Below are 446,060 nucleotides of genomic sequence, written 5' to 3' on the forward strand. Positions count from 1 at the left end.
GCTCCTACCTGCACCAGGGCCAGATCTGCATGACGGTCGGGCGGCACATCGTGCACGAGTCGCTCTACGACGAGTACGTCGACAAGCTCGCCGCGAAGGCGGACTCGATGGCCGTCGGGAACCCGGCGACGGACCACGTGCACCTCGGACCGATCATCGACGAGCAGCAGCGCGACCACATCGCCGAGCTCGTCGAGGGGTCGATCGCGATGGGCGCCGAGCTGCGCGCGGGCGGCACCTTCGAGGGCCTCTTCTACCGCCCGACGGTGCTCGCGAACTCGCCGATCGACGCGCCCGCGTTCACCGAGGAGGTCTTCGGTCCGGTCGCGTCCGTGACGAGCTTCCGCACCGACGAGGAGGCGATCGAGATCGCCACCGCGAGCGAGTACGGCCTGTCGCTCGGCATCGTGACCGCGGACGCCATGCGCGGGCTCGAGCTCGCGCAGCGCATCCCGACCGGCATCGTGCACGTGAACGACCAGACCGTGAACGACGAGGCGAACACCCCGTTCGGCGGCACCGGTTCGTCGGGCACGGGCGGCCGCCTCGGCGGCGCCGAGGCGAACATCGAGGCGTTCACCGAGACCCGGTGGATCACCGTGCGGAGGACCCCCGGCACCTTCCCGTTCTAGGTCCGAGCGCGCCTGGGCCCGGCCAGCGCTCTTCGTCTTGGAGGAACTCCGTTCCTCCAAGACGAAGAGCGCGTCACACCCCGACGACGACCGCGGACGAGGCCGGGCCCAGCCGCGGGCTCAGACGGCGGGGACCCGCCGGACCTCGACGGTCGCGGAGCGGCCGTCCTCCGCGCCGACCTCGTGCACGCCGCCCGTGATCGTGAGCGAGGCGACCGTCTCCTCGTCGGCGCAGGAGGGGCCGACCCAGAGGCGGACCTCGCCGGGCTCCACGATCCGCACCATGCGCCGGTCGCTGAAGGCGAGCAGCGCGGTCGGCACGCGGAAGGTCACGACCGCCTCCTCGCCGGCGTCGAGGTCGAGGCGGTGGAACGCGAGCAGCTGCGCCACCGGCCGCGTGACCGAGGCCACGAGGTCGTTCGCGTAGAGCTGCACGACGTCGGTGCCGGCCCGGTCGCCGGTGTTGCGGACGCGGACGGTCGCTTCGATCGTGCCGCCCGCCGGCACCAGGCCGTCGACTCGGAGGCCGGTGCGCTCGAAGGTCGTGTAGGCGAGCCCGAAGCCGAACGGGCGCACCGGGGTCGGATCCACGCTCGTGACCTCGGACGGCCCGCCGAGCACCGGGTGGAGGTAGGAGTACGGCTGCGCGCCGGCGCTGCGGGGGAGCGAGACCGGCAGCCGGCCCGACGGCGCGGTCGTGCCGGACAGCACGCGCGCGATCGCCGTCCCGCCCTCCTCGCCGGGGAAGAACGCCTGCACGACCGCGGCCGGAGCGGCCGGGCCGTCGAGCGCCCACTCGATCGCGTAGGGGCGGCCGGTCAGCAGGACGAGCACGGTCGGGGTGCCGGTCGCGACGACCGCCTCGACGAGCTCGCGCTGCACGCCGGGCAGCTCGAGCGACTCCGCGTCGTTGCCCTCGCCGACCGTGCCGCGGCCGAAGAGGCCCGCCTGGTCGCCGGCGACGACGATCGCGACCTCGGCCGCCGACGCCGCCTCGACCGCGGCGGCGAAGCCGGACCGGTCGTCGCCCTCCACCTCGCTGCCGAGGGCCGAGGTCAGGGCCGCGTCGGGCAGCTCGGTGCGGAGGGACTCGAGCACGGTCGGGATGGCGAAACCGAGCGGCACCCCCGGGTGGTGCGCGAGCACGTGGTTCGCGAAGGAGTAGCAGCCCATGAGCGCCTCGGAGCGGTCGGCGTTCGGGCCGATCACCGCGATCCGGGAGCGCGCGGCGCCGGCGAGCGGCAGGACGCCGTCGTTCGCGAGGAGCACGAGCGACTCCTCCGCCAGCCGCAGCGCCGCGTCGCGGTGCGCGGGGGAGTCGAGGTCGACCGGCTCCGGCTCGGCGTCGAAGGTCTCGTCGAGCAGCCCGAGGGACTCCTTCTGCGCGAGCACGCGGAGCACGGCGAGGTCGACGACGGACTCGTCCGCCTGGCCGGCCGCGATGCGCTCCGCCAGCGGTGCGAGGAAGGCGTCGCCCGTCGGCAGCTCGACGTCGATGCCGGCGGTGAGGGCGAGCGCCGCCGCCTCGCCGCGGTCCGCGGCGACGCGGTGCATCACGGCGAGGAAGGCCACGGCGAAGTAGTCGGACACGACCACGCCGTCGAAGCCCCAGGCGTCGCGGAGCAGGTCGGTGAAGAGCCGCCGGGCGGCGGCGACGGGCTCGCCGTCGAGCTCCGTGTAGGAGTTCATGACGGAGCGCGCACCGCCGTCCCGCACCGCCATCTCGAACGGCGGGAGGAAGACGTCCTGCAGCTCGCGCTGCCCGATCGAGACGGGCGCGTGGTTGCGCCCGGCGCGGGAGGCGGAGTAGCCGACGAAGTGCTTGAGCGTCGCGTGGATCCCGGCGGACTGCAGCCCGCGCACGTACGCGGTGCCGATCGTGCCGACGACGATCGGGTCCTCCGCGATGCACTCGTCGACGCGGCCCCAGCGCGGGTCGCGGATCACGTCGAGCACCGGGGCGAGCCCCTGGTGCACGCCGAGGGACCGCATCGAGTCGCCGATCAGCGCGGCCATCTCCTCGACGAGCGCCGGGTCGAACGCCGCACCCCAGGCGAGCGGCGTCGGGAACGTGGCGGCCTGCCAGGCGGCGAGCCCGGTCAGGCACTCCTCGTGCACGAGCGCCGGGATGCCGAGCCGCGTCTCCGCCTGCAGGCGCCGCTGCTCGGTGCGGAGCCACCGCGCGCGCTCCAGCGGGTCGACCGGGCGCGTGCCGTACACGCGCGTGAGCTGGCCGAGCCCGTGGCGGGTCGCCTCCTCGTAGGCCGGCGACGGCGCCATCTCGCCCTGCATCGGCGCGACGGCCTCGCCGCCCTGGTCGACCCAGAACCCGACGAGCTGCGCGAGCTTCTCCTCGAGCGTCATCCGCCCGAGGAGCTCGACCACCCGGTCCGAGAAGGCGGACGCGGGGCTGCCGAGCCGGTCCATCACGTCGGTCATCCTTTCACCGCGCCGGTGAGGCCGCCGACGATGCGCCGCTGGAAGATCGAGAAGAACACGAGCGCCGGCAGCATCGACAGCGAGGTGAAGGCGAGCACCCGCGCCGTGTCCACCGAGTACTGGGACGAGAACTGCTGGACGCCGAGCGGCAGCGTGAACGTCGACGGGTTGTTCAGGATGAACAGCGGCAGGAGGTAGCCGTTCCAGCTGCCGATGAAGGCGAGGATCCCGACCGTCACGACGCCGGGCAGCGACAGCGGGATCACCATGCGCCAGAAGAACCCGAGCCGGCTCGCGCCGTCGATCTCCGCGGCCTCCTGGATCTCCGCCGGGATGGCGCGGAGGAACGGCACCAGGATGATGATCGTCGTCGGCAGGCCGAACGCGATCTGCGGCAGGATCACGCCCGCGAGCGTGTTCGTGAGCCCGAGGTTCTTCACGACGATGTAGAGCGGCGTGATCGCGACCGTCACCGGGAACATCAGCCCTGCCGCGAAGAGCGCGTACATCGCGCCGCGCAGCCGGTACTCGTAGCGGGCGATCGCGAAGCTCGCCATCAGGCCGAGCACCACCACCCCGAGGGTGGTGAGCAGCCCGACGATCAGCGAGTTGCCGACGAGCCGCCAGAAGAGCCCGCCGGTCAGCACGTCGAGGTAGTTCGTGGCCACCCACGGCGCCGGGAACCCGGCGGGCGAGTCCGTGATCTGCGAGTTCGTGCGGAAGCCGCCGATCACGATGTAGGCGACGGGCGCCAGCATGAGCACGATCACGACCGCAGCGATGACGGAGACGACCGCGTTCGAGGCGGCGCTGTGCCGCATCGGGCGGCCGCGGCGGGGCCGCCGCAGCGCGGAGGAGGGGAGGGCTTCGACGGCCATCAGCGGCCCTTTCCGGTCAGCGCGCCCTCGGTGTCGCGGCGCAGCACGAAGCGCTGGTAGACGAGGGCGACGATCAGGGAGATGAGGAAGAGGACGACGGCGACCGCGTTCCCGTACCCGTAGCTGCCGGCGTTGCGCCCGTTGACCACGAGGTAGGTGGCCATGGTCGAGGTGCCGGCGGTGGAGGCCACGTACTGGCCCCAGATGATGTAGACGAGGTCGAACAGCTGCAGGGCGCCGATCACGGACAGGAACGCCCAGATGCGGAGCGTCGGCCCGAGCAGCGGCAGCGTGATGCGGCGCTGGATCTGCCAGAAGCTCGCGCCGTCGATCGACGCCGCCTCCGTCAGCTCCTCCGGGATGCCCTGGAGGCCGGCGAGGAAGAGGATCACCGCGAAGCCGACGTACTTCCAGGTGATGATCCCCATCAGCGTCCAGATCGCGACGTCCGGGTTCGCGAGCCAGTCGACCCTGAGGGCGCCGAGCCCCATGTTCTGCAGCGCGCTGTTCAGGGCACCCGTGGTCTGCAGGATCAGCGACCAGCCGGTCCCGACGACGACCTCGGAGATCACGTAGGGGATGAAGATCAGGACCCGGATCAGGGTCTGCCCGCGCATCTTCCGGTTGAGCAGGAGCGCGAGCAGGATCGCGATCGGCCCTTGCAGCACGAGGGACAGCACGACGATGACGGCGTTGTGGCCGAGCGCCGCGATGAACGTGGGGTCCTGGACGATCGTGACGTAGTTCTGGAGGCCGACGAACTGGTTCGGCACGCCGTAGCCGGCCCAGCGGAAGAAGCCGTAGTACGCGGCCGCGACGACCGGGAAGATCACGAAGAGGAGGAAGACGACGAGGGCCGGACCCGTCAGCACCGCGATCTCGAGCCGGCTGCGCCACGAACCCGTGGTGCGGCGGCGCGCCATCGGGGGCGGCGTGGTGACGCCGCCCCCGATGGTCGATCCGGGTCCTGACGAGCGCTGCCCTGCGGGGAGCTGCTCGCGGACGGTCATGATCGGTGCGCTCAGCCCTTCTTCGCCGCGTCGTTCGTCGCGGAGACGATCCCCGCGGCGTCGCTCTTGCCGGCGAGCAGGTTCACGACGGACACGTTGAGCGCGTTGCCGACGTTCTGGCCGTAGACCGTGTCGAGCCACTGCGAGACGAACGGCGCCTTGTTGTAGGCCGCGACGACGTCCTTCAGGTACGGCTCGGTGACCGCGGCCTGCGCCTCGGTGTTGACGGGCGGCGAGTTGTAGGCCTTGTAGTAGGCCGTCTGCTGCGCGGTCGTGGCGATGTAGTTGAGGAACTCCACGCACGAGTCGGGCGCGTTCTGGGAGCACGAGTAGCCGTCGACGCCGCCGAGGATCGAGCCGGGTTTCCCCTGGCCGCCCGAGATCTCCGGGAAGGGGAACCAGCCGAGGTCCGGCAGCGGCTTCTCGTCCTTCGTGAGCGACGCGATCACGCCGGGGTCCCACGCGCCCATGAGCTCCATGGCCGCCTTGTGGTTCGCGACGAGACCGGCGGAGCTGCCGGCGCCCTGCTGCGCGGCGGTGGTCAGGAAGCCCTCGTTGAACGGCTTCGTGTCGCTGAACGCCTGGAGGTCCTGCCCGGCCTTCAGCCAGCAGCCGTCGTCGAAGGTCTTCGTCTTGGCGGCCTTCTCGAGCGCGCTCGGGGCGCACTCGCGGAGCGCGAAGTTGTAGTACCAGTGCGCGGCCGGCCAGGCGTCCTTCGCGCCGAGCGCGACGGGCTGGATGTCCTTCGCCTTCAGCTTCGCGATGTCCGCGTTCAGCTCGTCGAGCGTCGTCGGCGTCCCGTCGATGCCGGCCTGCTGGAACAGGTCCTTCGAGTACCAGATGCCGCTCGGCAGCACGGCCAGCGGCATCGCGTAGACCTTGCCCCCGATCGACTCGGCGCCGAACGACGCGGCCGGGATGACCTTCTTCGTCGCCGCGGAGATGCCGGAGGTGATGTCCTTCACCTGGCCGGCGTCGACCATCGCCTGCATCTTGCCGCCGCCGCGCTGCAGGAAGACGTCCGGCGCGTCCCCGGAGTTCATCGCGGTCTGCAGCTTGCCATCGAAGTCCTCGTTCTGGACGGTCTGGACGTCGATCGTGACGTCCTTGTGCGTCTTCTCGAAGCCCTTGGCCGCGTCCTTCCAGAACTGCAGGCCGGGGCCCGTCGTCGAGTTCTGCCACAGGGTCAGGGTCTGCGGGCCGTCGGAGGATCCTCCGGACGAGCTGCACGCGGTCAGTCCGGCTGCGCCGGCGAGGAGGACCGCCGAGACGGCGATCAATCGGTGTGGTCTCACTGGTGCACCTGTGCTCTCTTCATCGAGGGGGTGCCGACGGAGCTGTGGAGGCGGCGGCCGGCGCGCCGGTCCGGGGGCCGGACGCCGAAAGCATCAAGGCTCCGTTCAGGACTGTCAAACGTTTTCGAAACCGTTTGCTGCTCGTTATCATCGTGCTCGTGCAGCGACGCCCGACCATCACCGACGTGGCCGCGGCGGCCGGCGTCTCGGTCGCCACGGTGTCGAAGGCGATCAACGGGCGGTACGGCGTCGGCGGCGAGACGGCGGCCCGCGTCCTCCAGGTCGCGAGCGAGCTCGGCTACGCGTCGAGCCTCGGCGCGAGCAGCATGCGCTCGAGCCGCACCGGCGTCGTCGGGGTGTTCATCGCGGCGTTCGAGCCCTTCTCGACCGAGGTGATGAAGGGCATCGGCGTGGCCCTCGGCGACAGCGGCAACGACCTGCTGGCCTACAGCAGCCTCACCGGCAACGAGCACGACGGATGGGAGCGGCGGTCCCTGTCGCGGCTCGCCGGCACGATCGACGGCGCGATCCTCGTCGCGCCGACGGTCGTCGACCTCCCCGGCACGATCCCGCTCGTCGCGATCGATCCGCACACCGGGCCGGCCGGGCTCCCGACCGTCGACTCCGACGGCTACGGGGGAGCGCGCCTCGCGATGCAGCACCTGATCGGGCTCGGGCATCGCCGCATCGGCTTCGTCTCCGGGCGGCAGGACCTGCGGTCGGCGCTCCTCCGCGAGGCCGGGTACCGCAGCGCGCTCGACGACGCGGGCATCCCCTTCGACCCCGACCTCGTCCGGGCCGGCAACTACGAGCTGCGCCTCAGCCGAGACGCCGCCGGCGCGCTCCTCGACCTCGCCGACCCGCCCACCGCCGTCTTCGGCGCGAACGACCTGTCGGCGATCGCGACGGTGCAGGTCGCGCAGTCGCGCGGGCTGTCGGTGCCCGGCGACCTCTCCGTCGTCGGCTTCGACGACGTCCCCGAGGCGGCGCGCGCGGATCCGCCGCTGACCACGGTCCGGCAGCCCATGCAGCAGCTCGGCAACGAGGCCGTCGCCATGATGCTCGCGCTCCTGGCGAACCAGGAGCTGCGCCGTCCGCACGTGACCCTTGCCACGCGGCTCGTCGAGCGGAGGACGACGGCCCCGCCCCGCCGCTGACGCCCGGCGAATGTTGCGGATCACAACATGGGGCGTGATTGGATGGACCACGCGCGACCCCGGGTTCGGGCGGCGCGCGAGTGCGAAGGAGCGCCGCATGGCACGAGGTCCCGTTTCCGTCCAGCTCTACTCCGTCCGGGACCGCCTGGCCGACGACCTCGAGGGCACGCTCGAGCGCCTCGCGGCGCTCGGCTTCACGAACGTCGAGCCGTACGGCGTGTTCGTGGCCGGCTCGGACCGCTACGCCGCGGCGCTCGCGGCGACCGGGCTCTCGGCCCCGTCCGCGCACGCGGGCGTGCTCGAGCTGAGCGACCCGGCACCGGCGTTCGAGGCCGCCGCGGCGCTCGGCGTGCGGACGGTCATCGACCCCGCGCACCGCACCGACGACTGGGAGTCGGTCGACGGCATCGCACGCATCGCCGAGCGCATCAACCGGGCCGCGGAGCGGGCCCGCGAGTACGACCTCGTGTTCGGGTACCACAACCACTGGTGGGAGCTGGAGGCGCGGCCGACCGGCGTGCCCGCGCTCGAGCAGCTCGCCGCGCGCCTCACGGACGACGTCGTCCTCGAGGTCGACACCTACTGGGTCGAGGTCGGCGGCGAGAGCGCGCCCGACCTGCTCGGTCGGCTGGGCGAGCGCGTCAAGCTCCTGCACGTGAAGGACGGGGACCGCAGCCGCGACACGAAGCGGCAGCTGCCCGCGGGCGAGGGCGTGCTCGACGTCCCCGCGATCCTCGACGCGGCGCCGTCGGCGATGCGGGTGCTCGAGTTCGACGACTACGACGGCGACACGATCGACGGCCTCGCGGCCTCGCTCGCGTACGTGAACCACCTGGAGGCGGGCAAGTGACGGTAGGAGTGGGCGTCATCGGCGCCGGAGTGATCAGCGCGCAGTACCTGGCGAACCTGACGACGTTCCCGGACCTCGAGGTCCGCTTCGTCGCGGACATCGACCTCGAGCGGGCGAAGGCGCGGGCGGAGGAGTTCGGCATCCCGGCGTCCGGCACGACCGAGGAGCTGCTGGCGGACGACGGCATCGACATCGTCGTCAACCTCACGCTGCCGTCCGTGCACGCGGAGGTCGACCTGGCGATCCTCGCCGCCGGCAAGCACGTCTGGAGCGAGAAGCCGATCGCCACGAACGCGGCGGACGCGCGGCGGGTGCTCGACGCCGCCGAGGCCGCGGGCCTCCGCGTCGCGGTCGCCCCCGACACGGTGCTCGGCGCCGGGCTGCAGAGCGCGTTCCGCGCGATCGCGGACGGGCGGATCGGCGAGCCGCGCACGGCGATCACGCAGGTGCTGAACCCGGGGCCGGAGCGCTGGCACCCGGCGCCGGAGTTCCTGTTCCAGGCCGGCGGCGGTCCGCTGCTCGACCTCGGGCCGTACTACCTGACGACGCTCGTCAGCGTCTTCGGCTCGGTCGCCCGCGTCGCCGCGGTCGGCTCGATCTCACGGCCGAAGCGGGTCGTCGAGTCCGGTCCGCGCGCCGGCACCGAGTTCGACGTGACGGTGCCGAGCTACTCCGCGCTCCTCCTCGAGTTCGAGAACGGCACCTCCGCGCAGGCGACCTTCTCCTTCGAGTCGGCGCTGCCCCGGGCGGGCTTCTTCGAGATCACGGGCACCGACGGCGCGATCGTGCTGCCGGACCCGAACATGTTCGACGGCGACTCGTCGCTCTGGACGCTCGAGTCCTGGAAGGGGCTGACCGGCCCCGAGCAGCCGACGCCGGAGACGGTCGAGGCCACGGGGCCCGCCGACGGCCGCGGGCTCGGCGTCCTCGAGCTCGCGCGGGCGATCGCCGCCGGCGTGCCCGAGCGCGCGTCGGGCGCCCTCGCGGCGCACGTGCTCGACGTCATGCTCGCCGCGGCGGAGTCCGCGGAGCGCGGGGAGACCGTCGCGGTCACGAGCCGCGTCGCCCCGGTCGAGCCGCTGCCCGCGGACTGGAACCCGAAGGAGGCGACCCTCTGATGGCGGAGACCCCCCTGCGCATCGGCATCATCGGCGTCGGCAACATCAGCGCGCAGTACTTCGCGAGCCTGCCGTCGCTGCCGAACCTCCGGCTCGTCGCCGTCGCCGACCTCGACATGGCCCGTGCGGGCGAGGTCGCGGCGGAGCAGGGTGTCGTGGCGCGGACGGTGGACGAGCTGCTGGCGTCCGACGACGTCGACGCGGTGCTCAACCTGACGATCCCGGCCGTGCACGTCGAGGTCGGCACCCGGGTGCTCGAGGCCGGCAAGCACGTGTACGCGGAGAAGCCGCTTGCGCTGCGCCCGGAGGACGCGGCGCCGATGCTCGAGCTCGCGCAGGAGCGGGGGCTGCGGGTCGGCAGCGCGCCCGACACGGTGCTCGGCACGGGCATCCAGACCGCGCGGCGGCTCGTCGACGACGGGGCAATCGGGCAGGTCCTGACCGCGGACGCGCACTGGAGCGCCCCCGGTCACGAGCGCTGGCACCCGAATCCCGCGTTCTACTACCAGCCGGGCGGAGGTCCGCTGCTCGACATGGGGCCGTACTACCTGACGGCGCTCGTCACGATGCTCGGCCCGGTCGTCCGCGTCTCCGGCGTGAGCATCCGCTCGCCGCGGGAGCGCAGCGTGGCCACGGGCCCGAAGGCGGGCGAGGCGATCGAGGTCGCCGTCGACACCGGTGTGAGCGGGATCCTCGAGCACGCGGGCGGCGCGGTCTCCCGCGTCTCGTTCTCGTTCGACACCTGGGCGACGCGCGCGCCGCTGTTCGAGCTGCACGGGACCACCGGGTCCATCGCGGTGCCCGACCCGAACAACTTCGCCGACCCGGTCGAGGTGTGGACCGTCGGGCAGCCGGAGTGGCGCACGGTCGCGCCGAACGCCGGGTACGAGGGCGCCGGCCGCGGCTACGGCCTCGCGGACATGGCGCACGCGATCGCGACGGGTCGGCCGCATCGCGCGAGCGGCGAGCTGGCGCAGCACGTGCTCGAGATCATGGACGCGATCCCGCGCTCGAGCCGCGACCACGCGGTCATCACGCTGACGACGACCGTCGAGCGCCCCGCCGCCGTCCCGGAGGGCGCGAAGCCCGACACCTGGTAGCCCGATCCTGTTCACGGATACGGAGATCCGGCTCGCCGGATCTCCGTATCCGTGAACAGGACTAGCCGAGCGGGACCCAGTCGCCCTTCGAGTCCTCGATCGCGGCGAGGACCTTCTGCACCGCGAGGCCGTCGGCGAACGACGGCTCCGGGTCCCGGCCCTCGACGATCGCGTCGGTGAAGTCCTTCACCTCGTGCGTGAAGGTGTGCTCGTAGCCGAGGCCGTGCCCGGCCGGCCACCACGCGCCGACGTAGGGGTGCTCGGGCTCGGTGACGAGGATGCGGCGGAAGCCGCTCTCGACCGCGTCCTCGGTGAAGTCGAGGAACTCGAGCTCGTTCATCCGCTCGAAGTCGAACGCGAGCGATCCCTTCGAGCCGTTCAGCTCGATCCGCATCGCGTTCTTGCGGCCCGCGGCGAAGCGGGTCGCCTCGAACGTCGCGAGCGCGCCGCCGTCGGTCCGGCCGACCCACACCGCCGCGTCGTCGACCGTGACCTCGCCGCGCTCCTCGGAGCCCTTGGCGGTCAGGCCGCCCGTCTGCTCCGCGAGCTTCGGCCGCGTCTTCACGAAGGTCTCCGTGATGCCGGTCAGGCCGGTCAGACGGTGCCCGGTGAGGAACGTCGCGAGGTCGATGATGTGCGCGCCGATGTCGCCGAGCGCGCCCGATCCCGCGGCGTCCTTGTCGAGCCGCCACACGAGCGGGAACTCCGGATCCGCGATCCAGTCCTGCAGGTAGACGGCGCGGATGTGCCGGATCTCGCCGATCCGCCCCTCGTCCACGAGCCGCTTCGCGTAGGCGAGCGCGGGCGTGCGGCGGTAGGAGAACCCGGCCATCGAGCGGACGCCGCGCTGCTTCGCTGACTCCGCTGCGGCGACCATGCGCTCCGCGCCCTCCACCGAGTTCGCGAGGGGCTTCTCGCAGAGCACGTGCTTGCCGGCCTCGAGCGCCCCGATCGCGATGTCGACGTGGCTGTCGCCCGGCGTGCACACGTCGACGACGTGGATGTCCGGATCGGCGACCGCGTCGCGCCAGTCGGTGAGCACGTTCGGGATGCCGAACGCGTCGGCGAAGGCCTGCGTGTTGTCCCGGTTCCGGCCGATCACGTGCGTGACCCGGGCCGGCGTCCCGAAGAACTTCGCGGCTTGCGCCCACCCCGCGGTGTGGATGCGGCCCATGAAGGCGTAGCCGGCGACGGCGACGTTCAGCGTCTCGGTCATGGTCACGCCTTCGTGGAGGCTGCGCTCGTCGCAAAAGCTGCGTCGAAGGCGGCGGCGGGCGGCTGGATGGTGTTGAGCTTGCGCACGATCTCGAGGGCCTCGGGCGCGCCGACGGTGCGCTCCATGCCGGCGTCCTCCCACTCGACCGAGGTCGGGCCGTCGTAGCCGATCGCGTTCAGCGTGCGGAAGATGCGCTCCCAGGGCACCTCGCCGTGGCCGACCGAGACGAAGTCCCAGCCGCGACGCGGGTCGGCCCAGGGGAGGTGGCTGCCGAGGCGGCCGTTGCGGCCGTCGAGGTGCGTCACCGACTCCTTGCAGTGGACGTGGAAGATCCGGTCCGCGAAGTCCTGCAGGAACATGGACGGGTCGAGCTGCTGCCAGACGAAGTGCGACGGGTCGAAGTTGAAGCCGAACGCCGGGTGGTCGATCGCCTCGAGCGCCCGCTTCGCCGTCCAGTAGTCGTACGCGATCTCGGTCGGGTGGATCTCGAGCGCGAACCGCACCCCGTTCTCCTGGAACGCGTCCAGGATCGGCGTCCAGCGTGTGACGAAGTCGTCGAAGCCTTTCTGCACGAAGGCGTCGGAGGCCGGGGGGAACATCGCGACCGCGTGCCAGATCGACGAGCCGGTGAAGCCGGTGACCGTCTTCACGCCCATCGCCTTGGCGGCCTTCGCGGTGGTGATCATCTCCGCCGCGGCGCGCTGCCGGACGCCCTCGGGGTCGCCGTCGCCCCAGACCCGGTCGGACAGGATGTCGCGGTGCCGCTCGTCGATGGGGGAGTCGCACACCGCCTGACCGAGCAGGTGGTTCGAGATCGTCCAGGTCGAGAGGCCGTTCCGCTCGAGGATCGCCTTCCGGTCGGCGACGTACGCGGGGTCCTCCGCGGCGCGGACGACGTCGAGGTGGTCGCCCCAGCTGGCGATCTCGAGGCCGTCGTAGCCCCACTCGCCCGCCATCCGCGCCACCTCCTCGAACGGCAGATCGGCCCACTGGCCGGTGAACAGGGTGACGGGTCGCGTCATCGCGCTCCTCCTTCTCCTCGTATATAGGGACGTCAGTCGGCCGCCGGGCGCGCGGCCCAGAGCAGGCCCTGCTCGATGATCTTCCGCACCGACGGGTCCTGCACGATCTCGATGCGGTGCCCGGGGGTCGAGACCACGATGCGGCCCTCGCCCCACTGCCGCGTCCAGACGGCGGGGAACGTGACGGGCCGGTCCCAGGCGTCCCAGTCGCGCTTGGCCTGCGTGGTCGTCGCGAGCACCTGGTTGTACTCGTCGGAGAGCACCCAGTACTGCTCGGTCGTGAGCTCGAAGTCGTCGACGCCCGCGGTGACGGGGTGACTGCGACCGAGGTCCGTGATCTCGACCGTGTAGTGCTCGTAGTTGTCGGACTGCTCGCCGGTCGCCTGCTCCGGCGGGTTCACCGAGGCGTGGTGGGCGAACTGACCGCCGATCAGCTGCAGGTAGTCGGCGCTGTTCCGGTACGAGTCGGCGATGCCGCCGTGCCACCCGACCATGCCGGTGCCGGCCCGCACCGCGGCGATCAGGCCCGCGAGCGCCTCCGGGGAGATCTCCGACATCGTCACGACCTGCACGATCAGGTCGACGTCGGCCATGCGCGCGGCGTCGGCGTAGACCTCGTTCGACTCCTCGATCGTCACGGTGAAGCCGTTGTCCTCGAGGAACGGCACGAACGAGTCGGTGGTCTCGACGGGCATGTGACCGTCCCAGCCGCCACGGACGATGAGGGCGTTGCGCGTGGTCATGCGGTCCTTCCTGCGGTCGCGGCCGGCCAGGCCGCCACCAGGTGCTCGGCGACGCGGAGGGCGTTCGCCACGATGGTCAGCGTCGGGTTGACGCTGCCGTTGGTCGGGTGGAGCGACGAGTCGCACACGACGATCCGCCGGGACCCCCAGGGGCGGCCGAACGGGTCGGTCGCGCTGTCCGCGGGATCCGTCCCCATCCTCGCCGTCCCGCATGAGTGCTCGCCCGCCGCCGAGGCGGTCGCGGTGCCGCGCTGCCGGAACACGTCCCGCGCGCCCGCGGCGAGCAGCCATTCCTCGCCGTGCACGGCCATCCCGTCCTCGACCTCGACGGACGCGCGGTGGACCCGCTTCTCGAGCGCCGCGCCGGGGCGTCCCCACCGGTCGCGGACGTCGGCGAGCGTGACGCGGGAGGTCGGCATCGGCACCTCCTGCCCCATGCCGAAGACGCCGAACACGTTCGCGCGCTCCCCGGCCATCCAGGCCTTGTGCCCGGCGCCCCAGCCGGGCACGCCCGGCATCGGGTTTGTCGCCCAGGTCAGGGGGAGCAGGCCCATGAGGTCCACGAGGACGCCGCCGCCCCACGGGATCGTCTCGGCGTGCACGTGATCGAGTGTCGCGACGGAGTGCCCCGGGCCGATGTACGGCTTCACCGGGTGCTCGACCTTCCCGAGCATCGTGACGAACCGGTGGTCGTGCAGGTGGCGGCCCATCGCGTCGTTGCCGATGCCGCTCGCGAGCAGCAGGCGGGCCGTCTCGACCGCGCCGGCCGCCACGACGACCACGTCGGCCTCGACCTCGAGCTCGACCGGCGTGCTCGACGTGGACGCCATCACCGAGACGGCGGCGCGGTCGGCGCCGTCGCGGACCTCCACCACCTCGGCGTCGTAGAGCACGTGGAGGTTCCCCGTCGCGTGGGCGCGGGGGAGGAACGTATTGTGGCTGCCGTTCTTCGCGTTCACCGGGCACGCGTGCCCGACGCACTGCGGGCAGCGGACGCACGCCGGTCGGCCGTCGTGCGGGACGCTGTTCAGCGCGAGCGGGATCGGGCCCCAGCCCCACCCGAGGCGGTCGGCGGCGCCGGCGAGCAGCTCGCGGGCCGGCTCCGTGCCGAACGGCGGCATCGGGTAGCCGGCCGTGCGCGGGGTCCGGGCCGTGAGCGCGCCCTCCTCGCCCGCGACGCCGAGCTCCTGCTCCGCACGCGAGTAGTACGGCTCCATCTCGTCGTAGGAGACCGGCCAGTCCGCGAGGCTCGCGCCGTCCGGGTTCCCGTAGACCGAGCGCATCCGGAAGTCGTCGGGCATGAAGCGCCAGGCCATGCCCTGCCAGAGCCGGGTGCCGCCGCCCATGGCGTCCGCGTTCAGCCCGTAGAGCCAGGCGTCGTCGGTGCCGTCGAGGACGCGGTCGCCCTCCGGCAGGACCGCAACGCGGGGATGCCCGGCGCCGGGGCCGGCCGTCGGGCGGTAGACCGCGTTCCGCTTGCCGCGGAGGTGGTCGCCGCGCAGCGCGGCGTTCGGCAGTCGTGCGGCCCGCTCGATCACGAGGACGCTGCGGCCCGCCTCTGTGAGCAGCTGGGCGGCGACGCCGCCGCCGGGCCCGCTTCCGACGACGATCGCGTCGTAGGAGCGGCGGACGCCGGCCGTGCCGACGTCCGGCACGAGGTCGGGCTCGACCGGGGTGACGCCGACCGGCACCGCGCGGAAGCCGACGAGGTCGAGACCGGCGGGCGCCGCGCCCTCACGGGCCGCGTAGTAGCCCTCGAAGGTCACGCGGCGGAGCGCGGCGAAGTCGTCCTCGTGCTCCAGGCCGCGGAGCAGCTCGTCCTGCCGGGCGGGCGGGAGGTCGGCGAAGGCCCGGTCGCCGGCGAGGACGTCGAGCCGCTCGGCGAGCCGGGCGAGCGCGGGCTCGGCCCAGGCGAGGTCGGGGGAGCCGGCGAGGTGGGCGTCGACGCCGCCGGCCCAGCCGCCCGGCCACCGGTCGGCCGGGATGACCCGGTCGACGGCGGCCCTGATCGCATCCGGCACGCGCACGGTCGTCTCCTTCAGGGGTTCGCGGATCCGCAGAAACGGACCGACACGCCGTCGGATCGGAGCGATCCGGCGGCGTGTCGGTCGAGTTCTGCGGATCCGCGAGGGGAATGCGGATCCGCGAGGGGGCTACCGCCCGGCGAGCGAGCCGCCGATGCCGCCGACGCTGAAGTACTTGTTCAGCACGGCGAAGATGATCACCGGGGGCGCCATCATGACGACGGCGACGGCCATGACCGAGCCCCAGTCCGACGCGTTCTGCTGGAAGAACGTCTGCAGGCCGACCGGCAGGGTCAGGTTCTGCGGTGACTGGAGGAACAGCAGCGCGATCAGGTAGTCGTTCCAGGCGAGCAGGAACGAGAAGATCGCGGTCGACAGGATGCCGGGCAGCGAGTTCCGCAGCACCACGCGGATGAACCCGCCGAACACGCTCGCGCCGTCCATCCACGCCGCCTCCTCGAGGGAGATCGGGATGGAGTCGAAGTACGCCGCCATCATCCAGATCGCCACCGACATGGTCGAGCCGATGTAGACGATCGCGACGCCCGCGAGGCTGTCGACGAGACCGAGGGTCGTGAAGACGATGAACAGCGGGATCGCCGCGGTGACCACCGGCAGGGACTGGACGACGAACAGGATCAGCGAGTAGCCGGACACGAGCCGGTTCCGGAGCCGGGAGAGCACGTAGCCCGCGGGCGCCGCCACGGCCACCGCCACGACGACGGTCACGAGCGCGACGGTCAGGCTGTTGCCGAGCCAGGTGAACACGTCGCCGGCCGAGAAGATCCGCTGGAAGTTCTCGAACGTGAACCCGGTCGCCGTGCTGTTCTGACCCGGCTGGGTCGAGAGGTACAGCACCGTGACGATCGGCGTGATGACGAAGGCCGTGACCACGAGGATCAGGAGGAAGCGCCACCACTGGCCCTTCTGCTCCCGCTCCCGGGCCGAGCGCCGCTTCACCTGCTGCTGCTGGCCGACGGTGGCCGAGGTGGCTCCGCCGGCCGCGATCGCCTGGCTCATTCGATGCTCGCCTTCTTGATGCGCTGGAAGAGGATGACCGACACGATCACGAGGACGGTGGTCATCATGAACGCGATGGCCGTCGCCGGACCGGTCTGCTGGTTCTGGAACGCGTACTGGTACGCGAGAATGATCAGCGAGGTCGTCGCCCCCGTCACGCCCGTCGACGGACCGCCCTGCGTCAGCAGGAAGATCGTCGGGAAGTCGTTGACGCAGAAGATCGTCATCAGGACCCAGCTGATGAACGTCGTGCGGGAGATGATCGGCAGCGTGACGCCCCGGAAGGCCTGCCAGCCCGTGGCGCCGTCCATCTTCGCCGCCTCGTAGACGTTGGTGTCCACCGACGCGAGCGCCGAGGACATCATCATCATCATGAACGGGAAGCTGATCCACACCTTGAAGATGCAGACGACGACCTGCGCGAGGACCGGGTCGCCGAGGAAGTTCACGTTCTCGATCCCGATGGCGTTCAGCAGCATCGGGACCGGCGACTGCGGCGTCGCGACGAGGAAGTTCCACGCGGTCGAGGACACGACGACCGGCACGATCCACGGCAGCAGCAGCAGCACCTTGAAGACCGCGTTGCCGGGGATGCGGGTGCGCAGCAGCAGCGCGAGCGCGAGGCCGACGGCCCACGAGCCGAAGACCCCGACGACCGTGAAGATCACCGTGAAGATCGTCGCCTGGAGGGCGATCGGGGCGAACTGCGGCGACGTGAACGTGTCGATGTAGTTCTGCAGGCCGACGAACGGCGCCTCGGTGGGCAGCGTCGAGGGCGAGCCGTTCTGCAGCGACTGGAGGAACGCGTACCCGACCGGGAAGACGTTCAGCAGGACGAGCAGGATCAGCGACGGCAGCGCGAAGACAGCGAGCGTGAGGCCCGCCCGGCCGAGCGGCGTGCTCGGCCGACCGCGACGGGGGGCGCCCGGCCCTCGGCCGGACACCCCCACACCGCGCTTCGCCTGCTGGAATCGTTCCGTGACGGTGTCGACAGCCATCACGACTCCTTCCTAGGCGTGCCCGCGACGGATCGCGGGCGGGCGGATCAGGCGGACTTCAGTGCGTTCTGCAGCGTCGTCAGCGCCGTCTTCGCGTCGGTCTTGCCCGCGAGGATGGTCTGGGCGAAGTTGATCATCGGCTGCGTGCCGTCGACCTTGGTGACGTTCAGGAAGACGGTGTTCTGCCCGGGGGCGCCCCACGTCTTCGAGATCGGCTGCCAGTTCTCGACGATCGCCGTCGTCTTGGGGTCGTCGGCGTACGCGGCCTTGACGATCGACTGCAGCGGCGCGAGGCCGATGCCCGTCTTCTTCGTCCAGAGCGTCTTCATGTTCTGGTAGTAGTACGTGAGGAACGCCTCCGACGCCGCCTGGCTGGGGGTGTTCTTGTACATCATGATGTTGTTCGGGAAGTAGAGCGCGCCCTTCTTGCCCGAGGGACCCGTCAGCGGCGTGCCGACCTCGAGGTTGCTCGCGACCGAGGCGTTGACGTTCGCCGGGGTGCCCGCGCCGTCCCAGATCATGCCGAACTTGTTGGCGTTCATCTGCGCGTAGGCGTTGGCCGACGTGTAGGTGCCCGACCGCGGGTCGACGTAGCCGTTCTTGACGAGCCCGATGACCCACTCCATCGCCTGGATGTTGGCGTCGGTGACCGCGTCGACCTCCTGGTTCTCGTTGAAGAGGCCGCCGCCGTTGTTGATCATGTGCGCGACGAGGGTGTGACCGCCGGTGAAGGCGCCGGCGCCCGAGTACGTGCCGTAGCCGTAGATGCCCTGCTTCTTGAGCGCCTTGCAGACGTTCTCGAACTCGTCCCACGTCGTCGGCGCCTGGACGCCGGCCTTCTCCAGCAGGTCCTTGCGGTACCAGAAGAGGCGCATGTCGAGGTTGTAGGGGACGGCCGCGTAGCCGTTCTTCGTCTTCAGCGTGTCGACGAGGCCCGGGAGGAAGTCGTCGTAGATGCCGTTCTTCTTCCACGAGTCGAGCAGGTCGTCCGCGTACGCGATCTTGCCCTGCGACTCGAAGAGGAAGGCCTGCGTGCCGCCGCCGGAGCTGACGGCGGGGCCGGTGTTCGCCGCGACCGCGGTGCTGTAGGTCTGCGTGAAGTTCGCCCACTGCACCTGGCGGTACTGGATCTTCCCGAAGCCGGACTTCGGCTTGTAGGCCGCGGCGATCCGCTGGTCCTCGGTGAGGAACGCCGGGGCGCCCCAGGGCTGGTTCCAGAACTTCAGCGGCTGGCTCGCCTTGCCGGCGCCGCCTCCGCCACCACCGCTCGTGCTGCAGGCGGCGAGAGCGCCGACCGCGAGCGCGCTGACGCCTGCGCCCAGCAGCGTGCGCCGCGTGAAGCCGGATCCGGAGGGTAGAGATGCCATCTTCGGTGTCCTCTCCGACGCCCGGCTTCTTCGTCCGCCGCGTCGTCGTTCGTCGTTGAACTGCTGTGATTCTGCTCCGGCCCGCCCCGGATGGGGAGGCCCTCGGCTGGGTCAGTTTTGTTGCGGTTCGCGGCAATGTCAACGAAAACTTCCGCGATTCTCGATCTCGGTTCGGTCACGTTCGGTCGGCCGCGCCGGTCGAGCGGGGCGTCACGCGGTCGGACGCGCCGTGCTGTCGCGGACGACGAGGTGCGTCGCGAGCTCGAGCCGCTGCCGTTCGACGGCCTCGCCCGCGGCGAGCGCGAGCACGATCCGGGTGGCCTCTGCGGCCATCCGGCGGATCGGCTGATGCACCGTCGTGAGCCGGGGCCGGGCCCAGGTGGCGACCTGCGTGTCGTCGTAGCCGACCACCGACAGGTCCTCCGGGACGCGCAGCCCGCGCTCGGTCGCGACCTCGATGATCCCGAGCGCCTGCATGTCGTTGCCCGCGAAGATCGCGGTCGGGCGGTCGTCGCCGGCGAGGAGCAGCTCGGCGGCGCGCCGCCCCCCGCTCGGCAGGAAGTCGCCCATGAGCACCCAGTCCTCGCGCACGGGCAGGCCGGCGGAGCCCATCCCCGAGCGGAAGCCGTCCAGCCGGGCCCAGGAGCACAGCTGGTGCGCGTGCCCGCTGACGGCCGCGATCCGCGTGTGCCCGAGCTCGATCAGGTGCCGCGTCGCGGCCAGGCCGCCCGCCCAGTTGGTGCTGCCGACGGCCGCGATCCCGGGCGCCAGCTCGCCCGCGGGGTCGATCACGGCGAAGGGGATGGAGCGCGAGGCGAGGCGCTCGGTGAGCTGTGCGGTCGGTTCCGTCGAGACGAGCAGGACCCCCGCGGGACGGCGCCGGAGCATGCCGGGCAGCCACTCGGGGCTCGGCTCGTGCCGCGCGCTGCTGGGGGAGAGCACGACGCTCATCCCCTCCTGGTGCGCGACCTCCTGGACGCCCGCCATGACCTCGGTGCCCCACGGGTTCGACAGGTCCGAGAACACGAGCTCGACGAGGGTCGACCCCTTCGCCGCGGTGCCGCGGCGGCGGTACTCGTGCTCGTCGAGCAGCAGCTCCACGCGCTGCCGGGTCGACGGTGCGACGTCCGCGTGCCCGTTCAGCACCTTCGAGATCGTCGACAGCGACACCCCCGCCTCGGCGGCGAGCATCGACAGCGTGGTGCGCTCGCGCCGGCCGGCCTCCGTCGTGGACATCGCTGCTCCTCACGCCCGCCGGGGCGCATGCCGCACGGGTCGTTCCGGGCGAGCAGCGGCCGAGAGGCCTTTCGGCCATTCTGCCGAAAGTTTCGGTTCCGCGGCAAGGGGCAACTTCGCCCGCCTCCGGTTCCGCGGTGCCGATCGTTACATTGGGCGGCACCATGAGCGACGCGGTCGACACCACGCCACCCTCCGGTCGGCTCCGGCTCCTCGAGCGCGTGGCGGACCACGTGCTCGCCCATGGTGCGACGGATCTGAGCCTCAGCGAGCTCGCCCGCGCCGTGGGGTCGAGCAATCGCATGCTCCTGTACCACTTCGGGTCGAAGGAGGCGGCGCTGGGGCAGGCGATCCTCGTCGCCTTCACGCGCTTCCCGCACCTGCACGGCGCGCTCGTCCGGCTCGCGGAGGACGGCGGACCGCTCCGGGACCGGCTGCTGCGCGCGTGGCGGGACATCGCGCACGAGGAGAACCTTCCGTTCCTGGCGCTGTTCTTCCAGTCCTTCGGCGTCGCGCTCTACCACCCCGAGCGCAACACCGAGCTGCTCGACAGCATGGGCGGCGAGTGGGTCGAGGCCGTGCGCACCGTCCTCGAGCGGGAGGGCGCGGACGAACCGCTCGTGACCGCGACCGAGCTCGTCGCCGTGCTGCGCGGGCTGCAGTTCGCGCTGCTGTCCGGGACGGATCGCGCGGTGCTCGACGCGGCGTTCGCCGCGTACGTCGTCCGGATGCCGCTCCCGGCCGGGGCGTAACGCCGGCGAAACACGGGCCGCCTACCGTTGAACCGTTCGGTTCAGCCTGAGGAGGCCGCATGGCTCCGCTCGTCCCGCTCGATCCCGCACCCGGCTCCATGGACGGCGCGCTGCGCCGCGCGTTCGGCCTCTTCCCGTCCGGCGTCGCGGCCGTGGCGGCGGAGGTGGACGGGGCGCCGCGCGTGCTCGTCGTCTCCTCCTTCCAGGTCGGCATCTCGGCCGACCCGCCGCTCGTCCTGTTCGCGGTGCAGCACACGAGCACGACGTGGCCGGTGCTGCGCCGCGCCGACCGGCTCGGGGTCTCTGTGCTCGGGGAGGCGCACGACGGCGTCGCGCGCCGGCTCGCGGCGAAGGGCGACCACGACCGCTTCCGCGACGTGGAGACGACCCGGACGCCGACCGGTGCGGTGCTCGTCGCGGGCGCCCCGCTGCACCTCGAGACCTCGATCGAGGGCGGCGTGCGCGCCGGCGACCACGACGTGGTGCTGCTGCGCGTCCACGCGGTGGGGAGCGAGCCCGCCGTCCCGCCGCTCGTGTTCCACGGCTCGGCGTTCCGGCGCCTCAGCCCGGCGGACGCCGCCGCCTGATCCAGGCGGCGCCAGCCCCGGCGGCGCGCGAGGGCCCTCCTATGCTGGCGCGGTGCTGACCCCCGACCTCGGTGGCCGTGCCGGCGGCGCCGAGCGGCGGCGGAACCTCGCGCTCGTGCTGCAGCGCGTGCACGCCGGACCGGCGACGCGGAGCGAGCTGACCCGGGTCAGCGGCCTGAACCGGTCGACCGTCGGCGCCCTCGTGGCCGACCTCGTCGCCCGCGGGCTGGTCGTCGAGGACGAGCCCGCCGCCGGCGGCCAGGTCGGCCGCCCCAGCCCCGTCGTGCGGGCCGGCGAGCGGCCCGTAGCCATCGCGATCAACCCGGAGGTCGACGCGATCACGGTCGCCTTCGTGCGCCTCGGCGGCGAGGTGATCGCGGTCGACCGCACGCCGCTCGCCGCCCCGCCGACCGTCGACGAGGCCCTCGACGCGACCGCGGCGGCGGTCCGCCGCCTGCACGCCCGGCAGCCCGGCCACGAACCGGTCGGGGCGGGCCTCGCCGTGCCGGGCGTCGTCAGCACGGCCGACGGCGTCGTCCGGCTCGCGCCGCACCTCCGCTGGCGCGACGTGCCGCTCGCGCAGCGGTTCGCCGAGGTGCTGCAGGTGCCCGTCGCCGCCGCGAACGACGCCACGCTCGGGGCGAGGGCGGAGGCGCTGTTCGGCGCGGGCCGCGGCGTCGCCGACCTCGTCTACCTGAACGGCGGCGCGAGCGGCATCGGCGGCGGCATCGTCGCGGGCGGCATGCCGCTCGCCGGCGCGACCGGCCACGCCGGCGAGTTCGGGCACACGATCCTCACCCCGGCGGGCGCCGCCGACACGCTCGGCGTGCGCGGCACCCTCGAGGCGACGGTCTCCCGCGCCGCGCTGCTCCGCGTGCTCCGCCTCGCCGACAGGGACGCCGACCGCCTCGAGGCCGCGCTCGCGGCCTCCACGGATCCGGCCGTCCAGCTGGAGGTGGCGCAGCAGGTCGACGTGCTCGCGACGGCGATCGCGAACGCGGTGACGGTGCTGAATCCCGCGCGGGTGATCCTCGGCGGCTTCCTCTCCGCGCTCGCCGGCGTGGCCGGTCCGCGGCTCGAGGCGCTCGTCGCGGACCGCGCGCTGCCCGGCATCGGCGAGCTGGTGGAGATCCGGCGGAGCGAGCTCGGCCCGAGCATCCTGCTCATCGGCGCCGCGGAGCTCGCATTCGGCCCCGTCCTCGCGGACCCGGCGACCTGGCCCGCCCGCTGACTTTGCACGGATCAGGACGCGCTGCGCGACACGCCGTCGTGATCCCCGCCGGACACGGCGTGTCGGCCGATCCGTCCTGATCCGTGAAAGGTCAGGCGCGGAAGGCGGAGGCGAGCGCCGCGGGCAGCAGCCAGGGCGCCCGGCCGCCGGCGAAGCCGGTGAGGAGCCGGCCCGTCGTCGCCGCGGTCCGCGCGGTCACGAACCAGGGCGGGCGCGGGGAGAGGGCCCGCTCGCCGCGGAGCACGGAGGCGGGGAAGGGGCGGAACGGCCCGTGCAGCACGGTCCGCTCGGCGCCGTCGATCAGCAGCGCGTTGTGCACGACACCGATGCCGCTCCCGGCGTCCGCGAGCGTCCCGCCGGGGAACGCGCCCCACGGCGTCGCGGCGAGGAGGAACCCGAGGCCGGTCCACGCGTTGATGGCGATCGTGCCGTACCGCAGCGCGGCGATCGCCCTGCCGAAGCCGGCGCCGAGCGCCGCGCGGTCCTCCGGCCGGATCAGCACGTTCGCGCCGAGCGTGCCGACGAGGTCGTCGTTCGCGAGCCGCACCGCGGCGTCGAGGAACGCCTGACCGGTGCCGGGCACGTCGACGACGCCGAGGACGGGGGCGAAGCACTCGGTCGTCTCGATCGCGTGCGGGTCGCCCGAGCCGACCTCCACGAGGACGCGCCCGCCGTCCGGCCCGAGCCGCTCGGCCTCCGGGTAGGCGGCGACGGCGGCCGCCGTGCGGTCGGCGCTGCCGGGGTACCAGGCGGGCCGCGGAGGAGCGGCGGCGATCGCCGCCCGCACGGCGTCGAGGAACGCCGCGCGCTGCGGCCAGTCCGCGGAGACGACGAGGACCTGGCCCGCGATGCAGTTGTAGCCGCCGTTGTGGAGCCGCATCGTCGCCACGTGCTCGGCCTGGAAGGCGAGCTCCGCGTCCGTCCACGCGCCCGGCACCACGATGATCGGCGAGGCGCCGCCGAGCTCGCTCGTGATCGGCACCTCGAGCAGCGGTGTCCCGGCGCGCTTGCGCTCGGCCGCCTCCTCGCCGGTGCCCCAGACGATCGCGTCGTGGCTCACGACACTGCCCGTGATGTGCACGTGGGCGACGAGCCGGTGGTGCGCGAGGAAGCCGCCGACGGCCGCGCCGCCCTGCACGATGCGCAGCAGCCCGGCGTCCACGAGCGGCGCGAACGCCCGCGAGAACGGGCCCTCGAGCTCCGCGAGCACCGGGTTCAGCTTGAGGACCGCCGCGCGGTTGTGCGCGACGACCTCGTACAGGACGTCGAGCGGGGGGATGGAGGTGATGTTCCCCGCGCCGAGGACGAGGCCGACCCCGCCGGACTCGCCGACGCGCAGTGCGCCGAGACCGGCGGTCAGCATGGCCCGCTGATCCGTCGTGCCCGGCGGGAACCAGACCTCCGCGCGGAACCCGTTGAGCAGCAGCGACTCGGTGCGGTCGAGCGGCAGGACGTCGACGGCGCGGCGGCCGCCGGGCGCGGCGTGGAACGAGAGGCCGCGGAGCGGGCTGCGGCCCGCGGCGAGCACGTCGAGGGTGCTCGCCAGGCGTGCGAGCGCGGTGAGCGCGGCGTAGGGGCCCGAGAGCCACTCCTCGCCGACGAGCGGCGAGGCCGGGTCGAGGCCCTTGACGCGGGCGGCGGTCAGCGCCCACTCCTCCGCGTGCTCGGCGACGGCGGCGTGCGTGCGGCGGAGCAGCGCGGCCCGCTCCGGCAGCGGTGTGGTCGCCCAGCGCGTCGCGCCCGCTTCGAGGTCCTCCAGCGCCCGGTCGAGCGCCGCCTCGTCGACGACGTCGTCCGAAGCGCGTGCGGTGCCGACGCTCATCGAGCTCCCTCCGTGCCGGCCCAACGGTAACCCCTGCCGCGTCCGGCAGGATGGGGAGGCTTCCGAGACGAAGGGGTTCGCATGCGCAACTGGTCCGGCACGGTCGAGTACCGGGCGACGGCGGTCGAGGCGCCGACGTCGATCGAGGAGGTGCAGCGGCTCGTCGAGCGGACGCCGCGCATCCGCGCGCTCGGGACGCGGCACTCGTTCAACGACGTCGCGGACACCGACGGCGTGCTCGTCACGACGACGGAGATCCCCCCGGACTTCGCGCTCGACGAGGAGCGCCGGGTCGTCGCGGTCGGCGCGGGCACGCGCTACGCCGCGGTCGCGACGTACCTGACCGAGCAGGGCTGGGCCCTCCACAACATGGGCTCGCTGCCGCACATCTCCGTCGCCGGGGCGATCTCGACCGGCACCCACGGCTCGGGCGACCTGAACGGCAACCTCTCGACCGCGGTCCGCGGGCTGCAGCTCGTCGGGCCGGACGGCGCCCTGCGCTGGGTCCGGCACGGCGACGCGGACTTCCCGGGCTCCGTCGTCGCGCTCGGCCTGCTCGGCGTGGTGGTCCGCGTCGAGCTCGCGATCGAGCCGTCCTACCTCGTCCGCCAGGACGTGTACCGCGGCCTGCGCTGGGCGACGCTGCTCGCCGACGTGCCGGCCGTGACGTCCGCCGGCTACAGCGTCAGCGTGTTCACCGACTGGGCGACCGACCCGATCGGGCAGGTCTGGGTGAAGCGGCGGATCGCCGCCCTGGACGAGGCGGTGCCGGAGGAGCTCGCGGGCGCGACCAGGATCGAGGGCCCGTCGCAGATCCTCGAGTCCGAGGACGACAACACCACGCAGCAGGGGTTCGCGGGCGCCTGGTCCGCGCACCTGCCGCACTTCCGGATCGACAGCACGCCCTCGAACGGCGACGAGATCCAGACCGAGTACTTCATCGACCGGTCGGACGCCGCGCCGGCGCTCGAGGCGGTCCGCGCGCTCGCGGCGGACATCGCCCCGCTCCTGCTCATCACCGAGCTGCGGACCATGGCCGCCGACGACCTCTGGCTCAGCCAGGCGTCCGGCCGCGACTCCATGGCGATCCACTTCACCTGGCGGAACGCCCCCGACGCCGTCGTCGCGCTGACGCCCGAGATCGAGGCCGCGCTCGACCCCTTCGGCCCGCGCCCGCACTGGGGCAAGGTGCACACGATCCCGGCGGCCGTCGTCGCGTCGCGCTACCCGCGCTTCGCGGACTTCCGCGTGCTCGCGCACCGCATCGACCCGGAGGGCAAGTTCCGGGGCCCCGCGACCGATCGACTCCTGGAGGCGTCCGCATGAGCGCGCTGCCCATCAGCGGGACCGCGGTCCCGCTCCGCCACGGCGCCTACGCCGCCGAGATCGCGTCGGTCGGCGCGACGCTCCGCTCGCTGACGCACGACGGCCGCGACCTCGTCGCCCCGTTCGCGCAGGACGAGCTGCGCCCCGTCTACCGCGGCGTCGTGCTCGCGCCGTGGCCGAACCGCGTCGTCGACGGACGCTACGCGTTCGACGGGCAGGAGCAGCAGCTGCCCCTCACGGAGCCCGACCGCGGGCACGCCCTGCACGGCCTCGTCTGCTGGAGCGACTTCCGCGTGGTGCACCGCGCGACCGACGCCGTGACCCTCACGACGGACGTCGTCGCGCAGGCCGGGTACCCGCACCCGCTGCGCGTCGAGGTCGAGCACCGCCTCGCCGACGACGGGCTCCGGACCCGGATCACGACGACGAACACGGGGGACGCGAGAGCGCCCTACGGCGCCTCCGGGCACCCGTACCTCGTCGCCGGTCCCGGCCGGGTCGACGACTGGACGCTCGAGCTCGCGGCGGACCGGGTGCTCGAGGTGGACGAGCGGCTCGTCCCGACCGGCCTCGGCGAGGTCGCCGGCGGTCCGTTCGACTTCGCGGCCCCGCGGCGCATCGGCGACCTCTTCATCGACCACGCGTTCACCGGGCTGCGCGCGCACCGGGCGCGGGTGATCGCGGCCGACGGGCGCGGCACCGAGCTGCGCTGGGACGCGGTCGCGCCGTGGGTGCAGGTGCACACGGCCGACCGCCCCGAGCCGGCGCTGAACCGCGCGGGCCTCGCCGTCGAGCCGATGACGTGCCCGCCCGACGCGTTCAACTCCGGCACGGACCTCGTCGTGCTGGAGCCGGGCGCGTCGCACGCGGTGGAGTGGACGATCGAGGCGGTGTAGTCCCGACTCGACCGGCGCTCAGTCGGGGAGGACCGGGCCCGGCACCGGCTCCGCGGTGCGGCGGAGGTGCGCGGCGCCCCCGTCGGCCGCCTGCTGGGCGCCGCCGAGGCGCAGCGACCACCGGCCCTCCGGCCCGGTCGCGTGCACCTCGTCGTCCGACGTCTCGACCGCGAACACGGCGTCGCCGACCCGGACCTCCCGCACGCCGTCCGCGCCCGGGAAGGCGACCAGGGTCAGGCCGTCGAGGTGGTCCGTGTCGGGCCGGTCGTCGCGTGCGCCGATCGGCAGCACGGCGCCCTCCCGCACGTAGAGCGGCAACGAGTCGAAGCCGTGGCGCTCGCGGCGCCACGTCGGCCCCTGCACCCGCTCGCCCGTCAGGAGGTGCGTCCACGTGCCGGCGGGCAGGTAGAGCTCGACGTCGCCCTCGGCGGAGAACACCGGCGCGACGAGCAGGTCCGGGCCGAGCAGGTACTGCCGGTCGAGCGGCCGCGCCGTGGGGTCCTCCGGGAAGGCGAGCACCATCGGTCGCATCACCGGCATGCCGGTCGCGGCCGCCTCGCGGCCCGCCGCGATCAGGTACGGCGCGAGCCGGTTCTTCAGCGTCGCGAAGCGGCGCGTGACGCTCACCGCCGAGTCCGGCGCAGCTTCGTCGCCGTCGTCGAACAGCCACGGCACGCGGTAGGAGTCCGAGCCGTGGAAGCGGCTGTGGCTCGACAGCAGCCCGAAGGCGACCCAGCGCTTGAACACCGCCGCGTCGGGCGTGCCCTCGAAGCCGCCGATGTCGTGGCTCCAGTAGCCGAAGCCGGACAGCGACAGCGACAGGCCGCCGCGGAGGGTCTCCGCCATCGACGCGAACGTCGAGGTGGAGTCGCCGCCCCAGTGCACCGGGTGCCGCTGGCCGCCGGCGGTCGCCGACCGGGCGAAGACCACCGCCTCGCCCGGCCGCTCCTCGTCGAGCACCGCGTGGACCGCCGCGTTGTAGCGCTCGGCGTACAGGTTGTGCATGCGCTTCGGGTCGGACCCGTCCGCGAAGACGACGTCCAGCGGGATGCGCTCGCCGAAGTCGGTCTTGATCGCGTCGACGCCCTGCCGCAGGAGCCGCCGCACGTGCTCCTGGAACCAGGTCGTGGCGGCCTCGCTCGTGAAGTCGACGACCCCCATGCCCGCCTGCCAGAGGTCCCACTGCCACACCGAGCCGTCCGGCCGCCGGAGCAGGTGCCCGGCCGCCGCGGCCTCCTGGAACAGCGGCGACTGCTGCGCGATGTACGGGTTGATCCAGGCGGACACCCGCAGGCCCCGGTCGTGGAGCCGCCGCAGCATGCCCTCCGGATCGGGGAACACCCGCTCGTCCCACACGAAGTCGGTCCACTGCAGCTCGCGCATCCAGGAGCAGTCGAAGTGGAACACCGACAGCGGCAGATCGCGGTCGCGCATGCCGTCGAGGAACGACGTCACGGTCGCCTCGTCGTAGTCGGTCGTGAAGCTCGTCGAGAGCCACGTGCCCCAGCTCCACGCCGGCACCTCGGGCGGGCGGCCCGTCAGCGCCGTGTAGCGCTCGAGGATCTGCGCGGGGGAGTCCCCGGCGATCACGAAGTACTGCAGCGACTCGCCCTCGACCGAGAACTGGACGCGCTGCACGGCCTCGGAGCCGACCTCGAACGAGACGTGGCCGGGCTCGTCGACGAGCACGCCGTAGCCCGCGTCGGTCAGGTAGAACGGCACGTTCTTGTACGCCTGCTCGCTCGACGTGCCGCCGTCCGCGTTCCAGATCTCGACCGTCTGGCCGTTCTTCACGAGCGGCCCGAACCGCTCGCCGAGCCCGAAGACCTGCGTCCCGACGCCGAGGTCGAGCTGCTCGTGCACGTACGCGCCGCCGAGCGGCAGCCCGACCGGGGGCGCGTCGACGGCCGCGTCGGGCGCGAGCCGGATCCACGCCTGGGACCGGTGCCCGCTCGAGGTGAGGACGCGGCCACCCGAGGCGAACTCGAGGCGCCACGGGGCGCCGGGGGACACGCGGGCGACCAGGTCGCCGCTCGTCACGACGCCCGTGCCGTCGTCCTCCACCGCCACCGAACCGCCCGATGCCGGCGCGGTCTCGAACCGCAGCGCCTCACCGCCGCCGGTGTGGTGCTCGATCCGCACCCGGACCACGCCGGGTGCGTGCGGCGCGACCGTCACAGTCAGCACCGGCAGGTTCAGCGTGTCGCCGCGGGTCTCGATCACCTTCGTCGGCGCGGTCACGACGAGGGCGTCGTCCGCGACCGCGAGGGCGTAGGCCTGGCGCGCGTAGTGCGCCTCCACGCCGGGTCGCATGAGCCAGAACCCGTCGGTGAACCGCACGCTGCCGCCTTCCGGGCGCACCCCTGCGCCGCCTCGTCATGCTGACACAGACCTGCATGCCGGTTCGTTGTTACGGCATCGTTATGTGACGGGTCACAAAGGGTTCCCCTCCTCCTGGGTACAGTCTGCGAGTTCCTCGACGCCGAGGATGCGGGTCCCGTCCCGCCCTGACGAAAGGTAAAGACGCCTTGAAGCGCACGATCATGGGCATGGTGGCCGTCGCCGCCATGTCGACCATCGCCCTCGCGGGCTGTTCCTCGAACGGCAGCGGCGGCGGCTCCGGCTCCTCCGGGGGCGCGACCAGCGCGGCCAAGAAGACCGCGTGCGTGATCCTCCCCGACACCGAGTCGTCCCCCCGCTGGGAGAGCGGCGACCGCCCCGCCCTCAACAAGGCGCTGAACGACGCCGGGTTCAACGCGAACATCCAGAACGCGCAGAACAGCACCTCCAAGTACACGCAGATCGCGCAGTCGCAGCTCACGAAGGGCTGCGGCGTGATGCTGCTCGTCGACCTGAACGGCGTGGGCGCCACGGTGCTGCAGAAGGCGCACACCGCCGGCGTGCCGGTCATCGCCTACGACCGCCCGATCAAGGGCGCCGACTACTACGTCTCGTTCGACAACGAGAAGGTCGGCGAGCTCGAGGGCCAGATGATCGTCGACGGCCTGAAGGCGGAGAAGAAGGACCCGAAGACGGCGAAGGTCGTCTGCATGTCCGGCGACCCGACCGACGGCAACGCGGCGTTCTTCAAGAGCGGCGCGCTGAAGGTCATGGGCGCGGCCGGCATCAAGTGCGCGCTGTCCCCGGCCGGCACGTGGGACGCCACGAAGTCGGGCACCGAGTTCCAGCAGGCGTACACGACGCTCAAGGGGAACATCGACGCCGTCTGGACCGCGAACGACGCGAACAACGCGGCCGTCATCACGGTGCTGAACAAGTACAACAAGACGGTCCCGACCTCCGGTCAGGACGCGTCGGTCGCCGGTCTGCAGAACATCCTGCTCGGCAAGCAGTACGGCACGGTCTACAAGCCGTACCAGCTCGAGGCGAAGCAGGCGTCCGAGGTCGCGATCTCGCTGCTCCAGGGCAAGAAGCCGTCGGCCCCGACGACGCAGGACGGCGTGCCGTCCTACCTCCTCACGCCGATCCTCGTGAAGGCCGACAACATGAAGCAGGTCTTCGACGACGGCAACGCCACGACCTCCGCGGTCTGCACGGGCAACGTCGCGGCGAAGTGCTCCGCGGCCGGCATCAGCTGATCACCCCGTGACGCGGCCAGCGGGTCCGGAGCGCGAGCGCGCTCCGGACCCGCTGGTCCGTTCCCCCTCCGCCGGTCCCGGCGGACCTCGTCGCAGCGCTGCAAGAAGGAGAGGGCCTTGGTCGCCCCGTACATCGAACTCAGAGACGTCCGGAAGGGCTTCGGCCCCGTCGAGGTGCTGAAGGGGGTGAACCTCAAGGTCTACCCGGGCCAGGTCAGCGCGCTCGTCGGCGACAACGGCGCGGGCAAGTCGACCCTGATCAAGGGCCTCGCGGGCGTGCAGCCCTACGACTCCGGCGAGGTGCTGGTCGGCGGCGAACCCGTCCACCTGACCAGCCCGAAGGACGCGTCGAAGCTCGGCATCGAGGTCGTCTACCAGGACCTCGCGCTCTGCGAGAACCTCGACATCGTCCAGAACATGTTCCTCGGCCGCGAGGAGGTCCACCAGGGCACCCTCAGCAACGGCGAGATGGAGAAGCAGGCGTCCTCGACGCTCGGCTCGCTGTCCGTCCGCACGATGAAGTCCGTGCGGCAGAAGGTCTCCTCGCTCTCCGGCGGTCAGCGGCAGACGGTCGCGATCGCGCGGGCCGTGCTGCAGCAGGCGAAGGTCGTCATCCTCGACGAGCCGACGGCCGCGCTGGGCGTCGCGCAGACCGAGCAGGTGCTCCTGCTCGTCCGCCGCCTCGCCGAGCAGGGCGTCGGCGTGCTGATCATCAGCCACAACCTCGCCGACGTCTTCGCCGTGGCCGACCACATCAACGTGCTCTACCTCGGCACCATGGTCGCCGAGGTCGAGACCAAGGACTCGAACCGCGACGACGTCGTGGGCTACATCACCGGCGCGAAGACCTTCACGCCGAACCTCGAAGGAGCGGCTCGATGACGACCGAGCAGAAGGACGTCGACACGTCGCTCGCGGCGAAGATCGACACCGCCGGCGGCGCGACGCCGCCCGGCATCGCCACCGGCTACGAGGGCACGGCCGCGGACCAGTTCCGCGCCTACGTGTCGCGGGTCCGCTCCGGGGAGATGGGCATGCTGCCCGCCCTCGGCGGCTTCGTCGTGCTCTGCATCCTGTTCCAGATCCTCAGCCCCGACTTCCTCAGCCTGCCGAACATCGCGAACCTGATGACGCAGACCGCCTTCCTCGGCATGCTCGCGGTCGCGCTGGTCTTCGTGATCCTGATCGCGGAGATCGACCTCTCGGCCGGGGTCACCGCCGGTGTCGGCATGGCCGTGTTCGTGCAGCTGAACAACGGCATGGGCGTCAACTGGATCCTCGCGTTCGCGATCTCGCTCGCCGTGGGCATCGTGATCGGCCTCTTCATCGGCTACTTCGTGGCGAAGGTCGGCATCCCGTCGTTCGTCGTCACCCTGGGCCTGTTCCTCGGCTTCCAGGGCCTCCAACTCGTCATCCTCGGCGACGGCAACACGTACCGGGTGACGGAGCCGGCCGTGACCGCGATCGAGAACAGCAACATCCCGCCGGTCGTCGGCTGGATCCTGTGGGCGATCGCCGTCCTCGTGACGCTCGGCACCGCGTTCTACGACCGCGGGCGCCGGGTGCGGGCGGGCGTCCCGGTGCGCGGCATCGGCCTGCTCTTCGCGCGGGTCGCCGTCATCGCCGTCGTGTCGGGCGCCGTCGTGTTCCTGCTGAACCTCAACCGGGGCAACAACCCGCTGTTCCCGATCGCCGGCGTGCCGATCGTCGTCCCGATCGTCGTCGCGCTGCTCTGGATCGGCACGCAGATCCTCGATCGCACCCGCTGGGGCATCCACCTCTACGCGGTCGGCGGCAACCCGGAGGCGGCCCGCCGCGCCGGCATCAACGTCGCCGCCATCCGGATCTCGGCCTTCGTGCTCTGCTCCGGTCTCGCGATCGTGTCGGGCCTGTTCCAAGCCAGCCAGGTCGGCGTCGTCGGGTCGAGCTTCGGTCAGACCGACGTGCTGAACGGCGTCGCCGCGGCGGTCGTCGGCGGCGTCAGCCTCTTCGGCGGTCGCGGCCGGCTCGTCCAGGGCCTCGTCGGCGCCCTCGTGATCACGGCGATCGCGAACGGCCTCGGCCTGCTCGCCCTCCCGGGCGGCATCAACCTGCTCGTCACCGGCGGCGTGCTGGTGCTCGCGGCCACGGTCGACGCGCTGTCCCGCAAGCGCGCGGGCGCCTCGCTGGCCCGCGTCTGATCGATCTCGTCGCCCGCGGGCGACGAGCGAGGAGGGGCGTCCGGTCAGCCGGGCGCCCCTTCTCGCGCGCGCGAAAGTGAGCGCTCATAACGACCGCGTCACGATGGGCGACGCGCGCCCCCGTGAACTTGACCTGCACTGAGGATGAGAGCACTATCTCCCCTCGGATGTGACCGTTCACACGGTGTCACACGAACGGCGAAGACGGCGTCGGCCGGCCCTGAGGGCCGCCCCGGGTCCGTGGCCGCCCGAGAGTGCCACCGCAGCGGGCGATCGCTCCGCACCATCCGGATCGTGCCCCGCCCCGCGCGGACGTGCGACCCGGTGTTCCTCGCCCACGAGCGACACGATGACGTCCGCCAAGGACAGACAAGGAACCACAGTGAAGTTCAAGAAGCTGGCCGTCGGCGCCGTCGCCGTCGGCATGGCCTTCTCCCTCGCGGCTTGCTCCGGCGGTCGTGGCAGCGACACCGCCGCATCCGGGAGCACGGACAACAAGGGCGCCCTCGTCGGCGTGCTCATGCCGAACAAGACCTCGACCCGCTGGATCCACGACGGCGACGCCGTCAAGGCCGGCCTCGAGAAGCTCGGCTACAAGGTCCAGCTCGACTACGCGAACGACAACATCCCGACCCAGGTCCAGCAGGTGTCGAACGACATCACCAAGGGCGCCAAGGTCCTGATCATCGCGTCGATCGACGGCACCGCGCTGTCCGACCAGCTCGACACCGCCGGCAAGAAGGGCGTCAAGGTCATCGCCTACGACCGCCTGATCAACGGCAACAAGAACGTCGACTACTACACGACCTTCGACAACTACAAGGTCGGCGTCGACCAGGCGACGAGCCTCCTCACGGGCCTCGGTCTGGTGGACGCGGACGGCAAGAAGACCGACAAGAAGGGCCCGTTCAACGTCGAGCTCTTCGCCGGCTCGGCCGACGACAACAACGCGACGTTCTTCTTCAACGGCGCGATGGACACCCTGAAGCCGTACATCGCGGACAAGACGATCGTCATCCGCTCCGGCCAGACCGCGTTCCAGCAGGTCGCGACCCAGCAGTGGGACGCGAACCGCGCCAAGCAGCGCATGCAGAACCTGATCGCGAAGTCCTACTCGTCCGGCCAGAAGGTGGACGGCGTGCTGTCGCCCTACGACGGCATGTCGATCGGCATCATCTCGGCCCTCACGGGTGCCGGCTACGGCGACTCGGGCAAGAAGCTCCCGATCATCACCGGTCAGGACGCGGAGATCCCGAGCGTCAAGTCGATCATCGCCGGCCAGCAGTACTCGACCGTCTACAAGGACACCCGTCAGCTGGCGGACGAGTCCGTGAAGATGGCGAACGACCTGCTCACGGGCAAGACCCCCGAGGTCAACGACACCAAGAGCTACAACAACAAGGTCAAGGTCGTCCCGTCCTACCTGTTCCAGCCGGTCGTCGTGACGAAGGACAACTACCAGAAGGTCCTCGTCGACAGCGGCTACTACTCGGCCTCCGACCTCAAGTAGCAGCCCCCACCGCCGCGGCGCTCCCGCCGGCCGGTCCGCCCTCGGGCGAACGGCCGGCGGGAGCGCCTCCGGTGCGTCAAGCAGGAAGAGAAGAAGAGGAGCGGCATGGCCGACACGATCCTCGAGATGCGCGGCATCACGAAGACCTTCCCCGGCGTCAAGGCGCTGCAGGACGTCACCCTCCAGGTCGAGCGCGGAACCGTCCACGCGATCTGCGGTGAGAACGGGGCCGGCAAGTCGACCCTGATGAAGGTGCTGTCCGGGGTCTACCCCGCGGGCACCTTCGACGGCGACATCCTCCTCGAGGGATCGCCCGTCGAGTTCCGCTCGATCAACGACTCCGAGGCCGCGGGCGTGGTGATCATCCACCAGGAGCTCGCCCTCAGCCCCTACCTGTCGATCGCGGAGAACATCTACCTCGGCAACGAGCAGGCCCGCGGCGGCATCATCGATTGGAACCGGACGAACCTCGAGGCGGGCAAGCTGCTCCGCCGCGTGGGGCTGAAGGACAACCCGATCACGAAGATCGTCGACATCGGCGTGGGCAAGCAGCAGCTCGTCGAGATCGCGAAGGCGCTCTCGAAGGAGGTCAAGCTCCTCATCCTCGACGAGCCGACCGCCGCGCTGAACGACGACGACTCCGCCCACCTGCTCGACCTGATCTCCCAGCTCCGCGAGGAGGGCATCACCTCGATCATCATCAGCCACAAGCTGAACGAGATCGAGGCGATCGCGGACAAGGTCACGATCATCCGCGACGGCCGCACCATCGAGACCCTCGACCTCAAGGCGGGCGAGGTCTCCGAGGAGCGGATCATCAAGGGCATGGTCGGCCGCGACCTCGAGAGCCGCTACCCGGACCACGAGTCGCACATCGGGGAGGAGCTGCTGCGGATCGAGGACTGGAACGTCTTCCACCCGGTCGACCGCAGCCGGCAGATCGTCTTCGACGCGAACCTCGTGGTGCGCGCGGGCGAGATCGTCGGCATCGCCGGTCTGATGGGCGCCGGCCGCACCGAGCTCGCGATGAGCGTCTTCGGCCACTCCTACGGCTCGAACATCTCCGGCCACGTGTACAAGCGGGGTCGCGAGATCAAGGTGAACACCGTCGCGCAGGCCGTGGACAACGGCATCGCGTACGCGACGGAGGACCGGAAGCGCTACGGCCTCAACCTGATCGACGACATCAAGCGGAACATCTCCGGCTCCGCGCTCGGCAAGCTCGCCACCTGGGGCGTCGTCAACGGGAACAAGGAGACGACGGTCGCCAACGAGTACCGGAAGAGCATGAACATCAAGGCGCCCACGGTCGCCGCGATCACCGGCAAGCTCTCCGGCGGCAACCAGCAGAAGGTCGTGCTGTCCAAGTGGATGTACGCCGACCCCGACGTGCTGATCCTCGACGAGCCGACGCGCGGCATCGACGTCGGCGCGAAGTACGAGATCTACACGATCATCAACCGCCTCGCGGACCAGGGGAAGGGCGTCATCGTCATCTCCTCCGAGCTGCCCGAGCTGCTCGGCATCTGCGACCGGATCTACACGCTCAGCGAGGGCCACATCACCGCGGACGTGCCGCGGTCCGAGGCCACGCCCGAGCACCTGATGCAGTACATGACCACCTACCGGGAGACCACGGAAGCATGACCAGCACCCTCACCCCCGAGCAGCGCGGCGCCGCTCCCGTGCCGCCCGCGCCGCAGGGCAACCCCGTGGCCCGCGCGGCGCGCTACCTGCGCAGCCAGCTGAGCCAGACCGGCCTGTTCCTGGCCCTGATCGTCATCGTGCTGTTCTTCCAGATCACCACGGCCGGCGTGACGCTGCAGCCGGACAACGTCTCGAACCTGATCAACCAGAACAGCTACATCCTCATCCTCGCGGTGGGCATGGTGATGGTGATCATCGCGGGCCACATCGACCTGTCGGTCGGCTCGGTCGTGGCGTTCATCGGCGCGGTCGCCGGCGTCATGATCACCCGCTGGGGCCTGCCCTGGCCGCTCGCGATCGTCCTCTGCCTCGTCCTCGGCGCGATCGTCGGTGCGTGGCAGGGCTTCTGGGTCGCGTACTTCGGGATCCCCGCGTTCATCGTGACGCTCGCCGGCATGCTCCTGTTCCGCGGCCTCGCGCAGGTCGTGCTCGGCGGCACGCAGATCTCCCCGTTCCCGGACGGCTTCCGCGCGATCGGTTCCGGTTTCCTGCCGGCGTTCGGCACGACGGGCTACGAACCGCTGACGATGATCCTGGGCACGCTCGCGTCCCTCGCGATCATCGGCACGCAGCTGCGCCAGCGCCGCGTCCGCAAGAAGTACGACCTCGAGGACGAGCCGCTGGTGTGGTTCCTCGTCAAGCTCGTCTTCACCGTCGCGCTCGTGATGCTCGTCACCGTGCTGCTCGCGAGCTACAACGGCACCCCGATCGTGCTGCTGATCCTCGGCGCGCTCGTCGTGATCTACACGCTCGTCATGGGCCGCACCGTCTTCGGCCGCCACATCTACGCCATCGGCGGCAACCTCGCCGCGGCGCAGCTGTCCGGCGTGAAGACGAAGCGGACCACGTTCCTGCTGTTCGTGAACATGGGCGTCATCGCCGCGTTGGGCGGTCTCGTCTTCACGGCGCAGCTGAACCTCGCGAGCCCGGTGAACGGCAACGGCTTCGAGCTCGACGCCATCTCCGCCGTCTTCATCGGCGGTGCGGCGGTGACCGGCGGCATCGGCACGGTGCCGGGCGCCATCATCGGCGGTCTGATCATCGGCATCCTCAACAACGGCATGTCGATCCTGAACGTCGGCATCGACGTGCAGCAGGTCATCAAGGGCCTCGTGCTGCTCGCCGCGGTCGCGTTCGACATCTACAACAAGCGCCGCAGCGGCGGCCGCTGACCCGAGTCGCACGAAGGGCCCCGCCGATCGGCGGGGCCCTTCGTCGTCCGGGCCCGTCAGGAGCGCGGGGCCGCCGTCGAGCCGCGGAGCACGAGCTCGGGCAGCATCGGGGTCGCGGGCGGCTCCTCGCCGAGCAGCGTCGTGATGCACCGACGGCCCATCTCGGCGAAGTCCTGCCGCACGGTCGTCAGCGGCGGCCAGAGGTGGGCGGCCTCCGGCACGTCGTCGTACCCGACGATCGAGAGGTCGCCGGGGACGTCGAGGCCGAGGTCGCGCGCGGCGTGCATGAGACCGATCGCCATCGCGTCGTTGCTGCAGAACCAGGCGGTGACGTCGCGCCACCCGAGCAGCTGCAGGCCGGCCCGGTAGCCGAAGTCGGCGGTCCAGTCGCCGAGTACCGGAACGGTGACCGGCAGGTCCTGGGCGTTCAGCTCCTGCAGGAAGCCCTGCATGCGCGCCTCCGCCTCGATCCAGTCCCGCGGGCCGGCGAGGTGCCCGATCGAGCGGTGACCGAGGTCGACGAGGTGCCGCGTCGCGGTGCGGGCACCCGCGATCTCGTCGACGCGCAGCGCCGACGGATCGCCGGGGCCGAGGGCGCGCAGGGTGATGTACGGCACGCGCGGCGCGAGATCCGCGATCGTGTCGAACACGCGCTGCTGCGGGGCGATGACGACGAGCGCCTCGATGTCCTGGTCGAAGAGGTTCGCGAGCGCGTCCCGCAGCGACGCCTCGTCGGGCTCCGCGACGGACGACGAGGTCACGAACCAGCCGCGCTCGCGCGCCGCCTGCTCGATCGCCTGGATGCTGCGGGCCGGCCCGTACTGGGCGCGGGTGGAGGCGAGGACGCCGATCGTCTTCGAGCGACTCGTGCTGAGCGCGCGGGCCGCCGCGCTCGGCCGGTACTGCAGCTCCGCCATCGCGGCGAGCACGCGGTCCCGGGTCTCGTCCCGGATGCTCACGTGGTTGTTGAGGACGCGGGACACCGTCTGGTGCGACACCCCCGCGATGCGCGCGACGTCGCGGATCGACGCCGCGCGCGGCGACCGCGTGGGGGTCGACATCCAGCGCCTCCATCGGTCGCGCGACTCTCCCGGTCAGGTTACCGCGCTGTCGGCTCGTCGGGCGGCGGCCCCGTGCGGCAATACGCTCGCCGGGGAGGTGCGATGGACCAGGGACTGCTCGGCGCCGCGGACGTGCGGCGGCTCGCGGCGGCGCTCGGCGTCGCGCCGACGAAGACGCTCGGGCAGAACTTCGTGCACGACGCGAACACGGTCCGCCGCATCGTTCGCATCGCCGGCGTCGCGAGCGGGGAGCCGGTGCTCGAGGTCGGCCCCGGGCTCGGTTCGCTGACCCTCGGCCTGCTCGAGACCGGCGCGGACGTCACCGCGGTGGAGATCGACGAGCGGCTCGCCGCGGGCCTCGCGGCCACCGCCGCGGACCGCCTGCCGGACCGCGCCGACCGGCTGACCGTCGTGACCGGCGACGCGGTTCGCGTGGCCGTGCCGGGGGAGCCCCTGCGCCTCGTCGCGAACCTGCCCTACAACGTCGCCGTGCCCATCCTGCTGCGCCTGCTCGCGGACGTGCCCTCGCTCGTCTCGGGCGTGGTGATGGTCCAGGCGGAGGTGGGCGAGCGGCTCGCCGCCCCGCCCGGGTCGAAGGTGTACGGGTCGCCGAGCGTGAAGGCCGCCTGGTACGGCCCGTTCGCGCTCGCGGGCACCGTGCCGCGCGGCGTCTTCTGGCCCGTGCCGAACGTCGACTCGGTGCTCGTGCGCTTCGAGCGCGGCGCGCCGCCCGGCGACGAGTCGCTGCGGCTCGCCGTGTTCCGGCTCGTCGACGCCGCCTTCGTGCAGCGGCGGAAGACGCTGCGTCAGTCGCTGGCGCCGGTGCTCGGCGGGGCGTCCGCCGCGGCGGAGGTCCTCGAGCGCGCCGGCGTCGACCCCGGCCTGCGCGGCGAGGTCCTCGACGTCGGCCGCTTCACGGCGATCGCCCGCGCGGCCGGCTGAGGGGCCGCCGGCTCCACCGTCTCCGCGTCCACGGGCTCCGGCTCGGGGTCCACGACCTCGGGCTCCTCGGGCGGCAGGGCGACGGCCGCGGCGTCGTCCTCGAGCTCGATGCGCTCGAGCCGGACCTCGCCGGTCACCTCCCGCTGCTCGACGACGTCCTCCTTCACGAGGCGCACGCGCTCGACGGGGACGACCTCGGTCGTGAGGACGATCCGCTCCTCGTGGAGCACGACCTCCTGCTCCTCCGGTCCGACGGCGCCGCCCGCGACGGGCTCGCCGTCGATGATCGGCTCCCGGATCAGCCGGTACTCCTCGCGCCGGACGGGCACGGTCAGCGTGCGCTGCTCGGTCACGACCACCTTGCGCAGCCGGACGCGGGTCCGCGGCACCCGCTCCGTCTCGACGTGCAGCCGCTCCTCGGAGGCCGTCATCACGCCGGGCTCCGGCACCGGGTCTGCCGGCGGGGCGGACGGCGCGGCGGGTCCGTCCTGCGCCCGGGAGGCGGGAGCGGGCGCAGGCTCCGCGACCGGCTCCGACCAGAACGCGCGGAGCTCCGCGCGCTCGTCGTCCCGGAGGACCGCGTCCGGCCGTCGTCGCGGCGCCGCCTGGAAGCGCGCGCGGGCGACCGGGACCGCGATGACCTCGTCCTCGAGCTCGGCGCCGTCGAGCGGGACGAGCACCTCCTCGGTGCCGAACAGGTTGCCGCGCACGCCGACCCAGCCGAGGTCGGCGCCGTCGGAGTAGACCTGCCGGACGCGGCCGAGCCGTTCGCCGCGACGGTCGACGACCTCCAGCCCGGCGAGGGACGACGGGGCGGTGTCTGCTGCGAGCACGGGCGGAACTCCTGATCAGCGCGGGGTGGGGCGAGACTAGGCCATCGCGCGGGGCGCCGCTCGGGGAATGGTCGATAGGTTCTTCGCATGAGCGCTGCTCTCCGCTCGGTGCAGGTGCGGGCACCGGGGAAGGTCAACGTCTCGATGCGCGTCGGCGCGCCGATGGCGGACGGCTACCACGACGTCGCGACGGCGTACCAGGCGGTCTCGCTCTACGAGGAGCTGCGGGCCGAGGCGGACGACGAGCTGTCGCTGACGTTCTCCGGCCCGATCGGGACCGGTGCCCTCCCCGTGGACCGGACGAACCTCGTGATCCGGGCGGCGCATCTGCTGCAGGCGCGCTCCGGCCACCGCGGCGGGGCGCGCATCCAGGTCGTGAAGCGGGTGCCGATCGCCGGCGGGATGGGCGGCGGCTCCGCCGACGCCGCGGCGGCGCTCGTCGGTCTCGACGCGCTGTGGGGGCTCGGGCTCGGCCGCGACGAGCTGCTCGAGCTCGGCGCCGAGCTCGGCGCCGACGTGCCGTTCGCCCTCACGGGCGGCACCGCGATCGGCACAGGGCGCGGCGACCGCCTCAGCCCGGCGCTCGCGAAGGGGCCGTTCCACTGGGTGATCGCGCTCAGCGAGCCGGGGCTCAGCACGCCGCTCGTCTACGGCGCGCTCGACGAGCACCGCGAGCGGCACGCGGCCGACCTGCCGGCCCTCTCGGCGCCGCAGGTGGACGCCGACGTGCTGCAGGCGCTCCGGTCCGGCGACCCGGCGGCGCTCGCCGAGGCGCTGCACAACGACCTCCAGGTCGCCGCGCTGCACCTGCGGCCCGAGCTCGCGGACCTGCTGGAGCTGGGGGAGGGCAACGGCGCGCTCGCCGGCGTCGTCTCCGGCTCCGGCCCGACCATCGCCTTCCTCGCCGCCGACCTCGACGCGGCGCTCAGCCTGCAGATCGCGTTGTCGGCCGCGCGGCACACGGTGCTGCGGGCGACCGGGCCGGTGCCCGGCGCCCGCGTCGTCGGCTGAGCACGAGGAGGGCCCCCGCCGTGCGGCGGGGGCCCTCCTCGTGCTGTGGCGCGGGTGCGATCAGCTGCCGGTGACGGTGAGCTTCGCGATGCCGACCTTGAGCTCGCCGGTGACGGCCGTGGTCTTGAACGTGGCGTTCAGGAGCTTGGCGGCCTCGTCCGAGATGTAGACGGTCGTGCCCTCGAGGATGTACGCGTCGCCGTCCTTCGTGACCGGGTTCAGCGTCGAACCGTCGAGGCGGAAGAGGTTCGCGCCCTTGGCGGCCTCCTTGCCGTTCACGTACACGTCGCCGTTCACGTGGCTGTTGTTGCCCGGGTCGATGACGAAGTCCTTCAGCTCGACCTTGGTGCCGCCCGCGGTGAGCGACAGGCCGGAACCGCTGTGGTCGAGCTCGCCCTGGACGTACGGACGCACCTTCGTGGCCGGGTCGTAGTACGTGATGTTGCCGCCCGTGATCGGGAAGGTCAGCACGCCGGCCTTCGACAGGGTCGCCGAGCCGATGGTGCCCGGGGTGAGCTTCAGCGACGTGAGCGCCGAGACGAAACCGGAGTCGAGCGTGATCTGCGTCGTCTTGCCGCTGACCGAGGTGAAGACCGCCGCGGGGGTCGGCGACGCCGACGGGGTGGCGGAGGAGGACGACGATCCGTTGCCGGCGCCCGAGGAGTTCGGGTCGCCCGTGCCGGACTGCGAGCAGCCGGCGAGCGCGGCGACGACGAGGCCGGCGCTGAGCAGCGCGGTGATGGACTTGGTTGCAGTGCGCATGGCGGGGAATTCCTCTCGGGGAGCACCCAGTACGCGGACGGTCCGCGTTCGGTTCACTCCCTGCTCCTGTGGTGCAGGTGTCGAGGGTTCGGAGTGGTCGGCCCACCGGATCGGTGCGGTCAGGCGTCTATCAGCTTTCGAGGGGCCCGGCGGCGGAGCAGCGCTCCCGCGACGGGGAGCAGCGCGGCCGCGAGCAGCACGCCGCGGAAGGCCCAGAGCTGGTGGCTCTGGAACCCGAGCAGGGACAGCACGATCACGACACCGAACCACTCCCACCGGCCGCTCATGACCAGGAACGGCACGAGGAGCAGCGAGTACCAGCCGTAGCCGGGGCTCAGGATCACGAGCGCGGCGCCGACCATGAGCGTCTGCGCGGCCCACGGCTCGCGCGGGTCCGTGCGGATGAGGAGGACCAGCGCGAGGGCGGCGAGCAGCACCGCCGCGACCGGGGTCGTCGCCGCCGGCGGCAGGACCGCGGAGAGCAGCGCCGACCGGGTGCCGCCGTCGTACCCCTCCTCGTTCAGGTACCCCGGGAGGTAGCCGATCACCGAGGGGCCGACGGCGAGCACGTGGGGGAGGTAGACGACCACGACGGCGCCGAGCGCGGCGAGGCCGATCAGCCAGGGCCGGCGACGGCCGAGGGGCGGCGCGATGAGGACGGGGAGGAACTTCGTCGCGATCGCCAGGCCGAGCACGGCGCCGCCCGCGACGAGCCGGCCGCGCGTCACGAGCAGCGTCGCGGCCAGCGCGAGCAGCGCGGCCCAGGCGTCGACGTGCGCGTTCGTGACCGCCTCCATCCCGACGAACGGGCACCAGCCGAAGACGGCGGCGTGCCGCGGGTCGCGGCCGGTGGTGCGGAGCGCGCGGAGGAGCAGCGCGGTCGTCAGCAGCACCGCGGCGAGGCCGAGCAGCTGCATCGGCAGGTAGGCGACGTCGTGCGGCACCGCGATCCGTGCGAGGGCGAACAGCGCCTCGGCGACCGGCGGGTAGATCGTCGGCACCTGCGGCCGGTTGATGACCGTGCAGATCGTGCCCGGCGCCCCCACCTGCTCGGTCGGCCGGGCGCGGAGCCCCGGGCAGTCGACGGTCCCGTCCGCGCGCTCGGTGCCGGCGGGGAACAGCCAGTCGGGCCGGAGCGGGGCGAGGGCGGCGTCGGCGGGGACGTGGGCGTACGGGGAGATCCCCGCGTCCTGCACGATGCCGTCCCAGTTGTAGCGCGCGGAGTCCGTGCTGATCGTGGGCTGCCCGGACGCGCCCGCGGCGCCGAGCAGCAGCGCGCCGAGCAGCACGAGCGCCGGCACCGCCTTGTCCGGCACCCGCCGCAGCAGGAGGACGGCCGCGGCGAAGAGCGTCCAGCAGACGCCCTCGACGGCGAAGTACAGCGGCACCTGCCGCCCGGTGAGGACGCCGACGCCCGCGACGAGCCACGTCGTCAGCGCGGCGATCGCGAGGAGGAGCCCGGCGACCGGCAGGATGCGGACCGGACCGCTGCGCATCCCGTCATCCTCGCGCTCCGCTCCGAACATCGGAGCATGCGCGCGGAGGGTCGGCAGTGATCGGTTCCACCCTGTCCCTCGTCCGCACGGCGCTCGCGTCGCCGGCGCGGCACCCGCGCACCGCCGTGGTCCTCGGCCGCCTGCTCGGGCTCGGCTTCCTGATCTGCTTCGGCACCGGCCTGTTCAGCCACCTCCTGCAGGACCCACTGCCCGGCATGGCGTTCCTCACCCGCCCCGTCTGGCTCTACCGCCTCACGCAGGGCGCGCACGTGATCGTCGGTACCGCGCTCATCCCGCTGCTGCTCGCGAAGCTCTGGACCGTCTACCCGCTGCTGTTCGCCTGGCCGCCGGTCCGCTCCGTCGCGGGCCTGCTCGAGCGGGCGATGATCGCCCTGCTCGTCGCCGCCGCGTTCGTGGAGCTGGCGACGGGGTTGGCGAACACGTTCCAGTGGTACCCGTGGCCGTTCCGCTTCCGCGAGACGCACTTCGCGCTCGCGTGGGCGATCGTCGGCGCGCTCGCGATCCACATCGGCGTGAAGCTGCCCGTCATCGTGCGCTGGTGGCGGCGGTCCGGCAGCACGGACGCCGACGGCGCACTGCTCCCGGTCGCCGACGGCGAGGGCGACCTCCGCCCCGAGCCGCGGGCCAAGGGCGTGACGGGCGCGATCCAGCGGCGACTCGAGCGCGCGCCGGTCCCGCCCGCGGCGGTGAGCCGCCGAACGGTCCTGATCGGCACCGGCCTCGCCTCCGCGGCCGTCGTGGCCACCACGGCGGGGGAGACGCTCCCCGCGCTCGCGCCGCTCAACGTGCTCGCGCCCCGCGCCCTCCGATACGGCCCGCAGGGGCTGCCGGTGAACCGGACCGCGGCGGAGGCGAGGGTGCAGCGCACGGCGCTCGATCCGGCATGGCGCCTCGTGGTCCGCGGCCCGGAGCGGAGCGTGGCGCTCTCGCTCGACGACCTCCGCGCGATGCCCCAGACCGACGCCGGGCTGCCGATCGCCTGCGTGGAGGGCTGGAGCACGCAGGCAGCGTGGCGGGGCGTCGCGGTCCGGGACCTCGCCGACCTCGTCGGCGCGCGGGACCGCGAGTGGCTCGTGCGCAGCTTCGCGGCGGGCGCCTACTCCTCGACGGTGCTGCAGCGCGAGTTCGCCGAGGACCCGCTCACGCTGATCGCGCTCGAGCTGAACGGCGAGGTCCTGCACGTCGACCACGGGTACCCGGCGCGGCTGATCTCGCCCGCGCGGCCCGGGGTGCTGCAGACCAAGTGGCTGCGGTCGTTGGAGGTGCGCTGATGCGCGCGGCCAGGATCGCGCTCGTGGTGCTGGGCGGCCTGCTGCTCGTCGTGGCGGCCGTCGCGCTCGTCGCGGGCGTGCCCGCGCGGCAGTGGGCGGGCATCCTGCTCTGGCTCGCGAGCGCCGTGGTCCTCCACGACGCCGTCTTCGCGCCCCTGGTCCTCGTCGGCACGCGGATCCTGCGCCGGTTCGGCGCGCGCACGTCGTGGGCCGGGCTCGCCGTCGTGCAGGTCGCGCTCGTGGTCGGCGCCGCGCTGACGCTCGTCGCGTTCCCGGGCATCCGGGCGCAGGCGCTCGGCGCGCGCAACCCGTCGGTGCTCGTCTTCCCGTACGCCCTCCACCTCGCTCTGCTGTGGGGCGGGATCGCGGTCGTGACCGCGGCAGCGGTGCTGCTGCTCGGCGCCCGACGCCGGCGCGCCGACGGCGGGCGCGGGGCCTAGAGCGCCCGGAGGCGGACGAACCAGCGGCCGTCCAGCTCCCACACCCGCTCCAGCGCGAAGTCGTGGGCGGCGCGGAGCACCGCGATCAGCCCGACGCGCGCCCAGGGGAAGGCGGCGCTCTCCGAGCCGTCCGAGGACCGGACCCGGCATTCGTCCGTGTCGTCGCGGCGGGGATCGGCGTCCGTCTCGACGACGAGCAGGCCGCCCCGGCGGAGGAGCTCGCCGCACCGCGCGAGCAGTGCCGCGACGTCCCCGCCGATCCCGACGTTGCCGTCGAGGAGGAGCGCGGAGCCCCAGCGGCCCTCCCGGGGCAGCGGGTCGAAGACGCTGCCCGCGATCACGGCGAGGCCGCGCGCCCGGCTGCGGCGGACGGCGGTCGGGTCCGCCTCGACGCCGGACGCGTCGAGGTGCGCGGCGGCGCGGATCATGCGCCCGGGGCCGCTGCCGACGTCGAGGAGCGGCCCGGCGAGGCCGGCGAGGGCGGCGCGGTCCGCGCGATCGGCGGGGCCGGACCAGCGGCGCACGTCGAGCGGCTCGGGCCGGACCAGGGGATCGGCGGGGACCAGGCGCAGCGACACGGGCGCGCCCGCGAGCGCGGCAGCCCAGGGCTCCGCGCCGCCCGCGCCGAACCGCGGGACGACGGCCGCGACCGCGCTCACGCGACGGCGAGTCTGCGCGCCGGGAACGCGGCGAGCTGCGCCGCGAAGCGCGAGAGCGGTGCGGCGTCCGCGACGGCGAGGGCCTCGGCGACGTGGTCGAAGTCGGTCAGCGTCGGGAGCGGCCGCACGCGCAGGCCGGCGTCCGCGAGCCGCAGGTGCGTCGCCGCACCGGTGCGCGACGTCGACATCGGCACGCCCCGGATCAGGTCGCCCCGGCGCGGCATCGGGTCGAGCCCGAGCGCCCACCAGCCGCCGTCCGTCGCCGGCCCGAACCAGGCGTCCGCCGCGTCGTCGTCGAGCACGTCCTGCAGGACGGCGGGGTCGAGCTGCGGCGTGTCCATGCCGACGAGCACCGCGCGGTCGGTCACGGCGTCGAACGCGGCGGCGATGCGCTCGTCGAGGCCGCCGGCGGGCTGCTGCACGACGTCGAACCCGGTGCCGCGGGGCGCGGTCCCGTCGAACCAGAGCAGGTGGCGGTCGGCCGTGACGCGGCCCGCCGCCTCGATCGTGTCGGCGAGGCTCGCGGCCGCGAGCGCGGCCGCCTCCTCGGGCGCGAAGGGGGGCGTCAGCCTGGTCTTGACCCGGCCCGGGACGCATTCCTTGGCCAGCACGATCACGGTCGTCATGTCAGCGGTTCGGAGCGTTCCTGCGGTTCGCCGGGTCTCCTCGCCGTTCTCGAAGGATGCGGCGCATGTCCGCGACCGCGGTGAGCGTGCCGCGGACGGTCCCGGTGACCTTCGAGCGCCCGATCCGAGGGCGGTACGGCACGTCGAGCTCCCGGATCCGGAGGCCCGCCTGCGCGGCGGCGAGCAGCATCTCGAGCGGGTACCCGCTGCGTCGGTCCTGCAGCGCGAGCCCGAGCAGCTGCGTCCGGCGCGCCACGCGCATGGGGCCGAGGTCGTGGACCGGCAGCCCCGTCGCGCGGCGGATCGTGCGGGCCAGGGCCCGATTGGCGATGCGCGCGTGCAGCGGCCAGGCCGAGCGGGGGATCGGCCGCCGCCGGCCGAGCACGAGGTCCGCCTCCCCGGCGAGCACCGGGGCGGCGAGGCGGGGGAGGTCCTTCGGGTCGAGCGAGCCGTCCGCGTCGAGGATCGCGACGAGGTCCGCCTCGGCGGCGAGCACGCCGGCGTGCACGGCCGCGCCGAAGCCGCGCCGCCCCTCGTGTACCACGACCGCGCCGTGCGCCGCCGCGACCTCCGCCGACCCGTCCGTCGAGCCGTTGTCGACGACGATCGCGCGGTACCCGGCCGGGAGCGCCCCGAGCACGCCGGGCAGCGCCGCCGCCTCGTCGAGGCACGGCAGGACGACGTCGACGGTCACGGCGCCTCGCGGAGCGGTGCGAGGGCGAACGCGCGCACGCCCTCGTCGAACGGCACGGGCGCCGGGACGTCCAGCTCCGCACGGAGCCGCTCGGACGAGGCGGTGATGTGCCGCACGTCGCCGAGCCGGTAGCCGCCGGTCACCACCGGACTCGGGCCGCCGCGGGCGGCCGACAGCGCCTCGGCGAGATCGCCGATCGTGTGCACGACGCCGCTGCCCGCGTTGAAGGCCCGGACCGCGCCGGCGGGCTGCCCGGCCGTCCAGGCGAGCGCGGCGACGTTCGCAGCCGCGATGTCGTCGACGTGGACGAAGTCCCGGCGCTGCCGGCCGTCCTCCAGCACGGTCGGCGCCTCGCCGCGCTCCAGCTGCGACCGGAACAGCGCCGCGACGCCGGCGTACGGGGTGTCCCGCGGCATGCCCGGGCCGTAGACGTTGTGGTACCGGAGGGCGGCGACCCGGCCGCCGGTCTCGCGCGCCCACACGGTCGCGAGCGCCTCCTGCTGCGCCTTCGTCGCCGCGTAGACGTTGCGCGGGTCGATCGGAGCGTCCTCCGGCACGAGCCGCGGTTCGAGGTCCTCCCCGGTCTCCGGGTCGATCGGCTCGAAGCGGCCCGCCGCAAGGTCCTCCGGGCGACGCGGCGGCACCGCGACCGGGCCGCGCGACGAGGCGTATGCGCCCTCGCCGTAGACGACCATCGACGACGCGAGCACGAGCCGGTCGATCCGGGCCGCCGCCATCGCGGCGAGCAGCACCGCGGTGCCGAGGTCGTTCGTGCGGACGTAGTCGGGCGCGTCGGCGAAGTCGACGCCGAGCCCGACCTTCGCGGCCTGGTGGCAGACGACGTCGACGCCCTCGAGCGCGGCGGCGACGGTGGCCGGGTCGGTGACGTCGCCCACCACCGTCTCGAGGTCCGAGGGCGGCGTCGCGTCCGCCGCGTGCACGTCCGGCCGCAGCGAGTCGAGCACGCGGACCGTCAGGCCGCGAGCCTGCGCCCGGCGCGCGACGGCGCCGCCGATGAACCCGGCGCCGCCGGTGACGAGGAGCACGCCCACGCCGGGTCAGACCGCCGGGCGGGCGAGGACGCCGGCGACGAGGTCCGTCGGCACCGCGGTCGCGGGCCGGAAGCCGGCGGGGACGCGCCGCGCGATCTCGGTCACGGTGCGGACGAGCACCGGCCGGGCCTGCGCGACGCGGCGCCTCACGAGCTCGGCGCTCACCTGCTCGGCCGGCCCGCCGCTCGTGCCCGCGTCGCTGTCCGTCACGAACGACACGTTGACCACGCCCATGCCGAGCTCGAGCGCGAGCACCGTCTCCGGCATGAGGGTCGTGACGACGAGGTCGGCGCCGGCGGCGGCGTGCCAGCGCGACTCGGCGCGGGTCGAGAAGCGCGGCCCGTTGATCACGACGGCGGTGCCGAAGTCGCGGTGCCGGACCCCCTGATCGACGAGCGCCTCCGCCGCGAGGCCGCGCAGCGTCGGGTCGAAGGGCTCGGTCGGCGCGAGCTCGAACGCCTCGCCGCGGTCGAAGAAGGTGAGCGGCCGGTTCGACGTCCGGTCGATCAGCTGGTCGGTGACGACGAAGACGCCCGGCGGGAAGGAGTCGCGCAGACCGCCGGCCGCGGTCGTCGTGATGAGCGAGGTGACGCCGAGCGACGCCAGCGCCCACACGTTCGCGCAGTACGGGACGAGGTGCGGCTGGATGGTGCTGTCGACGCCGCGGCGGATCACGTAGGCGACGCGCTTGCCCCCGAGCTGCCCGACGGCGACCGGCGTGGACGTGGGGCCGTAGGGGGTGCGGACGTCGATCCGCTCCGCCTCCTGCAGCTCGAGCTGCTGCCCGACGCCGCCGATGATGCCGATCTCGATCGGTGCCGTCGATGCCATGCGCCGATCCTGTCAGCCCGCGGTGCGATTCCTTCGGACGTCGCGCGCACCGTCCGGGTGCCGCCCGCTGCGCGGGACCGGACGCCGCGCTCCGTAGGCTCGACCCCCGTGGCTCATCTCGTCGGTGCGGAGCGGATCCGGCTGGAGACGCCGACCCGCGTGATCCTCGACGACCTGTCGCTCGGCCTCGAAACCGGCGATCGGATCGGCGTCGTCGGCCGCAACGGCGAGGGCAAGTCGACGCTGCTCGGCATCCTCGCCGGGACGCGCGAGCCCGACTCCGGCCGTGTGACGACGAGGAACGGCGTCCGGATCGGCGTCCTCGACCAGGAGGACCGCCTCGGCGCCGGGACGGTGCTCGCCTCCATCGTCGGCGGCCGCGAGGAGCACGAGTGGGCCGGCGACCGACGCGTGCGCGAGGTGCTCTCCGGGCTGCTGCACGGCGTCGACCCGGAGACCGACCTCGACGCGCTCTCCGGCGGCCAGCGCCGCCGCGTCGCGCTCGCCGCGCTGCTGACCGGCGACCACGACGTGCTGCTGCTCGACGAGCCGACGAACCACCTCGACATCGAGGGCGTGCGCTGGCTGGCCGCGCACCTGAACGCGCGGTGGGCCGCCGGGCAGGGCGCGCTCGTCACCGTGAGCCACGACCGCTGGTTCCTCGACGCGGTGTGCACGCGGATGTGGGAGGTGCACGACCGCACCGTCGACGCGTTCGAGGGCGGCTACGCCGCGTACGTCCTCCAGCGGCTCGAGCGCGACCGGCAGGCGCGGGCCATGGAGGAGCGCCGGCAGAACCTCATGCGCAAGGAGCTCGCCTGGCTGCGCCGCGGCGCGCCGGCCCGCACCGCGAAGCCGAAGTTCCGGATCGAGGCCGCGAACGAGCTGATCGCCGACGTGCCGCCGCCGCGCGACTCGGTGGCGCTGCACGGGATGGCCTCCGCGCGCCTCGGCAAGGACGTCGTCGACCTGATCGACGCCTCCGCCGCGTACGACGGCACCCCGATCCTCGAGCACGTGGAGTGGCGGATCGCGCCGGGGGAGCGCACGGGGATCCTCGGACGGAACGGCGCGGGCAAGTCGACGCTGCTCGCGCTCGTCGACGGCACGCTCGCGCCCTCCTCCGGCCGGGTGAAGCACGGCAAGACCGTGCGGGTGCGGCGGCTGACGCAGCAGCTCGACGAGCTGGAGGACGTGCAGGGCGACCGCGTGCTCGACGTGATCGGGCGCCTGAAGACCGGCTACCGCGTCGGCGACACGGAGCTCGCGCCGGGACAGCTGCTCGAGCGGCTCGGCTTCCCGTCCCAGCAGCTCTCGACCCGGATCGCGGAGCTCTCCGGCGGGTGGAAGCGGCGCCTCCAGCTGCTGCTCGTGCTGCTCGACGCGCCCAACGTGCTGATCCTCGACGAGCCGACGAACGACCTCGACACGGACATGCTCACGGCGATGGAGGACGTGCTCGACACCTGGCCGGGCACGCTGATCGTCGTCAGCCACGACCGCTACCTGATCGAGCGGGTGACCGACCAGCAGTACGCCGTCGCGGGCGGCCGCCTCCGCCACCTGCCGGGCGGCGTCGACGAGTACCTCGCGCTCGAGGACGGGGCGTCCGTCGTCGTGCCGAGCGCGGAGGCCGTGCGCTCGCCCGGCCTCTCCGGCGCGGAGCGGCGGGACCTCGAGAAGCAGCTCGCCTCCCTCGACCGCCGCATGCAGCGCCTCACCGCCGAGACCCGCGCGGACCACGACGCGCTCGCGACCCACGACCAGAGCGACTACGTGGGCCTCGAGGCCATCGCGGGCCGCATCCGGGAGCGGGAGGAGGAGCGCGAGTCCCTCGAGCTCGAGTGGATCGAGGCGGCGGAGCGCCTCGAGTCCGCCTGATCGGCCGCCGGTCAGCGGGTCCAGCGCAGCAGGAGGGCGCCGGGCGCCCGGAACCGTCCGGTCTCGGTGAAGCCGAGTGCGCGCATGCCGGCGGCGGGCACCGCGGTCGCGGGCCGGGAGCCGGGGTCGATCAGCACCCACACCGTACGGAGGTGCGCCGTCTTCGGCACTGCGGCGGCCGTGGTCGTGTCCTCGCCGAAGAGGTCGGTGCTCCGCTCGAGCGGCACCCGGGCGATGAGGTCCTCCAGCCCGCGGAAGGGCGCCGGGTCGGCGATCGCCGCCGCCCGCGTCGTGAGGCCCTCGACGCGGTCCTGCTGGCCGTAGACGATCCCGGAGGGTCCGTCGCCCGGGGACCTCGACCGCTCGACGAGCCGCGCCTCGTCCTGCAGCGTGCTGGCGGCCTTCGCGCGCGGCTGCCGGTCGGCGCGCTCCTGCGGCACAGCGACGAGCGCGAGTGCGAGCGCGACCGAGACCGCGGCCGGGAGGGGCAGCGCCGCGACCGCAGCGCCGACGAGCAGCGCCACCGCGGGTGCGGTGAAGGTCACGTAGCGCGGCCAGTACAGCGGATCGCCGACGAGGGCGGGCGCGGCGAGCAGGACCGGCGGGAGCACGACCCACGGGAGCGCGACGGCCGCGAGGCGCGACGCCGGACGGCGACGGAGGACCGCGCTCGCCGCCCCGACCAGGAGCGCGACGCCCCACGCGATCGCGATCGCGTCGGCCCGGAACCACTGCTGCACGACGCCGTCCGGCACGAGCGGCGGCTGCCCGAGCTGCGCGATCCAGTCGACCTGGCCGGTCTGCCCCCTCGCGACGAGCAGCAGGGGCGCGGCCGGGAGGACGCCGGCGACGACCGCGACCGCGCCGGCCGCGCGACGACCGCGGCCGATGAGCAGCACCGTCGCCAGGTGCGCCAGCGCGAGCAGCGCCGCGTCGACGAAGACCGCGATCGTCAGCGCCAGCAGTGCGGACGAAGCGGCCCAGGCGAGCGCCCGTCGCCGGTCCGTCTCGAGCGCGTGCAGCAGGGCGAGGGTCGCCGCCGTCGCGAGCAGCGCCGTGAGCGCGCTCGACCGGCCCTCGCCGCCCGCCCAGATCATCGCCGGGAGCACGGCGGACAGCGCCCCCGCGGCGATGCCGGCGCGCGGACCGGCGAGGCGGCGGCCCAGCACGACGAGGAGCGCCGCGGTGCCGGCGGCCGCGGCGACCGAGGGCAGGCGCAGGGTGGTCGGCGAGTACGGCACGACCGCGAACCACAGGTGCAGACCGGCGTAGTAGAGCGCGTGCACCGCGTCGACGTGCGCGATCGTCGCCCAGAACGGCCCCCAGTCGCGCTGCGCCATGGCGATCGACGCGACCTCGTCCCGCCACGGCGCGGGCCGACCGACCTGCACCCCGGCGATCCCTGCCGCTGCCAGTCCGACGAGCAGGGGAGCCGCCGCCCCGCGCGCCCGGATCCGCGGGCGCCGCAGGGGTGCGGCCGTGGTGCTCATCCGGCCTGGGTAGCAGCGCCCGGTGGCCGGCGGGTGTCCGGCAGAAGCTGCAAACAACCTGCAAATCGGCCCGACGGGGGCGCGTCCTCCGGAACGCTGAGGGGGATCGGACCCCGGAGGAGGCAGCGCATGACCGTCACGACCGAGCCCGACCGCAGCACCGGTGAGCGGCCGCCCGAGCTGAAGCGGGCCATCGGGCCGAAGCTGCTGCTCCTCTTCGTCATCGGCGACATCCTCGGCACGGGCGTCTACGCCCTGACCGGCCAGGTCGCCGGGGAGGTCGGCGGCGCCGCCTGGCTGCCCTTCCTCGTCGCGTTCGTCGTCGCGACGATCACGGCGTTCTCCTACCTCGAGCTCGTGACGAAGTACCCGCAGGCGGCGGGCGCGGCCCTGTACGTCCACAAGGCGTTCGGCATCCACATCGTCACGTTCATCGTGATGTTCGTCGTCATGTGCTCCGGCATCACGTCCGCCTCGGCGGCGTCGGTCGCGTTCGCGTCGAACTTCGCGGTCGCGTTCGGCATCGAGCCGAGCGGCGGATCGGCGCTCGCCGTCGCCCTCGTGTTCATGCTGCTGATCCTGCTCGTGAACCTCCGCGGGGTGGCGGAGGGCGTCGGGCTCAACGTGGTGTTCACGCTCATCGAGCTCTCCGGCCTGCTGCTCGTGCTGCTCCTCGGCTCGTTCGCGATCGTCGCCGGGGACGCGGACTTCTCCCGCGTCGTGCTCTTCGAGGGCGCCGAGGACAAGTCGTTCCTTCTCGCCGTGACGACCGCGACGTCGCTGGCCTTCTTCGCGATGGTCGGGTTCGAGGACAGCGTGAACATGGCGGAGGAGACGAAGGACCCGTCGCGGATCTTCCCCCGCACGCTGCTGACGGGGCTCGGCCTCGCGGCGGTGATCTACGTGCTCGTCTCGATCGTCGCCGTCGCCGTGGTGCCCGTCGGCGAGCTGGCGGCCAGCGAGACGCCGCTCACCACCGTCGTGCAGACCGCGGTGCCGGGGTTCCCGATCGCCGCCCTGCTGCCGTTCATCTCGATGTTCGCCGTCGCGAACAGCGCGCTGATCAACATGCTGATGGCGAGCCGGCTGCTCTACGGCATGAGCCGCCAGGCGGTCCTGCCGCGCTTCCTCGGGCTGGTCCTGCCGCGCCGGCGCACCCCCTACGCAGCCGTGATCTTCACGACGGCGCTCGCATGCGCCCTCATCGTCGTGCTGTCGCTCCGCGCGGACGACCCGATCGTCGGGCTGCTCGGCGGCACGACCTCCCTGCTGCTGCTCTCCGTCTTCGCGGTGGTGAACGTCGCGGTGCTCGTGCTGCGGCGCGACCCCGTCGATCACGACCACTTCCGCACGCCGACCCCGCTGCCCGTCGTCGGGGTGGTCGCGTGCGTCGCGCTCGTGCTGCCGTGGACCTCCGGCCGCGACCTCGAGCAGTACGTCATCGGCGGCGCCCTGCTCGCGCTCGGGCTCGTGCTCTGGGTCGTGACGGTCGTCGCGAACCGGGCGACCGGGGTGCGGGCGGGGGACCTGCAGGACGTCGGGTGATCGTGCTCCGGATCCGTGCCGCTCGACAGGCGTCGACGCGACGCGGATCCGGAGCACGTTCAGGAGCGGGGCGGGTGCGGCAGACTTGGCGCGCCCGATCCGCCTTGGTGTAACGGCAGCACGACAGCCTTTGGAGCTGTGAGGACTAGGTTCGAATCCTGGAGGCGGAGCACCGTACGTCTGCCGCGCGAAGGAGCCCTGTGACCCCCAGCCCGGAACGTCCGCTCGCGGTCGTCGTCCTCGCCGCCGGACAGGGCACGCGGATGCGGTCCAGCCGGCCGAAGGTCCTGCACGAGCTCGCGGGGCTGCCGATGCTCGCGCACGTGCTCGTCGCCGCCCGCGCCCTGCGGCCGACGCGCCTCGCCGTCGTCGTCCGGCACGAGCGGGACGCCGTGGCCGCAGCGGCCGCCGAGCACGCCCCCGACGCCGTGATCGTCGACCAGGACGAGGTGCCCGGCACCGGCCGGGCGCTCGAGGTCGCGGTCGCGGCGCTCGGCGGGTTCGAGGGCGACGTGCTCGTCCTGTCCGGGGACGTGCCGCTCGTGGACGAGGGCGTCCTCGCGCCCCTGCTCGACGTCCACCGGTCCGGTGTCGCCTCCGCGACCATGGTCACCGCCGTCGTACCGGACCCGACCGGGTACGGGCGCGTGCTGCGCGGCGTCGGAGGCGACGTCGAGCGCATCGTCGAGCACAAGGACGCGACCGACGACGAGCGCGCGATCGCGGAGATCAACGCCGGCCTCTACGTCTTCCGGTCCGCCGGCCTCTCCGAGCGGCTCGCGGCGCTCGGCTCCGCGAACGCCCAGGGCGAGCGCTACCTCACGGACCTCGTGGCGGCTGCCCGAGCCGCGGGGGAGCGGGTCGGCGCCCTCGTCGCGCCGGACCTCGAGGCCGTCGCGGGCGTGAACGACCGCGTGCAGCTCGCCGCGGCCGCGCGGCGCATGAACGACGCGATCGTGCGGCGGCACCAGCGCGCGGGCGTCACGGTGATCGACCCGGCGACCACCTGGATCGACGCGACGGTGACGATCGGCGAGGACGCCGAGATCCGCCCGAACACGCAGCTGCAGCGCGCCACCGCGATCGAGCGCGGCGCGGTCGTCGGCCCGGACACGACGCTCGTCGACACGGAGGTCGGCGAGGGCGCCCGGGTGAACCGCACCGACGCGACGCTCGCGGTGATCGGCGCGGGCGCGGACGTCGGCCCCTTCGCCTACCTCCGTCCCGGTACGCGGCTCGGCGCGAAGGGCAAGATCGGCACCTTCGTCGAGACGAAGAACGCGGTCATCGGCGACGGGTCGAAGGTGCCGCACCTCTCCTACATCGGCGACACCGAGGTGGGGGAGCGTTCGAACATCGGCGCGAACACGATCACCGCGAACTACGACGGCGTGCACAAGCACCGCACCGTCGTGGGGTCCGCGGTGCGCACCGGCTCGCACAACGTGTTCGTCGCCCCGGTTACCATCGGGGACGGCGTCTACACGGGCGCCGGCACGGTCGTCCGCAAGGACGTGCCGGCCGGTGCGCTCGCCGTGAACCCGGCGCCGCAACGCAACATCGAGGGATGGGTCGAGGCGAACCGCCCCGGCACCGACGCGGCCCTCACCGCAGCGCGCGTCGCAGCGCCCGAGGAGGACGTGGATTCCCCGTGACCGGCATCAAGACCCAGGGCGAGAAACGACTCGTCGTCATCAGCGGCCGATCGCACCCCGAGCTCGCGAAGAAGGTCGCCGAGGAGCTGGCGACGAGCCTCCTGCCGGTCGACGCGCGCACCTTCGCCTCGGGCGAGATCTACACGCGCATGGAGGAGAGCGTCCGCGGCTGCGACGCGTTCGTCATCCAGTCCTACTCGGGCCCGGTCAACGAGTGGCTCATCGAGCAGCTCATCATGATCGACACCCTGAAGCGGGCGTCGGCGAAGCGCATCACCGCGGTCGTGCCGTACTACCCGTACTCGCGGCAGGACAAGAAGAGCCGCGGGCGAGACCCGATCTCCGCCCGCCTCGTCGCCGACCTGTTCAAGACGGCGGGGGCCGATCGGATCATCTCCGTCGACCTGCACGCCGCGCAGATCCAGGGCTTCTTCGACGGTCCCCTCGACCAGCTGTTCGCGATGCCGGTGCTCGTCGAGCACATCCAGCGCACGGTCGACCCGGCGAACCTCATCGTGGTGTCGCCGGACATGGGCCGCGTCCGCGTCGCCGACATCTGGAGCGACACCCTCGACGTCCCGCTCGCGATCATCCACAAGCGCCGCGACCCGGCCGTGCCGAACCAGGTGACGGTCCACGAGATCGTCGGCGACGTCAAGGGCAAGATGTGCCTGCTCGTCGACGACATGATCGACACGGGCGGCACGATCGTGAAGGGCGCGGAGGCGCTGAAGGCGAACGGCGCGACCGGCGTGATCGTCGCCGCGACGCACGCGATCTTCTCCGACCCGGCGGTCGAGCGGCTCGCATCTCCCGCGATCGACCGCGTGATCGTGACGGACACCCTGCCGCTGCCGCCCGAGAAGCTCTTCGACAAGCTCGAGGTGCTGTCGATGGCGCCGATCATCGCGCAGGCCATCCACGAGGTCTTCGAGGACGGCTCGGTCACGTCGATGTTCAACGGTGCCGCCTGACCCGTGGTCGCCAGGCCCGGCGAGCGCACCGTGCTCGTGATGTGGGAGTACTGGTGCGAGCACTCGCCGATCTGGGCCCGCAGCACCGACCTCGACGTCGGGCAGCTCGACGCGCGCGAGCTGGGGCTCCCGGAGGACCTCCGCGACGACCTCGCCGACTGGAACCGGCGCTGCGAGGCCGCCGCCGATCCCGACGACCTCCTGGACCGGCCCCCGACCGCGGCCGAGTCGCGTGCGACGGGCGTCGAGGCGTTCGCGCTCGCCGCCCGGGTGCAGCGGGCGCTCGGCGCCGCGTGGACGGTGTGGTGCCTCGCCGGCGGCGGTGACGGCGGGATGCGGGAGCCGGGCGCGTTCCGGTACCTGCAGCGGTCGTCCGGTCCGCAGGTGCTGCTCCGCGACGGGGGACCGGTCGACTGGACGCCGACGCACGTCGCGCCGGCGCTCGACGACTTCGCGCCCGCGCTGCGCCGCGAGGCGCTCGTGTGGCGCGCCTCCGCCGACCGGCTCGAACCCGCCGAGTTCCGCGCGCGGGCGCTGGAGCTCGCCGGCCGCCTGCACGGCGCGCTCGAGCACGGGCGCGTGCTCTGGTTCGGCGGCGGGGACGTCTCCGCCTGACGCCTCCGATCGCTCGGGCTCCTCCCGGGCGACGACGCCGAGACTGGCGGCCATGATCACGCCGGTGCAGTCCGAGTCGGCCCGCCTGTTCGACACCGGCGCCGTCACCGAGGTGCGCGGCTCGACCGGGCTGGTCGCCGCGTGGGACGTCGACGCGCTCGCGACCGGCGCCGTCGCCGCGTTCGCGGACGCGGTCGTCGCGCTGCTCGCCGCCGGTGGCGTTCCGGCGTCCGCCACCGTCGACGCACCGCTCGTCGGGGCCTGGTTCAAGCAGGCGCTCCGCCCCGTCGGCTGGGAGGTCCCGTCGCCGTGGGACCCGATCGCCGGCGACTACGCCGCCGCGGACGGCTGGATCCGCCTGCACACGAACGCGCCGCGGCACCGCGAGGCCGCCCTCCGCGTGCTCGGCGTCCCCGCCGACCGGGACGCGGTCGCCGCCGCCGTGGCCCGGTGGCAGGCGGAGGAGCTGGAGACCGCCGTCGTCGACGCCGGCGGTGCCGCGGCCGCCATGCGCGGGCAGGAGGCGTGGCTGCGCCATCCGCAGGGCGTCGCGAGCCGGCGGGAGCCCCTCGTCGACCGCCTCCACACCGTCCCCGCGACGACGGCGTGGCATCCCGATCCCGTGCGGCCGCTCGCGGGTGTCCGCGTCCTCGACCTGACCCGCGTGCTCGCCGGGCCGGTCGCGACCCGGGCCCTCGCCGCGCTCGGCGCCACCGTGCTGCGCGTCGACCCGCCGGAGTGGGACGAGCCCGCGGTGGTGCCGGACATGACGCTCGGCAAGCTGCCGACCCGCATCGACGCCCGAACCGCGGAGGGGCGGGAGCGCCTCGGCGACCTCCTCGCCGGCGCGGACGTCCTCGTCCACGGCTACCGCCGCGGCGCGCTGGACGCGATCGGGCTGGGCGACGCGGAGCGGCAGGACATCCGGCCGGGCCTCGTCGAGGTCGCGCTCACCGCCTACGGCTGGAGCGGCCCGTGGACCGGCCGCCGCGGGTTCGACTCGCTCGTGCAGATGTCCGCCGGCATCGCCGCGCGCGGGATGCGCCTCTCCGCCGACGAGCGCCCCGTGCCGCTGCCGGTGCAGGCCCTCGACCACGCGACCGGGTGGCTCATGGCCGCCGCCGCGGTGACGGGCCTCCGCGACCGCCTCCGCGGCGGCAGCGGCTCGCACGCGTTCCTGTCGCTCGCGCGCACGGCGGCCGAGCTCGTGCCGACCGAGCCGGGTCCGTGGGCGGTGCGCGACGAGCCGGACGGCGCCGACCTCATCACGCCGTGGGGCGCGGCGCGGCTCCTCCCGTTCCCGCTCGCGGTCGACGGGGTCGCCCTGCGGTTCGACGCGGGGCCCGCGCCGCTCGGCAGCGCGGCGCCGTCCTGGCCCGCCTGAGCCGGACCTCGACCCCCGTCCGGGGGACCCGGGTTCCCCCGGCGCCCCCTCTGGGCATCGACCGACGATCCGTGCACGCGAGAGCGTGAGTCCGCGCACCGCCCATCCGTCCGTCCCCGTCCCGAGGAGCCCTCATGGGTGCACCGAAGCTCCGCCCCCTGCTCGCCCTCGCCGCCGTCGTGCTCGGCGTCGCACTCGCCCCGGCCGCCGTCGCGGCGGCGGAACCGATCCGCGCTGCGGCCCTCCAGCAGACCGACGTCGCGTCGCTGACGCAGGCGGAGGCGCGACTGGACGCGGCGTCCCAGCGCACCACGGACGGCGGCAGCCGCGCGATCGGCGACGGGGCGCCGACGCCGCCCGCATGGCTCCTCCTGCTCCTCGTGCCGATCCTCGCCGGTGGCGGGATCGCGGTCGGGTCCACCGTCCGGCGCCTGCAGTAGGCGGCGGTTTCCGCTGACCGGATGGTCCCGCGACGCCCCGTCGCGGCGCTCCCGTCCGGCCGCGGTGCTGCTTACCGTGATCGGGCCACCCGTCCGATCCGGAAGGACCTCCGCATGCCCCTGCTCCGTCGCTCACCTCGGCGCACCGTCGCCATCGCACTCGCCACGGCCGCCCTCGTCGCAGGAGGCGGCGCGGCCGGAGCCGTCGCCGTCACGGTCGCGACGCAGCCCGCGATCCGCACCACCACGCCGAAGCACGCGTCCGACGTCACGAACGTCGACGTGCTGCGGCAGCAGATCGCGAACTACTACGGCGACCCGCTGAAGACCGGGACCATCGGGAAGCACTCGAACTACGTGAAGGAGCTGCACGGGATCGAGCGCAACGCCGCGAGCTACCTCGCGCACGCCCACCACGCGAAGGGGAAGAAGAAGGCGATCCTGCTCGACGTCGACGACACCGCGCTCGCGACCTGGAACTACGAGACCTCCAGCAACTGGGCGTACGACCCGACGACGAACGCCGAGTACGTGACCGACGAGCGGTTCCCGGCCGTGCCGGGCATGGTCCGCCTCGTGAAGGCCGCGAAGGCGCACGGCTACGCCGTGTTCTTCCTCACCGGCCGGCCCGCCGCGCAGGAGGCGGCGACCCTCGGGAACCTGACCGACTCCGACACGATCGGCCTGGACGCGGGGTACCCGACGCCGACCGACCCGGACGGGACGGGCCCGGAGGACGGCCTCTACACGAAGCCCCCGCTCGGCAGCCCGACCCCGTGGCTCGCGTCGACCTGCGGGACGACCGTCGCCTGCACGACCGTCCAGTACAAGTCGCTGACGCGGAAGCACATCGAGTCGCTCGGCTACGACATCGTCGCGAACTTCGGCGACCAGTACAGCGACCTGAAGGGCGGCTCGGCGGACAAGGGCTTCAAGCTCCCGAACCCGAACTACTACCTGCCCTGACCCCTCCGTCGGGTTCTCCGATACGGAGATCCGGGGGCTTCGCCTCGCCGGATCCCCGTATCGGTGAACCCGGCCCCACCTCGCGGGGCACCGGAACCGGGGCTGCCGGAAGGTCCCGCTGACCAGCAGGATCACGATCATGACCAGAGGTCTGTTCGTGACGGGGCGACGACGCCCCACGCTCGGCGCGCTCTACGTCGCCGCGGTCGGCGCGTTCGCCGTCCTCCTGCTCGCGCTCGTCGGCGCCGGCCTCGCGAGCCCCGTCGCCGTGATCATCGTCGCGGTCCCGCTCGGCCCGATCGGGGTCGTCGCCGCAGCGCTGGCGCTGCCCGTCCTCGGCGCGATCCCGTCCCCGCCCGTCGCCGTGCTGATCCTGGCCGCGGTGCTCGCCATCGCCGCGGCGAACGTGATGCTCGCCGCGGCGGCCTCCTTCGTCGCGGCCGCCCGCCTGGACCGCCTCCGGGAGCACGCCCTGGTCCGCTGACCTCCGGTGCGCCCGGCCCAGCGCTTCGGCAGGCCGGGAGCGCTGCAGCAGGCTGCGAGGCGCCGTTCGGACCTGCCGAAGCACTCGCAGCCTGCTGCAGGGGGGCCTACGCGGCGGCGGAGCGCAGCAGCGTGAAGGACGCGTCCCGCACGATCAGCGTGGTCACCGGGCCCTCGACGACCTGCTCGGGATCGCTCGACAGCGCGAGCTCCCACTCGCCGCCCGGCGCCGCGGGCACCTGGAACTCGACGCCGTTCCCGGCCGAGTTCAGCAGCAGCGCGAACGTGTCGCCGCCCTCGTGGCCGAGCACGAACGTGATCGTCCGCGCTTCCGGGTCGTCCCAGTCGCCCTGGGCGAACTCCTGGTCGTCCGAGCGCTTCAGCACGACCCAGTCCGTCACGCCGTCCGCCGGGGCGTAGTGGTACCAGGAGGGCCGCAGCGCCTCGTTCTCCCGACGGATCGCGAGCAGCCGCTTCGTGAACGCGAGCAGGTCCTCGTCGACGGCGTCCCAGTCGTACCAGGAGATCTCGTTGTCCTGGCAGTAGGCGTTGTTGTTGCCGCCCTGCGTCCGACCGAGCTCGTCGCCGCCCAGCAGCATCGGCACGCCCGTCGACAGCAGCAGCGTGGCGAGGAAGTTCTTCCGCTGGCGCAGCCGGTAGGCGTTGACCTCGGCGTCGTCCGTCGGGCCCTCCGCACCGCCGTTGAACGACTTGTTGTCGCTCTCGCCGTCGTTGTTGTCCTCGCCGTTGGCCTCGTTGTGCTTCTCCGCGTAGGCCGTGAGGTCCGCGAGCGTGAAGCCGTCGTGCGCCGTGATGAAGTTCACGCTGCAGAGGGGCGAGCGGCGGTCCGGCTGGTAGACGTCCGGGCTGCCGAGCACGCGCTGGCTGGTCGTGCCGAGGAGGCTCTCCGCACCCGACCAGAAGTCGCGGACGTCGTCGCGGAACTTCCCGTTCCACTCCGACCACTCGGCGGGGAAGCCGCCGACCTGGTAGCCCGCGGTGTCCCACGGCTCGGCGATCAGCTTGATCGGCTGCAGCACCGGGTCCTGCAGCGTCAGGTCGAGGAAGGCGCTGCGGAGGGAGGCCTCCCCGCCCTGGCGGGTGAGCGTGGTGGCGAGGTCGAAGCGGAAGCCGTCGACGTGCATCTCCTGCACCCAGTACCGAAGCGAGTCCATGATCAGGCCGAGCGCCGCCGGGTGGGAGACGTTCAGGCTGTTGCCCGTGCCGGTCGTGTCGAAGTAGGCGTCCCGCTGCTCCTCGACCAGGCGGTAGTAGGCGCCGTTGTCGAGCCCCTTGTAGGCGATCGTCGGGCCCATGTGGTTGCCCTCGGCGGTGTGGTTGAAGACCACGTCGAGGATCACCTCGAGGCCCGCGGCGTGCAGGGCCTTGACCATCGCCTTGAACTCGGCGACCTGCTCGCCCGTGTCGCCGGCGGAGCTGTACGCGCCGTGCGGGGCGAGGAACGCGATCGAGTTGTAGCCCCAGTAGTTCGAGAGCCCCTTGTCCTTCAGCGTCTGGTCATGGACGAACTGGTGCACCGGCAGCAGCTCGACCGAGGTGATGCCGAGGTCGACGAGGTGCTGGATCGCCTTCGGGTGCGCGAGGCCCGCGTAGGTGCCCTGGAGCTCCTCCGGCACGCCCGGCATCCGCTTCGTGAAGCCCTTGACGTGGGTCTCGTAGACGACGGTCTCCTCGAGGGGGACGCGGGTGCGGGTCGGCACCGGGTCGTCGCCCCAGTCGAAGGAGCGGTCGACGACGACGCAGCGCGGCATCGCGGACGCGGAGTCGGACGCGTCCATCTCCTCCGGTTCGTCCATGTCGTGCCCGAAGAGCCGCTGGTCGACGTCGAACTCGCCCGTCACCGCGAGGGCGTGCGGGTCGAGCAGCAGCTTGTTGACGTTGTGCCGGAGGCCGTTCGCCGGGTCCCACGGCCCGTCGACGCGGAGGCCGTAGCGGGTGCCGACCTCGACGCCCTCGACGAAGTCGTGCCAGACGTAGCCCGTGCGGTGCCGGAGCTCGGTGCGGGTCTCCTCGTCGCCGTCGAACGAGCAGAAGAACACCTTCGAGGCGGTCTCGGAGTAGACGGAGACGTTGGCTCCACCGTCCTCGAGGGTGACACCGAGCGGGTACGAGCGGGAGCGACGGTCCGTCATGAGGGCCTTTCCGGGGAAGCGGTCGGCCGAGGGTAACGACCGCGTCGCCCGCGACCCTGGACGGAGGTCGACCGGGAGCAGGGAGCGGACCGTGCGCCTGGCGGATCCGCAGATCCTCCGCCGATCCGCGGATCCCGGCCGACACGCCGGTCCGACCCCTCCGCCGCGCGGCGCGTCCGCCCGGTTCTGCGGATCCGCGAGCGGATCGGGTCGACTCGGCGGAGGATGGAGGGGATGCGCCGACTGCTCCTCGTCCTGACGGCCGCCGCGGCGCTCGTGCTCGCCGGATGCACGGCGGATCCGCAGCCGCAGCCGTCGCGATCGGTCGTCGCGCCGGTCCGACTCGCGACCGCCCGTGCGACGGTCGCCGTGGACGGCTCCTCGGCCGCCGCCCGCGCCGCGGCCGCGAGTCGCGCCCTCTTCACGGCGTCGCCCGGCGTGGTCCTCGCGCCCGCGGGCGATTCGTCGGCGCAGCGCGCCGCCGCTGCGGCGGCCGTGCGCCTCCGCGTGCCGCTGCTGCTCACGGGCGGTGGCGACGCGGCCGTCGAGGCGCGGCGGCTCGGCGCGACCTGGAGCGTCGGGTTCGGCGCCGGGTCCCGCCTCGCCGGCCTGCGGACGCGGTCCGCGAGCGCCTCGCCGCCGCCGCTCGCCTCGCGGCCAGGCGCGGTCGTCGTGGCGACCGACGAGCGCGCGGACGCCGTCGCGCTCGCCACCGCGAAGGCGGCGGGCGCGACCGTCGTGGCGGCGCGCTCGACGGACCTGAACGGCGACCCCGCCGTCGTGAAGGCGATCGCCGCGGAGGAGGACGACCGGGTCGTCCTCGTCGGCGCCGCATTCGCGAGCCGCGCCGACCTCGCCTGGTCGGTCGCCGCCGCACGGACCGGCTGGACCTATGCGGACGGATCGCAGCGCGCCTGGGACGGCCGCAGCCTCCACGTCGCCCTCTACGGCACCCCGAGCGACGGCGTGCTCGGCGTGCTCGGGCAGCAGAGCGGACCCGCGACGATCGCGCGGGTGAAGGCGCTGTCCCGGCAGTACGCGAAGCGCACGAGCCGGACCGTCTCGCCGATGCTCGAGGTCATCGCGACCGTCGCCGCGGGCGGCCCGACGGACGACGGCGACTACTCGAGCGAGATCGACGCCTCGACGCTCGAGCCGTACGTCGACCGCGCGCTGGCGGCCGGCGTCCCGGTGATCCTCGACCTGCAGCCCGGCCGGAGCGACTTCCTGACCCAGGCGAAGGCCTACGCGTCGCTGCTCGAGAAGCCCGGCGTCGGGCTCGCGCTCGACCCGGAGTGGCGCCTCGGACCGAAGCAGAAGCCGCTCGTCCAGATCGGGCGCGTGTCCGCGGCGGAGGTGAACCGCACCTCCGCCTGGCTCGCGGACCTCGTGCGGACGAAGGGGCTGCCGCCGAAGCCGTTCGTCCTCCACGAGTTCCGGCTGACGATGCTGCAGCAGCGGCAGGACGTCGTCGTCGACCGGCCCGAGCTCGACGTGCTCATCCACGTCGACGGGCAGGGGTCGCAGCCCGACAAGCAGGCGACGTGGCGGGCCGTCCGCGCGGGCGCGCCGGACGTCGGCTGGGGCTGGAAGAACTTCCTGAAGAAGGACCGGCCCGTCCTCACGCCGCAGCAGACGCTGCAGCAGGTGCATCCGACGCCGGACCTCATCACCTACCAGTGACGGGGGAGTGCACGCCGGTCAGCCGAGGCTCGCGGCCGCCGCACGCAGCTCGTCGAGCGCGTCGACCGAGTAGCGCGCCATCGCGTCCGGGGTCGCGTCCGGCTCGCCCGCCCAGCGCTCGAAGGCGCGATGGTGCGCGAGGACGCCGAGCTCCGCGGCGAGGCGCGCGACGACCGGCGCCGTGCCGCGGGCGACGAGGGCGTCCTCCATCGCGGCCGCGAGCCCGACGGCCTTCTGCGCGTTCCGGTCGCGCAGCTCCGCGCTCGCGCTGACGACCGCCTCGATGCGCGGGGCGATCTCCCGGCTCATCGGGCCGTAGACCTCCGCGGCGCGGCGGAGGCCCTCCGCGACCGCGTCGAGCGGGCCCGCGTCCACCGGCGCAGCGGCGATGCCCTCGGCGAGGAGCGCGCTGAGCGCCGCCTGGCCGGCGACGAGCACGTCGCGCTTGTCGGGGAAGTGCCGGAAGAACGTGCTCCGCGTCACGCCCGCCCGCTCGGCGATCTGCGCGACGGTCGTCTCGTCGTAGCCCTGCTCGTGGAACAGGTCGACGGCAGCGAGCACGAGCCGCTCGCGTGCTCCCGGCTCCCAGCGACCCATCCGAGCAGGGTATTCGACGGGACGGTCGTCCCGTCGCCCCCAGTGATGGGACCGATGTCGCATCGCGGTGCTACGGTGATGGGACACAAGTCGCATCACCACGGGAGGTCCCCATGCAGCTCTTCATCACCGGCGGCACCGGCAACATCGGCTCGGCGGTGGTCGCCGAGCTCCTCGAGCACGGCCACGGCGCGACCGTGCTCGCCCGGTCCGACGCCTCGGCCGCGCTCGCGCGGGACGCCGGCGCGAGCGTCGTCCGCGGGGGCCTCGCCGACCTCGCTGCGATCCGCGCCGCGACGGAAGCGGCGGACGGCGCGATCCATCTCGCGTTCGGCAACGACTTCTCGGGCCCGGACGCGCTCGCGGCGAACATCGCGGAGGAGACGGCGGCGATCGAGACGATCGCCGAGGCGCTCGTCGGCGGCGACCGGCCCTTCGCGATCGTGTCCGGCACGCCCTGGGAGGAGGGTCGCCCCTCCGTCGAGACCGACCCGCTGCCGACGACCGGCCCCGTCGGCGGCCGGGGCGCCACCGTGACGCGCGTGCTGCGCGACTTCGCCGGCCGCGGCGTGCGGACCTCCGCGATCCGGCTGCCGCGCACGGTGCACAAGGACGGGGGCGGCGGGTTCGCCGGCCTGCTGACCGACCAGGCGCGCCGGACCGGCGTCTCCGGCTACCCGGGCACGGGTGAGCAGCGGTGGCCGGCGGTCCACTCGCTCGACGCCGCGGTGCTCTTCCGGCTCGCGATCGAGCGTGCGCCGGCCGGCTCCTCGTGGCACGCGGTCCAGGACGAGGGCGACGCCGTGCGCGACATCGCGGCCGTGATCGGGCGCCGCCTCGGGCTGCCCGTCCAGCAGCTGCCGGACGAGGCGTTCGGTCCCCTCGGGCCGATCTTCGCTGCCGACCAGCCCTCGTCGAGCGCGATCACACGCGCGGAGCTGGGGTGGACGCCGACGCACCCCACCCTGCTCGAGGACCTCGAGCGCCACCTCCGCCCCTGAGCCCTGCACTTGCGATCGGGGCCACGGGCGTTCGAGGCGCTGCAGTCGGAGCACCCGGACGAGCCGCGGCTCGTCCACGAGGTCGCGGGTGCCTACGACACCGCGGGTGATCAGGAGCGGGCGGCGCCGCTGTACGAACGAGCGCTCGCTGCGGGGCTCGCGGGCGACGTCCTCCGCCGCTGCCTCGAGCAGCGCGGCAGCACGCTGCGGAACCTCGGCCGGTACGCGGCCGCCGCTGCCGGGAACGCGGAGCACCTGCTCGAGCGCGATCGCGCGCCATGGGGCTGATGTGCGTCTTGTGCAGCCGTCCTGACCGTCGTAACGTCTGACGGCTGCGCCGGACCCGGCGCGCGTCCGGTCGAGCAGAGGAAGGAACCGCGATGTCGTATCGGAAGAGCGAACGCCCCGTGAACCTCCAGCCCCTGCTCCCGGCCCGTCCGAGCGCGACCCTCTAGTCGTCGCGTCTCGCCCGGGCCGGGTCATGGTCCGGGCGTCCCCGTCTGCCTTCCGCGCGGGAGGCCGCGTGCCCGAACCGTGGTCACCGGTCTCCACCACAGGAAGGAGCGGTCTCGTGCAGACCCTCGCCAAGCGGCTCGTGAGCTGGGCGAGCGTGCTCGAGGAGTCCACCCTCGAGCAGGCCCGCACCAGTGCGCGGATGCCGTTCATCCACCCGCACATCGCCCTGATGCCGGACGCCCACCTCGGGCTCGGCGCCACGGTCGGTTCGGTGATCCCGACGCTCGGCGCCGTGATGCCCGCCGCCGTCGGCGTCGACATCGGCTGCGGGATGATCGCGGTCCGCACGCAGTTCGACCGGGGCGCCCTCGAGGCGCGCGGCGACCTGCCGGCCCTCCGGGCGCAGATCGAGCGCGCCGTCCCGCTGTCCGCGGGCGCGGCGAACGCGAAGATCGTCGCGACCGCGGCGCCGCGGATCACGGAGCTGGAGGCGCTCGCCGCCGAGGCCGGGTTCACGCCGGACCGGTACGCCGAGGCGTGGCGGCAGCAGCTCGGGTCGCTCGGGAGCGGGAACCACTTCATCGAGGTCTCCGTCGACGAGCAGGACCGGGTGTGGGCGTTCCTCCACTCGGGCAGCCGAGGCGTCGGGAACCGGATCGCGCAGGCGCACATCAAGGTCGCGCAGGCCCTGGTGACGCAGTGGTGGATCGAGCTGCCGGACCGCGACCTCGCCTACCTGGTGGAGGGGACCGCCGAGTTCGATCGGTACATCGCCGAGCTGCGGTGGGCGCAGCGGTTCGCGCTGCTCAACCGCGAGGAGATGATGGACCGCGTCGTGCGGCAGCTCTCGGAGCACCTCGGCGAGACCGTCGTGGAGCAGGAGCGGATCAACTGCCACCACAACTTCACGCAGCGGGAGCAGCACTTCAAGAAGACCGTCTGGGTCTCCCGGAAGGGCGCGATCTCCGCGCGCGAGGGCGAGGCCGGATTGATCCCGGGATCGATGGGCACCGCCTCCTACGTGGTGGAGGGGCTCGGGAACCGGATGGCGCTCGAGTCGTCGCCGCACGGCGCGGGCCGGGCGTACTCCCGGTCGGCCGCGCGGCGGACCTTCACGCACGACCAGCTCCGCGAGGCGATGGCCGGCATCGAGTTCCGCGACACCGACGCGTTCCTCGACGAGATCCCGCAGGCGTACAAGCCGATCGAGCAGGTCATGGCCGACGCCGCCGACCTCGTCCGGATCCGGCACGTGCTGCGGCAGCTCGTCAACGTGAAGGGCGACTGAGCCCGGCCCCGTTCCGTCCTGCAGGACGCCCCGTCCTGCAGGACGGAACGGCCGTCGATCACCCCAGCCCGCCGAAGCCGCCGTTGATGATGCTGCCCGCGGCGCCCCGCTCGAGGAGCGTCTGGACGTCGTCGTCGCGCTCGTGCTCCGCCTCGGCGTCGAAGTCGACCACGCCGTTCGTCTGGTCGAACGGCTTCTCGGATCCGGTGAGGTGGACCCAGGGCTTGGCCGCCGGGTTCGGGTGCTTCTTCGACACCGTGCGCTCCTCTCGAGCAGGCCCGCGCCGTCGCGGGGGACGGAACGGTACTCGCGGTACGCCCAGAAGACCTGAAGCGCGCATGAACGCGGCCGGAGGTGCGTCGTCCGCGTGTCGCGGCGCCGCGGTAGCGTCTGGCCGTGCATGGACGGAGCCTGGTGATCGGCGGTGCCGGCGCCCTCGCGCTGCCCGCCGCGGGCTCGGTGGGCGGCGCGCACGGCGGCCACGGCGTGATCCGCTTCTGACACCTGCTGACGTAGTTCGAGGAGGACCCATGGCAACGGTCGGGCTGTGCGAGGACGACCCGCAGGTGCGGCGCGTCGTCGTCGAGGCGCTCGCGGCGGTCGATCTCGACGTCGCGGTGGCGCATCGCGCGTCGGAGGCGATCCGCGAGTTCACGCCGGACGCCGGGCTGCGTGCCCTGGTGCTCGACATCGGGCTGCCCGACGGCGACGGGCGGGACCTCTGCCAGGCGCTCCGCGCGAGCGGGGTGACCGCGCCGGTCCTCTTCCTCACCGCGCGCGGCGGCGTGCACGAGGTCGTCGCCGGGTTCGGCGCCGGCGGCGACGACTACCTCGTGAAGCCCTTCGCGGTCGCGGAGCTGCAGGCCCGGGTGGCCGCGCTCGTGCGGCGCGCGCCGACCGCCCCGGCGTCGCCGAGGGCGCTGCACCTCGACGCCGAGCGGTTCTCCGTCCGCCGCGGGGACAAGGAGGAGCGGCTGACGCCGACGGAGTTCCGCCTCCTCGCGACCCTCCTCGCCCGGCCGGGCGAGGTCGTCCGGCGCCGCGAGCTCGTCGCCGCGGCGTGGCCCGTCGGCGCGGTCGTGCAGGCGAACACCCTCGACTCCTACATGCGCCGCATCCGCCGCCTGCTCGAGCAGGTGGGGTCGCCCGACGAGCTGCACACCGCCCGCGGCGTCGGCTTCCGGCTGGGATGACGGACGGCGAGCTGCGCTCCAGCGCCTCCGTCCGCCGCCGCCTGACCGCGACCACGGCGGCGATCATCTCGATCGGGATGATCGCGCTCGTCGTCGTGGTGCTGCTCGTGGCCTGGCGCACGACGGACCACGAGATGGACCAGGTCCTCGACACCCGGGTCGCCGCGGTGCGGGACGCCGCGGAGGTCGTCCGCGGGAAGCCGGTCGTCGCGGACGCGGACGACCCGACGTTCGACACCTCGAACTGGGTCGCAGACCCGGACGGGACGCTGATCGCGGGCCCGAACGTGCCGTCGGCGATCCGGGCCGAGGTGAACCGGCTCGCCCGCGGTGAGAACGGCGTGGTGGAGGTCGACTCGTGGCGGCTGCGCGGCGCCGCGCTGCGCCCCGGCGCCGACGTCGGGCGGGTCGTCGTCGCGATCGACACCGGGCCGTACCGCTCCGGCCTCGGCCGGCTCGTCGCCGCGTCGATCGTCACCGGCCTGGTCGTGGTCGCGGGCGTCACGCTGCTCGCGGGTCTCATCGTCCGTCGGGCCCTCGCGCCGGTCGCGACCATGACCGCGACCGCCGTCGCGTGGTCGCACGAGCGCCCCGACCGCCGCTTCGGTCTGGGCGCGCCGAAGGACGAGATCACCGGGCTCGCGGCCGTGCTCGACGGCCTGCTCGACCGGGTCGACCGCGCGATCCGCGCGGAGCAGCGGCTGACCGCCGAGGTCGCCCACGAGCTGCGGACGCCGCTCACCGTGATGCGCGGCGAGGCCGAGCTCGGCGCGGCGACCCCGCGGCTGCGCAAGGCGGAGCGGGAGCGCTTCGAGCGCATCGTCGCCGCGGCGGACGAGATGGGCTCGGCCATGACGACGCTGCTCGACGCCGCCCGCGGCTCCGGCTCCGCCGCCACGGCGGACGTGTCGGCGGTGCTCGCGACCGTCGCCGCCCGCACCGGCCTCGCGCTCCCGATCGTCGTGGACGAGCCGGACGAGGAGCTCGTCGCCGCGGTCCCCGCTGACCTGCTCGGCCGCGCGCTCGCCCCGCTCGTCGACAACGCGGCCCGGTACGGTCGCACGGCCGTGCACCTCGCGGCGGAGCGCGACGGCGACCGGATCGCGGTGTCCGTCACGGACGACGGCGACGGGGTCCGGGAGGGGGTCGGCGACGTGTTCGAGCCCGGCGTGCGCGACCCCGCGAGCGAAGGCGCGGGGCTCGGCCTCGCGCTCGCACGGCGGCTCGCCCGCTCCGTCGGCGGCGACGCGGTGCTCGTCTCCCGGAAGCCCGCGGTCCTCCGCGTCGTCGTGCCCGCGGCGACCGAGCTCACGTGAGCGTCCCGCGGTCCGTCCTCCTCGTCGCGGTGCTCGTCGGGCTCCTCGGCGGCGTCGTGCGGGCCGCCGTGCTGCTCGCGACCGACGGCTGGCTCGGCTCGTCCGCCTACGACGACGGCGTCTACTTCGCCGCCGCGGCGTCCTTCGCGCACGGCCGCTGGCCCTACGCCGACTTCCTCTTCCTCCAGCCGCCCGCAGTCCTCGTCGCGCTCGCGCCGCTCGCCGCCCTGGGCCGCGTCATCGGCGACCCGGCGGCCGTCGTCGTCGCGCGGATCGTCTGGATCGGGATCGGCGCCACGAGCTGCGCCCTGGTGGCCGTGCTCGCGGGGCGCCGGTCGCTGCCCGCCGGGCTCGTCGCCGGCGCGATCGCGGCGACCTTCTTCCCGCTCGCGTACGGCGAGCGGAGCACCCTCCTCGAGCCCCTGGCGACCCTCCTGCTGCTCGTCGCGATCCTCGTGCGCGAGCGGGGCGGCCCGCGCGCGGCGCTCGTCGCCGGCGCGATCGCCGGGGCGTCCGTCGACGTGAAGGTCTGGTACGTCGTGCCGGTGCTCGTCCTGGCCGCGTTCCCCGGGCACCGCCTCCGCTTCCTCCTCGGCGCCGTCGCCGGCGGTGCGGTCGTCGTGGCCCCGTTCCTGATCCGCGCCCCGGAGGCGCTCGTGCGGCAGGTGTTCCTCGACCAGCTCGGGCGGCCGCGGCAGCCGGGGGCCGGGGTCCGTCTGCGGCTGTCGGAGATCACGGGCGCGCGGTGGCTGACGGGGTCGGGCGGGCTCGACGTGCCGGAGGTCGTCCTGCCGACCGCCGTCATCGCGGTCGTGGTCCTGGTCGCGGCGGTGCTCGCCTGCCGGACCCCGCTCGGCCGCCGGGCCGTGGCGCTCCTCGCCGCGACGGGCCTCGTGGTGCTCGCCTCGCCGTCCTTCTTCGTGCACTACGTCTCGCTCACGGCGCCGTGGATGGCGCTCGTCGTCGGCATCGGAGCCGGCGTCGCGCTCGAGCGGGTGCGGCGGCGCGCGCTCCTCGTCGCAGCCACCGGCGTGCTCACCGCCGTCGTCGTCGCGCCGACCGCCGAGAAGGACCTCCAGCCGCCCGCGCCGCCGCGCCCGCTCGCCACGATCGCCGCCGCCGCGGCGCGGGTCGACGGCTGCACGCGCTCCGACGACCCCGGCCTGCTCGCGGCGATCGGGGTGCTCTCGACGCAGCTCGAGCGCGACTGCCCGGTCTGGCCCGACGTGACGGGCTGGACGTTCGACCGCCCGGGCTTCCCGGTCGCGAGCGACGACCGCCCGACCAGTGCGCGGTGGCAGCGCTTCGTCACCGGCTACCTCCTCGGCGGCGACGCCGTGATCGTGGACCGGACCGGCACCGGCCTGTCGGACGCGAGCCGACGGCGCATCGCCGACCTCCCGGTGCTCGCCCGGTCCGGCGACCTGACGCTCCACGCCGTGCCGTAGCGGCGCGGGGTGGCACGATCGGACCGTGCTGTCCCGCCTCCGTCCCCTCGTCCCCGACGACGCGGCGGAGATCGCGCGGCTGCAGGCAGCGAACCGCGCCTTCCTGGCGCCGTGGGACGCGATCCGGCCGGACGTCTTCTACACGGAGCCGGGCCAGGCGGTCGAGGTCGAGCGGATGCTCGCGCGGGAGGCCGAGGGCACCGCGGCCGCGCGCGCGATCCTCGACGACGCGGGGCGGCTCGCGGGGGTGATCCGCCTGAACGGGATCACGCGCGGTGCCTTCGAGTCCTGCTCGGTCGGCTACTGGGTCGACCAGGAGCGGAACGGGCAGGGGCTCGCGTCGTCGGCGGTCGCCGCGGTGCTCGACCTCGCGTTCCGCGACCTCGGCCTGCACCGGGTGCAGGCGGAGACGCTGCGGCACAACGCGCGCTCCCAGCGGGTGCTCGCGAAGAACGGCTTCGAGCGCTTCGGCATGGCGCCAGCCTTCCTCCGCATCGCGGGGGAGTGGCAGGACCACGACCTGTTCCAGCGCCTCGCCGACTGACCCTCGGAGCGCGTCAGCAGGAAGCCCCGAGCACGTCAGCAGGAACCAGGTGCTTCAGCAGGAAGGAGTCGCGCGCTGCTTCCTGCTGAAGGCGCTCGTTCCTGCTGACGTGCTCAGGCGGTGCGGACGACGGCGGCGGCCCGAGCGCGCGTCGGGGCGATGAGCGCGGCGTTCGGGAGGTCGACCGCGTCGACCCACGCCTCCGCGGCCGCCGGGGTCTTGCCGAAGGCGACGTGGCGCGCGACGAGCCGCTCCCGCAGCAGGTCGGCGGGCGCGTCCGCGAACCAGACCTCGTCGAACAGCCCGGCGGCGTCGGACCACGGCGCCGCGTCGACCAGCAGCCAGTTGCCCTCCGAGACGACGAGGTCGACCTCCGGCCCGACCGCGATGCTGCCCGCGATCGGCTGCTCGAGGACGCGCTCGAAGCCGGGCGCGTACACCGGCTCGTCCGCGCGGTCCCGGAGGCGCTGCAGCAGCGCGCGGTAGCCCCAGCCGTCGAACGTGTCGATCGCGCCCTTCCGGCCCCGCCGGCCAAGCCGGTCGAGGGCCGCGTCGGCGAGGTGGAAGCCGTCCATCGGCACGTGCGCGGCGCGGAACCGGCCGTCCGCCTCGACGGCGGCGACGAGCCGCTCGGCGAGCGTCGTCTTGCCGGCGCCGGGCGGTCCGGCGACGCCGAGCAGCACCCGGCGTCGCCGTGAGGCGCTCGAAGGGTCACCGCCCTCGAGCATCTCGAGCACGCGGTCCAGCGCCTGATCGAACTCCACGCCCCCACCCTCCCCGAACTTGCTCCGGATCCGTGCCGCCCGGAGTGGCGTGGAACGGCACGGATCCGGAGCAAGTCCGGCGGGAGAGCCGTGCGGAGGCGACGCGCGGGTGCGCGAGGCGGGCGATCGCGGCGATCCTCCCGGCCGAGCGTCGGGGGATGTCCCTAGCGTGGGGGTCATGACGCCGGCCGAGCCCCGCACATTCGCCGTCCCGCAGGAGCGCAAGGTCGTCACGGCCCTGCCCGGCCCGAACTCCCTCGCGCTGCAGGCGCGTCGGGTCGCGTCGGTGAGCCGCGGCGCGGGCACGCTCGCGAACATCTACATGGAGCGCGGCGCCGGCGCGATCCTGGAGGACGTCGACGGCAACCGCCTGATCGACCTGGGCTGCGGCATCGGCGTCACCACGATCGGCCACGCGCACCCGGCCGTCGCCGCCGCGGTCGCCGAGCAGGCGCACAAGCTCACCCACACGCTCTTCACCGTCACGCCGTACGAGAACTACGTGAAGGTCGCCGAGAAGCTCGCGGAGATCACGCCCGGCGACTTCGAGAAGCACTCGATCCTCGTCAACTCCGGCGCCGAAGCGGTCGAGAACGCCGCGAAGATCGCCCGCCGCTTCACCGGCCGGCGCGCGCTCGTCGTGCTCGACCACGCCTTCCACGGCCGCACGAACATGACCATGGCGATGACCTACCGCCCCTGGCCGGAGCGCGAGGGCATGGGCCCGTTCCCCGGCGAGATCTACTCGGTGCCGATCAGCTACCCGTTCCGCGACGGGCTGACGGGCGAGGAGGCCGCCGAGCGCACCATCGACTACATCGAGACCCACATCGGGCCGCGGGAGGTCGCCGCGTTCTTCGCCGAGCCGATCCAGGGCGACGGCGGCATCGTCATCCCGGCGCCCGGCTACTTCGCGCGCATCGCCGAGTACTGCCGCGACAACGGCATCGTCTTCGTCGCCGACGAGATCCAGGCGGGCATCGCCCGCACGGGCGCCTGGTACTCCATCGAGCACCACGGCGTCGTGCCGGACCTCGTGACCTCCGCCAAGGGCATCGCCGGCGGCATGCCGCTCGCCGCCGTCACCGGGCGGGCGGAGATCATGGACGCCGTCCAGCCGGGCGGCATCGGCGGCACCTTCGGCGGCAACCCGGTCTCGACGGCGGCGGCGCTCGCCGTGTTCGACCTCATCGAGCGCGAGGACCTGATCGGGGAGGCGCAGCGCGTCGAGCGCGCGATCGTCGACCGGTTCGGCGGCTGGACCTCGAAGTACGACGTGGTCGGCGAGGTCCGCGGCAAGGGCGCGATGTTCGGCGTCGAGCTCGTCCTCCCCGGCACGCGCACCCCGAACCCCGCGCTGCTGAAGCACGTGCTGAAGTACGCGACGGAGCACGGCGTCATCCCGCTCGACGCGGGCAGCTGGGACAGCGTGCTGCGCCTGCTGCCCTCCGTCGTGATCTCGGAGGCGCTGCTCGACGACGCCGCCGGCGTGCTCGAGGAGGCGATCGAGTCGTTCCAGGGCGTCGGCGAGGCGGGCATCACCCCGACGAGCTGACCGGTCAGCCGCGGACGAGCGACCCGAGCCCGGTGCCGTCGCGGTCGAACAGGGTCAGGGTGTCGCCGCTGACCCGGAACGACGCGGCGCGGGCGATCGAGGTGATCGCCGACGCGTGACCCACCACGGGCCCGTCGACGATCGGGCAGCCGCGGATCGGCGTCATCGTGCGGACCACGAGCAGCCGGCCGCCGGGGAGGACGCGGTACGCGCCCCGGCCGCCGACCGCCCCGGTGGTGCAGGAGGTCGTCGCGCTCCACGTGCCGCCCGTGAAGGTGATGGCGGTGCGCACGTCCCCGGCGACGGTCCACCGACCCTCGATCGCGCTCGGGGGCGCGTCGACGACCCCCTTCCCGACCGTTGCGGCGGTGAGCAGGGAGGTCGGCGTCGTCCCGTCGGCCGTACCGTCCGGAGCGAGGCGCGCGGTCGTGCTCCCGTTCGCGTCCACGAGGAGCAGCCCGGAACCGTCCCGCCGCACGGAGGCCGTCGAGGTCAGCCACGAGGCGTCGACCGGGCCGCTGAGCCCCGAGGTCCGGGCGCCGATCAGCACCTGGTCGCCCTGTGCGCTCCACGAGAAGCTCGACGACAGGTCGCCGACCGCGACCGTGACGGCGATCCCGTCGAACCGCACGGTGGTTCCCTTCCGGCCCTCCACGGTCCAGCGCGTCCCGACGAGGTCGACGGCCTGGACGGACGGCGCGGGGGAGGCCGACGACGCAGCGGGGGAGGACGCGGCCGGCGGGCTGCCGGACGAGCCCGAGCACGCGGTGAGCGAGCCGACGAGCGCGACGGCGGCCACGAGGGGGAGGACGACCTGCCGGATCCGCATGCCTCAGAGTCTCCGCTCGACCCGCGTCCGTCTCACACCCCTGTTCGCGGATCCGCAGTTCCTCCGCGACGCGCCGTCGCGCAGGCCTCCGGCACCGGCGTGTCGACCCGGAACTGCGGATCCGCGCCGAGGCGCCATACCCCAGGGGGGTACAGTGTCGGGCATGGAGCACGTGGGCTACGTCGCGAACAAGGACGACCTCCTGAAGCGCCTCCGCCGTGCGGAGGGCCAGGTGCGCGGCATCCAGCGCATGGTCGAGGACGACACCTACTGCATCGACGTGCTGACGCAGGTCTCGGCCGCGACGAAGGCGCTCGAGACGGTCGCGCTCGCGCTGCTCGACGACCACCTCGCCCACTGCGTCGCCGAGGCCGCGGCGGCGGGCGGCCCCGTTGCGGAGGAGAAGCTCCGCGAGGCGTCCGCCGCGATCACGCGGCTCGTGCGCTGACGACCCACACCCAGGAAGACCGACGGAGGAGCACCATGCAGGATCTCGGCATCACGGACATCAGCGCGGCGGGCGGCGGCTGCGCCTGCGGCGGCGCGGGCTGCGGCGGCGCTGGGCACCACGCGGCCGGGCACGGCGACCACCACGCCGAGCACGGCCATCACGCCGCCGACCGGGGCGGCCAGTCCTTCGAGGTCGCGGGCATGACCTGCGAGCACTGCGTCATGAGCGTGACCGAGGAGCTCTCCGCCCTCGACGGCGTCGAGGCGGTGTCCGTCGACCTGCGCCCCGGTGCCGCGTCGACGGTCGTCGTCACCGCGACGCGCGCCCTCACCGGCGCCGAGGTCGAGGCGGCCGTGGAGGACGCGGGCTACACGCTCGCCCGCTGATGCCGGCGACCGAGGTCCGCCTCGACATCACCGGCATGACCTGCGCCGCCTGCGCGACGCGGATCGAGCGGCGGCTGAACCGGGTGCCCGGGGCCGCGGCGACGGTGAACTTCGCCACCGAGGTCGCGACCGTCCGCGGCGCGGTGCGCGTGCCGGACCTCGTCGCGGCGGTCGAGGCGGCCGGCTACGGCGCCCGGCCCGCGGGCACGGGCGAGCAGCGGCGCGATGCGCGACGCCTCCGGCCGCGGCTCGTGGTCGCCGCCGTGCTGGCGGTGCCGGTCGTGCTGCTGTCCATGGTCCCCGCCCTGCACTTCGCGGGCTGGGCGGTCGTCGCCGGGGTGCTCGCGCTGCCCGTCGTCACCTGGTGCGCGTGGCCGTTCCATCGGGCCGCGGCGCTCGGACTGCGGCACGGCACGACCACGATGGACACGCTCATCAGCCTCGGGGTCGTCGCCGCGACCGCGTGGTCCGTCGCGGCCCTGCTGCGGGGCGACGGTGACACGTACCTCGAGGTCGCCGTCGTCGTGACCGTGTTCGTGCTCGCGGGCCGCGTCGCCGAGGCGGCGGCCCGCCGTCGGGCGGGTGCGGCGCTGCGGGCGCTCGTCGCGCTCGGCGCCAAGGACGCGCTGCGCCTCGTCGGCGACCGGGAGGAGCGCGTGCCGATCGCGGCCCTCGCCGTCGGCGACCGCGTCGTCGTCCGCCCGGGCGAGACCGTCCCGAGCGACGGCCGGGTGCTCGACGGGCGGTCGGCGGTCGACGCCTCCCTCCTCACCGGCGAGGCCGTGCCGGTCGAGGTCGGACCCGGCGACCGCGTCGTCGGCGGCACGGTCGCCGTCGGCGGCGGCCGCCTGCTCGTCGAGCTGGATCGCGTGGGCGCGGACACGGAGCTGGCCGCCATCGGCCGCCTCGTCGCGCGTGCGCAGGACGGCAAGGCCGCGGTGCAGCGGCTCGCGGACCGCGTCTCCGCCGTCTTCGTGCCCGTCGTGCTCGGCCTCGCGGCCGTGGCGCTCGTCGGCTGGCTCCTCGCCGGTCAGCCGGACCGCGCCGTGACCGCGGCCGTCACCACCCTGATCATCGCCTGCCCCTGCGCGCTCGGCCTCGCGACGCCGACCGCGCTGCTCGTCGGCACGGGCCGCGGGGCGCAGCTCGGCGTGCTCATCCGCGGCCCGGAGGTGCTCGAGCGCACCCGCCGCGTCGACACCGTCGTCCTGGACAAGACCGGCACGCTGACGACCGGTCGGATGGCGCTGCGCGGCACGGTCGCGCTCGCGGACCTCCCCGAGGCGGAGGTGCGGCGCCTCGCCGCCGCCGCGGAGGTCGACTCCGAGCACCCGGTCGCGAGGGCGCTGGCCGGCGGTCCGCGGATCGCCGAGGACTTCACCGCCGTCGCCGGCGGCGGCGTGCGGGCGCGCGTCGACGGGGCGCAGGTGCTCGTGGGCCGATCGGGATGGCTCGCGTCGGAGGGCGTCGACACGGCCCCGGCCGCCACGGCGGTCCGGGCCGCGGAGGAGGACGGCGCCACCGCCGTCGTCGTGGCCCGCGACGGCGTCGCGGTCGGCGTGCTCGCGGTCGGCGACGCGCCGCGGGCCGGCGCCGCCGAGGCGGTCGCGCGCCTGCGGACCCTCGGGCTCGATCCCGTGCTCCTCACCGGCGACGCCGAGGGCCCCGCGGCGGCGGTCGCGGCCGCGACCGGCATCGGCACGGTCTTCGCGGGCGAGTCGCCGGCCGGGAAGCTCGCACGCATCCGCGCGCTGCAGGAGTCCGGCCGCGTCGTCGCGATGGTCGGGGACGGCGTGAACGACGCGGCGGCCCTCGCCGCCGCCGATCTCGGGATCGCGATGGGCGGCGGCACCGACGCGGCCGGCGCCGCGGCGGACCTCGTGCTCGTCCGCGACGACCCGACCCTGGTGGCGACCGCGGTGCGGCTCTCCCGGGCGACGCTCAGCATCATCCGCGGGAACCTGTTCTGGGCGTTCGCGTACAACGCGGCCGCCCTGCCGGTCGCGATGCTCGGCCTGCTGAACCCGATCCTCGCTGGAGGTGCCATGGCCGCGTCGTCCGTGCTCGTCGTCGGCAACAGCCTCCGGCTCGCCCGCTTCCGCGCGTGATCGCGGCGGGGGCCCTCGCCTCCCTCGCGCTGCTGCGGGTCCACGTGCTCGTGGTCGGGCTGCCGGGGTACCCGGTGCTGCGGCTGCGGGCCGAGGCGGCCGTCCGGGCTCGCAGCTGGGTCGTCACGACGGCGCCCGCGGACGCCGACCTCCTGCTCGTGTGCGGGACGCAGGATCCGGAGGTCGCCGCCGCCGTCGACGCGCTCTGGTGGCGGGTGCCCGCCCCGCGCGCCCGCCGGACGATCGGCTCGGCGGAGGAGTTGGAGGACGCGCTCGACAGCGCCGCCCGGGTGCTCGGGGACCGCGAGCTGCAGCGCCGGGCCGCCGAGCACCGCGGGCCGGCGCCGGTGGCGACGCCCGAGGGGGCGTTCGGCCCGCTCGGCGTCGCGTGGCCGCCCGGGCTCGTCGTCGAGTGCGCGACGGGGCCGGGCGGGCGCATCGCGGCGGTCGGCGTCCGGCGCATCGGGCCCGCCGCTGAGGAGGACGCGCCGCCCGGGCTGCTCGCCGCCGCCGACGCCGCCCGCCTGCTGCGGCTCACGCGTTGGGAGGCCCCCGCGCACCGGCTCGACCGCGTCGTCGACCTCCTGCTCGCCGGTGCGCCGCCGGAGCGCGTGCGGTCCCCCCTCCGCCGCGTCGCCGCGCTCGTCGGCCGGTCGGCCTCGTACCGGTGGTCGGCCGGCGCGGACGTGCCCGCGGTCGACCTCCGGCAGCGGGTGCTCGCGCTGCTGACGGCGGCGATCGACGGCACGGACGCACCGACGACGAGGCGTCGGCTGATCGGCGCCAGGGTCGGGGACGTGCCCGCGATCGTGGCGGTCACGGAGGCCGTCGGTGGCTGAGATCGGCCCGGTCGTCGCCGCGCTGCTCGCCGTCGTCACCCTCCTCCTGCTGGGCGCCGCGGTCGTCGCGCTCCGGGCCGCCCTCGACGCCCGCGGGACGGGCATGACGTCGATCGCGGTGCTCGCGCCGCTCGCCGAAGGCGCGCGGCTCGTCCGGACCCGCACCGCCCGAGCCCGGCCGGCGGAGGTCGTCGGCGGCGCGCTGCTCCTCCTCGCGCCCGCGGTCCGGGTGCTCGCGCTGCCGCTCGCGGGGCCCGCCCTGCTCGGTGCAGCTCCCGGACTCGGCTGGTTCGTCGTCGCCGACGCGATCTGGTGGGTCGGCGCCGGGCTGCTCGCCGGTCGCCGCGTCCTCCCCGCCGCGCTCGCGCTCGAGGCGCCGCTGCTCCTCGCGCTCGCGTCGCCCGCCGTCGCCGTCGGGAGCGTGCGGATCACGGACGTGGCGGCCGGCCGGCTCGGCCTCCCGCTGGCCGTCGAGGCGCCGGTGGCGTTCCTCCTGATCCTCGTCGTGGGTGGCGTGCTGCTGCCGTGGGCGGTGCAGCCGGCGACTGCGCGGCTCGGCGGTTCCGCGCGCCTGCTCGCCGGGGCCGGCGCGGCGGCGCAGGTCGTCGCGGCCTCGGCGACGGCGTCCCTGCTGCTGCTCGGCGCCGGACCGGGCGTGCCGCTCCTCGTCGCCGCGACCGCGATCCTCGGCGGCGTGCTCGTCCTCGCCGCGCGGCGCTTCCCGGTCCTCGCGCTCGGGCGCCTCGCCCGGCTGGGCGTCGTGGCCCTCCTCCCGCTGGCCGCCGTGCAGCTCGGCATCGTCGTGGCGCTGAGCCTCCTCGCCCGCTGATCCCGTTCTGCAGGAACTGCTGCGCCGGTCGCGCAGCAGTTCCTTCGAGACGGAATGCTCGGGGCATGACCGTCTCGGAGCACCTGTCCGCCCTGTTCTCGCTCGAGGGGCGCACCGCGGTCGTGACGGGCGGCAGCTCGGGGATCGGGCGGGCGATCGCCGCGGCGCTCGCCGGAGCCGGCGCCCGCACCGTGCTCGTCGCCCGCGACGCCGAGCGGCTCGCCGCCGCGGCGGCGGCCATGGAGGGCGAGGTGCTCGTCGTCCCGGCGGACCTGGGCGCGCGCGACGGCGTCCGCGCTGCAGCGGAGGCGATCGTCGCGGCGGCCGGGGAGCCCGACGTGGTCGTCAGTGCGGCCGGCGTGAACCTCCGGCCGCCGATGCCCGAGGTGGACGAGGCGGTCTGGGACGCGACCATGCGCCTCAACCTCGACGCGCCCTTCCTGCTCGGGCAGCGGTTCGGCCCGGGGATGGCCGAGCGCGGGTTCGGGCGACTCATCGCGATCAGCTCGCAGCAGGCGCACCGGGCGTTCGTGCAGAGCGGTGCGTACGGCGTCTCGAAGGCCGCGCTCGAAGGCCTCGCACGCTCGCAGGCGGAGGCGTGGTCGGCCTCCGGCGTCACGAGCAACGTGCTGGTCCCGGGCTTCGTGCTCACGCCGCTGAACGCGCGGCTGCAGGAGGACCCCGCCCGCGTCGCGGCGCTCGCGCAGCGCACGATGGTCGGCCGCAACGGGCTGCCGGAGGACTTCGCGACGGCCGCCCTGTTCCTCGCGAGCCCGGCCTCCGGGTACGTCACCGGCCAGAGCATCGCGGTGGACGGCGGCTTCTCCGTCCACTGACCCCGCCTGCGAGCCGCACCCCGGAAGTCGCTCCGGAGCACCCCCGGAACTTTGCTCACGCTTCTTGCCGCCTCGAGGTCGTCGCGGCGGCAAGAAGCGTGAGCAAAAAGGGGGAGGGGGCGCGTCAGGCGGAGCGGGCGAGGACGAGGGGCAGCTCGTCGGCGAGCTCGCGGGCGAGGAAGCCCAGCGGTCCGATGCGCTCCGCGAGCCGGTCGCCGGCGCGCGCGTGCAGGTAGGTCGCCCAGCAGGCGCCGTCCGCGGCGCCCGCCCCTCGGCCGACGAGGCCGCCGATCGCGCCGGCGAGCACGTCCCCGCTCCCGGAGGTGCCGAGGCCCGGGCCGCCCGCCTGCACGACCCGCGTCCGTCCGGAGGGCTCGACGACCATGCCGCCACCGGAGACGACGGCGCCGAACCGCTCGGCGACCTCGTGCGCGGCGTCCTCCAGGTCGTCGACGTCCTTCCCGAGCAGGAACCCCGCCTCGGTCGTGTTCGGCGTCAGGATCAGCCGGTCCCGGAGCGGCTCGCCGAGCTCCGGGGCCGTGCCGAGCGCGCCGAGCGCGAACGCGTCGAGCAGCACGGCCGTCCGCTCGGGGATCGCGGGGACGAGCCGCTCGAGCAGCGCCCGCGCCTCGTCCGGGTCGTCGAGGCCGGGGCCCACGACGATGCAGTCGACGTCGAGGTCCTCCGCCACGGCGTCCGCGCCGCGGTGCCCGGCGACCGCGCCACCGGTGGTCTCCGGGAGGGCGATGACCCCCGCCTCCGGGAACGACACCGCGAACGCGCCCGCGACGGACTCGGCGACCGCGACGGTCAGGCGTCCGGCGCCGACCCGCAGCGCTGCGATGCCCGTCAGCGCGGCCGCGCCGGGGGTCTTGCGGGCGCCGCAAACGACGAGCACGTCGCCGCGGTCCCGCTTGCCGGCGCCGGGTGCCGGCAGCGGCGGGAGTCCGCCGCGGTGATCGGCTCAGGTGTGCGTGCCTCGATGCTCGCCTCCGTGCTCCGTGCTCCGTGCTCCGTCGTCGGCGCCTCGCCGACGAGGTGGCTGATGTCGTTGACCGGCTCCGCCACCCAGCGGCCGCTGCTGCGGACCAGTCGGGTGACGGAGGCGTTGCGCACTGGATCGGTGCGGGACGACTCCATCAGCTCCGCCTCCTGGATGCCCTCCAGAACGCTGCGGATCAGCAGGACGACCGCGTCGTGCGTGACCACGAGCACCCGTGCCGCGCCCGCAGCCTCGATGTCGCGCAGCACCGTGCGCAGCCGGAGGCCGACGTCGACCCACGACTCGCCGCCGGGCGGCCGGTGGTAGTACTTGCCGAGGAAGCGGCGGCGCTTGGCCTCCTCCGGGTGCAGCTCCTCCACGCCGCGCCAGGTCAGCGCGTCGAGGATCCCGAGCTCGCGGTCCCGGAGTCGCTCGTCGACCACGGTCGGCAGCTCGAGGCCCGCGACGGACAGCGCGTGGTCGGCCGTCGACCGCGCCCGGCGGTAGGACGAGACCCAGAGGGCCTCCGGCGCCTCGTCCTTCGCCAGCGCCCCGAGCCGCCGCCCGAGCGCCTCCGCCTGCTGCACGCCGGTCGGCGACAGCTCGACGTCGGCGTCCCGCGCCGGCACGGCGATGCGGAGAGCGCCGGCCGCGTCCGCCTCCGCGGCCGCGACGTTCCCCTCGCTCTCGCCGTGCCGGACGAGGAGCAGCTCGTTCAGTGGCCCGAGCCCTCGGTCCGGACCTCGCTGCGGTCACCGCTCCACAGCGTGTGGAAGACGCCCGGCTTGTCGATGCGCCCGTAGGTGTGTGCGCCGAAGAAGTCGCGCTGGCCCTGGATGAGCGCGGCGGGCAGCCGGTCGGAGGAGAGCGAGTCGTAGTACGACAGCGCGGAGGCGAATCCCGGCACCGGGACCCCGGAGAGCGCCGCGGTGGAGACGACGCGGCGCCACGCGGCCTCGCCGTCGGCGACGATCTTCGCGAAGTACTCGTCCGCGAGGAGCGTCGGCAGCTCCTGGTCGCGCTCGTAGGCCTCCACGATCCGGTTGAGGAACCGTGCGCGGATGATGCAGCCGGCGCGCCAGATCTTCGCGACGGCGCCCTTGTCGATCTGCCAGTCGTACTGCTCGGCGCCGGCGATGATGATGTCGAAGCCCTGCGCGTAGGCGACGACCTTCGAGGCGTACAGGGCGGCGCGGACGTCGTCCTCGAACCCGTCCGGCTTCGCGACCGGCTCGGGGCGCCCCTTCTCGAGCGCCTGCACGGCCTGCCGCTGCTTCGGCTTGGAGGAGACCGCGCGGGCGAAGACCGCCTCGCCGATGCCCGAGACCGGGATGCCGAGGCCGACCGCGTTCTGCACGGTCCAGACGCCGGTGCCCTTCGAGCCCGCCTGGTCGGTGATGAGGTCGACGAGGGGCTTGCCGGTCTCGGCGTCCTTCTGGCGGAGCACCTCCGCGGTGATCTCGATCAGGTACGACTCCAGGTCGCCCTGGTTCCACTCGTCGAACACGTCGGCGAGTGCGGCGGTGTCGTGGCCGCCGACGCGGCGCAGGAGGTCGTACGCCTCCGCGATGAGCTGCATGTCGGCGTACTCGATGCCGTTGTGGACCATCTTCACGAAGTGGCCGGCGCCGTCGTGGCCGATGTGGGTGACGCAGGGCTCGCCCTCCGCCTCCGCCGCGATCGACTCGAGGATCGGCTTCAGCCGCTTCCACGCGTCGTCCGAGCCGCCCGGCATGATCGACGGGCCGTTCAGCGCGCCCTCCTCGCCGCCGGAGATGCCCGTGCCGGCGAAGTTGAGGTTCCGCTCGCGGAGGTCCTTCTCCCGCCGGATGGTGTCGAGGAAGTTCGCGTTGCCCCCGTCGACGATGATGTCGCCCGGCTCGAAGCGGTCCGCGAGCTGCTCGATGACGGCGTCCGTGCCCTTGCCCGCCTGGACCATGATGATCGCGACGCGCGGCTTCTTCAGGCTCGCGACGAAGTCGTCGATGTCGTGGCTCGGCACGAATTCGCCCTCGGACCCGTGGTCGCGGATCAGCTCGTCCGTCTTCGCATCCGTGCGGTTGTAGACCGCGGTCACATTGCCGTGGTGGGCGAGGTTCCTCGCCAGGTTCGACCCCATGACCGCCATGCCGACGACCCCGATGTCGGCGACGCCGACCGGCTTCTCGCTCACGTGCATCTCCTTCGTGACTGCCCGTCTTCGAGCGTATCGCCGCACGGAGCGGACGATCCTGGGGCGGCCGCGCTCGCTGGTCAGGCGTGCGGCCCGAGCGCCTTCGAGGCCGACTCCATGTACCACTCGGTGAAGGCGGTGGCCCGCCCGTCCTCGCGCAGGTCGACGATCCAGAGGTTCTCGTAGGTGCGGCCGTCGGTGTACACGGTGCGGCCCTGCACGAAGCGGCGGCCGCCGTCGCTGCCGATGAGGGACCAGGAGAACGCGTGGTCGTCGGGCGCGTCCGCGCCGTCGAGCCAGCGGGCGACGATCGCCGCGCTGCCGACCGCCGGGTCCGCCCAGGGGTAGAAGCGGTACGTCGCGTCCTCGCTGAACAGGGCCGCGATGGCGTCCGGGTCGTTCGACTCCCACGCCGAGACGTAGCCGGCCATCCACCGCTCGATGAGGTCCGCCATCTTCCGAACGCTACGACGCCCGACCCGAGCGCGGAAGCCTCGGCGTCAGCCTCGGCCGCACCCTTGCTCCTACGCTCGAGCGCATGACCGACCGCCGCCTCCGCGTCGTCGCCGCGACCCCGCTGTCCGACGAGCTCGCCGACCGCATCCGCGCCGCGGAGCCGCGCCTCGACCTCGTCGTCGAGCAGGACCTCCTTCCGCCGCAGCGGCACCCCGGCGACCACGGCGGCGACCCCGACTTCACGCGGACGGAGGAGCAGGAGCGGCGCTTCCAGGAGCGCATCGGATCCGCGGAGGTGCTCTACGGCATCCCGGGGGAGCGGCCGTCGCAGCTCGCGAAGGCGATCCGGGCGAACCCGCGGCTCGCGTGGGTGCAGCTGATGCCGGCGGGCGGCGGCGCGCAGGTGAAGGCCGCGGAGCTGACCGAGGAGGAGCTCGGCCGCGTCCGCTTCACGACCACCGCCGGCGTGCACGCGGTGCCGCTCGCGGAGTGGTCGGAGTTCGGCCTCCTCGCGGGGTTCAAGACGCTGCCGCAGCTGCAGGAGGCGCAGCGCGCGCACGAGTGGGCGGAGTCGCGCTGGGTGATGCGCCGGCTCGAGGGCAGCCGGGTGCTGATCGTCGGCCTCGGCTCGATCGGCCGCCTCGTCGCGGAGCGCCTCGCGCGGCAGGGCGTCCGCGTCGCCGGCACGAGCCGCCGGGACGTGGAGGTCGAGGGCGTGGAGGAGGTCGTCCGCCCCGACGACCTCGCGGCGCGGATCGGCGACTTCGACGGCGTCGTGGTGACCCTGCCCGGGACGGACGAGACGCGGCACCTCGTGAGCGCGGAGGTCCTCGCGGCGGTCAAGCCGGGCGCGACGGTCGTGAACGTCGGCCGCGGCACCGTGATCGACCAGGACGCGCTGATCGAGCAGCTCCGCGCCGGTCGCGTCGGCTTCGCCGCGCTCGACGTCACCGACCCGGAGCCGCTGCCCGCGGACTCGCCGCTCTGGGACCTCCCGAACGTGCTGATCAGCCCCCACACGGCGGCGCTCAGCGAGCGGGAGGACGCGCTGATCGCGGACCTGTTCGCCCGCAACGCGACCCGGTACCTCGACGGGGAGCCGCTGATCAACCCGGTGAACACCCGCGAGTTCTACTGAGCGACTTTCACGGATCAGGACGATCCGGGCGACACGCCGCCTCCGCGGGCGCCGGGGGCGGCGTGTCGGTCGATCCGTCCTGATCGGTGAAACGTCCTGGGGGCGCGGGTAGCGTCGGCGGCATGGGGATCCCGCCGCTCGTGATCATGGGCGTCTCCGGCTCGGGGAAGTCGACGGTCTCGGCGCAGCTCGCCGCACGGGTGCCCGGTGGCGTCGCGCTCGACGCGGACGACCTCCACTCCGCGGCGAACCGGGCGAAGATGCACGCCGGGGTGCCGCTCGACGACGTGGACCGCGCCCCGTGGCTCGACGCGGTCGGGCGGGCGATGGGCGACGTGACCCGCGCCGGCGGCGTGCCGGTGATGGCCTGCTCCGCGCTCAAGCGCGCGTACCGGCTGCGCATCCTCGCCGGCGAGCCGGCCGCCCTGTTCGTGCTGCTCGACGTCGAGCGGCTCGAGCTCGAGCGCCGGATGCACGAGCGGAAGGGGCACTTCATGCCCGCGTCGCTGCTGAACTCGCAGCTCGCGACCCTCGAACCGCTCGGCCCCGACGAGCCCGGGATCACGGTGCACGTCACGAACCCCTCGGACGACGTCGTCGAGACCGTGATGGCGAGGATCCTCACCACCCGCTGAGCCCACGTTGCGTTCTGTGTCGCCCGGTCGAGCGGCGGCGCCGAGGGCTCGTTAGCGTCGCGGTCCGGGTCGAGGCCGCACCGCCTCACAGCACGACCCGCGTCGAACGGAGCCTCCATGACCCCGCGCACCCGCCGCCTGCCCACGGCGCTCGCCGTCGCCGCCGCCGCGGCGATCGCCCTGGCCGGCTGCTCGCAGAGCGCCGGCTCGGCCGGCACGTCGTCCTCCGGCGGCACGAAGCAGGTGTCGATCGCGCTCGTGCGCCAGCTCGGCACCGGCGACTACTACGAGCAGTGGCTGAGCGGCGCGAACGCGGAGGCCAAGAAGCTCGGCGTGAACCTGACCACCTTCGACGCCGACGGCGACAACGCGAAGCAGGCGCTGAACCTCCAGCAGGCCACCGCGACGAAGCCCGGGGCGATCATCATCGACCACGGCTTCACCGACTCGCTCAAAGCGCCGACGAAGGCCGCGATCGACGCGAGGATCCCGATCGTCTCCTTCGACGTCGACACCGGCAACAGCGGCGTGACGACGGTCGACCAGTCCGACGCGACGATCGCGAAGGACATCACCGACAAGCTCGTCAGCGAGACCGGCGGGAACGCGCAGGTGATCTACGCCTACGTCGCGGGCTACGCGCCGCTCGACAAGCGCGACGCCGTCTGGAAGGCCGTGAAGGCGAAGAACCCCGGCCTCAAGCAGGTCGCGCAGGTCGGCGTGGTGAACGACTCCACCGCCGCCCAGACCGCCGACCAGGTGAAGGCCGCGCTGCAGGCGCACCCGGGTGTCACCGCGATCCTCGCGCCCTACGACGAGTTCGCGAAGGGCGCCGTGCAGGCCGTCGACGAGCTGAAGCTGAACGGGAAGGTCAAGGTCTACGGCGCGGACATCTCGAACGCGGACATCTCCGCGATCACCGCCGCGGGCAGCCCCTGGGTCGCCACCGCGGCCACCGACCCGGCCAACGTCGGCGCGGTCACCGTCCGCGCCGCCTACCTGAAGGCGACCGGCGGCTCCGTCGACAGCGCGCTCGAGGTGCCGCCCGCCCTCATCACGCAGGACGTGCTCCGCGCGAAGCAGATCACCACTGTGCCCGACCTGGTGAAGGCGTTCCCGGACCTCGCGACGCCCTCCATCGCCGAGGTGAAGTGACGGAGGACCGCACGGTCGTCCTCGCCGCGCGCGGGGTCGGCAAGCGCTTCGGGGAGACGACCGCGCTCGCGGGCGTCTCCCTCGAGGTGCGTGCGGGCGAGGTGCTCGGGCTCGTCGGCGCGAACGGGGCCGGCAAGTCCACGCTGACGAAGATCCTCTCCGGCACGGAGGCGCCGACGAGCGGCCACGTGGAGGTGCGCGGCCGCCGCGTGCGGCTCGCGAGCGCCGAGCAGGCGCGCGAGGCGGGCATCGAGACGGTGCACCAGGACGTCGACGCGGCCCTCGTCCCGGACGCCTCCGTCGCCGAGAACCTCGTCCTCCCGCTGCTCGTCGCCGGCCGGCTCGGCCGGTTCCCGTCCCGCCGTCGCATCCGGGCGGAGGCGGCGCGCATCGCGGCGGACCGCCTGCCCGGCGTCGACCTCGACGCGGCGGTGGAGGACCTCGGCGTCTCCGACCGGCAGCGGGTGCTCATCGCGCGCGGCCTCGCCACCGCGCCGTCGGTGCTCGTGCTCGACGAGCCGACCGCGGCGCTGTCCGTCGACGAGCAGCGGGCGCTGCACGCGACCGTCCGCGAGCTCGCCGCGCAGGGGACCGCGGTCGTCTTCATCACCCACCATCTCGGCGAGACCGTCGCCGTCTGCGACCGGGTCGTCGCCCTGCGCGACGGCGCCGTGGCCGGCGAGTTCGCCGCCCCGCTCGACGCGAAGCGCCTTGCGCACGCGATCCTCGGCGGCCTCGAGGCGACCGCGCAGCGCTCGGAGGTCGCGACCGGCGGCGAGGTCGTGCTCGACGTCGCCGGCGCCCAGGCGCTGCCCGGCGGTCCGGCCATCGAGCTCGTCGTGCGCCGCGGGGAGGTGCTCGGGATCACGGGCCTCCTCGGCTCCGGCAAGACCGAGCTGCTCGAGCAGCTCGCCGGCGTCCGTCCCGTGCTCGCGGGCACGATCTCGATCGACGGCGTCCCGTTCCGGCCGGCCCACCCCGTCGACGCCATCGCCGCCGGCGTCGGCTTCGTGCCGGAGGACCGGGCGCGCGCCGCCGAGCTGCCCGGGTGGAGCGTCGCCGACTCGCTCACCCTGCCCGACCTGGCCCGCTACCGCCGCGGCCCGCTGCTCAGCCGACGCGCGGAGGACCGGGCGACCGCCGACCTCATCCGCGCGCTCGGCGTCGTCTGCTCGGGCCCGCGCGCCGCGATCGAGTCGCTGTCGGGCGGCAACCGCCAGAAGGTCGTCGTCGGCCGCTGGTTCGCCGCCGGCTCGCGCCTGCTGATCCTCGACGAGCCGTTCCGCGGCGTCGACATCGGCGCGCGCGCCGACATCGCCCGCCTCGTCCGCGGCGCCGAGGCGGCCGCGACCGTCGTGGCATCCTCGGATCCGGAGGAGATCCTCGAGGTCGCCGACCGCGTGCTCGTGATGGCGGACGGCGGGATCGTCGGGGAGGTCGACCCCCGGACCGTCGACGCCGAGACCCTCGCCGACCTGATGACGCGGGCCGCGCGCCCGCAGGAGACCGCATGACCCGCACCGCACCGACCGCCCCTGCACCCGGGGAGGTGCTGCCGCCGCCGCGCGAGCCCGGGGCGGCCCGCCGCAGCCCGCTCTCCCGCGTGCGCGACGCGATCTTCCGCTACGGCCTGCTGATCCTGCTCGCCGCCCTCGTCGTGGTCTTCGCGGTGACGCAGCCCGCGTTCTTCACGACGTTCAACCTGCTGAGCATCCTGCTGTCGGTCGCCGTCGTCGCGATCGTCGCGCTCGGCGTCACGGTCTCGATGTCCGTCGACGGGTTCGACCTGTCGGTCGGCTCCACCGTGAGCATCACGGTGATGCTCACGGCGGCGAGCCTCGTCTACTGGGGCCTCGGACCCGTGCTCGCGGTGCTCATCGGCCTCGTCACCGGAACGGTGATCGGCCTGATCAACGGCCTCCTGATCGTGGTCGCGCGCGTGCCCGACATGCTGGCCACGCTCGGCACGATGTTCGTCTTCGCGGGCGGCTCGCTGCTCATCACCGCGGGGCAGTCGATCGCGAGCGGCTCCGGGTACCAGGGCGCCGCGCCGAAGGGGTCCTTCACCGACGCGTTCACCTGGCTCGGGCAGGGCGACGTGCTCGGCGTGCCCGTTCCCGTGATCGTGCTCGTCGTGGTGACGGTCGCGGTCATCCTGTTCCTCGTCCGCACGCGCTCCGGGCGTCTGCTCCGCGCGGTCGGCGGGAACCGGGAGGCCGCGCGACTCGCGGGCGCCCGCGTCGGGCGCCTCCGCGTGCTCGCCTACGTGATCAGCGGCTTCCTCGCCGGCCTCGGCGGCGTGCTGCTCGCCGCCCGGACGGGTCGCGGCGACGTGAACGTCGGTGCCGACTACCTCCTGCAGGCCGTGTCCGCCGCGCTGATCGGCTTCGCCGTGCTCGGCGCGAACCGGCCGAACGCGTTCGGCACCGTCGTCGGCGCGATCTTCGTCGGCGTCGTCCTGAACGGCTTGACCATGCTGAACGCCCCGTACTACGCCCAGGACTTCGTGCAGGGGCTGCTGCTCGTCGGCGCGCTCGTCGTCAGCTTCTCCGCCCTCTTCAACAGGAAGGCGGCACGATGACCGTCGAGCTGCTCACCGTCGACACCGTTCCGGCCTACCTCGCCGCGCACCCGGAGCTCGCCGCCGGGGTCGACCCCGGGACCGCGGCGGTCCGGGAGGTCGGCGACGGCAACCTCAACCTCGTCTTCATCGCGGAGGACGCCGCCGGCGCCTCGGTGGTGCTGAAGCAGTCCCTCCCGTACGTCCGCACGGACCACTCGTGGGCGGTGCCGCAGGACCGGATCTTCGCGGAGGCGCGCGGGTACGAGGACGCGGCGCGGGTCGCGCCCGGCTCGACCGCGGGCTACCACGGCCTCGACCCGGAGCGCCGCCTCATCGCGCTGGAGGACCTCTCCTCCTGGACCGTCTGGCGCACCGCGCTGAACGAGGGGCGCGTCACGCCGGGCGCGGGCGGCGACCTCGGCCGCTACGTCGCCCGCCTCGCGTTCGGCACCTCCGCGTTCGGTCGTCCGGCCGCGGAGGTCCGCGCGGCCGCCGCCGGCGCGCTGAACATCGAGCTGTGCCGGATCACGGAGGACCTCGTGTTCACGGAGCCGTTCCGCGATCACGAGCACAACGGCTGGGACGCGGAGGTCTCGCCGGCGGTGCTCGCGCTGCGCGACGACGCCGTGCTCGCGGAGGTCGCCGAGCTGAAGTGGCGCTTCCTGACGGCGGCCGAGGGGCGCATCCACGGCGACCTCCACACCGGCTCCGTGTTCGTCGCGCCGCCGGGGACCGAGGGGGTGCAGGCGAAGGCGTTCGACCTCGAGTTCGGCGTCTACGGGCCGGTCGCGTTCGACCTCGGCGCCCTCTTCGGCAACGTCCTCCTCGCGCAGTCGCGCGCCGCGGCGCTCGGGCGCCCCGAGGCGTTCCGCACCTGGGTCGCCGGCCTCGTCGGCGAGACCTGGGCGGCGTTCGAGGCCGAGTTCCGGCGCCTCTGGCCGCAACGCGTCGATTCCGCGTTCACCGACCGGTTCCTCGAGGACTGGCTGCGGGAGACGTGGCACCGCGCCGTCGGCTTCGGCGGTGTCAAGGCCGTCCGCCGCGTCGTCGGCTGGGCGAAGGTGTCCGACGTCCAGACGCTCGAGCACGACGAGCGCGTGAAGGCCGCCGGCGCCGCGCTCACGACGGCGCGACGCTGGATCACGGAGCGGCAGGGCATCCCGAGCGCCGCGATGCTCGCGGACGTGACCCGGGAGGCGGTGCTGGCATGGCGGTGACCACCGGATCCTCCGCGGCGGCTGCGCAGGTGGCACCGATGGCGTCGATCGAGTGGACGGGGGAGGGACTCCGGATCCTCGACCAGCGGCGCGTGCCGGACGAGCGGCGGTTCGTCGACCTCGGTTCGGTCGACGCCGTGATCGACGCGATCGCGACGCTCGCGGTGCGCGGCGCGAACGTGCTCGGCACCGCCGGCGCGTTCGGGTACGTCCTCGGCGTCCGCGCCGGGCTCGACCCGGACGAGGTCGCCGCCCGCGTGATCGGCGCCCGGCCGACCGCGGTGAACCTCCGCGTCGCCGTCGGGCTCGCGCACGACGCGCGGCGCCGCGGGGAGGACCCGCTCGACGTCGCCCTCGCCCTCCTCGCGGAGGACCGCGACGCGTGTGCGGCGATCGGCGAGCTCGGCCGCGTCGAGCTCGCGGGCGCCTCCCGCATCCTCACGCACTGCAACACCGGGGTGCTCGCGACGACCGGGCGCGGAACCGCGCTCGGGATCGTCTACGCCAAGGCCGCCGCGGGGGAGCCCGTGGAGGTGCTCGCGACCGAGACGCGGCCGCTGCGGCAGGGCGCTCGGCTCACGGTGTGGGAGCTGCAGGAGGCGGGCGTGCCCGTCACGCTGATCATCGACGCCGCCGCGGCCGCGGCGCTCACCGCCGGCCTCGTCGACGCGGTCGTCGTCGGTGCGGACCGCATCGCCGCGAACGGCGACACCGCGAACAAGATCGGCACGCTCGCGCTCGCGATCGCCGCGCAGCACGCGGGCGTCCCCTTCTACGTCGCCGCGACGTGGAACGCGATCGACGCGGGCACGCCGTCCGGCGCCGCGATCCCGATCGAGCAGCGCGCCGCGGGCGAGGTCATCGGCTCGGGGGAGGGCGCGCCGTCGGCCGACACGAGCGTGTGGAACCCCGCCTTCGACGTCACCCCGGCGTCGCTGATCGCGGGGATCGTGACCGAGCGCGGCGTCCTCCACGCGCCCTTCGGCCCGGCGATCGCGGAGCTCGCGCGATGAGCGTGCGCGCGGTCTACGCGCTCACCGGCGACGTCGGCGACGCGCCCGCGCGGGCGGAGGCGCTCGCGGTCGAGCAGAGCCACGAGTTCCCGCCCGACCTCGCACCCGCGAAGGCGGCGCCCTCCCGCGCGCACGTCGTGTCGGTGGAGGAGGCGGGCCCCGACCTCGCGCTCGCGACCGTCGAGTTCCCCGACGACCTCGTCGGGGACGAGCTGACGCAGCTGATCGTGATGGTGTTCGGCAACTGCGCGCTGCTGCCGGGCGTACGGCTCGTCGACCTCGACGTTCCGAAGGCGCTCGCGGCCGCGGTCGGCGGCGGCCCGGCGCTCGGCGTCGAGGGGGTGCGCCGCGTGCTCGGCGTGCCGACCCGGCCGATCCTCGCGACCGCGCTGAAGCCGGTCGGGCTGCCGGTGGAGGACCTCGCGGCGCTCGGCCGCGCCTTCGCCGAGGGCGGCATCGACCTCATCAAGGACGACCAGGGGCTCGGGGACCAGCGCTGGGCGCCGTACGCGGAGCGCGTGCCGCGGATCGCGGAGGCGATCGCCGAGGGCAACGCCGCGTCCGGCCACGCCGCGCGGTACCTGCCGTGCTTCGACGCGCCGCCGGAGCGGGTCGAGGAGCGGCTCCGCATCGCCGTCGAGTCCGGGGCGGGCGGCCTCCTCGTCGTCCCGGGCGTCGGCGGGCTGCCGCTGCTGCGCTGGCTCGCGCGGAACACCCCGGACGACTTCGTGCTGCTCGCCCACCCGGCCCTGCTCGGCTCGCTCGCGGTCTCGCCGACGGCCGGCATCGCCCCGGACGTGCTGTACGGCCCGCTGCTGCGGCTGTCCGGGGCGGACGCCGCGATCTTCCCCTCCTACGGCGGCCGGTTCAGCTTCACGCCGGAGGAGTGCCGCGCGATCGCCGACGGCTGCGCGCGGCCGTTCGCGGGGCTGGCGCCGTCGCTCCCGACGCCGGGCGGCGGGATGAGCCCGGACCGCGTCCCGGAGCTCGTCGACTTCTACGGCCGGGACGTCGTGCTGCTCATCGGTGGCGAGCTGCACCGCGGCGGCGACCCGAGGGGCGCCGCGGAGCGCTTCCGGTCCCTCGCGGAGCAGCACGCGTAGCGCGGGCTTGCCACTTCGCGGGCCTCGGCCCGGCGTGTCGGTGCCGAGAAGTGGCAAGCCCGCGCCTCCTGCGGGCGGGCGGGCCGCGGCTCTAGCGGCGGACGAACGCCGCGACCTCCGGGGCGGCTGTGAGCGCCGCGTACTCCGCCTCGTCCGGCAGCATCGGGCGGTCGCGGTCGAGCGGCACGATGCACTGGAACCCGAGCGGCTCGTCGCCGGTCGCGCGGAACTGGTGCCACGCCCACGCGGGCACGAACACGAGGTCGTGCTGCTGCAGCGGGACGACGCGATCCTGCACGAGCGCCGCCCCCGAACCGCGGAGCACGACCACCTGATGCGTGTGCTCGTGGTGCTCGAGCGTGGTCCAGCCCCCGGGTGCGACCTCGAAGTACCGCACCTCGACGGCCTGCCCGTCGCCCGCGCCGAACAGCACCCGCCGCGTCACGCCGCGGAACGTGGTGTCGTGCTCCTTGTAGACGAGCTCGTCGACGCCGTCCCAACGGAACGGCTCCGGCTGCGCCCGGAGGGCTTCGGTCGCGGGACGCACGTCGGTCATGCCTCGATGGTCCCTCGCCGCCGCACCGCACGTCCAACCGGGGCGCAACCGCGGGTCATCCGGCCGGTGATCAGGCAGGACGGGGCCTCGCGGTCCGGTATAGTCTCCGGCTGGACTTCGGCGAGGGTCGCAGCACTGCTGCGGCCGTGATCGACGCAGGTCGCCCGGTGACCCGGGCCACTGCGACACCGCCGACCGTATTCGAGCGGGTCGCGCTGCGGCCCCGTGTGGAGGGACCAGCATGGCCGACAAGATCACCGCCGAGGCACGCACCAACTTCGGCAAGGGCGCAGCCCGCAAGCTCCGCGCGGCCGGCCGCATCCCGGCCGTCGTGTACGGGCACGGCACCGACCCGGTGCACATCTCGCTGCCCGCGCACGAGACCGCGCTCATCATCCGTCGCGCGAACGCGGTGCTCGACCTGACGCTCGAGGGCGGCCCGCTGATGGCGCTGGTGAAGGACGTGCAGAAGGACCCGGTGCGCCAGATCATCGAGCACCTCGACCTGATCATCGTCCGCGCGGGCGAGAAGGTCGAGGTCGAGGTGCCCGTCGTGCTCGAGGGCGACGTCTTCCCCGGCACGGTCGCGACGCTCGACTCCCAGACGCTGCTGCTCAAGGTCAGCGCCACCGCGATCCCGGAGCGCCTCGTCGTCGACGTCGAGGGCGCGCAGGACGGCACCCAGATCACCGCCGCGGACGTGACGCTGCCCGAGGGCGCGGAGCTCGCCGGCGACCCGGAGGCGCTCGTCGTGGGCGTCGCGCTCGCGCCGGCCGAGGAGTCGCTCGAGGCCGAGGCGCCCGAGGGCGACGTCGTGCCCGAGGAGGGCACCGACGCCGACGCCGAGTCCTGATCCCGGTCACTCCGATCGACCTGCGGGGAGCCGATGCCTGACGACGCCTGGCTCGTCGTCGGGCTCGGCAACCCGGGCCCGCAGTACGCGGGCAACCGGCACAACGTCGGCCGCATGGTGGTCGACGAGCTCGCCTCCCGCTTCGGCGCCCGCTTCACCCGGCACAAGACCGGGGCGGGCGTCGCGGAGGGGCGGGACCGGCCCGGCGGCACGCGCTTCGTGCTCGCCGCGCCGCAGACCTACATGAACGAGTCGGGCCGCCCGGTCGGCGCGCTCGCGAAGTTCTACTCCCTGCCCGCCGAGCGGGTGATCGTCGTGCACGACGAGCTCGACATCCCGTTCGGCGACCTGCGTTTGAAGACCGGCGGCGGCCACGGCGGCCACAACGGCGTCCGCGACATCGCGGCGGTGCTCGGCACGCCGGAGTTCCCGCGCGTCCGTGTCGGCATCGGGCGCCCGCCCGGGCGCCAGCCCGCGGCGGACTTCGTGCTGAAGGACTTCACGCCGACGGAGCGCACGGAGCTGCCGCTCCTCGTCGGCGATGCCGCGGACGCGGTGATCGACCTCGCGGACCTCGGCCTCGATGCGGCGCAGCAGCGCTGGAACGCGCCCCGCGCCGCGCGCTGACCGGGTGGATCCGAGCCCATGGCGGAGCGCATCGCGATCGTGACCGGCGGCGGTTCGGGCATCGGCGCCGCCTGCGCGAAGGCGCTCGCCGGCGCGGGCTGGACCGTGGCCGTGCTGGGGCGCCGACGTGAGCCGCTCGAGGCGGTGGCGGCGGAGGTCGACGGCGTCCACGCCTTCCCGGTCGACGTCACCGACCCGGACCAGGTCGACGCCGCGTTCGACGCCGTCGCCCGGCGCTTCGGCCGGCTCGACCTCCTCTTCAACAACGCCGGCCGCGGCGGGAGCACCGTGGAGATCGACGAGGTGGACGTCGACGAGTGGCGGCAGGTCGTCGACCTCAACGTGACCGGCACGTTCCTCTGCACCCGTGCCGCCTTCCGGATCATGCGCGGGCAGGACCCGCAGGGCGGGCGGATCGTCAACAACGGCTCCATCTCCGCCCAGGTGCCGCGGCCGCTGTCGATCGCGTACACGGCGACGAAGCACGCGGTCACCGGCATGACGCGGTCGACCTCCCTCGACGGGCGGCGGTTCGGCATCACCTGCGGGCAGATCGACATCGGCAACGCGGCGACCGAGATGACCGCGGGCATGGCCGGCGGCGTCCTGCAGGCCGACTTCGAGCGGCGGCCGGAGCCGACCTTCTCGGCGGAGGACGTCGGCGCCGCCCTCGTCTACATGGCGTCGCTGCCGCCGTCCGCGACGGTGCAGTGGCTCACCGTCGCCGCGACCGGGATGCCGTTCATCGGGCGCGGTTGACACCCTGCCTCTGACGACGCCGGCCGCCCGGCGTCAGCCGAGCGAGATGTGCTTCGCCGCGAAGAACGGCACGGGGTTCACCGCGACGCCGTTCAGATGCACCTCGAGGTGCAGGTGGCAGCCGGTCGCCGCGCCGGTCTGCCCGACGAGCCCGATGACCTGGCCGACCGCGACCCGCTGGCCGGGGTGGACGAGGATCTGCGACTCGTGCGCGTAGCCGACCGCGACGCCGTCGCCGTGGTCGATCAGGATCCAGTTGCCGTACGTGCCCCAGTAGGTCGCCGTCGTGACGGTGCCCGCCGCGGCGGCGCGGATCGGCGCGCCGCACGGGGCGACGACGTCCTGCCCGCGGTGGAAGAGCGCGACACCGGGGACGGGCTGCTCGGGACGCGGACCGAACGGGTCGCCGAGGTGGCCGTTCACGGGCTTCATCCACGCCGGCGCCGCCGCGACGGGGAGCGAGCCGGAGACCGCGTCGGCGGAGGCGCCGCCGCCCTCGACGTCGCCGACCGCGTACTGCTGCACGCCGTCGCTGCTGACGCCGGCGACGGGCGGCGCATCGAGCGCCTCGCTCGCGAACGCGGGCAGGCCCCACAGCACCCCGAGCGCGAACACCGCCGTCGCCGCGAGCAGGCCGCGGATCGGACGGCGGCGCCGACGACGCGGCGCGACGGGCGGCGCGAACTCGACGGGGGCGGGCGGCACCGGCACGGCGACGGGCGTGAGCTGCGAGAAGGGGCGGACCGGGGCGGCCTGCGGCACCGCGCGAGCGGGCGCGGGCCGGAGCTCCTGCGGCGGCGCGGCCGGCGGGGTGCGCAAGCGCGAGCGGACCGGGGGCTGGCCGCCCTGGCGCGGCCCGTCCGGCTGCCGCACGCCCGGGCGCGGTGCGGCGGGGCCGGCGGGCTGCCGGACGACGGGGATGCGGGCCGTGCCGGTCGGGCCGGCGGAGGTCTCCCGGGTGCGGGCGACGGGGAACTGGCCGGTCGCGGCGGTGCCCGTGGGGCGCGGGCGCGGCATCGCCCGACGCGGGTCCTGCTCGGGCGCGGCCGGCCGCGGGGCGCGGTCCGTCGGCTCCTGCGCGGGTCGCGGCGTCCGCGGGTCCTGCGTCGGCCGCGCTGCGCGCGGGTCCTGGGGGAGTCGCGGGCCGCGCAGCTCGCGCGGAGCCTGCCAGGAGGTGCGTCGACCGGGGTCCGGCTGCCCGCCGCCCCCCGTCGTGTCCCCGTCCCCGCGCAGCTCGAGCCCCTTTCCCCGTCCGCCGGGCGCTCGAGGTCCCGACGTGCGAGGACGCTAGGCACCCCCACAACGAGGGGCAGGGACCCGACACGCGTGTCGCACGATTCCCCCGGCGCGCCCGGCGTGTCTTCCGCTCGTCGGATCCGCGAGGCCCTCCGGAGGCCGTCGTCTCCGCCTCCCGGGGCTCCCCGCTGCTGATCGGGTGCTGCGCACCGCCCGATCAGCAGCGGGAGGCCCCGCGCCCGCGCCCGCGCGCACCCGCGCCGCCGCTGTCGGCGCCGCCTCTAGAATTGGATGAGTGAGTCTCGCCGGTCTGCCCCGTCTGCTCAGCCACGCGGACTCGATGAGCGACGCGCTGGTCGCCGCCTCCCGACCCGCCGACTTCTCGGCGACGCCGGGTCTGCACGCGCCGCTGATCGCCGCGCTGCTGCAGCGGCGTCGTGAGCGCGGGGACGCCGACGCGCTGCTCGTCGTCGCGGCGACGGAGCGGGAGGCCGACGCCCTCCGCAGCGCCTTCGAGTGCCTGCTGCCCGACGCCGAGCTGCTCGACCTCCCGGCCTGGGAGACGCTGCCGCACGAGCGGCTGAGCCCCGGCGTCGAGACGGTCGGCCGCCGCCTCCACGCGATCCGTCGGATGCGGCTCTGGAAGCCGGGCGACGCACCGCTCGTCGTCGTCGCTCCCGTCCGCGCGGCGCTGCAGCCGATCGTCGCCGGCCTCGCCGACGTCGAGCCGATCGAGCTGCGGCTCGGGCAGCGCGGCCACGACCTGAACCGCATCGTCGACCGGCTCGTCGCCCTCGCGTACAGCCGGGTCGACCTCGTGACACGCCGCGGGGAGTTCGCGGTCCGCGGCGGCATCCTCGACGTCTTCTCGCCGATCGGCGAGCACCCGGTCCGCGTCGACTTCTTCGGCGACGAGGTCGACGGCCTCCGCGGGTTCTCCGTCGCCGACCAGCGCACGCTCGACCTGCCCGTCGAGCGCGTCGAGCTCGTGCCCGCTCGCGAGCTGCTGCTCACCGAGTCGGTGCAGCAGCGCGCCCGCGAGCTGAGGCACGAGTTCCCGAACCTCGCGCAGATGCTCGCGAAGGTCGCGGAGGGCATCCCGGTCGAGGGCATGGAGTCGCTCGCGCCCGTCCTCGCCGACGGCCTCGTGCCCGTCACCGAGTACCTGCCGGCCGGCGCCGCCGTGTGCGTGCTCTCGCCGGAGCGCGTCGCCAGCCGCGCGGTGAGCCTCGCCGACACGAACAAGGAGTTCCTCCACGCCGCGTGGAGCGCCGCGACGGCCGGGGCGCAGGCGCCGATCGACCTCGAGTCCGGCGACTTCCTCACCGTGAACCGGCTCCGCGAGTCGGTGCCGGACGGCACCTGGTGGACGATCAGCTCCTTCGAGTCGCAGCCGGACGGCGCGGAGTCGGTCGCCGAGCTCGACCCGGCGAAGGCGGCGGCGCTGCTCGCCGACTCGGCCGAGTACCTCCGGGTCAAGGGCGGCGTGACGCCCGTCACCCCGGGTCGGCCCGCCGAGCTGCTCGACCACATCGCCTCCCGGCTCCGCCACGGCTGGTCCGCGGTGATCACCGCCGCCGGCAAGGGGCTCGTGGAGCGCGCGAACGACGTACTCGCCGAGCGCGGCGCCGCGGCGCGCATCGTCGAGCAGCTGCCGGAGGAGCTCGAGCCGGGTCTCGCCTACGTCCTGATCGGCGACCTCGAGACCGGGTTCGAGCAGCCCGAGATCTCGCTCGCCGTGATCAGCGAGCGCGAGTTCTACGGCCGGGCCGCTTCCGTGGACAGCCGCGCCCCGCGGAAGCTCGCCTCCCGCCGCAAGAACGTCGTCGACCCGCTGCAGCTGAAGGCCGGCGACCACGTCGTGCATCAGACGCACGGCATCGGGAAGTTCGTCGAGCTCGTCCGCCGCGAGGTCGCGCCCGTGCAGAAGACCGGCCCGAAGCGGATCGGCGACAAGGCGCCCGAGAAGGTCGTCCGCGAGTTCCTGCTGCTCGAGTACGCGCCTTCGAAGCGCGGCTACCCGGGCGACAAGCTCTACGTGCCGACCGACCAGCTCGACCTCCTCACCCGCTACGTGGGCGGCGAGGCGCCGCAGCTGTCGAAGATGGGCGGGTCCGACTGGGCCGCGGCGAAGGGCCGCGCGCGCAAGGCGGTCCGCGACATCGCCGTCGAGCTCGTGAAGCTCTACTCGGCGCGCATGGCGTCCCGCGGGCACGCCTTCGGCCCGGACAGCCCGTGGCAGCACGAGCTGGAGGAGGCGTTCCCGTTCGCGGAGACGCCGGACCAGCTCGAGACGATCGACGCGGTCAAGGCGGACATGGAGAAGCCGATCCCGATGGACCGGCTGATCTCGGGCGACGTCGGCTTCGGCAAGACGGAGATCGCGGTCCGCGCCGCGTTCAAGGCGATCCAGGACGGCAAGCAGGTCGCGATGCTCGTGCCGACGACCCTGCTCGTCCGCCAGCACCTCGAGACCTTCAACGAGCGGTTCGCCGGGTTCCCGGTGAACGTGCGCCCGCTGTCCCGGTTCCAGACGGACAAGGAGGCGAAGGAGACGCTCAAGGGCCTCGCCGACGGCACGGTCGACATGGTCATCGGCACCCACGCGATCCTCGCGAAGTCGGTCCAGTTCAAGGACGTCGGTCTGGTCATCATCGACGAGGAGCAGCGGTTCGGCGTCGAGCACAAGGACCAGCTGAAGAAGCTGAAGACGAACGTCGACGTGCTCGCGATGAGCGCGACGCCGATCCCGCGCACCCTCGAGATGGCCGTGACCGGCATCCGCGAGATGTCGACCCTGGCCACGCCGCCGGAGGACCGGCACCCGATCCTCACCTACGTCGGCGCGCGCTCGGCCGGGCAGATCACCGCCGCGATCCGGCGCGAGCTCCTCCGCGAGGGCCAGGTCTTCTACGTCCACAACCGCGTCTCCTCGATCCAGCGCGTCGCCGCGGAGATCGCGGAGCTGGTGCCGGAGGCGCGCGTCGCCGTCGCGCACGGGCAGATGGGCGAGCACCAGCTCGAGCAGGTGATGGTCGACTTCTGGGAGCGGAAGTACGACGTGCTCGTGTCGACGACGATCATCGAGACCGGCCTCGACATCGCGAACGCGAACACGCTCATCGTCGACCGGGCCGACAAGTACGGCCTCAGCCAGCTGCACCAGCTGCGCGGCCGCGTCGGACGCGGCCGGGAGCGGGCGTACGCCTACTTCCTCTACGACGCGGAGAAGCCGCTCGGCGAGGTCGCGGTCGACCGCCTGGAGACGATCGCGGCGAACAACGAGCTCGGCTCCGGCATGCAGGTCGCGCTGAAGGATCTCGAGATCCGCGGCGCGGGCAACCTCCTGGGCGGCGAGCAGTCCGGCCACATCGCGGGCGTCGGGTTCGACCTGTACCTGCGGATGATCGGCGAGGCCGTGAGCGACTTCCGCGGCGAGGTCGCGGACGGCCAGACCGAGCTGCGGCTCGAGCTGCCGGTCGACGCCCGGATCCCCGAGCACTACATCGACAGCGAGCGGCTGCGCCTCGAGGCGTACCAGAAGCTGTCCGCCGCGGCCGGCCCGGCCTCCGCGGAGGGTCGCATCGACCTCGTGCTCGAGGAGCTCGTCGACCGCTACGGGAAGGCGCCCGAGGAGGTCGAGAACCTCGTCCGGATCTCGAAGCTCCGCCGCGTCGCGCAGCACGCCGGCCTCTCCGACGTCGTCGCGCTGCCGAAGTTCCTCCGCATCGCGCCGGCGGACCTGCCGGACTCGATGCAGGTGCGGCTGCAGCGGATGTACCCGGGCGCGAGGATCGTCCAGGGCGCGGTGAACGTGCCCTGGCCGCAGACCGCGGGCGAGCCGCTCGCCGACACCGCACTCATCGAGTGGGTGCAGCAGCTCCTCGGCGCGATCTGGGGCAAGGTCCAGCAGCCCGCCGCCTGACCCGCCGCTCAGCGGCTGTCCCGCCCGCCGGTGCGGGCGGGACAGCCGCGCAGGGGCGGGCCTCCTCGCCACCGCCCGGACCCCTGGCGCGCCCTCCGCCGATGCGCGAGGATCGCGGGGATCCGGGCGGCGAGGAGGACGACATGACCGGGATCGACGTCGAGATCCGGAGCGTGCCCGCGCAGCGGGTCGCCACGATCAGCAGGGACGCACCGGGCGTCGGCTCCGAGCACATCGCCCCGGTCGTCGGCCCGATGTTCCCGGAGGTCCTCGAGCGGCTCGTCGCCGCGGGCGTCGCGCCGGGCCCGGCGTCGCGGAGTACGCGTTCGACGGGTCGGTCGTCCACGTCACGGCCGGGTTCGTGGTGCCGGATGCGACGTCGGCCGTCGACGGGCTGCAGGTGCACGTCCTCCCGGCCGTCGACCGCGCGGCGGTCACCGTCCACGCGGGGGCGATGGCGTCGATCGACCGGTCCTGGCAGGCGCTGATGGACGCCGCGGCGGAGCGCGGCGAGACCCTGCGGTCGCCGAGCCGGGAGGTCTACCTCACCGCCGGCGACGTGCCGCAGGAGGCGTGGCGGACGGAGCTCGTGCAGCCGCTCGGCGACGATCCGGGCGTCGGGCCCGCGCGCTAGCGTCGCCGCATGGTCCGGCTGCGCGCGCACGACATCGCGGTGTCCCTCGACGGCTTCGGCACGGGGGAGGGGCAGTCGCTCGAGTCGCCCTTCGGCCACGCCGGCGGGAGGCTCATGACCTGGTTCTTCCCGACCCGCACCTTCGGCGCCGCGATCGGCCGGGACGGCGGGACGACGGGCGTGGACGACGCCTTCGCCGCGCAGTCGTGGAACGGCATCGGTGCCGAGATCATGGGGCGGAACAAGTTCGCGCCGCTCGACCGGCCGTGGCCGGACGAGGCGTGGCGGGGCTGGTGGGGCGACGAGCCGCCGTTCCGGACGCCGGTCATCGTGCTCACCCACCACCCCCGGTCCGACCTGCAGGTCGGGGAGACGACGTTCCTCTTCCGCGACACCTCGCCCGAGGAGGCGCTCGCGGAGGCCACCGAGCTCGCCGGCGGCCTCGACGTGCGGCTCGGCGGCGGCCCGTCGACGGTGCGGGAGTTCCTCGACGCCGACCTCGTCGACCACCTCCACCTCGTCGTCGCGCCGATCGTGCTCGGCCGCGGCGTGCGGATCTGGGACGGTCAGGAGGGGCTCGAGGAGCGCTTCGCGATCGAGACGACCGCGTCCCCCTCCGGCGTCGTGCACCACGTCTTCACCCGCACCCGCTGATCTGCGGGTGCGAGCGCGGGAGGAGCGCCCCCGCACCCGGGAGGATGGGCGGGTGGTGCGCCCGGAGGACGAACGGATCGGCTTCGGAGCGGCCCTCGGGCTGGGCGCCCTGGTGCTGGCGACCTTCGTCGCCGTGACGACGGAGATCGTCCCCGTCGGCCTCCTGCCGCAGCTGAGCCGCGCGTTCTCGGTGCCGGAGGCCGTCACCGGCCTGCTCGTCACCGTCTACGCCGCGCTCGTCGCCGTGCTCGCGGTGCCGCTCACCCGGCTCACGACGCGGCTGCCGCGGAAGCCGCTCCTGCTCGCGACGATCGCCCTCTACAGCGTCGGCAACCTCGTGATCGCGGTGGCGCCGACGTTCGCGGTGCTCTGCGTCGGGCGCGCCGTCGGCGGCGTCGCGCACGCCCTGTTCTTCTCGCTGTCCTCCGCCTATGCGTCCTCCCTCGTCCCGCGGCGGGTGCAGGGGAGGGCGCTCGCGATCGCCGCTTCCGGGGCCTCGATCGGCTACGTGCTCGGCGTCCCGCTGGTGACGTCGATCGGCGCCGCGCTCGACTGGCGGGCGGCGTTCGCGGCGCTCGCGATCGGCGGCGTCCTGGCCGGTCTCGTGACCGCGGGCGCGCTGCCGCCCGCGGGAGCGGAGGACGCCGCGGCCGCCGCGACGCGCGCCCCGCGGAGCCGCTTGGGCGGCGCGGCGGTCGTGAACGCGGTCGCGTTCTTCGGTCACTACGCGCTCTACACGTACGTGTCCGCCGTGCTGCTCCGCGCGGCGGTGCCGGAAGGGGCGATCGGCGCCGCCCTCTTCCTCTTCGGCGCGACCGGTGTCGTCGGCCTGTGGCTGGCCGGCCTGGTGATCGACCGCCGACCGCGGGCCGGCTTCGTCGGCGCGCTCGTGCTCGCCGCGGTCTGCGTCGTCGCGCTGCTCGCGCTGGGCGGCTCGACCGCCGGCACGGTCGCCGCCGTCAGCGCCTGGGTGGTCGGTTTCGGCGCGATCCCCGTCTTCTGCACGGCCGCCTGCCTCCGCGCGCGGTCCGCGAGCCCCGACGTCTCCGCGGCCGTGAACAACGCGGCTTCGAACGTGGGCATCGGGCTGGGCGCCGCGGCCGGCGGGCTCGTGTTCGCGGTCGCGGGCGTGCCCGCGGTCGTCGTGCTGGCGGCCGCCGCCTTCGCGATCGCAGCGGTCCTCGTGCTTGTGCTGCGCCGGTCCTTCCCCGCGCGCCTGCAGGACGCGGGCTGAGCCCCGTCAGTCCGTGAGCACCGAGAAGATGTTGCCGGAGGGGTCCCGGAACCACGCGATGTCCGGGCCGTGCCCGCGCATGGCACCGTCCTCGTCCTGCGGCATGCCCGGATAGCGCTCCGGCTCGAGTCCCGTGGCCCCGAGCTCGCGGATGGCGACCGCGACGTCCGGCACCACGAGGTTCAGGACGGTGAACGACGCCGGCTCGTGGTCCGCCTTCGGGTAGAGGATAACGTGGCCGCCGCCCGGCAGGAGCAGGCGGGCGATGTCGCCGTCCTCCACCTCGAGGCCGACGACGTCGCGCCAGAAGCGCACCGCCTCCGGCACGTCCCGCACCGACATCCCGCCGAACGCACCCGTCGTCGTGAGCATGTGCACACCGTAGACATCCGGGCGGGCGCCCGCCAGGGGCGGCGACGGAGGACGGGTCCGTAGACTTCCTCGGTGGGCGAGACCGAGGTGTTCGCGGTCGTCGTGCTCCTCGCGGCGCTCGCCCTCGTCGCCGCCATCGCGGTGAACGCGCTCGGCAGTCGCATCCGCGTCCCCGCGCCCGCGCTCTTCCTCGTCGTCGCCGCGGTCGTGTCGAACGTCGTCCCGGACCTCGAGCGCATCTCGCTCGTCGTGGACGAGCGCATCGTCACCGTCTGCCTGATCCTCATCCTCTTCGACGGCGGCATGCACATCGGGTGGCGCCGGTTCCGCGCCACGGCCGGCCCGATCACCTTCGTCGGCGCGCTCGGCACCGCGCTCACGGCGGCGGCCGTCGCCCTGATCGCACACCTCCTCCTCGGGCTCGACTGGCAGGCCGCGCTGCTGCTCGGCGCGGCGCTGTCGCCGACCGATCCGGCGGTCGTCTTCGCGGTCCTCGGCCGCAAGGAGGTCGAGGGGCGCAGCGGCACGCTCCTCGAGGGCGAGTCCGGCTTCAACGACCCGGTCGGGATCGCGCTGCTCGGCGTGCTCCTCGCCGCGGGGACGGGAGTCGGCGCCGTCGTCGGCGGCGTCGGCGAGTTCCTGCTGCAGATGGGCGTCGGCATCGCGGTCGGTGCGGTGGGCGGGCTGCTGCTCGGCTGGCTGCAGCGCCGGGTCCGGCTGCCGAACGAGGCGCTGTACCCGCTGCGGACGATCGCGTTCGCCGCGCTGATCTACGGCGCCGCGACCCTGCTGCACGGCTCCGGCTTCCTGGCCGTGTTCCTCGCCGGCATCCTCGTGGGCGACAACCGGGCACCGTACGAGGTGGAGGTGCGCCGGTTCTCGAGCGGTCTCGCGAGCCTGGCGGAGATCATCGCCTTCACCGTGCTGGGCCTCTCGGTGTCGCTCGACGACGTCCTCCGGCCGGACGTCCTCCTGCCCGGCCTGGTGCTCGCTGCGCTGCTCATCGTGGTGATCCGGCCGCTGCTCGTCGGGCCCCTGCTGCTGCCCATCCGCCTCGCCCGGGGCGAGCGCGCGTTCGTGCTCTTCGCCGGGCTGAAGGGCGCCGTCCCGATCCTCCTCGGCATCCTCATCCGCGACGCGGACGTGCCGGGGGCGGAGCGCATCGCGGCGATCATCTTCGTGGTCGTCATCGTCTCGGTGGTCGTGCAGGGCGGTCTCGTGCCCTGGGTGGCCGCGCTGTCGCGGGTGCCGATGCGGGACGTCGAGCAGCAGCCCTACGCCGCCGGCCTCCGCTTCAGCGAGGAGCCGGCGGACCTGCAGCGGTTCGTCGTGCGCCCGGGCTCCGCCGCCGAGGGCGCGACCGTCGCCGACCTCTCGCTCGGGGAGCACGGCTGGGTCAGCCTCATCCGCCGGGGCGGCGCATCGGTGCCGCTCCGAGGCGGCACCCGGCTCGAGGCCGGCGACGAGGTGCTCGCCTTCGCCGAGCCCGGCCTCGACGTCGGCGACCTGTTCCGCGCCGGCGCCTGAGACCGGGCGCGCGTCACAGCAGCAGGGTGGCGGCGAGGAATCCCACGACGGTCATGACCACCGCGTACGGGAGCGCCATCCAGAGCATCCGGACGTAGCCGAGGCGGACGAGCGGCGCGATGCCGGACGTGAGCAGGAACAGGAACGCCGCCTGCCCGTTCGGGGTGGCCACGCTCGGCACGTTCGTGCCCGCGTTGACGGCGATCGCGAGGTGCTCGAACTGCAGGCGGCTGATGGATCCCGCGTCGAACGCCTTCGCCACCTCGCCGATGTAGACGGTGGCGACGAACACGTTGTCGCTGATCGCGGACAGCACCCCGGACGCGGCGAACAGTGCGGCGACCTGCTGGCCGCCGTCGAGCGCGAGCACCGCGCCGATGACGGGCGTGAACAGGTGCTGGTCGTGGATCACCGCGACGATGGCGAAGAACGTGACGAGCAGCGCCGTGAACGGCAGCGCCTCCTTGAACGCGTGGCCGAGCGCGTGCTCACCGGTCACGCCGGTGAACGCGGTCGCGAGCACGATGACGCCGAGACCGATGAGGCCGACCTCCGCGACGTGCAGGGCGAGACCGGCGACCAGCAGCAGCGCCGTGACGATCTGCACGGCGAGCTTCGCCCGGGTCCGCGAGGTGCGGTGCCGGGTGCTCCGCTCGTCCTCCTCCTCGAGCACCCGCCGTACCGACGCCGGGAGCTCCGCGCCGTAGCCGAACCGCCCGGTCCGCTCGAGCAGCGCCGTCATGAGGAGGCCCGCGAGCAGGACCGGGATGGAGACGGGGGCCATGCGCACCAGGAACTCGCCGAACCCCCAGCCGACCGTCTCGCCGATCAGGAGGTTCTGCGGCTCGCCCACGAGCGTCGCGAGGCCGCCCAGCGCCGTCCCGACCATCGCGTGCATCAGCAGGCTGCGGAGGAAGGCGCGGAAGCCGTCGAGGTCGGCGCGGAACGGGTCCTGGACCCCGTCGTCGTCCTCGTGGTCGTGGTCCTCGTCGCGCCGGAGGCCAGACGCGAAGCGGTGGTAGAGCGTGTAGAAGCCCGTCGCGACGGCGATCACGACGGCGGCGACGGTCAGCGCGTCGAGGAACGCGGAGAGCACGGCCGCGGCCCCGGTGAAGGTCAGCGAGAGCAGCAGCTTCGAACGCACCCGCACCACGAGCTTCGTGAACGCCACCATCAGCAGGTCGCGCAGGAAGTAGATGCCCGCGACCATGAAGACGAGCAGCAGGAGCACGGAGAGGTTCGCCCGCGTCTCGTCGTAGACGGAGCCGGGAGTCGTCATCCCGAGTGCGAGCCCCTCGATCGCGAGCAGGCCGCCGGGCTGCAGCGGGTAGCACCGGAGCGCCATCGCGAGCGTGACGATGAACTCGAGCACGAGGAGCCACCCCGCCACGAAGGGGCCGGCGAGGAGCAGCACGAACGGGTTCGCCACGAGGAACGCGACGATCGTGAGCTTGTACCAGCGGGGGGAGTCCCCGAGGAAGTTGCGGCCGAGTGCGGCGGCGGTGGAGCGGAGGCCGGTGGCGGCGGGGAGGGTCTGGACCATGGTCGGGATCCTGTCGTCGGCGGGCACGCTGAACGTGCGCCGACCAGACTTCCCGGCAACCCGCCGTCGAGCCTAGGGCACGGCGACGCGCCCGAAGCGCCTCCGCCGGCCGCGGCGTCGCCGTGCGGCCGGGTCAGCCGAGCTGCAGCGCGAGCGTCTGCAGCTTCGGCTCCCGCACGGGCGTCATCCGGATCTCGCAGCGGATCGCGCCCCGGGCGCCGCGGACGGTCCACGCCAGGTGCGCCGGGGAGTCACTGCGCGCGCCCGCGTCGCTCAGCGGCAGGACGGGCGCGTCGGACGCGAGGGCGACCCGGTCCCGGAGGCGCTCGGCGTGCGCGCGGCGGAGGGCGGAGGTCTCGTCGAGCTCCACGTTGTCGGCGGCGATCGCGGCGACCGCGCCGTCGTCCCAGCTTCGCAGCAGCCCCTCGACGACGTCCCGCGCGGCGGCCGTCTCCGGCCAGAGCACCGGTTCCGCCTCCGGGTCCAGCGCCCCGTCGAGCAGCACCTGCAGCGCCCGCGTCGCGGGCAGCGTCGCGCCGCTGTAGCGGGCGTTCTCCAGCACGACGACGCCGATGCCGCTCGCCGGATGCCAGCGCATGTGCGCGCCGTAGCCGGGGTAGCCGCCGGAGTGGCTGATGACGCGGCCGTGCCGCTCGTGCTCCTCGACGACGAGCCCGAGCCCGTAGTGCGTGGGCGCCGGCCCGGGGACCGGGGTGCGCGGCTCCTGCATCGCGCGCCGCAGGTCGGCCGCGAGCACGGCGTCCCCGTCGTCGCGCCAGGCCGCCGCGAGCCAGCCGGCCCAGGTCGCGAGCGCGGTCGGCGTCGCGATGATCCCGCCGAGGGCGGAGAACGCGCCCGGCTCGGCCCAGGGCTGCTCCACCCACCGGCCCTCCACCCGCGCGTACCCGGGGGCGATCGTCGCGTCGACCCCGCGGTCGTAGCCGAGTCCGGCGAGCCCGAGCGGGTCGATGATCCGCTCGTGCACGAGCCGCGGGTACGGCCGCCCGCCGATCCGCTCGAGCACCCGGCCGAGGATCGCGTAGGCGAAGCTCGAGTACTCGTAGCGGGTGCCCGGTTCGGACACGAGGCGGACGCCGTCCGCGACGAGCGCGTCGAAGTCCGCGGTGGTCATCGACTCCTGGCGGTCCGCCCAGGGGTCGTCGATGGGGATGCCGCCGGCCATCGCCGCGAGCTCCCCGAGCGTCGGTGCGCGGGAGGCGCCGAGCACCGACGCGTCCAGCACGTCCGTGAGCGGCGTCTCGAGGGACAGGGCGCCCTCGGCGACGAAGGTCAGCAGCGTCGCGGCGGTGAAGCTCTTCGTGCAGGAGGCGACGCGGAACGCGGTCCCCGCGTCCGGCACCGGGCCCACGGCCGGGTCGCTCTCCGCGCCGGCGGCGACGACGCCCTCCGGCCCGAAGACCGCCCACGCGGTCGCGGGCGCCTTCCCCTCCCGGACCCGGGTCGCCGCGAGCTCCTCCATCGCGGGGACGGCGAGCGGGAGGCGGTCGACGCGGTACGGCACGCGTCAATCCTTCCATTCCGCGCGCGGCGGACCCGTGCGGCTCAGGGCGTCCCGCGGCGGACGATCGCCCAGCCGGACACGGCGCCGGAGGCCGCCCGCAGGTCGACCCGCACCCGCGCCGGGCGCTCGGTCGCGGTGACGCCGAGCCAGGAGGTCGTCGGCGGTCCCGAGCAGTCCGCGGTGCCGGACAGCCCGAGCGCCGAACCGTCGCCGGCGACGAGGCGCCACGACATCGTGCTGCCGTCGGCGCCCCAGCACGCGACGTCGACCGCGAGCTGGCCGGAGCGCGGCATCGGCGCGGACGGCTCCTCGACCGAGCCGCCGCTCAGGACCGACCGCACGACCTCCCCGGGCAGCTCGGTCGGCGTGACGAGCGGGGTGACCGTCGGCGTGGTCGAGGACGCGGGCGCGGCCGACGTCCGCGGCGCCGCGGGCTGACCGCCGCACCCCGCGAGCAGCACGACCGCCGCCGCGGGCACGACGAGGAGCGCGCGCCGGTTCATGCTCACGATCCTCGCCGAGGAGGCCCGCAATACCCTGGGGCACCGTGACCGTCGTCGTGCGCCCGCTCGAGTCCGCCGATGTCCCCGCCGTGCTGGCGATGGACAACGCCGCCGTGCCGGCGGTGACCCCGCTCGACCGGAAGGAGCTCGGCGAGCTCGTCGCGCTCGCGAGCCTCGCGGTCGTCGCCGAGACCGAGCCGGGGGAGCCCGCGGGCTTCCTGATCGCCATGGACCCCGGTGTCGACTACGGCAGCGAGAACTACCGCTGGTTCCAGGCGCGGAGCGACTCCTTCGTCTACGTCGACCGGATCGTGGTCGCCGACGGGCACCGCGGCACCGGCGTCGGCCGGGCGCTCTACGACGCGGCGTTCGCGCGGGCCCGCGAGTTCGGCCGCTCGGAGGTCGCCTGCGAGGTCAACGTGCGGCCCGCGAACCCGGAGTCGCTCGCGTTCCACGCCCGGCTCGGCTTCGAGCGGCTCGAGGAGCAGGAGACGAAGGGCGGCGCCTACCGCGTCGCCCTGCTCGCCGCGCGGCTGCCGGGCGCCCGCTGACCACGGCCCGGCTGCGGGGGACCTGCACGGTTCCCCAGGCCCGGGAATGTCGGAGCCCGATGCGACCTTGGAGCCCGCGATGACTGCAGAACCAGCGATCTCCCGGCGCGACGTCGGCCTCCGGTCCGAGCGCGGGCCGATCCTCCTCGCCCTGATGCTCTCGACGGGGCTGATCGCGATCGACGCGACGATCCTCGCCACCGCGGTGCCGTCGATCGTGAAGGACCTCGGCGGCTTCGCGAGCTTCCCGTGGCTGTTCTCGGTCTACCTGCTCGCGCAGGCGGTGTCCGTGCCGATCTACGCGAAGCTCGTCGACTCGATCGGCCGCAAGCCGCTCCTGCTCTACGGCATCGGGATGTTCCTGCTCGGCTCGATCCTCTGCGGCTTCGCGCCGTCGATGCTCATGCTCATCCTGTTCCGCGCGGTGCAGGGCCTCGGCGCCGGCGCGATCATGCCGACCGCCATCACCGTCGCGGGCGACATCTACACGCTCGCCGAGCGGGCGAAGGCGCAGGGCTACCTCGCCAGCGTGTGGGCGATCTCGTCCGTCGTCGGCCCGACGCTCGGCGGCGTGTTCTCGCAGTTCGTGTCCTGGCGCTGGATCTTCTTCGTCAACGTCCCGCTCTGCATCGCCGCCGCCGTGCTCGTGCGGCGGTACGAGGAGACGCCGAACCGGTCGCGCCACCGGGTCGACGTGCCGGGCGCGATCCTCCTGACCGCCGGTCTCACCGCGCTGCTGCTCGGCCTGCTGCAGGGCGGCCAGGCGTGGCCCTGGCTCTCGCTGCCGGGCCTCGGGCTCCCGGCGGTCGCGGTCGTGCTCCTCGTCGCGTTCGTGCTCGTCGAGCGCCGCGCCCCCGAGCCGGTGCTGCCGCTCTGGGTGTTCTCACGCCGGCTGCTGCTCACGACCGGGCTGATCAGCGCCGCGGTCGGGGCCTTCCTGCTCGGGCTCACCTCCTACATCCCCAACTTCCTCGAGGCGGTCGGCGGCGCGTCGCCGCTCGAGTCCGGGCTCGCCCTCGCGCTGCTCACGCTCGGCTGGCCGATCGCCGCGTCGAACGCGGGCCGGTTCTACCTCCGGCTCGGCTTCCGTCCGACGGCGCTGATCGGCTCCTCGGTCGCGCTGGTCGGCGCGGTCGGGATCCTGCTCGTCACGCCGCTCGCGTCGATCTGGGCGACCGGCGCCGCGTGCCTCGTCGTCGGGCTCGGCCTCGGCACCGTCGCGACGCCGACCCTGATCGCCGGGCAGTCGAGCGTCGGCTTCGCGGACCGCGGCGTCGTGACGGGGTCGAACACGTTCCTCCGATCGGTCGGGTCCGCGGTCGGCGTCGCCGTGTTCGGCGCGATCGCGAACGCCGTGCTCGCGGGCCGGACGTCGCCGGCGGCGGTGGGCTCGGCGTCCGGCGCGGTCTTCCTGGGCGTCGTGGTCGCCGGCGCGCTCCTGCTGGTCGCCGCCCTCGTCATGCCCGCGTTCCGCGCCGAGCACGCGGCGCAGCCGGAGGCCGAGGGCGCCGCCGCGTGACCGAGCTCGATCGCCTCGTCGCCGTGATGGCGCGGCTCCGCGCCCCGGGCGGCTGCCCGTGGGACGCGGAGCAGACCCACGAGTCCCTCGTCCGATACCTCATCGAGGAGACCGCGGAGCTCGTGGAGGCCATCGAGACGCGCGACGCGACCGCGATGCGCGAGGAGCTCGGCGACGTGCTCTACCAGGTGCTCTTCCACGCCGACCTCGCGGCCGCGACACCGGGGGAGGGCTTCGACATCGAGGACGTCGCCCGCGACACCGCCGCGAAGATGATCGGCCGGCACCCGCACGTGTTCGGCGACGCGGAGGCCGCCGACGCGGACGCCGTCGTCGAGGTGTGGGAGGCGCAGAAGCGCCGCGAGAAGGCCGATCGCACGAGCGTCCTCGACGGCGTCCCGATGCAGATGCCGTCGCTGCTGCTGGCCGAGAAGCTCGTCGGCCGCGCGGCGCGGGCCGGCCTCGAGGTGCGGCCGTCCCGCGAGGTGCCGGAGGACGAGGAGGCGCTCGGCGACGCCCTCCTCGACACCGTCGTCGCCGCGGCGGCGAAGGGCCTCGACGCGGAGCGCGCCCTCCGGAGCGCCCTCCGCCGCTTCACGGCGACCATCCGCGAGGCCGAGGCCTCCGAGCCGGAGTGATCCCGTCGGACGCCCGTCTTGTCGCATCACGCCCGGGTGCGCGGGGAACATCCGGAACGCGGGCGGGATCCGACGAAGCGGGCGTGCAAGTCAGCCCGTCCTGTCGCATCACGCCCGGGTGCGCGGCGACGAGCACCGCGCCGGGGTGGCGCTCATCGAGCCGATCCACGACCGGTGAGCGCGCGGATCAGGCGATGCGCGTGCCCCGGGCGAGGCGGCGGGCCGGGGTGCGGACGGCGCGCACCGCGGCGGCGAGCATCAGCAGCGCGAGGACCAGGTGGATCACGAGCCCCACCGTCCAGGTCGGCACCGTGCTGTCGACCACGGACTGCGGGGTGCTCGTGTCCTGCGTGTTCCTGCCCGGGTTGCAGTCGCTCTGGTAGGTCGAGCGGGCGATCGGGATCTGCACGCCGCGCTCGCTGAGCTTGATCGCCGCGAAGGCGTCCTTCGGGTTCCCGGTCGCGTCGAAGCGGCTCGGCACCGCGTCCGCGAGCACGACGTAGGGGTTCGCCGCGAGCAGGCCCCAGAGCCGGTCGTAGCTCGGCACGCTCGAGTGCACCACGGTCGGCGGGTCGCAGACGGCGCGGACGACCTCGCCGTCGTCGTTCACCGCGTCGGCCGAGTAGTTCTCGTACGTCGCGGTGACCCGGACCGGGAACGCGAGGCCGCCGAGCCCGAACGCGACGAGCGTGCCGAGCGAGAGCGCCGCGACGACGAGGTACGTCGTGACGACCGAGAAGATCGGTCGGGCGATGAGCGCGGACAGCCCGACGCCGACCGCGGCGATCACGCCGAGCTCGAGGACCGTGACCGCGAGGGCGGTGAACAGCACGGCGGGGTCCGCGCCGCCGAATCCAGCGGCGATCAGGAGGAACGGCACGGCGACGGCGAGGAAGGCGAGGGACGCGGTCCACGCGGCGAGGAACTTCCCGAGCACGAGCTGCCAGCCGCGGAGGAGCGTCACCTGCGTCGTCGCGAGCGTCCCGGCGTCGCGGTCGCCGTTGATCGCGCCGCCGGAGAGCGCGGGCGTGACGAGCGTGCCGAGCAGCAGCACGAAGAAGACGACGGCCGCGACGGCCTGCGGACCGCCGTCGCGGCCGAAGACGCCCGCGGTCGCGATGAGGAGGAACGTGACGCCGAGCAGCAGCAGCGCCGCGATCCCGAGCAGCACGTACCAGGCGGTGGAGCGGACGCGCTGCCGCAGCTCCAGGTCGACGACGGTGCCGACGGCGAGGACGGATCTCATGCGCGGGACTCCCGGGTCAGCTCGAGGAACGTGCGCTCCATGTCGCCCGCAGCGGGCGCGAACGCGACCACCCGCACGCCGTCCCGCACCAGCGCGGCGAGCAGGTCCGCGGCGCCGCCCTCGTCGCGGACGGGCACGAGGCGTCCGAGGTGGTCCGCGGTGACGTCGTCGCGGCCCGCGAGCGCGGCGTCGAGCGCGCCCGGGTCCTCGGCCCGCACCCGCCAGAGCCGCGGGGCGTCGCGCAGCGCCTCCACCCGGTCCGGGTCGACGGTCGCGCCCGCCTGCACGTAGACGGCGTCGTCGGCCATCTCCTCGAGCTCGGCGAGCACGTGGCTGGAGACGAGCACGGTGCGCCCCTCGGCGGCGAGCGCGCGGACGAGGACGCGGAGGTCGACGCGCGCCTCCGGGTCGAGCCCGCTCGCCGGCTCGTCGAGGAGCAGCACGGCCGGGTCGTGCACGAGCGCGCGGGCGAGGCTCATCCGCTGCTTCTGGCCGCGGGACAGCACCCGCGTCGGCTGGTCGGCGAGGTCCCCGAGGTGCACGAGCTCGATCAGCTCGGCCGCCCGCGCCGCCGCGCGCGGCTTCGGCAGCCCGTAGAGGCGGCCGGTGAGCTCGAGCGTCGCGCGGGTCGTCAGCGCGGACCACGAGCCGAGCACGTCCGGCATCCAGCCGATGATCGAGCGGACGCCGACGGGGTCCCGCACCGGGTCGAGCCCGCCGATCCGGATCGACCCGGCGTCCGGCGCGAGCAGCGTCGCGAGCATGAGCAGCAGCGTCGTCTTCCCCGAGCCGTTCGGGCCGATCAGCCCGGTGACGCGGCCGGGAGCGGCGGAGAAGGTCATGTCGCGCACGGCGTGCGTCGACCCGAAGGACCGGCGCACCCCCTCGACGACGAGGCCGGCGGGATCCATGGGAGGACCGTAGCGACGGCGCAGGGCCCGCAGCCTCATCCTGCAGGGGGAACCGGGGGTGGCATCGGGAGCGGGTGGACCCGACACGCCGTCGGCTCCCGGCCCTAGGGTGCGGGCGTGGACATCCGGTTCATCGCGGGCTTCGGGCCGATCACGCGCTCCGGCGAGGCGGGTCTCGCGTTCTGGGCGTCCGCGCTCGGGCTGCGGTTCGACGAGATGGCGCCCGACCACCACCACGCCCACGAGCTGCCCGGCGCGAACGTGTTCGGGCTCTGGCCGCTCGCGCAGGCCGCCGCGGCGACGTTCGGGGTCGAGGAGTGGCCCGCCGACCGCCCCGTGCCGCAGGCGTGGGTGGAGTTCGAGATGGTCAGCCCGGAGGCGGTGGAGGCGGGCGCGGTCGAGCTCGTCGAGGGCGGCCACGAGGTCCTCCGCGGCGCGCACCAGGAGCCGTGGGGGCAGTGGGTCGCGCGCCTCCAGAGCCCGGAGGGGCTCCTCGTGGGGCTCTCCTACCTGCGCGACTTCCACCCGGAGGCGGCCATCCGCTGAGGTCCTCCTCTCCGCTCCTGGGAGAATCGCTCCCGTGGCAGCACCGGTGAACCCGCCTCGCGGCATGCGCGACCTCCTCCCCGTCGAGAAGGCGAAGCGCGAGCACGCGCTCGCCGTCATCCGCGCGGTGTACCGCAGCCACGGGTTCGACGAGATCGAGGCGCCGGCGCTCGAGGACTGGGATCGGCTGCACGCCGGCCTCGGCGGCGACAACGAGAAGCTGTCGTTCAGCGTGCTGAGGCGTGGGATCGGCCGCGAGCAGCTGGCGCAGGCGGAGGACGTCGCGGCGGTCGCGGACCTCGGGCTCCGGTACGACCTGACCGTGCCGCTCGCGCGGTTCTACGCGACGAACCAGGCGGCGCTGCCGACGGTCTTCCGGGCGGTGCAGATCGGCCCGGTCTGGCGCGCGGAGCGTCCGCAGAAGGGCCGGTACCGTCAGTTCGTCCAGTGCGACATCGACATCCTGGGGGAGGCGGGCCCGATCGCGGAGCTCGAGCTCATCGGCGCGACCGCCGCGGCGCTCGACGCGCTCGGCATCGAGGGTGCATCGGTGCGGGTCAACGACCGACGGATCCTCAACCGGCTGCTGCTCACGTGGGGCGTCGAGGTCGAGTCGGCCTCCGCAGCGCTCATCACGATCGACAAGCTCGACAAGATCGGCGTCGCCGGCGTCGTCGCCGAGCTGGGCGAGCAGGGTGTCGACACCGCGGGCCTCGACCGCGCCTTCGGGGAGCTCGCGACCGCCGGCTGGGACCTCGCGGTCGACCCGCCCGCCTGGCTCGACGTCGAGGCGTACACGGATCTCCTCGCGCTGAAGGACGCGCTGCCGGAGGTGGAGCTCGTCTTCGACCCGACGCTCGTGCGCGGCATGGGGTACTACACGGGGACGATCTTCGAGATCGCGCACCCCTCGTCGACGTCGTCGCTCGGCGGCGGCGGGCGGTACGACGGCATGATCGGCCGCTTCCTGGGCCGGGAGGTGCCGGCGGTGGGCTTCTCGATCGGCTTCGAGCGCATCATCGACCTCCTGCCCGACCGCGTCGGCGAATCCGTTGCGACCGCCCTGCTCCACGACGCGGACGTGCCCGCGTCGGTGCTCCTCGCCGCGAAGCGGCGGGTGCAGGAGGAGGGCGGTCGGGTCCGCCTCGAGCGCGCCCGGAAGAACCGCCGCGCGCAGCTCGACGCGCTCGCGGCGGACGGCTTCACCCGCTTCGCGACGGTCACCGCGGACGGCGTCGGCGAGCTCCGCGACCTCTCCTGAGCTTTCACGGATCAGGACGGATGGGCCGACACGCCGCGGATCGGTGGGGCCGGAACGGCGTGTCGCCGAATCCGTCCTGATCCGTGCAACGAGGCGTCAGCCCAGGAGGCGCTTCGGCGCGGAGTGCCGCCACGACGCGTCGAGCCAGCCCTTCCCGCCGAGGTAGGCGAGCGCGACCTCGCGGACGCGCGCGAGCCACGGGTCGTCGGCGTCGAACATGATCGGGTGCTCCACGCGCCGATGCTCGCGGATCCGGAGATCCTGCGCGACACCCCGCACGCGACGCGGTCCTGCCGGGGTGTCGCCGAAGATCTCCGGATCCGCGAGCGTTCGACTGCTGTTCGGAATGGGATCCACCGCCCTCAGTAGGCTTGACGGCGGCCGCGGAGCCGTGCGGCCGCCGCAGCAGAGGAGACCCTTCAATGGCCGCCATCGACACCATCGACGCCCGCGAGATCCTGGACTCGCGCGGCAACCCGACCGTCGAGGTCGAGGTCCTGCTGGAGGACGGCGTGGTCGCCCGCGCCGCCGTGCCCTCCGGCGCCTCCACCGGCGCGTTCGAAGCCTACGAGCTCCGGGACGGCGACAAGAAGCGCTACGGCGGCAAGGGCGTCGAGAAGGCGGTCGCCGCCGTCATCGACGAGCTCGGCCCCGCCGTCGAGGGCATCGACGCCGCCGACCAGCGCATCGTCGACGCCGCCCTCATCGCCGCCGACGGCTCGAAGAACAAGTCGGAGCTCGGCGCGAACGCGATCCTCGGCGTCAGCCTCGCCGTCGCGAAGGCGGCCGCCGCCTCGGCCGAGCTGCCGCTCTTCCGCTACATCGGCGGCCCGAACGCCCACGTGCTGCCGGTCCCGATGATGAACGTGATCAACGGCGGCTCCCACGCGGAGTCGAACGTCGACATCCAGGAGTTCATGATCCTGCCGGTCGGCGCGGAGTCGTTCCGCGAGGCCCTCCGCTGGGGCGCCGAGACGTACCACGTGCTCAAGGGCCTCATGACGAAGCAGGGCCTCTCCACCGGTCTCGGCGACGAGGGCGGCTTCGCGCCGAACCTCCCGAGCAACCGCGCGGCGCTCGACCTCCTGATGGAGGCGATCCAGGCCGCGGGCTTCACCCCGGGCAAGGACATCGCGCTCGCGCTCGACGTGGCGTCCACGGAGTTCTTCGAGGGCGGCTCCTACACGTTCGAGGGGCAGAAGAAGTCCGGTGCGGACATGTCGTCCTACTACGAGGACCTCGTCGCGAGCTACCCGCTCGTGTCCATCGAGGACCCGCTGGCCGAGGACGACTGGGAGGGCTGGGCGACGCTCACCGCCGACATCGGCGACAAGGTCCAGATCGTCGGCGACGACCTGTTCGTGACGAACCCCGAGCGCCTCGCCAAGGGCCTCCAGCTGAAGGCCGCGAACTCGATCCTCGTCAAGGTGAACCAGATCGGCACGCTCACGGAGACGCTCGACGCGGTCGCGCTGGCGCAGCGCAGCGGCTACACCGCGATCCTGTCGCACCGCTCCGGCGAGACGGAGGACACGACGATCGCCGACCTCGCGGTCGCGGTCGACGGCGGCCAGATCAAGACCGGTGCGCCCGCCCGCAGCGAGCGCGTCGCGAAGTACAACCAGCTGCTCCGCATCGAGGAGGAGCTCGGCGAGGCCGCGGTCTACGCGGGCCGCAGCGCCTTCCCGCGCTTCCAGGGCTGATCGCGCGGCGACCGGGCCCCGCGGCGCGCCCGCGGGGCCCGGTCCGAGCGCCGAATAGACTCGGCGACTCGGATCGGGAGGTCGCAGGATGAGCGGAGCCGCGGAGAGCGCTCGCGCGCCGCGCGTGCGCGTGCCGGCAGCCGCGATCGCGGCGCTCGTGCTGCTCGTGCTCGGCGTGCTCTCGCTGGCTCCCGCGGTGAGCACCTACCTCGCCCAGCAGCGAGCCGTCGCGGATGCGGAGGCGCGCGTGGCGAGCCAGGAGGCGGACCTGAAGTCCCTCGACGCGCAGCGCGCCCGCTGGGACGACCCGGCCTACGTCCGCGCGCAGGCGGGCAGCCGCCTCTTCTACGTCACACCCGGTACGTCCGCGTACCGGGTGATCCATTCGACGGCGGGCGACGAGCCGACGCCGGCGGCCTCCGCGCGGGCGGACGCGACCCCGTGGACGGACGCGCTGCTGCAGTCCCTCGTCGCCGCGGGCACGACGACCGAGCCGGCCCGGTGACGCCCGCGACCGCAGCCGACCTCGCGACGATGACCGCCCAGCTGGGCCGGCCCGTGCGCGACGTCGTCGGCGTCGCCGCGCGCACGCTCGACGGCACCCCGGCCGTCGTCAGCACCGCGCCGCGGCTCGCGGACGGCACGCCGTTCCCGACCTTCTACTACCTGACGCACCCGGCGCTCGTCGCGGCGGTGTCGCGGCTCGAGGCCGCCGGGGTCATGCGCGAGTGGAGCGACCTCGTCGCGCCGGACGGTCCGTTCGCGGCGCAGCACGCCGCCGCGCACGCCGCCTACCTCGCGGACCGCACCGCGGTCGACGACGTGCCCGAGCTCGCGGGCGTGAGCGCGGGCGGCATGCCGACGCGCGTGAAGTGCCTCCACGCGCTCGCGGGCCACGCCCTCGCCGCAGGGCCGGGCGTGAATCCGATCGGCGACCTCGCGCTCGCGGGGGCGGCGGCCGCCGAGCCCGCCGTGCGGGCGCTGATCGGTCCCTGGCCGGCTCCCGTGCCCCGGTAGCATCGCAGGCTGAAGACCGACCGCATCGAAGGGAACCGCCCACTCGTGACTCGCATCCTCATCGTCGGCGGCGGCTACGCCGGCTTCTACACCGCGTGGAAGCTGGAGAAGTGGCTCTCCGCCAAGGAGGCCGAGATCGTCGTCGTCGATCCGCTCTCGTACCTGACCTACCAGCCGTTCCTCCCGGAGGTCGTCGGCGGCGCCATCGAGCCCCGCCACGCGGTCGTCGACCAGCGCAAGCACCTGAAGCGCACGCGCGTCATCACGGCGAAGGTCACGAGGATCGACCACGCGGCGAAGGCCGTCGAGATCACCCCCGCCGTGGGTGACGCGTGGACGATGTCGTACGACCAGATCGTCGTCACGGCCGGCTCCGTGTCCCGCACCTTCCCGATCCCGGGCGTCGCCGACGAGGCGATCGGCCTGAAGACGATCGAGGAGGCCGTCGCGATCCGCGACCGGATCGTCCGCAACTTCGAGCTCGCGGCGAACCTGCCCGCCGGGCCCGCCCGCGACCGGCTGCTCACCTTCGTGGTGGTCGGCGGCGGCTTCGCCGGCATCGAGGTCTTCGGCGAGATGCGCTCGCTCGCGTCCGCGCTCCTCGCGCGGTACCCGCAGCTGACGTTCGACGACACCCACTTCCACCTGATCGAGGCGATGGGCCGGATCATGCCGGAGGTGTCGCTGCCGACGTCGCACTGGGTGCTGAAGAACTACGCCGAGCGCGGCGCGAACGTCCACCTGGACACGCAGCTGAAGGACGCGACCGGCGGCGTGATCCAGCTGTCGACGGGGGAGACGTTCGAGTCCGACGTCATCGTCTGGACGGCCGGCGTGATGGCCTCCCCGATGCTCCGCAACACCGACCTCCCGACGGAGGAGCGCGGCCGCCTGCGCGTCAAGGCCGACCTCCGCGTCGTGACCGCGGACGGCGACGTCGTGCCGGACGCGTGGGGCGCGGGCGACGTCTCGGCCGTCCCGGACCTCACCGGCAAGGGCGTAGGCGGCTTCTGCGTGCCGAACGCGCAGCACGCCGTCCGCCAGGGCAAGCAGCTCGCGAAGAACATCACCGCCAGCCTCCGCGGCGAGGGCCTGAAGGACTACTACCACGAGAGCCTCGGCGCGGTCGCGGGTCTCGGGCTCTACGTCGGCGCGTTCCAGTCCGGCAAGATCGCGGTGAAGGGCTTCCCGGCCTGGGTGATGCACCGCGGGTACCACGGCCTCGCGATCCCGACGTGGGAGCGCAAGATCCGCGTCATCGGCAACTGGGCGCTGAACTTCGTGCTGGGCCGCGACATGGTGCAGCTGATCGAGCGCGAGCGTCCGCGCGTCGCGTTCGAGACGTTCGCCTCCCGGCCGAAGCCGCCGGTCGCGGCGACGCCGGAGCCCGAGGCGGAGGCGCCGAAGCGTGCGCCGCGCGCCCGCAAGAAGCCGGAGGCGGAGCCGGCCCTGCCGGGCGCCAAGGGCGTGGAGGCCCCCGTCTACGCGAACCCCGCGCCGGAGCCCGCCAAGAAGTAGCCCCCGGGTCCACGGGATGCGGAGATCCGCGGCGCGCTGCGTCGCGGATCCCCGCATCCGTGCACCGTCAGCGGACCAGGGTGTCACCCGGTGCCTCGCCGAAGCGCGACGCGTAGCGCTCCCGGAAGCGGCGGGTGTGCGCGAAGCCCCAGCGGAGCGCGACGGCGTCCACGTCGGCGCCGGCGTCCTCCGGCGCCATGGCGCGCAGCTCGTCCCGGACCGCGTGCAGCCGCACCTCGCGGAGGTGCGCCATGGGCGTCGTCCCGAGGTCGCGCTGGAACGCCGCGTAGAGCCCGCGCGGGCTGAGCCGCGCCGCCTCGGCGATCTCGACGACGGTGACGGGTTCCGCCGCGTGGTCGTCGACGTACTGCAGCGCGCGGCGCAGCGCCGCGCCGCGGGGGCCGGTCACATCGCGCCGGTGCACGGCGTCGAGCGTCGTGTTCGGGAACGTCCGGAGCAGGAGGGCGATCACGAGGTCGACGAGCTCGACCCGCGCGAGCGCCGCGCCCGGACCGTCCGCGAGCGCCTCCGTCATCCGCGCCGCGTAGGCCGTCGTGTCCCGCCACGCCTGGTCCATCGCCGGGTCGAACGGGGCGGTGCCGGTGAAGCGCAGCTCAAACCCGTCGACCCCGGTGATCGCGCTCGCGCGCTGCTCGACGGCGCTCCGAGTGATGCCCAGGTTGGCCATGTCGAGCTGCTCGAGGTCCGCGTGCACCGGTTCCGGGTAGAGGAACGGCCGCGTCGTGTCGACCTCCTCCCACCGACCCCGCATCCGCATCCGGCCACCGAGGACGACGCCGGTGAGGATCAGCGGCTCGGCGTCCGCGGTGCCGCGGCTGCCGCCGTCCGCCCCCGTGATCGACCACCGCGCGGTGATGAGCTCGCCGGTCCGAGCGCAGCGCAGCGCGAACGACGGCTCCTCGTGATCGGCCCGCCGCAGGTCGCTCTCGCCGAACGTCTCGCACAGCGTCTGGATCGCCTCGTCGAGATCGGTCGTGCGAACGGAGCGACGCTCCACGGCACCGGTGCCCATGGACTGACCGTACGGAGCGAGATGCCTCGTTCGCTGAGAGACCCCTCGGGACCGTTCCGGCTCAGGCGGCCATCGGGTAGTCGACGAACGCGAACGCGGAGCCGTCGGGCGCCCAGCTGTTCACGTTGATCGTGCCCTGGCCGCCGAAGAGCTCGGCGACGACCCGGCCTTCTTCCCACCGGTCGTCCTCCACCAGCACGAGCCGGACGTCGCGATCCGCGGGGTGGCCGGCCGTGCCGTCCGGGAAGCTGAGGTACACGGCCAGGCCGCCGGTCGGGGCGAGGTGCGGGAACCAGTCGACGCGGTCCGTGGAGGTCAGCCGCTCGAGCCCGGACCCGTCCGGCCGGATGCGCGCGATCTGCGCCCGGCCCGGCGTCAGCTGCTCGGTGTTCAGGTAGATCCAGGCGCCGTCGGGGCTGTACTCGCAGCCGTCGGCGGGCCCGGGGTGCGTGGTCACGGCGCGGTCGCCGCGGCCGTCGGCGCCGATCTCGTGGATCGTCGCGCTCGCCCACGGGTTCCCGTCCGCCGGTTCGAGCCGCACGTAGGCGAGCGTGCGCCCGTCGGGGGAGACGCCGTGGAGGAAGTGCAGCGGCCCCTCCTCGCTCGTGATGCGTCGGGCGGTACCGCCAGCGAGCGGCGCCTCGTACAGGTGCGCGTCGTCCGCGGAGAGGAAGATCCGGTCGGCCGTCGGGTCGAGCACGTGGTCGTTGTTCAGCGCGGGGACGCCGTCGATCGGGATCCGCTCGGGCGCCGCGGAGCCGTCCGCGGGCAGCGACCAGAGGACGCCCTCGCCGTTCACGACGAGCCGCCCCTCGCGGGTCCAGTTCGGCGCCTCGAAGAGCACCGCGGTCGTCTCGTGCACGGTCCGCACCGTGCCGGACGCGACGTCGAAGACGCGGATCCGGCAGTGCTGCCCGGGTCGGAGCCGGCGCTCCTCGGGCTCGTCGCGCTCGGCGGTCCCGGTGGGCACGGTCTCGCTGTCGGGCACGCGGGCCTCCGTCCTCGGTCGGGCCTCGAATCTACGGCGGCGATACTCGGAGCATGGACGACGACCGCCCGGACCCGGCCCGATGACGGACGCGCTGCTCCACGCCGTCGGCGGCGCCACCTGGGCCGAGGCGTCGCCGACCGCGCCGGTGGTCGTCCTCCTGCTGCACGGGTACGGGTCGCACGAGCGCGACCTGGTGCCGATCGTCACGGAGGTCGGCGTCACCGCGCCCTGGGCGTCGCTGCGCGCACCGCTCGAGCTCGGTGACGGCGGCGCCGCCTGGTTCGCGATCGAGACGCTCGGCGACCCGCCCGCAGCGCCGGTCGAGGCCGCGACCGCCGCGATCTGGGAGTGGGTCGACGCGCACGTGCCGGCGACCGCCCGGGTCCTGCCGATCGGGTTCTCGCAGGGCGGCTTCATGGCCACCCAGCTGCTGCGCACCCGGCCCGACCGCGTCGTGGCCCCGGTCGTGCTCGCGGGGTTCGTGCTCGGTGCGCCGCAGCCCGCGGACGAGCGCCTCGCCGCCGATCGGCCGGCGCTGTTCTGGGGCCGCGGCGACGCCGACCGGGTGATCCCCGTCGAGGCCGTCGAGCGCGCGGGGTCGTTCCTCCGGGCGAGCTCGACGCTCGTGGAGCGGGTCTACCCGGGGCTCGGGCACGGGGTCGGCGCCGCGGAGGTCGCCGACGTGCGCGCCTTCATCGCCGAGCAGCTGGGCGCGGACGCGATCGGGTGAGCGATCAGCGGGTCGCGGTCGCCTCGGCGACCCACCGCCGCCAGCGGTCCCAGGGGTCGACGCCGCCCGCCAGGACGTCGATGTGCGCGAGCAGGCGGTCCGACGCGGCGAACCACTCGCTCGAGCCGCCGCGCTCCTCCGCGAACTCCCGGTGCCGACGCTGCTCGAGCCGACGGTCGCCGCGCTCGAACGCGAGCACCTCCTCGTGCCGGATCGCGGTGAACCGCTGTCGCGGGTTCGCGGTCGTGCCGATCTTCACCTGGTCGGCCCAGCGCAGGTAGTACACGACGTCGACGCGGGGCGGCGGCAGCTCGCCGTCCGGGTGCTCCCCGTACGGCCACTCGCACACGGCGCAGCTGCGGCCCGTCGCGAACCGCACGCCGAGCCGCGATCCGCAGAGCCGGCACGGCTCCGGCAGGGCGTCCGCGACGCCGGCGACGGAGCCGTGCGCCTCCGCCGCGACGGCCAGGTGGTCGGCGCAGAGCGGGATGAGCTCCGGATGCTCCGCCGGCGACGGGCAGGCTGGCACGGCGCAGCGCGCGGGATCGGGGGACGGTTCGAGGATGCGCCATCGTAGGAGCGCCCCTCCGACAGCGCCCGGCCATCGCGTCGGGACGCCGTCTCCGACCCGCGGGTCCGTGCACGCCGACGCCCGGCTCGCGAACGCCTCCCAGGCGGGTGGGCGCACACTCGTGCACCGAGGACTTGAGGGGACCCGAGTGAACATCGCCGACCTCGTGAGCAGCGAACCGCCCGAGCAGCGGAACATCGGCATCCGGTACGAGGACCGACTGCATCTCATCAGCGACGCCAAGCGCATCTACCTCGAGCTCGGGATCGCGTGCGAGCTGCACGACCTGTCGATCAGCTACGCGGTCCCGAAGCACGCCTCCCGCTGGTACGCCGGCGCCTTCGAGCGGCTGACCGGGCACCCCGCGTTCAACGAGTGGGACGACGCGCCAGCGACGCGACGCAGCGCCTGACGCGTCAGCGCGCGGCGACCGCCGCGCCCGCGTGCCGGGGGAGCAGGAGGGTCTCCGCGATCGGCACGAGCAGCAGGACCGCGATCGCGGCGAACGCCCACCGGTAGCCGAGCGAGTCCGCGCCCGGGGCGACCGCCTCCGCGACGGCGACCGTGGACCGCACGGCGAGCGCGGCGACCGCGACGCCGAACCCGATCGCGATCTGCTGCACCGTCGCCGCGACGGTGTTCGCGCCGGACGTGAGCCCGGCGGGCACGTCGGCGAACTGCAGCGAGTTGTACGCGGTGAAGCCGATCGAGCGGAATGCGCCGCCCACCAGCAGCAGGAGCGCGATGACCGGCAGCGGCGTGCTCGCGTCCACCGGGACGAAGGCGACGGCGAGCAGCGCGCCCGCGACGTTCGAGCCGACGATCGTCGTCCGGAAGCCGAACCGGCGGATGATCCGCGTCGTGAACGGCTTGATCCCGATGTTGCCGACGAAGACGGCGACCACGAGCGCGCCGGCGAGGGATGCGGACCAGCCGAACCCGACCTGGAACAGGAGCGTGTACAGGAACGGGAGGGCGGACACGACGAGCCGGTAGATCCCGCCGCCGAGGTTGCTCGCCCGGAAGGTGGGGATGCCGAGGGCTCGGAAGCTCAGGAGCGGGTGCGCCGCGCGGCGCATCCACCCGACCGCGCCCGCGATCGCCGCCATCGCGACGGCGAGCAGCAGGACGGTGGCCGGGCGCAGCGGCGCGTCCCCGCCGAGCGCTTCGAGGCCGGCGAGGAGGCTCACCAGACCGACGCCGAGCAGCGCGAAGCCGACGACGTCGAAGCCGCGGTGGTCGCGGTCCGCGCTCCGCGGCACGAGGCGGAGGCCGGCGAGCAGCAGGACCGCGCCGATCGGCACGTTCATGAGGAACACCCACCGCCAGCCGACGGTGTCGGTGAGGACACCGCCGAGCGCCGGTGCGATCACCGGCGCGAGCAGCCCCGGCCAGGTCAGGTAGGCGATCGCGGCGATGAGGTCCCGCTGCCGGGTCGCGCGGAGCACCGCGAGCCGTCCGACGGGCACCATGAACGCGCCCGCCACGCCCTGCACGACGCGGAGGACGCAGAGCGCCACGAGATCGCCCGTGAGCCCGCAGGCGAGCGATGCGACCGCGAAGAGGACGATCGCAACGAGGAAGACCCGCCGCGTCCCGAGCCGGTCCGCCACCCAGCCGCCGAGCGGCACGCTGACGGCGACCGAGAGCAGGTACGCGGTGATCGCGGTGTTCGCGTCGACGGCCGGGACGCCGAAGTCACGGCCGATCGCGGGGAGCGCCGTCTGGACGATCGTGCCGTCCAGGTTCTCCATGAAGTAGGCCCCGGCCATGAGCACCGCGAGCGGCCGGTCGAGCCCGCCGGCTTCGGTGTCGCGCACCGCTCAACGCTAGGGCCGCGGCCGGTCCGCGCCCGCCGCCGCGCTCAGTCCTCGAGGTCGCCCGGGTCCTCCGGCTCGGCCTCGGTCTCGGGGAGCCGGTCGCGGAGCTCGTCCGCCATCGCCCCGGGGCCCTCGTCGCCGTGGTCGGCCTCGACCTGCTCGATGAGGCCGGACAGCTTCTCCCGGTCGCTCGCGTCGTCGCTGCCGGCCATCACGGGTTCGGACTGCGTGCTGTCGCTCATCCCGGGACCGTACGCGGACGACCTGGGCGCTCCGGCCCTCGTGCGGCTCATCCGTGCTGATGAGGCCCGGCTCCGAGCTGCACCAGTCCGTTCCGGCCGCATCAGTGCATTCGGACCGCACGCCCATCGCGAGCCGAGAGACCGGGACGGGCCTCCCAGAGCGGCACCCGTATGGTCCAGCGGAGACCGGATCGACCGAAGGGGACTCCCGCATGGCCAGCAGCACCACGATCCCGCTTCCCGCACGGTCCGCGCTGCTCGGCGTGCTCGCCGGGGCGCGATCGATGACGCCGCTCGCGGTGCTCGTGCTGAATCACCACCGCCCGTCGCTCGCGGGCGCCTGGCAGACGTGGCCCGTGCTCCGGGAGCCGGCCGGGCGGCTCGCGATCGTGCTGGCCGCCGCGGGGGAGCTGGTCGTGGACAAGCTGCCCGCCACGCCCTCCCGCACGAAGCCGGGCCCGCTCCTCGGCCGCATCGGCTCGGGCGCGCTGGTCGGCGCGGCGCTCGCCACGACCGGCCGCGGCGAGCACGTCAACACCGGCGCCGTGCTCGGCGCGATCGGCGGCCTCGTGGGCACCCTCGCCGGCGCGGCCCTCCGGACCGGTGGCCAGCAGACCGGGCTTCCCGACGCCGTGTTCGCCGTCGTGGAGGACGCCGCCACGATCACCTGCGCGCTCGCGATGGTCTCGGCGGAGTAGGCGCCGCCGTCGACGGCGACGTCGACGGCGGCGCGGCACGCCGCCGCGAGCAGCGGCACGAGACGCTCGATCCCGGCGTCGGCGCGGGAGGTAGCCCGGCGCACGGCGCTGATGCGGCGATGCAGGCCTCCTCGCGGCCGCACCAGGCGGACGCCGGGCGGCGTCGACGCCACCGCGAGATCGGGGACGAGTGCGACACCGGCCCCGGCGGCCACGAGGCGGTGAGCGCGCCGTCGGGGCCCACGCGCGCGACCGGGACGACCGCCGGGCCGGAGGGATCCGACCCGGGCCGGGCTCAGCTCCGGGGGCGGCCGAGGAGGATGCCGGACACGATCATCGTGCCGAGCAGGGCGACGCACGCGAGCACGCGATCCGGGTCGGGGCTGAGCGTCCAGCGCGGCCGGACCGCGTACCCGGCGAACGGCTGCGCCTGCACGCGTTCGAGGGTGGACAGGTCTCGGACGGGCATCGCGCGATGCTACGACCCCGGATCGCGGACGACCACCGCTCCGGCCGGACGCGGATCGGGCTCGGGGCGCACGATCAGCGGATCATGGGCCACCATGGATGCATGACCCGGCTCGATCCCGACGACCTGAGCGGCGAGGCCAGCTACTCGGTCCGGCGGGAGACGCCGGGGCAGGTGCTCTGGAACCGCATCAGCGTGACCGGTGGCCTCTTCGCCACCGCGATGGTCTCCGCATTGCTGCTGGGGCGCAAGCGCTGATCCGCTGACGGAAGCCTGCGGCGGGTCGGCTCGGTCGCCCCGCGGGGCAGTCCCTCGTCGTCCGACGATCGGGGCGCCGGCGCGCGCAGGAGCACGCCGGCGCGGACCGTACTCCTCCACGCGGGCGCTCCCTGGCAGGGCGCTGACGATCGAGGGACGCGCGACGCGGACCGTTGACATCCGTCGATCGTCCGATGAATCTCGTTCATGCCAGGTATACGTCATACCTGTCGACGGCGAAGGAGCAGAGTCGATGAGAGCACGAAGAGGAGCGGCGGTGGTGGCTGCCGCGACCGCCGCGTTCGCAGTCGGTGTGCTGGGATCCCCGGGGGCAGCAGCCTCCGCCGCCCCGGTGCATCGCACGCACACGCGGGTGATCGTGGTGTCGCCGCACGGGAGCGACCGCGGTGCGGGGACGTCCCGTTCGCCGCTGCGGACGCTGCAGGCCGCGCAGGGGTGGGCGAGGACGGCCGCGAAGCACGGCGACGCCGTCACGGTGCAGCTCCGTGGCGGCACCTACCGGCTCGCGAAGCCGCTCGACTTCGGCCCGGGCGACTCCGGCCGGAAGGGTGCGCCGATCACCTGGACCGCGGCGCCCGGCCAGCACCCCGTCATCTCCGGCGGCACCGCCGTCCGCGGCTGGCGACCCGCGGACGCGGGGAGCGGCGTGTGGGTCGCCTCCGTGCCGAAGGGGCGTGACAGCCGCCAGCTCTACAAGGACGGCGCCGCCGTGCCGCGGGCCTCGATCCAGATCCAGCGGAGCGCGATCTCGGTGACCGACACCGGGTTCACGATCACCGATCCCGCCCTGGCCGCCCGGCTCGACGGGCTCCCGGACCAGCGCCGCATCGAGGTGGAGAGCCAGGACTCCTTCACCGACCGGTACGCCCCGGTCGCGAGCATCAGCGGGACGACCGTCACGATGCAGCAGCCCGCGTGGCGGATGAACAACTGGGGCTACGACACGCTCGCGAAGCCGTTCGCGGGCGGGACGCTGCTGCTCGAGAACTCGCGCTCCTTCCTCCAGGAGGGGCAGTGGTACCTCGACCCGCAGCACGGGAAGCTCTACTACCGCGCGAAGGCCGGTGAGCGACCCGCCGATTCCTCGTTCGTGCTGCCGCAGCTGCAGTCGCTCGTCCGCATCAGCGGCACGCTCGCCCGTCCGGTCCACGACCTCGCGTTCTCCGGCATCGCGTTCTCCTACTCGACCTGGCTCTCCCCGAGCACGTCGATCGGGTACGCGGACCAGCAGAACGGCGCCTTCATCCCGAAGGCCTACCCGCAGCCGGCCGACTACCTGACGTCGTGCCAGTCGGGCTGCAAGGAGTTCGAGGGCGCCCGCAACGGCTGGCACCAGATGCCGGCCGCCGTGCAGGTCGCCGCGGCGACGCGCGTCCGCTTCTCGGACGACGCGTTCACGCACCTCGGCCAGGTCGGGCTCGGGATCGGCAACGACGTGAACGCGAACGGTCGCGGCACCGGGCTCGCCGCGAGCAGCGTGACGGTGCACCACAACCTGTTCACGGACCTCGGCGGGGCCGGCGTCGTGGTCGGGGGCATCTCGCCCGACGCGCACCACCCGCGCGACCGCCGCATGACCGTGCGGGACGTGACGCTCGACAACAACCTCGTCACGGACGTGGCGAAGGACTACAAGGAGATGTCCGGGATCCTCTCGACCTACGTGACGCACGCGGTCATCGCCCACAACGAGGTGTCGAACCTGGCGTACGACGGGATCGACGTCGGCTGGGGCTGGGGCGCGAACGACCCGGGCGGCAGCAACGACTACCGGACCCGCGGCCTGTACGCCTACCAGCCGGTGTACACGACGCCGACGACGCTGAAGGACACGGTCGTGGAGGACAACCTCATCCACGGGACGAAGAAGGTCTTCCACGACGGCGGCAGCCTGTACAACCTGTCGGCGAACCCCGGCGCGGTGTACAGCGGCAACTACATCTACGACAACCTGCACACCGTCGGGCTCTACCTCGACGAGGGGTCGCGGTACGTCACGATGCGGAAGAACGTCGTGCAGGACAGCGGGGTGTTCATCTTCACGAACTCCTACGCGGACAACGACACGCTCGACGACGTGATCGAGCAGAACTGGTACAACGACGGCGTCGTGCAGACGCCGAACGCCGACACCCACCGCATCACCGTGCGGGACAACACGAAGGTGACCGGCACCGACTGGCCGGCGGCGGCGAGGAAGGTGATCGCCGCGTCCGGGATCGAGCCGCGGTACGGGCACCTCCCGGGGCAGACCGACCCGCGCTGAGTCGACGGCAGGGGCGCGGGCCGTTCGGCCCCGCCCCTGCCGCTGTGGCACGGGTCCCGCCCGTGATCACAGGCGGAATTCAGCAATCGTGGGTACTACTTGTGGCTGCTGATCAGGGAAACCGATCAGCGGCCCGAACGAGCAGCATCCGGCCGAGCACCCTCTCGCCCGTTCCCGCTCGCGATCAGCACCCAACAGATCGGAGCACCCATGACCATGGGAACCGGCGTCGTCCTGTTCGTGATCGGCGCGATCCTCGCGTTCGCGGTCCACGTCCAGACCTCGTTCATCAGCCTGAACACGGCCGGATACATCCTCATGGTGGCCGGTGTCGTGGTCTTCGTGATCGGCCTCGCGCTCACGATCCGCGGCCGCCGATCGGTCACGACCACGAGCACCGCGGCGCCGAACGGCGTCGCCGGCACGACCCGGGAGACCACCCGCACCAGCGACGCGGACCGGCTCTGAGCATCGGCCGCACCGTCCGGATGTCATCCCTGCCCAGCCGCGTGATCGGCGACCGGTACGAGCTCCTCGAGGAGATCGGCCGCGGCGGCTCCTCCACGGTCCACCGCGCCCGCGACGTGCGCGAGAACCGCTGGGTGGCCGTCAAGGTCGTCCCCGTCAGCGAGACGCCGGAGGCGCAGCGCCGCTGGCGCCGCGAAGCGGAGGTCGTGTCGTCCCTCCGGCATCCCGCGCTCGTCACGGTGCTCGACCAGGACCTCGGCGTCGACGTCGCCGTCCTCGTGATGGAGCTGCTGCCGGACGGGAGCCTGCGCGACCGCCTCCGGCTCGGTCCGCTCGCGCCCGCCGTCGCGGCGACCATCGGTGCGGACGTCGCCGCGGCCCTCGCGCACATCCACGACCGCGGCGTCGTGCACCGCGACGTGAAGCCGGCCAACGTGCTCCTGCAGGTCCGGCCCGACGGCGCGGTGCGCGGCAAGCTGACCGACTTCGGCATCGCGAAGCTGCTGGAGTCGACGGCGACCACCACCTCGACGCTGATCGGGACCGCGCTGTACCTCAGCCCGGAGCAGGCCCAGGGGCAGGCGGTCGGCACGCCCTCCGACGTCTACTCCCTCGGGCTGACGCTGCTCGAGGCCCTCACGGGCCGTCCCGCCTTCCCCGGCACGATCGCCGAGTCGCTGACCGCCCGGCTGCTCCGCGACCCGAGCATCCCTTCCGGGTTCGGCTACGGCTGGCGGTCGCTGATCACCGCCATGACCGCCCGCGACCCGGAGCACCGCCCGTCCGCGGAGGAGGTCGCCGCCCGGCTCCTCGCGATCGCGGAGGACGACCCCGTCGCCGACACCGTCGAGCTCGCTGCGGTCACCGACCGGACGACCCGGCCGCTCGACGTCGCGAGCCGGCGTCCGCGGCGCCGACCGGTGCGCGTCGGGCTCGCTGCGGCCGCCCTGACGGTCGGCCTCATGGCGTCCGGGACGGTGATGGCGGCGACCCCCGCGTTCGCACCCGCCGCGCAGCAGGCCGCCGCGGCGACCACGACCCAGGAGCGCCCGACGGCGTCGCCCTCCCCGAGCGCTGCGCCGTCCACCGCTGCGCCCTCCTCGACGGCGCCGTCGCACCGGACCGTCTCGACGGCCTCGACGCGGTCCGAGCGGAGCACCACGCCGTCCCGCGCCGCCTCCGCAGCGACGCCCGCGCCCCGCCGCGCCCCGGCACCCGCGCCGAAGCGGGCCGCGTCGCCGCGCGTGAAGCAGCACGGGAAGCCCGCGGAGCACCGCGAGCACGGCGCGCAGCGCGGCCCGGGCGCGAAGCACGGCGCGAAGCCGGGGCACGGCCCCGGCGGCCCGAAGCGCTGACCGGATGCGCCTACCGCGTCAAGCGCGGGTAGAGGTGCCGGAGGGCGGACGCGAGCCGCCGGCCCAGGTACTCCTGCCCCGCAATGGTCGGGTGGTGGTTCTCCGGGTCGAGCACGGTCCACGCCCGGCGCACCGGGACCCACTCCCGCTGCAGCATCGAGACGTACGGCACGCGCTCCTGCCCGGCGACGCGCTGGAGCACCCGGTCCACCGCCAGCTGGTCCCGGTCGACGGGCAGCGGGTCGGGCCCGGGCCCGAGCAGGACCGGTCTGGCGGCGGGCAGCCGGTCGCGGACCAGCGCGATCGTCTCCACGGCGGCGCTCGCGATGCCGTCCTCCACCGCGTCGCGGTCGTTGCTGCCGCCCTGCAGCACGGCGATCGCCGGTCGCGCGTCCCGGTCGAGGGCGCGCAGGCGGTCGGGGTACGACACGCCGTCGTCGGACCCCTGCACGTAGCCGGTGCCGGACACGGCGTCGACGGACGCGGCCCAGCCCAGCCGGGCGGCCGCGACCTGCCCGAGGGCTCGGTCCGGGTCGGCGTACAGCCCGGCCGCCCAGGAGTCGCCGAGGACGAAGAGCGTCCGCGGCGGGGCCGTCGCGCCGAGCGTCACGAGCGAGGCGGCGCCCACGAGCACCGCCTTGCGCCGGGTCAGGTGCAGCATCATTCGATGATGGGCGCGCGGCGCACGATCGGCACCTCCGGCCCGTGTCCCGTTCATCCGGTGTGCACGGCTCACCGGACGGCGGAGACCAGCCGGATCGCGGCCTTCGTCGTGAGGTGCGGGAGGTAGGCGCGGGTGAGGGCGACGCCCGTCGCCGGGAGCGCCAGCGAGTCGGGGTGCGCGAGCACGAGGGGCACCGCTGCCGGCTGGAACCTCGCCTTGACCGCGGCCGGGGAGGAGGACCCGCGTCCGGCCTCGAGCGCCTCCGCGACCGTGTCGAGCAGGCGGTCGAGCAGCACGTCCGTCCGGTCGCCGGAGGTCGACGGCGGCGACGTGCCGAGGCTCACGAACTCGAGCCCGTCGTCCCGCGCCCGCTCGACGACCGAGGCGATGAGGAGCTCCAGCACCCCGTTCGTCGCGTCCGCCGACCGGCGCAGGAGGTCGAGCGTCCACCCGACGAGGACCCCCTTCCGCCAGGTCGGCAGCCAACTCGTCGCGGCGAGCACGCGCCCCTCGCCGTCGACGGCGAGCATCAGCGCGACCTCCGGGTCCCGCAGCTCGTCGACGCCGCCGAGGGTGAAGCCGAGCTCCGGCGGGCCGCCCTCGGCGACCCGGTCCTCCGACATCGCCACGATCTGCGCCCGACGGTTCGGGCTGCACCCGCCCCAGGAGGTCCAGACCGCGCTCACGCCCCGCCGGGCGGCGCGGTCCGCGGCGGTGCGCACGTCCCGCGTCCACTCGGCGGACGGCGCGAACCCGCGGGGGTCGACGACCGCGTCCTCGCCCACGTCGACGAGGGACCAGCGGCCGGCCGCGGTCAGCCGTCGCCCGAAGGCGGCGGAGACCGCGTAGAAGGTCGGGGTCAGGCCGCGGTCGACGCACGCGGCGGCGAAGGCGCGGGCGGCGTCGACGCGTCCATCCGGGACGCCGACCGGCTCGCCGAGCGCGATCGCGACGCCGCCGACCTCGCGGAACGCGATCGCGTTCCGCCCGTCCTCCGAGAACCAGGTGCGGCCGCCGGGCCAGGTCGCCATCCAGGAGATCGAGCCCGGGCCGCCCTCCCGCAGCAGCGACCGGAGCCGCCGTCCGCCGTCGACGGACGCGTCCGCCGCGTCGAAGCGCAGGACCAGGGCGCCCGCCAGGACCACGGCCCACAGCAGCGGGCCGATCCAGTCGTCCACGAGGTGCGCCGGCTGGAGGACCGGCGTCGGGCCGAGCGCGGCCAGGTGGAGGAACCCGACGGGCGCGTAGCGCTCGGGCAGCCGGCGCAGCGCGGTGATGAGCGCGATCGGGCCGCCGAACTCCCCGGGCAGCAGCGCGACCGCGATGTCGGCCGCCGAGCCGACGACGACGACGGCCGCGGCCGCCGCGCCCAGCGCCCGCACGGTGCGGCGGCGGGGGAGCACGTCGAAGTGCCGGAGGTGGAGGAGCACGACCGCGGCGACGACGGCGGGGACCAGGATCGCCAGCAGCGTCTGCAGCGGGGGACCGTCGAACGGCCGCCCGGTCAGCGCCGCTCGGACGGCGGGCAGCACGCCGAACGCGACCGCCGTGAGCACCGCGATCAGGGCCTCGAGGGCGACCGCGAGGACGGCCGCGGCCCGGCGGCCGTGCTGCATGCCCCACGCGCAGGCCAGCAGCGCGGCCAGCAGCAGCACGGGCATGAGGGCGGCGCCCGGCCCGCTCGCGTGCAGCAGGGCGACGCCGCGCGCGCACGCGCCCGGGGCGTCGGCGTCGGCGCACCGCGCGGCGACCGTCCGGGCGGCGGGCAGCGGGTCGCGGACCAGCAGACCGAGCGGGCGGAGCGGGCCGGCGCCCGCGCGGGAGGTCAGGGCGACGAACGGGCCGACGGCCGTGACGCCGACGACCGCGGCGAGCAGGTTCCGAACCTCGTGGTGGCTGCTGCGGCGCCAGGTCATCCGGGGGAGGCGCCGGGCGAGCAGGCCGCCGAGCACGAGCCCGACGACGCCCGCGGCCAGGCGGCAGGCGTCGGCCGGCTCGTCCGAGGAGAGCAGCACGGCGACGAGCCCGGTGAAGCCGATCACGCGGATGCGCCGCCGCCACAGGGGGCCGGCGATCGCGCTCGCGGCCATGACCGCGCCGGCGGCCGGGATCAGCGGGTCGAGGAGGACCGTGCCGAGCGGCGCCTGCGACCAGACGCCGCGGACGAGGATGCCGGCGGCCTGCAGCCCGAAGCCCGCGGCGACGCCGAGCACCGTCGACGCGACCGCGACGAGCGCGGTCCGGAGGTGCCCGAGCAGGCGTTCCGCCGCGCCCATCACGACGGCGGCCATGACGAGGTCGACGACGAGGACTGCCGGCCCGGACGCGAACAGCGCGGCCGTCTGGCGGGCGAGGACGTGGGACCCGCTCGCGATCGCGAGCACCAGGAGCAGCGCCGCGAACCCGACGGAGACGGCGGAGCGGCGGAGCACCGCGGTCATGCGGGCAGGCTCCATCGGGTCGCGATCGGGACCGACGACGAGCAGCTGGGCATGACCGACCTCCGCGGTCGATCGTCCTCACCGCCGCGTCAGAAAGCTGCAAGACGCGGCAGCGCGCCGGGTCAGGGGTTCCCGACGCGGTAGCCCTGTCCGCGGACGGTGGTCACGATGTCGCGGTCGGTCTTCTTCCGCAGGTGGTGCACGTAGGTGTCGACGGTGCCGACCGCGTCGCCGGGGGAGAAGACGGAGCGGAGGATGCGCTCCCGCGACAGCGTCTGGTCGGGGTGCCGGGCGAGGAGGTGCAGCAGCTCCGCCTCCGTCCGGCTCAGCACGATCCGGCCCGAGTACGGGGAGTTGATGATCCGGGTCGTGGGCCGGAACTCCCAGTCGCCGATCATGATCGCCGCGTCGCGGTCGGAGTGCTCGCGCGTGATCGCCCGCAGCCGGGCCAGCAGCTCCGGCGCCGCGAACGGCTTGACGAGGTAGTCGTCCGCGCCCGCGTCCAGCCCGCCGACCCGGTCGTCGAGGGAGCCGAGCGCGGTGAGCAGGATGATCGGCACGCCGCGGCCGTCGGCGCGCAGCGTCCGGACCAGGTCGAGCCCGTCGCCGTCGGGCAGTCGCCGGTCGAGGACGATCGCGGCGAAGTCCCGGCCGGTCGCCAGGCGGAACCCGGTCGCGGCGTCGATCGCGAGCTCCACCGCGTAGTCGTTCGCGAGCATCGCGACGGTCATCGGCCCGATCCGCGGGTCGTCCTCGATCAGGAGGAGCGGCGGGAGCGCGGTGGCGCGCTCGCTCACGATCCGCGCCCGGACGGCGGAAGGGGTCGCGTCGGCATTCGCATCAGGTCATCGTGCACCGAACGACCGGGCGCCCGCTCGGATCGCGTTTCCATGAGTTCCCTGAGAGACGCTCGTGCGCCGCGTCGGGCGTCGCTTCCTGACAGATTTCTTGAGCGGTCCGCTCGAGGTTGGGTCCATGCCGTCCGAACCGACCGCTCCGAGCGACGTCCCGAGGCCGATCCCCGTCCTCGACCGCGCGCGCGACGCCCCGGTCGAGGACGGCGTGCGGACGCCGGAGCCGGGCCGCGCCGGCGTCCGCCTCCTCGTCGAGCGGCTCGAGCCCGTCGGCATGCGCATCGGGCTGCTCGGGCGACGGCTCGAGATCGTCGTCCCGGTCGCGATCGGCCTCCTCGCCTTCGGGCTTCGGCTGATGGTGCTGCTCCGCGGGGGCGGCCTCGGCGCCATCGGCGACTACGACGACGGCGTCTACTACACGGCCGCGGCGTCGCTGCTCCACGGCCACCTGCCGTACCGCGACTTCCTCTTCATCCAGCCGCCCGGCATCGTGATCGCCGCCCTGCCGTTCGCGGCGATCGGCACCGCCGCCGGCGACTCGGTCGGCTTCGCGCTCGGCCGCGTCGCCTTCGAGCTCATCGGCGGACTCAACGCCGCCCTCGCGTACTTCGCCGTCCGGCGGTTCGGGCGGACCGCGGCGATCGTCGCCGGCGTCGTCCTCGCGGTCCTGCTGCCCGCCGTCTACTCGGAGCGGTCGATCCTGATCGAGCCCCTCGGCACGCTCGGGATCCTCGGGTGCCTCGTGCTCCTCTCCCGGCGGGACTCCGCCCTGTCGATCGTGCTCGCCGGCGTCGCCGCCGGGTGGGCGGTCGACGTGAAGATCACCTACGTCGTGCCGGTCCTCGTGATCCTCGTGCTCGGGACGCGGCACCGGCTGCAGTTCGCAGGCGGCGTCGCCGCGGCGCTCGCGCTCGGCTACGGGCCGTTCTTCCTCCCCGCGCCGGTCGCGGCGTTCCGGGAGATCGTCCTCGACCAGCTCGGCCGCCCGGTGTCGCACGACCTCATGACCCGGGTGATCGACATCGTCGGCGCCCGTCCGGTCGGGCCGCTCGACCTGCTGCACGTGACGCTGCTGATGCTCGTGCTGATCGCCATCGCCGTCGGCGTCGCGCTGACCGTCCGCGGCGCGAAGGTCTTCCCGGTGATGCTGCTGGCGGACGCCGCGCTGCTCGTCCTCACGCCGTCCTGGTTCGAGCACTACGCGGACCTCACCGCGCCGCCCCTGGCGCTCTGCTGCGGCATCGCCGTCGCACGGCTGGTGCGGCGCGTCCGCCCGACGCCGGTGCGCGGCGCGCTCGCCGCGGTCGTGGCCGTCGTCGTCCTGCTCGGCGGCCTGGCGACCGACCACGTGGAGGAGGGCAGGGCCGTGCCGCCGCAGTTCGCCCGCGCCGTCCGCGCGGTCGGGGGCTGCGTCACCACCGACGACCCGACGCTGCTCGTCGTCACCGACGTGCTGACCCGCGACCTGAGCGAACCGCGCTGCACGGTCTGGCCGGACGTGAGCGGGTGGACGTACGACCGGTACGCCGAGAAGGACGCGCACGGACGCCCGGTCTCGCGGGCCGACAACGCGCGGTGGCAGCGCGCCGTCGTCGCCTACCTCGAGGCCGGGCACGCCACCGTCCTGGTCCGGCCGGTCGCCACCGGCCTCACCGTCGCCAGCCGGCGGCACATCTACCACCAGCCCCTCGTCCTCCGGGTCGGGACCCTCGGGCTGCACCTCACCACGACCACCACCGGAACGGAGGCCCGCCATGAGCGGCACCATCATCTGCATCCCCACGTTCGATGAGATCGACAACCTCGGCCCGCTCGTCGCGGGGATCCGCGAGGCCGCGCCGGACGTGCACCTGCTGGTGATCGACGACGCCAGCCCCGACGGCACGGGCGAGCTCGCGGACGCGATCGCCGCCGAGGACGCGCACGTGCACGTCCTCCACCGGTCCGGGAAGCAGGGGCTCGGCCGCGCCTACCTCGCGGGCTTCGCCTACGCCCTCGAGCACGGCTACGACGTGGTCGTCGAGATGGACGCCGACGGATCGCACCGCGCGGTCGACCTCCCGGCGCTGCTCGACGGCCTCGAGGACGCGGACGTGGTGCTCGGCTCCCGGTGGATCGCCGGCGGCCGCGTCTCGGGCTGGCCGCTCCGCAGGCAGCTGCTGTCCCGCGCGGGCAACCTCTACGCGCGCCTGCTCCTCATGCTGCCGGTCCGGGACGCGACGGGCGGCTTCCGCGCCTACCGCGCCGCGACCCTGCGGCAGCTCGGCCTCGACACCGTCCGGAGCGACGGCTACTGCTTCCAGGTGGAGCTCGTCCACCGCGCGATCGAGTCGGGCGCCGTCGTGCACGAGGTGCCGATCACGTTCCTCGAGCGTCGAGCCGGCACGAGCAAGATGAGCGGCCGCATCGTCGTCGAGGCGCTGCTGCGGATCGCGGTGCTCGCGCTCGCCGGACCGGCCGTGCGCCCCGGAGCCGTCGCCGGCCCGCTGCAGCCGGCCGAGCAGCGCTGAGCGCCGGGGGCGGCGCTCAGTCGCCCTCGGGCTCCAGGAACTCGAGCCGGTTGCCGAACGGGTCGGCGGCGTAGCAGCGGCGGAAGCCGGGGAAGGCGTCGTCCCAGACCACCGCGTGCCCGGCCTGCTCCAGCGCCGCCGCGACCGCGGCCACGTCGTCGACCAGGACGCCCGGGTGAGCCTTCCGGGCCGGCGCGAACGGGTCCTCGACACCGAGGTGCAGCTCCACGCCGCCGCCGCGGAACCAGCAGCCGCCGCGCGCGGCGAGCACGGCCGGCTTCTCCAGCTCGAGCATGCCGAGCGCGTCGGCGTAGAACGCGCGCGCAGCGTCCTCCCCGCCGCGCGGCATCGCCAGCTGGGTGTGGTGCAGCGCGACGAGGGCCGGGCGCCCGGCGTCGGAGGTCTCGGGCATGCGGCTCCTCGGTCGACGGTCGGCTCCGTCGCAGCGTAGGCCGGGCCGGCGCACATCGCACGTGCGGGCGGCGGGGTGCAGACTCCCGGGGCCCCGCGCCGCGCGCATCGGACGCGGCGGGGCGACGGCGGTGCCACTGCCCGGAACGAAGGGGCGGATCCTGCTCGGTCTCGAACTCGTCGTCGTGCTCGGCGCCGTGGTGCTCGCGGTCGGCGCGCTCGCCCGGCGGATCCGGGTCGCTCCACCGATCGTGCTGCTCGTCGCGGGCGTGGTGCTCGGCTTCCTCCCGCTGCTCCGCGACGTCGCGCTCCCGCCCGAGGTCGTGCTCCTGCTGTTCCTGCCGGTGCTCCTCTACTGGGAGAGCCTCACGACGTCGCTCCGGGAGATCCGCTCGAACCTGCGGAGCGTGCTGCTGACGAGCACCGTGCTCGTCGTGGTCACAGCCGCAGCGGTCGCGGTCGCCGCGCACGCGGTCGGACTCGACTGGGGAGCGGCGTGGGTGCTCGGCGCGGCGGTCGCGCCCACCGACGCGACGGCGACCGGGGCGCTCGCCGGTGCGCTGCCGCGGCGCACGCTCACCGCCCTGCGGGCGGAGAGCCTCGTCAACGACGGCACGGCGCTGGTCCTCCTCGCCGTCGCCGTCCAGGCCGCGGTGGGCCGGGAGGAGGTCACCGCGCTGCAGATCAGCGGACTCGTGCTGCTCTCCTACGTCGGCGGCATCGCGCTCGGGCTGCTGGTCGCGGCGCTCGAGACGCTGCTGCGGCGGCGGATCGACGACCCGCTGCAGGAGAACGTCGTCACCGTGCTGGCGCCGTTCACCGCCTACCTGCTGGCCGAGCTGGTCGGCGCGTCCGGCGTGCTCGCGGTCGTGGTGTGCGGGCTCGCCATGAGCCAGATCGGGCCGCGCGTCGGGCGCGCGGACACGCGCGTGCAGACGAACGCGTTCTGGACGCTCACCACGTACCTGCTGAACGGCGCGCTCTTCGTCCTCGTCGGCATCGAGCTGCACGCCGCGGCGCGCGGGCTCGACACGCGGCAGGTCCTCGTCGGCGTCGGCGCCGTCGCGCTGATCACGGCGGTCGTCGTCGCCGTCCGCTTCGCCTTCCTCTTCGGCTCGGCGGGCACCATCCACCTCCTGACCCGGCGCCGGCCGGAACGCGGGCCGCGGCAGACGAACCGGGACCGGCTCGTGCGCGGCACCGCGGGATTCCGCGGGGCGGTGTCGCTCGCCGCCGCGCTCTCGGTGCCGACCGCGATCGCGTCGGGGCGCGCGTTCCCGGACCGCGACCTCGTGATCTTCATCACCGCGGGGGTCGTCGGCGTCACGCTCGTGCTGCAGGGGCTGCTCCTGCCGCTCGTGCTGCGTCGCGCCGCGCTGCCGCCGGACGAGGACGTCGAGCACGAGCTGGAGGACGCGGAGATCGCGGCGACGACCGCCGCGCTCGAGTCCTTGCCGGCCGCCGCCGAGTCGCTCGGCGTCGGCGAGATCGCCGTCGAGCGCAGCCGCCGCGAGCTGGAGGCGCAGCTGCGGACGTTCCGCAGCGAGGAGGACGACGACCTCGACGAGGACCAGCAGGCGGAGCGGGACTACGCCGCCCTCCGGCTCGCGCTCGTCCGCCGGAAGCGCGAGGTGATCCTCGGGCTGCGCGACGAGCGCCGCATCGACGACATCGTGCTGCGGCGCATCCAGGCCCGGCTCGACAACGAGGAGGTCCGCCTCGCCGACTGAGCCGCGGGTCCGGCCGCGGTCCGGCTCCTGGTCACCCTCGCGCGCGACAAGGTTGCGTTCGAGCAATGTCCAGCCCTCGCCCAGAGTTCGCCGTGCTGGTACCGCGATGCTGCACTCATGTTCGACGCGTCGCCCGGTGCACTGGCGCAGGCGAGCGATGCACTTCTCGTCGACCGCGCGGCCGACGGTGACGGCCGTGCGTTCGCCGTGCTGCTGCGCCGCCATGCGCCGGTGCTGCGCGCGTACGTGAACCGGCTGACGCGGCGACCGTCCGAGACGGACGACGTGCTGCAGGAGGTCGCGATCGCGGCGTGGCAGGCGCTGCCCGGTCTCGAGAACCCCGAGCACGTGAAGGCATGGCTATTCCGCATCGCGGAGCGGCAGGCGTTCGCGCTCCTCCGCCGTCAGCCGCAGCACGTCGAGCTCGACGAGGAGATCCCGACGCGCGGCGACGAGGAGGACCGCTCCGACGCCAGACACGCGATTCGCGCCGCACTCACACGGTTACCGGAGCAGCAGGCGCAAGTCTGGGTGCTGCGCGAGGTCGGCGGACTCTCGTACGCGGGGATCGCGGAGCAGCTCGGCGTCCCCGAGAGCACCGTCCGCGGAGCCCTCGCGCAGGCCCGGAAGAAGCTGCTCGACACGATGGGAGGCGCTCGATGACCGACGCACCCGTGTCCGGCGTACCCGCGGCCGACGACTTCGACGGGCACACGCTCGAGGAGCTCGCCGAGTACCTCGACCGGGGTCGGTACCCGGTCGACCCGTCCATCGAGTCCTCGCCGGCCTGCCGGATCGCCCTCGCCGGCCTGCAGCGACTGCGCGAGATCGCCGGTCCGCTCCTGCAGCAGGAGGCGGACGCCGCGGCGCGCGACGACCGCTGGATCGACGAGGTGCTCGGCCGGATCTCGCTGGAGTCGCGCGCCGGTCGTCGGTTCCCGTTCCCGGACGTCCCCGTCGGGACGGAGGCCGTCGTCACGGAGGGCGCCCTGCGCGGCCTCGTCCGCGCGATCGGCGACTCGATCCCCGGCGTGCTGACCGGCCGCGTGCGGTTCGAGCCGGACGAGTCCGGCACTCGCCTCGACCTCGCCGTGGACGTCACCGTCTTCTACGGCACGTCCATCCAGAGCGCCTCGGCGGCGTTCCGCGAGCGGATCGCGCTGCTGCTGCCGCGGCACGCGCCGTTCGCCGTCGGCGCGCTGGACCTCCGGGTGCGGGACGTGCTCGAGCGCGGGCCGGAGCAGCCGTGACGAACGGTCTCGCGAGCCGCCGCGCCGCGATCGAGCTCGACGTCGTCTCGCTGCCGGGCGTCCGTGCGCTCTACCCGTCGTCGCCGCTGCCCGGGGCGCCGAAGGTCGTCATCTCGGAGCACGGCGGCGCCGCGCGATGCGAGCTGCGCATCGCGGTGGACGGCGACGTGGCCGCCGAGGACCTGATCCGCGAGGTGACGGTCGCCGTCCGGCGTGCGGCGGGGGACGACGCGCTCGAGCTGCACATCGAGCTCGCCTCGATCGACTGACCGCGCGGCCTACCCCTCTGCTCGAGTCCGGCCCTCCGCCGGGCACGGTCCTTCGACGCTCCGTGCACTCCGGACGCCTCTATCTGCATGATTACTGAGAGTCGACTGATCGCCGTGACGAATGGGCGTGAGCACGCCTCTCCCTCTGTGTCGAAGCAATCGATCGACCAGCAAGGAGAAACGGAACCCATGTCGAACACGACGCCCACCGCCCAGCCCACGGCTCGGACCAGCAAGACCGTCACGGCCACGACCGACAGCCTGAACGCGGACACGACGCACGGCACGACGACCGTCGAGGACTCCGTGGTGGAGAAGATCGCCGGCATCGCCGCGCGTGAGGTGCCGGGCGTGCACGACCTCGGTGGCGGCGCCGCTCGCGCGATCGGCGCGCTCCGCACCCGCATCAACCAGGCCGACCAGGGCCAGGGCGTCTCGGTCGAGGTCGGCGAGAAGCAGGCCGCCGTCGACATCATCGTCGTCGCCGAGTACCCCGTCGCGCTGCACCGCGTCGCGGACGGCATCCGCTCCGCGGTCACCACCGCGATCGAGACCCTCGTCGGTCTCGAGGTCACCGAGGTCAACGTGACCATCGCCGACGTGAACATCCCGACCGACGACGACAGCGCCGACGAGGCGCCCCGCGTCCAGTGACGACGTCGCAGCAGGGCATGGCCATCGCCGCCGTGCTCGCGATCGTCTGGATCGCGTTCAACTTCGGCGCGATGATCCTGGTCGCCCTCGCCATCGTGCTGGGCTTCCTGATCGGCCGCTACGTCGAGGGCCGGCTGGACGTGTCGGGCATCGTGTCCGCCGTCCGCGGCCGGCGCAGCTCGTCGTGAGCGCCGACCGGCCGACCGCCGGCCGGACGGTCGTGTCGGCGCGGGCGATCGAGAAGATCGTCCGCGCCGTCACCGCCCACGAGTTCGGCGTCGACGTGAAGAGCGTGGCCGCCGACCTGAACGACGAGGCGGGTCGCCTCGACCTGGCCGTCCGCACTCCGATCCGGGTGGTCTCCATCCGGCGGGCGCAGGACGACCCGCGTTCCATCGAGCGGTCCGGCGGCAGCGTCCTCGCCCGTGCGGGACGCAGCGAGCAGGCGATCGTCGACCAGGTCGGGTCCCTCACGGGGTCGACCGTGTCACGGCTCGCCGTCCGCCTCACCGGGGCGGAGATCAAGCAGGAGAGGAGGGTCCGATGACCACCGACGCGCGCCTCAAGCAGCACGTCGTCCGACGCGAGCTGCACTCGCCGAAGTCCGGGCTCGCCATCGTCCTCGCGCTGATCGCGATCGTCGCGCTGGCGTGGGTCGGCACCGAGTCGGTGCTCGCCGCGCTCGGCCGTCCGGCCCTGCTCCTGTCGCCGTCGGCGATGGCGGCGGGGGCCCGAGGGCTGCCGTCCCTGCAGCCGGGCGTGCTCATCGCGGTGGGCGCGGTCATCGCCGTCATCGGCCTGGTCCTCGTCATCGCGGCGCTGACGCCGGGTCGGCGCGGGCGCCACATCATCGGCGCCGGCAGCACGGCGGCGGTGGTGAACGACGAGGTCATCGGCTCGGCGCTCGTCCGCACCGCGTCCTCCGTGGCCGGCATCAGCCCGGATCGCGCGGTCGCGGAGGTCGGTCAGCGCAGCGCCACCATCCGGCTCACGCCGGTGTCGGGCGTCGCGCTCGACCGCGCCGCTGTGGAGCGGGCCGTCGCCGAGGCGGCGGACGGGCTCGGCGTCACGCCGGCCATCCGTACCCGTGTGGTCATCGACAAGAAGGGGAAGGTCGGCGGATGAACAGCACCAATCGCGGTCTGAACCGCTTCTTCATCCTGCTCGTCGGGCTGCTGCTCATCGCAGCGGGCGGGGCCGTCGCCGTGCTCGGCGCCGTTCCCGCGGTCGCCTCGCAGGCGAAGTCGATCGCACGGCAGCTCGCCTCGGGCGCGCAGCCGTGGGTCGCGGACCCGACCGTCGGGAAGGCGAGCCTGCTCGTGCTCGGCATCGCGCTCGTCGCGCTCGTGCTGATCGTCCTGCTGCTCGTCTTCATCGGCCGGCAGGGCCACGGCCGGTCGGCCGCGGCGCTCCGGCAGGGCGACGGCGCGATGAGCACCCGGGTCGACCTCGCGATCCCGAGGGCGCTGCTCGAGGAGCACCTCTCGGAGCGGGACGAGCTCGCAGGCCTCCGGATCTCGGCCTACGAGGTCCGCGGGACGCCGATGCTCAAGATCACGGCCCGGTGCCGACGCGGCGTCTCGCCCGCGGAGGTGTCGACCATGATCGGCCGCGCCGTCGACGACCTCGAGCGGATCATCGGCACGGACGTCCCCACGTTCGTGCAGCTGACCGGCGGCTTCCGCGCCGGCAGCGCCATGCGGAGCCAGGTCGCCTGACCTGGCCGAACCGGCCGGGTCGCCCGACCCGGTCCTGACAACAGTAAGGAGCACGTGCCATGGCACTGGACGACAAGATCAAGAACGCTGCGGAGAACGTGGTCGGCAAGGCCAAGGAGGCCGTCGGCAAGGCGACCGACAACGAGCGCCTCGAGGCGGAGGGCAAGGCCGACCAGACCGAGGCGAAGGTGAAGAAGACCGGCGAGGACGTCAAGGACGTCTTCCGCTGATCCGCTGAGCACCACGAAGGGCCCCGCCCGGGCATCGCCCGGGCGGGGCCCTTCGTCGTCCCCGCTGCGCCGCGCAGGTGTCGCGGCTCCGGCGGGCGTCCGGCGCGCCGCCCCCGGGAGGCGGCGAAGCGGTGCGGTCGAACCGCCTCAGAAGGCGCCGTTGTCGTGGGGGAGGGTCGCGGGCACGGGCACCACGAGGCCCCAGTGCTCGACGATGCGGCCGCCCTCGACGCGCCACAGGTCGTTGACGATCAGCGGTGCCGCGTCGCCGCCCTCCGACCGGGTGAAGACGAGGTCGCCCTCCGCGATCACCTGGTGGACGACGCGGTACCGGATCGGCGTGCCGTCCGCGCCTCGCGGCCGGTCGACGGGGGCGCCGCCGCGTGCGTGGTCGACGGAGGCGTCCCCGACGAACCGCGCGGCCGCGCCAGCGCCGTCGCGGAGCACGACCTCCGCCCACTCGCGGACGAGTGCCCGGTTCGCGTCGCTCTGCTCGAGCTCCGCCGGGGCGGTCGGGCCCTCGACCGGAGCGCGGTCGTCCGGCCCCGCTCCGCCGAGGGGGCCGAGCGCGTCCCAGTGCTCGACGATGCGCCCGTTACGGACCCGCCACACGTCGAAGCCGACCACCGGGGCAGGGCCGTACCCGCGGTAGAGCCCGTGCGTGACGACGAGGTCGCCGTCGGCGACCACGCGGAGGAGCTCGTAGCCGAAGCCGGGCGGGAGGTGGTCGAGCAGCGCGCGCACGCCGGCGAGGCCGTCGACGCCGAGTGCCGAGTGCTGACGGTAGACGGGGCCGAAGAGGTCGTCGATCACGCCCGGGTCGCGGTCGCCGAAGAGTCGGTGGAGCGCGGTGGTGACGGTGGTCGCTGAGGTCATGGTGCTGCCTGCCTGTCGGTGTCGAGGGGATCGGCGTCGTCCGGGACGAGGACGACCTTCCCGGGGCCGTGCGCGGCCGCGTGCGCCGCGGCGGCGTCCCGGAACGGGTGGACGGCGGCGACGACGGGCCGGAGCGCACCCGCCGCGACGAGGTCGACCAGCGCGCTGAGGCCCAGCCGGTCGGACTCCACGAACAGACCCGTCGCGCGCACGCCGCGCTCGCGCGCGCCGTCGGCGAGCTCGGCGAGGCGCTGTGGGAGGGTCGTGACGTACACGCCTCCCTGGCGCAGCACGCGGATCCCGCGGGCGGGGTCGCCGCCGACCGTGTCGAACACGACGTCGAGCCCGGTCAGCGCCTCGCTCCAGTCGATCGAGCGGCGATCGAGCACCTCGGCCGCACCGAGCGCCCGGACGAGCGCCTCGTTCGTCCCCGAAGCGACCGCGATGACGTGGGCGCCGCGGGCGGCGGCGATCTGCACGGCCAGGTGGCCGACCCCGCCCGCGCCGCCGACGACGAGCACGCGGTCCCCGGGGGAGACGTCCGCCGTCTCCACGAGCGCCTGCCACGCCGTCAGGCCCGCGAGCGGCAGGGCGGCGGCCTCCACGTGCGACAGCCCGTCCGGCCGGCGCACGAACGCGCGGGCCGGACCGACGGCGAACTCCGCGTACGCGCCCGCGCCGCGGGGGAACGGCAGCAGGCCGAAGACCTCGTCGCCCGGCCGCACCACGGTGACACCCGGACCGACGGCGGCGACGACGCCCGAGACGTCCCAGCCGAGCACGAACGGCGGCCGGCCGCTGAAGACGCCCGTGCGGCGGTTCATCTCGTCCGCCGGGTTCACCGCGGCGGCGTGGACCCGGACGAGGATCTCGCCGATCGACGGAGCGGGCCGGTCGATCTCCGCGAGGTGGAGGACCTCCGGGCCGCCGAGCTCGTCCTGGGTGATGGCGGTCATCGTGGGCACGACGTCGACGCTAGGGAGCGGGAGGTCGCACGCCCACGTCCGAATCGTCACCTTTCGATACGATCACGCCATGCCGTCGGACCGCCCGCACCGCGTCGTCGTCCTCGCGCAGGACGGCGCGTACCCCTTCGAGCTCGGCATACCGGCACGGGTGTTCGGCGCGACCGACGGCCTCTACGAGGTGCTGCTCTGCACGCCGACCGGCGGGCCGATCGAGACCAACGCCGGATTCGCCGTCACGCCGTCCACGGGAAGCGAGGTCCTCGCGACCGCCGACACCGTGATCGTCGCCCCCGTCGACCCGTGGCGACTGCGTCCCGAGCTGTCGGCGGAGACGGCGGCGGCGCTCGACCTGGTGCGGTCCGACGCCCGTCTCGTGTCGATCTGCACGGGCGGCTTCACCCTCGCGGCCGCGGGCCGGCTGGCCGGTCGCACCGCCGCGACGCACTGGCAGTGCGCTCCGCTGTTCCGCTCCTGGTTCCCGGACATCGAGCTCGACGAGCACGTGCTCTTCACGGGTGACGCGACGGTCATGACCTCCGCGGGGGCCGCGTCGGGCATCGACCTCTGCCTGCACCTGATCCGGGTCGACCACGGCGTCGAGGTCGCCACGACCGCCGCCCGCCGCTGCGTCGTCGCACCGCACCGGGAGGGCGGCCAGGCGCAGTTCATCGAGCGGCCCGTGCCGGACGCGCCCGACCTCTCCACCTCGCCCACGCGCGAGTGGGCGCTCGCGCGGCTCGCGGAGCCGCTCACGATCGAGCGGATGGCGCAGCACGCGCACATGAGCGCCCGGACGTTCGTCCGCCGCTTCCGCGCCGACACCGGTCTCGCGCCCGGGCAGTGGGTGACGCAGCAGCGGCTCGCGGCGGCGCGCAGCCTGCTCGAGACGACGGACCTCCCGATCGACGAGGTCGCGACCGCCGTGGGGTATGCGACGGCGACGTCGCTGCGGCGGCATCTCGCGGCTCGCCTGGGGACGTCGCCGTCGAGCTACCGCACCGCGTACCGCGGCCGGGAGGACGTGCTCGCCGGCGTGTGACGGGTCCGCCTCCGCCGAAGCGCGCTGCCTCCCGCTGCTCGGGCGCGGACTCGCCACGAGACGCCCTTCGCGCAGCCCGGAACGGGCACGACGTCGCAGGTCCGCGCCGGAGCGCACGCTCGACCGGGCGCTCAGGGAGCCGGTGCGAGCCTGACGGGATGCACGTCGTCATCACCGGAGCAACCGGTCTCATCGGATCCGCCGTCGTCCCGCAGCTCGTCGCCCGGGGCGATCGGGTCACCGCCCTCGTCCGCAGCGCGGAGTCCGTCCAGAAGGTCCAGTCCGCAGGAGCAGCGGGCGCGCTCATCGACTTCGGGGACCGCTCCGCCATCGCGGACGCGTTCGCGGAGGGCGACGCCGTCATCCACCTCGCCGCGGCGGGCGACGACGCCGAGGCGTTCGACCGCCGCGTCGCCGAGGCGGCGATCCAGGCCCTCGGCGGGACCGGGAAGCCCTACGCCCACACCGGCGGCGTCTGGGTCTACGGCTCCGGCGACGACCTGACGGAGGAGACCCCGTACGACGCCCCGGCGATCACCCGGTGGCGGCTCGCCGTGATCGGGTCGCTCGAGGCGGCGGATCTGGCCCTCACCGTCCTCCATCCCGGGATCGTCTACGGCGACGGGGGCTCGGGCATCCCGCAGCTGCTCGGCGGGCAGCCGCGCACGGACGACGGCGCCCTGACGACGCTCGGCCGCGGTGAGCAGCACTGGACCACCGTCCACGTCGACGACCTCGCCGCGCTCTACGTCGCGGTGGTCGCCTCCGGCACCGGTCACGGCGCCGTCCTCGGCGTGAGCGGCGTGAACCCGTCGGTCGCGGACCTGTCCAGCGTGATCGCCGGCGATGCGGGCGTGATCGGCGAGGACCCGGTGGCGACGAGGGCGCGCCTCGGCGACGGGTTCGCGGAGGCGCTCCTCCTCGACCAGCAGGCGTCCGGCGCGAAGGCGCGCGGCATCGGCGGCTGGACGCCGACGCGGCCGACCCTCGCGGAGGAGCTCGGCCGGTAGGCGGCACGGCCCACCGGACGCGCGATGCGCACCCGGCGGGCCGCGTCACCTCAGGACTGCAGCCAGGCGAGCAGGTCCGCGTTGATCGTCTCGGCCTGCGTCGTCGGCATGCCGTGCGGGAATCCCGGGTAGGCCTTCAGCGTGCCGTTCTGCACGAGCTTCACGGATAGCGCGCCGGCGTCCTCGAACGGAACGATCTGGTCGTCCTCGCCGTGCATGACGAGCGTCGGAACCGAGATCTTCTTCAGGTCCTCGGTGAAGTCCGTCTGCGAGAACGCGACGATCCCGTCGTAGTGCGCTTTCGCACCGCCCATCATCCCCTGGCGCCACCAGTTCTCGATGATCGCCTCGGACGGCTCCGCGCCCGGCCGGTTGAACCCGTAGAACGGGCCGGAGGGCAGCGCGCGGTAGAAGTTCGAGCGGTTCGCCGCGAGCTGCGCCTGGAGGTCGTCGAAGACCGACTTGGGCAGGCCCCCGGGATTGCTCTCCGTCTGCACCATGATCGGCGGCACCGCGCTGATCAGGACGGCGCGTGCGACGCGGTCCTCGCCGTAGGTCGCGATGTAGTGCGCGACCTCGCCGCCGCCGGTCGAGTGGCCGACATGGACGGCGTCCCGGAGGTCGAGGTGCTCGACGACCGCGCGGAGATCCGCCGCGTAGTGGTCCATGTCGTGCCCGTCGCTCACCTGGGTCGACCGGCCGTGGCCGCGGCGGTCGGCGGCGACGACGCGGTAGCCCTTCGACAGGAAGAACAGCATCTGCGTGTCCCAGTCGTCGGACGACAACGGCCAGCCGTGACTGAACACGATCGGCTGGCCCGAACCCCAGTCCTTATAGAAGATCTCGACGCCATCACTGGTCTGCACGGTGGGCATGCGCGTACTCCTGTCTTCGAGGAAGCCGGGTCGTCGGTCGACGACCCGGTGCGTCCGAGTGTTCCGCGTCCACCTTTCGTGCAGATGACGAGATCGTTCGGCTGCGTGCCCTCCGTCGCCGACCCGTCGAGTTTCGTAGTCGTGTTCGAACCTCTGTCGGTGGGGCGTGGTGGGATGCGAGCATGTCGGAACCCACTGATGGAGGCGGCGACCCACCGCCGGAGAACCCGTTCGCCCAGTTGGACGCGCGCGAGGAGCTGTTCACGAAGTCGTTGCAGCACGCGGACCGGATGGTGAACATGGCTGCCGCGGTGCGGCTGCGGCTGATGCTCGCCGGGTTCGACGGGATGCTCCTCGAGGAGCAGGAACAGACCGGTCAGGTCCCGCGTCCGGATGATCCGGTGGTGTCGGGGTTCCTGCTGCATCAGGCGAACGAGCTCCGGCTCACGCGCTTCGCGATCCAACGCCGGCTGGACGCGGCGCGGGTGCTGCGGGATTCGCTGCCGAAGACGTGGGCGGTGTTCGAGGCCGGCCTGGCGTCGGAGGACGCCGTCGTGACCGCGGGGACCCTGGCGGTCGGGCTCCGAGCCGAGCACTTCCCGGTGTTCGATGCGAAGGCGGCGGGACTGGTGCAGGCGGAGCGGGCGACGGCGGTCGAGCGGCAGCTGGCGGACCTCCGGGACGAACTCGAACCGGAGCTGACGACCGAGCAGCACGTCGAGGCGACCAACCGGCGGACGGTGCGGGCGCGGGCGACCAGGGATGGGCAGGGGGTGCTGGAGATCCACTCGACCGCGGTCGACATCGCTGCCGCGTACGACCGGATCCGCAAGCACGCCGTGACCGCGCACGGGCGGGAGGGCGAGTGCCGCACCCTGGGCGCGTTGATGGCCGACCTCGCCATCGACGCGGTCCTGACCGGGACCATGCGCAGCACGGGTGAGGGTGGCCCGTCGTACCCGTTCGAGCGCCTCGGCGAGACCGGCGAGCCCGGCGACAGCACCCGGAAGCTGATCGACGCGACGATCACCGTCCTGATCCCGGCCGACACCGCCATCGGTGCGGGCGACGCGCCGGCGACGGTCGCCGGGATGGGATCGATCGACGCCGAGACCGCCCGCACCATCGTCACGCACACCCAGACGTGGACTCGCGCGGTGGTGGATCCGGTGGATGACGTGATCCTGCAGTTCGATTCGCACGAGCGGTACATCCCGGCCGGGCTGAAGCGGCTCCTGCACCTCCGGCAACCCACCTGCGGGTGCGGGTGCGGCCTGCCCGCGCACCGAGCGGACATCGATCATGTGCAGCGGTTCGAGCACGACGGCCGGACCCGGCACCAGAACCTCCAGGTCCTCTGCCGGCGAAGTCACCTCGCCAAAGACGCCGGGTTCGCCGACGTGGTGATCGGCGAGGACGGGGTGCCGCAATGGCGGAACAAATGGGGCGGGGTCCAGAAGATGAAGACCGCCTTCCGCATCCGCACCATCGACCAGTCGGACAACACCCCCTTCTGACGCGGGCGTCGCCGACGGGCGTCCAGACGGCGGGCGCATCATCGGCGCATGAGCCAGTACGAGAAGCGTGATCCGCGGACCCTGTACCCCGCACCGCCGTTCCCGAAGCAGGAGCAGTCGCTGCCGGGCGCCGCTTGGAAGATGGATCCTGAGCCCGACCACGGCGAGCAGAGCTACGTGGGCAAGGACCGTCTGACGGGCTTCCGCGGCATCGTCACCGGAGCGGACTCCGGGATCGGGCGCGCCGCGGCGATCGGCCTCGCCCGCGAGGGCGCCGACCTCGTCCTGTCCTACCTCCCGGACGAGCAGGAGGACGCCGAAGCCGTCCGCGATCTGCTGGAGGGCGAAGGGCGCCGAGCGGTGCTCTTCCCGGGCGACATCAGCGACGAGCAGTACTGCAAGGACCTCGTGCAGAAGGCCGTCGACGAGCTGGGCGGTCTCGACACGCTCGTCATGGTCGCCGGCCGGATGGACAGCAACGACGACATCCTCACGCTCGAGACCGCCGCGTTCGACTCGACGTTCAAGACCAACATCTACTCGCTGTTCTGGCTGACGAAGGCCGCGGTGCCGCACCTGGAGCCGGGGTCCACGATCGTCACCACGAGCTCGACGCAGGCGTCCTCGCCGTCGCCGGACAAGATCGACTACGCGGTGTCGAAGGGCGCGATCAAGCTGTTCACGCAGGCGCTCGCGCAGCAGCTCGCGCCGAAGGGCATCCGGGTCAACTCGGTCGCGCCCGGTCCGGTGTGGACGCCCCTGCAGCCGGGCTCGGACGACGCCGAGACCGTGTCCTCCTTCGGGGAGGACTCGCCCCTCGGGCGCCCCGGCCAGCCCGCGGAGCTCGCGGCGGCCTACGTCCATCTGGTGAGCCCCGAATCGAGCTACCAGACCGGATCGGTCATCTCCGTGGCGGGCGGCATGCCCGTCTTCTGAGCCCTCGCAGCGTCAGGGCGCGGCGTCGGATGCACCGGCGCCGCGCTCCGCCTGCAGGCGCAGGCCGTCGAGCAGGAGGTCGAGGCCCGAGCGGAACACGTCGAGGTCGTCGTGCACGGCCATCTCCCCGGCGACGTGGTGGGCGAAGGGGAACCGCTCCGGGCCGAGCTCGCGCCAGCGCTGGCCGAGGACCTCGAGGAACTCGGACCGCGTCAGACCGCTCTCCAGGAACTCCTTGGGCGGCGGCTCCGCCAGGTCCGCGGCGACGCCGACGACGTAGCTGACGATCGACGACACCGCGTGGAACTGCTGCCGCGGCGTCAGGTCCAGCCGCATGAGCTGCTGCCCGAGCCGCTCGAACATCGCCATCGAGTTGGGCTGCATGCCGCTGTTCCGGAGCATGAACTGCCCGAACCACGGCCGGCGGACGAACTCGTCGAACAGCGCCACGGCGATGGCCCGCACGTTCGCGATCGGGTCGGGGCCGTGGACGAGCGGCTCCGTCTCGACCAGGACCCGGCCCATGACCTCCTCGGTCGCCTTCTCGAGGAGCTCGTCCCGGCTGCTCACGTACCAGTAGATGCTCGCGACGCCGCCGCCGAGCCGCGCCGCCAGCGCGCGGAACGTCAGCGCCGGCTCGCCCGACTCGTCGAGGATCGCGATCGCTTCGCCGAGCACCGTGTCGAGCGAGTGCGAAGCGCGCTGGCGCCCACGGGCCGGCGTTCGAGCCGGCGCTGCTCCCGCGGCCGCCATCGGTCCGTCCCCTGCCATGCGCCCATCGTATCGAACACCGTTCTACGAGGGTCGAACCGATGAGTGTCGTGCGAGATCGCCGCGCGGCCCTCCCGCGGCGGTACCGTCGGCCGCAGGGGGCGTCATGCGGGGAGCGCGGTCGGTACTGATCGTCGTCGGCGTCGCGCTGACGGTGGGGCTCACAGCGTGCACGGCGCCGCGGACGACGATCGTCCACGACACGACGACCGTCACGGACTCGCCGACCGCGTCGGCCGTGCCGACCGAGACGTCCGGGCCCACGACCTCCCCAGTGCCGTCGGGCTCCGCGACCGCCGTGGCGGACGGCGGCACCGGGTGGCGGGGGGACACGCGGACCGCGGGCTGCAGCGACGACGCGGGAGCGCTGCCGAGCGGGGCCCGCTCCGTGCGGATCGGCGACGTCGACGGCGACGGGCAGCCCGACACGCTCGTGATCGACGACCGGAGGACGGAGGTCGGCGTCCTCACGCACTCCGGCCACCTCGCTATGTCGCGGACCCTGTGGGGCCCCGGCCCCGGTGCGCACTCCGTCGCGGCGTCCTACCTGTCCGACGGGATCACCGCCCTGCTGTCGGACGACAACCGGACGGTGTTCCTCGGGTACTTCGTCGACTGCCGCATCGTGCAGCCGAAGGGCGTCGACGGGCAGGTGTACCGCTTCGCGCTCTCCGGCTGGGGCGAGTACGGCGCGGTGTCCAACGCGGGGGTGCGGTGCACGGCCCCGCCGGACAGCGGTGGCCAGCACACGCTCTTCGGCGTCGACCTCGTCAAGGACCGCGCGCTGTTTCGCATCCGGACGACGGTCGTCTCCACCGCGGACCGCGGCGTGACGGCGGTCAACGGCCGCGTCTCGACCACGCCCGGCGCGTACGGCGCGGACGACTCGACGACGAAGCGGGCGAAGACCGTCGACTGTGCACCGAGGGTGACCGCGCCGTCCGAGTGAGCGACCGGACGGTCCGACCGCTACCCGGTCGGCTGCTCGAGGAACGCGAGGGCGCGCCCGCGGAACGGCCGCGAGGTCGGGGCGTTGAAGTGGTTGCGGCCGGGGATCTCGAAGAACTCGCCGTTCGGCGTACCGGCCGCGAGGCGCTGCGATCTCGGGAGGATCGCGTCCTCGCTGCCGGTGGCGAAGAGCACCGGCTGCCGGGGCGGCCGGGCCGGGTCCGGCTGGAGCCCGCCCTGCATGCCGGCGACGAGCGCGACGAGGGCTGCGAGGTCGTTCGTCGGGGTCCGCGCGGCCATCTCGATGTACGCGCGGGTGATCCGGTCCTCCACGGGAGCGCCGGAGCGGAGGTGCTCGAGCGCGTCGTCGACCCGGAACCGGGTCAGCGGCTGGCCGTCCGGGATGCCGCCGAGCACGGCGTGCGAGATGCGGCGGCCGAGGTCGAGGGCGGCGTGCCAGCCGACGCGGGCGCCGAGCGAGTAGCCGACGAGGGCGACCTCGTCGAGCAGGTAGGCGTCGAGCACCGCGACCACGTCCGCGACGAGGCGCTGCATCGAGTAGGCGCCCGCGTCGTGCGGCTTGTCGCTCGAGCCGTGGCCGCGCTGGTCGAGGGCGACGATCCGGTAGCCGGCGCGCACGAGCTCGCGGACCCATCCCGTGTCGAACCAGTTGACCTGGGCGGAGGAGGCGAAGCCGTGCACGGCGAGCACGACCGGCGCCCCCTCGTCGCCCACGTCGTACGTCGCGATCCGCACCGCGTCGGGCGCCATCACGAACTGCGGAGCGGGCGCCTCCCGGATCGACGCCGACAGCGGCGGCCGGACCGTCGCGGTCATCGGACGTACGAGCGCAGCTGCTGCTGCACGGTCCGCAGGCGGCGCTGGAGGGGCGCGGGCACGCGGCCCTCGAAGCGCTCGAAGAGGCCCTCGATCTCCCGGCACTCCCGCTGCCATCCCGCTGCGTCGACGGTGAGCAGCGTGCGCACCGCCTCGTCCGGCAGGTCGAGGCCGTCGAGGTCGAGGTCGTGGCGGAAGGGCAGGAGGCCGATGGGCGAGCGCACGGCGTCCGCCTCCCCGTCGAGGCGCCGCAGGATCCAGTCGAGCACGCGGATGTTGTCCCCGAAGCCCGGCCAGACGAAGCGCCCCGCCGCGTCCTTGCGGAACCAGTTCACGCGGAAGACGCGCGGGGCCCGCGGGCCCAGGCGCTCGCCCGTGTCGAGCCAGTGCTGCCAGTGGTCGGCCATGTCGTAGCCGCAGAAGGGCAGCATCGCGAACGGGTCGAACCGCAGCACGCCGACCGGGCCCTCCGCCGTCGCGGTCTGCTCGCTGGCGATCGTGGCGCCGAGGAAGACGCCGTCCGTCCAGTCGACGGCCTCGGACACGAGCGGCACGTTCTGCGCGCGACGGCCGCCGAAGACGATCGCGTCGATCGCGACGCCGTCGGGGGAGTCCCAGTCGTCCGCGATGGTCGGGCACTGGTCGGCCGGGACCGTGAAGCGGGCGTTCGGGTGCGCGGCCGGGGTGCCGGACCCGGGCGTCCAGTCCTCGCCGCGCCAGTCGACGAGGTGCGCGGGCGGCTCCGGCGTCATCCCCTCCCACCAGACGTCGCCGTCGTCGGTGAGCGCGACGTTCGTGAAGATCGTGTTCGCGCGCAGCATCGCCATCGCGGCGGGGTTCGTCGCCTGCCCGGTGCCGGGCGCGACGCCGAAGAACCCGGCCTCCGGGTTGATCGCGCGGAGCCGCCCGTCGGGGCCCGGACGCAGCCAGGCGATGTCGTCGCCGAGCGTCTCGACGGTCCAGCCCGGCCGGCTCGGCGTGAGCATCGCGAAGTTCGTCTTGCCGCACGCGGAGGGGAAGGCGGCCGCGAGATGCGCGCGGCGACCGGAGGGCGCCGTGACGCGCACGAGCAGCATGTGCTCGGCGAGCCAGCCCTCCTCCCGCCCCATCACGGACGCTATCCGGAGCGCGAAGCACTTCTTGGCGAGCAGCGCGTTGCCGCCGTAGCCCGAGCCGAACGACCAGATCTCCCGGGTCTCGGGGAAGTGCGTGATGAGCTTCACGGGGTTCGACGGCCACGGCACGTCCGGCACCGCCTCCCCGTGCTCGTCGACGAGCGGCATCCCGACCGTGTGCGCGGCGGGCACCCACGCGGTGTCCGGGCCGATCGCCGCGAGGGCGGCGGCGCCCATCCGCGTCATGATCCGGGTCGACAGCACGACGTAGGGGGAGTCCGTCACCTGCACGCCGACCTGCGAGATCGGGCCGCCGATGGGTCCCATCGAGAAGGGGACGACGTACATCGTCCGCCCCCGCATCGCCCCGGCGAACCGCGTGACGAGCTCCGCCCGCGTGGCCGCGGGCGCGCGCCAGTTGTTCGTGGGCCCTGCGTCGGCCGGTTCCTCGGAGCAGATGAACGTCCGGTCCTCGATGCGGGCGACGTCGTCCGGGTCGCTGCGCGCGAGGAACGAGTTCGGCCGCTTCGCCGGGTCGAGCGGGATGAGCGCCCCGGCCCGCACCATCTCGGCGGTGATCCGGTCGCGCTCGGCCTCGCTCCCGTCGCACCAGACGACGGCGTCCGGCTCGGTGAGTCCGGCCGTCCACGCCACCCACTCCTCGAGCGCCTGCCGCCCGGTGAAGAGGTCCGCGCTCCGCCGCCCGGCGCGGGCGTGCTCGGTCCTGCTCGTGGTCGTGGCCTGCACCAGCGTCATCGTGACTCCGTTTCGTGGAGGGAGGGCGTCCCCGACCACGATGCGCAGGCGGCCACTTGCCCTCAACCGGGATCGTGTTGAAGGATTCGACGGATTTCACAGAAGGAGAAGACCATGGACGTCCTGCTGGTCGGTCGCCACCTCCGAGCCCGTCGTCGCGCCGTCGGCTGGACGCTCGAGGAGCTGGGCGCGAAGGTCGGGATGGCGCCGAGCCAGCTGTCGATGTTCGAGAACGGGCGCCGCGAGCCGCGCCTCTCCCAGCTCGACGCGCTCGCCGACGCCCTCGGGCTCGCGGTGGCGGACCTGCTCGTGCCGGACGCGCCCGACGCACGGACCGCGATGGAGCTCGAGCTCGACCGCTACCAGCGGCAGCCGCTCTACGCGGAGCTGCACCTGCCGACCGTGCCGCCGACGCGCGCGCTGCCGCAGCCGGTGCTCGAGTCGCTGGTCGGGCTGCACCGCGAGCTGCGGCGCCGGGCGGAGCAGGCGATCGCCACGCCGGAGGAGGCGCGGCGCGCGAACACCGAGCTGCGGCTGTGGCTGCGCTCGCGGGACAACCACCTGCCCGAGTTCGAGCAGGCGGCCGCCGACCTGCTGGCCGTCGTCGACCACCGGACCGGCGCGCTGAAGCACCACGACGTGGGGCGGATGGCGAAGCACCTCGGCTTCTCCCTCATCCACGTGAACGACCTGCCGCACTCGACGCGGTCGGTGATCGACCTCGAGAACGGGCGGATCTACCTGCCGCCCGCCTCGATCCCAGGCGGCCACGGCCTCCGGGCGCTCGCCCTGCAGGCGATGGCGCACCGGGTGCTCGGGCACACCGAGCCGCGCGACTACGCCGAGTTCCTCCGGCAGCGGCTGGAGATCAACTACTTCGCCGCCGCGTGCCTGATGCCGCAGGAGGCGAGCGTCGCCTTCCTGCGGGCGGCGAAGGACCGGCGGGATCTGGCGATCGAGGACTTCCGCGACGCGTTCGGCGTCACGCACGAGGCGGCGGCGCTGCGCCTGATGAACCTGGCGACCGTCCACCTCGGCCTGCCCGTGCACTTCCTGCGCGTCCGCGACGACGGCGCGATCCAGAAGGCCTACGAGAACGACGGCCTGCCGCTGCCGGCGGACGTCTCCGGCTCCGTCGAGGGGCAGCTCGTCCACCCGGCCTGGGCGGCGCGAGCGGCGTTCGAGCGCACCAACCGGACGACGGAGTTCTACCAGTTCACCGACACCCCGGCCGGGACCTACTGGTGCTCGACGCAGACCGGGACGTCGGCGACCGAGGAGTTCTCGATCACCGTCGGCGTGCGGTTCGCGGACTCGAAGTGGTTCCGCGGGGCGGACACGGCGGGCCGCGCCGACGCCCGCGTCTCCGGAGCGCCGCGGAGCGCGGAGGAGGCGGCCCTCGTCGAGCACTGGCGGGGGAAGGCCTGGCCGAGCGCCCGCCTGCACGCCCACGTGCTGGCGCCGCTGCCCGCCGGCACCTTCCCCGGCGTGGACGACGAGGAGGTGTACCGCTTCCTCGAGGTCCACGCCTCCCGCTGACGGCCGACCGACCGCCCGGCCGTCGCGGCGGATGCGCGCTCAGGCGCGCCGCATCGTGACGCCGCAGTAGCGGCAGCTCCAGTAGAGGTGGCGGCCGAGCCCGGCCGGGTGCAGCGCGACCGCGCACTCGGGGCAGGGCGGCTGCGCCTCGGTCGCGGGCGTCGTGATGGTCGTCGTCGACATCGGTCTTCCTCTCCTCGGGGGACGTGGCTCGATGCTGACCCGCCCCGGAGGCGCTCGGAACGAACGGGATGGAAGAAGTTCCTCGCTTCTTCACGAGCGAGCAAGGACCGTCGCCTCTGGCGGCGCCGGCCACCGAGTGCTCGCCGGTGCTCCCGAGGGCGGTCGCAGACCGGACTTCGACGCGCCGATTTGCGCAACGGTTGTCTGTCGAAAACCGCTTGCCGGGTCGTCGGGACGGACGTAGCCTGCGGGCGTTGGTCCCCGGACCGGGGTTCCGCACAGGGGAGTGCGGGAACGCCGGGGCCTCGATGAGGAGGCAGACCCATGCATGATCACCGCGTGTCCGGATCCGGACCGTCGGACTTGCGCAATTCGATGGTCTCGCGCCGGATGTTCGTCGGCGCCGGAGCGGCGGTGGCCGCCGGCGCGGCCTTCGGCGGAGCCGGTCCGGCGTTCGCCGAGGCGAGCGCGAAGCCGAAGCCGAAGCCGACCGCCGTCGCACCGTTCGGACCCGTGCTCGTGACCTCGGCGGACGTGAACGGCTCCTACGCCCGCGCCGTGCGGCTCACGTCGGGGGCGGCGGGCAGGTCGCAGTCGATGCTCGCGACCTACCAGAGCTTCGGCCCCTCCGGCTTCCCGCTGTTCCGGACGGACGACGGCGGCCACACCTGGAAGCCGTGGAGCACGATCCCGATCGCGGGGTTCGCGCTGCAGCCCTACCTGTACGAGCTCCCGTCGGCGATCGGCGGTCTGCGGAAGGGCGCGCTGCTCTTCGCCTGCAACCTCTTCGGCTCGTCGAGCACGACCATCCAGCTGTACGCGAGCACCGACGTCGGCCTCACCTGGAAGCTCCTCAGCACCGTGGCCACCGGGGGCCGCGCGGACACGACGAACGGCGCCACCCCGGTCTGGGAGCCCTTCCTGCTGCTGCATCGGGGGAGGCTCATCTGCTACTACTCCGACCAGCGCGACCCGAAGTACGGGCAGAAGCTCGCCCACCAGACGAGCCGCGACCTCCGCACCTGGGGGCCCGTCGTGAACGACGCGACGGGCACCGCGTACGCCGAGCGCCCGGGCATGACGACGGTCGCGCGGCTCCGCGGCGACCGCTGGATCATGACGTACGAGTTCGGCGAGCCGGACGACCCGGCGAACCCGAACCAGGACGAGTACTCGTACCACGTGCACTACCGGATCGCGAAGGACCCGGAGTCGTTCCGGTTCGCGAAGGACACGCCGCTGCTCGACCAGCAGGGCGGGGCGCCGAACGGAGCGCCGGTCGTCTCCTGGGCCGACGACGGCACGCGCGACGGCGTCATCCTCGTGACGGGCAACGACGACCAGGACTTCTTCGTCAACCGGTCGCTCGGCGACCCGAAGCGGTGGACCCGGCTCTCGACGCCCATCCCGGCCGGCTACAGCCGGCAGAGCATCCCGCTCGACGGGCCGGGGGCGCCGCGGAACCGCGGGCTCGTGTTCGTGATCACGGGTGCCCAGTACGGCGAGTCCGCGCCGATCGAGGCGGGGGTGATCTCGGTCCGCTGACGTGCGCCCGGGCCGGCGACCTCGACCGCCGGCCCGGGCGGCGCGGTCGTCGTCATCGGGCTCGCCCGCCCGGTGGCGGCGCCTCGTGCTCTGGCGCTCCGCGATCGTCTGGACGAAGCCGCGCGGCGTCAGCGGGTCGCCGGGGCGAGCTCCAGGCGCACCGGGAAGGTGAACCCCTCGCTCCCACCGGCGAATCGCGCGTCGACCGAGAACCGGCCGGTGACCGCGTAGTCGCGGTCGAAGGCCGAGGCCACCACGCCACGGCCGGGCAGCTGCACCGGGGCACCGCTGTTGAACTGGCTCAGCACGCCGACCGCCGGTCCCTCGTCGCTGCGGCGCACGCCGTCGTCATGACCGGCCGCCGGCCAGCGCTGCTCGAGCGTCGCGGCGAGGCGGACCGGACGCGTCCGATCGCATCGTCCTGCGGAGACGGCGTAGCCCGCGGCGGTCATGGTCGGATCGATCAGCCGTACGTCGGTCCAGTGCGTGAGCGGGCCGGTGCCGGCCCGGGTACCGACGGCGGTGCCGCGCACCGTCGCGTCCACGCAGACCCCCGCTTCCGCCGAGACGAAGGTCCGCTGACCGGCGTAGGCGTGCCGCACGTGCTCCGCAGGCCCAGCCGACAGCACGCCCGCCGTCACCGCGACGGCGCCCGCCACGAGGACGGCGCCGCCGATCACGAGGACGCGACGTCGGGGCACGGCCTCACCGTAGGGGCGGCGGGCGCCGCACCACCAGGACCGCTCTCGCGACGCGCTTCGGGTGCAGCGAGGCGAGCACGCGGGCCGAGCGGAGCATGATGCACCTCGTGATCACCGGCGATTCGCAGGGCCTCGTGCCGATCGTGCTCGGACCGAACACGCCGGCGGAGCGGCCCTACCGCGGCGGCAGGGGCATCGCCGAGCTGCGGGGCGTGGAGCTGCCCGACGACCGGCGCCCGGAGGACTTCGTCGCATCGACCACCGAGGTCGCGGGCGGCCACGGCGTGGGGCTGACCGTGCTGCCCGACGGTCGGCTGCTCCGCGACGCCGTCGAGGCCGATCCGGTCGGCTGGCTCGGGCCGGACCACGTCGCGCGGTTCGGCGCGGACACGGGGCTGCTCGTCAAGCTCCTCGACACCGCCGAGCGGTTGTTCGTCCACGTCCATCCGGACGACGAGTTCGCCGCGGCGCGGCTCGGCGCGAGGAGCGGCAAGACGGAGGCGTGGATCATCACGGCCGTCGACGGGGAGGGGGCGATCTGGCTCGGCTTCGAGCGGCCCGTCGACCCGGACGAGGTCGAGCGCTGGTACGACGACCAGGACGTCGACGCGATGCTCCGCGCGATGCGCCGCTTCACGGTCGCGCCGGGCGACACCGTTCTCGTGCCGGCCGGCCTCCCGCACGCGATCGGGGCCGGCATCACGCTGGTCGAGCTGCAGCAGCCCGTCGACCTCTCGATCCTCATCGAGCGGCGCGGGCTCGACGAGCGGACCGCGCTCCTCGGGCTGCCGAAGCGGACCGCGCTCGCGGCGCTCCGCACCGCCGCGCTGGCGGACGAGGAGCTCGTCGACCTCCGGTCCCGCCGCGCCGCCGAGGGCGCGACCGTGCCGTTCCCGCCGGCGGCGGACCGGTTCTTCCGGGCGGAGGTCGTGGACGTGCGCGGCGACCGGATGCTCGACGCGGGCTTCGCCGTCCTGGTCGTGCTCGAGGGCGACGGGCGGCTCGTGACCGGCGGAGCGGCGGTGCCCGTGCGGCGCGGCACCACGGTCGTCGTGCCCCACGGGGCGGGAGCGGTGCGCGTGGAGGGCGACCTCCGCCTGGTGCGCGCCCGGCCGCCGGTGGCGGAGGCCGCGCGATGAGGGCGTTCGTCATCACCGGGCCGTTCGAGGCCGGGGTGCAGGAGGTCGAGCCGCCCGTCGCGGCGCCGGGCGAGGTCGTGGTCGACGTGCGCCGGGCCGGCGTGTGCGGCACGGACGTCGAGTTCTGGACGGGGGAGATGCAGTACCTCCACGACGGGCACGCGGTCTTCCCGATGCGGATCGGCCACGAGTGGGCCGGCGCCGTCTCCGCCGTCGGCGAGGGCGTCGACCGGTCGTGGCTCGGCCGGCGGGTCACCGGCGACACGATGCTCGGCTGCGGCCGGTGCCGCCGCTGCCTCGACGGTCGGCAGCACGTCTGCGCGGACCGCACGGAGCTCGGCATCCGCGGCGGCCGGCCCGGTGCGCTCGCCGAGCAGGTCGCCGTGCCCGCGCGGTTCCTCCATCCGCTGCCGGACGAGGTCGACGACGTGCAGGGGGCGCTCGTCGAGCCCGGCGGCAACGCGCTGCGCGCCGTCCGCGGCGCCGACCTGCGCCCCGGCGACCCCGTCCTCGTGCTCGGACCCGGCACGATCGGCCTGCTGGTCGCGATGTTCGCGCGAGCGAGCGGCGCCTCCGTGCACCTGCTGGGCCGCACGGAGCGCTCGCTCGCCTTCGCCCGCACGCTCGGCTTCGACGGCGTGTGGACGGAGGACGACCTCCCGGACCTGCCGTGGCGCGCGGTCGTCGACGCGACGGACGCGCCCGCGATGCCGGCGCGCGCGGTCGACCTCGTGGAGCCGGGCGGCCGCGTCGTGTGCATCGGCCTCGCCGGCAGCCCGAGCGTCGTGGACACGCGGCTGGTCGCGCTGAAGGACGTCACCGTGGTCGGGGTGCTGAGCGCCTCCGGCGGCCTCGAGGGCGCGATCGCCGCCTACGCGTCCGGCGAGGTGGATCCGCGGCCGCTCGTGGGCGCCGTGGTGGGACTCGACCGGATGGCGGACGTGTTCGGGGGCGAGCGGCCCGCCGGGGCCCGGCTCGGCCCGAAGACGCACGTCGAGATCGGCGGCGCCCGCCCGTAGGAGACCCGCCGGCCGCGCCTCAGCGGGCGCGGAGGCGCGGCGCCAGGTCCCGCTCGAACAGCTCGAGGAACCGGCGCTGGTCCTGGCCCGGCGCGTGGAACACGAGGTGGTTCAGCCCGGCGTCGACGTAGGCGCCGATCCGCTCGACGACCTCGTCCGGGTCGGAGCCGATGATCCAGCGGCTCGCGATCTGCTCGATCGGCAGGGCGTCGGCGGCGCGCTCCATCTCGACCGGGTCGGTGATGTCGTGCTTCTGCTCCTTCGACAGGGCGAGGGGCGACCAGAAGCGCGTGTTCTCGAGCGCGACGTCCGGATCGGTGTCGTAGGAGAGCTTGATCTCGATCGTCCGGTCGATGGACTCCGGATCGCGGCCCGCCTTCGTCGCCCCCTCCGCGACCGCCGGCAGCAGCTCGTCGGTGTAGAGCCCCATGCCCTTGCCCGAGGTGCAGATGAAGCCGTCGCCCGCCCGGCCCGCGTAGCGCGCGACGACCGGGCCGCCCGCGGCGACGTAGACGGGGATCGGCTGCTCGGGCACGTCGTAGATCGACGCGTCCTCCGTGCCGTAGTACTCGCCCTCGAAGGTGACGCGGTCGCCCGTCCAGAGCGCGCGGATGAGGTCCACGGACTCGCGGAGCCGCGCGAACCGCTCCTTGAACGCCGGCCATGCGTCGGCGCCGCCCGGCACCGCGCCGGTCGCGACCTCGTTCAGCGCCTCGCCGGTGCCGACGCCGAGGAAGACCCGGCCGGGCGCGAGGCACCCGATCGTCGCGAACGCCTGCGCGATCACGGCCGGGTTGTACCGGAAGCTCGGCGTGAGCACGGAGGTCCCGATCCGGATGGTGGAGGTCCGCTCCGCGACCGCGGCCATCCACGCGATCGAGAACGGCGCGTGACCGCCGGTGTGCCGCCACGGCTGGAAGTGGTCGCTCGTGGCGACGCTCTCCATCCCGTGCGCCTCGGCGGCGACCGCGATCTCGACGAGCTCCCGCGGGCCGAACTGCTCGGCGGAGGCCTTGTACCCGAGGACGAGCGGCTGGCTCATGCGTGCTCCGATCCGTGTCGAGGAGCCTCCAGTCTCGTCCGCCCTCGGCGGGAGCCTGCTGCGCGCGGGCGCGCAGCGAAGCCGGACCAGACTGGACGGATGCGGTCCGTCGCCCCCGAGCCCGAGATCCCGGTCGCCGACGTCCGGGCCGCCCTCCGCGCGGCCGAGCGCGGCGAGCGCCTCGACGCGGCGACGGCGACACCGCTGCTGGCGGCCCGCGGCACGGAGCTCGACGCGCTCCTGGGCCTCGCCTCCGCGACCCGGGACGCCGGTGCGGCGCTCCGCGGCGGGGACACCGGCCGGGTCGTCACCTACTCGCGCAAGGTCTTCATCCCGCTCACCACGCTGTGCCGGGACCGCTGCCACTACTGCACCTTCGTGGACACCCCGCACGGCCTGCTGCGCCGCGGGCAGGCCGCGTACCTGGAGCCGGAGGAGGTCCTCGCGATCGCCCGCGAGGGCGCCGCGGCCGGCTGCCACGAGGCGCTGTTCACCCTCGGCGACCGGCCGGAGGCGCGCTGGAGCGTCGCCGCCGAGTGGCTCGCCGAGCGCGGCTACACCTCGACGCTCGACTACCTGGCCGCGATGGCCCGCCTCGTGCTCGACGAGACGGGCCTCCTGCCGCACCTCAACCCCGGCGTGCTGACCTGGGCCGAGCTGCAGCGCCTCCGCCCCGTCGCGCCGTCCATGGGGATGATGCTCGAGACGACGTCCGTGCCGCTCTGGGCGCAGCGCGGCGGGGCGCACTTCGGTTCGCCGGACAAGGACCCGGCGCTCCGGCTGCAGGTGCTCGAGGACGCGGGTCGCAGCCGGGTGCCGTTCACGACGGGCGTGCTGCTCGGCATCGGCGAGACCCTCCGCGACGCCGCCGACTCCCTGGTCGCGATCCGCGCGAGCCACGAGCGCTGGGGGCACGTGCAGGAGACGATCGTCCAGAACTTCCGCGCGAAGCCGCGCACGGCGATGCAGGGCGCGCCGGACCTCGCGACGGACCGCTACATCGCCGCCGTCGCGACGGCGCGCCTCGTGCTCGGACCCGCCGCTCACCTCCAGGCGCCGCCGAACCTCACCGACCCGGCCGAGCTCGGCCTGCTCGTCCGCGCCGGCATCGACGATTGGGGCGGCGTCAGCCCCGTCACGCCCGACCACGTCAACCCGGAGCGGCCCTGGCCGCACCTCGACGACCTCGCCCGGCTCACCGCGGCGAGCGGGTTCGCGCTGCGGGGACGCCTCACCGCGCACCCGCGCTGGCTCGGCGACGAGTGGATCGACGACGGGCTCCGCGACGCGGTCGACGCGCTCGCGGCGCCGGACGGCCTCGCCGCCGACGAGCCCGTCGTGGTCCGCGCGGCCGCCCCGGCGCCGCGGCGCTTCGAGCACCTCGTGGACGCCGCCGAGGCGGACCCCGCGTCGCTCGTGGACGCGGATTGGGCGGCCCTGCTCGACGCCGACGGCGACGACCTCGCGGCGCTCGCCGCGGCGGCGGACCGCGTCCGCGCCGCGACGACCGGGGACGTGCTCACGTTCGTCGCGAACCGGAACCTCGACGGCGCGCACTGGGATCCGCGGAGCGAGCGCGGCGGGCTCGATCACGACGCGGTCGCGGCGCTCGCCGCCGAGGCGTGGGCAGCGGGCGCCACGGAGGTCTGCGTGCAGGGGCCGCTCCACCCCTCCCTGCCGGGCGACGCGGCGGTCGACCTCGTGCGCGCGCTGCGCGCCGGCGCCCCGCGCATCCACGTCCACGCGTTCCGGCCGGCGGAGGTGCTCGACGCGGCCGCACGGCTCGGCGAGACGCCGACCGTCCTGCTCGAGCGGCTCCGCGACGCCGGACTCGGCAGCGTGCCCGGCACCGCCGCCCGCGTCCTCGACGACCGGGTCCGGGCAGCGCTGTCCGGCGGCACCGACCTGCCCGCGGCCGAGTGGGAGCGCGCGATCCGCACCGCCCACGCGGTCGGCCTCCGCTCGACGGCGACGATCGTGTACGGCCACCTCGAGACGCCCGCGCAGGTGGTCGCGCACCTCCGGCGCCTCGCCGCGATCCAGGACGATACCGGCGGCTTCACCGAGCTGATCGCGATGCCGTTCGTCCCCGCGGACTCGCCGGTCGGCCTGCCGGCGGGCGCCCGGCCGGGGCCGACGCGGCGCGAGACCCGCGCCGTGCACGCCGTCGCGCGACTCCTGCTGCGCGGTCGCATCGACCACGTGCAGGCGGCCTGGCCGAAGCTCGGGCTCGCCGGGGCGCGCGAGGTGCTCGCCGGGGGAGCGGACGACCTCGGCGGCCTCCTGCTGCCCGGTGCCGCGCACCCGGATGCGGGCGCCGAGGCGGGGCGCACGATCACCCCGGACGACGTCGACGCGATCGCCGGCGCGCTCGGCCGCACCGTCGTGCAGCGCACGACCGGCTACGGCGTCGCGGACCCCGAGCGCGCGGCCGCCGTCCGCGCACCGCGGGGCCCCGTCGTGCCGCTCGCCGGCTCGGGCGCCCGCGCCCTGCTGCCGGTGGTCGCGTGACCGAGCACGTCGGTGTCTGCGTCGTCGGCGCCGGGATCGCCGGTCTCGGCCTGGCGCTGCGCCTCGCGGCGGAGGGCCGCGACGACGTGGTCGTGCTCGAGCGGCGAGGCGGCGTCGGCGGCACCTGGCACGACAACGTGTACCCGGGGGCGGCCTGCGACATCCCCGCGCACCTCTACTCGTACTCGTTCGCGGCGAACGCGGACTGGAGCACGCGGTTCCCGGAGGGCGGGGAGATCCGCCGGTACTTGGAGGCGGTCGCCGCGCCGATCATCGACCGCGTCCGACTCGGCACCGCGGTCGTCGGGGCCCGGTGGGACGCGGGCGCGGCGCGCTGGGAGGTCCGCACCGACCGCGGCGACCTCACCGCCGACCTGCTCGTGCTCGCCGTCGGCCGGCTCGCGGAGCCGCGGATCCCGGAGGTGCCGGGCCTGGCCGCGTTCCCCGGACCGGTCCTGCACACCGCCCGCTGGTCACCGGACCTCGTGCTCGCCGGCCGTCGGGTCGCGGTCGTCGGCAGCGGCGCCTCCTCGGTCCAGCTCGTCCCGCGCCTCGTCGAGGCGGGCGCGGACGTGACCGTCCTCCAGCGGAGCGCGCCCTGGGTCCTGCCCCGCGGCGACCGCGCCTACAGCCCCGCCGAGCGGGCGCGGTTCGCCGCCGACGACGCCCATCGCGCCGCGCACCGGGCGGACCTGCTCGCCGCGCAGGAGGACGGGTTCGCCGCGCGACGGCTCGGGTCGCCCGAGCTCGTGGCGCTGCGGTCGGCCGCGCTCGCGCATCTCGCCGAGCAGGTGCCCGACGGGGAGCTGCGCGCCGCCCTCACGCCGTCGGCGGAGATCGGCTGCAAGCGCATCACGCTGAGCGACGACTTCTACCCGGCGCTCGCCGCGGGCCGAGCCCGCCTCGAGCCGTCGGCGCTCGTCGCCGTGGACGGCTCGGCCGCCGTCGCGGCGTCGGGCCGCCGCGTGGCGGACCTCGACGCGATCGTGCTCGCGACCGGCTTCGTGACGGAGCGGCCGCCGATCGCGGCGGCCGTCCACGGCACCGCCGGCACCCTCGCGGACGCGTGGCGGGACGGCATGCGCGCCTACGCGTCGGTCGCGGTGCCCGGGTTCCCGAACCTGTTCGTGCTCGACGGGCCGAACGCGGCGCTCAGCCACAACTCGGCGTTCCTCGTGATCGAGGCGCAGATCGACCACGTGCTCGGCGCCGCAGCCCATGTGCGCCGTGGCCGCGTGGTGGAGGTCGCCGCGGCCGCGGAGGCGGCGTACACGGCGCGCGTGGCCGAGCTGTCGGTCGGGATGGTGTGGTCCGGCTGCGACAGCTGGTACCGCGACGCCGCCTCGGGCCGGCTCACCGTGCTCTGGCCGGGGACCGCCGAGTCGTTTTGCGCCGCGAACGGCGCATTCGACCCGGCGGCCTACGCGGCCTGAGCGGCCGGCTCAGCGGACGAAGCCGCCCTCCGTCAGGAAGGCGTAGGACGCCGCGACGTCCTCGAACACGTCGCCGGGCGCGTGGTCGTACTCGATCACCGCGTACTGCAGCGCGGTCGCCGCGCGGAGCGCGTCGGCGAGCGGGACGTCGCCCTCGCCGGCGCGGCGCTGATCGAGGGAGTCCGAGCCGAAGGCCGGGGCGCCGGGCGCGAACGGGTTGCTGTCGGGCGCGACGCCGTCCTTCACGTGCTGCGCGACGAGCCGGTCGCCGAGCGACGCCGTCAGCGCGACGGGGTCCTGCCCGCCGGTGAGTGCCCAGAAGAGGTCGAGCTCGAGCGCGACGCGGTCGTCGGTCAGCTCGACGAAGCGCTCGTAGGCCGTCCTCCCGTCGAACGATGCGATGAACTCCTGCGCGTGGTTGTGGTACCCGACCGTCAGGCCGAAGCCCGCGGCGACCTCCGCCGCCGCGTTCATGCGGTCCGCGAGGTCCTGGACGCCGTCCTCCGTGAGCCAGCGCTCGACCGGGACGAAGGGGTCGATGACCGTCGTCATGCCGATCGTGGCGGCCGCCTCGAAGACGACCTCCGGCTTCGGCGTCGGGATGGAGCCGTCCGGCGTCCAGAGCGTGTCGGAGAGCAGCGGCGCGTGGCCGGTCGGGGAGGCGAGGCCGGCGGCGTCGAGCGCGGCGCGGATCTCCCTCGGGCGGCGGACGAAGTCGAACGCCTCGACGTTCTTCAGGCCGATCGCGGCGAGTCGCTCGAGCGACCCCTGCATGTCGGCGGCGAACAGGTCGGCCAGGGTGTACAGCTGCACGGAGGCTACGGGGAGTGCCACGTCGTCCTTCTTCGTCACGTCGTCGTGCCGGGGTCCCGGCCCGTGCTGCGACGCTACAGGAAAACCTCCACCCGGAGGTATGTTCCTCCGCATGACCGATCCGACGCCGGAGGGGACGCGCCCGCGCGGCTCCTACGCCAAGGGCGTCGCACGGCGGCAGGAGATCCTCGACGCCGCGATCGACGTGTTCGCGAAGCGCGGCGCGGAGCGCACCAGCCTCCGCGCGATCGCCGAGCAGGTCGGCGTGACGCACGCCGCGCTCATCCACCACTTCGGCTCGCTCGAGCGGCTGCTCGTCGAGGTCTACCGCGAGTCGGCCCGACGGCTGGAGGAGGAGGAGCCGACGCCCGGCGGCGTCTCGCCGGTCGAGTCGATGCGGCTGTCGGCGCAGCGGAACCGGCGGGTGCCGGGCATGGTGCAGCTCTACACGACGCTCGTCGCGGCGGCGCTCGAGAGCGACCGCCCCGCCGCCACCGCCTTCGCGACGGATCGGTTCGCCGCCGTCCGTGCGCGGCTCGCGGCGCAGGTGCGCGCCGGGCAGGCCGCCGGGGACCTCCGGTCCGACCTCGACCCCGAGCAGGTCGCGGCGCTCGTCGTCGCCGCCTCGGACGGGCTGCAGACCCAGTGGCTGCTCGACCCCTCGGTCGACCAGGTCGGCGCCCTCGCGCTGCTCGACCGGCTGCTCGCGCCCCCGGCCTAGAACCGCGCGGAGAACGCCCCGTCGGCCTGCAGCAGCTGGCCGGAGATCCAGCGCCCCTCCGGTGAGACGAGGAACGCGACGACCTCCCCGATGTCGCGCGGCGTCCCGAGGCGCCCCATCGGCGTGCGGTCGACGAGCGCCCGCTCCACCTCCGGGGTGATCCAGCCCGTGTCGATCGGGCCCGGGTTCAGCACGTTCGCGCTGATGCCTCGCGGGCCGAGCTCCCGCGCGGCCGAGATGACGGTGCGGTCCAGCGCGCCCTTCGAGGCGCCGTACGGGAGGTTGCCGGTGGTCGCGTCGCTCGTCAGCGCGACGATCGCGCCGCCCTCCGGCGGCGCCTGCCGTGCGAACGCGGCGATCAGCAGCAGGCTCGCACGGGCGTTCACCGCGACGTGGCGGTCGAAGCTCTCCGCCGTCGTGTCGAGGATCCCCGTCTCGACGTCGTGCGCATGGCTGAGGACCAGCGCCGAGATCGGCCCGCGCTCCGCCTCGACGCGCGGCACCAGCGCGGCGGCCGCCTCCGGGTCCGACAGGTCGCAGAGCACGTCGCCGTCGTGGAGGTCGCTGGTGACGACCTCCCAGCCGCCCGCGACGAGCCGGGGCACGATGCCCGCGGCGATGCTGTTCGCCCGCGCGGCACCGGTGATCAACGCGATCGGCATGCCCGCACGCTACGGGAGGATCGTCGCCGTGCGCCTGCTGTCCGTCCAGTCCGAGGTCGCCTACGGCCACGTCGGCAACTCGGCCGCCGTGTTCCCGCTGCAGCGCCTCGGGGTCGAGGTGGTCGCGGTGCCGACCGTGCTGTTCTCGAACCACACCGGCTACGGCTCCTGGCGGGGCCTGCGGCTCGCGCCCGAGCAGGTCGCGGATGTGCTGCTCGGCGTGGAGGAGCGCGGGGCCTTCGCCGACCTCGACGTCGTGCTGTCGGGGTACCTCGGCGACGCGGGCACGGCGCTGGTCGTCGCGGACGCGGTCCGGCGGGTCAAGGCCGCCAGCCCGGGCGCGGTCTACGCCTGCGATCCGGTCATGGGCAACGCCGCCGCCGGCCTGTTCGTCGCGCCCGCGATCCCCGAGCTGCTGCGGGCGGAGGTCGTCCCGCTCGCGGACCTGATCACCCCGAACGCCTTCGAGCTCGGCCTCCTCACCGGGACCGAGCCGACCACGCTGCCCGAGCTGCTCGACGCCGCCGACCTGGCGCGGGCGCTCGGGCCCTCGACGGTCCTCGTCACGAGCGTCGCCCGCGCGGAGGGCGACCCCGAGACGGTCGAGATGCTCGCGGTGGATGCGGCGGGCGCGTGGCTGGTCGGCACGCCGCGCCTGCCGCGCTCCTTCGGTGGCACGGGCGACGTCACGGCGGCGCTGTTCACGGCGCACCTCCGGACCTCCGGCGACGCGGCCGGCGCCCTGGCCCGCACCGCGTCGAGCGTCTTCGACCTGATCGAGCTGACCGTCCGCGCCGGCGATGGCGAGCTGCGGATCGTCGACGCGCAGGAGCGCTACGGGCGGCCGCGCCTGCAGTTCGCCGTCCGCCGCGTGCGGTGATGCGCGCACGGTCGGTTCCGCTCCGAACCCGAGCCGACTAGCGTGCGACGCACCATGGTCGCCGTCAGCGTCGTCATCGCTTCGCGGGACCCCGGTCCCGCCCTCGTCGGTCTGGTGCGGTCGCTCGACGCGCAGACCCTGCCCGCCGCGGAGTTCGAGGTCGTCGTGGCCGACGACTCGACGGACGGCAGCGCGGGACGTCTGCTGGAGCTGGAGGGACGCCGCTCGAACGTCGTCGTGGTGGCCGCGGCGCCCGACGCCGACCGCCTCGCGCTCGCGCGACGGCACGCGAGCGGCGACCACGTGCTCGAGCTCGACCAGGACCTGCGACTCGCGCCGCGCGCGCTCGAGCTGCTGCTCGACCGGGCCCGCGAGTCCGGCGTCGCCGTCGTCCGCGGGCGCGTCGCCGGCGGCCGGGGACGCAGGATCGCGCTCGTCCGCGCGGGCGCCGAGACGTCGGAGGTCGTCGACCTCGACTCGGGCTACGCGTGCGCCCTGCAGGACGTCGAGCCCGTGCCGGTGCCGGACGGCGTCGCGATCACCGCTGCGACGATCCGCTGGGAGTCCGGGCTGCTCCGCGTCGACGCCGGCGTCACCGGCCACGGCGGGGAGGCCCGGCTCCTCGTCGCGAACGACGTCGTCGAGCTCGAGGTGCCCGCGACGCTCGGCGACGGCACGGCGTCCGCCGCGCTTGACCTGCGCACGGCGGAGGCCGGGCGACCGCTCGGTGACGGCGTCTGGAGCCTCCGCCTGCGGCTCAGCACGCCCGCGGGCCTGGTCGATCTGCCGCTCCCGTCCGGCCGGCGGGTCGCCGCGGTGATCGACGGCCGCCCCTCCGTCGTGCGGGCGGGGGAGTCCGGCGCCGAGGTCGATGCCGGTGCGACCGCAACGCCGGTCGCCGGGGCCGCGCCCCGGGAGACGGCGACCGTGGTGGAGTCGGCACGGGGCATCCTCCTGACCCTCGACCAGCCGGCGCTCCACGTGCACGGCGACGGGGAGCTCGACGCCCGGCTGCTGCTCGACTCCTTCGCGCTCCGCGCCCGGCTCGTGTGCCGGGACGGCTCGGCGCGCGTCGAGGCGCTCGCCAGCTCGCTCGCGGGCGTCAGCCGCATCGCGCTCGGCGTCGGCGGCGGCAAGCCGGTGCAGACCGGCCTCCGCCTGCGCGTCGACGGGGTCGGTGCGATGACCGTCGAGGCCGTGCCGCCGTCGAAGCCGAAGGCGCCGCCCGCGGCGCCCGCCGGACCGCCGCGGCTCGTGCAGCGAATCCGGAGGCGGGCGCCCGAGCCGCTCGAGCCGGTCGTGCGGCGGCTGTCGCGGGTGCCGGTGCTGCGTCGCGCCTACCGGTCGCTGATGGCGCGCTGAGCCGGGCTCACACCTCCGCCGTCTCGAACGCCGGACCGAGCGTGCGGGCGACCGTCTCGCGCACCCGATCGCGGAGGCCGTCGCCGTCCGCGTCCGCCGCCCTGAGCACCTCGAGCAGGTCGCTCTCGAGCAGGCGCTCGGGTGGCAGCACCGTCAGCCGGTCGAGCAGGTGCGTCGGCACCGGCTGCGGATCCGGCCGCCGGAAGCGCGCGAGGAGGTCGTCGAACCGGTCCGCGAGCACGGTGCTCGTCGGGTCGAGCGCCGTCACGAGCAGCAGGCCGGTCGGCCGCGTGCCGACGGGGATCACGACGAGGTCGGGGCGCAGCTCCGCCAGCACCTCGAGCATTCCGTAGACGTCGCCGGTCCAGCCGTTCGTGTGCCGCTCGCGCGCGGCCTCGTCGATCGACCGCGGCAGCACGTCGTCGAAGACGATCAGACCGCGGGAGGACGCGTGCTGCTCCGCGTGGATGAAGTCGCGCAGCGCGAACTCGAACAGGTGCAGGCCGTCGATGAACGCGAGGTCGAACGGCCGGCCGCCCGTCGGCGCGAGCGGCTCGGGGCGGGCGAAGTACTCGTCGCTCGTGGTCCGGAACAGGGCGACGTCCGCGTCGAGCTCCGCGGTGATCGCGAACGCCGGGTCGATGGCGACCGACCGGCAGTGCGACTGCGCGAGGCTCCCGCCGTCGCGCACGCCGATCTCGAGGTACGCCCGCGGCGCGAGGCGTCGGTGCAGCTCGGCGAGGAAGGCGTAGTAGAACACGGGGTCACGATGCCCGCTCCGACCGCGTCAGTCCAGCGCGAGCCCGGGGGGCAGAGGTCGCCCTCGTGCTCCTCGCCGGTGTCGAAGAAGCGGTCGAGGTAGGCCTTCGGCGGCAGGTCGCTGTCCCGCATCAGTGAGAACACCTCCGCGCCCTGGACGCCGGGGTCGTCGTCGAGCAGGTGCGCCTGCGCCAGCCCCGTGTAGGCCGTCGGCGGCAGGCCTGCCGCGTACTCGGCCGCCTCGGCCTCCGCGAGCTCGATCGCGTGCCCGAAGTCGCGGGCCCGCCAGAGCGTGACCCGCTCCTCGTAGAGGCCGCCGGCGTGCTGGAACACGCACCGCACCCCGAACCACCGGGGGAGGGCGTCGGGCCGATCGGTGTCCATGGCGGCAGCGTCGCGGATCCCGCACGCCTCCGTCGGGCGGCCACCTCCGGACCACGGGCGTGATCGTGCAGATCGGGCGTCGATGGACGCCCAATCTGCGAGATCACGCCCTGGGGGTCGGCGCAGCGACCGACTCGCGGGGGACGAGGCGGCAGGGGATCAGGCGTCGCTCGGCGGCCGTGTCGCCGCGGGTCAGCAGGCGGCCCGCCTCGACGCCGATCTCGCGGAACGGGATCGCGACTGTGGTGAGCCGGGGCGTGAGCTCGTCCGCGAAGTCCGCCTGGTCGTCGTAGCCGACGAGGCTCACGTCGTCGGGGACCCGGAGGCCGAGTTCGCCGAGCGCGAGGAGCGCGCCGAGCGCCATCCGGTCGTTGCCGCAGACGATCGCGGTCGGTCGCATGCGCGGCACCCACTCGCGAGCGAGCCGGTAGCCGGACCGGATCGCGTAGTCCCCGAAGGCGATCGGCACGCGCTCGGGGTCGAGCCCGGCCTCCTTCGCGGCATCCTTGAAGCCGGCGACCCGCTCGACCGTCGCCCACTCGCCGTCCGTGCCGGCGAGCACGAGGAGGTCGCGGTGCCCCGCGGCCAGGACGGCCCGTGCCGCATCCCTGCCGCCGGACCGCTCGTCGGGGAGGAGCACCGCGGCGGCGCGGTCGTCCTCCGGCCAGCAGTTCGCGAACACCTGCGCCGGTACCGACACGGCGCCGGCCCGCACGGGGCCGGTGGCGGGTCGCGCGTAGACGACGTCCGTGATCCCGCGGTCGAGGAGCATCTGCGTCGCCCGGGCGTCGTCCTCGTCCTCCGGCGCCGCCTCCACGATCATGCACGCGCGGTCCGCCTCTCGGGCGGCCTCCTGCAGCCCGGCGGGGATCGCGCCGGCGAACGGGGCGGAGGCGATTCCGTCCGCGACGATGCCGATCGCGCTCGACCGGGCGAGCCGGAGGTCCTGGGCCGCGCGATTGAGTCGGAACCCCAGCCGATCCGCCGCGAGCAGGACGCGCTGCCGGGTCGCCGCCGCGACGGGGATGTCCTTGCGGTCGTTGAGCACGAAGGAGACCGTCGACTGCGAGACGCCTGCCGCCTGGGCGACGTCGTGCATCGTCGGGCGGCGCGAGCGGGACGCGCCGCGGTCGTCCGCAGCCATGGTCCACCTTCCCACCGTCAGCCGCTCAATACCTATTGACCAGTTCGGGGACGACCTGGTTCGATCGTCCGCGGACGGCGTCGGACGCCCGCCCAGCCCGCTCAGAGAGGAGCCCGACGCGATGCCGGACGCCGCCCCGATCGACACCGACCACCACCGGCCGCGATTCCACATCCGTCCCGCGACGGGCTTCGTCAACGATCCGAACGGGCCCGTCCTCATCGACGGCGTCGCGCACCTGTACTTCCAGTTCCGCGCCCCGATGCACCACCCGGGCGCGCAGGTGCTGTGGGGCCACGCGACGAGCGAGGACCTCGTGCGCTGGACGCTGCACCGGCCCGCGATCTCGCCGCACCCCGTCCTCGGCGATCGCGAGGGCGCGTGGTCCGGCAACACCGTGGTGCGGGAGGACGGCGCGGTCGTCGCCTTCTACTCCGGGTACCGCCACGAGCACCCGTTCCAGTCCGTGCAGGCCGCGGTCTCGACGGATGGCGGCTTCTCGTTCGGTGAGCCCCGCCAGGTCGTCGCGGACCCGGCGCCGGAGGAGGGCGTGCGGCAGCTGCGCGACCCGTTCGTCTGGCGCGAGGACGGCACCTGGCGGATGGTCGTCGGCGCCGGGGACGAGCGGCGGGTCGGCTCGACGCGCCTCTACCGGTCCGAGGACCTCGAGACGTGGACGTTCGAGGGCCTGCGCGCCTCCGCGGTCCGCGGCGCGATCGCCGAGGTCGACACGGGCGACATGTGGGAGTGCCCGCAGCTCGTCCGCCTCGACGGCGAGGACGTGCTGCTCATCGCCTCCTGGAGCGAGGAGGTCGGGATCGGTCAGGTGCTCTCCGTGCGCGGCCTCGAGCGGCGGGGTGCGAGCGACGAGGAGCTCGTCGTGCGCCGCCTCGACGCGGGCTCGAACTTCTACGCCTCGTCCGCGATGCGCGAGAGCCCGCACGGCGCGCTCGTCTGGGGCTGGGTCACGGAGGGGCGGACGGACGCCGCCGCCGAGACGGCCGGCTGGTCCGGGACGATCTCCCTCCCGCGGGTCGTGCGGCTGGGCCCGGACGGGTCGGTGCTGAGCGCGCCGGTGCCGGCCGTCGACTCGCTGCGGCAGGAGGAGCTGTCGGGCACCTCCGGGACCGAGGTCGGCGCCCAGCTCGAGGTCCTCGTCGCCCTGCCGGACGGCGTCGCGTCCGCCCGCGCGGTGCTCGCCTTCTCGGCGGACGAGCGGCTCGTGATCGAGCTCGACCGCGACGCCGGCGAGGTGCGGATCGACCGCTCCGAGGCGAGTGTGCTCGAGGGCTCGCACGGCGGCGTCACGCGCATCTCCGCAGCGTTCGGCGATACGGCCGAGGTGCGCCTGTTCCTCGACGGATCGGTGGTCGAGACCTTCACGAGCGGTGGCCGCGTGGCGACGACCCGGGTCTACCCGGCCGCGCCGCCGCCGTGGCGGCTCGAGCACGACGGCACGGCGGACGTCCGCCTCTGGCGCCTCGGGGTCTGACCGCGATCCCGGCGCCCAGAGGTCGGGGTTGCCACTTCGGACACCTTCTTCGACCGGAAACGTGTCCGAAGTGGCAACCCCTACTGAGGAGCGGGATCAGGCGGGGCAGCCGCAGCTGCGGCGGACGACCAGGGGCGCGGCGAACGCGTGGTGGTCCGGCTCGCGGGCACCGGCCAGGAGGAGGTCGACCGCGAGCGCGGCCATCGCGTCCCTCGGCTGCTCGATCGTCGTCAGGGGCGACGCGGCGAAGCGGGCCTCGTCGGTGCCGTCGTACGAGACGACCGCGAGGTCGCCCGGCACCGAGAGCCCGAGGTCCAGCGCCGCGCGCAGCACGCCCACCGCGATCAGGTCCGAAGCCGCCAGTACCGCGGTCGGGCGGTCGTCACGCTCGAGCAGACGTCGCGCGGCCTCCGCACCGCCGGCGCGGGTCCAGGATGTGACCTCGACCGGCCCGGTCGGGCGCCCGCGCGCGGCATGGGCGTCACGCCACCCGGTCTCGCGCGGGTCGTCGTCTCCGGGGGAGGCGCCCGTGACCAGGGCGACGCTGCCATGACCGTGCCGCTCGAGGAGGTGGTCGACCGCCGCGACGGCGGCCGGCACCGCGTCGACGCCGATCGTCACGTGCCCGGCCTCCGGACCGCCGCGGTCGAGCAGCACGGTCGGGACCTCGGTGGCCACGTCGGGCGTCGGTCCGCCGGTGACGAGGAGGGCGTCGACGCCGCGAGCGACCATCTCGCGCACCGCTGAGCCGTCCTCCCGCAGCTCGGCGATCAGCAGCGCCTGGCCGAGCGACGCGAGCCGCGACTCGACGGCCCGGGCGAGCGCCATGAAGTGCGGGTTCTCGATGTCGGACAGCACGAGGCCGACGCTGTCGCTCCGCCCGCGGCGCAGCGCCCGGGCGGTCGCGTTCCGCCGGTACCCGAGCTCCTCGATCGCGGCGAGGACGCGGGCGCGCGTCGCCTCGCTGACGGGGTGCGAGCCGCTCAGCACGTAGCTGACGACCGCGTCGCTCACGTCCGCGCGGCGGGCGACGTCGGCGCGCGTGGGGCGCCGTGGGCCTCCGGTCATCGCTCCGCTCCCTCGACACGCCGTTCGGTTGACTCGTGTAACACGATCCTGCCAGCATCGTCGGCGACGCACGATCCCCTCTTCGAAAGGCATCGACCGATGACGTTCAGCCTCGGTGTCGTCGGAGCCGGCCAGTTCTCGGCCCACTTCGCGACCCTCTTCCAGCTCCACCCCGGCGTCGGACCCGTGGTCGCGACCGACGTGCTCCCCGGCCGGGCCGAGAAGCTCGTGGCGGAGGTCGGCCTGGCGGGCACGAGCCCGAGCTTCGAGGCGATGCTGGCGGACCCGACGATCGACGCGGTCGCGCTCTTCACGCAGCGCTGGACCCACGGCCCGCTCGTCGTGCAGGCCCTCCGCGCGGGCAAGCACGTCTACTCGGCTGTGCCGATGGCGGTGTCGCCGGACGAGATCCGGGCGATCGTCGCGGCGGTCGAGGAGACCGGGCTCACCTACATGATGGGCGAGACGAGCCAGTACAACCCGGCGACCGTCTTCGCCCGCGAGAAGGTCGCGGAGGGCGCCTTCGGCCGCGTGTTCTACCTCGAGGGCGACTACCTCCACGACATGGAGCAGGGCTTCTACGACGCCTACCGCTTCAGCGGCGGCGAGGGGTGGAAGGCCACGGCCAGCTACCCGCCCATGTGGTATCCGACGCACTCGATCGGCGGGGTGCTCGGCGCGATCCCGCAGCACGCGGTCGGCGTCAGCTGCGTCGGGATGCACGACGACACCGGCGACGGCGTCTTCGACACCGAGGTCAGCATGTTCGACAACGACTTCTCGAACATGACCGCCCTGTTCGAGCTCGACGGCGGCGGTTCGATGCGGATCAACGAGTTCCGCCGCGTCGGCTATCCGTCGTGGACCCGGGAGTCGCGGTTCCGCTTCTTCGGCACCGAGGGCAGCTTCGAGCAGCTCGCGCGCACGTCGGTCTGGCAGACCGCGGAGGGCGTGGAGGACGTCACCGAGCAGCTCGAGACGCGCGCCACGATGGCGCTCGACGACCCGCGTCTCACGGACGTGTCGCCCGACCTGCGCGGCGCGTTCGTCAGCGGACACGCCCCGATCCACGATCGTGAAGCGGAGCGGCTGCCGGCGGAGTTCGCCGTCGCGCCGAACGGCCACGAGGGCAGCCACCAGCTGCTCGTCGACGACTTCGTCCGCGCCGTGAGCACCCGCACGCTGCCGACGGTGAACGCGTGGGTCGCGGCCCGCTACACGATGCCCGGGCAGATCGCGCTCGAGTCGGCCCGCCGCGGCGGCGAGCGCCTCCCGATCCCCGACCTCGGCGACGCCCCGGTCGCCGTCGGCGAGCGCCTGCCCGCGACCCGTTGACTAGCGCCGCTGCGCCGGCTCCTGCTCGGACGTCTCGACGAGGGCGGGGGCCGGCTCGCGCGTCCAGGGCGACGGCTCCGGCCCGGGGTGCCGCCGCGTCTGTACGACGAGGATCACGATGCCGAGCACGACCGCGCCCATCGCGGTCCAGTCGTTCACGCCGAGGCCGAGGAACCGGTTGCTCGTCGGGTCGATGCGGATCGCCTCGAGCCACGCGCGGACGGCGCCGTACCAGACGAAGTACAGCCCGATCTGCTTGCCCCACTGCAGCGTGAAGCGGCGCCCCAGGTACGCGATCAGGGCAGCGCCCAGCAGGTCGAAGAGCAGCTCGTAGAGGAACAGCGGGTGGAACAGCGTGTCCGCGGGGGTGCCCGGCGGGATCGCGACGTTCGGTCGCGGGATCACGAGACCCCACGGCAGCGTCGTCGGCAGCCCGAACAGCTCGTGGTTGAACCAGTTGCCGATCCGCCCGATCGCCTGCGCGACGAGCAGGGCGGGCGCCAGCGCGTCGACGAAGGCGGTGATCCGCACCCCGGCGCGGCGGCAGGCGATGACGATGCCGATGAAGCCGCCGATCATCGAGCCGAAGATGGCGTCGCCGCCGTCCCAGATCGCGAAGACGTTCCAGAGGTTCGCGCCGGGGAAGAAGTAGTCGCCGGTGTGCGTGAACACGTGGTACAGCCGCGCGACGACGATGCCGATCGGCACGATCCAGAGCGCTGCGTCGACGACGAAGCCGCCCGGCACACCGCGGCGGCTCAGGCGCCGGGCGGTGATCGCGACCGCGGCGACGATGCCGGCCATGATGCAGAGCGCGTACACGTGCACGTCGAGCGGCCCGATGTGGAAGGACGCCCACGAGGCCGGCGGGGAGGGGATCGAGCGCAGCACGGCGTGCCACGCTACGCCCGCCCATCCCGTCGCCGCACGCCGCCGACGAGGCCGCCGACGGTGTTCAGACCCGGTGCAGGCTAGAGCGCGGTGCCGTGCACGGCGAAGCGGTCGATCCGCGCGAGCTCCTCGTCACTGAGCGGCGCGGCGCCGAGCGCCCCGAGGTTCGCCCGCAGCTGCCGGACGCTGCTCGCGCCGATCAGCACGGAGGTCACCTCCGGGCGCCGGAGGATCCAGCTCACGGCGAGCTGCGCGAGGCTCTGGCCCCGCGCCTCCGCGATCGCGTTCAGCCCGCGCGCCCGCTCGAGGTAGACGTCGCTGATCCTCGACGGCGAGAGGTAGGCGCCGAGCGACGCCCGCGACCCCTCCGGCACCGTGCCGTCGAGGTAGCGGTCCGTCAGCAGCCCCTGCGCGAGCGGGGAGAACGCGATCGACCCGACGCCGAGCCGGGCGACGGTCTCGAGGAGGCCGTCCTCCACCGTGCGGTCGAACATCGAGTAGCGCGGCTGGTGGATGAGCAGCGGCGTGCCGAGGTCGGCGAGCACCGCGGCGATCGCCTCGGTCTGCTCGGGGGAGTAGTTGGAGACGCCGACGTAGAGGGCCTTGCCCTGCCGGACGAGCTGCGCGAGCGCGCCCGCGGTCTCCTCGATCGGCGTCTCGGGGTCCGGACGGTGGTGGTAGAAGACGTCGAAGTAGTCGAGCCCGGTCCGCGCGAGGCTCTGGTCGGCCGAGGCGATCAGGTACTTCCGCGATCCGTGGTCGCCGTACGGCCCCGGCCACATGTCGTAGCCCGCCTTCGACGAGATCACGAGCTCGTCCCGGAACGGGCGGAGGTCGCGCTGCAGCGTGATCCCGAAGTTCCGCTCGGCGGCCCCGTACGGCGGGCCGTAGTTGTTCGCCAGGTCGAAGTGCGTGACGCCGTGGTCGAAGGCGTCGAGCAGGATCGCGCGCTGCGTCGAGATCGGATTCGTGTCGCCGAAGTTGTGCCAGAGCCCGAGCGACACCTCGGGCAGCCGCAGCCCGGACCGGCCGGTGCGCCGGTAGCGCATCCCGTCGTACCGGTCGGCGGCGGGCGCCCAGGGCTTCGCGGGCGCGGGGGTGGGCGCGGCCCACTGGTCGTCGGTCATGCGACCATGCTGCCGGGTCGGAGGTGCACACTCGCACGGTGAGCGCCTACGTGTCCGTCCTCGACCTGTTCTCGATCGGCATCGGTCCGTCGAGCTCGCACACGGTCGGGCCGATGCGCGCAGCGAAGGCGTTCGTGACCGCGATCGGTGCCGACCTGGAGCGGGTGGAGCGCGTCCGCGTGCGGCTCTACGGCTCCCTCGGTGCGACCGGGGCCGGGCACGGCACGCCCGGCGCGATCGTCGCCGGGCTCGAGGGGCACGACCCCGAGACCTGCCCACCGGCGCTGCTGCGCGAGGAGTGGGCGCGCGTCGGCGACGGCGGCGTCGTCCTGCTCGCCGGGACGCACCCGGTGGTCCTCGCGCAGGCGGACGTCGAGCTCGCGCCGCTGACCCGGCTCGAGCGGCACACGAACGGGATGCGGTTCACCGCGCTCGACGCGGCGGGGGAGGACGTCCGCGCGCTGACCTTCTACTCGATCGGCGGCGGCTTCATCGAGGGCGAGACCGAGCGCGCCCACCCCGAGCGGCCGGTGCCCTTCCCGTACGCGACGGCGACCGAGCTGCTCGCGACCTGCCGGGATCGGGGGATGACGATCGCGGAGGTGGCGCTCGCGAACGAGGCGGCGCTCGGCGACCGTGGGGCGGCCCTCGCCGGCATCGACGCGATCTGGGCCGCGATGCGGGGATGCATCGAGGGCGGCATGTCCGAGGAGGGCGTGCTCCCGGGATCGCTCGGTGTGCGGCGCCGCGCGGCGGCCCTCCGGCGGCGGCTCGCCGAGCGCGCCGTGCCGCTGGAGTCGGAGGAGTGGCTGCACGCGTACGCGCTCGCGGTGAACGAGCAGAACGCGGCGGGGGAGCGGGTCGTCACCGCGCCGACGAACGGCGCGGCCGGCATCGTGCCCGCGGTGCTGATGCACCTCGGGAGCGACCGGGTCGCGGAGTACCTGCTCACGGCGACGGCGATCGGCTCGGTCATCGCGGCGAACGCGTCGATCTCCGGCGCGGAGGCCGGCTGCCAGGGCGAGGTCGGCTCCGCCTGCGCGATGGCGGCGGCCGGCGCGACCGCGGTGCTCGGCGGCACGCCGGAGCAGATCGAGAACGCGGCGGAGATCGCGCTCGAGCACAACCTCGGCCTCACCTGCGACCCGGTCGGCGGCCTGGTGCAGGTGCCCTGCATCGAGCGGAACGCGGTCGGCGCCTCCCGCGCCGTCACGGCCGCACGCATGGCGCTCTACGGTGACGGCCGCCATGTCGTCTCGCTCGACACCTGCATCGAGACGATGCGGCAGACCGGCGCCGACATGAGCACGAAGTACAAGGAGACCTCGACGGGCGGCCTCGCCGTCAACGTCGTCGAGTGCTGAGCCTCAGTCGACCTCCCACGGCTGCTCGGGCAGCCGCCGGTAGTGGTCGGGCACGACGCGCGGCGGCGTGGTGCGGCGGCGCTCGCGGCGGACGACGGGCTCGACCGGCGTCGCCGCCACCGGCTGCGCGCCCGCGACGACGAGCGCGCCGATCGCCGTCGTGATCGGCATGGCCAGGACGAGCGCGATGCCGCCGACGAGCGTCCGCACGATCTCCTCCGCCACGTTCTCGGCGGTCAGCAGATCGGCGGGTGCGCCGCCGTAGAGCTGCACGGCGACGAGGAGCACCAGGGCCGTGCCGAGATAGGCGAAGACCAGGGTGTAGACCGTCGAGGCGACGTGGTCGCGGCCGATGCGCATCGCCCGGCCGAAGAGGGCGAGCCGGGAGAGGGAGGGCGACGCCTCCCGCAGCTCCCACAGCGCGGAGACCTGCGTGATCGTGACGTCGTTCAACGTGCCGAGGCCCGCGAGGATCACGGAGGCCACGACGAGCTGCTGCACGCTGATCCACGGCACGTTGAACGTGAGCAGCCCCGCCGACTCGTCGCCGAGCCCGGCGAGGCGCGAGCCGATCACCCCGAGCCACGCGAAGGCCGTCGAGACGCCCATCCCGAGCAGCGCGCCGACCACCGCGACCGCCGTGCGCATCGAGATCCCGTGCGTCGCGAAGAGCATCACGATGAGGATCAGGGCGCCCGCGGCCACGGTCACCGCGATCGGCGGGCGCCCGCTCAGCAGGGCGGGCAGCAGGTACGCGACCACCACGGCGACGGCGAAGCCGAGGCTCACGAGCGCCATGAGTCCGCGGCGCCACGCCACCAGGACGACGAGCACGGCGAAGAGGACCGCGAGCCACAGCATCGAGCCGCCGCGATCCGCCCGGTAGAACGAGTAGTCGTCGCCCTGCCCGCCGGAGACCGCGGCGGTGTCGAGCAGGAGGACGTGGTCCCCGGGCCGCAGCCCGGTGCCGATGACGTCGGGCGTCAGGTCGATGGCGACGTGGGCGCCGACGGCCCGGCAGTCGAGCAACGTCGCGATCGACGGACCGCAGGCCAGCGTCGTGTCGACGTCCTTGCCGTCGCAGGCGGTGCGCACGCTCGTCAGCTCCGCGTGGACGACGGTGACGCCCTTCGCCACGACGGGCACCAGGCCCTGCACGTGGTGGGCGCGCTGCTCGTCCGGCCACCAGTGCCAGACGCCGAGCAGCGCGGCGAGTCCGCTCGCCACGATGAGCGCGACCACCGCGATGCGCGGCCCCCTGCCGATGCGGAGGCCGGCGCCGTCGTGCCCGTGCGCATGCGTGTGCCCAGCCCCCACGCGTTCACCGTAGGACGGGGTGCCGCAACCGAGCGTGATCGCCCGGCGCCGCGCTCAGGCGGCGACGAGACCGAGCGCCGCGGCCACGCCCGCATTGGTGACCGAGCCGGCCCGGGTGTTGAGCCCGGCGGCGAGGGCGGGGGAGGCGGCGAGGGCGTCCTCCGCGCCGGCGTCCGCGAGGGCGAGCAGGTAGGGGAGCGTCGCGTTCGTCAGCGCGCGCGTCGACGTCTCGGGCACCGCGCCGGGCATGTTCGCGACGCAGTAGTAGACGGAGTCGTGGACGGCGAAGGTCGGGTCGTCGTGCGTCGTCGGGTGCGAGCCCTCGAAGCAGCCGCCCTGGTCGATCGCGATGTCGACGAGCACGCTGCCCGGCTTCATCCCGGCGACCATCTCGTCGGTCACGAGCTTCGGCGCGGCCGCGCCGGGGATCAGCACCGAACCGATGACGAGGTCGGCGTCGCTGAGCTGCGCCGCGATCTCATACGGAGAGGACGCGCGGGTCTGCACGCGGCCGCCGAACTGGATCTCGAGCGCGCGGAGGCGGGGGATGGAGACGTCGATGACGGTCACGTCCGCGCCCATGCCGAGCGCGTTCGCCGCCGCGTGCTCGCCGGCGACGCCGCCGCCGATGACGACCACGCGCGCCTTCGGCGTCCCCGGCACCCCGCCGAGCAGCACGCCGCGCCCGCCCGCGGCCGCCATCAGGTGGTACCCGCCGACCTGGATCGACAGGCGCCCCGCGACCTCGCTCATCGGCGACAGCAGCGGGAGGCTGCGGTCGGGCAGCTGCACGGTCTCGTAGGCGATCGCGGTGGTGCGGGCTGCGAGCAGCGCCTCCGTCAGCGGCCGGTCCGCGGCGAGGTGGAGGTACGCGAAGAGCGCCTGGTCCTCCCGCAGGTGCCGGTACTCGGCGGCGACCGGCTCCTTCACCTTGACGAGCAGGTCGGCGGCGCCCCAGACGGCGTCCGCGTCGGGGACGATCGTCGCGCCGGCTGCGGCGAAGTCCTCGTCGAGGATGCGGGAGCCGAGCCCCGCGCCGGCCTGCACCAGCACCTCGTGGCCGCGGCCCGCGAGCGAGTGCACGCCCGCCGGGGTGATGGCGACGCGGTTCTCGTTGTTCTTGATCTCCGTGGGGATGCCGACGCGCATGGCTCGATTCTGGAGATCGGTCGGTGGACGCGCCACATCTTCGAAGAGTCTTCGGAGGCGAGTACGATGCGCGAATGGATCGATCGGACGACGGCGCCGTGGTCCGAGCGGTGTCGAAGGACGTTCGCGGTCCCGGGGGACTCGACGACCTCGACCGCCGGATCCTCGAGGTCCTGCGCGACGACGCGCGGATGTCCAACGCCGAGCTCGCGGCCGCGGTGGGCGTTGCGCCCTCGACCGCGCACGTCCGCCTCCGGTCGCTGCGGGAGCGCGGCGTCATCTCCGGATTCGTGACGAGCGTCGACCAGCGCCGGCTGGGCCGGGGCCTGCAGGCGCTCGTGCACGTCGGCCTCCGGCCCGGCGCCAGGCGGGCGAGCATCGAGGATTTCGCACGCGAGATCCGCGGGCTGCCCCAGGTGCTGCAGGTGTTCTTCCTCGGCGGCGTCGACGACTTCATCGTCCACGTGGCCGTGAGCGACTCGTCCGCGCTCCGGGCTTTCGTCGTCGACCACCTGTCGTCGAAGCCGACGGTCGCCTCGACGACCACGAGCATCGTCTTCGACTACTACCGGAACGGCGTCGCGGCGTCGTTCGGCTGACGACGCCGCGACGGCCGGTCAGGACGCGGCGAGCAGCTCGAGCGTGTCGACGACGCGGTTCGAGAAGCCCCACTCGTTGTCGTACCAGGCGACGACCTTCACGTGCTTCCCGTCGGCGCGCGTGAGCGCGGAGTCGAAGATCGACGACGCCGGGTTCCCGACGATGTCGGAGGAGACGAGTGCGTCCTCCGAGTACTCGAGGACCCCGGCGAGCGGGCCCGCTGCGGCCGTGCGGTACGCGTCGAGCACCTGCTCGCGGGTCACGTCGCGCGCGACCGCCGCGTTCAGCTCGACGATGGAACCGACCGGTACGGGCACCCGGATGGAGTCGCCGGCCAGCTTCCCGTCGAGGCGCGGCAGCACGAGCCCGATCGCCTTCGCGGCGCCGGTCGTGGTCGGCACGATGTTCACGCCGGCCGCGCGGGCGCGGCGCGGGTCGCGGTGCGGGCCGTCCTGCAGGTTCTGCTCCTGCGTGTACGCGTGCACGGTCGTCATGAACGCGTGCTCGATGCCGGCCAGGTCGTCGAGCACGGCGGCGAGCGGCGCGAGCGCGTTCGTGGTGCAGGAGGCGTTCGACACGATCCTGTGCGCGGCGGCGTCGTACGCGGCCGTGTTCACGCCGTAGGCGATCGTGACGTCCGCGCCGTCGGCGGGCGCGCTGACGAGCACGCGCTCCGCCCCCGCGTCGAGGTGCGCCTTCGCGGCACCCGCAGCCGTGAAGCGTCCCGTCGACTCGAGCACGATGTCGACGCCGAGCTCCGCCCAGGGCAGGTCCGCCGGGTCGCGCTCGGCGAGCACGCGGATGCGGCGGCCGTCGACGACGAGCGCGTCGCCGTCCACGGAGACGGGGCGGCCGAGCCGGCCGGCGGTCGAGTCGAAGGCGAGCAGGCGCGCGAGGGCGGCGGGCTCGGTCAGGTCGTTCACGGCGACGACCTCGAGGTCGCTGCCGCGCTCGAGCAGGGCGCGGAGCGTGTTGCGGCCGATCCGGCCGAAGCCGTTGATGGCGATGCGGGTCATGGAGGGTCCTTTCGTCCGCCCGCCAGGCTCGTCGCGGCGGCGGGCGCCGACCAGTGGCTGCCGGGACAGGGATCGAAAGGATCGCGCCAGGCTCGTTCCACCGATCAGGACGAAACGGCGGACACGCCGTCCCCAGCGTCGACGCACTCGGCGTGTCGGTCGTTCCGTCCTGATCCGTGCAATCAGTCGGACGGGGTGAACGTCCGCCGGTACTCGGTGGGCGTCGTGCCGAGCACGCGCTGGAAGTGCAGCCGGCGGTTCGTCGCCGTGCCGAGCCCGACGTCGGCGGCGATCTGCTCGACGTTCCGCTCGCTCGCCTCGAGCAGCTCCCGCGCCATGTCGACGCGGGCGCGCATGACCCACTCCATCGGCGTGGTCCCGGTGTCCTCCGCGAAGCGGCGGGAGAACGTCCGCGGCGACACGGCCGCGTGTCGGGCGAGCACCGCGAGGTCGAGCGGCTCCGCGAGGTGCCGGAGCGTCCATTCGCGCGTCGCGGCGAAGCGCTCGCCGAGCGGCTCGGGCACGCTCCGTGGCGCGTACTGCGCCTGCCCGCCGCTTCGGTACGGCGCCGCGACGAGCCGCCGCGCGGCGTGGTTCGAGGCCGCGACGCCGAGGTCCGACCGGAGGATGTGGAGGCAGAGGTCGATGCCGGACGCCGCGCCCGCGGACGTGAGCACCGGGCCCTCGTCGACGAAGAGGACGCGCTCGTCGACGCGGATCGCGGGGTACCGGGCGGCCAGGGCCCGCGTGTAGTGCCAGTGCGTCGTCGCCCGCCGCCCGTCGAGCAGGCCGGTCGCGGCGAGCGCGAACGCGCCCGTGGAGATCGCCGCCAGTCGCGCCCCGCGCTCGGAGGCGGCCAGCAGCGCGTCGAGCACCGCGCGCGGCGGATCCTCCCGGTCCGGGTGCCGGTACCCGGGGACGAAGACGAGGTCCGCCCACTCGAGCGCCTCGAGCCCGGAGGACACCGAGTAGGCCAGTCCGTCCCCGCCCGCCACCAGCCCGGCCGCCGCCCCGCAGACGCGGACCTCGTACGGCATGCTCGGCCGGGTCGTGAAGACCTGCGCCGGGATGCCGACGTCGAGCGGCTTCGCGCCCTCGAGCACGAGTACGGCGACCCGGCGGAGGCGTGGAGCGGCCATGCCGGGAACGCTAGGGCTCAGACCGTGGCCCGCGCATCCGTGAGCTCCTCCGACAGCGTCCACAGGCGGCCGGCGGTCTCCGGGTCGCGGGCGGCCCTCGACCGCCCGATCACCTCCGCGCCGCCCCGCATGTGCAGGAGGTGCTGCGGGCCGATGAAGGTGTCGCCCGGCACGTCCTCCGTCAGCGCGAAGAGCGTCGGCAGGGCGCCGTGTGCCGAGTCCTGGCCGAGGCGCGGCAGGAGCACGTCCCAGACCGACCGGCCGCGATCGGCGTCGGTCGTGTAGATCGGCGTCACCACGAGCCCCGGGTGGACGGCGAGCGCCCGCACCGCCGACCCGGCGGCGCGCAGGCGTCGGTGGAGCTCGGTGGTGAACAGGAGGTTCGCGCGCTTCGAGTCGTTGTACGCGCGGCTGCCGGCGAACGGGCGCCGCTCCCAGTTCAGGTCGTCGAGGTCGAGGCGGGAGGCGCGCTCGGCCTGCGACGCGACCGTCACGACCCGGCCCGTGATGCTCGGCAGGAGCAGCGTCGTGAGCGCGAAGTGGCCGAGGTGGTTCGTGCCGATCGTCGCCTCGAACCCGTCGATGGTGCGGCTGAGGCGGCTCTCCGACACCCCGGCGTTGTTCACGAGGGCGTGGATCGGCCCGGACCAGTCGTCCGCGAATGCGCGAATCGAGGCGAGGTCGCCGAGGTCGAGCCGGCGGACCTCCGTGGAGCCGCCGATGCGGTCGGCGACGGTGCGGACCTTGTCGGGGTTCCTGGCGGCGAGCACGACGTGCGCGCCGGCGGCGGCGAGCGCCGCGGCGGTGGCCTCGCCGATGCCGCTCGTGGCGCCGGTGATCACGACGGTGCGGTCGGCGAGGTCGGACAGGCGGGTGGGGGAGTAGTCGCTCACGGCCCCAAAGTAGGCGCCGACAACATTGTTGTCAACGACTACATCGCGGTACCCTCGAGGCGTGGACCGCAGCTACCACCACGGCGCGCTCCGCGAGGCGCTGCTCGAGGAGGGCCGGCGCGTGCTCGCGGAGGACGGCGTCGACGCGGTCACGCTGCGCGAGCTCGCGCGGCGCACCGGCGTGAGCCACGCGGCGCCGAGCCGCCACTTCGCGGACCGCGACGCGCTGCTCGACGGCCTTCGCGCGACCGGGTTCGACGAGCTCACGGCGACGCTCGCGGACGCCGCGGCGCGCGAGGACCCCCGAGCCCGGCTGCGCGCCTACGCGGGCGGCTTCGTCGCCTTCGTGCTCGCGAACGGCCCGCTCGCCGCGTTGATGCTGTCGCACAAGCCGACCGGCTCCGCCTCCGCGGGGGACGAGGCGGCGATGCGGTTCTTCGCGCTCGGCGCGCGCCTCGTCGAGGACGCGCCCTCGGCGACCCGGGCGACGCTGCCGTACCTGATCGCTGGAACGTTCGAGGGGCTCGCTGCGCTCGTCGCGTCCGGTCGGCTGGCCGCGGACCGGGTCGACGCGGTGCTCGACGACGCGGTCGACATGCTGCTGCCGCGGTTCGCCCCGGGCTGATCCGCGCCGCCCGGATCAGGTGCGCCGCGTAGCGTGGACGCTCCCGCATCGACTTCAGGACCGCGTGAGACCCGTGCCGAGACGACGAGACCAGGACAGCAGGCTCGAGGCCGCCCGCTACGCCGCCGAGCAGGCGCTGCCGCCGGAGCTCCGCGGCGACGACGAGGACGAGCCGGTCGACCGCGGGCAGGTCAGCGCGGACGACCGCGCGATGGCCGTCGAGATCGCCATCCAGCAGGCGATGCGCGCGGGCGAGTTCGAGAACCTGCCCGGCGCTGGCAAACCCCTCACCGGCCTCGACGGCGTCCGCGACCCGAACTGGTGGATCCGCCGCAAGATCGAGCGCGAGAACCTCACCGGCCTCGGGCCGCCCGCGCTGACCCTCCGCACGGAGGACGCCGAACTCGACGACCGGCTCGACGTCCTGCACACGGAGGCGCAGGTGCGGGAGGTGCTCGAGGACTTCAATCGGCGCGTCAAGCAGGCGCGCATGCAGCTCCTCGGCGGTCCGCCCGTCATCACCCGGCCCCGCGACGTGGACGACCAGGTCGCCGCCTGGCGCGAGCGCAAGACCGTGCAGCGCATCGCTCGGGAGCGGATCCTCGCCGAGCAGCGCGAGCGGGAGGCGGCGGAGCTCGCTGCGATGACCTGGCGCGAGCGCCGCCGCGTGCGTCGCGAACGGCGCGCTTGACCTCGAGCGCTTGAGGTCTGCTCTCCTGGAGCCATGAGCACGACGACGATCCAGGGGGCGACGGCCAGGACCGGCCTGAGCGGGCCGACCCTCCGCTACTACGAGGAGGTCGGGCTGGTCGGTCCGATCGACCGCGACCCCGACAGCGGCCACCGCCGCTACGGCGAGCAGGACCTCGACGCCCTCCAGGCCCTCGCCTGCCTGCGCGCCATGGGCGTCGGCATCGAGGACATGCGGACCTACCAGGCGAACCGGCGCCGCGGGAACGTCGCGGCGGCCGAGCAGCGGGACCTCCTGCTCCGGCACGCGGAGCGCGTGACGCAGGAGATCGCGACCCTGCGCGTGCACCTCGACTACCTGCAGGCCAAGGCCGCGCTCTGGGACGCGAGGGACGCGGGCGACCCGGTCGCGGAGGCGGAGGCGCACCTGCGCGTCGACGCGATGCTCCCGGCGCTCGAGGCGGCGACCCGATGACCGTCCTCGTCACCGGCGGCTCCGGCTACCTCGGCACGCGGCTCGTCGCCGACCTGCTCCTGTCGGGGGAGGCGGTGCGCACCACGGTCCGCACCCGCGACGGCGAGGCGGTAGTGCGGGAGGCGGTCCGCCGAGCCGGGGCCGACGACGGGAGCCTCGAGGTGGTGCTCGCGAGCCTCACCGCGGACCAGGGCTGGGTCGAGGCGGTCTGCGGCGTCGAGGGCGTCTTCCACGTCGCCTCGCCGATGATCCAGACGCAGGACCCGGACGAGGTCGTGATCCCGGCTCGGGACGGGAGCCTGCGCGTGCTCCGCGCCGCGATCGGCGCGGGCGTGCCGCGCGTCGTCCTCACCTCCTCCTTCGCCGCCGTCGGCTACTCGCCGAAGCCGGTACGGGACTACACGGAGGAGGATTGGACCGACCCCGCGACGCCGGGCCTGCCCGCGTACCCGCTGTCGAAGGCCGTCGCCGAGCGCGCCGCCTGGGATCTGATCGAGTCCGACGGCGGCGACACCGAGCTCGTGGCGATCAACCCGACCTGGATCGCCGGGCCGACGCTGACCGCTTCGGCGCGCTCGTCGCTCGCCCTGTTCGTCGGGATGCTCGACGGCACGGTCCCCGCGCTGCCGCGGCAGCGCTTCGGCATCGCGGACGTCCGCGACGTGAGCGCGCTGCACGTCGCCGCGATGCGGACACCGGAGGCGGCGGGGAAGCGCTACCTCGCGCTCGCGGACGGCCCCACCATGACGTTCCTCGAGGTCGCGCAGGTGCTGCGCGCGCGCCTCGGGTCCCTCGCGGAACGCGTGCCGACCGCGGAGCTGCCGGGGGAGGAGCCCGCGCCGCTCGTCATCCGCAACGACCGCGCGAAGGCCGAGCTCGGCTTCCGGCCGCGCCCGGCGGAGACGACGATCGTCGAGACGGCGGAGCGCCTCCGCGACCTCGGGCTGCTCCGGCCCGCCTGACGCCTCCCGGGGCCCTCCGCTGCAGATCGGGCCGTGCGCACCGCCCGATCTGCAGCGGAAGGCCCCGCGAGCGCGCCGCTAGCGTCGATCCATGACGAGCATCGCGCCGATCGCGGCGGCCGACCGGGACGAGTGGCTGCCGCTGTGGCGGGCCTACCTCGTGTTCTACGAGTCGACGCTGCCGGACGAGGTGACCGACGACGTGTTCGCCCGCCTCGTCGAGGGGCGTGAGCTGCACGGCGCGATCGCGCGCGACGACGCGGGTGCCGCGGTCGGCCTCGTGCACTGGCTTCTCCACCCGTCGACCTGGACGACGACCTCCTACTGCTATCTGGAGGACCTCTTCGTCGCGCCGGGCGCCCGGGGCGGCGGCACGGGACGGGCGCTGGTCGCGCACGTGCGCGATCAGGCGGAGGCGGCCGGGGCGGCGAAGGTCTACTGGCTGACGCAGCAGGGCAACGCCACGGCGCGCGCGCTCTACGACCGCGTCGCGACCTCCACGGGGTTCGTCCACTACGAGATCGAGCTCTGAGGAGGAGCGGAGGCGTGCCCGCCTAGCATCGGCGCACGTTCGACGAGAGGACCCCGCCATGGCCGTCACCGCGCTGCTCGACCTGCACCTGAAGGCCGACCGGGTCCAGGACGGCCCCGCCGTCCTCGACGCGATCCTGCGGGACACGCGCGCGTTCGAGGGCAGCGAGGGGATCGAGGTCCTCGTCGACGTCGCCGACCCCGCGCACCTCACGGTCGTCGAGCACTGGACGTCGATGGAGCGGGACGAGGCGTACCGTGCCTGGCGCGCGACGCCCGAGGGCGCCTCCGGCCTCGGCGAGGTCCTGGCCGCGCCGCCCGTGCTCACGCGCTACGAGACGGGCTCGACGCTCTAGCCGCACCGCTCGACGGGGCCGGTCGTCCCGCCTAGGCTCGGACCGTGCGTGAACGTTCACGCGCGGAGCGGGAGGACGACGATGTCAACGACGGGCAGCACCACGACCGGATGGGCCGTCCTCGGCCCGGGCGGCATTGCGAGGACCTTCCTGAAGGACCTCCACGCGAGCTCCGGCGCGATCGTCTCGGTCGGCAGCAGCGACCCGGAGCGGGCCGCCGTCTTCGCCCGCGAGGCCGAGGAGCACGGCTACCCGGACGTGAGCTCGGGCACCTACGCGGAGGCGCTCGCCGACCCGCGCGTCGACGCCGTCTACGTCGCGACCGTCCACCCCGGGCACGCCGAGCTCGTGCTCGCCGCCATCGCGGCCGGCAAGGCCGTCCTCTGCGAGAAGCCGCTCTCGGTCAACCACGGCACCGCGATGGTCCTCGTCGACGCCGCGCGCCAGGCGCGCGTGCCGCTCGTCGAGGCGTTCGTGTACCGCTTCCACCCGCAGACCGAGGCGCTCGTGGAGCTCATCCGCGACGGCGCGATCGGCGAGGTCCGCCACATCGACGCGTCGTTCGCGTTCCGCTCCCCGAAGCGCACGGGCCGGCTCTACGAGCCGAGCACCGCCGGCGGCGGCATCCTCGACGTCGGCTGCTACCCGCTCACGCTCGCCGCCCTCGTCGCGGCGACCGCCGCCGGCGTCCCCGTCACGGAGCCGACGACGCTCACCGCGTCCGGCGCCATCGGCCCGACCGGCGTCGACGAGTGGGCGGTCGCGGACCTCGTCTACCCGAGCGGCATCACGGCCACCCTGCGCACCGGCGTGCGGGTGGAGGACGTGAACGCCCTGACCGTGTACGGCTCGAAGGGCCGCGTCCACCTCCCGCTGCCCTACGCGGTCGGCGACGACCCGCGCATCGACGTGTTCGTGCACGACGCGGAGCCGAGCAGCCGCTCCTTCCCGGACCCGGCCCCCTACGCCCTCGAAGCGGAGGCGACCGCCCGCGTCCTCGCGGCGGGCGAGGTGGAGGCGCGCGAGATGACGCTCGACGAGTCCCTCGCGGCCGCCCGCACGCTCGACCGGTGGCGCGCCGCGATCGGCCTCCGCTATCCGTTCGAGGCGGAGGACGCCGACATCCCGACGGTCTCCGGGAAGCCGCTGACCGTCGCCGCGGACGCGCCGATGCGGTACGGCGAGATCCCGGGGCTCGGCAAGCGGATGTCGCGACTCGTGCTCGGCGTCGACAACCAGCCGGACCTCGCCCACGCGTCCGCGATCTTCGACCACTTCATGGAGCGCGGCGGGAACGCCTTCGACACCGCCTACATCTACGGCGACGGCGAGCTCGAGCGGCGCCTCGGCCGCTGGATCGCGAACCGCGGCGTCCGGGAGGACGTCGTCGTCATCACGAAGGGCGCGCACACCCCGTACTGCGACCCCGAGTCGCTCACGCGGCAGCTGCACGAGAGCCTCGAGCGGCAGGGCACCGGCTACGCCGACCTCTACCTGATGCACCGCGACAACCTCGAGGTGCCGGTGGGGGAGTTCGTCGACGTCCTCGACGAGCACGTCCGTGCGGGCCGCGTCCACGTGTACGGGCTGTCGAACTGGGGCACGGACCGCTTCGACGAGGCGGTGGCGTACGCGAGGGCGAACGACCGGATCGCGCCGTCCGTCCTCTCCGACCACTTCGGGCTCGCCGAGGCGTACGACGTGCCGTGGGAGGGCTGCCGTCACGTCACCGATCCGGCCTCGAAGCGGTGGCTCGAGGAGCGGCAGGTGACCCTGCTCCCGTGGTCGTCGCAGGCCCGGGGCTTCTTCGCGCGGGCGCGGCCGGACGACCGGAGCGACGCGGAGCTCGTGCGCTGCTACTACAGCGACGACAACTTCGAGCGCCTCGCCAGGGCGACGCAGCTGGGCGAGGAGCTCGGCGTGCCGGCGACGGCCGTCGCGCTCGCCTACGTGCTCGCGCAGCCGTTCCCGACGTTCCCGCTGTTCGGGCCGCGGACGATCGCGGAGGCCCGCTCGTCGATGCAGGGCCTCGACGTCGAGCTCTCGCCGGAGCAGGTCGCGTGGCTGGACCTCCGGGCCTGAACCGGGCCGGCCGGGCGACGATCCTCGACGTCGCCGCGGCCGCCGGGGTGTCGCGGCAGACGGTCACGCGGGCCATGAACGGGATGGCGGGGATCAGCGCGGCCACGAAGGAGCGGGTGCTCGCCGCGGCCGAGGCGCTCGGGTACCGCCCGTCGCGCTTCGGCCGCGGGCTCGTCCTCGGCGGTGAGCGGCAGCTCGGGCTCGTCGTCGACGACCTCCGCAACCCCTACTCGCCGGAGCTCGCCGCCGCGGTCGTCCGCGCGGCAGGGGCGCACGGCTGGACGGTGATGCTCGCCGACGTCGCGCTCGCGGCGGACGCGGACCGGTCGGTGGTCTCGCTCGGGGAGCAGACCGACGCGGTCGTCGGCTACCTCGGGGAGCGCGCCGCGGAATGGGTCGGGCTCCTCGGCTCCGTCCCCGTCGTCGAGCTCGATCCGGCCGGTCCCGTGCCGTGGGGTGCGGTCCACCTCGACCCGTCCGCGGCCGTCGAGGAGCTCGCGCAGCACCTCGTCGACGTCGGCGTGCGGCGGCCGGTCGTGCTCGACACCGCCGGCGGCCCGAGCCGCCGCGCCGTCCTGCTGCGCGCCGCGCTCGCGGCCCGCGGCGTCGACGCGGCGCTCAGCCACGCCGCGGCGAGCACGGCGGCCGCCGCGGGAGCGGTCGTGGCCGGCCTGCTCGATGCGGGGGAGCAGCCCGACGCCGTGCTCGCGTTCAACGACGTCATGGCGCTCGGCGTGCTCGCCGCCTGCCGCCGCGCCGGGCTGGACGTGCCCGGGGACGTCCGCGTGACCGGCGTCGACGGCCTGCCGCTCGGCGCGCTCCTCGCACCGACGCTCACGACGCTGGCGGTCGACTTCGCGGCCGTCGCGGAGTCGGCGCTCGAGCTCGCCGCGGACGATCCCACGGGGTCGCGCACGGTCGCCCACCACCTCCTCCTCCGCGAGTCCGCATAGCCTGCCGGTCGTGACGACGACGTTCCGGATCGATCTCGGCGGCGACCCGGGCCTCGACGCCCGGGCCCTCGCGGCCCGCGCGGTGACGGCGGAGGCGGAGGGCTACGACGGCGTCGGCGCCTCCGAGACCCGGCACGATCCGTTCCTCTCCCTCGCGCTCGCCGCGCAGGCGACCGAGCGCGTCGAGCTGCTGTCGACGATCGCCGTCGCGTTCGCGCGCAGCCCGATGACGGTCGCGCAGACCGCGCACGACCTGCAGGCGATCTCGGGCGGCCGCTTCCTGCTCGGCCTCGGCTCGCAGGTGCGGGCCCACATCGAGCGCCGCTTCTCGATGCCGTGGTCGAAGCCGGCCGCACGGATGGCGGAGTTCGTCGAGGCGGTCCGCGCGATCTGGGCGACCTGGCAGACCGGGGCGCCGCTGCGCTTCCAGGGCGAGTTCTACTCGCACACCCTGATGACGCCGTTCTTCAGCCCGCAGCCGCTCGAGGTGCCGCTGCCGCCGATCTGGATCGCGGCGGTGGGCGAGCGGATGACGGAGACCGCCGGCCGGGTGGCCGACGGGCTGCACGCGCACAGCTTCACCACGCGCGACTACCTCGTCGACGTGAGCCTGCCGGCGCTGCGCCGCGGGGCGGAGGCGGCGGGTCGCGACGCGGCGTCGGTCGGCGTCGCGCTGCCCGCGCTCGTCGCCGTGGGCGACGACGGGCCGTCGCTCGATGCGGCGATCCGGGCCACCCGGGCGCAGATCGCGTTCTACGGCAGCACCCCCGCCTACCTCCCGGTCCTCGAGGCGCACGGCTGGACCGACCTGCACGAGCGGCTGCACGCGGCCTCCCGCCGCGGCGAGTGGGACGCGATGGCCGAGCTGGTGCCCGACGACGTGCTGGCCGCCTTCGCCGCGGTCGGCTCCGCGGACGAGGTGGCGGCGACCCTCCGGTCGCGGTTCGAGGGGCTCGTGACCCGTCTCTCGTTCAGCGCGAGCTACGCGATCGCGCCGGACACCGCGGCCGCCCTGCTCCGCGGCCTCCGGGCCTAGGGCGCCCGCTCCCTGGCCCGCGGTCCAGGGCGGGCTGACAATCTCCTGATCGCGGTAGACTTCTCGGATGCCCGTTTCTGACTCGATCGAGCAGGACGTGGTCGAACCCGCTCCTGCTGCCGCCGCACCCGCCGAGCCGCAGGGGCCGTCCTTCGCGGACCTCGGCCTCGCGCCCGCCGTCCTCAAGGGGTTGAGGGACCTCGGCTACGAGACGCCCTCGGCCATCCAGGCCGCCACGATCCCCTCCCTGCTCCAAGGCCGCGACGTCGTCGGCCGCGCCCAGACCGGCACCGGCAAGACCGCCGCGTTCGCGCTGCCGATCCTGTCCCGCCTCGACCTCGCGCAGGACACCCCGCAGGCGCTCGTGCTCGCGCCGACCCGCGAGCTCGCGCTCCAGGTCTGCGAGGCGTTCGAGAGCTACGCCTCCCACATGAAGGGCGTGCGCCTCCTCCCCGTCTACGGCGGCCAGGCGTACGGGCAGCAGCTCTCCGCGCTGCGCCGCGGCGTCCACATCGTCGTCGGCACGCCCGGCCGGATCATGGACCACCTCGAGAAGGGCACCCTCGACCTCTCCGAGCTGAAGTACCTCGTGCTCGACGAGGCGGACGAGATGCTGAAGATGGGGTTCGCGGAGGACGTCGCGACGATCCTCGCCGACACCCCGGACACGAAGCAGGTCGCCCTGTTCTCGGCGACGATGCCGGCGCAGATCCGCCGCATCTCGCAGCAGTACCTGCACGATCCGGAGGAGATCACGGTCGCGACGACGACCACGACCTCCGCCACCATCCGGCAGCGCTACCTCGTGGTGTCCTACCCGCAGAAGGTGGACGCGCTCACCCGCATCCTCGAGGTGGAGAACTTCGAGGGCGTCATCGTCTTCGTCCGGACGAAGAACGAGACCGAGACGCTCGCGGAGAAGCTCCGCGCCCGCGGCTACACCGCGGCCGCGATCAGCGGCGACGTGGCGCAGGCGCAGCGCGAGCGGACCGTGAACCAGCTGAAGTCCGGGAAGCTCGACATCCTCGTCGCCACCGACGTCGCGGCCCGCGGTCTCGACGTCGAGCGGATCAGCCACGTCGTCAACTACGACCTGCCGATCGACACCGAGTCGTACGTGCACCGCATCGGCCGCACGGGGCGGGCCGGGCGCTCCGGCGAGGCGATCAGCTTCGTCACGCCGCGCGAGCGGCGCATGCTGACCTCCATCGAGCGCGCCACGCACCAGCCGGTCACGCAGATGCAGCTGCCGACCGCGGAGGACGTCAACGCGACCCGGCTGAGCCGGTTCGACGACCAGATCACGGCGGCGCTCGAGCAGCGCAGCCGCATCGACCGGTTCCGCGACATCATCGCCCACTACGTCGAGCACCACGACGTGCCCGAGGCGGACGTCGCCGCGGCGCTCGCGGTCGTGGCGCAGGGGGAGACGCCCCTGCTGCTCGATCCGAACGACGACCGGGCGCAGCCGCGTTTCGAGAAGTTCGACGTCGACCGGCCGGATCGGCCGAGCACCGCGGAGCGCCGCAGCCGCTCCGCCTCCGGGCCGCGCACGACGTACCGGCTCGAGGTCGGCCGTCGCCAGCGCGTCGAGCCGCGCCAGATCATCGGCGCGCTCGCGAACGAGGGCGGCCTCGGCCGCGAGGACTTCGGCGGCATCGACATCCGCCAGGAGTACTCGCTGATCGAGCTGCCCGTCGGCCTGTCCGACGACGTGCTCGACAAGCTGTCCGGCACCCGGATCAGCGGCAAGCTCATCGCGATGCGCCATGACGGCGGCCCGCTGCGGAAGAGCGGCGGCGAGGGCGGACCGCGCCGGAGCGGCCAGGACGGCCAGCGCCGCCCGCCCCGCCGGTACTGATGGGGCGGCGCAGGAGGGTCACGGGCCGACGATCCGGCCTCCTGCGCTCGGTCGTCACGATCGTCCTCGGCCTGTCCCGGCGGCACGAGGCGCCGCCGGCGGCGGCACCGTGGCGCGACCGCTCCCTGCCGTCGATCGACGCGCCGATGCCGGCGGTGAACCCGCTGCAGTTCGGTCGCGCGTTCCAGCTGCCGCCGTTCGGGCACGGCAACGGACTCGAGGCGGTCTTCTGGACCCCCGGGGAGCGCCTCCCCGCGGACCGGGTCGACGCGACCATGGCCGCGCTGCTCGCCGAGGGCATCGCGGCCTGGGCAGCGCCCGTTCGGCTGCCGGGGCGCGATCGGCGCGCGACGGGGCCGCACGACCTCTGGACCGCCGCGGACCGCGCCGACGACGCCCAGGACGTCGTGATGCGGGTGCTCGCGGAGCACTGACGCCGTCCGGCCGCACCCCGGATCTCCTGGGCACCGCTGTCGCTCGGGCGCAGCCGTTGGCCCCCGCCCGGCGCGACACGCTTGGAGATCGCGCACAACGATCCCCGGGATCCCTCGTCAGTGCTCGACGATGAGGCATGGCTGAAGCCCTCACCGCCGCGGACCGGCAGCGCCTCCTCGCCGGCCGCGACCTCTCGGTCGACCTCGTCCGGGTCTGCTGCGTGCTGCTCGTCGTCGTGCTGCACTCGCTGATGCTCGGGCTCACGGTCGGCCCGGCCGGCGCGATCGGCTGGAGGAACGTCGTCCAGGAGCAGCCCTGGTTCGCGGTCGCGAGCTGGTTCGGGCAGCTGATGCCGCTGTTCTTCGTCGTCGGCGGCTTCGCCTCCTGGCAGGGCTGGCGGTCGACGCAGCGGAAGGGCGGCACGGGGGCGGACTTCTTCCGTGCCCGGCTCCTGCGGCTCGGGACGCCCGCCGCGGTCTGGTTCGTCATCGTCGGCGCGGTCGTGTGGCTCGCGGGTGCCGCGGGCCTGCCGGCGGACCTCCTCGCGAACGGGCTCGGCCTGCCGCTCTGGTTCCTCGCCGCCTACCTCGTCTGCCAGGCCGCGGTGCCGCTGATGATCCGGCTGCACACCACGCATCCGGCGGCGACGTTCGCGACGCTGCTCGCGGGCGTCGTCCTGGTCGACGCCGTCCGCGGGTCGACGGGCGTGCAGACGGTCGGCCTCCTGAACCTCCTGCTCGTCTGGCCGCTCGTGCAGCAGATCGGCTTCCTGCTCGCCGACGGCACCCTGGGCCGCCTGCGCCGCCCCGCGCTGCTCGGCCTCGCGACGGTCGCCTTCGGCACGGTCGGGGTGCTCGCGTCCTCCGGCCTGTACTCGCCGGACATGCTGGACGACCTCAACCCGCCGACGCTGCCGCTCGTGCTGATCGGCGTGGGGCAGACGGCCCTGTTCGTGCTCGTGAAGCCGGCGCTCGACGGTCTCATGCGCACCCGGCCCGCGCAGGCCTTCGTGGGGATCGCGGGCACGCGGCTGATGACGGTCTACCTCTGGCACCTGCTGCTCGTCATCGCGGTCGCTGCGACGGTGCTCGCCTGGCCGTCGGTCGTCCCGGCGGTCGGCACAACCGCGTGGTGGCTGGCCCGTATCCCGGGCGACCTGTCCGTCCTCGTGGTCCTGTTCGTCCTGTCGCTCGGGCTCGCGCGCTTCGAGCGGGGTCCGAAGCGCGTCGGTCCCGTGCCCGCGACGCCGGTGCTCGTGGTCGCCGGGGTGCTCGCCGTCGTCCCGCCGTTCTGGGCGATGGAGGTCGGCCTCGACCGCGCGGCGTTCGTCTGGGGCGCGGCCGCGATGGTCGGCGCCGTCCTCCTCGCGCGGGGTCGCGTGGGACGCGGCGCGTCGGACGTGCCGACCCGATAGGGTTCGGGGCGCGAAGGGGAGTATCCCGACACCGCACCACTCGTCAGCACGATCCGCATCGTCGGCGGATCCGGGGGTGCGGCGCCCGTCAGGGCGAGGGAGAGACGTTCGAGGACACCCCCTGCCCTCGAGGAGAACCACCCCGTGACCATCGTCCCGCTGCCGTTCGAGGTCGTCTCGATCGCCGTGCTCGTCCTGATCCTCGCGGTCGACGTGTTCCTCGGCTACCGACGACCGCACGTCCCCTCCACCCGCGAGTCGACCCTCTGGGTCGTCTTCTACGTGGTGCTCGCGCTGATCTTCGCGGGGCTGCTGCTCGTGATCGACGGGCCCACCCACGCGACCGAGTTCGTGGCCGGCTGGTTGACCGAGTACTCGCTCTCGATCGACAACCTGTTCGTCTTCATCGTGATCATGACGGGCTTCGCCGTGCCGAAGGTGCGGCAGCAGGAGGTCCTGATGGTCGGGATCATCCTCGCGCTCGTCTTCCGCGGGATCTTCATCCTCATCGGCGCGCAGCTGATCGAGAACTTCAGCTGGATCTTCTACCTGTTCGGCGCGTTCCTCGTCTACACCGCGATCACGCAGGCGTTCGGCAGCGAGCACGGCGACGCGACCGACACGCGTCTGATCCGCTTCGCCAAGCGCCACCTGTCGCTGACGGACCGCTACGACGGCGGGAAGATCCGCACGACGATCGACGGCAAGCGCTACTTCACGCCGATCCTCATCGTGCTGATCTCCCTCGGCGCCACCGACCTGCTGTTCGCGCTCGACTCGATCCCCGCGATCTTCGGCATCACCGACAGCCCCTTCATCGTCTTCACCGCGAACGTGTTCGCGCTGATGGGCCTCCGCCAGCTCTTCTTCCTGCTCGGCGACCTCGTCGAGCGGCTGAAGTACCTGAAGTACGGGATCGCGTTCATCCTCGCCTTCATCGGCGTGAAGCTCGTCCTGCACGCCCTCCACGAGAACGAGCTGCCGTTCGTCAACGGCGGCGAGCACGTGCCGGTGCCGGAGATCGGCACCGGGCTCTCGCTCATCGTCATCGTGGTGTCGATGGCCGTGGCGACGGTCGCGAGCCTCGTCAGCATCAAGCGCGACCCCGACCAGAGCCTCTCGGACCTGAAGAAGCACGACGCCTGATCGCGCATTCCTCGTTTCGTAGGACGACGAGTCCTCCGAAACGGAGGATGCGGGTGCGGGGTCGGATCGGGCGCGCCTACGATCGGAGGGTGCTGGGCGGCATGTTCGGGCGGATCCGACGCGCTGCTGCGTCGCGCCGTCGGGCGCCCGAGCACCACGTGCTCGCGGTCCCGCGCGCCGCGCCCCCGCCGCCGGCGGCCCTGGTCCGGCTGCCGCGCCATCCCTCGCAGCTGCTCCGCACCGACGCGTGGCTGCCGATCACGCAGCTCGCCGACCAGCGCATCCGCGCGCACCGGGGCGATCACCTGTCGATCGGCGAGATGGTGGAGACCGTGTCGCACGAGGTGGAGGACGTCGTCGCCGCGCAGCCGCTCGAGGAGGCCTTCGTCGCCTGGCGCACCTGGGCCGCGGTGACCGGCACGCCCTGGCCGGAGGGGTTCCACGAGCACCTCGTCGGCGCGAGCGCGTCGGAGGCGGACGACGTCGAGATCGCGCTGCACGTGCAGGCGGACCTCGCCGCGCTCATGCCGCAGGTCGTCGCCGCGCGGCTCAGCGAGAACCGCGCCTGACTCAGCGCGGGTGGGCGTCGTCGCCCTCCGGCGCGAGGGCCTCGAGCACGGCGTCGGCGACGGCGTGGACGTACCGGTCGAGCTCCGCACCGTTCGGGTCGTACGTCGGATTCACCTCGGTGAGGGTCAGCGCTCGGGCCCCGGGGAGGGCGAGGAGGCCCTCGAGCACCTCCATCGCCGTCGCGAGGGGCACGCCGGTGCCGTAGTGCGGGAAGTTCGCGAGCGGCAGCTCGGCGGAGTCGACCGCGTCGACGTCGAAGTGGACGACCACCGGGGCCGCGCCGAAGGCCTCCCGCACGCGGAGCACGGCGCCGTTCGGGTGCGCGGCGAGCGAGCGGTGGTCGACGTGCAGCAGACCCGGCCGAGCCTGGAGGGCGGCGGCGTCGACCGCGTCGACGTCGTCCGGGTCGTACCCGAGCATCGCGAGGTGGCGGTCGTCGAGCAGCGGGAACCGCGACCCGAGGCGTGCGAGGGCGTCGTCCGCGATCCCGAGCAGATGCGCGATGCCGGACGCGTCGGCGATGCCGCTGCCCGGGTGCCCGGGGGAAGCGAGGTCCGCGTCGCCGTCGAGGTAGGCGAGGCGGAGGTCGCCGAGCGCGCGCTGCGCGCCCGCGACGACCCCGAGCTCGATCGTGCAGTCGCCGCCGAGGACGAGCGCGAAGCGACCGGCCGTCAGCACCCGCTCGACCTCGCCGGCCACGAGCGCCGCCACCCGCACCACCGCATCGAGGTTGCGCGGGACCCCGTTCGACGGGTCGCGACGGAAGCGCTCGCCGGCGACGTCGCCCGCATCGTGGACGACCAGGCCGCCGGCGCGCAGCCGGTCGAGCAGGCCGTGCTCCCGCAGCGCGGCGGGCGCGAGGTCCTGCCCCGCGTGGTGCGCCCCCGCGCTCGTCGGGACGCCGATGACCTCGATCTCCACGGGGCGATCCTCCACCACGTGACCCGGAGGGGACGGGGCGTCCTCCCGGCCGCGCAGGCGGATCAGCCGCCGACGCCCGCCCGGTGGCGCGACACGAGGTCCGCGACGTGCGCCGCGAGGTCGTGCGCGGCCCGACGGGTCGGGCGTGCGAGGCGCGGCATCGCGATCCGACCGCCGACCGCGAGCGCGGGGTCGGTCGGGATCGCGTGCACGCTCCGGCGCTCGAAGTCGCTCCGCAGCGACTCCAGCTCGTCGGCGTCGCGCACCGGGCCGAACGGCGCGTCGAGCGCCAGCACCGTGCGGCGGCGGCCCTGCAGGCCGGTGCTCCCATCGACCTCCGTCAGCAGGGCGCGGGCGTCGGCGAGGCCCAGCGGGGTGCGCGGCGCGACGATGACGAGCAGGTCGTGCGGCCTCGCGAGGACGTCGAGGGCGATCCGCGCCGCGTGCCGGCCGGCGTCCTGCAGTCGCACGAGCGGATCGATCCGCGCCACCTCGTCACCGCTCGGGAGGCGGGTGCCGACGTCGCCGCCCGCGTGATCGAGCAGCTGCGGGGCGCCGAGCGGGCGCGACCGCATGCCCTCGAACAGGAGCGCCGCGACGGTCGTGACGCCGACGCCGCCGCCCGTCCCCGCGACGACGACGCGCACCCCGGAGTCCTGGGCGGCCAGCGGATCCGTCACCGGCCGACCTCGAGCGCGTCCGCGAACGCCGCGATCTGCACGATGACGCCGCTGTCGCCGCGCCGCACCAGCCGACCGCGGCCGGGCACCATCGGCTCCGCGTACACGCGCGGCAGGATCTGGCCCTCCGCGCGGTCGCCCGACATGAGCAGCGTCGTCCCACCGGTCTCGCGCAGGGCTTGCAGCGACCGGTCGAACAGGGCGCGCTGCAGGCCCGCGACGGGCCGCGTGAGCATCACGTGCAGACGCAGGTCGCGCGCGCTCGGCAGGAACGGGAGCAGGGGTTCGAGCGGGCTCGTGCCGCCCGACGACAGGATGTCGAAGTCGTCGACGACCACCACGATCCGCGGCCCGGAGGTGCGATCCGCCTGCCGCTTCCGCAGCTCGATCGCGATCGCCGAGGCCAGCTGCCCGGCCTCCGTGCTGCTCGCCGCGGACCCGCCGAGGTACTCGTCGGGGCACGCGTCGCGCAGGCCGCCGCGCGTGTCCATCACCGCGATCACCAGCTCGTCCGCCGTGTACCGGTCGACGAGCCCCGTGATCGCGCCGCGGAGCACGGTCGTCTTGCCGCAGCCCACGTCGCCGAAGACGAGCAGGTGCTGGTCGGCCCGCTCGAGATCGAGCGCGACCGGCGACATCGTGTCCTGCCGCAGGCCGATCGGAACGCGGTCGGGCTCGTCGAAGGGGTCGGGCAGCGCGCCGGGGTCGAGGGAGGTCGGCAGGAGGCGGATCGGCGCCGCCGCCGGACCGGCCCAACCCGCGACCGTGGATGCGGCGAGCTCCTCGAGCGCGGTCGGCAGGTCCGTGTCGGCCACGTCGTCGAGCACGGGCAGGGCGACCTGGGCGAACAGCCCGCCCTCCGTGAGGACCCGGCCGGGCTGGTCGGGGCGGATCGTGCGCATGAGCCGCCGGTCGATCAGCGAGTCCGCGGCGTCGTTGAGGCGCAGCTCGACCCGCGTGCCGACGAGCGGCTGCAGGCTCATCCGCAGCTCGTTCCAACGGGTGAGACCGAGCACGAGGTGCACGCCGAAGCCGCTGCCGCGCTGCAGGAGGTCGGCGAGCGCCTCGTCGAAGCGCTCGAACTCGCCGCGCACGGCGCCGTAGCCGTCCACGAGCAGCACGACGTCGGCGGTCCGCAGCTCCGGCACCCGGCCCGCGGCGTGCCGGCGCCGCAGCTCGGCGGGGGAGTCGATGCGGTGCTCGCGGAACACGCGCTCGCGCTCCGCGAGCATCAGCTGCACCTCCTCCAGCAGCCGCTGCACCGTCGCCGGGTCGGCCCGCGTCGCGACGCCGCCCACGTGCGGGAACGCCTCGATCGCGGCGAGTCCGCCGCCCGACAGGTCGATTCCGTACACGGCGACCTGGCCCGGCTCGGTGGAGAGGGCCGTCGCGGCCGCGAGCGTGCGGAGCACCGTGCTGCGGCCGGAGCCCGGCGCGCCGATCACGGCGGCGTGCCCGCCCGCCGCCGCGAGGTCGAGGAGCCACGGCTCCTGCCGCTGGCCGCCCGGATCGTCGAGCAGGCCGAGGGGCACCAGCATCGGGGCCCCACCCCGCCGCGCGGGGTCGACGACGCGGGACAGCGCGAGCCGCGCGGGCAGCGGCGGCATCCACACCGGCGCGACGGCGCGCTGACCGTCGGCCAGCCGGTCGACGGCCTCGTCGACGAGCGCACGGCCGACGCGGGGGCGCTGCAGCTCCGGCTCGACGCCCGGCTCCGCGGGAGCGAGCCCGTTGTGCACCGGCAGCAGCATCGCGCGGGGCGCGTCGAGCGGCGCCGGCGCGCTGACCGCCTCGACGGGGCCGGAGACGTAGCCGGCCCGGAAGCGGCGGAACACCGTCGTGTCGACCTTCAGGTAGGCGTAGCCGGGGATGGCCGGGAGGTGGAACGCGTCCGGCCGGTCGATGATCGTCGTGGACTCCGTCTCCGAGAACGTGCGGAGCCCGATCCGGTACGAGAGGTAGGTGTCGAGGCCGCGGAGCTTCCCGGCCTCGATGCGCTGGCTGGACAGCAGCAGGTGCACGCCGATGGACCGGCCGATGCGGCCGATGGTGATGAGCAGCTCGATGAACTCCGGCTCGGCGGTGAGCAGCTCGCCGAACTCGTCGATGACGAGCAGGAGGTGCGGCAGCGGCGGGAGGTCGGGCCGCTCCCGGCGCATCTCGGCGTAGTGCGACACGGACGCGAGGTTCCCGGCGTCGCGGAGCACCTTCTGCCGCCGCACGACCTCGCCGGCGATGGAGGCGCGAGCCCGCTCGGTCAGCTGGGCGTCGTCCTGCAGGTTGTCGATGATGCCCGCGACGTGCGGCAGCCCGGCGAAGGAGGCGAACGCGGCACCGCCCTTGAAGTCGACGAGCACCATCGCCAGGTCGTCGGGGGCGTGCGACAGCGCGAGCCCGAGCACGAGGGTCCGCAGCATCTCGCTCTTGCCCGACCCGGTCGCTCCCACGCAGAGGCCGTGCGGCCCCATGCCGAGCTCCGCGGACTCCTTGAGATCGAGCAGGACCGGGGCGCCGAAGTCGTCGAGCCCGATCGGCACTCGCAGGAAGTCCCGCGGGGTGCGGGGCGTCCAGGCCGTCTCCGGCGACACCCCGGTGACGTCGCCGATCCCGAGCAGCTCGGCGATGCTGACGCCCTCCGCCGACTCCGCCTCGTCGACGGCGCTGAGGCTGAGCCGGAGCGGCGCGAGCGCGGAGGCGAGGGCCCGGAACAGCGGCGGCGGCGTGACGTCGAGCCGCGCGGTCCGTTCCTCCACCTGGCCGTCCGCCACCCGCCGGACGTCGGTGACGACGGCCTCGCCGTCCTCGACCGTGATCCGCACGGTGACGTCGGAGGGCTCGTGCAGGCGGTCGGTCAGCAGGTGCACCGCGGTGGTCTGCAGATCGGGGAGGCCGAGGTCGGCGTCGGGCACCGGGAGCGTCGAGGCGACGTGCCCGCGGTCGTCGAGCAGCACCACGAGCCGCGGGAGCCCGGTCGTACCGGTGTCGCCGGTGCTGCGCTTCGCGGTCGCGGCGACCTGTGCCCGATCCGCGAGGTCGCCCCCGAGCACGGCGGCGAGCGACGCCGCGTCGGGTGCGATCCGCCGGGCGGGGACCGGGCCGTCGAACAGGGTCGCGTCGACGACGTGCGGCAGCGCGTCGAACCCCGTCCAGTCGCTCGCCGCGGACTCGGGGAACGCAGCGGCGAGGTGGAGGTCCTCCGGCGAGTGCAGCGCCGCCAGCTGGGCGATCAAGGACCGCGCGACGCCGAGCACCTCGTCGGCGGTCCCGACGATCGAGACGTGCCCCGCCCGCTCGAGGTCGACGGCGACGGGCATCCCCGCGATCGCGGAGTACTGGTCGACCACGAGCTGCGCCTCGGCGCGCATGATCGGGTCGAACGGCTGCACGGGGTTCTCGTCGCGGGGCAGCGCGAGCCGGAACCACGGGACCTCGCCGGTGCCGATCCGGGCCCGGAGGAAGTCCGCGTCGCCGCGGCGCCGCTCCCAGAGCCGCGCCGGGTCGCGGACGAGGTCGAGCAGCGCGCCCGGCTCGGGATCGAGCATCGCCGCCCGGTCCCGCACCTCGCGGGCGCGTCGACGCAGCTCGGTGCGGGTGCGCTCGAGGAAGTCGAGGTACCGCCCGCGCTGCAGGCGCCGCTGACGGGCCGCCTGGCCGCGGGACGAGAGCGCAGCGCCGACGCCGCCCACGAGCGCGACGACGAGGATGACGGCGCCGACGACCATGAACACCGGGTTCGCGTTGCGCAGGACGACGATCATCACGATCGATGAGAGCGAGCCGACGACGGGCAGCAGCGTCTGGATGGGGATGCCCGAGAGCGGTCCGTCGCCGAGGGCCGGCGGCGGTGCGAGCACGTCGGGGTCGGGCGGGGTCACCGGTCGGGTGATGCGCGCAGGCCGGTGCACGATGCGGAGGCTCATCGCCGGTTCCCGCCCGGTGTCATGACGGCGGCGGCGAGCCGGATCAGCGCGGCGCGGGTCGCGGACGAGCAATCGGCGCCGTGGACCGGCCGGAGGGCGCGGCGCGCCGGCTCGAACGGGACGCGGACGACCGGGACTCCGACGTCCGCGCCGAAGCCGACCGGCAGTCGGCCACCGGTGCGGCCGACGTCGACCGCGGCGACCACGACGTCGGGGCCGTTCGGGAGCGCGCGGACGGCTTCGGCGGCCGCGAGCGCGCGCTCGAGTGCGCTGCGGTCCGATCGCGTCACGACGCACACCGTGCTCGACGCCGCGGCGACGCCGCCGAGGTCGGCTCCCGCGCCTCGCACGCCCCAGTCGGTGCAGACCACGGGGCAGAAGCGTGCGAGCGGGGCGACGTGCTCCGCCCAGGCCGTCTCGGTGATCGCGAGATCGTCCTCGGCGTGACCGTCGAGCACGGCCACCCCGGCGTCGGTGATCGGCAGGCCCGCGAGCGCGTCCGCCTGCGACTGCGGCCGGGTGCGGCGGGCGTCGGCCGGAGGCGGTGCGGTCGTGCCGAGACCCGCGTGCCAGCGCAGCGACCGCGGCCCGGCAGCGGCGTCCACCGCGAGCACGGCGCCCCGGCGCCGCACCGCGATGAGCGCCGCGACGGCCGCGACCGTGGTGGAGGCGCCGACCCCGCCCACGAGCTGCACGAACCCGACGCGGCGGCTGAGCGCGAGCGGCGCGCGGATCGCGCGGTCGGCGGCCTCCAGCTCGGCCTGGCGGTCCGCCGCGCCGCCGAGCAGCGCCGGCAGGAGCGCGGTGGCGCCGCTCACCGGAACGCCCCGAGCAGCTCCGCGTAGACGCCGAAGGCGCCGATCACGAGCGGGACGAGCGCGACGACGGCCACCGCTTCCAGGACCGTGCCGATCCGGCGCAGACCCGCCCGGCGGTGCGGGGCGGGCGACACCTCGGCCAGCACCCCGATCACCACAGCGGCGAGGGCGAACGCGCCGGCGGCGGCGACCGGGACGAGCAGCCCGGCGATCGCCACCGCGGCGGGGATCGCGACGGCCGCCCAGAGCGCGAGCACCTGCCAGCGCAACGGGAATGCGCGGGTCCGCAGCGCGACGACCAGGGCGACCGCGCCCGCGGTGCCGAGCACCCACGAATCCGGGCGCAGCACGGCGGCGGTCAGCGCGGCGGCGAGCGTCGCCGCGAGCGCCGCCGTCGACCACGTCAGGGTCCGGTAGGCCGACGCCAGCGTCGTGAGGACCTCGTCCCGCCGGGTGAGCCGGCCGGCGATCACCCGGTCGTCGAGCGCCGCGAGGCCGGACGCGCTCATGGCCGCGGCGGGCAGGAGCCCGACGGCGACGACGGCGACGACCGCGGTCACCGCGCCGACGCGGCCGAGCGGCAGCCCGAGGCCGAGGAGGACGAGGGGGAGCGCCGCGCCGCCGAGGCCCAGCAGCGAGCCGAGCGTCGCGGCCCGGCTGCGGGACGCGACGCCGTGGCCGAGCAGCAGCGTCGCCCAGAGGACCGCGAGGAGCACGCCGACGGTCGCCGCGCCGGCCGCCGGCCCGCGGGCGCCGACCACGCCGGTCGCGACGAGGCCCGCGGCGGGGACCAGTCCGAGCGCGACGGCGAGCGCGACGCCCTGCGCGCGGCGGAGGCGTCCCAGCCCGAGCCCGAGCGCGACGAGCAGCGCGAGCGCCCAGGCCGCCGCGGGCACGGCGGGCGCGGGGGACGCTGCGGCGAGCGCGGCGATCCCGGCGCCCGCGGCGGCGAGCCCGATCCCGACGGCGCCGGCGACGATGCGCGCGGGTGCGTCCCAGCGGTCGCGCCGGTCGGCGATCGCCTCGCTCACCGCGTCCGTCACATCGCTCACCTCGGGCGGCGGCGGCGCCTCGTCGAGGCGGACGAGGCGCAGCAGCTCGCCGTCCGCGACCGCGAGTTCGGCGGGGGAGCGGTCGGGGTCGAGCTGCTCCCCGGTCAGGCGCGTCAGGGTGAGCGGTCGGGCCACCCGTGCCGCCGGCTCGCCGAGCAGGTCCATGAGCTGGGGCACGAGCGTGCCGATGGTCTCGTCGTTGGGCACGACGACGACCGCCCGCCGCTGCGAGCCGACCACGGTCACCCGGGTGAAGTCGCTCATCGGCCCGCTCCGGTCTGCTGCGTCGCGAGCGCGTGCAGCACGAGGGAGGTGCCGACGCAGCCGGCGCACACCACCGCCGCGAGCACGAGGCTGCCGACGACGCGCTTCACGTTGTCGTGCACGGCCCGGCGCTCCGCCAGCTCGCCGAGCAGGAACGCGCCGCGGAGACGGCTCCGGTGCGTGCGGACCGCTTCGAGCAGGACGGCGTCGGTCTCGTCAGCCACGCGGGGCCCCTTCCTCCACGGCCACGGACCGCACGGTGAGCTCGCGGCCGCCGAGGCGGATCCGCCAGCCCGGCGCGACGGCGGTGCGCACCTCGGGCACGAGCGGCCGGAAGGCGCCGGCTTCCGAGCGGACGCTCGTGCCGCCGGGGGAGCCGAGGTCCGTGACCCAGAGCAGCCCCTCCGCCCAGTCGACGAGCAGGTGCGTGCGGGCGATGCCGCGACTCAGATCGGGCAGCGCGTGCACCCGGCGGACGCCGGGCCGCTGCTCCGGTGCGCGCCCGAGCAGCACCGGACCGTCGACGACGAGCTCGTCACCCGAGTCGACCACGAGCCGGGCAGCCACGGTGTCCACGGGCGAAGGCGCGCGGGCGGCCGCGGCGGCCCGCGCCTCGGGGAGCGTGTCGGCCGCGAGCGCCACGGGGACGATCCGCGGAGCGGCGGGATCGCGTCCCTGCCGGAGGTCGGCCGTGACGAGCGATCTGCTGCGGCCCGTGAGCACCGCCGCGACGGCGACGCCCCACCGCCGCGTGGGGAGGCCGCTCAGCGCGTCGACGGTGCGGAGTCCGAGCCCGGCCCGGCCCGGGGTCCTCCCCGACGCGCGGAGCGCACCCGCGAGTGCGCCGACCGCGATGAGCGCGGCGAGGACGCCGGCCTCGGTCGCGAGCAGGACGTCCCGGGCGAGGGCGCGGGAGGCGAGCTCGACGGCAGCGGCGACGGCCGCGCCGGCGGCCAGTACGACGGCGAGGTCCACGAGCAGCGCCGTCCTCCGACGACCGCCGGACGCCGCGAACACCCCGTCGAGCGGCCCGGCGCCGGCGAGGGCGCTCCCGGGCGCGACGTCATCCAGCCGGACCCCGCAGACCGTGCAGCGCGCCGCGACCGGCGCGACGGGCGCTGCGCATCGGCCGCAGGTCGCGGCGGGCAGCAGCGCGTGGGGCATGGCGGGGTCCGTTCGGGGTGGGTCGGTCCACTCTGCGCCCCCGGCGGGCGACCGAGGACCCCCAATTCTCAGGCCATCAGGCCTTTCGTGTCGAACCGGTGTGCCCGCGAACGGTCCGGGACCCTCGCATTCCGAGCCCGAGGTGGACAGTCGGCCACGATCGGCGCAGCATGGACGTCGAGCCCACCACCCGGCTCGCGCCGCCCAGCACCCGCCCAGGTGCTCCCGGCACGCTCCGATGAGAACCCCTGATCGAAGGATGGTCACGCATGAAGTTCGCGATGGGAGCCGACACGCTCGCCCAGCTCGGCAAGCGCACCTCTTCCGCGTCGGGCGACCTCGGCGCGCAGGTGAAGGCGCTGCTCCATGCCGCCGAGCCGATCGAGAACCGCTTCAACGGCGCCGGCCGCGCCGCGTTCGACCGCTTCAAGGGCGAGTCGGACCAGGTGGCGGCGGAGCTCGACCAGTCGCTCGCCGCCGTGCTCGGTGGCATCCGCGGCATGGACACGACGTTCCACGCGGGCGACGAGCAGATGGCCGACGACGCGACGAGCGCGATGGGGTCGGTGTCGTTCGACGCCGCCCGGTTCTCGAGCCGCTGAGCGACGGACAGGAGGAGATCCCGATGGTGAACCAGATGGACCGCCGCGACTACGACGTCGCCGCGTCGCAGAGCGCGCAGGACAACTTCAACGTGGTCGCCGCGCAGCTCGAGGCGCTCATCGACCAGCGCGACGCGGACGTCCGCGCGGCGATGGCCGACTACCAGGCCGACGGGGTGTCGGACGAGTACCACGGCAAGGAGCTGCGCTGGAAGGCGGCGGCGGCCGAGGTGCGGAACATCATCTCGACGCTGCGCAGCTCGCTCTCCACCACGGACCAGACCGCGCACCAGACGCTCGCCAAGGCGAAGAGCGCGGTCGACGCGATCGGCTGACCCGGACGTGACCGGGTACCGGGTCGACCCCGCGGGGGTCAACGCCGTCATCGGCGCCGTCGTGACGTCGGCGCAGCCGATCGACAAGGCCGTCACGGCGCTGGAGGGCGACGTGGCGTCTGCGGCGACCGGCGCATCGTCGGCCCTCGTGGGCGGCGCCCTGCAGGAGGCGTTCCAGACCCTCGGGGCGCAGCTGCAGGAGGTGCGCACCCGTGTGCCCGCGGTGCTGCACGGCGCCGCGGATGCGGGCAAGGCCGTGCTCGACGGCGACGAGGCGATGGCGCAGCAGATCGTCGGCCTCGCGACGGGCGCCCTGTCGGAGACGCAGGTGCTCCGCTCCATGGCGCACGGCGGGGCGGTGCCGCGATGACGATGGTCGACCCCTCCGGCATCCCCGGCGCCGACCTCGACCTCGAGTCCGTGCGGACGGGCGCGTCCGGCATCGGCCGCAACGGCGGGGTGGTCCGCGACCAGGGCGCATCGATCGTGCGCGACTGGCAGCGCATGCCGGGGGTCTTCGAGGCCAGCGGCACCGAGTCGCTCTACAGCGCGATGACGCCCGTCGGCACGACCACGACGGCGATCGGCGACTCGCTCGACGGCATCGCCCGCGCGCTGACGGCCTACGCGTCGGAGGTCGAGCCGATCAAGGCGCGGCTCGACGCCCTCCGCTCCCAGGCGACGTCGTTCGTGACGAAGGCGAACTCGTTCACGTCGCACACGGAGTGGGTGTCGAGCGGGTACACGCTGGGGATCCCGCACCCGCAGCAGATCGACTCCTGGGATCAGGACCCCGACTTCAACGACGAGAACAACTCGTTGATCCGTCAGGTCGCCCAGGCCGAGGCGGACTGGCTCGACGCGCAGCAGCGCTGCGCGACCGCGATCCGCGCCGCCGTCGGTCTCGCCGCGACGGGCGCGGCCGACGAGCGGGCGCTCGCCGAGCAGCTGCGCGGCGGCGACCAGCTGCAGACCCCGTGGGGAAAGACCGGGGACCGCAAGGAGTCCTGCTCCGAGAAGGCGACCACCTTCCCGACCCACTTCCTCTGGGACGGCGTGGTCGTCGGCTTCGGCTGGGGCACGATCAAATCCATCGAGACGCTCGGCGGGCTGAATCCCGACGCCGTGTGGAAGGCGGGCGACGGCATCCTCCACGGCGACTGGGGCCAGGTCGTCGAGGCCGGCAAGGAGGACCTCGCCTCGACCGGTCAGGCCTGGCTCGGCCTGACGCATCTCGTGAGCTCGCTCGCGATCCCGGTGAACCCCGCGTTGCGGATGCAGCTGCTGCAGTCCGGCGCGTTCGACTGGCTGCCCTCGGACCTCCGCCAGGGAGCCGAGGACTGGACCGCCGCGGACGGCACCGCCCTGTACGGCACCGTCGCCGGCTTCGTCGGCCTGACCCTGCCGCAGAAGTGGTGGGACCCGAAGGCCTACAAGGCCGACCAGGTGTTCCAGAACTGGGCGGAGAACCCCGGCGGCGCCGCGGGCAACTCCGTCGCGAACATCGCCAGCTTCTTCATCCCCGGAGCCGGCGAGGCCAAGGCCGCCGGCATCGCGGGCGACGCCGCGAAGGTCGCCGAGGGCACCCGCGTCGCCGACCTGCTCGCGGACGGTTCGATCGGCACCCTCCGCGGCCTCTCCGCCGATGCGCTGAAGGCGACGATCAAGGGCCTGTCGGACGCCGATGCGGCGAAGCTCGCGACCGAGCTGGCCAAGCCCGAGCTCGACGCCGGCGCGCTGGCGGGACTGAAGCTCGACGACCTCACGATCCACGAGCCGCCCGCGCCGCACGATCTGCCGGCTGCTCCGCCGACCGAGCGGATCCCGGATCGCACACCGCCCGTCGACGAGGCACCGGCGACGGCCGATGCGCCTCCCGTGCGCGACGCCGCGGCGGCGCACGAGGCGCCGGCCGCGCACGAGCCGCCCGCCGCCGAGCAGCGCGCCGAGGGCACGCCCTCCTCCGCGGACGCGCCGTCGTCCGGGAGCGATCCGGCCCAGGACGGGCCGCGCGACGCGTCGACCACCGAGCAGTCGCCCCACCGCGAGGACGAGGACGGGCTGTACAACCGGCTGCAGCCGGACGACAAGGGCACCGGCATGCACTGGGACCTGGTGGACGCGAAGGTGCCCGTCGGCGAAGGCGGTCCGGGGTGGGTCCGACTGCCCGACCTCCCCGCGCCGACCGACGGCGTCCCGCACGGCGAGGTGCTGCCGGAGCACGGTTCGTATGCGGAACGCACCGAGCCGATGAACCAGAAGAGCGCATCCCTCCGGGTGGATGCGGACGCGCCGTGGGGCCGGTTCTCCGACGGGCGCCCGCTGACGCAGGACGACTGGGTGGAGCGCTACCAGAAGCCGGACGGGTTCGCCTACCCGGACAACGGGGGCGCCGTCCCGGGAACTCGGGCGGAGGTCACGGACCTCGGGGTGATCCTGCGGGAGTTCGGGCCGCAGGTGGACCGCATCGGCTACCCGGGTGGCGGATACCTCTCGCCCATCATCGATTCCACTCCGTTCTCCTTCGAGTCCCGCGCGCTCGTGCCCGACACGCTGTACAAGCCCTACTCGAGCTACATCATCGGCGCGGACCGGCTGCCCGAGGGCTGGAGCGCTGTCGTCTCGCGGGTCGCTCCTGCCGAGGGTTTTCCAGGCGGCGCGCTGCAGCTGCAGTTCTTCGACCACGGGCAGGAGCTGAGCGTCACCGACCTCATGAAGGCGCATGTCCTCGAGTGAGCTCAGCCTGAACGGCGTCACGATCGACCGGCTCGGGTTCGCCGGGTACCGCCCCCGAGCGGCGGACGACGGACTGCTCGTGACCGACGGCGAACTGCGGTGGCGGATCTCGAAGGACGAGCACGCCTTCGCCGTCGACTTCGCCGAGCGCGGCGACGCGTGGTCACGTCGCATCGAGGCGCGACGCTTCGAGGACGTCGAGCGGTGGCTCATGCTCACGACGAGTCCCGATGTCCGCATGGCACGGGGCCAGTACGCGCCTGCCGGGCCGTCGGAGGAGGAGATGGCGCCCGGATTCTCGATCCGCCTCGAAGGGCGTGACCGGCTGGTCGTCGATCGGGGCGGGCAGGAGCGCATCCGTCTCGTGAACGTCGGGGACCGGGTCGGAGCCGCGGTCGCATTCACCCATCTCGCGGACCTGCCGTTGGCCGAGGTGCCGGCCCGCCTCGACCGCGAGACCCCGCGATGATCGGCTCGGCACCCGGCGGTGCTGTCGCCGACCTGCGAGACACTCGTCGATGCCCGAACGGGCCCGTGGAGCAGGAGGCGCCGTGAGTGATGAGCAGGGTTCGCACAGACCGCAGATGGCACCGGTCGACCGCATCGGCACGGTCAACGGCACGCTCCTCCACGTGATGGTCGACGGGAAGCCGGCCTCCTTCGAGTCCCGCTCCCTGCCGCCGTCCGCGCTCGCCACCCCGCACGTCGAGTACCTCCTGCAGGCGCTTCCCGCGGCATGGTCGCTCGAGGTCGGCGAGGTAGCCCCGTGGTTCGGACAGCCCGGCGGTGCGACGCAGCTGTTCGTCCTCGACGGCGCCGGTCGCAAGGTCCGTGTCGCGGACCTGCTGCGGATCGGGGTGCTCGCGTGAGCGTGCTCGAGCTGCCGGAGGCCGCACGCCGCGTGCTCGGCGCGGCGCGATGCTCCATCCGCGAGGACGAGGACGGCTACTGGATCTCGGAGGGGGAGGGCGAGATCCGGTATCTGGTGCGGCGCACGCCGGATCACCTCCGCCTCGTCCGCTACGACCGGGGCGACGACCCGCTGTGGCAGATGAGCGCCGACGACGCGGTCGACCTGGTCCGCTTCCTCATGGTCGAGCTCGGCCCCGTCGCGCGCCAGTACCGCGGGCTCATCCCCGTGGTGTTCCCGACCTTCGACCCCGGCGTCTCCGCGGGGTTCGATCGCCGGATCGACGACGAGGGGATCGTCGTACGGCAGGGGGATCGCATCCGCGGCGTGTTCCCTGCGGAGGATCCGTTCGGCGTCAGCCGCTCGACCGACTTCACCTGGTACGCGGACGTCGATCCGGATCGCATCTCCGAGCTGATCCTCACCACGAGCGTCGCTCCGGCCCCACCCGGATGAAGCGACTCGTCCCGGCCGAGGTGCGCGCCGTCCTGCGGGACGGGGTCCGTCACCGCCTTCGCGGTGCGGGACGGCGACGATCCTCGCTCGCGGCTCGACGTCATCCCGCTCGACGCCTGACGGGAGTCGTTCAGGCCTCGGTTCCGTCGCACCGGTCGGCGACCTCGCGGAGGACGGCCGTCAGCCTCGCGTCGACGCGCGGCACGACGACGTCGCTCCACCACGGGCGTCCTGCGGCGTCGACGTCGAGCAGTCGACGCGCCTCCGTGGGCGACGACACCTCGCGGGGGAGCGTCACGGTCGCGAGCACGGAGCCGGCCGGGTCGACCAGCTGCGCGGCGGCACCGGGCAGCACCTGCACGAGCCCGTCGGGGACGACGGCGCGCAGCGCGGCGAGCCAGGTCTCGGGCGTGGGCGGAGTCGCCGTCAGGAGGGTGCGCTCGTGCGGCATCTCAGGCCTCACTCCGGTCCGGTGCTGGCACGCCGCGGAGGACGGCGCGCACGCGCTCGCGACCGACGACGTCGACGAAGCGTTCGAAGGCGGGCCAGCCGCCGTCCGCGCCGCCGAACGGCACGACGACGCCGGGGATCCGCGGGCGGCCGACGACGAGCGCGCCGAAGCGCTCGACGAGCTGCGGCACGTCGAGGCCGAGGTCGCGCACGCCCGGGGCGCCGATCAGGACCGCGACCGGCACGGGCGGCGCCTGCAGGTGCGGCGCCGTCGTCAGGTCGGCGCGGCCGGGGCGCGCGAAGACGGAGGCGAAGAGCGGCAGGGCGTCCTCCGCGAGCATCCGCAGGCGGGTCGGGACCTCGGCGAAGGCGGCGTCGGTCGACGGCGCGCCGACGGGTCCGAGCGCGACGAGCGCCTGCAGCACCTCCTCGACGCCCTTGTCGGTCCGCTGCACGAGGGTGCTGCCGATCAGGGAGGGGCCGGCGACGACCACCCGGGACTCCTCCGGCGCGCGAGCCGCGAGGTGCCGGGTCACGGCGACCGGATCCCACGGGTGCTCGACCGGCTCGTGCGGGCCCCAGCCGGTCGGGCCGTCCGCACCGGCGAGGCCGGCGACGAGCTCGAGCGCGCCGCCGATGCGGGTGGCGGCCTCGGCGCGGTGCCGCAGGGACGCGGTGACGACCAGCTGGAGGGCGTCCGCCTCCACCGGCCGCAGGAACGACGGCGAGACGCCCGTGCCGTCGGCCGCCAGCCCGAGCAGCCCGTCCCACGAGCCTCCCTCGCCGTCCTCCACGACCCAGGACCCGCCCGCGGAGGCGAGCGCGTCGCGGAGCGGGTCGGTCAGCCGCGAGGTCGCAGGCGTGACGAGGCGGACGCGGCGCTGTGCCGCGTGCGCCGCGATCAGCAGGTCGGCGCGGAGCGGGGTGAGCGCGACGACCTCGCGGTCCGAGCGCGTCACGAGCACGTCCCCGTCGACGCCGTCGACGAGCGGATGCGGTCGCGCCTCGCCGGTCGTCACGCCGCCATCCTGCCGCCCGCCGCTGCGGCCGCGCCGAAACACGGTGGTAACGTGCCCTCCATGCTCCGCGGCGCGCTCCTCCTTCCGTGCCGCGACGAGGTCTGAACCCACCGGCTCCCTCGTCGCGGAGGTCTTCACCTGCCGGGAACATCCCTTTTCTGGAGGACTTCCATGAGTGAGACCGCTCCCGCACCGCAGCGCGCACATCGCGACGGCGCGCGCACCCTGGCCGAGAAGGTCTGGGCCGACCACCTCGTCAAGCGAGGTGAGGACGGCGCGCCCGACCTCATCTACATCGACCTGCACCTCGTGCACGAGGTCACCAGCCCGCAGGCCTTCGACGGGCTTCGGGCCGAGGGGCGCCCGGTCCGCCGCACCGACCTGACGATCGCGACGGAGGACCACAACACCCCGACGCTGCACATCGACAAGCCGATCGCGGACATCACGAGCCGCACGCAGATCGAGACGCTGCGCCGCAACGCGCGGGAGTTCGGCGTCCGCCTGCACTCCCTCGGGGACGCCGAGCAGGGGATCGTGCACGTCGTCGGCCCGCAGCTCGGGCTGACGATGCCGGGCGTGACGGTGGTCTGCGGCGACTCGCACACCTCCACGCACGGTGCGTTCGGCGCCATGGCGTTCGGCATCGGCACGAGCGAGGTCGAGCACGTGCTCGCCACGCAGACCCTGCCGCTGAAGCCGTTCAAGACGATGGCGATCACCGTCGAGGGCACGCTGAAGCCGGGCGTGACGGCGAAGGACATCATCCTGGCCGTCATCGCGAGGATCGGCGCCAACGGCGGCCAGGGCTACGTCCTGGAATACCGCGGGTCCGCCATCCGATCGCTCTCCATGGAGGGCCGGATGACGATCTGCAACATGTCGATCGAGGCGGGCGCGCGCGCCGGCATGGTCGCGCCGGACCAGACGACCTTCGACTACCTCGAGGGCCGGCCCCACGCACCGAAGGGCGCCGACTGGGACGCCGCGGTGGAGTACTGGAGGACGCTGCCGTCCGACGACGACGCCGTGTTCGACGCGGAGGTGTTCCTCGACGCCGACGAGCTCGAGCCGTTCGTCACCTGGGGCACCAACCCGGGCCAGGGCACGACCCTCGCGGGCGAGGTGCCGGACCCGGCCGCGATCGCGGACCCGCAGGAGCGCGCCGCAGCCGAGCGCGCGCTGCAGTACATGGACCTCGCTCCGGGCACGCCGCTCAAGGAGATCGCGGTCGACGCGGTCTTCATGGGCTCCTGCACGAACAGCCGCATCGAGGACCTCCGCGCGTTCGCGTCGATCGTCCGGGGGCGCAAGAAGGCCGACGGCGTCCGCGTCATGGTCGTGCCGGGCTCGGCCCGCGTGCGGCTGGAGGCGGAGGCGGAGGGGCTCGACAAGGTCTTCGAGGAGTTCGGCGCCGAGTGGCGCTTCGCGGGCTGCTCGATGTGCCTCGGCATGAACCCGGACCAGCTCGCGCCGGGGGAGCGCTGCGCCTCCACCTCCAACCGGAACTTCGAGGGCCGGCAGGGCAAGGGCGGCCGCACGCACCTCGTGTCGCCGCTCGTCGCCGCGGCGACGGCGATCCGCGGCACCCTGTCCGCCCCGTCCGACGTGCTGGAAGGGAGCCTGGTCTGATGGAACCCTTCACCACCCACACCGGCGTCGCCGTCCCGCTGCAGCGGTCCGCGGTCGACACCGACCAGATCATCCCGGCCGTCTACCTGAAGCGGGTGACGAAGACCGGGTACGACGACGCGCTGTTCGCGAACCTGCGCCAGGAGCCGTCGTTCGTGCTGAACGACCCGGCCTACGCGCAGGGCTCCGTCCTGTTCGCGGGCCCGGACTTCGGCACGGGCTCGAGCCGCGAGCACGCGGTCTGGGCGCTCCGGGACTACGGCTTCCGCGCCGTGTTCGCGCCGCGGTTCGGCGACATCTTCCGCGGCAACGCCGGCAAGCAGGGCCTGCTGACCGGCGTGCTGCCGGAGGACGTGATCGCGACATGCTGGGCCGCGATCGAGGCGGATCCCGGCGTCGCGGCTACCGTCGACCTCCAGGCGGGCACCGTCACCCTTTCGGGGGAGACCCACCCGTTCGAGATCGATGCCTACACTCGCTGGAGGCTCCTGGAGGGCCTCGACGACATCGGACTCACGCTGCGTGACGAAGCGCTGATCACCCAGTTCGAACAGGGCCGCGAAGCGTGGCGACCCCGGACCTTGCCGGTTAGGGAATCTTGAGCACAGCATTCAGTTCCGCGCCCAACACCGCCCAGATCGCGGTCACCTCCGACGCGGCCCGTGCGGGCGCGAGCGTCGGCCTGACCTTCGATCGGCTGACGATCGAGGGCGGGAAGCCGCTGCGCGGCGCCGTCGAGGTGCGCGGGGCGAAGAACCTCGTCACCAAGGCGATGGTCGCGTCGCTGCTGTCCGAGGACATCAGCGTGCTGCGGGACGTGCCGGACCTCAGCGACGTCCGCGTCGTGCGCGGGCTGCTCGAGATCCACGGCGTCTCCGTCACCCCGGGCGTGCAGCCCGGCGAGCTGCTGCTCGACACCCGCAACGTGCGCCGCGCGCACGTCAAGGAGATCGACGCGCACGCCGGCTCGAGCCGCATCCCGATCCTGTTCTGCGGCCCGCTGCTGCACCAGCTCGGCGAGGCGTTTATCCCGGACCTCGGCGGCTGCCGGATCGGCGACCGCCCGATCGACTTCCACCTCGACGCGCTGCGCAAGTTCGGCGCGATCGTCGACAAGCTGCCCGCCGGCATCCGCCTGTCGGCGCCGAACGGGCTGCACGGCGCGCACATCCACCTCCCGTACCCGAGCGTCGGCGCGACCGAGCAGGTGCTGCTCACCGCGGTGCGCGCTCGCGGCACGACGGAGCTGCGGAACGCGGCGATCGAGCCCGAGATCATGGACCTGATCGCGATCCTGCAGAAGATGGGCGCGATCATCTCGGTCGAGCCGAACCGCGTCATCCTCATCGAGGGCGTGACCGAGCTGAAGGGCTACGCGCACCGCGCGATCTTCGACCGCAACGAGGCCGCCTCGTGGGCCTCCGCGGCGCTCGCGACCAAGGGCGACGTGTTCGTCAAGGGCGCGGTGCAGGAGCACATGATGACGTTCCTGAACGTGTTCCGGAAGGTCGGCGGCGCGTTCGACGTGCTCGAGGACGGCATCCGCTTCTACCACCCGGGCGGCGCGCTGAAGCCGGTCGTCATCGAGACCGACGTGCACCCCGGCTTCATGACGGACTGGCAGCAGCCGCTGATCGTCGCGCTGACGCAGGCGGACGGCGTCTCCACGGTCCACGAGACCGTCTACGAGAACCGGTTCGGCTTCACCGACGCGCTGCAGAAGATGGGTGCGGACATCCGCGTCCACCCGCGCGGCTTCGCCGCGCCGAACCGCCGCGTCCCGCGCCGCGAGCTCGAGCAGGCCGCCGTGATCACCGGGCCGACGCCGCTGCACGGCGCCGACATCGAGGTGCCGGACCTGCGCGGCGGCTTCTCGCACCTCATCGCGGCGCTGACCGCCGAGGGCACGAGCACCGTGCGCAACGTGGGGATCATCAGCCGCGGCTACGAGAACTTCGGCGAGAAGCTGAAGGCCCTGGGGGCGCGCTTCAGCGTCGACGGCTGAGGGCTCCGTCGGATGTCTGATCGAGAGCCGGTCGAGCCGGCCCTCGCGGCGGTGCGGACGACGCCGCGGCGGCCGAAGTCGGAGAAGCGTCGGCCGTCGGTGTGGTGGCCGCTCGCCGGGCCGGCCGCGCCGATCGTCCGTGCGCTCGCCGCGACCCGGATCCGGAGCGGTGAGAAGCTGCCCGCGACCGGGCCGTACATCCTCACGCCGAACCACATGTCGAACCTCGACCCGGTGGTCGTCGGAGAGGTCGTGTGGCGGCTCGGGCGCGCGCCCCGCTTCCTCGCGAAGGCCTCGCTCTTCCGTGTGCCGGTGCTCGGCGGGCTGCTGCACGCGCTCGGCCAGATCCCGGTGGACCGCGGCGGCGCTGCGCGGGGCGCCATCCCGCTCTCCGCGGCCGAGCGGCTGATCGGGGAGGGGCAGGGCGTCATCGTCTACCCGGAGGGGTCGCTGACCCGCGATCCGGACCTGTGGCCGATGCGCGGCAAGACCGGCGCGGCGCGCCTGGCGCTGCAGCTCGGGATCCCGGTGATCCCCGTGGCGCACTGGGGCGCGCAGGCGCTCATGCCGGTGAACTCGACGAAGCTGCGCCTCCGACCGCGCGCCCACGTGCAGGTGCTCTTCGGCGACCCGATCGACCTCTCCGACCTCGGCCGCGTGGCCGACAAGGCCGCGCTCGCGGAGGCGACCGATCGGATCATGGCCGCGATCACCGAGCTGCTCGAGGAGCTGCGCGGCGAGACCGCGCCCGCCGAGCGCTGGGACCCGGCGAAGCACGGCCAGACCGAGACGGGCACCTTCTGATGCCGGTTTTCACGGATCAGGACGAATCGACGACACGCCGCGCCCGCCGGGTCGCCGGCCGGCGTGTCGGCCGAATCGTCCTGATCGGTGCAACGCGATGAGGGTCGCGGTCCTCGGGGCCGGCTCGTGGGGCACCGTCTTCGCGAAGGTGCTCGCCGACTCCGGCAACGACGTCGTGCTGTGGGCCCGGCGGCCGAAGGTCGCGCAGGCGATCGAGCACCGCCGGCGCAACGACGACTACCTCCCCGGCGTGCTGCTGCCCGCCGGCATCGAGGCGACCAGCGACCTGCCGCGCGCGCTCCGCGGCGCGGAGGTCGTCTTCCTCTCCGTCCCGAGCCAGTCCCTCCGCGGCCTGCTCCGCGACGTGCGGCCGGCCCTCGAGCCGACCGCGATCGCGGTCAGCCTGATGAAGGGCGTGGAGGACGGCACGGGTGCGCGCATGAGCGAGGTCATCCGGCAGGGCCTCGCGCTGCCGGACGACCGGATCGCCGTGGTATCCGGCCCGAACCTCGCGCTCGAGATCGCGCGCGAGGAGCCGACCGCCGCGGTCGTCGCCTCCACCTCCCTCGACACCGCGATGCGGGTCGCCTCCGCCTGCGCGAACCGCTACTTCGGGACGTTCATGAACGCGGACGTGATCGGCACCGAGTTCGGCGGGGTGCTGAAGAACCTCATCGCGCTCGCGGTCGGCATCGTCGTCGGCGTCGGGTACGGCGACAACACGAAGGCCTCGATCCTCACCCGCGGGCTCGCGGAGATGAGCGCGTTCGCGGCGGCGTTCGGCGCGCAGCCCGACACGCTCGCCGGCCTCGCGGGCATGGGTGACCTGATCGCGACGAGCGAGTCGCCCCGCTCGCGGAACAACCGCGCCGGGCGCCTCCTCGGCCAGGGCTACACGAAGGACGACGTGCTCCGCACGATGGACCAGGTCGCGGAGGGGCTCGCCTCGCTCGAGCCCGTCCTCGCGCTCGCGGCCGCGAAGGGCGTCGAGATGCCGATCTGCACGCAGGTCTCGCAGGTCATCGCCGGCACCCTCGACCCCCGCGACATCGCCCCGCACGCGGCGGCCGACCCGCTCCCGATCGGGGAGTGATCGGCGAGTGATCGGCGCGGGCCCGGCTCGCTCCGGTCCCACTCCCGACCCGCTCCATCCCGTCCCCAGTTCGGGGGCCATTTCGCGCATTTCGGAGGACGGAACACCGGAATCGGCCGTCCAGATCCGATTCATGCTCCATCCTGTGAAGACCCGGTGTACCCGCACCGTGTGTTCTTCCCCCCCTTCTCCGTCTCCTGCGCGTCCCCGCGCGCGCCGACGGTGCACCTGAAAGCACCCTCCCCGATGCTCTCTGCTTCACCCGCCCCTGCCCGCTCGCGCCGCCCGCGCCTGCTCGTCGCCCTCGTCACCGCCGCGGTCGTCGCGTCCGTCGCCGTGCCGATGCAGGCGCTCGCCGCCCCGGACACGACCGCCCCGGGCAAGCCGGGCAGCGTCGCCAGCAGCTACTACGGCGGCGTCGGCACCGTGCTCACGTGGAGCAGGGTGTCCGCGAGCGACCTCGCGACCTACCGCGTGTACCGCTCGTCGCAGAAGGCGATGACCGTCGCGAACTCGACGCGGATCGGCGAGACGACGTCACTGTCGTTCACGGACCGCACGGCCACCGCGGGGGCGACCCTCTTCTACGCGCTCACCGCCGTGGACCGCAGCGGCAACGAGAGCGGCTTCTCCTCGATCAAGCAGGTGACCGCGAAGGACACCGCCAAGCCCGGGACGCCCTCGAGCCTGAAGGCGACCGCCTCCGCGTCGGGCATCGCGCTCGACTGGAAGGACAACGGCGAGCCCGACCTGGCCGGGTACCAGGTGCTGCGCAGCACGTCCTCCGGCGGCCCGTGGACGCAGGTCGCGTCCGGGCTGACGGCATCCGCGTTCACCGACGCGCAGGCGCCCGCGACCGTGAAGAGCTACTACCGCGTCACGGCCAGCGACCTCAGCGGCAACACCTCGTCCTACGCCAGCACGTCCGCCACGCGTCCGTCCGGCGCCGTCGTCGTGCCGCCCGCCGCGCAGCCGCCCGCCGCGCCGACCGGCTTCACCGCGAAGCTGAGCTCCGCGGGCGTCCCGCAGCTGTCCTGGACGGCGGCGACCGGAGCGACCTCCTACCGGCTCAGCCGCGCCGCGGGCGCGGACGCCGACGGCGTCGTGCTCTCCTCGTCGATCACGGCGACGACGTACTCGGACGGGGCGGCCCCCGCGAAGCAGACCGCGTACTACCGGCTCGTCGCGGTGAACGCCGCGGGCGCCTCCGCCGCGGTCACCGCCTCCGTCGCCGTCCCCGGCGACACCACCCCGCCCGCCACGCCCGGCAGCCCGACGACGAAGGTCGTCCCCGGCGGTGGCATGACGGTGTCCTGGCCCGCCAACAAGGAGGCCGACCTCGCCGGCTACACGGTGCAGCGCCGCGACGCCGACGGCGTGTACCGCGACTGGCTGCCCGCCTCGGGCGCCGCGTACGCGCTGACGTCCTTCACGGACGACACCGCGATCGAGGGCACGGTCCACTACTACCGCCTCCGCGCGATCGACGCCTCGGGCAACCTGTCCGGCTACAAGTCGATCACGGCGAACAACCCGAACAAGGCGCCGGGTGCGCCGACGTCGCTCGTCGTGAAGCAGGACCCGACGGCCGGCCTCGCGCTGACCTGGAAGGCGCCCTCCGACGTCGACCTCGCGGGCTACTCCGTCTACCGGAGCACGAGCTCCTCCAGCGGCTTCGCGCTGCTGACGACGCTCACCACGGCCGCGGCGGGTCAGACCCCGGGGTTCCGCGACACGAGCGCGCCCAAGGGCGTCACGGTCTACTACCGCGTCGCCGCGGTCGACGCCGTCGGCAACGCCTCCTCCCTGTCGAGCACCGTCTCCGGCACGTCGCTCACGAACCCCGTGCCCGTCGCGGTGGACACGACCGTGCTCACGGTCGGCAGTGGCGAGCAGTTCGCGACGGTCGCCGCCGCGGTCGCGTCGATCCCGACGAACAACCTCAAGCACTACCGGATCGACATCGACCCGGGCACCTACACCGAGCACTTCACGATCGACTCGCCGTTCGTCGAGCTGCACGGCACGGGCACCGGCCCGAACGCCACGGTGATCAGTGCCGCGCGCGCGTCCGGCAGCCCCGACCCCGCCGCGCCCGGCGACACGCTCGGCACCGCGGGCAGCGCCGTCGTCTTCGTCGACGCGAACGACGTCCGCCTCTCGAACCTCACCGTCGCCAACACCTTCGACGAGGTCGGGAACCCCCAGATCGCCGACCAGCAGGCCGTCGCGCTCCGCGTCGAGGGCGACCGCTTCGTCGCCGACCACGTGCGGCTCCTCGGCAACCAGGACACGCTCCTCGCCGACACCCCGAAGCCGACGACCCGCATCCGGCAGTACTACGTCGACTCCTACATCGAGGGTGACGTCGACTTCGTGTTCGGCGCGGCGAACGCCGTCTTCGACCGCGTGACGTTCCACGCCCTCGACCGCGGCAAGAGCAACAACGGCTACCTCACCGCCGCCAGCACGGACATCGGCAGCAAGTACGGCTTCCTCATCTGGAACAGCAAGGTGGAGTCGGACGCCGCGAAGGGCACCGTGAACCTCGGGCGCCCGTGGCACCCGAGCGCCGACCCGGATGCCCAGGGCTCGGTCGTGTTCATGCACACCTCGCTGCCGGCCGCCATCGACACCGTGCAGCCGTGGGACGACATGGCGTCCACGAACTCCTCCGGGACCAAGGTCAACTTCCCGTGGACCACCGGTCGCTTCGCCGAGTTCGACGACTTCGGGCCGGGCGCGACGGTCTCCGCGAACCGTCCGCAGCTCACCGCCTCGAACGCCGCGAAGATCACGCCGGAGATCCAGCTCGCCGGCAAGGACGGCTGGAACCCGGTCGTCGCCGACCCGGGCACCGCTCCGGACGCGCCGACCGGCGTGGTCGCGTCGACCGACACGCGGCTCGTGAACCTCACCTGGAACGACGACGACTCGGCCCGCGTCGTCGGCTGGAACGTCTACCGCGCCGACGCGACCGGCCCGTTCTCGAAGCTCGGGACGACCGACACCGCCTCCTACCAGGACACGACCGCCGTCACCGGCGCCGCCTACCGCTACGTCGTGACCGCGATCACCCGCCAGGCGCTCGAGTCGGCGCAGAGCCCGATCGTCACCGTCACCGTCACGGCCGCGGCGCACACCGCCGACTACGTCGTCGACCCGGCCGCTACCCCCGGCCCGACGACCTTCACCACGCTCGCCGCCGCGCTCGCCGCAGCGCCCGCCGGCACGCCCACCGACCCGACGGTCATCGAGCTCGCGAAGGGGCGGTACGCCGAGTACACGACCATCGCGAAGCCGTGGACCATCGTCCGCGGCGCCACCGGCGACCCGAAGGACGTCGTCATCACCGGCGATCGCGCCGCGGGGACGCCCACCGGAACCACCACGAACGGGGTGCCGGACACCTACGGCACCTCCGGCAGCGCGACGCTCGTCATCACCGGCAGCAACGTCGGGCTGCGCGACCTCACGGTCGAGAACGCCTACAAGGAGGGCACGTACGCGAACGGCCAGGCCGTCGCCCTCCGTTCGACGGGCGACCGGCTCTCGTACGACGACGTCCGGCTGCTCGGCAACCAGGACACCCTGTACGCGAACAGCCCGTCGACCACGACGACCGCGCGCACCTACATCCACGACTCGTACATCGAGGGGGACGTCGATTTCGTCTTCGGTCGCGGCACGGTCGTCATCGACGACTCGACGCTGCACGTCCTCGACCACGGCACGTCGCCGAACGGCGCCGTGACGGCCGCGAGCACGAACACCGCCAACCCGTACGGCTTCCTCATCACGGACAGCCGGATCATCGGCGACGCGCCGGACGGCTCGCAGAACCTCGGCCGCCCGTGGCAGCCGGGCATCGCGCAGCCCGACGGCAGCTCGGTCGCCGACACGACCGCCGTCGCGCAGGTGACGGTCCGCGACAGCTGGCTCGGTCCCGTCGTCTCGGCCACCGCCCCGTGGACGAACATGGTGAACAGCGGCACGACGACCTCGTGGACCTCCGCCCGGTTCGGCTCGTACGCCAACACCGGCCCCGGCGCCGGCACGGGTGCCGGCTCGCCGCAGCTGACCGACGCCCAGGCCGCGGACGCGACGCCGGAGCGCTACCTCGCCGGCGCCGACGGCTGGAACCCGGTCGCCGACCCAGCCCCGCAGACCGCGCCGTCCGCGCCCGCCGGCCTGACCGCGACCGGCGGCGACCAGCAGGTCTCGCTCACCTGGAACGACAACCCGGAGGCGGACGCCGCGACCTACCGCGTCTACCGCTCCACGGGCTCCGACGCGGTGACGGCCGACGCCGCGCACCTCGTCGCCGAGGTGGCCAAGCACGCCTACACCGACGCGGGCCTCGTGAACGGGACCGAGTACCACTACCTCCTCGTGGCCGTCGACACCGCCGGCCGCAGCTCCGCTCCCTCCGATGCCGTCTCCGCGACCGCTGCGGTGAAGCCGCTCGTCGCCGACGTCACCGTGGCGAAGGACGGCTCCGGCGACTTCACGACCGTGCAGGCGGCGCTGAACGCGGTGCCGGCCGGCACCGCCGCGTCGCCGAAGGTCGTGCTCGTGAAGCCGGGCACCTACCGCGGGGTGGTCGTCTCCTCGAAGCCGAACGTGATCATCGCGGGCACGAGCGGCGACGCCGCGGACGTCGTCATCACCTTCGACAACGCCAACGGGACACCGACGTCCGCCACCACCTGCCCGCAGGTGACGACGGCGACCTGCGGCACGGCCGGCAGCGCCACCGTGACGCTCACCGGCGCCGGCGTGCAGGTCCGCGACCTCACGATCGCGAACACCTTCGACGCGTCCCAGCACCCGGAGATCGGGAACTTCAACACCCAGGCCGTCGCGCTCCGCGCGACCGGCGACCGGCAGGTCTACCGCGACGTGCGGCTGCTGGGTGCGCAGGACACCCTGAACGCCGACGCGTCCGGCGGCATCTCGGCCGACGGCTCCGGCTACCCGCGCCAGTACTACGTCGACAGCCTGATCCAGGGCAATGTCGACTACGTCTTCGGCCGGGCGAGCGCCGTGTTCCAGCGGGTGACGTTCTCCTCCACCAAGCGCAACGGCGGCACCGTGTTCGCGCCGTCGACCGCGAGCAAGGCCCTCGGCTACCTCGTCGTCGACAGCCGCTTCACGAGCAGCAACGACCCGGGATCCTTCTACCTCGGTCGGCCGTGGCGCGCATGGAGCGACGGCGCGTACGCGGACTCCTCCCGCGGGCAGACGGTGATCGTGGACAGCTCGTTCGCCGCGGGCTTCGCGGTCGCCCACCCGTGGACCGACTTCGCGCCGAACCTGTGGACCGACGGGCGCTTCGCCGAGTACCGGAACACGGGCGACGGTGCGACCGTGAACGTGAACCGTCCGCAGCTCACCGACGCGCAGGCCGCCGCGATCACGCCGGCCGGGTGGCTGGCCGGGTCGGACGGCTGGAACCCGCTCGTGGACGCGCCCGCGGACACCGCTCCGGCGGCACCCACCGGGCTCGCCGTGACCGCGGCGAGCAAGCAGGCCTTCGTCACGTGGGACGAGAGCACCGCTGCGGACGTCGTCGCCTATCGCGTGCTGCGCGACGGCGCGGTCGTCGGCACGGTCGACTCGCCGTCCTTCACCGACACCGGGCTCACGAACGACACCGCCTACCGCTACACGGTGGTCGCGGTGGACGCCGCCGGCCGCGTCTCCGCGGAGAGCGCGCCCGTCTCCGTCACGCCGAAGCTCGTCGTGGACGCGGTCGTGGCCGCGGACGGCTCGGGGGACTACACCACCCTCGCCGCCGCCCTCACCGCCGCGAAGGCGGGCTGGGTCATCAAGGTCCAGCCGGGCACCTACACGGGCACGACCACGATCGGGAAGCCGGTCACCGTCATCGGCGGCGGGAACGCCCCCGGCGACGTGGTCCTGACGAACGGCACCGCGGACGCGACCGTCGCGATCACCGCCGACGGCGTGAGCCTCAGCGGCCTGACCCTCGCCAACACGTCGACGTCGGGCAGCGCCCCGGCGCTGTCGATGACGGGCGATCAGGACCTGGTCGCGAACAGCGTGCTGACCAGCGCCGCGAACCGCACCGTCTTCGCGGACACCGTCACGTACACCGCGTCCGCGCGGCAGATGATCACCGGTTCGACGATCGTCGGCGGCAGCGACATCGTGCTCGGCCGCGCGACGCTGGTGATCAACGACAGCACGATCAAGCCCCGGCAGAGCGGCACGGTCCTCACGCCCAGCACGGCGTCGACGTTCAAGGGCTTCCTGCTGATCAACAGCACGGTGGACACCACCGGGGTCACGAACGTGCAGCTCGGCCGCCCGTACCGGGCCTGGGGCGACCAGTACACGCCGAACTCGGTCGGGCAGGCCGTGGTCCGCGACTCCGTGCTCGGTTCCGGCATCCGCTCGGCGCAGCCGTGGGGGACCGGACCGGCGAACGAGCCGTCGACGCTCGGCCGCTTCGCGGAGTACGCGAACACCGGCGCCGGCGCGACGACCAACGCGAACCGTCCGCAGCTGAGCCCGGCGGACTCCGTGTCCTTCACGGTGTCCCAGTGGCTCGGCATCGGCTCCTGGTACCCGGCCGTCGCCGACCCGGCCCCTCCGGCCGACGTCACCGCGCCGGCGGCGCCGACCGGCCTGATCGCGACCCCGGCCGACGGCTCGATCGCCTTGAGCTGGACCGCGCCGTCGGACGCCGACCTCGCCGGCTACCGGGTCTACCGGTCCACCGCGTCGACGGTCGCGCTGACCGCCGCGAACCTCGTCGGGTCCCCGACGTCGGCCTCCTTCGCGGACACCGGGCTCACGAACGGCACCGCGTACCGCTACGCCGTGGTCGCGCTCGACGCCGTCGGGAACGCGTCCGTCGCGGCGACCACGACCGCGTCGCCCGCCGACAGCAACCCGCCTGCCGCCCCGAAGGGTCTCGTCGCCACCGGCGGCGACTCGAAGGTCGTCCTGTCGTGGACGGCGAGCCCGGAGCCGGACCTCGCCGGCTACCGCGTGTACGACGCCGACGGCACCCGGGTGACCGATGCGCTCGTCACGGGCACCACGTACACGGTCACCGGCCTGACGAACGGCACCGCGAGCTCCTTTACGCTCACCGCCGTCGACACCGCCGGGAACGAGTCCGCGAAGTCCGATCCAGTGACGGCGACGCCCGCGCCCGGCGACCACACGGCTCCGCTCGCGCCGACGGGCGTGTCCACGGTGCTCGGGAAGACGTCCGTGACGGTGAAGTGGGCCGCGGTCTCCGCCGACGACCTCGCCGGCTACGACGTGTACCGGAACGGGACCAAGCTGACCTCCGTCGGCGCGGGGACGACCTCGTACACCGACCCGTCCGTGACCGTCGGAACCACCTACGCCTACACGGTGACGGCCTCCGACGCCTCCGGGAACGTCTCGGCCGCGTCGAGCAGCGCCTCGGCGACGCCGATCAAGGTCGACGTCGTGGTAGCCGCGGACGGCTCGGGCGACGCGACGACGCTCCAGGCGGTGCTCGGCACCCCGACCGCGGGCGGCGCGTACGACGCGACCGCCCCGGGCACGCTGGCCAACAACGCGGACTACACGAGCCAGGGCTACCGGACGATCCTCGTGATGCCGGGCACCTACACGGGCCCGTTCGTCTCCGGGAACCGGTACGGCGTGCGCATCATCGGTGCGACCGGCGACCCGAAGGACGTCGTGCTCACGGCGCCGAGCGGTTCGGTGCCGACGTTCTCGGTGAGCGGCAACCAGTGGACGTTCCGCGCGATCACGCTGCGCAGCACCTACTCCGTGCTGGGCGGCGGGGCGACGGCGCTGCTGATCAACTCCGGCGACAAGCAGATCGTCGACAACACGAGGATCCTGGGCGACGGTCGTGCGCTGTACCTGAACTCGGCGAACACATCGACCTTCAGCCGGACGTACGTCACGAACTCCTTCATCGAGGGCGGCTCGGACTCGATCTACGGGCGCGGTGTCGGTGTCATCTCGAAGAGCACGATCCACCTGCTGAACGAGTTCAACGCATCCATCGCCTCCTCCAGCATCAGTGATCAGTCGAAATACGGATTCCTGATCACCGATAGCACTGTGACCGCGGACGGCGGAGCGAACAGCATGTACCTCGCTCGCCCGTACGGAGCTACCGGCTCGACCGGCCACGTGGTCGTCCGCTCGACGTCGCTGCCGGGCGCTCTCAACAGTGCGCAGCCGTGGCGGGACGCCAGCGCTTCGTTCCCCTGGACGTCGGGCCGCTTCTTCGAGTACCAGAACACCGGCGACGGTGCGACGGTGAACGCGAATCGGCCGCAGCTGACCGCGGACGACCAGGCCGGCTACACCGCAGCGGCGTACCTCGCCGGCTCCGACGGCTGGAACCCGATCGCGAACTGACCCCTGATCGCGGGGCGGCGGACCCGACCGCCGCCCCGCGATACTGGCCCGAACCCCCTCCGCGGTCCGCCACCCACGGCTCGCACCCTCTTCCTCACCCAAGGAATCCCCTCGATGGCATCCATCCATCCCGCCCGGCGCGCCTTCGCGGTCGTCGCCGGCATCGCGCTCGTCGCACTCCCGCTCGTCGCCCTCCAGGCCGCGCCCGCCCAGGCGGAGACGCCCGGCGTCGTCGCGAGCTGCGCGGGCCTGACGGTGAAGCCGAACGGCTACGCCGCGAAGGGCGAGCTGCGGATCGTCATCGACGGCGAGGTCCAGACCGACGGGGACGAGAGCGGCTGGACCACGTTCAAGGGCAGCTACCCGGGCGTCTACACGTTCGAGCCGAACCTGCCGCACACCTACGCCGTCGAGATCGACTCGTTCGCGGACGACTCCGCCGGCCGGTCGTTCGAGCCCGGGACCGGGGGAGACGTCCGCATCGCGGGCACGACGACCCCGTGCTCACCCGTCGTCGTCACTGGCGCGGGTTCGAACTGCACGAGCGCGTCCGGCGCGGGCAAGCAGTCGATGTCGCTCGAGTTCTCCGGTCTCCGGCGCAGCGTCACCTACCTCAGCGAGGTCCTCGACGCGGACGGCGAGGTCGTGAAGCACTTCCAGTTCCGCACCGCGCCCGTCGTCGAGCACCGCTTCACCGGGCTCAGCGCCGGGTCCACGTACACGGCGCGGGTGACGGACCAGTCGAACCCGGTGCTGTCCGGCTCGGCGATCGTCCGCATCGGCGACTGCGCCACGACGCCGACCGTGTCGCTGCGCTTCTCGCCCTGCAGCGCGGACCGACGCCACGCGTCGCTCCGGGCCGATCTGAGCGACCTCGTCGCCGGGCGCGACTACGGCGTCGACGCCAGCGCGGGGTCGCCCCGTGAGCGCACCCTGCGCGCGGCGGGTCCCACGGCGACCACCACGTTCGCCGGCCTCGTCCGCGGCACCGACGTCGTGGTGACCGTCGCGGACGAGGACGCTCCGCGCTCGATCCGGATCGCCGCGACCGTTCCCAGCTGCGGGACCGCCGCCGGCGGATCGGGCGCCTCGGCGCCCTCCTCGGGGGCGCCCACCCCGCCGAAGAACGGCAGCGGTCCGTCCCAGCCGGGCGGCTCCCCGAGCAGCGGCACGACGGCGCCGGGCGGCTCATCCACGCCGGGAGGGACGACGCCCGGCGGAACCGCGCCCGGTGGGTCCGCCGCGCCCGGCGGCACCCCGCATGCACCGACCGCGGGGTCTTCCCGGCCGGCCGGACCCTCGGGCGCCGGAGCGCCCGGCTCCTCGGTCGCGGGTGCGGCCGGCGCCGCGAGCACCGCGAGCCCGGCGGCGGTCGCGGCCGCCGCCGACGCCGCCGGACCCGGCGACTCGGGGTCCGGCACCGCCGTCGGCGGATCGTCGGCGGGCGGCGGCGGCCTCGTCGCGGCGACCGACGACCAGCGGATCGACCGGGTGCCCGCAGCGGCCATCGGCGTCGTGCTCGCGCTCGTCCTCGTGCTCGGCGTCGGGGCCCTCGCGCTCGTCCGCCGTCGCCGCGCGCACTGAACGGCGGAACCTCGCCCGGTAGCCTCGGGGCGTGGCGGAGAAGACCCGGATCGCGCTCGTCTTCGGCGGGCGATCGAGCGAGCACAGCATCTCGTGCGCGACCGCCGGAGGCGTCCTCGGCGCCATCGACCGCGACCGGTACGAGGTCGTCCCGGTCGGCATCACGCGCGACGGCGCCTTCGTCCTCGAGCGCGACGACCCGGACGCGTTCGCGCTCGATCCGGCCGCGCTGCCGGAGGTGCGTGACGACGGCTCCCGCGTGCTGTGGCCGGACTCGACGCAGCACCACGAGCTGAAGGTCTCGCGTCCGGACGGGACCGTGGAGTCGCTCGGCCGCATCGACATCGCCTTCCCGATCCTGCACGGACCGTGGGGCGAGGACGGCACCGTCCAGGGCCTCTTCGAGCTCATCGGCCTCCCGTACGTCGGCAACGGCGTGCTCGCGTCCGCGATGGGCATGGACAAGCACTTCACGAAGACGGTGCTGCAGGCCGCCGGTGTGCTCGTCGCCCCCTGGATCACGCTGCACCCCGGCGATCGGGCGGGCGATCCCGCCTACCTCCGCCGCCGCGTCGCCGCGCTCGGCTACCCCGTATTCGTGAAGCCGGCCCGGGCGGGGTCCTCCGTCGGGGTCTCCCGGGTGGAGGACGCCGAGGGGCTCGACCGCGCGCTCGACAAGGCCTTCGCGGAGGACTCCAAGGTCCTCGTCGAGCGGGGCGTCGTCGGCCGCGAGCTCGAGATCGGCATGCTCGGCAGCCGCACCGGCGGCCCGGCGCGCACCTCCGCGGTCGGCGAGATCGTGGTGTCCGGCCGCGACTTCTACGACTTCGAGGCGAAGTACCTCGACGCCCCCGGCGTGGACCTCGTCTGCCCGGCCCCGCTCGGCGACGGGGAGCAGCTCGACCTCGAGCGCACCGCGCAGCGCGCCTTCGAGGCGATCGACGGCCGCGGGCTCGCCCGCGTCGACGTCTTCCTCACCGAGGAGGGCTTCGTCGTCAACGAGATCAACACCATGCCCGGCTTCACGCCGATCTCGATGTTCCCCCGCTGCTGGCAGGAGTCCGGCCTGTCCTACCCGGCCCTGATCGCGGAGCTCATCGAGCTCGCGCGATGAGGCGGGGGCTCCTCCTGCCCGCCGTGGCGGCGACGGCGCTCCTCCTCACCGGCTGCGCGCCGACCATCTCCCTCCGCCCGGCGCCGCAGGCGACGAGCGTCGGCTGCGCGGGCGTGATCGTGCGGCTGCCGGACACGATCGGCGGCGCCGCGCGCCGCGACACGGACGCGCAGGGGACCGCCGCGTGGGGGAACCCGGTCGGGGCGACGCTGACCTGCGGCGTCCTGACGCCGGAGGCCTCCGACATCAACTGCGTCACCTTCGGCTCCGTGGACTGGCTGACGCAGTCGAGGCGGATCGACGGGACGGACTGGAACGTGTACACGACCTTCGGCCGCACGCCGGGGACGCAGGTCCTCGTCGACCCGCAGACCCTCAGCACGGACGCCGTGCTGAACGACCTCGCCGACCCGATCGCGGCGGCGACGAAGGTCACCGCGCAGTGCCTGTCGCTGTCGAGCACCCGATGAGCGACGACCTCGGCGCGGTGGGGGAGCGCGCGGCCCTCGCGCGCATCATCCCGCGGCTGCGGCGCGCGCAGGCGCTGCTCGGTCCCGGCGACGACGCCGCGCTGCTGGCCGCGCCGGACGGCCGCGTCCTCCTCAGCACCGACGCGATGATCGAGGGCCCCGACTTCCGCCGCGCCTGGTCGACGCCGTACGAGCTCGGCTGGAAGGCGATGGCCACGAACCTCGCCGACATCGCCGCGATGGGCGGTCGCCCCACGGGGCTGCTCGTCGCGCTCGCGGCGCCGGAGCGGACCTCGGTCGCGGAGCTCGAGGCGATCGCGGACGGCATGGCCGCCGCCTGCGACGCGCTCGCGCCCGGCGTCGGCGTCGTCGGCGGCGACCTCACCCGGGCGCCGATCCTCTCGCTGTCGGTCACGGTCACCGGCAGCCTCGACGGCAGGTCACCCGTGCTCCGCTCCGGTGCGCGTCCGGGCGACCTGGTCGCGTACTCGGGTCGGCTCGGGCTCGCGGCGGCCGCGCTCCGGCTGCTGTTCGCGGTCGGCGAGGAGGACGCGTCGGGGATCGCGGCGCTGCGGCGCGGCCGCCCCGAGCTCCTCCGGGAGCAGCTCGCGCCGTCGCCGCCGATCCGCGACGGCGTGCGGGCGGCGGAGGCGGGCGCGACCGCCATGCTCGACGTCTCCGACGGACTGCTGCTCGACGCGTCCCGGATCGCCGGCGCGAGCCGCGTCGCGCTCGACCTCGACGGCGCCGCGCTCGAGCGGCTGGCCGCGGAGGTGGTCGCCGCGCTGCCCGCCGACGAGGAGGACGCCCCGCGCCCCGGTCGGCACGAGGCGCTCGCGCTGGTGCTCGGCGGCGGGGAGGACCACGGCCTGCTCGCGACGTTCCCCGACGAGCCGCCCGCGGGCTTCCTCCGACTCGGCGTCGTGCGCGAGGGCCTCCCGGCGGTGCTCATCGACGGCGCCCCGGTCGACCCGACCGGCTGGGACAGCTTCGCCCCCTCCTGACCCGATCGGAGCGCGACCGCGCTCGAGCGCGGACTTGCCACTTCTCGGCCCTGCCCGCGGCGTGTCGCGGCCGAGAAGTGGCAACTCCGCGCCCCCGAGGCGGCCGCTCCGGGGCGGCCGGATGGGTTCAGGCCGTGGTGAGGACGTGGACCGCGGTGTCGCCGTAGGTGCGGGTGCGCTCGAGCACCAGGGTCGGCGGAAGCACGGGCGCCGGGGAGCGGGAGGAGCGCTCGACGAGCACGAGCGCGTCCGGCTCGAGCAGCGGCGCGAGCACGACCAGGTCGGCCGCGACGTCCTCGTCGGCGAGGTCGTAGGGCGGGTCGAGGAACGCGAGTCCGACCCCCGGGGCGGCGGTGGCCAGGAAGGTCCGGACGGCCTGCTGCACCACGGCCGCGTCGAGGGGGCCGTCGGCGGCGCGACGCAACCGGCCGACGTTCTCCCGGATCACGCGGGCGGCCTTCGGCGCCTTCTCCACCAGCACGACCGACGCCGCGCCGCGCGAGAGCGCCTCCAGGCCGAACGCGCCCGACCCGGCGTAGAGGTCGAGGACCGCGGCGCCCGCGATCGCGTCACGCGCCTCGAGCATGGAGAACAGCGCCTCCCGCGTCCGGTCGCTCGTCGGCCGCGTCCCGTCCGGCGGCACCGCGAGCTGCAGCGATCCGGCCCACCCGGCGACGATCCTCGGCACCCGCCAAGCCTCCCGCACCACGGGCGTCCTCCGCGATGTCGGCGGGGGTTCGTAGCATGGAGGCATGGCGGGGCCGCTCGATCAGCGTCTGGCCGCCGTCGTGGGCGACCGCACCGCCAAGCTGCTCGACAAGCAGCTGCAGCTCCGCACGGTCGGCGACCTGCTCCAGCACTACCCGCGCCGCTACGTGAAGCGCGGCGAGCTGAGCCGCCTCGACGCGCTGCCGCTCGAGACGGACGTCACGATCGTCGCGGAGGTCCTCCGCGCCACGAGCCGCGGCCTCCGCGCCCGGCGGGGGTCGATGCAGGAGGTGCTGATCTCCGACGGCACCGGCACGCTCTCGCTCGTCTTCTTCAACCAGCCGTTCATCACGGACGAGAAGAACGCGAACGCCCTCGTGCCCGGCCGGCGCGGGCTCTTCAGCGGCAAGGTGAAGCTCTACAAGGGGATGCGGCAGCTGGCGCATCCCCAGCATCAGATGTTCACGGAGGAGGGGCAGGAGCCGCCCGACCCCGAGGTCGACCCGGAGGGCGCGAAGCGGTGGGAGGAGATCCCGCTGCCGATCTACCCCGCGACGGCCGCGCTGACCACCTGGAAGATCGAGAAGGCGGTCGAGCTCGCCCTCGGCGCCATCACCGGCCTGGACGACCCGATGCCGCTCGAGGTCTGCCGCACCGCGCGCCTGATGGGCTACGAGGCGGCCCTCCGCCGCATCCACCGGCCGGCGCACGACGGCGACTGGATCCAGGCGAAGCGGACGCTCCGCTTCCACGAGGCGTTCCTGCTGCAGACCGCCCTCCTGCAGCGCCGCGCGGTGCGCGCGATGTTCGCGGCGACGCCGCGCACCCCCCGGTCCGGCGGCTATCTCGAGCGCTTCGACGCGGCGCTGCCGTTCACGCTCACGGAGGACCAGCGCGTCGTCGGCGGCGAGATCATGGCCGACCTGGCCGGGGACGCACCGATGCACCGGCTCCTCCAGGGTGAGGTCGCGTCCGGCAAGACCCTCGTCGCGCTGCGGGGGATGCTCGCCGTCGCGGAGTCCGGCGGCCAGTCCGCGCTGCTCGCACCCACCGAGGTGCTCGCGGCGCAGCACCTCCGCTCCATCGCGAAGATCCTCGGTCCGGACCTCTCCGCGGAGCTCATGCCGACGCTCGTCACGGGGCAGATGGGCGTGCAGGCGCGACGGAAGGCGGCGCTGCAGATCATCACCGGGCGGGCGAAGATCGTCGTCGGCACGCACGCGCTGCTCTCCGACTCGACGGAGTTCGAGGACCTCGGGCTCGTCGTGGTCGACGAGCAGCACCGCTTCGGCGTCGAGCAGCGGGAGGTCCTCCGGCGCAAGGGCACTGCTCCGCACACCCTCGTCATGACGGCGACCCCGATCCCGCGCACGGTCGCGATGACCGTCTTCGGCGACCTCGAGACGTCCACGATCCGCGGCCTGCCGGCGGGGCGCGCGCCGATCACCTCCCACGTCGTCCCGCTCGCCGAGAAGCCGCGCTGGCTGCCGAACGTTTGGCGACGGGCCGGGGAGGAGATCGAGCAGGGCCGGCAGGGCTACGTGATCTGCCCCGCGATCGGCGCCGACGAGGACGAGGGCGACCTCCTCGCCCCCGACGACGCCGGGGTGCCCCGCGCCACCGTCACCGGGGTGCTCGCCGACCTGCGCGCGCAGCCGGCGCTCGCCGGCCGCCGCATCGAGGCGCTGACCGGTCGGATGAGCGGCGAGGAGAAGGAGGCCGTGATGACGGCCTTCGCGGAGGGGCGCATCGACCTGCTCGTCGCGACCACCGTCGTGGAGGTCGGCGTCGACGTCGCCAACGCCACGTTCATGGTGGTCCTCGACGCCGACCGGTTCGGCGTCTCGCAGCTGCACCAGCTGCGCGGCCGCGTCGGCCGAGGCGGGCTGCCCGGGCTCTGCCTGCTCGTCACCCACGCCGAGCGGGACACCCCCGCGCTCGAGCGGGTGGAGGCCGTCGCCGCGACCACCGACGGCTTCGCGCTGGCCCAGGCGGACCTCGAGCTGCGCCGTGAGGGCGACGTGCTCGGCGCCAGTCAGTCGGGCGGCCGCTCGCAGCTGAAGCTCCTCCGGGTGACGCGCGACGGCGACATCATCGAGCAGGCCCGTGCCGCGGCGGCCGCGACGTTGGAGGAGGACCCGGCGCTCGACGCCTACCCCGCCCTGCGCGCGGCGATCGAGCGCACGAGCGACGAGGAGTCGCGCGCCTTCCTCGACAAGTCCTGACGCCCCGCACCGCCCGCGCCGGACGAAAGTCCGCCAGGATCGAGCCATGCGGATCGCCGTCGTCCCCGGATCCTTCGACCCGGTCACCCTCGGGCACCTCGACGTCATCGGCCGGACCGCGAAGCTGTTCGACCGCCTCCACGTGCTCGTCACCCACAACCCGGCGAAGTCGGCACTGCTCGACGTCGGCCAGCGGGTGCAGCTGCTGCGCGACTCGCTCGCTGAGTCGGGCATCGACGGCGTGGAGGTCGACTCCTGGTCGGAGGGCCTGCTCGTCGACTACTGCCGCCGCGTCGGCGCGGAGGCGATCGTCAAGGGCCTCCGCTCGGCGACGGACGCCGCCTACGAGACGCCGATGGCGCTCGTGAACCGGGACCTCGCCGGGGTCGAGACGCTGTTCCTCGTCGCGCAGCCGGCCACGAGCCACGTGTCGAGCTCCCTGGTCCGGCAGGTCGCGGCGCTCGGCGGGGACGTCTCCCCGTACGTCCCGCGGGCCGTCGTCGCCGCGCTGCAGCCGGAGGGGCCGGTCCGTGGCTGAGCTCGCCGCGGTCTGCGTCGTCCATCAGCTGCTCCCGGACCGGGGCGGCATCGGCACGACCGCCATCGACAAGCGCCCGACCGGCCGGCCGGTCCGCATCCGGAAGCTCGGGCTGCACGGCGACGTGCAGGCCGACCGGAAGTACCACGGCGGCGAGGACCAGGCCGTCTACGCGTACGCCGAGGAGGACGCCGAGCACTTCGCCGCCGAGCTCGGGCGCGACGTCCCGCCCGGCACCTTCGGCGAGAACCTCCGGACGCGGGGTGCCGACGTCTCCGGCGCCGTGATCGGCGAGCGGTGGCGCATCGGCGGGGTCGTGCTCGAGGTGACGAGCCCGCGCATGCCCTGCGGCGTCTTCGAGCGCCGGATGGGGGTCAAGGGCTGGCAGGCCCGCTTCCGCGAATACGGCGCTCCGGGCGCCTACTTCCGCGTGATCCGCGCGGGCGACGTGCAGGCGGGCGACGCGATCGAGGTCATCGACCGGCCCGACCACGGCGTCACGATCGGCGGCTGGTTCACGCGGCACGACCCGGCGGACGCCCGGGCGCTGCTCGACGCGGAGGCGGCGGGTGCCGTGCGCCTCCAGGACGACGTCCACCGGTACATCGCGAAGGCGCTGCAGCGCGGGTGACCTGCTCGGCCGCCTCCGCGGCTCGAGGTCGTCGGTTCCGGCAGCATCCGTCGGTTCCGGCAGCATCAGGAGCCCGCAGAAGCTGCCGGAACCGACGCGCGCTGCCGGAGCCGACGCCGGCCCCGGTGGCGGCCGCCGTCGGGGTCGCGCCGACGACGGCGCTCGACCGGGTGCGGGCGCTGATCCGGCGCGGCGTGATCCGGGGCGCACGGCTGGAGGTCGACCTGCCGTCGATCGGCCGCGGGGTGCAGGCGCTCGTCGCGGTCCGGATCCGGCCGCCGAGCCGCGCCAACATCGACGCCTTCCGGTCCTGGGCGATCGAGCTGCAGGAGGTGGTCGGTGTGTTCGTCGTCGCCGGCGCGGAGGACTTCCTCCTGCACGTCGCGGTCGCGGACAACGACGCGCTCTACGCGTTCGTCATCGACCGGCTGACGGAGCGCGAGGAGGTCGCGGACGTCCGGACGAGCGTCGTCTACGAGCACGTCCGTCCCGCGGTCGTCGCGCCCGACCCGTCCGTGCTCGACGGACGCTGAACCCGGACGCCGTCGGTGAGCGGACCGAGGGTCGGCTCAGCGGATGATGACAGGATGCACAGGTGCTCCCGCTCCGTCTCCGCTCCGCAGCGCCCGCTCGCCCGACCGCCGCGATCGGACGATGAGCGAGGCCGAGCTGCGGGCGTGGGCTCCTGACGGGGTGCCGGAGATCCACGCGGGCGACGACCTGCCGGCGATCGTCGTCGACGCCGTCGGCGCGCTCGAGTCCGGGGACGTCGTGGTCGTGTCGAGCAAGGTCGTCTCGAAGGCGGAGGGGCGCCAGGTCGTCGCCGAGGACCGCGAGCAGGCGATCACCGCGGAGACCGTGCGCGTCGTCGCGACGCGCGAGCAGCCCGGCGGCGGTGTGACGCGGATCGTGGAGAACCGCCTCGGCATCGTCGGCGCGGCCGCGGGCGTCGACGCGAGCAACGTCGAGCCCGGCACCGTCCTGCTCCTGCCGGAGGACCCGGACGCCTCCGCGGCCCGGCTCCGGACGGCCCTGATCGCCGCCACGGGCGCCGCGGTCGGCGTGATCGTGACGGACACGCTCGGGCGACCGTGGCGCCGCGGTCAGACGGACATCGCCATCGGCGCGGCGGGCATCGCCCTCGTCGACGACCTCCGGGGGCAGCCGGACACCTCGGGCCGGCCGATGAGCGTCGCGGTCGTCGCCGTCGCCGACGAGATCGCCTCCCTGGCGGACCTCGTGAAGGGGAAGGCGGAGAATCGGCCCATCGCCGTGGTGCGGGGCGTCGGCCGGTACGTCATCGATGCGGACGGGCCGGGCGCGCGCTCGGTCGTGCGGACCGGAGACGAGGACATGTTCCGCCTCGGCAGTGCCGAGGCCTACGCCGACGGGTACTCCGACGGCTACGCGGAGGGCTCGAAGGAGAGCGCGGACACCGCGGAGGACGAGATCGACGGAGGTGCATGGTGATCGACTGGGTGGTCCTGGTCCCGATCAAGCGGTTCAGCGAGGGCAAGAAGCGGCTCGGCGATCGGCCCGACCGAGCGGCGCTCGCGGAGGCGTTCGCCCGCGACACCCTCGACGCCGTCGCGGCGGCGCCCCACGTGCGCATGCTGCTCGTCGTGACGGACGACCCGGACCTCGTCGACGACCTCTCGCTCCCCGTCGCCGTGACCGTGGTGCGGCAGGGCGCTCCGGGGCTGAACAACGCCATCTCGTCCGGGCTCCGGGTCGCGAACGACCGCTGGCCCGACTGGGGTCAGGCCGTGCTCGCCGGCGACCTGCCCGCGCTCACGGCGGAGGACCTCGAACGGACCTTCTCCATCGCGGAGGAGGTGCCGCTCGGCGTCGTCGCCGACGCGCAGGGGACCGGCACGGTGATGCTGACCGGCCAGCCGGGCGTCCCGCTGCTGCCCGCCTTCGGCGTCGGGTCCGCGTCGCGCCACCGCGACCTCGGGCACCGGCTCATCCGCGGCACGGAGCGGCTGCGGCGCGACGTCGACACCCCGGAGGACCTGACGACGGCGATCCGTCTCGGCGTCGGCCCGCACACGTCGCGGGTCCTGGACGATGCGAAGGTCTCGCCCTTCCGCCTGTCCGACCGGGACGGCACGCTCAGCGCCTGAGCTGGCCCGCCGCTCCGCGGCAGTTCCGCCCGCCCCGGCGGGCGGAACAGCCGCGCGGGGGCGGATCAGGCGGGGCTCAGCCCCGGCCGTCGAGGCGGTCGAGCAGGAAGATCGGCACGGGCAGCGCGGCGGAGAGCAGCACGATGCCGAGGCCGAAGAACAGGGGCAGGAACACCGGGCCCTGCGCGTCGAGCGCGAAACCGATCGGGAAGCACGCGATGCTCGCGAGCAGCAGCACGACCCCGAGCACGGCACCGGCGATGTTGTCCATGCCTCCATCCTCGCAAACCGTCCTGCGTGCGGCCACCGCTAGCGTCGGTGGGCATGACCCGCCCGCTCGTCGTCGCCGGATCCCGCCTCTTCACCGGACGGGAGCTGCATCCCACCGCGACGGCCGTCGCCGTCCGCGACGGGCTCGTCGTCGCCGTCGGCACGCTCGAGGAGGCGCGGGAGGCCGCCGGGCCGGACGCCGAGGTCGTCGACGTCCCGGGCGGCCTCGTCGGACCCGGATTCATCGACGCGCACGTGCACCCCGGCCAGGGCGGGGGAGAGCGCCTCGGCTGCGACCTCACCGAGGCGGCCGGCGCGGAGGACACCCTCGCCCGCATCCGCGCCTACGCGGACGCGCACCCTCGCGACGAGTGGATCGTCGGCGGCGGCTGGCACATGGCCGACTTCGAGCGCGGGCTGCCGCGCGCGGAGCTGCTCGACCGGGTCGTCCCCGGGCGCAAGGTCTACCTCGTCAACGCCGACCACCACGGCGCCTGGGTCTCGCCCGCGGCGCTCGCCGCGGCGGGCATCGACGCGTCGACCCCGGACCCGGCGGACGGCGTCATCGACCGCGACCCGGACGGGTCGCCCTCCGGCACGCTGCAGGAGGGCGCGATGGACCTCCTCGCGGACCTGCTGCCCGTGCCGACGCTCGAGGGGATGGTCGCCGCGCTCGAGGAGGCGCAGCGGTACCTCACCGGATTCGGCGTGACCGGCTGGCAGGACGCGATCATCGGCGCCTACTCGGGCGCGACGGATCCGACGGACGCGTACCTCACGGCGATCGACACCGGGCGGCTGTCGGTGCTCGTCGGCGGCGCGCTGTGGCTCGAACGCGGCCTTCGGACCGAGGAGGTCGACGAGGTCGTCGCGCGGCACGTCGCCGCCCGGGATCGGATCGGCGACCGCCGCGGACCGGGCGGCGGCCGGTTCCGCGCCACAAGCATCAAGATCATGCTCGACGGGGTGCCGGAGAGCCTCACCGCGGCGATGAAGGCGCCCTACCTCGACGTGCACGGCCGCCCGACCGCGAGCACCGGCCCCACCCACTTCCCGCCGGCGGTGCTCGACGCCGTCGCGCCGGCGCTCGCGGCGGCCGGCTTCCAGCTGCACATCCACGCGATCGGCGACCGTGCGGTCGCGGAGGCGCTCCACGCGATCGAGCTGGCGAATCGGGTCGCGGACGGCGCCTGGCTCCGGCACCACCTCGCGCACCTGCAGCAGGTCGACCTCGCCGACCTCCCGCTCATGGCGCGCGTCGGTGCGACGGCGAACATCCAAGCGTTCTGGGCGTGCCGGAGCGACCAGATGGTCGACCTGAACCTGCCGCTCGTGGGCGCGGAGCGCTTCGAGCAGCAGTACCCGTTCGCGTCCATGGCCGCCGCGGGCGTCCCGCTCGCGATGGGGTCCGACTGGCCGGTGTCGACCCCGGACCCGTGGCAGGCGATCGCCGTCGCGGTCACCCGCCGCGAGGCGGGTTCGGACCGCGAACCGCTCGGGCTGCAGGAGGCGCTGACGCTCGAGCAGGCCCTCGGCGCGTACACGCTCGGATCCGCGCGGGTCACGCACCACGACGAGGCGGGCCTGCTGGAGCCGGGCAGGCGCGCGGACGTCGCGGTGGCCGACCGCGACCCATTCGCCCTCGCGGCGGAGGAGCTGCACACGGTCCGGAACGCGCTGACCGTCAGCGCCGGCCGCGTCGTCGTCCCGTAGGTCCGGGAGTCCGACGGCCGGAGGCCGTCCCCCCGGATCGGCGAAACGCCCTCGGGCCACGGTTTCCGTCGTCCAGGGGTGCCTCGGCGTGCGGATCGCTCCGTCCGAGCCCGTTTCGATCGTGTAAAAGCTCGGTCACGGTCCGGGTCTGCGGTTGTGGCGGACGCGCTGAGCACCCTACGTTCAGGTTCAGCGACGCGGTGCCCGGCCGCGCCCCGACGTCCGCGAGGAGCGCCCGACCCGATGACCGAGACCGCCCTCGCCGCTCCTCCCGCCGACCTCGTCGCGGACGGCGCCGACGGCGGCGGGCGCGTGCTGCTCGAGGGCGTCTCGAAGCTCTACGGCAAGAACTGGGCCGTGAAGTCGCTCGATCTCGAGATCGCGGCGGGCGAGTTCATCTCCCTCCTCGGTCCCTCCGGCTGCGGCAAGACCACGACGCTCCGGATGATCGGCGGCTTCGAGCTGCCAGACGAGGGCGAGGTGACGATCGGCGGCACCGCGATGGGGTCGACGCCGCCGTACCGGCGTCCCGTGAACACGGTGTTCCAGAGCTACGCGCTCTTCCCGCACATGTCGGTCGCGAAGAACGTCGCCTACGGCCTCCGGTACGCGAAGGTGCCGAAGTCGGAGGTGCCGGAGCGCGTCACCGAGGCGCTCGGCATGGTCCGGATGAAGCACCTGGCCAGCCGCATGCCCGCCCAGCTCTCCGGCGGTCAGCAGCAGCGGATCGCGCTCGCCCGCGCGCTCGTCAACCGTCCGGCCGTCCTGCTTCTGGACGAGCCGATGTCGGCCCTCGACCGCAAGCTCCGCGAGGAGATGCAGATCGAGCTGAAGCTGCTCCAGCAGCAGCTCGGCACCACCTTCGTCTTCGTCACGCACGACCAGGAGGAGGCGATGACGATGAGCGACCGGATCGCCGTGATGAACGGCGGCCGGATCGAGCAGATCGGCTCGCCCGCCGACGTCTACGACCGTCCGGCCTCCGCGTACGTCGCCGGGTTCATCGGGCAGCAGAACTTCTTCGAGGGCACCGTGTCGAGCGTCGCCCCGCTGACGGTCGCGGTGCCGGACGGCGCGATCGCCTCGAGCCGGCCGAGCACCGCCGCCGCGGGCGCGGCGGCGACGGTCGCCGTGCGGCCGGAGTCCGTGTCGATCGCCGAGGGCGAAGCGTCCGAGGGCGAGGCGAACGCGGTCACGGCGACGCTGATGAGCGTCAGCCGTCTCGGCTCCTACCTCCAGGTCGTCACGATCACCCCGGGCGGGCAGAAGGTGATGGCCCGCATCCCGTGGGGCGTGACCATCCCGACGGCCATCGGCACCCGGGTCGTCTGCCGCTGGCCGGCGGACGCGCCGATGGTCTACCCCGCCTGATCCGCCCCTGACCGACGCCTCACGAACCAAGGAGCACGCCGTGCCGGACCGCCCGCTCGAGATCCTCGTCCCCGCGATCATGAAGAAGGAGCTGTCCCGGCGCGTCGTCCTGTCCGGCCTCGTCGCCTCCGGCACCGCAGCCGCGCTCGCCGCGTGCGCGCCGTCGACCGGCGGTGGCGGCGGCGCGAGCGGCGGTGGCGCGTTGAACCTCTACACGTGGGGCGAGTACGACGACCCGAAGGTGCTGAAGGACTTCGCGAAGACCAAGGGCGGCGCGACGGTCAAGCTCGGCAGCTACGACTCGAACGAGGAGCTGATCGCGAAGCTCTCCGCCGCCAAGGGCACGAGCGGCTACGACATCGTCGTCCCGACCCTGAGCTTCGTCCCGCAGATGGTCGACCTGAAGCTGCTGCAGGAGCTCGACCACGACAAGCTGCCGAACCTGAAGAACGTGAACCCGACGTACCTGGACACGGCGCAGGACAAGGGCAACAAGTACAGCGTCCCGAAGGCGCTCGGCGTCAGCGGCTACGTCTACGACACCACCGTGATCAAGCGCGAGCTGACGAGCTGGAAGGACTTCTTCGACGCCGCCCAGAAGGAGGCGGCCGGCAAGACCAGCCTGCTCGCGGACCCGAACGAGATCCTCTGGGCCTACTTCTTCTCCATCGGCGAGGACATCAACACGAACGACTCGGCGACCCTCGACAAGGCGAAGGACTACCTGGTCAAGAACATCGCCCCGAACGTGCAGGCGTTCGAGTCGTACGTGAGCAACACGATCGCGCAGAACGGCCGCGCGCTGGCGCACTCCTGGAACGGCGACGCCCGCCAGGGGATCATCGGAAACAGCGACCAGAAGCGGTACAAGTGGGTGAAGCCGACGGAGGGCGCCGGCCAGTTCCTCGACAACTGGTCGATCCCGGTCGGCGCGAAGAACGTGGACGCCGCGCACGCGTTCATCGACTACGTGCTCGACCCCGCGGTGTCGCTGAAGGAGCTCGAGTACATCGGCTACGACACGATGGTGCAGGGCATCCAGGAGAAGGCCACCGACGTGGAGCTGCCGGAGCTGATCTTCTACACGCCCGAGGAGCAGAAGAACCTCGTCATCGACATCGTGCCGAAGTCGCAGGAGCAGCGGGTCGCGATCTTCAACGAGATCCAGGCGGCGGCGGGCTCGTGACCGCGGTCGCCCTCCCGGCGACGCGGACCCGCGGCAGGCGGTTCCGCTGGAACGTCGGCGTGCTCGCCGCGCCCGTCGCGGTGTGGCTGCTGTTCTTCTTCGTCGCGCCGTTCGTCGTCATCCTCTGGTACTCGTTCGGCGACAAGCCGAGCCTCTACATCACCCACGACAACTCGGTGCTGTCGCTGGGGCGGTACGTGGAGGCGTTCAACCCGACCTTCGTCACGGTGTTCCTCCGCACGCTGCAGATCTCCGTGGTCGGCACGATCCTCTGCCTCGTCATCGCGTTCCCGATGGCGTACTGGATGGCCGTGAAGCTGCCGGCGCGGTTCCAGGGGATCGCCGTCGCGCTGGTGCTCGTGCCGTACTGGACGAACTTCCTCGTCCGGACGATCGGGTGGCAGATCGTGCTCAGCCCGACGTCGTTCCTCGCGGACGCGTCCCGGGCGCTCGGGCTCGGGACGCCGCAGCTGCTCTACACGACCGGGGCGGTGCAGCTCGGCGTGGTCTACAACTACCTGCCGCTCATGATCCTGCCGCTCTACGTCACGCTCGAGCGGCTCGACCCCCGGCTGCTCGAGGCCAGCCGCGACCTCGGCGCGAACGCGTTCGAGAGCTTCCGGCGGGTGACGCTCCCGATCGTCCTGCCCGGGGTCGCGGCGGGGCTCCTGCTCGTGTTCGTGCCGCTCATGGGCGACTACATCACGCCGAGCGTGCTCGGCGGCGCGGCGGGCAGCATGGTCGGCCAGCAGGTCGCGTCGCAGTTCAACGTCGCGCAGAACTGGGCGCTCGGCAGCGCGATGGCGATCGTGCTGATGGTCGCGATCATCGCCGTCGTCGTGCTGTTCGCGCTGCTGTTCCGGCTGGTGAAGGCGATCATCGACCGCTTCGAGCACGTGGCGATCGTGGAGGGGGAGGCGTGAGCGCCGCGACCGCACCGACGACGACCGCGTCGCCCGGACCGGCGCCGGTCGCGCGCCGGCGTCGACCCGATGCGGGCACGGTGCTCCTCGGGATCTGGGGCGTGCTCGGGTTCCTGTTCCTCTTCTTCCCGGTGCTCGTCATCGTCGCGTACTCGTTCAACGAGGGGCGCCTGCTGCAGTCGTACCGGGGCTTCGGTCTCGGTGCGTACGAGGACGCGCTCACGAACTCGGCGATCACGAGCGGCGTGCAGGTCTCGATCTACGTCGGGATCTTCTCGGCGCTCGTCGCCGCGGTGCTCGGTTCGCTCGCCGGCGTCGCCGTCGCCCGCCGCGCCGGCGCGCGGTGGATCGGCTGGTTGACCGCGCTGCTCGGGCTCGTGATGGTGACGCCGGAGATCGTGAACGCCGTCTCGCTGCTGCCGTGGTTCGTCACCCTCGGCACCGACTGGGGCTTCACGCCGCTGAACTCGGGCATCGTGCGGCTGATCGTCGCGCACTCCCTGTTCTCCTGCGCGGTCGTCACGTTCATCGTGCGGGCGCGGATGGCCGGGCTGTCGGAGTCGCTGGAGGAGGCCGCCGCGGACCTCGGCGCCCCGCCGCTGCGCCGCTTCCTCGACATCACGTTCCCGCTGATGCGGCCCGCCGTGATCTCGGGCGCGCTGCTCTCCTTCACGCTGAGCCTCGACAACACGGTGCTGTCGAGCTTCGTGTCGACCGCCGACGCGACGCCGTTCCCCGTCTACGTGTTCGCGTCGGTGCGGTCCTCTCTGCGGCCCGCGATCGCCGCGATGTCGACGCTGATGCTGCTGCTGACGCTCGTCGCGCTGGCGCTCGTCGCGGTCGTGCTGATCACCTCGCGCAAGCGCACCGGCGAGGGCATGAGCCTCGCGAGCACCCTCGCCGGCGGCTGACTTCCGACTTCGCTCACGCTGCTTGCCGCCGCGACGTCGTCGCGGCGGCAAGAAGCGTGAGCGAAGTGGTCTCCTAGGGTGCGAGGGTGCATGCGCAACCGGTCCTGCCGCTCCGGATCGAGACCGAGCGGCTGATTCTCCGGCCGTGGTCGGAGGACGACGCTCCCGCCCTGCGCTCGCTGTGGGCGGAGCGCGACCCGCGTGCCCGGCGCCGCATCACCCCCGACGGGCGGCCGACCGTCGACGAGCTGCGCGAGCAGATCCATGATGCCGTGACGGCTCAGGAGCGTACCGGCCTCGCGCTCCTCGTCGTCGAGCAGCGCTCGACCCCTGGATTCGCGGGCTACTGCGGTCTCGTCGTCGGGCAGGCGACCGAGGCGGAGCCGGAGCTCGCGTACGAGCTCCTCCGGCGCATCCACGGGCACGGCATCGCGACCGAGGCGGCCCGGGCGCTCGTCGCGGCGGCCGACGTCGCGGGGTGGACAAGGCTCTGGGCGACGATCCGCGACTGGAACGCGCCGTCTCGCAGTGTCGCGGGGAAGGTCGGGTTCCGAGAGTCGGGCCGGATCGACCGCGACGCCGAGCGCGGCGACTCACTCTGGTACGTCCGCGACGCGGGCCCGCGCTGACGCCCACGGATCCGGAGATCCTTGGCGCCGCGCCGCCTGAGAGGCCGTTCGTCCCGCGTGTCCCGGGGGATCTCCGGATCCGCGAACCCGGCAGGATGACGCGGTGGCGATCCGCGGTGTGCAGCTCTTCTCCGTCCCCGTGACCGACCAGGACCGGGCGCGCGACTTCTACGTCGACGTGCTCGGGATGGAGCTGGTCGAGGACCGGCCGATGGGGCCCGGCCGCCGCTGGGTGCGCGTCCGACCCGTCGGCGGCGAGACCGCGATCACGCTCGTCACCTGGTTCGACTCGATGCCGGCCGGATCGCTGACCGGGCTCGTGCTCGAGACGGACGACGTCGAAGGCGACCTCCGACGACTGCGGGACCTGGGCGCGCCCGTCGAGGGCGGGCTGCCGGAGGCGCCGTGGGGCCGCTACCTCCAGGTCCGGGACCCGGACGGAAACGGCCTGATCCTGCAGCAGACCGCGCCCGGATCGGGTCGCTTCGCCGAGCGCTGATCGGGACTCTGCTCACGCTTCTTGCCGCCGCGACGTCGTCGCGGCGGCAAGAAGCGTGAGCAAGATCCCTCGCAAGGGCGGAGGATGCTCGCGGACCCGGCTACCTCCCGGTCGCCTCGCCGTCGGGCGCGCTCCCTACGATGCCGCCATGGTCACCGCCGCCGATGCGCTCCGGTCCTTCGTCGCCGCCGTCGATCACGAGGGGCTCGGCGTCCACGGCGTCGCGATCCGCGTCGGGGACGAGCGGGCCGCGCACCGCTGGCGCAGCGACGATCGGGAGAACCTGTACTCGGTGTCGAAGGGGGTCTGCGCGCTCGCGGCGGGCATCGCGGTCGACGAGGGGCTGCTGACCCTCGACCTGACCGTCGGGGAGGTGTTCCCGGACCTGCCGCTCGGCGACGGCGTCGCTGCCGTGACGTTGCGGCACCTGCTGACGATGACGAGCGGGATCGACTTCCTGTGGTTCGGCCACGAGCCGGTCCCCGGGCCGGACCTCGCCGCGGCGATGCTCGTCCGGCCGTCGCGGGGCCGCGTCTTCCAGTACTCGGACGCCAGCACCTACGTCGCGATGCGGCTGCTCGCCTCGCGCGTCGGCGACGTGCGCGACTGGCTGCTGCCCCGGCTCTTCGACCCGCTCGGCATCGACGACCCGCAGTGGCATCGCTGCCCGCTCGGCTTCATCGTCGGCGGCACCGGGCTGGAGCTGCGCACGGAGGAGCTCGCGCGCATCGGCGACCTCCTGCTCGACCGCGGCCGGTGGGGCGATCGGCGGCTCGTCAGCGCCGCCTGGGTCGACGCGATGCACGCCGACTGGGTCGAGACCGGGCGGGAGGCGCCGATGGAGCGCTACGGCCTCGCGACCTGGGCCGGCCCCGGCGACGCGTGGCGGCTCGAGGGCCGCTACGGGCAGTTCGTCGTCGTCCACGGCGACGCCGTCGTGACCGTCACCGGCCACGAGGAGGAGGGGGAGGACCGCATCTCGGCGCTCGCCGTAGAGGTCACCGCGACCTGAGACGCGCGGGACGCCCTGCTTCGACGTCCCGGAGGCGCTCAGCCGAGCAGGGTCACGCCGAACCCGGCGACCACGGAGCGCACCTCGGCGAGGTAGGTCTGCGCCAGCTCGGTGAGCGGGATCGCGGCGTGACCGATCCAGCCGATCTCGATGCGCTCGTCGACGTCGAGCGGGACGGCGACGATCTCCGGGTCGAGGTCGTCGCTGATGATGCCGGTCGAGATCGTGTACCCGTCCAGCCCGATCATCAGGTTGAAGATCGTCGCCCGGTCGGAGACGCGGATCTCCCGCCTGCTCGACAGCGTGGAGAGGATCTCCTCCGCGAAGTAGAAGGAGTTGTTCGCGCCCTGGTCGAAGGTGAGCCGCGGCAGGTCGGCGAGGTCGGCGAGCGTCGCGCGGCCCAGGGTCGCGAGCGGGTTCTTCCGGGCGACGAAGATGTGCGGCTCCGCGAGGAAGAGCGGGTGGAACGCGAGCCCCGAGTCGCGCAGCAGCTTGTCCAACACGTCCCGGTTGAAGTCGTTGCGGTAGACGATGCCGAGCTCGCTGCGGAGGGTCCGGACGTCCTCGATGATGTCGAAGGTCCGCGTCTCCCGCAGGGAGAACTCGTACTCGGCCGCGTCCGAGCGCTTCACCATGCGGACGAACGCGTCGACCGCGAACGAGTAGTGCTGCGCCGACACCCCGAGCAGGCGGCGCGAGGGCGGCCGGCCGAGGTAGCGCTGCTCGAGCAGCGCGACCTGCTCCACGACCTGTCGGGCGTAGCCGAGGAACTCCGTACCGTCGGTCGTGAGCGCGACGCCGCGGGCGGAGCGGACGAGCAGGTCCCGGCCGACACGGGCCTCGAGGTCCTTCATCGCCGCGGACATCGTCGGCTGCGCGACGTAGAGCAGCTCGGCGGCCGCGGAGATCGACCCCTCCGCGGCGACCTCGATGAAGTAGTGGAGCTGCTGCAGCGTCACGCCGCTCGTCCGCCTGGCCATAGTGAGTGACTATAGGGATCCATCGCGAGGTCCGATTACCCGATGACCTCCGGCGACCGGGAGCATGACGGCATCGACTTCCACCCGGCCGTTCCGGCCGACCAGGCACTGGATTGGCCGCGCATGGCGAACGACTTCGGGTTCCACGTCACGACCACCCGGTTCGACGAGGACTACACGCCCTCGACGAGCTCCCGCATCACGACGAACTTCGCCAACCTGGCCCGCGGCGAGCAGCGGCAGCAGAACCTCCGCCGGGCGCTCACGATGATCGACCGGCGGTTCAACGACCTCGCCGACTGGGACAACCCGAGTGGTGACCGGTACGCGGTGGAGATCGAGATCGTGTCCGTCGAGCTGGAGTTCGCGGCGGAGGGCGACGACCGCCGGTTCCCGCTGCTCGAGATGCTCGACACCACGATCGTCGACCTGTGGACCGGCGAGCGGCGCCGCGGGATCCTCGGCAACAGCTTCTCCTCCTACGTCCGCGACTACGACTTCAGCGTCCGCCTGCCCGCGGTCAGCGCGGAGGCGGGCGGGTTCACGCTGCCGGAGGACTTCGGCGACCTGCACGGGAAGCTGTTCCAGCACTTCCTCGGCTCCGCCGCGTACCGCGAGCGCTTCGCGCAGTCCCCGGTGATCTGCATCAGCGTCTCCACGAGCAGGACGTACCGCCGCACCGACGACCGGCACCCGATCCTCGGCGTCGAGTACCAGCAGGACGACCAGTCCCTGACCGACGAGTACTTCGCGAAGATGGGCCTCCGGGTGCGCTGCTTCATGCCGCGCGGCTCGGTCGCGCCGTTCGCGTTCTACTTCCGCGGCGACCTGCTGAACGACTACACGGACCTGCAGCTGATCGGCACGATCAGCACGATGGAGGCGTTCCAGAAGATCTACCGGCCGGAGATCTACAACGCGAACGCGGCCGCGCCGAGCGTCTACAAGCCGAGCCTGGAGCAGCAGGACTTCTCGCGGACGCAGATCGACTACGACCGCGAGGAGCGCAGCCGGCTCGCGATCACGCAGGGGCGGTTCACACAGCAGCACCTCATCGAGCCGCACCGCGAGGCCCTCGCGCAGTGGGCCGCCGACCACCCGGCGCTCGTCGGTTGAGCGCCCGCGACCGCGCCGGCGCGCCCGCGCTGCTGCCCACGTCGATCGTCGGCAGCCTGCCGAAGCCGGCCTGGCTGGCCGAGCCGGAGACGCTCTGGTCGCCCTGGAAGCTGCAGGGCGACGCGCTCGCCGAGGGCAAGCAGGACGCGCTCCGGGTCGTCGTGGAGGAGCAGCGCCGCCGCGGCATCGACGTCCTCAGCGACGGCGAGCAGACCCGGCAGCACTTCGTCACGACCTTCATCGAGCACCTGGCCGGCGTCGACTTCGAGCACCGCGAGACGGTCCGGATCCGCGCCCGCTACGACGCGAGCGTGCCGACCGTCGTCGGTCCGGTGCGGCGCGACCGCCCGGTGTTCGTCGAGGACGCGGCGTTCCTCCGGACGCTGACCGACCAGCCGATCAAGTGGGCGCTGCCCGGCCCGATGACGATGGTCGACACCCTCGCGGACCGGTACTACGGCAGCCGGGAGCGGCTGGCCCGCGAGTTCGCGGCGATCCTCAACCAGGAGGCGCGCGAGCTCGAGGCGGCCGGGGTGGACGTCGTCCAGTTCGACGAGCCCGCGTTCAACGTCTTCCACGACGAGGTACGCGACTGGGGCGTCGCGGCGCTCGAGCTGGCCGCCGAGGGGCTGCGCGCGGAGACCGTCGTGCACATCTGCTACGGCTACGGGATCAAGGCGAACACCGACTGGAAGGCGACCCTCGGTGCCGAGTGGCGCCAGTACGAGCGGTCCTTCCCGCTCCTGCAGCAGTCGTCGATCGACACCGTCTCGCTCGAGAGCCACCACTCCCACGTCCCGGTCGACCTGATCGAGCTCATCCGCGGCAAGAAGGTGATGCTCGGGGCGATCGACGTGGCGAGCGAGCAGGTCGAGACGCCGGAGGAGGTCGCCGACACCCTCCGTGCGGCGCTCGCCTTCGTCGACGCGGACCGGCTCGTCGCGAGCACGAACTGCGGGATGGCGCCGCTGCCGAGGACGGTCGCGCAGGAGAAGCTCGGCGCGCTCGCCGCGGGCGCCGCCCTGCTCCGGGAGGAGCTCGCCGCCGCGCGCTGACGGGTGCGCCGTCGGGGCGTACGCAGTCCCCGAAACCTCCTCCGAACTTCCTGGTCCGCGGTCCGCCGTCCGACTGAGATCGAGGCACGACCTCATCGCAGGAAGGCGATCATGAATCCGACCATCGTCCTCGTCCACGGCGCGTTCGCCGACTCCGCGAGCTGGGCGCCGGTGACCCGGCTGCTGCTCGACGCGGGGCACACCGTGCTCGTCCCGCCCGTGTTCAACCGGAGCCTCCCGGGCGACGCCGCGTACATCCGGCGCTTCGTCGAGCAGATCGACGGCCCGGTGCTGCTCGTCGGCCACTCCTACGGCGGCGCGGTGATCACCGTGGCGGGCGTCGCGGAGAACGTCGTCGGCCTCGTCTACGTGTCGGGCTACGCGCTCGACGAGGGGGAGAGCCTCGGCCGGCTCCAGGGCGGGTTCCCCGACTCGGACCTCGCCGCGAACCTCGTGTACACGCCGTACACGCTGCCGGACGGGACGGACGGCACCGACGTGTCCGTCAAGATCGACGCCTTCCCCGCAGTGTTCGCGGGCGGGGTCGACCCGGCAACGGCCGGCGTGCTCGCGGTGTCGCAGCGCCCGCTGTCGGCGATCGCGTTCGGCGAGGGCGCGTCCGCCGTCGCCTGGAAGACGAAGCCGAGCTGGGGCATCGTCTCGGGCGCCGACCACACGATCAACCCCGAGGTCGAGCGCTTCGGCTACGGCCGCGCGAACATGCGCGAGGTCGTCGAGGTCGAGGGGGCTCCGCACCTGATCATGCACGCCTTCCCGGAGCGGGTCGTCGAGGTGATCAGCACGGCCGTCGCCGAGGTCACCGCGTGACGGAGGCGTTCGACCCGGCCGACTTCGCGATCGTGCCGCCGAAGCGGTTCGAGGACCTGCGCATCGGCGACGTGTTCCGGGCGCCGAGTCGGACCCTCACCGACGCGCACGCGAGCGCCTTCCAGGCCGTCTCCGCCGACAACCATCCGGTGCACTACGACGCGGTGTGGGCGACGGCGCACGGCCACCCGGCGCCGGTGGTCCACGGCCTGCAGGTGCTCGCGTTCACCGCGCCGGGCGCGACGTCGTTCCCGCACGTGATCGGCGAGGTGTTCATCGCGTTCACGAGCGTGTCCGCCCGGTTCCTCGCGGAGGTGCACGCAGGCGACACCCTCTACCCGCAGCTCGAGATCACGGCGCTCACCCCGCACGGCGACGGGACGGGGACCGTCACGACACGGGCGACCGTGCACCGCGCGGACGGCGTGCTCGTCCTCGACGGCGAGCACCAGTACCTGCTGCGGACCGCAGCATGACCCGACCGGAGGAAGGAAGCTCCATGCCCGCCAACCCGCATCACGTGTCGCTCGAGCCCGCCGCGCAGGCGTTCGCCGAGGCGACCGCGAACCCGCCGTACCTGTACCAGCTGCCGCCGGCGGAGGGGCGCACGACGGTCGACGGCGTCCAGGACTCGCCGATCGACAAGCCGGAGGTCGACGACCGCTGGATCACCGTCGAGGGCGGCCCGACCGGATCGGTCCGCACCCGGATCGTGAAGCCCGTCGGCAGCGCCGGCCCGCTGCCGGTCGTCGTGTACACGCACGGCGCCGGCTGGGTCTTCGGCGACGCCCACACCCACGACCGGCTCGTCCGCGACCTCGTGATCGGCACCGGCGCGGCCGTCGTGTTCCCGGAGTACGACCGCAGCCCCGACGTGCATTACCCGGTCGCGAACGAGCAGTCGTACGCCGTCGCGAAGTGGGTGGCGGAGCACGGCGCGGAGGATGGCCTGGACACGTCCCGCATCGCGATCTGCGGGGACTCCGTCGGCGGCAACATGGCGATCGCGCTGACGCTGATGGCGAAGGAGCGGGGCGACGTGTCGTTCGCGGCGCAGGTCCTCTTCTACCCGGTGACGGACGCGGGCTTCGACACGCCCTCGTACCTGCGCTGGGCGGACGGGTACTGGCTGACCCGCACCGCGATGCAGTGGTACTGGGACCAGTACACGACGAGCGAGGAGGACCGCGCGCAGATCACGGCGTCGCCGCTGCGCGCGAAGCCCGAGCAGCTCACCGGCCTGCCGCCCGCGCTGATCATCAACGGCGAGGAGGACGTCCTCCACGACGACGGCGCCGGCTACGCCGACCTGCTCCGCACGGCCGGGGTGCCCGTCACCCACGTGACGTACTCCGCGATCATCCACGACTTCGTGATGGTGAACGCGATGCACGACACCTTCGCCTCGAAGGCGGCGATCGCCCAGGCGGTCGCGTTCCTCAGGGCCGCGCTCAGCGCGTGACCCGGTCCGGCTCCGCCCCGACGTGCTCCGCGCGTCGGGGCGGAGCCCTGTCCCCGGCCGGGAGGCCCCGATGACCTCGGTCTCGACGACAGGGCGGGCCCCGGGCGCCTGGGCGCCGCTCGCCCGCCCCGTGTTCCGTGCCCTGTGGCTCGCGCAGCTCGCGTCGAACCTCGGCAGCTGGATGCAGTCGGTCGGCGCGCAGTGGTTCCTCGTCGAGCGGACGCATTCGCCGGCGCTCGTCGCCTGGGTGCAGACGGCCGGCCTGCTGCCGGTGCTGCTGCTGTCCCTCGTCGCCGGGGTGCTCGCCGACGTGCTCGACCGCCGCGTGCTGCTCGTCGTGACGACCGCCGCGTCGACCGCCGTCGCCGCGGTGCTCGCCGTGCTGAGCGGAGCGGGCCTGCTCTCGCCGTGGAGCCTCCTCGCCCTCACCTTCCTCCTCGGCTGCGCGAGCGCGCTGACGAGTCCGGCGTGGCAGACGATCCAGCCGGAGCTCGTGCCGCGGGAGGAGGTGCCCGCCGCGGCGTCGCTCGGCAGCGTGACGGTGAACGGCGCCCGCGCGATCGGCCCGGCGATCGCCGGGGTGCTGGTCGGCCTCGCCGGACCGACGCCGGTGTTCGCGCTGAACACCCTCTCCTTCGTCGGCGTGCTCGTGGTCCTCGTCCGGTGGCGGCGGCCGGAGCAGGCGGCGGCGCTCGGCCGGGAGCCGTTCGTCGCGGCGCTCGCCGCGGGCCTCCGCTACGTCCGCGCCGCGCCGGGGTGCGGCGCATCCTGCTCCGCTCCGTCCTGTTCGCGGCGCCCGCGTGCGCGCTGTGGGCGCTGCTGCCGTCCGTCGCGACGACGCAGCTGCACCTCTCCGCGAAGGGCTACGGACTCGCGCTCGGGGTGCTCGGCGCGGGCGCGGTGCTCGGCGTCGCCGCGATGCCGGTGCTCCGGCGGCGGTGCTCGCCGTCCTGGCTGCTCGCGGGCTCGGCCCTCGCGTACGCGCTCGGCCTCGTCGCGGCGGTGCTCGCCCCGCTCTGGCTCGCGCTCCTCGTGTTCGTGCTCACGGGCGCCGCGTGGATCGTGACGCTCACGACGCTGAACGCCGCGCTGCAGCTGAGCCTGGCCGGCTGGGTGCGGGCCCGCGGCGTCGCCGTGTACCTGCTCGTCTTCCTCGGCGGGCAGGGCGTCGCCTCCTTCGTGTGGGGGCTCGTCGCCGCCGCGATCGGCGTCGGGCCGACGCTGCTCGTCGCAGCCGCCCTGCTCGCGCTCGTGGCCGCGTCCGTGCCGCTCCTGCCGCTGCGCCCCTCCACCGGCACGCTCGACCGGAGCATCGTCGCCCTGTCCGCGGGCTCGCCGACGCTCGTGTTCGAGCCCGGCCCGGCCGACGGGCCGGTCACGATCACGGTGACGTACCGGCTGCGGGACGGGGCGGAGGCCGCGTTCCTCGCGGCGATGGCGCGGCTGGAGCGGTCCCGCAGGCGCACCGGCGCGAGCGCGTGGCGCCTCCTCCGCAGCGGGGATGAGGCGGGCGTGTTCGTGGAGGAGTTCACGGTGCCGTCCTGGCGGGAGTTCGGCCGGGGCAGCGCGGAGCGGTGGACGGGGTACGACCGGCAGCAGCTCGACGCGGTGCGGGCGCTCGTCGCGGTCGATCCTGCTGAGCGGCACGCGTTCCCCGTCCGCGCCGTCGCCCCGCCGCGCTCCGCTCGCCAGGCGCCCTCACCGAGCGCCGCGACGGCCTCCGGACAGGAGGACCCGGGTCACCGCTGACGCGATCGCCGGTCCGATGCCGCACCCGGCGGCCGAGGGGGAGTACGAGCCGGCCGAGGAGCTGCGCCCGGCCGTGGCATCATCGGCGTGATCCGCCCGAACGACGTCCTGGAGTCCCTCGCCCGTGCCCGCTCCGCCGATCGGTGAGCTCCTCCGCCGGCTGCGCCTCGAACGCGACCTGACGCTCGAGGTCCTCGCGCAGCGTTCCGGCGTCAGCGACCGCTCCATCGGCGACATCGAGCGCGGCGTCAGCGCGGCCCCGCGCCGCGGCACTCTCGCAGCGCTCGCCGAGGGCCTCGCGCTGCCGCCGTCCGAGCGGGCGGAGCTGCTCGCGGCGGGGCGCCGCGCCCGCACGGCGGAGGAGGCGCCGACGGCCGAGTCGGTCCGCCCGCACCGGCTGGCGGACTTCACCGGCCGCGAGCAGGAGCTCGAGCTCCTGGTCGGGCTGCTGCGGCACGGCGGCGACGGCTCGCTGCCGTGCGAGCCGATCGTGGTGAGCGGCGCGCCCGGCTCCGGGAAGACCTCCCTCGCGCTCGAAGCGGTGCGGACCGCCCGCCTCGACGACCGCGAGCTGTACTTCGTGAACCTCGGCGGCGCGACCGACCGGCCGCTGACCCCGCTGCAGGTGCTGCAGGCGCTGCTGCGCCAGGTGCCGGGGGACGCCGACGTCCCCGTCGCGTTCGACGCCGCCGCGGCGGCGTGGCAGCGCGCCGTCGCAGCCGGCCCGGCCGTCGTCGTGCTCGACGACGCGGGGATGGAGTCGCAGGTGCGGCCGGTGCTCGCCGTCGACCGCCGGTCGCGCGTCGTCACCACGTCGCGGCGCAGCCTCGCCGGGCTGGAGGGCGTCCGCCACGTCCGCATCGGACCGCTGCCCCGGGACGCGTCGGTGACGTTCCTGCGGCGCGCGATCCCCGCCGCCCAGCTCGCGGGGGTGGACGTCGACGAGCTCGCCGAGCTGTGCGGGGACCTGCCGCTCGCGCTGCGCATCGTGGCCGGCCGGATCGCGTCGCAGCCCGGTCGTCGCGCCGCCGGGCTCGTCGACCGCCTCCGATCCGACTCCCGCCGCCTCCGCACCCTGACCGCCGGCGACCTCGCGATCGAGACCACCTTCGCGGCCGCCTACGCGCTGCTGACCCCGCAGCAGCAGTGGTGCTTCCGCGCGCTGTCGGTGCTGCCCGCGAGCTCGTTCTCCGCGGCGGCCGCCGCCGCGTTCGGCAGCGGCACGGAGGACGACGCCGTCGACGAGCTCGAGGAGCTCGCCCACCTCGGGCTGGTCGAACCGCTCGACCGCGAGCGCTTCCGCCTCCACGACCCGCTGCGGCTGTTCGCCGCCGCGCGGCTGCGCGAGGACCCGGACGACGAGCGCGAGGTCCGCGAGCGCGCCCGCCGCTGGTACGCGGGCACGGCCGCGCGCGCCGGGGTCCTGTTCTCGGCATCGCCGCTGCCCGACCCGCCGATGCGGCCGTGGCCGGAGCTGCGCTTCGACTCCCCGCCCGCCGCCGACGCGTGGCTGCAGGAGGAGCTCGACGGGTGGACCGGCGCGCTCTTCGCGATGTCGGGCGACGGGGCGCACGAGCAGCTGCTCGTGCACGTCCGGTACCTCCGCTCCTACGCCGAGTCGTCCGAGCACTGGCACGGCTGGCCCGACCTGCTCCTCACCGCGGTGACGTCGGCGAGGGCGATCGGCGATCAGCACCTCGTCGCCCGCCACCTCGCGGACGCGGCCTGGATGCTGAACAACGCGACGTTCGACCACGTCCGCGCCAAGGGGGTGGGGGCCGAGTCGATCGCGGCCGCCCGCGCGGTGGCGGCGGTCGACGTGGAGGCGCAGGCGACGCTGCAGGTCGCGATCGCGCAGATGGAGCTCGGCGAGGACGACCGGGCGACGCAGGCGCTGTTCGACCGGGCCGTCGACCTGCACGGGCGCGCGGACGACGCGCAGGGGGCGCTCGACGCGCGGATCGCGAAGGCGGCGCACCGCGAGACCTTCGATCCGACCGGGGCGGCCGACGAGTTGCGGGCGCTGCTCGTCGAGCTCGCCCGGTCCGATGAGCGGGTCTCGGACCGGGAGCGCTACTCGATGCGGCTGACCGCGTGGGTCTCGCTCGGCCGGGTGCTCACCGGGCTCGGCGAGGCCGCTGCCGCGGACGCGGTCGCGACGGAGGCGCTCGACCACATCGCCGACCGACGCGGGGCGCCGTCCGACTTCGCCCGCCTGCTCGCGGTCCGCGGGCACGCGCGCGCCGCCGGCGGCGACGCGGCGGGCGCGATCACGGACCTCGGCGCCGCCCTCGACGCGGCCGGCGCGCACCGGCCGCAGTGGTGGGCGGACGAGATCGAGGCCGTGCTCCGCTCGCTCGGCCGAGCGACGGCCTGACCGGCGCGGGCGGCCGCCCGCGCCGATCCCGGCCGCTCACCGGCGCTCCGCCGCCAGCCAGTCGTCGAACGTCACCGTCCCGCGCGTCGCGCCCGCGTCCCCGCGGAGTACGCCGGACGCGAGTCCGCGCCAGTACCGGCCGGGCAGCGCGAGCTCGACGACCCGCGAGCGGTCGCCCCGGGACGCGAGCAGCCGGCGGACCATGCTCGCGAGCACCTCGTCGCGCGGGCCGACCAGGTCGGGCGCTCGGCCCTGCGGGGCGGCGGTCGCGAGCTCGACCAGTCGGGCGCCGACCTCCGCGGCGGCCACGGGCCGCACCAGCCCGCGCGGCACCGCGGTCCACCGCCCGACGTGGACGAGGCCCGCGACCTGCCCCGCGAACTCGTGGAACTGCGCCGCCCGCAGCACGGTGCCGGACCGGTCGGACGCGGCGATGAGCGCCTCCTGGCGAAGCTTCCCCGCGTAGTAGCCGGCGTCGATGCCGTCGATCCCGACGATGGACAGCGCGACGTGGTGCGGGACGTGCGCGATCCGCTCGGCGCGCAGCAGCGTCTCCGTCACCCGGGTGAAGAACGCGACCGATCCGCGACGGCCGAGCGCGGCCGTGCTCGTCACGTCGACGACGGCGTCCGCGCCCTCGAGCGCGGCGGCGACGCCGACGTCCGCGAGCAGGTCCGTCCCGGTGCGCCGCGACAGCGGGACGACGACGTGGCCCGCCCGCTCCGCCGCCGCGACCACGTGCCGGCCGACGGTGCCCGTCGCGCCCGCGACCGCGAGCCTCATCGGGCCACCGCCTCGGCCGGGCGCCGGGTCGGCACGAGCAGCACGATCCCGAGCGCGAGACTCACCGCGAGCGACACGATCGCGCCGACGGCGTCGACCGTCGGGAAGCCCCCGAGGTGCGTCGCGTGGTAAGCGAGGTGCAGCACCCCGAACACCGTCCACGCGGCGCCGAGCGGCGCCCAGGCGCTGCGCCGGACGAGCACGACGACGCTCGCCGCGGCGAGCGCGAGGTAGAGGCCGCCGACGTCCCGGATGAGGTGCTCGTTGAAGGGGCCGTCGAGGTCGATCCAGTGCCCGAGCACGCCCGGGAACGCGTCGTAGAAGCCGCGCGGCGAGACGGTCGCCCAGCCGCCGACGAAGAGGCCGAGGGCCGCGGACAGCGCGAGCGCGACCCGCTTCACCGCGGTCATGCGCGCACCGGCGGGATGTCGTCGGCGCCCGGGAAGCGGCGGGCTCCGGTCCGGTGCGCGCCGAGCGGGACGAGCGAGCGGGCGTCGTCGGCGCCGAGCGCGTTCCCCTCCCCGGTCCGCACGCCCCGCGGATCGCCGCGCTGTGCGAGCGCCGCGCGGATCAGGTCGTCGAGGTGGAACCGGTCGGGCCCGGCGATGTCGACGACGTCGCCGAGCGCGTCGCCCGTCGCGATCTCGGCGAGGAGGTCGACGACGTCCTCGACGTCCACGGGCTGCAGCAGCGTCCGCGACGCCTGCACGACCCCGAGGACCGTCAGCCGGTCGGCGATCGCCGGCACGAAGTCGTGGAACTGCGTCGCGCGGATGACGGTGAAGGGCACCTCCTGGTCCCGGAGGGCGTCCTCCTGCGCCACCTTGCCGGCGTAGTAGCCGTTCCCGTGCGCGCGATCGGCTCCGACGATCGACAGCAGCACGTGGTGCCGCACCCCCGTGGTCAGCTCCGCGGCGAGCAGGCGCAGGGTGGTGCCGCGGAAGAACTCGACGGAGGCCTCCGCCTCCTGCACCGGCGCGTTCAGCACGTCGACCACCGCGTCGACGCCGGCGAGCGCGGCGCCGAGCCCCTCGCCGGTGACGACGTCGACCCCGGTCGTGCGGGAGCCGACCACCACCTCGTGCCCGTCCCGGCGGAGCCGATCGGCGAGCCGCGCGCCGACGTGCCCGCGCCCTCCCGCGATGAAGATCCTCATGATCCGGTCGTCCTTCCCGGCCGCGGAGCGGCCTCGAGGGAGATGACGACGCGGGAGGCCGTTCCGTGAGGTCAGGCCGGGGCGACGCCCCAGGCGCCGAGCTTCTGCGGGTTCACCTGCAGCCACACGTCCGTGACCCGACCGTTGCGCACGGCGAGGTTGACGAGCGACCGGGCCGTCCCGTCGGGCGCGAGGGCGGTGAAGGCGAGGCCGTCGCCGGTGCGGCTCGCGTGGAGGCGCAGCGTCGGCTGCTTCGCCATGATCCCGAGCATGAAGCGCGCGACGTTGGAGACGCCGAGCACCGGGCGACGCGCAGCGCTGACGATCCCGCCGCCGTCGGAGACGAGGGTGACGGACGGGTCGAGCAGCGCCGTCAGCGCGTCGAGGTCGCCGGTGGCGCAGGCGCGGGCGAAGGCCGCGGCGACGGCGTCGTGCTCGGTCCGGTCCGACGGCCGCAGGTCGTGGTCGCGCACGCGCCGGCGGGCGGAGGTCGCGAGCTGCCGCACCGCCGCCGCGCTGCGCCCCACGATGGTGCCGATCTCCTCGAACGGCAGGGCGAACACGTCGTGCAGGACGAACGCGACCCGCTCGGCCGGGGTCATCGACTCCATCACGATGAGGAGGGCCGTGCTCACCTCGTCGTCGATGGTGACGCGGTCGAGGGGGTCGGCGCCGATCGCGGCGGGCTGCGGCGCGGTCCCGGCGAAGAGGTCGGCGGGCACCGGCTCCGGCAGCCACTCGCCGACGTAGCGCTCACGACGCCGGCGGGCGGAGCCGAGCACGTCGAGGCAGATCCGGCTCATGGTGCGGGTGAGCCAGCCCTGCGGGTTGCGCACGGCCGCCTGCTCCGCGTCGGTCATCCGGTACCAGCGGGCGTAGGCCTCCTGCACGGCGTCCTCCGCCTCGGCCAGGGTGCCGAGCATGCGGTACCCGAGCGCGACGAGGCGCCGTCGCTCGTGCATCAGCTCGTCGACCGTCCCGACGACCGGCTCCTGGTCCATGCGTCCTCCGTCCCTCCCACTCTGGCGTGCCGCCGGACGCGCCGCGACGCGGACCGGCCGCGGCGTCACCGCCGGCCCGCCGCCTCGCCGCTGACGAAGGCGCGGCGGGGCTCCGCGAGGGCGGCGAGCGAGACGATGTCCCGCCCGCCGACCACGGCGCTCGCCCAGACCAGGAGCACGCGCAGCTTCCGCTCCCACGTCGGGACGGCGAGCACGTGGTACCCGCGGTGCATGAGCCACGCGAGCGGCCCGGTGATCACGAGCCGCCCGTACTGGAAGACGCCGTGGCCGAGCCCGAGCGTCGCGACGACCCCGAGGCCGTGGTGCACGTAGGGGCGGGGCGCGCCGCCGCGGAGGACCGCGACGAGGTTCGCGGCCAGCCGCCTGCCCTGCCGGACCGCGTGCTGCGCGTTCGGCACCGTCGTCGCACCGGCCCGCGATGCCGTCAGGTCCGGCACCGCGGCGTCGTCGCCGGCCGCCCACGCGCCCGGCACCACCTCGTCGTCGCCCTCCACCTGCAGCGTCGCCGCCACCCGCACGAACCCGTTCGCGGTGAGCGGCAGGTCCGTGTGCGACGTCACGACCGGGTTCGCGGCGTTGCCGGCGGTCCAGACCAGGAGGCCGGTGTCGAACTCCTCGCCGGAGGACAGGACGAGGTGCCCGTCGACCGCGGAGCGCAGCTGCGTGTCGAGGTGCACGCGGCCGCCGCGCCGCTCGAGGTGCCGCACGACCCAGCGGCCCGGCCCGTCGCTCACCTCCGGCAGGATGCGGCCGCGCGCCTCGACGAGGTGGAACGCGAGCTCGTCCCGCGCGATCTCGGGGTAGGAGCGGAGGAGCGCGGTGGCGAGCGAGAGCGTCTCGCCGAAGCCCTCGACGCCGGAGAACCCGCCGCCGACGAACGTGACGGTGAGCAGCCTCCGCCGCTCGGGTCCCGGCGGCAGCACGGATGCGCGGTCGAAGGCGGTGAGGATCGCGTCGCGGATCGCGACCGCCTCCTCGACGTGCTTCATGCCGATCGCCTGCTCGTCCAGGCCGGGCACGGGGAACTTCCGGGTGACCGCGCCCGCGGTGACCACGACGACGTCGTAGGGGAGCGGGAACGCCGGCCCGTCCTCCGGCGCGACGGTCACCCGTCGCTGCGCGTGGTCGATGCGGGTGACGGCGCCGGTGACGAACCGGGTGCGCCGCAGGTGCCGGCGGTGCGACACGGCGGCGTGCCGCGCCTCGACGGATCCCGCCGCGACCTCGGGGAGGAACGGCTGGTACGTCATGTACGGGCGGGGGTCGACCACCGTGACGTGCGCCTCACCCGGCCGGAGCCGCCGCTCGAGCCCCCAGGCGGCGTAGAACCCGGCGTACCCGCCGCCCACGATCAGGATCTCCTGCATCCGGCACCTCGCTCCTCGTCCCGTCACTCCTGTGACGAGACGCGCGGGTGGGATGTGAGGTCGACCGCGCTCGCGGCGGGTCGCCGACGGCTCGGACGGCTCAGACCTCCCAGACGGACGGCGCGGCGCTGTGCGACCAGCCGTCGCGGAGCCGCGCGACCGCGCGGTCGAAGGCGGCGACGACATCCATGTGCGGACGCACCATCGACTGAAGCTGCAGGCCCTCGTAGATCGCGATGAGCTGCTCGGCGCCCCGCGCCGGCTCCATCGTGCTCGGCTCCCGGCCGACCGCGATGTCCTGGGTCAGCGCGCGCTGGACGATCGCGTGGAAGTGGATCCACGCGCTCTGCAGCACCTCCGCCGCGGGCAGGTCGGACGCGGCGATGGCAGCGGCCGAGGTGAGCAGGCGCATGAGAGCCGGGTCGGCGGCGTTCGCGAGCACGATCGCCCGGAGGAACGCGACCGCGCCGTGGCGCTCCGCGATCGGGATGAGCGGCCCGGTCCGCTGGGCGTTCCACGCCTTCACGACGGCGAGGACGAGGTCGTCGATCGTGGGGAACCGGCTCGTCACGGCCGCCGTCGTCGTGCCCGCCGCGGCGGCGACGAGCTCGAGCGTGACGTGGTGCAGCGGCTTGAGCCGCAGCAGGCCGATGGCCGCCTCGACGAGCTGCTCGTCGGTCCGGTGCGCGTCTCCTGCGGCGCCGTGCGTCTCCTCGACGAGCAGATCGGTCATCTTCGGTCGGCCGTTCGGTTCGGTGCTGCGGGCGGTCGCCCGATCCGCGGCGGTTCCGGCGGATCGCGTCGAGGTTGCCGGAGTGCAACCGCTCGCCGCCAGGCCCACCTCGGGTGCCCCCGCCGCGAGGGACGGCGGCACCGGCTCGGGCGGAGGCCCCGGATCCGCCTGGAAGGATCGGATCCCGTGCTCCGGAACGCCGTCATCGCCCTGATCCTCGGCGTCCCGCTGTCGGTCCTGCTGCTCGTGCCGGTCGCCGCCGTGCTCTACCGCCGGGAGGGCCGCCTCGCGCCGACCGCGATCGCGCAGCTGCTCGCCGGTGCGGTCTACTTCTGCGCGCTGTGGGCCTACACGCTGCTGCCGACGCCGCCCGCGCGGGAGCTGACGCGGTGCGCGGTGCCGCAGCTGCACCCGTTCGCCTTCGTCGGCGACGTGCTCCGCTTCGGCGTCGGGTCGCCGAGCGCGCTGCTGCACAACCCCGCGCTGCTGCAGGTCGTGCTGAACATCGCCCTGTTCGTGCCGTTCGGCGTCGGGGTGCGGCTGCTGCTGCACCGCGGCGTGCTCGTCGCGCTCCTGATCGGGTTCCTCGGGTCGCTCCTCATCGAGGTGACGCAGCTGACCGGCATCTACGGCATCTACTCGTGCGCGTATCGCCTGTTCGACGTCGACGACCTCATCGCCAATACGACCGGCGCCGTGCTCGGCTCCCTGGCCGTCGTCGGTCTCGCCCGGCCGCGCCGGGCGCAGCGGACCGCGCTCGATCCGGTGCCGGTGCGGCTGGGCCGCCGGCTGCTGGGGATGTTCGCGGACGTCGTGGTCATCGGCTTCGTCCAGTTCGTGCTGTCCGCGCTGTGGGCCGTGTGCACGACGTTCGGCGGCGGACCGGCTGCGGCCGACCTGCCGGTCGTGCAGCAGCTGGCGACGTGGGGCGTCCCCGCCGCGCTCGAACTGGTCCTGGTGCTCCGCACGGGCAGGACCGCGGGGGAGGCGCTCGTCCTCATCACCCCGGGTGCGCCGGAGGGCGGCCGCTGGCGCCAGGCCCTGTTCGGCGTGGTCGGGTACTGCCTCCTCGGCCCGGTCGGCGCGCTGCAGGGCATGTTCGTCGTCGTCACCCTCATCGCCGCGATCGCGACGAAGGACCGTCGTGGGCTCAGTCGCGCCGTGTCCGGCGGCCGGATCGTCGCGCTCGCCGGTCGTCGCCGCGGGACGCCCTCGGCCGACCTCGCCGAGGTGGCGGGGCGCTCGCACTGAGCTCTGCGCGCCGCCCGCTTCCTGCGGGGTGGACCGCCGGCGGGTTCGACGGCGTCCGGCGGGTCCGGCAGCGCCTGGAGCGCGGCTAGCCCCCCTGGGCGAGCACGCCGATCGTGAGGCCGTGCTGCGCGCACGCCTGATGCAGGCGGTCCTGTGCGGATTCGACGGTCTTCGACCCCAGGTCGATCCGCGGGTGCTCCAGGTCGCCCGCGGCATCCCGGAGCCGCGTGACGTCCTGCTGCACCGCGTCCGGCAGGGCACGTCCGTCGAACTCGAGGTACTGCACGGCGATCGCCTGCAGCACGGCGGCCGACTGGGCGGAGGAGAGGCGGCCGGCCTTCGTCTGCTGCTCGCGCCAGACGATCAGCGTCTGCGCCTCCGACTCCGCCGCGCAGACGGCGTGCAGGTCCCACGGCGCCGAGTCGCCGGCCTTCACGGGGGCCGCCGTCGGCGTCACGGTGACCGTCACGGTCGGTGCCGGCGTCGCCGCGTGCGCCGTGGCGCAGCCGGTGAGCAGCAGGGGCAGCAGGAGCAGGCCGAGGGCACGGGCGCGCGACGTCACCGCGGCAGTCTCCCCGTCGGGGCGTCCGCCCGGGGCCGCCTGCCCGGGATTCTCGTGGCACGGCCCTGCCGGAACCGACGTGCGCCCCTCCGCGGCTGACGCGCCTGCCCGCGCGGGCGGATCAGCCGCTCCGGGGCGGGCGAGCGAAGACGTCCATCCGGCTCACCGAGACCCGTGGGTAGCGTCCAGCGCATGGCGGAGCGGTTCGAGTACGGCGACGGTCCCATGCAGTACGCGGTCCTCCGCACGGCGAGCGGTGACCCGCGCGGGACGGTCGTGCTGATCCACGGCGGATTCTGGCGCGGGACGCCCGATTACTTCGACGGGCCCACGCCGCTTGCGGAGGCCCTCGTCGATCGGGGTTGGCACGTCTGGCAGGTGGAGTACCGGCAGCTGCCGAACGGAGGAGGCTGGCCGCACACGCTCGACGACCTCGCCGCGGGCGTCGAGCTGCTCGGCCGGACGGCGGAAGAGAAGGGCCTCGAGCTCGGTCGGGTCGTGACCGTCGGGCACAGCGCCGGCGGGCACCTCGCCGTGTGGGCCCTCTCGCGGCCGGCCGCGGTGCTGCCGCTCGCCGGGGCGATCAGCCTCGCGGGCGTGCTGAACCTGCGGCTCGGCGACGAGGAGGGCATCGGTCGCGGCGCCGTCACGGACTTCCTCGGCGGCCACGTCGCCGAGCATCCGGACCGCTACGCGGCCGCCGACCCCATCGCACGGATCGACCCGGCCCTGCCCGTCCGGATCGTGCACGGCGACCAGGACGACGTGGTGCCGATGAACCAGTCCGACACCTACGTCGTCGCGGCGCGCGAAGCGGGGCAGGATGTCGCGCTCTCGGTCGTGGAGGGCGACCACATGATCGTCATCGACCCCGTGCATCCCGCCTTCGCCGCGCTCGTCGCAGCGCTCGAGGAGATCCGCGCGCTCGGCTGAGCCGCTACTCGTCGCGCTCGGCGCGACGCGTGAGCACCAGCAGGCCCGCGATCAGCACGAGGAGCGCGCCGCCGATGGTCGAGGCGGTCGGCAGCACCTGCAGCACACCCTGCGCCGCGAGGACCAGGGCGACGAGCACCTGCGCCACGACCTGCACGAGCCCGGTCGTGAGCGCGGCGGGGCCGAGCGCCGCCAGCTGCAGCCGCGATCGCACCGGCACGGCCCGCGCCAGCAGCACGAGGACCACGAGCAGGTGCAGCGCGAGGACGACGCCCGCGAGCGACGCGTCGAGGCCTGCCGGATCGCGCAGCAGCTGCCCGACCACGAGCAGCGCCACGAGCAGCCACGGCGCCGGGGTGCGGACGCGGACGGCGGTGAACACCGAGAACGCGACGCCGACCGCGATGAGCGCGTCCTGCAGCACGAGCAGCGACGTGAGGATCCCGGCCAGGCCGACGCCGATGGGGAGGACGACGCCCGGCACCCAGGGGCCGATCGGGAAGCCCGCCCGCATCCTCGGGCGGGTCGCGGCGCTCACCGCGGGCCCCGGGAGCGGGCGGCCTGGCGCAGGAGTGCGTCGTGGTCCTCGTCCTGCCACGGCACGACGGTGACGTCGACGCGGCGGAGGCGGTCGAGGCGATCCGCGCGCTCCAGCTGCAGGATGCGGTGCGCGAGCCGGTGCGCCTCGTCGGCGCCCTCGAGGGTCGGCGTCGGCAGCACGTCGATCGCGACGACCCGGTGGCCCGCGTTCCGCCAGAGCACCGCGAGGCCGGCCACGTCCTCGTCGAGGAACGTCGACACCAGGAAGACGACCGCGGCGGTCGGCAGCACCGGCGCCTTGATCGTGCCGCTCGGGCGCGCGACCGTCTGCGTCACGACGGCGCGGATCTGCTCGAGCTTGCGCCTCCCGCCGCCGCTGCGGGCGCTCGCGCCGGTGCGGACGAGGTCGTGGAAGGCGACGCGGTCGCCCGCCTCCAGGTAGCTCGCGGCGATCGCCGCGACGGCCGGCCGGGCGAGGTCGAGCGACGCCGTGCCCTTGCGGGCCGGGCGGTCGCTGCCCCACTCGACGACCGCTGCGCCGACGTCGTCGCGGCTGTCGAGCACGATCACCGCGGCGGCCTCCGCGGTCGCGTCCATCCGCCGCACGATCAGCTCCGACTCCGGGCGCGGGGAGCGGGCGGTCGCGCGCCAGTCGATGCGGCGCAGCCGGTCGCCGGGCGTGAACGGGGCGAGGTCGCGGAAGTCGAGGCCGTCGCCGAGCCGCCTCGCCGCGTGCCCGCCGGGACGGTTCGTCAGGCGGTGCGGCAGGAGGAGGGAGGTCACCCGCTCCCGCTTCGGCGCGATCGTCGCGCGGGCGACCTGCGGGTCGAGGTGCTGCACCAGGTCGGCTCCGGCCGCGAACAGCTGACCGCCGACGCGGAGCACCTCCTGCGGGCCGCTGTGCAGGACGGGGAGGCGCGCCTCGAGGGAGGCGGCGGTCCTCGAGCTGACGACCACGGTGGTGGTCGGCTCCTCGTAGGCGCCGGCGGCGAGCACGGCGAAGTCCGCGCCCGCGGCGCCCTCCACCCGCACCCGCACGACGACGTCGTCGTCCTCCACGGCGACGGCGACGGCGACCGACGCGGTGCCGACGGGGCGGCGGAGGGCGACCGCCGCGGTCGCCGCGAGCGGCAGGCCGAGCAGGGCGACGTCCGCGCGACCGAAGCCCAGCCCGACGCCGAGGACGACGATCGCGAGCATCCCGAGCGCGGCCCCGCCGCCGCGGCGGTACCAGCGCTCCTGCGTCGGCGCGCTCACCGGACGCCGACGCGGCCGACGACCGGCGGCCCGGCGACCTCCGCGACCGCGTGCCGTACGACGTCCGCCGGGTCGAGGCCCGACGCCCACGCCTGCGCGGTGAGGGTCAGCCGGTGCGCGAGCACGGGGACGGCGCAGCGCTTCACGTCCTCCGGGGTCACGAACTCGCGGCCGTCGAGCACAGCGAGCGCCCGCCCGAGCAGCAGCAGCCCCTGCGAGCCGCGCGGGGAGGCGCCGACCTGCACCTGCGCGACGGTCCGCGTCGCCGCGGCGAGGTCGACGCAGTAGGTGATCACGTCGTCGTCGACGAACACGGCCTCGACCGCGGCCTGCATCGCGAGCAGCGTGCGGGCGTCGATGACCGGTGCGATCGGCGCCGCCTCGTGCCGCCGCTGCACGCGGTTCCGCAGCACCTGCGACTCGCCGCCGCGGTCCGGGTAGCCGACGGACAGCCGGACGAGGAACCGGTCGAGCTGCGCCTCCGGGAGCGCGTAGGTGCCCTCGTACTCGATCGGGTTCGAGGTCGCGACGACGTGGAAGGGGCGGGGGAGCGGGAGGCTGCGGCCCTCGATCGTGACCTGCCCCTCCGCCATCGCCTCGAGCAGCGCGGACTGCGTCTTCGGCGAGGTGCGGTTGATCTCGTCCGCGAGGAACAGCCCGGTGAAGACGGGGCCGGGGCGGAACTCGAACTCGCGGGTCGCGGGCGCGTAGACGAACGAGCCGGTGATGTCGGAGGGCAGCAGGTCCGGCGTGCACTGGAGGCGGCGGAAGTCGAGCCCGAGCGCGGTCGCGAGGCTGCGCGCCGCGAGCGTCTTGCCGAGTCCCGGTGCGTCCTCGAACAGCACGTGCCCGCCCGCGAGCACGGTGCCGAGCGCGAGCTCGAGGGGGTCGCGCATCCCGACGACGACGGTGCCGACGCGGTCGAGGACCTCCCGGCCGATCGCGGCGACGTCGGGGATGGAGAGCTGCGGGTCAGTCGGCACGGGACGTCCTGTCTTCGGGGATCGCGCGGGCGGGGCCGAGCGGTTCGGGCGGCGGGAGGCGCTCGACGGCGCGGAGGGCCGCGTCGAAGGCGCGCGGGGTGACGGGCTTCTCACGGTCGGGGCGGAGGACCGCCCACGCGTCGGCGCCGAGGAGGGCGGCGATGGCCCTGTCGTCCTCCGGGCGCTCGACGTCGAGGCCGTGCTCCGCGAGGCGGCGGGCGGCGACCGTGCGGACCCGGGCGATCGCGATGCCACGGATGTGGTCGCGGTGCTCGACCATCGACCAGGCGAGCTGCTCGAGGTCGCGGCGGCCGCCGGTCGGCGGGTCGACGTCGGGCGGCTCGAGGTCGGCGGGCGGCACGACGCTGCGCTGCGTGAGCAGGATGAACGCGACCGCGAAGACGCCGCAGCCGACCGTGATCGCGTGCGGGCCGTCGAGGCCGAGCACCCGCGCGGCGCCCCCGACGAGGCCGGCGACGAACGCCGCGACAACCGCGACGCGGACGATCAGGCCGACGGTCATGCGTCCACCCGCTCCCACGACGTCTCGAGCACCCGGAGGGCCTGCTGCGCGGCGGACGCGTCGGCGGCGGCGACCACCCCGTCGCCGAACCGGGCGCGGAGGTAGAGCCCGAGCAGCGTCCGGGACGCCGCCCGGTCCGCGCCGGTGCGGCTCAGCACGCGGCCGGTGAACTCGGTCGGGGTCTCCGCAGGGGAGCGGGCGAGGCCGGCGTCCTCCGCCGCCTGCTGCAGGCCGAGCCAGGCGCGGATGACGGCGTCGCTCGGCTCCCGGTCCTCGTCGAAGGCGGCCAACGCGGCGGCGATGCCGCGGAGGACCGTCGGGGCGTCGGCGACCTGCGGCTCGGCGTCGAGCGCCGCGGTGCCGCGCAGGCCGATCCGCTTCCGGCGGCCGCGGACGGCGGAGAGGATCAGGCGGATCAGGAGGAACGCGATCGCCAGCCCGACCAGGGCGGCGAGCACCAGGATGATCGTGCCGATCGTGGAGTTCACGTCGATGCGGGGCATCCCCTGGCCCTGCGGCGGCAGCGTCGCGACCGGCTGCACCGGCGTCGGCGGCTCGACCGGCTGACCGCCGCCGTTCGAGCCGAAGAGCGGCACGACCAGCGCGGGGCCCTCGAGGGCCGTGCTCAGGACGACGACCGCGGCGCCCGCGACGACGAGCGGCAGCAGCCAGCGGCCGGTCGCTCCGCGGCGGACCGGGGCCGCGCCGTCGGGCTCCCCGTCCTGTCGGCGCACCAGCCGAGGCTAGTTGCCGATCCGCATCGATCCGGCCCGCGACCCCCGACTGCCGGGGTCAGCCCGCCGACGCGCTCGCGATCGGTCCCTCCGCCGAGCGCCACAGGTCGATCCGGTCGCGGCGCTGCTCCTGCGTCATCCACCCCGGGCCGGGCGCGATCACCCGCGCGTGGAGTCCCGCGCCCTCGACGAGCGCGACCGCGTCCGCCTCCTCGAGGCCGATCAGGTCGGCCTCGTGCTCCTCGAGCCAGGCCTCGGCTCGGATCGGCGGGCATTCCATCCATCGAGTATGCGGTGCCGGCGTGCGGGGGTCAGGACCGCGTGGCCGGTTCAGGACGGATCCGACAGGTCGGTCCTGAACGCGGCGCACGGTCCTGATCGCGGTTCGGGGTGATCTCGAGGCCCGCTTCGCTCGCACCTCGATCAGCGGGGTCGGCGCGCGTGCAGTGCGCGTGCGGCGCGAGTGCCGAGCGGGGGCGGAGGCCCTCAGCCCTCCGCGACGACCTCGCCGCCGACGGCGGTCGCGACGACGCGGGCCGCGCCGATCTCGTTCACCGGGGCTGCCGTGATGTCGCGGTCCAGGACCGCGAGGTCGCCCGCGAGGCCCGGCACGAGGCGGCCTGCGCGCTGCTCGTCGTGGTTCACGTACGCGGTTCCGGCGGTGTACGCCGTCAGGGCGTCGCCGAGGGAGAGCGCCTGCTCGCCGTAGAGCGGGTCCTGCCGCGGAGCGCCGTGGGCCGCGCGGTTCACCGCGACGTGGAGGATCTCGAGCGGGTTCGCCGTCGTCACCGACCAGTCGCTGCCGAACGCGATCCGCGCGCCGGCCCGGGCGAGGGAGCCGAAGGGGTACTGCCAGCGGGCGGCCTCCGGGCCGAGGAACGGGATCGCCAGCTCGTCCATCTGCGGCTCGTGCGCGGCCCAGAGCGGCTGGGCGTTCGCGATCGCACCGAGCGCCGCGAAGCGCGGCACGTCGTCCGGGTGCACGACCTGCAGGTGCGCGAGGTGATGCCGGGCGTCGCGCACGCCGTTCGCGGCGCGGGCCGCCTCGATCGCGTCCAACGCCTCCCGCACCGCCCGGTCGCCGAGCGTGTGGAGGTGGACCTGGAAGCCCTCCGCGTCGAGCGCCGTCACCGCCCGGGTCAGCAGCTCGGGATCGACGAAGCTCTTGCCCGCGTTGCCGGAGTCGTGGCCGTCGTGGTCGAGGTAGTTGCGGAGCATCGCGGCGGTGAAGTTCTCCGCGACGCCGTCCTGCATGATCTTCACGCTCGTCGCGCGGAAGCGCTCCCGACCGGCGGCGAGTGCGCGGCGCTCGACGAGCTCCGGCACCTGCTCGAGCCCGCGGTCCCGCTCCCACCAGAGCGCACCGACCACGTGCGCGACGATCTCGCCGCGGTCCGCGAGGCGGAGCGAGGACGCGAGCAGGTCGGGCAGGCCGTGGACGACGCCGATCATCGCGTCCTGCCAGCCCGTGATGCCCCAGGCGAGCAGGCGGCGCTGCGCGATCCGGAACGCCTCGTCGATCTCGTCCTCGGTCGTCGGCGGGAGGAGGTCGGAGACGAGGTCCATCGCCCCCTCCTGCAGCATGCCGATCGGCGCGCCGGACGCGTCGCGCTCGATGCGGCCGTCCGCCGGATCCGACGTCGACGCGGTGACGCCGGCGCGCTCGAGGGCCGCGGTGCTGACCCACGCGCCGTGGCCGTCGCGGTTCGCGAGGTAGGCGGGACGGCCCCCGGTCACCGCGTCGAGTGCGGCCGCGGTCGGGACGCCGCCCGGGAACAGCTCGAGCGACCAGCCGCCGCCGCGGATCCACTCGAGGTCCGGGTTCGCCGCGCTGTACGCGGCGATGCGGGCGAGCGCGTCCTCCGCGGTGCGCGCCTCGGAGAGGTCGAGCCGGAGGAGGTCGATGCCCGCGTGGTACGGGTGGACGTGGCTGTCCTGGAACCCGGGCACGACGAGCCCGCCGCGGGCGTCGAGCTCCGCGGTGCCGGGCTTCGCGCGCTCGAGGGCGTCCGCGCCGATCGCGGCGATCACCCCCTCCTGCACGAGCAGGGGCGCCTCGACGACGCCGGTCGGGGTGAAGAGGCGGCCGTCGGCCACGAGCAGGTCTCCGGTCACGAGTCGAACCCCAGTCCCACGGCGTCGAGCGTGCGGAGGAACGCGCCGCGACGCCCCTCCCGGTGGTCGGCGCGGTTCAGCGCGAAGCGGGTCGCCTGCACCGCGGGCCAGGTCGCGGGCTCGGGCGGGAAGGGCAGCGGCGTGGAGCGGACCATCTCGTTCGTCGTCCGTCGCGTCTGAATCCCCTCGAGCAGGTCGAGCATCACGTCCGCCGCGTAGTGGGTCGCTCCGACGCCGAGCCCGGTGAAGCCGAGCGCGTAGCTCACGCGGTCGCCCCAAGCGGTGCCGAAGAAGGCGCAGAACCGGCTGCAGGTGTCGATCGCGCCCGCCCAGCGGTGCTCGAAGCGGACGTGCTCGAGCTGCGGGAAGGTCGTGAAGAAGTGCTGCGCGAGCTTGCGGAAGGTCTCCGGCCGCTCCTCGTACTCCCGTCGGATCCGGCCGCCGTAGTGGTAGATCGCGTCGTAGCCGCCCCAGAGGATCCGGTCGTCGTCCGTGAGCCGGTAGTAGTGGAACTGGTTCGCGCTGTCGCCGATGCCCTGCCGGCCGCTCCAGCCGATGGCGGCCCGGTCGGCCGCTGAGAGGGGCTCAGTCATCAGCACGTAGTCGTAGACGGGGACCGTGAAGAGGCGGAGGCGCTTCAGCAGCGTCGGGAACGCGTTCGTGGCGAGCGCGACCCGGTCCGCGACGACCTGCGCCCGCGCGGTCGTGGCGATGACGCCGGTGACGCTGCGCTCGATGCCGCGGACCGGGGAGTCCTCGAACAGCTCGACCCCCTCCGACGCGCAGGCGTGGGCGAGCGCGTCGACGAGGCGTGCCGGGTCGACGAGCGCGGCGTCGCGCGGCATGAGCACGCCGCCGAGGTAGGTGGGGGAGGCGACCTCCTGCCGCATCGCCGGCCCGTCGAAGAACACGGCGCGCTCGCCGTCGACGTCCTCCTGCAGCCACGGGACCTGGTGCGGCTCGGTCGCGACGCCGTACACGCCGCTGCGCTCCCAGTCGGCGTTCCGCTCGAAGCCGAGCACCGCCGACTCCATCGCGTCGAGGTTCTCGAGCCCGTCGGCGTCGAGGGCGTCGTAGTCCGTGGCGAAGCGGGTGCGGCCGTTGCTCTCGCCGTGGGTGAGGCTCGCCTCCACGAATCCGCCGTTGCGGCCCGAGGCCGCCCAGCCGTTCGTGCGCGCCTCGAGCACCACGACGCGGGCGCCCGGGTTCCGGCGCTTCGCCTTCAGGGCCGTCCAGAGGCCGGTGTAGCCGCCGCCGATGACGAGCAGGTCGCAGGCGAGGTCCGCGGTCAGCGCGGGGCGCCGGTCGCCCGGGGTGCGGTCGAGCCAGAAGCTGCCCTGGCGGCTGGCGGCGAGTGCGGTGTCGACGAGCCGGTCGTCGATCGGGCGGTCGAACACCGTCTGCGTCATGCGGATCCCGTCGTGATCGGAGGCGTCCACTGAGCGTATCGACGGTCGTGTTTCGCCCGCGCTACGGATTCCGTGTGTTCGCGGCTGGTTGAGCCGGGCGCCCCGCGCCCGTGTCGAGACCATGTGCGGCAGTGGTCTCGCGGCTCGCTGCGCTCGCACCTCGACCAGCGGGACGGTCGACCTCAGCGGCGGACGGTGAACACCGCGAGGGCGACGGCGCCCGCCAGGAGGCCCCAGAACGCGCTGCCGACCCCGGCGACCGCGATGCCCGAGCCGACGACGAGGAACGTGATCGCCGCGGGCACGCGGGTGTCCGGCCGGGCGATCGCGGAGGAGATCGCGCCGATGAACGCGCCGAGCAGGGCGAGCCCGGCGGCGGCCTCGACGAGGGCCGGCGGCCGGTCGCCGATCAGCCCCGCGACGACGCCGGCGATCGCGGCGAGCACCAGGTAGGTGCAGCCGGAGGCGACGCCGGAGATCCACCGCCGCGAGCGGTCCTCGCCCGCGTCCGGGCCGATCATGATCGCCCCGGTGATCGCGGCGAGGTTCAGCTGCACCCCGCCGAACGGCGCGGCGACCGCGCTGCCGATGCCCGACGCGACGAGCGCGAAGCGGGTGGGCGGCACGTACTCGTTCGCGCGGAGGACGGCGAGCCCGGGCAGCTGCTGGCCCGCCATCGTCACGAGGTAGAGCGGCACCCCGAGCGCGACGATCCCGAGCGGGTCGGGCGCGGGTGCGGTCAGGACCGGCGCCGGCGGCAGCACCTGCCCCGCCGACCCCTGCAGGACGGTGATCACGATCGCGGCCACGATCACCGCGGGCCCGGCGGCCCGCGGCGCGAGCCGGGACAGGACGAGCCAGCCCGCGACGAGCGGCAGCACGGTGACCGGCGACACGACGGCCTCCCGGACCGGCGCCAGGCAGAACGGCAGCAGCACCCCGGCGAGCAGCCCGCCCGTGAGCGCGGACGGGATCCGGTCGATCGCGCGCGTCAGCACCGGGATCGCGCCGGTCGCGATGCCGAGCGCCGCCGCGAGCAGGAACGCGCCGACCGCGGTGCCGAAGGATCCGGGGTGGGCGGCCACGAGCAGTGCGGCGCCGGGCGTCGACCACGCGAGGCAGAGCGGGATCCGGAGGCGCAGCGACGCCGCGATCGACAGCACGCCGATCACGACGCAGAGCGCCGCGAGCCCCGACGCGGCCTGCGCCGCGCTCGCCCCGGCGGCGGTCAGGCCCGCGAGCAGGACGGCGACCGAGCCGAAGAACCCGGTGACGGTGCCGACGACGCCGGCGAGCGCCGGCTGCGCGACGGCGCCGCGCGCCGCGGTCACCGCCGGGCCAGCCTGAGGGCCGCGTCCGCCATCGCCGCGGTCGCGTCGTCGTCCGTCATCCACAGCGGCACCGCCCGAGCGGCGATGCCCGCGGCCCGGAGGGGGTCGACGGCCGCCGCGTCCGTCTCATCGACGAGCCAGCCGTCGAGCAGGCCGCCCGCCGAGCGCGCGCCGTAGTGCCGGGCGATCGCGGCGGCATCCGTCTCGACGCCGATCGCGGTCAGGCACGCGTCCGCCATCCCGCGCACGACGCTGCCGCCGATGACGGGGGAGAGGCCGACGACGGGCGCCGCGGTGTCGCGGAGCGCCTCGCGGATCCCCGGGATGCCGAGAATCGTGCCGATCGAGACGACCGGGTTCGAGGGGGCGAGGAGGACGACGTCCGCCGCCGCGATCGCCTCCCGGACGCCGGGCGCGGCGGTCGCCGACTCGACGCCGCGCTGCACGAACCCGAGCGCGGGGAGGGCGGCGCGCGTGCGCACCCACCACTCCTCGAAGTGCAGCTCGCCCTCGGCGGTCACGACGTGGGTCTCGACCTCCGCGTCCGTCGCGGGCAGGAGCCGCACGCCGAGCGGCCAGCGCGCGCTCAGCCGCTCCACGACCGCGGAGAGGGGCAGGCCCTCCCGCAGCAGCGCGGTGCGAGCGATGTGGGTGCCGATGTCGAGGTCGCCGAGCGTGAACCACGGCCAGCCGACGCCGTACGCGGCGAGCTCCGCGCTCACCCGCTCCGACTCCCCGGCGCGGCCCCAGCCGCGGACGTCGTCGTTCACGCCCGCGAGCGCGTACATGAGCGAGTCCAGGTCGGGCGTCACGCGCAGGCCGGCGAGCCAGAGGTCGTCGCCGGTGTTCGCGACGACGGTGATCGCGGCGGGGGAGGCGGTACGGCGGACGAGGGCGCGCAGGCCGCGGACGAACTTCGCACCGCCCACGCCTCCCGCCAGGACGACGATGCGGGCGGGATCCATCGCGAGCAGCCTAGGAGACCCGGGGAGCCCGACCCGGAGGCGCCGCTGCGGGATACTCGCGGGGTGCGCGTGAGCGTGGTGGTCGCCGTCTTCGACCCGGGCCCCCACCTGTCCGCGCTGCTCGACTCGCTGCGCGCGCAGACCCTCGACCCGGCCGAGTTCGAGGCCGTCCTCGTCGACGACGGCTCGACCGACGGCACCGCCGCGGTCCTCGACGCCGCGGCGGAGGAGGACTCGCGCTTCCGCGTGATCCACACGCCGAACTCGGGCTGGCCCGGGCGGCCCCGCAACATCGGCATCGACGCGGCCCGCGGCGACTTCGTGTTCATCGCGGACCACGACGACCACCTCCACCCGGAGGCGCTGCAGCGGCTGACGGACTTCGCGATCGAGCACGGCTCCGACGTCGTCGCGGGCAGGGTCGTCGGCGTCGGCCGGAACGCGCCGACCCGGATCTTCGAGCGGACGCTCATCGACGCGCAGGAGGACCCCGCGCTGCTCATGACGTCGTTGACGCCGCAGAAGCTGTACCGGCGCGCGTTCCTCGTCGAGGAGCGCATCCGGTTCCCGGAGGGGCCGCGCCGGCTCGAGGACCACCTCTTCGTCACGAAGGCCTACCTGCGGGCCCGCCGCGTCAGCGTCTACGCGGACGCGCCGATCTACTACTTCGTGCTCCGGGACGACGGCCGGAACGCATCGCGGCGGCCCGTCGAGTGGCGCGGCTACTTCGCGAACGCCGCCGAGGCGATCGCCGTCGTCGACGCGGAGGCGCCCGACGAGGCCACCCGGGTCGCGATGCGCGCCCGGTGGCTCCGGGTCGAGGCCATCGGCCGGCTCCGCGGCGCCCGGTTCCTGGGCCAGGCCGACCGCGCGGGCCTGCTCGCAGCGACCGGATGGCTGCTCCGCGAGCACTACCCCGGCGCGGAGGTCGACCGCCTCGGGCCGGTCGACCGCCTCATCGGGCGGCTGCTCCTCGACGGGCGCGCGGAGGACGTCGTCGCGGTCGCGACCTGGGAGACCTCCGTCCGGCTCGCGGCGGCGGTGGAGGCCGTGGAGGCCGCCGGCGGCGCGCTCCGCGTGCGCATCCGACTCGAGCAGGTCGCGGATCCGTTCCCGCTCACGGACCTCCCGGACGGCGGGCCGGACCGCGGCGAGCTCGAGCGGACGCTGCGACTGCCCGAGGACGCGACCGCGGAGGCGGAGCTGCGGCGCTCCGGCGGTGCACCGGTCGCGCTCCGCGTCGAGCAGCGCATCGTCGGCGGCGTGCTCGAGGCCGCCGCCGTGCTCGATCCGGCGCGGGCCGCGGAGGTCGCCGAGGGGCGCTGGCTCCTCCGCGCGCGGGTGCCGGAGGCGGCCGTGCGCGCGCCGGGGACGCTCGGCGCTCCCGCCGAGCTGCCGGGGCCGACGCGCGTCGGCCCGCGTCGCATCACGCCCTCCGTCGATCGCAGCGGGCGCCTCGTGCTCGCGGTGGAGCGCGCCGGGCTCGGACCGGCGCTGCGCCGCGTCGCCCGTCGGGTGCGGTCAGGCCTCCGACGGCACCGGCGCCGCTGACGGCTCGGTGCGGAGGCGGGCCCGCACGCGGTCGCCGATGCGGCCGGCCGTGTACGACATCAGGCGGCGGGTGCCGACCGTGTCGAGGTCGGCGGGCGGGGGAGGCGGCGGCTTCGGCGCAGCGCGGAAGCTGTCGAAGGTCGGCACCCCGCGGCCCTGCGTCAGCATCATCCCGACCAGCAGCGCGGCGGCCGCCTCGGTCGGGAGGGCGGGCGGCGGCTGCAGCGCGGCGACCGGGCGGCGGCTGGGGACGGCGAGCGCGTCGAGGTTCCCGATCGTCCGCACCCCGAGCTCGCGGATGCCGTGGACCATCTCGCGGACGAGCTCCGCGGCGCGGTCGGCGGCCCACTGCGGCACCTCGATCGGGCCGCCGGCGCGCAGCAGCTCCGGTTGCTCGCGCAGCCGCCGGATCGCGCCGAACTCGACGAGCGCTGCCTGCACGTCGGCCGTGGCGCCGTCGAGCTCGGCGAAGCGCGCGTTGAAGTGGCGGATCGTCTCGGCGACGGCGTAGCCGGGGGAGGCGTTCTCGGCCCTCGGGTCCGGCACGAGCACGCCCTCCGGCAGCCCGGTGAAGGCTTCGAAGGTGCGGAGCGGGAAGTCGCGGGCGGCGCCGGCGAGCGACAGCACGACGACGTTGTCGCGCCCGACGAGGCGGCTCCACCGGCGGGCCAGCGCGTCGATGCGGGTCTTCTGCCAGAACTCCGGCTGCGGCGCGGTCAGTGTGTCCTCGGTCCGCAGCATCGCGTCGAGCCAGTCCGGCCACGACGTCCGCGATCCGGTCTGCACCCACTGCTGCCACGACGAGGGGAGCATGTCGGCGAGGGGGCGCATGGTGATGACGACCGTGGTGCGGTCGGCGCCGAGGGCCTCGATCACCGTCGCCGCCCGCTCGTCGTCCGCGCGGGCGAACGTCTCGCTCGAGATGACGATCCGCTTCGCGGTCGACTCGTCGATCTCGCGGACGAGCCGCGGCCACGCCTCCAGCCCGTCGCGGTGCCCCGCGATCCGCCGGCCGAGCGCGACCGCGCCGGCCGCCGCCCGCGGCTGGCTGTTCCGGCCGGCGTAGTGGACGCCGTACGCCGCGATCGCCGCGCGATTGGTGTGGAAGGCGCTCTGCAGCGACGTCGTCCCGGTCTTGGCGGGACCGATGTGGAGCAGGCGGGAGCCCTCCGGCAGCAGCAACGACATCGGTCCTCCTCGGGGTCGGGGCCGAGTATCCCCAGAACGGGGGCCACGGCGGCGTCGCCTCGCGGGGGAACGCCGATTCCCGCTCCGGTGCGCCGACCACCCCGTCGGTTCCGGCACACCTCGTCGGTTCCGGCAGTGCGTCGAGGCGCGGATCGCTGCCGGAGCCGACCGATGCTGCCGGAACCGACGGCTCATGCGGCCAGCGCGGCGAGGACGGCCGCCTCGACGAGCGGCCATTCGAACAGCACGCGCCGCCAGGTGAACCGCAGCGAGCGGTAGCGGGTCGTCGCAGCGACCAGGTCGCGGTGCCGGTCCCGCTCGAACGCCGCGGGATCGTCGTGCCATTCCTTCCCGTCGAGCTCGACGATGAGCCGGCCCTCGACGAGGAGGTCGACCTCCCCGATCCCGGGCAGGTCGGGATGGACTTCGACGCGGAGCCCGAGGAGGCGGAGCAGGTACCGGGTGATCGTCTCGATCCCCGAGTCCGCCCGACCGTCCGCCGCGAGGACCACCGGGCGCAGGCGGGCGGGGAGCCGGGCGGCGAGCGCGGGCAGGTCCGCGTCGCGGACGAAGCGGAGGTGCAGGGCCGAGTCCAGGATGGCGAGCGCGTGCTCGGGCGGCAGTGCGCGGAACGCGTGCTCGAGCATCGTGAGCGGCGGCGCGATGCCCGAGGCGACGGCCCCGGCGACGACGTCCGCGGGCGTGCGATGGAGGACCACGGCCGGGGTCGGTCGCAGCGGTCGGGAGCCGTCGTCCGGGTCGTGGAACCGGGTGGTCGTGCGGCGGAACGCCACGTGGAGGCGGTTCGACTCGGTTCGGTGCGGCCGCACGCGCGGCGCGTCGGGCGGCGGGTCCGGCGGAGTCCAGAGCCCCAGCGCCGCCGCTCCGGTCACCGCGGTGGCGACGCCGCCGACCCGGGCGGCGCGGAGCAGCAGGTCGGGCGTGCCGGGCAGCGCGAGGACGCCGCGCCGCACCACGGTGAGGCGTCCCTGCTCGATCGCCCGGCGGATCTCCCGCTCGGACTTGCCGCGGGCCAGCAGGTCGGCCGTCGTCCAGAAGCTGCGCACCGCGGCATGGTGGTCGGGGTGGGCCCCGCCGCTCCGCCTCCTTAGCTCGTCGCGGCCGGAATCGCGGCTGTGGAGGAGCGGACGGGTGGCTCCGACGCCCGGCCTCCGTCGGTTCCGGCACACCTCGTCGGTTCCGGCAGCTCCTCGAGGCGCGAATCGCTGCCGGAGCCGGCGGATGCTGCCGGAGCCGACGGCTCACGCGGCCGGCGCGGCGATCGGCGGGTCCTCTCAGAACTGGCGGTTCCCCTCCGGGGCCCGCGGGGTTAGAGTCGCGATCGTCCGGGGTTGACTCGGACAACCTCGGACGACGACGACGCGTCAGGAGCGGCCATGGCGGCTGACCCGGTCCCCTCGGGAGCCGCTGACGCGACCCTGCCGCCGCCCGTCCCCGTCTACTTCGTCGCCGAGCAGACGGGCATCAGCGCCGAGGCGATGGGCAACGCCCTCCTCGTCCAGTTCCCGGACGTCCGGTTCGAGCGGCACCGCATCCCGTTCATCACCTCGATCGCGGAGGCGCGGAAGGCCGTCGAGATCCTCGACGCCGCGATGAAGGGCCCGCGGCAGCCGCTCGTGTTCACGACGATCGCGGACGACACGATCAGCGGGGTGCTCCGTTCGAGCCGGGCGCCGATCATCGACTTCGTCTCGTCCCACCTCGGGCAGCTCGAGCGGATCCTGGGCTCCCGCGCGCTGCACCTCGCCGTGCGGGTGCACGGCGTCCAGGACCAGGAGCGCTACGACCGCCGGATGCAGGCCGTCGAGTACGCGATCGAGCACGACGACGGCGAGAGCCTCCGCCACTACGACGACGCCGACGTGATCCTGCTCGCCCCGTCCCGCTGCGGGAAGACGCCCACGACCATGTACCTGGCGCTGCAGCACAGCGTCTTCGTCGCGAACTACCCGCTCGTGCCGGAGGACCTCGAGACCATCGACCTGCCGGACCCCGTGCGGAAGCTGCGCACCCGCTGCTTCGGCATCCTCACGACGCCCGAGCGGCTCAGCGAGGTCCGGAACGAGCGCCGCCCCGACTCCGTCTACGCGTCGATCGAGCAGTGCCGGTGGGAGCTGAAGCGCGCGGAGATCATGTTCCGCGCCCACCGCATCCCGACCGTGAACTCCTCCGCCAAGAGCGTCGAGGAGATGTCGACCGTGATCCTCCAGCACCTCGCGAAGGCCTGATCCGCACCACCACCGACGCAAGGGAGTCTCGACGATGAGCACCACCGTCCCCACCAGCACCGCCACGGGCCACCGGACGCCGAGCGGCGACAACGTCCGCTGGTTCGCGGACCTGGGCCTCGCGGACCTCGAGGAGGTCGGCGGCAAGAACTCGTCGCTGGGGGAGATGATCTCCTCCCTTTCGGACCTCGGCGTCCGCGTCCCCGACGGGTTCGCGACGACCGCCGGCGCGTACCGCCGGTTCGTCCGTGGCGGGCTCGCCGAGCGGATCGACGGGCTGCTCACCGGGCTCGACATCGACGACGTCGAGACGCTGGCCCGGGTCGGGAAGCAGATCCGGGAGGCCGTGCTGCAGCAGCCGTTCCCGGAGGACCTCGAGGCGGACATCCGCCGCGCCTACGCGGAGCTCACCCACGGGGACGACGACGCGTCGTTCGCGGTCCGGTCGAGCGCGACGGCGGAGGACCTCCCGGACGCGTCGTTCGCCGGGCAGCAGGAGACGTTCCTGAACGTGCGGGGGATCGACGCGATCCTGACCGCGATCCACGAGGTGTTCGCGTCCCTCTACAACGACCGGGCGATCGCGTACCGGGTGCACCACGCCTTCGCCCACGACGTCGTCGCGCTGTCCGCCGGGGTGCAGCGGATGGTGCGCTCGGACGTGGGCGCCTCCGGGGTCATGTTCACGATGGACACCGAGTCCGGGTTCACGGACGCGGTGTTCGTGACCGCCTCCTACGGGCTCGGCGAGGCAGTGGTGCAGGGCGCGGTGAACCCGGACGAGTTCTACGTCTACAAGCCGGCGCTGGCCGCGGGTCGCCCGGCGATCCTGAAGCGGCAGGTCGGCGGCAAGGCGATCAAGATGATCTACACCGAGGACCGCACGGTCGGGAGGACGACGGAGTTCGTCGACGTCCCGGAGGCGGACCGCGGGCTGCTGTCGCTCACCGACGACGAGGTCCTCGAGCTGGCCCGGCACGCGGTAACGATCGAGGAGCACTACGGCCGCCCGATGGACGTCGAGTGGGGCAAGGACGGGATCGACGGGCGGCTCTACATCCTCCAGGCCCGCCCCGAGACGGTGCAGTCGCGCCGGTCGACCACGACGAGCAGCCGGTACCGGCTCGCCGGGAAGCCGTCCGAGCGGTCGCTGCTCGTGGACGGGCGGGCGATCGGGCAGCGGATCGGCGCCGGCGCCGTGCGGGTGCTGACGGACGTGTCGCAGATGAGCGCGTTCCGGCAGGGCGAGGTGCTCGTCGCGGACATGACCGACCCGGACTGGGAGCCGATCATGAAGCGCGCCTCCGCGATCGTCACGAACCGCGGCGGCCGCACGTGCCATGCGGCGATCATCGCCCGCGAGCTCGGCATCCCCGCCGTCGTCGGCACCGGGACCGCCACGGCGGACCTCGCGGACGGCCGCGAGGTCACGGTCTCCTGCGCGGAGGGCGACACCGGCTTCGTCTACGACGGGCTCATCGACTTCCGGGTGGAGGAGACGCAGCTCGGCGGGATGCCCGAGATCCCGGTCAAGATCATGATGAACGTCGGCACGCCCGACCAGGCGTTCGCGTTCTCCCGGCTGCCGAACCGGGGCGTCGGGCTCGCCCGGCTCGAGTTCATCATCAACCGGCAGATCGGCATCCACCCGCGGGCGCTGCTCGACCTCCAGGCCGACCCGGAGCGGCTCCCGAAGCAGGTCCGCCGCGACGTCGAGGACCGGATCAGGGCGTACGCCTCGCCGCGGGACTACTTCGTGCAGCGGGTGGCGGAGGGCGTCTCGATGATCGCGGCGGCGTTCGCGCCGGAGCCGGTCATCGTCCGGCTGTCCGACTTCAAGTCCAACGAGTACGCGAACCTGCTCGCCGGCGAGCTGTACGAGCCGCACGAGGAGAACCCGATGATCGGGTACCGGGGCGCGTCGCGGTACCTGTCGCCGGACTTCGCGGAGTGCTTCGCGATGGAGTGCGAGGCCATGCGGTACGTCCGGGACGAGATGGGGCTGACGAACCTGAAGCTGATGATCCCGTTCGTCCGCACGCTGACCGAGGCGGAGGGCGTGATCGCACTGCTGGCGAGGAACGGCCTCACCCGGGGCGAGAACGGGCTGCAGGTGATGATGATGTGCGAGCTGCCGTCGAACGCGGTGCTCGCGGACCGGTTCCTCGACCACTTCGACGGGTTCTCGATCGGGTCGAACGACATGACGCAGCTGACGCTCGGTCTCGACCGCGACTCCGCGCTCGTGGCGGCGGGGTTCGACGAGCGGGACCCGGCGGTGCTGCACATGCTGCAGCTCGCGATCGAGGCGGCGAAGCGGCGCGGGAAGTACGTCGGGATCTGCGGCCAGGGCCCCTCGGACCACCCCGACCTCGCCGCCTGGCTGCTGGAGCAGGGCATCGAGTCGATGTCGCTGAACCCCGACACGGTCGTCGACACCTGGCTCGCCCTCGCCGCCGGCGAGGCGGTCGCCACCTCCTGACCCTGGATCTTGCTCACGCTTCTTGCCGCCTCGCCGCCTCGGCGGCGGCAAGAAGCATGAGCAGAGCTCCGCCTCGATCGCCGGGGTCGGTGGACGTGGCCGCCGCACGGGCGCGGCGTGGGGGGCGCGTAAAATCGTCCGCCGTGACCGCGCGCTCCCCGTACATCCAGAACGTGCGCGACCTCGTGCGCCACCCCGGCGAGATGCGCGAGCGCCGTCTCGACATCACCGTCCCCGAGCACATGGGCGAGGGGCTCGTCGCCGTGCAGGAGGGCTCGCACCTCGACGTCGACCTGAAGCTCGAGTCGCTCCACGAGGGGATCCTGGCCTCCGGCACCGTCGTCGGACGGGCCGACGGGGAGTGCGCCCGCTGCCTCGCGCCGGTGTCGCTGCCGGTCGAGGTCGAGTTCGCGGAGCTCTTCGGGTATCCTGCCGATGAACCGTTCGACCACCAGCTCGATGGCGACCTGCTCGATCTCGAGCCGGTGGTGCGGGACGCGGTGGTGCTGGCACTGCCCTTCCAGCCCGAGTGCGTCGACGGTTGCGAGGACCTTGAACTCGGTCCCGGCATCAGCCTGATCACGGCGGATGCCGAGCGTGAGAAGCCTGCGGACCCCAGATGGGCCGCGCTCCAGGGCTTCAGCGCCCAGGACACGGACAGCAGAGAAGAGAAGTAGTCATGGCGGTTCCGAAGCGGAAGCAGTCGCGCAGCAACACCCGCTCGCGTCGTTCGCAGTGGAAGGCCGAGGTGCCGACCCTCGTCAAGACGATCGAGAACGGCAAGGTCGTCTACTCCCTGCCCCACCGCGCCAAGGTGGTCGAGGGCTCGGACGGTGTCCCCCTGTACCTGGAGTACAAGGGCCGCCGCGTCGCCGACGCGTGATCCGGTGGGCGCGCACGACCGCGCCGACCTGGTCGCGGCGCTCGGCGTCGCGATCGATCCGCAGCTGCTGGAGACGGCGCTGACGCACCGCTCGTACGCCTACGAGCACGGCACCGCCGACAACGAGCGATTCGAGTTCCTCGGCGACAGCGTCCTCGGGCGCGCCGTCACGGCGATGCTGTTCGAGCGCTACCCGGACGACGACGAGGGCGCGCTGGCCAAGCGTCGCGCCGGCCTCGTGTCGACCGTCGCGCTCGCCTCCATCGCGCGCACCCTGCGGCTCGGCGAGCACATCCGCCTCGGCCGCGGCGAGGTCCTCACCCGAGGCGCCGAGAAGCCGTCGATCCTCGCCGACGCCGTCGAGGCGATCATCGGCGCGGCCTTCCTCTCCGTCGGGAGCGAGGAGGCGGAGGCGCTCGTCCTGCGTCTCGTCCAGCCGCTCGTCGACGATCCCGCCAGCACGGGGGCGATCACCGACCCGAAGACCGCGCTGCAGGAGGCCGCCGCGTCGCGGCACGCCCCGGCGCCGGTCTACGACGTGACGGGGGAGGGCCCCGAGCACGCGCGCATCTTCACCGCGACCGTGACGGTCGGCGAGCTCGTCAGCGCCTCCGGCACCGGGACGAGCAAGAAGCAGGCCGAGGTCGCAGCGGCGTGGGAGGCGTTCCGGGCGCTCCATGCCTGAGCTGCCCGAGGTCGAGGTCGTCCGTGGCGGCCTCGAGCCCGCGGTCGCGGGGTCGCTCGTCACCGGGATCGAGGTCGTCGAGCCGCGCTCGCTCCGGCGCCACCTCGGCGGCGTGCTCGACTTCGAGCGTCGGCTGACCGGTCGCCGCCTGACCGGCGCGGTGCGCCGCGGCAAGTTCCTGTGGCTCCCGGTCGAGACCGCGGCCGACGAGGCGCCGTTCGCCGTGCTCGGGCACCTCGGCATGAGCGGGCAGCTGCTCCTCCGGACCGCCGATGCGGCAGCCGACCGGCAGCTGCGGGTGCGCATCGTGCTCGAGCACCCGGTGCACGGCGAGCTCGTCGTCGCGTTCGCGGATCAGCGGATCTTCGGCTCGCTCGCGCTCGACCCGCTCGTCCCGACCGAGGACGGGGCGCCCGGCGGCCTCGGCGCGTCCGCCGCGCTCGTCCCCGAGCACGTCGCGCACATCGCGCGGGATCCGCTCGACCCCGCGTTCGACGACGTGCGGTTCGTCGAGCGGCTCCTCGCCCGCCGCACGGAGCTGAAGCGCGCGCTGCTCGACCAGACCCTCGTCTCCGGCATCGGCAACATCTACGCCGACGAGTCCCTGTGGGCGGCCCGGCTCCACCCCGCGCGCCCGACCGCGGACCTGCCGAAGCGCGCCGCGCGCCGGCTGCTCGCGGAGGTGCGCTCGGTGCTCGAGCGGGCGCTGGCCGACGGCGGCACGAGCTTCGACGCCCAGTACGTCAACGTGAACGGCGCCTCCGGCTACTTCTCGCAGCGGCTGAACGCCTACGGGCAGCAGGGGAGGCCGTGCGCCCGCTGCGGCACGCCGATCGTGCGGGAGGCGTTCATGAACCGCTCGAGCCACCTCTGCCCCCGGTGCCAGCGTCGGCCCCGACCGGCACACTGATCGGGTGTCCTTCCAGGCGTACCTCGACGCGGTCGAGCAGAAGACCGGTCTGACCCCGCGGCAGCTCATCGCGATCGCGCACGAGAAGGGGCTCGACGCCCCTGGCACGAAGGCGGGCGCGATCCTCGCGTGGCTGAAGGAGGACTACGACCTCGGCCGCGGGCACGGCATGGCGATCGTGCACGTCGTCCAGAAGGGGCCGCGGATCAGCACGAAGCACGTCGGCACCGACGGCGTGCACCGCGACGAGACCGACACGCTGTGGCTGGACGGGGCGGCGACGAAGCCGGAGCCCGCCTAGCCTCGATCCCGTGATCCGGCGGTGAGCGGGCTCGAGGAGCGCGTCGACGACGCCGAGCGGTCCGTCCGTCGCGCGAGCGACAACCCGATCGTGCGGGCCGTCGCGCGGTCCGGGTACGTGGCCTCCGCGCTGCTGCGGGGGATGATCGGCGTCCTCGCCCTGCTGCTCGCGGCGCACGTCGACGGTCCGGCGCCGGGCGCGTCCGGGGCGTTCGGCGCGATCGCCGCGGTCCCCGGAGGCGTGCTGCTGCTCGCGCTCGTCGCCGGCGGCAACGGCGCCCTCTTCCTCTGGCTGCTGATCCAGGGGGCGCTCGTCGACGATGGCGAGCTCCTCGAGCGGTGGCGGCAGCGGCTCGTCTTCTGGGGGCGCGGCGCCGTCTACGGCGTCATCGGGCTCGCGGCCGTCCGGTTCGCGCTGGGTGCCCACGCGGTCGACGCCGACGCGCGTCGCGCGGCGAGTCGGGAGCTCCTCGAGGTGCCCGGCGGTCAGGTCGCCGTCGTGCTCGTCGGGGCGGTCGTCCTGATCGTCGGCGCGAGCATGGTGTGGCTCGGCGCGTCGCGCCGGTTCGTGAAGACGATCCGGCTCCCGGACGACGCGAGGCGGCGACGGGCGGTCCTCGTCCTCGGCGCCATCGCCTACGTCGCGCAGGGCGCGACCGTCCTCCTCGTCGGCGGGACGCTGCTCGTCGCCGCCTGGACCGTCGACGCCACCCGGATCGGGGGCCTCGACGAGGCGCTCGCGGACTTCCCGAGCACCCCCTTCGGACAGGCGCTGCTCATCGCGATCGGCGTCGGCTGGATCCTCGCCGGGCTCTACGCCCTGGTCCGCGCGCGCATCGCCCGCACCGCCTGAGCGTCCGAACGCCGTCCTGCTCCCTCCCGGTCGCCGGTCATACGGTCGTCAGGCGGTCATCGGGCCGCGGGAACGGGGCGGTGATGGCGACGACGGTCAGCGAGTTCGTGATCCGACGGATGCGGGAGTGGGGCGTCCGACGGGTCTACGGGTACCCGGGCGACGGCATCGGGGAGTTCGACGGCGCACTCGGCAGCGCGGACCGCACGGACGAGGGGCTCGAGTACATCCGCCCGACGCACGAGGAGATGTGCGCGTTCATGGCGACCGCGCACGCGAAGTTCACCGGGGAGGTCGGCGTCTGCATCGCGACCTCCAGCCCCGGCGCCTTCCACCTCCTGAACGGGTTGTACGACGCGAAGAGCGACAACGTGCCCGTCGTCGCGATCGTCGGGCAGCAGGGCCTCGCGTCCATCGGCACCTTCACCCAGCAGGAGGACAACCTCGAGCGCGTCTTCGCCGACGTCGCCTGCTACGTGCAGACGATCACGACGCCGGAGCAGGCGCAGGCCGTGATCGACACCGCGTTCCGCACCGCGATCGCGCGGCTGCAGCCGGCGGTGATCGTGCTGCCGCACGACGTGCAGGGGATGAAAGCCGCGTCCCTCGCTCCCGAGCACTGGGTGTCGCGGTCGAGCGCGGTCGCCGCCTCCACGCGGATCACGCCGCCGGAGGACGAGCTGCGCCGCGCCGCCGCGGTGATCAACGCGGGGGAGAAGGTCACCTTCCTCGTCGGCGCGGGTGCGCGCGGCGCCACCGACGAGGTGCTCGCCGCCGCGGAGCGCGTCGGCGCCGGCATCATCACGGCGCTCCGCGGGAAGGACGTCATCCCCTCGGACGTGCCGTTCCACACGCAGCAGGTCGGGCTCCTCGGCTCGCTGCCGAGCCTGAAGCAGATGAACGAGTGCGACACGATCGTGCTGCTCGGCACGAACTACCCGTACGGCGAGTTCCTGCCGAAGTCCGGTCAGGCCCGCGGCGTGCAGGTCGACCTGAAGCCCGAGCAGCTCGGCGTGCGGTACCCGACCGAGGTGAACCTGTGGGGCGACGTGAAGTCGACGCTCACCGCCCTGCTGCCGCTCCTCGAGCGCACCGAGGACCGGTCGTGGCAGGAGGGCATCGCCGCCGGCTTCCACGACTGGGAGCAGGAGATGGAGCAGCAGGCGATGCTCACGTTCCCGGACGGCGGCAACCCGCGGCGCATCTTCCACGAGCTGAACCGGCGCCTGCCGGACGGCGCGATCGTCACCTGTGACGCGGGCACGACCGCGGACTGGTACGGCCACCACATCCGCCTCCGCCGCGGCATGCGCGGCGACATGTCCGGGCGGCTCGCGAGCATGAACGGCGCGATGCCGTATGCGATCGCCGCGAAGTTCGCGCACCCCGAGCAGACGGTCGTCTGCACCATCGGCGACGGCGCGTTCCAGATGCTCGGCATGAACGAGCTCATCACCGTGAAGAAGTACCTCGCCTCGTGGGACGACCCGACGTTCGTCGTGATCGTCATGCACAACGACGACCTGGCGCAGGTGTCGTGGGAGATGCGCACGGAGGACGGGAACCCGGTCTGGCGCGGCTCGCAGGACGTCGAGAGCGTCGACTACGCCGGCTGGGCGCGGCTCCTCGGCTTCAACGGGATCACGGTGTCGAAGGACGAGGACGCGGCGACGGCCGTGGAGGCCGCGCTCGCCTTCCGGGGCGTCACGGTGATCGACGACCTCGTGACCCGCAACGCGCCGCCGCTGCCGCCGAAGATCACGGCGGAGTACCGGAACAACACCGCGAAGGCGTTCGCAAAGGGCGACCCGCTCGCCCCGCAGGTGCTCGTCGACTCCGCCGAGGGCCTGGTGTCGGAGGGCCTCGAGCGCGTGAAGGGCGCCCTCCACCTCGGCTCGAAGGAGGACTGACCCCGCGCGGACTGGGGGGCGGCGGGCACCGTCGGCGCCCCTGCCTAGGCTCGTCCGGTGCCAGGAACCACCACCGCGGGGACGCGCGCGTTCCGGGTGACGCTGGCGGGCACGCTCGTGTCGTCGCTCGGCGCGGGCCTGACGATGCCCTACCTCTTCGTCTACCTGCACGACGTGCTCGGGGCGCCGCTCGCGATCGCCGGCGTCGTGGTCGCCGTGGGATCCGTGCTCGTCTCGTCTCGTCCGCGGTCGGCGGTCACCTCGGCGACCGCATCGGCCTCGGCCGGCTCGCCGGGTTCGGGCTGCTCGTGCAGGGCGGCGGGACCGGGCTGCTCGCCCTGGCCGGCTCGCCGGGGCCCGCCGCGGTCGGGGTCGCGCTGAACCTCATCGGGAACTCCGCCGTCTGGCCCTCCCTGAACGGGCTCGTCGCGGAGCAGGTGCCGCCCGAGCGTCGCTCCCGGGCGTACGCGTTGCGGTTCGGGCTGCTGAACGCCGGGATCGGGGTCGGCGGCCTGCTCTCCGGCTGGCTCGTGTCGATCGAGCGGCCGGCGAGCTTCCACCTCGTCTACGGGATCGACGCGACCACCACCGCCGCCTTCGCGCTGCTCGTGCTCATCGGGCTGCGGCGGGCCCCCGGCTACCTGCCCGGCGAGCGCCATCAGGAGGCGGGCCTCCGCGGCGGGTACCGGGAGGTGCTGCGCGACCGGGCGTTCGTCGGCTACCTGCTCGTCGCGCTGGCCCTCGGCGTCTTCGGCTACGCGCAGCTGAACGGCCCGTGGGCGTCGTTCGTGACGAGCGTCGGCGGCAGCACGACGCAGGTCGTCGGCTTCGCGTTCGCCGCGAACACGGCCGCGATCGTGCTCGTGCAGCTGACCGTCGAGCGGGTGACCCGGCGCGTGCGGCGCAGCCGACTGCTCGCGGCGACGGCGCTCGTATGGGCGCTCGGGTGGATGCTCACCGGCCTGGCGGCGCTCCCGGGGCTGCACGGCGTCGTCGCCGGGGTCGGGTTCGTGATCGCGCTCACCGTGTTCGGCGTGGGGGAGACGTTCTACAGCCCGGTCGGCGGCGGCGTGCCGAACGCGCTCGCACCGCCGCACCTCCGGGCCCGGTACAACGCGCTCGCCTCCGCGACGTGGCCGCTCGGCGGCTTCATCGGGCCGCCGCTCGCCGGCGTGCTGCTCGGCGGCGGCGTCCCGACCTCCTGGGTCGTCGTGATCGTGATGGGGATGCTCGGCACGGCGGCGGCCGCCCTCCTCCTCGGCCGCCGGCTCCCGGCGCACGTGGAGCGGCCGCCGGCCTGACCCCTCAGCCGGTCGGCAGCTCGAGCACGAAGCGGGCGCCGGGCGGCGTGCGGGCGTGCTCGGCGCGGACGCGGCCGCCCATCCGGGCCGCGAGCCGCGTCGCGATCGACAGGCCGAGCCCGGTGCCGACGGGCCGCGTCTCGCGGTAGCGCTCCCGGAGGAGCCCGCGCGTGAAGGCGTCGGCGAGGTCCTCGTCCGAGAGCCCGGGACCCGTGTCCTCGACGGCGACGCCGCCGACGTCCGCACCGCGCACGGCCTCGAGCAGCACCGAACCGCCGCCCGGCGTCGCCCGGAGCGCGTTCTCGACGAGTCCGTCGAGCACCTGGCGCACCCGGCGCGGGTCCGCCCGGACGGGCAGCGTCTGCTCGAAGCCCCGCGTGCTGAGCGTGATGTCAGCGGCCTCCGCCCGGGCCCGCCACGCCTCCACGGCGCTCGCCGCGATCGCGCCGAGCTCGACTTCCGCCGCGACGATCGAGAAGTCGTCCGCCTCCAGGCGGGCGAGCTCGAGCAGGTCCGCGGTGAAGCGTTCGACGCGCCCCGTCTCGGCGACGAGCACGCCGCCGACCTCCCGCACCCGGTCGCCGGTGACGAGACCGTCGGCGAGCGCCTCGCCGTAGCCGCGGAGCGCGGTGAGCGGGGTGCGGAGCTCGTGGGACACGGAGAGGAGGAATTCGCGCTGTCGGCCCTCGCTCTGCGCGAGGGCGAGGTCGAGCGCACGGAGGGCGTCGGCGACGTCGCCGACCTCGCCCGGGGCGTCCTCCGGCACCGCGACCCCGCGCTCGCCGCGGGCGAGGCGGCGCGCGGCGAGCGCGGTGGCCGTCAGCGGCCGGGCGATCCGCCGTGACAGCCAGACGGCGGCGGCCGCGGCGACCGCGAGCGCGACCACGAGCACGAGCAGGATGCGCCCGACCAGCGCCGCCGCCTCGCCGCTCAGCGCCCGCAGCGGACGGGTGAGCACGATTGCGCCGCCGTCGTCGGTCGCGCGCGCCTCGACCAGGACCGTCCGCCTCCGCACCTCCACCTCGGTGGAGACGTCGACGCCGGTCGCGGCCCGCGCGGCGGCGGCGCGCGTGGCCGCGAGCAGGCGCGCGCGCCGCGGTGCGGTCGAGAGGACGACGGCGCCGTCCGCGTCCGTCACCGTGAGCACCGAGCCGTCGAGTCCGGGGGTGATGCGCTGCAGCGCCCTCGGCGTGACGAGCCGGGCGGACTGCAGGGTGAGCAGGGACGCCTGCGCGGCGAGCTCCGCGCGCTGCTGGGTCGAGGCGGAGGCGCGCGCGAACTGGACGGTCGCGAGCCCGGCGGCGAGCGTGGTCGCCAGCACGAGCCCGAGCGACAGGGCGAGGATCCGCGCGGACAGCCCGCGCATCACTCGGCGACCGCGGCGTAGCCCACGCCCCGCGAGGTGCGGATCGGGCTCGCGTCCCCGAGCTTCGCGCGCACCTGCGCCACGTGGACGTCGACCGTGCGGCCGCCGCCGTAGTCCGCCTGGCCCCAGACGCTCGACAGGAGCTGCTCGCGGGTGAAGACGCGCCCGGGCGCGCTCATGAGCTTCGCGAGCAGGTCGAACTCCGTGGCCGTCAGCTCCACCGCCCGGCCGGCCGCGACGACGGTCCGCCGCGCCGGGTCGAGCTCGACGGCGCCGAGGACGATCGGCGCGCCGGTCGCGGGCAGGGCGGCGCGACGGAGGAGCCCGCGCACCCGGGCGACGAGCTCCCGCGGGGAGAACGGCTTCGTCAGGTAGTCGTCGCCGCCGAGCTCCAGGCCGAGCAGTCGATCGATCTCGTCGTCGCGGGCGGTGACGAACACGACGGGCGTCCAGTCGCCGCGGGCGCGCAGCGTCCGGCACACGTCGAGGCCGTCCCGGCCGGGCAGCCCGACGTCGAGCACGATCGCGACGGGCCGCAGGCGCTCGACCGCGGCGAGCGCGGCGTCGCCGTCCCGCTCGACGTGCACGCCGAATCCCGCGTCGGTCAGGTAGAGCCGCTCGAGGTCGGCGATCGCGCGCTCGTCCTCCGCGACGAGCACGAGCCCCTTGGCGTCCACGGCGGCCATTCAACCGCCACCTCGGACGGCGCGGGCGGAGGGCGAGAGCGCGCTTTACACGGCTCGAACATTCCCCGCACGTCGTCCGCGCACGGCGACCGCACACTCGATCCCGCTGCCGCACCGCGACGGCCCGAACCATCACCCCTCCACGAGGAGAAGCACCGTGCACAACCCGTTCCGCACCGCCCGTCGTCGGGCCGTTCTCATCGCCTCCGGCACCGCCGTGCTGCTCGCCGTCGGCGGCGGCGCGACCGCCGCGATGGCCGCCACCGCCGACGGTTCGCCGACCCCCTCCGCCACGCCCGCGGCCTGCGGCGTGCACCTGCGCGCCGAGCTGCGGGGCGCGATGCCCGCGCAGCTGAAGGCCGACCTCAAGAAGCTGCGGGCGGAGCCGAAGGGCGCCGCCCGCGCGGCCGAGCGCAAGGAGATCCGCCAGAAGGCTCTCGCCGGCGGCTACGGCGCCCGCGCGGAGCAGGTCGCCCGCGTCGTCGGCGGCGGGAAGGCCGCGCGGCAGGCGCTCGCGGCCGAGCTGCCCGCCTCCCTCCGCGCCGACCTGAAAACCCTGCGGGGCGAGCCGAAGGGCGCGGCCCGGCAGGCCGAGGCGAAGTCGATCGAGCAGAAGGCCCTCGCCGGCGACTACGGCACGACCATCCAGAACAACGTCAAGACCGTACAGGCGCGTTTCCAGGCGAAGTGCGAGGCGAAGCAGGGCTGACCGCGGCTCGCCGCGGCTGACCACGGCTGCCCGAAACCGCCCTGCTCCGACCGGGACCGCCCTGCTCCGCCCGGGACGGCCCTGCTCCGACCGGGACGGCCCGGGTCGCTGTTCACCGATACGGAGATCCGGTCGACGGATCTCCGTATCGGTGAACCTGCGGAGCCGGGGCCGGTGCGGCCGCCCAGCGCCGGATGGAAGCATGGCGGCGTGGTGGAGCGCGTCGTCGAGGTCGCCCGGCGGCTCGCGGAGGAGGTGCTCCTTCCGGACGCCGAGGCCGTCGACGCCGCGGACCGCGTGCCGGGGGCGCACCTCGCGGCCCTCGACGCCGCGGGGATCACCGGGCTCGCCGCCCGCGGGCCGAGCCTCGAGGTGCGCGTCGACGTGACCGCGGCGCTCGCCGGTGGGTGCCTCGCCACGGCCTTCGTCTGGCTGCAGCACCAGGGCGCGCTCGGGCCGGTCGCCGCGGCCCCCGGGCCGGTCTCGGCGTTCGCACCGGACCTCGCCGCCGGTCGGATCCGGGCCGGCGTCGTCATCACCGCCGTCCACGGCCCCGACCCGCTGCGGCTGTCGGGCCCTCCCGCGGCCCGACGGCTGAACGGCAGCGCGCGCTGGGTGTCGGCGTGGGGGCTCGCGGACGTGTTCCGGATCGCCGCCGTCGACGAGGACGGGTCGGTCGTGACCCTGCTCGCCGACGTCGGTCCGGGCATGCGGGCCGAGCCCGCGGGGCTCGTCGCCGCGAACGCGTCCGGGACCGTGACGCTCGCGTTCGACGACGTGCCGGTGGCGGAGGAGCGGATCATCGAGCGCGTGCGCCCGGAGTCGTGGGCCGCTGCGGACGCGGCCGGGCTCGCGGGCAACGGCGCGCTGGCGCTCGGCGTCGCCGGCCGGGCGGCGGTCGCGCTGCGGTCCGACGCGCTCGTCTCGGCCGTCGCGGCGGCGCGCGGGGCGCTGCTCGCTGCCGACGTCGCAGCGCTGCCGGCCGCCCGAGCCGCCTGCTCCGCGCTCGCCGTGCGCGCGGCGTCCGCGCTCGCCGTGCACGACGGCGGGAGCGGCGTGCTCCGCGGCTCGCGCTCGGACCGCCTGCTGCGGGAGGCGCACCTGCTGCTCGGATTCGGGTCGCGGCCCGCGATCCGCGCCGCGCTCCTCGACCGCCTCGGGGCCTGATCCGACGCGTGTCCCACCGGCTCGCTAGCCTCGAGCCGAGGCGCGGGGCCTCACGGCGAGGGGAGTCGCGGGCGTGCACCTGAAGAGCCTCACGCTCAAGGGCTTCAAGTCGTTCGCGCAGCCCACGACGTTCCGGTTCGAGCCGGGCGTCACCTGCATCGTCGGCCCGAACGGGTCCGGCAAGTCGAACGTCGTCGACGCGCTCGCGTGGGTGATGGGGGAGCAGGGCGCGAAGAACCTCCGCGGCGGCTCGATGGCGGACGTGATCTTCGCCGGCACCTCCACCCGCGGCCCGCTCGGCCGCGCCGAGGTCGTGCTGACCATCGACAACGCCGACGGCGCGCTGCCGATCGAGTACAGCGAGGTCGCGATCAGCCGCACCCTCTTCCGCGACGGGCGCAGCGAGTACGCGATCAACGGCGACGCGGTGCGCCTGCTCGACGTGCAGGAGCTGCTGTCCGACTCGGGCCTCGGCCGCGAGATGCACGTCATCGTCGGGCAGGGCCAGCTCGACGCCGTGCTCCGCGCGACGCCGGAGGAGCGCCGCGGCTTCATCGAGGAGGCCGCCGGCATCCTGAAGCACCGGCGGCGACGGGAGCGGACGCTGCGGAAGCTCGAGGCGATGCAGGCGAACCTCACGCGGCTCACCGACCTGAAGGACGAGCTCCAGCGGCAGCTGAAGCCGCTCGGCGCGCAGGCGGAGATCGCGCGGGAGGCGGCCGGCATCCAGGCCGCGGTGCGGGCGTCGCGGACGGCGCTGCTCGCGCTCGACGCGGCGCGGCTCGCGGAGTCCGTCGACCGGCTGGCCGCCGAGCAGGACGAGCTCCGGACGGCGCGGCACATCGCGGAGGACGCGGAGCGCACGCTCGAGGCGCGGACCGGCGTGCTCGAGCGGGAGGCGGCCGGCGACGCGCTCGACGCGCTCCGCCGCACCGCCCTCGAGCTCGAGGGGGCGCAGGCGCGGTTCCGGGCCCTCGCGCAGACCGCGGCGACCCGCGTCGCGCTGCTCGCTCCGGAGGACGTGCCCGCCGCGGCCGCCGGCCCGTCGTCCGCGGAGCGCCACGACGCGGTGGCCGCGATCGCCGCGCTCGAGCAGCGCGTCGTGGCGGTCGAGGCCGAGCGCGTCGAGGCGCAGGCGGCCGTCGCCGATGCGCAGCGGCGCCTCGACGAGGTGGACCGGGGCATCGCCGCCGACGCCGCCCGGGTCGCGGCGTTCGACCGGGGGATCGCGGCGCTCGAGCGGGACGCGGCCGCCGCGGCCTCCCGGGCGACCGCGGCGGAGGCGGAGGCCTCCCGTCGAGCGGCGGCGGTCGAGGCGGCGACGGCCCGCGCCGAGCGCGCCGCCGCCGAGCTGGCGGCGCTGCCCGCGCCGGCGGAGGACGGCGCGGACGACGGCGACGACGGGAGCGCGGCCGAGCTGACCGAGGCGACCGCCGCCGCCGACGCGGCCCGGACGGCGCTGCACGCGCTCGAGCGCGAGCAGAGCGCCGTCGACGCCCGCCTCGCAGCGCTGCGGGCGGCGACCGCGGCGCCGCCGGCGGTCGCGGACGTGCTCGGTGCGCTGCCGGGCGCGGGCCGGCTGCAGGACCTCCTCGACATCGATCCCGCGTGGCGCACCGCGGTGGGCGCCGTGCTCGGGCCCCTGCTCGACGCCGCCGTCGTGGACGATCCGGCCGACGCGGCGGAGGCGGTTCGCGCGCTCGGCGCGGTCGACCTGGTGGCCCGCGGCCACGAGCCTCCCGTCCGCCTCGACACGCGGATCGGCGTCCCGGCCGTCGACGTCGTCCGGGCGCCCGCGGGCGTGCTCGCGCTGCTCCGAGGCGTCGTGCTCGTCCGCGACCGCGACGAGGCGGCCGCCGCGGTGGCCGGGTCCGACCTCGTCGCCGTCACCGTCGCCGGCGAGCTCGTCACCGCCGTCCGGCTCCGCACGGCGGGCTCGGCGACGAGCGGGGTCGAGCTCGCGGCGGAGCGCGACGCCGCGGCCGCCGACGCGGCGCGACTCGCGGTCGAGGTGGCCGCGGCGCGGGACCGGCTCCAGGCCGCGAAGGCGGCGCAGCAGGCCGCTCGCACCGCGCAGGAGGCGGCCGAGCGCCGGGAACGCGAGCGGACGGCTGCGGCCCGCGCCGACGAGCGGCGGCGCGCCGGCGCCCTCGCGGCCGCGGATGCGGCGTCCGCCGAGCTCGCGCGGGCGACCGCCCAGGCCGCGGAGGCCGCGACGCGCAGGGACGAGACCGCCGCTGCGCGGGCCGTGAGCGCGGACGCGGTCGCGGCGGCGCGGGCAGGGGAGCGGCCCGCCGTCGACGGCGCCGCTCGCGTCCCGGTCGCGGAGGCGCTCGACGCGGCGCGCGAGGCCGCCGTCGCGGCGCGGTTCGAGGCGGAGACGCTGACGGAGCGCCTCCGCGCCGAGCGCGCCCGGCTGACGGCCCTCGAGGATCGGGCCCGAGCGGCCGAGCGCGCCGCCGAGCAGGCGGCCCGCCGCGCCGCCGCGCGGACGCTCCAGCGGGAGGCGGCGGAGGCCGTGCTCGGCGAGCTGCCGGCATGGCAGGCCTCCGTCGACGCGGCGGTGACGGAGGCGCGCACCGGCCTCGCGATCGCGGAACGGGAGCGGGCCGAGCAGAGCGCCGAGCTGCGCGCGGCCCGTTCCCGGCTCGCGACCGCCCGGGCGGAGGTCGGCGACCTCGACCGCCGCGCGCGCGACCTCGACATGCGCGCCTACGAGCAGCAGGTCTCGCTGCAGACGGTCCGGGACCGGGCGCTCGGCGACCTCGGGCTCGACGCCGAGGCCCTCGCCGCCGCCGCGGCCCCGGACCTCGACCGGCAGGAGGAGGAGCGGCGCCTCGCCGCCGCGGAGCGCCGCCTCGCCCGGCTCGGCCGCGTGAACCCGCTCGCGCTCGAGGAGTTCGCGGCGCTGGAGCAGCGGCACGCGTTCCTCGGCGAGCAGCTCGCCGACCTCCACCGCACCCGCGCGGACCTGCTGAAGATCGTCGACGACCTCGACCGGCGGATGCACGAGATCTTCTCCGCCGCCTACGCGGACACCGAGGCCGCGTTCGAGCGCATCTTCCCGGTGCTGTTCCCCGGCGGCTCCGGACGGCTGAGCCTCACGGAGGACGGGTCCGGGCAGCGCGGCGAGGAGCCGGGCGTCGAGGTCGCCGTCCGGCCCGCCGGCAAGCGGATCGAGCGGCTGTCGCTGCTGTCGGGCGGCGAGCGGTCGCTCGCGGCCGTCGCGTTCCTGCTCGCGATCTTCACCGCTCGGCCGAGCCCGTTCTACATCCTCGACGAGGTGGAGGCGGCGCTCGACGACGCGAACCTCGGCCGGCTGCTCGAGGTCGTCTCGTCGCTCCGCGACGCGTCGCAGCTGATCCTCATCACCCACCAGAAGCGCACGATGGAGATCGCGGACGCGCTCTACGGCGTCTCGATGCGCCAGGACGGCGTCTCGACGGTCATCGGCCAGCGGCTCGCGGCCCGGTCCTGACGGGCGGGGCGGTGGAGTTCCCACCGCGCCCGCCGTCTGCGCGGGGCCGATGCGGGGTGGCCCAGCGCGCTGACGGCGGCCGCGGCGAGCAGTCGTTCGAGCTGTTGCGGAACCGACCATGCGGTCGCTCCCACTCGGGTAGCGGCTGTACGACAAATGTATTGCGACGCGCGTTAAGCGCCTATCCCCATTCCGGGTTTCATTTCCGCATGAATTCCCCGTGATCGATTCGAGATCGACGGCGGAATCGAATGCGTCAGGTGCCGCGCGCGAACGCGGCCGCCCTGGCGACCTGCGCGCGGGTGAGTCGGACCCCGGTGTAGCGCTCGAACTGCAGGGCCGCCTGGAGCGCGTGGACCTCCGCACCGGTCACGACGTGCAGCTCGGCGGCGCGGGCCGCGTGGACCAGCGGCGTGTCGACGGGGACGGCGACGACGTCGAGCACCGCGCGGGCGCCGCGGATCAGGTCGGGGTCGAAGGCCAGCACGTCCTCGTCGGCACCGGTCATGCCGAGCGGGGTCACGTTCACGAGCAGGTCGGCGGCGTCGGGTTCGACGTCGCTGAAGCGGTGCCCGTCGCGCGCGGCGATGGCGGCGCCCTCCGTGCGGTTCCGCGCCCAGATCGTCGTCCGCCGGAAGCCGGCGCGGGCGAAGGCGGAGGAGACCGCCGACGCCATGCTGCCGCTGCCGCGGATCACCGCCCGCTGGTCGGGGTCCAGGCCGTGCTGGACGAGGAGCGACGCGACCGCTTCGACATCCGTGTTCGCACCCGTCAGCCGGCCGCCGTCGTTCACCACGGTGTTGACCGCCCCGATGTCGCGGGCCGAGTCCTCCAGCCCGTCGAGGAGCGGGATGATCGCGGACTTGAACGGCATCGACACCGAGCAGCCCCGGATGCCGAGGGCGCGCACGCCGCGAACGGCGCCCTCGAGGTCGGTCGTGGTGAACGCCTTGTAGAGGAAATCGAGCCCGAGTTCCGCGTAGAGCGAATTGTGGAATCGCGTCCCGAGATCGCTCGGGCGTCCCGCGAGGGAGATGCAGACGCGGGTGTCCTTGTTCAGGTCGGGCCGCTCCGCCATCGGGCTACTCCTCGTCGTCGGGCCGGAACGCCGCGCCCACCGCGGCGATGTCGTGGCCGCCGAAGCCCTGCTCCGACGCGTCGGCGTAGAGGTCGACGAGGGCGTCGATCAGCGTGGTCGGTACGTTCGCGGCCCGGTCGGCGTCGCGGATCAGGCGGAGGTCCTTCAGCAGGCCGTCGAGCGCGAACTGCGGGTCCTCCGTGCGGTTCTCGACGATCGCGGCGCCCTTGGTCTGCAGGTAGGGGCTGTCCGCGGCGCCGCCCGAGACGGTCTCCAGGAACTGCGACGGCTGCAGCCCGAACGCGGCCGCCTGCGCGATCGCGAAGGCCGTCCCGGCCGTGATCGTCCCGACCCACGAGTTCGCGACGAGCTTCATGGCGCTCGCCGGTCCCGCCTCGTCGCCGAGCCAGACGGTCTTGCCGCCGATCGCGTCGAACACCGGCTGCACCACGTCGCGCGTGACCGCGGGGCCGGAGGCGAGCACGGTGAGCTTCCCGGTCTCCGCGGGCTGCTTCGTGCCGACCACCGGGGCGTCGTAGAACGGGACGCCGTGCGGCTTCGCCAGCGCCGCCAGCCGTGCGATCCCGTCCCGGCCGACGGTGCTCGACTGCACCCAGACCGTCCCGGCGTCGAAGGCCGGCAGAGCACGCTCCATCACCTCGGCGACGGACGCCTCGTCGAAGAGCATCGACACGACGACGTGCGCGCCGCGCACCGCCTCCTCGAGCGACTCGGCGACGGTCGCGCCGTCCCCGGCGAGCGGGGCGGCCTTCTCGGGGTGGCGGTTCCAGACCGTGACGGGCAGACCGGCGCGCAGGAGGGAGTGGGCCATCCCCACGCCCATGGTCCCGGTCCCGAGCAGGGCGACTGAGGGGGTGAACGGCATCGCAGGTCCTTCCGGTTCGGCGCGACGACGCTAGCCCCGGCATCCCGGGTGCGGGCAGGGAGGGCGCGGCCCCGTAGCCTTGGTCCCCGTGGCGGGATTCGGTGCACGGCTGCGGAACCTCTTCGGGACCGTGCGGACCATCGACGAGGACACCTGGGACGACCTCGAGGCGGCGATGATCGGCGCCGACTTCGGTCCGGACATCACCGAGTCGATGCTGACGGACCTCCGTGAGAAGGTCGACCGCTTCCACACCACCGACCCGCGCGACCTGCAGCGGATGCTGCGGGAGGACGTGGAGGAGCGGCTCGCCGGGTTCGACCCGACGCTGAAGCTGTCCGCCCGGCCCGCCGTCGTGCTCATCGTCGGCGTGAACGGCGTCGGCAAGACGACGACGATCGGCAAGTTCGCGAAGTTCGTCGGCAACTACGGCCGCAGCGTCGTCGTCGGTGCGGCGGACACGTTCCGCGCCGCCGCCGTCGAGCAGGTCGCGACCTGGGCGGAGCGGGCCGGTGCCGCGGTCGTGCGGCCGCAGCACCCGGGGCAGGACCCGGCCTCCGTCGCCTACCAGACCATCGAGTACGCGCAGCGGACCGGGACCGAGATCGTCCTCATCGACACCGCCGGCCGGCTGCACACCAAGGGCGGGCTGATGGACGAGCTCGGCAAGGTGAAGCGCGTCGTCGAGAAGCTCACCCCGATCGCGGAGGTGCTGCTCGTGCTCGACGCGACCACCGGGCAGAACGGCGTCATGCAGGCGCAGGCGTTCATCGAGTCCGCGGGGGTGACCGGCCTCGTGATCACGAAGCTCGACGGGTCGGCGAAGGGCGGCTTCGTCCTCCGGGTGCAGGACGAGACCGGCATCCCGATCAAGCTCATCGGTCAGGGCGAGCGCATCCAGGACCTCACCGGCTTCACCCCGCACGTCTTCGCGCAGGGCCTCGTCGGCTGATCCCGTTCACGGATACGGAGATCCGCGGCGCGAAGCGTCCCGGATCTCCGTATCCGTGAACCGTCAGCCCGCGCGGTAGGCGCGGGCGAGGTCGCGGTAGGTCTGCGCGTTCCGCCGGATCCGGTCGACCTCCGCGTCCTCCAGCTCCCGCCGGACCTTCGCCGGCACCCCGGCGACGAGCGAGCGCGGCGGCACCGTCGAGCCCTCGAGCACGACCGCGCCGCCCGCGACGAGCGATCCGGCGCCGATCTCCGCGCCGTTCAGGACGGTCGCATTCATCCCGACCAGGCAGTCGTCGCCGATGACGCAGCCATGCACGACTGCGCCGTGCCCGACGCTCACGCCGGCGCCGAGCAGCGCGGGGGAGCCGGGGTCGGCGTGCACGACCACGTTGTCCTGCAGGTTGCTGCCGCGTCCCAGCACGATGCGGTCGCGGTCGGCGCGGAGGACCGCCCCGAACATCACGACCCCGTCCGCCTCCACGACCACGTCGCCGATCAGGGTCGCGGTCGGGGCGAGGTACGCGGAGGGATGGACGCGGGGGAGCACGCCTCCGAAGGGCAGGATCGTCGCCATGCGCCTCAGCCTCGCGCATCCCCGCCTCTGCGCGGCTGTTCCGCCCGCCGGTGCAGGCGGAACAGCCGCGGAGGGGCGGAGCAGGGTCAGCCGACCGCCTGAGCGAAGCCGAGCGTCGGGTCGGCGAGGTGCTGCAGGCCCTCCGGCAGCGCGCGGCCCTTCGCGGCCATCGACTGCGCGTAGAGCCGGCCGGCGCGGTACGACGAGCGCACGAGCGGCCCGGCGAGCACCCCGAGGAAGCCGATCTCCTCCGCCGCGACCTTGAAGTCCTCGAACTCCGCCGGCGTCACCCAGCGCGCGACCGGCAGGTGCCGGGGCGTCGGGCGCAGGTACTGCGTCAGCGTGATGATGTCGGTGCCGGCCGAGTGGAGGTCCTCCAGCGCCTGCAGCACCTCGTCGGCCGTCTCGCCCATGCCGAGGATCAGGTTCGACTTGGTGACGAGGCCCGCGTCGCGCGCCTGCGTCAGCACGCCGAGCGAGCGCTCGTAGCGGAACGCCGGGCGGATGCGCTTGAAGATGCGCGGCACGGTCTCGACGTTGTGCGCGAAGACCTCGGGGCGGGACGAGAACACCTCCCCGAGCAGGTCCGGGTTGCCGGAGAAGTCGGTCGCGAGGATCTCGACGCCCGTGCCCGGGTTCTGGCGGTGGATCTCCCGCACGGTCTCGGCGTGCAGCCACGCGCCCTCGTCGGGCAGATCGTCGCGAGCGACGCCCGTGACGGTCGCGTAGCGGAGGCGCATCTGCGTCACCGACTCGGCGACGCGGCGCGGCTCGTCGCGGTCGTAGTCCGCGGGCTTCCCGGTGTCGATCTGGCAGAAGTCGCACCGCCGCGTGCACTGGGAGCCGCCGATGAGGAACGTCGCCTCGCGGTCCTCCCAGCACTCGGAGATGTTCGGGCAGCCGGCCTCCTGGCACACCGTGTGCAGGCCCTCGTCCTTGACGAGGTTCCGCAGCGCCTGGAACTCCGGGCCCTGCTTCAGCGTCGTGCGGATCCACTCGGGCTTGCGCTCGATCGGGGTCGCGGCGTTGCGCGCCTCGAGGCGCAGCATCCGGCGGTGCCCGGCCTGCGCGGCCTCCTGCTCGGGGCTGAGCCCGGTGGAGGGGAGGCGGACGACCTTGGGCGTCGCGAGGTCGGTCATGCGGCCACCTTCGTGCTGTCGGTGCGGTGCGCGAGGCCGAGGACGCCGTCGCGGAAGTGCTGGAGGACGATCGGCGCCGCGTCGGCGGGCGTGATCGTGCGGCCGGTGAGGGCCGACAGGGTGGTGACGCCGGCGTCGCGGATGCCGCACGCGACGATCCGGTCGTACGGCGCGAGGTCGTTGCTGCAGTTCAGGGCGAACCCGTGCATGGTGACGCCCTGCTCGACGCGGAGGCCGATGGCGCCGATCTTGTCCCAGTCGTCGCCGCTCTTGACCCAGACTCCGCTGCGGCCCTCGACGCGCTCGCCGTGCACGCCGAAGCGGGCCGCGACGTCGATCATCATCGCCTCGAGGTCGCGGACGAACGCGACGACCTCGTGCCGGTCCGGCAGCGTGAGGATCGGGTAGCCGGTCAGCTGGCCCGGCCCGTGCCACGTGATCTTGCCGCCGCGGTCCACGTCGACCACCGGCGTCCCGTCGACCGGGCGTTCGTCCGGCGCGGTCCGCTTGCCGGCCGTGAAGACTGCCTCGTGCTCGCAGAGGATCAGGGAGTCCGGTCGCGTGCCGGCGACGACCTCCGCGTGGACGCGGCGCTGCAGCGCCCACCCCTCGTGGTAGTCGAGCAGGTCCGGCGCGAGGCTCGTGAGCGCGACGTCGATCACGAGCGCAACCCTACGTCGCGCCGGGGACGCCTCCGGCAGGATGACGGAGATGCGCATCGCCGACCTCCGCCCGCCCGAGACCGCGACGGTCCGCGCGGCGCTCGATCTCGCCGTCCGCTACCTGACCCCGGCGCTCGCGGCCCACAGCATCCGCAGCTGGTACTGGGCCGCCGGCTTCGCGGAGGTACAGGGCCTGCGGCCGGACCGGGAGTTGCTCGCGGTCGCCGCGCTGCTGCACGACCTGGGGCTCGCGGAGGAGTTCGACGCGGTCCGGACGCCGTACGAGATCGGCGGCGGCCACGTCGCCGCGGTGTTCGGCGCGGGGGCGGGGTGGTCGCGCGACCTGCAGCAGCGGCTCGTCGAGGTGATCGAGCGCCACAACTGGCCCGAGGTCGACCCCGGGCTCGACGTCGAGGGGCACCTGCTCGAGATCGCGACCGGCCTCGACATCTCCGGCGCGCGGCCGGACGCGCTGCCCCGCGAGTACCTGCTCGAGGTGCTGGAGGCGTACCCGCGCGGCGCCCTCGCGACCGACTTCGGCGACCGCGTCGCCGAGCGGGCCGAGCGGAAGCCGACCTCCCAGGCCGCACGGCTGGTCGCGGGCGGGCTCCGGCAGAAGCTGGCCGCCAACCCCCTCGAGTCCCTCTAGCTCGTTTCACCGATCAGGACGAGTCGGCCGACACGCCGCACCTCCGAGACCGACCGGCGGCGTGTCGCTCGTTCCGTCCTGATCCGTGCAACGTCAGGGGAGAAGGGACTCGAGCCGCTCGACCGTCTCCGCGTCGAGCGGGCGCTCGAGCGCCTCGTGCACCGGATCCCAGTCCGCCTTCGCGCGCGGCGTCGCGACCGTGGAGGCGACCGCCTCGGTCGCGAGCAGCCAGCCGAGCGCCAGGCCCTCGAGCGACAGCTCCAGGCCGCGGGCGAGGTCGCGGAGCGCGACGAGGGTCTCGAGCGCCGGGTCGACCGGGGTGTCCCGCGGGGCGCCGAAGCGGATCGCCTCGGCCGTGCGCTCCTCGGCGGCGACGTGCCGGTCGGTGAGTCGTCCGGCGCCGAGCGGAGCACCGGCGAGCAGCGCCACGCCCTCGCCGACGGCGAGCGGTGCGAGGTCCCGGAGGGCGTCCCGCTCGAGCAGGTTCAGCCGCACCCGGACGAACGCGGGTCGGGGGAGCGCGGCCCGGTCGGCCTCGGCGAGGAGCGTCTCGAGCGCCCACGCGTCCACGTCGCCCGCGCCCCAGGCGCGCAGCCGACCGTCCTCGACCGCACCGGCGAGCGCCTGGAGGGTGTCCTCGAGCGGCGTCTCCGCGTCCGCGCCGCGCAGCCAGCCGAGGTCCACGCGGCCGAGTCGGCGCACCGCCGCGGCGACGTGCCCGTCGATGCGCGCGGGGGAGAGGTCCGTGCCGCGGCCCTGCCCGACGACGGCGCCGAGCCCGGAGAGCACGACGACGCCCTCCGGCTGCCGCTCCTCGAGCCAGCGACCGGCAGCCGACTCGGCGCCTCCGGTGCCGTCCGCGGCGTCGAGCGCGCGGATGCCGGCCTCCCACCCCTCGTCGAGCAGGTCGACCGCCCGCGCGACCGGGGTCGGCAGCGGCGCGGATCCCATGGTGAGGGCGGTCAGGTCGAGCCCGGCGACGGCGGTGGTGCGCATCGCAGCGACGGTAGCGGCGTCGGCGGCCCGCGCTTCACTGGGGCCGTGGACCTCGCCTCGCTCCCCGACCGGCTCGAACGGATCTCCGCGGGCTACGCCGCCCGCGAGGGCTTCGCCCGCGACGACGACTGGTTCCTGCTGAAGCTCGTCGAGGAGCTGGGCGAGCTGACGCAGGTGCAGCTCGCGCGCACCGGACGCGGCAAGGACCGCGGGTGGGACGCCGAGGAGGTCGAGCGCCGGACGGCCGAGGAGGTCGCCGACGTGCTCGGCCACGTCCTGCTGCTCGCCCGCCGGCACGGCGTCGACGTCGAGGCGGCGATGGAGGCGAAGTGGCTGCAATGGGAGCGGCTCCATCCCTCGACGACGGAGGACCCGGCGCTGCTCTGAGTGGACGATCGAGGCGACGCGGGGCGGACCGCGGCAGGATCGCGGCATGCGGATCCTGGTGCTCGGCGGCACGGCGTGGCTCGGCGGCGCGACCGCGGCGGAGGCCGTCGCCCGCGGGCACGAGGTGGTCTGCCTCGCCCGCGGCGAGGCCGGCGCCGTCCCGGAGGGCGCGCGCCTGATCCGCGCCGACCGCGACCGGCCGGACGCGTACGCCGAGGCCGGCGGGCGCTGGGACGCGGTGCTCGACGTCGCCCGGCACCCCGGCCACGTCCGCGGCGCGATCGAGGCCCTCGACGCCGGGCGGTACCTCTTCGTGTCGACCGGCAACGTCTACGTCGACACGAGCACGCGCCACGGCGACGAGTCCCTCCCGCTCCTCCCGCCGCTCGAGGGCGACCGGATGGCGTCGATGGAGGACTACGGGTCGGCGAAGGTCGCGTGCGAGGCCGCGGTGCTGGCGGCGTTCGGCGACCGGGCGCTCGTCGCGCGGGCGGGGCTGATCGGCGGACCGGGCGACACCTCCGGGCGCTCCGGCTACTGGCCCTGGCGGTTCGCGCACCCGAGCGGCGACGCGGTGCTCGTGCCCGACGCGCCGCAGCGATCGACGGAGCTGATCGACATCCGCGACCTCGCGGCCTGGCTCGTGCGGTGCGCGGAGGACGGGACGGGCGGCGTGTTCGATGCCGTCGGCCGGGAGGTGCCGCTCGCCGAGCACCTCGCGGCCGCCGGCCGGGCCGCCGACTCCGCTGCCGCGGTGGTCGCGGCGCCGGAGGCGTGGCTCGCCGAGCAGGGCGTCGTGGAGTGGGCCGGCCCGCGCAGCCTGCCGCTCTGGCTCGCGGCCCCGGACTGGCAGGGGTTCACGTCGCGCAGCGGCGAGCGGGCGCGCGCCGCCGGCCTCGTCCACCGCCCGCTCGACGAGACCCTGCGCGACGTGCTTGCCTGGGAGGAGACCCGGCCGGAGCATCCCCACGGCGCGGGCCTCGCGGACGAGGAGGAGCGCGAGCTCCTCCGCCTCCTCGCCGGCGCCTGAAACGACCCGCCCGGCGTCGGCGCCGCCGGTAGAATCCCGGACCTATGGCCACCTTCGGATCCCTGTCGGATCGACTCACCGCCGCGCTCGCCAACCTGCGCAGCAAGGGCGTGCTCACGGCGAGCGACGTCGACGGCACGGTCCGCGAGATCCGGCGGGCGCTCCTCGACGCCGACGTGAACCTCGACGTGGTGAAGCAGTTCACCGCGAGCGTCCGCGAGCGGGCGCTCGGCGCCGACGTCAACAAGGCGCTGAACCCGGCCCAGCAGGTCGTGCAGATCGTCAACGAGGAGCTCATCGGCATCCTCGGCGGCCAGCAGCGCCGACTCGAGTTCGCCAAGCAGCCGCCGACCGTGATCATGCTCGCCGGCCTCCAGGGCGCGGGCAAGACGACGCTCGCGGGCAAGCTCGCGAAGTGGCTCGAGAACGACGGCCACACCCCGCTGCTCGTCGCGGCGGACCTCCAGCGGCCGAACGCGGTGCAGCAGCTGCAGATCGTCGGCGAGCAGGCGGGCGCCACCGTCTTCGCGCCGGAGCCCGGCAACGGCGTCGGCGACCCGGTGCGCGTCGCGAAGGACGCCGTCCGCTACGCCCGCGACAAGCAGCACGACGTCGTCATCATCGACACCGCGGGCCGCACCGGCGTGGACGCGGAGCTGATGAAGCAGGCCGCGAACGTCCGGAAGGCGACGGACCCGGACGAGGTCCTGTTCGTCATCGACGCGATGATCGGTCAGGACGCGGTCGCCACCGCGAAGGCGTTCCAGGACGGTGTCGACTTCACCGGCGTCGTGCTCACGAAGCTCGACGGCGACGCCCGCGGCGGCGCGGCGCTCTCGGTGGCCTCCGTGACCGGCCGCCCGATCGTGTTCGCGTCCACGGGTGAGAAGCTCGAGGACTTCGAGCCGTTCCACCCGGACCGCATGGCGAGCCGCATCCTCGACCTCGGCGACATCCTCACGCTCATCGAGCAGGCGCAGGCCACGTTCGACGAGCAGGAGGCGATGGAGCTCGCGGAGAAGATCGCGACCTCCCAGTTCACGCTCGAGGACTTCCTCAAGCAGATGCAGCAGCTGCGCAACCGCGGCGGCCTGATGAAGATGATCGGCATGCTGCCGGGCGCCCGGCAGATGCGGGAGCAGCTCGACCAGTTCGACGAGCGCGAGATCGTCCGGACGGAGGCGATCATCCAGTCGATGACGCCGGCCGAGCGGAAGAACCCGAAGCTGCTGAACGGCTCCCGCCGCCTCCGCATCGCCCGCGGTTCGGGCATGACCGTGACGGACGTGAACCAGCTCGTGCAGCGGTTCGACCAGGCCGCGAAGATGATGAAGACCGTCGCGCGCGGCGGCGTCCCGCAGATCCCCGGCATGGGCCCGGTGGGCTACGGCGGCGGCCGCAAGCAGGTGGCGCAGAAGAAGAAGGGCTCGAAGTCGGGCAACCCGGCGAAGCGCGCCGCGGAGAACGCGGCGCTCGCCGAGGGCCGCTCGGTGAAGCCGCAGACCGCGGGCGGCGCGGGCTTCGGCCTCGGCGGCGGCGCGCAGGGCGGCGCCGGCCAGCCGAGCCCGGAGGACCTCGAGCAGCTCCAGAAGCTCCTCGGCCGCTGACCGAGCACGTCAACAGGAAGTCCCGAGCACGACAGCAGGAACGAGACGCTTCGGCAGGAACCAGGCGGCTCCTCCTTCCTGCTGAAGCGACTGGTTCCTGCTCATGTGCTCGCCCGTAGGGTCGGGCCGATGGAACTCATGCCGGACGTCCTCGACCTCCTCCGTTCCGCGAGCATCTGCTACCTTGCGACGACGATGCCCGACGGGTCGCCGCAGGTGACCCAGGTGTGGGTCGACACCGACGGCGAGGACGTCCTGATCAACACGGTGGAGGGGCACCAGAAGCTCCGCAACGTGCGCCGCGACCCGCGCGTCGCGCTGACCGTCTCGGATCCCGCCCGGCCCACCGACTACGTGCAGATCCGCGGGGAGGTCCGCGAGATCACCACGGAGGGCGCTCGGGAGCACATCGACGACGTGTCCCAGAAGTACCTCGGCAAGCCGTACCCGCACTTCGGCGGCGGCGGCCAGCGTGTGCTGCTCCGCATCGCGCCGCGCCGGGTCTCGAGCCCGCGCGGCTGATCCCATGCCGTCACCGCGGGAGGACCGCTGACCGCGGTCAGCGCACGAGCCGTCGGTCGGGCGCCGGACGCTCGCCGGCCGGGTCGCTGCGCAGGATGTCGACGCTGAGCAGCAGTACCCAGGCGGGGAACAGCAGCTCCAACCACGGCGTCAGCCCGGCGGCGACCAGCAGGGTGGCCGCGACCGCGATGCCGAGCCACCCGACCCATCGGGAGGCGACCCGCGTCCGCAGCGCGATCGTCGCGGTGCTCATGGTGAACACCGCGGCCATGCGCATCGCGTACTCCTGCAGCAGCAGCCCGACGACCTGCCGCCCCAGGGCGAGCAGCGCGGGGCCGGGAGGGGCGCCCGATCGCAGCGACTCGTCCGCGACGAGGCCGCCCGCGACGGCCGCCGCCGTGAAGAGGATCGCGACGAACAGCAGGCCGCTGCCGAGGAACACGGAGGCGAAGAACCGGTCCTCCCGCACGCCGACCCGGTCGCGCACGACGCCGATGAACCAGAGGAACGCGATGCCCGCGAACGGGACGAGGCTCAACGCCACGGTCAGCGTGCCTCGCCGCGGGGAGTCGGTGAGCCAGGCGCCGACCGACGCGGGATCCTCCGGCGACGAGAGCGTGATCAGCGTCAGCGCGGTGGCGAGCAGCAGCGAGAACACGATGCCGGCGACGGAGGCCGCGCGCGGCGTGCGCAGTCGTCGACCGGTGATCGCCACCGTCGATGCCGGCACGGCCGCCTCCGTCCTCCGCTCCCGCGCGGATCAGGGGGTGACGATGGCGAAGTCCGGATCCGGCGTGCTGAGCGCCGCCGTCAGCCGGCGGAGCGCCGACGCGTCCCCCTCGATCGCGACGCCCGCAGCGGCGAGGCCGGCGGGATCGACGGCTCCGGTGGCGAGGACCGGCAGCGCCGAGCGGGGGAGGGAGACGACGGCGTCGGCGTCCGTCGTCTGCACTGCGGACGTGACGGTGAGCGCGCCGTTGCGGAGGGTCAGCCGGTAGCGCGCGGCCGCGTCGACGAGCACGACGTCCAGCGCGAGCCGCTCGTCCCAGCAGCGCGGTCCGTCGATCCGGAACGCCAGGGTGTCGAAGAGCTGCTCCGGGGTCAGCTGCGCCAGCACGTCCGGGGACACCGGGGTGACGGGGGTGCCGAACGCGCCGTGGCGCAGCTCGTGCGCGCCGGAGAGGTACGCGCACCGCCAGGTGCCGTTCTCCGAGCCGTAGCCCAGCTGCTCGTACGTGTCGGCGAGCAGGTCCCGGGCCGCCCGATGATCGGGCTCGGCGAAGACGACGTGGTTCAGCACCTCCGCCGCCCAGCGGAGGTCCCCGGCGTCGAACGATCCGCGAGCCCTGCGGACCACGGCGTCCGCGCCGCCCATGAAGTCGACGTACCGGCGCGCCGCTTCCGTCGGCGGGTGCGGCCACAGGTGCGCCGGATTGCCGTCGTACCAGCCCATGTAGCGCTGGAAGACGGCCTTCACGTTGTGGCTGACGGAGCCGTAGTAGCCGCGCGCGTGCCAGGCACGCTCCAGCGCCGGCGGCAGCACCAGCACCTCGGCGATCTCGTCCCCGGTCAGCCCCTGGTTGAGCAGCCGCACCGTCTGGTCGTGCAGGTAGGCGTAGAGGTCGCGCTGCAGGGTCAGGAACTCGATCGCCCGGTCGCGGCCCCACGTCGGCCAGTGGTGGGACGCGAAGACGACGTCGACGTCCCCGCCGAACAGGTCGATCGCCTCCGTGAGGTAGCCGGCCCAGGCGTGCGCGTCGCGCACCTCCGCGCCGCGGATCGTGAGGATGTTGTGCAGCACGTGCGTGGCGTTCTCCGCCATGCACAGGGCGCGCCGGTCCGGGAAGGCGATGTGCATCTCGGCGGGCGCCTCGCTGCCGGGGGCCAGCTGGAAGACCATCCGGACCCCGTCGACCGTCTCCTCCTGGCCGGTCGCGGTCACCTGCAGCGTGGGCGGGATGATGCCGAACGTGCCGGTCGAGGTGGTCTGGCCGAGCCCGGCGCCGACCTGCCCCCGCGGCCCCCGGGGGAGCGCGGCCCCGTACATGTACCCGGCCCGGCGGGCCATCGCGGTTCCGGCCGAGACGTTCTCGCTGACCGCGTGCTCGATGAACCCCGCCGGCGCCAGGATCGGGACTCGGCCCGCGTCGACGTCCTCCTGCCGGACCACGCCCCGGACGCCGCCGAAGTGGTCCGCGTGGCTGTGCGTGTAGATCACACCGGTGACCGGACGGTCGCCCCGCACCTGCCGGTAGAGGCCGAGCGCCGCCGCCGCGGTCTCGGCGGAGATGAGCGGGTCGAGCACGACGACGCCGCGGTCGCCCTCGATGAACGACACGTTCGACAGGTCGAGACCGCGCACCTGGAGGATGCCCGGCGCCACCTCGAACAGACCCTGGATCGCATTCAGCTCCGACTGGCGCCAGAGGCTCGGATGGACGGTCTCCGGCGCCTCGCCCTCGAGGAAGTCGTAGGCGTCGCCGTCCCACACCACCCGTTCGCCGGCGCGGACGACGCCCGGCCGCAGCGCGGCGAGGAAGCCCCGGCGGGCGTCCTCGAAGTCCTGCTGGTCCGAGAAGGGCAGCGACGCGAGGAGCCGCCGGTGCTCGGCCGCGACGGCGGCCGACGCGGGCTTCTGATCCAGTTCCGTCATGTGCGCGGTGCTCATCGCGCGCTCCCCTCCTCGGCGGCGACCCCCGCTCCGGGGCGCGCTCGCAGTCAAGGCGGGCGGCGGCAGGACGGGATCACCCGGATCGGGTGGCTCCCGCTCGCCCTCCGCATCCGGGGCGGCGGATCACCGATTCCGGGTGAGTCGCGACGACGTGGGCCGGAGGAGTCTCGGGGCCCTCGGCAGCAGGGAGCGGGCGATGAGCGGGGCGACCATCGGCGGCGACGACCACTCGGCGCGGACGGTCGATCCGCGGAAGGCCGCGGCGGTCGTCGACGTCTTCGTCTACATCGTGGTGCTGAACCTGTTCGTCGAGTACGTGCCCGCCGTGATCAGCGAGTCCTTCACGATCACCGTCGTCACCGCGGTGCTGCTGAAGGCCGTCCTCGAGGTCGTGGTGGTCGTCAAGAACCGGGTGCGACGGCTGTTCCGCCGCGCGGCAGGGCCCGTGCGGAAGGCGGCGGCCGGCCTCCTGCTCTGGGGCGTGCTGATCGGCAGCAAGTTCCTGGTCCTCGAGCTGGTCGCTCTGGTGCTCGGCACGCGGGTGAGCCTCGGCGGCTTCCTGCCGGTGACGCTGCTGATCATCACCCTGCTGCTGTGCCGGGCCGGCGTGCGGCGCCTCCTCCGCTGAGCAAACCCGATCGGCGAGGCGGCTCACCCCCGGAGCGTCAGAGCAGACCGACGCGGCTCGCCTGCTCGACCGCTTGCGCCCGCGAGCTCACCCCGAACTTCTGGTACAGCGAACGGATGTGGGTCTTGATCGTGTTCGGACTCAGCTGCAGGCGGTCGGCGATGTCGCCGACGCTCTGGTAGCGCGGGAGCTCGCGGAGGACCTCCCGCTCCTTCTCGGTGATCGGGACGTCGACGCCCGCGGGCCGCCGGCGACGGGGCAGCGCGGCGCGCTCTCGGACGAGCTCCGCCGCGAACCCGTCGAGGGGACCGAGCCGGCCGAGCCGTACCGCCACCAGGTCGGCGCCGAACCCGCCCCGCACGACGAACGGTCGGCGGGCGTGCAGCAGCGCGGCCCGCTCCAGCGCCTGGACCACCCGGACGTCGGCCTGCGTGGAGCGCCCGCACCGGTCGGCGTGGGCCGCCAGCGTCAGGAGGACGAGCACGCCGGTCGACGGGTCCCACGCCGGCGCCCGGGCGCTCAGCGCGGCGAGCAGTCCGTGCTCCGCCTGCGCCGGGCGGCCGGACCCGTCCTGGACCAGGGCGGCCGCGAGCACGGTCTCGGCGGCCTCGCGCCCGAGCGCGCGACGGACGAGGGCCACGGCCTCCTCCGCACGGTCGCGGCCGCGGTGCACCAGCGTGGCGGCGACGAGGTGGTACGCGAAGGAGGCGACCACCCGGGGCGTCGGACGGTCGTAGGTCAGGGCGAGGTGCTCGAGCCGAGCGAAGGCCTCGCGGTCGTCGGTGCCGGCGTCGAGGAGGACCATCTCCCGCAGCGCCGCCGCCTCCACCGCGAGGTGCCGGTCGAACGCGATCGCGCGTGACCGCAGCAGCACGTCGAGGTCCGCCGTGGAGGCGCTCATCGTCTCGCGGTAGGTCTTCGCGACGGCGGCGACCCCCGCGCGGGCGGCCGCGAGGTCCGACTCGACGCCGGCGACGGGTGCCGCCGCCATCCGGTCCGCGAGCGCCACCGCCTGCGCCCACTGCCCCTGCCGCGCCGCGAGCGTCGACGCCTCCTGCAGCACCGTCAGGTGGGCCCACGCGGTGTGCTCCGAGTCGGTGGCGTCCGCGCACTCGAGCAGGAGCCAGAACGCCTCGTCCGGGTCCCCGCACCGATCGGCGGCCCGGGCGCGGGCCCAGTCGACCACCACGTGCGCGCACCGGAGCTCGGCGGGCGGATCGGCCGTCGCGAGGCGCAGCTCGCGGTCGCGGGTCCGGAGCACCGCGAGCGCGGACGGCACGTCGTCGGGCTCGCCCTCCAGGATCTGCAGCGCGCTCAGCAGCAGGCGCAGCGGCGGAGGCAGCTCGCCCGCCGACGCCGCCGCGCACGCGAGATGGTGACGCACGATCGACCGGTTCGAGGAGCCCGGCAGCAGGACCATCGCCGCGACCACGTGGAGCGCCGGGCTGCTCCGTCCGCGCCGTTCGAGGAGCACGAGGGCGTCGTGGACCCGTGGGGCGACGCCCCGGAACACCAGCTCCACCCCGTGCTGCTCGACGAGTCGCGCGACGCCCGGCACGTCCTCCGCCCGCAGCGCGAGCTCGAGCGCCTCGCCCGGCCGGCCCCGCGCCCGGTACCAGGCGCTCGCCCGCGTCAGCGTCCGCGCGGCCGCATCGAGGTCCCGTCGCCGACTCTCCGCTCGCAGGTGGCCGCGGAGCATCGGGTGGTAGCGGTAGACCGGTTCCCCCTCGCGGTCGTCGCAGCTGATGAGGGCGAGGCGTTCGCTCAACCGCTCCACGACGGCCGCGGCGTCCGGCCGGTCCGCGAGGTGGGCGGCGAGCCCCACCGGGAAGCGGTCGACGGCGGCGGTCGCGAGCAAGAAGTCGCGGTCGGACGCCGACAGGTCGGCGACCAGCTCCGCGACGAGCTGATCGCCGGCGCTGCGCTGGTCGGTCAGGAATCCGGGCGGCAGCTGCGACCGGGCGCCCGCGCGGGCGAGGCGGTCGGCGAGCGCGGCGAGTGCGGCGACCCAGCCGCCGGTGTGGTCGAGCAGCGCGGTGAGCGCCTCGTCGTCCAGCCCGATCCCGCGGGAGCGGAGGAGCATCGCGGCCTCGGCCGCGGTGAAGGCGAGGTCCTCGGAGCGGAGCTCGGCCGTCGGCAGGACGGCCCGCATCAGCGCCGCCGGCGGGCGGCGGCCCGCCATCACCACGTGCAGGGACGCCGGCCGCGAGGCCAGCAGACGGCGCAACCACGCGCCGTCGGCTCCGCTGGTCAGACGGTCGAGATCGTCGAGGAACAGGGTGACGGGAGCACGCCGCGCGAGCGCCGGTGCGCCGCCGGACGGGATCGGCCCGTCCGAAGCGGCGCGGTCGACGTCGTCCCAGGCGGCCGCGACCGCGCTGCTGAGCGTCGGCGCGTCCTCGCCCGACGGCGGGACCCCGACCCACGGGCACGGGCGCCCCTCGCGCTGCAGCTGCTCCCGCCACTGCGCGAGCAGGGCGGTCTTGCCGGATCCGGCCGCGGCCCACACGGCGACGTGCGCGTCGCCGTGCCCGGGGAGTGCCAGTCGGGGCCGGGCGATCGCGCCGCGGGGCACGACGGGCGGCGCGGCGCGGCGGTGCGGACCGTCGGCGACGACGAACGGGGACTCGGTGCGCACGGGGCCCCCTTCGGGCTCGACATCGGCTGCTGCGACCGGACCCCGCGGACGCTAGCCGCGGCGCGCGACCGCGTCGAAGGCCTTTCGGCCTCGCCCGAACCGGGCGAGGCGCGCTGCCGGCGGGCGGGATGCGCGGTCACCCCGTCCGCACGAGGCGATCCCCGCGCATCGGCGCCGAGCCTGAAGCGGTCTCGTGCAGCGGGTCGGAGGAGGAGGCGGTCGTGGACTTCTGGGCGGGTTTCTGGAACGTGATCTGGTTCTTCGTCTGGGGGTTCGTCTTCGTCGCGTACCTGTTCGCGCTGTTCTCGGTGATCGTCGACCTCTTCCGCGACCGTGCGATGCGCGGGTGGGCGAAGGCCCTCTGGATCGTCGGTCTGGTGTTCATCCCCTTCCTCACCGTGCTGGCGTACGTCATCGCCCGCGGCGACTCGATGGCGGTGCGCAGCGCGAAGGAGCAGCGTTCCGCCCAGGCCGCCGCGGAGACCTTCATCCGCGACGTCGCGGGAACCAGCCCGGCGGAGGAGATCCGGACCGCGAAGGCGCTCCTCGACGCCGGCACGATCACGCCCGAGGAGTTCGAGACGCTGAAGACGCGGGCGCTGCTCGGGCGGGACGGCGCGGCGGCGCCGCGGCAGCACGACGGCTCACCGGTGCGGACGGCGGGCTGACCGATGCCGGGTCCCGAGTTCGGTCCGGTGGAGCTCTCCCTGGTCGCGTTCGGCGGCGAGCCGTCGCCCGCGCTGCTGGAGGCGCTGCACGACACGCTCGCCTCCGGTGCAGTCCGCCTGCTGGACCTCGTGCTCGTCCGCCGCGAGGCCGACGGCGCCCTGGTCGTGCGGGAGGTCGAGGACGCCGCGGCCGAGGGGTTCCCCGAGGCCGACCTCCCCGGGTCGGGGCTCATGAGCGCGGAGGACGTCGAGGTCCTCGCGGAGGCGCTCCCGGCCGGCACCGCCGCCGCGGTGTTCCTGGTCGAGCACGTGTGGGCCAGGAAGCTCGCCGGCCGACTCGCGGAGATCGGCGGCTTCGTGGCCGCGACGGAACGGATCCCGGCCGCGGTCGTCAACGACCTCCTGGCCGTGGCGAAGGCGGAGTGAGGAGCACCATGCCCCGGATGCGCAGAGCCGGTCGACCCGGCCTCATCGGGCTCACGGCCCGGACCGCCGTCGTCGCCGGCACCGCGGCGACGGTCACCGGCGCGGTCGGCCGGGGGCGGGCCCGCCGCGAGCAGGAGGAGCAGGCGCAGCTGGACGCCGCCGCGCAGGCGGAGCAGGCGCGGATCGACCGGGCCGTCGCGGCGGCCGTGCCGCAGCGGGTTGCCCCGCAGGAGCCGGCGGCCCCGACCGTCGACGCCTCCGGTCTCGTGGCCGAGATCCAGCGGCTCGGCGCGCTCCGGGATCAGGGGCTGCTCAGCGAGGACGAGTTCAGCGCGGCGAAGCGCAAGCTCCTCGGGTGAGGGCCGTCGTGGTCACGCCGCACGACGCCGAGGGGCTGGAGCCGGCGCACGACGCACCGCCGCCGGCCGACGCGGACCGGGGGCGGGGTGGTGCGCGGCGGTGGTCGGCGGTCGTACTCCTCGCCCTGGTCGCCCTGGTGGTGCCGCCGACGATCGCCGCCGCGTGGCTCCACCAGCAGGTATCCGATCCGGACCGGTTCGTCGCCATGCTCGCCCCGCTCGCGGAGGACGCGTCGTTCCGCACCGCCGTCACGGACCGGACGAGCACCGCCGTGCTGGACGCCGCGGGGGTCGACGCGCTCGCCCGCAGGGCGTCCGACGCGCTCGCCGGGATCCCGCTCCCCGCTCCGGCCGTGACTGCCGTCGAGACGCTGAGCACCCTGGCCGCGCGGGAGGCGCGAGCGGCGGTCCACGACGTCGTCCGGGGCTTCGTGGAGTCGGACCGGTTCCCACGGGTGTGGGAGGACGTCGTCCGAACGGCGCAGATCCAGGGGACGGGCCTGCTGACCGGGCGGACCGATCAGGCGCTCGCCGCCGATGCGTCCGGGCACGTGGTCGTGTCGCTCGCGCCCGTGATCGAGCAGCTGCGGCCGCGGCTCGAGCGGGCCGGCTTCACCGGCGCCGCGCTGATCCCGGCCGTCGACGCGACGATCCCGGTCGGCACGATCGACGGGCTGCCGGCGGCGCGGACCGGCTACCGCGCGCTGAGCACGGCGGCGCTCGTGCTGCCCTGGCTCTGCGCGGGGCTGCTCGCGCTGGCGTTCCTCGTCTCGCCGGCGCGTCGGCGGACCGTGCTGCACACGGGCGTCGCCCTGCTGACCGCGGGCGTCCTGCTGGTCGTCGCCGCGATCGTGGGGCGCGGGATGCTCCTCCCGGCGCTCAGCCCCGAGCCGCTGCCCGCCGACGTCGCCGGACCCCTGATCGCCGCGGTGCTCGGGACGCTGACCCCGTCGGTGATCGCCCTCGTGCTGGCCGGGCTGCTGACCGTGCTGCTGGGACTGGCCGTCGCGGGCCCGCGCGGTGCGGGCCCGGCCGCGCTGCAGCGCCCCGCGGTCGGAGCGGCGCGCGCGGTCGGCGCCGCCGTGCGCCGGGCACGGCCCGTGGTCGTCGTGTCGGTCGTCGCCGCGGGCGTGCTGGCGGTCGCGCTGGTCCGGCCGCTCACGGTGGCCGCCGCGCTCTGGATCCTGGTCGCCGCGCTGGCGCTCCTGCTCGCGGACGCATCCCTCGAGCGACTGGCGGACCCGCGCTCGGCGGCCGTCGGTCCGCCCGCCCGACGGGATCCGGCCTGACGCGCCTAACACCCGGGCACCGGTCCGCCCTAGGGTCGGGCCGATGGAACCGACGCCGAGGTGCCTCGACCGGCCCGCCGCGGCCGATCGGCGGGCGGACCGGTGACCGTCGTGATCGCGGGCGCGTCCGGCTTCATGGGGCGGCGGCTCGACGCCGAGCGCCGTCGGGCGGGGGAGCGGGTGCTCACCGTGGGCCGGTCGGGCGCCGACGCGACCTGGGGCGACACGGCGGCCATCACCCGGCTCGTCGACGGCGCGGACCTGCTCGTGAACCTGGCGGGGAAGAGCGTGAACTGCCGGTACACGCCGGCCAATCGGGCCGAGATCCTCCGATCCCGCGTCGAGACCACGGCCGAGCTGGGCCGCGCGGTCGCCGCCGCTGCCGCCCCGCCGCCGCTCTGGATCAACTCGAGCACGGCCACGATCTACCGGCACGCGGACGATCGGCCGCAGACGGAGGCGGACGGCGAGCTCGGCGCGGGCTTCTCGGTCGAGGTGGCGAAGGCGTGGGAGCGCGCGTTCTTCGAGCCCGAGCTGCCCGGCGTGCGCCGCATCGCGATCCGCACCGCGATCGTGCTCGGCCGCGGCAGCGTGATGGTCCCGCTCACCCGGCTCGCGCGCTTCGGCCTCGGCGGCGCGCAGCTGGACGGCCGGTGGCCGGGCACGCCGGCGCGGATCGCCGCTGGGGTGCACCACCGCTATCGCCCGTCGTCGGCGCACGGCCGGCAGCGCTTCTCGTGGGTCCACATCGACGACGTCGTGGCGGCGATCGCGTTCCTGCGGGACCGCGAGGACCTCGACGGGGTGATCAACCTCGTCGCACCCGAGGCGAGCGACGACCGGACGCTGATGGCGGATCTCCGCCGCGTGCTCGGCGTGCCGATCGGGCTTCCGGCGACCCGGTGGATGCTCGAGCTCGGGACGTTCGCGATCCGCACCGAGACGGAGCTCGTCCTCAAGAGCCGATGGGTCGTGCCGGACCGCCTCCTCGCCGCCGGATTCGCGTTCCGACACACGGACCTCGAGGAGACGCTGCGGGCGATCCTCGCCCGGCCGGAGCGAGCAAGCTGATCCCCGTGTTCGAGGACCGCTTCGACGGCGCCGCGCTCGACGAGCGGGTGTGGCTGCCCGCGTATCTGCCCGCCTGGAGCTCACGGAGCGCGGCCGCGGCGAACTTCGCGCTCGACGACCGCGGCCTGCGCCTGTCGATCCCGCCCGGGCAGCCGCTCTGGTGCCCCGACACGCATCCGGATCCTCCGCTCAACGTCTCGGCCGTCCAGTCCGGGAACTGGTCCGGGCCGGTCGGCGGCACCCGCGGGCAGCAGCCCTTCTGCGAGGGACTGCGGGTGCGGGAGGCGCAGGAGCGATTCGAGGGCTTCGTCCCCCACTTCGGCCGCATCGAGGTCGAGTGCGCGGCCGACATCGGTCCCGATGCGATGTGGTCCGCCTGGCTGATCGGGTTCGAGGACGAGCCGGAGCGCAGCGGCGAGCTGTGCCTCGTCGAGGTGTTCGGCGACGCGCCCGCGGCGGTCGGATCCGGCGTGCACGCCTTCCGCAACCCCGCGCTGCGCGAGGAGTTCGGTGTCCTCGACCTCGGGATCGACGTCCGCGAGCAGCACCTCTACGCGGTCGACTGGCGGGAGGACGGCGTCGAGTTCCTCGTCGACGGCGAGGTCGTCCGCCGATCCGCCCAGTCGCCCGGCTACCCCATGCAGCTCGAGATCGCCGTGTTCGAGTTCCCCGGCCGTGCACCGCGCACGCGGCCGCCCGAGCTGCTCGTCCGCCGGGTGTCCGGGCGACCCGGCCTAGCCTGAGCCCATGAGCACCGCCGCCTTCCGCGCCGAGGACCGTCCCGTCCGCATCGCCGTCCAGATCGCCCCGCAGCACCTGCCGCTGAACACGCTCCGCGACGCCGCGGTGCGGGCGGAGGAGCTCGGCGCGGACCTCGTCCTCAACTGGGACCACTTCTACCCGCTGTCCGGCGACCCCGACGGGCTGCACTACGAGGCGTGGACGCAGCTCGCGCAGTGGGCGGAGGCGACCGAGCGCATCGAGCTCGGCCCGCTCGTGAACTGCAACTCGTACCGCAACCCGAACCTGCAGGCCGACATGGCCCGGACCATCGACCACATCTCCGGCGGCCGGTTCGTGTTCGGCACCGGCTCCGGCTGGGCGGAGCGGGACTACGAGGAGTACGGCTACGAGTTCGGCACCGTGGGCTCGCGCCTCGACGACCTCGCGCGGGACCTGCCGATCGTCCGCGACCGCTGGACGAAGCTGAACCCGCCGCCCGTGCGTCGCATCCCGATCCTCATCGGCGGCGCGGGCGAGCAGAAGACCCTCCGCCTCGTCGCCGAGCACGCCGACATCTGGCACAGCTTCGTGGCGCCGGAGGCGCTCCCGCACAAGCTCGAGGTGCTGCAGGGCCACGCGGAGAAGGCCGGGCGCGACGTCGCCGAGATCGAGATCGGCAACGAGCTCCGGGGTGTGGACGACGCGAAGGCGGCCGCGCTCTTCGACGCCGGCGTCCGCCTGTTCACGCTCGGCGTGACGGGCCCGGACATCGACTTCGACGCCGTGTCCCGCTGGATCCGCTGGCGCGACGCCCGCAACGGCTGAGCCGCAGCGCGAACTTGCCACTAAGCGCCCCATTCCCGTTCGGGAAGGGGCGCCGAGTGGCACCCCGCGCCTCGACGCGGCTGGTGCTGCGTGGTCTTGCCGCGATGTGCCCCGTTTTCGTTCCGGGAGGGGGCGTCGAGTGGCAACCCCGCGCCTCGACGCGGCTGGTGCTGCGTGGACTTGCCGCGATGTGCCCCGTTTTCGTTCGGGGAGGGGCGTCGAGTGGCAAGTCCGCGCCTCGAGGTGGCTGGCGCTGCGTGGTCTTGCCGCGATGTGCCCCGTTTTCGTTCCGGGAGGGGCGTCGAGTGGCAAGTCCGCGCCTTCAGCACCCCAACGAGGTCGAGCGGCGCCGTCGGCGGTTCATCCGGCGTGCGGCCGGCCCTCCCGCATCTCCCGGACGAGCGACGACACGACGGCCCGGAGATCGCCGCCCGCCTGCGCGGACGCGAGCGCCTGCCGCTCGTACGAGGCGCCGACGTCGATGATCGTCAGCACGTCGTGCAGCTCCGTCGCGCAGCCGAGCCGCTCCGCGACGGGCTCGAGCCGCGTCACGAGGTCGCGGAGGTCGTCCTCCACGAGCCGCTCGCTCCCGCCTCGGTCGACGACGACCTCCGCGTCCATGCCGTAGCGCGCGGCCCGCCACTTGTTCTCGCGGACGAACCACGGCTGCAGCGTGCGGAGCTCCTCGCCGGCGTCGAGGCGCTCCGAGAAGTCGTCGACGAGGCACTGCGTGAGCGCGGAGACGGCGCCGATCTCGAGGATCGTCGGCAGGCCGTCGGACACCCGCGTCTCGACCGTGCCCCACTTCGCGGAGGGCCGCACGTCCCACCGGATCTCGTCCCAGTGGTCGATCACGCCGATGTGGATCAGGTCCGCCACGATCGACTCGTACTGCTGCCACGACTCGAGCTGCGGCGGCAGGCCGGCGGTCGGCAGCTGCTGGAACAGCATCGCGCGGCTCGACGCGTACCCGGAGGACTCCCCGAACACGAACGGCGAGGAGGCCGACAGGGCCTGCAGGTGCGGGTAGTACACGAGCATCGCCTCGAGCACAGGCAGCGCCTTCGCCGGGTCGTCGACCCCGATGTGGTTGTGCACGCCCCAGATCAGCAGCTGGCGGCCGAACACCCCGGTGCGGTCGACGAGGGTGACGTACCGCTCCTTGTCCGTGACCTGCTGGTCCTGCCAGCGCGCGAACGGGTGGGTCCCGGAGCCGATCAGCTCGAGGCCCATCGGGTCGGTGGTCCGCCGGAGCCGCTCGATGGTGTGCTCGAGGTCCGCGACGCCCTCCGCGACCGTGCGGTTGACGCCGGTGACGACCTCGACGGTGTTCGTGAGCAGCTCGCTCGTGATCCGCTCGTTCCCGTCCTCGTCGGTGAGCACGGTGTTGGCGAGCACCTCGGGCGCGGCGCCGACGAGGTCGCCCGTGTGCCGATCGACGAGGGCGAGCTCCCACTCGATGCCGAGCGTCGACCGGTCGGACCGCGCGAACTCGATCGCCATGCGCGCAATCCTGACAGACCGCCATCCGGAGGCCGTGGGGTGGCGGATGCGGGCGGCGCCGCCCAGCGGGAGCAGGCAGAATGGACGTCGGCCCTCCGCGCCCCGCGGCGCGCCCTCGTCAGACCTGGAGCCCGCGTGAACGGCAATGCCACCTCGACGTACCGGAACGTCGCCCTGCTCTCGGTGTCGAGCGTGCTCGGCCCGCTGGTGACGACCTCGGTCGAGATCGAGCGCAGGCTCGAGCCGATCCTCAAGCGGCTCCGCCTGCCGGTCGGGCTGCTCGAGCGCGTCGCGGGTGTGATCGAGCGCCGCAACTGGGGTCCGGGGCTCTCCTCCCACGAGGCCGCCGTGCAGGCGGGTGAGCGCGCGCTGCGGGAGGCGGGCGTGCCCGCCGGGTCGATCGGCCTCCTCATCAACACGTCGATCACGAAGGAGCACCTGGAGCCGTCGGTCGCCACGCGGCTGCACCACGGCCTGGGGCTGCCGACCTCCGCGATCAACTTCGACGTCTCCAACGCGTGCCTCGGCTTCGTCAACGGGCTGAGCCTCGCCTCCGGCCTCATCGACGCCGGTCAGGTCGACTACGCGATGGTCATCGACGGCGAGGACATCGACCGCATGCAGCGGACGACCATCGACCGGCTCGCGGCGAACGACTCCCTCGACCGCCAGGCGTTCATGAACGAGTTCGCGAGCCTGACGCTCGGCTCCGGCGCGGCCGCCGCCGTGCTCGGCCGCGCCGACCTGCACCCGGAGGGCCACCGCGTCGTCGGCGGCGTGACGCGTGCGGGCACCGAGTGGAACGACCTCTGCATCGGCTCGATGGACGGCATGACGACCGACACGAAGTCGCTGCTGAAGCGCGGCATGGAGCTCGTCACCGCCGCCTGGAACGAGGCGAAGCGCGACTGGAACTGGTCCGACATGGATCGCTACATCATGCATCAGGTGTCCAGCGCACACACCGCCGCTTTCGTCGCCGCGGCCGACATCGACCCGCAGCGCGTCCCGGTGACCTACCCGAGCCTCGGCAACGTCGGCTCGGCGTCGATCCCGATCACGCTCGCGCAGGAGTCGGAGAAGCTGCAGAAGGGCGAGCGCGTGCTGCTCTGCGGCGTCGGCAGCGGCATCAACACCTCGATGCTCGAACTGGCGTGGTGAGCGGGGCACCCCTCCGTCCTGAGGTGCTCGAAGGGCCGCCCGCCGGCCTCCCGGGGCTCGACCCCGCCTGGTCCCGCCTCGTCCCCGTCGACGACGCCGCGACCGGACGCCCCGTCGTGCACCACGTACTCGACACCGGCGCGGAGCTGGAGCGGCTCGGGATCGCGCCGGCCGGCACGATCCTCGCGGTGCACGGCAACCCGACCTGGAGCTATCTGTGGCGCGGCCTCGTCGCCGCCTCGCTCGACCGGGCCCGCGCCGGTGCGCCCGCCTGGCGGGTCGTCGCCGTCGACCAGCTCGAGATGGGCTGGTCCGAGCGCACGGGCACGACCCGGCGCGTCGCGGACCGGGTCCGCGACCTCGGCGCGCTGACGGACCGGCTCCACCTCGGCCCGCGCGTGGTCGCGCTCGGGCACGACTGGGGCGGCGTGATCGTCTCCGGCTGGGCGATCGCGCACCGCGATGTGCTCGCCGGGCTCGTGCTCACGAACACGGCGGTCGACGGCCACGCGGCGCTCCCGGGCGCCCTGAAGGCCGCGCTCGCCGCGTCCGCCGTCGGCACGGAGCACACGACCGCCTTCCTCGACGTGACGATGGCCATCGCGCACCCGCGGCTCGACCGGGACGTCCGCGCGGCCTTCCGCCGCCCCTACCGCTCGGCGCGCCGGCGGGAGGGCATCCGCGACTTCGTCGCCGACATCCCGTCCACCCCGGGCCACCTGAGCCGCGCGGCCGTCGACGCGATCGCGGCCGGCCTCGCGGCGCTCGACGTGCCGGCGCTGCTGCTCTGGGGCCCGCGCGACCCGGTGTTCCAGGAGCGGTACCTGCACGACCTCATGCGCCGTCTGCCGCACGCGCGCGTCCACCGGTTCGAGGGCGCCGGGCACCTGCTGCCCGAGGACGCCGACGTCGCCGGCGCGGTGCTCGACTGGGTCGCGGCGCCCACGCCCGCCCGTGGGGACGGCTCCGCGTCCGCGGCCGAGCCGTACCGGCCGCTCTGGGCCGCGGTCGAGGAGCGGGCGGAGGACGACACCGCCGCGCTCGTCGAGCTGCGCGGCGTCGCCGAGCGCACGATCCCGTGGCGGCTCCTCGCCCGGCGGATCCAGGACCTCGCGGCCGGCCTCGACGCGGTCGGTGTGCGCCCGGGCGACCGCGTGTCCCTGCTCGTCCCGCCCGGTGCGGACCTGCTCGCCGCGGCGTTCGCCTGCCTCCGCATCGGCGCGGTGATCGTCGTCGCCGACGCCGGGCTCGGCGTGCAGGGGCTGACGCGGGCGGTCACCGGCGCGCGGCCGGACTGGATCATCGGGATCCCGCGGGCGCTCGCGGCGGCCCGCGCCCTCCGCTGGCCGGGCATGCGGATCGCGGCGGCCGGGCTGGCCGCTCCGGCCCGGGCGGCGCTCGGGGTCCGGCACACGCTGCCCGAGGTGGCGCGGCTCGGCCGTGGCAGGGCACTGCCCACGGCGCCCGCGGGCGACGACCTCGCCGCCGTCCTCTTCACCTCGGGCTCCACCGGACCCGCGAAGGGCGTCCGGTACACGCAGGCCGGCCTCGCGGCGGTCCGCGACGCGATCACCGCGCGCTTCGCGCTCGGGCCGGGCAGCGCGACCGTCGCCGGCTTCGCCCCGTTCGTCCTGTTCGGCCCGGCGTTCGGCTGCCGGACCGTCGTGCCCGACATGGACGTGACGAAGCCCGCGACGCTGACCGCGGACGCGCTCGCCGCCGCCGTCGCGGCCGTGGACGCCGACACCGTGTTCCTGTCTCCAGCCGCGCTGACGAACGTCCTCGCGACCGCGGACGACCCGGCCGCCTTCGACGGCGTCCGCCTGCTGCTCACCGTCGGCGCGCCCGTGGGGGAGCCGCTGCTCGACCGCGCGCAGGCGGTGCTGCGGCTGGCCTCCCTCCACACGCCGTACGGCATGACGGAGTGCCTGCTCGTCGCCGACGTGGACCGCGAGGCCGTCGCCGCCGCCGGGCCGGGGAACGGCGTCCTCGTCGGCGCCCCCGTGCCGGGCGTCGCCGTGCGCATCGCGCCGCTCACCGAGGACGGCCGGGCGTCGGATGCGACGACGACCGAGCCCGGCGCGACGGGCGAGATCCAGGTGCGCGCACCGCACATGCTCGACGGCTACGACCTGCTCTGGCGCACCGACGCCGCGGCGCGCGCCGGCACGGCCGACGAGCCGTGGCACCGGACGGGCGACGTCGGTCATCTCGACGACGGGGGCCGGCTGTGGGTGGAGGGGCGGCTGCCGCACGTGGTCACGACCCCGGACGGCGTCGTGACACCCGTCCAGGTCGAGCTCGCGGCGCAGCGCGCCGGGGCGCCGCGCGCCGCCGCCGTCGGCGTGGGGCCCCGCGGCACGCAGCAGCTGGTGGTCGTCGTGGAGGGCGGCGAGGGGCCGCTCGCGGAGCCGGCGCTCGCCGAGCGGGTGCGCGCGGAGGCCGACAGGCCGGTCGCCGCGGTGCTCGCCGTCCGGGAGCTGCCGACGGACGTCCGCCACAACGCGAAGATCGACCGGACGCGCGTGGCGCGTTGGGCGACGGCCGTGCTCGCGGGGGAGCGGGTGCGGGAGCCGTGAGCCGCGTGCTCGTCACGGGCGCGAGCGGCTGGCTCGGCGCCGCGGTCGCACGCGACCTCGTCGCCGCGGGCCACGAGGTGCGGACGCTGCAGCGGCGCGCCTCCGGCGTCGACGGCGCCGAGGACGTGCTCGCCTCCGTCACGCAGCCCGACGCGGTCGTCCGTGCGGTCGAGGGCGTCGACGCGGTCGTGCACCTCGCCGCCAAGGTGTCGTTCGCGGGCGAGGAGGCCGACTTCGTCGCGGTGAACATCGAGGGCACGCGCACGCTCGTCCGCGCGGCCAAGCGCGCGGGCGTCCGGCGGTTCGTGTTCGTCTCGTCGCCGTCGGTCGCGCACACCGGCGAGCCGATCACGGGGGAGGACGCCCCGCCCGCGCAGCCCGAGCGGGCGCACGGCGCCTACGCGCGCACCAAGGCGGCGGCCGAGCTCGTCGCCCTCGGCGCGGACGCTCCGGGCTTCGCGGTGGTCGCGGTCCGCCCGCACATCGTCTGGGGGCCCGGCGACCCGCAGCTCGTCGAGCGCATCCAGCAGCGCGCCGCGGCGGGACGCCTCCCGGTCGTCGGCTCCGGTGCGGCGCTCGTCGACTCCACCTACGTCGACGACGCGGTCGCCGGCATCCGCGCGGCGCTCGACGCCGCCGAGCGGGTCCACGGGAACGCGTACGTGCTCACCTCGGGGGAGCCGCGGCCGATCGCCGAGCTCATCGCCGGGTTCTGCGCGGCCGCCGGTGTCGCGGCGCCGACCCGCCGCGTGCCCGCTGCCGCCGCGAAGGCGGCCGGCTCGGTCGTCGAGGCGCTCTGGCGCATCCGGCCGGGGCACGACGAGCCGCCGATGACCCGCTTCCTCGCGGAGCAGCTGTCGACCGCCCACTGGTTCGACATCCGCCGCACCCGCCGCGACCTCGGCTGGACGCCCGAGGTCGGCGTCACGGAGGGCCTCCGCCGCCTCGCCGCGCACCACGCGGTCATGCGCGGTTGAGCCTGCGGCGCGTAGACCGGAGGGCATGACCGCACCGGCGATCACCGTCCACCGCGAGCCCTCCCCGCTCGGCGTCGTCGTCCGGGTCGGATGGTTCGCGCTGCTCGTCGTGGCCGGGCTCGCCGCTGGGATCGAGGGCGAGCGCATCATCCGCGAGGCGGCCGCGTCGCCCGACGCCCTGGCCGTCGCGAACGCGGGCGCGCCGTACGCGGTCGTGCTGGCGGTGCTGGCGATGGTGCGGCGGTCGCCGGCGTGGGCCGCGGCGGACGCGCTCGGCTTCTTCGCGGCCTACGTCGGCGGCTACTACCTCGCCGTCGCGGTGCACCACGGCGGGGCGGCCGTGGACCGGCACTACGCGCTCGTGTGGCTGCTGGTGGCGCTCGTCGCGTGCCCGATCGGCGCCGCGGCGATCACCTGGGCGCGCGCCCGGCCCGGCGTCCTGCGGGCCGTCGTGTTCGCGGTCCCGGCCTCAGCCGCGCTCGCGGAGGCGCTGACGGGCCGCATGTGGGGCATGGGGGACCTCCTCGCCCCGGTCGTCCTGACCGCCGACCTGCTCGTCGCCGCGGGCTACGTGCTCGTGCTGCCGCGCGGGCTCCGGACCCGGATCGTCGCGGCGGTGCTCGTCGTCCCGGGGACCATCGGGTTCGTCGCGCTCACGCAGCACCTCACGGCGACCGGGGCGTTCTGGCGGTACGTCTACTGAGCCGTGCCGGGGCGCCGCGCCGATCCGGTGCCCGACGGCCTCCGACGTCTGGCAGAATGACCAGTCGGGTCCGCGGGCTTCGACCCTCTAATCAGGCCTGCGGATGGTCTTCTTGGTCCGTCGCCGGGTGTGCCCCACGCCCCCGGCAGCGCGGATCGTCAACGCATCGACTCACGTGAGGAACCACGAACTGTGGCTGTCAAGATCCGCCTGAAGCGGCTCGGCAAGATCCGGGCCCCGTACTACCGCATCGTCGTCGCCGACTCGCGCACCAAGCGCGACGGTCGCGTCATCGAGGAGATCGGCAAGTACCACCCGACCGAGGAGCCCTCGGTGATCGAGGTCGACTCGGCCCGCGCGCAGTACTGGCTCGGCGTCGGCGCGCAGCCGACCGAGCAGGTCGCCGCGCTCCTGAAGCTCACGGGCGACTGGGGCACCTTCAAGGGCGAGAAGGACGCGAAGAGCACCGTCCGGGTCAAGGGCGAGAAGGTCGCCTTCGCGCCGGACGCGAAGAAGGGCTCGGTCGTCCGCTCCAAGGAGTCCGTGAAGGACGCCGAGGCCGCGACGAAGGCCGACGCGGCCGCGGACGCGGAGCGCGTCGACGAGGTCGAGAGCAGCTCGACCGTCGAGCACGAGACGCCGGCTCAGGCCGACAACTCCTGAGCGGACCGGACGACCTGATCATGCTCGACTCCGCCCTCCTGCACCTCGTCAAGGGGATCGTCGACAACCCGGACGACGTCCGGGTCGCGTCGCACGGCTCACCCCGCGGCGAGGTGCTGGAGGTGCGGGTCGCGCCGGCCGACCTCGGCCGCGTCATCGGGCGGTCCGGGCGCACCGCGAAGGCGCTGCGCACCGTGATCACCGCCCTCGCCGACGGCCGCAGGGTCCGCGTCGACGTCGTCGACGTCGACCGCTGACGTGGCCTCCGGACGCAACCGCTCCGCGCAGACGCAGCTCCGCGTCGGACGGCTCACGAAGGCCCACGGGCTCAAGGGCGGGCTGAAGCTCGAGCTCTTCACGGACGACCCCGACCGGCGGTTCGTCCCCGGCGCCTCGTTCTCCCTGCAGGTGCCGGAGGAGTCGCCCTGGCACGGCAAGCGCATCGAGCTCGCCGAGCTGCGCTGGTACAACGGCATGCCGGTCGGCTTCTTCGTCGACGTCGCCGACCGCACCGCGGCGGAGAGCCTCGTCAAGGCGATCCTCTGGGTCGACCAGGACCCGGACGAGCCCGCGGAGCCCGACGCCTGGTACGACCACCAGCTGGTCGGCCTCGACGTCGTCCGCGACGGCGCGAGCGTCGGCGTGATCGACCGGCTCGAGCACCTGCCCGCGCAGGACCTGCTCGTCGTGCGCACGCCCGACGGCGCGGAGGTGCTCGTCCCGTTCGTGAAGGCGATCGTGCCAGAGGTGGACGTCGACGCCGGCCGCGTGGTCGTCACCCCGCCGGAGGGGCTGTTCGAGCCGCTGCCGGATGAGCCGGCGGCCGATGCGCCGGACGCTCCGGCCCCGGACGAGCCGACCGAACAGGGCTGAGCGTGCGGCTCGACGTCGTCACGATCTTCCCGGAGCTGTTCGCCGCGCTCGACGTCTCCCTCCTCGGGAAGGCGCGGACGAGCGGGCTGCTCGACGTGCGCGTGCACGACCTCCGGGACGCGGCGCACGACCGGCACCGCACCGTCGACGACACGCCCTACGGCGGCGGCGCGGGCATGGTGATGAAGCCCGAGCCGTGGGGCGAGATGCTCGACGGCCTGCTCGCCGACGGCGACGACCCGCTCGTGGTCTTCCCGACGCCCGCCGGCACGCCGTTCCGCCAGCCGGTCGCCAAAGCGCTGGCGGTGGAGTCGCGGCTGATCTTCTGCTGCGGCCGCTACGAGGGCATCGACCAGCGCGTCGTCGAGGACACCGCCGCGCGCGCCCGCGTCGCCGAGCTCAGCCTCGGCGACTTCGTGCTGAACGGCGGCGAGGTCGCGGTGCTCGCCATCGTCGAGGCGGTCGGCCGCCTCCTGCCCGGCGTGATCGGCAACCCGGAGAGCCTCACCGAGGAGAGCCACGAGGACGGGCTGCTCGAGTACCCGAGCTACACCAAGCCCGCCGTCTGGCGCGGCCGTGAGGTGCCGCCGGTGCTCCGCTCGGGCGACCACGGGGCGGTGGCCCGCTGGCGGCACGAGCAGGCCGTGGCGCGCACGCGCCGCGTCCGCCCGGACCTCCTCCCGCCCGACGGCTCCTGAATCCGGGATCGCCACGATGCCCGGATGCGTGGACGGTCGGGGGCGGGTCAGCCCCGCGCGGTGAGGACGATCGGGTCGCCGTCGGTGACGACGACCGTGTGCTCGCTGTGCGCGCCGCGCGACCCGTCCTGGCTGCGGAGCGTCCAGCCGTCCGGGTCCGTGAAGATGCGGTTCGTCGTCTCGAGCAGCCACGGCTCGATCGCGATGACGAGACCCGGCTTCAGCTTGAGCCCGCGGTGCGGGCGGCCGTCGTTCGGCACGTGCGGGTCGCCGTGCATGGTGCGGCCGACGCCGTGCCCGCCGAACTCGAGGTTCACGGAGTAGCCCGCGGCACGGCACACGTCGCCGATCGCGGCCGAGACGTCGCCGAGCCGCATGCCGGTCCGCGCCTGCTGGACGGCCGCGTCGAGCGCCGCCTGCGTCGTCCTGATGAGCTGCTCGTCCTGCGGCCGCGGGGTGCCGACGATGACCGTGACGGCGCTGTCGGCGACCCAGCCGTCGACGCTCGCCGCGAAGTCGAGGCTCACGACGTCGCCGTCCTGGAGCCGGTAGTCGAACGGGAGGCCGTGGAGGACGGCGTCGTTCACGGACGTGCAGAGCACCTTGCCGAACGGCATCGCGCCGAACGACGGGTGGTAGTCGATGTAGCAGCTCTCGGCGCCCGCCTCGCGGATCATCCGGTGGGCGATCGCGTCGAGCTCGAGCAGGTTCATGCCGACCGCGGCCTCCGCGGCGAGCCGCTCGAGCACCGAGGCGACGAACCGACCGGCCGGCCGCATCGCCTCGATCTCGGCGGGCGTGCGCAACTCGATCACTGTGTCTCCTCCGTGTCCCGTCGACCCTAACCGGGTGCGCGGGCACCGCCGGTCAGACCGTTCCCCGAGGGGTTCCTATGCCTTCGGCGAACAGCCGCTCCACGCCCGCGCCCGGTGCCTACGATCGCCCCATGGCTCTTCGTCGGGTGTTCTTCGCCTGGCAGTTCGCGGCCGCGGCCGTCCTGCCGCTCTGGCTGCTGCTCGGCTACGCCGTCTTCGGCTCGTCGGTCGGCGGCTTCCTCAGCGTCGTGCTGCTGGCGCCGATCGTGCTCGTCGTCGAGCTGGCCCTCGCCGCGCTGTTCACCGCACGAGCCGGCGTCCGCCGCGCCCGCGCGCTCGACCTCCCCGCCGTCGGCGTGCTCGCCGCGTTCCAGCTCGGCGTCATCGGCGTCGGCTTCTTCGGCCCCGCGACCGCGTGGTTCGGGCTGCTCGCGGCGGTCGCCGCGATCGGCGGCTTCTGGCTCGGCGGCACCCTGCTGGCCCGTGACGTGCGCGCCCGGGTGCAGGAGACGATGATCGCGTTCGGGCGCCCGCCCGAGGCGGTCCGCCGCGCGCCGATCGACGCCGGCGAGTACATCGTCGTCAAGCCCTCCACGCGCTGAGCCGCGCGTCGCCGTCGGGCCGCAGGCGTCATGCGGCGCACCGGGGCGCCGGTGTGCCAGAATGATCGATCGTGCCGCGGCCGTTCCTGCCGCTGGGGGACTCCTTCGATCCCGCGGCACCGTCTCGCCCGGCGCTGATCGCAGCGCCCCGAACCGGGCCGACCGGCGGCGCGCCCAAGGAGAACCATGAGCCAGCTGCTCGACGCGGTCGACGCCGCGAGCCTTCGCACCGACGTCCCGGACTTCCGTCCCGGTGACACCGTCCGCGTGCACGTGAACATCGTCGAGGGCACGCGCAGCCGTGTCCAGGTCTTCCAGGGCGCGGTCATCCGCCGCTCCGGGGCCGGCATCCGCGAGACCTTCACGGTCCGCAAGGTCAGCTTCCAGGTGGGCGTGGAGCGCACCTTCCCGGTGCACTCGCCGGTGATCGACCACATCGAGGTCGTCACCCGCGGCGACGTGCGCCGCGCCAAGCTCTACTACCTGCGCGAGCTGCGCGGCAAGAAGGCGAAGATCAAGGAGAAGCGCGAGGCCTGAGCCTCGGCTTCGACCCGACACGTACACTGACCGACCGGCGCAGCATCTGCGCCGGTCGGTTCGTCGTCGGGGGAGCGTGATGGTCCAGAGCCCTCCGCGCGACGCCGTGCAGCGTCCCGGACGGCGGCCGAGCCGCGGGGCGGCCGGGTTCCTGCGCGACCTCGTCGTCATCGTCGTCGTCGCGGTGCTCGCCTCGTTCCTGATCAAGACGTTCCTCATCCGGTCGTTCTTCATCCCCTCGGAGTCGATGCAGAACACGCTCCAGGTGGGCGACCGCATCCTCGTGAACGAGCTCGTCCCCGGTCTCGTCCCGCTCCAGCGCGGCGACGTCGTCGTGTTCAGCGATCCGGGCGGCTGGCTCGAGGGCGACCAGCCGGTCGCGGCCCCGGCGGGCCCCGTCGCCGCCGCCGGCGACTGGCTGCTCTCGCTCGTCGGGCTGTCGAACCAGGACGCGAACAACCACCTCGTCAAGCGGGTCATCGGCCTGCCGGGCGACCACGTCGTCTGCTGCAACGCGCTCGGCCAGATGAGCGTCAACGGCGTGCCCGTCGTCGAGCCCTACGCCGTCCTCCATCCCGGCAGCCGTGCGGTCTCCGGCACCCCCTTCGACGTCACCGTGCCCAAGGGGCGCCTGTGGGTCATGGGCGACAACCGCTACGACTCGAAGGACTCGCGGTACCAGACGGACACGCCGTCGAAGGGCTTCGTGCCGATCTCGGACGTCGTCGGCCGCGCCTTCGTCGTCTCCTGGCCGGTGTCGCACTGGTCGTGGCTCTCCGACTACCCGGGTACGTTCGACGGCGTGAAGTCGGGCGGCGGATGACCGCCTCGCGTCCTCCGGGCCTGCGCGTCGAGCGCGCGCTCCTCGACGCCGGCGCGACCGTCGTGATCGGCTGCGACGAGGTCGGCCGCGGCGCGATCGCCGGCCCGGTCGGGGTCGGCGTCGCCGTGCTCGACCCGGAGCGCCGGCGCATCCCGACCGGCCTCCGCGACTCGAAGCTGCTGCCGGAGCCCGAGCGCGTCGCGATGGAGCCGCGCGTCCGGGCGTGGGCCGCGGCGACCGCCGTCGGGCTCGCCGGCAACGACGAGATCGACGGCCAGGGCATCTCCCGCTCCCTCGGCACCGCCGGCGCCCGGGCGATCGGCGGGCTCGTCGCCCTCGGGGTGGGGCTCGGGGGCGCCGTCGTGCTCCTCGACGGGAACTGGGACTGGCTGACGCCGGGCCTGATCGCGGCCGGCCTCCCCGTCCTGCCGCAGGTCGTGACCCGCATCAAGGCCGACCGCGACTGCGCGGCGGTGTCGGCCGCGTCGGTCGTGGCGAAGGTGCACCGCGACGCGCTGATGATCGACCGGCACGCCGCCCATCCGGTCTACGGCTGGCGGAGCAACAAGGGCTACGCGTCCCGCTCCCACTACGCCGCGATCGACGAGCACGGGCCCTGCGACTGGCATCGGAGGACCTGGTTGCACGCCCTTCCGGAAGCGGCTGCCGAGTCCGCCGACGAAACGTAGAATCCTCGGACGATGGACGACGACGAGATCGAGGACTACGACCGCGAGGTCGAGCTCCAGCTCTACCGCGAGTACCGGGACGTGGTGAGCCAGTTCAAGTACGTCGTCGAGACGGAACGACGGTTCTACCTGGCGAACGAGGTCGAGCTCACCCGCAGGGACACGGAGCACGACTTCTACTTCGAGCTGCAGATGCACGACGTGTGGGTCTGGGACGTCTACCGGGCCGACCGGTTCGTGAAGAGCGTCCGCGTGCTCACGTTCAAGGACGTGAACGTGGAGGAGCTCTCGGCGAAGGAGCTGGAGCTCCCGCAGGAGCTCGCACTCGACGAGTAGGGCCGCGGGGCCTTCCGCGGACGGCCGCGCAGCGGCAGAGTGCCCTGCATGGACATGCGCGCCTTCGACGAGGTCGTCGTCCGCCGGTTCCGCGCCGGCGAGGAGATCGAGGGCCTGCACCGCGACCGTCTCCTGCTGCTGACGACGACCGGACGGCACTCGGGGGAGCGGCGCACCGCGCCGATGATGTTCGTCCGGTTCGACGACGATCCGCTCGTGATCGCGAGCGACGACGGCGCCGCGCGGCACCCGTCGTGGCTGCTGAACCTCAGGGCCGATCCCCACGCGCGGGTCGAGACGCCGGACGGCCGTGCCGCGGAGGTGGTGGCGGAGGAGCTCACCGGCGACGAACGGATCGTGGCGTGGGACGACCTCGTCGCGCGGTTCCCGTTCTTCGCCGAGCAGCAGGAGCGGGCGGGCGACCGGGTGATCCCGCTCGTGCGCCTCCGGAGCTGCGACTGAGGGCCGCGGTCGGCGTTCCGTCCCTCCCCAGGCCCGTTCTTCCGCGCCCGGGCCGCTCCGGCCCGGTTCCGGCTCGGCGGACGCCCGCCGTCCGCGACCCTCCTCGGCATGGCGCAGAAGGACCAGCTCGGCAGACGGGGTGAGGACGAGGCGGCCGCGTACCTGACGGCACTCGGCTGGCGGATCGTGGACCGGAACTGGCGGTGCCCGTCGGGCGAGATCGACATCGTCGCCCTCGACGGCACCGAGCTGGTGATCGTCGAGGTGAAGACGCGGAGCGGGCGCGGGTACGGCGACCCGCTCGAGGCGGTCGACCCGCGCAAGCTGACCCGCCTCTGCATCCTCGCCGGCGCCTGGCGCCGTGCGCACCGGGACGTGCGGGCCCGCACGACCAGGATCGACCTCATCGGGGTGCTCGCCGAGCGGCACCGCGAACCGGTCCTCGACCACCTGCGGGCCGCCGCGTGAGCGCCGTCGCCCCGGCCGTCCCGACCGCGCCGCGCTCGACGTCCCGTGCAGCGGCGGTCGCCCTCGAGGGCCTCGCGGGGCGCATCGTCGAGATCGAGGCCGCGCTCACCAACCAGACCCCGGGGCTGAAGCTGGTCGGCCTGCCCGACACGGCGCTGCGGGAGGCGCAGGCGCGGGTGCGCAGCGCGGTCGAGCACTCGGGCTTCGAGATGCCGTCGCGCCACCTCACCGTGAACCTCTCCCCGGCCGCGGTGCCGAAGCACGGGTCCGGGTTCGACCTCGGCATCGCGGTGGCGGTGCTCGGCACGACCGGCACGATCGACGCGGAGGCCGTCGCCGACACGGTCTTCCTCGGCGAGCTCGGACTCGACGGCCGGCTGCGGCCGGTGCCCGGCGTCCTCCCCGCGGTCCGCGCGGCGGCCCGCGCCGGCCGGCCGCGCATCGTCGTGCCGACCGCGAGCGGAGCGGAGGCGTCGCTCGTCGACGGGATCGAGGTCGTCGCGGTGCCGAGCCTGCGGACCCTCGCGATCCGGCTCGGCGCGGACCTGGAGCCGGTCGACGTCGAGCCCGTCCCCGGCCCGCCGCCGCTGCGGGAGCGGTCGACCGCGGCCGACCTCGCGGAGGTCGTCGGGCATGCGGAAGCCGTCGAGGCCCTGGTCGTCGCGGCGGCCGGCGGCCACCACCTGATGATGGTCGGCCCGCCGGGCGCGGGGAAGACGATGCTCGCGACGCGGCTGCCCGGGCTGCTGCCGGACCTCGCCGGGGAGGCGGCGCTCGACGCGACGAGCATCGCGTCCCTCGCCGGGCACGGCGTCGACCGGGTCCGGACCCGGCCGCCGTGGCAGGCGCCGCACCACACCGCGACCGAGGCGTCGATCATCGGCGGCGGCAGCGGCCGGATCCGGCCGGGCGCGGTCACCCGGGCGTCGGGTGGCGTGCTGTTCCTCGACGAGGCGACGGAGTTCGCGCCGTCCGTGCTGGACGCGCTGCGGCAGCCGCTCGAGTCGGGGCGGATCGCCGTCCACCGCGCCGCGGCCCGTGCGGAGTTCCCGGCCCGGTTCCAGCTCGTGCTCGCCGCGAACCCCTGCGCCTGCGGGCAGTGGCAGTCGGCGGGCGGGACGTGCACGTGCGCGCCCGCAGCGCGTCAGCGCTACCTGGGTCGGCTCTCCGGGCCGCTCCTCGACCGCATCGACATCCGCCTGCACGTCGACCGCCCGAGCGCGGCCGAGGTCCGGCTCGCGAGGGAGGAGGCGCCGCGCGTCACCACCGCGGCCGCCCGGGAGCGGATGCTCGCGGCACGCGACCGCACCGCGTTCCGGCTCCGGGGCACGCCGTGGTCGATCAACGCCGAGGTCCCGGGCAGCTGGCTGCGCCACCCGGACCGCGCGCCCGCGGACGGCGCGGCGGCGTCCCTCGACGTCGCGCTCGAGCGCCGGCTCATCAACCTGCGGGGCCACGACCGCGTGCTGCGCCTGGCGTGGACGCTCGCGGACCTCCGCGGGCTCGACCGGCCGGGCCGCTCCGAGGTCGGTCGCGCCCTCGCGCTGCGGAGCTCGGACGCATGACCGACGTGCGCGCGCTCACCGACCTCGTCGCCGCCGTCCGGCCGGGCCTCGTGGACGCGGACCCGACCGCGGTGCTCGCGGCCGGCGCCTGGACGACGCTCATCGAGCCGGGCGACCGCGTCGCCGGCGCCCTCGTCGACGTGCTCGGACCGGCGGAGGCGCTCGACGCGCTCCGCCTCGACGCGCCGCCGACGCCGAACCCGGAGCTGCGCCGCGCGTTCGACCGCTGGGCGCCGCGGTTCGAGGAGGCGTCGTTCGTCCGCGCGTTCCGCGACGCGGCGCGCATCGGCGCCCGCCTCCTCGTCCCGGGCGACGCGGACTGGCCGGCGGGGCTCGCCGACCTCGCCGAGCACGGCCCGCTCGCGCTCTGGGCGCTGGCGCCGTCGGGTCCGGTCCGTCGGTTCGAGCGATCCGTCGCCCTCGTCGGCTCGCGGTCGGCGACGCCGTACGGGGAGCGCGTGACGGCGGACGCCGCGTGCGGGCTCGCGGACCGGGGCTTCGCCGTCGTCTCCGGCGCCGCGATGGGCATCGACGGCGTCGCGCACCGGGCGGTGCTCGCGAGCAGCGGCCTGACGGTCGCCGTCCTCGCGGGCGGCCTCGACCGCTTCTACCCGGCGCAGCACACGGAGCTGCTGCACCGCGTCGCCGTCGAGGGCGTCGTGCTGTCCGAGATGCCGTGCGGCGCGCGCCCGATGCGCGAGCGCTTCCTGAAGCGGAACCGGCTGATCGCCGCGCTGTCCCGGGCGACGGTCGTCGTGGAGGCCGGGCTGCGGTCGGGAGCGGCGAACACGGCCGCCCACGCCGCGGAGCTCGGGCGGGGCCTCGGCGCGGTGCCGGGGTCGGTCTACTCGGCCGCGTCGGCGGGCACGCACCGGCTGGTGCGGGAGTACGGCGCCGTCCTCGTGCGGGACGCCGCCGACATGGCCGAGCTCGCGCAGGACCCGGACGGCGCCGTGACCCTGGACGGGCTCGAGCGGATCCCGGCGGGCGTTGATCCGGACGAGACGCGGGTGCTCGGCCTCCTCTCCGCACGGCCGAAGCCGGTGCGGGAGGTGGCGGCGAAGGCCGGGCTCAGCATCGCGGACGCGAGCGCGGCGCTCGGGATGCTCTCCCTGACGGGTGCGGCCGTCGAGCGGGCGGGCGGCTGGTCGCGCGCCCGCTCCCGGCTGACGGGGCCCTCCGCTGCAGATCGGGCGGTGCGCACGGCCGGATCTGCAGCGGAAGGCCCCGCTCGGCGACGGGGCGCGCGGGGCGGCGTCAGCGGGGCTCGATAGCGTCGCCGCGTGACCCGGGAGCCGATCGCCACCCACCGCGTGGCCCACGTCAGCGACAGCCACTTCACCGCCTCGGGGCTCATGCACGGCAGCGTGCACGTCGCCGCGACCTACTCGGGCGCGCTCGCGGCGCTCGAGGGCAGCGGCATCGCGATCGACGCGCTCGTGCACACCGGTGACGTCGCCGACGCGGGGGAGGCCGACGCGTACCGGGCGGCGGCGATCCTCACTCGCGAGACGACGCAGCGGACGGGCTGGCCGGTGCTCTGGGCGGCGGGCAACCACGACGTGCGCGCCGCGATGGCGGCGGGCCTGCTCGGCGAGCCCGCCACGGACGGACCGCTCGACCGCGTGCTCGAGGTGCGGGGGCTCCGGCTCGTGTCGCTCGACACGTCGATCCCGGGCCGCGTCGAGGGCGGGGTGGACGAGGCGCAGGCCGAGTGGCTCCGATCGGTCCTCGCCGAGCCCGCCGAGCACGGCACCGTCCTCGCCCTGCACCACCCGCCGGTCCCGGTCGAGGTGACCGCGATGGCCCGACTCCACCTCGAGCACCAGGACCGCCTCGAGGCGGCGCTCGCCGGCGGGGACGTGCGCGCGATCCTCGGCGGCCACCTCCACTACGCCACGAGCTCGGTGTTCGCGGGCGTCCCCGTGCACGTCGCGCCCTCGACGGCCTACACGATTCGGCTCACGCGGCCCGCCGGCGGCATCATCGCGGTCGACGGCGCCCGAGCGGCCGGCGTGCTGTCGCTCTACGACGACGGCCGCGTCGGCTACTCGCCGATCCCCGCGGACCCGCAGCACGTCCTCGACTCGACCCCGGAGGACGTGTTCCTCGCCATGGGCGTCGACGTCGAGCACTGACGCCGGGCGCGGCCGCGCCGGAGGGTCGGGCGCCCGCCGCCCGCACGATGCCGCACCCTGATGCAATGCGGCTGACGGAGGCGGTGGCGGCGCACCGCGCGCACCTCGAGCACGAGCGCGCCTACTCGCCGAACACGATCGCCGCCTACGGCGCGGACCTCGCCGACCTCGTCCGGTTCGCCGCGGCGCAGGAGCTCGACGACGTGGGCGGCCTCGACCTGGAGCTGCTCCGCGACTGGCTCTACGAGGGCACGCAGCGGAACCTCGCCCGCGCCACCATCGCTCGCCGAGCGGCCGCGGCCCGCAGCCTCACCTCCTGGCTGCACCGCGGCGGCCGGCTGCCGACCGATCCCGGCGCGCGGCTCCGCGCCCCGAAGTCGCAGGGCCGGCTCCCGCGCGTCGTCGGCGACGACCAGCTCCGCGGGCTGTTCGCGGGGCTCGAGGCGAGGGCGGCGGAGGACGACCCGTCGGCGCTCCGCGACCTCGCCCTCATCGAGCTCATCTACGGCTCGGCGCTCCGCGTCTCGGAGGCGTGCGGGGTGGACGTGGACGACGTCGACCTCGGGACCCTCACCGTCCGCGTCACGGGCAAGGGGGCGAAGGACCGGGTCGTCCCGTTCGGCGTCCCGGCCTCCCGCGCGATCACGGCGTACCGCGACCGCGGCCGACCCGTGCTCGAGGAGCGGGGCGGGGGAGCGGCCGGACCGGCGCTGTTCCTCGGCGACCGCGGCGGGCGCATCGGGCCGCGCAGCGTCCACCGGCTCACCTCGCGCCTCCTCGAGGCGGTGCCGGGCTCGGGCCCGTCGGGTCCGCACGCGTTCCGGCACTCCGCGGCGACGCACCTGCTCGACGGCGGCGCGGACCTCCGCGCGGTGCAGGCGATGCTCGGCCACGCGAGCCTCGGGACGACGCAGATCTACACGCACGTCTCGATGGAGCGCCTCGCCGAGAGCTACAAGCTGGCCCACCCGCGCAGCTGACGCCGCGTCACCAGGCGCCGAGCGGGAGCAGGACCGCGCGCCGCGCGCCGCCGAGCCACAGCAGCGGGGAGACGTAGGCCCAGCCGTCCGCGGTGCGGACCCGGGCGCCGAGGTGGAGCACGCCGGGCGCGTGCGAGCCGCCGGTCGCGACGTGCCCGATCACCTCCCCGCGCTCGACCGCGTCGCCGACCCGCACGGCGGGGTCGACCGGCTCCACGGAGGAGCGCACGCCGTCGTGGTCGATCGCCACGACCCCGCGGTCGACGACCCGCCCCGCGAACGCGACGACCCCGTCGTCGACGGCCCGCACCGGCTCGCCGACCGGCGCCGCCACGTCGATGCCGCGGTGCCCGGCGGCGTACGGCGTCGCGGGTGCCTCGAACGCGCGGACGAGGTCGTGCGACGCGGTCGGCCACGACCAGAGCGGCGAGGCCGCGGCGAGGGCCGCGGCGACGAGCAGCGCGCGGAGCATGTCGCCATCGTGCCGACGCCGTCCCCGCCCCGCGCCGGGACGGCCTGGGGAGGAGCGGTCGTGCTCCTCCAGGCCGGTCGAGGCGGGGGAGCGGCCCTGGTAGACTCCTCGCCGCATCTCGCGCGAGCGGGATGACTTCGCGCGCCCACCAGCGTGAGACCGACCAGCGGTCCCCGGTTCCCCGGGGCGGTCGGTCCGCAGGGCGCCAGGGCCGGACCGCGAACCCGCGCGTCCGGCGGACAACCGGAACCGCGCCGTCCAGGCGCAGAACAGGAGATGCGGCCGTGGCCGTCGTCACCATCCGCCAGCTGCTCGACAGCGGCGTCCACTTCGGGCACCAGACGAGGCGCTGGAACCCGAAGGTCAAGCGCTTCATCCTCACGGAGCGCTCGGGCATCCACATCATCGACCTGCAGCAGTCGCTGTCGTACATCGACAAGGCCTACGACTTCGTCAAGGAGACGGTCGCCCGCGGCGGCACCGTCCTCTTCGTCGGCACGAAGAAGCAGGCGCAGGAGGCGATCGCCGAGCAGGCGACGCGCGTCGGCCAGCCCTACGTGAACCAGCGCTGGCTCGGCGGCCTCCTCACGAACTTCCAGACGGTGCACAAGCGTCTGAACCGCCTCAAGGAGCTCGACCTCGTCGACTTCGACGACACGACCCGCGGCTACACGAAGAAGGAGCTGCTGATCCAGCGTCGCGAGCGCGACAAGCTCGAGAAGACGCTCGGCGGCATCCGGAACCTGTCGAAGACGCCGAGCGCGATCTGGGTCATCGACTCGAAGCGCGAGCACCTCGCGGTCGACGAGGCGAAGAAGCTCGGCATCCCGGTCATCGGCATCCTCGACACGAACGCCGACCCCGACGAGCTCGCCTACCCGATCCCGGGCAACGACGACGCGATCCGCTCCGTCGCCCTGCTCACGCGGATCATCGCGGACGCCGCGGCCGAGGGGCTCATCCAGCGCCACCAGGGCACCAGCGAGGCCGAGGCCGAGCCGCTCGCGGCGTGGGAGCAGGAGCTCCTCCAGGCGACGGAGAACCCGGAGGCCCTGTCGCTCCAGGTCGAGCAGGTCGACGACCGCGTCTCCGGCCAGACCGCGGACACGCAGGACCGCATCGACACCGTCGTCGCGGACCAGGCCGACGCGAGCGCCGGCGTGACCGCCGCCACGACCGAGGTCGCCCCGAGCGAGCCGGTCGAGGAGAACGACGCGGACGCGCAGGCCGATGCCGACCTGCAGTCCGAGGCCGTCGAGGGCCTCGTGCCGCAGCACGCACCGGAGACCGAGGAGCAGGTCGAGGCCGAGGAGCTCGCGAAGTCGACGCCGGCCCAGCGCCGCCCCAAGAAGGTCACCGACCCGGCCGCGACCGAGGACCCCGAGCCCTCCGCCTGAGCCCGATCCACCCCAGCCGGCGGCCGTCCAGCAGCGAGTCCTCTCGCGCCGGGCGGCCGACGGCCGTTCGAGAACCGAACCCATCGAAAGGAGTCAGCCATGGCCGCATTCACCGCCGCTGACGTGAAGACCCTGCGTGACCGCCTCGGCGCGGGCATGCTCGACAGCAAGAACGCGCTCGTCGAGGCCGAGGGCGACATCGAGAAGGCCATCGAGATCCTCCGGGTCAAGGGCCTGAAGGGCGTCGAGAAGCGCTCCGGCCGCGCGACCACCGCCGGTCTCGTGACCGCGGTCGCTGAGAACGGCGTCGCCACCCTCATCGAGCTCGCGAGCGAGACCGACTTCGTCGCGAAGAACGACCGCTTCACGTCGCTCGCGGCCGAGGTGCTCGGCGCGGTCGCCGCCGCCGGTGCGACGGACGTCGCCTCCGGCAACGCCGCCACCCTGAACTGCAAGACGGTCGAGGCCTACATCAACGACGAGGCCGCTCTCCTCGGCGAGAAGGTCGAGCTCCGTCAGGTGCGCCAGGTGACCGGCGAGGACTTCGCCATCTACCTGCACAGGACGAGCAAGGACCTGCCGCCCCAGGTCGGCGTCGTGCTCGGCTACTCCGGCACCGACGCGGAGACCGCCCGTTCGGTCGCGCAGCACATCGCGGTCTACGACCCGAAGTACGCCACCCGCGAGGACGTCCCCGCGGAGACCGTCGAGCACGAGCGCGCAGTCCTCACGGAGACGACCCGCAACGAGGGCAAGCCGGAGGCGGCCCTGCCGAAGATCGTCGAGGGGAAGCTCACCGGCTTCTTCAAGGAGGTCGTCCTGGTCGACCAGCCCTACGCGCGCGACAGCAAGGTCGCGACCGGCAAGGTCCTGAAGGACGCCGGGCTCGAGGTCTCGGGCTTCGCCCGGATCAAGGTCGGCGCGTAGTCCGGATCCGATCGCACGAGATGCCCCGCGGCGCCGCCGCGGGGCATCTCGCGTCTCCGGGCGCGTGACCGGAGGGACGCGGGACCGGTCGGCTAGCGTCGCTGATCCACGCGGACGGAATCCGGGGGAGCATGGTGGAGCTGACGCGGCGCACCCTGCTCGCCGGTGGAGCGGTCGCCCTCGGGACGACCGCCGCGGCCGCCGCCGTGCTCGTGCCGCGCGCCTTCCCGGCCCGCGCCGAACCCACCGCGGCGCCCGTCGCATCGCCGACCGCGCCTGCGCGGACGCCGGTGCCGCACGCGCCGGTCGCGCGCCTCGGTGAGCCGGTGCTGCTCGCCTCCCTCGCGCCGCGCACGTCCGGCGCGGTGATGCAGCAGGTGGAGCGCGTCGCGACCGGCGAGCTCTTCATGACGCAGTCCCGCGACGGCGGGGGACCCGGGCTGTACACGACCGTGGTCTCGCGCAGCGCGCCGACCCCGGATGCGTCCGGCCTGCACCCGGAGCTCGACGCGATGACCGTCCTCGACGGCGGCCACGGGCTCGGCCTCCACGTGGACCTGCGCCCCGGCGGCTACGACGTCTGGATGAGCCTGCAGGGCCCCGTGTCGCAGGGCGACCCGAACGGCGGCCGGCTGGCGCGGTTCGCCTACACGCCGGGTGTGTACGCAATCGAGCAGATCCCGGGCGGCGTCACGTGGCTGCCGCAGTTCCCGAACCGCTTCGGGCGGCCGCAGGAGTCGATCTGCACCTTCGACGCCGATCGCGGTGTCCTCGTGGAGCGGATGTACGACTTCGCGACGAACACGGACGAGCAGTACACCCTCCGCAGCGTCGACGACCTCGTCCGGGGCGTCGACCGCCCGCTCGGCCGCATGACGGTCCCGGTGAACCCGCCCACGATGCAGGGATTCGCGACGGTGGACGGCAGCCTGTTCCGCTGGGCGGGCGTCTCGAACGGGGCGTCCGGTGCGCCCGTCCCCGGCGACCCGATGGTGCTCGAGCAGTTCGACTGGGCCACGGGCGACCGGATCGGGTACACGCCGTTCCCGACGCTCGGGCAGGACGCGAGCGGCACGTGGCGGGACGGCGCCTACGAGCCGGAGGGCTGCTCGGTGCTCCGGGAGCCGGACGGCAGCGTCTCGCTCCTGGTCGGGGTGGCGGTCGGCGTGTACGGCGACCACGGCTGGCTCGTCTACCGGCTGCCGCTGACCTGAGCGACCCCCCGGTCCGGGCGCCGAGCACGTCCGCTAGCCTCGTCCGGACCGAAGGGGGAGCGGATGCGCCGCGTCGTACTCAAGCTGTCGGGCGAGGCGCTCGGGGGCGGCACCTTCGGTGTCGCACCGGACGTCGTGAAGTCCATCGCCCAGCAGATCGCCGCCGCGGCGGAGGAGGCGCAGGTCGCGGTCGTCGTCGGCGGTGGTAACTTCTTCCGCGGTGCGGAGCTCAGCCAAGCGGGCATGGACCGCACGCGTGCCGACTACATGGGCATGCTCGGCACGGTCATGAACGCGCTCGCGCTGCAGGACTTCCTGGAGCAGACCGGCGTGCAGACCCGGGTGCAGTCGGCCATCTCGATGACGCAGGTCGCGGAGCCGTACATCCCGCGGCGCGCGATCCGGCACCTCGAGAAGGGGCGGATCGTCATCTTCGGCGCCGGCGCGGGCCTTCCGTTCTTCTCGACGGACACGGTCGCCGCGCAGCGCGCGCTCGAGATCCACGCGGACGAGGTGCTCGTGGCGAAGAACGGCGTCGACGGCGTCTACTCCGCCGACCCCCGCACCGACCCGTCCGCGGTGAAGCTCGACCGGGTCACGTACGCCGACGCCCTCCGGCAGGGGCTCAAGGTCGTCGACTCGACGGCCTTCAGCCTCTGCATGGACAACGGCATGGCGATGCGCGTGTTCGGCATCGAGGGCGACGACTCGATCGGCGCCGCGATCCGAGGTGCGGACGTCGGCACGGTCGTCACAGCCTGACCCCGGTAAACTTCCCAGGTTCGACAACGAGAGGGGTCGCCGGTGATCGCCGACGTGCTGCAGGAAGCGGGCGACCGCATGGCCAAGGCGGTCGAGGTGGCGAAAGACGACTTCGGCACCGTCCGGACCGGCCGCGCCAACCCCGCGCTGTTCACCCGCATCCCGGTCGACTACTACGGGACGCCGACGCCGCTCGGCCAGCTCGCGAGCGTGCAGGCGCCCGAGGCGCGCATGATCGTCGTGACGCCGTACGACAAGACGGCGCTGAAGGAGATCGAGAAGGCCATCGCGACGGCCCCGAACCTCGGTGCGACGCCCTCGAACGACGGGTCGATCGTCCGCGTCGTGATCCCCGAGCTCACCCAGGACCGCCGCAAGGAGTTCGTGAAGATCGTCCGCGAGAAGGGCGAGCACGCGAAGGTCGCGGTGCGGAACATCCGCCGCAGCGGCAAGGACGACCTCGACGCGCTGACCGGCGAGGTCGGCGACGACGAGATCGCCCGCGCCGAGAAGGAGCTCGACGCGCTGACGAAGCGCCACGTCGACCAGATCGACGAGGCGCTGAAGCGCAAAGAGGCCGAGCTGCTCGAGGTCTGAGACGTGTCGGAGGGGGGACCGGGCGACGCGCGTCCTCGGCGACCCCGGAACACGGCCGAGCTGCAGGACCAGATCCGCTCGACGCGGGGCGACATCCGGGACCAGGTGCGGCACACCCGCGCCCAGTTCGACGAGGCGAACGCGCGGCTGACCGCGCGCTCCGGCAGGAACCTCGTCGGCGCGGTCGGCCTCGGCGTGGGTCTCGGCGCCCTCCTGATCGTCAGCCTCGTCATCTGGAAGCCGCTGTTCGTCCTCCTCGCGATGGCGCTCGTCGGCTTCGGCACCTCGGAGCTCGCCGTCGCCGTGCGCACGGCGGGCATCCGCGTGCCGAGGGTCGGCGCCGCGATCGGCGGCGTGCTCGCCATCCCGGCGACGTACGTCTCGGTGCTGCCCGCGGCCGATCAGACGGGGCGCCTCCATTCGCTGCCCGTCCCGCTGGTGCCGGGCGGCTGGCTGGCAGCGATCGTGTTCGCCGTCGCCTTCGCCGTGGTGTGGCGGCTCGTGGAGCAGCTCGTGTCGCCGGTGCCCGGCCGGGCGCTCGGGCGGGACGTCCTCGTCACGACCTTCGTCCAGCTGTACGTGGCGGGCCTCGGCAGCACCGCGGTCGTGCTGCTGTCGCAGCAGGACGGCCAGTGGTGGACGCTGTCGTTCGTGGCCGTCGTCGTGGCGAGCGACATCTTCGCCTACGTGGCCGGCCTGCGGTTCGGGCGGCACCCGATGGCCCCGCGCATCAGCCCGAAGAAGACGTGGGAGGGCTTCGCCGGCGCCGCGGTCGCGACCGTCGTCCTGGCGACCGCGCTGACCCCGTGGCTGCTCGACCGACCGCTCTGGTTCGGTCCGGTGTTCGGCGCCCTGATCCTCGTCACGGGGACGCTCGGCGACCTCGGCGAGTCGATGATCAAGCGCGACATCGGCGTGAAGGACATGTCCTCCTGGCTGCCCGGTCACGGCGGCATCCTCGACCGGCTGGATTCGATCCTTCCTTCCGCGGCTGCGGCGCTGCTGCTCTTCTTCGCGACCTCCTGAGTGCATCATGGCGGGCATGCCGTCGACCTTCCCGCGTGAACGCAATCGCCGACTCGGCTACGACCCGCAGGAGGTCGACCACTTCATCGCGGTCGCGCGCGCGGAGTTCGACCGGCGCGACGGGCAGCTGCGCTCCTCGCACATCCGGCAGACCGCGTTCACGATGCGGCGCGGCGGCTACGCGACGGCGGCCGTGGACGCCGCGCTCGAGCGGCTCGAGGACGCGTTCGCGGTGCGGGAGCGGGAGACCGCGGTGCGCACCGGCGGCGAGCGCGCGTACTACGCGAGCACCCGCCAGCTCGCGAAGGAGATCATCGGCCGCCTGGAGCGGCCCGACGGCAAGCGCTTCGACCGTGTCGGCTTCTCGCGCATCGGCTACTCGGTGACCGATGTCGACGGGTTCGCCCGGGAGGCGCGCGCCTACTTCGAGGACGGCTCGCACGTGCCCGTCGAGCGGGTGCGCGGCATCGCGTTCCGGCCGAAGCGGGGCGGCTACAACGAGGCGCAGGTCGACCTCCTCATCGACGGGCTCGTCGAGACGATGCTCGCCGTGCGGTGAGGCGCGCGGCAGCGCTCCGAGCGGGACGACCGCCCTCGGGTAGGGTTACCGGATCGTGACACGGCTCCTCTCTGACGTCGCCCCGACGGCACCGGCCCCGCTGCCCGTGCGACCCCGGTCCCGCGGCCGGTTCGTGCTGGGGCTCTTCGCGATCCTCGCGAGCGCCGGGATCGCCCTCGTCACGGTCACCGACCCGTACGCCGGCGCGACGGCAGCGCCGTTCTACCAGCAGCCCGTGCTCGTCAAGGCGACGGGCGTGCAGCGCTACAAGATCGCCGGCGGCTACGTCGACATCGACATCAGCCGGGACGGCTACAAGGTCGTCGACGCGCCGGCACCGGCGCCCGCGCCGAAGACGGCGGCCGGCGGCGCCGCCGCAGCGTCCGCGTCCGCATCGGCCGCGAGCTACACGACGCCGGTCGGCACGGCGCAGACCTATGCCGCGAAGGCGGTGGCGTCGCGCGGGTGGGCGCCGAGCGAGTTCAGCTGCCTCGTGAACCTCTGGAACCGCGAGTCGGGGTGGAACACGCACGCCGCGAACCCGAGCGGTGCGTACGGCATCCCGCAGGCCCTGCCCGGGAGCAAGATGGCCACGGCCGGTCCCGACTGGCAGAACAGCTACCAGACGCAGATCAACTGGGGGCTCGGCTACATCGCGGGCTCCTACGGCAGCCCCTGCGGCGCCTGGGCGCACTCGAACGCCTACAACTGGTACTGATCCGGCCGTGCCCCGTCGGAACCGTGACCGCGGCGGTGACGAGCCGCCGCCACTCCGCCTCGGCGGCGGCGCGCGTCTGGAGATGCGCGGCGGCCGCGAATGGCACGTCCAGCCCATCTCCGCGGCGCAGGCGCTGAAGCCCTACCGCTGCCCCGGCTGCGGCGGCGTCGTGGACGAGGGCGTGGCCCACGTCGTCGTCTGGCGCGCGGACGGCGTGCTCGGCGACCAGGCCGACCTCGAGGCGCGGCGGCACTGGCACGCCGCCTGCTGGCGGGTCGCATGAGCGCCGGGATCGTGGAGGTCCGGAGCGGCACCGAGCTCGTCGCGGACCGCGAGGACGTGGCCTTCGACACCGCGGACGGGCTCACCCTCGTCGGCGAGCTCGCGTCGCCGCGCGACCGGCCCGCGGTCGCGACGCTGGTCTGCCTGCACCCGCTGCCGACCCACGGCGGCTTCATGGACTCCCACGTGCTGCGGAAGGCGGCCGCCCGGCTGCCGGCGCTCGCCGACGTCGCCGTGCTCCGCTTCAACACCCGCGGCACGTCGAGCCCGCGCGGGAGGAGTGAGGGCGAGTACGACGGCGGGATCGCCGAGCGGTACGACGTCGTCGCCGCGATGGCGTTCGCGGCCGAACGCGGTCTGCCGCGGCCCTGGCTGCTCGGCTGGTCGTTCGGCACGGAGCTCGCGCTGAAGTACGGGCCCGACACGGCCGCCGTCGGGGCGATCCTCCTGTCGCCCCCGCTGCACCGGACGTCGCAGGCCGAGCTCGCGCGCTGGCACGGCGGCGGGAAGCCGCTCGTCGTCCTCGTCCCCGAGCTCGACGACTACCTCCGGCCGCCGGAGGCGCGGGAGCGCTTCGCGGTCGTCCCGGAGGCCGAGCTGATCGCGGTCGACGGCGCGAAGCACCTCTGGGTCGGTGAGCCGCAGGTCCGCCGGGTGCTGGACGAGGTCGTCCGGGCGGTGCACCCGGCCGCCGCGCCGCTGCCGACCGAGGTCCCCGAGGAGCTCGTCGTCCGCTGAGGACGGGCCCTACGCCTCCGCCTGCCGTGGGACGACGACCTGGTCGATGACCAGGAGGACCGCGGCCGCGACCGGGATCGCGATCAGGGCGCCGAGGATGCCGAGCAGCGTCCCGCCGACGAGCGCGGCGATGACGACGATGACGCCCGGCACCTTCACGGCGCGGTTCATGATGTTCGGGCTGAGCACGTACGCCTCGACCTGCATGTACACGAGGTAGTAGATCGCGACCCACAGCCAGACGGGCAGGCCGGACGACGGCCACACCATGTCGCCGTTCGAGAGGATCAGCACGATCTGGCCGAGCACGATCAGCACGGCCGCCGACACGGTGCCGACGAGCGGGATCAGGCTGCCGAGGAAGGCGATGAACGCGAACACCGCGGGCAGCTGCGCACCGATCAGCGACAGGAAGATGAAGCTGAGGACGCCGTTGATGAGCGCCAGCCCGACCTGGCCGAGCACGTAGCGCCCGACGGAGGAGAAGATCTGCTCCGCGATGGAGGCGAACCGCGCGCGCCGGCTCATCGGGACCATCCGGTACAGCGCGCCCTTGAACTCGTTCAGCGACGCCGTGAAGTAGAGGGTCAGGATGATGACGATCACCGCGCCGCCGACCCCGCCGATGATCCCGACGCCGACCGAGAGCACGCCGCCCGTGATCACGCCGGCGTTGTCCTGCAGGTAGGAGACCGCCTGGTCGATCAGGTCCTTCACCTTGATCGAGCTGCCGACCGCCTTCTGGACCTGCGTGATGAAGTCGTTCCAGCCCTGGTACTGGCTCGCGAAGTCGGCGATGCCCTTCACGAGGCTGCCGACCTGCGTCACGATGACGGGGACGACGAGGAACATGATCGCGACGACGACGCCGAGCACGACGATCACCGCGATGAGCATCGCGAGCCAGCGGGGGAGGCGCAGCCGCTCGAGCTGGCTGACGAGCGGGTCGAGGCCGAGGGCGAGGAACGCCGCCGCGACGACGTAGGTGAGGATCGTCGCGAGCTGCAGCGTCGCGGCGCCGATCGCGAGGGCGAGGAGCACGCCGAGCGTGCCGATGAGTCCCGTGCGGAACGGGTTCTGCAGCTTCACGGGCGCCGGCGGTCGCGGATCAGGACTCGACGTCGACGGGCTGGGCCGTCGTCAGCGCGCCGCGGAGCGACTCGAAGTAGTGGGCGATGCCGTCGCGCTCGTCGCGGAGCTCCGCGAGGCGCTCCTCCGCGTCCCGCACCAGCTGGGCCGACCGCTGCTCCGCCTCGGTGACGATCGCATGCGCGGTGTCGCGGGCATTCGTCACGAGCTCGGTCGCCTCGGCCTGCGCGGCCTCGCGCGACCGGCGGCCGTCGACCTCGATCTGCATCTGGAGCGCGTCCGCCTCGAGGCGCTTGTCGGCGGACCGCCGCACCGCGTCGGCGAGCTGCGCGTTCGCGTCGTCGAGGTACCGCTGCGTGGACGCGACCGCGTCCTGGTGGCGGGCGAGGTAGTCCTGCTCCGCCTCGTCGCGCCGGGCCTTCAGCTCGACGTCGAGGTCGAGGCGCGCCTGCTCGATCTCCTGCTCCGTCGCGTCGCGGAGCTCGGCGAGGTCCGCCGCGAGCGCGTTGCGCGTCGCCTCGTACTCGCGCTGCTGCTGCCGCCGGAGGGCGTCGAGCTCCTCCGCCAGCTCGGCGCGGGCCTCCTCGGCTTCGCGCGCGAACGCGAGCCGAGTCGTCTCGGCCTCGCGGGCGACGTCGATCCGGGCGAGCTCGGCCTTCCGGGCGAGGTCCGCATGGGCCCGTTCGATCTCGGCCTGCAGCTCGGCGCGGGCGCGTTCGATCTCCGCGGCCGCGTCGTCGCGCGCCGCGGCGAGCTCGCGGTCGAGCTCCGCCCGTGCGAACGCCGTTTCGCGGGCCATGCGGAGCGCGTCCTCCTTCGCCGCGGCGGTCTCCCGCTCCACGACGACGCGCAACTCCGCGGCCTCCCGCTCGGCGGCGGTGCGGACGGCGGCGGCCTCGCGCTTCGAGGTGCCGCGCAGCTCCGCGGCCTCGGTGGCGACCGCGCCGCGGATCGCGGCGGCCTCCCGCGTCGCGTCCTGCATCGTCGTCTCGGCGTGCGCCTCGGCGCGCTCGACGAGCTGGTCCGCCTCCGCCCGCGCGGACGCGAGCATCGCCTCGGACTGCTCCTTCGCGTCGCCGAGCAGGCGCTCGGCGAGCTCCGCCGCCTCGACGCGGAGACGGTCGACCTCGACCTGGGTCGAGGTGCGGAGGCGCTCCGCGTCGATGTCCGCCTGCGCGATCACCCGGGTCGACTGCTCCTCGGCGAGGCGCAGCAGGCTCTCGAGCCGGTGCCCGAGGCCCGAGTACGTCGGCGCGCCGACCTCCTCGAGCTCGCCGTCGAGCTCGTCGACGCGCTGGCCCAGCCGCTTCACCTCGCGCTGCGCCTCGGCCAGCGCCGTGTTCGCCTTGATCAGCTCGCGCCGCAGCTCCTGCATCGCACGATCGACCTCGTCGCGGTTGTACCCGCGCATCGCCGTGGTGAAGCCGGACTCGTCGGACACGTGTCGCTCCTCGTCAGCCGAAGGTTCCCCACCCGGCATCGGGTGCCGCGCGGTGCGTCCGAGTGTAGGTGCGGCGCTCGCGCCGCGCCCGTCGACATGCGTCCGCCGGGCGGGGGCCGTGGTTATGCTGACCCCCGTTTTCGGGCCACGCCGTGCGGGAGCGGGGCTCGCCCCGCACGTCCGCGCCGGTGTCCGGCCCGCTGGATCGACATCCCGCCTGGGACGAGAGGAGACGGTGTGCGCTTCGCGATCGCGTTGGTGACGCTGCTCATCGCCGGGGCGCTCGTCGCTGCCGGCGTCGCGCAGAGGACCGTCCTCAAGCCGGAGGACCACGTGACGGCGGTCGCCGACGTCCCGTCGGACGTCCACTACGTGGTGGTGCCGGGCTCGGTGCTCCGCTCCCACCAGGGTCAGCAGAACCTCCACCTCGGCGGCAGCGACGCCGTGTTCGCGGGCTACGGCCGTTCCTCCGACGTCACCGCCTGGCTGTCCGGCCAGCGGTACGCCGAGCTGCGCACGGACGCGTCGGGCGCGATGACGAAGCCGGTCGTCCGCACGGCGCCCGTGATCGGGCAGCTCGAGGGCGGCACGCCCGACCCGAGCGGCGCCGACCTCTGGATCGACCAGAAGACGGGGGAGCGGTCCCTCGACTGGTCGGTGGACGTCCCGAAGTCGATGTCGGTGATCATCGCGTCGACCGGTGCGGACGCCGCGCCCTCCGACGTGCGGCTCACCTGGCCCGTCCGCACCGCCACGCCGTTCGCGGTCCCGCTCATCGTCGCCGGCGGCGCGCTCGCCGTGCTCGGCCTGCTCCTCTACCTGTGGGCGCTCGTGCACGTGCGCCGGCAGCGCGGGCCGCGGCGCAAGTCGCCGCCGAAGATGCCGAAGCGGCCGCAGCCCCCGAAGTACCGCCCGCAGCGGCCCGCCTCCGCGGCCCCCGTGCCCGGGCGCGGTCGCCGCAGCGTGCGGCAGCGCGTCGCGGTCGTCGGGTCCGGCGCCGCCGCCGTGCTGCTCGCGGGCCTGCTCGCGCCGACCTCCGGCGCTGCGGTCGCCGCGACGCCGACGCCGACCGCGTCCCTGACCGAGGAGCAGGCGACCCGCATCCTGTTCGCAGCGGCGGACACCGCGGCGGCGGCGGACAAGGCGGGTTCCGCGAAGCAGCTCGGCGACCGCTTCACGGGCGCCGCACTCGACCTCCGCAAGGCGTTCTACACGATCGAGAAGAAGGACTCGAAGGCCGCGGCGCCCGCCACGATCCCGACGAGGGCGAAGGGCGCGGTGGTCAAGCTGCTCGAGCCCGAGGCGACGACCTCCTGGCCCCGCACGCTCTTCGCGACGGTCCAGCAGGGCGAGTCGACGAAGGTCGCGCCCGTGTCGGTGGCGCTCGTGCAGAACGACCCGCGGTCGAACTACAAGGTCCAGTTCGCGATGCGGCTGATCAGCAACGCGAAGACCCCGGACCTGCCATCGGCCGTCGACGGCGCGCACCGGCTCGACCCCTCCGCGCCGGTGCTCACGGTCGAGCCGGGGCAGCTCGCGACCGCCTACGGCGCGGTGCTGAACGACTCCGGCGCGTCGACGGCGAAGCTCTTCCGCACGCAGGGCGACCCCCTGCTCCAGGAGGTCGGCGAGTCCGCGAAGAAGAAGATCGCGAAGAAGCTCGGCAGCACGGCCGGCATCACGTTCAAGGACCTCCCGGTCGACCCGAACTCGGTGATCGCGATGTCGACGGCCGACCCGGGTGCCCTCGTCGCGGTGCAGCTCGACGAGCAGTGGACGGTCAAGCCGAAGCGCAGCGGCGTGACGGTGAAGCCGAGCGGCGGCACGAAGATCCTCTCGAAGACCTCGTCGACGTCGAAGGGCATCGTGTCGGTCTACGGCTACCAGCTGCTGTTCTCGGTGCCGTCCGCCGGCTCCGAGGAGCCCATCGTCCTGCTCGGCTACGATCAGGGGCTGGTTTCCGCGAAGGAGTTGTGACGACCGTGGCCGCTGTTCCCGCCCCGCCGCCAGGTGGACTCCGAGGAGCGATCGACCTCGCTCCGCTCGTCGCCAGGCAGAACCAGCAGGCGCAGCAGGCCGTACGCGGTCCCGCCGAGCCGGCCGGTGACGCTGGCGCCGGCATGCCCGGCGTCGTCGTCGAGGTCGGCGACGCGGAGTTCCCGCGGCTGATCGAGCTCTCCCGCACCGTTCCCGTCGTGGTCGCGCTCGTCGCGACCTGGAGCACCCCGTCGCAGGAGCTGGTCACGTCGCTGCGGCGCGTGATCGAGTCCGCGGCGGGCCGTCTCGTGCTGGCGATCGTCGACTCGGACGCGAGCCCCCAGGTGACGGCGGCGTTCCAGGCGCAGTCGATCCCGACGGTCGTGGCCGTGATCGCGGGCAGCCCTGTGCCGCTCTTCGCGGGCGCGCTGCCGGAGGACCGGATGGTCCCGCTCTTCGAGCAGGTGCTCGAGCTCGCCGCGGAGAACGGCGTCACGGGCACCCTGCCGGGCACCGCGGCGGAGGAGGGCGCTCCGCCCGCCGAGCCGGAGCCCGAACCGCTCCCGCCCCTCCACCAGGAGGCCTACGCGGCCATCGACCGGCAGGACTACGCGGACGCGGCGCGGCTGTTCCGCACCGCGATCGTGCAGGACCCGCGGGACACCGCCGCGGTGGCGGCGCTCGCGCAGGTCGAGCTGCTCGATCGGCTCCGCACCGTGCCGGACGACGCGCGGACCGCTGCGGCCGACGACCCGAAGGACGTCGGGGCGGCGCTCGCCGTCGCGGACCTCGACGTCGCCGGCGGCCACGTCGAGGACGCGTTCGACCGGCTGCTCGACGTCTTCGCGACCGCCTCGGGCGACGACCGCACCGCGATCCGCACGCGGCTGCTCGACTACTTCGCGCTCACCGGCACGGACGACCCGCGCGTCGCCGCGGCCCGCCGCCGCCTGGCGACCCTCCTCTACTGACCTCGGGTCAGTAGGCGCCGGAGGAGCTGACGACGGCCTTCGCGGTGCGCCACAGGATCTGCAGGTCCTGCGTCATCGACCAGTTCTCGACGTAGTAGAGGTCGAGGCGGATGCCGTCGGCCCAGTCGAGGTCGGAGCGGCCGCTGACCTGCCACAGCCCGGAGAGGCCCGGCGTGACGGCGAGGCGCCGCAGCTCGCGCCGGTCGTACTCCGACACCTCGGAGGGCAGCGCGGGCCGCGGGCCGACGAGGCTCATGTCGCCGCGCAGCACGTTCACGAGCTGCGGCAGCTCGTCGAGCGAGTAGCGGCGCAGCACCTTGCCGACGCGCGTGATGCGCGGGTCGTCGGCCATCTTGAAGAGGCCCTTGCCCTGATCGGCGGTCAGCTGCGCGCGGCGGGCGTCCGCGTCCGCGCTCATCGAGCGGAACTTGAGGATGGAGAACGGCTCGCCGTCGCGGCCGATGCGCTCCTGGCGGTAGATGACGCCGCCGGGGCTGTCGCGGTGCACGAGCACGGCGATCACGGCGAGCACCGGCGCGAGCAGGACGAGGGCGAGGGCGGATGCGGCGACATCGAACAGGCGCTTCATCACGCGGCCGATGCCGGCCTGGTGCGGCGTCTCGACGTGGATCAGCGGCAGGCCGGCGACGGGACGGAGGTGGATGCGCGAGCCGCCGACGTCCGTCAGCGACGGCGCGACGACGAGGTGCTGCGCCGGCTCGAGGTGCCAGGCCAGGTCGCGGATCCGCTCGGGGGACAGGTGGTCGCTGCTCGTCGCCATCACGGTGTCCGCCTGCAGCGCGCGGAGGGAGCCGGGCACGTCGTCGACGCCGCCGACGATGCGGAGGTCCGCGATGGTCCCCTCCGTCGGACCGTCGGTGAGCGCGACGCCCACCACGCGGTAGCCGTGGCCCGGCTGCCGGGCGAGGTCGAGCGCGGTCCGCACGACGGTCTCGGTCGAGCCGAGCAGGACCACCCGGTGCGAGTCGAGCCCGGCGGCGCGGCGCGCCATCAGGCGGCGGCGCCACAGCCAGCGACCGGCGAGCAGGAGGGCGGTGCCGGTCGGGACGACCGCACCGGCCCAGATGCGCGAGAGGTCGACGCCGAGGAAGAAGCCGACGACGATCATGATGACGAGCGTCGCGACGCCGGCACGGATGACCCGGCGGTACTCGGTGGTGCCGGTGCCGATCTCGTCCTCGTCGCGCGAGTCGACGACGGCGAGCGCGCCGATCCAGAGGACCGCGAGCGCGAGGGACACGACGCCGTAGGGCAGGTCGGCCGCGTACTGCTCCTGGTGCGAGACCTGCTGGCCCGAGCCGAAGAGGGCGAGGTGCGCGGTCAGCACGGTGCCCGCGACGATCAGGGTGTCGGTGACCGCGAGCTGCAGGGCGAGGCGCTGCGACCAGCGCATCGCGGCGCGGGTCCGGGTGGCTGCGGTCGTCTGGAGGGTGACGGGGGAGGCGGTCATGGTCCTTGTGGGGGTCGGACCTGGACCGGCGACCTTCGGGGGCACGTCGGTCCGGGCGGCGACGCGGGGACGTCGCCGAACTCGGGTGGCGGCACCGCGCCTTGGGGAGGACGGGCCCGCCGTGGGGTGCTCCGACCGTATTACCGAGCCGGTCCGGCGGACAACCCGTGTCCCCATTTGTGCGGACCCCAGTTCGGGGCACCGCAGGCACGGGAGGCGCCGGGACGACGGAGGGGGCCGAGGCGCTCGGCGCCTCGACCCCCTCCGTCGTCCCCTGCGGGCGCTGCTACTTCCGCGCCTTCGGCCGGAGGAACAGCGCGCCGAGCGGCGGCAGCGTGAGCACCACCGAGGCGGGCTGGCCGTGGGAGGGCTCCGCCTCCGCGACGGCCTGGCCGTAGTTGCCGACGCCCGATCCGCCGAACTCGTCGGCGTCGCTGTTCAGCAGCTCCTCCCAGGTGCCCGCGAAGGGCACGCCGATCCGATAGTCGCTCACCGGGCGCCCCGAGAAGTTGAAGACGCACGCGATCGGGTTGCCGTCGCGGTCCCACCGCAGGAACGCGACGACCGAGTTCGCGGCGTCCGCGCCGTCGATCCAGCTGAAGCCGGCGGCGGAGGTGTCCTGCTGCCAGAACGCCGGGTTGTCGCGGTAGACGCGGTTCAGCTGCCCGACGTAGCCGAGCAGGGACCGGTGCGCCGGCTGGTCGAGGATCCACCAGTCGAGCCCGCGCTCCTGGCTCCACTCGCTGCGCTGCCCGAACTCCTGGCCCATGAACAGCAGCTGCTTGCCCGGGTGCGCCCACTGGAACGCGAGGTACGCGCGGACGTTCGCGATCTGCTGCCACGGGTCGCCCGGCATCTTGCCGATGAGCGACCCCTTGCCGTGCACGACCTCGTCGTGGCTGATCGGGAGGATGAAGTTCTCGCTGAAGGCGTAGACGAACGAGAACGTCAGCTCGTTCTGGTGGTGGCTGCGCCACATCGGGTCGTTCGCGATGTAGCGGAGCGAGTCGTTCATCCAGCCCATGTTCCACTTGAGCCCGAAGCCGAGCCCGCCGTGGTCGGTGGGGTGCGTGACGCCGCCCCAGCTGGTCGACTCCTCCGCCATCATCATGACGCCGGGGTGCAGCTTGTAGGCCGTCGCGGTCGTCTCCTGGAGGAACGAGATCGCCTCGAGGTTCTCCCGCCCGCCGTACCTGTTCGGCACCCATTCGCCCTCGTTGCGCGAGTAGTCGAGGTAGAGCATCGAGGCGACCGCGTCGACGCGGAGGCCGTCGACGTGGAACTCGTCGAGCCAGTAGAGGGCGTTCGCGACGAGGAAGTTGCGCACCTGGCTGTCGCCGAAGTTCGGGATCAGCGTGCCCCAGTCCATGTGCTCGCCGAGGCGCGGGTCGCTGTGCTCGTAGAGCGGCTCCCCGTCGAACTTCGCGAGCGCCCAGGCGTCCTTCGGGAAGTGGCCCGGCACCCAGTCCATGTACACGCCGATGCGCGCCTGGTGCAGGCGGTCGATCAGGTACTTCAGGTCGTCGGGGTGGCCGAACCGCGAGGTCGGGGCGTAGTAGCCCGTGACCTGGTAGCCCCACGAGGGCTCGTAGGGGTGCTCCGCGAGGGGGAGGAACTCGACGTGCGTGAAGCCCGTCTCGTGGAGGTAGTCGATGAGCTGGTCGGCCGCCTCGCGGTAGCCGAGGCCCTGCCGCCAGGACCCGAAGTGCATCTCGTAGACGCTGATCGGCTGCTCGACCGGGTTCGTCGCCGCGCGGTCGCTCATCCAGCCGGAGTCGCCCCAGCGGTAGGAGCTCTCCGTGATGACGCTCGCGGTGGCCGGGGCCTGCTCGGCGTGGCGGGCCATCGGGTCGGCCTTCTCGATCCACTCGCCGTGCCGGGTGAGGATCTCGAACTTGTAGGCGTTGTACGGGTCGAGGCCGGGGATGAACAGCTCCCAGACGCCGTTCCCGTCGAGCCGGCGCATCGCGTAGAGACGGCCGTCCCACGCGTTGAAGTCGCCGATGACGCGGACGGCCTGCGCGTGCGGCGCCCAGACGGAGAACGAGGTGCCCCACGCCGCGCGGTGCACACCGTGCAGCTCGCGGTGATGCGCGCCGAGCATCTCCCACAGCCGCTCGTGCCGGCCCTCGCCGAACAGGTGGAGGTCGACCTCGCCGACGCTCGGCAGGTAGCGGTACGGGTCGTCCGCGGTCCAGGTCGAGTCGTCCTCGTAGACGGTCTCGAGCACGTAGTCCTGGAAGCCCGCGACGGAGACGCCCTGCCAGACGCCCCAGCCGACGTGGCCGAGCTCGATGCGGGCGCCGGAGTCGAGCACGGCGACCACCTGCCGGGCGAGCGGCCGCAGCGCGCGGATGACGACGGCCTCGGTGCTGCCGACCGGGTGCTGCCCGAGCACGGCGTGCGGGCCGGAGTGCGACCCGTCCGCGATCCGGGCGAGGACGTCGTCGGACGGCGTGGACGCGATCGGCGCCGCGTCCGCGGTGTCGGTGTTCTTGGGCATGGGGACGATCCTCCTGGGTCGCGTCCGAACGTCTGCGGTCGAGTCGCTCAGCGATCCTCGACGGCGAGGATGTGCACCGGCTCGGCGTACGGGTCCAGCCGGACGAAGTCGTCCGAGCCCCACTCCCAGCGCGCGCCCGTGACGAGGTCGCGGACGGCGAAGGTGCTGCCGGGCAGGCGGCCGATCGCGGTGAGGTCGAGGTGCACGACGGTCTCGCGCGCGCCGTGCGGGTCGAGGTTCGCGACGACGATGATCGTGTCGGGGGAGCCGGTGCCCGTGAACTCCGCGTCGAGGTGCTTCGAGTACGCGAGCACGTCGTCCGACTCGGTCCAGTGGAAGTGGATGTTGCGGAGCTGCCCGAGCGCCGGGTGGTTCCGGCGGATCCCGTTCAGCCGGGCGAGGTACGGGGCGAGCGTCGTACCGAGCATGGCGGCCTTCGCCCAGTCGCGCGGCCGGTACTCGTACTTCTCGTTGTCGATGTTCTCCTCGGAGCCCGGCCTGGCGACGTTCTCCACCAGCTCGAAGCCGGAGTAGACGCCCCAGGTCGGCACCGACGTCGCGGCGATCGCCGCGCGGATCTTGTAGGCCGCCGTCCCGCCGAACTGCAGGTACGGCGTGAGGATGTCGTGCGTGTTGACGAAGAAGTTCGGCCGCATGTAGTCGGCCGTCTCCTGCGACAGCTCGACCAGGTAGTCCGTCAGGTCCTGCTTCGTGTTCCGCCACGTGTAGTACGTGTAGCTCTGCTGGAACCCGACCTTCGCGAGGCCCCGCATCATCGGCGGCCGGGTGAACGCCTCCGCGAGGAAGATCACGTCCGGGTGCGCGGCGTTGACGTCGTGGATGAGCCGCTCCCAGAAGCCGAGCGGCTTCGTGTGCGGGTTGTCGATGCGGAAGATGCGGATGCCGCGGTCGATCCAGACCTGGAACACGCGCCGCATCTCCGTGTACGAGCCCTCGGGGTCGTTGTCGAAGTTGAGCGGGTAGATGTCCTGGTACTTCTTCGGCGGGTTCTCGGCGTACGCGATCGAGCCGTCCGCGAGCGTCGTGAAGAACTCCGGGTGCTGCTGCACCCACGGGTGGTCGGGCGACGCCTGCAGCGCGATGTCGAGCGCGATCTCGAGGTTCAGGCGCTTCGCCGCCTCGATGAACGCCGCGAAGTCCTCCTCGGTGCCGAGGTCGGGGTGGATCGCGTCGTGGCCGCCGGCCTCGGAGCCGATGCCGTAGGGGGAGCCGGGGTCGTTCGGGCCGGCCGTCAGCGTGTTGTTCGGGCCCTTCCGGTTCGTCCTGCCGATCGGGTTGACGGGCGGGATGTAGACGACGTCGAAGCCCATCTCCGCGATGGCGGGCAGCCGCAGCGCCGCCGTCCGGAAGGTGCCGGACGTCCACGAGCCGTCGTCGTGCCGGACCGCGCCCTCGGAGCGCGGGAAGAACTCGTACCAGGCGCCGTACCCGGAGCGCTGCCGCTCGACGCGGAGGGTGCGGGTCGGGCCGGACGTGAGGAGGCTCGCGATGGGCGCGAGAGCGATCGCGTCGGCGACCCGCCCCTCGGTCACGATGCTCCAGCGCGTGGCCGGATCGGTCGCCGCGTCCCGCAGCGCACCCGCCGTGTCGCGGAACAGCGCCGGCGCGTCCGCGCCGCGGGTCTCGTCCTCCGCGGCGCGCTCGAGCAGGCGCGCGCCCTCCTCGAGCATCAGCTCGACGTCGATGCCCGCCGGGATCTTGATGCCGGCGTCGTGCAGCCAGGTGCCCCAGTCGTCGAGCCAGGCGTCGACGTGCCACGTCCACGGGCCGACCTCGTCGACCTGCACGGACGCCGTCCACCGCCCGAGGCCGGGGTTCACCTGCACCATCGGGCGCCGCACGACGCGGCCGGACGGCGCCGTCAGGACCACCGCGGCGTCGATGACGTCGTGGCCCTCCTTGAACACGGTCGCGGAGAACGGCACGACCTCGCCGTCGAAGGCCTTCGCCGGCCACAGGTCGTCGGGCTGCTGCGGGGCGAGGTCGAGGATCGGGATCCTGCCGAGCACGGGCGTCCACGGGGGCGCCTTCCGCGTGCCGCGGCGCGTGCCGGACGCGCGCGCCGTGCTCCTCGCCCGCGTCGTCGCGGGGGCTTCGCCATTCGCTGCCTGGGTGTCAGCCACGCGCACACCATACAAAGGCCGATTGGAAGCCGCATGGGTGGCCCGGCCGGTCCGGCGACCGCCCGCACACGCTTGCAAGCGCGTCGTCCCGAGGTCGTAGGGTCGAGCGAGCCGCCCGACGACGAGGAGCACCGCCCCCGTGAAAGCCATCCGCCGCTTCACCGTCCGCACCGTCCTCCCGACGTCGCTGTCGGCGCTCGATGAGCTCGCCGCGAATCTCCGCTGGTCGTGGCACGAGCCGACCCGGCAGCTGTTCGAGGAGATCGACCCCGAGATCTGGCGGGCGAACGCGTTCGACCCCGTCGCGCTGCTGGGCGCGGTCAGCCCGGCCCGGATCGAGGCGCTCGCCGCGGACGCGGAGTTCGTCGCGCGGGCGAACGCGCTCCGCGACGGCCTCGCCACCTACTGCAGCGAGCCGCGCTGGTACCAGTCGCTGTCGAGCGCGCCCGCCCACATCGCCTACTTCTCGCCCGAGTTCGGCATCGCGGCCGCGCTGCCGCAGTACTCGGGCGGTCTCGGCATCCTCGCCGGCGACCACCTGAAGAGCGCCTCCGACCTCGGCCTGCCGCTCACCGGCATCGGCCTCTTCTACCGCGCCGGATACTTCAAGCAGTCGATCTCCGCCGACGGCTGGCAGCAGGAGGCCTACCCGGTCCTCGACCCCGACGGCCTGCCCCTCACGCTCACGCGGCACGCGGACGGCGCCCCGGCGCTCGTGTCGCTCGCGCTGCCGCACGGCCGGACCCTGCACGCGCGCATCTGGCAGGTCATGGTCGGCCGCGTCACCCTGCTGCTGCTCGACACCGACATCCCCGAGAACGAGGACGCCCTCCGCGACGTCACCGACCGCCTCTACGGCGGCGGCGGCGAGCACCGTCTGCTGCAGGAGCTGCTGCTCGGCATCGGCGGCGTGCGCGCGCTCCGCATCTGGACCGAGCTGACCGGGCGCCCGGAGGCGGAGGTCTTCCACACCAACGAGGGCCACGCCGGCTTCCAGGGGCTCGAGCGCATCTCGACGCTCATCCACGACGGCCTGTCGTTCCAGGAGGCGCTCCAGGTCGTCCGGGCCGGCACCGTCTTCACCACGCACACGCCGGTCCCCGCGGGCATCGACCGCTTCGACCGCGGCCTCGTGCAGCAGTACTTCTCCGGCGACCTCCTGCCGGGCGTCGACGTCTGGGAGGTGCTCGCCCTCGGCACCGAGAACTACCCGGGCGGCTCCGGCGACGTCTTCAACATGGCGGTCATGGGCCTCCGGCTCGGCCAGCACGCGAACGGCGTCTCCCAGCTGCACGGCGAGGTGAGCCGCGGCATGTTCAGCGGGCTCTGGCCGGGCTTCGACGCCTCCGACGTCCCGATCACCTCCGTCACGAACGGCGTCCACGCGCCGACGTGGACGGACCCGCTGCTGCTCGAGCTCTCGGAGCGGAAGCTCGGCACCTCCGACACCACCGCGGCGGACTGGGCCGGCAAGGGCGTCAGCGACGCCGACCTGTGGGCGGTGCGGAACCGGATGCGCGCGAACCTCGTCGCGGACGCGCGGCGTCGCGTCACCGCGGCGTGGCACGAGGAGAACCCCGGCGCCTCCGCGCCCGCGTGGTTCGACGACCTCCTCGACCCCGAGGTGCTCACGATCGGCTTCGCCCGCCGTGTGCCGACGTACAAGCGCCTCACGCTCATGCTCGAGGACGAGGCGCGGCTGACCGCGCTGCTCACGCACAAGAAGCGGCCGATCCAGATCGTCATCGCGGGCAAGTCGCACCCCGCGGACGACGAGGGCAAGCGGCTGATCCAGAAGCTCGTCCGCTTCACGCAGGATCCGGAGCTGCGGCGCCGGATCGTCTTCCTGCCGAACTACGACATCGCGATGGCGCAGACGCTGTACCCGGGCACCGACGTGTGGCTGAACAACCCGCTTCGCCCGCTCGAGGCGTGCGGCACCTCCGGCATGAAGGCCGCGCTGAACGGCGTGCTGAACCTGTCGATCCTCGACGGCTGGTGGAACGAGTACTACGACGGCGAGGACGGCTGGGCGATCCCGTCCGCGGACGCCGCGGGCGACGCCGCCGAGCGCGACAAGCTCGAGGCCGAGAGCCTGTACGACCTGATCGAGAACCAGATCGCGCCGCGGTTCTACCGCCGCGACTCGTCGGGCGTGCCGACGCGGTGGATGCAGAACGTGCGCCACACCCTCGCGACCCTGTCGCCCGAGCTGTCGGCGGACCGCATGGTCCGGGAGTACGTGCAGCGCCTCTACATCCCCGCCGCGCGCGCCGCGGAGGCGATCAGCGCGTCCGACTACGCGGGCGGCCGCGAGCTCGCCGCGTGGAAGGGCGTCGTGTCGTCCGGCTGGGGCGGCGTCTCCGTCGTCCACGTCGAGTCCGGCGGACTCGCGCGCGTGCCGCAGGTCGGCGACCGCCTGCACGTCCGCGCGCAGGTGCAGCTCGGCTCGCTGCAGCCGGAGGACGTCGCGGTGCAGGTCGTCTACGGCACGTCCCGCGAGGGCGACGACCTGGTGAACACGGCGACGGTCGAGCTGGCCCCGCTCGAGGACGACACGGCCGCGACGACGACCGGTGCCCTGGCGCTCGACGGCTCACGCACCTTCGCCGGCACGGTGACGCTCGCCCGCCCGGGCTCATTCGGCTACAACGTCCGCGTCGTGCCGAAGAACGCCTACCTCGCCGACCCCGCCGAGATGGGCCTCGTCGCCGTCGCCCACTGAACAGCGCTGCCTGGGCTTCCCGCTGCTGAACCCGCGGTGCGCACCGCTGGTTCAGCAGCGGAGGGCCCCGTCAGCGGTGCTGACGCGTCGTCAGGAGCCGGCGTAGAGGAGGAGCGTCGGGCCGTCGATCTCGATGTGCTCGCCCGGCGCGGAGTGCAGCCCGAACGCCGTGTCGTCGGCGCTCGTCCAGAGCAGCTCGAAGTCGCGCACGCCCGCGGGCTCGGGCAGCGCCGCGCGCATCCGCGTCTCGTCGCCGTGGACGACGAGCAGCGTCGTGTCGCCACCGGCCTGCGCGAGGTACTGCAGCGTCCGGTTCTCCGGGGTGGTCCAGGCCGCTTCGTCCATCGTCTCGCCGTCCGCGGTGAACCAGTGCATCGCGTTGCTGCTGCCGTCGGCCGCGAAGGTCGTCGGCCGCAGCGCGGGGTGCTCCCGGCGGATCCGGATGAGGCGACGGACGACGTCCTGCAGCTCCTCCTGCCACTCCTGCAGGTTCCAGCCGATCCAGTTGACGGCCGCGTCCTGGCAGTAGGCGTTGTTGTTGCCGCGCTGCGTCCGGCCCAGCTCGTCCCCGGCGAGGAGCATCGGCACGCCCGCCGACAGCAGCAGGGTGCCGAGCAGGTTGCGCATCGCGCGCCGTCGGTCGGCGAGGACGCGCTCGACGCGGGTGGCGCCCTCGACGCCGAAGTTGAAGGAGCGGTTGTTGTCGGTGCCGTCGCGGTTCGACTCGCCGTTCCCGAGGTTGTGCTTCGCGTTGTACGACGTGAGGTCCGCGAGGGTGAAGCCGTCGTGCGCGGTGATGAAGTTCACGCTCGCGAGCGGGCCGCGCTCGGGGGAGAAGTGCCAGGAGGAGCCGGACAGCTCGTTCGCGAGCGCACCGATGCCCGTCCGCGCGAGGCCGCCGTGCCGCGTGACCACCGTGTCGGTCAGCCAGAAGTCGCGGACGGTGTCGCGGTAGCGGTCGTTCCACTCGGACCAGCCCGGCGGGAAGCCGCCGGTCTGCCAGCCCCCGAGCCCGACGTCCCACGGCTCCGCGATGAGCTTCACGTCCTGCAGCGCCGGGTCCGCGCGCAGCTCCTGCAGCAGCGGCGCGTCCGGCGTGAAGGTGATGTGCTCGTCCCGGCCGAGCGTGACCGCGAGGTCGAAGCGGAAGCCGTCGATCTGCACCTCCTCCGCCCAGTACCGGACGGAGTCGTGGACGAGGCGCCGCACCTGCTCCTGCGAGCAGTCGAGGCTGTTGCCGCAGCCGGTCGTGTCGACGTAGCGGCCGTCGATCTGCCGGTAGTAGGTGCTGTTGTCGAGGCCGCGGAAGCTCTGCACGGGGCCGGAGGGGCCCTCCTCCGCCGTGTGGTTGTAGACCACGTCGAGCCACACCTCGATGCCGGCCGCGTGCAGGTGCTTCACCATGCCCTTGAACTCGTCGAGGACCTGCTGCGGTCCGGCGGACTGGGCGGTGAGGGAGGCGTACTGCGCGTGCGGGGCGAAGAACCCGACCGTGTTGTAGCCCCAGTAGTTCACGAGGCCCTGCTTCATCAGCCGCTGCTCGCTGGCGAACTGGTGCACGGGCAGCAGCTCGACGGCGGTGACGCCGAGGTCCTGCAGGTACGCGATCGTCGACTCGTGCGCGACGCCGGCGTAGGTGCCGCGGAGCGCGCGCGGCACCGACCGGAGCTGCTTGGTGAGGCCCTTCGCGTGCGCCTCGTAGACGACGCTCTCGCCGAGCGGCGTGTTCGGCTTCCGCACGTCGCCCCAGTCGAAGCGGTCCTCGACGACGACGCTGCGCCACGAGTCCTGGTCGATGCGGACGATCCCGCGCGCGTACGGGTCGAGCAGCTGCCGGGACCGGTCGAACGCGTCGCGGGGACCGTCGGGGCCGCCCGCCCGGATCGCGTACCGGCGGCCGGGGACGAGGAGGGCGGAGCGTCCGGTCCACACGCCGTCGCCGTCGCGCTGCATCCGCACGGTCCGCTCGATCCACGACGGGTCGCGCTCGCTGAGCAGGCAGAGGTCCATGGAGGTCGCCGTGGCGCTCGCGACGCGGAGCGTGCCGCCCTCCGGGTCCGTCCGGACCCCGAGGTCGTGGAACCGGTCGCTCGCCAGGGGGCCCGCCTGCACGCGCCTACCCTAATGACGCCATGCCCGCCTACCTCGACCACGCCGCGGGCACGACCCTGCGCCCGTCGGCCGCCGCGGCGCTCGCGGAGGCCCTCGGCGCGGTCGGCAACCCGTCCTCCGTGCACCGGCACGGGCAGGCCGCGCGGGCGATGCTCGAGGAGGCGCGCGAGCGCCTCGCAGCGGCCGCCGGGTGCGAGCCCGTCGAGGTCCTCCTCACCTCGGGCGGCACGGAGGCGGTGAACCTCGCGGTCGTCGGCGGCTGGCGCGCGCGCCGCGGCGCGCTGCTGCTGCCGGGCGGCGAGCACGCCGCGACGACGGAGGCGGCCGACGCGGTCGCCCGCGAGGGCGCCCGGCTCGTGCACCTGCCGGTCGACGAGGAGGCTCGGCTCGAGCCGGAGGTCCTCCGCGCCGCGCTCGCCGACGAGCCGGACGCCGCGCTCGTCACCGTGCTCGCGGCGAACAACGAGGTCGGCTCGATCAACGACGTCGGCCCGCTCGCCGCGGCGGCCCGCGCCGCGCACGTCACGATGCACGTCGACGCGATCGCCGCCTTCGGCGCCGTGCCGCTCCGCTTCGACGCGGTCGGCGCCGAGCTGATGAGCGTCTCGTCCGTCAAGCTCGGCGGCCCCGCCGGCGTCGGGGCGCTGCTCGCGAGCCGGACCGCGCCGCTCACGCCACTGCTCCACGGCGGCGGGCAGGAGCGCGGTCTCCGCTCCGGCACGCCGTCCGCGGCGCTCGCCGTCGCGTTCGCGGTCGCCGCGGAGGAGGCCGTCGCCGCGGTGGACGCGGAGTCGCGTCGCGTCGCCGCCCTCCGGGACCGGGCGCTCGTCGGGCTGCTGGCCGCGCTGCCGGGCGCCCGCCTCCGCGGGGCCGCTCCCGGCCCGGACCGCCTGCCGGGCAGCCTGCACGTCACGGTCGACGGCGCGGACGGCGAGTCGCTGCTGTTCCTCCTCGACGCGGCGGGCGTGTCCGTGAGCACCGGCTCGGCGTGCCTGGCCGGCGTGACCCGAGTCTCGCCCGTGCTGCTCGCCATGGGCGTGGGGGAGGAGGAGGCGCGCGGCGCACTCCGCATCACCTTCGGTCACTCGTCGGACGACGCGGACGTCGACGCGCTGCTCGCGGCCCTGCCGTCGCTCGTGCCCGCCGTCGCGCGCTGACGCCCTCGGAGGTGCTGGCCCTCCCACGGGGGCTGACCGGGGCCGCAGCCCGTCCATAGAGTGGCCGGACCCCGGGTGACCCGCCCGAGGTCGGCGCCCACCCAGCGCAAGCCCCTCCGCCCAGAGGTCCTCCCCGTGCCCCGAACGTCCCTGCGCGCCCGCGCGCTCCCCGTCCTCCTCGTCGCGGCCGTCGCCGCCGGCTCCGTGCTCACCGCGGCGCCCGCCCAGGCCGAGGGCCGCCGCGTCGTCGTGCCGGCCGCCCGCCCCGCCTGGGCCACCGCCGCCGCCGACACCGGCGCCGTCTCCGGTGCGACGACCGTCGAGTTCGAGCTCGCCCTGTCGCTGCCCGACGAGGCCGGGGCGCGGGCGTTCGCGCTCGCCGCGTCGACCCCGGGGACGCCGCAGTACCGGCGGTACCTCTCGCCGTCCGACTGGATCGCGCGCTTCGCGCCGACGCAGGCGACGGTCGACACCGTCACCGCGGCGGTCGCCGATGCGGGCCTCACCGTCGAAGCGGTGCCGCAGAGCCGTCTGTTCCTGCTGCTGAAGGGCACGGCGACGCAGGTCGACGCGTTCCTCTCCACGCGGCTGCACGCCTTCGACATCGACGGGGAGCAGCGGCTCGCCGCCGTCGGCGCCGCCACGCTGCCGCAGCAGGTCGCCCGCTCCGTCGCCGCGATCACGTTCACGCACGCCCGCATCACGCACACGCCGTCGAAGAAGAAGCCTGCCGTCTCCGCGTGCTCCCGGTACTGGCGGCAGCACGTCGTGCAGCTCCCGCGGAAGGCGTACGGGCAGCGCTCCACGAGCACGCCGCTCTGCGGCTACAGCGCGGCGCAGCTGCGCACGATCGCGCGGGCGAAGGGCTCGGCGCTGACCGGTGCCGGCCAGACGATCGCGGTCATCGACGCCTTCGGTGCGCCCTCCATGCGGCGCGACCTCGCCACGTACTCCGCGAAGAACGGGCTGCCCGCCGCCGACTACGCGGAGGTCCTGCCCGCGTCGTACGACGAGTCCTACGGCTGCACCGCGGCCGACTGGCAGCCGGAGCAGGCGCTCGACCTCGAGGCCGCGCACGCCGTCGCGCCGCGGGCGAAGCTCGTCTACGTCGGCGCGAGCGACTGCGGCACCGGATTCGACGTCGCCATGTCGACGGTGCTCGACCGCGGCCTCGCGTCGATCGTCTCGAACAGCTGGGGCGCCACGGCGCTCGACACCCTCGCCGGTGCCGGCCTCGGGGACGACGCCACGAAGCAGAGCATGGTCGTGATGCTGCACCAGCAGCTGCAGGCCGCCGGCCAGGGCGTCGGCCTCTACTTCGCGAGCGGCGACTACGGCGACGAGCGCGAGCTGCTCGGCACGACCGCCGTCGACTTCCCGGCCTCGTCGCCCTTCGTCACCGCCGTCGGGGGCACCGCGACCGGGCTGAACCGGTCGGGCTCCCGCGCCTTCACGACCGCCTGGGGCGAGAACGTCGCGCTGCTCAGCGGATCGAAGCGCGCCACGTGGTCGCCGAAGCTGCCCGGGTACTTCCTCGCGGGCGCCGGCGGCGGCCGGAGCAGCCTCTTCGCCGCGCCCGGCTATCAGGCCGGCGTCGTGCCGGGCTCGCTCGCGCACGGCATGCGCACCGCGACCGACGTGTCGGCGCTCGCGGCGAGCTCCACCGGCTTCCTCGTCGGGTTCCGCCCGGGCGGCCCCTCGGGCGCGTACCGCACGACCTCGGTCGGCGGCACCTCGCTGGCGACGCCGATCGTCGCCGCGCAGGTCGCCCTCGCGCAGCAGGCGACCGGTCGGCGGCTCGGGTTCGTCAACCCCGCGCTCTACGCGATCGCGCGCACCACGCCCTCCGCGTTCCGCGACGTCGCGCCGAGCAGCGTGCGGCGCACGCTCGCGGTGCGGAACGGCAAGCGCACCTACCTGGTGACCGTCGACCGCGACGGGACGCTGGCGACGCGGAAGGGCTACGATCTCCCCACGGGCCTCGGCGAGCTCACCTCGTCGACGACCTCGGCCCTCGGGCGCCTCTGAGGTTGCACGGATCAGGACGAACGGAGCGACACGCCGCCCGCCGGACTCCGGCGGGCGGCGTGTCGCTCCATCGGTCCTGATCCGTGAAAGCCTGGACCGCATGAAGGTGCTCGCGGCGATGAGCGGCGGGGTCGACTCCGCCGTTGCCGCCGCGCGCGCGGTCGACGCCGGCCACGACGTCACCGGCGTGCACCTCGCCCTCAACCGGAACGCGGGCACGCTCCGCACCGGGGCGCGCGGCTGCTGCACCATCGAGGACGCGATGGACGCCCGCCGCGTCGCGGACCGGATCGGCATCCCGTTCTACGTCTGGGACTTCAGCGCGCGGTTCGCGGAGGAGGTCGTCGACGACTTCGTGGCGGAGTACGCCGCGGGCCGTACGCCGAACCCCTGCCTGCGCTGCAACGAGCGGATCAAGTTCGCGGCCCTGCTCGACCGCGCCGTGTCGCTCGGGTTCGACGCCGTCGCCACCGGGCACTACGCCGTCCTCCGCACGGACGCGGACGGCCGGCGCGAGCTGCACCGCGCCTCCGACGAGGCGAAGGACCAGTCCTACGTGCTCGGCGTGCTGACCGCGGAGCAGCTCGCGCACGCGATGTTCCCGCTCGGGGAGACGCCGTCGAAGGCGCTCGTCCGGGCGGAGGCGGCGGAGCGCGGCTTCCGCGTCGCGGCGAAGCCGGACAGCCACGACATCTGCTTCATCCCCGACGGCGACACCCGCGGCTGGCTCGCGGACCGGCTCGGCAGCGAGCCCGGTCCGGTCGTCGACCGCAGCGGCACGGAGCTCGGCACCCACGACGGCGCGCTCGCGTACACGGTCGGCCAGCGGCGCGGCCTGTCCCTGCACCGCCCCGCGCCGGACGGCCGCCCCCGATTCGTGCTCGAGGTGAAGCCGGCCGTGAACACCGTGGTGGTCGGCGCGAAGGAGGAGCTCGCCGTCGGCGCGCTCGCCGGCGCCCGCACGTCCTGGGCCGGTCCGCGGCCGGGGGCGCCGGCGTTCCGCTGCGACGTCCAGGTACGGGCGCACGCCGATCCGGTGCCGGCGACCGCGTCCTTCGAAGGCGCGGAGCTCGTCGTGCGGCCCGACGCGCCGATCCTCGGGCTCGCGCCCGGGCAGAGCGCGGTGCTCTACGACGGCACGCGCGTGCTCGGACAGCTGACGGTCGATCGGACGGTCTCGGCGGCGCCCGTCGCCTGATCGGAGCCCGGTTTCGGTCCTCGGCGGAGTGTCGGAGGCCGTCGCTACGCTCGCCGCATGAGCGAGACGGCGACCGGCGCCCCGGCCGACGAGGTCGCGGACCTCACGACGCGGATCAACGCGCTGCGGCACGAGTACTACGAGCACGACCAGTCGACCGCCTCCGACGAGGAGTACGACCGGCTCGTCCACCGGCTGCAGGCGCTCGAGCAGGAGCACCCGGAGCTGCTCCGGCCCGACAGCCCGACGCAGACCGTCGGCGGCGCGCCGGAGACGAAGCTGTTCGACCCGGTCGTGCACAGGGAGCCGATGCTCTCGCTCGACAACGTGTTCAGCCGGTCGGAGCTCGACGCGTGGGCGGAGAAGGTGCAGCGGGACGCGGCGAAGGCCGCGCCGGACGCGCCCGTCCGCTGGCTCAGTGAGCTGAAGATCGACGGGCTCGCGATCAACCTCCGGTACGAGCACGGCGTGCTCACCTCCGCCGCGACGCGCGGCGACGGCGTCACGGGGGAGGACGTCACCCCGAACGTCCGCATCATGGGCACGATCCCGCTCCGCCTCCACGGCACCGGGCACCCCGACCTCGTCGAGGTCCGGGGCGAGATCTTCTTCCCCGTCGCGAACTTCGACGAGCTGAACGCGCGGCAGGCCGCCGCGGGGGAACGGCTCTTCGCGAACCCCCGCAACGCGGCGTCCGGGTCGCTCCGGCAGAAGTCGGAGGGCAAGAGCCCGGAGAAGCTCGCGCTCATGGAGGCGCGGATCCGCGGCCTCCGCATGCTCGTGCACGGCATCGGCGCCTGGCCCGTCGAGCAGATCGAGCGGGACACCCCGGTGACGAGCCAGAGCCAGGTCTACGAGCTGCTCGCCGAGTGGGGGCTGCCGACCTCCACCCACTACCGCGTCTTCGACGCGGTCGACGAGGTGTGGGGGTTCATCGAGCACTACGGACGCGAGCGCGCCTCCGTCGAGCACCAGATCGACGGCATCGTCGTCAAGGTCGACGACCTCGACCTGCACGTCGCACTCGGCGCCACGAGCCATTCGCCGCGCTGGGCGACCGCCTTCAAGTACCCGCCGGAGGAGGTGCACACGAAGCTGCTCGACATCGTCGTCTCCATCGGCAGGACGGGCCGCGCGACGCCGTTCGCGGTGATGGAGAAGGCGCTCGTCGCGGGTTCCGAGGTGCGCCAGGCGACCCTGCACAACCAGGACGTCGTCAAGGAGAAGGGCGTCCTGATCGGGGACACGGTCGTGCTGCGGAAGGCCGGCGACGTGATCCCCGAGGTGCTCGGGCCCGTGGTGGAGCTGCGCGACGGGACCGAGCGCGAGTTCGTGATGCCCGAGTTCTGCCCCGAGTGCGGCACCCGTCTGAAGCCGGCGAAGGAGGGCGACGTCGACCTCCGCTGCCCGAACGCGCGCAGCTGCCCGGCGCAGGTCCGCGGCCGCGTCGAGCACATCGGCTCCCGCGGTGCGCTCGACATCGAGGCGCTCGGCGAGGTCACCGCGGCGGCGCTCACGCAGCCGTCGTTCCCGGAGACGCCGCCGCTCGTCGACGAGTCGGGCCTGTTCGACTTGACGTTGGACGATCTGCTCCCGATCCGGGTCGTGCCCCGCGACCCCGAGACCGGCATGCCGCGCCTGAACGAGGACGGCACGGAGAAGCGGCTCGCGCCGTTCCAGCGGAACGCGAACGCCGACGAGCGTCGCGCCGCCCGGGAGGCGGGCGCGCCGCTCGACGCGGACGCGCGATTCCCGTCGAAGCAGGCGGTGGACCTGCTCGCGAACCTCGAGCTCGCGAAGACGCGCGACCTGTGGCGCTACCTCGTCGCGCTGTCGATCCGGCACGTCGGGCCGGTGGCGGCGCGCGCGCTCGCCGCGCACTTCGGCTCGATGACCGCGATCCGCGCCGCCTCGCGGGAGGAGCTGGCCGCCGTCGACGGCGTCGGCCCGATCATCGCGGACGCGCTGATCGACTGGTTCGCGGTGGACTGGCACGCCGTGATCGTCGACCGGTGGACCGCGGCGGGCGTCCGCCTGGAGATCCCGGGGCATCCCGGACCGCAGGCGGTGGACACCGCGCCGAAGGGACCGCTCGCCGGGCTCTCCGTCGTCGTCACGGGCACCGTCGAGGGGTTCACCCGCGAGGAGGCGGAGGAGGCGATCCTCGTCGCCGGCGGCAAGGCCGCCTCCAGCGTCTCGAAGAAGACGGCGTTCGTCGTCATCGGCGCGAACCCGGGCGCGAGCAAGCTGACGAAGGCGGAGGCGCTCGGCACCCCGCAGCTCGACGCCGACGGCTTCCGCCGGCTGCTCGAGGGCGGGCCCGATGCGGTGACGCCGCCCGAGGAGACCGCGTGACCGTCCGCGTCGAGCGGGTCGCCTGGGACGACCCGCGCGGGGTCGCGCTGCGGGCGGCGATGGACGCCGAGATGGGCGAGCGCTACGCGCACGTCGGCCGGTCGGCCACCGCGGAGGAGCAGGCGGCCCGGGCGCGGGCGTTCACGATCGACCCGGCCACGATGACGTCGGTGCTGCTCGCGGTCGACGCCGACGGCGGCGTGCTCGGGCACGCGGCCCTCCGCCGGCTCCCGCGCGACGCGGCCGTCGACTGGGAGCTGAAGCGGTTGATCACCGTCCCCGAGGCGCGGGGACGGGGCGTCGGCACGCTCCTGGTGCGCACGATCGAGGAGGACGCCGCTGCGGCCGGCGCGACGCGGGTGATCCTGCAGACGGGGGACCGACAGCCCGAGGCGGTCGGGCTCTACGAGAAGCTCGGCTACCGCCCGATCCCGGCCTACCCGCCGTACGCGGGCGCCGTGCCCGAGGGGCTCTACTTCGCCCGATCCCTCGGCTGACGGGGCCTCCCGCTGCTGATCGGGCGGTGCGCACGGTCGAGCTTGCAGCGGACAGCCCCGGGGAGCGGGTGCCTAGGCTCGGAAGATGCTCTCGAGCGCGCTCGACGTCCGCGTCTGCTTCGCGGGGGACTCGCTCGTCGCCGGCACCGGCGACGAGACCGCGCTCGGCTGGGTCGGCCGGGTCGTGGCCGCCGGACTCGCCCGCGGCCTCGACCTCACGGGCTACAACCTCGGCGTCCGCGGCGCGACCTCGGTGCAGGTCGTGCGCCGGCTCGCGATCGAGGCGCGGCCGCGGCTCACCGCGGCGGAGGACCCGCGCATCGTCGTGTCGTTCGGCGTGAACGACACGCTGCCGGACGTGCTGCTCTCGGTCCCGGAGACCCTCGGCGCGCTCCGCCAAGCGCAGCACCGGATGGCGCCCGTGCCGCTCCTGCTCGTCGGGCCGCCGGCGGTCGACGACGACGTGCAGAACCTCCGGATCCACGACCTCGACGCCGCGCTCGAGCGCGAGGCGGCGCTGCTCGGGATCCCCTTCGTCGGCGTCTTCGCAGCGACGGCGGCGTCGGAGGTGTGGCGCCGCCCGGTCCGCGAGGGCGACGGCTTCCACCCGGACGCGGCGGGCTACGCCCTCCTCGCGGACCTGGTCACGGAGCCGATCCTGACCTGGCTCGCCGCCCCTCCCACGTCGCCCGCCGGTTGAGCCGGGCGCTCCGCGCCCGTGTCGAGACCACCCGGAGCGCGCGGGTCGGCACCCGGCCCGAGGGAGGGCCCACACGCCCGAATAGGATGGAATCCATGCCCGACGCGTCCCTTGAGATCACGGTCGCCGACGTCCAGCACCTGGCGGGTCTCGCCCGCATCGCGCTCGAGCCCGGCGAGATCGAGCACCTCGCCGGCGAGCTCAACCAGATCGTCGACTCGGTCCGGAAGGTGCAGGAGGTCGCGACGCCCGACGTCCCGGCGACCAGCCACCCGCTCCCGCTCGTCAACGTCCTCCGCGCCGACGAGGTCGGCGCGGTCCTGACGCAGCAGCAGGTGCTGTCCGGCGCGCCCGACCAGCAGGACGGCCGCTTCCGCGTGCCCGCGATCCTCGGTGAGGAGCAGTAGATGACCGACCTCATCCGGTGGACCGCCGCCGAGCTCGCGGAGCGCCTGGGCGCGGGCGACGTCTCGAGCGTCGAGGCGACGCGTGCGCACCTCGACCGCATCGCGGAGGTCGAGCCCGACGTCCACGCCTTCCTCCACGTGGCCGGCGAGGCCGCGCTGACCCGTGCGGCCGAGATCGACCGGCTCCGCGCCGCGGGCGAGGCGCCGAGTCCGCTCGCCGGCGTGCCGGTCGCGATCAAGGACGTGCTCTGCACGAGCGACATGCCCTCGACCGCGGCCTCGCGGATCCTCGAGGGCTGGATCCCGCCGTACGACGCGACCCCGGTCGCGCGGCTCCGCGCCGCGGGCCTGGTCCCGCTCGGCAAGACGAACATGGACGAGTTCGCGATGGGGTCCTCCACCGAGTACTCGGCGTACGGCCCCACGCACAACCCGTGGGACCTCTCGCGCATCCCGGGCGGCTCCGGCGGCGGGTCCGCCGCCGCGGTCTCGGCGTTCGAGGCGCCCGTCGCGCTCGGCTCCGACACCGGCGGTTCGATCCGGCAGCCCGCCGCGGTCACCGGCTCGGTCGGCGTGAAGCCCACCTACGGCGGCGTGAGCCGCTACGGAGCGATCGCGCTCGCGTCGAGCCTCGACCAGGTCGGCCCGGTCTCCCGCACCGTCCTCGACGCCGGCCTGATCCACGACGTGATCGGCGGGTACGACCCGAACGACGCGACGAGCCTGCAGCAGGCGTGGCCGTCGATGGCGGAGGCCGCGCGCCGCGGTGCGGCCGAGGGCTCGCTCGCCGGCGTCCGCGTCGGCGTCGTCAAGGAGCTGAACGGCGACGGCTTCCAGGAGGGCGTCCGCAGCCGGTTCGCGGAGTCCCTCGAGCGCATGGCGGCGGCGGGCGCGGAGATCGTCGAGGTCGCGGCGCCGCACTTCGAGTACGCGATCAGCGCCTACTACCTGATCCTCCCCGCGGAGGCGTCGAGCAACCTCGCCAAGTACGACGCCGTCCGCTTCGGTCTGCGCGTCGACCCGGGCCGCTCCACGACGGAGCAGGTCATGGCCCTGTCCCGCGAGCGCGGCTTCGGCCCCGAGGTGAAGCGCCGCGTCATCCTCGGCACCTACGCGCTCTCCGCCGGGTACTACGACGCGTACTACGGCAGCGCGCAGCAGGTCCGCACCCTCGTCCAGCGCGACTTCGCGGCGGCGTTCGAGCAGGCCGACGTGCTCGTCTCGCCGTCCACCCCGACCACCGCGTTCCGGTTCGGCGAGAAGGTCGACGACCCGCTGGCCATGTACCTGAACGACGTGACGACGATCCCGGCGAACCTCGCGGGCGTGCCCGGGATGAGCCTCCCCATCGGCCTCGCGCCGGAGGACGGCCTGCCGGTCGGGCTGCAGATCATGGCGCCGGTCCGCGAGGACGCGCGCCTGTACCGCGTCGGGGCGACCCTCGAGGCGCTGCTCGAGGCGGAGTGGGGCGCGCCCCTGCTGTCGCGGGCGCCGGAGCTCGGCCGTCCCGTTCCCGTGCCGGGGTTCGGCACCGAGCCGGACGGAGGGACCCGCTGATGGCCGGAGCGTCGACCAAGGACGTGCTCATGGACTTCGACGAGGCGCTCGAGCGCTTCGAGCCGGTCCTCGGATTCGAGGTGCACGTCGAGCTCTCGACCGCGACGAAGATGTTCTCCGCCGCGCCGAACCCGGCGGCGCCTGGCGCCGACTCCACGGTGCCGAACTCGTTCGTCGCGCCGGTGGACATGGGCCTGCCGGGCGCGCTGCCGCTCGTGAACGCGGAGGCGGTGCGGTACTCGATCTCGCTCGGGCTGGCGCTCGGCTGCTCCATCGCGCCCTCGAGCCGCTTCGCGCGGAAGAACTACTTCTACCCGGACCTGGGCAAGAACTACCAGATCAGCCAGTACGACGAGCCGATCGCGTTCGAAGGGTCCGTGGAGGTCGAGCTCGAGGACGGCACCACGTGGGTCGTCCCGATCGAGCGCGCGCACATGGAGGAGGACGCCGGCAAGCTCACGCACGTCGGAGGCGCCACCGGCCGCATCCAGGGCGCCGACCACTCGCTCGTCGACTACAACCGCGCCGGCGTCCCGCTCGTCGAAATCGTGACGAAGCCGATCTTCGGCGCCGAGCACCGCGCTCCCGAGATCGGGAAGGCGTACGTCGCGACGATCCGCGACATCGTCAGATCGCTCGGCATCTCCGAGGCGCGGATGGAGCGGGGCAACCTCCGCTGCGACGCGAACGTCTCCCTCCGCCCGCGCGGTCAGGAGCGGCTCGGCACCCGGACCGAGACGAAGAACGTGAACAGCCTCCGCTCCGTCGAGCGCGCGGTCCGCTACGAGATCCAGCGGCAGGCCGCGATCCTCGCCGCGGGCGGGACGATCATCCAGGAGACGCGGCACTGGCACGAGGACACCGGGACGACGAGCGCCGGCCGGCCGAAGTCCGATGCGGACGACTACCGGTACTTCCCGGAGCCCGACCTGCTGCCGGTCGAGCCGAGCTTCGCCTTGATCGAGGAGCTCCGCGCCGCGCTGCCGGAGTCGCCCGTCGCGTTCCGCAAGCGCCTCCAGGCCGACTACGGGTTCACCGACGCGGAGTTCCGCGACATCGTGAACGCGGGCGTGCTCGCCGAGCTCGAGGAGACCGTGGCGAAGGGGGCCGCGCCCGCGCAGGCGCGCAAGTGGTGGCTGGGGGAGATCCTCCGCATCGCGAACGCGCGCGGGGTCGACGCCGGCACGCTCGTGTCGCCGCTGCACGTGTCCGAGCTGATCGCGCTCGTCGAGAACGGCGACCTGACGGACCGGCTCGCGCGCCAGGTGCTCGAGGGTGTCATCGCGGGGGAGGGCAGCCCGGAGGCGGTCGTCGCCGCGCGCGGCCTCAAGGTCGTCTCCGACGACTCCGCCCTGATCGCCGCGATCGACACGGCGCTCGCGAGCCAGCCGGACGTGCTGCAGAAGATCAAGGACGGCAAGGTCCAGGCGGCCGGCGCCGTGATCGGCGCGGTCATGAAGGCGATGCGTGGCCAGGCCGACGCGGCCCGCGTCCGCGAGCTCGTCCTGGAGCGCGCCCAGTCCTGATCCTTCGCGTCGCGATCCGTGCCGCATTCCTCGAGGCGAGGCGGCACGGATCGCGACGCGAACAGGCCGCCGGCTCCAGCAGGATGGCGGCATGCAATTCGCGCGGTACCCGGTGCGGCGCGTGGAGGCGCGTCCGGGAGCGGAGGTCGACGGTGCGGCCTGGCCGGCGACGATCCCCGCTGTGGCGCAGCTGCTCCGCGACGGGCTCGACCTCGGCCGCGCGACGGTGCTCGTCGGTGAGAACGGCTCGGGCAAGTCCACGCTCGTCGAGGCGATCGCGATCGCGTACGGGCTGTCACCGGAGGGCGGGTCGCCGAACGCGCGGCACTCGACGCGGGCGAGCGAGTCGCCACTGCACGAGCAGCTGACCGTCGTCCGCAACGGCGGCGCCGGCCGCTTCGGCTACTTCCTCCGCGCCGAAACGATGCACGGCCTCTTCACCTATTTGGAGCAGCACGGGGACGACGGGCCTCCGCTGCACGAGCTCTCGCACGGCGAGTCGTTCCTGGCGCTGATTCGCGACCGGTTCCGCGACGTCGGGCTGTGGATCCTCGATGAGCCGGAGAGTGCGCTGTCCGTGACCGGCTGCATGGCGCTGCTCGCGCACCTCACGGACCTGCTCGAGGACGACCGCAACCAGGTGATCCTGTCGACGCACTCGCCGCTGCTCGCGGTGCTGCCGGGCGCCCAGATCCTCGAGGTGGGGGAGTGGGGCCTGCGCCCGTGTCCCTGGGAGGAGACGGACCTGGTCCGGCTGTGGCGGAGCTTCCTCGACGAGCCGCGCCGATTCCTCCGCCACCTCTGACGCGCGGAACCCCTGATCGGAGTTCGTTCTCGCTACGATGAGCGCATGACCGACACGGTGCGCCCGTCCTTCGCGGTGCGGCGACCGGGGCTCGTGCGCGCCGGTCGCGTCACCCTGGTCGTGCTCGGCTGGGCGATCATCACCTGGCTCCTCGGTCTGCTCTCGATCTTCGTGTCCGTGTTCCTGCTGCTCATGGCGCTGGTGCTCGTGCCGGCCGGCTTCCTGTACGGGGTCGCGGTCCGCGCGGTCCTGCTCCGCCGCCGCAGCGCGGCACGCCGAACAGCCGCAGCCCCGCTCGACGGAGGCGATCGCCGCCGGCTCCCGGCGCAGCGCATCGACCGCTGGCTCGCGGTGCTCCAGCTGGTGGTCTGGGCGTGCCTCGGCGCCCTGTGGGCGGCGACCTCCTCCCTCGAGCTGCAGGGCTTCATCTTCGGGAACACGACCGCCCTCGGGAACGTGCTCGGCTCGCTCGGGGGCACGGCCTTCGGCATGCTGCTCGAGGTCCTCGTCGCGATCCCCGTCGCTGCCGTGCTCGTCACGCGGCAGGCGACGGACCGGCCCGGGATTGCCGCGGAGGCGGCCGTGCTCGCGGCCGGCGGGGCGGACGCGCGCGCGATCCGGTCGACGCGCACGTTGTCCTGGATCGCCTACGCGGTGTCGTCCGTCGTGGCCCTCGGCGCGATCGTCGGATTCGTCCCCTCGACGCTCCGCTGACCGCCTGTCCGTCTCCCGCGCTCAGAGGCGGAGCGACCAGTGCCGCACGGTGCTCTCGAGGCGGTCGTACCGGTACGGCACCGCGTCGCCCTCCGGCGCCCAGCCGAGCCGCGCGAGGAACGGAGTCGAGTCGGCGGCGTTCGTGTCGACGATGCCGGCACGGATCCGGTCGACCGCTCCGGCGGTCCGGGCGACCGCCGCGTCGTGCAGGCGGCGTCCGAGCCCCCGCCGCCGCACGTCCGGCGCGCCGATCGGCCGGACGTCAGGCACCCGGCGTCCGGTGCTTCTCGAAGAAGCGGACGACGGCGGCGGGGTCGTAGTTCGACGGGTCGCCGTGCTCACCGCTGGTCTGGATGTACGTGACCGACGCGCCGGCGGCCTTCGCCTCCGCGACGCAGACGGCGGCGTTCGTCGCCGCGGTCACGACGGTGTCGGCGGGGGAGGCCCACACCATGAGCGGCGTATCCCCGACCCGCACCGGCGAGATCGGGGCCCGGCTGCGGCCCCGCCAGGCGTCGCGGATCGTCGCCTGGAACCGCGGCTCGCGCATCGTGCGGATGTCGCAGACCGGGAACCACGCCGTCGCCGCCCGCACGTCGGGCAGCGTCCGCGCCAGCTGCATCGTGGCGAGCCCGCCCATCGACTCGCCCATGAGGAAGACGTCGTGGAGGCGGTACCGCGCCTGCGTCCGCTCGATCAGCGACCGGTAGTCCGCGAGGCTCGCCGGGTCGCCCCACGCCTTGCCGTCCGCGTCGGCCGCCAGCACCGTGAAGCCCGCATCGCCGATCGCGTGGGCGACGGAGGCCTCCTCCCGGCGGCTCAGCAGCGACCACCGCGTCTGCCCCCACCCGTGCAGGAAGACGACGAGTCCGCCGTTCGACGTCTTCGGCACGATGACGAGCGACGACGAGCGCTCGTCGTCGACGACCCGGCCGCCCGCGGCCCGCAGGTCGGCGGGGACGATCGTGGCCGTCGGACGCGGCGTCGCCTGCGGCGGCACGGTCGAGGACGCGACGCACCCGGCCAGCCCGACCTGCACGAGCAGTGCGACGGCGACGGCGAGCGCGGTGCGACGTGGGCGGCGGGGCACCACAGCATTCTGCGGGGAGCCCGACGCCGCGCCGCGCACGCCGGAGGTGCGGATGCGATCAGTGCCGAATCGTGACCGAGTCCCCCCGGAACGGGGCGCACGCCGCGGTCGTGGCCGCCGACGGCCGCCGCGTACGCTCGTCGCAGGCGCCGCGGCACACGTCCTCTCTTCACTCGACGACCGCGGCGACCACGAGCGGCCGCTCTCGGCCGCCCTGCCGCGGGATGCGCGGCACGCGTGCCGTCGCGCACGTGCCGCGCATCCCGCCGAACCGCTCCCCGCCGTCGGGGAGGATGGTGCGGTGCAGCGCGACCCGGATCCCCAGCAGATCGCGGACCTCCGGGCGGATCTCGACGACGCCCGCTACACGGTCGACGGGCTCGCGGATGCGTGGGGCCCGATCGCGGCGGAGGCGCTCGGTCGCGACGACCCCGAGCCGGCGCTCGCGGCGCTCGAACGGCGCCCCGCGACGCCGGCCGGCGTCCTCGGGGCGCTCTTCGTCCTCGGCGCCGCCCGGCCGGTGGGCGCCGTCGACAGCGCGCTGCCCCGGCTCGGGGCGGCGGGCGCGGAGCGGCTCGGCCTCGTCCGCGTGGACGGCGACGCGGTCCGGGCGGTCGTGGACCTCCGCCCGTACGCGCTGGCCGACGAGAGCGGGGTCGCGTCGTGGTGGATCGCCTCCGACCCGGGGGAGATGGCGCTCGGCGGCGAGCTGCCGGAGGAGCACGTGCTCGGCGCGGGCTCCGCCTCGACGACCCTGGCGCAGATCCTCGTGCCCACCGGTACCGGCCGCGTGCTCGATCTCGGGACCGGCAGCGGCGTGCAGGCGCTCATCGCCGCCCGCTCGGCCGGCACGGTCGTCGCGACGGACGTGTCGGCCCGTGCCCTCGACTTCGCCGGGTTCAACGCGGCGCTGAACCGGGTGCGGCTCGACCTGCGGGAGGGCTCGCTCTACGAGCCGGTCGCGGACGAGCGGTTCGACCGCGTCGTGACGAATCCGCCGTTCGTCATCACCCCGCGGGTCGACGGGGTGCCCGCGTACACCTACCGGGACGGCGGCTTCGGCGGCGACGGGCTCGTCGAGGCGGTCGTGCGCGGAGCGGCCGAGCACCTCGCGCCCGGCGGCGTCGCGCAGCTGCTCGGCAACTGGGAGGTGCACGGCGACCAGGCCGCGACCCGGGAGCGGGTGCTCGGCTGGGCGGACGGCCTCGACGTCTGGGTCGTGCAGCGCGACCTCCTCGATCCCGCGCAGTACGCGGAGACCTGGGTGCGGGACGGCGGCGCGCAGCCCGGGACGGCGCGATTCCGGACGCTGGTCCGCGCGTGGCTCGACGACTTCGCCGCGCGCGGCGTCACCGCGATCGGCGCCGGGTACGTCACGCTGCGGGCGTCGCGCCGCGCCGCGACCCTCCGGCGCTTCGAGCACCTCGACGGCGCCGTCGGCAGCGGCATCGGCGGCGCGATCGAGGCGGCGCTCGCGGCGCACGACCTCCAGCACGCGCTCGCCGACGACGCGCTCGCCGACACGGTGCTGGAGGTCGCGCCGGACGTCACCGAGCACCGGCACTACTGGCCGGGCGACGCGGACCCGACCGTGATCGAGCTCGTGCAGGGCACGGGGTTCGCGCGCGTCCGCCGCGTCGACACCGTGACGGCGGCCGTGGTCGGCGCGTCCGACGGCGAGCTGCCGCTCGGGGCGATCGTGGACGCGGTGGCGCGGCTCCTCGACGCGGATCCGGTCGACACGAGGGCCGCGGTCCTCCCGATCGTCCGGGAGCTGTGGTTCGAGGGCTTCCTCGCCCTCCGGTAGCGGGTCGGCCCGGCGGGGTCAGCCGGCCATGACGGTCTGGGCGAAGCCGTCGAGGCGCTCGCGGAGGCCCGCGATCCGGCGCTGCACGATCTCCTCCGGCGGCAGCTGCATCGGCGCCGCGGGCGGCGCGATGCGGATGATCGCGGAGCAGCCGAGGTCCGCGCAGATGTACGTGCCGACCGTGTCGCCCTTCCGGCCCGCTTCGCCGATCCGGGGCGCGGAGAAGAGCGTGACCTGGGCGCCGGGCTGCGGCATGTGGCAGAGCGAGCACATCGCGCTGATCCCGGAGCGGATCCGCCGCTCGGCCGCGCGCAGCACGAGCGACACCGGGCGGTCGCCCTGCCACACCGTGAGGTAGGCGCGCTGCGGCGCCTTCGCGTCGTGCCAGCCCAGGTACTCGCGCTCGTCCCAGAGCACCTCGTGCAGGCCCGGCATCGGGAGCCGTTCGGCCTCGCCCCGCGTCGTGTTGACGAACGAGTCGCGGATCTGGTCCTCGGTGAGCGCCTGCATCGCTCCCAGGGTAGGACTCAGCGCGTGAGCGGCCGCGCGTAGTCCGGGTGCTCGGCCAGGAAGTTGCGGACCATCGGGCACTGGGCGAGCGGGCGGATGCCGGCGCCCCTCGTGTCGTCGAGGCTCGCGCGGACCATCTGCGTCCCGTACCCGTGGTGCTCGTGCGCGACGTCGATCTCCGCGTGCGTGAACACGCGGCCCTCCTCGGTGTTCCGGTACAGGAGCTCGCCGATCGGTTCGCCGTCGAGCACCGCGACGTAGCGCTGGTGCTCCTCGTCGTGCCGGGTCTCGATGTCCGCCATGCGGTCATCCTGCACGGCGACCCCGACAGCGGCAATCAGGTGCCGAAGCGGGAGGATCGTCCGCGTGAGCGCTCCGGACGTCGTCGTGGTCGGCGCGGGACCGAACGGCCTCGCCGCGGCTGTGACGGCCGCGCGCGCCGGTCTCCGCGTGCTCGTCGTCGAGGCGGCCGACCGCCCAGGCGGCGCCGCCCGCACCGAGGAGGTCACGCTGCCGGGCTTCCGGCACGACCTCGGCGCCGCGGTGCACCCCATGGCGCTCGCGTCCCCCTTCTTCCGCGCGTTCGGCCTCGCGGACCGAGTGCCGTTCCGGACCCCGGAGGCCTCCTACGCCCACCCGTTCGACGACGGCACCGCCGCGATCGCGTGGCGGGACCTCGACCGCACCGCGAGCGGCCTCGGCGCGGACGGCCCCGCCTACCGGCGCCTGCTCGGGCCGCTCGTCGACCGGGCCGACGGCGTCGCCCTGTTCACCCTCGGGCCGGTCCTGCGCGTGCCCCGCGACCCCGCCACCGCGGTGCGCTTCGGGCTCGCGACGCTCGACCAGGGCGGCCCGGGCTGGAACGCGCGCTGGCGCGGCCGGGAGGCGCCCGCGCTGCTCACCGGCGTGATGGCGCACACGGTCCGGCCCATGCCGTCGCTGCCGTCCGCCGGTGCGGGGCTCGCGCTCGCCGTGCAGGCGCACGCGGTCGGGTGGCCGATCCCCGTCGGCGGCACCGGGGCGATCGCCGACGCGCTCGTCGAGGACCTGGTCGCCCACGGCGGCCGGATCGAGACCGGCCGGACCGTCGCCGACCTCCGCGACCTGCCGGCGGCGCGCGCCACCGTGCTCGACACGAGCGTCCCGGCGCTGCTGGCGATCGCCGGGCGGCGGCTCGCCCCGCTGGTGCGCGCCTGGCTGCGCACCGTCCGGTTCGGCTCGGGCGTGGGCAAGGTCGACTTCGCGCTCGACGGCCCCGTGCCCTGGCTCGACCCGACCGCGCGGACCGCCGTCACCCTGCACCTCGGCGGCCCGCGCGCAGCCGTCGCGGCCGCGGAGCACGAGGTCGCCCGCGGCCGGGTGCCGGACCGCCCCTACGTGCTCGTGGCGCAGCCGAGCGTGCTCGATCCGACCCGAGCGCCGCAGGGCAAGCACGTGCTCTGGACGTACACGCACCTGCCGCACGGCTCGACCCTCGACCCGACGGCGCTGATCACGGACGCGGTCGAGCGGCTGGCTCCCGGTTTCCGCGACCTCGTCCTCGCCGCGAACGCGCGGAGCGCGGCGGACATCGGCGCCTGGGACGCGAACCTCGGCGGCGGGGACATCGCCGCGGGCGCGGTCACCCTCCGGCAGCTGCTCGCGCGCCCCGTCCCGACCGGCGACCCGTGGCACCTGGGCGACGGCCTCTACCTCTGCTCCGCCGCGGCCGCGCCCGGGCCGGGCGTCCACGGCCAGGGCGGTCATCTCGCGGCGCGCTCGTTCCTCCGCCGCGAGTTCGGGATCGCGGAGGCGCCCGCGCTGCGGTGAGGCGCCGGCCTCGCACCGCTCGTCCAGCCGGCGGCGGGGAGCATCGGTCCGTGGCATCCAAGGTCTGGTTCATCACGGGCACCTCGCGCGGCTTCGGCCGGGAGTGGGCGATCGCAGCGCTCGATCGCGGCGACCGCGTCGCGGCGACGGCGCGCTCGACCGACTCCCTCGACGACCTGGTCGAGCGGTACGGCGACGCGATCCTGCCGCTCGAGCTCGACGTCACCGACAAGGCGGCGGTCGACACCGCGGTGCAGCGCACGCTCGAGCGGTTCGGCCGCATCGACATCGCGATCAACAACGCCGGCTACGGCCACTTCGGCTTCGTCGAGGAGGTGTCGGAGGCCGAGCTGCGCGCCCAGCTCGAGACCAACCTGTTCGGCGCGGTGTGGGTGACCCAGGCGGTGCTGCCCGCGATGCGCGAGCAGGGCTCGGGCCACGTCATCCAGGTGTCGTCGATCGGCGGCATCAGCGCCTTCCCGCTCGTCGGCGCGTACCACGCGTCGAAGTGGGCGCTCGAGGGCATCTCGCAGTCGCTCGCGCAGGAGGTCGCCCAGTTCGGGATCAAGGTCACCCTGATCGAGCCGGGCGGCTTCTCGACCGACTGGGCGGGTCCGTCGGCGAAGCACTCCGAGGAGCTGCCCGCCTACGCCGACTACCGCACGGCGGTCCAGGAGCAGCGCGCGAGCCGCAACGGCACCCCGGGCGACCCGGAGGCGACCCGCGGTCCGATCCTCGAGCTCGTGGACGCGGAGGAGCCGCCGCTGCGGGTCTTCTTCGGCCGCAGCCCGCTCGGGATCGCGAAGGCCGACTACGCGAAGCGCATCGAGACGTGGGAGCAGTGGCAGCCGCTCTCCGAGCGCGCGCAGGGCTGACCGTTTCCACCGCGTTACGGATTCGTCCGGATCGAGGGCCTGCCCGTAGCGTTCGTGCGTGACCACGGTGGAGACCCCCGTCAAGCAGTCGTTCGTCGAACCCGGGGGCATCGAGGCGATCCCGGTCGCCCGACGCCACGGATCGCCGTGGCAGCTCCTCGCGACGTGGAGCGCCCCGAACCTCGAGTTCGCGACCGTGTACGTCGGCGTGATCGCGGTCGCCTTCTTCGGGCTCGGCTTCCCGCAGGCGATGGTCGCGCTCGTCCTCGGGAACGCGCTCGGCGCGATCACTCAGGGGATCCTGTCCGCATGGGGCCCGCGTGACGGCGTCGCGCAGATGGTGCTCGGCCGCGTCGCGTTCGGCACCCGCGGCAACATCCTCCCCGCCGGGCTGAACACCGTGATGGCGGGCCTCGGCTGGTTCGCCACGAACTCGGTGAGCGGGGCGTTCGCGCTCGCGACGCTCACGACGATGCCGGTGTGGCTCGCGCTCCTCATCATCGTCGTCGTCCAGGTCGGCGTCGCGATCGTGGGGCACAACTTCGTGCAGCTCTTCGAGCGCTACGCGACGGTCGTGCTCGGCGTGATCTTCCTGCTCGCGGCGGTGTTCGCACTGCTGGCGGGGCACCTGGGCGGCGGCGCGGGAGGCGGACCGGCCGGCTTCAACGCCGGCTTCGGCGGCTTCACCGTCGCGATGGCGGCCGCGTTCGGCTACGCCGCCGGCTGGAACCCGTACGCGGCCGACTACACGCGATACCTCGCCCCGACGACCTCGAAGGTGAAGATCGGGCTGGCGGCGGGCATCGGGAACTTCGTGTCCTGCACCGTGCTGATGGCGGCCGGCGCCGCGGCGGCGACCGCCGTGAGCTTCGGGAAGGCGAACCCGACCGACCTCTTCACCTCCGCGGACGTGATGCCGGTCGTGATCGGGAAGCTCACGCTGCTCGCGATCTTCTTCGGCGCGATCTCCGCGAACGCGCTGAACATCTACTCCGGCGCGATGAGCTTCCTCGCCGTGGGCATCCGCATCCCGCTCACCCTGCGGCGCGCGCTCGTCGCCGGCGCGTTCGGAGTGATCGGGTTCTTCATCGCCCTCGCGGCGAGCGGCGACCCCTCCGGCTCCTACGAGAACTTCCTGCTCGTCATCGCGTACTGGATCGCGCCGTGGCTGGGGGTCGTGCTCGCCGACCGCTGGTACCGCCGGGGGACGGGCATCGCGCGCTTCCTCGCGGACGACGCCCGGTACGTGAACTGGCCGGGCTTCATCGCCCTCGCCGTGGGGATCGTGGTGCCGATCTGGCTGTTCGCGAACCAGACGCTCTACACCGGCGTCCTCGTCGCGCCGACCGAGCGGTTCTCCGGCGGCTTCGTGGCCGACTACGGCATCGGCGACCTGACGCCGCTCGTCGGGTTCGTGCTGGCGGTCGTCGTGTACTTCGTCCTCGTACCGGTGTTCCGCCCCGCGCGCGGCGCCGCGCTCCCGGCGAGCGGCTACGAGGAGCCCGTCCACGTCGACGCGGCGAGCGAGCGATGAGCGACGCTCGCTACCCGACCGATGCCGACAAGCTCGCGGTCGCGGCGGAGCAGGCCCGGATCGGGCTCGCGGAGGGCGGGATCCCGATCGGCGCCGCGCTGTTCGACGGGGAGGACCGGCTGCTCGGCGCCGGCCACAACCGGCGGGTGCAGGACGACGACGCCTCCGTCCACGGCGAGACGGACGCGTTCCGCAACGCCGGGCGGCAGCGCTCCTACCGCGACACGACGATGGCGACGACGCTGTCGCCCTGCTGGTACTGCAGCGGCCTGATCCGGCAGTTCGGCATCGGTCGCGTGATCGTGGGCGACGACGTGAACTTCCTCGGCGGGCAGGACTGGGTCGCGGAGCACGGCGCCCACGTCACCGTGGTCGACGACCCGGAGCTGATCGCGATGATGGGCGACTTCATCGCCGCGAACCCGGCGCTCTGGAACGAGGACATCGGCGAGGACTGATCCTCCCGGATCCGCAGATCCTCCGCGGATCCGCGGATCGGCCGCGACACGCCGGCGCGGCGGTCGGCCGCTCCGGCGTGTCGGACGAGAACTGCGGATCCGCGATGCCTACGGGCCCGGGGTGCCGAGGGGGTGGGTCGTGAAGACGCCGCCCAGCGGGTCCGAGCCGACCGGGCGGATGTCCGCGGGGGAGTCGAGGCCGAGCTCGGTCGCGAGCGCGTCGACGTGGTCCTCCGCGTCGTCCTGCGGCTCGTACCCGATCGCGCGGCCCGGGGCGAGGTCGACGGTGCGCCGCGTGTTCGCCGAGACGCCCCACACCACGTGGTTCCCGGGCGCGACGTCGAGCGACGCCTCGACGAGCCGCGCGAAGTCGGCGGGGGAGAGCCACGTCGAGCGGGCGCGCGCCGTGTGCGGCCGGTCCCCGAAGGTCATGATCCGGGCGGACACGATCCGCATCCCGAACCGGTCCGCGTAGAGGTCGCCGAGCGCCTCCGCGGCCGCCTTCGAGAACCCGTAGTAGGTGTCGGGCCGCGCTCGCGGCATCCCGTCGCCCGCCTCGTCGGACGGCACGCATCCGGCGGCGTGCACCGAGCTCGCGAGGAGGATCGCCGCCCCGCCGAGGTGCGCGGCGTCGAGCGCGACCCGCGTCGACTCGACGTTCACGTCGACGATGTCCCGCCACGACCGCTCCGACGCGTGGCTCGCGAGGTGCACGACCAGGTCCACGCCGCGTGCCGCCTCCTGCATCGCGGCGTCGTCGACCGCGGAGCCGAGCCGCACGTCGTCGTCGGCGCTCGCCGCGGGCGGCTCCACGAGGTCGAGGAGGCGCAGCCGGTGCCCGGCGGCGCGCAGGAGGGGTGCGACGGCGGTCCCGATGGAACCCGCCGCGCCGGTGAGGAGGATGACGGCCACGGGTCGACGGTACGGCGCCCGTCCGCGCCTCGGCTCAGACCAGCAGCTCGACCAGCTTCGCGGCGTTCCGGACGGCGTAGCCCTCGAGGTCGTTGGCGAAGTACGCGAACACCTCGTGCCCGGCGTCCTCCCACGCGGCGATGCGCTCCGCCCAGCCCTGCAGCTCGTCGTCGCGGTAGGACCCGGCGGTGCCCGTGCCGTGGTCCGCGCCGTGGAAGCGGACGTAGACCCGCTCCGCGGTCGGCCGCAGCACCGTCGGCAGCCCGGGCCCGCTCATCACGCAGTAGGCCGCGCCGCGGCGCTCGAGGAGTCGGTACACCTCCTCGTCCAGCCACGAGTCGTGCCGCAGCTCGACGGCGACGGACACGTCCTCCGGCAGCGCCCCGAGCAGGGCGTCGAGGTGCGCGTCGTCCCGCTCGATCTCGGGGTGCAGGTGCACGAGCACCATGCCCTGCCGCGGCCCCAGGTCCTCCCAGGCGACCGCGATCCGCTCGGCCCAGACCTCGGGCGCCGTCAGGCCGCCGTCGCGGGCCGGACCGCTCGCGTCGAACAGCGAGAGCTGGAAGCCGTCGGGGGTGTCGTGCTGCCAGGCGGTGAAGGCCGCGTGCGGGGGCTGGTGCCGGAAGTCGGCGTGGACCTCGGCGGTCTGGAACGACGCGGCGTAGGCGTGCAGCCGGTGCAGCGAGTCGAACCCGGCCGGGTAGAGCAGCCCCTCCCAGTGGTCGTAGGACCAGCCCGACGTGCCGATGTGCGCCATGACCCCACCTTCTCCGGCGCGCCTGGGACGCGGGTGCCGACACGCGCGCCTCCAGCCCGGCGGCGGGGAAGGCGCCGCCTACCGTCGACCGCGTGAACCAGGACCGGTACGGATCGGACGTGCTCGCGGACGGCGGCTGGAAGCGCAAGGCGCCGCCGCCCAAGGTGGTCGAGGCGCTGCGCGACCTCGTCGTCGAGGAGGTCGCGAGCGGCTTCGTCGGCGCCGTCGTCGGCGTCGAGGGCCGGATGGTCAAGCTCGAGGACCGCCGCGGCAAGGTGCGGGTGTTCCCGATCGGGCCGGGCTTCCTGATCGACGGCCAGGCCGTCGCGCTGCGGGTGCCGAAGGCGCAGCCGAAGCAGGCCGGCCCGCTCCGCAGCGCCTCCGGCTCCTTCGCGGTGCAGGGCGCGAAGGCGCGGGTCGCGCGCGCGAGCCGCATCTTCGTCGAGGGCCGGCACGACGCGGACCTCATCGAGAAGGTCTGGGGGCACGACCTCCGGATCGAGGGCGTCGCCGTCGAGTACCTGGAGGGCGTCGACCACCTCGACGAGGTCCTCCGCGTCTTCAAGCCGGACGAGGAGCGGAAGGTCGGCGTGCTCGTCGACCACCTGGTCGCGGGCAGCAAGGAGAGCCGCATCGCGGACGCGGCGGTGAAGCCGTGGGGCGGCACGGTGCTCGTCGTCGGCCACCCCTACATCGACATCTGGCAGGCGGTGAAGCCCGAGCGCCTCGGCATGAAGGCGTGGCCGGTCATCCCGCGCGGCGTCGAGTGGAAGCACGGCATCTGCGAGGCGCTGGGCTGGCCGCACGAGGACCAGGCGGACATCGCCCGCGCGTGGCAGCGCATCCTCTCCCGCGTGGACCACTTCGGGCACCTGGAGCCGGCGCTGCTCGGCCGGGTCGAGCAGCTGATCGACTTCGTGACCGCCTGAGGCGCGACGACCCGTCAGACCGCGAGCAGCTCCCAGCCGACGGCACCGGCGTCGAGCGTCAGCAGGCCGTAGGTGCACCGCGGCTGGCGCCGGCGGTCCGTCGGCGAGCCGGGGTTGAGCAGCCGCAGCCCGGTCGCGGCGACCGAGTCCCACGGGATGTGCGAGTGCCCGAACACGAGCACGTCCGCGTCCGGGAACGCCGCGGCCGCCCGCGACTCGCGCCCGGTCGCGGCGCCGGTCTCGTGGACGACCGCCACGCGGACCCCGTCGATCGACGCCGTCGCGACCTCCGGCAGCCGGGCGTGCAGTCCGGGCCCGTCGTTGTTGCCCGCGACGCCGATCACGAGCGGCGATCGGGCGAGCAGGAGGTCGAGCGTCGCCTCGTCCACCCAGTCGCCCGCGTGGACGACGCCGTCCGTCGCGGCGAGCGCGGCGAGCACGGGGGCGGGCAGCGCCTTCGCCCGCTTCGGCAGGTGGGTGTCGGCGAGCACGGTGAGACGGGTCGGCATGCACCCATCCTCGGGCGGCGCCCCCGTCGCCCGGTGGGAGCCCGAGCGTCGGGGCGTCCACAGCCCTCGGCCAGCTTCGATTCGGACACGTGTTCTACGGTCGCGACCATGAGCGACAGCGGCGAGGTCCTCGGCGGACCCGAGAAGAACACCACCGAGAAGGACCCGAGCACCTGGGTCACGGGCGACGAGCCCGCTACGGGTGCGCAGAAGAGCTACCTCGACACCCTCGCCCGCGAGGCCGGCGAGGAGATCTCGGCGGACATCACGAAGGCGGAGGCGTCGGAGCACATCGAGCGGCTGCAGGAGAAGACCGGCCGCGGGCAGGGCTCCGAGTCTTGAGCCCGTCCGCCCCCGCTCGGCTCCCTCATAGGCGATGCCAAGCGGGGGCGGCGCCCGCTCGAGGGATCGGCACCTACGGTCGTGATCCACGGCCGAGGAGGGGACGACACCATGGGGCTGCTTGACCGCCTGAAGGGCTACCTGAGCGACGACGCGCCCGCCGCGCGGTCCGGCTACTCGGGCTACGGGGCGTCCCGTCCCACCGCGCGCGGCCCGCAGCGCACGGACGACGAGATCGCCGTGGATCGCTACCGGTACCTGCTGCGCACCGCGCCGCCGGAGGCGGTGGAGGAGGTGCACGCGGAGGCGTTCGCGAAGCTCACGCCGCAGCAGCGGCGCATGGTCTTCGAGGAGCTGTCGCAGAACGCGACCGCCGCGGACCGTCCCGCGAACGACGACCCGCGCACCCTGGCCCGCAGCGCCACGCGCTCGGAGATGCGGCAGCCCGGGTTCCTCGAGCGCACGCTCGGCACGGGCGGCGGCTCGCGGGGGCCGGGCGGGATGGGCCTCGGCACGGTGATCGGCGGCTCGCTGCTCGGCACGGTCGCCGGCGTCGTCATCGGTTCGGCGATCGCGGACATGGTCATGCCGGGCATCGGCGACCTCGGCAGCGACATCGCCGGTGGCGTCGAGGACTTCGGCGCGGACGTCTCGGAGGGGTTCGGCGGCTTCGGTGACGCGGCCGGCGGCTTCGACGACTTCGGCGGCGATTTCTGAGCACCCCTTCCCCTGCGGATCCGCTCGGATCCTGCCGATCGGGCGCCGGGGACCGCGGAGCGGCCGACACGATGGACGCGTGCTGACCGACCGTCTCCGGGGGCCGCTGCTCGAGGTGCTGTCCGGGCAGCCCGCCGGCATCCCGGAGTGGACCCGCGCGCTGGCCGAGGGGGACGACGCCGGGTACTTCGCCGAGGGGAGCGCCGTCTGGGAGGTGCACCGCGACATCGCCACGCTCGTCGCGGGGCCGCGGGCGCTGCTCATGCAGGCGCTGCACCCGGGAGCGATGGCGGGCGTGCACGACCACTCGCGGTACCGCGAGGACCCGCTCGGCCGATTGCACGGGACGATCCGCTGGATCACGACGGTCTCCTACGGCTCGCGGGCGCAGGCGGAGGGCGCGAGCCGCTGGGTGCGCGCGATCCACGAGCGCGTGCGCGGCACCTACCTCGGCGCCGACGGGACCCCCGTGCCCTACGCGGCGCAGGACGAGGACCTGCTCGCCTGGGTGCACGTCGTCTTCGCGGACGCGTTCCTCCGCGCGTTCGAGCGGTACGCCGACCGGCCCGTGCCGGGCGGCCCGGACGCCTACGTCCGCGACTGGGCGATCGCCGGCGAGCTGATGGGCGTGCCCGACCCACCGCGCAGCGTCGCCGAGCTCGACGCCCGCCTCGTCGCCGCCCGCGACAGCGGCGTCCTCCGTGCGGACGAGCGGGTGCTCGATGCGGTGCGCTTCATCCGCCGTCCGCCGCTGCCGGCCGTGCTCCGGCCGACGTATCCCGCGCTCTTCCGCGGCGCCGTGGCCACGCTGCCCGACTGGGCGCGCACGATGCTCCGGCAGCGGCCGGTCCTGCCCGCCGAGGAGCTGGCGACCCGCGCCGTCCTCGCCTCCAGCCGGCGTCTGCTCGGCACGGCGGCGGCGCCCGGGCAGGCGCGCATCCGGCTTGCGGCGCTCGCCGCACGCGACTCGGCCTGAGCCCGCGCGACTCGGCTCGACCCCAGCGTCGTCTCCGTACGCTCGCGCTGGGCCGCACCGGCCCACTGAGACGAAGGAGTACCGATGCCCACTCGCACCGCTCGCACCGCCTGGGACGGCGGCCTGCAGGACGGCTCCGGCCAGGTCGAGCTGAGCAGCTCGAAGGTCGGCACGTTCGACGTCTCGTTCCCGCGCCGCGCGGCGGACGACGCCGGCGGCTACACCAGCCCGGAGGAGCTCGTCGCCGCGGCCCACTCGGCGTGCTTCGCGATGCAGCTCTCCGCCAACGTGGCGGAGGAGGGCGGCACGCCGGTCTCGCTCGAGGTGACCGCCGACGTGTCGCTCGGCCCGGACAGCGCCGCGGGCGGCTTCAAGCTCACGGGCATCACGCTGACGGTCAAGGGCGAGGTCGAGGGGCTCGACGATTCAGGCTTCCAGCGCGCCGCGGAGGCCGCGAAGGCGGGCTGCCCGATCAGCAAGGCCCTGACCGGCGTCGACATCACGCTCAAGGCGTCGCTGGTCAGCTGAGCACGCGACGGGAGGGCGCGGTCGCAAGGCTCGCCGGCGCTCGCACCTCGACCAGCGGGTCCGCCCCGTCGGTCGAGGTGCGAGCGGAGCGAGCCTCGAGACCGGCCCGCCCTACAGCCAGTTCCGGCGCCGGAACGTGACGTAGAGGACGATCCCGAGCGTCACCATCGCGGTCAGCGCGAGCGGGTAGCCGAACGGCCACGCCAGTTCGGGCATGTTCTTGAAGTTCATGCCCCAGATCGACGCGAGCAGGCCGGGGAAGAAGCCGATCGCAGCCCAGGACGACACCTTCTTCACCTGGTTGCCCTGCTCGAACGCGTCCCGGGTCAGCTTCTCGATCTGGTCGTTCTGCCGCTGGCCGACGAGCGTCGAGTTCACCATGAGCGCGTTCTGCAGCAGGACGCGGAACCCCTCGACGCGCTCCTGGACGCGGGTGACGTGGTCGAGCACGTCCCGCAGCCCGCGCCGGACCTCGAGGAGGTCCTCCCGCCCGTCGATCTCCGCGCGCAGCTGCTGGAGCACGCCGGCGAGCGGCGCGATCGCGCGCTGGAAGGTGATCACCTCGCGGGTCAGCTCGTAGATCCGCTGGGAGACGCTGCTGTCGCCGGCGAACAGCTGGTCCTCGATCTCGTCGATGTCGTTCTCGAGGCCGTTCACGACGGGGCTGTAGTCGTCCACGACCCGGTCCGCGATCGCGTAGAGGACGGCGAGCGGACCCTTCGCCAGCAGCTTCGGCTCGGCCTCGAGGCGCGCGCGCACGGCCTGCAGCTCGGGCGCCTCCGCGTGCCGCACGACGACGACGTAGTCGCGGCCGACGAACAGGTCGACCTCGCCGAAGTCGACCCGCTCCTCGGTGTCCATGTAGCGGGCGTGCCGGAGGACGACGAACCGGTCGCCCCCGTAGCGCTCGATCTTCGGCCGCTGGTGCCCCTCGAGCGCGTCCTCGACGGCGAGGGGGTGCAGGGAGAACTCGTCCGCCACGGACTGCAGCTCGGCCGGATCGGGGCGGTACAGGCCGATCCAACCGAAGCCCTGCCTCGCCTTCACGAGGTCGTACGTCTCGGAGAGGCTCGTCGGGTCGGGCGTCCGCTTCCCGTCCACGTACACCGCGTTGTCGATGATCGGCACGAGCGGAGACTAGTGAGCCCGGTCATCCGGTCGACGCACGCGGGGACCCCGGGTTTCGCGGGTACGGTTCGCAACGTGTCCCGCATCGCCGCTGTCGCGACGGCCCTGCCGTCGCACGCCTACCCCCAGCAGGCGATCACGGACCTGCTCGCGCCGATCGTCGCGCACGACCCGCGCAAGCAGGCGCTGATGCGCCGGATGCACGCCTCCTCCCGCGTCGCGACCCGGCACCTCGTCCTGCCGCTCGAGGAGTACCGCGACGCGCTCACGTTCGGGCAGACGAACGACCGCTTCGTCGAGGAGGGCACGCGGCTCGCCGAGTCGGCGGTCCGGCGGGCGCTCGCCGAAGCCGGTGTCCGGCCCGACGAGGTCGACCTGATCGTCTTCACCTCCGTCACCGGCCTGTCCGCGCCGAGCGTCGACGCGCTCCTCGTGCCCCGGCTCGGGATGCGGGAGGACGTGAAGCGCATGCCGATGTTCGGGCTCGGCTGCGTCGCCGGCGCGAGCGGGATCGCCCGCGTGCACGACTACCTGGAGGGGCACCCGGAGGACGTCGCGCTGCTCGTCTCGGTCGAGCTCTGCTCGCTGACCGTGCAGAAGGACGACGACTCCGTCGACAACCTCGTCGCGAGCGGCCTGTTCGGCGACGGCGCGGCCGCGGTCGTGCTGGTCGGTGCCGCACGCGCGGCCGGCGTGCACGGCCCCGACGTCGTCGCGACCCGCAGCCGCCTGTACCCGGGCAGCGGCTCCGTGATCGGGTTCCGCCCGAGCGAGACCGGCTTCCGGGTGATCCTGACGGCGGGCGTGGTCGACGTCATCGACGCGAACTTCGCCGCGGACGCGACCGCCTTCCTCACCGATCACGGCCTCGGCGTGCCCGACGTCGCCACCTGGATCGCGCATCCCGGCGGGCCGAAGGTGCTCGACGCGTTCCAGCGCGGGCTCGACCTGCCCGCCGGCGCGCTCGACCGCAGCTGGGCGTCGATGGCCGCGGTCGGCAACCTCTCGTCGTCGAGCGTGCTGCACGTGCTGGCGGACGAGCTGCGGGCGCCTCACGACGACCACCAGATGGGCCTGCTGTTCGCGCTCGGACCGGGCGTGAGCGCCGAGCTCGTCCTGCTCCGCTGGCCGGAGGCCGCCGAGGCGCTGGCGGCCGCGTGAGCGCCGAGCTGCTCGCGGGGACGCCCGGCTGGTGGGCCGCGTACACCGCCTACCTGGTGCTGCTCGCCGGCACGAGCGTCGAGCGGTTCGTCGAGCTCGGCGTCTCCGTGCGGAACGCCCGCTGGGCCTTCGCGCAGGGCGGGGTGGAGACCGGCCGCGGCCACTTCCCGCCCATGGTCGCGCTGCACACCGCCCTGATCGCGGCGTGCGCCCTCGAGCCGCTGCTCGCCGCGCGCCCCTTCATCACCGCCCTGGCGGTGCCGATGGCGGTGCTCGCGCTCGGCTCGCAGGCGCTGCGCTGGTGGTGCATCCGCACGCTCGGCCGCCGCTGGAACACCCGCATCGTCGTCGTGCCCGGGCTGTCCCTGGTCCGGCGAGGCCCGTACCGCGTCCTGCCGCACCCGAACTACGTCGCGGTCGTCGTGGAGGGCGTGGCCCTCCCGCTCATCGCCTCCGGGTGGTCGACGGCGCTCGTCTTCTCGCTCCTGAACGCGGTCCTCCTGCTCGGGTTCCGCATCCCCGCGGAGGAGCGGGCGCTCGCCGCCGCCGCACCCGCCGAGGAGCCCGTGCGATGAGCGGCTTCATCGTGCGGGAGGTGGAGGAGCGCGACTGGACGCGCCTCCGCGCGCTGCGGCTCGAGATGCTCGCGGACACCCCGATCGCCTACCTGGAGACCCTCGAGACGGCGCAGGCGCACCCCGTGTCGCACTGGCAGCGGCAGGCGCGCGGCAGACCGGGCGGCGTGAAGCTCGTCGCCGAGCTCGAGGACGGCTCGTGGGTCGGCACGATGACGGGGATCATCGCGGAAGGGGTGCCGACGCTCGTGGCGGTGTACGTCGCGCCCGCCGTGCGCGGTGCGGCGGCGGGCGTCACCGACGCCCTGCTCGCGGGGATCGAGGCGTGGGCCGTGCAGCACGGCGACCAGCTGCGGCTGGAGGTCAACGAGCTGAACGGCCGGGCCGTGGAGGCCTACCGCCGCCGCGGCTTCGTCCTGACCGGGCGGACGACGCCGTACCCGCTCGATCCGCCGTCCCTCGAGCTCGAGATGGTCAAGGGCCTCCGCTGACCCGCCGTCCCACGGCGGATGCGGGTTCCGGCCCGGTCACGCGGGCGTCGGTGGGAACCGGGAGAATGGCGCCGTGACGGCGAAGGGCGGCGAGGGGGAGCGGCAGGTCTCGGCCGCCGACGTCGACAGCTCGCGCGCCACCGTGCTCCACGTCGACATGGACGCGTTCTTCGCGTCGGTCGAGCTGCTCGAGCACCCGGAGCTCGTGCACCGCCCGGTGATCATCGGGCACGAGGGCGGCCGCGGCATCGTCAGCTCCGCGAACTACGCCGCGCGCCGGTTCGGCATCCGGTCCGCGATGCCGGTGGCGCGGGCGATGCGGCTCTGCCCGCAGGCCGTGGTCCTGCATCCGCACTACGAGAAGTACCGGGACGCGTCCGCCGAGGTGATGCGGATCTTCCACGACGTGACGCCGATCGTCGAGCCGCTCTCGATCGACGAGGCGTTCCTCGACGTCGCCGGCGCGGTCCGGCTGTTCGGGCCGCCCGCGCGGATCGCCGCCAACCTGCGGGCGCGGGTGCGCCGCGAGACCGGGCTGACCTGCAGCATCGGCGCCGGTGCCACGAAGTTCATCGCGAAGCTCGCCTCGACCCGTTCCAAGCCCGACGGGCTGCTCGTCGTGCCGCCGGAGCGGACGCTCGAGTTCCTCCACCCGCTGCCGATCGGCGCGATCTGGGGCGTCGGCCCGGCGACCCGCGAGAACCTCGAGCGGCGCGGCATCCGCACCGTCCGCGACCTGGCCGAGACGCCCCGCCAGGTGCTCGAGGGCTGGGTCGGGCCCGCGGCCGGCGGGAAGCTCCACGACCTCGCCTGGGGTCGGGACGCGCGGCACGTCAGCACCAGTCGGACCGACAAGAGCATCGGCCACGAGAACACCTTCGGCACCGACATCAGCGACCTCGGGGCGCTGCAGCGCGAGCTGCTCGAGCAGGCGGACCGGGTGGCGGTGCGGCTCCGCAAGGGCGGCTGGCGGGCGCGGACGGTGTCGCTGAAGGTGCGGTTCGCCGACTTCACCACGATCACCCGGTCGAGGACGCTGCCCGAGGCGACGGACCTGGCGCGGCGGATCCACGAGCAGACGGTCGAGCTGCTCGACGCGGCGGACCTCCGCGGCCGGGCCGTGCGGCTGCTCGGCACCCGGGGCGAGCAGCTCGTGCGGGCGGAGGACGAGCTGCTCGGGCTGTGGAGCGACCAGGAGCAGTGGCGCGGGGCCGAGACCGCGGCGGACCGCGCCGCGCTGCGCTTCGGCCGGGGTGCAGTGCTGCCGGCGGCGCTGCTGGAGCGCCCGGTCGACCGCGAGCGCCTCGCCGACAGCGAGGGCTGATGGCGATCGAGGCCCAGGGACGTCGCAGGGGCACGTCGCGGCACCGCTCGGCGTCGCGGTTCGCGATCCCGCGACCCGTCGGGCGGGCCGCCCGGGTGCTGACGCCCGTCCTCTCGCTGCTGCCGCCCGTCGTGCTGCTCGTGCTGGTGCAGTCGCTCAGCCCGGTGGCGCAGCGGGTGCCGTCGGGCGCGGCCCGGTTCGACCTCGCCGGCGCATGGCTGGCGACCGAGCCCGGCGCGCTGGCGGGCACCACGTCGTGGCTCACCGCGCCGACCCTCGGCCGGCTGCAGCTCGGGCTGCTCGTGCGCGGTCTGCAGGGCGGCCAGGCGCAGAGCGTGCTCGCCGCCGCGCACGGCGGTGTGCTGCTGCTCGCGGTCGTGGAGGCGGTCCTGCTCTGGTGGGTGCTGCGTCGCGCGGGCGCCGGCGGCGTCGCGGCCGGGCTCGCGACCGCCGTGTTCGCGATCGCGCCGATCGCGGTCGTCACGCATGCGACGGTGTCCGCGACGACGTTCGGGGCGTGCTGGCTGCTGCTCGGCACCGGCCTCGCGCTCGGCCGAACCCGGACCGGCCGGATCGCGGGCGGTGCGGCGGCCGCGGTCGCGGTGGCGTCCGCGCCGGTCCTCGCGATCCCCGCCGTCGCGCTGGCCGCCCTGCTCGTCGTCCGGTTCGCCGCGGAGCGCGCGCGGCGGGGCGGTGCCTGGGTCCGGCCGGTGCTCGCCGTCGGGCTCGGGTTCGGGGTCGCGGCCGTCCTGCTCGCGGTCGCCATGGCCGTCACCGCGGCCCTGCCCGCGGGTGCCGCGACCGCGCGCCTGGACGCGCTCACCGCCGCGCAGGGCTCCGCCCCGACCCTGGGCGCCGCGGCCTTCGCGACCTGGATCGCGACGGACCCGCTCGCGCTGCTGCTCGTCCTCGCCGCCGCCGTGCTGACGGCGATCGCCGGCCGCGGCCGCGGGCCCGTGGTGCTCCTCGCCGTGACGCTCGCCGCCGCCGTGTGGCCGCTCGGCGGCGACGCGGTGACGCCGCTCGTCCTCCTGCTGCCCGCGGCCGCCGCCGTGCTCGCCCGGTCGGTCGACGTGGGCGTCTCGGCCCTGGGGCACCCGACGTTCGTGCGCAGCGTGCTCGGCTCCGCGTGGCTGACGGGCGTCGGTGCCCTCCTCGTCGTCGGGATCACGGCCTGGCTCGTCGGCCTCGGCGGCCTCGTCCGCGGCGCCGACCAGCCGGTCGCCCAGGCGGAACGGTGGATCGACAGCAGCGTGCCCGCCGGGCAGACGGTGCTCGTGGGCCTCGGCGCCTACCCGGACCTCGTCGGGACGACGAAGGCGACGATCGGCTGGTACGGCGGCCCCGCGGGCACGACCGACGTGCCGAGCTCCGTCCCCTGGAGCCGGGCCGACTACGTCGTCGCCGACGCGTCCCTGCCGCCCGACCGCACGGGCGCCGCGGCGAGCGTGCTCGGCCGCTCCCTCGAGGTCGCGACCTTCGGCCGCGGGGATGCCGCGATGTCCGTCCGCGCCGTCCGGGAGACGGGCACCGCGACCGCGCCCGCCGCGCCCACCACGGCTGCGGGCCGACGGGCGGCCGAGGTCCGGAAGCAGGCGGGCACGCAGCTGGCCGAGAACCCGCGCGTGCAGGTCGACGGCCAGGACCGCGCCCGGCTGCTCGCCGGCGACGTCGACACCCGCATCGTGCTCGTCCTCGCGCAGTTCGTCACGGCGCACAGCGTGGCGATCAGCGGCTTCGGCACCGCCCAGGGCGACACCTCCGGCATCCGGACCACGGTGACGATCAAGGCCATCGACGGCCGGGCGGTGCCGACCGACGGCACGAAGACGGGCGTGCTGCTGCGGTTCCTCTCCGACCTCCGCGGCGACTTCGCGACGAAGTCCATCGACGCCAGCGACGACGGGATCACGGCCGCGTTCCGCCCGGCGCCCGACCTCGTCCCGAGCGGCTGAACGCTGCCGTTCCCTGCGGACGTCGAGGAGGAGGGGCCATACTCTGCGCTCGATGATCCGAATCCGCCGACCCCTGTTCGCAGCGCTCGCCGCCGCCCTCCTGGCCGTCGCGTTGCCCGCCGCGCCCGCTTCCGCCGCGTCCCGCGACGGGTGGGTGCGCCTCGCCCACATGTCCCCGGACACGGCCGCCGTGAACATCACGCTGTCGAGCCTGTCCGGCGACGTCACGCTGTTCCGCCTGCAGAACGTCGGCTACGGCGCGGTGTCGAAGTACATGCGCCTGCCGCAGGGCACCTACGCCCTCGCGATGGTGCCGGCGGGGGAGAACGACCCGAACGCGACGCCCGTCGTCAGCGGTTCGGTCAAGATCACCGCGGGCAAGGCCGAGACCCTCGCGGCGATCGGCAAGAACGACGACCTGAAGACCACCGTCTTCACCGACGACCTGAACACGGTCAGCGGTGACGACGCGCGGGTGCGCATCGTCCAGGCCTCGGTCACGCACAAGACGGTCGATGCGAAGGCCGGCTCGACGACGGTCGCGAGCGACGCGTCCTTCGGCGACGTGTCGAAGTACGCCACGGTGAAGGCCGGCTCGACCGCCATCGACCTCAGCGCGGGTTCGGACACGCAGACCGTCACGCAGCAGTTCGCGGCGGGCAGCGCGCACACGCTGTTCGTGATCGACGACTCCAAGGGGGACCTGACGGTCTCGCCGGCGCTGGACAGCGCCGCCGCGACGGAGACGCCGGTCGGGTCGCTCGCCGCGGGCGGCGGCGGCCTCGCCGACGGCACCTCGGAGGTCGCGCTCGTGCTCGCCGCGATGGCCGCCGCGGGCGGCGCGATCGCGTTCGGCGCGATGGCCCGCCGTCGTCGCGAGGTGCTCGGCTCCTGACCGGCCGCGCACGGCTCGTCGCCGCCCTCGTCGCCCTCGTGCTGGCGATGGGCGGCGGCGCCGCACTGACCTGGCGCGGCGTCGTCGAGCAGCGGGCCGTGGCGGAGCAGGCGGCGGACGAGTCCGCACGGATCGCCGCCATGACCGCGGCGGAGCGGCGCACGGCGCGCGGCGGCACCGACGGTTTCCAGGAGCCCGTCGTGTCGCAGCCGCCGACGAGGAGCACGGCCGTGCCCATGCGGGTGCTGATCCCGGAGCTCGGCGTCGACTCCTCGCTCGAGCGGCTGCACCAGGATGCGCGCGGCGTGCTCGTCGCCCCCGAGTACGCGGACCAGGCGGGGTGGTGGGCGAAGGGCGTCGTCCCGGGCGACACCGGCGCCGCCGTGATCGTCGGGCATCTCGACACGATCCTCGGCCCGGCGGTGTTCGAGCATCTGAAGCAGCTGCGTCCCGGCGACCTCATCGAGGTCCGGATGTCGGACGGCCGGACGCTGCGGTTCGCCGTCGACGGCAGCCACGTCGTGAAGAAGGCGCTGTTCCCGAGCGACCAGGTCTACGGGCCGACGCCGGACGCGCAGCTGCGCCTCATCACCTGCAGCGAGCCCTTCGACCCGGTGGCTCACAGCTACACGGACAACCTCGTGGTGTTCGCGACGCTGAAGAGCTGAGTCGACCCGCTCATCGAGGTGCGGAGCGATGCGGAGCCTCGAGACCATCGCTCGAGCTGCCGCCGCCCCGGATCAGGCGAGGGTTCTGGTCCTGAGGATCTCCCGGGAGAAGCGGGTCGGCTCTGCCAGGGCCTCCTTCGCGCCGTCGCGGGCGTCCGGCTCCGCGTCGGAGGAGTTGCCCCAGAGCAGCACGCCCTGCACGACCTCCCCGTCGAGGTAGTAGACCGTGCCCTTCTCACCCGGCTCCGCCCACGCGGCGACGGTCTCGAGGGACGAGTCGAGCGTGCCGACCGCCTCGTACCGGTGGCCGAAGACCATGGAGTAGAAGTACGGCGTGTAGGTGAACGGCGTCTCGTCGCCGACCATCGCACGTCCCACCGCGCGGCCCTGCTTGCGGGCGTTGTCGACGTGCTCGATGCGGCGCCGGCCGAGGATCGCGTCCGGGTAGCTGGCGACGTCGCCCGCCGCGTAGACGGACCGGTTGCTGGTCCGCAGGTGCTCGTCGACGACCACGCCGTCCTCGACGACGAGGCCGGCGGCCTCCGCGAGCTCCGTGTTCGGCGTGATGCCGAGGCCGAGCACGACGACGTCCGCCTCGATCGTCGCGCCGCCCTCCGTCGTGAGGACCACGCCGTCGTCGGTCGCGGTGCCGGACGCGATCCGGGTGTCCGGGACGATCTCGACGCCGGCGTCCTCGAACCAGCCCTGGAACCGCTCCGCGAGGTCGGCGGGGAGCACCTTCTCGCGTAGCACGGAGTCCGGCGTGACGAGCGTGACCCGGCACCCGTTCTGCACCAGCGCGGCGGCGATCTCCGTGCCGATGTAGCTGCCGCCGACGACGGCGACGTGGGGCCGGTCGTCCGCGAGCGCACGGAGGTGCCGGTAGTCCGCGAACGTGCGGAAGTAGATGACGCGGTCGCCCGCGGGCAGGTCGATCGTCTTCGGGGAGCCGCCCGTCGCGAGCAGCAGCGCACCGTACTCGATCGTCTCGCCCTCGACCGTGACGGTCTTCGCCTCCGGGTCGATCGACTCCACGGTCACCCCGGTGCGCACCTCCGCGCCGGTCGACGACGTGCCGAGCGGCAGCTTCTCCTCGGTGAAGGAGTCGTCGATCCAGATCAGCTTGGACAGCGCCGGTCGCGTGTAGGGCTCGTCGGGGTCGTCCCCGAGGACGAGGATCGCGCTGTCGGGATCGAGCTCCCGGATGCCCTTCGCCGCCGCATCGGCGATCATGCCGCCACCGACGATCACGTACTCGTACCTGGTCACCCCTGCACCTTGGCAGGGCAGCCTGAGGCGGCGTCCCAGGTGCGCCGTACGGTCGACGTCGTGGCCCGCCTCACCGTCGCCGTGCTCTGCCTCGTACAGTTCGTCGACGTGCTCGGGGTCACCTCGGCCACGACGGCGATCCCGACGATCGTGCGCGCGCTCGACGCGGATGGCTCCGCCGCAGCGCTCATCGGCAGCGCCTACGCGACGGCGTTCGGCGGCCTGCTCGTCGTCGGGGCGCGCATCGGCGACCGGGTCGGTGCCCGGCGGCTGGTCCTGGCCGGCGTCGCCGCGTTCGGGGCGATCGGGGGCGCGGCCGCCTTCGCGACGGACGTCCGCCTCGTCGTGCTGGCCCGCGCGCTGCAGGGCGCGGCGGCCGCGGTCACGGTGCCGTCCGCGCTCCGTCTGCTGCTCGCCGTCGCCGAGCGCGATCCGTTCCGCCGGCGGGCGGTCGGCCTGTGGAGCGCCGCCGGCGCGGTCGCCGGCGCCTGCGGCTTCCTCGTCGGCGGGCTGCTCACGCAGGCCGCCGGCTGGCAGGCCGTGTTCTGGATCGCGGGGCCCGTCGCCGTCGTGCTCCTCGTCGCGCTGATCCCGCTGACGGCGCCGCTGCCGAGGCCGGTCGACCGGTCGCAGCGGATCGGCCCGCTCGGCGCGCTCCTGCTCGTGACGGCGGTCGCCTGCGTCGTGCTCGGCGCCTCGCTCGCCGAGCGGGCGGAGGGCCGGTCGCTCGGTGGCCTCCTCGTCCTCGGCGGGCTGGTCGTCGCGGCGGCGCTCGTCGCCCAGCAGCGGCGCACGACCGCACCGCTGCTGCCGAGCGGCGGCTTCCGCGACCGCAATCTGCGCACCGGAGCGGCGACGGCGTTCGTGAACACCGCCACCACGAGCGCCGTCGCGGTGCTGGCGACGATCCAGCTCCAGACGGCGCTGAGCGCGCCCCCGCTCGTCGCCGGCCTCGCGCTGCTCCCGATCAGCGTCGGCGCGGTCCTGGGCTCGCTCGCCGCGCCCCGGATCGGCGCCACGCTCGCGCCGAGGCGGGCCGCCGCGCTCGGGCTCGCCGGCATCGCGGCCGGTGACGCGGGCCTGGCCGCTGCGGCGGCCTCCCTGCCCGGCACGGTCGTGGCCGGCTCCGTTATGGGCCTCGGGCTGGGCGCGGCGTCCGTGCCCGCCACGGCGATCGGCACCGATGTGCCCGCCGGGCTCGTCGGCGGCGCCGCCGGCGTGGTGAACACCGCCGCGCAGCTCGGCACCGCGCTCGGGGTCGCGGGCCTCGTCGTGCTGGCCGGGGTGGTCGGTGGTGCGGCGGGCACGACGGTCGCCGACCTCGTCGCGGCCGCCATCGCCCTCGTCATGGCGATCGGCCTCGCGTCGGTCAGGGGCCCGGCGCGTCCGCGCTCCTGACCCCGCGAGGTGCTCCGGATTCCAGCCGTCCGGGTCGCATCGGAGCGGCAGGAATCCGGAGCGACATCCGTTCAGGCGACGACGACCGCCGCGCTGTCCGGCGGCAGGGTCAGGCTGCCGCCCGACAGCGCGACCCCGTCGGTGGTCGCGAGCTCGAGCGCGCCGTCGACGGCCACCGCGACCTCCGCCGCGCCGAGGTTCACCGCGATCGTCACCCCGCCGCGCTGCAGCACGAGCACGCCCGCCTCGTCGTCGGCCGCGGCCTCCGTCGTCGTGAACCGCGGGTCGGTCAGGTCCGACTGCGACCGGCGCAGCGCGATGAGCCTGCGGTGGAGGTCGAGCAGCTCCGCGTGGTGTCCGCGTCCCACCTCCGCCCAGTCGAGCTTCGAGCGCTCGAACGTGGCCGGGTCCTGCGGATCCGGCACGTCGTCCGGGTTCCAGCCCATCTTCGCGAACTCCTCGATGCGGCCCTTCGCGGTCGCCTCACCGAGGTCGTGCTCGGGGTGGGAGGTGAAGAACTGCCACGGCGTCGACGCGCCCCACTCCTCGCCCATGAAGAGCATCGGCGTGTAGGGCGTGAGGAGGTTCAGCACGGCGCCGACCGCGAGCCGGGCGGGGGCGAGGGTCTGCGACAGCCGGTCGCCCGCCGCGCGGTTGCCGATCTGGTCGTGGTCCTGCGCGAAGGTGACGAGCCGGCTCGTCGGCATGGTCAGCCGATCGACGGGCCGGCCGTGGTGCCGCTCCCGGAACGACGAGTACGTGCCGTCGTGGACGAACCCGTGGGTGAGCGCGCGGGCGAGCACCGACAGGCCCTCGAAGTCCTCGTAGTACCCGGTGGTCTCGCCCGTCAGCGCGACGTGGAGCGCGTGGTGGTAGTCGTCGCTCCACTGCGCGTCGAGCCCGTACCCGTGCGCCTCGCGCGAGGTGATGAGCCGGGGGTCGTTCATGTCCGACTCGGCGATCAGCGTCAGCGGCCGGCCCTGGTGGGCCGACAGCACCGCCGTCTCCTCGGCGAGCTGCTCGAGCACGTGCTGCGCCCGGTGGTCGACGAGCGCGTGGACGGCGTCGAGCCGGAGGCCGTCGACGTGCATGTCCGACAGCCACATCAGCGCGTTGTCGACGATGTACCGCCGGACCTCGTCGGAGTCGGCGCCGTCGAGGTTCATCGACGTGCCCCAGGTGTTCGCGCCGCCCTCGGAGAAGTACGGGCCGAACTCCGGCAGGTAGTTGCCGGAGGGGCCGAGGTGGTTGTAGACGACGTCCTGGATGACCGCGAGCCCGCGCGCGTGCGCCGCGTCGACGAACCGCTGGTACGCCTCCGGGCCGCCGTAGGTCTCCTGCACGGCGTACCAGAGGACGCCGTCGTAGCCCCAGTTCCAGCGCCCGTTGAAGGCGTTCACGGGGAGCACCTCGACGTGGGTGACCCCGAGGTCGACGAGGTGGTCGAGCCGGTCGATCGCCGAATCGAGCGTCCCGTCGGGCGTGAAGGTGCCGACGTGCAGCTCGTAGATCACGCCGCCGGCGAGCGGGCGGCCGGTCCACGCATGGTCGGTCCAGCCGAACGCCGTCGGGTCGAACCGCTGGGACAGCCCGTGGACGCCGTCGGGCTGCCGGCGCGACCGCGGGTCGGGACGCGGCGTGCGCTCGTCGTCGACGAGGTAGCCGTACCGGGCGTCGGCCGGCACCTCGTCGACGCCGTCCGGCGTCCACCAGCCGTCCTCCGCCCGGGTCATCGGCAGCGTCTCGTCGCCGAGGCGCAGGCGGAGCCGCTCGGGCTTCGGCGCCCAGACGGCGAGGGGGTGGCGGATGGGGACGGTCACGGCTTTCCTCCGACCTCGACGAGCAGCGCGACGGGGTAGTGTTCGAGCAGGTCGGCGACGCGCAGCTCGCCGCCCTGGAACTCGCGGTCGGTCAGCACGTCGACGACCGGCGCGCTGCCGACGTCGACGACGGTGTCGCCCCAGCCGCCGCGCTCGGCGAGGCCGATCGGCAGGCGGGTCGCGAGCGCGATGGCGCCCCCGCGGTCGAACGCGACGAGGTGCTCGGCGGCCGCACCGGTCGCCGTGAGCGGCGTGTACCCGGTGAACAGCTCGGGACGGTCCCGGCGGAGGCGCAGCGTCTTCGCGACGACGAGCAGCTTCGCGGCGCCGGTCTCGTCGATGGCGGGCAGCGCGCCCTCGTCGATCTCGGCGAGCAGCTCCCGCCGCCGCGCGAAGTCGACCGCGCGCCGGTTGTCCGGGTCGACGAGGCTCTGCTCCCAGAGCTCGCTGCCCTGGTAGACGTCCGGCACGCCGGGCGCCGCGAGCTGCAGCAGCTTCATCGAGAGCCCGTTCGACCAGCCGGCCGGGTCGAGCCGCGTCGCGATGCGCTCCACGAGCTCCGCGACCGCTTCGTCGTCGTAGACGCGGTCGACGGCGTCGCGGAGACGCGCCTCGAACGCCTCGTCGCCGTCGGTCCAGGTCGTGGAAACGCCGGCCTCCTTGGAGGCCTTCTCCGCGTAGGCCTGCAGCCGGTCGCGCTCGATCGGCCACGCGCCGACGGCGGCCTGCCAGAGCAGGTTCGCGAAGGTCGGGTCGCCGAAGCCGTTGATGCGCTCCAGCGTGGTGATCGCGTCGCTCCACTCCTTCGGCAGCTCCGAGAGCACGTCGATCCGGGCGCGGACGTCCTCGCCGCGCTTCGTGTCGTGCGTCGTCAAGGTCGTCATCGCGGTCGGCCACGCGTCCTGCCGCTGCGACTGCCGGGCGTGGAACCGCTCGACGGACTCGGCGAAGTCGTCGGGCTCCCCGCCGACCTCGGTCAGGCTGCCGAGCCGGGTGGAGCGGTAGAAGGCGCTGTCCTCCACGCCCTTCGCCATCACCATGCCGCTCGTCTGCTGGAACCGCTGCGCGACCGCCGTCGACGGGTCGCGGAGCAGACGGGAGGCGACGTCGATCTCGGGGGCGAGGTCGGGGCGGTGCCGCTTCGCCTCCGTTACCGCGGTGTCGAGGGCCTCGACGCCACGGGGGAGGTAGGACCGGTAGACCGGGAAGCAGGTGAGCAGCTCGCCCATCGCGTCGGCGAGGCGCTCGGGGTCGGTGTCGCCGGCGGCGTCGGTCGCGGTGCGGACGAGCCGAAGCACCTCAGAGCGGAGGATGCCGTCCGCCACCTCGCGCTTCGTGTCGTGGATCAGCGCCTTCCAGTCGGTCGGGCCGTCGAGCCGCGCCGCGAGGACCGTGAGCGGGCCCTCGCCCGCAGGGTCGATCAGCACGCGGTCGAAGTCGCCGAGCGCGTCGTAGCCGGTCGTGCCGGCGGTCGCCCAGTCGTCCGGCAGCGGCTCGTCGCCCTCGAGGATCTTCTCGACGAGCACGTAGCGACCCCCGGTGGCCGCCGCGAGCGCGTCGAGGTAGCCCTTCGGGTCCGCGAGGCCGTCCGGGTGGTCGATGCGGAGCCCGTCGACGAGCCCGTCGCGGATCCAGCCGACGATCGTGCGGTGGGACTCGTCGAAGACCTCCGGGAGCTCCACCCGGATGCCGGCGAGCGTGTTCACCGCGAAGAACCGGCGGTAGTTGAGGTCGTCGTCCGCCCGCCGCCAGTCGACGAGCTCGTAGTGCTGCCGCTCGTGGACGGTCCTCGCGTCGGCACCGTCGTCGACGGTCCCGGGCGCGACGGGGAAGCGGTTGTCGTAGTAGACGAGCTCCGAGCCCTGCACCTGCAGCGCGTCGAGGTCATCGGCGCTGCCGAGCACGGGGATGCGGAGCTTGCCGCCGCCGAAGTCCCAGTCGATGTCGAACGCGTCGGCGTAGCGCGACCCGCGGCCGTGCTGCAGCACGTCCCACCACCACGCGTTCTTCGCGGGCGTGGCGACGCCCATGTGGTTCGGCACGATGTCGACGAGCACGCCGAGGCCCTTGCCGTGCGCCGCCGCGGCGGCCGCGACGAGGCCCTCGTCACCGCCGCGCGCCGGGTCGACGCGCTCGTGCGAGATGACGTCGTAGCCGTGGTCGGAGCCGGGCTCGGCCTCGAGCAGCGGCGACAGGTAGACCCAGTCGACGCCGAGGTCGGCGAGGTAGTCGGTGAGCTCGGCCACCGAGTGGAGGTCGAACGCCGCGCGCACCTGGACGCGGTACGTGGAGACGGGAGCGGGCCGGGGATCGGTCACGAGGCAGGTCCTACTTCTTGTCGGGCTTGAGATCGGAGGCGACCTGCGCAGCGGCCTGCCCGGTCGCCTGGGCGTTCGCGAGCACGGCCAGCGATGCGGCCACCGAGTGATCGGGCTCGGTCTCGAGGTCCTGATGGGCCTGGAGCACGACCAGCGAGCGCCCCTGGAGCGGCAGCTGGTTGCCCGCACGCAGTGGACCACGGTCGGTGTTGTGCGCGCTCGTGTCCACGACGACGTCCCAGGAGGCTCCGTACGTCTTCGCAGGGAGCTTGCACTTCACCTGGTCGGGATCGGCGTTGAAGTAGAGCAGGAAGTCGACGTCCGTGACCCGCTCGCCGCGGGCGTCCCGGTCGCGGAGGCCCTCGCCGTTCAGGTACACGCCGACCGCGCGGCCGAAGCCGCTGTCCCAGTCCTCCGGCTGCATCGGCGAGCCGTCGGGCCGCAGCCACTCGATGTCGGGCTTCGGCGCGCCCTCCTCGCGGCGCTGCGGGCGGCCGTCGAAGAACCGGGCGCGGCGGAAGACCGGGTGCTCCTTGCGGAGCCGCGAGACCGCCGCGGTGAACTCGATCAGCGGCGCGTCCGCCTGGTCCCAGTGGACGTAGGCGATGTCGCTGTCCTGCGCGTAGGTGTTGTTGTTGCCGCCCTGGGTGCGGCCGAGCTCGTCACCGTGCAGCAGCATCGGCACGCCCTGGCTGAGCAGCAGGGTCGCGATGAGGTTGCGCTGCTGCTTCGCCCGGATGGTGAGCACGGCGTGGTCGTCGGTCTCGCCCTCCACGCCGCCGTTCCACGAGCGGTTGTGGGACTCCCCGTCGTTGCCGCCCTCGCCGTTCGCCTCGTTGTGCTTCTCGTTGTAGGAGACGAGGTCGCGGATGGTGAAGCCGTCGTGCGCGGTGACGAAGTTGATGGAGGCGACCGGCCGCCGGCCGTCGTTCTCGTAGAGGTCCGCCGATCCGGTGAGCCGCGCCGCGAACTCGCCGAGGGTCGACGGCTCGCCGCGCCAGAAGTCGCGGACCGTGTCGCGGTACTTGCCGTTCCACTCCGTCCACTGCGGCGGGAAGTTGCCGACCTGGTAGCCGCCGGGGCCGATGTCCCACGGCTCGGCGATCAGCTTCACCTGGCTGACGATCGGGTCCTGCTGCACGAGCTCGAAGAAGGTCGACAGTCGGTCGACCTCGTAGAACTCGCGGGCGAGCGTCGCGGCGAGGTCGAAGCGGAAGCCGTCGACGTGCATCTCCGTGACCCAGTACCGGAGCGAGTCCATGATCAGCTGCAGCGCGTGCGGGTGCCGCACGTTCAGGCTGTTCCCCGTGCCGGTGTAGTCCATGTAGAACCGCTTGTCGTCGTCGACGAGGCGGTAGTACGCGGCGTTGTCGATGCCGCGCATCGAGAGGGTCGGGCCGAGGTGGTTGCCCTCCGCGGTGTGGTTGTAGACCACGTCGAGGATCACCTCGATGCCCGCGTCGTGCATCGCCCGCACCATCGACTTGAACTCCTGCACCTGCTGCCCGAGCTGCCCCGCGGATGCGTACTCGTTGTGCGGCGCGAAGAACGCGATCGTGTTGTAGCCCCAGTAGTTGCGGAGGCCCTTCTCGAGCAGCGTCGAGTCCTGCACGAACTGGTGCACCGGCATCAGCTCGATCGCCGTGATGCCGAGCTTCTGCAGGTGCTCGATGACGTGCGGGTTGGCGAGGCCCGCGTAGGTGCCCCGCTCCGCCTCCGGCACGTCGGGGTGCCGGTAGGTGAGGCCCTTCACGTGCGCCTCGTAGATCAGCGTCTCGTTGTAGGGCGTCTTCGGCGGGCGGTCGCCGCCCCAGTCGAAGAACGGGTTGACGACGACGGAGAGCATGACCTTGCCGGCCGAGTCCTCGTCGTTCGTCGAGTCGGGGTCGCCGAACGTGTACGAGAACAGGGACTGGTCCCAGTCGTAGGCGCCGACGGTCGCCTTCGCGTACGGGTCGAGCAGCACCTTGTTCGGGTTGCAGCGGCACCCGTTCGCCGGGTCGTACGGCCCGTGGACGCGGAAGCCGTAGCGCTGTCCGGGCTGGATCTGCGGCAGGTAGCCGTGCCAGACGTAGGCGTCGACGTCGACGAGGTCGACGCGCGTCTCGGTGCCGTCCTCCTCGAACAGGCAGAGCTCGACCCGCTCCGCGACCTCCGAGAAGAGGGCGAAGTTCGTGCCCGTCCCGTCGAAGGTGGCTCCGAGGGGATAGGCGGTTCCGGGCCAGGACTGCACGGCGGCTCCAAGGGTCGGGGGCGTGGACGGCGACGAGGGTATCGGCGGAGCGCTTGGAGAAGGGGGCTACCGTTCGCCCATGACGTCCCTGCCGGTCCGCATCGCGGACACGTTGAAGCAGTTCGGTGCCCAGGTCGCCTACGGCGACGAGCGCGAGATCGAGGGCACGACCTTCGTCCCGGTCGCCCTCGTCGCCTACGGCTTCGGCGGCGGCGGCCCCGAGGAGGAGGGCGGAGGAGGCGGAGGCGGCTGGGTCGTCCCCGTCGGCGCGTACGTCGGCGACAGCCTCGGCGTGCGGTTCCAGCCGAACCCGGTCGCGCTCGCCGCCGTCGCGATCCCGCTCGTGTGGGTGTCCGGCAAGGCGCTGGCGCGCATCGTGAAGGCGCTGAAGAAGTAGGTGACCGAGCCCGCGCCGTCGCTCGAGCGCCCGGTCGCCGCGCCGCCGGCCGGCCGGCGGTCGAGCGCGCTCGCGGCGATCGCCGGGGTCGCGAGCGCGGCCGCCGCGCTCGGCGCGGGGGAGCTCGTCGCCGCGGTCTTCAACGCCTCCGCGAGCCCGATCCTGTCGGTGGGCTCGTTCGTCATCGACCTGACGCCGGCGTTCCTGAAGTCCGCGGTGATCGCCGCCTTCGGGACCGGGGACAAGCCGTTCCTCATCGTCGTGCTGCTCGTCCTGGTCCTGGCGGTCGGCGCGCTCGCCGGGTTGCTGCAGGCCCGGCGGCGGCCGTTCGGCGTCGTGCTCGTCGCGCTGCTCGGCGTGGTCGCAGCGGGCGCGGCCGTCACGCGGACGGGTGCGACGGCGGTCGACGCCGCGCCCTCGGTCGTCGCCGCCGTGATCGGCGCGGCGATGCTCGTGCGCCTCATCGGGCGGAGCACGACGACCGGCCGCCGCGCGTTCCTCCGCGGCGCGGTCGTGACGACGGCCGTCGGGATCGCCGCGGGCGTCGCCGCCCGCGCGCTGAGCGCCGGGCAGCGCGGGACGCAGCGGGCGATCGCCGCCGTGCGCCTCCCGACGCCGACGGCGACCGCGGCTCCGCCGGCCGCGGCCGACTCGTTCGACGTCCCCGGCCTGACCCCGCTCGTCACGCCGAACGCGGACTTCTACCGGATCGACATCGCGCTCTCGCCGCCCGCCATCGACCCCGCCGCCTGGCGGCTCGAGGTGACGGGGGAGGTCGAGAACCCGTTCACGCTGACCTACCGCCAGCTCTCGGCGCTGCCGATGCACGAGTCGCCGACGACGCTCATGTGCGTCTCGAACGAGGTCGGCGGCACGCTGAACGGGACCGCCGTCTGGCTCGGCACCTCCATCCGCGACCTCCTCGCCCGCGCGCGGCCGAAGGCCGGGGCCGACATGGTGCTGTCGTCGGGGGCGGACGGGTTCAGCGCGAGCACGCCGCTGTCCGTGCTGCAGGACGAGGGCCGTGACTCCCTCCTCGCGGTCGGGATGAACGGCGATCCGCTGCCCCAGCTGCACGGGTTCCCGGTCCGCATGGTCGTGCCGGGGCTCTACGGCTACGTGTCGGCGACGAAGTGGCTGACGAGGCTCGAGGTCACGCGCTTCGACGCAAAGGCCGCGTACTGGACGACGCGCGGGTACTCGGCGCAGGCGCCGGTCAAGATCTCGAGCCGGATCGACCGGCCCCGGAACGGCGCGCGCGCCGGGATGGTCACGGTCGCGGGCGTCGCGTGGGCGCAGCACACGGGCATCGCGCGGGTGCAGCTGCAGGTCGACGACGGCCCGTGGCGCGACTGCGAGCTCGCCGGCGACTGGTCGGTCGACGTGTGGCGGCAGTGGCGGTACCGGTGGCAGGCGGAGCGCGGCACGCACACCCTCCGCGTCCGCGCGACCGACGCGGACGGGCTCGTGCAGACGGCGAAGGTGCAGGGCGAGATCCCGAACGGAGCGACGGGCCTCCACACGGTTCAGGTCGCCATCACCTGACACCTTGCTCACGCTTCTTGCCGCCCGGACGGCGTCCGGGCGGCAAGAAGCGTGAGCAAGGTCGGGGGAGGCCTATGCTGCTCACGACACGGGAGTCCGGTATGCCGGGCTGAGAGGAAGCTGCTCCAAGCTTCGACCGTGGGGGCGGGCCGGGAGGTCCGCACCCCGCACCTGATCCGGATCATGCCGGCGCAGGGAGACTCTTCACACCGCCCGTGCTCGGACCTCTCGAAGGCGGGCACCGTGACCAGCACCACCTCCATCTCCACGACGCGTCGGCTGCGCTGGCGGGTCGTCGACATCGTCGTGGCGAGCGTGCTCGCCGTCGCGGCGTCGTTCCTCTTCATCGTCTGGAACACCGCGTACCTCGGCCCGAGCAACCTGCTCACGCCGCTGCTGCCCGGCGTCCAGGGCCTCGTGAACGGGCTCTGGTTCATCGCGGGCCCGCTCGTCGCGCTCGTCGTCCGCAAGCCGGGCGCCGCGCTCTACGGGGAGCTCGTCGCCGCGATCGTCTCCGCGCTCGTCGGCAACCAGTGGGGGGCGACGACGATCATCTCGGGCCTGGTGCAGGGCCTCGGTGCCGAGATCGTGTTTGCCGTCCTCGCCTACCGGGTGTGGACGTGGTGGAGCGCCGCGCTCGCCGGCGCGCTCTCGGGCGCCTTCGCGTCGGTCTACGACCTCGGCCTGCTGCCCGGACTCCCGGGCGGGTACGCCGGGTCGAGCGCCGCGTTCGGCGCCGTCTACCTGCCGTCGCAGGCGATCTCGGGCGCGGTCCTGGCCGGCCTCCTGGCCTGGGTCGTCGTCCGGGCGCTCGCCGCGACCGGCGCCCTCGCCCGGTTTCCCGCCGGGCGCGCAGTGCGCCCTCGATGAGACCCGCCGCGCTGCGGGCGGAGGGCTGGGGCTGGCAGCACGCCGGCCGGCGCGAGTGGGCCGTGCGCGGCCTCGATCTCCGCATCGAACCGGGAGAGCGGATCCTGCTCCTCGGTCCGTCGGGCGCAGGCAAGTCCACGCTGCTGAAGGCGTTCGCCGGGGTGCTCGGCGACGACGAGGGCGACGGTGCCGGCCGACTGCTCGTCGACGACCAGGACGCGGGGGCGGCCCGCGGCCGGGTCGGGCTCGTGCTCCAGGCACCGGACGCGAACATCGTGCTCGAGCGCGTCGGCGACGACGTCGCGTTCGGCTGCGAGAACCTCGGCGTGCCGGCCACCGAGATCCCGGGCAGGGTCGCGCGCGCCACGGCCGCCGTCGGGCTCCTCGTGCCGCAGGACCGGTCGACCGCCGCGCTGTCCGGCGGTCAGCAGCAGCGCCTCGCCGTCGCCGGCGTGCTCGCCATGGGGGCGGGTGCGGTGCTGCTCGACGAGCCGACCGCGAACCTCGATCCGCGTGGGGTCCCGGAGGTCCGGGACGCGGTGCTCGCGGCCACCGCGGGCGCGACCCTCGTCGTGGTCGAGCACCGCGTCGACGTCTGGCGGGACCACGTCGATCGCATCGTCGTGCTGGAGCCCGGCGGGGGCGTGCTCGCCCAAGGACCGCCGGACCGGGTGCTGCGGGAGCAGGGATCCGCGCTCGCCGCCGCCGGCGTCTGGATCCCCGGCTTCGTCCCGCGCGCCGCGCGGTCGCCACGACCGGGCGGCGCCCCGCTGCTGGCGGCTGAGGCGCTCGCCGTCGGACGGGACGGTGCCGCCGTCGCCCGCGGCATCGACGCGACGGCCCGGGCCGGCGGCGCGCTCGCCGTGCTCGGGCCGAACGGCGTCGGCAAGTCCACCTTCGCCCTCACGGCGGCCGGGCTGCTCCCGCGCGTCGCGGGTCGCCTCGAGGCGCTCCCGGCGCTCGCCGACGGCCTCCGCGCCGACCCGATCCGCTGGCGATCCCGCGAGCTGCTGCCGCGCATCGGGTGCGTGTTCCAGCAGCCGGAGCACCAGTTCGTCGCGCCGACCGTGCGGCAGGAGCTCGCGGTGGGCCCTCGAGCGCTGCGGCTCGGCGAGCAGGCGGTCTCGGACCGCACGACGGAGATGCTCGAGACCCTGCGGCTCGGCGCCCTGGCGGACGCGAACCCGTTCACGCTCTCCGGCGGCGAGCAGCGGCGGCTCTCCGTCGCGACCGCGCTCGCCACCGCGCCGAAGGTGCTCGTCGTCGACGAGCCGACGTTCGGTCAGGACGCGCTGACCTGGGCGGGCCTCGTCGACCTCTTCGGACGGCTGCTCGACGAGGCCTCCTCGGTCCTCGCGGTCACCCATGACGAGCGCTTCGCGGACGCGCTGGGCGCCGACCGGCTCGTGCTCGCGTGACCGCGCCGCTCGACCGCACCAACCCGGTCGCCCGGCTGCTCGTGGCGATCGCGTTCGCGGTGGTCCTCGTGCTCAGCGTCGACGTGGTATCGGCCGGTGTCGCACTGGTGCTCGGTGGGCTGCTCCTGCTCGCGGCGGGCGTGCGACCGCGCGGGCTCGCGCTGCGGATGCTGCCGGTGCTGCTCGTCGCGCCGTTCGCCGGTCTCACGATCGCCCTCTACGGGGCCGCGAGCGGGGGTGTGCTGCTCAGCTGGGGCTTCGTGCACGTCACCGAGGGGTCGCTGCGGCTCGGCCTCGCGACCCTCCTGCGCGTGCTGGCCATCGGGGTCTGCGGCATCGGTCTGCTCGGCGGCATCGACGCGACCCGACTCGCGGACGGACTCGCGCAGCTCCTGCACCTCCCGGCCCGCTTCGTGCTCGGCGCGCTCGCGGCGTTCCGCCTCATGGGCCTCCTCGGGCAGGACTGGCGCGCGCTGTCGCTCGCCCGCCGCGCTCGCGGCGTCGCGGACAGCGGGCAGGCGCGGCGCTTCGCGGGGCAGGCGTTCGCGCTGCTCGTCCTGTCGGTGCGGCGGGGCGGGGTGCTCGCGACCGCGATGGAGGCGCGCGGCTTCGGCGGCCCCGGCGTGCGGACGTGGGCGCGGCCCAGCCGGCTCGGGCGGGCCGACGCGGTGCTCGTGCTCGCGGCCGTGCTCGTGCTCGGTGCGGCCGTCGCGGCGTCCGTGCTGACCGGCTCGTGGCATCCGGTGGCGGTGCTCGGCGGCTGAGTCGAGATCGCGCGGCTCGCGCCCAGGTGACTCCCAGTACCGTTGTTCGCCATGAGCGACACCTCCTCTGAACCCGCCAAGTACGTCGCGGAGTACCTCGACGGTCCGCTGGAGGGCACGACCGAGCACCGCTTCCTCGAGGGCGGCAAGCCCGAGGAGCGCGTCACGCAGTACGCGCTCGTCGACGGCACCGACGCGCAGTTCGAGTACGTCGCGGGGGAGATCCGCGAGCTGAACGGCGAGCAGTTCGTGCAGTACTCCTTCTCGCCGAAGGACAGCGATCCGCTGCAGGGTCAGGCGGACCCGAACGAGGAGTCCAAGCAGCTGTAGGGGCTCACGCCCAGCCGAGCTCGTGCAGGCGGTCGTCGTCGAGGCCGTAGAAGTGCCCGATCTCGTGGACGAGGGTCGTGTGGACCTCGTCACGGAGGTCGTCGAGCGTGTCCGCCGCGTCGAGGTGCGACAGGCGGAAGAGCACGATCCGGTCCGGCAGCTCGCCGAAGCCGTACTGCCCGCGGCGGGTCAGGTCGACACCGTCGTAGCGGCCGAAGAGGTCGTCGCCGTCCTCCGACCGGTCCTCCACGACGAAGGCGACGTTCTCCAGCCCGTCGAGTATGTCCTGGGGCAGGGCGTCGAGCTCGTCGGTGACGAGGCGCTCGAAGTCCTCCGCAGACAGGTCGATCGGCACGCGACGCCCTACGCGGCCGGGCCGAGCGTCCGGCCGAGCTCGGCCGCGCGGGCCATCGCGGCCGCGAGCTCCGCCTCCGCGCGGGGGAGCCGGTCTGCCAGCGCCGGCACGACGTCCGCGAGGGTGAGGTCCGTGGTGACGACGGTCGCGTCCATGCCGAGCGCCTCCTCGAGGACCAGCCGCAGCGGCGGGACCGCGTGGTCCCAGCCCTCGGTCGCCGTGCCGGGGTCGTACACCGCGCCGCGCGCGGTGACGATCACCGCCGGGCGTCCGGCGACCGGCTGCGTCTCGCTGCCGAACGGCGTCGTCACGCCGGGCACGTGGACGTGGTCGATCCACGCCTTCAGCGTGGACGGCAGCGAGTAGTTGTACATCGGCGCACCGATCAGAAGGACGTCCGCGGCGACGAGCTCGTCGATGAGGGTCCGCTGCAGCGCCGCCTCCGCCTCGGGCGGGGCCTCGCCCTCCCGGCGGAGATGCGGCGCCCAGTGCGCCGCGGCGCTCGTCAGGTGCGGGACGGGGTCCGCGTGGAGGTCGCGGGCGGTCACCGTGAAGCCGTCGCCGCGCCCGCGCCAGGCGTCGGCGAACGCGGCCGTCACCATCCGGGTGCGCGACCGGACGGGATCGATCGACGAGTCGAGCTGCAGCAGGCGGGGCACGCGGGCGACGCTACCGGGACGGACGTGAGCGACCTCTCCGGCCCCGGCTCCTGCGTGCCCGCTGAGGAACCCTTCACCTTCCGATGGTGTCCTGGTTGCGTGAGGACCACGATCGTCGTCGTCTACGTCGGGATGGCGGTGTGGCTGCTGTTCGCGGCCGCTGTGCGCATCGCGCTGCAGCTCCGCGCCGGCCAGGACCTCGACGCGCTGCCGTTCATCGGCGGTGCCATCGGTCTCGTGGCGCTGGTGCTGCTGCTGCCGGCCTACGAGGACCGGCGCAGGCGCGAGCGCGAGTAGCGCCCGGACCCGGTCCCGCGCGGCCGCAACGCGGGGGAGATGGGGTGGACGACGGGACTCGAACCCGCGACTTCCGGCACCACAAGCCAGCGCTCTACCAACTGAGCTACGCCCACCATGCGCCCGACGCGACGTCCGGGCCTCCGGAAGTGTAGCCGCTCGTCGGGCCCGTCGATCACCCCGCGAACGCGGCGGTGACCTCCGATGCGGCCGCCTGGGACTCCTCCGACGTCGGGCCGGGCAGCGGCGCGAAGACGGTGCGGCGGTAGTAGTCGAGCTCCCGGACGGACTCGAGGATGTCGGCGAGCGCCCGGTGGCCGCCGTGCTTGGTCGGCGCGTTGTAGTAGACGCGCGGGTACCAGCGGCGGGCGAGCTCCTTGATCGAGGAGACGTCGATGCTGCGGTAGTGCAGGAAGTCGTCCACCTCGGTCATGTACTTCGCGAGGAAGCCGCGGTCCGTGCCGATCGTGTTGCCGGCGAGCGGCGCCTGCCCCGCCTGCGGCACGAAGCGCTGCAGGTACTCGAGCACCTGGCGCTGCGCCTCCTCCAGGGAGACGCCGTGGTCCATCGCCTCGAGCAGGCCGGAGGCGGTGTGCATGTTCACGACCACCTCGCCCATGTTCGCCTTCGCCGCCTCGGAGGGCTTGATGACGACGTCGAAGCCGGGGTCGAGCACGTTCAACTCGAAGTCGGTGACGACGACGGCCACCTCGACCAGCTCGTCGACGGCCAGGTCCAGCCCGGTCATCTCGCAATCGATCCACACGAGACGGTCACCGGAAGGCATGGAGGGGATCCTATCGACGGCGCCGACACGCTCTCGGGACGCGGCCTGGACGCCGCTCGTGCAGCCCGCGTCCAACCGACGTGCAGCGGACCGCGCGCAGCATGACGGGGTGACCGAACCGCTCCTCTTCATCCTCGCCATGGACCAGCGCGACAGCATCGAGCAGAAGCTGTACGACCTCGACCGTGCGCCGACCCCGGAGGAGTCGGCGAGCATCGCGGCGAACAAGCTGCTCGTCTACCGCGGGCTCCTGGACGCCCTGCCCGGGCTGCCGGAGGGCGGCAAGCCGGGCTTCCTCGTCGACGAGCAGTACGGGGCGTCGCCCGCGGTGCTCGCGGCGGCGGACGACCGCATCGCGCTCGCCATGCCGATCGAGGCGAGCGGCCAGGAGTGGTTCGACTTCGCGTACGGCCACGACTGGCGCGAGCACGCCTCCTTCTTCGGTGCCGACCACCCGAAGGTCCTGATCCGCGACAACCCGGCGCTCGACGCGCAGCAGCGCGCGGAGCAGGCCGACAAGGTCGCGACGATCTCCTCCTGGGCGCGGCGGGAGGGGAAGGCCTTCATCGTCGAGCTCCTCGTCCCCGCGACGGACGACGACCTCGCGAAGGTCGACGGGGACACCGACCGCTACGACCGCGAGATCCGGCCGGACCTCACCGTGAGCGCGCTCGAGTTCCTCCAGGACCACGGCGTCGAGCCCGCCATCTGGAAGATCGAGGGGCTCGCGCGGCGGGAGGACGCCGAGCGCATCGCCGCCACCGCGCGACGGGACGGCCGCGACGGCCGCTGCATCGTCCTCGGCCGGAACGCGCCGCAGGAGCAGCTCGACGAGTGGCTCCGCGTCGCGGCACCCGTCGAGGGGTTCATCGGGTTCGCGATCGGCCGGAGCAACTGGTGGGAGGCGCTGGAGGGCCGCCTCGACGGATCGCTCGACGACGACGCCGCGCGGCGGCAGATCGCGGAGCACTACACGCACTTCGTCCGCACCTACGTCGACGCGCGCGGCTGACCCGGACGCTGCGGGAGCACTACAGCAGGAACGAGGCGCTCGAGCAGGAACGGGGAGGCCCGTGATCCCTGCTGAAGCACCTCGTTCCTGCTGAAGCGCTCGGATCGTCCTGCTGTCGTGCTCCGGGCGCGGGAGGGATGCGGCTCAGGGGACGGTGTGGCCCGCCGCCGTGAAGAGCCGGTACCACTCGGGCTTCGTGAGCACGACGTCCGAGCCGGCCGCCGCCTGCTGCACCCGCTCCGGCTTCGTCGTGCCGAGGATCACCTGCATCCCGGCCGGGTGCCGCGTGATCCAGGAGGTCGCGATGCCGGTCGGCGTCACGTCGTACTTCGCCGCGAGCTCGTCGAGCACGTCGTTCAGCTCCGCGTAGTGCTCGCGGTCGCCGATGAACGGGCCGGTGAAGAACCCCGCCTGGTACGGCGACCAGGCCTGCAGCACGATGTCGTTGAGCCGCGCGTAGTCGAGGATCCCGTTGTCCCGGTCGATCGACTGGTCGAGGGCCGCCATGTTCGAGGCGACGCCCGCGGCGATGAGGTTCGCGTGCGTGATGCTCAGCTGCACCTGGTTGAACGCGAGCGGCTGGTGGACCGACCGCTTCAGCAGCTCCACCTGGTACGGCGTGTGGTTGGAGACGCCGAACGCCTTCACCTTGCCGGAGGACTCCAGCCGGTCGAACGCCGCCGCGACCTCGTCGGGCTCCACGAGCGCGTCCGGGCGGTGGAGGAGCAGCACGTCGAGGTGGTCCGTGCGGAGCGCCCGCAGCGAGCCGTCGACCGCCTCGAGGATGTGCTCGGTCGAGAAGTCGAAGTACCCGTCGCGGATGCCGACCTTCGACTGGATGATCACCTGCTCGCGCTCCGCGGGGGAGAACGTGACGGCGTCCCCGAAGCGGCGCTCGCAGAGGTGGTCGCCGCCATAGACGTCGGCGTGGTCGAACATCGTGACGCCGGCGTCGATCGCGGTCTTCACGAGGGTGCGGATCTGCTCGTCGTCGAGCTCGGGGATGCGCATCAGGCCGAGCACGACGCTCGGCACGGTCAGGTCGAGGGGGGAGGAGTGGAGCTGCTTCACGGAGCGCATCGTGCCACCGCGCCCCTGGGATGTCGGAGGGCGCAGGCAGGCTGACCCGATGCCCTCCTCCGCCCCGCTGATCGACATCGGCCGCATCTACGCGGAGCCGGCGGCGCTCGACCTGCCGCGGGGGCGCGAGATCGTGGCGCGCTGGCCGGACGCGACGATCGTGCCGGTCGAGAGCCACTGGCGGATCCCCGAGCTGCACGGCGACGAGGCGAACGTGCGGCGCTGGGTCCGGATCAAGCGCGAAGCACTCGTCGTCGGCGTGAAGAAGACGCTCACGGTGCGGCCGAACGGGCGGAGCGCGGACTTCATCGCGCCCTCCACGGCGAACGGCTGCGCGATGGCGTGCGCCTACTGCTACGTCCCGCGCCGCAAGGGGTACAGCAATCCGATCACGGTCTTCGCGAACATCGACCGCATCGCCGGTTCGATCGTCAAGCACCTGCGGACGCAGGGGCCGAAACCGGAGCCGAACCAGTGCGACCCGCTCGACTGGGTCTACGACCTCGGCGAGAACAGCGACTGCTCCGCCGACGCGCTGCTCAGCGACAACGTGCACGACCTCGTCGACCTGTTCACGAGCGTCGACGGGGCGAAGGCGTCCTTCGCGACGAAGTACGTGAACCGCGAGCTCCTGAAGTGGGACCCGAAGGGCCGCACCCGGGTGCGGTTCTCGCTCATGCCCGCCGCGATGGCGAAGCTGACCGACATCCGCACGACGCCCGTCCCGGAGCGGATCGCGGCGATCGACGACTTCGTCGCCGCGGGCTACGAGGTGCACGTCAACTTCTCGCCGGTGATCGTCGAGCCCGGGTGGCAGGACGCGTGGCGGGAGCTGTTCCGGCAGCTCGACGCGGGGATCGGCCCCGCGGCGAAGGCGCAGCTCGCGTGCGAGGTCATCCTCCTCACCCACAACGCGGCCCTCCACGAGGTGAACCTCGGGTGGCATCCCACGGCGGAGGAGGTGCTGTGGCGGCCGGACCTGCAGGAGCCGAAGCGCAGCGAGAACGGCGCGATCAACGTCCGGTACCGGACGCACGAGAAGCGCGGGTACGTCCAGGAGCTCCTCGCCCTCATCGCGGAGGAGCTCCCGTACTGCCGCGTCCGCTACGCGTTCTGACCGCTCCGGCGGCTACTCGTTGATCGTCGTGTCGGGGCCGACGGAGGTCGCGTCGATCGCGACGTCGAGGGCCCGGCCGCCGAGCACCTTCACCCGCACGGCGGTGACCTGGTAGCCGGTGCCCATGCCCGCGACCGGCGTCGGGAACGGGGCCACGTCCGGCTGCTCGTTCAGGGTGACCGCGACGACGTCCGGGAGGACGGCGAGCTGACCGGCGATGCGCGACCGCGCCGTCATGAGCGCGGCGCCGAGCGCGGTCCTCGTCGAGGTGATCGCGCCGGTGAGCGGCGTGACGACCTGCGTGCCGACGACGCTCCTGGCGGACCCCGTGAGCTGCGTCGTCGGGATCGCCCGGATCAGCGCGGTCACCGCGGTGAGGTCGAGTCCGATCCCGAGCGGCAGGGACGCGTTCGGCAGCAGGGTGAGCACCGGGCCCGAGACGGTCTCGGTCCCCGCGACGAAGTCGATCGCCCTGCCGGACAGGGTCGCCGTGACGGTGCCGAGACCTGCGATCGGCACGGACAGGTCCGCGCGGATCGTCGTTCCGTCGAGGGAGGTGCTCCACGCCCGGTCCACCGCGTCGACGAGCGCGCCGGACGCGCCGGAGACGCCGGCAGCGATCGCGCTCGTGGTCGCGGCGGACAGGAGGTCGGTGTTGGGCGCGGGTGAGGTCGTCCCCGCGATGGCGCTGAGGTCGACGGTCAGGTCCTTCGTCGCGCCGTTCAGCCGGACCGGCGCGGACGGTGCGGCGACCGTCTGCTGCGCAGCGGTCGTCACGCCACTGAAGTCGCTCGTCACGGTCACCGTCGCGCTCGGCGTGCCGACGGAGGCGCTCAGCAGTGCGCCGACCGCGTTCCGCACCGCGGTCGCCAGGTCCCCGCCCGCCGCGGTGCCGATGGCGGTCTCCGTCGAGCTGGTCGCCGATCCCCCCGTCACCCCCGACACCGCCGCGTCGATCGTGGTGCGGTCCGCGGCGGCCGCGAGCAGGTCGGACACGGCGGACGCCCGGGTCGAGAGGTCGACCGACCGCACCTCGACGGTCCTGGTCAGTGCGGACGAGAGCGACGCGCCCCACCGGCGGACGCACTCGTTCAGCGTCGCCGTCGCGGCCGCGGCGCCGGTCGTGAGCCGCAGCTGCGACAGCTGCCCCGCGGCCGCGGTCCCTCCCGTCACCCCCGCGAGTGCGCTGCTGACGGCGACGCCGCCGACGGTCGGCGCGGTGCCGTTCGTGATCGCCGCGCCGTCGATCGCCCCGCCGGCGGTGACGGCGCCCGCGGCGGCGGAGGAGATGCCGGTGCTCCTCGCGGCGGCGTACTGCGCATGCGCGCCGGTCGGCGACAGCGGAGCGGCGGCCGCGCTCGCGGCGCCGCTCGGCACGGTCGACGTCGCGGCGTCCCGGCCCTGCATCGTGACGCCCGTCGGAAATGCGATCGTCCCGGCGTCGTTGCTCGCGGTCAGCGCCGCGAGCCCAGCGGAGGCGCCGAGCGGCACGCCGGCGACCGAGCCCGCGAGGAAGCGGCTCGTGGAGGTCGTCCGGTAGACGCCGGGCGTCGTGCAGGTCGACGACGCCACGCCGACCGACTGGCCGACGCTCGCGCTGGCGACCCACGCGGCCGTGGTCGGGCGCACGCCGACCGTCACGACGGTCGTCAGGGCGGCCGCGACGGCGAGCGCGCCGATCGTCCGGCGGCGCGCGCTCCGGCGGACACGCTGGGGCCTCATCGTGAGGCGAGGTGGCGGCCGACCTGCTGGCGCGACGCGTGCGGCACCGACTCGCGGTGCCGGGGCCGGATGCGTTCGGGCCAGAAGGCGTAGGCGATGCTGCCGACGATGACCAGCGCGACCGTGAGGACCACGAGCGGCGAGCCGGCGTACCGCAGCGCGTCGGCGACGGGCGGCAGCGGCAGCACGACGCGGCGCAGCGCGGTGACGTCGTAGGGCGTCGGATCCGGCTGCGTGTTCGCGTCGCCCTTGAGGCGGACGACCGCGGAGCGCCCGGAGGGCGCGACGTCCACCGCGAGCACGCGGTGCGTGATGGGCGGGAGGCCGACGCGCTGCACGGTGACGACGTCGCCCACCGCGACGCGGTCGAGCGCGATCGGCACCGACACCGCCACCGACCCGGTCGGGTACGTCGGCGACATCGAGCCGGTGGCGAAGCTGACGAGCCCGAGGCCCAGGACGGCCGAGAGCGTCCACCAGAGCACGCTGAGCAGGCCGCCGAGGGCGGCGATCACGAGCAGCGCGTCGGCGACGCGGCCGGCGGGACGGATCCGGGGCTCCTCGGCCTCAGACCGAGGTCGCATCGAACTGCCAGGCCGGGGTCGTCGTCAGGCCGCCGACGATGTTGGGGACGCCCAGTGGCAGCGAGATCGCGAGGCAGACGCCCACGGGGGAACCCGCTGCGCCGTCGGTCGCCGCCGGCACGCGGAAGGCCGTGCCGCCCGGGCCGGGGGTGAGCGCCGAACCGAGCCCGACGATCGTGTCGCCGACCGACGGCCACGCGGTGCCGGTGCAGTTCCCCCATGCGACGCCGCTCTTCGCGCCGTAGGTGAGGACGTCGACCAGGGCGTCCGAGACGGCGCCGCCCTTCAGCGTGACGTCGGCGCCGCGCGACCCCTTCGCGGCCCGGATGAGGAGGCCGGCGTACACGGTGTCGCCGGGCGTGAGGAGGGCGGCGTTCCCGGTGAAGCTCAGGCTGCCGTTCGAGTTCACGGTCGCGGTCGACCAGTGGTTCCCGTCCAGGCTGATCTCGAGCTTCAGCAGCGACGAGCCGATCCCGTCCGCTCCGGTCGCGATCGTGACGTTCTGCTGCCACGCGGCGAGGGAGGTGACGCTGACGCCGATGCAGAGCGCCAGGCCGGCGGTCGCCAGCGCGAGCACGCGGCGACGGCGGCGTCGTCGCACGGTCGGTGAAGTCATCGGAGCCTCCTCGGATCGCCGCGCTCCTCGCGCGGCGGGGACCAGCGTCCGGGGCTCCCGGCGCGCTGCAGACCACGGCGCGAGGGAGTGCACGATCCGTCGTGCCGGGCCTCACGCGCCCCTGTCCCCAGAGGAAGGGGACCTCGTTCGCGGGGCCCGGGCGCAGCGCCCCGGAGGCTGCGCGACCGTCCCCGGCGGCGGATCACATCGCCTCGGCCCGCTCCAGCATCGCGTCCAGGGCGAGCAGCTCGCCCGTGAACCGGGCGCGCAGGGCGGCCTTCTCGTCGTCGGAGCAGAACGCCGCCTCGACGCCGTTCAGGGCGAGCCGCCGCGCGGTGCGGGCGTCGACGCCGAGCGCGACGAGGCCCTCCCGGTACTCGCGGCCGAGGTCGGTGCGGAAGAACACCGCGTCGTCGGTCGAGATGTTGACGTTCGCGCCGGACGCGATGAGCTTCGCCAGGCGGTGCCCCGGGTCGAGCCGCCAGCCCGAGCAGATCGTCGTCGAGATCGGGGTCGCGTCGAACGGGATCTGCGAGTCGACGACGCGGGCGAGCAGCTCCGGATCGTCGACGACGCGGTAGCCGTGGTCGATCCGGTCGACGCCGAGCACGTCGATGGCCGCGCGGACGTCGTCGGGGGAGGCCGACGGGGTCTCGCCCGCGTGGATCGTCGTGCGGAGGCCGACGCGTCGCGCGAGCGCGTAGGCGTCCGCGAACCGCGCCGGGTCCTCGGCGCCCTCCGCGGTGAGGTAGTCGGCGCCGATCCCGACGACCTCCGGGTAAGGGTTGTCGGCGACGTGCTGCACGAGCTGCACCGCCTCCGCCGGCGTCACCTCCTTGCGGATCGCGACGATCACCTTGAATCCGACGCCGAGCTCCGCCTCCGCCCGGCGCAGCCCTTCGAGGATCCCCTCCATGAGCGGCCGGTACCCGAGGCCGACGTCCGCGAAGGACTGCGGGTTCACGAAGTACTCGCGGTACCGCAGCGCGCCGTCGATCGCCGCCGTGCGGACGCCGTCGAACGCCACCTGCGCGAGCTCGTCCGGCGTGCGCAGCACCTGGTGCGCTGCCTCGAACGCGACGAGGAAGTCGCGGAGGTCGCGGTAGTCGAACAGCTGCTCCGGATCCGTCGTCCGGACGGGCACGCCGTGCTTCTCGGCCTGCGCGATGAGCATCCCCGCGCTCATCGTGGAGACGAAGTGGCAGTGCAGCTCCGTCTTCGGCAGCAGGCGGAGGTAGTCGTCGAGGGCGAGCACCCCGTCATCCCACCACGGGCGGTGCGCGGGCGATCAGCTCGCGCTGCTCGCCGGCGCGGTGCGCTGCGCCGCATCCGGTAGCACCGCCAGCGTCAGCCGGGAGGGGTGGGCGGCGTCGTGGAGCACCTCGACCCGCCCCGGCCGCCCCGACACCGCGTCCGCCTGCGATCCGGCGACGCCGAGATTCACCGCGAAGCGCGGGAAGGCGCCGCCCCCGACCACGACGCGCAGCCGGTGCCCCGCCCGGACGCGGTACGCCGTCGGGAACAGCTCGACCCGGACGGCGAGCACGCCGTCGGCCCCGACCTCGACGTCCTCCGCGGGCACCGTGCTCGGCTCCAGCCGCCGGATGCCCTCCACCACGTTGCGCGAGGTGCCGTGCTCGTCGACGTCGTCGACCCGCACGAACACGTCCGCGTGCTCGAGCTCGGGGCGCACGAAGACCGTCGCCCACACCTCCCCGACGACGTCGAGGTCGGCCGGCTCGGGCGCACCGGTGAACACGAGCACGTCCGCACGGCCCCCGAGCGCGGAGTCGTCCGCCTGCTCGCCCGGCGGGGCGAGGAGCGGTCCGCCCGGCACGGGGGTCGGGTCGTCGGGGTCGAACACGAAGGCGCTCGGCGCCGCTGCATCCGGGGCGGCCGGGTCGAGCCGCCCGGCCGGTGCGAGGAACCGCTCCTCGGTCGTCGTGCCCTCGGGCGGCCAGTGCTCGAAGTCGAGCCACGTCCCCGCCCCCTGCAGGAACAGCCGCACCGGCGGACCGGCGGGCGCCGGGCCGCCGTGCAGGTGGTGCTCGAGCCACTCGATGTCGCTGCGGAGGACCTCCCGGATCTCGGGCGACGCGCCGTGCAGCCAGGGCCCGACCGTGATCCGCACCGGGACGCCGGCGGCCTGCAGCCGGGTCACGTCGCGCAGCTGCGGCTCGAGGAAGAGGTCCCACCAGCCGGTGACCATGTTCACCGGCGGCATGCGGTCGAGCGGTGCGCGGTGGTGGTCGGCGACGTCGAAGAACGGGTCGCCCGGCACGTTGTGGTCGGCGAGGTCGCGCCAGAAGACACCGGGCGCGCCGAGGAGCGCGACGTCCGCCTCCCGCAGCGGCCGGGTCCGCAGCGCCGCCACGAGCCGACGGCGCACGCGAAAGCCGCTCAGGAGCCGGGACGCGAACGGCAGCTCCTGCCGGGCGATCGAGTCACTCCAGCCCAGGCCGTTGATCGCCACGGGGACGCCGTGCTCGGCGAGGATGTCGCGCACCCGCGCGGCCGTGATGTGCATGGAGGCCGCGACGAGCGGCGGGTCCGCGTAGGGCGCGACCGCCCACTGCGTGTGGCCGAAGTAGCTCGCGCCCGTGGTGGCGACGCGGCCGTCGCACCAGCGCTGCGCCCGCACCCAGGCGAGCGTGTCGAGGCCGTCCTCGTGCTCCGCCGTCCACGGGCGGAACGCGCCGCCCGACCCGAAGGTGCCACGCACGGACTGCAGGAGGACCTGGAAGCCGCGCCGCGCGAGCACGATCGCGAACAGCCGTCCGAGCACCGTCCGCCGGCCGTAGGGCGTGCGGATCAGCACGACCGGCAGCGGACCGGCGCCCCGCGGGCGGTAGAGGTCGGCGAGCAGGACCGTGCCGTCCCGCATCGGTGTGCGCAGGTCCCGCGTCCACGCGTAGTCGGTCGTGCCGGCGGGCAGGCCGACGAACCGCTCGACCGCGCGGCGGCCGATCGGGGCGAGCGGGTGGGCACGGCGGCGACGCATGTCCAGCATCCTCCGCCCGCGCGGATCGGAGCCGCCTCGGCCGGAGGACCGCAGCGCTGCGACCCGGTGCGGGCGGCGGACGACCGCGGTGCACGGATGCGCGGTTCCGGCGCGAAATGGGGGCTGCGGCCGGGAGCGCGCGTCCTCCACCCTCGCTCCAGGACAGCGCTGGGGGGCCAGGAATGATGCGGCGATCGGTCGGGGTGCGGGCGCGGGTGCTCGTGGCGGGGGTCGGCGCCGTGCTGCTGCTGACCGGCACGGGCGCCGCGACGGCCGCGACGGCGTCCACGGGCACCGTCCCCGGCGGCGACACGGCGGCCGCCGTGCAGGCGGTCCTCGACCGGGTGCTCGGACCGGGGAACGCGGTGGTGGTCGTCTCGGACACGATCCGCACGTCCTCGGGTACGACCTCGACGCAGGCGTTCGGATCGGGCGTGCCGCAGAGCGTCGTCGCGGCGACGACCGGCACCTCCGCACTGCTCGTGCAGCAGGACGCCGTGAGCAGCACCTCGAGCACGGTCGCGACGCCGGCGGGCGGACTCGTGCGCCAGTCCGTGTCGGTCGCGGTGGACCGCGCGCACCTCGGCGGCCGGAGCGTCGCCGCGATCCGGGCCCTCGTCGTGTCGTCCTCGGGGATCGTCGCCGCCCGGGGGGACCGGCTGTCGGTCGTCGTGACCCGGTTCGCACGTCCGGCGCCGGCGCCGGCGCCGGCGCCGGCGCCCACGCCGCTCACCCTGCTGCTGCCGTACGCGCCGCAGCTGATCTGGGTGCTCGGCGCCGTGCTCGCCCTCGCGGTCCTCGCCGGTGCGGTCCGGGGGAGGCGCCGCCCGGCCTGATCCGCTGTCTTGGCGGTTCCTGACGGCCCGAACGGGAGGCTGGTGCGGTGCCGTCCGCGTCCCGCCCCCGCCGATCCGCCTTCGAGCGGGCGTACACGATCGTCGTCCTGGTCAAGGGGTTCGACGGCGCGGTCGAGCTGATCGCCGGCCTCGTGCTGCTGCTCGCCCCCGACAGCACGGCCGAAGTCCTGTTCTCGATCGCCGACGAGCTCGCCGAGGGCCCCTCGATGCTCCGGCAGACGCTGGCGCAGTCCGTGGAGTCGGCCGGCGGCGGGGTCGCCACCGCCGCGACGCCCTTCGCGGTCTTCCTGCTGGTGCACGGCGTCGTGAAGCTCGTGACCGTGACCGCGCTGCTGCGCCGGGCGATCGCCTGGTACCCGTGGGCGATGGGGGCGCTCGCCGTGCTGCTCGTCGCACAGCTCGTGGACGTCGTCCGGTCGCCGGCCGCCGGCGGTTGGGTGCTCGCCGCGTTCGACGTCGCCGTGCTCGTGCTCGTCGCGTGGGAGTACCGCCGGCTGCGACGGGAGCTCCGCGACGAACGGGCCGCGGCGGAGCCCGCCCGCGCGCCCGACCCGACCGGAGCCCGATGAGCGACACTGCTGCGATGCCGAGGCCCGCCGCCGGTCGTACCGCGCCGCCGCTCCTGCTCGTCGAGGACGACCCCGAGCTCGGCCCCCTGATGGTCGAGGCGCTCGGCGAGGACTACGCCGTCACCCTCGTGCGTGACGGCGACGCGGGCCTCGCTGCGGCGCGGACCGGCGACTTCGTCGTCGTCGTGCTCGACCGCCGCCTGCCCGGCACGGACGGCGTCGCGATCGTGACGGCCATGCGCCGCGAGGGCGTCGCGACCCCCGTGCTCCTCCTGACCGCGCTCGGCTCGGTCGCCGACCGGGTGGAAGGGCTCGACGCGGGCGCGGACGACTACCTCGTGAAGCCGTTCGACGTCGCCGAGCTCGCGGCTCGGCTGCGCGCGCTGCTGCGCGTCCACGGCGACGAGGAGACGGTCGTGCACATCGGCGACTGGGAGTTCCGGCCCGCCAGCCGGCTCATCCACTCGCCGTACGAGGGGCGCAAGGTGCTGACGGAGACGGAGGCGCAGCTGCTGAGCCTCTTCACGCGGCACCCCGACGAGACGCTGGCCCGCGAACGGATCCTCCGGGAGGTGTTCCCGTCCGGGGACAGCGTCGGCACCGTCGACACCTACGTGCACTACCTCCGCCGCAAGACGGAGCGGGACATCATCACGACCGTCCGCGGACGCGGCTACCGGTTGGGGCTGCTCTGAGTGGCACGGGCGGCCCGGAGGACGTCGACGCCCGCTCGGTGCGGGACGCGGCGCTCCGCACCGCCTGGCAGGTCGCGGCGGTCTCGACGGCGCTCGTCGTCGGGATCCTCGGGCTCGCGGCGCTGTTCGTCGTGCACCAGTCCCGGCCGACGGAGCTGCTCGAGAAGCCGGCGCCCGGCGAGACGAAGATCTACGTCGACGCCAACGAGGTGCTCGTCGCGCTCGTCGTGCTCGGGGTGCTCGCCGTCATCGTCGTCGGCTTCGCGAGCTGGCGCATCAGCCGCCGCGCGGTGCGGCCGCTCGGGCAGGCGCTCCGCATGCAGCGCGCCTTCGTCGCCGACGCGAGCCACGAGCTCCGCACCCCGCTGACGGTGCTCGACACGCGCCTGCAGCTGCTGACCCGCCGGCTCGAGCGCGGCGAGCCGGTCGACGAGACGCTGCGGGCGGTCCGGCGCGACACCCGCACGATGATCGAGCTGGTGACCGACCTGCTGCTCGTCGCCGAGGCCTCCGCCGCCGAGCAGCGGGACGAGGGCGGCGCGGACCTGCGGCCGACGGTCCTCGCGGCCGGGCGCGACCTGCAGGTGCTCGCCGAGGAGCGCGGGGTGCGCGTCGAGGTGGCGGTCGCGAACGAGGCGAAGGTCGGGTTGTCGGAGCCGAGCCTCCGCCGCGCGCTCGTCGTCCTGATCGACAACGCGGTCGCCCACTCGCCCGACGGGTCGGCGGTCCGCGTCGACGCCGAGGTCGAGCGCGGGCGCGCCGTCGTGCGGGTGCGGGACGAGGGCGCCGGCATCACCGGCATCGGCGTCGACCAGGTGTTCGAGCGCTTCCGGCACGGTCCGGACGACGGCCGACGTCGCGGCTTCGGCATCGGGCTGTCGCTCGTGCGCGACCTCGCCGTGCGGCACGGCGGTCGCGTCGTCGTCGAGTCGACCTCCGCGGCCGGCACGACGATGCGGCTGGAGCTGCCGATCGTCCGGTGACGGGCCGGCCGAGCGCCGGCGCCGGGACGAGGCGGGCAGCCGGGATCCCTTAGGTTAGGCAGGCCTCAGGAGGTGGGATGAACTTCGCGACGACGCTCGCGCTCGGCGCCGTCGCGGGCGGCACGATCGTGCTCGGCCTCCCGGTCGGTCGGATGCGGTCGCTCGCGCCGACCGCGCGCACGCTGCTCACCGCGTCGACCGTCGGCGTCCTGCTCTTCCTCGTCTGGGACGTGCTCACGCACGCCTGGGAACCGATCGACGCGCAGCTGTCCGGCGGCGCGGACGGCCGGCTGCCGCTGCTCGCGGTCCTGTTCGCCGGCGGCATCGCCGCGGGGCTCTTCTCCGTCGTCGGGTACGAGCGGCTGCTGGAACGGCAGCGCTCGGCGACGCGCGACGCCGTGCTGCCCACCCGCCGGCTCGCGCTCCTCATCGCCGTCGGCATCGGCGTGCACAACTTCGCGGAGGGTCTCGCGATCGGGCAGTCGGCCGCATCCGGTGCGCTCGGCCTGCTCGCCGTCCTCGTGATCGGCTTCGCGCTACACAACGGCACGGAGGGGTTCGGCATCGTCGCGCCGCTCGCTGCGGACGAGCAGCGGCCGAGCTGGGGCTTCCTCCTGCTCCTCGGCCTGATCGGGGGCGCGCCGACCTTCCTCGGCACCGCGGTCGGCTTCTGGTTCGCGAGCGAGGCGGTGAGCGTGCTGTTCCTCGCCCTCGCCGCCGGATCGATCCTCTTCGTCGTCATCCAGCTGCTCGGCGTCGTCGCGAAGGCGCGCCGGACCGACCTGACGGCGCTCGGGGTGTTCCTCGGCCTGCTCGTCGGCTTCGCGACCGATGCCGTCGTGACGCTCGGCGGCGCCTGACCCCCGGTCGTCCTCGGCGTCCTGTCGGGATCGATCAGCAGACTGAGCGGCCCGCCATCGCCTCCGCGTCCCCGCAGGCCGGGCGACCCGGACGAGCAGGAGGCACCGATGAGCGACGAACGTCAGCGGGCCGCCGACGGCGGCGAGGTGCAGCAGGACGCACGGGTCGGCGCCTACGACCTGACCCACTGGTACACGCCGATCGGCCGGACGGTCGCCCGGCTGTTCACCGAGGTCGGGCGCCGCGTCGGCGCGCACCCGGCCCTCGCACTGACGCTGGCGATCGGGATCGGCGTCGCCTTCCTCATGAGCTTCCTCGTGTCCCGCGTCTACGACGCGGTCACCGACCGGAACGGCGTCGCGGCGCTGGACGGGCCGCTGCTGTTCGCCGCGAAGGGGCTGCGGGACCCGGTGACGGACGGGTTCTCGGCGGGGGTCGCGGTGGTGTTCGGGCCGGTCGGGATGCCCGCGATGGCGGTGCTCGCGATTCTGATCCTGTCGGTGCGCCGTCGCTCGGTGACGCCGCTCATCCTCATCGCCGCGGCGGGCGTCGGCTCGCTCCTGATGACGATCGCGGGCAAGGACATCATCGACCGGCACCGGCCGCCGCGCGTCGACGCGATCCCGCCGTTCGAGAGCTCGCCGTCGTTCCCGAGCGGCCACACCTTGAACGCGACCGTCATCGCCGGGATGGTCGGCTACCTGATCTGGCTGCGACGGCATGCGATCGCCGCCCGGGTCGCCGCGATCGCGGTGCCCGTGGTCATCGCGATCGTCGTCGGGCTGACCCGCATCCTGCTCGGGGCGCACTGGTTCACCGACGTCCTCGCCGGCTGGCTGCTCGGCGCGGCGTGGCTCGCCCTCGTCGTCACCGCCCACCGCCTCTACCTGACGGCGCGGCGACACGGGGCGCCGCCGGGCCCCGAGGGGACCGAGGTCCTGGGCGGCCGCGGCCGGCGGGCCGGCTCGGGCTGACCGCCCGGGCGGGTCAGGCGCCGCGGAGGATGTAGCCCACGCCGCGCACCGTGTGGATCGACGCCGCCGAGCCGAGCGCGGTGAGGTGCCGCCGGATCCGATGCAGGTAGGTGTCGAGCGTGTTCCCGTTCACGCGGGCACCCGGCACCCAGGCCGCGCTCACGAGCTCGCCGCGTCGGACGAGCCGCCCGGAGTGGGCCAGGAGCTCCGCGGCGAGGCGGAACTCCGTCGGGGTGAGCAGCCGGGCCTCGTCGCCGGCGCAGAGCGCGAAGCGCTCGGCGTCGAGGTGCAGGCCCTCCACGGCCGCCGGCGGGTCGACCCGGCGCGCGAGCGCCTCGATGCGGGCGACCAGCTCCGCGAGCGCGAACGGCTTGACGACGTAGTCGAGCCCGCCGGCCGCGAACCCCTGCACGACGTCGTGCACCTGGCCGAGCGCGGTGAGGAACATCGTCGGCGCCTGCTGCCCGTTCGCACGGAGGACGCGGCAGAGATCGCGGCCGTCCATGTCGGGCAGGCCGACGTCGAGGACGAGCACGTCGATGTCCTCGTCGCCGGTGAATCGGCGGATGGCCTCCGCGCCGGACCGGGCGAACACCCCGGTGTGCCCGACCGTGGTCAGGCACTCGCCGAGGAGCCGCACGATCGCGGGGTCGTCCTCCACCAGACCGACCGTCAGCCGCCGGGTCGCCGTCGTCACACCGTTCATGCCACGCCCTCCTGACCGCTCATCGGGATGGAGCCGTCGGCGCCGCGAGCGGAGCGGGCGCGGACGGTGAGGAGCGCGACGAGGAGGACGAACAGGACCAGCAGGACGCCGCTGACGGGGCCCGGGCCGAGGTCGAGGCCGCCGCGGTCGCGCGACACCGCGAGCCAGTCGGCGAAGGAGGCGCCCAGCGGGCGCGTCGTGACGTAGGCGATCCAGAACGTCGCGATCGCCCCGCGTCGGGTCGCCGCGAAGAACACGCCGGGTGCGGCGAAGACGATCAGGAAGAGGACGCCGGAGCCGAGGTAGCCGAGGCCGAGGGAGGTCGCCGTGAGGTCGCCCGCGGCCGTGCCGAGCGCGAAGGTCGCCATGACCGCGGCCCAGTAGAACCCCTCGCGCCGCGCGGTGGTGATCCCGTGGACGGACAGCGTGCGCTCGACGCGCCACCAGACCAGGAACACCGCGGCGAGCACGATCGCGAAGCCCGCGGTCGAGGCGGCGTACGGGACGCCGAGGCCGACGTGCAGCACGTCCGCCGCCATGGTGCCGAACACGCTCACCATCAGCGCCGCGGTCCAGTACCGGGCCGGGTGGTAGCCGCGGGCGCGGAACTGGACGACGAGCGCGACGACCAGCACGAGCAGGGCCGCCGGCACCACGAGCTCGGGCGCGAACGTGCGGACGAGGAAGTCGGAGGTCGTCTCGCCCATGCCCGTCGTGAGCACCTTGACGATCCAGAACGCGGCATCCGGCTCGGGGACGCGCCGGACGCCGCGGGGCACGCCGGCTCGGAGCGGGGAGGTCACGGGACGATCGTCCGACCGGGGCAGCAAGAATCCGTCAAGAACCGGCGACACGCGCATCCCGCCGTTCCGTTTGTCCGCCCGCCGTCTTGGACGTTCCTCAGCGCGGGCGGGCGATCATCCGCAGATGGATGTGCAGGCGCTGCTGGAAGCCGTCGGACCGTGGGCGCTCGCGGTGATCGCGGGATTCGTGTTCATCGAGTCCGGGCTGCTGTTCCCGTTCCTCCCCGGCGACTCGCTCCTCGTCACGGCCGGGCTCGAGCACCAGGCCCTCGGCCTGTCGGTGCCGGTGATCGCGATCGTCGCGTTCGTGGCCGCTGCGGCCGGCGACCAGGTCGGCTACCTGCTCGGCGACCGGTTCGGGTATCGACTGTTCAAGGACGACGCGCGGATCCTCAAGACCGCGCGGCTGCGCGAGACGGAGGCGTTCTTCGAGCGGTACGGCGGCCGGGCGCTCGTGCTCGGGCGGTTCGTACCGGTGATCCGCACCTACGTCCCGCTCGCCGCGGGGAGCGCCCGCTACCCGTACCGGCGGTTCCTGCCCTGGAACCTCCTCGGCGCCTTCCTGTGGGCGGTCGGCGTCACGATCGTCGGCTCGCTCCTCGGCGGCGTGCCGTTCATCACCGACAACATCGACGTCCTGCTCACCGTCGTCGTGCTCGTCTCCGTGCTGCCGGTGATCATCGATCAGGTGCGCAAGCGGGTCCGCGCCCGCCGCGTCGCCCGCGTCGAGGAGGGGTAGCCGCCGTCCGGGACCTTCGAATCCGCGAATGTCCCGACGCGGCGCTCAGCCCTCGACCTCGCCCCGCCCCGCCCCGCCTCAACGCCTCGCCTCGCCTCGCCTCGTTGGTCGAGGTGCGATCGGAGCGAGCCTCGAGACCGAGCCCCGAACACGTCATGCCGCGACCGGCGAGATCCGCCCGCCGGGTCGCCTCCGCCCGGTGGGGTCGACCCAGGGTGGTGGTGTCCACCACCACCTGCCGTCGTCCCGGTCGATCTGCCACCCGTGTACGTCGTGCAGCACATGGCACCGCCAACACAGCAGAACTCCGTTGTCGATCGAGGTCGATCCGTATCCGGCGGGTCGGATGTGCGCCCCGTCGCACCAGGAGGGTGGTGCGTCGCAGCCGGGTCCGACGCACCCGCCGTCGCGGACGGCCATGGCTCTGCGTTGGGCTTCGGTGAAGAACCTGCGCCCGGTGCCGAGGTCCAGCGGCTGCGACTTCCCGCCGAGGACCACGGGGATGATCTCCGCGTCCGCCGCGAGCATGCGGGCGACGGAGGCGCTGATCTGGGTGCCGCAGTCGGGCAGCTCGGCGGTGCCGAGTCCGGTGCGGAGGGCGTCCTCGGTCATGGTGACCAGGAGGGTGACGGCGGTGCCGGCGACCTGCCCGTCGTCGACCCGGATCGCTTTCTTCGCGAGCAGACGGATCCCGTCGACCCACTGCTGCTCCAACGGCCGACGGTCCTGCGTCTCCGCCGTGTCCGCCTGATCCGAAGTGACGAGGATCGAGCGCCGGGTCGGGCTGTTGGCCTCGACCGCGGTCTTGAGGAACCCGTCGGTCAACGTGTCGAGGTCGAGCGTCCACCGGACCAGCCCGTTGCGCAGGTCCCGCCGCTTCACCGTCGGAATCGGGGTCGGTTCGCCCCGGTCGGGGCGTCCGCCGTCGGGGTTGGCGTGCTCGGGGACGCGCTTGAGCCAGCGGAGCAGGTCGTTCGGTGCCCAGCCTTCGGCTGCGGTGTCGAGGAGGCTCCGCTCGAGGTCGTCGAGCTCCCACGGCGCCAGCCCGGGCGCGCACTCGGCCAGGGTGCGGCGCATCGCCGCTGCGATCTCCGGGTCGAGCAGACCGGCGGCGAAGGCGTCGGCGATCTGCGGGCAGGTCGCCGGCAGCACCTCGCCGGTCATCACCTCCCGCGCACGGAACGCCTCACCCGATGCGACCACGGTGGCCGCGGTCGAGCGCGGCATCCCGGTGACCTGGGACACGAGGTTCGCCGCGTTCGCGGCGCCCTGCTTGCGGGCGAGGGAGTCCTCCCGGTTCTCACTACGGCGGGCGACCTCCCCGGCCAGCGTGGTCTCCTCCGCCTGCGCGAGGCGACGGAGTCTCGCGACCGCGGACAACCGGTCGAGCAGCGCCTGATCGGAGACGAACCGGAGGGCGTCGTCGGCGAGGCAGGCGTAGGTGTCCGCCTGCTCGAGGAGCGCCTCCGCCGTCCGGGTCATGGGGGTATTCGAGCACGGGGCACTGACATTGGAACCCGATCTGGGTCAGGTGTTTTCCGTTCTGCGGAAGGCGCGGCGAGGTGGGTCGGTACCGAGGGTGCGGGGTGGTTCCGAGGCTCGCTTCGCTCGCACCTCAACCACCGAGGCCGGCGGACGGACGGACGTCGGCGGCGGCGCTCAGCCCTCGACGCGCGACAGGTCCGTGCTCGCCTTCGACCCGTCCGCGGCGGCGAAGCCGGCGCGGTCCAGTGCCGACTGCAGCGACGCCTCGTACGCGGCGCTCGTGTAGGTCGCACCGCTCACGGTGTCGACCGCGGCCTTCTGCGCGGAGAGCACCTCGGAGCGCAGCACCGGCGCCGCGCTCTCGCTGATCTGCATCGAGCGCGGGTCGTTCTGGTTGAGCTGCACCGTGACGACGTCGGTGATCCTCCCGCCCGACACCACGACCTTCACCTGCGTCGTGCCGAACCGGGTCGTCTCGGCGTCGCCGCTGAACGTGCCGTCCTTCGCGCTGCTCGAGCTGCTCGACCCGGACGAGGACGAGGAGGGCGTCGTGGACGGTTCGGCGGCCGGCGTCGACGCACCCGAGGTGTCGTCGCGCGACGCCGACGCGCTCGTCACGGCGGAGGGCGGCAGGGGCTTGAAGAGGAGCACGCCCGCCGTACCGAGGACGGTGGCGGTGAGGACGATCGGTGCTCGGCGCATGAGGATCTCCTGATCAGAACGCGAAGGACTCGAAGTGCACGCGGGAGGCGGGCACGCCCGCCTCCCGGCAGGCGGCGGCGATCGCGGCGGTGAAGTCGTCCGGGCCGCAGATGAAGACGTCGCGCTCCGCGATGTCCGGCATCGCCCGGCGGAGCGTCCCCGCGGTCACCGACAGCCGGTCGCGCGGGCCGAGCGCCTCCCACAGCCGGGCGCCCCGCCGCTGCACCTCCCGGGCGATCTCGTCGGCGAGGACCAGCGAGCCGCGGTCCCGGCCGCGCAGGAGGACGGCGACATCGGCGTGCTCGTCGAGGTCCTGGAGGAGGCTCCGCAGCGGCGTCGCGCCGACACCGGCGCCGACGAGCAGGACCTTGTGCCCGGTCGCGGCGTCGGCGGTGAAGCGGCCGTAGGGCCCCTCGATGAAGACCGGCGTGCCGATCGGGAGCGATGCGAGCCCGGCGCTGTGGTCGCCGAGGTCCTTGACCGTGATCCGCATCCGGTGCTCCTGCGGCACGTGCGACAGGGAGAACGGATGCGCCTGCCACCACGCGCCGCGGGTGAGGAAACGCCACTGGAAGAACTGGCCGCCCGCCACCGGCAGCCGGTCGAGGCGGCGCCCCTCGAGCACGACCGAGACGACGCCCGGGGCCTCCTGGACGACGCCCGCGACCCGGACCCCGTGTCGCAGGGAGCGGACGACCGGCAGCAGCACCCGCCACGCGACGACCGCGGCGAGCAGCGCGACCCAGAGCGCCGTCCACCAGGCGGTGGCGAGCGGGTGGCCGACGAACGAGGCACCGGTCTGCACCTGGTGCTGGAACGCGAAGAGCAGCGCGAGGTAGGTGTACAGGTGCACCGCCCACCACGTCTCGTAGCGCAGCCGGCGCCGCGCGCGCCGGTACGAGGTGATCCCCGCGAGCAGGAGCAGCAGCGTGCCGACGACCGCGCCGAGCATGCCCTGGTAGGTGAGCACGAGCGCCCAGAGCTGCGCGAGGACGCCCGTCTGGGCGAGCGCGGCGTACCCGAGCACGATCAGCACGACGTGCGCGAGCAGCAGGTAGAGGCCGTAGGGCGCGAGCCGGCGGTGCCAGCGGATCAGCCGGTCCTGGCCGACCGCCCGCTCCAGCGGCCCGATGCGGGCGGACAGCGCGACGGTGACGATCATCGCGTAGCCCGCCAGCAGGCCCGTCATCCGCCCGACCGCCGTGAGGGCGCCGGCGACCGTGCCGACGCTCGCGAGCGACTGCGCGGACACCCCGAGCGCGATGGTGACGCCGAGTCCGAGGCCGGCCGCGGCGGCGAGCAGGTCGACGACGAGCGGCCTGCCGCGGCGGGGGAGCCGCCGCGCGGTCGCCGGCGGTGCGACGTGCTGCGGGCGCTGCAGCGTGCCGGTCATCGGAACGCCGCCGGCGCGGACGCCGAGCGCACCGGGACCCCGTGCACCAGCCGTGGGAACCCCGCGGTCGCGAGCACGCTGCCGTCGGGCAGGACCGACCAGCACTCGTAGCCGTCGAGCCCCGCGACCCAGGCCGGTCCGTCCTGGCCCAGGACGAACGCGGCGGTGGCGATCGCGTCGGCGAGGCCGAGCTCCGGACCGCACACCGTGGTCGACACGGCGCCGACCGCTGCACGACCCGTGCGCGGGTCGCGGATGTGCTCGCCGCGCTCGGTCAGCGCCGAGGTCGCGACCGCGAGGTGGTCGGCCTCGAGGACGGTGCCGAACGCGCCGCGGTCGAAGGGGTGCTGGACGCCGATGCGCCACGGCCGTCCGCCGTCCGACGCGACGAGGACGTCGCCGCCCGCGTTGACCGACCACCGCTCGCACCCGTGCGCCCGGAGGATCTCGCCCGCGCGGTCCACCGACCACCCCTTGACGAAGGCGGACGGATCGAATCCCGAGGGGGAGCGGGCGTCGAAGGCGCCGCCGGACGACGTCCGCATCCGCTCGCAGACCTCCACGACCTCCGCGAGGTCCGGGTCGCGGAGCACGGCCGCGTCCCGCCCGAGTCGGGACACCAGGCTGTCGGGACGGTAGGTGCTGAACCGCCGGTCGACGTCGTGGAACCAGGCGATCGCCTCGGCGACCGCCGCGTCGTGATCGCCCTCGCCGCGCACGTCGAACGACACGGCGGTACCCATCACCTTCTCGACACGGACGGTCCGGCGCTCCGTCGCGGGCGGGACGGTGTCGGTCATTCGCACGATGGTGCCGAAACGTCGGCGAGCCGCGCCATGAGCCTGCTGTGCGCCGCCTATGCGAGCCGCGACGCGTCTTCGTGTCCTCGAATGCGGCATCCGCCTCGCGCGCACGTGGCGCGCGGCGTCTGCAAGGCTCGCCGCGTGGCGGATGTGCTGGTGGTGGAGGACGAGCCGCGGATGCGCGGGCTCCTCGTCCAGGCGCTCGAGGGCGAGGGGCACCGGGTCGAGGCCGCCGCCGACGGCCTCGCCGGACTGATCCTCCTCCGTTCCCGTCCGTTCGACGTGGCCGCGGTCGACATCGCGCTGCCGGGGATGAGCGGCGTCGAGCTGTGCCGGCACGTGCGGCGGGAGGGGATGACCGTCGGCGTGGTGCTCGTGACCGCGCGGGACGGCCTCGAGGACCGGATCCAGGGCCTCGACTCCGGCGCCGACGACTACCTCGTGAAGCCGTTCGCGCTCGAGGAGCTCGCGGCGCGGATCCGGGCGCTGCTGCGGCGGACCGCCGCCTCGGGTGGGCGGCTCGAGGTCGGCGACCTCGTGCTCGACCCGATGGCCGTCCGCGCGCTCGTCGGCGACCGGGTCGTGCCGCTCAGCGTCAAGGAGTTCGGCGTGCTCCGCACCCTCGCCTCGCGTTCGGGCGACGCGGTGGACCGTCGCACGCTGCTGGCGGAGGTGTGGGGCGACCCGGACCGCTTCGACCCGGCGATCGTCGACCAGTACGTCAGCTACGTGCGCAAGAAGCTCGCGGCCGCGGAGAGCGGCGTCCGCATCGAGACCCTGCGGAACGTCGGCTACCGGCTGCGGCGAACCGGATGAGCCGGTCCGCGGCGGTCAGCATCCGCGCCCGGATCGCGGCCGGCAGCGCCCTCGTCGCCGCGGTCGTGCTGTCGGTGCTCGGCGTGCTCGTCGCGCAGCAGGTTGCGGACGCGTCGGTCCGCACCGCGGCGCAGCTCGCAGTCGACGACCTCCGTCCCTTCCTCGTCGACCTCCGGACCCAGCCGGAGGAGGAGCCCGACCCTTCCGCGTCCGGGGTGCTCGTCGCCGTCGTGGCACCGGACGGTTCGACGGCCCGCGACTCGATGCCGCCCGAGCTGCTGCGCGCGGCCCGCACGGTGACGACCGAGGGCACCGTCGAGGTGGAGAGCGGGCGGTACCGCGTCGTGGCCGAGCGGCTGCGCACCCCGGCCGGGACCTGGCGGCTCTGGGCGGCTCGGGACCTCAGCGCGAGCGACGGCCTGCTGCAGGGGATCAGGACGTCTCTGCTCGTAGGCACGCCGATCGCCGTCCTCCTGACCGCCGTTGCCGCGTGGCTCGTCGCCACCGCCGCGCTCCGGCCGGTCGAGCGCCTGCGCGCGAGCGCGGAGCGGCTGCGGGCGCCCGACGCGACGGGATCGCTGCCGGAGCGCGGCGCCGGCGAGCTCGCGGAGCTCGCGGCCACGATGAACCGCCTCGTCGACGACCTCCGCGAGAGCGCCGAGCACGAGCGCCGCGTGACGGCCGACACCGCGCACGAGCTGCGGACGCCGCTCGCGGTCCTCGCCGCCCAGGTCGAGCTCGCGCAGCGGCGGCCCGAGACCGCAGACCTGCCGGCGATCCGCGACTCCGTGGCCCGGGTGACACGGCTCGCCGACGACCTCCTCGCCCTCTCGCGCGCGGACGCCGCGACCGCCGCACCTTCGGCGACGCCCGTCGCGGCCCTCGTGACCGCGGCGATGGACGCCGTCGATCGCGCCCGGCTGCTGGCCCCGGAGGGCGTCCTCGTCGACCTCGAGCTGGACGAGCGGCTCGACGAGTCCGCCGAGGCGCCCATCGACGTGTCCGGCTTCGGGCGGATCGTCACCAACCTCCTCGGCAACGCGCTCGCCGCGGCGCCGCGCTCCGCGGTCGTCGCCCGGGTCGACCGCGCCGCAGACCGGATCGTGCTCACGGTGCGCGACGACGGCACGGGCATCCCAGAGGACTTCCTGCCCTACGCGTTCGACCGCTTCTCGAGGCCGGAGACCGCGCGGAGCAGCGGGTCCGCCGGGTCCGGTCTCGGGCTCACCCTCGTGCGGCGGCTCGCGGAGCGCAGCGGCGGCACGGCCGCGGTCGCGAACGGCGAGCGCGGCGGCGCCGTCGCGACGGTCGTGCTGCCCGTCGAACGGGGGCGGGCGCGGTAGGGAGGACGCCGGGAGTCCGGCCGTCTTCGAATCCTCGAGTGCGGCACCGGCCGGCTTCCATCCGCGGCCTCGAGAGGCTGGCGGCATGAGCCAGCGGGCGACAGCCGGAACGACCATCACGACCGCGGAGCGCACGAGCGCCGTCCCGACCGGCGCGCGGAAGGCGTACGCGGCGCTGACCGGCATCGCGACCCTCTTCGTCTTCGTCCAGTTCTTCACCTCGAGCGAGTTCATCCGCGCGAAGGGCGACACGGAGGAGACCTGGACCGACATCCACGGCTGGACCGCCTACGGCCTGCTCGTCCCCGCGCTCCTCGCCGCCGTCGTCGCGGTGGTGGCGCTCCGCAGGGTGGCGCCGGTGCTGACCGTCGTCGCCGTCGTGCTGTTCGTGGCCTCCGTCGGGCAGTGGGGGAGCGGGCACCTGATCAGCACGCTCGGGATGGACGGCTGGACCCCCTTCCACGTCTTCTTCTCGTCGGTGGTGCTGGCGCTCGCCGTCTGGGCGTCCATCCGGTCGGCGGTCCTCCGCCGCGGCTGATCCCCCGCATGCTTCGTTCTGTAGGAGGACGCCTCCTGCAGAACGAAGAGTGGGCGTGCGCGCGCGGACGTCGAGCGGGCCGCGGCGCCGACCGGCAGGATCGACGCATGATCACCGCCGAGTACACGATCCCGGGCGTCCACGTCACCGACCACGAGGTCGCGGTGCCGCTCGACTGGCGGCGCCCGGAGGTCGGCGGCACGATCACCCTCTTCGCCCGGGAGGTCGTCGCCGCGCACCGTCGGCACGAGGACCTACCGCTGCTCGTGTTCCTCCAGGGCGGCCCGGGTGGGAAGTCGCCGCGCCCGGTGGACGCCTCCGGTTGGGTGGGCGTGCTCCTCGAGCGCTACCGCGTCGTGCTGCTCGATCAGCGCGGCACCGGTCGCAGCACCCGGGTCGACGCGGCACGGATGGCGTCGTTCGCGACCGCCGAGGAGGGCGCCGCGTACCTCGCCTGCTTCCGTGCGGACTCGATCGTGCGCGACGCCGAGCACCTCCGCACCACCGTCTACGGCGGCCGGCGCTGGACGACCTTCGGCCAGAGCTACGGCGGCTGGATCACGCTCGAGTACCTGTCCTCCGCGCCGGAGGGGCTCGCCGCGTCGATGATCACGGGCGGGCTGCCCGCCCTCCGTCCGGACGCCGCCGACCTGTACCGCCGCACCTACCCGCGCGCGCTCGCGAAGAACCGGCGGTTCGAGGAGCGGTACCCGGAGGACCTCGCCGTCGTCGCCCGGATCGCGGACCTGCTCGCGGAGGAGGACGTCCGGCTGCCCGACGGGGATCGGCTCACCGTCCGGCGCCTGCAGTACCTGGGCGGTGCCCGCTTCGGCATGCAGCACGGGTTCGAGGAGTTGCACTGGCTCCTCGACACCGCGTGGGGGAGCGACGGGCGCCTGTCCGACGCGTTCCTCGCGGCGGCGCAGGACGCCAGCTCCTTCGCCGACAACCCGCTCTGGGCGGCGCTGCAGGAGGCGGCCGAGTACACGGACGACACCTCCGGCGCCACGCGCTGGGCGGCGCAGGCGGAGCACGACCGGCATCCGGAGTTCGCCGAGAGCGCCCGGCCGCTCCGGTTCACGGGCGAGATGTTCTTCCCGTGGATGTTCGAGGAGATCCGGCTCCTCCGCCCCTTCGGTCCCGCCGTCCACCTCCTGCAGGAGCGCACCGACTGGCCGGGGCGCTACGACCTCGCCCGCCTCGCGGCGAACGAGGTGCCGGTGGTGGCCGCGATCTACTTCGACGACCTCTACGTCGACGCCGACCTCCAGCTGCGCACCGCTGGCGAGATCGCGAACGTGACGACCTGGGTCACCGACGAGTGGGAGCACGACGGGATCGGCGCGAGCGGCGGCGAGGTCGTCCGGCACCTGCAGCGCCTCCTCGACGAGCGGGGCGCCCCGCGGCACTGAACGCCCCTTCCGTCAGCCGTGGAGGACGCGGACCTCGAAGTCCTCGACCCCGTGCAGGTGCCGACGGATCTGCTCGGACGCCTCGTGCTCGATCCCGTCCGGATCCGCGGCGGCCGCCGCCACGACGCGGGCGTCGCCCTGCAGCCGGTGTCCCACCCAGCGCAGGCGCACCCGGTCGACCCTCGCGATCCCCGGTACGTGCTGGAGCGCGTGCTCGGCGGTCTCCAGCAGATCGGGGTCGATGCCGTCGAGGAGGCGGCGACCGATGCTGCGGACCGTGCCGATGAGGAGCACGAAGATGGCGGCGGCGATGAGGACGCCGACGATGGGATCGGCGAGCGGGAAGCCCGCCCAGACGCCTGCGGCGCCGACCACGACGGCGAGCGAGGTGAACCCGTCCGTGCGCGCGTGCACGCCGTCGGCGACGAGCGCGGCTGAGCCGATCCGCCGCCCGACGCGGATGCGGTAGGCGGCGACCGCCTCGTTCCCGAGGAACCCGATGACACCGGCCACCGCGAGCCAGCCGAGGTTCTCGAGCGGCCGGGGCGAGATCAGGCGCTCGATGCTCTGCCACGCGGCCACGACCGCCGAGAGGAGGACCACCGCGACGATGAACAGACCGGCCAGGTCCTCCGCGCGGCCGTAGCCGTAGGTGTAGCGGCGGGACGGAGGTCGGCGCGCGAGCACGAACGCTACCCACAGCGGCACCGCGGTCAGCGCGTCGCTGAAGTTGTGCACCGTGTCCGCGAGCAGCGCGACCGACGACGTGATCAGCACGATCCCGAACTGGATCGCCGTCGTCGCGAGGAGTACGACCAGGCTGATCTTCAGCGCGCGGACCCCCGCGGTACTGGCCTCCAGCGCGTCGTCGACGGAGTCCGCCGCGTCATGGGTGTGCGGCACGAAGAGGTGCACGAGGAACCCGCGCACGCCGCCCGGATGGTCGTGGTCGTGGTCGTGGTCGTGGTCGTGGCCGTGCTGATGGCCGTGCTGGTGGTCATGGCCGTGCTGATGGTCGTGGCCGTGCTCGTGGTCGTGTCGCTGCAGGTGAGTCATGACGCACCGCCGATCGTGGAGCCGTCGACCGGCGCGGCGGCGTCCTCGGCGAGCGCGTGGTGATGACGCGGGGAGGTGCTGACCGCGTGCTCGGCCTGGAAGATCGCGTCGGTCACCAGCTGGACGGCGTGCTCGTTCGCGAGGCGGTAGAAGACCTTCTGTCCGTGCTGCCGCGTCGTCACCATGCGCGCCATGCGCATCTTCGCCAGATGCTGCGAGACGGTGCTCGCGGGCCGGTCGACGAGCTCAGCGAGCGCGTTGACCGACAGCTCCTCGACATCGCGGAGCGCGAGCACGATGCGCACGCGGGTCGCGTCGCTCAGCAGTGCGAACACCTCCACGGCGAGTTCGACGTACTCGCTGTCGGGGAATCGCCCGCATCTCCGCGTATCTGCGTCCATGCGAAGATGATTGCACGTGGGGAGGTCGTCCTCGCCACTGCTCCGGGTGGTCGCCCAGCCGGCGTGCACCAGGCTCGCGGCTCGTGTCCATGACCATCACGACCAAGGGCGGCGCCGTCTACACCCTCGCCTACCGCGACTTCGACGGCGCGGGAACGCGGCTCGGCATCAGCCGGAAGGGCGGGCCGGACGACCCCGAGGACACGAACAAGCCGATGCTTCCCGACACCTGGTACCGCGTCGCGATCATGACGCCCCTCCCGCCGGAGATCGCCTCCCGGGTGCAGATGGTGCTCGACCCGGTGGAGGGCGACGCCGACCCGATCGTGCGGTTCAGCACGCCGGTGATGAGCGTCGTCGGCGTCCTGTAGCGCCGCTCCTCGCCGCCGGGACGACGCCGACGGGGGGATGTGCGACCCTGGACATCGCGCCGCACGGCGCGACCGGACGAGATGTGCGCCGTACCCGGACAGGCAAGACGACGCTCCTGAGGGAGTGGTCCGTCATGGGTCAGCTGGTGCAGGTCGTCGGTTCGCTGCTGGTGCTCGCCGCATTCGTCGGCGTGCAGCGCGGCTGGTTCTCCGCCGTCTCCAAGCGGTCCCTCGCCCTGAACGTCGCGGGTTCGGCCGTGCTCGCGGTCGAAGCAGTGATCGAGGGGCAGTGGGGATTCCTCCTGCTCGAAGGCGTGTGGGCGATCGTCTCCGCCGTCGGTCTCGTCGCCGCGCTGCGGGGCAGGACGCCCGCCGCAGCCCAGCACTGAAGCCCCCACGCGGTCGGCCCGCGGTGATCAGGTCTCGTCGCTCGGTCAGAAGCGGTGCTCGTCGCGGAGGCGACGAGGGCGGTGGTCGGGGTCGACGACGGTGCGGTACGCGGGGTCGGCCCAGAGTCGCTGCAGGCGGGTGATCGGCTCGGTCCGATGCCGCCGGATCTGCCCGGCCGGGCGCGGACCCTCGCGGTCGGCGGCGTACCAGTCGTCGAGCGCTTGCGCAGTCCGCGACCAGAGGTCCGGGCCGTCCTCGAGGCGCTGGAGCCGCGGGTCGTCGGCCTGCAGGCCGAGGTGCTCGGCCCACAGCGTCCGGCGGAGGTCCCGGGCGAGGCGCCGGGGCGAGTCGGCCGCGGGTTCCTCGTCGCCGTCCGCCGCGGTCGCGTCCAGGACCGCGCAGGTCAGTTCGCTGTCGGTCGCCCACGACCGCCGGTTGAAGTTGTCGGATCCGACCGTGAACCACACGTCGTCGACGACGCAGACCTTCGCGTGCACGTAGATCGGCGTCCCGTGCCGGTTCTCGAGGTCGAAGACCTGGACGCGGCCCGGTGCCGCACGGCGCAGGCGGTTGATCGCGCGGATCTGCCCGATGCGACTCGGCGGCCCGGAGACCGATCCGTCGGAGCTCGGGTACCGCGGCACGACCGCGATCAGCTGCAGCCGCGGGTTGCGTCGCATCGCGTCCGCGATGCCGTCGGCGACCTCCAGCGACCACAGGTACTGGTCCTCGATGTAGATGAGGTGCTGCGCGCGGGCGAACGCTTTCGCGTAGGCGCGGGCGACGGTCCGCTCGCCGTCCGGCGCGAACGGGAACGGCGGCCGCTTCGCGGTGTAGGTCCGCAGCAGCTGCACGGCGTGCGGACCGGCGGGCGCGGGGGCCGGCGCCGCCTCCGGCAGCGGCTTCGGGTGCCTCGGCATGCGCGCCAGGCGCTGCAGGACCATCCGGAGCGGCGTGCGTCGGTCGAGCGGGTGCGGATCGTTCCAGCGCTCCGCGAACACGTCGAGCAGGTCGGTCACCACCGGTCCGCGGAGCTCCAGCGCCGCGTCGTGCCACGGCGGCCGCGGCCCGTACCGCTCGTCCAGCCGCACCGCCTGCGGATCGCCCTCGTGCTCGGCGTCGTCGCGGCGGCTGTGGGAGAGGTCGATGCCGCCGACGAACGCGACGTCCCGGCTCGAATCGTCGCGGCGGCGGACGACGAACAGCTTCTGGTGGTGCGAGCCGAACAGCGGCACGCGCTGATCGAGGAGGACCTCCCCGCCCGCCTCGTTGATCTCGCGGCCGAGGAGCGCGTTCGACCGGCCGCTGATCGAGCCCGAGACCTTCTCGCCGTGCGAGCGCCAGACGAGCCCCCGCACCTCGATGCCGCGCCGCGCGAGGTCGGCGAGCAGCTCACCGACCGACGGCCCGTCCGGCAGGAGTCGCTCGTCGGCGTCACCGCGCCAGTCGGTGAACCAGACCCGGTCCCCGGCGTCGAGGTCGGACAGCTCGGCGTGGAGCCGCGCGAAGTACACCGCGCCGTGGATCAGCGGTCGCACGAGGTTCCCCTCCGACCACGTGGCGATGCCCACCTCCTCCACCGACGCGCTCGTGTCGTTGCCGCGCTCCCGCCGCGTGAGGAACCACGGCTCGAGGCGGCTGCTGCTCATGGGTGCACTCTCCCGTACTCCGCGCGCACCCGCACTGGGAGCGGGCTCACGGGAACCTTGCTTCGTATCTAGCAAAATTGCTAGATTGCGAATATGGCAGACAGTGTCAGCGACATCTTCGACGCACTCGCGCACCCGACGAGGCGCCAGATCCTGCAGGACCTGAAGGACGGCGAGCTGGCGGCCGGCGCGATCGCGGCCCGCTTCAACACCTCCGGACCGACCGTCTCGCGCCACCTCGGCGTCTTGCGGGCGGCCGGACTCGTGACCGAACGGCGGGACGGGAACCGGATCCTCTACTCGCTGGTCGGCGAGCGGCTCGCGCTCTCGGTCGGCGACTTCCTCTCGACGGTCTGCCCCGAGCAGATCGTCCTCCGTCAGGTCCGCAAGCGGTCCACGCCCTCCCGCTCGACCGGTGAGGTGACGGCGTGATCGCCATGTCGACCCTGCGCGCCCAGGTGCGTCTTCGGCTCCTCATCACCTACCGGGTCGACCCGGAGGTCGCGCGGAGCCTCGTCCCCGAACCGTTCCGGCCGCAGGTGGTCGACGGCAGCGCGGTGGCCGGCGTCTGCATGATCGGTCTGCGGTCGATCCGGCCGGGCTGGCTCCGTCCTCGAATCGGGTTCCGTTCCGAGAACGTGGCGCATCGCGTCGCCGTGGAGTGGGACGAGCGCGGCGAGACGAGGTCGGGCGTCTACATCCTCGAGCGGCACAGCTCGTCGATCCTCCCCGTCCTGACCGGCGGGCGCCTCTTCCCCGGAGTGCAGAGGCGCGGACGCGTCGACCTCGATGAGACCTCGACCCGGTTCAGGGTCCGGATGACCGCGCCCGGCACACGGGTCGCCGTGGACGTCGAGCTCGGAGGAGCGTGGACGAGCACGCTGTTCCCCACGGTCGAGGCGGCGTCGCAGTTCTACGAGCAGGGATCGGTCGGGTGGTCACCGGATCGGCACGGGCACGGCGCGGAACCGCTGCAGCTGACCTCGCCGGACTGGGCCGTCGAGCCCGCGCACGCGATCTCCGTCAGATCCTCGTTCTTCGAGGCGCTTCCTGCCGGCTCCGCCGTCCTGGACAGCGTCGTCGCCATGCGCGACCTCCCGTTCTTCTGGGACACCCCGACGATCACGCCCGAGCGAGTCGCGCAGCCGCACCACATCTGACCGCGGAGCGCCTCGGCCCGGTACCCGGCTACTCGCCCGAGCCGTCCGCCGTCGCGTGCTGGCCGCGGCGGGCGAGGTGCTCACCTGCGGCGGCTCCCGCCGCAGCGCCGGACACGTGGCCGTTCACGATCTCCGCGATGTCGATGCCGACGAGGTCCTTGATCAGCTTCGTCGAGGTCGCGAGCTGGCCGGCGACGCTCTGCCCGAGCTGCCCGGTGGGGTCGCCGTCCGTCGACACGATCGTGAGCGCACCGATCCCGGACAGCGGTCCGGCCGCGGCGCGGACGATCTCCGGCAGCTGCTCGATCAGCTGCTGCCGCAGCAGCTCGGCCGCGCGCTCCTGCAGCGCCTCGGCCTGCGCACGGCTGGCCTCCGCCTGCGCGGCGCCGGTCGCGCGGATGCGATCCGCCTCCGCCTCGCCCTCGGCACGGACCGCTTCGGCCGCCGCGATGCGGCGGTTCCGCTCGGCCTGCGCCTCGGCCTGGCTGCGGGTGGCGACCGCGTACGCATCGGCATCCGCGACGGCCCGCACCTCCGCGTCCAGCTCCTGCCGTCGGAGGCCGACCCGCTTGCCGGCGGTCACCTCCTGCTGCGACACGACCTCCTGCTGCGCGATCGCCTCGGCGAGCGGAGCGGCGGCAGCGGCCTCCGCGCCGGCCCGGTCGGTCTCCTTCCGGATCTCCGCGCGGCGGAGGTCGAGCTTGCGCTGCTGCTCGGCGACCGCCTGGTCGGCGCTGATCCGCGCCTCCTCCGACGCCTGGCGCGCTACGGACTCGGCGATCTCGGCGACCTGCTTCACCCGGGCCGCTTCGCCGCGGCCGAGGTCGCGGATGTAGCCGTTGTCGTCGTCGATCTCCTTGATCTGCAGGGTGTCGATCTGCAGGCCCTGCACGTCGAGCGACTCCCGCACCGCCTCGAGCACCTGGCCCTGCAGCGCCTGCCGGTTCGTGATGATCTCGGTGACCGTCAGCTGGCCGACGATCGAGCGGACGGACCCGGAGAGCACCTCCTCGGTGGAGGACTCGATCTGGTCCTGCTGGTTGAGGAACCGCTGCGCGGCCGCGCGGACCATCTGCTCCGATCCGCCGACCTTCACCACGGCGACGGCGTTCACCTTGATCGTGATCGCGTCCCGCGTCTGCGCGGTCGCCTGCACGTTCAGCTGCCGGCTGCGGAGGCTCAGCTTGAAGTGCGCCTCCACGATCGGCTTGACGAAGACGCGCGACCCGAACACCACGCGCTGGCCCGCGTTCTCGTCCGACTCCTCGCCGGTGCGTGCACCGCGCTGACGGGAGGTGACGATGATCGCCTCGTCCGGCTTCGCGACCTTGATGCCGCGGAGCAGGGTGATCACCACGATCAGCAGGATCAGCGCGACGATGACGACGACGACGGCGATGGACGCGATTCCGGTGATCACGGGCACATTATGGCGGAACGGGTCGGTTCGCGAACCAATCGTCCGGCAGTGCCCCCCTCTCGACCACGCACGTCGACGAGCTCATGGCACAGTCCTGCGGGTTCGCCCCGAGTCCGTCACACTCGCGGCGGTGCGGACATGACAGGGTGTGCTGCCTGTGATGGATGACGAGACCGCGTTGTGGTCCGCCGCCCTGGCCCGTGACGAACGGGCGTTCGGGATCCTCTTCGATCGGCATCGCGATCGCGTGTTCCGGCACGCGCTGCGCCTGGTCGATCACCGCTCGGAGGCGGAGGACGTCGCGGCTGCAGCGTTCTTCGAGCTCTGGCGGCGGTGCGAAGCGGTCCGGATCGTCGAGGGTTCGGTGCTGCCAAGGCTGCTGGTGACCGCCACGAACCTGTGCCGGAACGTCGCGCGCGGCACGCGCCGGTACCGCGCGATGCTGTCCGGCTTCCCTCGCGGGGAGGACGGGATCGATCCCGCGGTCGTCGCGGGCGACCGGGTGGACCGCGCGCAGGAGGCGGAGCGGCTCCATCGGGCGATCGCGATGCTCTCGGCCGACGACGCCGCGCTGCTCGTGCTCACGGCGGTCGAGGGGTGGACGGCCGTCCGTGCCGCCGCGGCGATCGGCATCACCCCGGACGCCGCGCGGACGCGCCTCGTCCGCATCCGCCGCCTGGTTCGTGCCGAGCTCGAGAACGAAGGAGCCCGCTGATGGAGGACGACCGTCTCGACCCCCGCTTCGCCTCGGCGGTGCGCGGAGTGCTGCTCGACGAGGTGCGCGGGACGCCTCCCCTCCGCACCGCACGCCCCGTGCGCGCGGCAGCGCGTCGGCCGCGGTGGCATCCGGTGCTCGCGCTCGGCATCGCCGCGGGCCTGATCGTGGCGATCGCGATCGGGTTCTCGGTCGCGTCGCAGACCCGCAGCAGCCCGCCGGCGACGCAGCCGCTGCACGGGGACTGCGCCGAGATCCTGACGTCGCGCGCAGCGAGCGAGCTGATCGGCAAGCCGTTGCGCCTCGTTCCGGCGACCTCCGCGTTGAGCGCGCCGCAGTGGATCGCGGTGCCGGTGGTCGGCGGCCTGCAGTGCACGTGGGCCGGCGTCGGCGGCGTGGAGGACGCCTCAGGGATCACGCTGACCGTGCTGCCCGCGACCGCGCGACCGAAGCAGATGAAGGCCGATACCGGCTGCTTCGGGTAGAACGACGGCGAGCAGCTCCAGTACTCGTGCAACTTCGACGTCGTCGCCGGCGGCCGCTGGACGACCGGTCAGCTCACCGGGCTCGAACGCGGCACGCAGGTACGGACGGAGGCGGACGTCGCCCGGGTCCGAGCGGTGCTCCGAGCGCTCCCGGAGGAGACAGCGACGCCTCCCGTCGACCGCACCGGCTGGTGGTCGCCGATCAGCTGCGACGCGCTCGGGAAGCGCGCTGCGCTGGGGAAGGCCCTGGGCCACCCGGATCTGCAGACCGAAGCGGGGAACGGTGGCATGGTGGCCGCCGGCCAAGGGCTCGCGCTATCCCGGACGATCGCCGTGAACTGCATTCTGCAGGCCGGCTCGGACAGCGATCCGCTCGGCGGAGAGATCCA

The 446,060-nt window shown here is 74.1% G+C and carries 431 protein-coding genes, 2 tRNA genes, 2 pseudogenes and 1 riboswitch (2 of these 436 running past the window's edge); of the genes and pseudogenes, 279 read left to right on the forward strand and 156 right to left on the reverse strand.

Annotated features, from left to right (window positions below):
* Positions 1-632, forward strand: the 3' portion of a protein-coding gene (locus tag CLV52_RS06010; protein ID WP_133765864.1) for an aldehyde dehydrogenase family protein. It extends 862 nt beyond the left edge of the window; only the last 632 of its 1,494 coding nucleotides appear in the window; its start codon lies off the left edge, out of view; it ends in the stop codon at positions 630-632.
* 120 nt (positions 633-752) lie between these two features.
* Here the strand turns inward: CLV52_RS06010 and CLV52_RS06015 are convergent, their stop codons facing one another.
* Genes CLV52_RS06015 through CLV52_RS06030 form a run of 4 tightly spaced genes read right to left on the reverse strand, consistent with a single transcriptional unit; the run spans position 753 to position 6,254 of the window.
* Positions 753-3,071, reverse strand: coding sequence for a beta-xylosidase/alpha-l-arabinosidase (locus CLV52_RS06015; RefSeq protein ID WP_133765345.1), 2,319 nt, complete (start codon positions 3,069-3,071; stop codon positions 753-755).
* On the reverse strand, positions 3,068-3,892 hold the full coding sequence (locus CLV52_RS06020) for a carbohydrate ABC transporter permease (protein WP_246018036.1): 825 nt from the start codon (positions 3,890-3,892) through the stop codon (positions 3,068-3,070). The genes CLV52_RS06015 and CLV52_RS06020 overlap by 4 nt, the downstream gene beginning before the upstream one ends.
* Before the next feature lie 56 nt (positions 3,893-3,948).
* Entirely contained in the window at positions 3,949-4,959 is a 1,011-nt protein-coding gene (locus tag CLV52_RS06025) for a carbohydrate ABC transporter permease (RefSeq protein WP_133765347.1), read from the reverse strand.
* A gap of 11 nt (positions 4,960-4,970) precedes the next feature.
* Positions 4,971-6,254, reverse strand: coding sequence for an ABC transporter substrate-binding protein (locus tag CLV52_RS06030; protein ID WP_133765348.1), 1,284 nt, complete (start codon positions 6,252-6,254; stop codon positions 4,971-4,973).
* Between the two features lie 158 nt (positions 6,255-6,412).
* On the opposite strand from CLV52_RS06030, the gene CLV52_RS06035 reads away from it, so the two are divergent.
* From CLV52_RS06035 to CLV52_RS06045, 4 genes are all read left to right on the forward strand, one after another.
* Positions 6,413-7,411: a LacI family DNA-binding transcriptional regulator gene (locus CLV52_RS06035; RefSeq protein ID WP_133765349.1), complete on the forward strand. Its 999-nt coding sequence runs from the start codon at positions 6,413-6,415 to the stop codon at positions 7,409-7,411.
* A gap of 97 nt (positions 7,412-7,508) precedes the next feature.
* Complete coding sequence (locus CLV52_RS18660) at positions 7,509-8,261, forward strand: sugar phosphate isomerase/epimerase family protein (RefSeq protein WP_211342614.1); 753 nt, start codon at positions 7,509-7,511, stop codon at positions 8,259-8,261.
* Positions 8,258-9,379 carry a Gfo/Idh/MocA family protein gene (locus CLV52_RS18665; RefSeq protein WP_211342615.1) on the forward strand — a complete coding sequence of 374 codons (1,122 nt, stop codon included), beginning with the start codon at positions 8,258-8,260 and terminating at the stop codon, positions 9,377-9,379. Before CLV52_RS18660 ends, CLV52_RS18665 begins: the two co-directional genes overlap by 4 nt.
* Positions 9,379-10,479 carry a Gfo/Idh/MocA family protein gene (locus CLV52_RS06045; protein ID WP_133765350.1) on the forward strand — a complete coding sequence of 367 codons (1,101 nt, stop codon included), beginning with the start codon at positions 9,379-9,381 and terminating at the stop codon, positions 10,477-10,479. The genes CLV52_RS18665 and CLV52_RS06045 overlap by 1 nt, the downstream gene beginning before the upstream one ends.
* Before the next feature lie 61 nt (positions 10,480-10,540).
* On the opposite strand, the gene CLV52_RS06050 is transcribed toward CLV52_RS06045, so the two are convergent.
* From CLV52_RS06050 to CLV52_RS06085, 8 genes are all read right to left on the reverse strand, one after another.
* Entirely contained in the window at positions 10,541-11,695 is a 1,155-nt protein-coding gene (locus tag CLV52_RS06050) for a Gfo/Idh/MocA family protein (RefSeq protein WP_133765351.1), read from the reverse strand.
* A 2-nt stretch (positions 11,696-11,697) separates the two neighbouring features.
* Positions 11,698-12,717 carry a sugar phosphate isomerase/epimerase family protein gene (locus tag CLV52_RS06055; protein ID WP_133765352.1) on the reverse strand — a complete coding sequence of 340 codons (1,020 nt, stop codon included), beginning with the start codon at positions 12,715-12,717 and terminating at the stop codon, positions 11,698-11,700.
* Between the two features lie 32 nt (positions 12,718-12,749).
* Positions 12,750-13,460, reverse strand: a complete 711-nt coding sequence (locus CLV52_RS06060) for a ThuA domain-containing protein (protein WP_133765353.1) — start codon at positions 13,458-13,460, stop codon at positions 12,750-12,752.
* The gene (locus CLV52_RS06065) at positions 13,457-15,487 is read right to left on the reverse strand and encodes a GMC family oxidoreductase (protein ID WP_133765354.1); all 2,031 of its coding nucleotides are present in this window, start codon (positions 15,485-15,487) and stop codon (positions 13,457-13,459) included. Before CLV52_RS06065 ends, CLV52_RS06060 begins: the two co-directional genes overlap by 4 nt.
* Positions 15,488-15,613: 126 nt before the next feature.
* Entirely contained in the window at positions 15,614-16,504 is an 891-nt protein-coding gene (locus CLV52_RS06070) for a carbohydrate ABC transporter permease (protein WP_133765355.1), read from the reverse strand.
* A complete protein-coding gene (locus CLV52_RS06075; RefSeq protein WP_133765356.1) occupies positions 16,501-17,502 on the reverse strand; it encodes a carbohydrate ABC transporter permease in 1,002 nt (333 codons plus the stop codon). The genes CLV52_RS06070 and CLV52_RS06075 overlap by 4 nt, the downstream gene beginning before the upstream one ends.
* 47 nt (positions 17,503-17,549) lie before the next feature.
* Positions 17,550-18,869 carry an ABC transporter substrate-binding protein gene (locus tag CLV52_RS06080; protein WP_133765357.1) on the reverse strand — a complete coding sequence of 440 codons (1,320 nt, stop codon included), beginning with the start codon at positions 18,867-18,869 and terminating at the stop codon, positions 17,550-17,552.
* A gap of 210 nt (positions 18,870-19,079) precedes the next feature.
* Positions 19,080-20,105, reverse strand: a complete 1,026-nt coding sequence (locus CLV52_RS06085) for a LacI family DNA-binding transcriptional regulator (protein ID WP_133765358.1) — start codon at positions 20,103-20,105, stop codon at positions 19,080-19,082.
* Between the two features lie 164 nt (positions 20,106-20,269).
* On the opposite strand from CLV52_RS06085, the gene CLV52_RS06090 reads away from it, so the two are divergent.
* Genes CLV52_RS06090 through CLV52_RS06100 form a run of 3 tightly spaced genes read left to right on the forward strand, consistent with a single transcriptional unit; the run spans position 20,270 to position 22,675 of the window.
* On the forward strand, positions 20,270-20,857 hold the full coding sequence (locus CLV52_RS06090) for a TetR/AcrR family transcriptional regulator (protein WP_133765359.1): 588 nt from the start codon (positions 20,270-20,272) through the stop codon (positions 20,855-20,857).
* A 59-nt stretch (positions 20,858-20,916) separates the two neighbouring features.
* The gene (locus CLV52_RS06095) at positions 20,917-21,444 is read left to right on the forward strand and encodes a flavin reductase family protein (protein ID WP_133765360.1); all 528 of its coding nucleotides are present in this window, start codon (positions 20,917-20,919) and stop codon (positions 21,442-21,444) included.
* A gap of 52 nt (positions 21,445-21,496) precedes the next feature.
* The gene (locus tag CLV52_RS06100; protein ID WP_246017977.1) at positions 21,497-22,675 is read left to right on the forward strand and encodes an ROK family protein; all 1,179 of its coding nucleotides are present in this window, start codon (positions 21,497-21,499) and stop codon (positions 22,673-22,675) included.
* 91 nt (positions 22,676-22,766) lie between these two features.
* Here the strand turns inward: CLV52_RS06100 and CLV52_RS06105 are convergent, their stop codons facing one another.
* A complete protein-coding gene (locus tag CLV52_RS06105) occupies positions 22,767-24,497 on the reverse strand; it encodes an aldehyde dehydrogenase family protein (protein WP_133765361.1) in 1,731 nt (576 codons plus the stop codon).
* Between the two features lie 81 nt (positions 24,498-24,578).
* Between CLV52_RS06105 and CLV52_RS06110 the strand changes: the two genes are divergently transcribed.
* Both CLV52_RS06110 and CLV52_RS06115 read left to right on the forward strand, forming a co-directional pair.
* On the forward strand, positions 24,579-25,823 hold the full coding sequence (locus CLV52_RS06110) for an FAD-binding protein (RefSeq protein ID WP_133765362.1): 1,245 nt from the start codon (positions 24,579-24,581) through the stop codon (positions 25,821-25,823).
* A complete protein-coding gene (locus tag CLV52_RS06115; protein ID WP_133765363.1) occupies positions 25,820-26,719 on the forward strand; it encodes an aldose 1-epimerase family protein in 900 nt (299 codons plus the stop codon). Before CLV52_RS06110 ends, CLV52_RS06115 begins: the two co-directional genes overlap by 4 nt.
* Positions 26,720-26,737: 18 nt before the next feature.
* Here the strand turns inward: CLV52_RS06115 and yicI are convergent, their stop codons facing one another.
* Positions 26,738-29,059 (reverse strand): alpha-xylosidase, encoded by a 2,322-nt coding sequence (yicI, locus tag CLV52_RS06120; RefSeq protein WP_133765364.1) that lies wholly within the window; start codon positions 29,057-29,059, stop codon positions 26,738-26,740.
* 188 nt (positions 29,060-29,247) lie between these two features.
* Between yicI and CLV52_RS06125 the strand changes: the two genes are divergently transcribed.
* The 6 genes from CLV52_RS06125 to mmsB all read left to right on the forward strand — a co-directional run bounded on the left by CLV52_RS06125 (position 29,248) and on the right by mmsB (position 36,887).
* The gene (locus tag CLV52_RS06125; protein WP_211342616.1) at positions 29,248-30,318 is read left to right on the forward strand and encodes a sugar ABC transporter substrate-binding protein; all 1,071 of its coding nucleotides are present in this window, start codon (positions 29,248-29,250) and stop codon (positions 30,316-30,318) included.
* 117 nt (positions 30,319-30,435) lie between these two features.
* The gene (locus CLV52_RS06130) at positions 30,436-31,200 is read left to right on the forward strand and encodes an ATP-binding cassette domain-containing protein (protein ID WP_133765365.1); all 765 of its coding nucleotides are present in this window, start codon (positions 30,436-30,438) and stop codon (positions 31,198-31,200) included.
* Positions 31,197-32,498 carry a sugar ABC transporter permease gene (locus CLV52_RS06135; protein WP_133765366.1) on the forward strand — a complete coding sequence of 434 codons (1,302 nt, stop codon included), beginning with the start codon at positions 31,197-31,199 and terminating at the stop codon, positions 32,496-32,498. The genes CLV52_RS06130 and CLV52_RS06135 overlap by 4 nt, the downstream gene beginning before the upstream one ends.
* Positions 32,499-32,880: 382 nt before the next feature.
* Entirely contained in the window at positions 32,881-34,008 is a 1,128-nt protein-coding gene (chvE, locus tag CLV52_RS06140; RefSeq protein ID WP_425455662.1) for a multiple monosaccharide ABC transporter substrate-binding protein, read from the forward strand.
* A gap of 105 nt (positions 34,009-34,113) precedes the next feature.
* Positions 34,114-35,655, forward strand: coding sequence for a multiple monosaccharide ABC transporter ATP-binding protein (gene mmsA, locus CLV52_RS06145; protein ID WP_133765367.1), 1,542 nt, complete (start codon positions 34,114-34,116; stop codon positions 35,653-35,655).
* The gene (mmsB, locus tag CLV52_RS06150) at positions 35,652-36,887 is read left to right on the forward strand and encodes a multiple monosaccharide ABC transporter permease (protein ID WP_133765368.1); all 1,236 of its coding nucleotides are present in this window, start codon (positions 35,652-35,654) and stop codon (positions 36,885-36,887) included. Before mmsA ends, mmsB begins: the two co-directional genes overlap by 4 nt.
* A 56-nt stretch (positions 36,888-36,943) precedes the next feature.
* Here the strand turns inward: mmsB and CLV52_RS06155 are convergent, their stop codons facing one another.
* A complete protein-coding gene (locus CLV52_RS06155) occupies positions 36,944-37,948 on the reverse strand; it encodes a LacI family DNA-binding transcriptional regulator (protein ID WP_133765369.1) in 1,005 nt (334 codons plus the stop codon).
* Between the two features lie 102 nt (positions 37,949-38,050).
* Here CLV52_RS06155 and rsmA point away from each other — a divergent pair, with 102 nt between their 5' ends.
* Complete coding sequence (gene rsmA / locus CLV52_RS18670) at positions 38,051-38,890, forward strand: 16S rRNA (adenine(1518)-N(6)/adenine(1519)-N(6))-dimethyltransferase RsmA (RefSeq protein WP_133765370.1); 840 nt, start codon at positions 38,051-38,053, stop codon at positions 38,888-38,890.
* 116 nt (positions 38,891-39,006) lie between these two features.
* On the opposite strand, the pseudogene CLV52_RS18870 reads toward rsmA, so the two are convergent.
* Positions 39,007-39,723: pseudogene (locus CLV52_RS18870) on the reverse strand (PRC and DUF2382 domain-containing protein); the annotation flags it as partial.
* Between the two features lie 87 nt (positions 39,724-39,810).
* Here CLV52_RS18870 and CLV52_RS06170 point away from each other — a divergent pair.
* Positions 39,811-40,734 (forward strand): 4-(cytidine 5'-diphospho)-2-C-methyl-D-erythritol kinase, encoded by a 924-nt coding sequence (locus tag CLV52_RS06170; RefSeq protein WP_133765372.1) that lies wholly within the window; start codon positions 39,811-39,813, stop codon positions 40,732-40,734.
* A 60-nt stretch (positions 40,735-40,794) separates the two neighbouring features.
* On the opposite strand, the gene CLV52_RS06175 is transcribed toward CLV52_RS06170, so the two are convergent.
* Both CLV52_RS06175 and CLV52_RS06180 read right to left on the reverse strand, forming a co-directional pair.
* Entirely contained in the window at positions 40,795-41,496 is a 702-nt protein-coding gene (locus tag CLV52_RS06175; protein ID WP_133765373.1) for a hypothetical protein, read from the reverse strand.
* Positions 41,497-41,615: 119 nt separating this feature from the next.
* Complete coding sequence (locus tag CLV52_RS06180) at positions 41,616-42,992, reverse strand: glycosyltransferase 87 family protein (protein ID WP_162850730.1); 1,377 nt, start codon at positions 42,990-42,992, stop codon at positions 41,616-41,618.
* 56 nt (positions 42,993-43,048) lie between these two features.
* Between CLV52_RS06180 and CLV52_RS06185 the strand changes: the two genes are divergently transcribed.
* Positions 43,049-44,284, forward strand: a complete 1,236-nt coding sequence (locus tag CLV52_RS06185; RefSeq protein WP_246017979.1) for a molybdopterin-dependent oxidoreductase — start codon at positions 43,049-43,051, stop codon at positions 44,282-44,284.
* Complete coding sequence (locus CLV52_RS06190; protein WP_133765375.1) at positions 44,284-44,724, forward strand: hypothetical protein; 441 nt, start codon at positions 44,284-44,286, stop codon at positions 44,722-44,724. Before CLV52_RS06185 ends, CLV52_RS06190 begins: the two co-directional genes overlap by 1 nt.
* On the opposite strand, the gene CLV52_RS06195 is transcribed toward CLV52_RS06190, so the two are convergent.
* From CLV52_RS06195 to CLV52_RS06215, 5 genes are read right to left on the reverse strand one after another with little or no spacing between them, the layout of a single operon-like run.
* Entirely contained in the window at positions 44,721-45,383 is a 663-nt protein-coding gene (locus tag CLV52_RS06195) for a class I SAM-dependent methyltransferase (protein WP_133765376.1), read from the reverse strand. The genes CLV52_RS06190 and CLV52_RS06195 overlap by 4 nt on opposite strands.
* Positions 45,380-46,009 (reverse strand): TIGR04282 family arsenosugar biosynthesis glycosyltransferase, encoded by a 630-nt coding sequence (locus tag CLV52_RS06200; RefSeq protein WP_133765377.1) that lies wholly within the window; start codon positions 46,007-46,009, stop codon positions 45,380-45,382. Before CLV52_RS06200 ends, CLV52_RS06195 begins: the two co-directional genes overlap by 4 nt.
* Position 46,010: 1 nt before the next feature.
* The gene (locus CLV52_RS06205) at positions 46,011-46,703 is read right to left on the reverse strand and encodes a glycosyltransferase family 2 protein (RefSeq protein WP_133765378.1); all 693 of its coding nucleotides are present in this window, start codon (positions 46,701-46,703) and stop codon (positions 46,011-46,013) included.
* Complete coding sequence (locus CLV52_RS06210) at positions 46,700-47,755, reverse strand: NAD-dependent epimerase/dehydratase family protein (protein WP_133765379.1); 1,056 nt, start codon at positions 47,753-47,755, stop codon at positions 46,700-46,702. Before CLV52_RS06210 ends, CLV52_RS06205 begins: the two co-directional genes overlap by 4 nt.
* A 6-nt stretch (positions 47,756-47,761) precedes the next feature.
* On the reverse strand, positions 47,762-48,586 hold the full coding sequence (locus tag CLV52_RS06215; protein WP_133765380.1) for an MTAP family purine nucleoside phosphorylase: 825 nt from the start codon (positions 48,584-48,586) through the stop codon (positions 47,762-47,764).
* 108 nt (positions 48,587-48,694) lie between these two features.
* On the opposite strand from CLV52_RS06215, the gene CLV52_RS06220 reads away from it, so the two are divergent.
* On the forward strand, positions 48,695-50,467 hold the full coding sequence (locus tag CLV52_RS06220) for an ABC-F family ATP-binding cassette domain-containing protein (RefSeq protein ID WP_133765381.1): 1,773 nt from the start codon (positions 48,695-48,697) through the stop codon (positions 50,465-50,467).
* An 11-nt stretch (positions 50,468-50,478) separates the two neighbouring features.
* Here CLV52_RS06220 and CLV52_RS06225 read toward each other — a convergent pair whose 3' ends face one another.
* Positions 50,479-51,957 (reverse strand): glycosyltransferase family 39 protein, encoded by a 1,479-nt coding sequence (locus CLV52_RS06225; protein ID WP_133765382.1) that lies wholly within the window; start codon positions 51,955-51,957, stop codon positions 50,479-50,481.
* Between the two features lie 129 nt (positions 51,958-52,086).
* Here CLV52_RS06225 and CLV52_RS06230 point away from each other — a divergent pair, with 129 nt between their 5' ends.
* The 9 genes from CLV52_RS06230 (at position 52,087) to CLV52_RS06270 (ending at position 60,020) form a co-directional block, all read left to right on the forward strand.
* Complete coding sequence (locus CLV52_RS06230; protein WP_133765383.1) at positions 52,087-53,502, forward strand: APC family permease; 1,416 nt, start codon at positions 52,087-52,089, stop codon at positions 53,500-53,502.
* Between the two features lie 98 nt (positions 53,503-53,600).
* A tRNA-Gln gene (locus CLV52_RS06235) sits at positions 53,601-53,672 on the forward strand.
* A 30-nt stretch (positions 53,673-53,702) separates the two neighbouring features.
* Positions 53,703-55,157 (forward strand): bifunctional UDP-N-acetylglucosamine diphosphorylase/glucosamine-1-phosphate N-acetyltransferase GlmU, encoded by a 1,455-nt coding sequence (glmU, locus tag CLV52_RS06240; RefSeq protein WP_133765384.1) that lies wholly within the window; start codon positions 53,703-53,705, stop codon positions 55,155-55,157.
* Positions 55,154-56,131, forward strand: coding sequence for a ribose-phosphate diphosphokinase (locus CLV52_RS06245; RefSeq protein ID WP_133765385.1), 978 nt, complete (start codon positions 55,154-55,156; stop codon positions 56,129-56,131). The genes glmU and CLV52_RS06245 overlap by 4 nt, the downstream gene beginning before the upstream one ends.
* Positions 56,132-56,134: 3 nt before the next feature.
* Entirely contained in the window at positions 56,135-56,746 is a 612-nt protein-coding gene (locus tag CLV52_RS06250; RefSeq protein ID WP_133765386.1) for a hypothetical protein, read from the forward strand.
* 52 nt (positions 56,747-56,798) lie between these two features.
* The gene (locus tag CLV52_RS06255; protein WP_133765387.1) at positions 56,799-58,130 is read left to right on the forward strand and encodes a CoA transferase; all 1,332 of its coding nucleotides are present in this window, start codon (positions 56,799-56,801) and stop codon (positions 58,128-58,130) included.
* 134 nt (positions 58,131-58,264) lie between these two features.
* The gene (locus CLV52_RS06260) at positions 58,265-58,570 is read left to right on the forward strand and encodes a hypothetical protein (RefSeq protein WP_133765388.1); all 306 of its coding nucleotides are present in this window, start codon (positions 58,265-58,267) and stop codon (positions 58,568-58,570) included.
* Between the two features lie 114 nt (positions 58,571-58,684).
* On the forward strand, positions 58,685-59,536 hold the full coding sequence (locus CLV52_RS06265; RefSeq protein ID WP_133765389.1) for an HAD family acid phosphatase: 852 nt from the start codon (positions 58,685-58,687) through the stop codon (positions 59,534-59,536).
* A gap of 139 nt (positions 59,537-59,675) precedes the next feature.
* Complete coding sequence (locus CLV52_RS06270) at positions 59,676-60,020, forward strand: hypothetical protein (RefSeq protein WP_133765390.1); 345 nt, start codon at positions 59,676-59,678, stop codon at positions 60,018-60,020.
* A 106-nt stretch (positions 60,021-60,126) separates the two neighbouring features.
* On the opposite strand, the gene glgX (CLV52_RS06275) is transcribed toward CLV52_RS06270, so the two are convergent.
* Positions 60,127-62,172: a glycogen debranching protein GlgX gene (glgX, locus tag CLV52_RS06275; RefSeq protein WP_133765391.1), complete on the reverse strand. Its 2,046-nt coding sequence runs from the start codon at positions 62,170-62,172 to the stop codon at positions 60,127-60,129.
* Positions 62,173-62,406: 234 nt separating this feature from the next.
* Between glgX (CLV52_RS06275) and CLV52_RS06280 the strand changes: the two genes are divergently transcribed.
* Positions 62,407-63,855: a hypothetical protein gene (locus CLV52_RS06280; protein WP_246017980.1), complete on the forward strand. Its 1,449-nt coding sequence runs from the start codon at positions 62,407-62,409 to the stop codon at positions 63,853-63,855.
* An 18-nt stretch (positions 63,856-63,873) separates the two neighbouring features.
* Here CLV52_RS06280 and CLV52_RS06285 read toward each other — a convergent pair whose 3' ends face one another.
* Positions 63,874-64,452: a TetR/AcrR family transcriptional regulator gene (locus tag CLV52_RS06285; RefSeq protein ID WP_133765393.1), complete on the reverse strand. Its 579-nt coding sequence runs from the start codon at positions 64,450-64,452 to the stop codon at positions 63,874-63,876.
* Between the two features lie 113 nt (positions 64,453-64,565).
* Between CLV52_RS06285 and CLV52_RS06290 the strand changes: the two genes are divergently transcribed.
* The 3 genes from CLV52_RS06290 to CLV52_RS06300 all read left to right on the forward strand — a co-directional run bounded on the left by CLV52_RS06290 (position 64,566) and on the right by CLV52_RS06300 (position 67,197).
* Positions 64,566-65,453 carry an SDR family oxidoreductase gene (locus CLV52_RS06290; RefSeq protein WP_133765394.1) on the forward strand — a complete coding sequence of 296 codons (888 nt, stop codon included), beginning with the start codon at positions 64,566-64,568 and terminating at the stop codon, positions 65,451-65,453.
* 9 nt (positions 65,454-65,462) lie between these two features.
* Positions 65,463-65,741, forward strand: a complete 279-nt coding sequence (locus CLV52_RS06295; RefSeq protein WP_246017981.1) for a tetratricopeptide repeat protein — start codon at positions 65,463-65,465, stop codon at positions 65,739-65,741.
* Positions 65,742-66,024: 283 nt separating this feature from the next.
* Complete coding sequence (locus CLV52_RS06300; RefSeq protein ID WP_133765396.1) at positions 66,025-67,197, forward strand: RtcB family protein; 1,173 nt, start codon at positions 66,025-66,027, stop codon at positions 67,195-67,197.
* 58 nt (positions 67,198-67,255) lie between these two features.
* Here the strand turns inward: CLV52_RS06300 and CLV52_RS06305 are convergent, their stop codons facing one another.
* Entirely contained in the window at positions 67,256-67,453 is a 198-nt protein-coding gene (locus tag CLV52_RS06305; RefSeq protein ID WP_133765397.1) for a hypothetical protein, read from the reverse strand.
* A gap of 274 nt (positions 67,454-67,727) precedes the next feature.
* Between CLV52_RS06305 and CLV52_RS06310 the strand changes: the two genes are divergently transcribed.
* The 4 genes from CLV52_RS06310 to CLV52_RS06325 are packed head-to-tail and all read left to right on the forward strand — an operon-like array spanning position 67,728 to position 71,698.
* Positions 67,728-68,390: a response regulator transcription factor gene (locus CLV52_RS06310; protein ID WP_133765398.1), complete on the forward strand. Its 663-nt coding sequence runs from the start codon at positions 67,728-67,730 to the stop codon at positions 68,388-68,390.
* Positions 68,387-69,706, forward strand: coding sequence for a sensor histidine kinase (locus CLV52_RS06315; protein WP_133765399.1), 1,320 nt, complete (start codon positions 68,387-68,389; stop codon positions 69,704-69,706). Before CLV52_RS06310 ends, CLV52_RS06315 begins: the two co-directional genes overlap by 4 nt.
* On the forward strand, positions 69,703-71,154 hold the full coding sequence (locus tag CLV52_RS06320) for a hypothetical protein (RefSeq protein ID WP_133765400.1): 1,452 nt from the start codon (positions 69,703-69,705) through the stop codon (positions 71,152-71,154). The genes CLV52_RS06315 and CLV52_RS06320 overlap by 4 nt, the downstream gene beginning before the upstream one ends.
* A 25-nt stretch (positions 71,155-71,179) precedes the next feature.
* Positions 71,180-71,698 (forward strand): GNAT family N-acetyltransferase, encoded by a 519-nt coding sequence (locus tag CLV52_RS06325; RefSeq protein ID WP_211342617.1) that lies wholly within the window; start codon positions 71,180-71,182, stop codon positions 71,696-71,698.
* A 113-nt stretch (positions 71,699-71,811) separates the two neighbouring features.
* On the opposite strand, the gene CLV52_RS06330 is transcribed toward CLV52_RS06325, so the two are convergent.
* Positions 71,812-72,462, reverse strand: coding sequence for a nucleoside/nucleotide kinase family protein (locus tag CLV52_RS06330; RefSeq protein ID WP_246017982.1), 651 nt, complete (start codon positions 72,460-72,462; stop codon positions 71,812-71,814).
* A gap of 178 nt (positions 72,463-72,640) precedes the next feature.
* On the opposite strand from CLV52_RS06330, the gene CLV52_RS06335 reads away from it, so the two are divergent.
* Positions 72,641-74,017 (forward strand): aminotransferase class III-fold pyridoxal phosphate-dependent enzyme, encoded by a 1,377-nt coding sequence (locus tag CLV52_RS06335; protein WP_133765401.1) that lies wholly within the window; start codon positions 72,641-72,643, stop codon positions 74,015-74,017.
* A gap of 4 nt (positions 74,018-74,021) precedes the next feature.
* Here CLV52_RS06335 and CLV52_RS06340 read toward each other — a convergent pair whose 3' ends face one another.
* Positions 74,022-74,846 (reverse strand): hypothetical protein, encoded by an 825-nt coding sequence (locus CLV52_RS06340; protein WP_133765402.1) that lies wholly within the window; start codon positions 74,844-74,846, stop codon positions 74,022-74,024.
* Between the two features lie 163 nt (positions 74,847-75,009).
* On the opposite strand from CLV52_RS06340, the gene CLV52_RS06345 reads away from it, so the two are divergent.
* From CLV52_RS06345 to CLV52_RS06370, 6 genes are all read left to right on the forward strand, one after another.
* Complete coding sequence (locus CLV52_RS06345; protein WP_133765403.1) at positions 75,010-75,294, forward strand: metal-sensitive transcriptional regulator; 285 nt, start codon at positions 75,010-75,012, stop codon at positions 75,292-75,294.
* Between the two features lie 35 nt (positions 75,295-75,329).
* On the forward strand, positions 75,330-75,683 hold the full coding sequence (locus CLV52_RS06350) for a heavy-metal-associated domain-containing protein (RefSeq protein ID WP_133765404.1): 354 nt from the start codon (positions 75,330-75,332) through the stop codon (positions 75,681-75,683).
* Entirely contained in the window at positions 75,683-77,791 is a 2,109-nt protein-coding gene (locus CLV52_RS06355; RefSeq protein WP_133765405.1) for a heavy metal translocating P-type ATPase, read from the forward strand. Before CLV52_RS06350 ends, CLV52_RS06355 begins: the two co-directional genes overlap by 1 nt.
* Positions 77,788-78,630, forward strand: a complete 843-nt coding sequence (locus CLV52_RS06360) for a hypothetical protein (protein ID WP_133765406.1) — start codon at positions 77,788-77,790, stop codon at positions 78,628-78,630. The genes CLV52_RS06355 and CLV52_RS06360 overlap by 4 nt, the downstream gene beginning before the upstream one ends.
* Complete coding sequence (locus CLV52_RS06365; protein WP_133765407.1) at positions 78,623-79,459, forward strand: hypothetical protein; 837 nt, start codon at positions 78,623-78,625, stop codon at positions 79,457-79,459. The genes CLV52_RS06360 and CLV52_RS06365 overlap by 8 nt, the downstream gene beginning before the upstream one ends.
* Before the next feature lie 65 nt (positions 79,460-79,524).
* The gene (locus CLV52_RS06370) at positions 79,525-80,295 is read left to right on the forward strand and encodes an SDR family NAD(P)-dependent oxidoreductase (protein WP_133765408.1); all 771 of its coding nucleotides are present in this window, start codon (positions 79,525-79,527) and stop codon (positions 80,293-80,295) included.
* Between the two features lie 124 nt (positions 80,296-80,419).
* Here CLV52_RS06370 and CLV52_RS06375 read toward each other — a convergent pair whose 3' ends face one another.
* From CLV52_RS06375 to CLV52_RS06390, 4 genes are all read right to left on the reverse strand, one after another.
* Positions 80,420-81,193, reverse strand: coding sequence for an ADP-dependent NAD(P)H-hydrate dehydratase (locus tag CLV52_RS06375; RefSeq protein ID WP_246017983.1), 774 nt, complete (start codon positions 81,191-81,193; stop codon positions 80,420-80,422).
* On the reverse strand, positions 81,145-81,996 hold the full coding sequence (locus CLV52_RS06380; RefSeq protein WP_342773142.1) for a histidine phosphatase family protein: 852 nt from the start codon (positions 81,994-81,996) through the stop codon (positions 81,145-81,147). Before CLV52_RS06380 ends, CLV52_RS06375 begins: the two co-directional genes overlap by 49 nt.
* Complete coding sequence (gndA, locus tag CLV52_RS06385; protein ID WP_425455665.1) at positions 81,993-83,450, reverse strand: NADP-dependent phosphogluconate dehydrogenase; 1,458 nt, start codon at positions 83,448-83,450, stop codon at positions 81,993-81,995. Before gndA ends, CLV52_RS06380 begins: the two co-directional genes overlap by 4 nt.
* An 80-nt stretch (positions 83,451-83,530) precedes the next feature.
* Entirely contained in the window at positions 83,531-83,905 is a 375-nt protein-coding gene (locus tag CLV52_RS06390) for a nuclear transport factor 2 family protein (RefSeq protein ID WP_133765411.1), read from the reverse strand.
* An 83-nt stretch (positions 83,906-83,988) separates the two neighbouring features.
* Between CLV52_RS06390 and CLV52_RS06395 the strand changes: the two genes are divergently transcribed.
* From CLV52_RS06395 to CLV52_RS06430, 8 genes are all read left to right on the forward strand, one after another.
* Positions 83,989-85,044: a D-2-hydroxyacid dehydrogenase gene (locus CLV52_RS06395; protein ID WP_133765412.1), complete on the forward strand. Its 1,056-nt coding sequence runs from the start codon at positions 83,989-83,991 to the stop codon at positions 85,042-85,044.
* Positions 85,045-85,166: 122 nt separating this feature from the next.
* Positions 85,167-85,679 carry a gluconokinase gene (locus CLV52_RS06400; RefSeq protein WP_133765413.1) on the forward strand — a complete coding sequence of 171 codons (513 nt, stop codon included), beginning with the start codon at positions 85,167-85,169 and terminating at the stop codon, positions 85,677-85,679.
* Positions 85,680-85,796: 117 nt separating this feature from the next.
* On the forward strand, positions 85,797-86,834 hold the full coding sequence (locus CLV52_RS06405; protein ID WP_133765414.1) for a substrate-binding domain-containing protein: 1,038 nt from the start codon (positions 85,797-85,799) through the stop codon (positions 86,832-86,834).
* Positions 86,831-88,348 (forward strand): sugar ABC transporter ATP-binding protein, encoded by a 1,518-nt coding sequence (locus tag CLV52_RS18315; protein WP_162850731.1) that lies wholly within the window; start codon positions 86,831-86,833, stop codon positions 88,346-88,348. The genes CLV52_RS06405 and CLV52_RS18315 overlap by 4 nt, the downstream gene beginning before the upstream one ends.
* The gene (locus CLV52_RS06415; protein ID WP_133765415.1) at positions 88,345-89,415 is read left to right on the forward strand and encodes an ABC transporter permease; all 1,071 of its coding nucleotides are present in this window, start codon (positions 88,345-88,347) and stop codon (positions 89,413-89,415) included. Before CLV52_RS18315 ends, CLV52_RS06415 begins: the two co-directional genes overlap by 4 nt.
* Entirely contained in the window at positions 89,412-90,614 is a 1,203-nt protein-coding gene (gene mtnK, locus CLV52_RS06420) for an S-methyl-5-thioribose kinase (RefSeq protein WP_133765416.1), read from the forward strand. Before CLV52_RS06415 ends, mtnK begins: the two co-directional genes overlap by 4 nt.
* On the forward strand, positions 90,605-91,627 hold the full coding sequence (gene mtnA, locus CLV52_RS06425; protein ID WP_246017984.1) for an S-methyl-5-thioribose-1-phosphate isomerase: 1,023 nt from the start codon (positions 90,605-90,607) through the stop codon (positions 91,625-91,627). The genes mtnK and mtnA overlap by 10 nt, the downstream gene beginning before the upstream one ends.
* A complete protein-coding gene (locus CLV52_RS06430) occupies positions 91,624-92,730 on the forward strand; it encodes a RuBisCO large subunit C-terminal-like domain-containing protein (protein ID WP_133765417.1) in 1,107 nt (368 codons plus the stop codon). Before mtnA ends, CLV52_RS06430 begins: the two co-directional genes overlap by 4 nt.
* A 91-nt stretch (positions 92,731-92,821) precedes the next feature.
* On the opposite strand, the gene CLV52_RS06435 is transcribed toward CLV52_RS06430, so the two are convergent.
* Positions 92,822-93,286, reverse strand: coding sequence for a cupin domain-containing protein (locus CLV52_RS06435; protein WP_133765418.1), 465 nt, complete (start codon positions 93,284-93,286; stop codon positions 92,822-92,824).
* A 241-nt stretch (positions 93,287-93,527) separates the two neighbouring features.
* Here CLV52_RS06435 and CLV52_RS06440 point away from each other — a divergent pair, with 241 nt between their 5' ends.
* The 3 genes from CLV52_RS06440 to CLV52_RS06450 are packed head-to-tail and all read left to right on the forward strand — an operon-like array spanning position 93,528 to position 95,525.
* Positions 93,528-94,139, forward strand: a complete 612-nt coding sequence (locus CLV52_RS06440) for a 50S ribosomal protein L25/general stress protein Ctc (protein WP_133765419.1) — start codon at positions 93,528-93,530, stop codon at positions 94,137-94,139.
* 33 nt (positions 94,140-94,172) lie between these two features.
* On the forward strand, positions 94,173-94,766 hold the full coding sequence (gene pth / locus CLV52_RS06445) for an aminoacyl-tRNA hydrolase (RefSeq protein WP_133765420.1): 594 nt from the start codon (positions 94,173-94,175) through the stop codon (positions 94,764-94,766).
* Positions 94,767-94,784: 18 nt separating this feature from the next.
* Positions 94,785-95,525, forward strand: a complete 741-nt coding sequence (locus tag CLV52_RS06450) for an SDR family oxidoreductase (RefSeq protein WP_133765421.1) — start codon at positions 94,785-94,787, stop codon at positions 95,523-95,525.
* Positions 95,526-95,558: 33 nt separating this feature from the next.
* Here the strand turns inward: CLV52_RS06450 and CLV52_RS06455 are convergent, their stop codons facing one another.
* Positions 95,559-96,542: a M23 family metallopeptidase gene (locus tag CLV52_RS06455; protein WP_133765422.1), complete on the reverse strand. Its 984-nt coding sequence runs from the start codon at positions 96,540-96,542 to the stop codon at positions 95,559-95,561.
* 514 nt (positions 96,543-97,056) lie between these two features.
* On the opposite strand from CLV52_RS06455, the gene mfd reads away from it, so the two are divergent.
* From mfd to CLV52_RS06475, 4 genes are all read left to right on the forward strand, one after another.
* On the forward strand, positions 97,057-100,686 hold the full coding sequence (gene mfd, locus CLV52_RS06460) for a transcription-repair coupling factor (protein WP_425455666.1): 3,630 nt from the start codon (positions 97,057-97,059) through the stop codon (positions 100,684-100,686).
* A gap of 364 nt (positions 100,687-101,050) precedes the next feature.
* Positions 101,051-101,320 (forward strand): GyrI-like domain-containing protein, encoded by a 270-nt coding sequence (locus CLV52_RS06465; RefSeq protein ID WP_133765423.1) that lies wholly within the window; start codon positions 101,051-101,053, stop codon positions 101,318-101,320.
* Positions 101,321-101,329: 9 nt separating this feature from the next.
* Positions 101,330-101,974, forward strand: a complete 645-nt coding sequence (locus CLV52_RS06470) for a dihydrofolate reductase family protein (RefSeq protein ID WP_133765424.1) — start codon at positions 101,330-101,332, stop codon at positions 101,972-101,974.
* 52 nt (positions 101,975-102,026) lie between these two features.
* Complete coding sequence (locus CLV52_RS06475; RefSeq protein ID WP_133765425.1) at positions 102,027-103,208, forward strand: MFS transporter; 1,182 nt, start codon at positions 102,027-102,029, stop codon at positions 103,206-103,208.
* Positions 103,209-103,214: 6 nt separating this feature from the next.
* On the opposite strand, the gene CLV52_RS06480 is transcribed toward CLV52_RS06475, so the two are convergent.
* Entirely contained in the window at positions 103,215-103,580 is a 366-nt protein-coding gene (locus CLV52_RS06480; protein ID WP_133765426.1) for a VOC family protein, read from the reverse strand.
* 72 nt (positions 103,581-103,652) lie between these two features.
* Here CLV52_RS06480 and CLV52_RS06485 point away from each other — a divergent pair, with 72 nt between their 5' ends.
* Positions 103,653-105,107, forward strand: coding sequence for a cation:proton antiporter domain-containing protein (locus CLV52_RS06485; RefSeq protein ID WP_133765427.1), 1,455 nt, complete (start codon positions 103,653-103,655; stop codon positions 105,105-105,107).
* A gap of 13 nt (positions 105,108-105,120) precedes the next feature.
* Here the strand turns inward: CLV52_RS06485 and nhaB are convergent, their stop codons facing one another.
* From nhaB to CLV52_RS06500, 3 genes are all read right to left on the reverse strand, one after another.
* A complete protein-coding gene (gene nhaB, locus CLV52_RS06490) occupies positions 105,121-106,650 on the reverse strand; it encodes a sodium/proton antiporter NhaB (protein WP_133765428.1) in 1,530 nt (509 codons plus the stop codon).
* Between the two features lie 133 nt (positions 106,651-106,783).
* Positions 106,784-108,172: a serine hydrolase domain-containing protein gene (locus CLV52_RS06495; protein ID WP_133765429.1), complete on the reverse strand. Its 1,389-nt coding sequence runs from the start codon at positions 108,170-108,172 to the stop codon at positions 106,784-106,786.
* Between the two features lie 41 nt (positions 108,173-108,213).
* On the reverse strand, positions 108,214-108,675 hold the full coding sequence (locus CLV52_RS06500; protein WP_133765430.1) for a hypothetical protein: 462 nt from the start codon (positions 108,673-108,675) through the stop codon (positions 108,214-108,216).
* A 44-nt stretch (positions 108,676-108,719) separates the two neighbouring features.
* Here CLV52_RS06500 and CLV52_RS06505 point away from each other — a divergent pair, with 44 nt between their 5' ends.
* From CLV52_RS06505 to CLV52_RS06515, 3 genes are all read left to right on the forward strand, one after another.
* Positions 108,720-109,226, forward strand: a complete 507-nt coding sequence (locus CLV52_RS06505) for a GNAT family N-acetyltransferase (protein ID WP_246017985.1) — start codon at positions 108,720-108,722, stop codon at positions 109,224-109,226.
* A gap of 79 nt (positions 109,227-109,305) precedes the next feature.
* Positions 109,306-110,745: an MDR family MFS transporter gene (locus tag CLV52_RS06510; RefSeq protein ID WP_211342618.1), complete on the forward strand. Its 1,440-nt coding sequence runs from the start codon at positions 109,306-109,308 to the stop codon at positions 110,743-110,745.
* On the forward strand, positions 110,742-111,383 hold the full coding sequence (locus tag CLV52_RS06515; protein WP_246017986.1) for a nucleoside triphosphate pyrophosphohydrolase: 642 nt from the start codon (positions 110,742-110,744) through the stop codon (positions 111,381-111,383). The genes CLV52_RS06510 and CLV52_RS06515 overlap by 4 nt, the downstream gene beginning before the upstream one ends.
* A gap of 187 nt (positions 111,384-111,570) precedes the next feature.
* Here the strand turns inward: CLV52_RS06515 and CLV52_RS06520 are convergent, their stop codons facing one another.
* Positions 111,571-112,629, reverse strand: coding sequence for an ABC transporter permease (locus CLV52_RS06520; protein WP_133765432.1), 1,059 nt, complete (start codon positions 112,627-112,629; stop codon positions 111,571-111,573).
* Positions 112,626-113,540 (reverse strand): ABC transporter ATP-binding protein, encoded by a 915-nt coding sequence (locus CLV52_RS06525; RefSeq protein WP_133765433.1) that lies wholly within the window; start codon positions 113,538-113,540, stop codon positions 112,626-112,628. Before CLV52_RS06525 ends, CLV52_RS06520 begins: the two co-directional genes overlap by 4 nt.
* A gap of 117 nt (positions 113,541-113,657) precedes the next feature.
* Here CLV52_RS06525 and CLV52_RS06530 point away from each other — a divergent pair, with 117 nt between their 5' ends.
* Positions 113,658-114,086: a VOC family protein gene (locus CLV52_RS06530; RefSeq protein WP_133765434.1), complete on the forward strand. Its 429-nt coding sequence runs from the start codon at positions 113,658-113,660 to the stop codon at positions 114,084-114,086.
* Positions 114,087-114,120: 34 nt separating this feature from the next.
* Positions 114,121-115,347: a histidine--tRNA ligase gene (gene hisS / locus CLV52_RS06535; protein ID WP_133765435.1), complete on the forward strand. Its 1,227-nt coding sequence runs from the start codon at positions 114,121-114,123 to the stop codon at positions 115,345-115,347.
* A gap of 96 nt (positions 115,348-115,443) precedes the next feature.
* Here hisS and CLV52_RS18320 read toward each other — a convergent pair whose 3' ends face one another.
* The gene (locus tag CLV52_RS18320) at positions 115,444-115,581 is read right to left on the reverse strand and encodes a hypothetical protein (protein ID WP_162850732.1); all 138 of its coding nucleotides are present in this window, start codon (positions 115,579-115,581) and stop codon (positions 115,444-115,446) included.
* 188 nt (positions 115,582-115,769) lie between these two features.
* Between CLV52_RS18320 and eno the strand changes: the two genes are divergently transcribed.
* The 4 genes from eno (at position 115,770) to CLV52_RS06555 (ending at position 119,585) form a co-directional block, all read left to right on the forward strand.
* Entirely contained in the window at positions 115,770-117,050 is a 1,281-nt protein-coding gene (eno, locus tag CLV52_RS06540) for a phosphopyruvate hydratase (RefSeq protein ID WP_133765436.1), read from the forward strand.
* A gap of 88 nt (positions 117,051-117,138) precedes the next feature.
* Complete coding sequence (locus tag CLV52_RS06545; RefSeq protein WP_133765437.1) at positions 117,139-117,555, forward strand: septum formation initiator family protein; 417 nt, start codon at positions 117,139-117,141, stop codon at positions 117,553-117,555.
* A 29-nt stretch (positions 117,556-117,584) separates the two neighbouring features.
* On the forward strand, positions 117,585-118,067 hold the full coding sequence (locus CLV52_RS06550) for a DUF501 domain-containing protein (protein ID WP_133765876.1): 483 nt from the start codon (positions 117,585-117,587) through the stop codon (positions 118,065-118,067).
* A 45-nt stretch (positions 118,068-118,112) separates the two neighbouring features.
* Entirely contained in the window at positions 118,113-119,585 is a 1,473-nt protein-coding gene (locus CLV52_RS06555; protein WP_133765438.1) for an FAD-dependent oxidoreductase, read from the forward strand.
* Positions 119,586-119,652: 67 nt separating this feature from the next.
* On the opposite strand, the gene CLV52_RS06560 is transcribed toward CLV52_RS06555, so the two are convergent.
* Both CLV52_RS06560 and CLV52_RS06565 read right to left on the reverse strand, forming a co-directional pair.
* Positions 119,653-120,618: an AraC family transcriptional regulator gene (locus CLV52_RS06560; RefSeq protein ID WP_133765439.1), complete on the reverse strand. Its 966-nt coding sequence runs from the start codon at positions 120,616-120,618 to the stop codon at positions 119,653-119,655.
* 61 nt (positions 120,619-120,679) lie between these two features.
* Positions 120,680-121,606, reverse strand: a complete 927-nt coding sequence (locus CLV52_RS06565) for a TolB family protein (protein ID WP_246017987.1) — start codon at positions 121,604-121,606, stop codon at positions 120,680-120,682.
* 82 nt (positions 121,607-121,688) lie between these two features.
* Between CLV52_RS06565 and CLV52_RS06570 the strand changes: the two genes are divergently transcribed.
* Positions 121,689-122,339: an alpha/beta hydrolase gene (locus tag CLV52_RS06570; RefSeq protein WP_133765440.1), complete on the forward strand. Its 651-nt coding sequence runs from the start codon at positions 121,689-121,691 to the stop codon at positions 122,337-122,339.
* Positions 122,340-122,343: 4 nt separating this feature from the next.
* On the opposite strand, the gene CLV52_RS06575 is transcribed toward CLV52_RS06570, so the two are convergent.
* Entirely contained in the window at positions 122,344-122,868 is a 525-nt protein-coding gene (locus CLV52_RS06575) for a GIY-YIG nuclease family protein (protein ID WP_133765441.1), read from the reverse strand.
* A gap of 190 nt (positions 122,869-123,058) precedes the next feature.
* On the opposite strand from CLV52_RS06575, the gene CLV52_RS06580 reads away from it, so the two are divergent.
* Entirely contained in the window at positions 123,059-123,322 is a 264-nt protein-coding gene (locus tag CLV52_RS06580) for a hypothetical protein (RefSeq protein WP_133765442.1), read from the forward strand.
* Between the two features lie 4 nt (positions 123,323-123,326).
* Here the strand turns inward: CLV52_RS06580 and CLV52_RS06585 are convergent, their stop codons facing one another.
* Complete coding sequence (locus CLV52_RS06585; protein ID WP_246017988.1) at positions 123,327-124,730, reverse strand: MFS transporter; 1,404 nt, start codon at positions 124,728-124,730, stop codon at positions 123,327-123,329.
* A 44-nt stretch (positions 124,731-124,774) separates the two neighbouring features.
* Positions 124,775-124,972 (reverse strand): hypothetical protein, encoded by a 198-nt coding sequence (locus tag CLV52_RS06590; protein WP_133765443.1) that lies wholly within the window; start codon positions 124,970-124,972, stop codon positions 124,775-124,777.
* 212 nt (positions 124,973-125,184) lie between these two features.
* On the opposite strand from CLV52_RS06590, the gene CLV52_RS06595 reads away from it, so the two are divergent.
* Positions 125,185-125,670 (forward strand): DUF4126 domain-containing protein, encoded by a 486-nt coding sequence (locus tag CLV52_RS06595; protein ID WP_133765444.1) that lies wholly within the window; start codon positions 125,185-125,187, stop codon positions 125,668-125,670.
* Positions 125,671-125,965: 295 nt separating this feature from the next.
* On the opposite strand, the gene CLV52_RS18325 is transcribed toward CLV52_RS06595, so the two are convergent.
* Complete coding sequence (locus tag CLV52_RS18325; protein ID WP_162850733.1) at positions 125,966-126,139, reverse strand: hypothetical protein; 174 nt, start codon at positions 126,137-126,139, stop codon at positions 125,966-125,968.
* A 102-nt stretch (positions 126,140-126,241) separates the two neighbouring features.
* On the opposite strand from CLV52_RS18325, the gene CLV52_RS18330 reads away from it, so the two are divergent.
* The 4 genes from CLV52_RS18330 (at position 126,242) to CLV52_RS06610 (ending at position 130,507) form a co-directional block, all read left to right on the forward strand.
* On the forward strand, positions 126,242-126,397 hold the full coding sequence (locus CLV52_RS18330) for a hypothetical protein (RefSeq protein WP_162850734.1): 156 nt from the start codon (positions 126,242-126,244) through the stop codon (positions 126,395-126,397).
* A 352-nt stretch (positions 126,398-126,749) separates the two neighbouring features.
* Entirely contained in the window at positions 126,750-128,684 is a 1,935-nt protein-coding gene (locus tag CLV52_RS06600) for a right-handed parallel beta-helix repeat-containing protein (RefSeq protein WP_133765445.1), read from the forward strand.
* 210 nt (positions 128,685-128,894) lie between these two features.
* On the forward strand, positions 128,895-129,152 hold the full coding sequence (locus CLV52_RS06605; protein ID WP_133765446.1) for a DUF6458 family protein: 258 nt from the start codon (positions 128,895-128,897) through the stop codon (positions 129,150-129,152).
* Positions 129,153-129,172: 20 nt separating this feature from the next.
* Positions 129,173-130,507, forward strand: coding sequence for a serine/threonine-protein kinase (locus CLV52_RS06610; protein ID WP_133765447.1), 1,335 nt, complete (start codon positions 129,173-129,175; stop codon positions 130,505-130,507).
* Positions 130,508-130,517: 10 nt separating this feature from the next.
* On the opposite strand, the gene CLV52_RS06615 is transcribed toward CLV52_RS06610, so the two are convergent.
* The 3 genes from CLV52_RS06615 to CLV52_RS06625 form a co-directional block, all read right to left on the reverse strand.
* Entirely contained in the window at positions 130,518-131,168 is a 651-nt protein-coding gene (locus tag CLV52_RS06615) for an SGNH/GDSL hydrolase family protein (protein ID WP_133765448.1), read from the reverse strand.
* A 71-nt stretch (positions 131,169-131,239) separates the two neighbouring features.
* A complete protein-coding gene (locus CLV52_RS06620; protein WP_133765449.1) occupies positions 131,240-133,612 on the reverse strand; it encodes a bifunctional lysylphosphatidylglycerol flippase/synthetase MprF in 2,373 nt (790 codons plus the stop codon).
* Between the two features lie 122 nt (positions 133,613-133,734).
* Positions 133,735-134,409 (reverse strand): response regulator transcription factor, encoded by a 675-nt coding sequence (locus CLV52_RS06625; RefSeq protein WP_246017989.1) that lies wholly within the window; start codon positions 134,407-134,409, stop codon positions 133,735-133,737.
* A 178-nt stretch (positions 134,410-134,587) separates the two neighbouring features.
* Here CLV52_RS06625 and CLV52_RS06630 point away from each other — a divergent pair, with 178 nt between their 5' ends.
* Together CLV52_RS06630 and CLV52_RS06635 are read left to right on the forward strand one after the other, a co-directional pair.
* Entirely contained in the window at positions 134,588-136,258 is a 1,671-nt protein-coding gene (locus CLV52_RS06630; RefSeq protein WP_133765450.1) for a glycosyltransferase family protein, read from the forward strand.
* Positions 136,221-136,976 carry a polyprenol monophosphomannose synthase gene (locus CLV52_RS06635; protein WP_133765451.1) on the forward strand — a complete coding sequence of 252 codons (756 nt, stop codon included), beginning with the start codon at positions 136,221-136,223 and terminating at the stop codon, positions 136,974-136,976. Before CLV52_RS06630 ends, CLV52_RS06635 begins: the two co-directional genes overlap by 38 nt.
* Before the next feature lie 16 nt (positions 136,977-136,992).
* Here CLV52_RS06635 and CLV52_RS06640 read toward each other — a convergent pair whose 3' ends face one another.
* The gene (locus CLV52_RS06640) at positions 136,993-137,388 is read right to left on the reverse strand and encodes a VOC family protein (protein WP_133765452.1); all 396 of its coding nucleotides are present in this window, start codon (positions 137,386-137,388) and stop codon (positions 136,993-136,995) included.
* Between the two features lie 130 nt (positions 137,389-137,518).
* Between CLV52_RS06640 and CLV52_RS06645 the strand changes: the two genes are divergently transcribed.
* The 10 genes from CLV52_RS06645 (at position 137,519) to CLV52_RS06685 (ending at position 143,238) form a co-directional block, all read left to right on the forward strand.
* Positions 137,519-139,117 carry a Na+/H+ antiporter gene (locus CLV52_RS06645; protein WP_246017990.1) on the forward strand — a complete coding sequence of 533 codons (1,599 nt, stop codon included), beginning with the start codon at positions 137,519-137,521 and terminating at the stop codon, positions 139,115-139,117.
* 117 nt (positions 139,118-139,234) lie between these two features.
* Positions 139,235-139,780, forward strand: a complete 546-nt coding sequence (locus CLV52_RS06650; RefSeq protein WP_133765453.1) for an RNA polymerase sigma factor — start codon at positions 139,235-139,237, stop codon at positions 139,778-139,780.
* A complete protein-coding gene (locus CLV52_RS06655) occupies positions 139,777-140,367 on the forward strand; it encodes a hypothetical protein (protein WP_133765454.1) in 591 nt (196 codons plus the stop codon). Before CLV52_RS06650 ends, CLV52_RS06655 begins: the two co-directional genes overlap by 4 nt.
* Positions 140,364-140,636 carry a hypothetical protein gene (locus CLV52_RS06660; protein WP_133765455.1) on the forward strand — a complete coding sequence of 91 codons (273 nt, stop codon included), beginning with the start codon at positions 140,364-140,366 and terminating at the stop codon, positions 140,634-140,636. Before CLV52_RS06655 ends, CLV52_RS06660 begins: the two co-directional genes overlap by 4 nt.
* Positions 140,637-140,825: 189 nt before the next feature.
* A complete protein-coding gene (locus tag CLV52_RS06665; RefSeq protein WP_133765456.1) occupies positions 140,826-141,290 on the forward strand; it encodes an Asp23/Gls24 family envelope stress response protein in 465 nt (154 codons plus the stop codon).
* Entirely contained in the window at positions 141,287-141,478 is a 192-nt protein-coding gene (locus CLV52_RS18335; RefSeq protein ID WP_162850644.1) for a DUF2273 domain-containing protein, read from the forward strand. Before CLV52_RS06665 ends, CLV52_RS18335 begins: the two co-directional genes overlap by 4 nt.
* Complete coding sequence (locus CLV52_RS06670) at positions 141,475-141,837, forward strand: hypothetical protein (protein ID WP_133765457.1); 363 nt, start codon at positions 141,475-141,477, stop codon at positions 141,835-141,837. The genes CLV52_RS18335 and CLV52_RS06670 overlap by 4 nt, the downstream gene beginning before the upstream one ends.
* Positions 141,834-142,415: an Asp23/Gls24 family envelope stress response protein gene (locus CLV52_RS06675; protein ID WP_133765458.1), complete on the forward strand. Its 582-nt coding sequence runs from the start codon at positions 141,834-141,836 to the stop codon at positions 142,413-142,415. Before CLV52_RS06670 ends, CLV52_RS06675 begins: the two co-directional genes overlap by 4 nt.
* Positions 142,412-143,008 (forward strand): hypothetical protein, encoded by a 597-nt coding sequence (locus CLV52_RS06680; RefSeq protein ID WP_133765459.1) that lies wholly within the window; start codon positions 142,412-142,414, stop codon positions 143,006-143,008. The genes CLV52_RS06675 and CLV52_RS06680 overlap by 4 nt, the downstream gene beginning before the upstream one ends.
* 59 nt (positions 143,009-143,067) lie before the next feature.
* Complete coding sequence (locus CLV52_RS06685; RefSeq protein WP_133765460.1) at positions 143,068-143,238, forward strand: CsbD family protein; 171 nt, start codon at positions 143,068-143,070, stop codon at positions 143,236-143,238.
* Positions 143,239-143,385: 147 nt separating this feature from the next.
* Here CLV52_RS06685 and CLV52_RS06690 read toward each other — a convergent pair whose 3' ends face one another.
* On the reverse strand, positions 143,386-144,114 hold the full coding sequence (locus CLV52_RS06690; RefSeq protein WP_133765461.1) for a nuclear transport factor 2 family protein: 729 nt from the start codon (positions 144,112-144,114) through the stop codon (positions 143,386-143,388).
* Positions 144,111-145,070 (reverse strand): NADP-dependent oxidoreductase, encoded by a 960-nt coding sequence (locus CLV52_RS06695; protein ID WP_133765881.1) that lies wholly within the window; start codon positions 145,068-145,070, stop codon positions 144,111-144,113. Before CLV52_RS06695 ends, CLV52_RS06690 begins: the two co-directional genes overlap by 4 nt.
* A gap of 79 nt (positions 145,071-145,149) precedes the next feature.
* Here CLV52_RS06695 and CLV52_RS06700 point away from each other — a divergent pair, with 79 nt between their 5' ends.
* Together CLV52_RS06700 and CLV52_RS06705 are read left to right on the forward strand one after the other, a co-directional pair.
* Positions 145,150-146,121: a GlxA family transcriptional regulator gene (locus tag CLV52_RS06700; protein ID WP_133765462.1), complete on the forward strand. Its 972-nt coding sequence runs from the start codon at positions 145,150-145,152 to the stop codon at positions 146,119-146,121.
* Between the two features lie 158 nt (positions 146,122-146,279).
* On the forward strand, positions 146,280-147,131 hold the full coding sequence (locus CLV52_RS06705; protein WP_133765463.1) for an NAD-dependent epimerase/dehydratase family protein: 852 nt from the start codon (positions 146,280-146,282) through the stop codon (positions 147,129-147,131).
* A 50-nt stretch (positions 147,132-147,181) separates the two neighbouring features.
* Here the strand turns inward: CLV52_RS06705 and CLV52_RS06710 are convergent, their stop codons facing one another.
* The gene (locus CLV52_RS06710; RefSeq protein ID WP_133765464.1) at positions 147,182-148,006 is read right to left on the reverse strand and encodes an alpha/beta fold hydrolase; all 825 of its coding nucleotides are present in this window, start codon (positions 148,004-148,006) and stop codon (positions 147,182-147,184) included.
* 182 nt (positions 148,007-148,188) lie between these two features.
* Between CLV52_RS06710 and CLV52_RS06715 the strand changes: the two genes are divergently transcribed.
* Both CLV52_RS06715 and CLV52_RS06720 read left to right on the forward strand, forming a co-directional pair.
* On the forward strand, positions 148,189-149,523 hold the full coding sequence (locus CLV52_RS06715; RefSeq protein ID WP_133765465.1) for an HNH endonuclease: 1,335 nt from the start codon (positions 148,189-148,191) through the stop codon (positions 149,521-149,523).
* Positions 149,524-149,571: 48 nt separating this feature from the next.
* Entirely contained in the window at positions 149,572-150,459 is an 888-nt protein-coding gene (locus CLV52_RS06720; RefSeq protein WP_133765466.1) for an SDR family oxidoreductase, read from the forward strand.
* A gap of 12 nt (positions 150,460-150,471) precedes the next feature.
* Here CLV52_RS06720 and CLV52_RS06725 read toward each other — a convergent pair whose 3' ends face one another.
* Positions 150,472-151,230 (reverse strand): TetR/AcrR family transcriptional regulator, encoded by a 759-nt coding sequence (locus tag CLV52_RS06725; RefSeq protein WP_246017991.1) that lies wholly within the window; start codon positions 151,228-151,230, stop codon positions 150,472-150,474.
* Between the two features lie 106 nt (positions 151,231-151,336).
* Here CLV52_RS06725 and CLV52_RS06730 point away from each other — a divergent pair, with 106 nt between their 5' ends.
* Positions 151,337-152,179 carry a hypothetical protein gene (locus CLV52_RS06730; RefSeq protein ID WP_133765467.1) on the forward strand — a complete coding sequence of 281 codons (843 nt, stop codon included), beginning with the start codon at positions 151,337-151,339 and terminating at the stop codon, positions 152,177-152,179.
* A 20-nt stretch (positions 152,180-152,199) separates the two neighbouring features.
* Here CLV52_RS06730 and CLV52_RS06735 read toward each other — a convergent pair whose 3' ends face one another.
* Positions 152,200-153,015, reverse strand: a complete 816-nt coding sequence (locus CLV52_RS06735) for an alpha/beta fold hydrolase (RefSeq protein ID WP_133765468.1) — start codon at positions 153,013-153,015, stop codon at positions 152,200-152,202.
* Positions 153,012-154,886 carry a phosphoenolpyruvate carboxykinase (GTP) gene (locus CLV52_RS06740; RefSeq protein ID WP_133765469.1) on the reverse strand — a complete coding sequence of 625 codons (1,875 nt, stop codon included), beginning with the start codon at positions 154,884-154,886 and terminating at the stop codon, positions 153,012-153,014. The genes CLV52_RS06735 and CLV52_RS06740 overlap by 4 nt, the downstream gene beginning before the upstream one ends.
* 114 nt (positions 154,887-155,000) lie before the next feature.
* Here CLV52_RS06740 and CLV52_RS06745 point away from each other — a divergent pair, with 114 nt between their 5' ends.
* A complete protein-coding gene (locus CLV52_RS06745; RefSeq protein WP_133765470.1) occupies positions 155,001-156,425 on the forward strand; it encodes a helix-turn-helix domain-containing protein in 1,425 nt (474 codons plus the stop codon).
* Positions 156,426-156,464: 39 nt separating this feature from the next.
* Here CLV52_RS06745 and CLV52_RS18340 read toward each other — a convergent pair whose 3' ends face one another.
* Positions 156,465-156,608 carry a hypothetical protein gene (locus tag CLV52_RS18340; RefSeq protein ID WP_162850735.1) on the reverse strand — a complete coding sequence of 48 codons (144 nt, stop codon included), beginning with the start codon at positions 156,606-156,608 and terminating at the stop codon, positions 156,465-156,467.
* A 375-nt stretch (positions 156,609-156,983) separates the two neighbouring features.
* On the opposite strand from CLV52_RS18340, the gene CLV52_RS06750 reads away from it, so the two are divergent.
* Positions 156,984-158,153, forward strand: a complete 1,170-nt coding sequence (locus CLV52_RS06750; protein WP_211342619.1) for a hypothetical protein — start codon at positions 156,984-156,986, stop codon at positions 158,151-158,153.
* 128 nt (positions 158,154-158,281) lie between these two features.
* Here the strand turns inward: CLV52_RS06750 and CLV52_RS06755 are convergent, their stop codons facing one another.
* Positions 158,282-158,854, reverse strand: a complete 573-nt coding sequence (locus tag CLV52_RS06755) for a hypothetical protein (protein ID WP_133765471.1) — start codon at positions 158,852-158,854, stop codon at positions 158,282-158,284.
* Positions 158,855-158,949: 95 nt separating this feature from the next.
* Here CLV52_RS06755 and CLV52_RS06760 point away from each other — a divergent pair, with 95 nt between their 5' ends.
* Both CLV52_RS06760 and CLV52_RS06765 read left to right on the forward strand, forming a co-directional pair.
* Positions 158,950-159,993 (forward strand): class I mannose-6-phosphate isomerase, encoded by a 1,044-nt coding sequence (locus tag CLV52_RS06760; RefSeq protein ID WP_246017992.1) that lies wholly within the window; start codon positions 158,950-158,952, stop codon positions 159,991-159,993.
* Positions 159,990-161,012 carry a zinc-dependent alcohol dehydrogenase gene (locus tag CLV52_RS06765; RefSeq protein ID WP_133765472.1) on the forward strand — a complete coding sequence of 341 codons (1,023 nt, stop codon included), beginning with the start codon at positions 159,990-159,992 and terminating at the stop codon, positions 161,010-161,012. Before CLV52_RS06760 ends, CLV52_RS06765 begins: the two co-directional genes overlap by 4 nt.
* A gap of 19 nt (positions 161,013-161,031) precedes the next feature.
* On the opposite strand, the gene fgd is transcribed toward CLV52_RS06765, so the two are convergent.
* Positions 161,032-162,054, reverse strand: coding sequence for a glucose-6-phosphate dehydrogenase (coenzyme-F420) (fgd, locus tag CLV52_RS06770; RefSeq protein ID WP_133765473.1), 1,023 nt, complete (start codon positions 162,052-162,054; stop codon positions 161,032-161,034).
* Between the two features lie 99 nt (positions 162,055-162,153).
* Here fgd and cofG point away from each other — a divergent pair, with 99 nt between their 5' ends.
* Positions 162,154-164,565, forward strand: coding sequence for a 7,8-didemethyl-8-hydroxy-5-deazariboflavin synthase CofG (cofG, locus tag CLV52_RS06775; protein ID WP_133765474.1), 2,412 nt, complete (start codon positions 162,154-162,156; stop codon positions 164,563-164,565).
* A complete protein-coding gene (locus tag CLV52_RS06780; RefSeq protein WP_133765475.1) occupies positions 164,562-165,998 on the forward strand; it encodes a flavin-containing monooxygenase in 1,437 nt (478 codons plus the stop codon). The genes cofG and CLV52_RS06780 overlap by 4 nt, the downstream gene beginning before the upstream one ends.
* A gap of 9 nt (positions 165,999-166,007) precedes the next feature.
* Here the strand turns inward: CLV52_RS06780 and CLV52_RS06785 are convergent, their stop codons facing one another.
* Complete coding sequence (locus CLV52_RS06785) at positions 166,008-166,832, reverse strand: sugar phosphate isomerase/epimerase family protein (protein WP_133765476.1); 825 nt, start codon at positions 166,830-166,832, stop codon at positions 166,008-166,010.
* A 91-nt stretch (positions 166,833-166,923) separates the two neighbouring features.
* Here CLV52_RS06785 and CLV52_RS06790 point away from each other — a divergent pair, with 91 nt between their 5' ends.
* Complete coding sequence (locus CLV52_RS06790; RefSeq protein WP_133765477.1) at positions 166,924-167,532, forward strand: TetR/AcrR family transcriptional regulator; 609 nt, start codon at positions 166,924-166,926, stop codon at positions 167,530-167,532.
* Here CLV52_RS06790 and CLV52_RS06795 read toward each other — a convergent pair.
* Positions 167,529-168,194 (reverse strand): SDR family oxidoreductase, encoded by a 666-nt coding sequence (locus CLV52_RS06795; RefSeq protein ID WP_133765478.1) that lies wholly within the window; start codon positions 168,192-168,194, stop codon positions 167,529-167,531. The genes CLV52_RS06790 and CLV52_RS06795 overlap by 4 nt on opposite strands.
* Before the next feature lie 28 nt (positions 168,195-168,222).
* Between CLV52_RS06795 and pdxY the strand changes: the two genes are divergently transcribed.
* Both pdxY and CLV52_RS06805 read left to right on the forward strand, forming a co-directional pair.
* A complete protein-coding gene (gene pdxY, locus CLV52_RS06800) occupies positions 168,223-169,074 on the forward strand; it encodes a pyridoxal kinase PdxY (protein WP_133765885.1) in 852 nt (283 codons plus the stop codon).
* 54 nt (positions 169,075-169,128) lie between these two features.
* Positions 169,129-170,436 (forward strand): glycosyltransferase family 2 protein, encoded by a 1,308-nt coding sequence (locus CLV52_RS06805; protein ID WP_162850736.1) that lies wholly within the window; start codon positions 169,129-169,131, stop codon positions 170,434-170,436.
* Positions 170,437-170,443: 7 nt separating this feature from the next.
* Here the strand turns inward: CLV52_RS06805 and CLV52_RS06810 are convergent, their stop codons facing one another.
* Positions 170,444-171,196 carry a class I SAM-dependent methyltransferase gene (locus tag CLV52_RS06810; RefSeq protein ID WP_133765480.1) on the reverse strand — a complete coding sequence of 251 codons (753 nt, stop codon included), beginning with the start codon at positions 171,194-171,196 and terminating at the stop codon, positions 170,444-170,446.
* 486 nt (positions 171,197-171,682) lie between these two features.
* Positions 171,683-172,723 (reverse strand): LacI family DNA-binding transcriptional regulator, encoded by a 1,041-nt coding sequence (locus tag CLV52_RS06820; protein ID WP_133765481.1) that lies wholly within the window; start codon positions 172,721-172,723, stop codon positions 171,683-171,685.
* A gap of 121 nt (positions 172,724-172,844) precedes the next feature.
* On the opposite strand from CLV52_RS06820, the gene CLV52_RS06825 reads away from it, so the two are divergent.
* The gene (locus CLV52_RS06825; RefSeq protein ID WP_162850737.1) at positions 172,845-174,215 is read left to right on the forward strand and encodes a glycoside hydrolase family 32 protein; all 1,371 of its coding nucleotides are present in this window, start codon (positions 172,845-172,847) and stop codon (positions 174,213-174,215) included.
* Positions 174,216-174,311: 96 nt separating this feature from the next.
* On the opposite strand, the gene CLV52_RS06830 is transcribed toward CLV52_RS06825, so the two are convergent.
* The gene (locus CLV52_RS06830) at positions 174,312-175,283 is read right to left on the reverse strand and encodes a LacI family DNA-binding transcriptional regulator (protein WP_133765483.1); all 972 of its coding nucleotides are present in this window, start codon (positions 175,281-175,283) and stop codon (positions 174,312-174,314) included.
* Between the two features lie 99 nt (positions 175,284-175,382).
* Between CLV52_RS06830 and CLV52_RS06835 the strand changes: the two genes are divergently transcribed.
* Positions 175,383-176,618 carry a Gfo/Idh/MocA family protein gene (locus CLV52_RS06835; protein ID WP_133765484.1) on the forward strand — a complete coding sequence of 412 codons (1,236 nt, stop codon included), beginning with the start codon at positions 175,383-175,385 and terminating at the stop codon, positions 176,616-176,618.
* Here the strand turns inward: CLV52_RS06835 and lgt are convergent, their stop codons facing one another.
* Positions 176,619-177,509 carry a prolipoprotein diacylglyceryl transferase gene (lgt, locus tag CLV52_RS06840; RefSeq protein ID WP_133765485.1) on the reverse strand — a complete coding sequence of 297 codons (891 nt, stop codon included), beginning with the start codon at positions 177,507-177,509 and terminating at the stop codon, positions 176,619-176,621.
* Between the two features lie 80 nt (positions 177,510-177,589).
* The gene (locus CLV52_RS06845; protein ID WP_133765486.1) at positions 177,590-178,636 is read right to left on the reverse strand and encodes an aldo/keto reductase; all 1,047 of its coding nucleotides are present in this window, start codon (positions 178,634-178,636) and stop codon (positions 177,590-177,592) included.
* Positions 178,637-178,674: 38 nt separating this feature from the next.
* On the opposite strand from CLV52_RS06845, the gene CLV52_RS06850 reads away from it, so the two are divergent.
* On the forward strand, positions 178,675-180,000 hold the full coding sequence (locus CLV52_RS06850; RefSeq protein WP_133765487.1) for an L-serine ammonia-lyase: 1,326 nt from the start codon (positions 178,675-178,677) through the stop codon (positions 179,998-180,000).
* 3 nt (positions 180,001-180,003) lie between these two features.
* On the opposite strand, the gene CLV52_RS06855 is transcribed toward CLV52_RS06850, so the two are convergent.
* Both CLV52_RS06855 and ald read right to left on the reverse strand, forming a co-directional pair.
* Positions 180,004-181,317 carry a YibE/F family protein gene (locus CLV52_RS06855; RefSeq protein ID WP_133765488.1) on the reverse strand — a complete coding sequence of 438 codons (1,314 nt, stop codon included), beginning with the start codon at positions 181,315-181,317 and terminating at the stop codon, positions 180,004-180,006.
* A 54-nt stretch (positions 181,318-181,371) separates the two neighbouring features.
* Complete coding sequence (ald, locus tag CLV52_RS06860) at positions 181,372-182,466, reverse strand: alanine dehydrogenase (protein WP_133765489.1); 1,095 nt, start codon at positions 182,464-182,466, stop codon at positions 181,372-181,374.
* A gap of 74 nt (positions 182,467-182,540) precedes the next feature.
* On the opposite strand from ald, the gene CLV52_RS06865 reads away from it, so the two are divergent.
* On the forward strand, positions 182,541-183,065 hold the full coding sequence (locus CLV52_RS06865; protein WP_133765490.1) for an Lrp/AsnC family transcriptional regulator: 525 nt from the start codon (positions 182,541-182,543) through the stop codon (positions 183,063-183,065).
* 18 nt (positions 183,066-183,083) lie between these two features.
* On the opposite strand, the gene gap is transcribed toward CLV52_RS06865, so the two are convergent.
* The 3 genes from gap to CLV52_RS06880 form a co-directional block, all read right to left on the reverse strand.
* Positions 183,084-184,082 carry a type I glyceraldehyde-3-phosphate dehydrogenase gene (gene gap, locus CLV52_RS06870; RefSeq protein WP_133765491.1) on the reverse strand — a complete coding sequence of 333 codons (999 nt, stop codon included), beginning with the start codon at positions 184,080-184,082 and terminating at the stop codon, positions 183,084-183,086.
* 182 nt (positions 184,083-184,264) lie between these two features.
* The gene (locus tag CLV52_RS06875; RefSeq protein WP_133765492.1) at positions 184,265-185,221 is read right to left on the reverse strand and encodes a GlxA family transcriptional regulator; all 957 of its coding nucleotides are present in this window, start codon (positions 185,219-185,221) and stop codon (positions 184,265-184,267) included.
* A gap of 17 nt (positions 185,222-185,238) precedes the next feature.
* Positions 185,239-186,114, reverse strand: coding sequence for an SDR family NAD(P)-dependent oxidoreductase (locus CLV52_RS06880; RefSeq protein ID WP_211342620.1), 876 nt, complete (start codon positions 186,112-186,114; stop codon positions 185,239-185,241).
* Positions 186,115-186,175: 61 nt separating this feature from the next.
* On the opposite strand from CLV52_RS06880, the gene CLV52_RS06885 reads away from it, so the two are divergent.
* The 14 genes from CLV52_RS06885 (at position 186,176) to CLV52_RS06945 (ending at position 199,249) form a co-directional block, all read left to right on the forward strand.
* Positions 186,176-186,739 carry a TetR/AcrR family transcriptional regulator gene (locus tag CLV52_RS06885; protein ID WP_162850738.1) on the forward strand — a complete coding sequence of 188 codons (564 nt, stop codon included), beginning with the start codon at positions 186,176-186,178 and terminating at the stop codon, positions 186,737-186,739.
* A gap of 73 nt (positions 186,740-186,812) precedes the next feature.
* Positions 186,813-187,430 carry a DnaJ family domain-containing protein gene (locus CLV52_RS06890; protein WP_425455668.1) on the forward strand — a complete coding sequence of 206 codons (618 nt, stop codon included), beginning with the start codon at positions 186,813-186,815 and terminating at the stop codon, positions 187,428-187,430.
* A gap of 33 nt (positions 187,431-187,463) precedes the next feature.
* Positions 187,464-187,904: a MerR family transcriptional regulator gene (locus CLV52_RS06895; RefSeq protein ID WP_133765494.1), complete on the forward strand. Its 441-nt coding sequence runs from the start codon at positions 187,464-187,466 to the stop codon at positions 187,902-187,904.
* Entirely contained in the window at positions 187,901-188,866 is a 966-nt protein-coding gene (locus CLV52_RS06900) for an NAD-dependent epimerase/dehydratase family protein (RefSeq protein WP_133765495.1), read from the forward strand. The genes CLV52_RS06895 and CLV52_RS06900 overlap by 4 nt, the downstream gene beginning before the upstream one ends.
* Before the next feature lie 91 nt (positions 188,867-188,957).
* On the forward strand, positions 188,958-189,398 hold the full coding sequence (locus tag CLV52_RS06905; protein ID WP_133765496.1) for a GNAT family N-acetyltransferase: 441 nt from the start codon (positions 188,958-188,960) through the stop codon (positions 189,396-189,398).
* A gap of 58 nt (positions 189,399-189,456) precedes the next feature.
* Positions 189,457-189,753, forward strand: a complete 297-nt coding sequence (locus CLV52_RS06910; protein ID WP_133765497.1) for a putative quinol monooxygenase — start codon at positions 189,457-189,459, stop codon at positions 189,751-189,753.
* A gap of 81 nt (positions 189,754-189,834) precedes the next feature.
* Complete coding sequence (locus tag CLV52_RS06915) at positions 189,835-191,835, forward strand: aldo/keto reductase (protein ID WP_246017993.1); 2,001 nt, start codon at positions 189,835-189,837, stop codon at positions 191,833-191,835.
* Positions 191,814-192,788: a LacI family DNA-binding transcriptional regulator gene (locus tag CLV52_RS18875; protein ID WP_246017994.1), complete on the forward strand. Its 975-nt coding sequence runs from the start codon at positions 191,814-191,816 to the stop codon at positions 192,786-192,788. Before CLV52_RS06915 ends, CLV52_RS18875 begins: the two co-directional genes overlap by 22 nt.
* 10 nt (positions 192,789-192,798) lie before the next feature.
* Positions 192,799-193,824: a TIGR03617 family F420-dependent LLM class oxidoreductase gene (locus CLV52_RS06920; RefSeq protein WP_162850740.1), complete on the forward strand. Its 1,026-nt coding sequence runs from the start codon at positions 192,799-192,801 to the stop codon at positions 193,822-193,824.
* 67 nt (positions 193,825-193,891) lie between these two features.
* The gene (locus CLV52_RS06925; RefSeq protein WP_133765499.1) at positions 193,892-195,685 is read left to right on the forward strand and encodes a DEAD/DEAH box helicase; all 1,794 of its coding nucleotides are present in this window, start codon (positions 193,892-193,894) and stop codon (positions 195,683-195,685) included.
* On the forward strand, positions 195,685-196,119 hold the full coding sequence (locus tag CLV52_RS06930) for a hypothetical protein (protein WP_133765500.1): 435 nt from the start codon (positions 195,685-195,687) through the stop codon (positions 196,117-196,119). The genes CLV52_RS06925 and CLV52_RS06930 overlap by 1 nt, the downstream gene beginning before the upstream one ends.
* A 137-nt stretch (positions 196,120-196,256) precedes the next feature.
* Positions 196,257-197,534, forward strand: a complete 1,278-nt coding sequence (locus CLV52_RS06935) for an acyltransferase family protein (protein WP_133765501.1) — start codon at positions 196,257-196,259, stop codon at positions 197,532-197,534.
* A 144-nt stretch (positions 197,535-197,678) separates the two neighbouring features.
* The gene (locus CLV52_RS06940) at positions 197,679-198,680 is read left to right on the forward strand and encodes a TerC family protein (RefSeq protein WP_246017995.1); all 1,002 of its coding nucleotides are present in this window, start codon (positions 197,679-197,681) and stop codon (positions 198,678-198,680) included.
* 89 nt (positions 198,681-198,769) lie between these two features.
* On the forward strand, positions 198,770-199,249 hold the full coding sequence (locus CLV52_RS06945; protein ID WP_133765502.1) for a hypothetical protein: 480 nt from the start codon (positions 198,770-198,772) through the stop codon (positions 199,247-199,249).
* Between the two features lies 1 nt (position 199,250).
* Here the strand turns inward: CLV52_RS06945 and CLV52_RS06950 are convergent, their stop codons facing one another.
* The 7 genes from CLV52_RS06950 to CLV52_RS06980 all read right to left on the reverse strand — a co-directional run bounded on the left by CLV52_RS06950 (position 199,251) and on the right by CLV52_RS06980 (position 208,069).
* Positions 199,251-200,171 (reverse strand): arginase family protein, encoded by a 921-nt coding sequence (locus CLV52_RS06950; RefSeq protein WP_162850741.1) that lies wholly within the window; start codon positions 200,169-200,171, stop codon positions 199,251-199,253.
* Between the two features lie 62 nt (positions 200,172-200,233).
* On the reverse strand, positions 200,234-200,851 hold the full coding sequence (locus CLV52_RS06955; RefSeq protein WP_133765504.1) for a hypothetical protein: 618 nt from the start codon (positions 200,849-200,851) through the stop codon (positions 200,234-200,236).
* Positions 200,848-204,771: a type VII secretion protein EccCa gene (gene eccCa, locus CLV52_RS06960; protein WP_133765505.1), complete on the reverse strand. Its 3,924-nt coding sequence runs from the start codon at positions 204,769-204,771 to the stop codon at positions 200,848-200,850. The genes CLV52_RS06955 and eccCa overlap by 4 nt, the downstream gene beginning before the upstream one ends.
* Positions 204,768-205,589: a hypothetical protein gene (locus tag CLV52_RS06965; RefSeq protein WP_133765506.1), complete on the reverse strand. Its 822-nt coding sequence runs from the start codon at positions 205,587-205,589 to the stop codon at positions 204,768-204,770. Before CLV52_RS06965 ends, eccCa begins: the two co-directional genes overlap by 4 nt.
* Positions 205,586-206,905: an EsaB/YukD family protein gene (locus tag CLV52_RS06970; protein ID WP_133765507.1), complete on the reverse strand. Its 1,320-nt coding sequence runs from the start codon at positions 206,903-206,905 to the stop codon at positions 205,586-205,588. The genes CLV52_RS06965 and CLV52_RS06970 overlap by 4 nt, the downstream gene beginning before the upstream one ends.
* Positions 206,902-207,129: a helix-turn-helix domain-containing protein gene (locus CLV52_RS06975; RefSeq protein WP_133765508.1), complete on the reverse strand. Its 228-nt coding sequence runs from the start codon at positions 207,127-207,129 to the stop codon at positions 206,902-206,904. The genes CLV52_RS06970 and CLV52_RS06975 overlap by 4 nt, the downstream gene beginning before the upstream one ends.
* Positions 207,122-208,069, reverse strand: a complete 948-nt coding sequence (locus CLV52_RS06980; protein WP_133765509.1) for an FHA domain-containing protein — start codon at positions 208,067-208,069, stop codon at positions 207,122-207,124. The genes CLV52_RS06975 and CLV52_RS06980 overlap by 8 nt, the downstream gene beginning before the upstream one ends.
* Before the next feature lie 269 nt (positions 208,070-208,338).
* On the opposite strand from CLV52_RS06980, the gene CLV52_RS06985 reads away from it, so the two are divergent.
* The 7 genes from CLV52_RS06985 (at position 208,339) to CLV52_RS07015 (ending at position 213,108) form a co-directional block, all read left to right on the forward strand.
* Positions 208,339-208,671, forward strand: a complete 333-nt coding sequence (locus tag CLV52_RS06985) for a hypothetical protein (protein ID WP_133765510.1) — start codon at positions 208,339-208,341, stop codon at positions 208,669-208,671.
* A gap of 23 nt (positions 208,672-208,694) precedes the next feature.
* Entirely contained in the window at positions 208,695-209,006 is a 312-nt protein-coding gene (locus CLV52_RS06990) for a pore-forming ESAT-6 family protein (protein WP_133765511.1), read from the forward strand.
* Positions 209,007-209,013: 7 nt separating this feature from the next.
* Entirely contained in the window at positions 209,014-209,376 is a 363-nt protein-coding gene (locus CLV52_RS06995) for a DUF6507 family protein (RefSeq protein ID WP_133765512.1), read from the forward strand.
* Positions 209,373-211,742 carry a glycohydrolase toxin TNT-related protein gene (locus tag CLV52_RS07000; RefSeq protein ID WP_133765513.1) on the forward strand — a complete coding sequence of 790 codons (2,370 nt, stop codon included), beginning with the start codon at positions 209,373-209,375 and terminating at the stop codon, positions 211,740-211,742. Before CLV52_RS06995 ends, CLV52_RS07000 begins: the two co-directional genes overlap by 4 nt.
* A complete protein-coding gene (locus CLV52_RS07005) occupies positions 211,729-212,211 on the forward strand; it encodes a hypothetical protein (protein ID WP_133765514.1) in 483 nt (160 codons plus the stop codon). Before CLV52_RS07000 ends, CLV52_RS07005 begins: the two co-directional genes overlap by 14 nt.
* 82 nt (positions 212,212-212,293) lie before the next feature.
* Positions 212,294-212,611 (forward strand): TNT domain-containing protein, encoded by a 318-nt coding sequence (locus CLV52_RS07010; protein WP_162850742.1) that lies wholly within the window; start codon positions 212,294-212,296, stop codon positions 212,609-212,611.
* The gene (locus CLV52_RS07015; RefSeq protein ID WP_133765516.1) at positions 212,608-213,108 is read left to right on the forward strand and encodes a hypothetical protein; all 501 of its coding nucleotides are present in this window, start codon (positions 212,608-212,610) and stop codon (positions 213,106-213,108) included. The genes CLV52_RS07010 and CLV52_RS07015 overlap by 4 nt, the downstream gene beginning before the upstream one ends.
* A 130-nt stretch (positions 213,109-213,238) precedes the next feature.
* Here the strand turns inward: CLV52_RS07015 and CLV52_RS07020 are convergent, their stop codons facing one another.
* Together CLV52_RS07020 and CLV52_RS07025 are read right to left on the reverse strand one after the other, a co-directional pair.
* The gene (locus CLV52_RS07020) at positions 213,239-213,559 is read right to left on the reverse strand and encodes a hypothetical protein (RefSeq protein WP_133765517.1); all 321 of its coding nucleotides are present in this window, start codon (positions 213,557-213,559) and stop codon (positions 213,239-213,241) included.
* A 1-nt stretch (position 213,560) separates the two neighbouring features.
* A complete protein-coding gene (locus CLV52_RS07025; RefSeq protein ID WP_133765518.1) occupies positions 213,561-214,577 on the reverse strand; it encodes a DUF6177 family protein in 1,017 nt (338 codons plus the stop codon).
* A gap of 171 nt (positions 214,578-214,748) precedes the next feature.
* On the opposite strand from CLV52_RS07025, the gene leuC reads away from it, so the two are divergent.
* The 10 genes from leuC to thiL all read left to right on the forward strand — a co-directional run bounded on the left by leuC (position 214,749) and on the right by thiL (position 232,689).
* Positions 214,749-216,209 carry a 3-isopropylmalate dehydratase large subunit gene (gene leuC, locus CLV52_RS07030; RefSeq protein WP_133765519.1) on the forward strand — a complete coding sequence of 487 codons (1,461 nt, stop codon included), beginning with the start codon at positions 214,749-214,751 and terminating at the stop codon, positions 216,207-216,209.
* On the forward strand, positions 216,209-216,811 hold the full coding sequence (leuD, locus tag CLV52_RS07035; RefSeq protein ID WP_133765520.1) for a 3-isopropylmalate dehydratase small subunit: 603 nt from the start codon (positions 216,209-216,211) through the stop codon (positions 216,809-216,811). The genes leuC and leuD overlap by 1 nt, the downstream gene beginning before the upstream one ends.
* Before the next feature lie 80 nt (positions 216,812-216,891).
* Positions 216,892-218,214: a UDP-N-acetylglucosamine 1-carboxyvinyltransferase gene (gene murA, locus CLV52_RS07040; protein ID WP_425455676.1), complete on the forward strand. Its 1,323-nt coding sequence runs from the start codon at positions 216,892-216,894 to the stop codon at positions 218,212-218,214.
* A gap of 12 nt (positions 218,215-218,226) precedes the next feature.
* Complete coding sequence (locus tag CLV52_RS07045; RefSeq protein WP_133765521.1) at positions 218,227-219,018, forward strand: lysophospholipid acyltransferase family protein; 792 nt, start codon at positions 218,227-218,229, stop codon at positions 219,016-219,018.
* Positions 219,019-219,115: 97 nt separating this feature from the next.
* Positions 219,116-220,111 carry an NAD(P)H-dependent glycerol-3-phosphate dehydrogenase gene (locus CLV52_RS07050; RefSeq protein WP_133765522.1) on the forward strand — a complete coding sequence of 332 codons (996 nt, stop codon included), beginning with the start codon at positions 219,116-219,118 and terminating at the stop codon, positions 220,109-220,111.
* 246 nt (positions 220,112-220,357) lie between these two features.
* Positions 220,358-228,517 (forward strand): pectinesterase family protein, encoded by an 8,160-nt coding sequence (locus CLV52_RS07055; RefSeq protein WP_133765523.1) that lies wholly within the window; start codon positions 220,358-220,360, stop codon positions 228,515-228,517.
* Positions 228,518-228,631: 114 nt separating this feature from the next.
* Complete coding sequence (locus tag CLV52_RS07060) at positions 228,632-230,101, forward strand: hypothetical protein (protein WP_133765524.1); 1,470 nt, start codon at positions 228,632-228,634, stop codon at positions 230,099-230,101.
* A 31-nt stretch (positions 230,102-230,132) separates the two neighbouring features.
* On the forward strand, positions 230,133-231,215 hold the full coding sequence (locus CLV52_RS07065) for a D-alanine--D-alanine ligase family protein (protein ID WP_133765525.1): 1,083 nt from the start codon (positions 230,133-230,135) through the stop codon (positions 231,213-231,215).
* A complete protein-coding gene (locus CLV52_RS07070; protein ID WP_133765526.1) occupies positions 231,212-231,685 on the forward strand; it encodes a DUF3515 family protein in 474 nt (157 codons plus the stop codon). The genes CLV52_RS07065 and CLV52_RS07070 overlap by 4 nt, the downstream gene beginning before the upstream one ends.
* Entirely contained in the window at positions 231,682-232,689 is a 1,008-nt protein-coding gene (thiL, locus tag CLV52_RS07075; RefSeq protein ID WP_133765527.1) for a thiamine-phosphate kinase, read from the forward strand. Before CLV52_RS07070 ends, thiL begins: the two co-directional genes overlap by 4 nt.
* A gap of 127 nt (positions 232,690-232,816) precedes the next feature.
* Here the strand turns inward: thiL and rsmD are convergent, their stop codons facing one another.
* Positions 232,817-233,443, reverse strand: coding sequence for a 16S rRNA (guanine(966)-N(2))-methyltransferase RsmD (gene rsmD / locus CLV52_RS07080; protein ID WP_133765528.1), 627 nt, complete (start codon positions 233,441-233,443; stop codon positions 232,817-232,819).
* On the opposite strand from rsmD, the gene CLV52_RS07085 reads away from it, so the two are divergent.
* The 6 genes from CLV52_RS07085 to cofC all read left to right on the forward strand — a co-directional run bounded on the left by CLV52_RS07085 (position 233,442) and on the right by cofC (position 238,917).
* Entirely contained in the window at positions 233,442-235,622 is a 2,181-nt protein-coding gene (locus CLV52_RS07085; protein ID WP_133765529.1) for an ATP-dependent DNA helicase RecG, read from the forward strand. The genes rsmD and CLV52_RS07085 overlap by 2 nt on opposite strands.
* 46 nt (positions 235,623-235,668) lie before the next feature.
* Positions 235,669-236,160, forward strand: coding sequence for a pantetheine-phosphate adenylyltransferase (coaD, locus tag CLV52_RS07090; protein WP_133765530.1), 492 nt, complete (start codon positions 235,669-235,671; stop codon positions 236,158-236,160).
* Entirely contained in the window at positions 236,153-236,791 is a 639-nt protein-coding gene (locus CLV52_RS07095; protein WP_133765531.1) for an MOSC domain-containing protein, read from the forward strand. The genes coaD and CLV52_RS07095 overlap by 8 nt, the downstream gene beginning before the upstream one ends.
* A 125-nt stretch (positions 236,792-236,916) precedes the next feature.
* A complete protein-coding gene (locus CLV52_RS07100) occupies positions 236,917-237,324 on the forward strand; it encodes an Lrp/AsnC family transcriptional regulator (RefSeq protein WP_246017997.1) in 408 nt (135 codons plus the stop codon).
* Between the two features lie 121 nt (positions 237,325-237,445).
* On the forward strand, positions 237,446-238,261 hold the full coding sequence (gene cofE, locus CLV52_RS07105) for a coenzyme F420-0:L-glutamate ligase (protein ID WP_133765532.1): 816 nt from the start codon (positions 237,446-237,448) through the stop codon (positions 238,259-238,261).
* Positions 238,255-238,917, forward strand: a complete 663-nt coding sequence (gene cofC, locus CLV52_RS07110) for a 2-phospho-L-lactate guanylyltransferase (protein ID WP_133765533.1) — start codon at positions 238,255-238,257, stop codon at positions 238,915-238,917. Before cofE ends, cofC begins: the two co-directional genes overlap by 7 nt.
* A 76-nt stretch (positions 238,918-238,993) precedes the next feature.
* On the opposite strand, the gene CLV52_RS07115 is transcribed toward cofC, so the two are convergent.
* The gene (locus tag CLV52_RS07115) at positions 238,994-239,188 is read right to left on the reverse strand and encodes a hypothetical protein (RefSeq protein ID WP_133765534.1); all 195 of its coding nucleotides are present in this window, start codon (positions 239,186-239,188) and stop codon (positions 238,994-238,996) included.
* A gap of 53 nt (positions 239,189-239,241) precedes the next feature.
* Between CLV52_RS07115 and CLV52_RS07120 the strand changes: the two genes are divergently transcribed.
* The 8 genes from CLV52_RS07120 (at position 239,242) to CLV52_RS07155 (ending at position 247,431) form a co-directional block, all read left to right on the forward strand.
* A complete protein-coding gene (locus tag CLV52_RS07120; RefSeq protein WP_133765535.1) occupies positions 239,242-240,900 on the forward strand; it encodes an amidohydrolase in 1,659 nt (552 codons plus the stop codon).
* A 243-nt stretch (positions 240,901-241,143) separates the two neighbouring features.
* On the forward strand, positions 241,144-242,271 hold the full coding sequence (locus CLV52_RS07125) for an ABC transporter ATP-binding protein (RefSeq protein WP_133765536.1): 1,128 nt from the start codon (positions 241,144-241,146) through the stop codon (positions 242,269-242,271).
* 40 nt (positions 242,272-242,311) lie between these two features.
* Positions 242,312-243,457 carry a polyamine ABC transporter substrate-binding protein gene (locus tag CLV52_RS07130; RefSeq protein ID WP_246017998.1) on the forward strand — a complete coding sequence of 382 codons (1,146 nt, stop codon included), beginning with the start codon at positions 242,312-242,314 and terminating at the stop codon, positions 243,455-243,457.
* Positions 243,454-244,380, forward strand: a complete 927-nt coding sequence (locus CLV52_RS07135) for an ABC transporter permease (RefSeq protein ID WP_211342621.1) — start codon at positions 243,454-243,456, stop codon at positions 244,378-244,380. Before CLV52_RS07130 ends, CLV52_RS07135 begins: the two co-directional genes overlap by 4 nt.
* The gene (locus CLV52_RS07140; RefSeq protein ID WP_246017999.1) at positions 244,377-245,291 is read left to right on the forward strand and encodes an ABC transporter permease; all 915 of its coding nucleotides are present in this window, start codon (positions 244,377-244,379) and stop codon (positions 245,289-245,291) included. Before CLV52_RS07135 ends, CLV52_RS07140 begins: the two co-directional genes overlap by 4 nt.
* 86 nt (positions 245,292-245,377) lie before the next feature.
* Positions 245,378-245,920: a GNAT family N-acetyltransferase gene (locus CLV52_RS07145; protein ID WP_133765537.1), complete on the forward strand. Its 543-nt coding sequence runs from the start codon at positions 245,378-245,380 to the stop codon at positions 245,918-245,920.
* 103 nt (positions 245,921-246,023) lie between these two features.
* Entirely contained in the window at positions 246,024-246,419 is a 396-nt protein-coding gene (locus tag CLV52_RS07150) for a VOC family protein (RefSeq protein ID WP_133765538.1), read from the forward strand.
* Between the two features lie 148 nt (positions 246,420-246,567).
* On the forward strand, positions 246,568-247,431 hold the full coding sequence (locus CLV52_RS07155) for a serine hydrolase domain-containing protein (RefSeq protein WP_133765539.1): 864 nt from the start codon (positions 246,568-246,570) through the stop codon (positions 247,429-247,431).
* A 38-nt stretch (positions 247,432-247,469) separates the two neighbouring features.
* On the opposite strand, the gene CLV52_RS07160 is transcribed toward CLV52_RS07155, so the two are convergent.
* Positions 247,470-248,411, reverse strand: a complete 942-nt coding sequence (locus CLV52_RS07160; RefSeq protein ID WP_133765540.1) for a LysR family transcriptional regulator — start codon at positions 248,409-248,411, stop codon at positions 247,470-247,472.
* Between the two features lie 123 nt (positions 248,412-248,534).
* On the opposite strand from CLV52_RS07160, the gene CLV52_RS07165 reads away from it, so the two are divergent.
* From CLV52_RS07165 to CLV52_RS07195, 8 genes and pseudogenes are all read left to right on the forward strand, one after another.
* Entirely contained in the window at positions 248,535-249,527 is a 993-nt protein-coding gene (locus CLV52_RS07165) for a putative oxygenase MesX (RefSeq protein ID WP_133765895.1), read from the forward strand.
* Positions 249,524-250,582: a methionine synthase gene (locus tag CLV52_RS07170; RefSeq protein WP_246018000.1), complete on the forward strand. Its 1,059-nt coding sequence runs from the start codon at positions 249,524-249,526 to the stop codon at positions 250,580-250,582. The genes CLV52_RS07165 and CLV52_RS07170 overlap by 4 nt, the downstream gene beginning before the upstream one ends.
* Before the next feature lie 108 nt (positions 250,583-250,690).
* On the forward strand, positions 250,691-251,410 hold the full coding sequence (locus tag CLV52_RS07175) for an alpha/beta fold hydrolase (protein WP_211342658.1): 720 nt from the start codon (positions 250,691-250,693) through the stop codon (positions 251,408-251,410).
* Positions 251,407-251,886, forward strand: a complete 480-nt coding sequence (locus CLV52_RS07180; RefSeq protein WP_133765542.1) for a MaoC family dehydratase — start codon at positions 251,407-251,409, stop codon at positions 251,884-251,886. Before CLV52_RS07175 ends, CLV52_RS07180 begins: the two co-directional genes overlap by 4 nt.
* Positions 251,887-251,909: 23 nt before the next feature.
* Positions 251,910-252,872 carry an alpha/beta hydrolase gene (locus tag CLV52_RS07185; protein WP_133765543.1) on the forward strand — a complete coding sequence of 321 codons (963 nt, stop codon included), beginning with the start codon at positions 251,910-251,912 and terminating at the stop codon, positions 252,870-252,872.
* A gap of 70 nt (positions 252,873-252,942) precedes the next feature.
* Positions 252,943-253,563, forward strand: a pseudogene (locus CLV52_RS19035) (MFS transporter); the annotation flags it as partial.
* A gap of 65 nt (positions 253,564-253,628) precedes the next feature.
* Entirely contained in the window at positions 253,629-254,621 is a 993-nt protein-coding gene (locus CLV52_RS19040; protein ID WP_281276059.1) for an MFS transporter, read from the forward strand.
* 124 nt (positions 254,622-254,745) lie between these two features.
* Positions 254,746-256,998 (forward strand): ATP-binding protein, encoded by a 2,253-nt coding sequence (locus CLV52_RS07195; protein ID WP_133765544.1) that lies wholly within the window; start codon positions 254,746-254,748, stop codon positions 256,996-256,998.
* 36 nt (positions 256,999-257,034) lie between these two features.
* Here the strand turns inward: CLV52_RS07195 and CLV52_RS07200 are convergent, their stop codons facing one another.
* The 6 genes from CLV52_RS07200 to CLV52_RS07225 form a co-directional block, all read right to left on the reverse strand.
* Positions 257,035-257,781, reverse strand: a complete 747-nt coding sequence (locus CLV52_RS07200) for an SDR family oxidoreductase (RefSeq protein ID WP_133765545.1) — start codon at positions 257,779-257,781, stop codon at positions 257,035-257,037.
* Positions 257,778-258,191 (reverse strand): hypothetical protein, encoded by a 414-nt coding sequence (locus CLV52_RS07205; RefSeq protein ID WP_133765546.1) that lies wholly within the window; start codon positions 258,189-258,191, stop codon positions 257,778-257,780. The genes CLV52_RS07200 and CLV52_RS07205 overlap by 4 nt, the downstream gene beginning before the upstream one ends.
* Positions 258,188-258,937: an SDR family oxidoreductase gene (locus CLV52_RS07210; protein ID WP_133765547.1), complete on the reverse strand. Its 750-nt coding sequence runs from the start codon at positions 258,935-258,937 to the stop codon at positions 258,188-258,190. The genes CLV52_RS07205 and CLV52_RS07210 overlap by 4 nt, the downstream gene beginning before the upstream one ends.
* A 71-nt stretch (positions 258,938-259,008) precedes the next feature.
* A complete protein-coding gene (gene sigJ / locus CLV52_RS07215) occupies positions 259,009-259,938 on the reverse strand; it encodes an RNA polymerase sigma factor SigJ (RefSeq protein WP_133765548.1) in 930 nt (309 codons plus the stop codon).
* A gap of 65 nt (positions 259,939-260,003) precedes the next feature.
* The gene (locus CLV52_RS07220; RefSeq protein WP_133765549.1) at positions 260,004-261,326 is read right to left on the reverse strand and encodes an NAD(P)/FAD-dependent oxidoreductase; all 1,323 of its coding nucleotides are present in this window, start codon (positions 261,324-261,326) and stop codon (positions 260,004-260,006) included.
* Positions 261,327-261,426: 100 nt separating this feature from the next.
* On the reverse strand, positions 261,427-262,059 hold the full coding sequence (locus CLV52_RS07225) for a TetR family transcriptional regulator (protein ID WP_133765550.1): 633 nt from the start codon (positions 262,057-262,059) through the stop codon (positions 261,427-261,429).
* 186 nt (positions 262,060-262,245) lie between these two features.
* Here CLV52_RS07225 and CLV52_RS07230 point away from each other — a divergent pair, with 186 nt between their 5' ends.
* Positions 262,246-263,310, forward strand: a complete 1,065-nt coding sequence (locus tag CLV52_RS07230; protein WP_162850743.1) for a VanZ family protein — start codon at positions 262,246-262,248, stop codon at positions 263,308-263,310.
* An 85-nt stretch (positions 263,311-263,395) separates the two neighbouring features.
* Here CLV52_RS07230 and CLV52_RS07235 read toward each other — a convergent pair whose 3' ends face one another.
* Entirely contained in the window at positions 263,396-263,872 is a 477-nt protein-coding gene (locus CLV52_RS07235) for a hypothetical protein (protein WP_133765552.1), read from the reverse strand.
* Positions 263,873-264,064: 192 nt separating this feature from the next.
* Between CLV52_RS07235 and CLV52_RS07240 the strand changes: the two genes are divergently transcribed.
* Positions 264,065-264,805, forward strand: a complete 741-nt coding sequence (locus CLV52_RS07240; RefSeq protein ID WP_133765553.1) for an alpha/beta hydrolase family protein — start codon at positions 264,065-264,067, stop codon at positions 264,803-264,805.
* Positions 264,806-264,809: 4 nt separating this feature from the next.
* Here the strand turns inward: CLV52_RS07240 and CLV52_RS07245 are convergent, their stop codons facing one another.
* The 10 genes from CLV52_RS07245 to cofD all read right to left on the reverse strand — a co-directional run bounded on the left by CLV52_RS07245 (position 264,810) and on the right by cofD (position 274,662).
* The gene (locus tag CLV52_RS07245) at positions 264,810-265,343 is read right to left on the reverse strand and encodes a hypothetical protein (protein WP_133765554.1); all 534 of its coding nucleotides are present in this window, start codon (positions 265,341-265,343) and stop codon (positions 264,810-264,812) included.
* Entirely contained in the window at positions 265,340-266,602 is a 1,263-nt protein-coding gene (locus CLV52_RS07250; protein ID WP_133765555.1) for a DUF58 domain-containing protein, read from the reverse strand. The genes CLV52_RS07245 and CLV52_RS07250 overlap by 4 nt, the downstream gene beginning before the upstream one ends.
* On the reverse strand, positions 266,599-267,585 hold the full coding sequence (locus tag CLV52_RS07255; RefSeq protein WP_246018001.1) for an AAA family ATPase: 987 nt from the start codon (positions 267,583-267,585) through the stop codon (positions 266,599-266,601). Before CLV52_RS07255 ends, CLV52_RS07250 begins: the two co-directional genes overlap by 4 nt.
* Entirely contained in the window at positions 267,575-268,108 is a 534-nt protein-coding gene (locus tag CLV52_RS07260) for a hypothetical protein (RefSeq protein ID WP_133765556.1), read from the reverse strand. The genes CLV52_RS07255 and CLV52_RS07260 overlap by 11 nt, the downstream gene beginning before the upstream one ends.
* Positions 268,105-268,842: a DUF4129 domain-containing protein gene (locus CLV52_RS07265; protein ID WP_133765557.1), complete on the reverse strand. Its 738-nt coding sequence runs from the start codon at positions 268,840-268,842 to the stop codon at positions 268,105-268,107. The genes CLV52_RS07260 and CLV52_RS07265 overlap by 4 nt, the downstream gene beginning before the upstream one ends.
* A gap of 58 nt (positions 268,843-268,900) precedes the next feature.
* A complete protein-coding gene (locus CLV52_RS07270; RefSeq protein WP_133765558.1) occupies positions 268,901-269,122 on the reverse strand; it encodes a hypothetical protein in 222 nt (73 codons plus the stop codon).
* Between the two features lie 206 nt (positions 269,123-269,328).
* Complete coding sequence (locus CLV52_RS07275; RefSeq protein ID WP_133765559.1) at positions 269,329-270,957, reverse strand: amidohydrolase; 1,629 nt, start codon at positions 270,955-270,957, stop codon at positions 269,329-269,331.
* A complete protein-coding gene (locus CLV52_RS07280) occupies positions 270,954-272,366 on the reverse strand; it encodes an NAD(P)/FAD-dependent oxidoreductase (RefSeq protein ID WP_133765560.1) in 1,413 nt (470 codons plus the stop codon). Before CLV52_RS07280 ends, CLV52_RS07275 begins: the two co-directional genes overlap by 4 nt.
* Before the next feature lie 182 nt (positions 272,367-272,548).
* Positions 272,549-273,697, reverse strand: a complete 1,149-nt coding sequence (locus tag CLV52_RS07285) for a benzoate/H(+) symporter BenE family transporter (protein WP_162850744.1) — start codon at positions 273,695-273,697, stop codon at positions 272,549-272,551.
* On the reverse strand, positions 273,694-274,662 hold the full coding sequence (cofD, locus tag CLV52_RS07290; RefSeq protein ID WP_133765562.1) for a 2-phospho-L-lactate transferase: 969 nt from the start codon (positions 274,660-274,662) through the stop codon (positions 273,694-273,696). Before cofD ends, CLV52_RS07285 begins: the two co-directional genes overlap by 4 nt.
* Before the next feature lie 63 nt (positions 274,663-274,725).
* Between cofD and CLV52_RS07295 the strand changes: the two genes are divergently transcribed.
* On the forward strand, positions 274,726-276,213 hold the full coding sequence (locus CLV52_RS07295) for a glycosyltransferase (protein ID WP_162850745.1): 1,488 nt from the start codon (positions 274,726-274,728) through the stop codon (positions 276,211-276,213).
* Here CLV52_RS07295 and CLV52_RS07300 read toward each other — a convergent pair.
* Complete coding sequence (locus CLV52_RS07300; protein WP_133765564.1) at positions 276,184-277,401, reverse strand: hypothetical protein; 1,218 nt, start codon at positions 277,399-277,401, stop codon at positions 276,184-276,186. The genes CLV52_RS07295 and CLV52_RS07300 overlap by 30 nt on opposite strands.
* 191 nt (positions 277,402-277,592) lie before the next feature.
* On the reverse strand, positions 277,593-278,468 hold the full coding sequence (locus CLV52_RS07305; protein WP_162850746.1) for a type IV toxin-antitoxin system AbiEi family antitoxin domain-containing protein: 876 nt from the start codon (positions 278,466-278,468) through the stop codon (positions 277,593-277,595).
* Positions 278,469-278,798: 330 nt separating this feature from the next.
* On the opposite strand from CLV52_RS07305, the gene CLV52_RS07310 reads away from it, so the two are divergent.
* The 11 genes from CLV52_RS07310 to CLV52_RS18890 all read left to right on the forward strand — a co-directional run bounded on the left by CLV52_RS07310 (position 278,799) and on the right by CLV52_RS18890 (position 288,974).
* The gene (locus CLV52_RS07310) at positions 278,799-279,650 is read left to right on the forward strand and encodes a pyruvate, water dikinase regulatory protein (protein WP_133765566.1); all 852 of its coding nucleotides are present in this window, start codon (positions 278,799-278,801) and stop codon (positions 279,648-279,650) included.
* A gap of 34 nt (positions 279,651-279,684) precedes the next feature.
* Positions 279,685-282,132, forward strand: a complete 2,448-nt coding sequence (gene ppsA, locus CLV52_RS07315; protein ID WP_133765567.1) for a phosphoenolpyruvate synthase — start codon at positions 279,685-279,687, stop codon at positions 282,130-282,132.
* 143 nt (positions 282,133-282,275) lie between these two features.
* A complete protein-coding gene (locus tag CLV52_RS07320) occupies positions 282,276-282,809 on the forward strand; it encodes a YceD family protein (protein WP_246018002.1) in 534 nt (177 codons plus the stop codon).
* A 2-nt stretch (positions 282,810-282,811) separates the two neighbouring features.
* Positions 282,812-283,015 carry a 50S ribosomal protein L32 gene (gene rpmF, locus CLV52_RS07325; protein WP_119482703.1) on the forward strand — a complete coding sequence of 68 codons (204 nt, stop codon included), beginning with the start codon at positions 282,812-282,814 and terminating at the stop codon, positions 283,013-283,015.
* 4 nt (positions 283,016-283,019) lie between these two features.
* Complete coding sequence (gene rnc / locus CLV52_RS07330) at positions 283,020-283,700, forward strand: ribonuclease III (protein ID WP_133765569.1); 681 nt, start codon at positions 283,020-283,022, stop codon at positions 283,698-283,700.
* Entirely contained in the window at positions 283,693-284,610 is a 918-nt protein-coding gene (mutM, locus tag CLV52_RS07335; protein ID WP_133765570.1) for a bifunctional DNA-formamidopyrimidine glycosylase/DNA-(apurinic or apyrimidinic site) lyase, read from the forward strand. The genes rnc and mutM overlap by 8 nt, the downstream gene beginning before the upstream one ends.
* A 4-nt stretch (positions 284,611-284,614) precedes the next feature.
* A complete protein-coding gene (locus CLV52_RS07340) occupies positions 284,615-284,911 on the forward strand; it encodes a DUF4287 domain-containing protein (RefSeq protein ID WP_133765571.1) in 297 nt (98 codons plus the stop codon).
* A gap of 21 nt (positions 284,912-284,932) precedes the next feature.
* Entirely contained in the window at positions 284,933-285,763 is an 831-nt protein-coding gene (locus CLV52_RS07345; protein ID WP_133765572.1) for a DUF1206 domain-containing protein, read from the forward strand.
* 83 nt (positions 285,764-285,846) lie between these two features.
* Positions 285,847-287,673 (forward strand): thiamine pyrophosphate-requiring protein, encoded by a 1,827-nt coding sequence (locus tag CLV52_RS18880; protein ID WP_133765573.1) that lies wholly within the window; start codon positions 285,847-285,849, stop codon positions 287,671-287,673.
* Between the two features lie 57 nt (positions 287,674-287,730).
* On the forward strand, positions 287,731-288,054 hold the full coding sequence (locus CLV52_RS18885) for a hypothetical protein (protein WP_246018046.1): 324 nt from the start codon (positions 287,731-287,733) through the stop codon (positions 288,052-288,054).
* Positions 287,946-288,974 carry an MFS transporter gene (locus CLV52_RS18890; RefSeq protein ID WP_246018040.1) on the forward strand — a complete coding sequence of 343 codons (1,029 nt, stop codon included), beginning with the start codon at positions 287,946-287,948 and terminating at the stop codon, positions 288,972-288,974. The genes CLV52_RS18885 and CLV52_RS18890 overlap by 109 nt, the downstream gene beginning before the upstream one ends.
* Positions 288,975-288,978: 4 nt before the next feature.
* Here CLV52_RS18890 and CLV52_RS07360 read toward each other — a convergent pair whose 3' ends face one another.
* Positions 288,979-290,340: a sensor histidine kinase gene (locus CLV52_RS07360; protein WP_133765575.1), complete on the reverse strand. Its 1,362-nt coding sequence runs from the start codon at positions 290,338-290,340 to the stop codon at positions 288,979-288,981.
* On the reverse strand, positions 290,340-291,026 hold the full coding sequence (locus CLV52_RS07365; protein WP_133765576.1) for a response regulator transcription factor: 687 nt from the start codon (positions 291,024-291,026) through the stop codon (positions 290,340-290,342). Before CLV52_RS07365 ends, CLV52_RS07360 begins: the two co-directional genes overlap by 1 nt.
* 157 nt (positions 291,027-291,183) lie before the next feature.
* Between CLV52_RS07365 and CLV52_RS07370 the strand changes: the two genes are divergently transcribed.
* The 3 genes from CLV52_RS07370 (at position 291,184) to smc (ending at position 296,380) form a co-directional block, all read left to right on the forward strand.
* Positions 291,184-291,735: a hypothetical protein gene (locus CLV52_RS07370; RefSeq protein WP_133765577.1), complete on the forward strand. Its 552-nt coding sequence runs from the start codon at positions 291,184-291,186 to the stop codon at positions 291,733-291,735.
* 210 nt (positions 291,736-291,945) lie between these two features.
* Positions 291,946-292,902 (forward strand): acyl-CoA/acyl-ACP dehydrogenase, encoded by a 957-nt coding sequence (locus CLV52_RS07375; RefSeq protein ID WP_133765578.1) that lies wholly within the window; start codon positions 291,946-291,948, stop codon positions 292,900-292,902.
* A 73-nt stretch (positions 292,903-292,975) separates the two neighbouring features.
* Positions 292,976-296,380, forward strand: coding sequence for a chromosome segregation protein SMC (smc, locus tag CLV52_RS07380; RefSeq protein ID WP_133765579.1), 3,405 nt, complete (start codon positions 292,976-292,978; stop codon positions 296,378-296,380).
* 256 nt (positions 296,381-296,636) lie between these two features.
* Here the strand turns inward: smc and CLV52_RS07385 are convergent, their stop codons facing one another.
* Both CLV52_RS07385 and CLV52_RS07390 read right to left on the reverse strand, forming a co-directional pair.
* Entirely contained in the window at positions 296,637-297,458 is an 822-nt protein-coding gene (locus CLV52_RS07385) for a shikimate 5-dehydrogenase (RefSeq protein WP_133765580.1), read from the reverse strand.
* 4 nt (positions 297,459-297,462) lie between these two features.
* Positions 297,463-298,344 (reverse strand): NAD(P)-dependent oxidoreductase, encoded by an 882-nt coding sequence (locus CLV52_RS07390; protein ID WP_133765581.1) that lies wholly within the window; start codon positions 298,342-298,344, stop codon positions 297,463-297,465.
* 88 nt (positions 298,345-298,432) lie between these two features.
* Between CLV52_RS07390 and ftsY the strand changes: the two genes are divergently transcribed.
* The gene (gene ftsY, locus CLV52_RS07395) at positions 298,433-299,296 is read left to right on the forward strand and encodes a signal recognition particle-docking protein FtsY (RefSeq protein ID WP_246018003.1); all 864 of its coding nucleotides are present in this window, start codon (positions 298,433-298,435) and stop codon (positions 299,294-299,296) included.
* Positions 299,297-299,359: 63 nt separating this feature from the next.
* Here the strand turns inward: ftsY and CLV52_RS07400 are convergent, their stop codons facing one another.
* The 3 genes from CLV52_RS07400 to lipB form a co-directional block, all read right to left on the reverse strand.
* Positions 299,360-299,872: a gamma carbonic anhydrase family protein gene (locus CLV52_RS07400; protein ID WP_133765583.1), complete on the reverse strand. Its 513-nt coding sequence runs from the start codon at positions 299,870-299,872 to the stop codon at positions 299,360-299,362.
* Between the two features lie 86 nt (positions 299,873-299,958).
* On the reverse strand, positions 299,959-301,011 hold the full coding sequence (gene lipA / locus CLV52_RS07405; protein WP_211342622.1) for a lipoyl synthase: 1,053 nt from the start codon (positions 301,009-301,011) through the stop codon (positions 299,959-299,961).
* A complete protein-coding gene (gene lipB, locus CLV52_RS07410) occupies positions 301,008-301,730 on the reverse strand; it encodes a lipoyl(octanoyl) transferase LipB (protein WP_211342623.1) in 723 nt (240 codons plus the stop codon). Before lipB ends, lipA begins: the two co-directional genes overlap by 4 nt.
* Here lipB and CLV52_RS07415 point away from each other — a divergent pair.
* Positions 301,723-302,322 carry an HD domain-containing protein gene (locus tag CLV52_RS07415; RefSeq protein ID WP_133765584.1) on the forward strand — a complete coding sequence of 200 codons (600 nt, stop codon included), beginning with the start codon at positions 301,723-301,725 and terminating at the stop codon, positions 302,320-302,322. The genes lipB and CLV52_RS07415 overlap by 8 nt on opposite strands.
* A gap of 93 nt (positions 302,323-302,415) precedes the next feature.
* Here the strand turns inward: CLV52_RS07415 and CLV52_RS07420 are convergent, their stop codons facing one another.
* On the reverse strand, positions 302,416-303,318 hold the full coding sequence (locus CLV52_RS07420) for an aldo/keto reductase (protein WP_133765585.1): 903 nt from the start codon (positions 303,316-303,318) through the stop codon (positions 302,416-302,418).
* A 45-nt stretch (positions 303,319-303,363) separates the two neighbouring features.
* Between CLV52_RS07420 and CLV52_RS07425 the strand changes: the two genes are divergently transcribed.
* The 4 genes from CLV52_RS07425 to CLV52_RS07440 all read left to right on the forward strand — a co-directional run bounded on the left by CLV52_RS07425 (position 303,364) and on the right by CLV52_RS07440 (position 306,864).
* Entirely contained in the window at positions 303,364-303,705 is a 342-nt protein-coding gene (locus tag CLV52_RS07425; RefSeq protein WP_133765586.1) for a nucleoside triphosphate pyrophosphohydrolase family protein, read from the forward strand.
* Positions 303,706-303,751: 46 nt separating this feature from the next.
* The gene (locus CLV52_RS07430) at positions 303,752-304,735 is read left to right on the forward strand and encodes an NAD-dependent epimerase/dehydratase family protein (protein WP_133765587.1); all 984 of its coding nucleotides are present in this window, start codon (positions 303,752-303,754) and stop codon (positions 304,733-304,735) included.
* 44 nt (positions 304,736-304,779) lie between these two features.
* Positions 304,780-306,342: a signal recognition particle protein gene (ffh, locus tag CLV52_RS07435; protein ID WP_133765588.1), complete on the forward strand. Its 1,563-nt coding sequence runs from the start codon at positions 304,780-304,782 to the stop codon at positions 306,340-306,342.
* Positions 306,343-306,471: 129 nt separating this feature from the next.
* Positions 306,472-306,864 (forward strand): PPOX class F420-dependent oxidoreductase, encoded by a 393-nt coding sequence (locus CLV52_RS07440; protein ID WP_133765589.1) that lies wholly within the window; start codon positions 306,472-306,474, stop codon positions 306,862-306,864.
* Positions 306,865-306,901: 37 nt separating this feature from the next.
* Here CLV52_RS07440 and CLV52_RS07445 read toward each other — a convergent pair whose 3' ends face one another.
* Together CLV52_RS07445 and CLV52_RS07450 are read right to left on the reverse strand one after the other, a co-directional pair.
* Positions 306,902-307,594 carry a hypothetical protein gene (locus CLV52_RS07445; protein ID WP_211342624.1) on the reverse strand — a complete coding sequence of 231 codons (693 nt, stop codon included), beginning with the start codon at positions 307,592-307,594 and terminating at the stop codon, positions 306,902-306,904.
* Between the two features lie 30 nt (positions 307,595-307,624).
* Positions 307,625-309,532 (reverse strand): alkyl/aryl-sulfatase, encoded by a 1,908-nt coding sequence (locus CLV52_RS07450; protein WP_246018004.1) that lies wholly within the window; start codon positions 309,530-309,532, stop codon positions 307,625-307,627.
* A 199-nt stretch (positions 309,533-309,731) separates the two neighbouring features.
* Between CLV52_RS07450 and CLV52_RS07455 the strand changes: the two genes are divergently transcribed.
* Positions 309,732-310,163 (forward strand): hypothetical protein, encoded by a 432-nt coding sequence (locus CLV52_RS07455; RefSeq protein WP_133765591.1) that lies wholly within the window; start codon positions 309,732-309,734, stop codon positions 310,161-310,163.
* A gap of 37 nt (positions 310,164-310,200) precedes the next feature.
* On the opposite strand, the gene CLV52_RS07460 is transcribed toward CLV52_RS07455, so the two are convergent.
* Positions 310,201-312,801, reverse strand: coding sequence for a winged helix-turn-helix domain-containing protein (locus CLV52_RS07460; protein ID WP_133765592.1), 2,601 nt, complete (start codon positions 312,799-312,801; stop codon positions 310,201-310,203).
* 221 nt (positions 312,802-313,022) lie between these two features.
* Between CLV52_RS07460 and CLV52_RS07465 the strand changes: the two genes are divergently transcribed.
* The 7 genes from CLV52_RS07465 (at position 313,023) to CLV52_RS07495 (ending at position 318,162) form a co-directional block, all read left to right on the forward strand.
* Positions 313,023-313,469: an SHOCT domain-containing protein gene (locus CLV52_RS07465; protein WP_133765593.1), complete on the forward strand. Its 447-nt coding sequence runs from the start codon at positions 313,023-313,025 to the stop codon at positions 313,467-313,469.
* 3 nt (positions 313,470-313,472) lie between these two features.
* Positions 313,473-313,895: a DUF6325 family protein gene (locus CLV52_RS07470; protein ID WP_133765594.1), complete on the forward strand. Its 423-nt coding sequence runs from the start codon at positions 313,473-313,475 to the stop codon at positions 313,893-313,895.
* Positions 313,896-313,912: 17 nt separating this feature from the next.
* Positions 313,913-314,254, forward strand: a complete 342-nt coding sequence (locus CLV52_RS07475; protein ID WP_246018005.1) for an SHOCT domain-containing protein — start codon at positions 313,913-313,915, stop codon at positions 314,252-314,254.
* Complete coding sequence (locus CLV52_RS07480; protein WP_133765596.1) at positions 314,251-315,543, forward strand: hypothetical protein; 1,293 nt, start codon at positions 314,251-314,253, stop codon at positions 315,541-315,543. Before CLV52_RS07475 ends, CLV52_RS07480 begins: the two co-directional genes overlap by 4 nt.
* Positions 315,544-315,645: 102 nt before the next feature.
* Entirely contained in the window at positions 315,646-316,614 is a 969-nt protein-coding gene (locus CLV52_RS07485; protein WP_281276054.1) for an epimerase, read from the forward strand.
* A 5-nt stretch (positions 316,615-316,619) separates the two neighbouring features.
* Complete coding sequence (locus tag CLV52_RS07490; RefSeq protein ID WP_211342625.1) at positions 316,620-317,357, forward strand: glycoside hydrolase family 16 protein; 738 nt, start codon at positions 316,620-316,622, stop codon at positions 317,355-317,357.
* A 4-nt stretch (positions 317,358-317,361) separates the two neighbouring features.
* Positions 317,362-318,162 (forward strand): LLM class F420-dependent oxidoreductase, encoded by an 801-nt coding sequence (locus CLV52_RS07495; RefSeq protein ID WP_133765598.1) that lies wholly within the window; start codon positions 317,362-317,364, stop codon positions 318,160-318,162.
* Positions 318,163-318,522: 360 nt separating this feature from the next.
* Here the strand turns inward: CLV52_RS07495 and CLV52_RS07500 are convergent, their stop codons facing one another.
* Positions 318,523-319,665: a glutamate--cysteine ligase gene (locus CLV52_RS07500; RefSeq protein WP_133765599.1), complete on the reverse strand. Its 1,143-nt coding sequence runs from the start codon at positions 319,663-319,665 to the stop codon at positions 318,523-318,525.
* Between the two features lie 135 nt (positions 319,666-319,800).
* Between CLV52_RS07500 and CLV52_RS07505 the strand changes: the two genes are divergently transcribed.
* From CLV52_RS07505 to trmD, 8 genes are all read left to right on the forward strand, one after another.
* Positions 319,801-320,826, forward strand: coding sequence for a 3-oxoacyl-ACP synthase III (locus CLV52_RS07505; protein WP_133765600.1), 1,026 nt, complete (start codon positions 319,801-319,803; stop codon positions 320,824-320,826).
* A complete protein-coding gene (locus CLV52_RS07510) occupies positions 320,823-323,405 on the forward strand; it encodes an alpha/beta fold hydrolase (RefSeq protein ID WP_246018006.1) in 2,583 nt (860 codons plus the stop codon). The genes CLV52_RS07505 and CLV52_RS07510 overlap by 4 nt, the downstream gene beginning before the upstream one ends.
* The gene (locus CLV52_RS07515) at positions 323,402-324,382 is read left to right on the forward strand and encodes an NAD-dependent epimerase/dehydratase family protein (RefSeq protein ID WP_133765601.1); all 981 of its coding nucleotides are present in this window, start codon (positions 323,402-323,404) and stop codon (positions 324,380-324,382) included. Before CLV52_RS07510 ends, CLV52_RS07515 begins: the two co-directional genes overlap by 4 nt.
* Positions 324,383-324,407: 25 nt before the next feature.
* Positions 324,408-325,085, forward strand: a complete 678-nt coding sequence (locus CLV52_RS07520; RefSeq protein WP_133765602.1) for a DUF6518 family protein — start codon at positions 324,408-324,410, stop codon at positions 325,083-325,085.
* A 192-nt stretch (positions 325,086-325,277) separates the two neighbouring features.
* Positions 325,278-325,748, forward strand: coding sequence for a 30S ribosomal protein S16 (rpsP, locus tag CLV52_RS07525; RefSeq protein ID WP_133765603.1), 471 nt, complete (start codon positions 325,278-325,280; stop codon positions 325,746-325,748).
* A 20-nt stretch (positions 325,749-325,768) separates the two neighbouring features.
* Positions 325,769-326,005, forward strand: a complete 237-nt coding sequence (locus CLV52_RS07530) for an RNA-binding protein (protein WP_133765604.1) — start codon at positions 325,769-325,771, stop codon at positions 326,003-326,005.
* 1 nt (position 326,006) lies between these two features.
* Positions 326,007-326,621 carry a ribosome maturation factor RimM gene (gene rimM, locus CLV52_RS07535; protein ID WP_133765605.1) on the forward strand — a complete coding sequence of 205 codons (615 nt, stop codon included), beginning with the start codon at positions 326,007-326,009 and terminating at the stop codon, positions 326,619-326,621.
* 2 nt (positions 326,622-326,623) lie between these two features.
* A complete protein-coding gene (trmD, locus tag CLV52_RS07540; protein ID WP_133765606.1) occupies positions 326,624-327,319 on the forward strand; it encodes a tRNA (guanosine(37)-N1)-methyltransferase TrmD in 696 nt (231 codons plus the stop codon).
* A gap of 47 nt (positions 327,320-327,366) precedes the next feature.
* Here trmD and map read toward each other — a convergent pair whose 3' ends face one another.
* The gene (map, locus tag CLV52_RS07545; protein WP_133765607.1) at positions 327,367-328,134 is read right to left on the reverse strand and encodes a type I methionyl aminopeptidase; all 768 of its coding nucleotides are present in this window, start codon (positions 328,132-328,134) and stop codon (positions 327,367-327,369) included.
* A gap of 131 nt (positions 328,135-328,265) precedes the next feature.
* Here map and CLV52_RS07550 point away from each other — a divergent pair, with 131 nt between their 5' ends.
* The 11 genes from CLV52_RS07550 (at position 328,266) to CLV52_RS07600 (ending at position 336,734) form a co-directional block, all read left to right on the forward strand.
* Entirely contained in the window at positions 328,266-328,736 is a 471-nt protein-coding gene (locus CLV52_RS07550; RefSeq protein WP_133765608.1) for a hypothetical protein, read from the forward strand.
* A 186-nt stretch (positions 328,737-328,922) separates the two neighbouring features.
* The gene (gene rplS, locus CLV52_RS07555) at positions 328,923-329,273 is read left to right on the forward strand and encodes a 50S ribosomal protein L19 (RefSeq protein ID WP_133765609.1); all 351 of its coding nucleotides are present in this window, start codon (positions 328,923-328,925) and stop codon (positions 329,271-329,273) included.
* Between the two features lie 79 nt (positions 329,274-329,352).
* Positions 329,353-330,096 (forward strand): signal peptidase I, encoded by a 744-nt coding sequence (gene lepB, locus CLV52_RS07560; protein WP_133765610.1) that lies wholly within the window; start codon positions 329,353-329,355, stop codon positions 330,094-330,096.
* Positions 330,093-330,785, forward strand: coding sequence for a ribonuclease HII (locus CLV52_RS07565; protein ID WP_133765611.1), 693 nt, complete (start codon positions 330,093-330,095; stop codon positions 330,783-330,785). The genes lepB and CLV52_RS07565 overlap by 4 nt, the downstream gene beginning before the upstream one ends.
* Before the next feature lie 12 nt (positions 330,786-330,797).
* Complete coding sequence (locus CLV52_RS07570) at positions 330,798-331,121, forward strand: DUF2469 domain-containing protein (RefSeq protein WP_119482662.1); 324 nt, start codon at positions 330,798-330,800, stop codon at positions 331,119-331,121.
* Positions 331,122-331,169: 48 nt separating this feature from the next.
* Positions 331,170-331,583: a nitroreductase/quinone reductase family protein gene (locus tag CLV52_RS07575; protein ID WP_133765612.1), complete on the forward strand. Its 414-nt coding sequence runs from the start codon at positions 331,170-331,172 to the stop codon at positions 331,581-331,583.
* A 108-nt stretch (positions 331,584-331,691) separates the two neighbouring features.
* Positions 331,692-332,051 carry a YraN family protein gene (locus tag CLV52_RS07580; RefSeq protein WP_133765613.1) on the forward strand — a complete coding sequence of 120 codons (360 nt, stop codon included), beginning with the start codon at positions 331,692-331,694 and terminating at the stop codon, positions 332,049-332,051.
* Positions 332,048-333,616, forward strand: a complete 1,569-nt coding sequence (locus tag CLV52_RS07585; RefSeq protein ID WP_133765614.1) for a YifB family Mg chelatase-like AAA ATPase — start codon at positions 332,048-332,050, stop codon at positions 333,614-333,616. The genes CLV52_RS07580 and CLV52_RS07585 overlap by 4 nt, the downstream gene beginning before the upstream one ends.
* Positions 333,613-334,890: a DNA-processing protein DprA gene (dprA, locus tag CLV52_RS07590; protein WP_133765615.1), complete on the forward strand. Its 1,278-nt coding sequence runs from the start codon at positions 333,613-333,615 to the stop codon at positions 334,888-334,890. Before CLV52_RS07585 ends, dprA begins: the two co-directional genes overlap by 4 nt.
* A 9-nt stretch (positions 334,891-334,899) precedes the next feature.
* Positions 334,900-335,754, forward strand: coding sequence for a metallophosphoesterase (locus CLV52_RS07595; protein WP_133765616.1), 855 nt, complete (start codon positions 334,900-334,902; stop codon positions 335,752-335,754).
* A gap of 65 nt (positions 335,755-335,819) precedes the next feature.
* On the forward strand, positions 335,820-336,734 hold the full coding sequence (locus CLV52_RS07600; protein WP_133765617.1) for a tyrosine recombinase XerC: 915 nt from the start codon (positions 335,820-335,822) through the stop codon (positions 336,732-336,734).
* 7 nt (positions 336,735-336,741) lie between these two features.
* Here CLV52_RS07600 and CLV52_RS07605 read toward each other — a convergent pair whose 3' ends face one another.
* Entirely contained in the window at positions 336,742-337,206 is a 465-nt protein-coding gene (locus CLV52_RS07605; protein WP_133765618.1) for a murein hydrolase activator EnvC family protein, read from the reverse strand.
* A gap of 284 nt (positions 337,207-337,490) precedes the next feature.
* On the opposite strand from CLV52_RS07605, the gene rpsB reads away from it, so the two are divergent.
* The 10 genes from rpsB to CLV52_RS07655 all read left to right on the forward strand — a co-directional run bounded on the left by rpsB (position 337,491) and on the right by CLV52_RS07655 (position 345,426).
* Entirely contained in the window at positions 337,491-338,603 is a 1,113-nt protein-coding gene (gene rpsB, locus CLV52_RS07610) for a 30S ribosomal protein S2 (protein WP_133765619.1), read from the forward strand.
* Positions 338,604-338,702: 99 nt separating this feature from the next.
* Positions 338,703-339,530 (forward strand): translation elongation factor Ts, encoded by an 828-nt coding sequence (tsf, locus tag CLV52_RS07615; protein WP_133765620.1) that lies wholly within the window; start codon positions 338,703-338,705, stop codon positions 339,528-339,530.
* A gap of 131 nt (positions 339,531-339,661) precedes the next feature.
* On the forward strand, positions 339,662-340,744 hold the full coding sequence (locus CLV52_RS07620) for a phage baseplate protein (RefSeq protein WP_133765621.1): 1,083 nt from the start codon (positions 339,662-339,664) through the stop codon (positions 340,742-340,744).
* Positions 340,745-340,807: 63 nt separating this feature from the next.
* A complete protein-coding gene (pyrH, locus tag CLV52_RS07625) occupies positions 340,808-341,506 on the forward strand; it encodes a UMP kinase (protein ID WP_133765622.1) in 699 nt (232 codons plus the stop codon).
* 42 nt (positions 341,507-341,548) lie between these two features.
* The gene (frr, locus tag CLV52_RS07630; RefSeq protein ID WP_133765623.1) at positions 341,549-342,103 is read left to right on the forward strand and encodes a ribosome recycling factor; all 555 of its coding nucleotides are present in this window, start codon (positions 341,549-341,551) and stop codon (positions 342,101-342,103) included.
* A gap of 3 nt (positions 342,104-342,106) precedes the next feature.
* The gene (locus CLV52_RS07635) at positions 342,107-343,129 is read left to right on the forward strand and encodes a phosphatidate cytidylyltransferase (protein ID WP_246018007.1); all 1,023 of its coding nucleotides are present in this window, start codon (positions 342,107-342,109) and stop codon (positions 343,127-343,129) included.
* A gap of 16 nt (positions 343,130-343,145) precedes the next feature.
* Positions 343,146-343,688, forward strand: coding sequence for a DivIVA domain-containing protein (locus CLV52_RS07640; protein ID WP_133765624.1), 543 nt, complete (start codon positions 343,146-343,148; stop codon positions 343,686-343,688).
* A 55-nt stretch (positions 343,689-343,743) separates the two neighbouring features.
* Entirely contained in the window at positions 343,744-344,406 is a 663-nt protein-coding gene (locus CLV52_RS18685; protein ID WP_211342626.1) for an aggregation-promoting factor C-terminal-like domain-containing protein, read from the forward strand.
* 7 nt (positions 344,407-344,413) lie between these two features.
* Entirely contained in the window at positions 344,414-344,689 is a 276-nt protein-coding gene (locus CLV52_RS07650; RefSeq protein WP_246018008.1) for a hypothetical protein, read from the forward strand.
* Positions 344,686-345,426 (forward strand): alpha/beta hydrolase, encoded by a 741-nt coding sequence (locus CLV52_RS07655; protein ID WP_133765625.1) that lies wholly within the window; start codon positions 344,686-344,688, stop codon positions 345,424-345,426. The genes CLV52_RS07650 and CLV52_RS07655 overlap by 4 nt, the downstream gene beginning before the upstream one ends.
* 9 nt (positions 345,427-345,435) lie before the next feature.
* Here CLV52_RS07655 and CLV52_RS07660 read toward each other — a convergent pair whose 3' ends face one another.
* The gene (locus CLV52_RS07660) at positions 345,436-346,515 is read right to left on the reverse strand and encodes an AI-2E family transporter (RefSeq protein WP_133765626.1); all 1,080 of its coding nucleotides are present in this window, start codon (positions 346,513-346,515) and stop codon (positions 345,436-345,438) included.
* Positions 346,516-346,534: 19 nt separating this feature from the next.
* A complete protein-coding gene (locus tag CLV52_RS07665; RefSeq protein WP_246018009.1) occupies positions 346,535-347,956 on the reverse strand; it encodes a DivIVA domain-containing protein in 1,422 nt (473 codons plus the stop codon).
* A gap of 237 nt (positions 347,957-348,193) precedes the next feature.
* Here CLV52_RS07665 and CLV52_RS07670 point away from each other — a divergent pair, with 237 nt between their 5' ends.
* Together CLV52_RS07670 and CLV52_RS07675 are read left to right on the forward strand one after the other, a co-directional pair.
* Complete coding sequence (locus CLV52_RS07670; protein ID WP_133765628.1) at positions 348,194-349,933, forward strand: DUF8094 domain-containing protein; 1,740 nt, start codon at positions 348,194-348,196, stop codon at positions 349,931-349,933.
* Between the two features lie 5 nt (positions 349,934-349,938).
* The gene (locus tag CLV52_RS07675) at positions 349,939-350,904 is read left to right on the forward strand and encodes a tetratricopeptide repeat protein (RefSeq protein ID WP_133765629.1); all 966 of its coding nucleotides are present in this window, start codon (positions 349,939-349,941) and stop codon (positions 350,902-350,904) included.
* Positions 350,905-350,911: 7 nt separating this feature from the next.
* Here CLV52_RS07675 and CLV52_RS07680 read toward each other — a convergent pair whose 3' ends face one another.
* From CLV52_RS07680 to CLV52_RS07690, 3 genes are all read right to left on the reverse strand, one after another.
* On the reverse strand, positions 350,912-352,375 hold the full coding sequence (locus tag CLV52_RS07680) for a sugar transferase (protein WP_162850748.1): 1,464 nt from the start codon (positions 352,373-352,375) through the stop codon (positions 350,912-350,914).
* Positions 352,376-352,661: 286 nt separating this feature from the next.
* Positions 352,662-354,878 carry a 1,4-alpha-glucan branching protein GlgB gene (glgB, locus tag CLV52_RS07685; RefSeq protein WP_133765631.1) on the reverse strand — a complete coding sequence of 739 codons (2,217 nt, stop codon included), beginning with the start codon at positions 354,876-354,878 and terminating at the stop codon, positions 352,662-352,664.
* A gap of 47 nt (positions 354,879-354,925) precedes the next feature.
* A complete protein-coding gene (locus CLV52_RS07690; RefSeq protein WP_425455672.1) occupies positions 354,926-357,022 on the reverse strand; it encodes an alpha-1,4-glucan--maltose-1-phosphate maltosyltransferase in 2,097 nt (698 codons plus the stop codon).
* A gap of 139 nt (positions 357,023-357,161) precedes the next feature.
* Here CLV52_RS07690 and glgP point away from each other — a divergent pair, with 139 nt between their 5' ends.
* Complete coding sequence (glgP, locus tag CLV52_RS07695; RefSeq protein WP_133765633.1) at positions 357,162-359,747, forward strand: alpha-glucan family phosphorylase; 2,586 nt, start codon at positions 357,162-357,164, stop codon at positions 359,745-359,747.
* 90 nt (positions 359,748-359,837) lie between these two features.
* Here the strand turns inward: glgP and glgX (CLV52_RS07700) are convergent, their stop codons facing one another.
* Complete coding sequence (gene glgX / locus CLV52_RS07700; protein WP_246018010.1) at positions 359,838-361,859, reverse strand: glycogen debranching protein GlgX; 2,022 nt, start codon at positions 361,857-361,859, stop codon at positions 359,838-359,840.
* 20 nt (positions 361,860-361,879) lie between these two features.
* Between glgX (CLV52_RS07700) and CLV52_RS07705 the strand changes: the two genes are divergently transcribed.
* The 11 genes from CLV52_RS07705 to CLV52_RS07755 all read left to right on the forward strand — a co-directional run bounded on the left by CLV52_RS07705 (position 361,880) and on the right by CLV52_RS07755 (position 374,803).
* Positions 361,880-363,016, forward strand: a complete 1,137-nt coding sequence (locus CLV52_RS07705) for a cysteine desulfurase family protein (protein WP_133765634.1) — start codon at positions 361,880-361,882, stop codon at positions 363,014-363,016.
* 135 nt (positions 363,017-363,151) lie between these two features.
* A complete protein-coding gene (locus CLV52_RS07710; protein WP_162850749.1) occupies positions 363,152-365,044 on the forward strand; it encodes a S53 family peptidase in 1,893 nt (630 codons plus the stop codon).
* Between the two features lie 100 nt (positions 365,045-365,144).
* Positions 365,145-366,242, forward strand: coding sequence for a tRNA 2-thiouridine(34) synthase MnmA (gene mnmA, locus CLV52_RS07715; protein ID WP_133765636.1), 1,098 nt, complete (start codon positions 365,145-365,147; stop codon positions 366,240-366,242).
* 57 nt (positions 366,243-366,299) lie between these two features.
* A complete protein-coding gene (gene ligA, locus CLV52_RS07720) occupies positions 366,300-368,597 on the forward strand; it encodes an NAD-dependent DNA ligase LigA (protein ID WP_133765637.1) in 2,298 nt (765 codons plus the stop codon).
* A complete protein-coding gene (locus tag CLV52_RS07725) occupies positions 368,594-369,094 on the forward strand; it encodes a GNAT family N-acetyltransferase (protein WP_211342627.1) in 501 nt (166 codons plus the stop codon). Before ligA ends, CLV52_RS07725 begins: the two co-directional genes overlap by 4 nt.
* 85 nt (positions 369,095-369,179) lie before the next feature.
* A complete protein-coding gene (locus CLV52_RS07730; RefSeq protein ID WP_133765638.1) occupies positions 369,180-369,794 on the forward strand; it encodes a GDSL-type esterase/lipase family protein in 615 nt (204 codons plus the stop codon).
* Between the two features lie 95 nt (positions 369,795-369,889).
* Complete coding sequence (gatC, locus tag CLV52_RS07735) at positions 369,890-370,201, forward strand: Asp-tRNA(Asn)/Glu-tRNA(Gln) amidotransferase subunit GatC (RefSeq protein ID WP_133765639.1); 312 nt, start codon at positions 369,890-369,892, stop codon at positions 370,199-370,201.
* On the forward strand, positions 370,202-371,758 hold the full coding sequence (gene gatA / locus CLV52_RS07740) for an Asp-tRNA(Asn)/Glu-tRNA(Gln) amidotransferase subunit GatA (RefSeq protein WP_133765640.1): 1,557 nt from the start codon (positions 370,202-370,204) through the stop codon (positions 371,756-371,758). It abuts the gene before it with no gap.
* A complete protein-coding gene (gene gatB / locus CLV52_RS07745) occupies positions 371,758-373,284 on the forward strand; it encodes an Asp-tRNA(Asn)/Glu-tRNA(Gln) amidotransferase subunit GatB (RefSeq protein ID WP_133765641.1) in 1,527 nt (508 codons plus the stop codon). The genes gatA and gatB overlap by 1 nt, the downstream gene beginning before the upstream one ends.
* Before the next feature lie 91 nt (positions 373,285-373,375).
* The gene (locus CLV52_RS07750) at positions 373,376-374,089 is read left to right on the forward strand and encodes an AAA family ATPase (RefSeq protein ID WP_133765642.1); all 714 of its coding nucleotides are present in this window, start codon (positions 373,376-373,378) and stop codon (positions 374,087-374,089) included.
* A 45-nt stretch (positions 374,090-374,134) separates the two neighbouring features.
* Positions 374,135-374,803, forward strand: coding sequence for a hypothetical protein (locus CLV52_RS07755; RefSeq protein WP_133765643.1), 669 nt, complete (start codon positions 374,135-374,137; stop codon positions 374,801-374,803).
* 21 nt (positions 374,804-374,824) lie between these two features.
* Here the strand turns inward: CLV52_RS07755 and CLV52_RS07760 are convergent, their stop codons facing one another.
* Together CLV52_RS07760 and CLV52_RS07765 are read right to left on the reverse strand one after the other, a co-directional pair.
* Positions 374,825-375,073, reverse strand: a complete 249-nt coding sequence (locus CLV52_RS07760) for a hypothetical protein (RefSeq protein ID WP_133765644.1) — start codon at positions 375,071-375,073, stop codon at positions 374,825-374,827.
* Positions 375,066-375,893: an alpha/beta hydrolase family protein gene (locus tag CLV52_RS07765; RefSeq protein WP_162850750.1), complete on the reverse strand. Its 828-nt coding sequence runs from the start codon at positions 375,891-375,893 to the stop codon at positions 375,066-375,068. Before CLV52_RS07765 ends, CLV52_RS07760 begins: the two co-directional genes overlap by 8 nt.
* Before the next feature lie 301 nt (positions 375,894-376,194).
* Here CLV52_RS07765 and CLV52_RS07770 point away from each other — a divergent pair, with 301 nt between their 5' ends.
* On the forward strand, positions 376,195-377,700 hold the full coding sequence (locus CLV52_RS07770) for a DUF7059 domain-containing protein (protein ID WP_246018011.1): 1,506 nt from the start codon (positions 376,195-376,197) through the stop codon (positions 377,698-377,700).
* 18 nt (positions 377,701-377,718) lie between these two features.
* Here CLV52_RS07770 and CLV52_RS07775 read toward each other — a convergent pair whose 3' ends face one another.
* On the reverse strand, positions 377,719-378,210 hold the full coding sequence (locus CLV52_RS07775; protein ID WP_133765647.1) for an FBP domain-containing protein: 492 nt from the start codon (positions 378,208-378,210) through the stop codon (positions 377,719-377,721).
* Positions 378,211-378,227: 17 nt separating this feature from the next.
* Complete coding sequence (locus CLV52_RS07780) at positions 378,228-378,512, reverse strand: GNAT family N-acetyltransferase (protein ID WP_133765648.1); 285 nt, start codon at positions 378,510-378,512, stop codon at positions 378,228-378,230.
* Between the two features lie 64 nt (positions 378,513-378,576).
* Here CLV52_RS07780 and CLV52_RS07785 point away from each other — a divergent pair, with 64 nt between their 5' ends.
* Genes CLV52_RS07785 through CLV52_RS07800 form a run of 4 tightly spaced genes read left to right on the forward strand, consistent with a single transcriptional unit; the run spans position 378,577 to position 382,886 of the window.
* Positions 378,577-380,019, forward strand: coding sequence for a phytoene desaturase family protein (locus CLV52_RS07785; protein WP_133765649.1), 1,443 nt, complete (start codon positions 378,577-378,579; stop codon positions 380,017-380,019).
* Positions 380,020-380,069: 50 nt separating this feature from the next.
* Positions 380,070-380,894, forward strand: a complete 825-nt coding sequence (locus tag CLV52_RS07790) for an SDR family oxidoreductase (protein WP_133765650.1) — start codon at positions 380,070-380,072, stop codon at positions 380,892-380,894.
* Positions 380,895-380,952: 58 nt separating this feature from the next.
* Complete coding sequence (locus CLV52_RS07795; RefSeq protein WP_133765651.1) at positions 380,953-382,428, forward strand: purine-cytosine permease family protein; 1,476 nt, start codon at positions 380,953-380,955, stop codon at positions 382,426-382,428.
* The gene (locus CLV52_RS07800; protein ID WP_133765652.1) at positions 382,425-382,886 is read left to right on the forward strand and encodes a nucleoside deaminase; all 462 of its coding nucleotides are present in this window, start codon (positions 382,425-382,427) and stop codon (positions 382,884-382,886) included. Before CLV52_RS07795 ends, CLV52_RS07800 begins: the two co-directional genes overlap by 4 nt.
* A 108-nt stretch (positions 382,887-382,994) precedes the next feature.
* Here CLV52_RS07800 and CLV52_RS07805 read toward each other — a convergent pair whose 3' ends face one another.
* Positions 382,995-383,798: an NAD-dependent epimerase/dehydratase family protein gene (locus tag CLV52_RS07805; RefSeq protein ID WP_211342628.1), complete on the reverse strand. Its 804-nt coding sequence runs from the start codon at positions 383,796-383,798 to the stop codon at positions 382,995-382,997.
* A 34-nt stretch (positions 383,799-383,832) separates the two neighbouring features.
* Positions 383,833-384,555: a DUF72 domain-containing protein gene (locus CLV52_RS07810; RefSeq protein ID WP_133765653.1), complete on the reverse strand. Its 723-nt coding sequence runs from the start codon at positions 384,553-384,555 to the stop codon at positions 383,833-383,835.
* Between the two features lie 92 nt (positions 384,556-384,647).
* Between CLV52_RS07810 and CLV52_RS07815 the strand changes: the two genes are divergently transcribed.
* A complete protein-coding gene (locus CLV52_RS07815) occupies positions 384,648-385,484 on the forward strand; it encodes a DUF3097 domain-containing protein (RefSeq protein ID WP_133765654.1) in 837 nt (278 codons plus the stop codon).
* Positions 385,485-385,498: 14 nt separating this feature from the next.
* Here CLV52_RS07815 and CLV52_RS07820 read toward each other — a convergent pair whose 3' ends face one another.
* Positions 385,499-385,993: a metallophosphoesterase family protein gene (locus CLV52_RS07820; protein WP_133765655.1), complete on the reverse strand. Its 495-nt coding sequence runs from the start codon at positions 385,991-385,993 to the stop codon at positions 385,499-385,501.
* Between the two features lie 108 nt (positions 385,994-386,101).
* On the opposite strand from CLV52_RS07820, the gene CLV52_RS07825 reads away from it, so the two are divergent.
* The 4 genes from CLV52_RS07825 to CLV52_RS07840 all read left to right on the forward strand — a co-directional run bounded on the left by CLV52_RS07825 (position 386,102) and on the right by CLV52_RS07840 (position 388,556).
* Positions 386,102-386,335: a DUF3072 domain-containing protein gene (locus CLV52_RS07825; RefSeq protein WP_133765656.1), complete on the forward strand. Its 234-nt coding sequence runs from the start codon at positions 386,102-386,104 to the stop codon at positions 386,333-386,335.
* Positions 386,336-386,446: 111 nt separating this feature from the next.
* Entirely contained in the window at positions 386,447-387,052 is a 606-nt protein-coding gene (locus tag CLV52_RS07830) for a hypothetical protein (RefSeq protein ID WP_133765657.1), read from the forward strand.
* A gap of 79 nt (positions 387,053-387,131) precedes the next feature.
* Positions 387,132-388,028 carry an oxygenase MpaB family protein gene (locus CLV52_RS07835; protein ID WP_211342629.1) on the forward strand — a complete coding sequence of 299 codons (897 nt, stop codon included), beginning with the start codon at positions 387,132-387,134 and terminating at the stop codon, positions 388,026-388,028.
* A gap of 84 nt (positions 388,029-388,112) precedes the next feature.
* A complete protein-coding gene (locus tag CLV52_RS07840) occupies positions 388,113-388,556 on the forward strand; it encodes an OsmC family peroxiredoxin (protein ID WP_133765658.1) in 444 nt (147 codons plus the stop codon).
* Positions 388,557-388,667: 111 nt separating this feature from the next.
* Here the strand turns inward: CLV52_RS07840 and CLV52_RS07845 are convergent, their stop codons facing one another.
* A complete protein-coding gene (locus CLV52_RS07845) occupies positions 388,668-389,684 on the reverse strand; it encodes a magnesium and cobalt transport protein CorA (RefSeq protein WP_133765659.1) in 1,017 nt (338 codons plus the stop codon).
* A 75-nt stretch (positions 389,685-389,759) separates the two neighbouring features.
* Here CLV52_RS07845 and CLV52_RS07850 point away from each other — a divergent pair, with 75 nt between their 5' ends.
* The 7 genes from CLV52_RS07850 (at position 389,760) to CLV52_RS07880 (ending at position 396,753) form a co-directional block, all read left to right on the forward strand.
* On the forward strand, positions 389,760-390,845 hold the full coding sequence (locus CLV52_RS07850) for a type III polyketide synthase (RefSeq protein ID WP_133765660.1): 1,086 nt from the start codon (positions 389,760-389,762) through the stop codon (positions 390,843-390,845).
* On the forward strand, positions 390,842-391,420 hold the full coding sequence (locus CLV52_RS07855; RefSeq protein WP_246018012.1) for an isoprenylcysteine carboxyl methyltransferase family protein: 579 nt from the start codon (positions 390,842-390,844) through the stop codon (positions 391,418-391,420). Before CLV52_RS07850 ends, CLV52_RS07855 begins: the two co-directional genes overlap by 4 nt.
* The gene (locus CLV52_RS07860) at positions 391,417-391,911 is read left to right on the forward strand and encodes a GNAT family N-acetyltransferase (RefSeq protein ID WP_133765661.1); all 495 of its coding nucleotides are present in this window, start codon (positions 391,417-391,419) and stop codon (positions 391,909-391,911) included. The genes CLV52_RS07855 and CLV52_RS07860 overlap by 4 nt, the downstream gene beginning before the upstream one ends.
* A 157-nt stretch (positions 391,912-392,068) precedes the next feature.
* Positions 392,069-393,235 (forward strand): DNA polymerase IV, encoded by a 1,167-nt coding sequence (gene dinB, locus CLV52_RS07865; protein WP_133765909.1) that lies wholly within the window; start codon positions 392,069-392,071, stop codon positions 393,233-393,235.
* The gene (locus tag CLV52_RS07870) at positions 393,235-395,190 is read left to right on the forward strand and encodes a hypothetical protein (RefSeq protein WP_133765662.1); all 1,956 of its coding nucleotides are present in this window, start codon (positions 393,235-393,237) and stop codon (positions 395,188-395,190) included. Before dinB ends, CLV52_RS07870 begins: the two co-directional genes overlap by 1 nt.
* 52 nt (positions 395,191-395,242) lie before the next feature.
* The gene (locus tag CLV52_RS07875; protein ID WP_133765663.1) at positions 395,243-396,085 is read left to right on the forward strand and encodes a DUF4397 domain-containing protein; all 843 of its coding nucleotides are present in this window, start codon (positions 395,243-395,245) and stop codon (positions 396,083-396,085) included.
* A gap of 47 nt (positions 396,086-396,132) precedes the next feature.
* Positions 396,133-396,753 carry a class F sortase gene (locus tag CLV52_RS07880; protein ID WP_246018043.1) on the forward strand — a complete coding sequence of 207 codons (621 nt, stop codon included), beginning with the start codon at positions 396,133-396,135 and terminating at the stop codon, positions 396,751-396,753.
* A gap of 72 nt (positions 396,754-396,825) precedes the next feature.
* On the opposite strand, the gene CLV52_RS07885 is transcribed toward CLV52_RS07880, so the two are convergent.
* Positions 396,826-398,022: an NAD(P)/FAD-dependent oxidoreductase gene (locus tag CLV52_RS07885; RefSeq protein WP_133765665.1), complete on the reverse strand. Its 1,197-nt coding sequence runs from the start codon at positions 398,020-398,022 to the stop codon at positions 396,826-396,828.
* 60 nt (positions 398,023-398,082) lie between these two features.
* On the opposite strand from CLV52_RS07885, the gene CLV52_RS07890 reads away from it, so the two are divergent.
* Positions 398,083-399,420: an MFS transporter gene (locus tag CLV52_RS07890; RefSeq protein ID WP_162850751.1), complete on the forward strand. Its 1,338-nt coding sequence runs from the start codon at positions 398,083-398,085 to the stop codon at positions 399,418-399,420.
* A gap of 71 nt (positions 399,421-399,491) precedes the next feature.
* Here CLV52_RS07890 and treZ read toward each other — a convergent pair whose 3' ends face one another.
* Genes treZ through glgX (CLV52_RS07905) form a run of 3 tightly spaced genes read right to left on the reverse strand, consistent with a single transcriptional unit; the run spans position 399,492 to position 405,791 of the window.
* Positions 399,492-401,240 (reverse strand): malto-oligosyltrehalose trehalohydrolase, encoded by a 1,749-nt coding sequence (gene treZ / locus CLV52_RS07895; protein ID WP_246018013.1) that lies wholly within the window; start codon positions 401,238-401,240, stop codon positions 399,492-399,494.
* A complete protein-coding gene (treY, locus tag CLV52_RS07900) occupies positions 401,237-403,558 on the reverse strand; it encodes a malto-oligosyltrehalose synthase (protein WP_133765667.1) in 2,322 nt (773 codons plus the stop codon). The genes treZ and treY overlap by 4 nt, the downstream gene beginning before the upstream one ends.
* Positions 403,559-403,568: 10 nt before the next feature.
* The gene (gene glgX, locus CLV52_RS07905; protein WP_133765668.1) at positions 403,569-405,791 is read right to left on the reverse strand and encodes a glycogen debranching protein GlgX; all 2,223 of its coding nucleotides are present in this window, start codon (positions 405,789-405,791) and stop codon (positions 403,569-403,571) included.
* A gap of 79 nt (positions 405,792-405,870) precedes the next feature.
* Between glgX (CLV52_RS07905) and CLV52_RS07910 the strand changes: the two genes are divergently transcribed.
* From CLV52_RS07910 to CLV52_RS07935, 6 genes are all read left to right on the forward strand, one after another.
* Positions 405,871-406,188, forward strand: coding sequence for a hypothetical protein (locus CLV52_RS07910; RefSeq protein WP_133765669.1), 318 nt, complete (start codon positions 405,871-405,873; stop codon positions 406,186-406,188).
* Positions 406,189-407,733, forward strand: coding sequence for a molybdopterin-dependent oxidoreductase (locus CLV52_RS07915; protein WP_133765670.1), 1,545 nt, complete (start codon positions 406,189-406,191; stop codon positions 407,731-407,733).
* A gap of 243 nt (positions 407,734-407,976) precedes the next feature.
* Complete coding sequence (locus CLV52_RS07920; RefSeq protein ID WP_246018014.1) at positions 407,977-408,603, forward strand: ECF transporter S component; 627 nt, start codon at positions 407,977-407,979, stop codon at positions 408,601-408,603.
* A complete protein-coding gene (locus CLV52_RS07925) occupies positions 408,600-410,021 on the forward strand; it encodes an ABC transporter ATP-binding protein (protein WP_133765671.1) in 1,422 nt (473 codons plus the stop codon). Before CLV52_RS07920 ends, CLV52_RS07925 begins: the two co-directional genes overlap by 4 nt.
* A complete protein-coding gene (locus CLV52_RS07930) occupies positions 410,018-410,785 on the forward strand; it encodes an energy-coupling factor transporter transmembrane component T family protein (protein ID WP_133765672.1) in 768 nt (255 codons plus the stop codon). The genes CLV52_RS07925 and CLV52_RS07930 overlap by 4 nt, the downstream gene beginning before the upstream one ends.
* A 51-nt stretch (positions 410,786-410,836) precedes the next feature.
* Entirely contained in the window at positions 410,837-411,115 is a 279-nt protein-coding gene (locus tag CLV52_RS07935) for a hypothetical protein (RefSeq protein WP_133765673.1), read from the forward strand.
* Between the two features lie 4 nt (positions 411,116-411,119).
* Here CLV52_RS07935 and CLV52_RS07940 read toward each other — a convergent pair whose 3' ends face one another.
* The gene (locus CLV52_RS07940; protein ID WP_133765912.1) at positions 411,120-411,464 is read right to left on the reverse strand and encodes a metallopeptidase family protein; all 345 of its coding nucleotides are present in this window, start codon (positions 411,462-411,464) and stop codon (positions 411,120-411,122) included.
* Between the two features lie 14 nt (positions 411,465-411,478).
* On the reverse strand, positions 411,479-412,129 hold the full coding sequence (locus CLV52_RS07945) for an FMN-dependent NADH-azoreductase (RefSeq protein ID WP_162850752.1): 651 nt from the start codon (positions 412,127-412,129) through the stop codon (positions 411,479-411,481).
* A gap of 99 nt (positions 412,130-412,228) precedes the next feature.
* On the opposite strand from CLV52_RS07945, the gene CLV52_RS07950 reads away from it, so the two are divergent.
* On the forward strand, positions 412,229-412,426 hold the full coding sequence (locus tag CLV52_RS07950) for a hypothetical protein (RefSeq protein ID WP_133765675.1): 198 nt from the start codon (positions 412,229-412,231) through the stop codon (positions 412,424-412,426).
* Positions 412,427-412,466: 40 nt separating this feature from the next.
* On the opposite strand, the gene CLV52_RS07955 is transcribed toward CLV52_RS07950, so the two are convergent.
* Positions 412,467-412,542: transfer RNA gene (locus tag CLV52_RS07955), tRNA-His, on the reverse strand.
* A gap of 59 nt (positions 412,543-412,601) precedes the next feature.
* On the reverse strand, positions 412,602-413,213 hold the full coding sequence (gene orn, locus CLV52_RS07960) for an oligoribonuclease (RefSeq protein ID WP_133765676.1): 612 nt from the start codon (positions 413,211-413,213) through the stop codon (positions 412,602-412,604).
* 109 nt (positions 413,214-413,322) lie between these two features.
* On the opposite strand from orn, the gene CLV52_RS07965 reads away from it, so the two are divergent.
* On the forward strand, positions 413,323-414,225 hold the full coding sequence (locus CLV52_RS07965) for a 2-deoxy-5-keto-D-gluconate 6-phosphate aldolase domain-containing protein (RefSeq protein ID WP_162850753.1): 903 nt from the start codon (positions 413,323-413,325) through the stop codon (positions 414,223-414,225).
* 144 nt (positions 414,226-414,369) lie between these two features.
* On the opposite strand, the gene CLV52_RS07970 is transcribed toward CLV52_RS07965, so the two are convergent.
* The gene (locus tag CLV52_RS07970) at positions 414,370-415,296 is read right to left on the reverse strand and encodes an aldo/keto reductase (protein WP_281276056.1); all 927 of its coding nucleotides are present in this window, start codon (positions 415,294-415,296) and stop codon (positions 414,370-414,372) included.
* 58 nt (positions 415,297-415,354) lie between these two features.
* Between CLV52_RS07970 and CLV52_RS07975 the strand changes: the two genes are divergently transcribed.
* Positions 415,355-416,422 carry a spore photoproduct lyase family protein gene (locus CLV52_RS07975; protein ID WP_133765679.1) on the forward strand — a complete coding sequence of 356 codons (1,068 nt, stop codon included), beginning with the start codon at positions 415,355-415,357 and terminating at the stop codon, positions 416,420-416,422.
* Between the two features lie 12 nt (positions 416,423-416,434).
* On the opposite strand, the gene CLV52_RS07980 is transcribed toward CLV52_RS07975, so the two are convergent.
* The 5 genes from CLV52_RS07980 to CLV52_RS08000 all read right to left on the reverse strand — a co-directional run bounded on the left by CLV52_RS07980 (position 416,435) and on the right by CLV52_RS08000 (position 422,345).
* The gene (locus CLV52_RS07980; RefSeq protein WP_133765680.1) at positions 416,435-418,144 is read right to left on the reverse strand and encodes a choice-of-anchor G family protein; all 1,710 of its coding nucleotides are present in this window, start codon (positions 418,142-418,144) and stop codon (positions 416,435-416,437) included.
* Entirely contained in the window at positions 418,141-418,728 is a 588-nt protein-coding gene (locus tag CLV52_RS07985; protein WP_133765681.1) for a S24/S26 family peptidase, read from the reverse strand. Before CLV52_RS07985 ends, CLV52_RS07980 begins: the two co-directional genes overlap by 4 nt.
* The gene (locus tag CLV52_RS07990) at positions 418,712-419,344 is read right to left on the reverse strand and encodes a hypothetical protein (protein WP_133765682.1); all 633 of its coding nucleotides are present in this window, start codon (positions 419,342-419,344) and stop codon (positions 418,712-418,714) included. Before CLV52_RS07990 ends, CLV52_RS07985 begins: the two co-directional genes overlap by 17 nt.
* Before the next feature lie 202 nt (positions 419,345-419,546).
* Positions 419,547-420,599 carry an adenosine deaminase gene (add, locus tag CLV52_RS07995; protein ID WP_133765683.1) on the reverse strand — a complete coding sequence of 351 codons (1,053 nt, stop codon included), beginning with the start codon at positions 420,597-420,599 and terminating at the stop codon, positions 419,547-419,549.
* A 33-nt stretch (positions 420,600-420,632) separates the two neighbouring features.
* Positions 420,633-422,345, reverse strand: a complete 1,713-nt coding sequence (locus CLV52_RS08000; protein WP_133765684.1) for a CocE/NonD family hydrolase — start codon at positions 422,343-422,345, stop codon at positions 420,633-420,635.
* Between the two features lie 185 nt (positions 422,346-422,530).
* Between CLV52_RS08000 and CLV52_RS08005 the strand changes: the two genes are divergently transcribed.
* The 6 genes from CLV52_RS08005 to CLV52_RS08030 all read left to right on the forward strand — a co-directional run bounded on the left by CLV52_RS08005 (position 422,531) and on the right by CLV52_RS08030 (position 427,284).
* A complete protein-coding gene (locus tag CLV52_RS08005; RefSeq protein ID WP_162850754.1) occupies positions 422,531-423,181 on the forward strand; it encodes a flagellar M-ring protein FliF C-terminal domain-containing protein in 651 nt (216 codons plus the stop codon).
* A gap of 47 nt (positions 423,182-423,228) precedes the next feature.
* On the forward strand, positions 423,229-423,771 hold the full coding sequence (locus CLV52_RS08010) for a DUF2127 domain-containing protein (RefSeq protein WP_133765686.1): 543 nt from the start codon (positions 423,229-423,231) through the stop codon (positions 423,769-423,771).
* Positions 423,772-423,785: 14 nt separating this feature from the next.
* A complete protein-coding gene (locus CLV52_RS08015) occupies positions 423,786-424,466 on the forward strand; it encodes a response regulator transcription factor (RefSeq protein ID WP_133765687.1) in 681 nt (226 codons plus the stop codon).
* A gap of 38 nt (positions 424,467-424,504) precedes the next feature.
* Positions 424,505-425,449 carry a sensor histidine kinase gene (locus CLV52_RS08020; protein WP_133765688.1) on the forward strand — a complete coding sequence of 315 codons (945 nt, stop codon included), beginning with the start codon at positions 424,505-424,507 and terminating at the stop codon, positions 425,447-425,449.
* Between the two features lie 77 nt (positions 425,450-425,526).
* A complete protein-coding gene (locus CLV52_RS08025; protein WP_133765689.1) occupies positions 425,527-426,309 on the forward strand; it encodes a ZIP family metal transporter in 783 nt (260 codons plus the stop codon).
* A 108-nt stretch (positions 426,310-426,417) separates the two neighbouring features.
* Positions 426,418-427,284 (forward strand): phosphatase PAP2 family protein, encoded by an 867-nt coding sequence (locus tag CLV52_RS08030; RefSeq protein WP_133765690.1) that lies wholly within the window; start codon positions 426,418-426,420, stop codon positions 427,282-427,284.
* 13 nt (positions 427,285-427,297) lie between these two features.
* On the opposite strand, the gene CLV52_RS08035 is transcribed toward CLV52_RS08030, so the two are convergent.
* Positions 427,298-427,990, reverse strand: a complete 693-nt coding sequence (locus CLV52_RS08035) for a response regulator transcription factor (protein WP_133765691.1) — start codon at positions 427,988-427,990, stop codon at positions 427,298-427,300.
* Positions 427,987-428,793 (reverse strand): COG4705 family protein, encoded by an 807-nt coding sequence (locus CLV52_RS08040; RefSeq protein ID WP_246018015.1) that lies wholly within the window; start codon positions 428,791-428,793, stop codon positions 427,987-427,989. Before CLV52_RS08040 ends, CLV52_RS08035 begins: the two co-directional genes overlap by 4 nt.
* A 124-nt stretch (positions 428,794-428,917) precedes the next feature.
* Here CLV52_RS08040 and CLV52_RS08045 point away from each other — a divergent pair, with 124 nt between their 5' ends.
* Entirely contained in the window at positions 428,918-429,532 is a 615-nt protein-coding gene (locus tag CLV52_RS08045; protein ID WP_133765693.1) for a DedA family protein, read from the forward strand.
* Between the two features lie 153 nt (positions 429,533-429,685).
* Here CLV52_RS08045 and CLV52_RS08050 read toward each other — a convergent pair whose 3' ends face one another.
* The 4 genes from CLV52_RS08050 to CLV52_RS08065 all read right to left on the reverse strand — a co-directional run bounded on the left by CLV52_RS08050 (position 429,686) and on the right by CLV52_RS08065 (position 433,912).
* Entirely contained in the window at positions 429,686-431,014 is a 1,329-nt protein-coding gene (locus tag CLV52_RS08050; RefSeq protein ID WP_133765694.1) for an HNH endonuclease signature motif containing protein, read from the reverse strand.
* A gap of 177 nt (positions 431,015-431,191) precedes the next feature.
* The gene (locus CLV52_RS08055; protein ID WP_133765695.1) at positions 431,192-431,719 is read right to left on the reverse strand and encodes an FMN-binding protein; all 528 of its coding nucleotides are present in this window, start codon (positions 431,717-431,719) and stop codon (positions 431,192-431,194) included.
* A 13-nt stretch (positions 431,720-431,732) separates the two neighbouring features.
* Positions 431,733-433,112: a ferredoxin reductase family protein gene (locus CLV52_RS08060; RefSeq protein WP_133765696.1), complete on the reverse strand. Its 1,380-nt coding sequence runs from the start codon at positions 433,110-433,112 to the stop codon at positions 431,733-431,735.
* Positions 433,109-433,912, reverse strand: a complete 804-nt coding sequence (locus CLV52_RS08065; RefSeq protein WP_133765697.1) for an FAD:protein FMN transferase — start codon at positions 433,910-433,912, stop codon at positions 433,109-433,111. Before CLV52_RS08065 ends, CLV52_RS08060 begins: the two co-directional genes overlap by 4 nt.
* 144 nt (positions 433,913-434,056) lie before the next feature.
* On the opposite strand from CLV52_RS08065, the gene CLV52_RS08070 reads away from it, so the two are divergent.
* The 4 genes from CLV52_RS08070 (at position 434,057) to CLV52_RS08085 (ending at position 438,024) form a co-directional block, all read left to right on the forward strand.
* On the forward strand, positions 434,057-434,731 hold the full coding sequence (locus tag CLV52_RS08070) for a response regulator transcription factor (protein WP_211342630.1): 675 nt from the start codon (positions 434,057-434,059) through the stop codon (positions 434,729-434,731).
* Positions 434,728-436,074, forward strand: coding sequence for a sensor histidine kinase (locus tag CLV52_RS08075; RefSeq protein WP_133765699.1), 1,347 nt, complete (start codon positions 434,728-434,730; stop codon positions 436,072-436,074). Before CLV52_RS08070 ends, CLV52_RS08075 begins: the two co-directional genes overlap by 4 nt.
* Before the next feature lie 85 nt (positions 436,075-436,159).
* Positions 436,160-436,612 carry a hypothetical protein gene (locus CLV52_RS08080; RefSeq protein ID WP_133765700.1) on the forward strand — a complete coding sequence of 151 codons (453 nt, stop codon included), beginning with the start codon at positions 436,160-436,162 and terminating at the stop codon, positions 436,610-436,612.
* 107 nt (positions 436,613-436,719) lie between these two features.
* Positions 436,720-438,024 carry an alpha/beta fold hydrolase gene (locus tag CLV52_RS08085; protein WP_133765701.1) on the forward strand — a complete coding sequence of 435 codons (1,305 nt, stop codon included), beginning with the start codon at positions 436,720-436,722 and terminating at the stop codon, positions 438,022-438,024.
* Between the two features lie 12 nt (positions 438,025-438,036).
* On the opposite strand, the gene CLV52_RS08090 is transcribed toward CLV52_RS08085, so the two are convergent.
* Both CLV52_RS08090 and CLV52_RS08095 read right to left on the reverse strand, forming a co-directional pair.
* On the reverse strand, positions 438,037-439,080 hold the full coding sequence (locus tag CLV52_RS08090; RefSeq protein WP_133765702.1) for a cation diffusion facilitator family transporter: 1,044 nt from the start codon (positions 439,078-439,080) through the stop codon (positions 438,037-438,039).
* The gene (locus CLV52_RS08095; RefSeq protein WP_133765703.1) at positions 439,077-439,481 is read right to left on the reverse strand and encodes an ArsR/SmtB family transcription factor; all 405 of its coding nucleotides are present in this window, start codon (positions 439,479-439,481) and stop codon (positions 439,077-439,079) included. The genes CLV52_RS08090 and CLV52_RS08095 overlap by 4 nt, the downstream gene beginning before the upstream one ends.
* Positions 439,482-439,570: 89 nt before the next feature.
* Here CLV52_RS08095 and CLV52_RS08100 point away from each other — a divergent pair, with 89 nt between their 5' ends.
* Entirely contained in the window at positions 439,571-439,852 is a 282-nt protein-coding gene (locus CLV52_RS08100) for a hypothetical protein (RefSeq protein WP_133765704.1), read from the forward strand.
* A gap of 51 nt (positions 439,853-439,903) precedes the next feature.
* Positions 439,904-439,969: riboswitch (guanidine-III (ykkC-III) riboswitch) on the forward strand.
* 17 nt (positions 439,970-439,986) lie between these two features.
* Positions 439,987-440,241: a CBU_0592 family membrane protein gene (locus CLV52_RS08105; protein ID WP_133765705.1), complete on the forward strand. Its 255-nt coding sequence runs from the start codon at positions 439,987-439,989 to the stop codon at positions 440,239-440,241.
* A gap of 45 nt (positions 440,242-440,286) precedes the next feature.
* Here the strand turns inward: CLV52_RS08105 and CLV52_RS08110 are convergent, their stop codons facing one another.
* Positions 440,287-441,891: a phospholipase D family protein gene (locus CLV52_RS08110; protein WP_133765706.1), complete on the reverse strand. Its 1,605-nt coding sequence runs from the start codon at positions 441,889-441,891 to the stop codon at positions 440,287-440,289.
* Between the two features lie 93 nt (positions 441,892-441,984).
* On the opposite strand from CLV52_RS08110, the gene CLV52_RS08115 reads away from it, so the two are divergent.
* Positions 441,985-442,323, forward strand: coding sequence for a metalloregulator ArsR/SmtB family transcription factor (locus CLV52_RS08115; protein ID WP_133765707.1), 339 nt, complete (start codon positions 441,985-441,987; stop codon positions 442,321-442,323).
* 5 nt (positions 442,324-442,328) lie between these two features.
* Positions 442,329-443,051 (forward strand): DUF2071 domain-containing protein, encoded by a 723-nt coding sequence (locus tag CLV52_RS08120; RefSeq protein WP_246018045.1) that lies wholly within the window; start codon positions 442,329-442,331, stop codon positions 443,049-443,051.
* Positions 443,052-443,079: 28 nt separating this feature from the next.
* On the opposite strand, the gene CLV52_RS08125 is transcribed toward CLV52_RS08120, so the two are convergent.
* The gene (locus CLV52_RS08125) at positions 443,080-444,471 is read right to left on the reverse strand and encodes an SPFH domain-containing protein (protein ID WP_133765709.1); all 1,392 of its coding nucleotides are present in this window, start codon (positions 444,469-444,471) and stop codon (positions 443,080-443,082) included.
* 160 nt (positions 444,472-444,631) lie between these two features.
* Between CLV52_RS08125 and CLV52_RS08130 the strand changes: the two genes are divergently transcribed.
* The 3 genes from CLV52_RS08130 to CLV52_RS18345 all read left to right on the forward strand — a co-directional run.
* Positions 444,632-445,186, forward strand: coding sequence for an RNA polymerase sigma factor (locus CLV52_RS08130; RefSeq protein WP_133765710.1), 555 nt, complete (start codon positions 444,632-444,634; stop codon positions 445,184-445,186).
* Positions 445,186-445,671, forward strand: a complete 486-nt coding sequence (locus CLV52_RS08135) for a hypothetical protein (protein WP_133765711.1) — start codon at positions 445,186-445,188, stop codon at positions 445,669-445,671. Before CLV52_RS08130 ends, CLV52_RS08135 begins: the two co-directional genes overlap by 1 nt.
* A 288-nt stretch (positions 445,672-445,959) precedes the next feature.
* Positions 445,960-446,060, forward strand: partial view of a hypothetical protein gene (locus CLV52_RS18345; protein WP_162850755.1) — the start only. It continues 241 nt past the right edge of the window; 101 of the gene's 342 nt are visible here — the first part of the coding sequence; the start codon lies at positions 445,960-445,962; the stop codon falls past the right edge of the window.

Source organism: Amnibacterium kyonggiense, from assembly GCF_004364555.1.
In the GTDB taxonomy this organism is placed as follows: Bacteria; Actinomycetota; Actinomycetes; order Actinomycetales; family Microbacteriaceae; genus Amnibacterium; species Amnibacterium kyonggiense.

What these genes read in the sequence shown, in the direction of transcription:
- CLV52_RS06015 (WP_133765345.1), bottom strand. Translation starts at nt 3,071, where the DNA reads ATGACCGACGTGATGGACCGGCTCGGCAGCCCCGCGTCCGCCTTCTCG.
- CLV52_RS06020 (WP_246018036.1), bottom strand. Translation starts at nt 3,892, where the DNA reads ATGCGGCACAGCGCCGCCTCGAACGCGGTCGTCTCCGTCATCGCTGCG.
- CLV52_RS06025 (WP_133765347.1), bottom strand. Translation starts at nt 4,959, where the DNA reads ATGACCGTCCGCGAGCAGCTCCCCGCAGGGCAGCGCTCGTCAGGACCC.
- CLV52_RS18660 (WP_211342614.1), top strand. Translation starts at nt 7,509, where the DNA reads ATGGCACGAGGTCCCGTTTCCGTCCAGCTCTACTCCGTCCGGGACCGC.
- CLV52_RS06045 (WP_133765350.1), top strand. Translation starts at nt 9,379, where the DNA reads ATGGCGGAGACCCCCCTGCGCATCGGCATCATCGGCGTCGGCAACATC.
- CLV52_RS06050 (WP_133765351.1), bottom strand. Translation starts at nt 11,695, where the DNA reads ATGACCGAGACGCTGAACGTCGCCGTCGCCGGCTACGCCTTCATGGGC.
- CLV52_RS06055 (WP_133765352.1), bottom strand. Translation starts at nt 12,717, where the DNA reads ATGACGCGACCCGTCACCCTGTTCACCGGCCAGTGGGCCGATCTGCCG.
- CLV52_RS06060 (WP_133765353.1), bottom strand. Translation starts at nt 13,460, where the DNA reads ATGACCACGCGCAACGCCCTCATCGTCCGTGGCGGCTGGGACGGTCAC.
- CLV52_RS06070 (WP_133765355.1), bottom strand. Translation starts at nt 16,504, where the DNA reads ATGAGCCAGGCGATCGCGGCCGGCGGAGCCACCTCGGCCACCGTCGGC.
- CLV52_RS06075 (WP_133765356.1), bottom strand. Translation starts at nt 17,502, where the DNA reads ATGGCTGTCGACACCGTCACGGAACGATTCCAGCAGGCGAAGCGCGGT.
- CLV52_RS06080 (WP_133765357.1), bottom strand. Translation starts at nt 18,869, where the DNA reads ATGGCATCTCTACCCTCCGGATCCGGCTTCACGCGGCGCACGCTGCTG.
- CLV52_RS06085 (WP_133765358.1), bottom strand. Translation starts at nt 20,105, where the DNA reads ATGTCCACGACGGAGGCCGGCCGGCGCGAGCGCACCACGCTGTCGATG.
- CLV52_RS06090 (WP_133765359.1), top strand. Translation starts at nt 20,270, where the DNA reads ATGAGCGACGCGGTCGACACCACGCCACCCTCCGGTCGGCTCCGGCTC.
- CLV52_RS06095 (WP_133765360.1), top strand. Translation starts at nt 20,917, where the DNA reads ATGGCTCCGCTCGTCCCGCTCGATCCCGCACCCGGCTCCATGGACGGC.
- CLV52_RS06105 (WP_133765361.1), bottom strand. Translation starts at nt 24,497, where the DNA reads ATGAGCGTCGGCACCGCACGCGCTTCGGACGACGTCGTCGACGAGGCG.
- CLV52_RS06110 (WP_133765362.1), top strand. Translation starts at nt 24,579, where the DNA reads ATGCGCAACTGGTCCGGCACGGTCGAGTACCGGGCGACGGCGGTCGAG.
- CLV52_RS06115 (WP_133765363.1), top strand. Translation starts at nt 25,820, where the DNA reads ATGAGCGCGCTGCCCATCAGCGGGACCGCGGTCCCGCTCCGCCACGGC.
- CLV52_RS06135 (WP_133765366.1), top strand. Translation starts at nt 31,197, where the DNA reads ATGACGACCGAGCAGAAGGACGTCGACACGTCGCTCGCGGCGAAGATC.
- mmsA (WP_133765367.1), top strand. Translation starts at nt 34,114, where the DNA reads ATGGCCGACACGATCCTCGAGATGCGCGGCATCACGAAGACCTTCCCC.
- mmsB (WP_133765368.1), top strand. Translation starts at nt 35,652, where the DNA reads ATGACCAGCACCCTCACCCCCGAGCAGCGCGGCGCCGCTCCCGTGCCG.
- CLV52_RS06155 (WP_133765369.1), bottom strand. Translation starts at nt 37,948, where the DNA reads ATGTCGACCCCCACGCGGTCGCCGCGCGCGGCGTCGATCCGCGACGTC.
- rsmA (WP_133765370.1), top strand. Translation starts at nt 38,051, where the DNA reads ATGGACCAGGGACTGCTCGGCGCCGCGGACGTGCGGCGGCTCGCGGCG.
- CLV52_RS06170 (WP_133765372.1), top strand. Translation starts at nt 39,811, where the DNA reads ATGAGCGCTGCTCTCCGCTCGGTGCAGGTGCGGGCACCGGGGAAGGTC.
- CLV52_RS06175 (WP_133765373.1), bottom strand. Translation starts at nt 41,496, where the DNA reads ATGCGCACTGCAACCAAGTCCATCACCGCGCTGCTCAGCGCCGGCCTC.
- CLV52_RS06180 (WP_162850730.1), bottom strand. Translation starts at nt 42,992, where the DNA reads ATGCGCAGCGGTCCGGTCCGCATCCTGCCGGTCGCCGGGCTCCTCCTC.
- CLV52_RS06190 (WP_133765375.1), top strand. Translation starts at nt 44,284, where the DNA reads ATGCGCGCGGCCAGGATCGCGCTCGTGGTGCTGGGCGGCCTGCTGCTC.
- CLV52_RS06200 (WP_133765377.1), bottom strand. Translation starts at nt 46,009, where the DNA reads ATGACGACCGTGATCGTGCTGGCCAAGGAATGCGTCCCGGGCCGGGTC.
- CLV52_RS06215 (WP_133765380.1), bottom strand. Translation starts at nt 48,586, where the DNA reads ATGGCATCGACGGCACCGATCGAGATCGGCATCATCGGCGGCGTCGGG.
- CLV52_RS06225 (WP_133765382.1), bottom strand. Translation starts at nt 51,957, where the DNA reads ATGAGCACCACGGCCGCACCCCTGCGGCGCCCGCGGATCCGGGCGCGC.
- CLV52_RS06230 (WP_133765383.1), top strand. Translation starts at nt 52,087, where the DNA reads ATGACCGTCACGACCGAGCCCGACCGCAGCACCGGTGAGCGGCCGCCC.
- CLV52_RS06255 (WP_133765387.1), top strand. Translation starts at nt 56,799, where the DNA reads ATGATCACGCCGGTGCAGTCCGAGTCGGCCCGCCTGTTCGACACCGGC.
- CLV52_RS06260 (WP_133765388.1), top strand. Translation starts at nt 58,265, where the DNA reads ATGGGTGCACCGAAGCTCCGCCCCCTGCTCGCCCTCGCCGCCGTCGTG.
- CLV52_RS06265 (WP_133765389.1), top strand. Translation starts at nt 58,685, where the DNA reads ATGCCCCTGCTCCGTCGCTCACCTCGGCGCACCGTCGCCATCGCACTC.
- CLV52_RS06270 (WP_133765390.1), top strand. Translation starts at nt 59,676, where the DNA reads ATGACCAGAGGTCTGTTCGTGACGGGGCGACGACGCCCCACGCTCGGC.
- glgX (WP_133765391.1), bottom strand. Translation starts at nt 62,172, where the DNA reads ATGACGGACCGTCGCTCCCGCTCGTACCCGCTCGGTGTCACCCTCGAG.
- CLV52_RS06280 (WP_246017980.1), top strand. Translation starts at nt 62,407, where the DNA reads ATGCGCCGACTGCTCCTCGTCCTGACGGCCGCCGCGGCGCTCGTGCTC.
- CLV52_RS06285 (WP_133765393.1), bottom strand. Translation starts at nt 64,452, where the DNA reads ATGGGTCGCTGGGAGCCGGGAGCACGCGAGCGGCTCGTGCTCGCTGCC.
- CLV52_RS06290 (WP_133765394.1), top strand. Translation starts at nt 64,566, where the DNA reads ATGCAGCTCTTCATCACCGGCGGCACCGGCAACATCGGCTCGGCGGTG.
- CLV52_RS06310 (WP_133765398.1), top strand. Translation starts at nt 67,728, where the DNA reads ATGGCAACGGTCGGGCTGTGCGAGGACGACCCGCAGGTGCGGCGCGTC.
- CLV52_RS06315 (WP_133765399.1), top strand. Translation starts at nt 68,387, where the DNA reads ATGACGGACGGCGAGCTGCGCTCCAGCGCCTCCGTCCGCCGCCGCCTG.
- CLV52_RS06335 (WP_133765401.1), top strand. Translation starts at nt 72,641, where the DNA reads ATGACGCCGGCCGAGCCCCGCACATTCGCCGTCCCGCAGGAGCGCAAG.
- CLV52_RS06340 (WP_133765402.1), bottom strand. Translation starts at nt 74,846, where the DNA reads ATGCGGATCCGGCAGGTCGTCCTCCCCCTCGTGGCCGCCGTCGCGCTC.
- CLV52_RS06345 (WP_133765403.1), top strand. Translation starts at nt 75,010, where the DNA reads ATGGAGCACGTGGGCTACGTCGCGAACAAGGACGACCTCCTGAAGCGC.
- CLV52_RS06350 (WP_133765404.1), top strand. Translation starts at nt 75,330, where the DNA reads ATGCAGGATCTCGGCATCACGGACATCAGCGCGGCGGGCGGCGGCTGC.
- CLV52_RS06355 (WP_133765405.1), top strand. Translation starts at nt 75,683, where the DNA reads ATGCCGGCGACCGAGGTCCGCCTCGACATCACCGGCATGACCTGCGCC.
- CLV52_RS06370 (WP_133765408.1), top strand. Translation starts at nt 79,525, where the DNA reads ATGACCGTCTCGGAGCACCTGTCCGCCCTGTTCTCGCTCGAGGGGCGC.
- CLV52_RS06390 (WP_133765411.1), bottom strand. Translation starts at nt 83,905, where the DNA reads ATGGCGGACCTCATCGAGCGGTGGATGGCCGGCTACGTCTCGGCGTGG.
- CLV52_RS06395 (WP_133765412.1), top strand. Translation starts at nt 83,989, where the DNA reads ATGACCGACCGCCGCCTCCGCGTCGTCGCCGCGACCCCGCTGTCCGAC.
- CLV52_RS06400 (WP_133765413.1), top strand. Translation starts at nt 85,167, where the DNA reads ATGGGGATCCCGCCGCTCGTGATCATGGGCGTCTCCGGCTCGGGGAAG.
- CLV52_RS06405 (WP_133765414.1), top strand. Translation starts at nt 85,797, where the DNA reads ATGACCCCGCGCACCCGCCGCCTGCCCACGGCGCTCGCCGTCGCCGCC.
- CLV52_RS06415 (WP_133765415.1), top strand. Translation starts at nt 88,345, where the DNA reads ATGACCCGCACCGCACCGACCGCCCCTGCACCCGGGGAGGTGCTGCCG.
- mtnK (WP_133765416.1), top strand. Translation starts at nt 89,412, where the DNA reads ATGACCGTCGAGCTGCTCACCGTCGACACCGTTCCGGCCTACCTCGCC.
- mtnA (WP_246017984.1), top strand. Translation starts at nt 90,605, where the DNA reads ATGGCGGTGACCACCGGATCCTCCGCGGCGGCTGCGCAGGTGGCACCG.
- CLV52_RS06430 (WP_133765417.1), top strand. Translation starts at nt 91,624, where the DNA reads ATGAGCGTGCGCGCGGTCTACGCGCTCACCGGCGACGTCGGCGACGCG.
- CLV52_RS06435 (WP_133765418.1), bottom strand. Translation starts at nt 93,286, where the DNA reads ATGACCGACGTGCGTCCCGCGACCGAAGCCCTCCGGGCGCAGCCGGAG.
- CLV52_RS06440 (WP_133765419.1), top strand. Translation starts at nt 93,528, where the DNA reads ATGGCCGACAAGATCACCGCCGAGGCACGCACCAACTTCGGCAAGGGC.
- pth (WP_133765420.1), top strand. Translation starts at nt 94,173, where the DNA reads ATGCCTGACGACGCCTGGCTCGTCGTCGGGCTCGGCAACCCGGGCCCG.
- CLV52_RS06450 (WP_133765421.1), top strand. Translation starts at nt 94,785, where the DNA reads ATGGCGGAGCGCATCGCGATCGTGACCGGCGGCGGTTCGGGCATCGGC.
- CLV52_RS06455 (WP_133765422.1), bottom strand. Translation starts at nt 96,542, where the DNA reads ATGCCGCGCCCGCGCCCCACGGGCACCGCCGCGACCGGCCAGTTCCCC.
- CLV52_RS06470 (WP_133765424.1), top strand. Translation starts at nt 101,330, where the DNA reads ATGGTCCGGCTGCGCGCGCACGACATCGCGGTGTCCCTCGACGGCTTC.
- CLV52_RS06480 (WP_133765426.1), bottom strand. Translation starts at nt 103,580, where the DNA reads ATGCTCACGACGACGGGTGCGTTCGGCGGGATGTCGGTGCGGGACGTG.
- nhaB (WP_133765428.1), bottom strand. Translation starts at nt 106,650, where the DNA reads ATGGTCCAGACCCTCCCCGCCGCCACCGGCCTCCGCTCCACCGCCGCC.
- CLV52_RS06500 (WP_133765430.1), bottom strand. Translation starts at nt 108,675, where the DNA reads ATGAACCGGCGCGCGCTCCTCGTCGTGCCCGCGGCGGCGGTCGTGCTG.
- CLV52_RS06510 (WP_211342618.1), top strand. Translation starts at nt 109,306, where the DNA reads ATGACTGCAGAACCAGCGATCTCCCGGCGCGACGTCGGCCTCCGGTCC.
- CLV52_RS06520 (WP_133765432.1), bottom strand. Translation starts at nt 112,629, where the DNA reads ATGAGATCCGTCCTCGCCGTCGGCACCGTCGTCGACCTGGAGCTGCGG.
- CLV52_RS06525 (WP_133765433.1), bottom strand. Translation starts at nt 113,540, where the DNA reads ATGGATCCCGCCGGCCTCGTCGTCGAGGGGGTGCGCCGGTCCTTCGGG.
- eno (WP_133765436.1), top strand. Translation starts at nt 115,770, where the DNA reads ATGGCCGCCATCGACACCATCGACGCCCGCGAGATCCTGGACTCGCGC.
- CLV52_RS06545 (WP_133765437.1), top strand. Translation starts at nt 117,139, where the DNA reads ATGAGCGGAGCCGCGGAGAGCGCTCGCGCGCCGCGCGTGCGCGTGCCG.
- CLV52_RS06550 (WP_133765876.1), top strand. Translation starts at nt 117,585, where the DNA reads ATGACCGCCCAGCTGGGCCGGCCCGTGCGCGACGTCGTCGGCGTCGCC.
- CLV52_RS06560 (WP_133765439.1), bottom strand. Translation starts at nt 120,618, where the DNA reads ATGGGCACCGGTGCCGTGGAGCGTCGCTCCGTTCGCACGACCGATCTC.
- CLV52_RS06570 (WP_133765440.1), top strand. Translation starts at nt 121,689, where the DNA reads ATGACGGACGCGCTGCTCCACGCCGTCGGCGGCGCCACCTGGGCCGAG.
- CLV52_RS06590 (WP_133765443.1), bottom strand. Translation starts at nt 124,972, where the DNA reads ATGAGCGACAGCACGCAGTCCGAACCCGTGATGGCCGGCAGCGACGAC.
- CLV52_RS06595 (WP_133765444.1), top strand. Translation starts at nt 125,185, where the DNA reads ATGGCCAGCAGCACCACGATCCCGCTTCCCGCACGGTCCGCGCTGCTC.
- CLV52_RS18325 (WP_162850733.1), bottom strand. Translation starts at nt 126,139, where the DNA reads ATGCCCGTCCGAGACCTGTCCACCCTCGAACGCGTGCAGGCGCAGCCG.
- CLV52_RS18330 (WP_162850734.1), top strand. Translation starts at nt 126,242, where the DNA reads ATGACCCGGCTCGATCCCGACGACCTGAGCGGCGAGGCCAGCTACTCG.
- CLV52_RS06605 (WP_133765446.1), top strand. Translation starts at nt 128,895, where the DNA reads ATGACCATGGGAACCGGCGTCGTCCTGTTCGTGATCGGCGCGATCCTC.
- CLV52_RS06610 (WP_133765447.1), top strand. Translation starts at nt 129,173, where the DNA reads ATGTCATCCCTGCCCAGCCGCGTGATCGGCGACCGGTACGAGCTCCTC.
- CLV52_RS06615 (WP_133765448.1), bottom strand. Translation starts at nt 131,168, where the DNA reads ATGCTGCACCTGACCCGGCGCAAGGCGGTGCTCGTGGGCGCCGCCTCG.
- CLV52_RS06620 (WP_133765449.1), bottom strand. Translation starts at nt 133,612, where the DNA reads ATGACCGCGGTGCTCCGCCGCTCCGCCGTCTCCGTCGGGTTCGCGGCG.
- CLV52_RS06630 (WP_133765450.1), top strand. Translation starts at nt 134,588, where the DNA reads ATGCCGTCCGAACCGACCGCTCCGAGCGACGTCCCGAGGCCGATCCCC.
- CLV52_RS06635 (WP_133765451.1), top strand. Translation starts at nt 136,221, where the DNA reads ATGAGCGGCACCATCATCTGCATCCCCACGTTCGATGAGATCGACAAC.
- CLV52_RS06640 (WP_133765452.1), bottom strand. Translation starts at nt 137,388, where the DNA reads ATGCCCGAGACCTCCGACGCCGGGCGCCCGGCCCTCGTCGCGCTGCAC.
- CLV52_RS06650 (WP_133765453.1), top strand. Translation starts at nt 139,235, where the DNA reads ATGTTCGACGCGTCGCCCGGTGCACTGGCGCAGGCGAGCGATGCACTT.
- CLV52_RS06655 (WP_133765454.1), top strand. Translation starts at nt 139,777, where the DNA reads ATGACCGACGCACCCGTGTCCGGCGTACCCGCGGCCGACGACTTCGAC.
- CLV52_RS06665 (WP_133765456.1), top strand. Translation starts at nt 140,826, where the DNA reads ATGTCGAACACGACGCCCACCGCCCAGCCCACGGCTCGGACCAGCAAG.
- CLV52_RS06675 (WP_133765458.1), top strand. Translation starts at nt 141,834, where the DNA reads ATGACCACCGACGCGCGCCTCAAGCAGCACGTCGTCCGACGCGAGCTG.
- CLV52_RS06680 (WP_133765459.1), top strand. Translation starts at nt 142,412, where the DNA reads ATGAACAGCACCAATCGCGGTCTGAACCGCTTCTTCATCCTGCTCGTC.
- CLV52_RS06685 (WP_133765460.1), top strand. Translation starts at nt 143,068, where the DNA reads ATGGCACTGGACGACAAGATCAAGAACGCTGCGGAGAACGTGGTCGGC.
- CLV52_RS06690 (WP_133765461.1), bottom strand. Translation starts at nt 144,114, where the DNA reads ATGACCTCAGCGACCACCGTCACCACCGCGCTCCACCGACTCTTCGGC.
- CLV52_RS06695 (WP_133765881.1), bottom strand. Translation starts at nt 145,070, where the DNA reads ATGACCGCCATCACCCAGGACGAGCTCGGCGGCCCGGAGGTCCTCCAC.
- CLV52_RS06700 (WP_133765462.1), top strand. Translation starts at nt 145,150, where the DNA reads ATGCCGTCGGACCGCCCGCACCGCGTCGTCGTCCTCGCGCAGGACGGC.
- CLV52_RS06705 (WP_133765463.1), top strand. Translation starts at nt 146,280, where the DNA reads ATGCACGTCGTCATCACCGGAGCAACCGGTCTCATCGGATCCGCCGTC.
- CLV52_RS06710 (WP_133765464.1), bottom strand. Translation starts at nt 148,006, where the DNA reads ATGCCCACCGTGCAGACCAGTGATGGCGTCGAGATCTTCTATAAGGAC.
- CLV52_RS06715 (WP_133765465.1), top strand. Translation starts at nt 148,189, where the DNA reads ATGTCGGAACCCACTGATGGAGGCGGCGACCCACCGCCGGAGAACCCG.
- CLV52_RS06720 (WP_133765466.1), top strand. Translation starts at nt 149,572, where the DNA reads ATGAGCCAGTACGAGAAGCGTGATCCGCGGACCCTGTACCCCGCACCG.
- CLV52_RS06725 (WP_246017991.1), bottom strand. Translation starts at nt 151,230, where the DNA reads ATGGCAGGGGACGGACCGATGGCGGCCGCGGGAGCAGCGCCGGCTCGA.
- CLV52_RS06730 (WP_133765467.1), top strand. Translation starts at nt 151,337, where the DNA reads ATGCGGGGAGCGCGGTCGGTACTGATCGTCGTCGGCGTCGCGCTGACG.
- CLV52_RS06735 (WP_133765468.1), bottom strand. Translation starts at nt 153,015, where the DNA reads ATGACCGCGACGGTCCGGCCGCCGCTGTCGGCGTCGATCCGGGAGGCG.
- CLV52_RS06740 (WP_133765469.1), bottom strand. Translation starts at nt 154,886, where the DNA reads ATGACGCTGGTGCAGGCCACGACCACGAGCAGGACCGAGCACGCCCGC.
- CLV52_RS06745 (WP_133765470.1), top strand. Translation starts at nt 155,001, where the DNA reads ATGGACGTCCTGCTGGTCGGTCGCCACCTCCGAGCCCGTCGTCGCGCC.
- CLV52_RS18340 (WP_162850735.1), bottom strand. Translation starts at nt 156,608, where the DNA reads ATGTCGACGACGACCATCACGACGCCCGCGACCGAGGCGCAGCCGCCC.
- CLV52_RS06750 (WP_211342619.1), top strand. Translation starts at nt 156,984, where the DNA reads ATGGTCTCGCGCCGGATGTTCGTCGGCGCCGGAGCGGCGGTGGCCGCC.
- CLV52_RS06760 (WP_246017992.1), top strand. Translation starts at nt 158,950, where the DNA reads ATGATGCACCTCGTGATCACCGGCGATTCGCAGGGCCTCGTGCCGATC.
- CLV52_RS06765 (WP_133765472.1), top strand. Translation starts at nt 159,990, where the DNA reads ATGAGGGCGTTCGTCATCACCGGGCCGTTCGAGGCCGGGGTGCAGGAG.
- fgd (WP_133765473.1), bottom strand. Translation starts at nt 162,054, where the DNA reads ATGAGCCAGCCGCTCGTCCTCGGGTACAAGGCCTCCGCCGAGCAGTTC.
- cofG (WP_133765474.1), top strand. Translation starts at nt 162,154, where the DNA reads ATGCGGTCCGTCGCCCCCGAGCCCGAGATCCCGGTCGCCGACGTCCGG.
- CLV52_RS06790 (WP_133765477.1), top strand. Translation starts at nt 166,924, where the DNA reads ATGACCGATCCGACGCCGGAGGGGACGCGCCCGCGCGGCTCCTACGCC.
- CLV52_RS06795 (WP_133765478.1), bottom strand. Translation starts at nt 168,194, where the DNA reads ATGCCGATCGCGTTGATCACCGGTGCCGCGCGGGCGAACAGCATCGCC.
- CLV52_RS06805 (WP_162850736.1), top strand. Translation starts at nt 169,129, where the DNA reads ATGGTCGCCGTCAGCGTCGTCATCGCTTCGCGGGACCCCGGTCCCGCC.
- CLV52_RS06820 (WP_133765481.1), bottom strand. Translation starts at nt 172,723, where the DNA reads ATGGCTGCGGACGACCGCGGCGCGTCCCGCTCGCGCCGCCCGACGATG.
- CLV52_RS06825 (WP_162850737.1), top strand. Translation starts at nt 172,845, where the DNA reads ATGCCGGACGCCGCCCCGATCGACACCGACCACCACCGGCCGCGATTC.
- CLV52_RS06830 (WP_133765483.1), bottom strand. Translation starts at nt 175,283, where the DNA reads ATGACCGGAGGCCCACGGCGCCCCACGCGCGCCGACGTCGCCCGCCGC.
- CLV52_RS06835 (WP_133765484.1), top strand. Translation starts at nt 175,383, where the DNA reads ATGACGTTCAGCCTCGGTGTCGTCGGAGCCGGCCAGTTCTCGGCCCAC.
- CLV52_RS06845 (WP_133765486.1), bottom strand. Translation starts at nt 178,636, where the DNA reads ATGACCGACGACCAGTGGGCCGCGCCCACCCCCGCGCCCGCGAAGCCC.
- ald (WP_133765489.1), bottom strand. Translation starts at nt 182,466, where the DNA reads ATGCGCGTCGGCATCCCCACGGAGATCAAGAACAACGAGAACCGCGTC.
- CLV52_RS06865 (WP_133765490.1), top strand. Translation starts at nt 182,541, where the DNA reads ATGGATCGATCGGACGACGGCGCCGTGGTCCGAGCGGTGTCGAAGGAC.
- gap (WP_133765491.1), bottom strand. Translation starts at nt 184,082, where the DNA reads ATGACCCGCATCGCCATCAACGGCTTCGGCCGGATCGGCCGCAACACG.
- CLV52_RS06875 (WP_133765492.1), bottom strand. Translation starts at nt 185,221, where the DNA reads ATGGCCGCTCCACGCCTCCGCCGGGTCGCCGTACTCGTGCTCGAGGGC.
- CLV52_RS06895 (WP_133765494.1), top strand. Translation starts at nt 187,464, where the DNA reads ATGAGCACGACGACGATCCAGGGGGCGACGGCCAGGACCGGCCTGAGC.
- CLV52_RS06900 (WP_133765495.1), top strand. Translation starts at nt 187,901, where the DNA reads ATGACCGTCCTCGTCACCGGCGGCTCCGGCTACCTCGGCACGCGGCTC.
- CLV52_RS06905 (WP_133765496.1), top strand. Translation starts at nt 188,958, where the DNA reads ATGACGAGCATCGCGCCGATCGCGGCGGCCGACCGGGACGAGTGGCTG.
- CLV52_RS06910 (WP_133765497.1), top strand. Translation starts at nt 189,457, where the DNA reads ATGGCCGTCACCGCGCTGCTCGACCTGCACCTGAAGGCCGACCGGGTC.
- CLV52_RS06915 (WP_246017993.1), top strand. Translation starts at nt 189,835, where the DNA reads ATGTCAACGACGGGCAGCACCACGACCGGATGGGCCGTCCTCGGCCCG.
- CLV52_RS06925 (WP_133765499.1), top strand. Translation starts at nt 193,892, where the DNA reads ATGCCCGTTTCTGACTCGATCGAGCAGGACGTGGTCGAACCCGCTCCT.
- CLV52_RS06930 (WP_133765500.1), top strand. Translation starts at nt 195,685, where the DNA reads ATGGGGCGGCGCAGGAGGGTCACGGGCCGACGATCCGGCCTCCTGCGC.
- CLV52_RS06935 (WP_133765501.1), top strand. Translation starts at nt 196,257, where the DNA reads ATGGCTGAAGCCCTCACCGCCGCGGACCGGCAGCGCCTCCTCGCCGGC.
- eccCa (WP_133765505.1), bottom strand. Translation starts at nt 204,771, where the DNA reads ATGAGCCTCCGCATCGTGCACCGGCCTGCGCGCATCACCCGACCGGTG.
- CLV52_RS06970 (WP_133765507.1), bottom strand. Translation starts at nt 206,905, where the DNA reads ATGAGCGACTTCACCCGGGTGACCGTGGTCGGCTCGCAGCGGCGGGCG.
- CLV52_RS06980 (WP_133765509.1), bottom strand. Translation starts at nt 208,069, where the DNA reads ATGCCCCACGCGCTGCTGCCCGCCGCGACCTGCGGCCGATGCGCAGCG.
- CLV52_RS06985 (WP_133765510.1), top strand. Translation starts at nt 208,339, where the DNA reads ATGAAGTTCGCGATGGGAGCCGACACGCTCGCCCAGCTCGGCAAGCGC.
- CLV52_RS06990 (WP_133765511.1), top strand. Translation starts at nt 208,695, where the DNA reads ATGGTGAACCAGATGGACCGCCGCGACTACGACGTCGCCGCGTCGCAG.
- CLV52_RS07000 (WP_133765513.1), top strand. Translation starts at nt 209,373, where the DNA reads ATGACGATGGTCGACCCCTCCGGCATCCCCGGCGCCGACCTCGACCTC.
- CLV52_RS07005 (WP_133765514.1), top strand. Translation starts at nt 211,729, where the DNA reads ATGTCCTCGAGTGAGCTCAGCCTGAACGGCGTCACGATCGACCGGCTC.
- CLV52_RS07020 (WP_133765517.1), bottom strand. Translation starts at nt 213,559, where the DNA reads ATGCCGCACGAGCGCACCCTCCTGACGGCGACTCCGCCCACGCCCGAG.
- leuC (WP_133765519.1), top strand. Translation starts at nt 214,749, where the DNA reads ATGAGTGAGACCGCTCCCGCACCGCAGCGCGCACATCGCGACGGCGCG.
- leuD (WP_133765520.1), top strand. Translation starts at nt 216,209, where the DNA reads ATGGAACCCTTCACCACCCACACCGGCGTCGCCGTCCCGCTGCAGCGG.
- CLV52_RS07045 (WP_133765521.1), top strand. Translation starts at nt 218,227, where the DNA reads ATGTCTGATCGAGAGCCGGTCGAGCCGGCCCTCGCGGCGGTGCGGACG.
- CLV52_RS07050 (WP_133765522.1), top strand. Translation starts at nt 219,116, where the DNA reads ATGAGGGTCGCGGTCCTCGGGGCCGGCTCGTGGGGCACCGTCTTCGCG.
- CLV52_RS07055 (WP_133765523.1), top strand. Translation starts at nt 220,358, where the DNA reads ATGCTCTCTGCTTCACCCGCCCCTGCCCGCTCGCGCCGCCCGCGCCTG.
- CLV52_RS07060 (WP_133765524.1), top strand. Translation starts at nt 228,632, where the DNA reads ATGGCATCCATCCATCCCGCCCGGCGCGCCTTCGCGGTCGTCGCCGGC.
- CLV52_RS07070 (WP_133765526.1), top strand. Translation starts at nt 231,212, where the DNA reads ATGAGGCGGGGGCTCCTCCTGCCCGCCGTGGCGGCGACGGCGCTCCTC.
- thiL (WP_133765527.1), top strand. Translation starts at nt 231,682, where the DNA reads ATGAGCGACGACCTCGGCGCGGTGGGGGAGCGCGCGGCCCTCGCGCGC.
- CLV52_RS07085 (WP_133765529.1), top strand. Translation starts at nt 233,442, where the DNA reads ATGGCGGGGCCGCTCGATCAGCGTCTGGCCGCCGTCGTGGGCGACCGC.
- rsmD (WP_133765528.1), bottom strand. Translation starts at nt 233,443, where the DNA reads ATGCCTCCATGCTACGAACCCCCGCCGACATCGCGGAGGACGCCCGTG.
- coaD (WP_133765530.1), top strand. Translation starts at nt 235,669, where the DNA reads ATGCGGATCGCCGTCGTCCCCGGATCCTTCGACCCGGTCACCCTCGGG.
- cofE (WP_133765532.1), top strand. Translation starts at nt 237,446, where the DNA reads ATGAGCGAGGCCGAGCTGCGGGCGTGGGCTCCTGACGGGGTGCCGGAG.
- cofC (WP_133765533.1), top strand. Translation starts at nt 238,255, where the DNA reads ATGGTGATCGACTGGGTGGTCCTGGTCCCGATCAAGCGGTTCAGCGAG.
- CLV52_RS07115 (WP_133765534.1), bottom strand. Translation starts at nt 239,188, where the DNA reads ATGGACAACATCGCCGGTGCCGTGCTCGGGGTCGTGCTGCTGCTCGCG.
- CLV52_RS07120 (WP_133765535.1), top strand. Translation starts at nt 239,242, where the DNA reads ATGACCCGCCCGCTCGTCGTCGCCGGATCCCGCCTCTTCACCGGACGG.
- CLV52_RS07125 (WP_133765536.1), top strand. Translation starts at nt 241,144, where the DNA reads ATGACCGAGACCGCCCTCGCCGCTCCTCCCGCCGACCTCGTCGCGGAC.
- CLV52_RS07155 (WP_133765539.1), top strand. Translation starts at nt 246,568, where the DNA reads ATGGTCACCGCCGCCGATGCGCTCCGGTCCTTCGTCGCCGCCGTCGAT.
- CLV52_RS07160 (WP_133765540.1), bottom strand. Translation starts at nt 248,411, where the DNA reads ATGGCCAGGCGGACGAGCGGCGTGACGCTGCAGCAGCTCCACTACTTC.
- CLV52_RS07165 (WP_133765895.1), top strand. Translation starts at nt 248,535, where the DNA reads ATGGCGAACGACTTCGGGTTCCACGTCACGACCACCCGGTTCGACGAG.
- CLV52_RS07185 (WP_133765543.1), top strand. Translation starts at nt 251,910, where the DNA reads ATGCCCGCCAACCCGCATCACGTGTCGCTCGAGCCCGCCGCGCAGGCG.
- CLV52_RS07200 (WP_133765545.1), bottom strand. Translation starts at nt 257,781, where the DNA reads ATGAGGCTCGCGGTCGCGGGCGCGACGGGCACCGTCGGCCGGCACGTG.
- CLV52_RS07205 (WP_133765546.1), bottom strand. Translation starts at nt 258,191, where the DNA reads ATGACCGCGGTGAAGCGGGTCGCGCTCGCGCTGTCCGCGGCCCTCGGC.
- CLV52_RS07210 (WP_133765547.1), bottom strand. Translation starts at nt 258,937, where the DNA reads ATGAGGATCTTCATCGCGGGAGGGCGCGGGCACGTCGGCGCGCGGCTC.
- sigJ (WP_133765548.1), bottom strand. Translation starts at nt 259,938, where the DNA reads ATGGACCAGGAGCCGGTCGTCGGGACGGTCGACGAGCTGATGCACGAG.
- CLV52_RS07220 (WP_133765549.1), bottom strand. Translation starts at nt 261,326, where the DNA reads ATGCAGGAGATCCTGATCGTGGGCGGCGGGTACGCCGGGTTCTACGCC.
- CLV52_RS07225 (WP_133765550.1), bottom strand. Translation starts at nt 262,059, where the DNA reads ATGACCGATCTGCTCGTCGAGGAGACGCACGGCGCCGCAGGAGACGCG.
- CLV52_RS07240 (WP_133765553.1), top strand. Translation starts at nt 264,065, where the DNA reads ATGGCGGAGCGGTTCGAGTACGGCGACGGTCCCATGCAGTACGCGGTC.
- CLV52_RS07260 (WP_133765556.1), bottom strand. Translation starts at nt 268,108, where the DNA reads ATGACCGTCGGCCTGATCGTCCGCGTCGCGGTTGTCGCGGCGTTCGTC.
- CLV52_RS07270 (WP_133765558.1), bottom strand. Translation starts at nt 269,122, where the DNA reads ATGGAATGCCCGCCGATCCGAGCCGAGGCCTGGCTCGAGGAGCACGAG.
- CLV52_RS07280 (WP_133765560.1), bottom strand. Translation starts at nt 272,366, where the DNA reads ATGACGCAGACGGTGTTCGACCGCCCGATCGACGACCGGCTCGTCGAC.
- cofD (WP_133765562.1), bottom strand. Translation starts at nt 274,662, where the DNA reads ATGGATCCCGCCCGCATCGTCGTCCTGGCGGGAGGCGTGGGCGGTGCG.
- CLV52_RS07300 (WP_133765564.1), bottom strand. Translation starts at nt 277,401, where the DNA reads ATGTCGTTGCTGCTGCCGGAGGGCTCCCGCCTGCTCCACATCGGTCCC.
- CLV52_RS07310 (WP_133765566.1), top strand. Translation starts at nt 278,799, where the DNA reads ATGGCGGCTGACCCGGTCCCCTCGGGAGCCGCTGACGCGACCCTGCCG.
- ppsA (WP_133765567.1), top strand. Translation starts at nt 279,685, where the DNA reads ATGAGCACCACCGTCCCCACCAGCACCGCCACGGGCCACCGGACGCCG.
- rpmF (WP_119482703.1), top strand. Translation starts at nt 282,812, where the DNA reads ATGGCGGTTCCGAAGCGGAAGCAGTCGCGCAGCAACACCCGCTCGCGT.
- mutM (WP_133765570.1), top strand. Translation starts at nt 283,693, where the DNA reads ATGCCTGAGCTGCCCGAGGTCGAGGTCGTCCGTGGCGGCCTCGAGCCC.
- CLV52_RS18880 (WP_133765573.1), top strand. Translation starts at nt 285,847, where the DNA reads ATGGCGACGACGGTCAGCGAGTTCGTGATCCGACGGATGCGGGAGTGG.
- CLV52_RS07360 (WP_133765575.1), bottom strand. Translation starts at nt 290,340, where the DNA reads ATGCGCGGGCTGTCCGCGCGGATCCTCGCCCTGTCGCTCGGGCTCGTG.
- CLV52_RS07365 (WP_133765576.1), bottom strand. Translation starts at nt 291,026, where the DNA reads ATGGCCGCCGTGGACGCCAAGGGGCTCGTGCTCGTCGCGGAGGACGAG.
- CLV52_RS07385 (WP_133765580.1), bottom strand. Translation starts at nt 297,458, where the DNA reads ATGGCGGAGCGGCCCGACCTGAACAAGGACACCCGCGTCTGCATCTCC.
- CLV52_RS07390 (WP_133765581.1), bottom strand. Translation starts at nt 298,344, where the DNA reads ATGCCGTTCACCCCCTCAGTCGCCCTGCTCGGGACCGGGACCATGGGC.
- CLV52_RS07400 (WP_133765583.1), bottom strand. Translation starts at nt 299,872, where the DNA reads ATGGCGACGATCCTGCCCTTCGGAGGCGTGCTCCCCCGCGTCCATCCC.
- lipA (WP_211342622.1), bottom strand. Translation starts at nt 301,011, where the DNA reads ATGACCGACCTCGCGACGCCCAAGGTCGTCCGCCTCCCCTCCACCGGG.
- CLV52_RS07415 (WP_133765584.1), top strand. Translation starts at nt 301,723, where the DNA reads ATGCGCATCGCCGACCTCCGCCCGCCCGAGACCGCGACGGTCCGCGCG.
- lipB (WP_211342623.1), bottom strand. Translation starts at nt 301,730, where the DNA reads ATGCGCATCTCCGTCATCCTGCCGGAGGCGTCCCCGGCGCGACGTAGG.
- CLV52_RS07420 (WP_133765585.1), bottom strand. Translation starts at nt 303,318, where the DNA reads ATGCGCACCACCGCCGTCGCCGGGCTCGACCTGACCGCCCTCACCATG.
- CLV52_RS07430 (WP_133765587.1), top strand. Translation starts at nt 303,752, where the DNA reads ATGCGGATCCTGGTGCTCGGCGGCACGGCGTGGCTCGGCGGCGCGACC.
- ffh (WP_133765588.1), top strand. Translation starts at nt 304,780, where the DNA reads ATGGCCACCTTCGGATCCCTGTCGGATCGACTCACCGCCGCGCTCGCC.
- CLV52_RS07440 (WP_133765589.1), top strand. Translation starts at nt 306,472, where the DNA reads ATGGAACTCATGCCGGACGTCCTCGACCTCCTCCGTTCCGCGAGCATC.
- CLV52_RS07450 (WP_246018004.1), bottom strand. Translation starts at nt 309,532, where the DNA reads ATGAGCACCGCGCACATGACGGAACTGGATCAGAAGCCCGCGTCGGCC.
- CLV52_RS07455 (WP_133765591.1), top strand. Translation starts at nt 309,732, where the DNA reads ATGAGCGGGGCGACCATCGGCGGCGACGACCACTCGGCGCGGACGGTC.
- CLV52_RS07470 (WP_133765594.1), top strand. Translation starts at nt 313,473, where the DNA reads ATGCCGGGTCCCGAGTTCGGTCCGGTGGAGCTCTCCCTGGTCGCGTTC.
- CLV52_RS07475 (WP_246018005.1), top strand. Translation starts at nt 313,913, where the DNA reads ATGCGCAGAGCCGGTCGACCCGGCCTCATCGGGCTCACGGCCCGGACC.
- CLV52_RS07495 (WP_133765598.1), top strand. Translation starts at nt 317,362, where the DNA reads ATGAGCACCGCCGCCTTCCGCGCCGAGGACCGTCCCGTCCGCATCGCC.
- CLV52_RS07500 (WP_133765599.1), bottom strand. Translation starts at nt 319,665, where the DNA reads ATGGCGATCGAGTTCGCGCGGTCCGACCGGTCGACGCTCGGCATCGAG.
- CLV52_RS07520 (WP_133765602.1), top strand. Translation starts at nt 324,408, where the DNA reads ATGACCGCACCGGCGATCACCGTCCACCGCGAGCCCTCCCCGCTCGGC.
- CLV52_RS07530 (WP_133765604.1), top strand. Translation starts at nt 325,769, where the DNA reads ATGCTCGACTCCGCCCTCCTGCACCTCGTCAAGGGGATCGTCGACAAC.
- CLV52_RS07550 (WP_133765608.1), top strand. Translation starts at nt 328,266, where the DNA reads ATGGCTCTTCGTCGGGTGTTCTTCGCCTGGCAGTTCGCGGCCGCGGCC.
- rplS (WP_133765609.1), top strand. Translation starts at nt 328,923, where the DNA reads ATGAGCCAGCTGCTCGACGCGGTCGACGCCGCGAGCCTTCGCACCGAC.
- lepB (WP_133765610.1), top strand. Translation starts at nt 329,353, where the DNA reads ATGGTCCAGAGCCCTCCGCGCGACGCCGTGCAGCGTCCCGGACGGCGG.
- CLV52_RS07565 (WP_133765611.1), top strand. Translation starts at nt 330,093, where the DNA reads ATGACCGCCTCGCGTCCTCCGGGCCTGCGCGTCGAGCGCGCGCTCCTC.
- CLV52_RS07570 (WP_119482662.1), top strand. Translation starts at nt 330,798, where the DNA reads ATGGACGACGACGAGATCGAGGACTACGACCGCGAGGTCGAGCTCCAG.
- CLV52_RS07575 (WP_133765612.1), top strand. Translation starts at nt 331,170, where the DNA reads ATGGACATGCGCGCCTTCGACGAGGTCGTCGTCCGCCGGTTCCGCGCC.
- CLV52_RS07580 (WP_133765613.1), top strand. Translation starts at nt 331,692, where the DNA reads ATGGCGCAGAAGGACCAGCTCGGCAGACGGGGTGAGGACGAGGCGGCC.
- dprA (WP_133765615.1), top strand. Translation starts at nt 333,613, where the DNA reads ATGACCGACGTGCGCGCGCTCACCGACCTCGTCGCCGCCGTCCGGCCG.
- CLV52_RS07600 (WP_133765617.1), top strand. Translation starts at nt 335,820, where the DNA reads ATGCGGCTGACGGAGGCGGTGGCGGCGCACCGCGCGCACCTCGAGCAC.
- CLV52_RS07605 (WP_133765618.1), bottom strand. Translation starts at nt 337,206, where the DNA reads ATGCTCCGCGCGCTGCTCGTCGCCGCGGCCCTCGCCGCGGCCTCGCCG.
- tsf (WP_133765620.1), top strand. Translation starts at nt 338,703, where the DNA reads ATGGCCGCATTCACCGCCGCTGACGTGAAGACCCTGCGTGACCGCCTC.
- CLV52_RS07620 (WP_133765621.1), top strand. Translation starts at nt 339,662, where the DNA reads ATGGTGGAGCTGACGCGGCGCACCCTGCTCGCCGGTGGAGCGGTCGCC.
- pyrH (WP_133765622.1), top strand. Translation starts at nt 340,808, where the DNA reads ATGCGCCGCGTCGTACTCAAGCTGTCGGGCGAGGCGCTCGGGGGCGGC.
- CLV52_RS07640 (WP_133765624.1), top strand. Translation starts at nt 343,146, where the DNA reads ATGCCGTCGACCTTCCCGCGTGAACGCAATCGCCGACTCGGCTACGAC.
- CLV52_RS07655 (WP_133765625.1), top strand. Translation starts at nt 344,686, where the DNA reads ATGAGCGCCGGGATCGTGGAGGTCCGGAGCGGCACCGAGCTCGTCGCG.
- CLV52_RS07680 (WP_162850748.1), bottom strand. Translation starts at nt 352,375, where the DNA reads ATGACCGCCTCCCCCGTCACCCTCCAGACGACCGCAGCCACCCGGACC.
- glgB (WP_133765631.1), bottom strand. Translation starts at nt 354,878, where the DNA reads ATGCCCAAGAACACCGACACCGCGGACGCGGCGCCGATCGCGTCCACG.
- CLV52_RS07705 (WP_133765634.1), top strand. Translation starts at nt 361,880, where the DNA reads ATGCCCGCCTACCTCGACCACGCCGCGGGCACGACCCTGCGCCCGTCG.
- mnmA (WP_133765636.1), top strand. Translation starts at nt 365,145, where the DNA reads ATGAAGGTGCTCGCGGCGATGAGCGGCGGGGTCGACTCCGCCGTTGCC.
- ligA (WP_133765637.1), top strand. Translation starts at nt 366,300, where the DNA reads ATGAGCGAGACGGCGACCGGCGCCCCGGCCGACGAGGTCGCGGACCTC.
- CLV52_RS07730 (WP_133765638.1), top strand. Translation starts at nt 369,180, where the DNA reads ATGCTCTCGAGCGCGCTCGACGTCCGCGTCTGCTTCGCGGGGGACTCG.
- gatC (WP_133765639.1), top strand. Translation starts at nt 369,890, where the DNA reads ATGCCCGACGCGTCCCTTGAGATCACGGTCGCCGACGTCCAGCACCTG.
- gatA (WP_133765640.1), top strand. Translation starts at nt 370,202, where the DNA reads ATGACCGACCTCATCCGGTGGACCGCCGCCGAGCTCGCGGAGCGCCTG.
- gatB (WP_133765641.1), top strand. Translation starts at nt 371,758, where the DNA reads ATGGCCGGAGCGTCGACCAAGGACGTGCTCATGGACTTCGACGAGGCG.
- CLV52_RS07750 (WP_133765642.1), top strand. Translation starts at nt 373,376, where the DNA reads ATGCAATTCGCGCGGTACCCGGTGCGGCGCGTGGAGGCGCGTCCGGGA.
- CLV52_RS07755 (WP_133765643.1), top strand. Translation starts at nt 374,135, where the DNA reads ATGACCGACACGGTGCGCCCGTCCTTCGCGGTGCGGCGACCGGGGCTC.
- CLV52_RS07775 (WP_133765647.1), bottom strand. Translation starts at nt 378,210, where the DNA reads ATGCAGGCGCTCACCGAGGACCAGATCCGCGACTCGTTCGTCAACACG.
- CLV52_RS07780 (WP_133765648.1), bottom strand. Translation starts at nt 378,512, where the DNA reads ATGGCGGACATCGAGACCCGGCACGACGAGGAGCACCAGCGCTACGTC.
- CLV52_RS07800 (WP_133765652.1), top strand. Translation starts at nt 382,425, where the DNA reads ATGAGCGACGCTCGCTACCCGACCGATGCCGACAAGCTCGCGGTCGCG.
- CLV52_RS07810 (WP_133765653.1), bottom strand. Translation starts at nt 384,555, where the DNA reads ATGGCGCACATCGGCACGTCGGGCTGGTCCTACGACCACTGGGAGGGG.
- CLV52_RS07820 (WP_133765655.1), bottom strand. Translation starts at nt 385,993, where the DNA reads ATGCCGACCCGTCTCACCGTGCTCGCCGACACCCACCTGCCGAAGCGG.
- CLV52_RS07825 (WP_133765656.1), top strand. Translation starts at nt 386,102, where the DNA reads ATGAGCGACAGCGGCGAGGTCCTCGGCGGACCCGAGAAGAACACCACC.
- CLV52_RS07830 (WP_133765657.1), top strand. Translation starts at nt 386,447, where the DNA reads ATGGGGCTGCTTGACCGCCTGAAGGGCTACCTGAGCGACGACGCGCCC.
- CLV52_RS07840 (WP_133765658.1), top strand. Translation starts at nt 388,113, where the DNA reads ATGCCCACTCGCACCGCTCGCACCGCCTGGGACGGCGGCCTGCAGGAC.
- CLV52_RS07860 (WP_133765661.1), top strand. Translation starts at nt 391,417, where the DNA reads ATGAGCGGCTTCATCGTGCGGGAGGTGGAGGAGCGCGACTGGACGCGC.
- dinB (WP_133765909.1), top strand. Translation starts at nt 392,069, where the DNA reads ATGGACGCGTTCTTCGCGTCGGTCGAGCTGCTCGAGCACCCGGAGCTC.
- CLV52_RS07870 (WP_133765662.1), top strand. Translation starts at nt 393,235, where the DNA reads ATGGCGATCGAGGCCCAGGGACGTCGCAGGGGCACGTCGCGGCACCGC.
- CLV52_RS07875 (WP_133765663.1), top strand. Translation starts at nt 395,243, where the DNA reads ATGATCCGAATCCGCCGACCCCTGTTCGCAGCGCTCGCCGCCGCCCTC.
- CLV52_RS07880 (WP_246018043.1), top strand. Translation starts at nt 396,133, where the DNA reads ATGGGCGGCGGCGCCGCACTGACCTGGCGCGGCGTCGTCGAGCAGCGG.
- CLV52_RS07910 (WP_133765669.1), top strand. Translation starts at nt 405,871, where the DNA reads ATGACGTCCCTGCCGGTCCGCATCGCGGACACGTTGAAGCAGTTCGGT.
- CLV52_RS07925 (WP_133765671.1), top strand. Translation starts at nt 408,600, where the DNA reads ATGAGACCCGCCGCGCTGCGGGCGGAGGGCTGGGGCTGGCAGCACGCC.
- CLV52_RS07935 (WP_133765673.1), top strand. Translation starts at nt 410,837, where the DNA reads ATGAGCGACACCTCCTCTGAACCCGCCAAGTACGTCGCGGAGTACCTC.
- orn (WP_133765676.1), bottom strand. Translation starts at nt 413,213, where the DNA reads ATGCCTTCCGGTGACCGTCTCGTGTGGATCGATTGCGAGATGACCGGG.
- CLV52_RS07975 (WP_133765679.1), top strand. Translation starts at nt 415,355, where the DNA reads ATGCCCTCCTCCGCCCCGCTGATCGACATCGGCCGCATCTACGCGGAG.
- CLV52_RS07980 (WP_133765680.1), bottom strand. Translation starts at nt 418,144, where the DNA reads ATGAGGCCCCAGCGTGTCCGCCGGAGCGCGCGCCGCCGGACGATCGGC.
- CLV52_RS07985 (WP_133765681.1), bottom strand. Translation starts at nt 418,728, where the DNA reads ATGCGACCTCGGTCTGAGGCCGAGGAGCCCCGGATCCGTCCCGCCGGC.
- CLV52_RS07990 (WP_133765682.1), bottom strand. Translation starts at nt 419,344, where the DNA reads ATGACTTCACCGACCGTGCGACGACGCCGCCGTCGCCGCGTGCTCGCG.
- CLV52_RS08000 (WP_133765684.1), bottom strand. Translation starts at nt 422,345, where the DNA reads ATGCGTCGCCGCCGTGCCCACCCGCTCGCCCCGATCGGCCGCCGCGCG.
- CLV52_RS08005 (WP_162850754.1), top strand. Translation starts at nt 422,531, where the DNA reads ATGCGGCGATCGGTCGGGGTGCGGGCGCGGGTGCTCGTGGCGGGGGTC.
- CLV52_RS08015 (WP_133765687.1), top strand. Translation starts at nt 423,786, where the DNA reads ATGCCGAGGCCCGCCGCCGGTCGTACCGCGCCGCCGCTCCTGCTCGTC.
- CLV52_RS08025 (WP_133765689.1), top strand. Translation starts at nt 425,527, where the DNA reads ATGAACTTCGCGACGACGCTCGCGCTCGGCGCCGTCGCGGGCGGCACG.
- CLV52_RS08030 (WP_133765690.1), top strand. Translation starts at nt 426,418, where the DNA reads ATGAGCGACGAACGTCAGCGGGCCGCCGACGGCGGCGAGGTGCAGCAG.
- CLV52_RS08035 (WP_133765691.1), bottom strand. Translation starts at nt 427,990, where the DNA reads ATGAACGGTGTGACGACGGCGACCCGGCGGCTGACGGTCGGTCTGGTG.
- CLV52_RS08045 (WP_133765693.1), top strand. Translation starts at nt 428,918, where the DNA reads ATGGATGTGCAGGCGCTGCTGGAAGCCGTCGGACCGTGGGCGCTCGCG.
- CLV52_RS08050 (WP_133765694.1), bottom strand. Translation starts at nt 431,014, where the DNA reads ATGACCCGGACGGCGGAGGCGCTCCTCGAGCAGGCGGACACCTACGCC.
- CLV52_RS08055 (WP_133765695.1), bottom strand. Translation starts at nt 431,719, where the DNA reads ATGCGCCGAGCACCGATCGTCCTCACCGCCACCGTCCTCGGTACGGCG.
- CLV52_RS08060 (WP_133765696.1), bottom strand. Translation starts at nt 433,112, where the DNA reads ATGACCGGCACGCTGCAGCGCCCGCAGCACGTCGCACCGCCGGCGACC.
- CLV52_RS08065 (WP_133765697.1), bottom strand. Translation starts at nt 433,912, where the DNA reads ATGACCGACACCGTCCCGCCCGCGACGGAGCGCCGGACCGTCCGTGTC.
- CLV52_RS08075 (WP_133765699.1), top strand. Translation starts at nt 434,728, where the DNA reads ATGAGCCGGTCCGCGGCGGTCAGCATCCGCGCCCGGATCGCGGCCGGC.
- CLV52_RS08080 (WP_133765700.1), top strand. Translation starts at nt 436,160, where the DNA reads ATGAGCCAGCGGGCGACAGCCGGAACGACCATCACGACCGCGGAGCGC.
- CLV52_RS08085 (WP_133765701.1), top strand. Translation starts at nt 436,720, where the DNA reads ATGATCACCGCCGAGTACACGATCCCGGGCGTCCACGTCACCGACCAC.
- CLV52_RS08090 (WP_133765702.1), bottom strand. Translation starts at nt 439,080, where the DNA reads ATGACTCACCTGCAGCGACACGACCACGAGCACGGCCACGACCATCAG.
- CLV52_RS08095 (WP_133765703.1), bottom strand. Translation starts at nt 439,481, where the DNA reads ATGGACGCAGATACGCGGAGATGCGGGCGATTCCCCGACAGCGAGTAC.
- CLV52_RS08100 (WP_133765704.1), top strand. Translation starts at nt 439,571, where the DNA reads ATGACCATCACGACCAAGGGCGGCGCCGTCTACACCCTCGCCTACCGC.
- CLV52_RS08105 (WP_133765705.1), top strand. Translation starts at nt 439,987, where the DNA reads ATGGGTCAGCTGGTGCAGGTCGTCGGTTCGCTGCTGGTGCTCGCCGCA.
- CLV52_RS08110 (WP_133765706.1), bottom strand. Translation starts at nt 441,891, where the DNA reads ATGAGCAGCAGCCGCCTCGAGCCGTGGTTCCTCACGCGGCGGGAGCGC.
- CLV52_RS08115 (WP_133765707.1), top strand. Translation starts at nt 441,985, where the DNA reads ATGGCAGACAGTGTCAGCGACATCTTCGACGCACTCGCGCACCCGACG.
- CLV52_RS08120 (WP_246018045.1), top strand. Translation starts at nt 442,329, where the DNA reads ATGTCGACCCTGCGCGCCCAGGTGCGTCTTCGGCTCCTCATCACCTAC.
- CLV52_RS08130 (WP_133765710.1), top strand. Translation starts at nt 444,632, where the DNA reads ATGGATGACGAGACCGCGTTGTGGTCCGCCGCCCTGGCCCGTGACGAA.
- CLV52_RS08135 (WP_133765711.1), top strand. Translation starts at nt 445,186, where the DNA reads ATGGAGGACGACCGTCTCGACCCCCGCTTCGCCTCGGCGGTGCGCGGA.